399 protein-coding genes, 5 tRNA genes, 4 rRNA genes, 6 pseudogenes and 1 riboswitch (2 of these 415 only partly in view) are annotated in these 460067 nt (G+C 60.2%); of the genes and pseudogenes, 193 read left to right on the top strand and 221 right to left on the bottom strand.

Annotation, left to right across the window (positions count from 1 at the left end):
- The 6 genes from AC3IP0_RS02335 to AC3IP0_RS02310 form a co-directional block, all read right to left on the bottom strand.
- Positions 1-163, bottom strand: partial view of an esterase-like activity of phytase family protein gene (locus AC3IP0_RS02335; protein ID WP_489318101.1) — the beginning only. Its footprint begins 827 nt before the window's first position; 163 of the gene's 990 nt are visible here — the first part of the coding sequence; its start codon is at positions 161-163; the stop codon falls past the left edge of the window.
- Positions 163-2067 (bottom strand): DNA topoisomerase IV subunit B, encoded by a 1905-nt coding sequence (gene parE / locus AC3IP0_RS02330; protein WP_150754800.1) that lies wholly within the window; start codon positions 2065-2067, stop codon positions 163-165. The genes AC3IP0_RS02335 and parE overlap by 1 nt, the downstream gene beginning before the upstream one ends.
- Before the next feature lie 50 nt (positions 2068-2117).
- Entirely contained in the window at positions 2118-2726 is a 609-nt protein-coding gene (locus tag AC3IP0_RS02325) for a YqiA/YcfP family alpha/beta fold hydrolase (RefSeq protein ID WP_489318100.1), read from the bottom strand.
- A 149-nt stretch (positions 2727-2875) separates the two neighbouring features.
- Entirely contained in the window at positions 2876-3691 is an 816-nt protein-coding gene (gene cpdA / locus AC3IP0_RS02320) for a 3',5'-cyclic-AMP phosphodiesterase (protein WP_489318099.1), read from the bottom strand.
- Positions 3692-3803: 112 nt separating this feature from the next.
- Positions 3804-4256, bottom strand: coding sequence for a DUF1249 domain-containing protein (locus AC3IP0_RS02315; protein WP_007977461.1), 453 nt, complete (start codon positions 4254-4256; stop codon positions 3804-3806).
- Positions 4247-4864, bottom strand: coding sequence for an NUDIX domain-containing protein (locus tag AC3IP0_RS02310; RefSeq protein ID WP_150754798.1), 618 nt, complete (start codon positions 4862-4864; stop codon positions 4247-4249). Before AC3IP0_RS02310 ends, AC3IP0_RS02315 begins: the two co-directional genes overlap by 10 nt.
- 225 nt (positions 4865-5089) lie before the next feature.
- On the opposite strand from AC3IP0_RS02310, the gene AC3IP0_RS02305 reads away from it, so the two are divergent.
- Complete coding sequence (locus AC3IP0_RS02305; protein ID WP_489326583.1) at positions 5090-5836, top strand: RsiV family protein; 747 nt, start codon at positions 5090-5092, stop codon at positions 5834-5836.
- On the opposite strand, the gene cytX is transcribed toward AC3IP0_RS02305, so the two are convergent.
- Both cytX and thiC read right to left on the bottom strand, forming a co-directional pair.
- Entirely contained in the window at positions 5805-7097 is a 1293-nt protein-coding gene (gene cytX, locus AC3IP0_RS02300; protein WP_489318097.1) for a putative hydroxymethylpyrimidine transporter CytX, read from the bottom strand. The genes AC3IP0_RS02305 and cytX overlap by 32 nt on opposite strands.
- Before the next feature lie 176 nt (positions 7098-7273).
- Positions 7274-9163, bottom strand: a complete 1890-nt coding sequence (thiC, locus tag AC3IP0_RS02295) for a phosphomethylpyrimidine synthase ThiC (RefSeq protein WP_046039775.1) — start codon at positions 9161-9163, stop codon at positions 7274-7276.
- Positions 9164-9328: 165 nt separating this feature from the next.
- A riboswitch (TPP riboswitch) is annotated at positions 9329-9434 on the bottom strand.
- A gap of 204 nt (positions 9435-9638) precedes the next feature.
- Between thiC and AC3IP0_RS02290 the strand changes: the two genes are divergently transcribed.
- Positions 9639-11078, top strand: a complete 1440-nt coding sequence (locus AC3IP0_RS02290; RefSeq protein ID WP_489318096.1) for a TolC family outer membrane protein — start codon at positions 9639-9641, stop codon at positions 11076-11078.
- Positions 11079-11178: 100 nt separating this feature from the next.
- On the opposite strand, the gene waaA is transcribed toward AC3IP0_RS02290, so the two are convergent.
- On the bottom strand, positions 11179-12456 hold the full coding sequence (waaA, locus tag AC3IP0_RS02285) for a lipid IV(A) 3-deoxy-D-manno-octulosonic acid transferase (protein WP_489318095.1): 1278 nt from the start codon (positions 12454-12456) through the stop codon (positions 11179-11181).
- 11 nt (positions 12457-12467) lie between these two features.
- Positions 12468-13370 (bottom strand): LysR family transcriptional regulator, encoded by a 903-nt coding sequence (locus tag AC3IP0_RS02280; RefSeq protein WP_177413774.1) that lies wholly within the window; start codon positions 13368-13370, stop codon positions 12468-12470.
- A gap of 103 nt (positions 13371-13473) precedes the next feature.
- Here AC3IP0_RS02280 and AC3IP0_RS02275 point away from each other — a divergent pair, with 103 nt between their 5' ends.
- From AC3IP0_RS02275 to AC3IP0_RS02260, 4 genes are all read left to right on the top strand, one after another.
- Positions 13474-13806, top strand: coding sequence for a DMT family transporter (locus tag AC3IP0_RS02275; protein ID WP_015093202.1), 333 nt, complete (start codon positions 13474-13476; stop codon positions 13804-13806).
- Positions 13807-13953: 147 nt separating this feature from the next.
- Entirely contained in the window at positions 13954-15129 is a 1176-nt protein-coding gene (locus AC3IP0_RS02270) for an NAD(P)/FAD-dependent oxidoreductase (RefSeq protein ID WP_489326582.1), read from the top strand.
- Positions 15126-15938: an aldo/keto reductase gene (locus AC3IP0_RS02265; RefSeq protein ID WP_489326581.1), complete on the top strand. Its 813-nt coding sequence runs from the start codon at positions 15126-15128 to the stop codon at positions 15936-15938. Before AC3IP0_RS02270 ends, AC3IP0_RS02265 begins: the two co-directional genes overlap by 4 nt.
- A gap of 32 nt (positions 15939-15970) precedes the next feature.
- On the top strand, positions 15971-16939 hold the full coding sequence (locus tag AC3IP0_RS02260; protein ID WP_489318092.1) for a metal ABC transporter ATPase: 969 nt from the start codon (positions 15971-15973) through the stop codon (positions 16937-16939).
- Between the two features lie 109 nt (positions 16940-17048).
- Here the strand turns inward: AC3IP0_RS02260 and hldE are convergent, their stop codons facing one another.
- The 3 genes from hldE to msbA all read right to left on the bottom strand — a co-directional run bounded on the left by hldE (position 17049) and on the right by msbA (position 21309).
- The gene (gene hldE / locus AC3IP0_RS02255; RefSeq protein ID WP_046039763.1) at positions 17049-18470 is read right to left on the bottom strand and encodes a bifunctional D-glycero-beta-D-manno-heptose-7-phosphate kinase/D-glycero-beta-D-manno-heptose 1-phosphate adenylyltransferase HldE; all 1422 of its coding nucleotides are present in this window, start codon (positions 18468-18470) and stop codon (positions 17049-17051) included.
- Positions 18471-18617: 147 nt separating this feature from the next.
- Entirely contained in the window at positions 18618-19322 is a 705-nt protein-coding gene (locus AC3IP0_RS02250; RefSeq protein WP_489326579.1) for a sulfotransferase family 2 domain-containing protein, read from the bottom strand.
- Positions 19323-19506: 184 nt separating this feature from the next.
- Positions 19507-21309 (bottom strand): lipid A export permease/ATP-binding protein MsbA, encoded by a 1803-nt coding sequence (gene msbA, locus AC3IP0_RS02245; RefSeq protein WP_057712276.1) that lies wholly within the window; start codon positions 21307-21309, stop codon positions 19507-19509.
- 154 nt (positions 21310-21463) lie between these two features.
- Between msbA and AC3IP0_RS02240 the strand changes: the two genes are divergently transcribed.
- Positions 21464-23326: an O-antigen ligase family protein gene (locus AC3IP0_RS02240; RefSeq protein ID WP_489326577.1), complete on the top strand. Its 1863-nt coding sequence runs from the start codon at positions 21464-21466 to the stop codon at positions 23324-23326.
- A gap of 128 nt (positions 23327-23454) precedes the next feature.
- Here the strand turns inward: AC3IP0_RS02240 and AC3IP0_RS02235 are convergent, their stop codons facing one another.
- From AC3IP0_RS02235 to glnE, 16 genes and pseudogenes are all read right to left on the bottom strand, one after another.
- The gene (locus AC3IP0_RS02235) at positions 23455-24339 is read right to left on the bottom strand and encodes a glycosyltransferase (protein ID WP_489326576.1); all 885 of its coding nucleotides are present in this window, start codon (positions 24337-24339) and stop codon (positions 23455-23457) included.
- On the bottom strand, positions 24336-25490 hold the full coding sequence (locus AC3IP0_RS02230) for a glycosyltransferase family 4 protein (protein ID WP_489318088.1): 1155 nt from the start codon (positions 25488-25490) through the stop codon (positions 24336-24338). The genes AC3IP0_RS02235 and AC3IP0_RS02230 overlap by 4 nt, the downstream gene beginning before the upstream one ends.
- Positions 25487-26929: a PIG-L family deacetylase gene (locus AC3IP0_RS02225; protein ID WP_489318087.1), complete on the bottom strand. Its 1443-nt coding sequence runs from the start codon at positions 26927-26929 to the stop codon at positions 25487-25489. Before AC3IP0_RS02225 ends, AC3IP0_RS02230 begins: the two co-directional genes overlap by 4 nt.
- 8 nt (positions 26930-26937) lie before the next feature.
- Positions 26938-27834: an antimicrobial resistance protein Mig-14 gene (locus AC3IP0_RS02220; RefSeq protein WP_489318086.1), complete on the bottom strand. Its 897-nt coding sequence runs from the start codon at positions 27832-27834 to the stop codon at positions 26938-26940.
- On the bottom strand, positions 27834-28964 hold the full coding sequence (locus tag AC3IP0_RS02215; RefSeq protein ID WP_489318085.1) for a glycosyltransferase: 1131 nt from the start codon (positions 28962-28964) through the stop codon (positions 27834-27836). The genes AC3IP0_RS02220 and AC3IP0_RS02215 overlap by 1 nt, the downstream gene beginning before the upstream one ends.
- Positions 28948-30705, bottom strand: a complete 1758-nt coding sequence (locus AC3IP0_RS02210; protein ID WP_489326575.1) for a carbamoyltransferase family protein — start codon at positions 30703-30705, stop codon at positions 28948-28950. Before AC3IP0_RS02210 ends, AC3IP0_RS02215 begins: the two co-directional genes overlap by 17 nt.
- Positions 30706-30871: 166 nt before the next feature.
- On the bottom strand, positions 30872-31207 hold the full coding sequence (locus AC3IP0_RS02205) for a YceK/YidQ family lipoprotein (protein ID WP_489326574.1): 336 nt from the start codon (positions 31205-31207) through the stop codon (positions 30872-30874).
- 227 nt (positions 31208-31434) lie between these two features.
- The gene (locus AC3IP0_RS02200; protein WP_489326572.1) at positions 31435-32886 is read right to left on the bottom strand and encodes a lipopolysaccharide kinase InaA family protein; all 1452 of its coding nucleotides are present in this window, start codon (positions 32884-32886) and stop codon (positions 31435-31437) included.
- Entirely contained in the window at positions 32886-33638 is a 753-nt protein-coding gene (locus tag AC3IP0_RS02195; RefSeq protein WP_489318081.1) for a lipopolysaccharide kinase InaA family protein, read from the bottom strand. Before AC3IP0_RS02195 ends, AC3IP0_RS02200 begins: the two co-directional genes overlap by 1 nt.
- Entirely contained in the window at positions 33635-34369 is a 735-nt protein-coding gene (locus AC3IP0_RS02190; RefSeq protein ID WP_046039745.1) for a lipopolysaccharide kinase InaA family protein, read from the bottom strand. The genes AC3IP0_RS02195 and AC3IP0_RS02190 overlap by 4 nt, the downstream gene beginning before the upstream one ends.
- A complete protein-coding gene (gene rfaP / locus AC3IP0_RS02185) occupies positions 34369-35175 on the bottom strand; it encodes a lipopolysaccharide core heptose(I) kinase RfaP (protein WP_489318080.1) in 807 nt (268 codons plus the stop codon). The genes AC3IP0_RS02190 and rfaP overlap by 1 nt, the downstream gene beginning before the upstream one ends.
- A complete protein-coding gene (locus AC3IP0_RS02180) occupies positions 35176-36297 on the bottom strand; it encodes a glycosyltransferase family 4 protein (protein ID WP_223447532.1) in 1122 nt (373 codons plus the stop codon).
- Complete coding sequence (waaC, locus tag AC3IP0_RS02175; RefSeq protein ID WP_489318079.1) at positions 36297-37358, bottom strand: lipopolysaccharide heptosyltransferase I; 1062 nt, start codon at positions 37356-37358, stop codon at positions 36297-36299. The genes AC3IP0_RS02180 and waaC overlap by 1 nt, the downstream gene beginning before the upstream one ends.
- 1 nt (position 37359) lies before the next feature.
- The gene (gene waaF / locus AC3IP0_RS02170) at positions 37360-38394 is read right to left on the bottom strand and encodes a lipopolysaccharide heptosyltransferase II (RefSeq protein ID WP_489326571.1); all 1035 of its coding nucleotides are present in this window, start codon (positions 38392-38394) and stop codon (positions 37360-37362) included.
- Positions 38395-38465: 71 nt separating this feature from the next.
- A pseudogene (locus tag AC3IP0_RS02165) lies at positions 38466-38591 on the bottom strand (outer membrane lipoprotein carrier protein LolA); the annotation flags it as partial.
- A gap of 6 nt (positions 38592-38597) precedes the next feature.
- Complete coding sequence (gene glnE, locus AC3IP0_RS02160) at positions 38598-41537, bottom strand: bifunctional [glutamate--ammonia ligase]-adenylyl-L-tyrosine phosphorylase/[glutamate--ammonia-ligase] adenylyltransferase (RefSeq protein ID WP_489318077.1); 2940 nt, start codon at positions 41535-41537, stop codon at positions 38598-38600.
- 383 nt (positions 41538-41920) lie between these two features.
- Between glnE and aceE the strand changes: the two genes are divergently transcribed.
- From aceE to msrA, 5 genes are all read left to right on the top strand, one after another.
- Complete coding sequence (gene aceE, locus AC3IP0_RS02155) at positions 41921-44566, top strand: pyruvate dehydrogenase (acetyl-transferring), homodimeric type (protein ID WP_489326569.1); 2646 nt, start codon at positions 41921-41923, stop codon at positions 44564-44566.
- Positions 44567-44577: 11 nt separating this feature from the next.
- A complete protein-coding gene (aceF, locus tag AC3IP0_RS02150; protein WP_489318075.1) occupies positions 44578-46545 on the top strand; it encodes a dihydrolipoyllysine-residue acetyltransferase in 1968 nt (655 codons plus the stop codon).
- Between the two features lie 274 nt (positions 46546-46819).
- Complete coding sequence (locus AC3IP0_RS02145; protein ID WP_489326568.1) at positions 46820-48214, top strand: alkaline phosphatase D family protein; 1395 nt, start codon at positions 46820-46822, stop codon at positions 48212-48214.
- A 234-nt stretch (positions 48215-48448) separates the two neighbouring features.
- Positions 48449-51142 (top strand): putative bifunctional diguanylate cyclase/phosphodiesterase, encoded by a 2694-nt coding sequence (locus AC3IP0_RS02140; protein WP_489326567.1) that lies wholly within the window; start codon positions 48449-48451, stop codon positions 51140-51142.
- A 63-nt stretch (positions 51143-51205) separates the two neighbouring features.
- A complete protein-coding gene (gene msrA, locus AC3IP0_RS02135) occupies positions 51206-51856 on the top strand; it encodes a peptide-methionine (S)-S-oxide reductase MsrA (RefSeq protein ID WP_489318072.1) in 651 nt (216 codons plus the stop codon).
- Between the two features lie 99 nt (positions 51857-51955).
- Here msrA and AC3IP0_RS02130 read toward each other — a convergent pair whose 3' ends face one another.
- From AC3IP0_RS02130 to putP, 3 genes are all read right to left on the bottom strand, one after another.
- On the bottom strand, positions 51956-52792 hold the full coding sequence (locus tag AC3IP0_RS02130) for a 23S rRNA (adenine(2030)-N(6))-methyltransferase RlmJ (RefSeq protein WP_223447514.1): 837 nt from the start codon (positions 52790-52792) through the stop codon (positions 51956-51958).
- 139 nt (positions 52793-52931) lie between these two features.
- On the bottom strand, positions 52932-53261 hold the full coding sequence (locus tag AC3IP0_RS02125; protein ID WP_489326566.1) for a hypothetical protein: 330 nt from the start codon (positions 53259-53261) through the stop codon (positions 52932-52934).
- Positions 53262-53704: 443 nt separating this feature from the next.
- Positions 53705-55189 carry a sodium/proline symporter PutP gene (putP, locus tag AC3IP0_RS02120; RefSeq protein ID WP_489318070.1) on the bottom strand — a complete coding sequence of 495 codons (1485 nt, stop codon included), beginning with the start codon at positions 55187-55189 and terminating at the stop codon, positions 53705-53707.
- 461 nt (positions 55190-55650) lie between these two features.
- On the opposite strand from putP, the gene putA reads away from it, so the two are divergent.
- Entirely contained in the window at positions 55651-59601 is a 3951-nt protein-coding gene (gene putA, locus AC3IP0_RS02115) for a trifunctional transcriptional regulator/proline dehydrogenase/L-glutamate gamma-semialdehyde dehydrogenase (protein ID WP_489318069.1), read from the top strand.
- Between the two features lie 218 nt (positions 59602-59819).
- Entirely contained in the window at positions 59820-61622 is a 1803-nt protein-coding gene (locus tag AC3IP0_RS02110; RefSeq protein WP_489326565.1) for an acyl-CoA dehydrogenase, read from the top strand.
- Between the two features lie 114 nt (positions 61623-61736).
- Here AC3IP0_RS02110 and AC3IP0_RS02105 read toward each other — a convergent pair whose 3' ends face one another.
- The 4 genes and pseudogenes from AC3IP0_RS02105 to AC3IP0_RS02090 all read right to left on the bottom strand — a co-directional run bounded on the left by AC3IP0_RS02105 (position 61737) and on the right by AC3IP0_RS02090 (position 64283).
- Positions 61737-62468 carry a methyl-accepting chemotaxis protein gene (locus AC3IP0_RS02105; protein WP_489327774.1) on the bottom strand — a complete coding sequence of 244 codons (732 nt, stop codon included), beginning with the start codon at positions 62466-62468 and terminating at the stop codon, positions 61737-61739.
- A 132-nt stretch (positions 62469-62600) separates the two neighbouring features.
- Positions 62601-63629, bottom strand: a pseudogene (locus tag AC3IP0_RS02100) (HAMP domain-containing protein); the annotation flags it as partial.
- Positions 63630-63774: 145 nt separating this feature from the next.
- Complete coding sequence (locus AC3IP0_RS02095; protein ID WP_489318067.1) at positions 63775-64077, bottom strand: cell division protein ZapA; 303 nt, start codon at positions 64075-64077, stop codon at positions 63775-63777.
- Complete coding sequence (locus AC3IP0_RS02090) at positions 64074-64283, bottom strand: hypothetical protein (RefSeq protein ID WP_110662666.1); 210 nt, start codon at positions 64281-64283, stop codon at positions 64074-64076. The genes AC3IP0_RS02095 and AC3IP0_RS02090 overlap by 4 nt, the downstream gene beginning before the upstream one ends.
- A 217-nt stretch (positions 64284-64500) precedes the next feature.
- Between AC3IP0_RS02090 and AC3IP0_RS02085 the strand changes: the two genes are divergently transcribed.
- The 5 genes from AC3IP0_RS02085 to trxC all read left to right on the top strand — a co-directional run bounded on the left by AC3IP0_RS02085 (position 64501) and on the right by trxC (position 72950).
- Complete coding sequence (locus AC3IP0_RS02085) at positions 64501-65586, top strand: methyl-accepting chemotaxis protein (protein ID WP_489326561.1); 1086 nt, start codon at positions 64501-64503, stop codon at positions 65584-65586.
- Positions 65587-65784: 198 nt separating this feature from the next.
- Positions 65785-67527, top strand: coding sequence for a potassium/proton antiporter (locus AC3IP0_RS02080; protein ID WP_489318064.1), 1743 nt, complete (start codon positions 65785-65787; stop codon positions 67525-67527).
- A 34-nt stretch (positions 67528-67561) separates the two neighbouring features.
- Positions 67562-70930, top strand: a complete 3369-nt coding sequence (mscK, locus tag AC3IP0_RS02075) for a mechanosensitive channel MscK (RefSeq protein ID WP_489318063.1) — start codon at positions 67562-67564, stop codon at positions 70928-70930.
- A gap of 48 nt (positions 70931-70978) precedes the next feature.
- Positions 70979-72442, top strand: a complete 1464-nt coding sequence (gene selO / locus AC3IP0_RS02070) for a protein adenylyltransferase SelO (RefSeq protein WP_489318062.1) — start codon at positions 70979-70981, stop codon at positions 72440-72442.
- Between the two features lie 73 nt (positions 72443-72515).
- Positions 72516-72950: a thioredoxin TrxC gene (gene trxC, locus AC3IP0_RS02065; protein ID WP_108230706.1), complete on the top strand. Its 435-nt coding sequence runs from the start codon at positions 72516-72518 to the stop codon at positions 72948-72950.
- A 93-nt stretch (positions 72951-73043) separates the two neighbouring features.
- On the opposite strand, the gene AC3IP0_RS02060 is transcribed toward trxC, so the two are convergent.
- Complete coding sequence (locus AC3IP0_RS02060; protein ID WP_008016979.1) at positions 73044-73814, bottom strand: ParA family protein; 771 nt, start codon at positions 73812-73814, stop codon at positions 73044-73046.
- A 356-nt stretch (positions 73815-74170) separates the two neighbouring features.
- Between AC3IP0_RS02060 and AC3IP0_RS02055 the strand changes: the two genes are divergently transcribed.
- Genes AC3IP0_RS02055 through AC3IP0_RS01960 form a run of 20 tightly spaced genes read left to right on the top strand, consistent with a single transcriptional unit; the run spans position 74171 to position 92257 of the window.
- Positions 74171-74896 carry a beta-ketoacyl synthase chain length factor gene (locus tag AC3IP0_RS02055; protein ID WP_489318061.1) on the top strand — a complete coding sequence of 242 codons (726 nt, stop codon included), beginning with the start codon at positions 74171-74173 and terminating at the stop codon, positions 74894-74896.
- Positions 74872-75681 (top strand): lysophospholipid acyltransferase family protein, encoded by an 810-nt coding sequence (locus AC3IP0_RS02050; RefSeq protein ID WP_489318060.1) that lies wholly within the window; start codon positions 74872-74874, stop codon positions 75679-75681. The genes AC3IP0_RS02055 and AC3IP0_RS02050 overlap by 25 nt, the downstream gene beginning before the upstream one ends.
- The gene (locus tag AC3IP0_RS02045) at positions 75662-75922 is read left to right on the top strand and encodes a phosphopantetheine-binding protein (protein WP_008047930.1); all 261 of its coding nucleotides are present in this window, start codon (positions 75662-75664) and stop codon (positions 75920-75922) included. Before AC3IP0_RS02050 ends, AC3IP0_RS02045 begins: the two co-directional genes overlap by 20 nt.
- 9 nt (positions 75923-75931) lie before the next feature.
- A complete protein-coding gene (locus AC3IP0_RS02040) occupies positions 75932-76186 on the top strand; it encodes an acyl carrier protein (protein WP_007992314.1) in 255 nt (84 codons plus the stop codon).
- On the top strand, positions 76183-76728 hold the full coding sequence (locus AC3IP0_RS02035; RefSeq protein WP_489318059.1) for a COG4648 family protein: 546 nt from the start codon (positions 76183-76185) through the stop codon (positions 76726-76728). Before AC3IP0_RS02040 ends, AC3IP0_RS02035 begins: the two co-directional genes overlap by 4 nt.
- Positions 76725-78404, top strand: coding sequence for an ApeI family dehydratase (locus tag AC3IP0_RS02030; RefSeq protein ID WP_489318058.1), 1680 nt, complete (start codon positions 76725-76727; stop codon positions 78402-78404). The genes AC3IP0_RS02035 and AC3IP0_RS02030 overlap by 4 nt, the downstream gene beginning before the upstream one ends.
- Positions 78397-79131: a glycosyltransferase family 2 protein gene (locus AC3IP0_RS02025; protein WP_489318057.1), complete on the top strand. Its 735-nt coding sequence runs from the start codon at positions 78397-78399 to the stop codon at positions 79129-79131. The genes AC3IP0_RS02030 and AC3IP0_RS02025 overlap by 8 nt, the downstream gene beginning before the upstream one ends.
- The gene (locus tag AC3IP0_RS02020) at positions 79128-80069 is read left to right on the top strand and encodes a lysophospholipid acyltransferase family protein (RefSeq protein WP_489318056.1); all 942 of its coding nucleotides are present in this window, start codon (positions 79128-79130) and stop codon (positions 80067-80069) included. Before AC3IP0_RS02025 ends, AC3IP0_RS02020 begins: the two co-directional genes overlap by 4 nt.
- Positions 80050-81594: an HAL/PAL/TAL family ammonia-lyase gene (locus AC3IP0_RS02015; protein ID WP_489318055.1), complete on the top strand. Its 1545-nt coding sequence runs from the start codon at positions 80050-80052 to the stop codon at positions 81592-81594. Before AC3IP0_RS02020 ends, AC3IP0_RS02015 begins: the two co-directional genes overlap by 20 nt.
- Positions 81587-82012 (top strand): acyl-CoA thioesterase, encoded by a 426-nt coding sequence (locus tag AC3IP0_RS02010; RefSeq protein WP_489318054.1) that lies wholly within the window; start codon positions 81587-81589, stop codon positions 82010-82012. Before AC3IP0_RS02015 ends, AC3IP0_RS02010 begins: the two co-directional genes overlap by 8 nt.
- Positions 82009-82611, top strand: coding sequence for an outer membrane lipoprotein carrier protein LolA (locus tag AC3IP0_RS02005; RefSeq protein WP_489318053.1), 603 nt, complete (start codon positions 82009-82011; stop codon positions 82609-82611). Before AC3IP0_RS02010 ends, AC3IP0_RS02005 begins: the two co-directional genes overlap by 4 nt.
- Positions 82595-84934, top strand: a complete 2340-nt coding sequence (locus tag AC3IP0_RS02000; RefSeq protein WP_489326555.1) for an MMPL family transporter — start codon at positions 82595-82597, stop codon at positions 84932-84934. Before AC3IP0_RS02005 ends, AC3IP0_RS02000 begins: the two co-directional genes overlap by 17 nt.
- The gene (locus AC3IP0_RS01995) at positions 84931-86091 is read left to right on the top strand and encodes a sodium:proton antiporter (protein ID WP_489326553.1); all 1161 of its coding nucleotides are present in this window, start codon (positions 84931-84933) and stop codon (positions 86089-86091) included. The genes AC3IP0_RS02000 and AC3IP0_RS01995 overlap by 4 nt, the downstream gene beginning before the upstream one ends.
- Positions 86078-87325, top strand: a complete 1248-nt coding sequence (locus AC3IP0_RS01990) for an NAD(P)/FAD-dependent oxidoreductase (RefSeq protein ID WP_489326551.1) — start codon at positions 86078-86080, stop codon at positions 87323-87325. Before AC3IP0_RS01995 ends, AC3IP0_RS01990 begins: the two co-directional genes overlap by 14 nt.
- A complete protein-coding gene (locus AC3IP0_RS01985) occupies positions 87322-88047 on the top strand; it encodes a class I SAM-dependent methyltransferase (RefSeq protein ID WP_489326549.1) in 726 nt (241 codons plus the stop codon). Before AC3IP0_RS01990 ends, AC3IP0_RS01985 begins: the two co-directional genes overlap by 4 nt.
- Positions 88047-88655 carry a hypothetical protein gene (locus tag AC3IP0_RS01980; RefSeq protein WP_489326547.1) on the top strand — a complete coding sequence of 203 codons (609 nt, stop codon included), beginning with the start codon at positions 88047-88049 and terminating at the stop codon, positions 88653-88655. Before AC3IP0_RS01985 ends, AC3IP0_RS01980 begins: the two co-directional genes overlap by 1 nt.
- Positions 88652-89848, top strand: a complete 1197-nt coding sequence (locus AC3IP0_RS01975) for a beta-ketoacyl-[acyl-carrier-protein] synthase family protein (RefSeq protein WP_489326545.1) — start codon at positions 88652-88654, stop codon at positions 89846-89848. Before AC3IP0_RS01980 ends, AC3IP0_RS01975 begins: the two co-directional genes overlap by 4 nt.
- Positions 89845-90303: a hotdog family protein gene (locus tag AC3IP0_RS01970; protein WP_150726604.1), complete on the top strand. Its 459-nt coding sequence runs from the start codon at positions 89845-89847 to the stop codon at positions 90301-90303. Before AC3IP0_RS01975 ends, AC3IP0_RS01970 begins: the two co-directional genes overlap by 4 nt.
- Positions 90303-91031, top strand: coding sequence for a 3-oxoacyl-ACP reductase FabG (gene fabG / locus AC3IP0_RS01965; RefSeq protein ID WP_489318046.1), 729 nt, complete (start codon positions 90303-90305; stop codon positions 91029-91031). Before AC3IP0_RS01970 ends, fabG begins: the two co-directional genes overlap by 1 nt.
- Positions 91031-92257 (top strand): beta-ketoacyl-ACP synthase, encoded by a 1227-nt coding sequence (locus tag AC3IP0_RS01960; protein ID WP_489318045.1) that lies wholly within the window; start codon positions 91031-91033, stop codon positions 92255-92257. Before fabG ends, AC3IP0_RS01960 begins: the two co-directional genes overlap by 1 nt.
- Before the next feature lie 102 nt (positions 92258-92359).
- On the opposite strand, the gene AC3IP0_RS01955 is transcribed toward AC3IP0_RS01960, so the two are convergent.
- Positions 92360-92626, bottom strand: a complete 267-nt coding sequence (locus tag AC3IP0_RS01955) for a DUF6124 family protein (protein ID WP_489318044.1) — start codon at positions 92624-92626, stop codon at positions 92360-92362.
- A gap of 715 nt (positions 92627-93341) precedes the next feature.
- On the opposite strand from AC3IP0_RS01955, the gene AC3IP0_RS01950 reads away from it, so the two are divergent.
- Positions 93342-94283 carry a lipid II-degrading bacteriocin gene (locus AC3IP0_RS01950; RefSeq protein ID WP_489326543.1) on the top strand — a complete coding sequence of 314 codons (942 nt, stop codon included), beginning with the start codon at positions 93342-93344 and terminating at the stop codon, positions 94281-94283.
- 548 nt (positions 94284-94831) lie between these two features.
- Here the strand turns inward: AC3IP0_RS01950 and AC3IP0_RS01945 are convergent.
- A complete protein-coding gene (locus AC3IP0_RS01945; RefSeq protein ID WP_489326541.1) occupies positions 94832-95731 on the bottom strand; it encodes a LysR family transcriptional regulator in 900 nt (299 codons plus the stop codon).
- Between the two features lie 118 nt (positions 95732-95849).
- Between AC3IP0_RS01945 and AC3IP0_RS01940 the strand changes: the two genes are divergently transcribed.
- On the top strand, positions 95850-97130 hold the full coding sequence (locus AC3IP0_RS01940) for an MFS transporter (protein ID WP_489318043.1): 1281 nt from the start codon (positions 95850-95852) through the stop codon (positions 97128-97130).
- Here the strand turns inward: AC3IP0_RS01940 and AC3IP0_RS01935 are convergent.
- The 23 genes from AC3IP0_RS01935 to AC3IP0_RS01825 form a co-directional block, all read right to left on the bottom strand.
- A complete protein-coding gene (locus tag AC3IP0_RS01935; RefSeq protein WP_489318042.1) occupies positions 97123-97554 on the bottom strand; it encodes a type II secretion system protein M in 432 nt (143 codons plus the stop codon). The genes AC3IP0_RS01940 and AC3IP0_RS01935 overlap by 8 nt on opposite strands.
- Entirely contained in the window at positions 97551-98657 is a 1107-nt protein-coding gene (gspL, locus tag AC3IP0_RS01930; protein WP_489318041.1) for a type II secretion system protein GspL, read from the bottom strand. Before gspL ends, AC3IP0_RS01935 begins: the two co-directional genes overlap by 4 nt.
- Positions 98654-99505: a type II secretion system minor pseudopilin gene (locus AC3IP0_RS01925; RefSeq protein WP_489318040.1), complete on the bottom strand. Its 852-nt coding sequence runs from the start codon at positions 99503-99505 to the stop codon at positions 98654-98656. The genes gspL and AC3IP0_RS01925 overlap by 4 nt, the downstream gene beginning before the upstream one ends.
- Positions 99502-100044, bottom strand: coding sequence for a type II secretion system protein GspJ (locus AC3IP0_RS01920; RefSeq protein WP_489318039.1), 543 nt, complete (start codon positions 100042-100044; stop codon positions 99502-99504). Before AC3IP0_RS01920 ends, AC3IP0_RS01925 begins: the two co-directional genes overlap by 4 nt.
- Positions 100037-100420, bottom strand: coding sequence for a type II secretion system minor pseudopilin GspI (gene gspI, locus AC3IP0_RS01915; protein WP_489318038.1), 384 nt, complete (start codon positions 100418-100420; stop codon positions 100037-100039). The genes AC3IP0_RS01920 and gspI overlap by 8 nt, the downstream gene beginning before the upstream one ends.
- The gene (gspH, locus tag AC3IP0_RS01910) at positions 100413-100880 is read right to left on the bottom strand and encodes a type II secretion system minor pseudopilin GspH (RefSeq protein ID WP_489318037.1); all 468 of its coding nucleotides are present in this window, start codon (positions 100878-100880) and stop codon (positions 100413-100415) included. The genes gspI and gspH overlap by 8 nt, the downstream gene beginning before the upstream one ends.
- Positions 100881-100883: 3 nt before the next feature.
- On the bottom strand, positions 100884-101339 hold the full coding sequence (gspG, locus tag AC3IP0_RS01905; RefSeq protein WP_489318036.1) for a type II secretion system major pseudopilin GspG: 456 nt from the start codon (positions 101337-101339) through the stop codon (positions 100884-100886).
- 3 nt (positions 101340-101342) lie between these two features.
- Entirely contained in the window at positions 101343-102551 is a 1209-nt protein-coding gene (gene gspF / locus AC3IP0_RS01900) for a type II secretion system inner membrane protein GspF (protein ID WP_489318035.1), read from the bottom strand.
- A 3-nt stretch (positions 102552-102554) separates the two neighbouring features.
- Complete coding sequence (gspE, locus tag AC3IP0_RS01895; RefSeq protein WP_489326538.1) at positions 102555-104027, bottom strand: type II secretion system ATPase GspE; 1473 nt, start codon at positions 104025-104027, stop codon at positions 102555-102557.
- Between the two features lie 4 nt (positions 104028-104031).
- Positions 104032-105951: a type II secretion system secretin GspD gene (gspD, locus tag AC3IP0_RS01890; protein ID WP_489326536.1), complete on the bottom strand. Its 1920-nt coding sequence runs from the start codon at positions 105949-105951 to the stop codon at positions 104032-104034.
- A gap of 8 nt (positions 105952-105959) precedes the next feature.
- A complete protein-coding gene (locus AC3IP0_RS01885; RefSeq protein ID WP_489326535.1) occupies positions 105960-106502 on the bottom strand; it encodes a hypothetical protein in 543 nt (180 codons plus the stop codon).
- A 162-nt stretch (positions 106503-106664) separates the two neighbouring features.
- Positions 106665-108131, bottom strand: a complete 1467-nt coding sequence (gene gbpA / locus AC3IP0_RS01880; protein ID WP_489326533.1) for an N-acetylglucosamine-binding protein GbpA — start codon at positions 108129-108131, stop codon at positions 106665-106667.
- Positions 108132-108421: 290 nt separating this feature from the next.
- On the bottom strand, positions 108422-109489 hold the full coding sequence (gene hemE / locus AC3IP0_RS01875; RefSeq protein WP_489318030.1) for a uroporphyrinogen decarboxylase: 1068 nt from the start codon (positions 109487-109489) through the stop codon (positions 108422-108424).
- 253 nt (positions 109490-109742) lie between these two features.
- Positions 109743-111161, bottom strand: a complete 1419-nt coding sequence (locus AC3IP0_RS01870) for an FAD-dependent oxidoreductase (RefSeq protein ID WP_489318029.1) — start codon at positions 111159-111161, stop codon at positions 109743-109745.
- A gap of 32 nt (positions 111162-111193) precedes the next feature.
- Entirely contained in the window at positions 111194-115639 is a 4446-nt protein-coding gene (gene gltB, locus AC3IP0_RS01865) for a glutamate synthase large subunit (protein WP_489326531.1), read from the bottom strand.
- 349 nt (positions 115640-115988) lie between these two features.
- The gene (locus AC3IP0_RS01860) at positions 115989-117590 is read right to left on the bottom strand and encodes an AAA family ATPase (RefSeq protein WP_489326529.1); all 1602 of its coding nucleotides are present in this window, start codon (positions 117588-117590) and stop codon (positions 115989-115991) included.
- Between the two features lie 10 nt (positions 117591-117600).
- The gene (gene aroB / locus AC3IP0_RS01855; RefSeq protein ID WP_489326528.1) at positions 117601-118701 is read right to left on the bottom strand and encodes a 3-dehydroquinate synthase; all 1101 of its coding nucleotides are present in this window, start codon (positions 118699-118701) and stop codon (positions 117601-117603) included.
- A gap of 151 nt (positions 118702-118852) precedes the next feature.
- The gene (gene aroK / locus AC3IP0_RS01850; RefSeq protein ID WP_057712350.1) at positions 118853-119371 is read right to left on the bottom strand and encodes a shikimate kinase AroK; all 519 of its coding nucleotides are present in this window, start codon (positions 119369-119371) and stop codon (positions 118853-118855) included.
- A 4-nt stretch (positions 119372-119375) separates the two neighbouring features.
- On the bottom strand, positions 119376-121445 hold the full coding sequence (locus AC3IP0_RS01845) for a type IV pilus secretin PilQ (protein ID WP_489326526.1): 2070 nt from the start codon (positions 121443-121445) through the stop codon (positions 119376-119378).
- A 13-nt stretch (positions 121446-121458) separates the two neighbouring features.
- Positions 121459-121986, bottom strand: coding sequence for a pilus assembly protein PilP (locus AC3IP0_RS01840; protein ID WP_489326524.1), 528 nt, complete (start codon positions 121984-121986; stop codon positions 121459-121461).
- The gene (locus tag AC3IP0_RS01835; RefSeq protein WP_489318023.1) at positions 121983-122606 is read right to left on the bottom strand and encodes a type IV pilus inner membrane component PilO; all 624 of its coding nucleotides are present in this window, start codon (positions 122604-122606) and stop codon (positions 121983-121985) included. The genes AC3IP0_RS01840 and AC3IP0_RS01835 overlap by 4 nt, the downstream gene beginning before the upstream one ends.
- The gene (locus AC3IP0_RS01830; RefSeq protein ID WP_489318022.1) at positions 122603-123169 is read right to left on the bottom strand and encodes a PilN domain-containing protein; all 567 of its coding nucleotides are present in this window, start codon (positions 123167-123169) and stop codon (positions 122603-122605) included. Before AC3IP0_RS01830 ends, AC3IP0_RS01835 begins: the two co-directional genes overlap by 4 nt.
- Complete coding sequence (locus tag AC3IP0_RS01825) at positions 123169-124233, bottom strand: pilus assembly protein PilM (RefSeq protein WP_489326523.1); 1065 nt, start codon at positions 124231-124233, stop codon at positions 123169-123171. Before AC3IP0_RS01825 ends, AC3IP0_RS01830 begins: the two co-directional genes overlap by 1 nt.
- 217 nt (positions 124234-124450) lie before the next feature.
- Between AC3IP0_RS01825 and AC3IP0_RS01820 the strand changes: the two genes are divergently transcribed.
- Entirely contained in the window at positions 124451-126892 is a 2442-nt protein-coding gene (locus AC3IP0_RS01820; protein ID WP_489319709.1) for a penicillin-binding protein 1A, read from the top strand.
- 267 nt (positions 126893-127159) lie between these two features.
- Here the strand turns inward: AC3IP0_RS01820 and AC3IP0_RS01815 are convergent, their stop codons facing one another.
- The 3 genes from AC3IP0_RS01815 to rpmE form a co-directional block, all read right to left on the bottom strand.
- Positions 127160-128428 (bottom strand): malic enzyme-like NAD(P)-binding protein, encoded by a 1269-nt coding sequence (locus AC3IP0_RS01815; protein WP_489318020.1) that lies wholly within the window; start codon positions 128426-128428, stop codon positions 127160-127162.
- A gap of 182 nt (positions 128429-128610) precedes the next feature.
- On the bottom strand, positions 128611-129399 hold the full coding sequence (locus AC3IP0_RS01810) for a thermonuclease family protein (protein ID WP_489318019.1): 789 nt from the start codon (positions 129397-129399) through the stop codon (positions 128611-128613).
- A gap of 35 nt (positions 129400-129434) precedes the next feature.
- Positions 129435-129653, bottom strand: a complete 219-nt coding sequence (gene rpmE / locus AC3IP0_RS01805) for a 50S ribosomal protein L31 (RefSeq protein WP_008047849.1) — start codon at positions 129651-129653, stop codon at positions 129435-129437.
- 201 nt (positions 129654-129854) lie between these two features.
- Between rpmE and AC3IP0_RS01800 the strand changes: the two genes are divergently transcribed.
- The 10 genes from AC3IP0_RS01800 (at position 129855) to AC3IP0_RS01755 (ending at position 142823) form a co-directional block, all read left to right on the top strand.
- Positions 129855-132074, top strand: coding sequence for a primosomal protein N' (locus AC3IP0_RS01800; RefSeq protein WP_489318018.1), 2220 nt, complete (start codon positions 129855-129857; stop codon positions 132072-132074).
- Between the two features lie 183 nt (positions 132075-132257).
- Positions 132258-134000: an arginine--tRNA ligase gene (gene argS / locus AC3IP0_RS01795; RefSeq protein WP_489318017.1), complete on the top strand. Its 1743-nt coding sequence runs from the start codon at positions 132258-132260 to the stop codon at positions 133998-134000.
- Position 134001: 1 nt separating this feature from the next.
- Positions 134002-134709 (top strand): SPOR domain-containing protein, encoded by a 708-nt coding sequence (locus AC3IP0_RS01790; RefSeq protein WP_489318016.1) that lies wholly within the window; start codon positions 134002-134004, stop codon positions 134707-134709.
- A 254-nt stretch (positions 134710-134963) separates the two neighbouring features.
- Positions 134964-135494 carry an ATP-dependent protease subunit HslV gene (gene hslV, locus AC3IP0_RS01785; protein ID WP_046031180.1) on the top strand — a complete coding sequence of 177 codons (531 nt, stop codon included), beginning with the start codon at positions 134964-134966 and terminating at the stop codon, positions 135492-135494.
- Between the two features lie 55 nt (positions 135495-135549).
- Positions 135550-136887 (top strand): ATP-dependent protease ATPase subunit HslU, encoded by a 1338-nt coding sequence (gene hslU, locus AC3IP0_RS01780; protein WP_008047842.1) that lies wholly within the window; start codon positions 135550-135552, stop codon positions 136885-136887.
- A 132-nt stretch (positions 136888-137019) separates the two neighbouring features.
- Positions 137020-137397: a gamma-butyrobetaine hydroxylase family protein gene (locus AC3IP0_RS01775; protein ID WP_489318015.1), complete on the top strand. Its 378-nt coding sequence runs from the start codon at positions 137020-137022 to the stop codon at positions 137395-137397.
- 259 nt (positions 137398-137656) lie between these two features.
- Entirely contained in the window at positions 137657-139336 is a 1680-nt protein-coding gene (gene phaC, locus AC3IP0_RS01770; protein ID WP_489318014.1) for a class II poly(R)-hydroxyalkanoic acid synthase, read from the top strand.
- Between the two features lie 157 nt (positions 139337-139493).
- Entirely contained in the window at positions 139494-140348 is an 855-nt protein-coding gene (phaZ, locus tag AC3IP0_RS01765; RefSeq protein ID WP_150726566.1) for a poly(3-hydroxyalkanoate) depolymerase, read from the top strand.
- A gap of 115 nt (positions 140349-140463) precedes the next feature.
- The gene (phaC, locus tag AC3IP0_RS01760) at positions 140464-142146 is read left to right on the top strand and encodes a class II poly(R)-hydroxyalkanoic acid synthase (RefSeq protein WP_489318013.1); all 1683 of its coding nucleotides are present in this window, start codon (positions 140464-140466) and stop codon (positions 142144-142146) included.
- Between the two features lie 59 nt (positions 142147-142205).
- Complete coding sequence (locus AC3IP0_RS01755; RefSeq protein WP_489318012.1) at positions 142206-142823, top strand: TetR/AcrR family transcriptional regulator; 618 nt, start codon at positions 142206-142208, stop codon at positions 142821-142823.
- 132 nt (positions 142824-142955) lie between these two features.
- Here the strand turns inward: AC3IP0_RS01755 and AC3IP0_RS01750 are convergent, their stop codons facing one another.
- From AC3IP0_RS01750 to AC3IP0_RS01740, 3 genes are all read right to left on the bottom strand, one after another.
- Complete coding sequence (locus tag AC3IP0_RS01750) at positions 142956-143804, bottom strand: phasin family protein (RefSeq protein WP_489318011.1); 849 nt, start codon at positions 143802-143804, stop codon at positions 142956-142958.
- A gap of 10 nt (positions 143805-143814) precedes the next feature.
- Positions 143815-144237, bottom strand: a complete 423-nt coding sequence (locus AC3IP0_RS01745; protein ID WP_489318010.1) for a phasin family protein — start codon at positions 144235-144237, stop codon at positions 143815-143817.
- A 209-nt stretch (positions 144238-144446) separates the two neighbouring features.
- Positions 144447-144722: a polyhydroxyalkanoic acid system family protein gene (locus AC3IP0_RS01740; protein ID WP_150811973.1), complete on the bottom strand. Its 276-nt coding sequence runs from the start codon at positions 144720-144722 to the stop codon at positions 144447-144449.
- A 155-nt stretch (positions 144723-144877) separates the two neighbouring features.
- Here AC3IP0_RS01740 and ubiE point away from each other — a divergent pair, with 155 nt between their 5' ends.
- From ubiE to AC3IP0_RS01685, 11 genes and pseudogenes are all read left to right on the top strand, one after another.
- Positions 144878-145648, top strand: coding sequence for a bifunctional demethylmenaquinone methyltransferase/2-methoxy-6-polyprenyl-1,4-benzoquinol methylase UbiE (gene ubiE, locus AC3IP0_RS01735; protein ID WP_007989286.1), 771 nt, complete (start codon positions 144878-144880; stop codon positions 145646-145648).
- Positions 145648-146271, top strand: a complete 624-nt coding sequence (locus AC3IP0_RS01730; RefSeq protein WP_489318009.1) for a ubiquinone biosynthesis accessory factor UbiJ — start codon at positions 145648-145650, stop codon at positions 146269-146271. Before ubiE ends, AC3IP0_RS01730 begins: the two co-directional genes overlap by 1 nt.
- A complete protein-coding gene (ubiB, locus tag AC3IP0_RS01725) occupies positions 146268-147872 on the top strand; it encodes a ubiquinone biosynthesis regulatory protein kinase UbiB (protein ID WP_489318008.1) in 1605 nt (534 codons plus the stop codon). Before AC3IP0_RS01730 ends, ubiB begins: the two co-directional genes overlap by 4 nt.
- A gap of 81 nt (positions 147873-147953) precedes the next feature.
- Entirely contained in the window at positions 147954-148355 is a 402-nt protein-coding gene (gene hisI / locus AC3IP0_RS01720; protein WP_007989281.1) for a phosphoribosyl-AMP cyclohydrolase, read from the top strand.
- A complete protein-coding gene (locus AC3IP0_RS01715; protein WP_007975564.1) occupies positions 148348-148680 on the top strand; it encodes a phosphoribosyl-ATP diphosphatase in 333 nt (110 codons plus the stop codon). The genes hisI and AC3IP0_RS01715 overlap by 8 nt, the downstream gene beginning before the upstream one ends.
- A gap of 25 nt (positions 148681-148705) precedes the next feature.
- Positions 148706-148978 carry a twin-arginine translocase TatA/TatE family subunit gene (locus AC3IP0_RS01710; RefSeq protein ID WP_007989280.1) on the top strand — a complete coding sequence of 91 codons (273 nt, stop codon included), beginning with the start codon at positions 148706-148708 and terminating at the stop codon, positions 148976-148978.
- Positions 148979-148988: 10 nt separating this feature from the next.
- Positions 148989-149441, top strand: coding sequence for a Sec-independent protein translocase protein TatB (gene tatB / locus AC3IP0_RS01705; RefSeq protein WP_150755665.1), 453 nt, complete (start codon positions 148989-148991; stop codon positions 149439-149441).
- A complete protein-coding gene (tatC, locus tag AC3IP0_RS01700; RefSeq protein ID WP_103397258.1) occupies positions 149438-150232 on the top strand; it encodes a twin-arginine translocase subunit TatC in 795 nt (264 codons plus the stop codon). Before tatB ends, tatC begins: the two co-directional genes overlap by 4 nt.
- Positions 150229-150936: a 16S rRNA (uracil(1498)-N(3))-methyltransferase gene (locus AC3IP0_RS01695; RefSeq protein WP_489318007.1), complete on the top strand. Its 708-nt coding sequence runs from the start codon at positions 150229-150231 to the stop codon at positions 150934-150936. The genes tatC and AC3IP0_RS01695 overlap by 4 nt, the downstream gene beginning before the upstream one ends.
- Before the next feature lie 136 nt (positions 150937-151072).
- A pseudogene (locus AC3IP0_RS01690) lies at positions 151073-152134 on the top strand (methyl-accepting chemotaxis protein); the annotation flags it as partial.
- Positions 152117-152989 (top strand): methyl-accepting chemotaxis protein, encoded by an 873-nt coding sequence (locus tag AC3IP0_RS01685; RefSeq protein WP_404942352.1) that lies wholly within the window; start codon positions 152117-152119, stop codon positions 152987-152989. The pseudogene AC3IP0_RS01690 and the gene AC3IP0_RS01685, both read left to right, overlap by 18 nt.
- A 181-nt stretch (positions 152990-153170) precedes the next feature.
- On the opposite strand, the gene mdoH is transcribed toward AC3IP0_RS01685, so the two are convergent.
- The 18 genes from mdoH to hutC form a co-directional block, all read right to left on the bottom strand.
- Positions 153171-155741, bottom strand: coding sequence for a glucans biosynthesis glucosyltransferase MdoH (gene mdoH, locus AC3IP0_RS01680; protein ID WP_046039604.1), 2571 nt, complete (start codon positions 155739-155741; stop codon positions 153171-153173).
- On the bottom strand, positions 155734-157548 hold the full coding sequence (locus AC3IP0_RS01675; protein WP_489318006.1) for a glucan biosynthesis protein G: 1815 nt from the start codon (positions 157546-157548) through the stop codon (positions 155734-155736). Before AC3IP0_RS01675 ends, mdoH begins: the two co-directional genes overlap by 8 nt.
- A gap of 321 nt (positions 157549-157869) precedes the next feature.
- Positions 157870-158307, bottom strand: coding sequence for a D-aminoacyl-tRNA deacylase (gene dtd, locus AC3IP0_RS01670; protein ID WP_008047807.1), 438 nt, complete (start codon positions 158305-158307; stop codon positions 157870-157872).
- Positions 158304-159275, bottom strand: coding sequence for a prolyl aminopeptidase (gene pip, locus AC3IP0_RS01665; RefSeq protein WP_150726550.1), 972 nt, complete (start codon positions 159273-159275; stop codon positions 158304-158306). The genes dtd and pip overlap by 4 nt, the downstream gene beginning before the upstream one ends.
- Before the next feature lie 104 nt (positions 159276-159379).
- Entirely contained in the window at positions 159380-160285 is a 906-nt protein-coding gene (locus AC3IP0_RS01660) for an alpha/beta hydrolase (RefSeq protein ID WP_489326521.1), read from the bottom strand.
- A gap of 154 nt (positions 160286-160439) precedes the next feature.
- Positions 160440-161396, bottom strand: a complete 957-nt coding sequence (locus AC3IP0_RS01655; RefSeq protein WP_489326520.1) for a choline ABC transporter substrate-binding protein — start codon at positions 161394-161396, stop codon at positions 160440-160442.
- Between the two features lie 211 nt (positions 161397-161607).
- The gene (gene hutG, locus AC3IP0_RS01650) at positions 161608-162411 is read right to left on the bottom strand and encodes an N-formylglutamate deformylase (protein WP_489318003.1); all 804 of its coding nucleotides are present in this window, start codon (positions 162409-162411) and stop codon (positions 161608-161610) included.
- 10 nt (positions 162412-162421) lie between these two features.
- Complete coding sequence (gene hutI, locus AC3IP0_RS01645) at positions 162422-163627, bottom strand: imidazolonepropionase (protein WP_489318002.1); 1206 nt, start codon at positions 163625-163627, stop codon at positions 162422-162424.
- Positions 163628-163644: 17 nt separating this feature from the next.
- Positions 163645-165051, bottom strand: a complete 1407-nt coding sequence (locus tag AC3IP0_RS01640) for an amino acid permease (RefSeq protein WP_008002958.1) — start codon at positions 165049-165051, stop codon at positions 163645-163647.
- A 109-nt stretch (positions 165052-165160) separates the two neighbouring features.
- Entirely contained in the window at positions 165161-166693 is a 1533-nt protein-coding gene (gene hutH / locus AC3IP0_RS01635) for a histidine ammonia-lyase (protein WP_489318001.1), read from the bottom strand.
- Between the two features lie 114 nt (positions 166694-166807).
- Positions 166808-168331, bottom strand: a complete 1524-nt coding sequence (hutH, locus tag AC3IP0_RS01630; RefSeq protein WP_489318000.1) for a histidine ammonia-lyase — start codon at positions 168329-168331, stop codon at positions 166808-166810.
- 108 nt (positions 168332-168439) lie between these two features.
- Positions 168440-169270 carry a quaternary amine ABC transporter ATP-binding protein gene (locus tag AC3IP0_RS01625; RefSeq protein ID WP_007975542.1) on the bottom strand — a complete coding sequence of 277 codons (831 nt, stop codon included), beginning with the start codon at positions 169268-169270 and terminating at the stop codon, positions 168440-168442.
- Complete coding sequence (locus tag AC3IP0_RS01620; RefSeq protein WP_489317999.1) at positions 169267-170118, bottom strand: ABC transporter permease; 852 nt, start codon at positions 170116-170118, stop codon at positions 169267-169269. The genes AC3IP0_RS01625 and AC3IP0_RS01620 overlap by 4 nt, the downstream gene beginning before the upstream one ends.
- A 70-nt stretch (positions 170119-170188) precedes the next feature.
- Complete coding sequence (locus AC3IP0_RS01615) at positions 170189-171157, bottom strand: ABC transporter substrate-binding protein (protein ID WP_489317998.1); 969 nt, start codon at positions 171155-171157, stop codon at positions 170189-170191.
- A gap of 69 nt (positions 171158-171226) precedes the next feature.
- The gene (locus AC3IP0_RS01610; RefSeq protein ID WP_489317997.1) at positions 171227-172696 is read right to left on the bottom strand and encodes a purine-cytosine permease family protein; all 1470 of its coding nucleotides are present in this window, start codon (positions 172694-172696) and stop codon (positions 171227-171229) included.
- 142 nt (positions 172697-172838) lie between these two features.
- Positions 172839-174521: a urocanate hydratase gene (gene hutU, locus AC3IP0_RS01605; RefSeq protein ID WP_489317996.1), complete on the bottom strand. Its 1683-nt coding sequence runs from the start codon at positions 174519-174521 to the stop codon at positions 172839-172841.
- A gap of 427 nt (positions 174522-174948) precedes the next feature.
- Positions 174949-175518 (bottom strand): HutD/Ves family protein, encoded by a 570-nt coding sequence (locus tag AC3IP0_RS01600; RefSeq protein WP_489317995.1) that lies wholly within the window; start codon positions 175516-175518, stop codon positions 174949-174951.
- Entirely contained in the window at positions 175515-176225 is a 711-nt protein-coding gene (gene hutC, locus AC3IP0_RS01595; protein ID WP_173677901.1) for a histidine utilization transcriptional repressor HutC, read from the bottom strand. The genes AC3IP0_RS01600 and hutC overlap by 4 nt, the downstream gene beginning before the upstream one ends.
- 146 nt (positions 176226-176371) lie before the next feature.
- Here hutC and AC3IP0_RS01590 point away from each other — a divergent pair, with 146 nt between their 5' ends.
- The gene (locus AC3IP0_RS01590) at positions 176372-177736 is read left to right on the top strand and encodes a formimidoylglutamate deiminase (protein ID WP_489317994.1); all 1365 of its coding nucleotides are present in this window, start codon (positions 176372-176374) and stop codon (positions 177734-177736) included.
- Between the two features lie 120 nt (positions 177737-177856).
- Here the strand turns inward: AC3IP0_RS01590 and AC3IP0_RS01585 are convergent, their stop codons facing one another.
- Together AC3IP0_RS01585 and AC3IP0_RS01580 are read right to left on the bottom strand one after the other, a co-directional pair.
- Positions 177857-178426 carry a lipocalin family protein gene (locus AC3IP0_RS01585; protein ID WP_489317993.1) on the bottom strand — a complete coding sequence of 190 codons (570 nt, stop codon included), beginning with the start codon at positions 178424-178426 and terminating at the stop codon, positions 177857-177859.
- A gap of 30 nt (positions 178427-178456) precedes the next feature.
- Complete coding sequence (locus tag AC3IP0_RS01580) at positions 178457-178711, bottom strand: hypothetical protein (RefSeq protein WP_489317992.1); 255 nt, start codon at positions 178709-178711, stop codon at positions 178457-178459.
- Positions 178712-178992: 281 nt separating this feature from the next.
- Here AC3IP0_RS01580 and AC3IP0_RS01575 point away from each other — a divergent pair.
- Both AC3IP0_RS01575 and AC3IP0_RS01570 read left to right on the top strand, forming a co-directional pair.
- A pseudogene (locus AC3IP0_RS01575) lies at positions 178993-180027 on the top strand (HAMP domain-containing protein); the annotation flags it as partial.
- A 93-nt stretch (positions 180028-180120) separates the two neighbouring features.
- Complete coding sequence (locus tag AC3IP0_RS01570; protein WP_411740587.1) at positions 180121-180885, top strand: methyl-accepting chemotaxis protein; 765 nt, start codon at positions 180121-180123, stop codon at positions 180883-180885.
- 117 nt (positions 180886-181002) lie between these two features.
- On the opposite strand, the gene AC3IP0_RS01565 is transcribed toward AC3IP0_RS01570, so the two are convergent.
- From AC3IP0_RS01565 to AC3IP0_RS01545, 5 genes are all read right to left on the bottom strand, one after another.
- Positions 181003-181605: a DUF924 family protein gene (locus AC3IP0_RS01565; RefSeq protein WP_489317991.1), complete on the bottom strand. Its 603-nt coding sequence runs from the start codon at positions 181603-181605 to the stop codon at positions 181003-181005.
- 3 nt (positions 181606-181608) lie between these two features.
- Positions 181609-182619 carry a class 1 fructose-bisphosphatase gene (locus tag AC3IP0_RS01560; protein WP_007975526.1) on the bottom strand — a complete coding sequence of 337 codons (1011 nt, stop codon included), beginning with the start codon at positions 182617-182619 and terminating at the stop codon, positions 181609-181611.
- A gap of 272 nt (positions 182620-182891) precedes the next feature.
- Positions 182892-184265 carry a DUF3999 domain-containing protein gene (locus AC3IP0_RS01555; protein WP_489326518.1) on the bottom strand — a complete coding sequence of 458 codons (1374 nt, stop codon included), beginning with the start codon at positions 184263-184265 and terminating at the stop codon, positions 182892-182894.
- Positions 184262-187453: a DUF2339 domain-containing protein gene (locus AC3IP0_RS01550; RefSeq protein WP_489326517.1), complete on the bottom strand. Its 3192-nt coding sequence runs from the start codon at positions 187451-187453 to the stop codon at positions 184262-184264. Before AC3IP0_RS01550 ends, AC3IP0_RS01555 begins: the two co-directional genes overlap by 4 nt.
- A 171-nt stretch (positions 187454-187624) precedes the next feature.
- Entirely contained in the window at positions 187625-190075 is a 2451-nt protein-coding gene (locus AC3IP0_RS01545; protein WP_489317988.1) for a glycogen/starch/alpha-glucan phosphorylase, read from the bottom strand.
- A gap of 256 nt (positions 190076-190331) precedes the next feature.
- Between AC3IP0_RS01545 and AC3IP0_RS01540 the strand changes: the two genes are divergently transcribed.
- Positions 190332-190769 carry a YkgJ family cysteine cluster protein gene (locus tag AC3IP0_RS01540; RefSeq protein WP_108216195.1) on the top strand — a complete coding sequence of 146 codons (438 nt, stop codon included), beginning with the start codon at positions 190332-190334 and terminating at the stop codon, positions 190767-190769.
- A 215-nt stretch (positions 190770-190984) separates the two neighbouring features.
- On the opposite strand, the gene typA is transcribed toward AC3IP0_RS01540, so the two are convergent.
- Both typA and thiI read right to left on the bottom strand, forming a co-directional pair.
- Positions 190985-192805 carry a translational GTPase TypA gene (gene typA / locus AC3IP0_RS01535; RefSeq protein ID WP_046041316.1) on the bottom strand — a complete coding sequence of 607 codons (1821 nt, stop codon included), beginning with the start codon at positions 192803-192805 and terminating at the stop codon, positions 190985-190987.
- Between the two features lie 139 nt (positions 192806-192944).
- Positions 192945-194399, bottom strand: a complete 1455-nt coding sequence (thiI, locus tag AC3IP0_RS01530; protein WP_489326515.1) for a tRNA uracil 4-sulfurtransferase ThiI — start codon at positions 194397-194399, stop codon at positions 192945-192947.
- A gap of 328 nt (positions 194400-194727) precedes the next feature.
- Here thiI and glnA point away from each other — a divergent pair, with 328 nt between their 5' ends.
- The 5 genes from glnA to ntrC all read left to right on the top strand — a co-directional run bounded on the left by glnA (position 194728) and on the right by ntrC (position 200156).
- The gene (gene glnA, locus AC3IP0_RS01525; RefSeq protein WP_489317987.1) at positions 194728-196134 is read left to right on the top strand and encodes a glutamate--ammonia ligase; all 1407 of its coding nucleotides are present in this window, start codon (positions 194728-194730) and stop codon (positions 196132-196134) included.
- 143 nt (positions 196135-196277) lie between these two features.
- Positions 196278-196793: a DUF4124 domain-containing protein gene (locus AC3IP0_RS01520; RefSeq protein ID WP_489326513.1), complete on the top strand. Its 516-nt coding sequence runs from the start codon at positions 196278-196280 to the stop codon at positions 196791-196793.
- Positions 196790-197410, top strand: a complete 621-nt coding sequence (locus AC3IP0_RS01515) for a DUF4124 domain-containing protein (protein ID WP_489326511.1) — start codon at positions 196790-196792, stop codon at positions 197408-197410. Before AC3IP0_RS01520 ends, AC3IP0_RS01515 begins: the two co-directional genes overlap by 4 nt.
- Positions 197411-197637: 227 nt before the next feature.
- Entirely contained in the window at positions 197638-198723 is a 1086-nt protein-coding gene (gene glnL, locus AC3IP0_RS01510; protein WP_150756808.1) for a nitrogen regulation protein NR(II), read from the top strand.
- Positions 198720-200156, top strand: a complete 1437-nt coding sequence (gene ntrC / locus AC3IP0_RS01505; RefSeq protein ID WP_046040882.1) for a nitrogen regulation protein NR(I) — start codon at positions 198720-198722, stop codon at positions 200154-200156. Before glnL ends, ntrC begins: the two co-directional genes overlap by 4 nt.
- Before the next feature lie 537 nt (positions 200157-200693).
- Here the strand turns inward: ntrC and AC3IP0_RS01500 are convergent.
- Positions 200694-201134: a hypothetical protein gene (locus tag AC3IP0_RS01500; RefSeq protein WP_489326509.1), complete on the bottom strand. Its 441-nt coding sequence runs from the start codon at positions 201132-201134 to the stop codon at positions 200694-200696.
- On the opposite strand from AC3IP0_RS01500, the gene AC3IP0_RS01495 reads away from it, so the two are divergent.
- The gene (locus AC3IP0_RS01495; RefSeq protein WP_489326507.1) at positions 201133-201588 is read left to right on the top strand and encodes a tRNA (cytidine(34)-2'-O)-methyltransferase; all 456 of its coding nucleotides are present in this window, start codon (positions 201133-201135) and stop codon (positions 201586-201588) included. The two genes, AC3IP0_RS01500 and AC3IP0_RS01495, sit on opposite strands and share 2 nt — an antisense overlap.
- 161 nt (positions 201589-201749) lie before the next feature.
- On the opposite strand, the gene secB is transcribed toward AC3IP0_RS01495, so the two are convergent.
- Genes secB through AC3IP0_RS01480 form a run of 3 tightly spaced genes read right to left on the bottom strand, consistent with a single transcriptional unit; the run spans position 201750 to position 202961 of the window.
- Complete coding sequence (gene secB / locus AC3IP0_RS01490) at positions 201750-202235, bottom strand: protein-export chaperone SecB (RefSeq protein ID WP_008047739.1); 486 nt, start codon at positions 202233-202235, stop codon at positions 201750-201752.
- Positions 202236-202291: 56 nt separating this feature from the next.
- Entirely contained in the window at positions 202292-202546 is a 255-nt protein-coding gene (grxC, locus tag AC3IP0_RS01485; protein ID WP_150726523.1) for a glutaredoxin 3, read from the bottom strand.
- Between the two features lies 1 nt (position 202547).
- Entirely contained in the window at positions 202548-202961 is a 414-nt protein-coding gene (locus AC3IP0_RS01480) for a rhodanese-like domain-containing protein (protein ID WP_008047735.1), read from the bottom strand.
- Positions 202962-203112: 151 nt separating this feature from the next.
- Between AC3IP0_RS01480 and gpmI the strand changes: the two genes are divergently transcribed.
- The 4 genes from gpmI (at position 203113) to AC3IP0_RS01460 (ending at position 208319) form a co-directional block, all read left to right on the top strand.
- Positions 203113-204642, top strand: a complete 1530-nt coding sequence (gene gpmI / locus AC3IP0_RS01475) for a 2,3-bisphosphoglycerate-independent phosphoglycerate mutase (protein WP_489326504.1) — start codon at positions 203113-203115, stop codon at positions 204640-204642.
- Between the two features lie 252 nt (positions 204643-204894).
- Entirely contained in the window at positions 204895-206190 is a 1296-nt protein-coding gene (locus AC3IP0_RS01470) for a murein hydrolase activator EnvC family protein (RefSeq protein WP_489326502.1), read from the top strand.
- A 31-nt stretch (positions 206191-206221) separates the two neighbouring features.
- Positions 206222-207541: a S41 family peptidase gene (locus AC3IP0_RS01465; protein WP_489317980.1), complete on the top strand. Its 1320-nt coding sequence runs from the start codon at positions 206222-206224 to the stop codon at positions 207539-207541.
- A gap of 1 nt (position 207542) precedes the next feature.
- The gene (locus AC3IP0_RS01460) at positions 207543-208319 is read left to right on the top strand and encodes a divergent polysaccharide deacetylase family protein (protein WP_489317979.1); all 777 of its coding nucleotides are present in this window, start codon (positions 207543-207545) and stop codon (positions 208317-208319) included.
- A 55-nt stretch (positions 208320-208374) separates the two neighbouring features.
- Here AC3IP0_RS01460 and AC3IP0_RS01455 read toward each other — a convergent pair whose 3' ends face one another.
- The 7 genes from AC3IP0_RS01455 to AC3IP0_RS01425 form a co-directional block, all read right to left on the bottom strand.
- Positions 208375-209130 carry a substrate-binding periplasmic protein gene (locus AC3IP0_RS01455; RefSeq protein ID WP_489326500.1) on the bottom strand — a complete coding sequence of 252 codons (756 nt, stop codon included), beginning with the start codon at positions 209128-209130 and terminating at the stop codon, positions 208375-208377.
- 78 nt (positions 209131-209208) lie between these two features.
- Positions 209209-209979 (bottom strand): imidazole glycerol phosphate synthase subunit HisF, encoded by a 771-nt coding sequence (gene hisF / locus AC3IP0_RS01450; RefSeq protein WP_007972752.1) that lies wholly within the window; start codon positions 209977-209979, stop codon positions 209209-209211.
- Positions 209980-209988: 9 nt separating this feature from the next.
- Positions 209989-210726: a 1-(5-phosphoribosyl)-5-[(5-phosphoribosylamino)methylideneamino]imidazole-4-carboxamide isomerase gene (gene hisA / locus AC3IP0_RS01445; RefSeq protein ID WP_027617356.1), complete on the bottom strand. Its 738-nt coding sequence runs from the start codon at positions 210724-210726 to the stop codon at positions 209989-209991.
- 42 nt (positions 210727-210768) lie between these two features.
- Positions 210769-211026 carry a DUF2164 domain-containing protein gene (locus AC3IP0_RS01440; RefSeq protein WP_007989200.1) on the bottom strand — a complete coding sequence of 86 codons (258 nt, stop codon included), beginning with the start codon at positions 211024-211026 and terminating at the stop codon, positions 210769-210771.
- A complete protein-coding gene (gene hisH / locus AC3IP0_RS01435; RefSeq protein WP_489326498.1) occupies positions 211027-211665 on the bottom strand; it encodes an imidazole glycerol phosphate synthase subunit HisH in 639 nt (212 codons plus the stop codon).
- On the bottom strand, positions 211665-212258 hold the full coding sequence (gene hisB, locus AC3IP0_RS01430; RefSeq protein ID WP_123367004.1) for an imidazoleglycerol-phosphate dehydratase HisB: 594 nt from the start codon (positions 212256-212258) through the stop codon (positions 211665-211667). The genes hisH and hisB overlap by 1 nt, the downstream gene beginning before the upstream one ends.
- Positions 212259-212527: 269 nt before the next feature.
- Complete coding sequence (locus tag AC3IP0_RS01425; protein WP_489326497.1) at positions 212528-214192, bottom strand: OFA family MFS transporter; 1665 nt, start codon at positions 214190-214192, stop codon at positions 212528-212530.
- A gap of 233 nt (positions 214193-214425) precedes the next feature.
- Between AC3IP0_RS01425 and AC3IP0_RS01420 the strand changes: the two genes are divergently transcribed.
- The 6 genes from AC3IP0_RS01420 to AC3IP0_RS01395 all read left to right on the top strand — a co-directional run bounded on the left by AC3IP0_RS01420 (position 214426) and on the right by AC3IP0_RS01395 (position 219858).
- Positions 214426-214830, top strand: coding sequence for an acetyl-CoA sensor PanZ family protein (locus tag AC3IP0_RS01420; RefSeq protein WP_489326495.1), 405 nt, complete (start codon positions 214426-214428; stop codon positions 214828-214830).
- Between the two features lie 78 nt (positions 214831-214908).
- Positions 214909-217140 carry an AsmA family protein gene (locus AC3IP0_RS01415; RefSeq protein WP_489326493.1) on the top strand — a complete coding sequence of 744 codons (2232 nt, stop codon included), beginning with the start codon at positions 214909-214911 and terminating at the stop codon, positions 217138-217140.
- Positions 217137-218204 (top strand): A/G-specific adenine glycosylase, encoded by a 1068-nt coding sequence (gene mutY, locus AC3IP0_RS01410; RefSeq protein ID WP_489317973.1) that lies wholly within the window; start codon positions 217137-217139, stop codon positions 218202-218204. Before AC3IP0_RS01415 ends, mutY begins: the two co-directional genes overlap by 4 nt.
- Positions 218201-218473 carry an oxidative damage protection protein gene (locus AC3IP0_RS01405; RefSeq protein ID WP_007989188.1) on the top strand — a complete coding sequence of 91 codons (273 nt, stop codon included), beginning with the start codon at positions 218201-218203 and terminating at the stop codon, positions 218471-218473. Before mutY ends, AC3IP0_RS01405 begins: the two co-directional genes overlap by 4 nt.
- 103 nt (positions 218474-218576) lie before the next feature.
- A tRNA-Phe gene (locus tag AC3IP0_RS01400) sits at positions 218577-218652 on the top strand.
- A gap of 414 nt (positions 218653-219066) precedes the next feature.
- Positions 219067-219858 carry a TSUP family transporter gene (locus AC3IP0_RS01395; RefSeq protein WP_409079115.1) on the top strand — a complete coding sequence of 264 codons (792 nt, stop codon included), beginning with the start codon at positions 219067-219069 and terminating at the stop codon, positions 219856-219858.
- 123 nt (positions 219859-219981) lie between these two features.
- Here AC3IP0_RS01395 and AC3IP0_RS01390 read toward each other — a convergent pair whose 3' ends face one another.
- Complete coding sequence (locus AC3IP0_RS01390) at positions 219982-220431, bottom strand: carboxypeptidase regulatory-like domain-containing protein (RefSeq protein WP_489317972.1); 450 nt, start codon at positions 220429-220431, stop codon at positions 219982-219984.
- Between the two features lie 253 nt (positions 220432-220684).
- On the opposite strand from AC3IP0_RS01390, the gene AC3IP0_RS01385 reads away from it, so the two are divergent.
- The 6 genes from AC3IP0_RS01385 (at position 220685) to vapC (ending at position 224196) form a co-directional block, all read left to right on the top strand.
- Positions 220685-221434, top strand: a complete 750-nt coding sequence (locus AC3IP0_RS01385; RefSeq protein ID WP_489319708.1) for a DUF1016 N-terminal domain-containing protein — start codon at positions 220685-220687, stop codon at positions 221432-221434.
- A gap of 68 nt (positions 221435-221502) precedes the next feature.
- Positions 221503-222477: an alpha/beta hydrolase family protein gene (locus tag AC3IP0_RS01380; RefSeq protein ID WP_489326491.1), complete on the top strand. Its 975-nt coding sequence runs from the start codon at positions 221503-221505 to the stop codon at positions 222475-222477.
- Between the two features lie 36 nt (positions 222478-222513).
- Positions 222514-222930, top strand: a complete 417-nt coding sequence (locus tag AC3IP0_RS01375) for a hypothetical protein (RefSeq protein ID WP_150726507.1) — start codon at positions 222514-222516, stop codon at positions 222928-222930.
- Positions 222931-222936: 6 nt separating this feature from the next.
- Positions 222937-223389: a hypothetical protein gene (locus AC3IP0_RS01370; RefSeq protein ID WP_489317970.1), complete on the top strand. Its 453-nt coding sequence runs from the start codon at positions 222937-222939 to the stop codon at positions 223387-223389.
- Between the two features lie 169 nt (positions 223390-223558).
- Positions 223559-223789: a type II toxin-antitoxin system VapB family antitoxin gene (gene vapB / locus AC3IP0_RS01365; protein ID WP_056725827.1), complete on the top strand. Its 231-nt coding sequence runs from the start codon at positions 223559-223561 to the stop codon at positions 223787-223789.
- Positions 223789-224196 (top strand): type II toxin-antitoxin system tRNA(fMet)-specific endonuclease VapC, encoded by a 408-nt coding sequence (gene vapC / locus AC3IP0_RS01360; protein WP_489317969.1) that lies wholly within the window; start codon positions 223789-223791, stop codon positions 224194-224196. The genes vapB and vapC overlap by 1 nt, the downstream gene beginning before the upstream one ends.
- Positions 224197-224273: 77 nt before the next feature.
- Here the strand turns inward: vapC and gabP are convergent, their stop codons facing one another.
- Positions 224274-225665, bottom strand: coding sequence for a GABA permease (gene gabP, locus AC3IP0_RS01355; RefSeq protein WP_489317968.1), 1392 nt, complete (start codon positions 225663-225665; stop codon positions 224274-224276).
- A 227-nt stretch (positions 225666-225892) separates the two neighbouring features.
- Positions 225893-226123: a hypothetical protein gene (locus tag AC3IP0_RS01350; protein ID WP_489317967.1), complete on the bottom strand. Its 231-nt coding sequence runs from the start codon at positions 226121-226123 to the stop codon at positions 225893-225895.
- Between the two features lie 106 nt (positions 226124-226229).
- Here AC3IP0_RS01350 and AC3IP0_RS01345 point away from each other — a divergent pair, with 106 nt between their 5' ends.
- From AC3IP0_RS01345 to AC3IP0_RS01285, 13 genes are all read left to right on the top strand, one after another.
- Positions 226230-227003: an ABC transporter ATP-binding protein gene (locus tag AC3IP0_RS01345; RefSeq protein WP_007972784.1), complete on the top strand. Its 774-nt coding sequence runs from the start codon at positions 226230-226232 to the stop codon at positions 227001-227003.
- Positions 227004-227016: 13 nt separating this feature from the next.
- Positions 227017-227766 (top strand): ABC transporter substrate-binding protein, encoded by a 750-nt coding sequence (locus tag AC3IP0_RS01340; protein WP_015093061.1) that lies wholly within the window; start codon positions 227017-227019, stop codon positions 227764-227766.
- Between the two features lie 72 nt (positions 227767-227838).
- Positions 227839-228534: an ABC transporter permease gene (locus AC3IP0_RS01335; protein WP_057712425.1), complete on the top strand. Its 696-nt coding sequence runs from the start codon at positions 227839-227841 to the stop codon at positions 228532-228534.
- Positions 228531-229220 carry an ABC transporter permease gene (locus tag AC3IP0_RS01330; RefSeq protein ID WP_008046525.1) on the top strand — a complete coding sequence of 230 codons (690 nt, stop codon included), beginning with the start codon at positions 228531-228533 and terminating at the stop codon, positions 229218-229220. The genes AC3IP0_RS01335 and AC3IP0_RS01330 overlap by 4 nt, the downstream gene beginning before the upstream one ends.
- Positions 229201-230430: a methyltransferase gene (locus tag AC3IP0_RS01325; protein WP_489317966.1), complete on the top strand. Its 1230-nt coding sequence runs from the start codon at positions 229201-229203 to the stop codon at positions 230428-230430. The genes AC3IP0_RS01330 and AC3IP0_RS01325 overlap by 20 nt, the downstream gene beginning before the upstream one ends.
- A gap of 343 nt (positions 230431-230773) precedes the next feature.
- A complete protein-coding gene (locus AC3IP0_RS01320; RefSeq protein WP_489317965.1) occupies positions 230774-231598 on the top strand; it encodes an FkbM family methyltransferase in 825 nt (274 codons plus the stop codon).
- Between the two features lie 78 nt (positions 231599-231676).
- Positions 231677-231752, top strand: a tRNA-Thr gene (locus AC3IP0_RS01315).
- Between the two features lie 172 nt (positions 231753-231924).
- A complete protein-coding gene (locus AC3IP0_RS01310; RefSeq protein ID WP_489326489.1) occupies positions 231925-233247 on the top strand; it encodes a tyrosine-type recombinase/integrase in 1323 nt (440 codons plus the stop codon).
- A 911-nt stretch (positions 233248-234158) separates the two neighbouring features.
- Complete coding sequence (locus AC3IP0_RS01305) at positions 234159-235136, top strand: integrase domain-containing protein (protein WP_489326488.1); 978 nt, start codon at positions 234159-234161, stop codon at positions 235134-235136.
- Positions 235133-235459 (top strand): hypothetical protein, encoded by a 327-nt coding sequence (locus AC3IP0_RS01300; protein WP_193862942.1) that lies wholly within the window; start codon positions 235133-235135, stop codon positions 235457-235459. The genes AC3IP0_RS01305 and AC3IP0_RS01300 overlap by 4 nt, the downstream gene beginning before the upstream one ends.
- A 160-nt stretch (positions 235460-235619) precedes the next feature.
- Entirely contained in the window at positions 235620-236753 is a 1134-nt protein-coding gene (locus AC3IP0_RS01295) for an N-6 DNA methylase (RefSeq protein ID WP_489326486.1), read from the top strand.
- Positions 236754-236762: 9 nt separating this feature from the next.
- Complete coding sequence (locus AC3IP0_RS01290) at positions 236763-238478, top strand: ORC-CDC6 family AAA ATPase (protein WP_489326485.1); 1716 nt, start codon at positions 236763-236765, stop codon at positions 238476-238478.
- 2 nt (positions 238479-238480) lie between these two features.
- Positions 238481-239365, top strand: coding sequence for a hypothetical protein (locus AC3IP0_RS01285; protein ID WP_489326484.1), 885 nt, complete (start codon positions 238481-238483; stop codon positions 239363-239365).
- Between the two features lie 209 nt (positions 239366-239574).
- Here the strand turns inward: AC3IP0_RS01285 and AC3IP0_RS01280 are convergent, their stop codons facing one another.
- The 10 genes from AC3IP0_RS01280 to AC3IP0_RS01235 form a co-directional block, all read right to left on the bottom strand.
- Positions 239575-240285, bottom strand: coding sequence for an SDR family NAD(P)-dependent oxidoreductase (locus tag AC3IP0_RS01280; RefSeq protein WP_489317949.1), 711 nt, complete (start codon positions 240283-240285; stop codon positions 239575-239577).
- A 44-nt stretch (positions 240286-240329) separates the two neighbouring features.
- Complete coding sequence (locus tag AC3IP0_RS01275) at positions 240330-240974, bottom strand: DsbA family oxidoreductase (protein ID WP_489317948.1); 645 nt, start codon at positions 240972-240974, stop codon at positions 240330-240332.
- Positions 240971-241192, bottom strand: coding sequence for a tautomerase family protein (locus AC3IP0_RS01270; RefSeq protein WP_150755619.1), 222 nt, complete (start codon positions 241190-241192; stop codon positions 240971-240973). Before AC3IP0_RS01270 ends, AC3IP0_RS01275 begins: the two co-directional genes overlap by 4 nt.
- Before the next feature lie 220 nt (positions 241193-241412).
- On the bottom strand, positions 241413-241697 hold the full coding sequence (locus AC3IP0_RS01265; RefSeq protein WP_056726889.1) for a helix-turn-helix domain-containing protein: 285 nt from the start codon (positions 241695-241697) through the stop codon (positions 241413-241415).
- Entirely contained in the window at positions 241687-242004 is a 318-nt protein-coding gene (locus AC3IP0_RS01260) for a transcriptional regulator (protein ID WP_489317947.1), read from the bottom strand. The genes AC3IP0_RS01265 and AC3IP0_RS01260 overlap by 11 nt, the downstream gene beginning before the upstream one ends.
- A gap of 248 nt (positions 242005-242252) precedes the next feature.
- On the bottom strand, positions 242253-243539 hold the full coding sequence (locus AC3IP0_RS01255) for an OprD family porin (RefSeq protein ID WP_489317946.1): 1287 nt from the start codon (positions 243537-243539) through the stop codon (positions 242253-242255).
- A gap of 262 nt (positions 243540-243801) precedes the next feature.
- Entirely contained in the window at positions 243802-244473 is a 672-nt protein-coding gene (locus AC3IP0_RS01250; RefSeq protein WP_489317945.1) for a DsbA family protein, read from the bottom strand.
- A gap of 310 nt (positions 244474-244783) precedes the next feature.
- Positions 244784-244996 carry a hypothetical protein gene (locus AC3IP0_RS01245; RefSeq protein ID WP_489317944.1) on the bottom strand — a complete coding sequence of 71 codons (213 nt, stop codon included), beginning with the start codon at positions 244994-244996 and terminating at the stop codon, positions 244784-244786.
- A 243-nt stretch (positions 244997-245239) separates the two neighbouring features.
- On the bottom strand, positions 245240-246346 hold the full coding sequence (gene aguA / locus AC3IP0_RS01240) for an agmatine deiminase (protein ID WP_489326483.1): 1107 nt from the start codon (positions 246344-246346) through the stop codon (positions 245240-245242).
- A gap of 293 nt (positions 246347-246639) precedes the next feature.
- Entirely contained in the window at positions 246640-249552 is a 2913-nt protein-coding gene (locus AC3IP0_RS01235) for an aminotransferase (protein WP_489326482.1), read from the bottom strand.
- A 255-nt stretch (positions 249553-249807) separates the two neighbouring features.
- Here AC3IP0_RS01235 and rfbC point away from each other — a divergent pair, with 255 nt between their 5' ends.
- The 4 genes from rfbC (at position 249808) to AC3IP0_RS01215 (ending at position 254150) form a co-directional block, all read left to right on the top strand.
- Complete coding sequence (gene rfbC, locus AC3IP0_RS01230; RefSeq protein ID WP_489326481.1) at positions 249808-250353, top strand: dTDP-4-dehydrorhamnose 3,5-epimerase; 546 nt, start codon at positions 249808-249810, stop codon at positions 250351-250353.
- A gap of 101 nt (positions 250354-250454) precedes the next feature.
- Positions 250455-252263, top strand: a complete 1809-nt coding sequence (locus AC3IP0_RS01225) for a sensor histidine kinase (RefSeq protein WP_489326480.1) — start codon at positions 250455-250457, stop codon at positions 252261-252263.
- Positions 252260-253654, top strand: coding sequence for a sigma-54-dependent transcriptional regulator (locus AC3IP0_RS01220; protein WP_489317939.1), 1395 nt, complete (start codon positions 252260-252262; stop codon positions 253652-253654). Before AC3IP0_RS01225 ends, AC3IP0_RS01220 begins: the two co-directional genes overlap by 4 nt.
- A 40-nt stretch (positions 253655-253694) precedes the next feature.
- Complete coding sequence (locus AC3IP0_RS01215) at positions 253695-254150, top strand: YiiD C-terminal domain-containing protein (RefSeq protein ID WP_008046584.1); 456 nt, start codon at positions 253695-253697, stop codon at positions 254148-254150.
- A 138-nt stretch (positions 254151-254288) separates the two neighbouring features.
- Here the strand turns inward: AC3IP0_RS01215 and cysQ are convergent, their stop codons facing one another.
- Positions 254289-255116: a 3'(2'),5'-bisphosphate nucleotidase CysQ gene (cysQ, locus tag AC3IP0_RS01210; RefSeq protein WP_489317938.1), complete on the bottom strand. Its 828-nt coding sequence runs from the start codon at positions 255114-255116 to the stop codon at positions 254289-254291.
- Positions 255113-255679, bottom strand: a complete 567-nt coding sequence (nudE, locus tag AC3IP0_RS01205) for an ADP compounds hydrolase NudE (RefSeq protein ID WP_056726899.1) — start codon at positions 255677-255679, stop codon at positions 255113-255115. Before nudE ends, cysQ begins: the two co-directional genes overlap by 4 nt.
- A gap of 88 nt (positions 255680-255767) precedes the next feature.
- Between nudE and yrfG the strand changes: the two genes are divergently transcribed.
- Positions 255768-256430, top strand: coding sequence for a GMP/IMP nucleotidase (gene yrfG, locus AC3IP0_RS01200; RefSeq protein ID WP_489317937.1), 663 nt, complete (start codon positions 255768-255770; stop codon positions 256428-256430).
- A 95-nt stretch (positions 256431-256525) separates the two neighbouring features.
- Here yrfG and lysM read toward each other — a convergent pair whose 3' ends face one another.
- Complete coding sequence (gene lysM / locus AC3IP0_RS01195; protein ID WP_046040810.1) at positions 256526-256966, bottom strand: peptidoglycan-binding protein LysM; 441 nt, start codon at positions 256964-256966, stop codon at positions 256526-256528.
- Between the two features lie 128 nt (positions 256967-257094).
- On the opposite strand from lysM, the gene AC3IP0_RS01190 reads away from it, so the two are divergent.
- From AC3IP0_RS01190 to AC3IP0_RS01175, 4 genes are all read left to right on the top strand, one after another.
- Positions 257095-257982 carry a LysR family transcriptional regulator gene (locus AC3IP0_RS01190; protein ID WP_489317936.1) on the top strand — a complete coding sequence of 296 codons (888 nt, stop codon included), beginning with the start codon at positions 257095-257097 and terminating at the stop codon, positions 257980-257982.
- A gap of 92 nt (positions 257983-258074) precedes the next feature.
- On the top strand, positions 258075-258929 hold the full coding sequence (gene fdhD / locus AC3IP0_RS01185; protein WP_489317935.1) for a formate dehydrogenase accessory sulfurtransferase FdhD: 855 nt from the start codon (positions 258075-258077) through the stop codon (positions 258927-258929).
- Positions 258926-261274, top strand: a complete 2349-nt coding sequence (locus AC3IP0_RS01180; RefSeq protein WP_489317934.1) for an FdhF/YdeP family oxidoreductase — start codon at positions 258926-258928, stop codon at positions 261272-261274. The genes fdhD and AC3IP0_RS01180 overlap by 4 nt, the downstream gene beginning before the upstream one ends.
- Positions 261275-261628: 354 nt before the next feature.
- Positions 261629-262120, top strand: coding sequence for a glycine zipper domain-containing protein (locus AC3IP0_RS01175; protein WP_489317933.1), 492 nt, complete (start codon positions 261629-261631; stop codon positions 262118-262120).
- A 66-nt stretch (positions 262121-262186) separates the two neighbouring features.
- Here the strand turns inward: AC3IP0_RS01175 and AC3IP0_RS01170 are convergent, their stop codons facing one another.
- The 3 genes from AC3IP0_RS01170 to AC3IP0_RS01160 all read right to left on the bottom strand — a co-directional run bounded on the left by AC3IP0_RS01170 (position 262187) and on the right by AC3IP0_RS01160 (position 266176).
- A complete protein-coding gene (locus AC3IP0_RS01170) occupies positions 262187-262609 on the bottom strand; it encodes an acyl-CoA thioesterase (RefSeq protein ID WP_489317932.1) in 423 nt (140 codons plus the stop codon).
- A gap of 176 nt (positions 262610-262785) precedes the next feature.
- Positions 262786-264009: a 3-hydroxyacyl-CoA dehydrogenase gene (locus AC3IP0_RS01165; RefSeq protein ID WP_489326479.1), complete on the bottom strand. Its 1224-nt coding sequence runs from the start codon at positions 264007-264009 to the stop codon at positions 262786-262788.
- A gap of 232 nt (positions 264010-264241) precedes the next feature.
- A complete protein-coding gene (locus AC3IP0_RS01160; protein WP_489326478.1) occupies positions 264242-266176 on the bottom strand; it encodes a RecQ family ATP-dependent DNA helicase in 1935 nt (644 codons plus the stop codon).
- 467 nt (positions 266177-266643) lie between these two features.
- Here AC3IP0_RS01160 and AC3IP0_RS01155 point away from each other — a divergent pair, with 467 nt between their 5' ends.
- The 5 genes from AC3IP0_RS01155 to AC3IP0_RS01135 all read left to right on the top strand — a co-directional run bounded on the left by AC3IP0_RS01155 (position 266644) and on the right by AC3IP0_RS01135 (position 269981).
- Positions 266644-266934 (top strand): hypothetical protein, encoded by a 291-nt coding sequence (locus AC3IP0_RS01155; protein ID WP_489317929.1) that lies wholly within the window; start codon positions 266644-266646, stop codon positions 266932-266934.
- 427 nt (positions 266935-267361) lie between these two features.
- Positions 267362-267661, top strand: coding sequence for a hypothetical protein (locus tag AC3IP0_RS01150; RefSeq protein ID WP_489317928.1), 300 nt, complete (start codon positions 267362-267364; stop codon positions 267659-267661).
- Positions 267662-267865: 204 nt separating this feature from the next.
- Entirely contained in the window at positions 267866-268357 is a 492-nt protein-coding gene (locus tag AC3IP0_RS01145; protein ID WP_489319707.1) for a helix-turn-helix domain-containing protein, read from the top strand.
- A complete protein-coding gene (locus AC3IP0_RS01140) occupies positions 268354-269631 on the top strand; it encodes a type II toxin-antitoxin system HipA family toxin (RefSeq protein WP_489317927.1) in 1278 nt (425 codons plus the stop codon). The genes AC3IP0_RS01145 and AC3IP0_RS01140 overlap by 4 nt, the downstream gene beginning before the upstream one ends.
- Complete coding sequence (locus tag AC3IP0_RS01135) at positions 269628-269981, top strand: DUF1493 family protein (protein WP_489317926.1); 354 nt, start codon at positions 269628-269630, stop codon at positions 269979-269981. Before AC3IP0_RS01140 ends, AC3IP0_RS01135 begins: the two co-directional genes overlap by 4 nt.
- Before the next feature lie 96 nt (positions 269982-270077).
- On the opposite strand, the gene AC3IP0_RS01130 is transcribed toward AC3IP0_RS01135, so the two are convergent.
- The 3 genes from AC3IP0_RS01130 to AC3IP0_RS01120 form a co-directional block, all read right to left on the bottom strand.
- Complete coding sequence (locus AC3IP0_RS01130; RefSeq protein WP_489317925.1) at positions 270078-271619, bottom strand: phosphoenolpyruvate carboxykinase; 1542 nt, start codon at positions 271617-271619, stop codon at positions 270078-270080.
- A gap of 180 nt (positions 271620-271799) precedes the next feature.
- Positions 271800-272702 (bottom strand): Hsp33 family molecular chaperone HslO, encoded by a 903-nt coding sequence (hslO, locus tag AC3IP0_RS01125; RefSeq protein ID WP_489326477.1) that lies wholly within the window; start codon positions 272700-272702, stop codon positions 271800-271802.
- A gap of 363 nt (positions 272703-273065) precedes the next feature.
- A complete protein-coding gene (locus tag AC3IP0_RS01120; RefSeq protein ID WP_090452521.1) occupies positions 273066-273473 on the bottom strand; it encodes an RNA-binding S4 domain-containing protein in 408 nt (135 codons plus the stop codon).
- Between the two features lie 216 nt (positions 273474-273689).
- Here AC3IP0_RS01120 and rimB point away from each other — a divergent pair, with 216 nt between their 5' ends.
- Together rimB and rimK are read left to right on the top strand one after the other, a co-directional pair.
- On the top strand, positions 273690-274169 hold the full coding sequence (gene rimB, locus AC3IP0_RS01115; RefSeq protein ID WP_150726445.1) for a retropepsin-like aspartic endopeptidase RimB: 480 nt from the start codon (positions 273690-273692) through the stop codon (positions 274167-274169).
- On the top strand, positions 274166-275071 hold the full coding sequence (rimK, locus tag AC3IP0_RS01110) for a 30S ribosomal protein S6--L-glutamate ligase (RefSeq protein ID WP_007972871.1): 906 nt from the start codon (positions 274166-274168) through the stop codon (positions 275069-275071). Before rimB ends, rimK begins: the two co-directional genes overlap by 4 nt.
- Positions 275072-275225: 154 nt before the next feature.
- On the opposite strand, the gene AC3IP0_RS01105 is transcribed toward rimK, so the two are convergent.
- Positions 275226-276539, bottom strand: coding sequence for an ATP-binding protein (locus tag AC3IP0_RS01105; RefSeq protein WP_489317923.1), 1314 nt, complete (start codon positions 276537-276539; stop codon positions 275226-275228).
- A gap of 115 nt (positions 276540-276654) precedes the next feature.
- Positions 276655-277395: an osmolarity response regulator transcription factor OmpR gene (gene ompR / locus AC3IP0_RS01100; RefSeq protein ID WP_007972873.1), complete on the bottom strand. Its 741-nt coding sequence runs from the start codon at positions 277393-277395 to the stop codon at positions 276655-276657.
- A 360-nt stretch (positions 277396-277755) separates the two neighbouring features.
- Between ompR and AC3IP0_RS01095 the strand changes: the two genes are divergently transcribed.
- The 7 genes from AC3IP0_RS01095 (at position 277756) to tauD (ending at position 286037) form a co-directional block, all read left to right on the top strand.
- Positions 277756-280080 carry a Tex family protein gene (locus tag AC3IP0_RS01095; RefSeq protein WP_489326475.1) on the top strand — a complete coding sequence of 775 codons (2325 nt, stop codon included), beginning with the start codon at positions 277756-277758 and terminating at the stop codon, positions 280078-280080.
- Positions 280080-280463, top strand: coding sequence for a PaaI family thioesterase (locus tag AC3IP0_RS01090; protein WP_489326474.1), 384 nt, complete (start codon positions 280080-280082; stop codon positions 280461-280463). Before AC3IP0_RS01095 ends, AC3IP0_RS01090 begins: the two co-directional genes overlap by 1 nt.
- A gap of 257 nt (positions 280464-280720) precedes the next feature.
- Complete coding sequence (gshA, locus tag AC3IP0_RS01085; RefSeq protein WP_489326473.1) at positions 280721-282304, top strand: glutamate--cysteine ligase; 1584 nt, start codon at positions 280721-280723, stop codon at positions 282302-282304.
- A gap of 226 nt (positions 282305-282530) precedes the next feature.
- On the top strand, positions 282531-283508 hold the full coding sequence (gene tauA / locus AC3IP0_RS01080) for a taurine ABC transporter substrate-binding protein (RefSeq protein WP_489326471.1): 978 nt from the start codon (positions 282531-282533) through the stop codon (positions 283506-283508).
- Between the two features lie 15 nt (positions 283509-283523).
- On the top strand, positions 283524-284318 hold the full coding sequence (gene tauB, locus AC3IP0_RS01075) for a taurine ABC transporter ATP-binding subunit (protein WP_102700220.1): 795 nt from the start codon (positions 283524-283526) through the stop codon (positions 284316-284318).
- The gene (gene tauC / locus AC3IP0_RS01070) at positions 284315-285148 is read left to right on the top strand and encodes a taurine ABC transporter permease TauC (RefSeq protein ID WP_489317919.1); all 834 of its coding nucleotides are present in this window, start codon (positions 284315-284317) and stop codon (positions 285146-285148) included. The genes tauB and tauC overlap by 4 nt, the downstream gene beginning before the upstream one ends.
- Before the next feature lie 46 nt (positions 285149-285194).
- Positions 285195-286037, top strand: a complete 843-nt coding sequence (gene tauD / locus AC3IP0_RS01065) for a taurine dioxygenase (protein ID WP_489317918.1) — start codon at positions 285195-285197, stop codon at positions 286035-286037.
- 160 nt (positions 286038-286197) lie between these two features.
- Here tauD and AC3IP0_RS01060 read toward each other — a convergent pair.
- Positions 286198-286458, bottom strand: a pseudogene (locus AC3IP0_RS01060) (aldo/keto reductase); the annotation flags it as partial.
- A 94-nt stretch (positions 286459-286552) separates the two neighbouring features.
- Positions 286553-287443, bottom strand: coding sequence for a LysR family transcriptional regulator (locus AC3IP0_RS01055; RefSeq protein ID WP_489317917.1), 891 nt, complete (start codon positions 287441-287443; stop codon positions 286553-286555).
- A gap of 120 nt (positions 287444-287563) precedes the next feature.
- Between AC3IP0_RS01055 and AC3IP0_RS01050 the strand changes: the two genes are divergently transcribed.
- Together AC3IP0_RS01050 and AC3IP0_RS01045 are read left to right on the top strand one after the other, a co-directional pair.
- A complete protein-coding gene (locus tag AC3IP0_RS01050; protein ID WP_489317916.1) occupies positions 287564-288304 on the top strand; it encodes an SDR family oxidoreductase in 741 nt (246 codons plus the stop codon).
- Positions 288305-288369: 65 nt separating this feature from the next.
- Positions 288370-288630 (top strand): hypothetical protein, encoded by a 261-nt coding sequence (locus AC3IP0_RS01045; protein ID WP_489317915.1) that lies wholly within the window; start codon positions 288370-288372, stop codon positions 288628-288630.
- Positions 288631-288639: 9 nt separating this feature from the next.
- Here the strand turns inward: AC3IP0_RS01045 and betT are convergent, their stop codons facing one another.
- Positions 288640-290595, bottom strand: coding sequence for a choline transporter BetT (gene betT, locus AC3IP0_RS01040; protein WP_223532864.1), 1956 nt, complete (start codon positions 290593-290595; stop codon positions 288640-288642).
- A 357-nt stretch (positions 290596-290952) separates the two neighbouring features.
- Positions 290953-291879 (bottom strand): serine O-acetyltransferase EpsC, encoded by a 927-nt coding sequence (gene epsC / locus AC3IP0_RS01035; protein ID WP_489317914.1) that lies wholly within the window; start codon positions 291877-291879, stop codon positions 290953-290955.
- 190 nt (positions 291880-292069) lie between these two features.
- Between epsC and AC3IP0_RS01030 the strand changes: the two genes are divergently transcribed.
- The 13 genes from AC3IP0_RS01030 to AC3IP0_RS00970 all read left to right on the top strand — a co-directional run bounded on the left by AC3IP0_RS01030 (position 292070) and on the right by AC3IP0_RS00970 (position 305058).
- Positions 292070-293062 carry a D-cysteine desulfhydrase gene (locus AC3IP0_RS01030; RefSeq protein ID WP_489326470.1) on the top strand — a complete coding sequence of 331 codons (993 nt, stop codon included), beginning with the start codon at positions 292070-292072 and terminating at the stop codon, positions 293060-293062.
- 295 nt (positions 293063-293357) lie between these two features.
- Positions 293358-294158 (top strand): cystine ABC transporter substrate-binding protein, encoded by an 801-nt coding sequence (tcyJ, locus tag AC3IP0_RS01025; protein WP_489317912.1) that lies wholly within the window; start codon positions 293358-293360, stop codon positions 294156-294158.
- Complete coding sequence (gene tcyL, locus AC3IP0_RS01020; protein WP_046040764.1) at positions 294158-294823, top strand: cystine ABC transporter permease; 666 nt, start codon at positions 294158-294160, stop codon at positions 294821-294823. Before tcyJ ends, tcyL begins: the two co-directional genes overlap by 1 nt.
- A gap of 4 nt (positions 294824-294827) precedes the next feature.
- The gene (gene tcyN / locus AC3IP0_RS01015) at positions 294828-295583 is read left to right on the top strand and encodes an L-cystine ABC transporter ATP-binding protein TcyN (RefSeq protein WP_489317911.1); all 756 of its coding nucleotides are present in this window, start codon (positions 294828-294830) and stop codon (positions 295581-295583) included.
- A 482-nt stretch (positions 295584-296065) separates the two neighbouring features.
- A complete protein-coding gene (locus AC3IP0_RS01010) occupies positions 296066-296830 on the top strand; it encodes a hypothetical protein (protein ID WP_489317910.1) in 765 nt (254 codons plus the stop codon).
- A gap of 223 nt (positions 296831-297053) precedes the next feature.
- Positions 297054-298286 (top strand): SfnB family sulfur acquisition oxidoreductase, encoded by a 1233-nt coding sequence (locus AC3IP0_RS01005; protein ID WP_489317909.1) that lies wholly within the window; start codon positions 297054-297056, stop codon positions 298284-298286.
- 38 nt (positions 298287-298324) lie between these two features.
- Positions 298325-299518: an SfnB family sulfur acquisition oxidoreductase gene (locus AC3IP0_RS01000; protein WP_489326468.1), complete on the top strand. Its 1194-nt coding sequence runs from the start codon at positions 298325-298327 to the stop codon at positions 299516-299518.
- Entirely contained in the window at positions 299518-300876 is a 1359-nt protein-coding gene (locus AC3IP0_RS00995) for an LLM class flavin-dependent oxidoreductase (RefSeq protein ID WP_489326466.1), read from the top strand. The genes AC3IP0_RS01000 and AC3IP0_RS00995 overlap by 1 nt, the downstream gene beginning before the upstream one ends.
- A gap of 119 nt (positions 300877-300995) precedes the next feature.
- Complete coding sequence (locus AC3IP0_RS00990; RefSeq protein ID WP_223462707.1) at positions 300996-301805, top strand: MetQ/NlpA family ABC transporter substrate-binding protein; 810 nt, start codon at positions 300996-300998, stop codon at positions 301803-301805.
- 2 nt (positions 301806-301807) lie between these two features.
- Positions 301808-302929, top strand: a complete 1122-nt coding sequence (locus AC3IP0_RS00985; protein WP_489326465.1) for a methionine ABC transporter ATP-binding protein — start codon at positions 301808-301810, stop codon at positions 302927-302929.
- Positions 302919-303563 (top strand): methionine ABC transporter permease, encoded by a 645-nt coding sequence (locus AC3IP0_RS00980; protein ID WP_046040756.1) that lies wholly within the window; start codon positions 302919-302921, stop codon positions 303561-303563. Before AC3IP0_RS00985 ends, AC3IP0_RS00980 begins: the two co-directional genes overlap by 11 nt.
- 362 nt (positions 303564-303925) lie before the next feature.
- Entirely contained in the window at positions 303926-304282 is a 357-nt protein-coding gene (locus tag AC3IP0_RS00975; protein WP_489326464.1) for a DUF6124 family protein, read from the top strand.
- Positions 304283-304428: 146 nt separating this feature from the next.
- Entirely contained in the window at positions 304429-305058 is a 630-nt protein-coding gene (locus AC3IP0_RS00970) for a class I SAM-dependent methyltransferase (protein ID WP_489317902.1), read from the top strand.
- Between the two features lie 184 nt (positions 305059-305242).
- Here the strand turns inward: AC3IP0_RS00970 and AC3IP0_RS00965 are convergent, their stop codons facing one another.
- From AC3IP0_RS00965 to AC3IP0_RS00955, 3 genes are read right to left on the bottom strand one after another with little or no spacing between them, the layout of a single operon-like run.
- Complete coding sequence (locus AC3IP0_RS00965; protein ID WP_489326462.1) at positions 305243-308293, bottom strand: efflux RND transporter permease subunit; 3051 nt, start codon at positions 308291-308293, stop codon at positions 305243-305245.
- Positions 308290-309354 carry an efflux RND transporter periplasmic adaptor subunit gene (locus AC3IP0_RS00960; protein WP_489326460.1) on the bottom strand — a complete coding sequence of 355 codons (1065 nt, stop codon included), beginning with the start codon at positions 309352-309354 and terminating at the stop codon, positions 308290-308292. Before AC3IP0_RS00960 ends, AC3IP0_RS00965 begins: the two co-directional genes overlap by 4 nt.
- Complete coding sequence (locus tag AC3IP0_RS00955) at positions 309351-310454, bottom strand: efflux RND transporter periplasmic adaptor subunit (RefSeq protein ID WP_489317899.1); 1104 nt, start codon at positions 310452-310454, stop codon at positions 309351-309353. Before AC3IP0_RS00955 ends, AC3IP0_RS00960 begins: the two co-directional genes overlap by 4 nt.
- A 177-nt stretch (positions 310455-310631) precedes the next feature.
- On the opposite strand from AC3IP0_RS00955, the gene AC3IP0_RS00950 reads away from it, so the two are divergent.
- Positions 310632-311828: an AAA family ATPase gene (locus AC3IP0_RS00950; protein ID WP_489326459.1), complete on the top strand. Its 1197-nt coding sequence runs from the start codon at positions 310632-310634 to the stop codon at positions 311826-311828.
- An 18-nt stretch (positions 311829-311846) separates the two neighbouring features.
- Here AC3IP0_RS00950 and AC3IP0_RS00945 read toward each other — a convergent pair whose 3' ends face one another.
- From AC3IP0_RS00945 to AC3IP0_RS00915, 7 genes are all read right to left on the bottom strand, one after another.
- Positions 311847-313007 carry an RHS repeat-associated core domain-containing protein gene (locus AC3IP0_RS00945; RefSeq protein ID WP_489326457.1) on the bottom strand — a complete coding sequence of 387 codons (1161 nt, stop codon included), beginning with the start codon at positions 313005-313007 and terminating at the stop codon, positions 311847-311849.
- 399 nt (positions 313008-313406) lie between these two features.
- Complete coding sequence (locus AC3IP0_RS00940; protein ID WP_489317896.1) at positions 313407-314189, bottom strand: MetQ/NlpA family ABC transporter substrate-binding protein; 783 nt, start codon at positions 314187-314189, stop codon at positions 313407-313409.
- A 239-nt stretch (positions 314190-314428) separates the two neighbouring features.
- A complete protein-coding gene (locus AC3IP0_RS00935) occupies positions 314429-315358 on the bottom strand; it encodes a sigma 54-interacting transcriptional regulator (protein WP_489317895.1) in 930 nt (309 codons plus the stop codon).
- A gap of 55 nt (positions 315359-315413) precedes the next feature.
- Positions 315414-315995, bottom strand: a complete 582-nt coding sequence (locus tag AC3IP0_RS00930; protein ID WP_489317894.1) for an alpha/beta hydrolase — start codon at positions 315993-315995, stop codon at positions 315414-315416.
- 269 nt (positions 315996-316264) lie between these two features.
- Positions 316265-316666 carry an ExbD/TolR family protein gene (locus AC3IP0_RS00925; protein ID WP_007972930.1) on the bottom strand — a complete coding sequence of 134 codons (402 nt, stop codon included), beginning with the start codon at positions 316664-316666 and terminating at the stop codon, positions 316265-316267.
- A 1-nt stretch (position 316667) separates the two neighbouring features.
- On the bottom strand, positions 316668-317393 hold the full coding sequence (locus tag AC3IP0_RS00920) for a MotA/TolQ/ExbB proton channel family protein (RefSeq protein ID WP_150716117.1): 726 nt from the start codon (positions 317391-317393) through the stop codon (positions 316668-316670).
- 44 nt (positions 317394-317437) lie between these two features.
- Complete coding sequence (locus AC3IP0_RS00915; RefSeq protein ID WP_489317893.1) at positions 317438-318247, bottom strand: energy transducer TonB; 810 nt, start codon at positions 318245-318247, stop codon at positions 317438-317440.
- A gap of 378 nt (positions 318248-318625) precedes the next feature.
- Between AC3IP0_RS00915 and AC3IP0_RS00910 the strand changes: the two genes are divergently transcribed.
- Positions 318626-318937 carry a hypothetical protein gene (locus AC3IP0_RS00910; protein WP_223444210.1) on the top strand — a complete coding sequence of 104 codons (312 nt, stop codon included), beginning with the start codon at positions 318626-318628 and terminating at the stop codon, positions 318935-318937.
- A gap of 53 nt (positions 318938-318990) precedes the next feature.
- Here the strand turns inward: AC3IP0_RS00910 and AC3IP0_RS00905 are convergent, their stop codons facing one another.
- Positions 318991-321351 (bottom strand): TonB-dependent receptor, encoded by a 2361-nt coding sequence (locus tag AC3IP0_RS00905; protein WP_489326455.1) that lies wholly within the window; start codon positions 321349-321351, stop codon positions 318991-318993.
- Positions 321352-321485: 134 nt separating this feature from the next.
- Positions 321486-322406, bottom strand: a complete 921-nt coding sequence (locus AC3IP0_RS00900) for a TauD/TfdA dioxygenase family protein (RefSeq protein ID WP_489326454.1) — start codon at positions 322404-322406, stop codon at positions 321486-321488.
- A 183-nt stretch (positions 322407-322589) separates the two neighbouring features.
- Between AC3IP0_RS00900 and AC3IP0_RS00895 the strand changes: the two genes are divergently transcribed.
- Complete coding sequence (locus AC3IP0_RS00895; protein WP_477755169.1) at positions 322590-323510, top strand: LysR family transcriptional regulator; 921 nt, start codon at positions 322590-322592, stop codon at positions 323508-323510.
- Between the two features lie 79 nt (positions 323511-323589).
- On the opposite strand, the gene AC3IP0_RS00890 is transcribed toward AC3IP0_RS00895, so the two are convergent.
- The gene (locus tag AC3IP0_RS00890; RefSeq protein WP_489317890.1) at positions 323590-324603 is read right to left on the bottom strand and encodes an ABC transporter substrate-binding protein; all 1014 of its coding nucleotides are present in this window, start codon (positions 324601-324603) and stop codon (positions 323590-323592) included.
- Between the two features lie 279 nt (positions 324604-324882).
- Here AC3IP0_RS00890 and AC3IP0_RS00885 point away from each other — a divergent pair, with 279 nt between their 5' ends.
- The 3 genes from AC3IP0_RS00885 to AC3IP0_RS00875 are packed head-to-tail and all read left to right on the top strand — an operon-like array spanning position 324883 to position 328919.
- Positions 324883-326481 carry an ABC transporter permease gene (locus AC3IP0_RS00885; RefSeq protein WP_489326453.1) on the top strand — a complete coding sequence of 533 codons (1599 nt, stop codon included), beginning with the start codon at positions 324883-324885 and terminating at the stop codon, positions 326479-326481.
- Positions 326478-327293, top strand: a complete 816-nt coding sequence (locus tag AC3IP0_RS00880) for an ABC transporter ATP-binding protein (RefSeq protein ID WP_223457285.1) — start codon at positions 326478-326480, stop codon at positions 327291-327293. The genes AC3IP0_RS00885 and AC3IP0_RS00880 overlap by 4 nt, the downstream gene beginning before the upstream one ends.
- 15 nt (positions 327294-327308) lie before the next feature.
- The gene (locus tag AC3IP0_RS00875) at positions 327309-328919 is read left to right on the top strand and encodes an arylsulfatase (protein ID WP_489326451.1); all 1611 of its coding nucleotides are present in this window, start codon (positions 327309-327311) and stop codon (positions 328917-328919) included.
- A gap of 131 nt (positions 328920-329050) precedes the next feature.
- Here the strand turns inward: AC3IP0_RS00875 and AC3IP0_RS00870 are convergent, their stop codons facing one another.
- On the bottom strand, positions 329051-330124 hold the full coding sequence (locus AC3IP0_RS00870) for a fatty acid desaturase (RefSeq protein WP_489317887.1): 1074 nt from the start codon (positions 330122-330124) through the stop codon (positions 329051-329053).
- Between the two features lie 100 nt (positions 330125-330224).
- Here AC3IP0_RS00870 and AC3IP0_RS00865 point away from each other — a divergent pair, with 100 nt between their 5' ends.
- Complete coding sequence (locus AC3IP0_RS00865) at positions 330225-331229, top strand: AraC family transcriptional regulator (RefSeq protein ID WP_489326450.1); 1005 nt, start codon at positions 330225-330227, stop codon at positions 331227-331229.
- Here the strand turns inward: AC3IP0_RS00865 and AC3IP0_RS00860 are convergent, their stop codons facing one another.
- From AC3IP0_RS00860 to AC3IP0_RS00850, 3 genes are all read right to left on the bottom strand, one after another.
- Entirely contained in the window at positions 331230-332462 is a 1233-nt protein-coding gene (locus AC3IP0_RS00860) for a type II toxin-antitoxin system HipA family toxin (RefSeq protein ID WP_489326448.1), read from the bottom strand.
- The gene (locus AC3IP0_RS00855) at positions 332455-332703 is read right to left on the bottom strand and encodes a helix-turn-helix domain-containing protein (RefSeq protein ID WP_489327773.1); all 249 of its coding nucleotides are present in this window, start codon (positions 332701-332703) and stop codon (positions 332455-332457) included. Before AC3IP0_RS00855 ends, AC3IP0_RS00860 begins: the two co-directional genes overlap by 8 nt.
- A 104-nt stretch (positions 332704-332807) precedes the next feature.
- The gene (locus AC3IP0_RS00850; RefSeq protein ID WP_489326447.1) at positions 332808-333503 is read right to left on the bottom strand and encodes a Crp/Fnr family transcriptional regulator; all 696 of its coding nucleotides are present in this window, start codon (positions 333501-333503) and stop codon (positions 332808-332810) included.
- An 83-nt stretch (positions 333504-333586) separates the two neighbouring features.
- On the opposite strand from AC3IP0_RS00850, the gene AC3IP0_RS00845 reads away from it, so the two are divergent.
- The gene (locus AC3IP0_RS00845) at positions 333587-334111 is read left to right on the top strand and encodes an Mpo1 family 2-hydroxy fatty acid dioxygenase (protein ID WP_489317883.1); all 525 of its coding nucleotides are present in this window, start codon (positions 333587-333589) and stop codon (positions 334109-334111) included.
- 108 nt (positions 334112-334219) lie between these two features.
- Here the strand turns inward: AC3IP0_RS00845 and AC3IP0_RS00840 are convergent, their stop codons facing one another.
- The 6 genes from AC3IP0_RS00840 to dibA all read right to left on the bottom strand — a co-directional run bounded on the left by AC3IP0_RS00840 (position 334220) and on the right by dibA (position 340464).
- A complete protein-coding gene (locus tag AC3IP0_RS00840; protein ID WP_046040728.1) occupies positions 334220-335209 on the bottom strand; it encodes a sulfate/molybdate ABC transporter ATP-binding protein in 990 nt (329 codons plus the stop codon).
- A 3-nt stretch (positions 335210-335212) separates the two neighbouring features.
- Positions 335213-336082, bottom strand: coding sequence for a sulfate ABC transporter permease subunit CysW (cysW, locus tag AC3IP0_RS00835; RefSeq protein ID WP_007972954.1), 870 nt, complete (start codon positions 336080-336082; stop codon positions 335213-335215).
- A gap of 12 nt (positions 336083-336094) precedes the next feature.
- Complete coding sequence (cysT, locus tag AC3IP0_RS00830; RefSeq protein WP_007972956.1) at positions 336095-336913, bottom strand: sulfate ABC transporter permease subunit CysT; 819 nt, start codon at positions 336911-336913, stop codon at positions 336095-336097.
- A 69-nt stretch (positions 336914-336982) separates the two neighbouring features.
- Positions 336983-337996 carry a sulfate ABC transporter substrate-binding protein gene (locus AC3IP0_RS00825; RefSeq protein ID WP_489317882.1) on the bottom strand — a complete coding sequence of 338 codons (1014 nt, stop codon included), beginning with the start codon at positions 337994-337996 and terminating at the stop codon, positions 336983-336985.
- A gap of 143 nt (positions 337997-338139) precedes the next feature.
- On the bottom strand, positions 338140-338322 hold the full coding sequence (gene oscA / locus AC3IP0_RS00820; protein WP_007975618.1) for a sulfur starvation response protein OscA: 183 nt from the start codon (positions 338320-338322) through the stop codon (positions 338140-338142).
- 222 nt (positions 338323-338544) lie between these two features.
- Entirely contained in the window at positions 338545-340464 is a 1920-nt protein-coding gene (dibA, locus tag AC3IP0_RS00815; protein ID WP_489326446.1) for a phosphodiesterase DibA, read from the bottom strand.
- Positions 340465-340610: 146 nt separating this feature from the next.
- Here dibA and desA point away from each other — a divergent pair, with 146 nt between their 5' ends.
- Together desA and AC3IP0_RS00805 are read left to right on the top strand one after the other, a co-directional pair.
- Entirely contained in the window at positions 340611-341795 is a 1185-nt protein-coding gene (desA, locus tag AC3IP0_RS00810) for a delta-9 fatty acid desaturase DesA (protein ID WP_150755900.1), read from the top strand.
- Positions 341796-342001: 206 nt separating this feature from the next.
- Positions 342002-342991: a GGDEF domain-containing protein gene (locus AC3IP0_RS00805; RefSeq protein ID WP_489326445.1), complete on the top strand. Its 990-nt coding sequence runs from the start codon at positions 342002-342004 to the stop codon at positions 342989-342991.
- A gap of 38 nt (positions 342992-343029) precedes the next feature.
- On the opposite strand, the gene AC3IP0_RS00800 is transcribed toward AC3IP0_RS00805, so the two are convergent.
- The 3 genes from AC3IP0_RS00800 to gabD all read right to left on the bottom strand — a co-directional run bounded on the left by AC3IP0_RS00800 (position 343030) and on the right by gabD (position 347285).
- A complete protein-coding gene (locus AC3IP0_RS00800; RefSeq protein ID WP_489326444.1) occupies positions 343030-344244 on the bottom strand; it encodes an HDOD domain-containing protein in 1215 nt (404 codons plus the stop codon).
- A gap of 136 nt (positions 344245-344380) precedes the next feature.
- Positions 344381-345658 (bottom strand): 4-aminobutyrate--2-oxoglutarate transaminase, encoded by a 1278-nt coding sequence (gene gabT, locus AC3IP0_RS00795; RefSeq protein WP_489317878.1) that lies wholly within the window; start codon positions 345656-345658, stop codon positions 344381-344383.
- A gap of 184 nt (positions 345659-345842) precedes the next feature.
- Entirely contained in the window at positions 345843-347285 is a 1443-nt protein-coding gene (gene gabD / locus AC3IP0_RS00790; protein WP_489317877.1) for an NADP-dependent succinate-semialdehyde dehydrogenase, read from the bottom strand.
- A 349-nt stretch (positions 347286-347634) separates the two neighbouring features.
- Here gabD and AC3IP0_RS00785 point away from each other — a divergent pair.
- The 3 genes from AC3IP0_RS00785 to AC3IP0_RS00775 all read left to right on the top strand — a co-directional run bounded on the left by AC3IP0_RS00785 (position 347635) and on the right by AC3IP0_RS00775 (position 349055).
- Positions 347635-347711: transfer RNA gene (locus AC3IP0_RS00785), tRNA-Arg, on the top strand.
- 293 nt (positions 347712-348004) lie between these two features.
- A complete protein-coding gene (locus AC3IP0_RS00780) occupies positions 348005-348514 on the top strand; it encodes a hypothetical protein (RefSeq protein WP_110660875.1) in 510 nt (169 codons plus the stop codon).
- 10 nt (positions 348515-348524) lie between these two features.
- A complete protein-coding gene (locus AC3IP0_RS00775) occupies positions 348525-349055 on the top strand; it encodes a DUF5384 family protein (protein WP_489317876.1) in 531 nt (176 codons plus the stop codon).
- Between the two features lie 94 nt (positions 349056-349149).
- Here AC3IP0_RS00775 and AC3IP0_RS00770 read toward each other — a convergent pair whose 3' ends face one another.
- From AC3IP0_RS00770 to AC3IP0_RS00760, 3 genes are read right to left on the bottom strand one after another with little or no spacing between them, the layout of a single operon-like run.
- On the bottom strand, positions 349150-349557 hold the full coding sequence (locus AC3IP0_RS00770) for a hypothetical protein (protein ID WP_489326442.1): 408 nt from the start codon (positions 349555-349557) through the stop codon (positions 349150-349152).
- Positions 349523-349792, bottom strand: a complete 270-nt coding sequence (locus AC3IP0_RS00765; RefSeq protein WP_223444253.1) for a hypothetical protein — start codon at positions 349790-349792, stop codon at positions 349523-349525. The genes AC3IP0_RS00770 and AC3IP0_RS00765 overlap by 35 nt, the downstream gene beginning before the upstream one ends.
- Positions 349793-349847: 55 nt before the next feature.
- Complete coding sequence (locus AC3IP0_RS00760; RefSeq protein ID WP_489317874.1) at positions 349848-350408, bottom strand: YbhB/YbcL family Raf kinase inhibitor-like protein; 561 nt, start codon at positions 350406-350408, stop codon at positions 349848-349850.
- 139 nt (positions 350409-350547) lie between these two features.
- Between AC3IP0_RS00760 and AC3IP0_RS00755 the strand changes: the two genes are divergently transcribed.
- Complete coding sequence (locus tag AC3IP0_RS00755) at positions 350548-352077, top strand: FAD-dependent oxidoreductase (RefSeq protein WP_489326441.1); 1530 nt, start codon at positions 350548-350550, stop codon at positions 352075-352077.
- 72 nt (positions 352078-352149) lie between these two features.
- On the opposite strand, the gene AC3IP0_RS00750 is transcribed toward AC3IP0_RS00755, so the two are convergent.
- The 11 genes from AC3IP0_RS00750 to AC3IP0_RS00700 all read right to left on the bottom strand — a co-directional run bounded on the left by AC3IP0_RS00750 (position 352150) and on the right by AC3IP0_RS00700 (position 361256).
- On the bottom strand, positions 352150-353655 hold the full coding sequence (locus tag AC3IP0_RS00750; RefSeq protein ID WP_489326439.1) for a YdgA family protein: 1506 nt from the start codon (positions 353653-353655) through the stop codon (positions 352150-352152).
- 269 nt (positions 353656-353924) lie between these two features.
- Positions 353925-354560 carry an NADH:ubiquinone oxidoreductase subunit N gene (locus tag AC3IP0_RS00745; protein WP_489317871.1) on the bottom strand — a complete coding sequence of 212 codons (636 nt, stop codon included), beginning with the start codon at positions 354558-354560 and terminating at the stop codon, positions 353925-353927.
- 93 nt (positions 354561-354653) lie between these two features.
- Positions 354654-356102, bottom strand: coding sequence for an efflux transporter outer membrane subunit (locus tag AC3IP0_RS00740; protein WP_489317870.1), 1449 nt, complete (start codon positions 356100-356102; stop codon positions 354654-354656).
- Positions 356099-356986: an efflux RND transporter periplasmic adaptor subunit gene (locus AC3IP0_RS00735; RefSeq protein WP_489326438.1), complete on the bottom strand. Its 888-nt coding sequence runs from the start codon at positions 356984-356986 to the stop codon at positions 356099-356101. Before AC3IP0_RS00735 ends, AC3IP0_RS00740 begins: the two co-directional genes overlap by 4 nt.
- Positions 356983-357192, bottom strand: coding sequence for a DUF1656 domain-containing protein (locus AC3IP0_RS00730; protein ID WP_007987399.1), 210 nt, complete (start codon positions 357190-357192; stop codon positions 356983-356985). The genes AC3IP0_RS00735 and AC3IP0_RS00730 overlap by 4 nt, the downstream gene beginning before the upstream one ends.
- Entirely contained in the window at positions 357189-359261 is a 2073-nt protein-coding gene (locus AC3IP0_RS00725) for an FUSC family protein (RefSeq protein ID WP_489326436.1), read from the bottom strand. The genes AC3IP0_RS00730 and AC3IP0_RS00725 overlap by 4 nt, the downstream gene beginning before the upstream one ends.
- Complete coding sequence (locus AC3IP0_RS00720; protein WP_489317867.1) at positions 359258-359686, bottom strand: MarR family winged helix-turn-helix transcriptional regulator; 429 nt, start codon at positions 359684-359686, stop codon at positions 359258-359260. The genes AC3IP0_RS00725 and AC3IP0_RS00720 overlap by 4 nt, the downstream gene beginning before the upstream one ends.
- Before the next feature lie 132 nt (positions 359687-359818).
- Positions 359819-360100, bottom strand: coding sequence for a type II toxin-antitoxin system RelE family toxin (locus AC3IP0_RS00715; RefSeq protein ID WP_489317866.1), 282 nt, complete (start codon positions 360098-360100; stop codon positions 359819-359821).
- The gene (locus AC3IP0_RS00710) at positions 360090-360335 is read right to left on the bottom strand and encodes a type II toxin-antitoxin system prevent-host-death family antitoxin (protein ID WP_046040690.1); all 246 of its coding nucleotides are present in this window, start codon (positions 360333-360335) and stop codon (positions 360090-360092) included. Before AC3IP0_RS00710 ends, AC3IP0_RS00715 begins: the two co-directional genes overlap by 11 nt.
- 74 nt (positions 360336-360409) lie before the next feature.
- Positions 360410-360664 carry a DUF2789 domain-containing protein gene (locus tag AC3IP0_RS00705; RefSeq protein WP_489317865.1) on the bottom strand — a complete coding sequence of 85 codons (255 nt, stop codon included), beginning with the start codon at positions 360662-360664 and terminating at the stop codon, positions 360410-360412.
- Positions 360665-360794: 130 nt separating this feature from the next.
- A complete protein-coding gene (locus AC3IP0_RS00700; RefSeq protein ID WP_007975646.1) occupies positions 360795-361256 on the bottom strand; it encodes an aminoacyl-tRNA deacylase in 462 nt (153 codons plus the stop codon).
- 199 nt (positions 361257-361455) lie between these two features.
- Here AC3IP0_RS00700 and AC3IP0_RS00695 point away from each other — a divergent pair, with 199 nt between their 5' ends.
- Both AC3IP0_RS00695 and AC3IP0_RS00690 read left to right on the top strand, forming a co-directional pair.
- Entirely contained in the window at positions 361456-361989 is a 534-nt protein-coding gene (locus AC3IP0_RS00695; protein ID WP_489317864.1) for an NfeD family protein, read from the top strand.
- 2 nt (positions 361990-361991) lie between these two features.
- Entirely contained in the window at positions 361992-362750 is a 759-nt protein-coding gene (locus tag AC3IP0_RS00690; protein ID WP_489317863.1) for a slipin family protein, read from the top strand.
- Between the two features lie 55 nt (positions 362751-362805).
- Here the strand turns inward: AC3IP0_RS00690 and AC3IP0_RS00685 are convergent, their stop codons facing one another.
- The 4 genes from AC3IP0_RS00685 to AC3IP0_RS00670 all read right to left on the bottom strand — a co-directional run bounded on the left by AC3IP0_RS00685 (position 362806) and on the right by AC3IP0_RS00670 (position 368123).
- Positions 362806-364365 carry an efflux transporter outer membrane subunit gene (locus AC3IP0_RS00685; RefSeq protein WP_489317862.1) on the bottom strand — a complete coding sequence of 520 codons (1560 nt, stop codon included), beginning with the start codon at positions 364363-364365 and terminating at the stop codon, positions 362806-362808.
- Complete coding sequence (locus AC3IP0_RS00680) at positions 364362-365426, bottom strand: HlyD family secretion protein (RefSeq protein ID WP_489317861.1); 1065 nt, start codon at positions 365424-365426, stop codon at positions 364362-364364. The genes AC3IP0_RS00685 and AC3IP0_RS00680 overlap by 4 nt, the downstream gene beginning before the upstream one ends.
- A gap of 26 nt (positions 365427-365452) precedes the next feature.
- Complete coding sequence (locus AC3IP0_RS00675; protein ID WP_489317860.1) at positions 365453-366985, bottom strand: MFS transporter; 1533 nt, start codon at positions 366983-366985, stop codon at positions 365453-365455.
- A 208-nt stretch (positions 366986-367193) separates the two neighbouring features.
- On the bottom strand, positions 367194-368123 hold the full coding sequence (locus AC3IP0_RS00670) for a LysR family transcriptional regulator (RefSeq protein WP_489326435.1): 930 nt from the start codon (positions 368121-368123) through the stop codon (positions 367194-367196).
- A 313-nt stretch (positions 368124-368436) separates the two neighbouring features.
- Between AC3IP0_RS00670 and AC3IP0_RS00665 the strand changes: the two genes are divergently transcribed.
- A complete protein-coding gene (locus AC3IP0_RS00665; RefSeq protein ID WP_489326433.1) occupies positions 368437-369480 on the top strand; it encodes an RHS repeat-associated core domain-containing protein in 1044 nt (347 codons plus the stop codon).
- 45 nt (positions 369481-369525) lie between these two features.
- Here AC3IP0_RS00665 and AC3IP0_RS00660 read toward each other — a convergent pair whose 3' ends face one another.
- The 7 genes from AC3IP0_RS00660 to AC3IP0_RS00630 all read right to left on the bottom strand — a co-directional run bounded on the left by AC3IP0_RS00660 (position 369526) and on the right by AC3IP0_RS00630 (position 378485).
- Positions 369526-370392 (bottom strand): ABC transporter permease, encoded by an 867-nt coding sequence (locus AC3IP0_RS00660; RefSeq protein WP_489326432.1) that lies wholly within the window; start codon positions 370390-370392, stop codon positions 369526-369528.
- 21 nt (positions 370393-370413) lie between these two features.
- Positions 370414-371274 carry an ABC transporter ATP-binding protein gene (locus AC3IP0_RS00655; RefSeq protein ID WP_489326431.1) on the bottom strand — a complete coding sequence of 287 codons (861 nt, stop codon included), beginning with the start codon at positions 371272-371274 and terminating at the stop codon, positions 370414-370416.
- 5 nt (positions 371275-371279) lie between these two features.
- Complete coding sequence (locus tag AC3IP0_RS00650) at positions 371280-372305, bottom strand: ABC transporter substrate-binding protein (protein ID WP_489326429.1); 1026 nt, start codon at positions 372303-372305, stop codon at positions 371280-371282.
- 18 nt (positions 372306-372323) lie between these two features.
- The gene (locus AC3IP0_RS00645) at positions 372324-373211 is read right to left on the bottom strand and encodes a TauD/TfdA dioxygenase family protein (RefSeq protein WP_489326427.1); all 888 of its coding nucleotides are present in this window, start codon (positions 373209-373211) and stop codon (positions 372324-372326) included.
- A 371-nt stretch (positions 373212-373582) separates the two neighbouring features.
- Positions 373583-374947 (bottom strand): HlyD family type I secretion periplasmic adaptor subunit, encoded by a 1365-nt coding sequence (locus tag AC3IP0_RS00640; protein ID WP_489317853.1) that lies wholly within the window; start codon positions 374945-374947, stop codon positions 373583-373585.
- Positions 374937-377093 (bottom strand): type I secretion system permease/ATPase, encoded by a 2157-nt coding sequence (locus AC3IP0_RS00635; RefSeq protein WP_489326426.1) that lies wholly within the window; start codon positions 377091-377093, stop codon positions 374937-374939. The genes AC3IP0_RS00640 and AC3IP0_RS00635 overlap by 11 nt, the downstream gene beginning before the upstream one ends.
- A gap of 42 nt (positions 377094-377135) precedes the next feature.
- Positions 377136-378485 (bottom strand): TolC family outer membrane protein, encoded by a 1350-nt coding sequence (locus AC3IP0_RS00630; protein ID WP_489317851.1) that lies wholly within the window; start codon positions 378483-378485, stop codon positions 377136-377138.
- 356 nt (positions 378486-378841) lie between these two features.
- On the opposite strand from AC3IP0_RS00630, the gene AC3IP0_RS00625 reads away from it, so the two are divergent.
- Both AC3IP0_RS00625 and AC3IP0_RS00620 read left to right on the top strand, forming a co-directional pair.
- A complete protein-coding gene (locus AC3IP0_RS00625) occupies positions 378842-390121 on the top strand; it encodes a retention module-containing protein (protein ID WP_489326425.1) in 11280 nt (3759 codons plus the stop codon).
- Between the two features lie 145 nt (positions 390122-390266).
- A complete protein-coding gene (locus AC3IP0_RS00620; protein ID WP_223504791.1) occupies positions 390267-390605 on the top strand; it encodes a tryptophan synthase subunit beta in 339 nt (112 codons plus the stop codon).
- 45 nt (positions 390606-390650) lie between these two features.
- On the opposite strand, the gene lapD is transcribed toward AC3IP0_RS00620, so the two are convergent.
- On the bottom strand, positions 390651-392597 hold the full coding sequence (gene lapD, locus AC3IP0_RS00615; RefSeq protein ID WP_489317849.1) for a cyclic di-GMP receptor LapD: 1947 nt from the start codon (positions 392595-392597) through the stop codon (positions 390651-390653).
- A gap of 14 nt (positions 392598-392611) precedes the next feature.
- Positions 392612-393304: a cysteine protease LapG gene (lapG, locus tag AC3IP0_RS00610; protein WP_489317848.1), complete on the bottom strand. Its 693-nt coding sequence runs from the start codon at positions 393302-393304 to the stop codon at positions 392612-392614.
- A gap of 196 nt (positions 393305-393500) precedes the next feature.
- Here lapG and AC3IP0_RS00605 point away from each other — a divergent pair, with 196 nt between their 5' ends.
- The 5 genes from AC3IP0_RS00605 (at position 393501) to AC3IP0_RS00585 (ending at position 400551) form a co-directional block, all read left to right on the top strand.
- Positions 393501-394211 carry a GntR family transcriptional regulator gene (locus AC3IP0_RS00605; protein ID WP_489317847.1) on the top strand — a complete coding sequence of 237 codons (711 nt, stop codon included), beginning with the start codon at positions 393501-393503 and terminating at the stop codon, positions 394209-394211.
- Between the two features lie 724 nt (positions 394212-394935).
- On the top strand, positions 394936-395712 hold the full coding sequence (locus AC3IP0_RS00600) for a DUF3050 domain-containing protein (RefSeq protein ID WP_489317846.1): 777 nt from the start codon (positions 394936-394938) through the stop codon (positions 395710-395712).
- A complete protein-coding gene (locus AC3IP0_RS00595) occupies positions 395709-396638 on the top strand; it encodes a diiron oxygenase (RefSeq protein ID WP_489317845.1) in 930 nt (309 codons plus the stop codon). Before AC3IP0_RS00600 ends, AC3IP0_RS00595 begins: the two co-directional genes overlap by 4 nt.
- A gap of 13 nt (positions 396639-396651) precedes the next feature.
- Positions 396652-400062, top strand: a complete 3411-nt coding sequence (locus AC3IP0_RS00590; protein WP_489326424.1) for an amino acid adenylation domain-containing protein — start codon at positions 396652-396654, stop codon at positions 400060-400062.
- Positions 400063-400083: 21 nt separating this feature from the next.
- Positions 400084-400551, top strand: coding sequence for an SRPBCC family protein (locus tag AC3IP0_RS00585; RefSeq protein ID WP_489317843.1), 468 nt, complete (start codon positions 400084-400086; stop codon positions 400549-400551).
- A 105-nt stretch (positions 400552-400656) separates the two neighbouring features.
- On the opposite strand, the gene rrf (AC3IP0_RS00580) is transcribed toward AC3IP0_RS00585, so the two are convergent.
- The 8 genes from rrf (AC3IP0_RS00580) to AC3IP0_RS00545 form a co-directional block, all read right to left on the bottom strand.
- Positions 400657-400772, bottom strand: a 5S ribosomal RNA gene (gene rrf, locus AC3IP0_RS00580).
- Positions 400773-400880: 108 nt separating this feature from the next.
- Positions 400881-400996, bottom strand: a 5S ribosomal RNA gene (gene rrf, locus AC3IP0_RS00575).
- A gap of 151 nt (positions 400997-401147) precedes the next feature.
- A 23S ribosomal RNA gene (locus AC3IP0_RS00570) occupies positions 401148-404039 on the bottom strand.
- 248 nt (positions 404040-404287) lie between these two features.
- Positions 404288-404363: transfer RNA gene (locus AC3IP0_RS00565), tRNA-Ala, on the bottom strand.
- Between the two features lie 30 nt (positions 404364-404393).
- Positions 404394-404470, bottom strand: a tRNA-Ile gene (locus tag AC3IP0_RS00560).
- Positions 404471-404552: 82 nt separating this feature from the next.
- Positions 404553-406089: ribosomal RNA gene (locus tag AC3IP0_RS00555) — 16S ribosomal RNA — on the bottom strand.
- Together the 16S, 23S and 5S rRNA genes with 2 tRNA genes alongside form the textbook arrangement of a ribosomal RNA operon.
- A 584-nt stretch (positions 406090-406673) precedes the next feature.
- Positions 406674-407894 carry a CaiB/BaiF CoA transferase family protein gene (locus tag AC3IP0_RS00550; protein ID WP_489326422.1) on the bottom strand — a complete coding sequence of 407 codons (1221 nt, stop codon included), beginning with the start codon at positions 407892-407894 and terminating at the stop codon, positions 406674-406676.
- 11 nt (positions 407895-407905) lie between these two features.
- Positions 407906-409087, bottom strand: a complete 1182-nt coding sequence (locus AC3IP0_RS00545) for an acyl-CoA dehydrogenase (protein ID WP_489326420.1) — start codon at positions 409085-409087, stop codon at positions 407906-407908.
- Positions 409088-409244: 157 nt separating this feature from the next.
- Here AC3IP0_RS00545 and AC3IP0_RS00540 point away from each other — a divergent pair, with 157 nt between their 5' ends.
- From AC3IP0_RS00540 to AC3IP0_RS00490, 11 genes are all read left to right on the top strand, one after another.
- Complete coding sequence (locus AC3IP0_RS00540; protein ID WP_150753713.1) at positions 409245-410144, top strand: LysR family transcriptional regulator; 900 nt, start codon at positions 409245-409247, stop codon at positions 410142-410144.
- 435 nt (positions 410145-410579) lie between these two features.
- On the top strand, positions 410580-411701 hold the full coding sequence (locus tag AC3IP0_RS00535; RefSeq protein ID WP_489317839.1) for a Re/Si-specific NAD(P)(+) transhydrogenase subunit alpha: 1122 nt from the start codon (positions 410580-410582) through the stop codon (positions 411699-411701).
- 11 nt (positions 411702-411712) lie between these two features.
- On the top strand, positions 411713-412069 hold the full coding sequence (locus AC3IP0_RS00530) for an NAD(P) transhydrogenase subunit alpha part 2 (RefSeq protein WP_008047189.1): 357 nt from the start codon (positions 411713-411715) through the stop codon (positions 412067-412069).
- Positions 412066-413502 (top strand): NAD(P)(+) transhydrogenase (Re/Si-specific) subunit beta, encoded by a 1437-nt coding sequence (locus AC3IP0_RS00525; protein WP_489326419.1) that lies wholly within the window; start codon positions 412066-412068, stop codon positions 413500-413502. Before AC3IP0_RS00530 ends, AC3IP0_RS00525 begins: the two co-directional genes overlap by 4 nt.
- A gap of 213 nt (positions 413503-413715) precedes the next feature.
- A complete protein-coding gene (gene scpC / locus AC3IP0_RS00520; protein ID WP_489317837.1) occupies positions 413716-415209 on the top strand; it encodes a succinyl-CoA:acetate CoA-transferase ScpC in 1494 nt (497 codons plus the stop codon).
- Between the two features lie 319 nt (positions 415210-415528).
- Positions 415529-415744: a DUF1127 domain-containing protein gene (locus AC3IP0_RS00515; protein WP_108218709.1), complete on the top strand. Its 216-nt coding sequence runs from the start codon at positions 415529-415531 to the stop codon at positions 415742-415744.
- A gap of 257 nt (positions 415745-416001) precedes the next feature.
- The gene (locus AC3IP0_RS00510; RefSeq protein ID WP_489317836.1) at positions 416002-416211 is read left to right on the top strand and encodes a DUF1127 domain-containing protein; all 210 of its coding nucleotides are present in this window, start codon (positions 416002-416004) and stop codon (positions 416209-416211) included.
- 142 nt (positions 416212-416353) lie between these two features.
- On the top strand, positions 416354-416671 hold the full coding sequence (locus AC3IP0_RS00505) for a DUF2388 domain-containing protein (protein WP_489326418.1): 318 nt from the start codon (positions 416354-416356) through the stop codon (positions 416669-416671).
- Between the two features lie 105 nt (positions 416672-416776).
- Positions 416777-417094: a DUF2388 domain-containing protein gene (locus AC3IP0_RS00500; RefSeq protein ID WP_489317834.1), complete on the top strand. Its 318-nt coding sequence runs from the start codon at positions 416777-416779 to the stop codon at positions 417092-417094.
- Positions 417095-417122: 28 nt separating this feature from the next.
- Positions 417123-417443, top strand: a complete 321-nt coding sequence (locus tag AC3IP0_RS00495; RefSeq protein ID WP_057712574.1) for a DUF2388 domain-containing protein — start codon at positions 417123-417125, stop codon at positions 417441-417443.
- On the top strand, positions 417440-419401 hold the full coding sequence (locus tag AC3IP0_RS00490; RefSeq protein WP_489326416.1) for a DUF7844 domain-containing protein: 1962 nt from the start codon (positions 417440-417442) through the stop codon (positions 419399-419401). The genes AC3IP0_RS00495 and AC3IP0_RS00490 overlap by 4 nt, the downstream gene beginning before the upstream one ends.
- 63 nt (positions 419402-419464) lie before the next feature.
- On the opposite strand, the gene trpA is transcribed toward AC3IP0_RS00490, so the two are convergent.
- Both trpA and trpB read right to left on the bottom strand, forming a co-directional pair.
- Positions 419465-420277, bottom strand: a complete 813-nt coding sequence (gene trpA / locus AC3IP0_RS00485) for a tryptophan synthase subunit alpha (RefSeq protein ID WP_489326414.1) — start codon at positions 420275-420277, stop codon at positions 419465-419467.
- A complete protein-coding gene (trpB, locus tag AC3IP0_RS00480; RefSeq protein WP_008002146.1) occupies positions 420277-421497 on the bottom strand; it encodes a tryptophan synthase subunit beta in 1221 nt (406 codons plus the stop codon). Before trpB ends, trpA begins: the two co-directional genes overlap by 1 nt.
- 124 nt (positions 421498-421621) lie before the next feature.
- Here trpB and AC3IP0_RS00475 point away from each other — a divergent pair, with 124 nt between their 5' ends.
- Positions 421622-422515 carry a LysR family transcriptional regulator gene (locus AC3IP0_RS00475; RefSeq protein ID WP_489317831.1) on the top strand — a complete coding sequence of 298 codons (894 nt, stop codon included), beginning with the start codon at positions 421622-421624 and terminating at the stop codon, positions 422513-422515.
- On the opposite strand, the gene AC3IP0_RS00470 is transcribed toward AC3IP0_RS00475, so the two are convergent.
- Positions 422512-422835 (bottom strand): ElaB/YgaM/YqjD family protein, encoded by a 324-nt coding sequence (locus AC3IP0_RS00470; RefSeq protein WP_007969764.1) that lies wholly within the window; start codon positions 422833-422835, stop codon positions 422512-422514. The two genes, AC3IP0_RS00475 and AC3IP0_RS00470, sit on opposite strands and share 4 nt — an antisense overlap.
- 157 nt (positions 422836-422992) lie before the next feature.
- Between AC3IP0_RS00470 and AC3IP0_RS00465 the strand changes: the two genes are divergently transcribed.
- Positions 422993-423208 (top strand): dodecin, encoded by a 216-nt coding sequence (locus AC3IP0_RS00465; RefSeq protein WP_008045871.1) that lies wholly within the window; start codon positions 422993-422995, stop codon positions 423206-423208.
- 121 nt (positions 423209-423329) lie between these two features.
- On the top strand, positions 423330-423551 hold the full coding sequence (locus AC3IP0_RS00460; RefSeq protein ID WP_008045869.1) for a DUF1161 domain-containing protein: 222 nt from the start codon (positions 423330-423332) through the stop codon (positions 423549-423551).
- Between the two features lie 68 nt (positions 423552-423619).
- On the opposite strand, the gene AC3IP0_RS00455 is transcribed toward AC3IP0_RS00460, so the two are convergent.
- Positions 423620-424621, bottom strand: coding sequence for an LLM class flavin-dependent oxidoreductase (locus AC3IP0_RS00455; protein ID WP_489317830.1), 1002 nt, complete (start codon positions 424619-424621; stop codon positions 423620-423622).
- Between the two features lie 391 nt (positions 424622-425012).
- On the opposite strand from AC3IP0_RS00455, the gene AC3IP0_RS00450 reads away from it, so the two are divergent.
- Positions 425013-425246, top strand: coding sequence for a DUF1161 domain-containing protein (locus AC3IP0_RS00450; protein ID WP_046042657.1), 234 nt, complete (start codon positions 425013-425015; stop codon positions 425244-425246).
- A gap of 4 nt (positions 425247-425250) precedes the next feature.
- On the opposite strand, the gene AC3IP0_RS00445 is transcribed toward AC3IP0_RS00450, so the two are convergent.
- On the bottom strand, positions 425251-425670 hold the full coding sequence (locus AC3IP0_RS00445; protein ID WP_489317829.1) for a PA0061/PA0062 family lipoprotein: 420 nt from the start codon (positions 425668-425670) through the stop codon (positions 425251-425253).
- A gap of 40 nt (positions 425671-425710) precedes the next feature.
- Positions 425711-426133, bottom strand: a complete 423-nt coding sequence (locus tag AC3IP0_RS00440; RefSeq protein WP_489317828.1) for a PA0061/PA0062 family lipoprotein — start codon at positions 426131-426133, stop codon at positions 425711-425713.
- Positions 426134-426192: 59 nt separating this feature from the next.
- Here AC3IP0_RS00440 and AC3IP0_RS00435 point away from each other — a divergent pair, with 59 nt between their 5' ends.
- Positions 426193-427290 (top strand): aminopeptidase, encoded by a 1098-nt coding sequence (locus tag AC3IP0_RS00435; protein ID WP_489317827.1) that lies wholly within the window; start codon positions 426193-426195, stop codon positions 427288-427290.
- Here AC3IP0_RS00435 and AC3IP0_RS00430 read toward each other — a convergent pair.
- The 4 genes from AC3IP0_RS00430 to AC3IP0_RS00415 all read right to left on the bottom strand — a co-directional run bounded on the left by AC3IP0_RS00430 (position 427272) and on the right by AC3IP0_RS00415 (position 431402).
- Positions 427272-428501, bottom strand: a complete 1230-nt coding sequence (locus AC3IP0_RS00430) for a nucleoside recognition domain-containing protein (protein ID WP_489317826.1) — start codon at positions 428499-428501, stop codon at positions 427272-427274. The genes AC3IP0_RS00435 and AC3IP0_RS00430 overlap by 19 nt on opposite strands.
- A 205-nt stretch (positions 428502-428706) precedes the next feature.
- Entirely contained in the window at positions 428707-430038 is a 1332-nt protein-coding gene (gltP, locus tag AC3IP0_RS00425) for a glutamate/aspartate:proton symporter GltP (protein ID WP_347909943.1), read from the bottom strand.
- A gap of 840 nt (positions 430039-430878) precedes the next feature.
- On the bottom strand, positions 430879-431043 hold the full coding sequence (locus AC3IP0_RS00420; protein ID WP_003177151.1) for a DUF1328 domain-containing protein: 165 nt from the start codon (positions 431041-431043) through the stop codon (positions 430879-430881).
- 71 nt (positions 431044-431114) lie between these two features.
- Positions 431115-431402: a hypothetical protein gene (locus AC3IP0_RS00415; protein ID WP_489326412.1), complete on the bottom strand. Its 288-nt coding sequence runs from the start codon at positions 431400-431402 to the stop codon at positions 431115-431117.
- Between the two features lie 438 nt (positions 431403-431840).
- Between AC3IP0_RS00415 and algB the strand changes: the two genes are divergently transcribed.
- Positions 431841-433187 carry a sigma-54-dependent response regulator transcription factor AlgB gene (algB, locus tag AC3IP0_RS00410; protein ID WP_489317824.1) on the top strand — a complete coding sequence of 449 codons (1347 nt, stop codon included), beginning with the start codon at positions 431841-431843 and terminating at the stop codon, positions 433185-433187.
- A gap of 10 nt (positions 433188-433197) precedes the next feature.
- Complete coding sequence (locus AC3IP0_RS00405) at positions 433198-434988, top strand: KinB sensor domain-containing domain (protein ID WP_489317823.1); 1791 nt, start codon at positions 433198-433200, stop codon at positions 434986-434988.
- A gap of 7 nt (positions 434989-434995) precedes the next feature.
- Here AC3IP0_RS00405 and AC3IP0_RS00400 read toward each other — a convergent pair whose 3' ends face one another.
- The 7 genes and pseudogenes from AC3IP0_RS00400 to AC3IP0_RS00370 form a co-directional block, all read right to left on the bottom strand.
- A complete protein-coding gene (locus AC3IP0_RS00400; RefSeq protein WP_489317822.1) occupies positions 434996-436609 on the bottom strand; it encodes an EAL domain-containing protein in 1614 nt (537 codons plus the stop codon).
- Between the two features lie 76 nt (positions 436610-436685).
- The gene (locus tag AC3IP0_RS00395) at positions 436686-437465 is read right to left on the bottom strand and encodes an N-acetylmuramoyl-L-alanine amidase (RefSeq protein ID WP_489317821.1); all 780 of its coding nucleotides are present in this window, start codon (positions 437463-437465) and stop codon (positions 436686-436688) included.
- Positions 437466-437568: 103 nt separating this feature from the next.
- Positions 437569-439592 (bottom strand): annotated as a pseudogene (locus AC3IP0_RS00390) (GGDEF domain-containing protein).
- Positions 439589-440467, bottom strand: a complete 879-nt coding sequence (locus tag AC3IP0_RS00385; RefSeq protein ID WP_489317819.1) for an endonuclease/exonuclease/phosphatase family protein — start codon at positions 440465-440467, stop codon at positions 439589-439591. Before AC3IP0_RS00385 ends, AC3IP0_RS00390 begins: the two are co-directional and overlap by 4 nt.
- Before the next feature lie 14 nt (positions 440468-440481).
- Positions 440482-441123, bottom strand: a complete 642-nt coding sequence (locus tag AC3IP0_RS00380; RefSeq protein WP_489317818.1) for a thiol:disulfide interchange protein DsbA/DsbL — start codon at positions 441121-441123, stop codon at positions 440482-440484.
- Positions 441124-441323: 200 nt separating this feature from the next.
- Complete coding sequence (locus AC3IP0_RS00375) at positions 441324-441953, bottom strand: c-type cytochrome (protein WP_489317817.1); 630 nt, start codon at positions 441951-441953, stop codon at positions 441324-441326.
- A gap of 45 nt (positions 441954-441998) precedes the next feature.
- Positions 441999-442289: a c-type cytochrome gene (locus tag AC3IP0_RS00370; RefSeq protein WP_008002190.1), complete on the bottom strand. Its 291-nt coding sequence runs from the start codon at positions 442287-442289 to the stop codon at positions 441999-442001.
- Between the two features lie 191 nt (positions 442290-442480).
- Between AC3IP0_RS00370 and yihA the strand changes: the two genes are divergently transcribed.
- Complete coding sequence (yihA, locus tag AC3IP0_RS00365) at positions 442481-443125, top strand: ribosome biogenesis GTP-binding protein YihA/YsxC (RefSeq protein ID WP_046042671.1); 645 nt, start codon at positions 442481-442483, stop codon at positions 443123-443125.
- Positions 443126-443446: 321 nt separating this feature from the next.
- On the opposite strand, the gene polA is transcribed toward yihA, so the two are convergent.
- The gene (polA, locus tag AC3IP0_RS00360) at positions 443447-446251 is read right to left on the bottom strand and encodes a DNA polymerase I (protein ID WP_489326411.1); all 2805 of its coding nucleotides are present in this window, start codon (positions 446249-446251) and stop codon (positions 443447-443449) included.
- 74 nt (positions 446252-446325) lie between these two features.
- Here polA and AC3IP0_RS00355 point away from each other — a divergent pair, with 74 nt between their 5' ends.
- Both AC3IP0_RS00355 and AC3IP0_RS00350 read left to right on the top strand, forming a co-directional pair.
- Positions 446326-446613 carry a DUF2782 domain-containing protein gene (locus AC3IP0_RS00355; protein WP_046042673.1) on the top strand — a complete coding sequence of 96 codons (288 nt, stop codon included), beginning with the start codon at positions 446326-446328 and terminating at the stop codon, positions 446611-446613.
- A gap of 60 nt (positions 446614-446673) precedes the next feature.
- Entirely contained in the window at positions 446674-447624 is a 951-nt protein-coding gene (locus tag AC3IP0_RS00350; protein ID WP_489317815.1) for a homoserine kinase, read from the top strand.
- Between the two features lie 79 nt (positions 447625-447703).
- Here the strand turns inward: AC3IP0_RS00350 and znuA are convergent, their stop codons facing one another.
- Positions 447704-448624, bottom strand: coding sequence for a zinc ABC transporter substrate-binding protein ZnuA (gene znuA, locus AC3IP0_RS00345; RefSeq protein WP_489317814.1), 921 nt, complete (start codon positions 448622-448624; stop codon positions 447704-447706).
- Positions 448625-448690: 66 nt separating this feature from the next.
- Between znuA and zur the strand changes: the two genes are divergently transcribed.
- From zur to AC3IP0_RS00310, 7 genes are all read left to right on the top strand, one after another.
- On the top strand, positions 448691-449173 hold the full coding sequence (zur, locus tag AC3IP0_RS00340) for a zinc uptake transcriptional repressor Zur (RefSeq protein WP_008045818.1): 483 nt from the start codon (positions 448691-448693) through the stop codon (positions 449171-449173).
- Positions 449173-449958 (top strand): zinc ABC transporter ATP-binding protein ZnuC, encoded by a 786-nt coding sequence (gene znuC, locus AC3IP0_RS00335; protein WP_007989407.1) that lies wholly within the window; start codon positions 449173-449175, stop codon positions 449956-449958. Before zur ends, znuC begins: the two co-directional genes overlap by 1 nt.
- Positions 449951-450739 (top strand): zinc ABC transporter permease subunit ZnuB, encoded by a 789-nt coding sequence (gene znuB, locus AC3IP0_RS00330; protein ID WP_046042679.1) that lies wholly within the window; start codon positions 449951-449953, stop codon positions 450737-450739. Before znuC ends, znuB begins: the two co-directional genes overlap by 8 nt.
- 37 nt (positions 450740-450776) lie before the next feature.
- On the top strand, positions 450777-451493 hold the full coding sequence (locus tag AC3IP0_RS00325; RefSeq protein WP_489326409.1) for a PA5502 family lipoprotein: 717 nt from the start codon (positions 450777-450779) through the stop codon (positions 451491-451493).
- Between the two features lie 325 nt (positions 451494-451818).
- Positions 451819-452826 carry a methionine ABC transporter ATP-binding protein gene (locus tag AC3IP0_RS00320; protein ID WP_489317811.1) on the top strand — a complete coding sequence of 336 codons (1008 nt, stop codon included), beginning with the start codon at positions 451819-451821 and terminating at the stop codon, positions 452824-452826.
- The gene (locus AC3IP0_RS00315) at positions 452826-453500 is read left to right on the top strand and encodes a methionine ABC transporter permease (RefSeq protein WP_046042682.1); all 675 of its coding nucleotides are present in this window, start codon (positions 452826-452828) and stop codon (positions 453498-453500) included. The genes AC3IP0_RS00320 and AC3IP0_RS00315 overlap by 1 nt, the downstream gene beginning before the upstream one ends.
- Before the next feature lie 60 nt (positions 453501-453560).
- Positions 453561-454331: a MetQ/NlpA family ABC transporter substrate-binding protein gene (locus AC3IP0_RS00310; protein WP_489317810.1), complete on the top strand. Its 771-nt coding sequence runs from the start codon at positions 453561-453563 to the stop codon at positions 454329-454331.
- Between the two features lie 94 nt (positions 454332-454425).
- On the opposite strand, the gene AC3IP0_RS00305 is transcribed toward AC3IP0_RS00310, so the two are convergent.
- The 5 genes from AC3IP0_RS00305 to AC3IP0_RS00285 are packed head-to-tail and all read right to left on the bottom strand — an operon-like array spanning position 454426 to position 458325.
- Positions 454426-455061 (bottom strand): SCO family protein, encoded by a 636-nt coding sequence (locus AC3IP0_RS00305; protein WP_223443527.1) that lies wholly within the window; start codon positions 455059-455061, stop codon positions 454426-454428.
- Entirely contained in the window at positions 455058-455957 is a 900-nt protein-coding gene (gene cyoE / locus AC3IP0_RS00300; RefSeq protein ID WP_489317809.1) for a heme o synthase, read from the bottom strand. Before cyoE ends, AC3IP0_RS00305 begins: the two co-directional genes overlap by 4 nt.
- Positions 455945-457015, bottom strand: coding sequence for a COX15/CtaA family protein (locus tag AC3IP0_RS00295; RefSeq protein ID WP_489317808.1), 1071 nt, complete (start codon positions 457013-457015; stop codon positions 455945-455947). Before AC3IP0_RS00295 ends, cyoE begins: the two co-directional genes overlap by 13 nt.
- A 10-nt stretch (positions 457016-457025) precedes the next feature.
- Complete coding sequence (locus AC3IP0_RS00290; RefSeq protein ID WP_489317807.1) at positions 457026-457619, bottom strand: hypothetical protein; 594 nt, start codon at positions 457617-457619, stop codon at positions 457026-457028.
- Positions 457585-458325 carry an SURF1 family protein gene (locus AC3IP0_RS00285; RefSeq protein ID WP_489317806.1) on the bottom strand — a complete coding sequence of 247 codons (741 nt, stop codon included), beginning with the start codon at positions 458323-458325 and terminating at the stop codon, positions 457585-457587. The genes AC3IP0_RS00290 and AC3IP0_RS00285 overlap by 35 nt, the downstream gene beginning before the upstream one ends.
- Before the next feature lie 71 nt (positions 458326-458396).
- Here AC3IP0_RS00285 and AC3IP0_RS00280 point away from each other — a divergent pair, with 71 nt between their 5' ends.
- Positions 458397-458600, top strand: coding sequence for a twin transmembrane helix small protein (locus AC3IP0_RS00280; protein ID WP_489317805.1), 204 nt, complete (start codon positions 458397-458399; stop codon positions 458598-458600).
- Between the two features lie 16 nt (positions 458601-458616).
- On the opposite strand, the gene AC3IP0_RS00275 is transcribed toward AC3IP0_RS00280, so the two are convergent.
- Both AC3IP0_RS00275 and AC3IP0_RS00270 read right to left on the bottom strand, forming a co-directional pair.
- Positions 458617-459504: a cytochrome c oxidase subunit 3 gene (locus AC3IP0_RS00275; protein WP_489317804.1), complete on the bottom strand. Its 888-nt coding sequence runs from the start codon at positions 459502-459504 to the stop codon at positions 458617-458619.
- A 25-nt stretch (positions 459505-459529) separates the two neighbouring features.
- Positions 459530-460067, bottom strand: the 3' portion of a protein-coding gene (locus AC3IP0_RS00270; RefSeq protein ID WP_489317803.1) for a cytochrome c oxidase assembly protein. 14 nt of this gene lie beyond the right edge of the window; 538 of the gene's 552 nt are visible here — the last part of the coding sequence; the start codon falls outside the window, past its right edge; its stop codon occupies positions 459530-459532.

The following is a 460067-nucleotide window of genomic DNA, read 5'->3' as shown; positions in this document are numbered from 1 at the left end:
CCGCCCACAGGTCATTGCCGCACTGCGTCAGCCCGGACAGGTTGCCACCGGGCATGCCGTCGATGACATGCCCGGACAACACGCGCAGCTGTGGCGCCGGCTCGGCAAATACCGTAATCGACGTCAGCAGCAACCCACAGGCCAGGGCAAAGCCCAGACGCATCAGCCCAGCACCTCGGCCAGGTTGCCCTTGGACTCCAGCCAGGTCTTGCGGTCACCGGCGCGTTTCTTCGCCAGCAGCATGTCCATCATTTCCGAGGTGGCCTCGAAATCTTCCAGGGTCAACTGCACCAGACGCCGGGTGTTCGGGTCCATGGTGGTCTCGCGCAGCTGCGGCGGGTTCATTTCGCCCAGCCCCTTGAATCGGGTGACCTGCGGCTTGCCGCGCTTCTTCTCGGCCACCAGGCGATCGAGGATGCCATCGCGCTCGGCTTCATCGAGGGCGTAGTAGATTTCTTTGCCCAGGTCGATGCGGTACAACGGCGGCATCGCGACGTAGACGTGACCGGCATCCACCAACGGGCGGAAATGCTGGACGAACAAGGCGCAGAGCAAGGTTGCGATGTGCAGGCCGTCGGAGTCGGCGTCGGCGAGGATGCAGATCTTGCCGTAGCGCAGCTGGCTCATGTCCGCCGCGCCCGGATCGACGCCGATGGCCACGGCAATGTTGTGCACTTCCTGACTGGCCAGCACTTCGCTGCCGTCGACTTCCCAGGTGTTGAGGATCTTGCCGCGCAACGGCAGGATCGCCTGGAATTCCTTGTCCCGCGCTTGCTTGGCGGAACCGCCGGCGGAATCACCTTCCACCAGGAACAGTTCGGAACGCATCGGGTCCTGCCCGGCACAGTCGGCCAGCTTGCCCGGCAGCGCCGGGCCTTGGGTAATGCGCTTGCGCTCGACCTTCTTGCTGGCCTTGAGGCGACGGCCGGCGTTGTTGATCGCCAGTTCCGCCAGCAGCATGCCGGTTTCCGGGTTGGCATTGAGCCACAGGCTGAACGCATCCTTGACCACACCGGAGACAAACGCCGCCGCTTCACGGGAAGACAGCCGCTCCTTGGTCTGTCCGGAGAATTGCGGTTCCTGCATCTTCATCGACAGCACGAAGGCGATGCGCTCCCAAACGTCTTCCGGCGCCAGCTTAACGCCGCGCGGCAACAGGCTGCGGAACTCGCAGAACTCGCGCATCGCATCGAGCAGGCCCTGACGCAGACCGTTGACGTGGGTACCGCCCTGAGCCGTCGGGATCAGGTTGACGTAGCTTTCCTGCACCGCATCGCCGCCTTCCGGCAGCCACAGCAGCGCCCAATCCACGGCTTCCTTGTTACCGGCAAAAGCGCCGCAGAACGGTTCGTTCGGCAGGCGCTCGAATTCGCTGACCGCGTCGACCAAATAGGAACGCAGGCCGTCTTCGTAATGCCATTCGACTTTCTCGCCGGTGGCCTTGTCTTCAAAGCTGACCAGCAACCCCGGACACAACACGGCCTTGGCCTTGAGCACATGCTTGAGGCGGCTGATGGAGAATTTCGGGGAGTCGAAGTATTTCGGATCCGGCGCGAAGAACACGCTGGTGCCGGTGTTGCGCTTGCCGACCGTACCGACGACTTCCAGCTCGGTGGCCTTGTAGCCATCCTTGAAGGTCATCTGGTATTCGTTGCCGTCACGCTTTACACGCACCCGCACTTCGGTGGACAAGGCGTTGACCACGGAAATACCCACCCCGTGCAGACCGCCGGAGAACTGGTAGTTCTTGTTGGAAAACTTGCCACCGGCATGCAGCTTGGTGAGGATCAACTCGACGCCCGAAACACCTTCCTCGGGGTGAATGTCCACCGGCATGCCACGGCCGTCGTCGCTGACTTCCACGGAATGGTCGGCATGCAGGATCACCTGTACCGATGTGGCATGCCCGGCCAAGGCTTCGTCGACACTGTTGTCGATGACTTCCTGGGCAAGGTGGTTCGGCCGACTGGTGTCGGTGTACATGCCGGGGCGTTTGCGCACCGGGTCGAGGCCCGAGAGGACTTCGATGGCGTCTGCGTTATAAGAGCTAGCGCTGGGAGTGGCCATGGGGTCTCGTCGTCAGTGTTCGGTGAAAAAAGAATTCATGGGGCTATCGCTCACAATGCGGTGAAATCGATTGCCTGATACAAATCGGCGCCAATGCCGGCAAAACTCAACATGGCCGGCAGTCGTGTGGCAAAACCCTGGAAACTGTGGTCGCCGCCGGCCTGGATACGCAAGGCGCATGCCCGGTAATACTGCTGGGCGAGGCGATAGTCCAGCGTTTCGTCAGCTGTCTGCAACCATACCTGATAACGCTGTGGATCCTGGGGCGCAGGCACTTCCAGTTCGGCCAGGGCCGTCACGTGGTCGTGGGTCATTTCCCAGGTCTCTTCGGTATACAGGTTTTTCTGCGTCCCCAGAAAGCCGTCGAACATCCGGTGCGGGCTGACGGCAGGGTTGATCAACAGGGCATTCAAGCCAAGGCGCTCGGCCAGGTGAGTGGCATAGTAGCCGCCGAGCGAGCTGCCGACCAGCAGTGGCCGTCCCAGCTCGGCAATCGCCTGCTCCAGCTGCTCGATAGCCTGGCGCGGGTGATGGTGCAATGCCGGAATACGCAAGTGTTCGCTCAGGCCCAGACGTTCCATCACCTCGACCAACTGACAGGCCTTCTTCGACAACGGCGAGCTGTTGAAGCCGTGGATATAAAGGATCGAACCGGACATTTGAGCTCCCTGTGCGTCGGCTAAAAAGCCGCAGTTTACTGTAGGAGCTGTCGAGTGCAACGAGGCTGCGATCTTTTGACTTTGTTTCTTGAAAGCAAGATCAAAAGATCGCAGCCTCGTTGCACTCGACAGCTCCTACAAGGGATTTATCAGTAGCCGTTGGAACCGTAATCCACAGTGAAATCAAACCCGGTAACCCGCTCCACACCGGTTTCCAGCCGCCCGTCGGGCAGCAGTCGCAGCCAGCGATAGCCCGGCGCCTGTTCCCCGACCTTGAAATCCTCGCTCCCCGGCTCGAACTGGATGCAGGTCGAGGGCGAAGCAATCAACCGCACGCCGTTGCGCATCTGGTCGATTTCCTGGTGCACATGCCCCCACAACACCGCGCGCACCTGCTCGAAGCGGTCCAGCACGGCGAACAGCGCCTCGGGATTGCGCAAGCCAATCGGTTCCATCCATGCACAACCGATGGACACCGGGTGATGGTGGAAGCACACCAGATGATGGCGTTCCGGCGCTTCGCTCAACGAGCGGACGAGCAACTGCAGCTGCTCATCCTGCAAATAACCCGGCACCGAGCCTGGTACCGCCGAATCGAGCAAGGTGACCCGCCAGTTGCCGATATCCACCACCGGCTCGAGCAAAGCGCTCTGCACCGCCGCTTCGGCCATGATCTGCGGCTCATCGTGATTGCCGGGAATCCAGCGCGCCGGCGCATCGAGCTGGCGCGTCATGTCGCGAAACTGCTGGTAGGACTCCAGCGTCCCGTCCTGGGACAGATCACCCGTGGCCAGGATCAAGTCAATCCGCGGCTGTTGCGCGTGCACCAGCTCGATGACCTTTTGCAAGCTGTCGCGGGTGTTCATGCCCAGCAACGCGCCGTCCGCTTCGGCAAACAGGTGGCTGTCGGAGAGTTGCACCAGCAACGCCGGATCGGCGGTGGTCAATGTGGATACGCTCGGCAAGGCGTTCTCCCAGGGCGTGATCACGGGGATGGATAAGTGCCGCAATTATGCTGGGGGATGATCGAAAGGGGAAACCTGTGAACCTGACGCAGTTCACAACTGCAGTTCAGAATTAACGTACCACTTCGTACTCATGCCCCAGCGCCAGGCAATGGCTCAGCCATTCGCCCAGAAACATGTTCAGCTGGGCCTTTTCGTCCGGCTGGTGCATCGAGGCGTTCGGGTAAGGATAGATGCCGCGAAAGCGTCGTGCATGTTCGGCGCTGACCACTTCGGCCATGCGCGCGTCGTGATAGACCTGCACTTCCAGTTGCGGCACCGGCAGCCAGGGCAGGCTGTGTTCCTGCCGCACTTGCAGGGTCGTGGTGTAAGGACAGGTCAGCAGCACTTCCAGCGCCAGCACGCCGAGCATCTGGTCGCCATGGGTCACGGCGATGCGCCGCGCGGCTGGCTCGCTGCGCATGTCCGGCAGCAGTCGCATCAGGCGCGCGTAGTTCGCCTCGCAGGACGCTTGCAGCCCCACCAGGTCCACCCGATAGCGATCGCGCAGCTTGTTTACGACCATAGCCCCCTCACTTCAACGCGGTTCAAAGCCAGCCATTGCAAGGCAATGATGCTCGCCGCGTTGGCAATACGCCCGTCGCGCACGGCTTGCAAGGCATCTTCGAAAGCCCAGACCGTGACGCGGATGTCTTCTGCCTCTTCCTCCAGCCCATGCAGGCCGCCAACCCCGGTAGTGTCGCAACGCCCCAGGTACAGATGCACGAATTCGTTGCTGCCGCCCGGCGATGGAAAGTATTTGGTCATCGGCCAGAGCGCCCCGATTTCAAGCCCAGCTTCCTCCTGCGCCTCGCGGTGAGCAACTGCTTCCGGCACTTCATCCTTGTCGATCAGACCAGCGACCAGTTCGATCAGCCACGGGTTATCGGTCTTGTCCATGGCACCGACGCGAAATTGCTCTATCAGCACCACTTCATCGCGCTGCGGATCGTAAGGCAGCATGCATACCGCGTCATGGCGAACGAACACTTCGCGATTGATCTCGCGGCTCATGCCCCCGGCGAACAATTCGTGGCGCAAGTGCACGCGTTCGAGTTTGTAGAAGCCCTCGTAGCACTTTTCGCGCCGCACGATATCAACGGCGGTCGGAATGGCGTTGGCAAAATCCGTCATGACTATCCTCTTTTACTGCAAATCCTGTTCGAGGTTGCTTTTTTCCTGGGCCTCGACTTCGCGCCATCCTAACGCGCCCGTGACGTTTGATGCAGCCCCTTTCCCGTCAGCGGGATGGACGGTGAGGGCGAAACCCACTCTAATTAGCTTAGTGGCGAACTGACTGCTTTGTTGAGAGTCGAAGCCGGTAACTTTTTGCCTTCCCCTGTTTCAGAAAGGACGCTCATGTCGCTTTTCAAAATCGCCTCCGTGGCCGCTATCGCCCTGACCCTGGGCGCTTGCGCGAGCCTGTTCCAGCCCAACTACCGGACGCCGCTGGAAACCACCCGCGACGCCTCCGAGCAACTCAAGCCCGGTTGCAGCAACCCGGATTGTCCGCTGGTCAACATCGACACCCTGCACTTTGCGGACGAGCCGGCACTGGACGGCATCATCGAAAAGCGCCTGCTGCAAATGACCCGCACCTCGCCCGACGCGCCTGTCGCCCCGACCCTGGCGGCCTATCGCGAGGAGTTTTTGCGCACCGCCGGTCCGCGCTTCAGCAGCTATCTGCAGGCGAAGGTACGTGAGCAGCATGACGGATTGGTGATCGTCGAATTGTCCAGTTACCTGGACACCGGCGGTGCCCATGGCACCCCAGGTCGAGGTTTCATCAACTATTCGCGCCAGCAGCATAAAGTGCTGACGTTGTCGGACATGCTGGTGCCAGGGCAGGAAGACGCGTTCTGGAAAGCCGCGCAAGTGGCGCACAACAGCTGGTTGATCAGCACCAAGCTCGATCAGGAACCGGAGTTCGTGAAGAGCTGGCCGTTCCTGAAAACCCAGAACGTGGCGCTGACCTACGGTGGGGTGATCCTCAAGTACGAAACCAGCACCATCGCGCCTTACGCGCTGGGCCATGTCGAACTGAAGATCCCCTACCCTCGCCTGAACGGCATCATCAAGCCGGAGCTGTTTCCCGGCCGTAACTGAAGGCCCGGCCCAGCACTAGCTGGAGCAACCCTGCCACTACCAGTGCCGGCAGGGTTGCGCCGATATCCGGATACAGGTTGGCCAACAAGTGATAGGTGCTGACCCCGCCCAGCCAGGCGAGCAGCGCCGGCCAGCGCAATGCGGCCGAGGCCGCCTGGGCGCTGCGCTTGCGCAGGATGAAGTGGTCCACCAGCACCACGCCGAACAACGGTGCAAACACCGAACCGATCAGCAGCAGGAAGTTCTGGTACTGGGCCAACGGCGCCAGCAAGGCAATCAGCGTGCAGATGACGCCGATGGCCAGGGCCAGGTGCTCGACTTTGGCGCGCAACAGAATCCCGCTGGACACCGCTGCCGAGTGAATATCGGCAAAGGCGTTTTCCGATTCATCCAGCAGAATCAGCAGCAGCGGAATCCCCAGGCCGGCACCGGCCAGCGCCAACAGCAAGGCATTGACTTCACCGCTCGGCGCGAACGCCAGGGTGTAGGCCACACCCAGGCTCATCAGCCAGAAATTACCGATGAAGAAACCGATGGCGGTGCCACCGAAGACGTTTTTCGCCCGTTTGCCGAAGCGCGAGTAGTCGGCGATCAGCGGCAACCACGAGAGCGGCATGGCAATGGCGATGTCGAAACCCACGGCGAACGGCATCGAACCGTCACCGGCCTGGGCCCACAATGCGGCCAGGTCAGCCTTGGCGAACAGGTTCCAGGTCAGCCAGATGCACGCGGCCAGCAGCAGCCAGATGCCCCATTTGCGCAGGATCTGCCGGACGAAAGTCAGCGGACCGCTGACGGCCAGCAAGGTCGCCAGTGCGCCGAAAAACAGCGTCCACATTATCGGATTAGACAGCCAGCTACCGTCGCTGAACGCCTTTGCGCCCAGCAGGCTGGCGGCATCGCGCATGACGATGATTTCGAACGAGCCCCAGCCGATCAGTTGCAGCAGGTTCAGCACCGCCGGCAGGCTCGCGCCTTTGGCACCGAGGCTGAGCTTGAGCGCAGCCATCGACGACAGGCCGGTGTCGCTGCCAATCACGCCAACGGCTGCCAGCAGCAGAACGCCGACCAGGGTACCGAGGAAAATTGCCAGCAGCGAACCGGACAGGCCCAGGCCTGGCGCGAGCAATGCGCCGGTCTGCAACACCATCAGGCCGATGCCGAGGGAGAACCACAGGGAAAACAGGTCGCGACCGCCAAAGACACGCTTGTCGATCGGCACCGCAATGTCGGGTGAGTACGTGCTGGGTTGAATGCTCAAGGGTGTTATCTCAGAGGGACACATTTTGTTATTGGGAGTTTCGGTGTCTGAACTGGCGCTTTCGCGAGCAAGCCCGCTCCCACAGTTGACCGAGTTGTCCGGGCGGACGCGGTCTAATGTGGGAGCGGGCTTGCTCGCGAAGACGGCACCAAAGGCACCGTCAATCCCGGGTCAGATCAAACTTTCTGGTAAAGCTGACTGCCTTCCTGCTTGAAGCGCTCAGCCTGTTCGGCCATGCCCTGGGCGACGTCCACGTCGACCGCTTCGATCCGTTGGTTGGCCGCATACTCGCGGACTTCCTGGGTGATCTTCATCGAGCAGAATTTCGGCCCGCACATCGAGCAGAAATGCGCGACCTTGGCCGAATCCTTCGGCAGGGTTTCATCGTGATACGAACGCGCGGTGTCCGGATCCAGGCCCAGGTTGAACTGGTCTTCCCAGCGGAATTCGAAACGCGCCTTGCTCAAGGCATTGTCGCGGATCTGTGCGCCCGGGTGCCCCTTCGCCAGATCGGCGGCATGCGCGGCGATCTTGTAGGTGATGATCCCGGTCTTGACGTCATCCTTGTTCGGCAGGCCCAGGTGCTCCTTCGGCGTCACGTAGCAGAGCATCGCGCAACCGAACCAGCCGATCATCGCCGCACCGATGCCGGAGGTGATGTGGTCGTAGCCCGGCGCGATGTCGGTGGTCAGCGGGCCGAGGGTGTAGAACGGCGCCTCGTCGCAGCACTCCAGCTGCTTGTCCATGTTCTCTTTGATCAACTGCATTGGCACGTGGCCCGGGCCTTCGATCATGCACTGCACGTCGTGCTTCCAGGCAATCTTGGTCAGCTCGCCGAGGGTTTCCAGCTCGCCGAACTGCGCTTCGTCGTTGGCGTCGGCAATCGAACCCGGACGCAGGCCATCGCCCAGCGAGAAGCTGACGTCGTAGGCCTTCATGATTTCGCAGATGTCTTCGAAATGGGTGTAGAGGAAGTTCTCTTTGTGGTGCGCCAGGCACCACTTGGCCATGATCGAACCGCCACGGGAGACGATGCCGGTCACGCGCTTGGCGGTCATCGGCACGTAGCGCAACAGCACGCCGGCGTGAATGGTGAAGTAGTCGACGCCCTGCTCGGCCTGCTCGATCAGCGTGTCGCGGAACAGCTCCCAGGTCAGGTCTTCGGCCGCGCCGCCGACTTTTTCCAGGGCCTGGTAGATCGGCACCGTACCGATCGGCACCGGCGAGTTACGGATGATCCACTCGCGGGTTTCGTGGATGTGCTTGCCGGTGGACAGGTCCATGACCGTGTCCGAACCCCAGCGAATGCCCCAGGTCAGTTTCGCCACTTCTTCTTCGATGGACGAACCCAGTGCGCTGTTGCCGATGTTGCCGTTGATCTTCACCAGGAAGTTACGGCCGATGATCATCGGTTCCAGTTCGGTGTGGTTGATGTTGGCCGGAATGATCGCGCGGCCACGGGCGATTTCGTCACGGACGAATTCGGGGGTGATGATTTTCGGCACACTGGCGCCGAAGCTGTGGCCGGCGTGTTGCTGGTCCAGCAGGCCGGCGGCACGGGCCACTTCCAGCTTCATGTTTTCGCGGATGGCGACGTATTCCATCTCGGCGGTGATGATGCCTTGGCGCGCGTAGTGCATCTGGCTGACGTTGGCACCCGGCTTGGCGCGGCGCGGGTTGTTGACGTGGGCGAAGCGCAGCTTGGTCAGCTCCGGATCGGCAAGGCGCTCCTGGCCGAAATTCGAACTCAGGCCGCTCAGGCGCTCGGTATCGCCACGGGATTCGATCCACGGCGAACGCACGTCGGCCAGGCCTTTGCGCACATCGATGATGACATTGGGGTCGGTGTAAGGGCCTGAGGTGTCATACACCACTACCGGTGCGTTGACCTCGCCGCCGAAGTCGGTCGGCGTTACGTCCAGGCTGATTTCGCGCATCGGCACGAGGATGTCCGGGCGAGTGCCCTGAACATAGATTTTTTGCGAGCGGGTAAACGGCTGCACCGATTGCTGATCGACCTTGGCCGAGTCACTCAGGTTGGTGGCGATTTTTGCTTTTGTAGTCATCACGGGCTCTCCAGACACACATCCAGGCAGTGGATTTTTGTCGGAGCGAACCTGTAAACGAATGGACGCACGGGCGCTGGGAAATCCAGCTGTGCTGTGCTCAGTGCTCGAGGGGTGTTCGATTGTCGAACAACATCCCGGACGAAGCACAAGAGGACTCGCCGGGTGACGAGAAATCTTGTTCCCTACGCAGGCGCTAACCTGATCAGGTTCAACGGGATCCGAAATTATTCGATCTCAGCCTCATAGCAAGGCACCCCGACAAGAACCCGGCCAGTCTAGACACAACTGGCAAAGAACGCCAACCCCACTGCAATTACCGTGATGAATGGCGTAATTACACGCAGTATCAGGATTGTTGCCGCCCCAATGCACAACTACACTCGCTACGCTGAGCCGGCATTGACGCTGTCAAACCATGGCCTTAGCCTTGGCGCTCAAATTACCTCTGTAATATCAATTCTAGGGATCGTCTATGCTGCGCAAACTCTCACTGGCCCTTGCCGTGTCTTGTGCGTCCAACGGAATGGCCTGGGCAGCAGATGTGCCCTTATCGGCCAAGACGGACCTGGTCAGCGTTTATCAGGAAGCCGTCAACAACAACGCCGACCTGGCGGCTGCCATCGCCCAATACGGCGCGCAGAAAGAAGTCGTACCCCAGGCCCGCGCCGGGCTGCTGCCGAACCTATCGGGCGGCGCCAATGTTTCCGAGGTGCGTACGTCGCTCGATCAACCTTCGGGCACGACCAACCGCGATGCTCATTCGTACCAGGCCACCCTGGCGCAACCCTTGTTCCGCGCCGATCGCTGGTTCCAGTTCCAGGCCGCCAAGGAAGTCAACGAACAGGCCGCCCTGCAACTCTCGGCGACCGAGCAAAACCTGATCCTGCAAACCGCTGACAGCTATTTCAACGTGCTGCGCACCCAGGACAACCTGGCCTCGACCAAGGCCGAAGAAGCTGCGTTCAAACGCCAGCTCGATCAATCCAACGAGCGTTTCGATGTCGGCCTCTCGGACAAGACCGACGTATTGAACTCACAAGCCAGCTACGACACCGCACGCGCCAACCGCATCGTTGCGCAGCGCCAGGTGGACGACGCCTTTGAAGCATTGATCACCCTGACCAACCGCCAGTACAACTCGATCTGGGGCATCAGCCATAACTTGCCGATCCTGCCGCCAGTACCGAACGACGCCAAGGCCTGGGTCGAAACCGCGGGCAGGCAGAACCTCAATCTGTTGGCCAGCAACTATGCCGTCAGCGCCGCCGAACAAACCCTCAAGCAGCGCAGGTCCGGTCACTTGCCAACGGTTGACGCGGTCGCCAAGTACGAGAAAGGCGACAACGATGCGCTGGGCTTCAGCAACCCGAACAACCTGCCCCAGGCGTACGGCGGCAACGTTGACCAAACGACCGTGGGCCTGCAACTGAACATCCCGATCTACAGCGGTGGCCTGATCAACTCCCAGGTGCGTCAGTCCTATGCACAACTGGACCAGACCGAGCAGCAACGCGAATCCCTGCGCCGGCAGATCGTGGAAAACACCCGCGACCTGCACCGCGCGGTGAACACCGATGTCGAGCAGGTACAGGCGCGCAAGCAATCGATCATCTCCAACCAGAGCGCGGTGGAAGCGACTGAAATCGGCTATCAGGTGGGTACGCGAAACATCGTCGACGTGCTGGATGCGCAACGTCAGCTCTACACCTCGGTGCGCGACTACAACAACACCCGCTACGACTACATCCTCGACAACCTGCGCTTGAAGCAACAGGCCGGCACGTTGAATCCCGGGGATCTGCAAGTCCTGGCACGCTGGCTCAATCCGAACTACAACCCGGACAAGGATTTCCTGCCACCGGATCTGGCCAAGGCGGCAGAGGAGCAGTTGAAAGCGCGGCCTGATCAGTAAAAGCAAAAGATCGCAGCCTGCGGCAGCTCCTACAGGATGAACATCAATCCCGTGTAGGAGCTGCCGCAGGCTGCGATCTTTTTCTGTCCGACGACTCGGTCTACCGCTCGATCAACCGCCCCAACCCATCCAGCAACCGCTGCAATGCCCCCTGATTGGCGCGCATCACGTTCAACCCGGCCTCTGCCATGCGCTGCGCATCACGGGGCAGTTCGAACAGCCGCTGCACCGCCACCGCCAGCCCTTCGGCATCCTCCACTTCCTGCAACGCTCCGGCACTGCGCAACTGCGCGGCGATTTCGAGGAAGTTGAAAAGATGTGGGCCGCTCAATACCGGTTTAGCCAGGGCCGCCGGCTCCAGCAGGTTATGCCCACCATTCGGCACCAGGCTGCCGCCGACGAATGCACTGTCAGCCAGGGCGTAGAGAAACAGCAGCTCGCCCATGGTGTCGCCCAGCAGCACTGAAATATTCGCGCTGACCGCATCGCCGCTGGAACGGCGGACCGTGGCAAACCCCTGTTGCTGGCACAACCCGTACACCGAATTGAAGCGTTCCGGATGACGCGGCACCAGAATCAGCAACGCATCGGGGTGACTGGCCAACAACTGACGATGAGCCGCCAGCACCACCTCGTCTTCGCCGTCATGGGTACTGGCCGCGATCCACACCGGTCGTTCCAGCGCCTGCCATTGCCCACGCAGCTCAACGGCGCGCTCCAACAGCTGCGGGTCGATGGTCAGGTCGAACTTGATCGAACCGGTCACGTCAACGGTTTCGGTCCGCGCGCCCAGGTCGCGCAAGCGCTGGGCCTCGGCTTCGGTCTGCACCGCGAACAAGCTCATTTCAGCCAGCATCGGCTGGGTCAGCTTGGGGAACCGGCCGTAACCCCTGGCCGAACGCTCGGACAGCCGCGCATTGGCCAGCGCCACGGGGATCCCGCGTTTGGCGCATTGATGGATATGGTTGGGCCACAGCTCGGTTTCCATGATCACCGCCAGTTTCGGCTGGACCCGATCAAGGAAACGCCGGGCAGCGCAAGGCAGGTCATAGGGCAGATAACAGTGCTGGATGCGAGGCTCATTGGCGAACAGTGCATGGATGCGTTCCGAACCGGTCGGGGTCATGCAGGTCACGGTGATCGGCAGATCCGGATAACGCGCCAGCAAGGCGCGGATCATCGGCGCGGCCGCAATGCTTTCGCCCACCGACACGGCGTGCACCCAGATGCCGCCCGGTTTCATCGCCGGCATCCCGAAGGAAAAACGCTCGCCGATGCGCCTGGCATACGCCGGCGCCTTGCGCGCGCGCAGCCAAAGCCGAATCGCTACCAATGGCAGCCCCAGATAAAACAGCGCGGTGTAGAGAGTTCTATTCATGGCGGCGGAGTTTATCGGCTTTTTTCGCCTATCGCCTGCAAGTGCACGGCAAAACGTTCGGCGAGCCAGCGCGCGGCCGGACCGAGCGGTTCATCGCGGCGCCATACCAGTTCCACCACCAGGGCCGGCGGGGTCCATTCGCTGACCAGTTCGACCATCTGGTTCTGATAGGTCGGGTACTGCACCACATGGCGCGGCAACCAGGCCCAGCCGAGGCCGCGCACCAGCCATTCGGCCATCACATAGAAACTGTCGGCGCGCCAGACCTGCGGGCTGGCCGGATCACTGCCGGGATAAATGCTCGACTCCGTGGACATCAGCAGCTGCCGATGTTGCGCCAGTTGTTGGCCGTCCACTGCGCCTTTGCGCGCCAACGGATGATCCTTGCCGCACACCGTGACCATTTCCACGCTGCCCAGCACCCGCCGCTCAAGTGCTTCGGGAATCTGATCGTGAAAAAACAGCAGACCCAGATCGGCGCGCCGCTCCACCAGTTTGCGCGCGACATCGCCTTGGGCGGCGCTGGTCAGTTGCACTTCAAGGCTGGGGAATTTTTCCGCCAGGGCCTCGAAGCTTTCGATGATCGGCTGATAAGGCATCGCTTCATCCTGCGCCACACGCAGGCGCGCCTCCTGCCCGCGCATCATCGCCAGCGCCCGGCCATTGAGTCGTTCGCACTGACGCAACACCTCCCGCGCTTCGTCCAGCAATGCCGTGCCGGCTTCAGTGAGTTTTGGTTGTCGGCCGCTGCTGCGGTCGAACAGGCTGACACCCAGGTCTTCTTCCAGTAGCGCTATCGAACTGCTGACCGCCGACTGCGCCTTGCGCTGATCCCGCGCCACGGCAGAAAACGAACGCTGCTCCGCTACGCTGACAAACAACCGCAGCTGCTCCAGATTCCATTGCATGCTCATGGCTCAACCCATCTTCTAAACAGATAGGTAATGACTTTACCGCATCTGGCGAATCTCTAGAATGTCGACCTCAGAGAGCAACACTTCACACGAGGATTGACCCATGACCGCCTACTACTACCTGGCCATTGCCATCTGCGCCGAAGTGATTGCCACTGTTTCGATGAAAGCGGTCAAAGGCTTCAGCACCCCGCTGCCACTGGTGCTGGTCATCGTCGGTTACGGCATTGCCTTCTGGATGCTGACCCTGGTGGTGCGCAGCGTTCCCGTGGGTGTGGCGTACGCCGTGTGGGCCGGCATGGGGATCGTGATGGTCAGCGTCGCGGCGCTGTTTATCTACGGGCAGAAGCTGGACGTGCCGGCGATGCTGGGGATGGCGTTGATTGTGCTCGGTGTTGTGGTCATCCAGCTCTTCTCCAAGACTGCCGGGCATTGATAAAAAGATCGCAGCCTGCGGCAGCTCCTACAAAGGCAGACCGAGCCCACCCGTAGGAGCTGCCGCAGGCTGCGATCCTTTTCCCGTCTCAGCTCCAATCCATGAATCTGTATACTGCGCCCTCGTCTTGAACACAGAGGTCGCCGAATGCCATCCGTTATTTCCACCGACGTGCTGATTGTCGGCGCTGGTGTCGCCGGCCTCTGGCTGAATGCGCGCCTGCGTCGCCAAGGTTTTTCGACCGTGCTGGTGGAAAGCGCCAGCCTCGGCGGCGGGCAGAGTGTGAAGTCCCAGGGCATCATCCACGGCGGCGCCAAATACGCGCTGCATGGCGCCCTGACGGGGGCATCGGAAGCCATCGCCGACATGCCGCGTCGCTGGCGTGAAGCCCTGGCCGGTGACGGCGAGCTGGACCTGTCCGGCGTACGCCTGCTGTCCGAGGCCCATTACCTCTGGTCCCCCGGCACCCTCGCCGGCAACCTCACCAGTTTCTTTGCCAGCAAAGCCGTGCGCGGTCGCGTCGATCAGGTCAAGGGCGAGCAATTGCCGCCAGCCCTGCAGGACAAGCGCTTCAAGGGCAAGGTCTATCGCCTGGCGGAACTGGTGGTCGATGTGCCGAGCCTGATCCAGCGCCTGGCCGATCTGGCCGGAGATGGCTTGCTCGCCGGGCAGAAGATCGAGCCGCTGCTCGAAGGCGGCGTGCTGGTCGGCCTGAAGGTGGATGAGCGCGAGATCCGTGCCCAGCGCATCGTCCTGAGCGCCGGCGCCGGCACCGCGGCATTGCTTGAAACGCTGGGCCTGAGCCAACCCGCCATGCAGCGCCGCCCGTTGCACATGATCATCACCAAGGGGCCGAGCCTCAAACCGCTGTACGCCCACTGCCTGGGCGGCGGCACCAAGCCTCGTATCACCGTGACCACGCACCCGGCGGCGGATGGCCAATGGGTCTGGTACCTGGGCGGCGATATCGCGGAATCCGAAGGCGTGACCCGTGAGCCCGCCGAACAGATCGCCACCGCACAGAAAGAGCTCGGCCAATTGCTGCCATGGATCGACTTGAGCACCGCGCAATGGGCGACCTTGCGCGTGGATCGCGCCGAACCGCTGCAATCAGGCCTGACCCGTCCCGACAACGCCTTTGTGGCCGAGGAAGGCCGACTGCTGGTGGGCTGGCCGACCAAACTCGCCCTGGCGCCAGACTTCGCCGACCGCGTGATCGCCAGCCTGACCCGCGACGGTATCCGGCCAAGCCACCCGGCAGCACTGCCTGAATTGCCAAAGCCGCCGATGGGCGTACCGGCCTGGGAGCAACTGCTGCCATGAGCCAACCGACCTTGCACGACTTGCATCGCCCGTTGGGCAGCACCGGCCTGCTGGTTTCACCCCTGGGCCTGGGCACGGTGAAACTGGGCCGCGACCAAGGGGTGAAGTACCCCAACGGCTTCCAGATTCCCGATGACGACGAAGCACACATGCTGCTCAAGCTCGCACGCGACCTGGGCATCAACCTGATCGACACCGCCCCGGCCTATGGTCGCAGCGAAGAACGCCTGGGCCCGTTGCTGCGCGGTCAGCGCCAGGATTGGGTGATTGTCAGCAAGGTTGGTGAAGAGTTTGCCGACGGCCAGTCCCGTCACGATTTCAGCGCCGCACACACACGCATGTCGGTGGAACGCAGCCTGCAACGCCTGGAAACGGACTTCATCGACCTGGTGCTGGTGCACTCCGATGGTAATGACCTGGCGATCCTCAATGACTGCGAAGTCTACGACACTCTCGCCGGGCTCAAGGCCGAAGGCAAGATTCGCGGTTTCGGCTTTTCCGGCAAAACCGTCGAAGGCGGTTTGAAGGCGCTGGAGCAAGGCGACTGCGCGATGGTCACCTACAATCTGAACGAACAAAACGAGAAGGCCGTCATTGACTATGCTGCTGCACACGGCAAAGCCATTCTGGTCAAAAAAGCCCTCGCCAGTGGTCATGCATGCCTGAGTCCGGGCGTGGATCCGGTGCGCGCCAGTTTCGAGTTGTTGTTTGAACATCCGGGTGTTGCCAGTGCTATTGTCGGGACCATCAATCCGCTGCACCTCGCCCACAATGTCGCGACCGTTGCCCAGGTCCTACGTAGCCACTGACGCCGCCCACGCGGCCTTAAGCAGGAGCCGACATGTCGCGTACGCTCATCAGAAAGAACCCGAGCAACTTCAAGACCCTGCCGTTATTCGTCGAAGCGACCCCCGAAGGCCTGGCTTACCAGAGCGTCGGCAGGCCGCTGAATTTCTCCCAGACCCTGCAACGTCGTCGCCCGGTGACGGTCGGCGACAGCGAACGGTTTGCCCTGGAGCTGGCCAATCTCGGGGTTTCGGTGCGCCTGACCCTGCATTGGCAGAATCGCGACTATTGGGTGCTGGTACGCCAACGCCGACAGGACCGTGGCGATGTGGTGCTCAAGCTGATCTCCGGGTACGTGCCGGCCCATGAACTGAACCTGCCCTTGCACACGGCGATCCAGGAGATAGCCGAAGAATGCCTGCTGGAAACCCCGGAAGGCTGGCTCGGTGGGCGGTTCAATGACACCTGGCTGCCGGCGCCCTACTCGGCCGCCCTGCATTACCGTGAAGCCCTGCCGTTTCGCTTGTCGCCACTGTCCGGCTCGGCGCGGCCGGTACGTTGCGCCAACCTGATGCTGATAGAGCGCCCGCGGGCTTACGTGCATTTGCCAACGGCGTCGCTGCAACTGATCTACGACTTGCGCCTGGACGTTCCCAAGGATGCCAAATCCCTGAGCCTGTTCCATGTCGATGAAAGACTCGAAGGCGATCAACTCGTCGCCCGCCTCGACCGCAAGCGCCCCGATCTGTACTTGATGCCCTTGCAGGACGGCCACCCGATGGCTGAGCTCTATACCTTGAAAAAGGATCAGCTGTACCCGGCCAGCACGCGCGGACTGTACCTGGCCGAGAGTTTCGCCCAACAGGAAGGCTGGCTGGTTCGCGATGAACGAATTCGCTGGAAGGACTGGGTGAGGCAGCAGGGTCTGACCCCGCCGGGGAAGGATTCGGGCCTGGCGCGGTTGCGCGGGAAGGCCAAGCAACTGCTGAAGAAAATTGTGCCTCGTAAAAAGGTAAGCTCTTAAACGCAAAAGATCGCAGTCTGCGTACTCCATGTAGGAGCTGCCGCAGGCTGCGATCTTTTGATTTTACGATCCCCAGGCCACCGGAAAAGATCGCAGGCTACGCCAGCTCCTACGACTTGCGGATCTTCTCGACAATCGCCGTGGTCGAGCTGTTTTCCACCAGCCCCAGCACTTTCACGGTACCGCCATAGGCCGTCACGATGTCCGCGCCGACCACCTGGTCGATCCCGTAGTCGCCGCCCTTGACCAGCACGTCCGGCTTGACCGCGCTCAGCAGGTTTTCCGGAGTGCCTTCCGAGAAACTGATGACCCAGTCCACCGCACCCAGACCGGCCAGTACCGCCATGCGCCGGTCGACACTGTTGATCGGACGGCCCGGCCCTTTCAGGCGGCTGACCGATGCATCGTCGTTGATCGCCACGATCAGGCGATCGCCCTGGGCCCGCGCCTGTTCCAGATAGGTCACGTGACCGGCGTGCAGGATGTCGAAGCAACCGTTGGTGAACACGATCCGCTCGTTGTGCGCGCGGGCATCATCGACCGCCAGCAACAGCTGCTCAAGGCCCAGCACACCGCGTTCGGAACCCTCCTCGCGCTGAATCGCTCGACGCAGTTCCGGCGCACTGATGGCCGCCGTACCGAGCTTGCCGACCACGATGCCCGCCGCCAGGTTGGCCAGGGCCACCGCGTGGGGCAGTTCTTCACCCGCGGCAATTGCGGCCGCCAGGGTGGAAATCACCGTATCGCCGGCACCGGTCACGTCGAACACTTCACGGGCTCGGGCCGGCAGGTGCAGCGCCGGATGATCCGGGCGCAGCAAGGTCATGCCGTGCTCGCCACGGGTCACCAGCAAGGCACCGAGGTCCAGGTCGTGCATCAGCTGCGCGCCCTTGCTCACCAATTCGTGCTCATCGGCGCAACCACCGACGATGGTTTCGAATTCGTTGAGGTTTGGCGTGATCAGGCTCGCACCGCGGTAGATCGAGAAATCCTTGCCCTTGGGATCGGCCAGCACCGGAATGCCGCGGGCACGGGCGGCCTGGATCAGCGCCTGATGGTTTTTCAGCGCGCCTTTGCCGTAGTCGGACAGCACCAGCACCTTGATGCCTTCGAGCAACTCGTCGACCTGCGCGGCCAGCGCCAGCGCGTCGGTGGCGAAGGGTTCTTCGAAGTCGATACGCAGCAATTGCTGGTGACGGCTCATGACCCGCAGCTTGACGATGGTCGGCTGGTGCGCAATGCGCTGGAAGATGGCCCGCACGCCGGCGCCCTTGAGGCTGTTGACCAGGCTGTTGGCGGCTTCATCGTCGCCGGTTACACCGACCAGCGAGGCCGGAGCCCCCAGGGCGGCAATGTTCAAGGCAACGTTGGCAGCACCGCCCGGGCGGTCTTCGATGTGATCGACCTTGACCACCGGCACCGGTGCCTCAGGAGAAATCCGTGAGGTACCACCATGCCAGTAACGGTCGAGCATGACATCGCCGACTACCAAGACAGGGGCTTGATCGAATCGCGGCATGGACAACTTCATGGTGCAACCCACATACAGAATGAACAGGGGCGCGATATTAACACAGGGTTGGTGTCGGCTTGTGCGGTGGCTGCAACCGGATGATTCGCCGGGCTTTATTGCTTATTTTTTGATCAGAAACCCACCAGGCGACGGCACTCTTCGGCTTCATTCATAACCCAGCATCTCGTAATCACGCTGATAGACCCGCCGCACCAGCCGGCGGGTGCGTACCGTGCAAAACTCGCGCGCCAGCATCGGGCGCCGCTGCTGCGACCGGTTCACGTGGGGCAGTTCCACTGGATAGCCCAATTGCTCGCAAACCAGCCTGAAATCCCGCTCAAGGTGCTCCTGATAGCCGACGAAATCCAGCGCCAGATGGCCCATGGAGTCCGTCAGGAAATCCGTTTGCGCGGCGAAGTGCAACTGTCGCTGGATCGTCTCCGGGTGCAACCAGCGGCCGACGAAGTCATCAAAGTCACGGTAGTGGCTGACCAGTTTCTGCGCCGCGTGATCCCGTTTCCCCAAGGCATTGCCCCGCAGAAATGCGTAGGCCGAGTAGGCCCTTTCCAGGGGATCGCGAACGAACGCGAACTTGAAGCTGGCGGCAAACTGCTCGGGAAATTGCTGCTCGTACCAGTACAACGGCAAGTGGCCCGGGCTCCAGTCGTCAAACATGGCTGCACAGACACTGCTGCCGGCACATTTCGGGACGTGGATGAACAGGCAGGAGCGCTGCTCGAAGGGCTCGGGGAAACTGACGCTGGCCGACATCGACTTGTTGACCACTTGACGGTCCACGACCGACAGGCGCCCCAGCAGAAAAGCCCGTTGCGGCTTGGGCAACAGCTTCCAGAGATAACGTTGCAACATGCAGACACCCGCGCGAAAGGGATGGCCCTCTCGATTCAAGTCAAAGTTCGTTCAGGAACCTTAACAAGCACGTTGCCGAGATTTATTCAGGTTTGGTCAAGAAGCGTAAGGGTCTGGATACAAATCACCGGACGCGTTGCGCGCCAGGTGTGCGAAAGGGCGAGCCAGGCTCGCCCTTTCGGGGTCAGGCGATGTCTTCGGCCGGGGCGTCGAGGCCCATCGCGTTGAGGCGCGAGTAGTAGCCGTTTTGCGCCAGCAGTTGTTCATGGGTGCCGCGCTCGACGATTTTCCCCTGGTCCATGACCAGGATCAGGTCGGCCTTCTCGATGGTCGACAGGCGGTGAGCGATCACCAGCGTGGTGCGACCTTTCATGACCTGGTCCAGGGCTGCCTGAATATGCCGCTCGGACTCGGTATCGAGTGCAGAAGTCGCTTCATCGAGAATCAGCAGCGGAGCATTCTTCAACAGTGCCCGGGCAATCGCCAGGCGCTGGCGCTGGCCACCGGACAGCAGCACGCCGTTTTCCCCGACCTGGGTGTCCAGGCCTTCAGGCAATTGAGCAATGAAGTCCATCGCGTAGGCATCCTTGGCCGCCTTTTCAATGTCTTCACGGGGTGCGCCAGCCAGGTCGCCATAGGCGATGTTGTTGGCCACGGTATCGCTGAACAGGGTCACGTGCTGAGTCACCTGGGCGATATGCCGACGCAGGTTCAACAGCTTGTATTGTTCCACTTCGACGCCATCGATGAGGATTTCGCCCTTGTCGTGGTGATAGAAACGCGGAATCAGGTTGGCCAGGGTCGACTTGCCGCTGCCCGAACGCCCCACCAGTGCCACCATTTGCCCGGGCTCGACCGAGAAACTGATGTCATTGAGCACCTGACGCTCGGTGTCGGGGTAGGTAAAGCTGAGGTTGCGCACGTCCAGGCGGCCGCTGACCACATCACGCTCGACGGTGCCGGTATCGACTTCAGGCTGGACATCCAGTTGTTCGAAAATACTTTCGGCACCGGCCACGCCCTTCTGGATGGTCGAGCTGACTTCGGACAACTGGCGAATCGGCTTGGGCAGCAGGCCGGCCAGGGTGATGTAGGCCACCATGTCGCCAGCGGACGCATCGCCCCGCAGGAACAGCACCAGGAACATCAGCACGGCCATGGCGGTGTAGATCACCAGTTGCAGCAACGGCGTGTAGATGGCGCCCGTGCGGGTCATGCGCAATTGCTTGTCGGTGTTGCCCTGGCTGGCATCGAAGAAACGTTTCTCTTCGTACTTTTCACCGCCGAAGCTGCGCACCACGCGATAACCCTGGATGGTCTCGGAGGCAACGTGCGTCACGTCCCCCATGGCCAGCTGGATTTTCTTGCTCTGCTTGCGGAATTTCTTGCTGGCCGTGCGCACCATGAGGGCGATCAGCGGCAGGATGGCGACCATGACCAGCGTCAGGCGCCAGTTCATGTACAACAGCGAGGCAAACAGGAAGATCACCGTCATGCCTTCACGGATTACGACCTTGATCGCATCTGTTGCCGCCCCCGTGACCATGGTCACGTTGAAGGTGATACGGGAAATCAGGTGCCCCGAGTTATGCTTGTCGAAATACCGGTTTGGCAACACCAGCAGGTTGTTGAACAACTGGACCCGCAAGTCATGGACCAGGCCCAGGGAAACCTTGGCCAGGAAGTAGTTGCCCAGATACGACCCCAATCCCTGCCACGCAGCGATCAGGATGATCAACAATGGCACCGCCTGCAGCAGTTGCAGATCCCGCAGGTAGGGCACGGTTGGAAAGAGCACAGCTTCAGGGTTGGATAGACCGTCGACGAAGTACTTGAGGATGTAGCCCAGCATTGGCTGCGTCGAAGCGAAAATCAGAAAACCGACGATGCTGATCAGGAACAGGCTGATATACGGCCGGACATAGCCGAGCAGGCGGAAGTAGATTTTCAAGCTCGATGGGCTTGCGCAGAGACTGGAGTCGGTCATATCACGCGAATGTCGATGAAAAGGACGCTGACTTTACCACAGCTTCCCCAGGGTTCTGGCAATCGCATACAGTCTGTGTATTGTGGCGCGTCAAATAGCCACCAGATGTCCCTGCCTTGGTATGGTCGCTCAATTCAGGAATAAGTTACCCAGCATGCAATTAAACGCTTTGAACAGCACGTCCAACAGAATCTTCGATTTCATTTGCTTGTGGATCCTTCCGCTCGGTTATTTACTGCTGCTTTGTGCGCTGTTTTTCCTGCCGGGGCGCAGTGTGCATCACAAGCTTTACTATGGCCTGTTCAGCATTCCGGCACTGTTTGCACTGTGCCTGCGGCCGCGACTCGGCAAAGAGTTACTGCAGGAACCGATCGTCATTGCAGTCCTGCTGTTTTTGGCGTGGGCACTGCTCAGCCTGTGCTGGAGGCCAGACGACGACATCGACTTTGGCCAGCTCAAACCGTCATTGCATACCCTGATGCTGTTCGTTGGCTGCTACCTGCTGGTGCGCTATCGCAGCGAAATCATCCAGCCCCTGCTGTTCTGCGCCGCGACGGTGGCACTGGTCATCTCTGCCTACAACCTGTACAGGTTCGACCAGATCTATCAACCGGAAATGCGCCTGATCGGTGTAGGCGCTTTCGACAATCCACTGCTCAGCTCCCACGTTTTCGGCTTTTTTTGTACCTACTGGCTGAGCCTGAGCATGACCTGCAAGCGACACCAGGTACTTTGGCTGAGCGTACCGGCGATGGCGATCATGTTCGCCACAGTGCTGGCCACCGGCTCCAGGACCCCACTGGTTGCACTGACGCTGGCTGCGCTTTGGCTGTGTTTCATCTGCTGGAATCGACGTTCGATCTTCATGCTTGGCGCCATGTTCATCGCCGGAACGGCGACGTTCGCGTTGTTTGCAGACAAGATTTTCGAAAGAGGCAGTTCCTTCCGCATCGAGCTCTGGCAATTGACCCTGAACCGGATCGCTGAACACCCATGGATCGGGCACGGCTACAACGCCGTACTGAGACTGGACCCCGGCGTAGGCTACAACCTTCAGGAACCCCATAGCTTTGCCTTGGGCGTGCTCTACTACGTCGGCATTATCGGCCTGCTGCCATGGCTGTTCTTTCTCGCATGGAGCTTCATCAGCAGCCGGCGCCATCGCGTGCAACCGCTGTTTATCATTGCCTCAGCCTGGCTGGCCTTCGGTATTGGCGCAGGCCTGACTGAAGGTGGCGGGATCATCTCTCGCCCCAAGGAGCACTGGTTCCTGCTGTGGATCCCCTTGGCGCTGATTGCCGCATTGAGCATCAATCAACGGGCCCGGCGCCTGCTGGACATGCCAATCAAGACTGCGACGCCAAGCGCGCTGCAGCAGCTGACTGCCGATGCCCGGGTCATCGAAGAGGATGGACTGGGCCCCAAGGTCCTGCGCCTGAGCGATGGCAGTTTTCTCAAGCTGTTCCGCCGCCGTCGCTGGTATACCTCGGGCAGTTTCACGCCCTACTCCGATCGTTTTGCCGTCAATAGCGTGCAACTGCGCAGCATGGGCATCCCGACACCGCACATCCTCGACCTTTACCGGTTCGAAGACGGCAGCACCGCTGTGCATTACTCCCCGTTGCCGGGCAACACGCTGCGCCAGATCCTGCAAGGCATCACCGCCCCGGCAGTGCGCCAGGCACTGGTGGAGCGCTTCGGTAAATTCATGGCTCAACTGCACCAGCAAGGGGTCTACTTCCGCTCCCTGCACCTGGGCAATGTGCTGGTGCTGGAGGACGGCGAGTTCGGTCTGATCGACCTGGCCGACCTGCGAATTTACCCCTCGGCATTGAGCCCTTCCCTGCGTCGGCGTAATCTGCGCCACATGCAGCGCTACGCATCAGATCGGCATTGGCTGTTCGAGGATCACTTCGAAGCGCTGCTGCAGGGATACGCCGCGGCGGCTTCGAAAGCCGACGTGGATAATTTGCACAGGCACGTGCTGGCCGGGAGTCCTCCAGCCCACGTTCACTGATGACAGAAACCAACCCGCTTATCGCGATGACGGCTTACCTGCCCGCCATCGCGCCCGCGGCGCTAGCGTTACGCACCGTGCGATAGCTGGAACATTGCGGTGAAAGCGCCTTGAGCCCAGCCTTTGGCTCAGCCTTTCTCCACCCGTGAGAAGAACATACGGCCCAGCCCACGCCAGGTTTTCTTGTTCCAGGCCTTTAACGGAATCTGCGCCAGCAACTCCCGCGCCAGCTTGCGATCACGGTTGGCGGTCTTGAGGAACATGGAATTGAGAAACTTGTAGCGCACCTCGTCATACAGCGGGTGATCGCTGAAGAGCGCGTAGGTGCGCAGGATGCTGTCGATCATGAAACGGTGGTTCTTGTAGGAGTTGGTGGCGTGCTTGCGATAGCGCGCCATCAACACATTCAGACCATCGATGAAGTAACCGGCATGGGTCACCTTCAACTCGATCAGCAAGTCTTCCAGGCGAATGGTCGGGTCGAAACCGCCCACCTTGTCCAGCGCTTCGCGACGGATCATCAGGGTGGGTGCCGGAGGATAGGGCTTGCGCTCCAGGAACATGTCATCGAAGTCCAGGCGACGGAACGGCACATCCCGGCGCTGGCGTTTCTCGGGATAGAGATTGCCGTCGGCATCGATCAGTTCGATGTTACCGGCGCAAATGCCGACCTCGGGCTTGCCGTCCATATGCGCGACCTGGGCGGCGATTCGCTCCGGCAGCATGATGTCATCCGAACCGAACGGCACGATCAGGCTGCCCTTTGCCCGGGCAATCGCACCGTTGAGTGTATTGGTCAGCCCCTGGTTTTCCTGAACCCGGAAGTCGAAACCATGGATGACCTGCAACGCCTTGATCCGCTCGACGCTGTCATCTTTCGAGCCATCATCGACCACCAGCAACTCGATGTTCCGATAGGTCTGGTTGAGGACGCTGAGAATGCTTTCCTCAATGTAAGGAGCGTGGTTGTACGACGCGATAATGACCGTGACGATGGGTTGCGCGTCGCTCATGGCTGTTCCTTGCGGGCCTGTTCCAGGCCGGAGTCGATCAGATTGAGGTATTCGCGACGGAACTCCTCGATGTCATGGTGTTGTTGCAGATAACGGAAAGCCTGCTCGCCCTTGGCCTTGAGCTCTTCATCGGAAAGGCCAAGGTAAGTGTCCAGCGCCGCCTGCAGCGTCGGCACATCCTTCGGCGTAATCGCCAGGCCACCGGCCCCCTCGATGAGCGGCAACATGGCCGGCACGTTCGAGGCAATCACCGGCAAATGCCCGCTCATGCCTTCAAGCAGCGCCAGCCCGAGGCCTTCGGCCAGGGAGGGCATGGTCCAGATGTCGAAAGCGCGAATGTACTGCAGGGCAATTTCCTTGAACCCCAGCAAATGGGCGCGACCACTGAGGCCGAGGCGGTCGATTTCCGCCGCCAGGCGCGACTCTTCGCGGCCGGCGCCGATGATCGCCAACTGGGTATTGGGGTATTTGTCCTTGAGCGCGGCAAAGGCCTGCAGCAAATAGATATGGCCTTTGACCGGCACCAGCCGCCCCAACGCACCGATCAGCCGCACCGACGGATCGATACCCAACAGTTCACGGGCCTTTTCACGGCTGTGTTGCAGACCTTCGGCTTGCTCGATGTCGATGGCATTGGTGATGGCGTAGGTATTCTGGTCGGTGAAGCCGCAGTCACAGTCCAGCAGATACTGTTTCACCGCAGGCGACACGCCGACGAAGCGCCAGTGACGATCGATCAGGCGCTGGGTCTGGCGGCGCCGGTAAAAACGGTCGTACTCGCCAAAGCCGTGGGAAATGCCGATGCACAATGGCACTTTCAACCAGCGGTTGAGCGCCAGCATCATGTTCACCGGCTTGAAGCGGTTGCAGATCACCACATCGAATTTTTCCCGACGGCAGAACTTGTACAGCTGCCACATGGCCCGCAGGCGCATGCCCTTGAGGGACTTGTCGGAAAACTCGAAGTACACCGAACGGTCGGCCCGGCTCACCGCTTCGCCCGGCCCGGGTTTGCCGCGCAGAAACGCAGCGGTCACTTCATAGCGATCACTGGGCAGGGCCTTGACGATTTGCTCCGCGAGGTCGGCGAAATCATGGGCTTTGACGTTGTAGTCAGGCTGCAGTTGCAGGACCTTTGACCGCTGACTCATAACTCTCCCCGCTGAGAAACGTTGCCTGGTGTGTGCTTGATGGACCACAAAAGCTCGTGGCGCCGGACAGCCTTGCGAAAGAATTCATTCTGGCCATAGGTGGGCGGCAACCGGCCGGCCAACAAGCGTTGTATCAACCGGCGCAAGCGACGCTTGAACGGCATCGCCGGCTGCAGGTCGTGCATCATGCCCAACGCCATGGCCTTGTCTCGCTGTTGCTCCAGCGGCAAGGGCAGGCAATAAGGCTGCATCGGTTGGGCCGGGTCGAAGGCAGGCGGCAAGGCGATGCCGTCACCGGTATCGCCCATCGGCCAGCGGTCGTTGTCGTGCAAGTGGTTGGCATAGCCCAACAGCGTAGTCGGCTGCCAGTCCAGGCCTTGCAAGGCTTCGAGGACTGCCGCCTGGGCGCAGATATGATCGGGATGCGGATCCAGGGTCGGATGCGGCAGGACGATAACTTCGGGCCGGGCCCGCAGCAGCAACTCTCGCAGATCCGCCAGCAGATTGTTCCAGGTCGGCGCGCCATCGGCATCGCCCGGCAGCGCGAAAGGATTCAACTGGCGGAACAGGCGGGTGTCGCACAGGTCCGCTTCCCGCGATCCTGCCGCCACCGCAGGCGCGGCCTGCATGCTCGCCAGTTGCAGACAGAAATAACCCAGTTGTACGCAGCGGGCCTCGGGTACACCGCCCCAACGTGGCACGGCGATGCTGTCCCAGGTACGCAGACGGCCTTTCAAGCGGGCCGCATCGACCTTGTTCAGGCCCATCTGCCGGTAGTGTTCGGCTTCGATTTCGCCCGCTGTCAGCGTGACGATCCAGGTTTCGTCGGCCTGGCTGTACAAGCCGTAGGCCGCCAGTTCGGCGTCATCGGCGTGGGGCGCGATGACCATCACTCGCTGACGTCGGTAATCCGGATGTTCCAGTGCCCACAGCACAGGCTCACCGAACACGCGACAGAAACGTCCGCGCAAGCGCAGGTCACCACTCGACAGCGCCTGAGCCTGACCACTGAGATTGAGGTAACGCAGGCCGTTTACGCCCCGTTCGAAGGTTTGTCGGTCAGGGTTTTCGCCCCCCGCCAACTCGACCACCGGATCGAAAAAACGACCCAGCCAAGTGCTTTTTACCCGCAGGGCCAGCACCAGCGTCGCGTCGTCGACCAGCATCACCCCTTCGTCCAGCCGCAAATGTTCACCGTTCAGGTGCACCTTGGGCTGCGGCGTGTAGGGGGGAAAGCTGTACTGGTAATCGTCTTTCGGTGAGTAGAACAGATGGTCGGCAAACCAGGCTTCGTGGGCAATCCAGCCCAGAACCGCCAGCACCAGCGGCAACCACCAGGCCACCACCACACCCATGACGATCAACAGCACCAGCGCAATCAGCAGGCCGATACGTTTATTGCGCCGATGGCGCTTGAGCAGTTGCTGTTTGCGGCTCATGGCTTGGCTCATACGGTGAAGACCGGCACGGGGTTGCACCAGCGATCCTTGTATTCACGGTCGGCGCGACCGAAGGAAAAGCGCAACGGTTTGTCCTGCGCCCGGGCATGTTCCCAGGCGCTTTGCGTATTGAGGAAACTCAACACACTGCCTGGGCTGAACTCGCGAGTCTCGGGATCGACCCCACCGTTGATGTACTCGACGCTGATCCACTGCGGGGTTTCGACGCGGTACACCAGTTGAATCGCAATCGGTGCATCGTTGAGGAAAATCACCGAACCGATCAGCAACTCGCGCAGCAACTCGATGACCTCGGCCATGCGCTCGGCACCCGTCGCCGGGAAACCCCAGCGGCGCTGGAACAGATCGCAATAAATCGCTGCCAGATCGAAGCTGGAAAATTCGGACACCGGCCGCACCACGCCACCGGCCTCTTCCAGCAAGCGCAATTCGCGGCGCTGGTTATAGCGAAACTTTTTCGACAGCTCTTCGGGTGTGCGAGCCATGGCCAGTTGTTCGGTTTGCAACTTGATGCCAGTGAAACGGCCTTCATTCAGCGCCGACAGATACCGCGCGCGATGGCGCAAAGGCGCCTGGGTATCGGTAGCGGCCGGCAGGATGATCTCGGCGTTGCCCAGGTCGAACAGACCTTTCTTGCCGCGACGCTTGAGCACGTCCTTGGACAAGGCCAGGTCGCGGCCCCAGGTCGGGATCGCCGCCTTGACCTCATCGCCCTGCACCCAGGCCAGGTAACGCACCGGAATGTCAGCCAGTTGCGCCAGCCGCTCGACCACCACGGGATGAGTCGCGACGCTGCCGCCATAACGCTGCCAGGTTTCGGCGTAAGTCGAGGCGTCGACTACCGCCCAGCCACGCTCGCGCCAGCCTTGAAATCGGTTGAGCATCAGCCCCTCTGTGCCAGTTCGGTAACGTGCGGCAAGTGCCAGAAAGCATCGCGTACTGCGCGGTCGGAAAAGCGTTCGCGCAAGCGCTCGAGCATCAACTCGGCACACTGCCGGCGTTGCTGATCATCCATGCCGACCAGATGTTGCAGCCCTTGGGCCAGACGCTCGGCATCGCCCAACGGGAACAGGATGCCCACGCCTTCGACCACTTCTTTCGCTCCGCCGCACGCCGTGGCGAGCAAGGGTACGCCGGCGGCCATGGCCTCCAGCAGCACCATGCCGAACGGTTCGTGATCGGAACTCAGGGCGAACACATCGAAGGCCCGGAAGTAGTTACGCGCATCCGGCACCTGACCAAGGAACAGAACCCGGTCACCGATACCCAGTTCCCGAGCCTGTGCCTTGAGGTTCTCCTCCAGGCGCCCCTTGCCGAGAATCACCAGCTGGCTGTTGGCGGGCAACCCCGGCAATGCCTCGGCGAAACCCTGCAGCAATGTGGCCTGGTCCTTGTCCGGATGCAGCCGCCCGACGTTGCCGACGATCCACGCATCCGCTGACAAACCGAGGGTTTCCCGGGCCTCGCGAGCCGACACCTGGGTCGCCTGCAAGGCGCCCACATCGATACGGTTGTACAAGGTCTGGATCCGCGAAGCCGGCCACTTCGGCAGGCATTGGCGCATGTCGTCGCGCACGGCGTCGGACACACCGAGCAGACTCAAACGCTTGCGAAAGATATGCGCGAACAGTTTGCGGCTGCCACGTTTGTAATCGTCAAAAGCGTGGTGCACGCCAATCACCGGCAACGACGTGCCGAGCAAGGCGATATAGATCGGCTTGAAGCGGTGGGCGATGCAGAAACTGAAGTTTCGCGACGCGGCGATCTTGCGCAGATCGCCGATGGCACCCAGCTTCAGGCCGCGAATGGCCTTGGAGCTGTACTCCATGAACAGCACTTCGTCGGAGGCGCAGCCCTCGGCGACTTCGGCATCGGCAACCCCGGTGAGAAACACCGTGGTCACTCGATAACCGGTCCCCGCGAACAGGCTGGCGTACTGCCGTGCGCAGTCCAGGAACGGCCCGTCATAGCCGTGGCAGAACTGCAGCACATGACGTTCAGCCGAACGTGTCATAGGCGTTCGCGCCCTCTTTGACCACCAGGATGTCTTCCATGATCAGATACTGTAGATCCGAACCGAAGAACATGTTCAGGGCGTCGGTCGGAGAGCAGATCATCGGCTCGCCGCGACGGTTGAGCGACGTGTTCAGCGACACACCGTTGCCGGTGAGCACTTCCAGCGCTTTCATCATGTCGTAGTAACGCGGGTTGTATTCGCGCTTGAGCACCTGGGCGCGGGAGGTGCCGTCTTCATGGACGACTTCCGGCACGCGGGTCTTCCATTCTTCCGCCACTTCGAAGGTAAAGGTCATGAACGGAGCAGGGTGATCGATCTTGATCATCTGCGGCGCCACGGTGTCGAGCATCGACGGGCAGAAAGGCCTCCAGCGCTCGCGGAACTTGATCTGGTGGTTGATCCGGTCAGCGACGCCCGCAATGCTCGGGCAACCGATGATCGAGCGACCACCCAGTGCACGCGGACCGAACTCCATGCGGCCCTGGAACCAGGCCACCGGGTTGCCGTCGACCATGATCTTGGCGATCTGGTCCGGCATGTTGTCGAGCTTGCGCCAGGTTGGCTTATTCTCGTGACGGGCGCACGCAGCAATAACATCTTCGTTGCTGTACGACGGGCCAAGGTAGACGTGTTCCATCTTCTCGACCGGTACGCCACGGGCGTGGGACACATAGGCCGCTGCGCCGACTGCGGTGCCGGCATCGCCGGATGCAGGCTGTACGAACAGCTCCTTGACGTCGTCGCGGGCGATGATTTTCTGGTTCAGCTTGACGTTCAACGCACAGCCACCGGCATAGGCCAGTTTGCCGGTTTCCTTGAGCACGTCGCCCAGGTAGTGGTCGATCATCTGCAGCGAAATTTTTTCGAACAGCGCTTGAATGCTGGCGGCGTAGTGGATGTAAGGCTCGTCGGCGATATCGCCTTCGCGTTTGGGACCCAGCCACTCGATCAGCTTCGGCGAGAAGTAGTAACCCTTGCCCTTCTCTTTGTAGCGACGCAGGCCGATGACGTTGGCGTAGTCGGTGTTGATCACCAGCTCGCCGTTTTCGAACGAAGCCAGGCGCGAGAAATCGTATTTGCTGGCGTCGCCGTACGGCGCCATGCCCATGACCTTGAACTCACCGTCGAGCATATCGAAACCGAGGAACTCGGTGATCGCACCGTACAGGCCGCCGAGGGAGTCCGGATCGAAGAATTCCTTGATCTTGTGGATCTTGCCGTTTTCGCCATAACCGAAGAAGGTCGTGGCGTACTCACCCTTTCCATCGATGCCCAGGATCGCGGTTTTCTCTTTGAAACCGGAGCAGTGATAAGCGCTGGAGGCGTGGGCCAGGTGGTGTTCGACCGGCTCGATCTTGATCTTCTTCGGATCAAAACCCAGTTGCTCCAGGCACCAGACGATCTTGTTGCGATAGCGTTTGTAGCGACGGTTGCCCATCAGGATCGCGTCGAGTGCACGGTCCGGGGCGTACCAGTAACGCTTGGCGTACTGCCAGCGGGCCTTGCCGAACAGGCTGATCGGTGCGAATGGAATCGCGACCACGTCAACGTCGGACGGCTTGATACCGGCCTGTTCCAGGCAGAATTTCGCCGATTCGTAGGGCATGCGGTTCTTTGCATGTTTATCGCGTACGAAGCGCTCCTCTTCAGCCGCCGCGACCAGCTTGCCGTCGATATACAGGGCTGCGGAAGGATCATGGCTAAGGGCGCCGGACAGGCCAAGAATCGTCAATGCCACAGGGGTCTAGCCTCTTTAGTCTGCATGCAGGCGCAAGCGCCTCAAAAATTAATGTGCCCTCGCAAGGGGCGAGAGACAGCTAAAGGGCGGGATTATAGCGTAAAAGCAGCGGCAAACCTCTAGCCGCAAGCGGCATGCAACTACGGCCGGGGCCCCGCGGCATTTTTTATCCGCGTGCAGGTCGCCAATAGATGGAAATACTGCCGTCCACGCTTTGCCGGTAAATCGTGTACGGCAAGACAACGGTGTCCAGCGCGCCAGACACGGCCAAGTCCACCAATATGAGTGGTACAAGGAAACCCGTAGGGTCTGGCGGTGCATTAAGTACACAGAAGTCGTAGGCGAGGCCGCTGTAGACCCGGGGAATGGACTGGCAATAGGTCTTTTGCCGGCGCAGCCCCTGCGCGGCCTGGGCTTCATCCTGCAGGACGGTGGCGGAGGTCCCGCAGCCCATTAGCGACATTGATAAAACACCCGATGTAACTGCCATTTTGATCGTCACAGCCTGCCCCCCGAAAAAGTCAGGCAAACTAGCACCGGGGCGATTTGGGCCACAGTTCATGACTTCCCAAGATCGCGTAGGACGGATCACAAGAACTTGTCTGCTTTCTCGGTTGGCAGTTCCGGCCTCATCGCGAGCAGGCTCGCTCCCACATTTGAACTGAGGTGTTCACAGGCTTTGTGTTCACCACCAATCCCTGTGGGAGCGAGCTTGCTCGCGATAGCGGTTTAAGCAGCGCTGGAGATGTCCTTGGGCAGACGCTGATCGATGACCTGGTAAAGGGCGCTGCCTTCAGGCCAATTGCGCATGAACCGCGCACGATCCCTGGCATACGCCGGAGCGAAGCTGCCGAGGGAGCTGTGCTGGCACATCGAATCGAGGTCGATCAACGCCCAGCGACCCTGCTGCCAGAACAGGTTATGACCCTTGAAGTCGCCATGGCTGATACGCTCGCGAATCAACTCGGCAAACAGATGATCCAGCGCCACCAGCTCGGCTTCCGGTGCATCGCCACGCTCAACATACGGCGCAAAACGTTCGATGATGTCCGGCCCCGGCAGGTACTCGGTGATCAGGTACGCCCGGCTGCGCAGCCACAGGAAACGCTTTTCCAACAATGCCAGCGGCTTGGGAGTGGCAATCCCGAGGAACGCCAGGCGGTTGCCTTCGCGCCATGAATGCCAGGCCCGGCTCGGGCGCCAGAAGCGCTTGAGCCAGTGGGCAAAACCCTTGATGTTGTAGCGCTTGATCACCAGCGTGCGGCCGTCCACCTCGACCTTGCCGACGCTCGCCGCACCGCCGGTCTTGTACAGGTGCCCCTGATCGAGCAAGGCATCGGCCTGCTCCAGCACCGGCACCATCGACGACACTTCTTCGCGGCGAATCGCCCGCAATCCGAAGGCCCCGCGCTGGACGCTGAACAGCGTGCACTCGCGGCCGACCTTGATCAGGAAGTCCTTGAGGCGCCAGCTGCGGACCTTGTCGATCTGCTTCTGCAACGCTTCCATGGGCAAGGCATGTTCGCCGTTGCTGAGCAGGTAATACACCAGCAACTCTTCAATGAAGGGTTCGATCGACTTCGGCAGCTGGGCGAAGAACACCCCGAGGTTTTCCAGGACCTTCTGCCGGGACAGCGGCTGGCCAGGTGTCTCGCAGCAGATACCCGCGCCATCGATCAGGTACAGGCGGCCGCCCTGGCGCAGCAAGTTGTCCAGGTGCAGGTCTTCCTGCCACAGACCCTTGCGATGCATCTGACCGATTGCGCCCAACGCCTCGGCCAGCACCGCCCCTTGTCCATCGGACAGCACGGGCTGCTGCTCTACCTGCTTCCAGGTGTCGCCCAGGCTTTCGGCCTGCTCAAGGAAATCAAACAGCAGCCAGCCACCCTCGCCCTCCTTCAGGCCATCGGCCAACAGCTGCGGCGTGGTCAGCCCCTGGGCAGAGAGCAGGCGCACGCCGTCCAGCTCGCGCTGAAAATGCCGTGCGGCCTTGCTGCCAACCAGCAATTTGGCCAACACCGGCCGGCCACGCCATACGCCGGCACCGACATAACGCTGCCCCGGCAACACCCGCAACAGGCTCAGCAGTTGCAGCTCGGCGGGGCCGGCTGCGTCGGCCAGCGAAACGCTTAGCGGCAAGCTTGGGGTGCGGCCGGCAGACTTCAGTTCGGACAATCGCATCAGCGCGGCCTCTTCTGGCTGCGCCGCGCGGTCAACCGCTGCAGCCAGCTGTCGATCAGCGAGCTGTCCTGCGGCTGATCCAGATAGGCAGCCAGCAATTGCCGCAGTTGCGACTCGCCCCACTCGGGCGCGCGGCGTGTCAGCGGCTCCAGATCCTTGATTCGGTCTCGCTGCCCGTACAGCAGCGGCCGGGTCTTTTCCAGGTCGATCAATTGAGCCTGATAGCCGTTGCCGGTGGCGCGCATGAAAATGTGCTTGGGATAGAAGCACCCATGCACCTGGCGTGCGGCGTGCAGCTGCCGGGCCAGTTCGCCACTGGCCTTGAGGATTTCCGAATGCTGCTCAGGGCTCAATTGAGCCCAGCGCTGCAACAGCGAGTCGAGGTCGTCCCAACCGTCCAGGGCACGGGTCAGCAGGATCGCGCGGACTTCGCCATTGACCTTGCGCTCCCCGTAGAACACCGCGTCCAGCGCCGGAATGCCCATCTTCCGGTAACGGGAGATGTTGCGAAACTCGCGAGCAAAACTCGGCTCGCCGAACGGTGCGCGCAAGGTGCGGGTCAGGTAGTTGCTTTGGCGCTTGAGGTAGAAACCATGACCTTCCAGATCCAGCCGAAACACGCTGCTCCAGCCGCCGCGACCGGTGTTGGGTTCATCCACCGCATCGAGCTGTTTGGCCCAGAGTGCCTCGAACGTGCCGAGTCCATGGCGCTCAAGTAGCGCACGGTCTTCAGCGGCCAGAAAGTCAGTCATTCGCGTCCCTCGAAAAATCTCACCACGTGCCGGATGCGTTTTTTGTCCGCAGCGTTGAGCCGGGTCCGGTTGCGGTATTGCAGGTAAAAGCGCAGGCGCTGGGTAGCCGACAATTGATACTTGGCGACCTTGTCCAGGCACGCCAGATCCTTGGTAATACGGTACTTGAGCCAGAAACCGCGCCAGAAATCGCCGTTGGGGCAGTCGATCAAAAACACTCGAGCCTCATCGTCGATCAGCAGGTTGCGCCACTTCAAATCATTATGGGTGAAGCGGTGGTCGTGCATGGTCCGGGTGTATTGGGCCAGCTGGCGACTGACGGTATCGACCCAGGCGCGATCCGACAGCTTCGGGTCGCGGCGCTCGGCCAGTGCCGACAAGTCTTCGGTACGCGGCAGTTCCCGGGTAATCATCGCGCCGCGTGCGTAGGCCGCACCGCGCCGTTCCAGCCCCCAGGCCACCACTTCGGCGGTGGGGATGCCCCACTTGGCGAAGCGCTTGAGGTTCTGCCATTCCATCTTCACCCGAGGCTTGCCCAGGTAACGCCGCAAGCCTTTGCCAGCGCCCACATACCGTTTGACGTAATAGTTGACGCCATTGCGCTCGACACGGATGACCTCCGAGAGCACGTCACTGGTCAAACGCTCGCCTTGCAGCGCAAACACAGCCTCGAGGCTGCCAAAGTCATCGGCCAGCTCGCTGTAGGCCGGATCCAGTTTCCAACCCGACATCAGAGCGCATCCCCGTATCGCTGTTTACGCTCATAGAGCTTGTTGGCCTTGCCGTCGAGCCAGGCCAGCAAAGACGCCTCTTCACTCAGGATCTGGCGCAGCGGCTGCTGGAAATAATCCTTGAGGAAACGCAGCTTGTCGCGGCGGGTCAGGCCGATGTCCAGCGCGGAAAAGTACAGCGCGGCCAGGTCCTTGTTGCGCCAGCGCGAGGTGATCGCCGGGCGGGTCTGGGCGCGGTGCAGGTCGATCACCGAAAGCTTGAAGTCGTCGGCGGTCACCGGTTTGTCGGTGTGCAGCAGGAAATGGCAGATGTAGCAGTCGCGGTGGTTGACCCCGGCGCGGTGCATCATGCCGGTCATGCGTGCGACTTCGGCGATCAGCGCGCGCTTGAGCTTTGGCTCGGGCGGCTGCTTGATCCAGTTGATACTGAAATCTTCCAGGCTGACCGTCGGCGCCAGCTCTTCGGTGACGATGAACGAGTGCTGGTCGGCCGGGTTGCTGCCCTTCTCGCCATACGCAACGGCGGTCATGGTCGGCACGCCGGCTTCCTGCAGGCGCTGAATGGCCTGCCACTCCTGACCGGCACCCAGTACAGGAAGCTTGGCGGTGAGCAGGTTCTTGAAGATTTCGCCCCAGCCGATGCCACGGTGGATCTTCACGAAAAACCCGTTGCCGTCGACTTCCGTGCGTAATGTCCGGCGTGCTTCCAGCTCGCGGTACACCTCGCCCTTGAGCCCCTCGACTTCGGCGAACGGGTCGCGTCCGGCCCAGAGGCTCTTGAACGGTTCAGCCAGCATCAACTTCATTTAAGCGTGCTCCGCCAGAATCACATCGGCCGCGTGCTGCGGCATGCTGTAGAGGTCGGCCGTTTCGGCGAAGGCCAGACCCTTGCGGCTCCAGGCCGCCCTTGCTTGAGCGTCGTTCAACATGCCGGTCAGGTACTGCGTCAGTTGTGCCTGATCGAACGGTTCGTCCAGCACCAGGCCCGCATCGGCCTCGGCGATGTAATGGGCGTAACCACACACCGCACTCACCAGCACCGGCAGGCCGGCCACCAGGGCTTCGAGCAGCACGGTGCCAGTATTTTCGTTGTACGCCGGGTGGATCAACAGGTCGGCCCCCAGCAGGAAACGCGGGATATCGCTGCGGCCCTTGAGGAACGTCACGTTGTCGCCGAGCCCCAATGTCGCACTCTGCATCTGGAATAACTTGGGGTCGTCCTGGCCAATTACAAACAACCGGGTGCGCTTCTTCAGATCAGCGGGCAATGCCGCCAACGCCTTGAGGCTGCGATCGACGCCCTTGGTCTTGAACCCGGAGCCGATCTGCACCAGCAGCAGTTCGTCGTCCTTGAGATCGAATTCAGCGCGGAACCCTGCGCGAATTTCATCGGCATCTGCCGGCCGGCGACGGTCCTGGGCGATGCCCGGTGGCAGCAGGTGGAAGCGCTCCAGCGGCGTGTCGTAATGCTTGATGAACAGCGGTTGCTGGACTTCGGAAATCATCAACACCTCGGTCTTCGCCTCTTTGGCGAACACCGCCCGCTCGTACTCGGCGAAGTGGCGATAGCGGCCCCAACGGCGATACAGCGAGTTACGCAGGTTCTGCGCCTTGTCTTCGAAGCAGCCGTCGGCCGCGTAGTAGACATCCAGGCCCGGCATCTTGTTGAAACCGATCAGGCGGTCGACCGGGCGCTTGGCCAGGTCCGCCTCCATCCATTCGCTGAGCTTTTCGTTGCGCCGATGGTTGAAGAACGCCTTGACCGGCGCCACCAGCACTTCGAAACCCGGAGGGACGTCGCCTTCCCAGATCAGCGTGTAGACGCGAATCTGATGACCGCGCTTCTGGCACTCCAGGGCGATTCGCATGAAATCGCGCTGCAAGCCGCCAAACGGAAAATACTTGTACAAGACAAATGCCAATTGCATCAGCGCAGCTCCTCAGCCATTAACAACGTGCTCAGTCGGCTGGCGACACGCTCGGGATTCAGACGCGTGAAGCACAACGGCCACTCGCGTTTCAGGTCAAACTGACGGGCGTCTTCTGCCGTCGGTTGATAAGTGCATTTCTTTTGCAGGCACGGTGCGCAAGGGAAGTCGCTGGCCATGTGAATCTGCACTTTGCCATAGGCGCCGGTCAGGCCCGGGTTGGTCGGGCCGAACAGCGACAGCGTCGGCACATCCAGCGCGGCGGCCAGATGGCCCAGGCCGGTGTCCACCGCCACGCAGGCTTGCGCGCCGGCCAGCACCTTGCCAACACCTGCGAGGTTCAGTTTTGGCAGCACTTCGGCATGTTTGAAACCTGCGGCGATGCGCTCGGCCCGGGCTTTCTCCAGCGCATTGCCCCACGGCAACTTCACCCCGACACCAAGGTAGCCGACACGCTCGGTCAGTTCGCGCCAGTAGGCTTCGGGCCAGTGCTTGGTGTCCCAGGTGGTGCCGTGCAGAAACACCACGTACGGATTCTTGCGCGGCAACTCCACCAGTCGCTCGATATTCAGTCCGTAATCGCCCAGGCCTTTGGGCAAGTCATAGCCCAACGCAATGGCGAACAACTGACGCACCCGCTCCACCGCATGCTGCCCACGGGCAACGGCCAGGCGTCGATCGTAAAAGCGCGCAGCGATGGGCTCGCGTGCCGAGCTTTTATCGAGGCCGGCCACCGGGGCCTTGACGTAACGGGTCAGCCAGGCGCTTTTCAGCAAGCCCTGGGCGTCGATCACCAGATCATATTTCGTGGCGCGAACGCTTTGCTTGAAGCGCTTCCACTCGCCGCTCTTGATGGTCTGCCAGATGTTTTTGCGCCAGCGACGGATCGCCACCGGAATCACCTTGCCCACCGCCGGATGCCAGGTCGGGATCTCGGCAAAGCCTTCTTCCACCACCCAGTCGAATTTGATGCCGGGAATCGCCCGCGCCGCGTCGGTCAACGCCGGCAACGCGTGAATGACGTCGCCCAGCGAAGAAGTCTTGATCAACAGAACCCGCAAGCTATTTGACCTCGACCGGAGTGCCTTGCAACCGCTGCAGGGCTTCGTTCACCGCTTGCGGCATGAGTTGGCGCAGGCAGTTGTAATGGCCGAAACGGCAGGTGCGATCGAAGCATGGGCTGCATTCGATACCCAGGCGAACGACTTCGACGTGCTCGGCCAGTGGTGGCGTGAAACCTGGCGACGTCGAGCCGTAGACCGCAACCAGCGGGCGGTTCAGCGCGGCGGCGACGTGCATCAGACCGGAATCGTTGGACACCACCGCATCGGCGCAGGACATCAGGTCGATGGCTTCTGCCAGCGAGGTGCCGCCGCTGAGGTTGACCGATTCTTCACGCAGGCCGGGAATCAGCCGCGCGCGGATGTCTTCGCCTACGGCGTGATCGTTTTTCGATCCGAACAGCCAGACTTGCCAGCCTTCGCGGATCTTCGTTTCGGCAACCTTGGCGTAATGCTCGGACGGCCAGCGCTTGGACTCACCAAACTCGGCACCGGGGCACAGGGCCAACACCGGGCGGTCGAGGGTCAGGCCGAATTTGGCCAGCGCCGCTTCGCGGGTAACCGGGTCGATCTGCAGCGTCGGGCGCGGATAGGGTTTTGGCAATTCAACGCCCGGCTCGTAAGCCAGGGCCATGAAGCGCTCGATCATCAACGGATAACGATCCTTGTCCAGCGTGCGCACGTCATTGAGCAGGCCGTAGCGGAACTCGCCACGCCAGCCGGTGCGTTTCGGGATGCCGGCAAAGAACGGCACCAGCGCCGACTTCAGGGAGTTGGGCAACAGGATCGCCTGGTCGTACTGGCCAGCCAGGGATTTGCCGATGCGCCGACGCGTTGCCAGCTCCAGGACACCGTGACCGAGCGGAAAGCTCAAGGCTTGGCGAACTTCGGGCATGCGCTCAAGAATCGGCCGGCTCCACTCGGGGGCCAGCACGTCGATTTCGCACTGCGGGTGGCGTTGTTTAAGACACTGGAAAAGTGTCTGCGCCATCACCATGTCACCGACCCAACTGGGCCCAACGATCAGAATTTTCATGTGGTTTCCATAAACGAACCGGGGAGGCCTACGCCTCCCCGCCTCGAAAATTCTACAGAACAACGCAAATCTACTGTAGGAGCGAGCTTGCTCGCGATGATCCTGAGAGCTCCGCGGGGTGTCAGGCTCGCCGCGTTATCGTTAACGACCATCGCGAGCAAGCTCGCTCCTACAGGGAATATTGGCGTATCAAATATCCCGTTTCAGCTTAGCCCCAGCTCACGCCAGATCCGCATGACCTGCCGCCGTTCGTCCGCGAACTGATCGCCCGGAATCACCCCGGGGTCCTTCTGCAAGGCCTGCCGGTGGGCGGCGGAGCGGTAAGCTTTATACGCTTCACGCAACAGGCTGGCATCTTCGACGGGCATCAGCCCTTCATGCTCCAGCTCTTCCAGAATGCGGATGTTGTCCGTCCAGCGCAGCAATGGCGGGTGTGTTTCGGACCACGCCAGGGCCGCGTATTGCACCATAAATTCAATATCGACGATACCTCCGGCGTCCTGCTTGATATCGAACGGCGCCGTGGCTTCGAAGGCATTTGCCCCGGTGCCGGCCGCCGTGCTCTTGCTGCCCAGGTTATCGCGCATCTTGGCGCGCATCTCGCTGACCTCCTGGCGCAGGGTCGGCAGATCACGGGCCTTGCCCAATATCGCGGCGCGGACTTTCTCGAAGGCCTGGCCGACATCCTGACTGCCCACCAACACCCGCGCCCGCACCAGCGCCTGATGTTCCCAGGTCCAGGCTTCGTTCTCCTGATAACGGGCAAATGCCCCCAGGGAGCTCACCAGCAACCCCGACGCACCGGACGGCCGCAGACGCATGTCCACTTCATACAGCTGCCCGGAGTTGGTCTGCGCCGTCAGCAAGTGAATGATCCGCTGCCCCAGCCGGGTGAAAAATTGCGCGCCATCGATGGGTTTCGCTCCATCGGTTTCAGCCTGCGGATCGCCGTCGTGGATGAACACCAGGTCCAGGTCCGAACCATGCCCGAGTTCCAGGCCGCCGACTTTCCCATAACCGACAATGATGAAGCCGGGATCGCACAAGGTGCCATCGGTGCGCAGCGGCGTGCCGTACTTGGCCACGGTTTGCCGCCAGGCCAGTGCCAGCACTTGCTCCAGGATCGCTTCGGCGAGCCAGGTCAGGTAATCGCTGACTTTCATCAGCGGCAGGCTGCCGGCGATTTCCGAAGCGGCCACCCGCAAGCGGTGAGCCAGCTTGAAATGGCGCAAGGCTTCCATTTGCTGTTCGAGGTCGTCCTCGGGAATCCGTGTCAGGCGCTCGCGCAATTCAGCCGCCAGTTCTGGCGCCAGTGGCGGCTTGAACAGCCGGCCTTCGTTGAGCAATTCGTCGAGCAGCAACGGGAAGCGGGTGATTTGCTCGGCGATCCACGGGCTCGCCGCGCACAGCGTCAGCAACCGCCGCAACGCACTGGGGTTCTCGGTTAGCAGCACCAGGTACGCGGAACGACGGGCCACGGCTTCGACCAGCGGCAGCACCCGTTCCAGTACCAGGTCCGGATTGTCATGTTCCACGGCCTGTGCCAGCAAACGCGGAATAAAAGCATCGAGACGTTCGCGACCCAGACGCTGCATTGCCCTCAATTGCGGGCTACCGCGCAAGCCGGCCAGGGCTCTCAAGGCTTTGGGAGCATCCTTGAAACCACCCTCCTGCAGTTGGCGACAGGCGGCCTCATCGTCCTGGGCCTCTTCCCACAACGGCAACCACTCACCGCCGACCACCACTTCGCTTTCAGCGCCCTGTTCTTCATCGGGATCGGCGATCACCTGCCCGAAGTGCCAGGCCACTCGGCCGCGCCAATACATCAGTTGTTCGTGGAACGCCGTCCAGTTGGCGAAGCCCAGCATAAAGGCAATGCGCGCCTGATCCTGCTCGCCATTGGGCAACATTTGCGTCTGGCGATCGGCAATCGCCTGAATCGCGTGTTCGGTGTAACGCAGGAATTCGTAGCCTTCACGCAGCTCGCTGATCACGGCCGGCGGCAGGTAACCCTGACCTTCCAGCGTGCTCAGCACCTTTAATAGTGGGCGCTGCTGCAAGCTCAGATCGCGGCCGCCGTGGATAAGCTGGAACGCCTGGGCAATAAACTCGACTTCGCGAATACCGCCGGAACCAAGCTTGATGTTGTCGGCCATGCCCTTGCGCCGCACTTCCTGCTGGATCAGCTGCTTCATGGTGCGCAGCGCTTCGATGGCCGAGAAGTCCAGGTAACGCCGGTAAACGAATGGCCGCAGCATGTCTTGCAGTTGCGCCCCGGCTACTTGATCACCGGCCACCACCCGCGACTTGATCATCGCGTAGCGCTCCCAGTCGCGCCCCTGATCCTGGTAATACTGCTCCAGTGCGTTGAAGCTCAGCACCAGTGCGCCCGCCGAACCGTAGGGACGCAAGCGCATGTCGACGCGGAATACAAAGCCGTCGACAGTCATCGGGTCCAGGGCCTTGATCAGCCGCTGGCCCAGACGGATGAAGAACTCCTGGTTATCCAGCGGGCGTTTCACGCCGACGGTTTCGCCACCCTCGGGATAAGCGAAAATCAGGTCAATGTCCGACGACAGGTTCAGCTCCACGGCACCGAGCTTGCCCATGCCGAGAATGACCATCTGCTGCGGCTCGCCGCTGCGCCGGCCGGTCGGCACGCCGAACTGCTGGCAATGGCGCGTGTACAACCATTGATAGGCCTGATCGATGCTCGCATCGGCCATGTCCGAGAGGTCGCGGCAGGTTTGGATCAAATCAGCCTGGCGGGTCAGGTCGCGCCAGATGATCCGCACCTGATGGCGTGCGCGCTGGCGGCGCAAGGCGCGGCCAAGCAGATCGTCGGTCTCGGCCACGTTCACGGCGGCCGCGATCTGCCCGCACAACTCACCGGGGGCGAAGCTGCGGTCCAGTTCGCCGGACTGCACCAGCTCCAGCAACATCAAAGGGTCACGAACACACTGTTCAATCACGAAATCGCTGGCGGCGGTGACGCGGGCAAATTGCGCCCAGCGTTCCGGCGTCCAGGCAGACAGCCCGTGGTCATCGTCCAGAGCGGCGACGGCAGCCCGGAACGACTGCTCGGCGCGGGTGACAAACGGCTGGAGAATGGCGGGCAGTTCGGCAAGCGAAGGGAGGCTCATGGTCTATCCTTGATCGGCGTACAACGGACTGCATGTAGTGGTTTTCGAAAACCCACTACCTGAGGGAGTGTCGAACAAAAGTTAGAAATAGCTGAAATTTCTTTAATTTTGGCAGCCAGCATCAAGCTTTTACCTTTTGTAGTTGGAAAAAGACCAACCTTAACGATTATTCTCACAACGCAGCCGGGGGCCACAAGCCGCTCTTCTGTAGTTTTACTACTCGTATATACATTAGCCGGGCTGAAATGCCGGAAGATTTGTAGTAAAACTACACGCCGCCGGAACAACCTATCGGCAATCCAAGAATTTATATCGTCTGCCCACAAGGCCAGTCGCAAACTCAGGCAACCGATTCTGGTAGCCTTTCCGCCCTGGAGCAAGCCATGCAAGACCTCGATCCCGTCGAAACCCAGGAATGGCTGGACGCCCTGGAATCGGTTCTCGACAAAGAAGGCGAAGACCGTGCTCACTATCTGATGACCCGTATGGGTGAACTGGCGACCCGCAGCGGTTCGCAGTTGCCTTACGCCATCACCACGCCTTACCGCAACACCATCCCGGTAACCCACGAAGCACGCATGCCTGGCGACCTGTTCATGGAACGCCGCATTCGCTCGCTGGTACGCTGGAACGCGATGGCCATGGTAATGCGTACGAACCTGAAAGATTCTGACCTCGGCGGTCACATCTCCAGCTTCGCCTCCAGTGCGACCCTGTATGACATCGGCTTCAACTACTTCTTCCAGGCCCCGAGCGACGAACACGGCGGCGACCTGATCTACTTCCAGGGCCACACCTCGCCAGGCGTTTACGCCCGTGCATTCATGGAAGGCCGCATCACCGAAGACCAGATGAACAACTTCCGCCAGGAAGTCGACGGTCAGGGCCTGTCGTCCTACCCGCACCCTTGGCTGATGCCTGACTTCTGGCAGTTCCCGACCGTATCCATGGGTCTGGGCCCGATCCAGGCGATCTACCAGGCACGCTTCATGAAGTACCTGGAACACCGTGGTTTCATTCCTGCCGGCAAGCAGAAAGTCTGGTGCTTCCTGGGCGACGGCGAGTGCGACGAGCCGGAATCCCTGGGCGCGATCTCCCTGGCCGGCCGCGAGAAGCTGGACAACCTGATCTTCGTCATCAACTGCAACCTGCAGCGCCTCGACGGCCCGGTTCGCGGCAACGGCAAGATCATCCAGGAACTCGAAGGCGTGTTCCGCGGCGCTCAGTGGAACGTGACCAAAGTCATCTGGGGCCGTTTCTGGGACCCGCTGCTGGCCAAGGACACCCACGGCATCCTGCAACGTCGCATGGACGAAGTCATCGACGGCGAGTACCAGAACTACAAAGCCAAAGACGGCGCGTTCGTGCGTGAACACTTCTTCAACACGCCTGAACTCAAGGCAATGGTCGAAGACCTGTCCGACGACGAGATCTGGAAACTCAACCGTGGCGGCCACGACCCGTACAAGGTCTACGCGGCGTACCACGAAGCGGTCAACCACAAAGAACAACCGACCGTCATCCTGGCCAAGACCATCAAGGGTTATGGCACCGGTGCCGGCGAAGCGAAGAACACTGCGCACAACACCAAGAAAGTCGATGTCGACAGCCTGAAGTTGTTCCGCGACCGCTTCGACATCCCGGTCAAGGACGATGAACTGGAAAACCTGCCATTCTTCAAACCGGAAGAAGGCAGCGCCGAAGCCCGTTACCTGAGCGAGCGCCGTACCGCACTGGGCGGCTTCGTGCCTCAGCGTCGCGCCAAGAGCTTCAACATCCCGACTCCGCCACTGGACACCCTCAAGGCGATCCTGGACGGCTCGGGCGACCGCGAAATCTCCACCACCATGGCCTTCGTGCGGATCCTCGCGCAACTGGTCAAGGACAAGGAAATCGGTCCGCGCATCGTGCCGATCATCCCGGACGAAGCCCGTACCTTCGGTATGGAAGGCATGTTCCGTCAGTTGGGCATCTACTCCTCCGTCGGCCAGCTCTACGAGCCAGTCGATAAAGACCAGGTGATGTTCTACAAGGAAGACCAGAAGGGCCAGATCCTCGAGGAAGGCATCAACGAAGCGGGCGCCATGAGCTCCTTCATCGCTGCCGGTACTTCGTACTCCAGCCACAACCAGCCGATGCTGCCGTTCTACATCTTCTACTCGATGTTCGGCTTCCAGCGTATCGGCGACCTGGCATGGGCCGCCGGCGACAGCCGCACCCGTGGCTTCCTGATCGGCGGCACCGCCGGCCGTACTACCCTGAACGGTGAAGGCCTGCAACACGAAGACGGTCACAGCCACCTGCTGGCCTCGACCATCCCGAACTGCCGCACCTACGATCCAACCTACGGCTACGAGCTGGCGGTGATCATTCAGGACGGCATGAAGAAGATGACCGAAGAGCAACAGGACGTCTTCTACTACATCACCGTGATGAACGAGTCGTACCAGCAGCCAGCCATGCCGGCCGGTGCCGAAGAAGGCATCAAGAAAGGCATGTACCTGCTCGAAGAAGACAACCGCGAAGCGGCGCACCACGTTCAGCTGATGGGCTCCGGCACCATCCTGCGTGAAGTCCGTGAAGCAGCGAAGATCCTGCGTGAGGAGTTCAACGTCGGCGCCGACGTGTGGAGCGTTACCAGCTTCAACGAACTGCGTCGCGACGGCCTGGCCGTTGAGCGCACCAACCGTCTGCACCCTGGCCAGAAGCCTAAGCTGAGCTACGTCGAAGAGTGCCTGAACGGCCGTAAAGGTCCGGTCATCGCCTCTACCGACTACATGAAGCTGTTCGCCGAGCAGATCCGTCAGTGGGTACCGTCCAAGGAATTCAAAGTCCTGGGCACCGACGGTTTCGGCCGCAGCGACAGCCGCAAGAAACTGCGTCATTTCTTCGAAGTCGACCGTCATTTCGTGGTGTTGGCAGCCCTGGAAGCATTGGCTGACCGTGGTGACATCGAACCTAAGGTTGTGGCCGAGGCCATCGCCAAGTTCGGTATCAACCCGGAAAAACGCAACCCACTGGACTGCTGAGGAGAGATTCTGTGAGCGAACTCATTCGCGTACCTGACATCGGCAGCGGTGAAGGTGAAGTAATTGAACTGTTTGTGAAGGTCGGCGACCGTATCGAAGCCGACCAGAGCATCCTGACACTGGAATCGGACAAGGCGAGCATGGAAGTGCCTGCGCCGAAGGCCGGTATCATCAAGAGCCTGAAAGTGAAGCTGGGCGATCGCCTGAAAGAAGGCGACGAACTGCTGGAGCTGGAAGTCGAAGGTGCTGCTGCGGCCCCTGCGGCAGCCGCACCGGCGGCCAAGGCTGAAGCCAAACCGGCTGCTGCACCTGCCGCCGCCCCTGCTCCTGCTGCTGCGCCGGCTGCTGCCAGCGTTCAGCAAGTGCACGTGCCGGACATCGGTTCGTCGGGCAAGGCCCAGATCATCGAGATCCAGGTCAAGGTCGGCGACACCGTCGCGGCTGATCAGTCGCTGATCACCCTGGAATCGGACAAGGCGAGCATGGAAATCCCGTCGCCTGCCGCTGGCGTGGTCAAGGCCATCAGCGTCAAGCTCAACGACGAAGTCGGCACCGGCGACCTGATTCTGGACCTGGAAGTGGCGGGTGCTGCGGCACCGGCTGCTGCCGCTCCTGCTCAGGCGGCCGCACCTGCCGCCGCTGCTCCAGCGCCTGCCGCTGCCGCACCGGCTGCTCCAGTGGCCGATAGCGTTCAGGACATCCACGTTCCGGACATCGGTTCGGCGGGCAAGGCCAAGATCATCGAAGTCCTGGTCAAGGCCGGCGACACCGTTGTGGCCGACCAGTCACTGATCACCCTGGAATCCGACAAGGCGAGCATGGAAATTCCATCGCCTGCCGCTGGCGTGGTGGAAAGCGTTTCCATCAAGCTCGATGACGAAGTCGGTACCGGCGACCTGATCCTCAAGCTGAAAGTCAAAGGCGCTGCGCCGGCCGCACCTGTTGCTGCGACCGCACCTGCCGCTGCTGCTCCGAGCGCACCTGCTCCAGCCGCTGCTGCTGCACCTGCCGCCGCCGCACCTGTTGCTGCCCCGGTTGCTGCTCCAGCCAAGCCGGGCGCCAAGGTTCACGCCGGCCCTGCCGTGCGTCAACTGGCCCGTGAATTCGGCGTCGAGCTGAACGCAGTGGGTGCCAGCGGTCCGCACGGTCGCATCCTGAAAGAAGACGTGCAGGTTTACGTCAAGGCCATGATGCAGAAGGCCAAGGAAGCACCAGCCGCTGCTGCTGGCGCAAACGGTGGCGCGGGCATCCCGCCGATTCCGGTCGTGGACTTCAGCCGCTTCGGTGAAATCGAAGAAGTGCCGATGACCCGCCTGATGCAGGTCGGCGCCGCCAACCTGCACCGCAGCTGGCTGAACGTGCCGCACGTAACGCAATTCGATTCGGCGGATATCACCGAGCTCGAAGCGTTCCGTGTTGCCCAGAAAGCCGTCGCAGAGAAGGCCGGCGTCAAGCTGACCATCCTGCCGTTGCTGCTCAAGACCTGCGCGCACCTGCTCAAGGAACTGCCGGACTTCAACAGCTCGCTGGCGCCAAGCGGCAAAGCGATCATCCGCAAGAAATACGTGAATATCGGCTTCGCCGTCGACACCCCGGATGGCCTGCTGGTACCGGTCATCAAGAACGTCGACCAGAAGAGCCTGCTGCAACTGGCCGCCGAGGCTGCTTCCCTGGCTGAAAAAGCCCGGACCAAGAAGCTCTCGTCGGACGAGATGCAAGGCGCCTGCTTCACCATTTCCAGCCTCGGCCACATTGGCGGCACCGGCTTCACGCCGATCGTCAACGCGCCGGAAGTGGCGATCCTCGGTGTTTCCAAGGCAACCATCCAGCCAGTCTGGGACGGCAAAGCCTTCCAGCCGAAACTGATGCTGCCGCTGTCGCTGTCCTACGATCACCGTGTGATCAACGGCGCCGCTGCTGCACGCTTCACCAAGCGTCTGAGCGACCTGCTGGGCGACATCCGCACCATGCTCCTGTAACACCGACCGGCCCTCCTTCACCGGAGGGCCAGTTGCGTTCCACGTTTCCGAGCGCCACGCTCGTACCTCAACCCCGCCAATTTGGCGGGGCTTTTTTTGCCTGAATTTTTTACTTAAAACGTCTTCCTACATTTGTGGCTGATATCGCCCACAACTCGAATCCATTTCTGCCAGATATTTTTTCGGGCCAAATAACTAGCCTTGGCTGAAAGACTACTTATTACATCCGAAACAACCATCTAACTAATTCGTAAGCAGCCGAATGGACTCAAACATGCTCAAACCAACTGTCGGCCCGATTATTGGTCACACCACCACTAATCACGCGCGTATTTTCTTGCGCGGCGAACACAATAAAAACACTTTGGTTTTTGCCGGCATTCGTTATAGACGACTAGGCGAAGATCACTGGTCAAAAGGCAACTTTGCGAAACTCGAACCCGAGCACGACATGTGCGAAGTCTTTGCACTAAACAACCTGTCCGCCGACTCCGACTATGAGTATCAGGCCGGGTGGTTCAGCCCGATGAGCCCGGCGCACACCGTCGATACGGTGAAGGAGTTGCCGCTGCAATGGCCACGGCAGGTTTATCACTTGCGTACCCGCTCCAGCCAGGCTGGCCTGCCAAGAGCCTACATTGTCGGCTCCTGCCGATACCTGAGCATGACCGCCGGCATCGCATTCGCCCCTCACTTGGGCGACAGAATCTTCGCTTCAATTTCACGCATGGTGGAGCAAGCCAGTCCTCCCGTCAGCGCCCTGGTGATGACGGGAGACCAAATCTATGTCGATGATTTGAACATCATTGCCCCTGATCGGGAACTCAAGGAAATTCTGCAAAAATATCGCGTGGCGTTTTCGCAGATAAATATCGCGAGGCTAATGTCCAACCTGCCCACTTACATGATCCTTGACGACCATGAAATAGAGGACAACTGGCCCGCCAACAAGAGCAAGTCCGATGACTACTTATATGCAAACGCAATCAGGGCCTACGAGTTGTATCAGGCCAGCCATAGTCCAGCTCATGCACTAACCAATGACGGACTGATAAATAAACGACTGGACAAATACTGGTATCAATTTACTGAGGGTGATATCGAATGGTTTGTTACCGACAGTCGAACCCGACGCAATCTGTCGGCCACTGACCGACGCATTCTCGACGCAGCCCAGGAGCAGGCCTTGTGCGACTGGTTGATAAACAGCCCGGCGCGGGTCAAATTCGTGGTCACCAGTGTCATGTTCTACCCTGACCAAAAACGCGCGGATGGTGACGCCTGGCAAGCCTTTCCCGAACAACGGCTACGGTTGCTGGAGACCATTCGCACACACCGCATCAAGAATGTCGTGTTCATTTCCGGGGATGTCCACGGCTCGCTGACCAGTCGGTTGACCCACAGCGAGGACCCGGACTTCGAAGTCCACACCATTGTCTCGTCACCGCTGTGCAACAGCAAAATGCTGCCCTATGCTACGACCGCCACGTTCGTCCTCGATCAACCCCTGGTCCGCACCGCCTCCGGCGACTATCGACATGAACTGACCAGCAACGTGATCAGCCAGGATAACTTTGCACACCTGGTCGTCGATGCCGGGCAGCTCCAGGTGAATTTTCACGACCGGGAGGGCAAGCTTTTGCAGTCCATTGGCATCCCGATTCGCTGACCTGGAAACAGATCGCAGTCATTGGCAATACTTGCAAAACTGCGATTTTTCGGCGAATAGCAATACTTTTTGCCAGCGACTGAAGAAATCCCGTCGTCTGCCGACATATTCTTATAGCACTTGGCCTTCATCTCTCTTGTCAGTCGGTGTCGCAATGATGCAACCTTGCCGCAGGCAACAGTAAAGAGGGCGAGAGCCCGGCGCGTTCAGCATATTCGAAGCGAGTTTCCCTCCATGAAAAGCCAACCCGATGCCGCCAGCCGTATGGTGGCCGAGGTAGTGACGCAGTTGCCTGTGCCCTCGCGGCTCGGCATGCTGCGTTTCGAACGGCTTAATGAACCCAGCTGGGCGCTGCTGTTTCTCGATCCCAATTGCGAACGCCAGTTCGGCCTGCCCGCCGTTGAGCTGTGTGCGCTGGTGGGCTCGCCCTACGCCAGCCTGATGGAGCCGCAAGCGCGCTATCAACTGCACGACGCGATCCAGCAGCAACTGACTGAAAGCACGCACTACCTGATCCGCTACACCCTGCACACCGCCTCTGGCTCTCTGACTCTGCTTGAACTGGGCGAAGCCTACAAACAACACAATCGACACCTGTTGCGCGGCTACCTGCTGGTCATCGACGGCCTGTTCGAGGATGACCCGCTGCAACCGGCCCTGGATCTGGAAACCCAGAACTCGCGCCTGCAAATCGCCCTGGAACTCAATCAGCGTGCCCAGCAGGAGCAACTGCTGCACCTGGAGCGGGTGCGTGCCCAGCAGGACCTGATCCTGCTGCTCACCCGTCAACGCTACAGCAGCAACAACTCCTTGCGCGAAGCCGCCGAACTGATCACCCGCAGCGCCTGCGACATCTACGAAATCGACAGTGCCAGCCTGTGGCACCTCGAAGGCTCGATGCTGGTGCCGATCTCGGCCTATCACCGCACGAATCAGGAATACCTGCTGCCGCAACCGATCGACGTCAGCGTTTTCCCCAATTACCTCGACGCCCTGCACACCGGCCGTGCCATCGACGCCCATAACGCCATGCGCGACCCACGCACCCGGGAGATGGCCGAAAGCCTGCGACCGCGCGACGTCAACGCAATGCTCGACGCCAGTATCCGCGTCGATGGTCAGGTGGTCGGCGTTTTGTGCCTGGAGCAGACCGGTGCGACCCGCGCCTGGCAGTCGGATGAAATCGCCTTCGCCGGAGAGCTGGCAGACCAGTTTGCCCAAGTCATCAGCAACCACAACCGGCGAACCGCCACCAGCGCCCTGCACCTGTTCCAGCGTGCGGTCGAACAAAGTGCCAACGCCTTTTTGCTGGTCAACTGCGATGGCGTGGTGGAATACGTCAACCCGAGCTTCACCGCGATCACCCAATATTCCACCGAAGAAGTGCACGGTCAGCGCCTGTCAGAACTACCGGCCCTGGAGAACCTCAGCGAACTGCTGTTCGACGCACCTTCGGCGCTGGCCAAGAGCAACAGTTGGCAAGGCGAATTCAAGAGCCGCCGGAAAAACCTCGAACCCTACTGGGGCCAGTTGTCGATCTCCAAGGTTTACGGCGACAACCGCGAGCTGACCCACTACATCGGCATCTACGAAGACATCACCCAGACCAAGCTCGCTCAGCAGCGTATCGAGCGCCTGGCCTACACCGACAACCTGACCAATCTCGGCAACCGCCCGGCGTTCATCCGCAACCTCGATGAACGCTTCGCCCGGGACAGCGACGCGCCGATCAGCCTGTTGCTGGTGGACATCGACAACTTCAAGCGGATCAACGACAGCCTCGGCCACCAGACCGGCGACAAACTGCTTATCAGCCTGGCCCGACGCCTGCGCAACAGCCTGATCCCGAGCGGCAGCCTGGCGCGATTCGCCAGTAACGAATTCGCCGTGTTGCTGGACAACAGCGACCTCACGGTAGGCCAGCAAGTAGCCAACCAGTTGCTGGCGACCCTCGACAAACCGATGTTCGTCGACAACCAGTTGATCAGCGTCACTGGCTCCGTGGGCCTGGCCTGCGCGCCGCTGCACGGGCGCGACCCGCAAACCCTGATGCGCAACGCCGGGCTAGCGCTGCACAAGGCCAAGGCCAACGGCAAACACCAGGTGCAAGTGTTCACCGAAGCGCTGAACGCCGAGGCCAGCTACAAGCTGTTTGTCGAAAACAACCTGCGCCGCGCCCTGACCCAGAACGAACTCGACGTGTTCTACCAGCCAAAGCTGTGCCTGCGCAGCGGTCGCCTGCTGGGGATGGAAGCACTGCTGCGCTGGGATCATCCGGAAAAGGGCATGATTCGCCCGGACCAGTTCATCAGCGTCGCCGAAGAAACCGGCTTGATCATACCGATCGGCAAATGGATCGCCCGCCAGGCCTGCCGCATGAGCAAAGCGCTGACCGCCGCCGGCCTGGGCAACCTGCAAGTAGCGATCAACCTGTCGCCCAAGCAGTTCTCCGATCCGGACCTGGTGGCCTCCATTGCCAACATCCTCAAGGAAGAAGCCCTGCCAGCTCATTTGCTGGAGCTGGAGCTGACCGAAGGCCTGCTGCTGGAAGCCACCGAAGACACCCACCTGCAACTCGACCAACTCAAGCGCCTGGGCCTGACCCTGGCCATGGACGACTTCGGCACCGGTTACTCGTCGCTCAGCTACTTGAAAAAATTCCCCATCGACATCATCAAGATCGATCGAAGCTTCATCCACGAGATCCCGGACAACCAGGACGACATGGAAATCACCTCCGCGGTGATCGCCATGGCCCACAACCTGAAACTCAAGGTCGTGGCCGAAGGCATCGAAACCGCCGAGCAGTTGTCGTTCCTGCGCCGTCACCGCTGCGACGTCGGCCAGGGCTACCTGTTCGACCGTCCGATCCCGGGCAATGAGCTGATCGACAAGCTCAAACGCTACCCGCGTGGCCCAATCGCCTGACAGCGATCCAACTCTCGGGCAAACTGCTTATCTGTCTAATTATCCTGACTGAGAGGACTGATCATGGTTCTGCGCTCGGAAATTCTGGTGAACAAAAACGTGCTCCCGACTAAAGAACAAGCTCTGCCTGGCCGCGAAACCGCGATGACCCTGCCTGAAAAGCACTTTGTGTTTAAAGACACCCCCTTGCTCGGCCCGTTCTTCGAAGATGTCGACTTCGCGATCTTCGGCCTCGGCTGCTTCTGGGGCGCGGAACGCCGCTTCTGGCAGCGAGAAGGCGTGGTCAGCACCGTGGTCGGCTACGCCGGCGGTTTCACGCCGAACCCGACCTACGAAGAAGTCTGCTCGGGCCTGACCGGCCACAGCGAGGTGGTGCTGGTGGTGTATGACAAGGCCAAGGTCAGCTACGAAGCACTGCTGGCGATGTTCTGGGAATTGCACAACCCGACGCAGGGCATGCGCCAGGGCAATGACATCGGCACCCAGTACCGTTCGGTGATCTACGCCACCAGCCAGGAACAACTGGACGCGGCGCTCAAGAGCAAGGAAACCTACCAGGTCGAGCTATCCAAGGCCGGTCTCGGTGAAATCAGCACCGAAATCGACCAGGCCCCGACCGTCTATTTTGCCGAGACGTATCACCAGCAGTACCTGGCGAAAAACCCGGAAGGCTATTGCGGGATCGGCGGTACCGGCGTGACCTGCCCGATCTGACCGCCAAAACAAAAGATCGCAGCCTTCGGCAGCTCCTACGGGTGTACGCATAACCCTGTAGGAGCTGCCGCAGGCTGCGATCTTTTGATCATGCAGCTACTACTCGGCAATCAACCAATCCATCTGCCACCCACCCTGGGTCTGCCCCAGCTTCTGGGACAACCACGGCAGCAGCTCACGCAACTCTTCCTCCAGCCCCCACGGCGGATTGGCAATCGCCAGCCCGGAACCGTTCAGGCTGTTGGGCGTATCCAGCGGATGCACCAGCAACTCCACCCGCAACAACTTCGGCGCACCGGTACCGGCCAGGTCCTGATAGAAGCGGCGCAACGCACGCTGATCCTTTACCGGGTACCAGATAGCCGCCACGGTCTGGCGCATCCGGCCAATCGCTTCCTTCAACGACGCGGCACAGCGCTGCATCTCGTCGAGCTTCTCGAACGGCGGATCGATCAACATCACCGCACGCTTCTCCGGCACCGGCAGCAGGGCCCGCGGCACATGCCAGCCTTCGCCAAGGTGCACCTTGACCCGGCGATCACCGGCCATGTTGTCCTTGAGCAGCACGCCGTCTTCCGGGTGTTTCTCGTTGAGCAACACACGGTCCTGCGGGCGAGTCAGGCGTCGCGCCAACTCCGGCGACCCCGGGTAATAGCGCAACTGACCATCCGGGTTCATCTCGTGCAGCACCTGCATGTAATCAGCGGTCAGGATCGGCAGATCCGGCTGATCCCACAAACGCGCAATGCCTTCCAGGTACTCACCGGTACGGTTGGCCTGATCACCCTGAAGGTCATACAGACCGATGCCGGCGTGAGTGTCGAGATAGGCAAACGGCTGCTCCTTGCGCGACATCAGGGCGATGAGGCGGGTCAAAGTCAGGTGTTTGAACACATCGGCGTGATTGCCGGCATGGAAGGCGTGACGATAATTCATGGTTGCTCCTGCGAAGGCCGGGAAGTTTACCTTTTACCGGCCGGCAAGTCAGGGGTTGGCAGCCAAGCGGCGAACCCGCCACGTCCCTGTAGGAGCTGCCGAAGGCTGCGATCTTTTGATCTTGATCTCGTGGCGACGCCTACACCCCCGCCGAAGGCCGCGCTCGCAACCGCCGCCCAACCACATCCAGCACATCACAGCCATCGCGCAACGTAATTGCGCAGAGCAAGGCGAAATCGCTGAGGATGAAGGACTCGCACTCGATAGAACCGCGCATGGACAGGTTCTCAAGCACTTGGGTGACTGCGCGGATTCTGTAGTTGGCGGCATCGGTGAGGATGTCGAGCGGCGCATGGGTGTCGACGAACAGGGTGGGCATGTCGGTGCAGTTGCCGGTCAATGCCATGAAGCGGTTGTCGGGATGGGGGATTGGTTTTTTGTAGGGTGGGTCAGGGTGAATTGTTTTCATTTTTTAACCTCTGGTAGAAGTGGGACTACCATCGGCCTTCCTACAGGCTTGGGTGGCAGCCATACGCGGGGTAGGAATATCGAGACCAGAGAACTCGACCACGCCGAAGCGTGCCCGCGCACAGCCGCCGCAACAGATCTTACGGGCGCACGTTAGTGGCCGCAATTCAGGTGTCGATGCCAAGCGTGTCTCGTGGTCTTAACGGGTTCCTACACCCCACCACTGAATTGTCAGTGACCGCCAAAGACTATCGACGGAACTCACATCGCACCACTTCATGAAAACCACTACGTTTTGAAGGAAACGTCCGAAGACCCTGCCCGGAAATTTCGCAGATGATGTCGGGCACCACGGATATCGGAGAAGCAAAAAAAACGGCCCGCACTATTAAAGCTGCGAGCCGTTCTTTTATCAGGGATGGGAAGAGTTCAACCCATCACTCATCACTTGTTCAGGCGGTAATCATTCTCTGCAGCAGCAAAACGCTGGAACATGCCGGCAGTCGGCGTGCCCATTTTGCTGACGAAGTAGATCGCCAGGCTGGCGAAGATGAAACCAGGGATGATTTCGTACAGGCCCAGCAGTTCGAAGTGTTTCCAGACGATCACGGTGATCGCGCCGACCAGGATACCGGCCAGTGCGCCATTGCGGGTCATGTCTTTCCAGATCACGGAGATCAGCACGACCGGACCGAATGCAGCACCGAAACCGGCCCAGGCATAGCTCACCAGACCCAGTACACGGTTTTCCGGGTTGGACGCTAGGGCGATCGCCACCAGGGCAACCAACAACACCATGGCACGGCCGACCCACACCAGTTCCAGCTGCGAAGCGGATTTACGCAGGAAGGTCTTGTAGAAGTCTTCGGTCAGGGCGCTCGAGCACACCAGCAACTGGCAGCTCAGGGTGCTCATGACGGCAGCCAGAATGGCCGACAGCAGGATACCCGCGATCCATGGATTGAACAGGATCTTGGCCAGTTCGATGAACACACGCTCGTGGTTCTCGGAGACCGCGCCAGCCATGTCCGGGTGCGCCGAGAAATAGGCAATACCGAAGAAGCCCACTGCCACGGTGCCGCCCAGGCACAGGATCATCCAGGTCATGGAAATGCGACGGGCGTTGGCGATCGATTTAACCGAATCGGCAGCCATGAAACGCGCCAGGATGTGCGGCTGGCCGAAGTAGCCCAGACCCCAGCCCATCAGCGAGATGATGCCGATGAAAGTAGTGCCCTTGAGCATGTCGAAGTTGCTTGGATCTTGCGCTTCGATGGCCAGGAAAGTGGTGTCGACGCCGCCGGTGGCCAGCAGCACGATAACCGGCGTCAGGATCAACGCGAAGATCATCAGGGTGGCTTGTACGGTATCGGTCCAGCTCACGGCCAGGAATCCGCCGATAAAGGTGTAGGCAATCGTCGCCGCAGCACCGGCCCACAGCGCCGTCTCGTAGGACATGCCGAAGGTGCTTTCGAACAGACGGGCACCGGCCACGATGCCGGAAGCGCAGTAGATAGTGAAGAACACCAGGATCACGACCGCAGAGATGATCCGCAGCAGGCCGCTTTTGTCTTCGAAACGGCTGGCGAAGTAGTCCGGCAGGGTCAGTGCATCACCGTTGTGCTCGGTCTGCACACGCAGACGGCCGGCGACGAACAGCCAGTTCAGGTAGGCGCCGACGATCAGGCCGATGGCGATCCAGCTTTCGGAAAGACCGGACATGTAGATCGCGCCGGGCAAACCCATCAACAACCAGCCGCTCATGTCGGAGGCACCGGCGGACAGTGCGGTCACGACGCTGCCCAGGCTACGGCCGCCCAGAATGTAGTCGGAAAGGTTGTTGGTGGAGCGATAGGCCATCAAGCCGATCAGCACCATTGCTGCGATGTAGATCACGAACGTGATCAGGGTTGGATTGCTTACGCTCATTAAGTTACGCCCTGGCTTTGTTTTTATGTAGCGGCGGCTGGTGAACCGCTCGCAAACGGTGACGTTTGACAGACGATCCGGATTCCCGCGCATTTATGACTGATGTTTCCCCAGGAAAGCCATCAGCCGGAGCACCCGGATTTTGTCCGGGTTGCACCTTGGCCGCGAATGCTATTCAACAAAGCAAATAAGGTGCAACCAGTTTCTTGAGAATAAGTTGCACCCAGTCGGAAATAAATATCAAACCCCGGTTTTTGCTCCTTTTCGGAGCAAGAACGAGGGCCAACCACCCTAAAAAGCACCAAGCAGAAGCGCCACCGTCGTACCAGAATTTATTTCCTGACGAGCTGCGTAATATTCCGACAAAAAAAGGGTTGCACCCGGTTGCACCTCAACAGTCGCACGGCTAATCTTGCCGCCAGCTGATGCCACGCAGTCGTGGCAAACATGAGGATAAAAACATGGCTACCACCACCCTTGGGGTCAAACTTGACGACCCGACCCGCGAACGCCTCAAGGCCGCCGCGACCTCGATTGATCGCACGCCGCACTGGTTGATCAAGCAGGCAATCTTCAATTACCTGGAAAAACTCGAGGGTGGTGCAACCCTGACTGAGCTGAGCGGTTTGACCAAGGATTCCGACGACAGCGTCGACGCGCCTCTGGATCACGCCCACCAGTGCTTCCTCGAATTCGCCGAAAGCATCCTGCCGCAATCGGTACTGCGCGCCTCGATCACCGCCGCCTACCGTCGCCCTGAGCCGGAAGTCGTGCCGATGCTGATCGAGCAGGCGCGCCTGCCGGCACCGATGGCCGAAGCCACCAACAAACTCGCCGCCTCGATTGCTGAAAAACTGCGCAACCAGAAGAGCGCCGGCGGCCGTGCCGGCATCGTTCAGGGTCTGCTGCAGGAATTCTCCCTGTCGTCCCAGGAAGGCGTGGCGCTGATGTGCCTGGCCGAAGCGCTGCTGCGCATCCCGGACAAAGGCACCCGCGACGCCCTGATCCGCGACAAGATCAGCACCGGCAACTGGCAGCCGCACCTGGGCAACAGCCCGTCGTTGTTCGTCAACGCCGCCACCTGGGGCCTGCTGCTGACCGGCAAACTGGTGTCGACCCACAACGAAGCCGGTTTGACTTCGTCCCTGAGCCGCATCATCGGCAAGAGCGGCGAGCCGATGATCCGCAAGGGCGTCGACATGGCCATGCGCCTGATGGGCGAGCAGTTCGTGACCGGCGAAACCATCGCCGAAGCCCTGGCCAACGCCAGCAAGTTCGAAGCCAAGGGCTTCCGCTATTCCTACGACATGCTGGGTGAAGCCGCACTCACCGAGCACGACGCGCAGAAGTACTTGGCCTCGTACGAACAAGCCATCCACTCGATCGGCAAAGCCTCCCACGGTCGTGGGATCTATGAAGGCCCGGGCATCTCGATCAAGCTGTCCGCCCTGCACCCGCGTTACAGCCGCGCCCAGTACGAGCGCGTGATGGACGAGCTGTACCCGCGCCTGCTGTCGCTGACCCTGCTGGCCAAGCAATACGACATCGGCCTGAACATCGACGCCGAAGAAGCCGACCGCCTGGAGCTGTCGCTGGATCTGCTCGAGCGCCTGTGCTTCGAACCGCAGCTGACTGGCTGGAACGGCATCGGTTTTGTGATCCAGGCTTACCAGAAACGTTGCCCGTACGTGATCGACTACGTGATCGACCTGGCTCGCCGCAGCCGTCATCGCCTGATGATCCGCCTGGTGAAAGGCGCGTACTGGGACAGCGAAATCAAGCGCGCCCAGGTCGAAGGCCTGGAAGGCTACCCGGTCTACACCCGCAAGGTGTACACCGACGTGTCCTACATCGCTTGCGCCCGCAAGCTGCTGTCGGTGCCGGAAGTCATCTACCCGCAGTTCGCTACGCACAACGCCCACACCCTGTCGGCCATTTATCACATCGCCGGTCAGAACTATTACCCGGGCCAGTACGAGTTCCAGTGCCTGCACGGCATGGGTGAACCGCTGTACGAACAGGTTGTAGGCAAAGTTTCCGAAGGCAAGCTGAACCGTCCGTGCCGCGTGTACGCTCCGGTCGGTACCCACGAAACCCTGCTGGCCTACCTGGTGCGTCGCCTGCTGGAAAACGGCGCGAACACTTCGTTCGTCAACCGCATCGCCGACCAGTCGATTTCGATCCAGGAACTGGTAGCCGATCCGGTAGCCAGCATCGAGCAGATGGCAACCGTGGAAGGTGGTTTCGGCCTGCCGCACCCGCGCATCCCGCTGCCGCGTGACCTGTATGGCTCCGAGCGCGCCAACTCCAGCGGCATCGACATGGCCAACGAACATCGTTTGGCGTCCCTGTCCTGCGCCCTGCTGGCCACCGCACACAACCACTGGAAAGCGGCGCCGATGCTCGGTTGCGCCTCCAGCACCGAAGCTCCAGCACCGGTCCTGAACCCGTCCGACCTGCGTGACGTGGTCGGCCATGTACAGGAAGCGACCGTCGAAGACGTCGACAACGCGATCCAGTGCGCCCTGAACGCCGCACCGATCTGGCAGGCCACGCCGCCCGCCGAGCGCGCCGCGATCCTGGAACGTGCCGCCGACCTGATGGAAGCCGAAATCCAGCCGCTGATGGGCCTGCTGGCCCGCGAAGCCGGCAAGACCTTCGCCAACGCCATCGCCGAAGTGCGTGAAGCCGTGGATTTCCTGCGTTATTACGCGGTGCAGGCACGCAACGATTTCACCAATGACGCTCACCGTCCGCTGGGTCCAGTGGTGTGCATCAGCCCGTGGAACTTCCCTCTGGCGATCTTCAGCGGTCAAGTGGCTGCTGCGCTCGCCGCCGGTAACCCGGTACTGGCCAAGCCTGCGGAACAGACGCCACTGGTCGCCGCTCAGGCCGTGCGCCTGATGCTCGAAGCCGGTATTCCGGAAGGCGTGCTGCAACTGCTGCCGGGCCGTGGCGAAACCGTCGGTGCCGGCCTGGTCGGCGATGATCGCGTCAAAGGCGTGATGTTCACCGGTTCCACCGAAGTCGCGCGCTTGCTGCAACGCAACATCGCCGGTCGCTTGGACAGCCAGGGTCGTCCGATCCCGCTGATCGCCGAAACCGGTGGCCAGAACGCGATGATCGTCGACTCTTCGGCACTGACCGAACAAGTTGTCATCGACGTGGTTTCCTCGGCCTTCGACAGCGCCGGCCAGCGTTGCTCTGCCCTGCGCGTCCTGTGCCTGCAGGAAGATTCCGCCGACCGCGTCATCGAAATGCTCAAGGGCGCGATGGCTGAAAGCCGTCTCGGCAACCCTGAGCGTCTGTCCGTGGACATCGGCCCGGTCATCGACGCCGAAGCCAAGGCTGGCATCGAGAAGCACATCCAGGCCATGCGCGACAAAGGTCGCAGCGTGTACCAGGTGGCCATCGCCGACGCTGAAGAAGTCAAACGCGGCACCTTCGTGATGCCGACCCTGATCGAACTGGAAAGCTTCGACGAACTGCAACGGGAGATCTTCGGCCCGGTGCTGCACGTGGTGCGCTACAAGCGCAAGGACATCGATCAACTGATCGCTCAGATCAACGCTTCCGGCTACGGCCTGACCCTGGGCGTACACACCCGCATCGACGAGACCATCGCCAAGGTGATCGACAACGTCAATGCCGGTAACGTCTACGTCAACCGCAACATCGTTGGTGCAGTAGTAGGCGTGCAGCCATTCGGCGGCGAAGGCCTGTCGGGTACCGGCCCGAAAGCCGGTGGCCCGCTGTACCTGTACCGCCTGTTGTCGACGCGCCCTGCGGATGCGATTGAACAGTCCTTCGCTCGTGGCGATGCTGCCGCAGCACCGGACGTTCGTCTGCGCGACGCCATGAGCAAGCCGCTGACCGCCCTGAAAGCCTGGGCCGACAGCCACAAGTTCGCTGACCTGAGCACCCTGTGTGTGCAGTTCGCCGCGCAATCGCAAAGCGGCATCACCCGCGTACTGGCCGGCCCGACCGGCGAGCGCAACAGCTATGCGATCCTGCCACGGGAACACGTGCTGTGCCTGGCGGAAGTCGAAGGCGATCTGCTGACGCAACTGACGGCGGTATTGGCTGTCGGTGGTTCGGCGGTGTGGCCGGAAGCTGACATGACCAAGGCCTTGTTCGCACGCCTGCCGAAGGACATTCAGGCACGCATCAAGCTGGTTTCCGACTGGAACAAGGACGAGGTGGTGTTTGATGCGGTTGTGCATCACGGCCATTCCGACCAGTTGCGTGCGGTGTGCCAGCAGGTTGCCAAGCGTGCCGGCGCCATCGTCGGTGTGCAGGGTCTGTCACAAGGCGAGACCAACATTGCGCTGGAGCGTTTGGTGATCGAGCGGGCGTTGAGCGTTAACACCGCTGCGGCGGGTGGTAATGCCAGTCTGATGACTATTGGCTAAATCGCTGTAAGACCAGGTGCCCGCAATGGGCGCCGGGTTTATTGGAAGCAAGATCAAAAGATCGCAGCCTTCGGCAGCTCCTACATTTGGAATGCGTTTTCCTGTAGGAGCTGCCGAAGGCTGCGATCTTTTGCTTCTCCATCACCAAGATCAATCATCCTGTTCAGCCTCTATTCGCAAGACTAGACTCGGCCCATTCCAACAAAAGGTAGGCCGCCATGTCCGAGACGCTGCTCAGTTCCCGCAATCTGGCTTTCGAGCTGTATGAAGTCCTCGATGCCGAGGGCCTGACCCAGCGTGAGCGTTTCGCCGAGCACAATCGCGAAACCTTCGATGCGGCCATTGGCACCGCCCGCAGCATCGCCGAGAAATTCTTCGCCCCGCACAACCGCAAGGGCGACGAGAACGAGCCGCGCTATGAGAACGGTCAGGCGATTCTGATTCCGGAAGTGAAACCGGCGGTGGATGCCTTCCTCGAAGCCGGTTTCCTCAACGCCGCGCGCAGTTTCGACGCTGGCGGCATGCAGCTTCCTACGCTGCTGTCCCAGGCCTGCTTCGCGCACTTTCAATCGGCCAATGCTGCTTCGACGTCGTACCCGTTCCTGACCATGGGCGCGGCGAACCTGATCGAAAGCTTCGGCACCGAAGAGCAGAAGCGCCGCTTCCTGCAACCGATGATCGACGGCCGTTTCTTCGGCACCATGGCCCTGACCGAACCCCACGCCGGCTCGTCGCTGTCGGATATTCGTACCCGCGCGGAACCTGCGTCCGACGGCACTTATCGCCTCAAGGGCAACAAGATCTTCATCTCTGGTGGCGATCACCCGCTGTCGGAAAACATCGTACACATGGTGCTGGCCAAGCTGCCGGACGCGCCGGCCGGGGTGAAGGGCATTTCGCTGTTTATCGTGCCCAAGTTCCTGGTCAACGACGACGGTAGCCTCGGCAAACGCAACGATGTGTTGCTGGCCGGTCTGTTCCACAAGATGGGCTGGCGCGGCACCACCTCTACCGCGCTGAATTTCGGCGATAACGGCGAATGCGTCGGCTATCTGGTGGGCAAGCCGCACCAGGGCTTGAGCTACATGTTCCAGATGATGAACGAGGCACGGATCGGCGTCGGCATGGGTGCGGTGATGCTCGGTTACGCCGGCTATCTGTACTCGCTGGAATACGCCCGCGAACGCCCGCAGGGCCGCGTGCCGGACAGCAAAGACCCGAACACCGCGCCGGTGGCGATCATCCAGCACGCCGACGTCAAACGCATGCTGCTGACACAAAAGGCTTACGTGGAAGGTTCGTTTGACTTGGGTCTTTATGCGGCGCGACTGTTCGATGACACCACCACACTTGCGACCGAAGCCGAACGCAAACAAGCTCATGAACTGTTGGATTTGCTGACACCCATCGTCAAATCCTGGCCGTCGGAGTTCTGCCTGAAGGCCAATGAACTGGCGATCCAGATCCTCGGCGGCCACGGCTACACCCGCGAATACCCGGTGGAGCAGTACTACCGTGACAACCGCCTGAACCCGATCCACGAAGGCACCCACGGCATTCAGTCGCTGGACCTGCTGGGGCGCAAACTGGCGCAGAACGGCGGTGCGGGGCTCAAGCAGCTGATCCGCCTGATCGCCGATACCGCCGAGCGCGCCCAGGCGTTTGATTCGCTGACGCGGCTACGCGAACCGCTGGAGAAACTGGTGGCGCGCCTGCAAACCGTGACCATCGGCCTGCTGACCGACCTGGCCCAGGGCAAGGTCAACAGCAGCCTGGCGAATTCGGCGCTGTACCTGAAGGTGTTCGGCCACACGGTGATTGGTTGGCGCTGGCTGGAACAGGCGATCCGCGCAGAGGAAGGTCTGGCGAAGGGGAATGCGGCGGACGTGGCCTTCTATAAAGGCAAGCTGCAGGCAGCGCGCTACTTCCTGACGTGGGAAGTACCGGGTTGCCACCATGAGCTGGCGATTCTTGAGGCGCGGGATGATGTTTGCCTGGGGATGCAGGATGAGTGGTTCTGACCAGGTATAGGGTGTAACGGCCACAAAAAAGATCGCAGCCTTCGGCAGCTCCTACAGGGTGTATCAGATCCACGTAGGAGCTGCCGAAGGCTGCGATCTTTTGATTTTGAGCTTCTAGCTCAGCTTGAACCCACCCATCTGCCGCGCCAGATCATCCGCCAACCGCTGCAACGTCTGGCAATCATCCCGACAGGCCCTGACCTCCCCCGCCGTCGCCCGGGCCAGATCGGAAATGCCCTGCACGTTACGATTAATTTCCTCAGTCACCGCCGACTGCTCTTCCGTCGCCGTCGCCACCTGATGGTTCATGTCGCTGATGCGCTCCACCTGCCCGGTGATCGCGGTCAACGAAGCCCCGGTACGCTGGCTGGACTCGACACCCGTGCCTGTCGCAGCTTGCCCGGAATGCATCGACGACACCGCGTTCTCCGCCCCCTGCTTGAGACTGCCGATCATCTGCTGGATCTCATCAGTGGACGACTGCGTACGCCGCGCCAAAGTCCGCACTTCATCGGCCACCACGGCAAACCCGCGCCCCATGTCCCCGGCCCGCGCCGCTTCAATGGCCGCATTGAGCGCCAGCAGGTTGGTCTGCTCGGAAATCCCGCGGATCACCGCCAGCACCTGGTCGATCGACGCCACCTGATGCGCCAATTCACCCACTGCGCTGGCGGCGACACCGATTTCGTCGGACATGCTTTCGATATGGCGGATCGAGCCACCCACCACCTCCCGTGCCTGCATCGCCTCATCTCGAGCCGTTTGCGACGCGACCGCCGCGTTGCCGGCGTTCTGGGCGATTTCCTGAACGGTCAGGCCCATTTCATGGACAGCGGTGGCGACCATGTCGGTCATTTCCTGTTGGCGGCCGGAGCGCTCAGCGGTGTTATCCACAACCCGCGCCACCTGGCCGACAGCGGTGCGCAGTCGCTCGCTGGTGGTCAGCACTTCGCCAATCATGTCGCGCTGGCTGTCGAGAAAGCGATTGAACCCACGAGCCAGGTCGCCCAGTTCGTCGGCACGGCTGGAATCTAACCTGTGGGTCAAATCTCCACCGCCGCTACCGATTGCTACCAATGCCGCTGTTACCTGACGAATCGGGCGTACCAGCCCACGGGCCAGCAACACCACCAGCAACAGGCACACCAAGGCCACCGCCAGGCCGATACCACTGCTCATCCACATGGCGCGGCGGGCTTCGGCGTAGATCTGAGATTGCGGCACTTCAGCCACCAGGGTCCAGCCGAGATCGCGCAATGGCAGGCTTAACGCGAGGAAGTCTTCACCGTCACGCTGGAAGCCGCTGCTGGTGGCAGCGTTTTGACTCATCACCGATTGTGCCGCCGTAGGACCAATCTGCTCGGTCAAAGTGCGTTTGCCGCTGAATTGCGCCTCGGGATGCACCTGGATCAAACCGTCAGAACGCACGAGATAGACCTTGCCGCGCTCCCCGAAGCTGAAGTTGTGGATCAGCTCAGACAGCTCTTTCATGCTCAGTCCAAGCCCGGCAACGCCTACGACTTTACCGGCCTGCTCGACTTTGAAGTCGATGAACAGCGCCAGTTCTCCAGTGGCCGTGTCGTTATCGATATTGAGGGTGCGCGGCTGGTTGCTGTCGAGAAACGAGTAGAACCAGGCGTCTTTCGGATTGGAACGACTGAGGGTCCGGTCCAGGCCTTTTTCGGTGAAGTAATGGTTGGACGCAGTGCCGACAATAATCGCGGTAAAGGCCTTGTGCTCGGCGCGGATGCCTTCGAGATAGGTAGTAAAGGCGCCGGCCTGGGCACTGTCTTCACCCCCGGCCAGCCAGTCGCGCACCATGCTGTTGCTGGCGATGTCCTTGGCGGCGGTGAGGGGTTGAACGAGGATACGCTCGATGTCGTTGCGCATCGCTTCGATGCTCGACGGCAAGGCTTGCTCGACCAGATAGCTCTGGGCGAGGCGGTTGACCACCAGGGTATAAATGCCAACCACGATCAGGATACTGACGAGCAGAGCGGTGCCCATGCTCAGGATCAACTGCCATTGAATACTGCGTCGCCAGAACTGCATGGAGCACCCCCAAAGAATAAGAGGCTGAAACACTGCAACAGCCGTGCCGATTGTATACAAACCAACCGACAATCTATTCTTTGGTTGTGCGCAAAGCCGATCAGGCCTGATTGATCGTCTTGGAGATCACTTCAACCGTGGCGCTGACTTGCTCTTGGTAACGGTCGAGTTCGAGCTTGTGCTGTTTCTGCATTTCGATCTGCTGGGAGCACAGATTCATCGCCGCCAGCACCAGCAGTCGGTCACCGATCAGCGTCGGGTACTTCCTCTTGGTTTCGGCCAGGGCTGCCTTCAACATCAACGCGGCGTCCAGCAGGGTCTGTTCTTCCCCGACCGGTGCCTTGATTGAATAGTCCTCCCCCAGGATCGAGACGACTTTTACCCCTGCGGCGTTGTAACTCATGCGCTGACAGGGCCTGCGCTGACGCGCTCAACCAGGGCCTGGATGCGAGCCGCCGTGGCGCCTTGCTTCTCTTCGTGTTCCATCAGGCTCAGTTGCAGGCTTTCGTTTTCATCTTTGGCCTGGGCCAGTTCCGCGGTCAGGCTCTGGTTCTGCTGCACCAGGTCGCTGACCAGTTGTTCCAATTGGCTTAGGGATGCTTCCAACATTTTGATTTTCCGGGCTTTTTCAAAGGGCGCGTACGATAAAGAAAAGTCACCCTGGATGCCAGGGTTATACAGGCGCAAAGCCTTGATTTTGCTGACGGGCAACCTTCCTCGCGAGTTTTAAAGACTGTGATTGGCCAATCTGGTTCCTGCACTTCGTCGCCACAAGGTGCAACCGGCTAAAACACGAGGAGCTCAAGACTTCAGCCAGGCGACCGATATGTCATCCATACAGCAGCCTCAGCCCCGCACGGATGCGCTCTTTTCGGTGATCGCCACCGTCCTGACGCTGCTGCTCGCCTGGTTGCTGACCAACAGCATCACCCAACCGATCGCCAATGCCCTGGGCGCCGCCGAACAAATTGCCGAAGGCAACCTGACGCGTCCGATTACCGTTGACGGCCAGGATGAAGCCGGCCGTTTGCTGCTGGCCATGGCGAAGATGCAGGACAAGCTGCGTGACACATTGCAGCGCATTTCCGGCTCGGCCACCCAACTGGCTTCCGCTGCCGAAGAACTCAACAGCGTCACCGACGAAAGCGCCCGTGGCTTGACCCGGCAGAACAACGAAATCGAACAGGCCGCCACCGCAGTCAACGAAATGACCAGCGCCGTGGAAGAAGTCGCGCGCAACGCGGTCAGCACGTCCGAAGCCTCGAAGAATGCCACCACCTCTGCTGGCGACGGCCGTGACCTGGTGCAGGAAACCGTCAGCGCCATCGAACGCATGAGCGCCGATGTGCAGAGCACCGCGACCCTGATCGGCGACCTGGCCAACGAGTCCCGCGACATCGGCAAGGTGCTGGACGTGATCCGCGGCCTGGCCGACCAGACCAACCTGCTGGCGTTGAACGCCGCCATCGAGGCCGCGCGCGCCGGTGAAGCCGGTCGTGGTTTTGCGGTGGTGGCCGACGAGGTTCGCGCCCTGGCTCACCGCACCCAGCAGTCGACCAGCGAGATCGAACGCATGATCGGCAGCATCCAGAGCGGCACCGAGCACGCGGTGGATTCGATGCGCAACAGCACCGAACGCGCCGAATCGACCCTGAACATCGCCCGCGGCGCCGGGATGTCGCTGGACACCATCAACAGCGCCATCGTCGAAATCAACGAGCGCAACCTGGTGATCGCCAGCGCCGCTGAAGAACAGGCGCAGGTGGCCCGTGAAGTGGATCGCAACCTGGTGAACATCCGTGACCTGTCGGTGCAGTCGGCCACCGGGGCGAATCAGACCAGTGCGGCGAGCAATGAGCTGTCGCGCCTGGCGGTGGACCTGAACACACTGGTTGGGCGGTTTAATCTTTAAGTAAAAGCAAAAAGATCGCAGCCTGCGGCAGCTCCTACACAGGAGTATGAGTTTCCCTGTGTAGGAGCTGCCGCAGGCTGCGATCTTTTGATCTGAAAAAGCTTTTTGACAGCATCACATTTCAACAGGTTAGAATCGCTGGCACGCAGACTGCATGGTCAGTTTGCGCCCGCCTTTCAGCTTTCTGGAGTACTGCCTTTGAATGCGACGACCATCAACAGCCTGTTCTTGATCGGCGCGTTGCTGGTAGGTGCGAGCATTCTGGTGAGCTCACTTTCGTCACGTCTCGGCATCCCGATTCTGGTGATCATCCTGGCCGTCGGCATGGCGGCCGGTGTCGATGGCGCCGGCATTCTTTTTGATAACTACCCCACGGCTTATCTGGTCGGCAACCTCGCGCTGGCGGTGATCCTGCTCGACGGCGGCTTGCGCACCCGGGTGTCGAGTTTCCGCGTGGCGTTATGGCCGGCGTTGTCCCTGGCCACGGTCGGCGTGCTGATTACCACCGGGCTGACCGGCATGGCGGCCGCGTGGCTGTTCGACCTGAACCTGATCCAGGGCCTGCTGATCGGCGCCATCGTCGGCTCCACCGACGCCGCGGCGGTGTTCTCGCTATTGGGTGGCAAAGGCCTGAACGAACGGGTAACCGCCAGCCTTGAAATCGAATCCGGCAGCAACGACCCGATGGCGGTGTTCCTCACCGTCACCCTGATCGACATGCTCGCCAGCGGCCAGACCGGCCTGCACTGGAGCCTGCTGACCCACCTGCTGCGCGAATTCGGCATCGGTGGCGTCATCGGCCTGGTCGGTGGCTGGCTCATGCTGCAACTGGTCAATCGCATCAACCTGGCCACCGGTTTGTATCCGATTCTGGTCATTGCTGGCGGTCTGGTGGTGTTTGCCCTGACCAACGCCCTGCACGGCAGCGGCTTCCTGGCGGTGTATATCTGCGGCCTGGTGATCGGCAACCGTCCGGTGCGCAGCCGCCACGGCATTTTGCACATGCTCGATGGCATGGCCTGGCTGGCGCAGATCGGCATGTTCCTGGTGCTGGGGCTGCTGGTGACGCCTCACGATCTGCTGCCTATTGCCTTGCCAGCACTGGCACTGGCGCTGTGGATGATTCTGTTTGCCCGGCCACTGTCGGTGATGGTTGGCCTGCTGCCGTTCAAGGCGTTTCACGGGCGTGAGAAAGCGTTCATCTCCTGGGTCGGCCTGCGCGGCGCGGTCCCGATCATTCTGGCGGTGTTCCCGCTGATGGCCGGCCTGCCCAACGCCCAGCTGTACTTCAACCTCGCGTTCTTTATCGTGCTGGTGTCGCTGCTGGTTCAGGGCACGAGCCTGCCGTGGGTCGCCAAGCTGCTGAAGGTGACGGTGCCCCCGGAGCCAGCGCCCATCTCCCGCTCGGCCCTGGAAGTACACGTCACCAGCGAGTGGGAGCTGTTCGTCTATCGCCTCGGTGCGGAAAAATGGTGCATCGGTTCGCCCCTGCGCGAGCTGAAAATGCCCGAAGGCACCCGTATCGCTGCCCTGTTTCGTGGCCAACAATTGCTCCATCCGTCGGGTAGTACGGTGCTGGAAGTCGATGATTTGCTGTGTGTTATAGGCCATGAACACAACCTGCCGGCCCTCGGAAAACTCTTCAGCCAGGCGCCACAACGGGGCCTCGATCTGCGCTTCTTCGGCGACTTCGTACTCGAAGGAGACGCCCAACTGGCCGCGGTTGCGGCCCTGTATGGCCTGAAGGTCGAAGGCATCGATCCGGACATGTCCCTGGGCCACTTCATTGCCCATAAGGTTGGTGGCGCGCCAGTGGTGGGTGACCAGGTGGAATGGAACAACACCATTTGGACCGTGGCAGTCATGGACGGGAACAAGATCGGTAAAGTGGGCGTCAGATTCCCCGAAGGAAGTCGCCCGGGTCCCGGACTCTTCCTCTAAACTGCTTCCACTATCACTTGCTTGACCGGTCTTTATGCCTAACCTGCGCTCCATTTTCGCCATCGCCCTTTTGGGCTTGAGTCTCTCTGTCGGCACCCTTGGTTTATCGCAAGCGGCGCAAGCGGCCGAACCGCCTTCCAGCGAAGCCGTGCAAGCGAGTCTGGACAAGATCGCCGACCGCAAACTGCCGGAAGCCGATCAGAAGGCCCTGCAATCCGTCCTGCAAGGCACGCTGAGCCAGCTCAACAACAAGCGTGACTACGAGCAGAAGCTGGTCGCGCTCAAGCAGCAATTGAGCAGTGCGCCCAAACAGACCATCGAGAACCAGCGTGAACTGACCCGCCTCAAGGCCAGTTCCGTGGTGCCGGTGGCGCAGCGTTTCGCCAAGGAACCGATCCAGCAGCTTGAGCAATTGCTCACCGAGCGTTCCACCCAGCAAAGCGATCTGCAAAAGGCCCTGGCCGATGCCAACAGCCTGATCATCACCGCCCAGACCCGCCCCGAGCGCGCCCAAGCGGAGATATCCAGCAGCCAGACGCGCATTCAGCAGATCAACACCATCCTCAAGAACGGCAAGGACGCCGGCAAGACCTTGAGCCCCGAGCAGCGCGACCAGCTCAATGCCGAGCTGGCGGCGCTGAACGCGCTGATCCCGCTGCGGCGCCAGGAACTGGCCGGCAATACCCAATTGCAAGACCTCGGCAACAGCCAGCATGACCTGTTGTCGGAGCGATCCGACCGTCTGGATAAGGAAATCCAGGAACTGCAAACCCTGATCAACCAGAAGCGTCTGGCGTTGTCCCAGGAAACGGTCACCCAGCAATCCATCGAAGCGCAGAAGGCCGGCGGCAGCAGCCTTCTGGCCACCGAAAGCGCGGCCAACCTGAAGCTTTCGGACTACCTGCTCAAAAGCACCGACCGCCTGAACGAAGTCACCCAACAGAACCTGCAGACCAAGCAACAGCTGGACAGCCTGACCCAGAGCGATGCAGCCCTGGACGAGCAAATCAACGTGCTCAAAGGCAGCCTGCTGCTCTCGAAGATTCTCTACAAACAGAAACAGGCGTTGCCGCGCCTGCGGCTCGACCGCAACCTGGCCGATCAGATCGCCGACATTCGCCTGTATCAGTTCGAAGTCAGCCAGCAACGGGAATTGCTGAGTAATCCGGCCACCTACGTCGAAAACCTGCTGTCGACCCAACCCCCCGAGCAAGTCACGCCGCAGTTGCGCAAAAGCCTGATGGAAGTGGCCACCACCCGCGCCGATCTGCTGGAGCGACTGAACCGCGAACTCAGCGCAGTGCTCAATGAATCCATCACCCTGCAACTGAACCAGAAGCAATTGCTCAGCACCGCGCAAAGCCTGCGGGCGACGCTTGATGAGCAGATGTTCTGGATTCCCAGCAACAAACCGCTGGACCTGGAGTGGGTTCACAGTGTGCCGGACCGCCTCGAGCGGCAACTCGATTCGCTGCCGGTACTTTCCAGCCTGAGTGAACTGACCGACGGCCTGACACAGCGCCCTCTGCTGTTCCTGCCGCTGGCCCTGCTGATCGGCGCGCTGCTGTGGCGGCGCAAGAATCTGTACGCGCGATTGAACAAGGTTCACCAGGACATCGGACACTTCAAACGCGATAGCCAGTGGCACACGCCGCAGGCGATTCTGATCAATATTCTGCTGGCGATGCCGGTTTCCCTGGGCCTCGCCTTGTGCGGGCTGGCCCTGCGAATCGACGCCCGTGGGCAGAACGCCAATATGGGCGCGGCGCTGCTGCAAATGGCCGGGGCCTGGCTGGTGTTCTACACCGCCTACCGGATCCTCGCGCCGGGTGGCGTGGCAGAACTGCATTTCCGCTGGGAAAAACCCCAGGTGGAGTTCCTGCGCAGATGGATCCGCCGCCTCGGCATCGTGGTGATGGCACTGGTGACCGTCGTCGCCGTTGCCGAGCTGCAACCGGCGGCACTGGCCGATGACGTGCTCGGCATGCCGGTGGTGCTCATCTGCTACGCCTTGATGACCTTGCTGCTCAGCCGCCTGCTCATCAGCAGCCCGACCCACGAAAACGCTTCGCTGTTCCGCAAACTGGTAGGGATCCTGTTCACTGCCCTGCCCGTCGCGCTGTTCGTGGCGGTGTGCTTCGGCTACTACTACACCGCGCTGAAACTCAGCGACCGCCTGATCAACACCCTGTACCTGCTGATGTTCTGGCTGGTGATCGAGGCCACCTTCGTGCGCGGCCTCAGTGTGGCGGCCCGGCGCCTGGCCTACCAGCGTGCCCTGGCCAAGCGGCTGGCCGCCAAAGAGGCCGGCGATGGCGAAGCGGTGATCGAAGAACCGACCATGGACATCGAGAAGGTCAACGAACAGTCCCTGCGCCTGATCCGCCTGGCGCTGCTCGGCGGCTTCATGGGGGCCCTGTACTGGGTCTGGGCCGACCTGATCACGGTGTTCTCGTACCTGGACAACATCACCCTCTACGAATACACCAGCGGCACCGGCGCCAACATGAGCATGGTACCGATCAGCATCGGCGACATGCTTGGCGCGCTGATCATCATCGGCATCACCTTCGCCCTGGCGCGCAACCTGCCGGGTTTGCTCGAAGTGTTCGTGCTGTCGAAGCTCAATCTTGCCCAAGGCAGCGCCTACGCGACCACCACGTTGCTGTCCTACGTGATCGCCGGCGTCGGTTTCGTCTCGACGCTGTCGACCCTCGGCGTAAGCTGGGACAAGTTGCAATGGCTGGTGGCGGCGCTGTCGGTCGGCCTTGGCTTCGGCATGCAGGAGATCTTCGCCAACTTCATTTCCGGCATCATGATCCTGTTCGAACGTCCGGTGCGGATCGGTGACACCATCACCATCGGCAACCTGTCGGGCACCGTGAGCAAGATACGCATCCGTGCCACGACCATCACCGACTTCGACCGCAAGGACATCATCGTCCCGAACAAGACGTTCATTACCGGGCAACTGATCAACTGGTCGCTGACCGACACCATCACCCGGGTGACCCTCAAGCTCGGCGTCGACTACGGCTCGGACCTGGACCTGGTGAAAGAACTGTTGCTCAAGGCCGCACGCGATAACCCGCGCGTGCTGAAAGACCCGGAACCGCACGTGTACTTCCTCAACTTCGGCGAAAGCACCCTCGACCACGAGTTGCGCATGCACGTGCGCGACCTCGGCGACCGCAACCCGGTGCTCGACGAGGTCAACCGCTTCATCAACCGCGAGTTCAAGAAGCAGCACATCAACATCTCGTTCCGGCAGATGGAGGTCTACCTCAAGAACCTGCACGGCCAGGAATACAAGATGGTGCCGATCGAACCGGAAGCGAAAACCATCGTGCCGATCGTCGACGGCAAGTCGTCGCAACAACCGCCGGCCGCCAAACTCGACTAACCGGCCTTTCCCCAGCAGAATGCTCGGACATTCTGCTGGAGCCGGCCCTTGAAAGCCCTCGACGAACTCACCTTCGATAACCGCTTCGACCGCCTGGGCGAAGCGTTTTCCGCCCATGTGCTGCCCGAGCCCATCGATAATCCGCGCCTGGTCGTGGCCAGCCCCGCCGCCATGGCGTTGCTGGACCTCGACCCGGCCGTGGCCGAAACCCCGGAGTTCGCCGAACTGTTCAGCGGCCACAAGCTCTGGGCCGACGCGATTCCAAGGGCGATGGTCTATTCCGGGCATCAGTTCGGCTCCTACAACCCGCAACTGGGCGACGGTCGCGGCCTGTTACTCGGCGAGGTGTACAACGAGGCCGGCGAACACTGGGACCTGCACCTCAAGGGCGCCGGCCAGACGCCGTTTTCACGCATGGGCGATGGCCGGGCGGTACTGCGTTCGTCGATCCGCGAATTCCTCGCTTCCGAAGCCCTGAATGCCCTGAACATCCCGACCACCCGCGCCCTGTGCGTGATCGGCTCCGACACCCCGGTGTGGCGCGAAAAGCAGGAGCGCGCGGCCATGGTCCTGCGCCTGGCGCCGAGCCATGTGCGCTTCGGGCACTTCGAATATTTCTACTACACCAAGCGCCCCGAGCAGCAGAAAGAACTGGGTGATCATGTGCTGGCCATGCACTTCCCGGAGTGCCTGGAACAACCGGAGCCGTACCTGGCGATGTTCCGCGAAGTGGTGGAGCGCAATGCCGAACTGATCGCAAAATGGCAGGCCTATGGCTTCTGCCACGGAGTGATGAACACCGACAACATGTCGATCCTGGGCATCACCTTCGATTTCGGCCCGTTCGCCTTCCTCGACGACTTCGACGCCAACTTCATCTGCAACCACTCAGACGACCAGGGCCGTTACTCCTTCAGCAACCAGGTGCCGATTGGCCAGTGGAACCTCAGCGCGTTGGCCCAGGCCCTGACGCCGTTCATCAGCGTCGAAGCCCTGCGCGAAACCCTCGGCTTGTACCTGCCGCTGTTCCAGGCCCATTACCTGGACCTGATGCGCCGCCGCCTCGGCCTGACCACAGCCGAGGAGGACGACCAGAAATTGCTGGAGAACCTGCTGCAACTCATGCAAAACAGCGGCGTCGACTACAGCCTGTTTTTCCGCCGTTTGGGTGATGAGGCACCGGAACAGGCCATCACCCGCTTGCGTGACGACTTCGTCGACCTCAAGGGCTTTGATGCCTGGGGCGAGCTCTACGTCGCCCGGGTGGCCCGTGAAGGCACGCTTGATCAACAGCAGCGCCGCCAGCGGATGCACGCGGTCAACCCGCTGTACATCCTGCGCAACTACCTGGCGCAAAAGGCCATCGAGGCGGCGCAGAGCGGCGACTATTCGGAAGTCCGTCGGCTGCACGCTGTGTTGAGCAACCCGTTCGAGGAACAACCGGGTATGGAGAGCTACGCCGAGCGACCACCGGAATGGGGCAAGCATCTGGAGATCAGTTGTTCGTCGTGAGGCACTGCACGATTGAAAATCTGCAGTCATGTCTCCAAATAAAGATCATTCGCTTTCGACTGGACGATTTGTCATGACCGACCCACTCCTCATCCCCTGCCCCCACTGCAACGGCCTCAACCGCATCCCGGCCGAGCGCCTCAATGACCACCCGAAATGCGGGCGCTGCAAGGCCGAAGTCCTGCTGAACAAACCGTTTGAATTGAAGCAAGGCGACTACGCCAGCCAGATAAAGGGCGATCTGCCACTGCTGGTGGATGTGTGGGCGGACTGGTGCGGACCGTGCAAGTCGTTTGCACCGGTGTTCGAGCAGGCGGCCGGGCAACTGGCGGGCAAGTGTCGGCTGGCCAAACTGGACAGCGAGGCGAACCAGCAGTTGTCGGCGCAGTTGGGGATTCGCTCGATTCCGAGCCTGATCCTGTTCAAGAACGGCCGGGAAATCGCCCGGCAGAGCGGGGCGTTCCCGTTACCACAATTGATGAGCTGGTTGCGTAGCCAGGGGATCTGAGACAGCCCGGAAAGATCGCAGCCTGCGGCAGCTCCTACAAGGACATCAGCGCCCAATCTGTAGGAGCTGCCGCAGGCTGCGATCTTTTGATTTTCAGGCGTTTTCCAGCAGGTTGTGCAGTTCGACAAACTGCTGGGTCAGCTTGTGCCGCGGGTCGAGATGGATCAGCGGCGTATTGGCCTGGTGGGATTCGCGCATGCGTACCGAGCTGGCCAGGTACACCGGCAACACCGGCAGGCCTTCGGCGATCAGCTCATCGAGAATTTGCTGGGGCAGGCTGGCGCGGGCCTGGAACTGGTTGACGACGATGCCTTCGACTTCCAGACCTTCGTTATGGTCGTCCTTCAACTCTTCGATTTCCGCCATCAGGCCGTACAGTGCCTGGCGTGAAAAGCTATCGCAATCGAAGGGGATCAATACACGATCGGCGGCAATCAACGCTGAAACCGCATAGAAATTCAGCGCTGGCGGGGTATCGAGGTAAATCCGGTCGTAGTCTTCGCTTAGCTCTTCCAGCAACTTACGCAGCTTGTTGATCTTGTGCTTGGCTTCAAGCTTTGGCTGCAAGTCCGCCAGCTCGGCGGTGGCGGTAATGACATGGAGGTTATCGAACGGGGTTTCGTAGATGTCGACCTGATTCTTTTTGGAGAACGGCCCGGAAGACAGCGTCTGCTTGAAGAAATCGGCGATGCCCATCGGGATATCGTTACCGGTGAGCCCCGTCAGGTACTGAGTGGAGTTGGCCTGGGCATCGAGATCCACCAACAAGGTGCGAAAACCCTCGCTGGCACTGACCGCCGCCAGATTGCAGGCAATGCTGGATTTGCCAACGCCACCTTTCTGATTGAACACCACGCGCCGCATGTCAAAACCTCCGTGTATCAAAGAATGACCGAGTGTAGTGGTCCCCGGCATGGCTACGCTACCTCACCAGTGCAAGGACTACACAGTCAGTTGCCTTCTCTTGCATGAAAAGCCCTGAACGGCCCGGCGGCTCGACACCAGAACCGACAGACGGAGTCATAATTCTGTGAATAATTACCAATCGTTCAATTTTTGCGAGCCAGCCGCTTCAGCTTGCTGAGCAAAATGTAACCAGCATTTGCTACACGTTCCCGGCACCGGGATAATGCGCGCCACTCGGCGCCAAACGCCACGCAGGGTAAGTCCCGGCTCTCGGCCACTCCCCCGCGTCAAGCAAGCCCGTGAGGGTGGGATGAATGTCTGTGATCAACTTCAACATCGCCCAATGGCGCGCCTGGGCCCCGGGGCTTGAAAGCGTGACCGATTGGCAGGCCTGGTGCCGACAACCGGTCGTGCTGCCGGACAGCGATGCCGCTCCCGACGTTTCCTTTCTGCCGGCCATGCAGCGTCGGCGGCTCAGCCGTCTGGCGCGCATGGCATTCAGTGTCGGCTGGCCATTGGCCGAAGGTCGGCAGGATCTGCCATTGGTCTTTGTTTCCCGTCACGGCGAAACGCCCCGCACGATCGAGATTCTCAGCGATCTGGCCACCGATCAGCCGCTGTCGCCAACCCGGTTCAGCTTGTCGGTGCATAACGCGATCATTGGCTTGTGGTCGATCATGCGCGGTGAAACCAGCGAAATGACCGCCCTGGCCGCCGCAGGCGATGGCCTGGAACATGGCATGCTCGAAGCTGCCGCGCTGCTGGCTGAAGGCGCTGGCGCGGTACTGCTGGTGGTCACCGAAGAGCGGCCGCCCGAGGCTTACTCGACCTGGATCGACGACGTGCCTTTCCCTTATGCCGTCGGCCTGCTGATCACACCCGGCACCGACTGGCAGTTGTCCCTGAACAGCCCCTCGGATGCGTTGTCCAAATCCCGCTGGCCCCACGCGCTGAATCTGTTGTGTGCGCTGCTCGGCCAGCAAACCACCTGCCAACATGCCTGGAAAAATCGTGTATGGACCTGGCAACGCAACCCGTGACAGAGAAAAACCGCGACGCCTACTACTGGCGCTTGCTGGCCACCGCCGCGAGCTTTGCCCTGTTCGGGTTGGGCGGGCTGTGCCTGCGCCTGGTGATTTTCCCTTTGCTGAACTGCCTGCCCGGCGACGCCCGGACCCATCGGCTGCGGGCCCGGCAGACGGTCAGCCGCTGTTTCTGGATTTTTGTGCGTTTCATGGCCCGTACCGGGGTGCTGACCTACAACATCGAGGGCGCGGAAAAACTCGGTCGTCCCGGGCAAATGATCATTGCCAACCACCCATCGCTGATCGACGTGGTCTTTCTGATCGGCCTGGTGCGTCACGCCAACTGCGTGGTCAAGCAAAGCCTCTGGGAAAATCCTTTCACCCGCGGACCACTGCGCTGCACCGAATACATCAGCAACGACGGCAGCATGGACATGCTCGACGCGGCTGCCGACGCGCTGAAAGACGGCCAGACCCTGATCATTTTCCCCGAAGGTACGCGCACCCAACCCGGCCAGCCGCCAGCCTTTCATCGGGGCGGCGCGGCAATCGCCCTGCGTGGTGCGAAAATCCTCACCCCGGTCATTATCAAGGTCAGCCCGACCACATTGACCAAGGCCGAACCCTGGTATCGCATCCCCAAGCGGCGCGTGCACTTCAGTTTCCGGGTCGGGGCCGATATAGACCCACAGACCTTCGCCACGCAGGGGCCGGCTCCGCAGGCCTCGCGCAAGCTCAACGATTATCTACATTCTTACTTTATTAAGGAGCTCGCCGAAGATGAGCGATCTGCACCGTGATATCAAAATGCTTATCATCGACGCCCTGGGCCTGGAAGACATCAGTGCCGACGACATCGGCAACGACCAGACGCTGTTCGGCGAAGGCCTGGGCCTGGACTCGGTGGACGCCCTGGAGCTGGGCCTGGCCATCCAGAAAAAGTACGGCATCAAAATCGACGCCGATGCCAAGGACACACGCAATCACTTCAGTAACGTGGCGAGCCTTGCGGCGTTCGTCACCGCAAAACAGGCAGCTTGAGACCGGACCATGCAAACTCGTGACGACATTTTCAACACCCTGCGCGATGCCTTGGTCGAGCTTTTCGAGCTGGACCCTGAGCGTGTGAGCCTGGAATCCAACCTGTATCAGGACCTGGAAATCGACAGCATCGACGCCGTCGACCTGATTGATCACATCAAACGCCAGACCGGCAAGAAAATCGCCGCCGAAGAATTCAAATCGGTGCGTACCGTCAGTGACGTGGTCGAGGCGGTCTACCGTCTGGTTCAACCGGCCGCATGAATCGACTGATTGGCCTCGGCCTGCTGCTGGCGGGCCTTTTGTATCCTTTTGCGGTGTATTTCGGCATGGAACACTTCGCCCCGTGGCAGTTCGGGCTGCTGCTGGGTGGCTTGTGGCTGGCCCGGGCGCTGACCGGCAAACGACGGCCTGGCAGCCTGTGGATGGCCACGGTGGCCATTGCGTTCTGTCTGTTGCTGGCACTGTTCGACAGCCCGGCGCTGTTGCGCTGGTATCCGGTGTTGATCAGCAGCTTCATGCTGGTGCTGTTCGGATCGAGCCTGACATTCGGCCCACCGATCGTTGAACGCCTGGCCCGGGTACGCGAGCCGCAATTGCCGGCCGAGGGCATTCGCTATACCCGTCAGGTAACCATCGCCTGGAGCGTTTTTTTTCTTTGCAACGGTTTGTGTGCCGCCGCCCTGACCCTCTGGGCGCCGCTGAGCTGGTGGACGCTGTACACCGGCCTGATTTCCTACGGATTGATAGGCCTGATGTTTGCCATTGAATGGCTCATACGCCAAAGGGTAAGAGGCCGCCCATGAATTGGATAAAACTTGAGCACCTGCTGCTCAAGGCTCAGCCGGAGCGCGCCGTAACGACCGCTCCGGCACTGGATCACGCCCGACTTTGCGAACAGGCGCTGCGCCTGGCCGCTGGCCTGCAAGCCCGGGGTGTGCGGCAGATGGCCGTGCACCTTGAGGATGCCGCCGACCTGACGATTGCCCTGTTCGGCGCCTGGCGTGCCGGGGTCAGCGTGCTGCTGCCGTCCGACCTGCAACCCCAGACCCGCCAACGCTGGTCAGGTGAAGTCGATCTGTGGCTGAGCGATCAGCCCGACGATGCGCACCTTGGCGACCTCCAACAGCCGCCGCTCAGTGCCGCCGTGCTGGACCTGGATAACTGCCGACTCAGCCTGTGCACATCCGGCTCCAGTGGCGAACCCAAGCGCATCGAAAAAAACCTGCGCCAACTGGCCAATGAAGTCGAAGCCCTGGAACAACTGTGGGGCGCCGACCTGGGCCCGGCGTGCATCATTGGCAGCGTCGCCACCCAGCACATCTACGGCCTGCTGTTCCGAGTGTTGTGGCCGCTGTGCGCCGGGCGCCCGTTCGTACGTCGGCAACTGGCCTTTCCGGAAGACCTGCAACGCGCCAGCCGCGAGCACCCAGCCTTCGCCTGGGTGGCCAGCCCGGCGCTGCTCAAGCGCATGAGCGACAACCTCGACTGGCCGGCCTTGAGCTCCGTACGCCGGGTGTTTTCCTCCGGCGGCGCATTGCCGGTGGAGGCCGCACAGAGCCTGCACGAGCGTCTGGGGCAATGGCCAACGGAAATCTTCGGCAGTTCGGAAACCGGCGGCATCGCCTGGCGTCAGGGCGCGGATCTCTGGCAGCCCTTTGCCGATGTCACGCTGACCCAGGACAGTGAGGGTGCGCTGCTGATCGTTTCGCCGTATTTACCAAGTGGCCATGTCGAACACACTGCTGATGCCGCGCGCATCGTCGCCGATGGCCGCTTCGAGTTGCTTGGGCGACTGGACCGGATCGTCAAGCTGGAAGAAAAACGCATCTCGCTGCCGATGCTGGAGCAGGCGCTGACAGCCCATGAATGGGTCATCGAAGCGCGGCTCGGTGTCGTTCAGGAAAACCGCGCCTCCCTGGGGGCGTTGCTGGTGCTGAGCGAGGCCGGTTTGCATGTGCTGCGCAATCAGGGTCGACGCGGCCTCACCGAACAACTGCGCCAACACCTGAGCCAACACTGCGAAGCCCTGGCCCTGCCAAGGCGCTGGCGCCTGCTGCGACAACTGCCGCTGAACGCTCAGGGCAAACTGCCCCAGGCCGACGTCGACGCCCTGCTGTTGGCGCCGCGCCCCAAAGCGCCCGAGGTGCTGGAGCAAGTCGCAAGCAATGGCGAGTGGAGCCTGCAACTGGCCGTGCCACCGGACCTGGCCTATTTCAGCGGGCATTTCCCCAAGGTGCCGGTGTTGCCTGGCGTAGTGCAGGTGGAATGGGCGCTGAGCCTGGGCCAGCAACTGATGAACCTGCCGAAAAAATTCGCCGGCATGGAAGTCTTGAAGTTCCAGCAACTGGTGCGCCCGGGAGACGAAATCCAACTGCACCTGCGCTTCGACCCGGCGCGCGGCAAATTGTATTTCGCCTATCGCAACGAAACCGCCACCTGTTCCAGCGGGCGGATCTTGCTGGAGGCGGCGCATGCATAGCCCCTGCGCCATCGTCCCGGTGTACAACCACGAAACAGCCATCACCACGGTGGTCGATGCGCTGATCGCCAGCCATCTGCCATGCATCCTGGTGGACGATGCCAGCAGCCCGCGCTGCGCCCGGGTGCTGGATCGCCTGGCCCAGCGTGAAATGGTTTACCTGATCCGCCTGGCCGAAAACCAGGGCAAGGGTGGCGCGGTCATGACCGGCTTGCGCGAAGCTTCGCGCCTGGGTTTCAGCCATGCCTTGCAGGTGGATGCCGATGGCCAGCACGACTTGCAGGACGTCCAACGCTTCATCGAACAATCACGCCGCTACCCACGGGCGGTGATTTGCGGTTATCCGCAATATGACGCCAGCGTGCCGAAAGGCCGTTTGTATGCGCGCTACCTGACTCACGTCATGGTCTGGATCAACACCCTGTCGCTGCAGATTCGCGACTCCATGTGCGGGTTCCGGGTCTACCCATTGCCACCGGTCCTGGCGTTGATCGAGTCAGCGAAAATCGGCAAGCGCATGGACTTCGACTCGGACATCCTGGTGCGCCTGGCCTGGCGCAATCAGCCGATGCAATGGCTGCAAACCAAAGTCCACTATCCATTGGACGGCGTTTCGCATTTTCGGATGTTCCACGACAACGTGCTGATTTCCAGCATGCACACGCGGCTGTTCTTTGGCATGTTGCTGCGTGCGCCAGTGATCCTCTGGCGACGGTGGCGGGCATGAGCACAGACAAGCAGCATTGGGCCGACCGCGAAGAACGGGGCAGTTTCTGGCTGATGAAGCTCACCGCGTTCGGCGCCAAAGTGCTGGGCCGTCGAGTGCTGAGCCCAGTGTTGTACGGCATCGTCCTGTACTTTTTCCTGTTCGGCCGCAGCGCCCGACACAGTGCCTGGCAATACCAGCAACGCCTGACCGACTGGAGCGGCCGCAGCGAACTGCGCCCGAGCCATTGGCGGGTGTTCAGCCAGTTCATGGCCTTCGCCGATTCCATGCTCGACAAACTCGACGTATGGAACGGCAAGCTGAGCATCGAACAAATCGAGATCATCGACCCGGCGCTGCTGCGCGACCAGTTGCGCGGTGCCCGCGGGCAGATGCTGGTGGGCGCACACCTGGGCAACCTGGAAGTCTGCCGCGCACTGGCGGAGATCGGCGAAAAGGTCACGATGAACGTGCTGGTGCACACCAAGCACGCCGAACAGTTCAACCGTTTGCTGGGCGAAGCCGGGGCGACCAATTTGCGCCTGATCCAGGTCAGCGAACTCGACCCCGGGATCATGCTGCAACTGAGCGAGCGCCTGGAGCGTGGCGAGTGGCTGGCGATTGCCGGCGACCGCGTGCCGTTGCATGGCGGACGCTGCGCGACCGTGGACTTCCTCGGCCATCCGGCCAGGTTCCCCCAGGGCCCGTGGCTGCTGGCCGGCCTGCTGAAATGCCCGGTCAACCTGCTGCTGTGCCTGAAAAAGCCCGACGGCGACTATCGACTGACCATTGAACCCTTCGCTGACGCAATCACCTGGAAGCGCAGCGACCGCGAACAGGTCATTCATCAGTGGGCCTCCCGCTACGCCGAACGCTTGGGTCACTATTGCCTCGAAGCGCCCCAACAATGGTTCAACTTTTACCCTTTCTGGAAGACCGATGACGACGCCAACGCTTGAGCCGGTAACCTTCGGCGAACGCCCTTTGCGCATTGAAGACGTGCTGGCACTGGCCAACCGCAAGATGCCGACGCAGTTGCAAAGCGATCCCGCCTACCGCGAGCGCATCGCCAAGGGCGCGCGTTTTCTCGACTCTCTGCTGGACAAGGAAGGCGTGATCTACGGCGTGACCACCGGTTACGGCGATTCCTGCGTAGTCGCGGTGCCGCTGCATCACGTCGAGGCGCTGCCCCGTCACCTGTACACCTTCCACGGCTGTGGCCTGGGCAAACTGCTCGACGCCCAAGCCACCCGCGCGGTACTGGCGGCGCGTTTGCAGTCGTTGTGCCACGGTGTGTCCGGGGTGCGCGTGGAGTTGCTGGAGCGCCTGCAGGCGTTTCTTGAACACGACATCCTGCCGCTGATTCCGGAAGAAGGCTCGGTGGGCGCCAGTGGTGACCTGACGCCGCTTTCGTACGTGGCCGCCACGCTGTCCGGCGAACGCGAGGTGATGTTCCGTGGCGAGCGCCGGCAGGCTGCCGATGTGCACCGCGAACTCGGCTGGCAGCCGCTGGTGTTGCGTCCGAAAGAAGCCCTGGCATTGATGAACGGCACCGCCGTGATGACCGGTCTGGCCTGCCTGGCCTACGCCCGCGCCGATTACCTGCTGCATCTGGCCACCCGTATCACCGCGCTGAACGTAGTCGCGCTGCAAGGCAACCCGGAGCACTTCGACGAGCGCCTGTTCGCCACCAAGCCACACCCGGGGCAGATGCAGGTCGCCGCGTGGTTGCGCCAGGATCTGGCCATCGACGCGCCGACCGCACCGCTGCATCGCCTGCAGGACCGCTATTCCCTGCGTTGCGCGCCCCATGTGCTGGGCGTGCTGGCCGACAGCCTGAACTGGCTGCGCTCGTTCATCGAAATCGAGCTCAACAGCGCCAACGACAACCCGATCATCGACGCCGAGGCTGAGCGTGTGCTGCACGGTGGGCACTTCTACGGCGGCCATATCGCCTTCGCCATGGACAGCCTGAAAAACCTCGTGGCCAACGTTGCCGACCTGCTGGATCGGCAACTCGCGCTGCTGGTGGACGAACGCTACAACCATGGCTTGCCGAGCAACCTGTCCGGCGCCACGGCCGACCGCGCCATGCTCAACCACGGTTTCAAGGCGGTGCAGATCGGTACCAGCGCCTGGACTGCCGAAGCACTGAAGAACACCATGCCGGCCAGCGTCTTCTCGCGCTCCACCGAATGCCACAACCAGGACAAAGTCAGCATGGGCACCATTGCCGCCCGGGATGCGATCCGCGTGCTGGAACTCACCGAACAGGTGGCAGCCGCCACGCTGCTGGCGGCCAATCAGGGCGTCTGGCTGCGCGGCCAGGCCGAAGATGCACGCCCCCTGCCACCCGCTTTGGCCGCCATGCACGAAGCCTTGGCCAAGGACTTCCCACCGGTCATCGAAGACCGCGCGCTGGAAGGCGAATTGCGCCTGTGCCTGCAACGCATCGCCGAACAACACTGGAGGCTGCATGCGTAGCAAGGGATTTCTCTACACCGACACGGAAATCGTCGTACCGTTCTTTGACGTCGACAGCATGCACGTGGTCTGGCACGGCCATTACGTCAAATACCTGGAAGTCGCCCGCTGTGCGCTGCTGGACAAAATCGGCCACAACTACACGGCGATGAACGAATCCGGCTATGCGTGGCCGGTGATCGACCTGCAATTGCGCTACGTGCGCGGTGCGGTGTTCGGCCAGACACTCAACGTGCGCGCCAACCTGGTGGAGTGGGAGAACCGCTTGAAGATCAACTACCTGATCAGCGACCTGCAAACCGGCGAACGTTTGACCCGGGGCATGTCGGTACAGGTGGCCGTCGACATCGCCAGCCGCGAGATGCAACTGGTCTCGCCGACAGTGTTCACCGACGCCGTGACGAGGGTGCTGGCATGACGTCGATCTTCAGATGCCTCGCTGCTCTGGCACTGCTCGGGCTATCTTCAATGGCCAGCGCCTTCGACCTGCAACAACTCAGCGATCAACTGGCCAGGCCCGAGGTGATCCACGGCAGTTTCATCCAGGAAAAACACCTGCGCGCCCTGCCCCAGCCGCTGACCAGCAAGGGCACGTTCGTGCTGGCAAAAAACCACGGCCTGTTATGGCTGCTGAAAACGCCATTGCAACAGGACTACCGCATCACCACCAAAGGCATTGCCCGGCGTGACGGCAGTGTCTGGCAAATGCTGCCGGGCAAAAGCGCCGGTGCCGAGCAGAACCGTTTGTTCCTCGCCGTGCTGCAAGGCGACAGCAGCGGCCTGCAACGGGATTTCGAGCTGTCCCTGAGCGGCGACGCGCAGAACTGGAAGCTCACGCTGCTGCCGCGTTCGATGCTGCTCAAGCAGGTGTTCAACCAGATCAACATTACCGGCGCAGAACTGGTGCACAGCATCGAACTGCTGGAAACCCAGGGCGACAGTACGTTGTTGCGCATGCAGGACAGCACCAGCACGCAACCATTGAGCGACGCGGAGCAACATGACTTTGCCGAGTGAACGGTGGTTGCCACGGCTGTTCCTGATGCTGCTGCTGGCAGTACTGGCGCTCGCCGGTTGGCAATGGCGTGACGCCGCGCCGCTGTCGGCCAACCTGATGGATCTGGTGCCCGGCACGGCGCCCGATGCCCTGGAACTGCGCGCCGAACAACGCATGCAAGAGCCGCTGAACCGCGAAATGCTGGTGCTGGTCGGCCACAGCGATCGCCAGCAGGCCGTCGCCATGGCGCAGACACTCGGCGAGCAATGGCAGGCCAGCGGCTTGTTCGAAAAGGTCCAGTGGACCCTGCAAGCCGACTTGCCAGCGTTGCGCACGCAGTTGCTGCAAGGTCGCCTGGCGATGCTCTCGGCGGCGGACCGACAACTGCTGATCGAGCACCCCGACACCTTTATTCAGCAACGGGTGCAGGCGTTGTTCGACCCGTTCAACGGCTACAGCCTGGTGCCGAGCCAGGACGACTGGCTGGGCCTGACCGGGCGCATCCAGAACAGCCAGCCACAACGCGGCTCGGTGCAACTGGACATCGGCAGCGGCGCCCTGGTCGCCGATGCCGATGGCAAGAGCTGGGTGCTGCTGCGCGCGCGCACCACCGGCAACGCCTTCGACATGAACCTGCCGCTGCAAGTGGCCGACCTGCTCGAGCACAGCCGCGAAGAAGCCGCCCGGCACGATGTGCAACTGCTCGCCGCCAGCGGCCTGTTGTACGCGGCCAGCGGGCAACGGCAGGCCGCCCGGGAGATGACCTGGGTCGGTGGCGGTGCCACCGTCGGGATTTTGTTGCTGCTGCTGTTGGCCTTCCGGCGCTGGCGCGTCTTGCTGGCGTTCGTGCCGGTGCTGGTGGGCATGCTCTTCGGCGCGGTGGCCTGCGTGGCGTTGTTCGGCCATATGCACGTGATGACCCTGGTGCTGGGTTCGAGCCTGATCGGTGTTGCCGTCGATTACCCGCTGCACTACCTGTCAAAAAGCTGGAGCCTGAAACCCTGGCACAGCTGGCCTGCCCTGCGCCTGACCCTGCCCGGCTTGACCCTGAGCCTGATCACCAGCGGCATCGGTTACCTGGCCCTGGCCTGGACACCCTTCCCGGCGCTGACCCAGATTGCCGCGTTCTCTGCCGCCGGTTTGCTCGGCGCCTATTTGTCCGCCGTGTGCCTGCTGCCGGCATTGCTCAAGGGCGTAGAGCTGCGCCCGGCGCAATGGCCGTTGCGCGTTTGCGAGATTTTGCTGGGCTGTCGTGAAGCGCTGCTCAAACAGCTGAAAACGCCTGTCTTGCTGGCGCTGCTGATCGCCTTTTGCGTGGCCGGCCTGTTACAACTGGGCAGCAAAAACGACATCCGTCAGTGGATCAGCGCACCGCAACAATTGACCGACGAAGCACAGGCCATTGCGCGGATCACCGGCTATCAACCCACCAGCCAGTTCTTCCTGATACGCGCCGCCAATCAGCAGCAACTGCTCGAACGCCAGACCGCCCTGAGAGAGCGGCTGGATCAATTGATTGGCCTGGAAAAGCTCCAGGGTTATCTGTCGCTCAATCAACTGGTCAGCCCGCCGAACGAGCAGCAACAGGTGCGCGAGGCGTTGAACAAACTGCCTTCGTTCTGGCAGCCGTTGCTCGACATCGGCGTACCGGCCGAGGCGCTGCAAGCCGAGCTGACGAAGCTACAGGCACTGCCGACCGTGGACATCGACGCGGCGCTCAGCGGCCCGTTGGCAGAACCCTACCGGCCCCTGTGGCTGGGGCCGACCGATGACGGCGTGGCGGCGATGGTCAGCCTGCAAGGCATCAACAACCCGGCCCTGCTGCGGCTCCAGGGTGAGGATTTACCCGGCGTGACACTGGTGGATCGACTGGGTGAATTGAACAATGTCTTCGCGGCCACCCAAATCAGTGCCGCTGAACTGAAACTCGCCTCCTGCGTGCTGATCGTATTGGTGCTGATCCTGCCATTCGGCCTCGGCGGCGCATTGCGTATCGTGTCCCTGCCCCTGCTGGCGGCGTTGTGCAGCCTGGCCAGCCTCGGCTGGCTGGGGCAGCCGTTGACCCTGTTCAGCCTGTTCGGCCTGCTGCTGGTGACGGCGATCAGCGTCGATTACGCGATCCTGATGCGCGAACAGGTCGGCGGCGCGGCCGTGAGCCTGCTGGGCACCCTGCTGGCGGCGTTGACCACCTGGCTGTCGTTCGGCCTGCTGGCGGTGTCGAGCACCCCGGCAGTGAGCAACTTCGGACTGTCGGTGAGCCTGGGCCTGATCTTCAGCTTCCTGCTCGCGCCGTGGGCCGGTCGCCAGGTGCATGCGCCCACGGCCGTGGAGCGGGCAACATGATGGTCGTTCTGTTCTGGGCGATGGCGCTGGTGTTGTTCGCCGTAGCGACCCGTGTCGGCCGGCATTTCGGCCTGATTCCCATCGTCAGCCAGCTGTTGCTGGCGACCCTCGGCTTGCCGCTGTTGATGTATTTCTGGATCGAGCCCCAATGGCAATTGAGCGGTGCGCTGCTGGTGTCGCCGGGCTGGCTGAAGAACCTCTACAGCCTGAGCTTTGCCCTGTTGCTGGGCTACATCCTCAGCGATGTGATCGACCTGCAACTGGATCGCCAAAGCCTGAAAATCGCCCTGCCCAGCTTTTGCATTCCGTTTGCCTGCGGCCTGGCCACGGCGGACTGGTTGTTGCCGGCACAACCGTGGATCAGCTCGCTGGCCGTCGGCCTGTTGTTCGCCATCACCGCGATTCCGGTGTTGTACCTGTACCTGCGGCACATCGATTACCCACCCGCCGCCACCCGGCGACTGGTGCAGACTGCGATCCTCATCGACCTCGCCTGCTGGACGCTGTTCGGCATCGCCCAGGGCAGCCTGCACCTGAGCAGCCTGTTGCTGCCCCTGGCCGGCGCGTGCCTGCCGGTGCTGCTGCGGTTGCTCGGTTTGCGCCAGACATGGCTTTACAGCCTGAGCTTTTTCGCCCTGCTGGTCGTCGCTGAACACTTCAAACTCAATGCGCTGATTTTCGGCATCGGCTATGTGTTGATCATGGCCGCACTGAAAGCCCCACTGGTCCTGCCGCTGCCGGCCGTGTGGATGGGCCGATTGCAGACGTACATTGCCATCCCGCTGATCCTCACGTTCGGCATCGTGCAGATCAATGTGCATAGCGCGATGGACAGCCTCGGCTGGGGGCAACTGCTCGCCCTGCTGCTGTTGCCGATGCTGAGCAAACTGCTGGGTAACTGGCTCGGCCTCGGCTGGGCCGGGGCCTCGTTCCAGGGCGCCAGCCGCTGGCGGGAAAGTGTGCTGCTGAACATCCGTGGCTTGAGCGAGATCGTTTTTCTCAACCTGCTGCTGCAACAGCAACTCATCAGCCCGCCGCTGTACTTTGCCCTGATGCTGATGGGCCTGATCGCTACACTGCTGCCAGCCCTGACCGGCATGCACCGAATTCCCCTGAAAGCCGCTGTCCCCGCAAGGAGCCCCCATGCCAACCGTTGAAATGGAATGTCGCCAGGTCGTGGTCATCGGTGCCGGTCCATCCGGTGCCATCGCCGCCGCGTTGCTCAAGCGCAAGGGACACGATGTGCTGGTGATCGAGCGTCAGCATTTTCCACGGTTTTCCATCGGCGAAAGCCTGTTGGCCCATTGCCTGGATTTCGTCGAAGAAGCGGGCATGCTCGACGCCGTCAACGCCGCCGGTTTCCAGCTGAAAACCGGTGCCGCGTTTGCCTGGGGCGAGCGCTACAGCGCGTTCGACTTCGGCGAGACGTTCAGTGACGGCAAATCGACGACGTATCAGGTCCAGCGCGCCGATTTCGATAAGCTGCTGGCCGATCAGGCCACGCTGCAAGGCGTGGAGATCCGCTATGGCGAAACCATCGTCAGCGTCGACATCGCCCCCGGAAAACCGCAGCTCGGCGTGCGCCGCGAAGACGGTAGCGAGTATCGCGTCGAAGCCGATTTCCTGCTCGATGCCAGTGGTTACGGCCGCGTACTGCCGCGCTTGCTCGACCTCGAGGCGCCATCGAACTTCCCGGTGCGTCAGGCCGTGTTCACTCACGTCGAAGACCGTATCGACCTCCCGACCTTCGACCGCAGCAAGATCCTGGTGACCACTCATCCGACCCTGCGCGACGTATGGTTCTGGACCATCCCGTTCAGCAACGGGCGCTGCTCGGTCGGCGTAGTCGCCGCAGAGGAGCGTTTCGCCGGCCGCAGCGACAATCTGGATGAGTGCCTGCTCAGCTTTATCACCGAGACGCCAAGCCTGGCCAGCGTGTTGCAAAATGCGCAGTGGGACACCGAGGCCCGAACCATTGGCGGTTACTCGGCCAACGTCAAAACCCTGCACGGTCCGGGCTTCGCGCTGCTGGGCAATGCCGCGGAATTCCTCGACCCGGTATTCTCCTCCGGCGTGACCATCGCCATGCGTTCGGCGAGCATGGCCGCCGGGGTCTTGCACCGTCAGTTGCAAGGCGAAGCCGTTGACTGGCAAACCGAGTTCGCCGAACCGCTCAAGCGCGGCGTCGACACGTTCCGTTGCTATGTCGAAGGCTGGTACGCCGGGACCTTCCAGGACGTGATTTTCCATGAGGACAGTTCGCCGGAAATCCGCGGGATGATCAGCTCCATTCTTGCCGGATATGCCTGGGACCCAAGCAACCCGTTCGTCAGCGAAGCCAGGCGTCGGTTGAAGGTGATATCGGAGTTCTGTGCAAGGGATGCGTCATGAACTACTTGAGCGATAACTACGTCGAAGAAACCCGTTTCGGTTTGTGGTTCCTGCGCAGCCAGATCTGGCAACACTATGTGCTGCGGTTGGCGATCGACGATTTGCGCAACCTGTTCAGCGAAGCGCTACCGGTTAGCCCGGTGCTGCTGGATGCCGGTTGTGGCCAGGGCAAGTCATTCCCGCTGCTGCGCCAGGCCTTTGCGCCCGGTCGTCTGATTGGCATCGATGCTGATCCCCAGAGCCTGGACCAGAGCCGCGCAGAGGCGGCCCACCAGGGCATGGAAGTGGAGTTGATCGGCTGCGACTGTGCCAGCCTGAACCTGCCGGACGCCAGTATCGACCTGTTGTTCTGTCACCAGACCTTCCATCATCTGGTGGAGCAGGAACAGGCACTGGCCGAGTTCTATCGCGTGCTCAAACCCGGTGGTTATCTGCTGTTCGCCGAATCCACCGAGGCTTACATTGATACCTGGGTGATCCGCTGGTTGTTCCGCCACCCGATGCACGTGCAGAAAAGCGCTGCGCAGTACCTGCAAATGATTCACCAGCAGGGCTTCGAATTTACCGCGCAAAACGTGTCTTATCCGTACCTGTGGTGGAGTCGCGCCAAGGATTTCGGCCTGCTCGAACACTTGGGTGTGTGCAAGCCAAAACCCTTTGGCCAACGGGAAGAAACCCTGGTCAATGTGGTGGCGCGCAAACCTTTTGAAGGAACTGTGTGATGTTCATTGCCAGCCGCTTGAAATACCCAACCTGTGGGAGCGAGCCTGCTCGCGAAAGCGGTGGGTCAGCCAGCGGATATGCCGGATATACTGCCGCCATCGCGAGCAGGCTCGCTCCCACATGGATCACAGGCATCCTGCTGCTTACTGTGGCCCTGCTACTGAGCGCCTGCGCCGACCGGGCGCCGCTGCCCGAGCAAAATCCGGATCTGCCGTTGCCGCTGCAACTGCACATCCAGCTCTTACAACCCGACGACCGCCAGGACTGGGTGCTGGTGATCCAGCGTGAAGAGACGGGTATTCGCTGGTCGATGATGGACCTGTTGGGCATTCCCCAGGCCCGCCAGAAATTGATCGATAAAACCTGGGAGTCCGATGGTTTCCTGCCGCCCAATCCGCAAGCCCGGGAGCTGTTCGCGGCGCTGCTGTTTGCGCTGACGCCGCAAGATGAACTGGCGGCCAACTATCCCGGCGCCTGGCAGCACGGCAGACAACGGTACCTGCCCGAGCGCTGGGACATCCGCTACGCACAACCGCAGAATTTTGAATTGAAGCTTCCAAGTGGTCCGGCCTATCAAGTCACCCCCCTGAGCGGTGAAACGCCATGACGGCTTACCTCAATGCCCTCGGATTGGTCTGCGCGCTGGGCCGCGACAAGCAGGAAGTTGCCCGCAACCTGTTTGCCGGCGACTGCGGCGGCATGCGCGAACAAACCGGATGGGTGCCGCAACGCACGCTGCCGGTCGGTGCGGTCCAGGGCAAACTGGCAAGTATTCCAGCCGACCTGCCGCGCCATCACAGTCGCAACAATCAGCTGTTGCTAGAGGCCACGCTGCAAATCCGCCCGGACATCGACCGCGCGATCCAGACCTACGGCCGCGACCGCATCGGTGTCGTGCTGGGCACCAGCACCTCGGGCATCGACGAGGCCAGCCAGGGCCTGGCGCATTACCTGCGCGAAAAGCAGTTCCCTGCCGAGTACGACTATCAGCAACAGGAACTCGGGGCACCGGCGAACTTCCTCGCCGAGTGGCTGCAATTGAGCGGGCCGGCCTATGTCATTTCCACGGCCTGCACCTCCAGCGCCCGAGCCTTGATGAGCGCCCAGCGCCTGTTGGACCTGGGCATTTGCGACGCGGTGCTGTGTGGCGGTGTCGACACCTTGTGCAAGCTGACCCTCAACGGTTTCTCGGCGCTGGAAGCGGTCTCGGAACAACGCTGCAATCCGTTTTCGGTGAACCGCAATGGCATCAACATTGGCGAAGCGGCGGTGCTGTTCCTGATGACCAAGCGTGCAGGCGACAGCCAAGCGATTGCCTTGCTCGGCAGCGGTGCCAGTTCCGATGCGCATCACATATCCGCCCCGGAGCCGAGCGGACGTGGCGCCCTGCAAGCGATGCGCAAAGCCTTGGGCCGCGCCAACCTGCAACCGGAGCAGATCGCTTATCTGAACCTGCACGGCACTGCCACCCAGCACAACGACGCCATGGAAAGCCAGGCCGTGGCGACGCTGTTCCCGGCCGGCGTGCCCAGTTCGTCGAGCAAACCCATGACCGGCCACACCCTCGGTGCCGCAGGGGCGCTGGAAGCGGCGTTCTGCTGGTTGAGCCTGAGCCCGGACAATCGCGAACATGCCCTGCCGCCGCACGTCTGGGACGGACAGCCCGACCCCGAACTGCCACCGCTGCAATGGGTGACCCCGGCCACGCGCCTGACGTCCATTGCACCCCGCTACCTGATGAGCAATTCCTTTGCCTTCGGTGGTAACAACGTCAGCCTGATTATCGGAGACGCCCCATGATTGACTGGCCGCTCGCCGAATTGCTGCCCCACGCTGGCGACATGATCCTTATCGATCAGATCCTGGCGTTCGATGAAGAGCAGATCCACACGCGCCTGACCGTCAAGCCCGATGGCCTGTTCAATCTCCCCGACGGCAGCCTGCCGGCCTGGGTCGGCATCGAGCTGATGGCCCAGAGCGTGGCCGCCTTCGCCGGTTGCCATGCGCGCCAGCGCGGTGATGCGGTGGAATTGGGCTTCCTGCTCGGCAGCCGCAAGTTCGAATGCAACGTCGAAAGTTTTCCGGCCGGCACCGAGTTGACCATCCACGGGATTCGCTCCCTGGAAGACGATAACGGCATGGGCGTGTTCGAGTGCCACATCAACGCCCCCGGGATCCACGTTACCGCCCGTCTGAACGTGTTCCGCCCACCCCAGGCCGCTCAATATCTCCATGAACCCGAAGGAGTCCAGTGATGACTGAATCCGTACTGGTCACCGGTTCCAGCCGTGGCATCGGCCGCGCCATCGCCTTGCGTCTGGCCCAGGCCGGGCACGACATCGTGTTGCATTGCCGCAGCGGCCTGGCCGACGCCGAAGCTGTCAGGGCCGAAATCGAGGCCTTGGGCCGTCGTGCGCGCATCCTGCAGTTCGACGTGTCCGACCGCGCCCGCTGCAAGGAAATTCTCGAAGCCGACGTGGAAACCCACGGCGCCTATTACGGCGTGGTGCTCAATGCCGGCCTGACCCGCGACGGTGCCTTTCCGGCTCTGAGCGAGGAGGATTGGGATGTGGTGATGCGCACCAACCTCGACGGTTTCTACAACGTGCTGCACCCGGTGATGATGCCAATGATCCGTCGCCGCGCCGCCGGGCGGATTGTCTGCATCACCTCGGTGTCGGGGCTGATCGGCAACCGTGGCCAGGTCAACTACAGTGCCTCAAAGGCCGGGCTGATCGGCGCGGCCAAGGCATTGGCGATCGAACTGGGGAAGCGCAAAATCACCGTTAACTGTGTCGCACCCGGCCTGATCGACACAGCCATGCTCGACGAAAACGTGCCGGTGGAAGAACTGATGAAAATGATCCCCGCACAACGCATGGGCACCCCTGAAGAGGTGGCCGGCGCGGTGAATTTCCTGATGTCGGCGGAAGCCTCGTACATCACCCGGCAGGTTCTGGCCGTCAACGGAGGCCTGTGCTGATGAAGCGCGTCGTCGTCACCGGCATGGCCGGCATCACCTCACTGGGCAGCGACTGGGAGACCATCGCCGGCAACTTCGCGGCCAACCGCAGCGGGATCCGCCGGATGGACGAGTGGGATCGTTTTACCGAACTCAACACGCGCCTGGCCGGCCCCATCGATGACTTCAAGGTGCCGAGCCACTGGACCCGCAAGCAACTGCGCAGCATGGGCCGGGTTTCACGGCTGGCTGTGGGCGCTGCCGAGCAAGCGTTGGCCGACGCCGGCCTGTTGGGCGACGAGTCGATCAAGGACGGGCGCATGGGCGTTGCCTGCGGCTCCTCCACCGGCAGCACCGACGAGATCAAGGCGTTCGGCAACATGCTGCTCAACTCGGTGGCCGAAGGCCTGAACGCCAACTCCTACGTGCGCATGATGCCGCACACCACGGCAGCCAATATCAGCATCTTCTTCGGCCTCACCGGTCGCCTGATCCCCACCTCCAGCGCCTGCACCAGCGGCAGCCAGGGCATCGGCTATGCCTACGAAGCGATCAAGTTCGGGCGCCTGCCGCTGATGCTCGCTGGCGGTGCCGAGGAACTGTGCCCGACCGAAGCCATGGTCTTCGACGCGCTCTACGCCACCAGCCTGAAAAACGACACCCCACAACGCAGCCCGCGCCCTTACGACACCGCACGCGACGGCCTGGTGATCGGTGAGGGCGGCGGCATGCTGGTGCTCGAAGAACTGGAACACGCCCTGGCCCGCGGCGCCCACATCCATGCCGAGATCGTCGGATTCGGCAGCAACGCCGACGGCCAGCACACCACCCGTCCCGAACAAGTCACCATGCGCCGGGCCATGGAACTGGCCCTGGAAGACGCCGGGCTGAAACCGTCAGACATCGGCTACGTCAACGGCCACGGCACCGCCACCGAACAGGGCGACATCGCCGAAACCCTGGCCACCAGCAGCCTGTTCGGCGAACACATGCCGATCAGCTCGCAGAAGAGCTTCCTCGGCCACACCCTCGGCGCCTGCGGTGCGCTGGAGTCCTGGTTCAGCATTGAAATGATGAATCGCGACCTGTACGCCCACACCTTCAACCTCGACGAAGTCGACCCGCACTGCGGCAAGCTCGACTACCTGCGCGGCGAGTTTCGGCAGATGAGCAACCAGTACGTGATGAACAACAACTTTGCGTTTGGCGGGGTGAATACTTCGCTGATTTTCAAGCGCTGGTCGTAATCAACGTCAAAAGATCGCAGCCTTCGGCAGCTCCTACAAGGAAAGGTGTACATCCGTAGGAGCTACCGAAGGCTGCGATCTTTTTAATGTGCGATGTAGCTATCAGGGCGAATCGAGATTATCCAACACCCGATTCACCGCCATTTCCCCCAGCATGATCGACTGCTGAATGCCCAGCAGGGTGTTGCTTTGCGCTCCGTTCAGACTCCTCGCGAAGTCGCTCGCCATGGCATTGGCTGATGCCAGTGACACACATGCGTACTCCAGCAGAGTGTGGTTGTCGACTTCAGGAGCGACGAGGAAGATTTTGCCGGGTTGGCGTGAGGTAACCGGATCGGTGTCCGACCGTTTTTTTGCTTTATTGGTCATGATTCAGTGCCCAGAAAAGAGGAGCCGACACCGAGTCGCTACAAATCAAAAGGGTGGCAGCTGTACGCAGGTTAGCAGACCGGGTTACACGAACCGGCGCACCCGAAGGCGCCCTGCGCACAGCGGCCGTCAAGAGCAGGTATGGAAATACCTGCCTTTCAGGAGCGCTAATACGCTTCATGTAACTACGGGCTGCTAAACCCGATCACTGACCATCAGTGACACGAATCAAGTTAGCGATGCCCCTCAAAGCGCACAAGCCGGCGGATTCTGCGGTAGTTGTAGGCAACGCCGCAAGGCGCTGTAGCCGTTGCGAGGGATTTCGGAAATGTCCTACAGCAGGTGGTGACGCATTCCGAAAGGGATGATACATCCTCGTTCCAGATAGCTGGTTTTTTAGTGTTCTTGCGGACGCTTTACGAGCAGGTTCGATTACCTTCGCGACGAGTTCCAGCAGATTAGTAATCGGCAAAATAGGAACAACAACTTTACCTATGGCGGGGTGAATACTTTTCAAATTATTCAACCGTGGTCGTAGCTGCATTAATCAGAACCAAGAAAACCAGAATCATCGGATCATTCCGCAATCTTTGTAATACACTTCCGAACGTACATTTACACTATTGAACACTTTTCTTGCTCATGCTTAATTACCTAGGAGTCCAAACAAATAACTCAGAAACCCATAAACTAATACCGAACAAGGATGTAGGTAATGGCTCAAAATGGAATCAACTTGCCCGCCACAGATATTATTGGAACTTGGAGAGGATCATCAGGTGGATACTGGTCTACGGACGGCATCATCATTGATGGCACTTACGTTCTTCCCCCACCACAACCCGAGGTGGTTACGGAAGATAAAAAATTCTACATCATCGACATGATAAAGCGTCAAACGGGACTTGACGAATTTACTTTCAACCTGAAACTCCTTGACAAAGCCTTGAACAAAAACGATGCATATGGCGCAATAAAAGATATTTGGCATATCGTGGAAAGCGATCGTGGATGGGTAGATCCACACTGGAGAATCAACGATGACCTTTTCAAAAATAAAATCGTGAATTTTAGCTTGGCTGACGCTCTACAAAAAAGCGGTTTCAGTGCAAGAGAAGCTATTATTGCAGTCGCCAGTTCCGGGCATGCAGACAGCACTTCATACAAGCTGGAAACCCCGAAACTCTCTGGAGGCACGTTCAGTCCTGTCAAGGCACTTGGGCATTACCTATGGGGTAATGGGCAAAAACTTGAGGTCGATATCAATACCATAGGGCTTAATATTCTAGAGTACAAACTACCCTTATTAAGACAGGCTATTGAACATACGAAATCACCTGGCGTATATAATCTTACCGACCCACGTGTTGGATATAATACATATGACGACAATAATGCAACCGGCGCTTATCTTGGCAGAATTACTTTGAGCATGGCCGGCGATTTTATACGAAGCCATGATGGATCTTGGCAATTCATTGGCGTAATAAAGGCCTACCATGATATATACGATTTCGACAAGAGTGACAGACCACTTGCATTAGAAGAGTTAACTACTGCTGGCAGGGCACTGCCAGGAACACGTTACGAAATAGACATTTCAGGTGAACACAAAATACATTTAATTGGCAAAGGCTACCAACCTCAGCTTTTCTAACTTTTATCAAGGCAGCCAGATCATACCTGACTGCCTTTTCAATAGAGCACTATGACGATGACCAACAAAAAACTCCGAACATTGTACCTCACAACATTGCTGATCTCTTCAGTCACGAACTGCTATATAATTTCTTTAAATTATGCAAACGAGATTTACCCCAGCACACAAGACACAATAGCAATTCCTTTGATTTCCATAACCGGAGTAATGACTATACTCCTAACACTATCCGTCGCCCAAAATCCGTTCTACAAACAGCAACGCGACCAAAAGACGATCAACATCACATCGACTATTTCTGCATTATTTGCCACAACGGCATCCTCATCACTTCTCATTGGAAGCATTTATTACTGGCTCACCCCGAATCACTTAAGCATTTCCGCACTCTACTTCATCGCACTTTCGACTTACTTAATTCACCAATTCAATCTTTACAAAAAACTCATCTCATAAATAAAATAACAAACTAACAAAAAAATTGGTGTCTTTCTGATGACCAAGCGCTTCTAGTTTAAAACTAAATAAGCATCATCAAGATATCCTTATGCTTTGGACTCAACCTTCCTTGTGAGCAGTTCAACAAACGCCCGCGCCATCGCCGACTTCTGGTCCTTGCGCTGCACCAGCCACACCGCCGACACCGCCGCCGGATCGAGCAAAGGTCGATAGACCACGCCGTCAATACGCATCCGCTGATAAGACGCCGGCAGCACCGAAACGCCAAGCCCCGCCGCCACCAGCCCGATGATGGTCATCGCCTCACCGGCCTCCTGGGCGAAGTGCGGGCTGAAGCCGGAGTCCCGGGCCAGGCTGAGCAGCTGCGCATACAGACCACTGCCGTAGCTGCGCGGAAAAAACACAAAGGGCTCAAGCGCCAGGGCTGACAGGAACAAGCCCTCTTCGCTGCCCTCTACCAACGGGTGTTTGGAGCTGAGTACCGCGACCAGCGGCTCGCGCATCAACTCGACCACGCTGAGGCAGTCCGGCAGCCCGAGCGGGCGCATGATCCCGACCTCAATCGACTCGTCCACCAGCGCATCGGCCACCTGGGTGCTGCTCATTTCCCGCAGGTTCAGGTGCACCGCCGGAAAGCGCTGGCGGAAAGAGAAAATCGCCTGGGGAATGGTCGAGTTGAAAGGCGCCGACGAAGTGAAGCCGATCTTCAGCTCGCCCAACTCGCCCAGCTGCGCCCGTCGCGCGACATCCGCTGCCTTGTCGACCTGCGCCAGCACCAGCCGTGCCTCTTGCAGAAACAGCCGACCGGCCTCGCTCAGCTCGACCCGACGATTGGTACGTTCGAACAGCCGTGCGCCGACTTCCTGTTCCAGCGCCTGAATTTGCTGGCTCAGCGGCGGCTGGGAGATGCCCAGCACCTGTGCGGCGCGGCCGAAGTGCAGTTCTTCGGCGACGGCGATGAAGTAGCGCAGATGACGCAATTCCATGGAAACCCCATTAGGTCGTTAAAGCTATCAAACAGGTCGAACAATATATTGGATTGAATCATTAGCCAGCTATATGCTTTTTTCATTGCCTGACCGGCTGCGCCCTCCGAGGTCCCACGTGAAAACTGCTGTCGCCCCACTCGCCCATGAAGTTTCACCTTCAGCGCCGGACGCTATCGCCGCTGAGCTGGCGGAGATCTACATCGAAAAAGGCACCCCGGCGTTCTTGCGCACGGTGCTGGCGTTGTTCTGTGGCGGCTTCGCGACTTTCGCCCTGCTCTACTGCGTGCAGCCGATGATGCCGCTGCTGTCCCACGAGTATTCCATCAACGCGGCACAGAGCAGCCTGATCCTGTCTATCGCCACCGGCATGCTTGCCATCGGCCTGCTGATCACCGGCCCGATTTCCGATCGGGTCGGGCGCAAACCGGTGATGGTGGCAGCACTGTTCGCCGCAGCGTTGTGCACCATGGCCAGTGCGATGATGCCGAGCTGGCACGGTGTGCTGCTGATGCGTGCGCTGATTGGATTGTCGTTGAGCGGTCTGGCTGCGGTTGCGATGACTTACCTGAGCGAAGAGATCCACCCACAGCACATCGGCCTCGCCATGGGTTTGTACATCGGTGGCAACGCGATTGGCGGGATGAGCGGACGCTTGATCACCGGGGTATTGATCGACTTCGTCAGCTGGCACACGGCGATGCTGGTGATCGGTGGCCTGGCGCTGATTGCCGCGGCAGTGTTCTGGAAAATCCTCCCGGAATCGCGCAACTTCCGCGCCCGCTCGCTGCACCCGCGCAGCCTGCTCGACGGTTTCACCATGCACTTTCGCGACGCCGGCCTGCCGCTGCTGTTTCTGGAAGCCTTTGTGTTGATGGGCGCGTTCGTCACGCTGTTCAACTACATCGGCTATCGCCTGCTGGCCGCGCCGTACCACATGGAACAGGCCTTCGTCGGGTTGCTGTCGGTGGTGTACCTGTCGGGCATCTACAGCTCAGCGAAAATCGGCTCGCTGGCCGACAGACTCGGTCGCCGCAAAGTGCTCTGGAGCACCATCGCGCTGATGATCGGTGGTCTCGCCCTGACGATGTTCACGCCATTGCCGCTGGTGATCATCGGCATGCTGATCTTTACCTTCGGCTTCTTTGGCGCCCACTCGGTGGCCAGCAGCTGGATCGGCCGCCGCGCCACCAAGGCCAAGGGGCAAGCATCGTCCTTGTACCTGTTCAGCTACTACGCCGGGGGAAGCATCGCCGGTACGGCGGGTGGCGTGTTCTGGCACCTGGGCGGCTGGAACGGCATCGGGTTGTTCATCGGCACGCTGCTGGTGATTGCGCTGCTGGTCGCGTTGAAGCTGGCGAAGTTGCCATTGTTGCCGCAAAACACCTCGGCTACTTGAGCACCACCCGCGCCTCCAGGGCATCGTCACGCTTCTCCAGCGTCAGGGTTTGCAGCGCGACTCCATCGCGCTCGATCCCATCGAGCCACTGCATCAAGGGCTGCGCATTGCCATTGAGTGTCAGGCGCAGCAGATCGCTGTCGCTCTCCATCTGACGGATTTCCAGCCCCGCCGCAGCAGCGCTTTCGCTGATGCGCAGCGATAGCGGCTTTTCGCTGTCGACGGGGACATGGCTGCGCGGTAACGCTCGTTGCAGTTGCGCGGCCAGCACCGCCTGCTGTTGGTATTGTCGCTCGACTGTTTCCAGCCGCTGCCGGGTCGGTTGCCAGATCAGGCTGAACGCCACAACCGCCAACAAAAAAGCCCCCGACACCTGCAACAGCCGTTGTTCGCGCACGGAAATGCGCCGCCATGCCTGCTTCATGCCTCGTCCTCCACGGTGAGGGTGGCATGCACCCGGCCGGCGGCTTTGTTCGCGCTATCGAGCCGCACGGGCATGCCTTGTTGTCGCCCGCGTTCCCGCAACTGCTCCAGCTCGGTAAAGCCGCTGGCGGTCAGCTGGATTTTCCAGCCTTCGCCTGCTCGAAACTCGATGCGCTGGACCTCGACCGGGCTGGCGCCAATCACCTGCTCGATCAACCGGACCAGCCCGGCAATGCGGGTGTTTTGCGACTCCACAGGCTGGCTTTGCATGGCCTTGAGTTGCGCGGCCATATCGACGATTCGGCTTTGCTCCGGGTAAAGCGCCTTGAATCGCTGTTCATTCTGGGTGGCGAGGCGGCGGGCTTCGCTGTCGAGGAAGCGGATGCGCGTCTCGCTGGCACCCCAGGTCAACAGCGCCAGCATCAACAGCGCCCACCCGCCGGCACGCCAGGGCAGACGCTTGCCCCGTGGGGCGAATGCGCCTTGCAGCAGGTTGATGGCCCGGGTCGGGCGGCGGGTCAGGCATTGGTCGATGACGGCGGGGTCCTCGCGCGTGTCCAACCATTGCATGTCCTTGGGCAATAACGGAGTGAGCAGCGCCAGGTCGTCTTGGGACAACGCCAGGCGCGCCGACAGGCCTGCACCCAACAACCAGCGACCGAACCACCAGGCGCCGCACGGCTGATCGCCGGACAACAGATCGGCATCGACGAACACCCCGCGCACCTCAATACCCGCCTCGCGCAGCAAGTCGAGCACAGCGGCCAACCGTTCGCGGCCAATGACCATGACCGGGTAGCAACCGTCACGATCACGAGCGCCAACGCTCAGATGCACAACTTCCAGCGCTTCACTCAGTTGATCTTCCACGGCGTAGGCCATGGCCTGGGCTTCGGGCCTGCGCTGCGACGGCCATGGCTCGCTGCGAACCCAACTGCACATTTCCATGGGCAGCAGCACATCGACCGCCTGCCCCTGCAATGCCGAGGCCGCCTGATTCAGCGGCATCGGCTGACGTTGACGGGTTGGCGACCACAGGACGCAGGGCCAGAGGCCCGATGGCGCGTCCTGCCCCTCGGCGGTCAGGTAAAGCCAAGTGTTCATCGCGGCCTCTCGTGGCTATTCGTGGGAAGAAAACGTCGTTGCAGCACCGTCAGCTGTCGAGTCTTGAGGTCGTGCCCGACATCCGTGGCCAGGTGCAGTTCGCGCCCGTCCCGGATCACCTGCACCCTTATCCGATACCAGCGGCTTTGGGTGCCAAGTCCGTGGCTGCTCAGGCCCTGCCCGGAGAGCAGCGGGTCCTGGGTAAACGCCTGGACGCTTGCCCAGGGCGTTGTTGCCGCCTGGCGCGCCAGCGCATCGGCGGTCGCGGCGTCCACCTCGCCGAGCGTTCTCAACAGCAGCGCCGGTGCGGTGTTGATGTTCAAGGCGGTATCGGTGGGCAGCAGCGTCACCCAGGGCTCCAGCCGCTGCAGCAGGCGAGCGTCAATGCCAGGCAGCAAGCGCAGTTGGCTCAGTTCCCCCAGCGGCCCGACCTGGCTCAGTTGCAGAGGAGGCAGTTCGAGCAGCTCGAGCAGGCGCGCCCAACGGTTGAGGGTGACCTGATCCACCTGCCCCTGGCGTAACAACGCATTGAGATTGAAGCGCCCGGCGAGGTCATCGATATCGACTCGAATCTGCGCCTCTTCAACGTCGAAACTCGGCGCCATGGCCGTCCAGCCATGAATCCGCTCGACGGGGTTTTCCCCGTCCTGTAACGCGTCGCGCAACAGCAACAACGCCCATGTTTCCCCGCCCGATGCGAGTTGCCGCAGCTGTATCTGCTGCAACTGTTGCCCACTGCTTTGCAGCGAAAGGTGATGGCTGCGCAACAAGCCGCCGGTGATCAGCAGCGCCAGGCTCATGACCAGCAATACGCTGATCAACGCAATGCCGCGTTGGCGCCCGCTCACGGCAATGCACCCGGCATCGGCAACACCCGACGAATCGATTCGAAGCGCCCGACAGAGACTTGCACTTCCAGCGCCATGGGCGCCTTCGCGTCCTGCCCGGCCGCCTGATGAGCGATCCAGCCGGACTGGCTGTCGAACAGACGCCAGCGCAACTCACGAACGCCTTCGAGCAGTTTTTGCCGCTGCACCAACTCCGTACCTTCGCCCTGGTTTTCGCGCCACAGCACGCCGCCGTCGAGTCGATAGGTCAGCATCTGGCGCTCACTGCGCGGCTGGTCCAGAGGATTGCGCCAGTGACTGCGCTGGAACTGCAAAAACGGCGCTGCGAGCACCACCGGCTGTGCGGTGGCATGCAGCAGATCCCGCTCGATCACCGCCATCGCTCGTTGCAGGCTCCTCAGCTCTCGCTCGTGGACCGCCGTGCCCTGTTGCACTCGCAGCACGCTATCGAACAAGCCCCAACTGGCCAGCCCCAGCACGGCAAAGATGGCCATGGCGATGACCAGCTCCAGCAAGGTGAACCCGCGCTGCCTAGTCATGAACCGCGAGTATCCAGCCGCTGGCACGATGCAGGGCGTGCGCACTGTTCGCCGAGCTGACCTGAATGTCGACCTGGAGCAAACGCGGATCGCGGGTGGCGCTGATGTGCTGTTGCAGCACCCATTCGCGCTGATCCATAGACACGACCTGTTGTTGCTGACCGGCCGCCAAGCCGGATTGCAGGCGCAATTCGTTCAAGCGGTTGTCCGCCAGCCACGCTGCAAACAGTCGCTCCTCAACAGCGCCGCGCTGCTTCACCGCGTATTGACTGGCCGACAGTACGGCTGCCGCCAGTGTCGCGAAGACCGCCAGGGCCACCATGATCTCCAGCAGCGTGAAGCCCCTCATGGACGACAAGGATGGCCGGCTAGTCATCGATTGCCACCTCGCCGATGCCATCGCCGGACAGGCTCAGCCAGGCCCTGTTGCCGGACTCGAATGTCAGCGTGAAGGCACTGGTTTCATCGTTGCTGAGCAACAGCAACTGCGGCGGTCCTTCGTCAGCGCCCAGCCCTGCCGCATAGCCGTCCTGCTGCAAACGTACTCGCACGTTCAGGGGCCAGTCAGTCAGTTCCTTCACCGGCGCCCACCCGCGAACACCCAGATGCATCACCCGGTAGCCATCGGCACTCAGCCGCAGGCCATATTCCTGGCCTTCGAACACCGCACGCTCACGCAATTGATGAATCACCTGCACCATCGCCTCGGCGTCCTGCTTGACCTGACGCGCGAGGCTACCCCCACCGGCAAGGCTCACCATGCCCAGCAAGACGCCAACCACGACAATCACGATCATCAGCTCCAATAACGTAAACCCCCGGCAGCGGTAGCCCACGGATCAATGGCCCCAATTGCCGATTTCGGCTGCAAAACCTTCGCCGCCCGCTACGCCATCGGCGCCCAGGGAATACAGGTCGTAAGCACCATCTACCGATCGCACACCCGGATTGAGGTACTGATAAGGCGTGTTCCACGGGTCGACCGGCATGCTCTTGAGGTAACCCTGAGGGTTCCAGCCCCGGGCCACGGGCAGCCCGGAGGGACGCTTGACCAACGCTTCCAGGCCTTGCTGGGTCGAGGGGTAATGGGCGTTGTCGAGGCGATACATTTCCAGGGCGGTGGCGATGGCCTGGATATCGATTCTGGCGGCAGTGACCTTGGCTTGATCGGGGCGGCTCATGAACTGTGGCACCACGATAGCCCCCAGCACGCCGATGATGACCACCACCACCATGATTTCGATCAGGGTAAAACCGCGTTGCGCGCGGGAAAGGTTTTTGCGGACAGGTTGCATGGATCAATTCACCAATTGGTTGAGGCTGAGAATCGGGAGCAGGATGGCCATGACGATCAGCAGCACGACGCCGCCCATCAGCACCAGCATCGCCGGCTCGAAGAGGCTCACCACCAGCGCAATGCGCGCGGCGAGGCTGTTTTCCTGTTGTTCGGCGGCCCGGGCCAGCATGCGGTCGAGTTCGCCGGCACGTTCGCCGCTGGCGATCATGTGCAGCATCATCGGCGGGATGTCGCCGCTCAGTTCCAGGCCACGGGTCAGCGTCCCGCCTTCGCGGACCGAGCGGGCGACATCGACCATCCGCGCGCGGATGGTCAGGTTGCCGATGACCGCGGCGGCAATTTCCAGGGCGTCCACCAAGGGCACGGCACTTTTGCCGAGGATTGCCAGGGTGCTGGCAAACCGCGCGGCTTCCATGGCACGCAGCACTTCACCGATGACTGGCGCATTCAGCACCCAACGATGCCAGCGCAAACGCCACTGCGGCCGCTGCCAGCTCCAGCGCCACAGGCCGAACAGCGTTGCCAGCACGCTGATCAACAACAGGAAATGGTTACGCAGGCCGTTGCTCACGCCGATCAGCGCCCGGGTCAACCAGGGCAACGGCTGGCCGCTGTCGACGAAGATCTTCACCACATCCGGCACCACATATCCGAGCAGAAAACCGACGATTGCCAGGCTGGCCAGCATCAGGATCAACGGGTACACCAGGGCCATCTGAATCTTTTGTCGCGAGGCCTGGCGAGCTTGGGTGTAGGCGGCCAGTTGCTCCAGCACATGGCCCAGATGCCCCGAGCGTTCTCCAGCGGCCACGGTGGCGCGGAACATCTCGGGGAAGGCCCGGGGAAATTGCCCCAGTGCCGAGGCCAGGGCGTGGCCTTCCATCACCCGGCTCCTGACCGCCGAGAGCAAGCCCGCCACCTTGCGCTTTGAGCTCTGCTTCGCCACCGCATCGAGCGCTTCTTCCAGGGGCAGTCCGGCCTGAACCAGCGTTGACAGTTGCAACGTCAACAGCGCCAGATCAGCAGCACTCAGGCGTCCACCTCGCGACTGCTGGCCCGCACCGCCGCCGACCCTGACCTCGATCAAGACACGCGGCCACAGGCCACGCTCACGCAGCAGTTGCCGTGCATGGCGGGGCCCATCGGCCTCCAGCCGTCCCTTGCAGGATCGTCCCTGGGCATCGTGGGCGCGGTAGTCGAAGGTCGGCATCGGTCAGTTCTCTTGGGTCACACGCAGCAACTCGTCGAGGCTGGTCAATCCTTCCAGCACTCGCTGGCGCCCGTCCTGGAACAGGCTGCGCGAGACCTTGCGTGTTTCGTCGACGAGGATTTGCTCACTGGCGCCCTGATGGATCAGCGCCGATACGGTGGGCGTCACGCTGATCAGTTCGTAAATGCCGATGCGGCCGCGATAGCCGTGCTGGCACTGTTCACAGCCCGAAGCCTTGAACAGAGTGTGCGGCGTGCTCGTGTCGAGCCCCAGGCGCTGGCAGGCCGCCGCGTCGGCGAGGTACGAAACCTTGCAATGGCGGCACAAGGTGCGCAGCAGGCGCTGGGCCAGAATGCCCACCAGCGAGGACGCCAGCAGATAGGCATCGACGCCCATGTCTACCAGCCGCGTGACCGCGCCGGCCGCGCTGTTGGTGTGCAGGGTCGAGAGCACCAGATGCCCGGTCAAGGACGCCTGGACAGCGATCTCGGCGGTTTCGCGGTCGCGGATTTCGCCAACCATCACCACGTCCGGGTCCTGGCGCAAAATCGCCCGCAGGCCCCGGGCGAAGGTCATGTCGACTTTCGGATTGACCGGCATCTGGCCGACACCCGGCAGGTGGTACTCGATCGGATCTTCGACCGTGAGAATGTTGCGGGTCTGGTCATTCAGGCTGCTGAGCGCGGCGTACAGGCTGGTGGTCTTGCCGGAACCGGTCGGCCCGGTCACCAGCAGAATGCCGTGGGGCTTGCCCAACAGATGGCGCAGGGCCGCGAGGGTATCGTCCGGCATACCCAGCCGATGCAGGTCCAGGCGCCCGGCCTGCTTGTCGAGCAAGCGCAGCACCACCCGTTCGCCATGAGCCGAAGGCAGCGTCGAGACTCGCACATCGACTTCGTGTCCGGCCAGGCGCAAGGCCATTCGCCCATCCTGGGGCACGCGTTTTTCCGCGATGTCCAGGCGTGCCATGACCTTGATCCGCGACACAAGCAGGGTCGCCAGTTCGCGCTTGGGCCTGAGCATTTCACGCAGTTGGCCATCCACTCGCATGCGCACCGACAGGTACTGCTCGAAGGTTTCCAGGTGCACATCCGAGGCATGCTCGCGCACCGCTTCACCGAGTAGCGCGTTAATCAGCCGAATGATCGGCGCGTCGCCCTGTTGCTCCAGCAGGTCGGCGGTTTGCGGGACCTGATCGACCAGGCTGAGCAAGTCCAGTTCTTCGTCCAGCCCTTGGGCAACCTGCTCCACCGCACTGTGCCCCTCGCGATAGGCTGCCGCCAGGCGTGAGGCGTATTCATCGGCGTCGACGATGACAAACGACAGCGTCGGCCCGCACACCCGGCGCGCTTCCGCCAATGCGGTGAGCGGCGCATCGCTACGCAGGGCAAGGCGCAGGTCGTCAACGTCATGCTCCAGCAACACACCAAAACGCCGGGCAAAGCCGAAGGGCAATTGCTCGCAGAGTTCGCTCATGGATTTACTGCGCCTTGCTGCGCAAATCGAACACTGGCGCATCGCTGGCCGGTTCGAACAACCCACGCGCCTCGGACGGCAGCAACAACGAGTTGTTTTCCCCCGCCCCTGATTTGCTCAAGTCACGCAGCGCGTTGTAACGCTGCTGGCTGACCTGGGACAGGTCTTCCTTGCTGCGCACGATGGTCGGACGCAAGAACACCATCAGGTTGCTTTTGGTCTGGGTGTCGCGGTTCCAGCGGAACAACGCGCCGAGGTAGGGAATGTCTCGCAGCAGCGGCACGCCGCTTTTCTGGGTACGTACGCTGTCCCTGATCAGGCCGCCAATCACGATGATTTCGCCATCGTCGGCAAGGATGGTGCTTTTGAGCGCGCGCTTGTTGGTGATCAGGTCCGAGGAATCAATGCCCGACACCGACGGTGCGATGTCCGACACTTCCTGTTCGACCTCCAGGCGCAACGTCGAGCCTTCGTTGATGTAAGGCTTGATCTTCAGGCTGATGCCGACATCCTTGCGCTCGACGGTGGTGAACGGATTCTCCGCGCCGTTGCTATTGGTGGCGTAGGAACCGGTCTTGAACGGCACGTTCTGGCCGACGATGATTTCGGCTTCCTGATTGTCCAGGGTCAACAGGCTTGGCGTGGACAGCAGGTTGCTGTGGGTGTTGCTGGCCAGGGCCGAAATCAGCGCACCGAAGCGGTCGCTGCCCAGTTGCAGGATCGCCCCTTCCGGCGCCGATCTTTTCTCGTCGAACTTCAGCCCGCCAACGATCGGAATGTCGGTGCCGGGAAAGTTGATGAAGCCCTTGGCGTCGCCCGTGTTGAGGTTCCACTGCACACCGACGGCCTCGGCGATGTCGCCGGAGATTTCGACGATGGCGGCATGGATCAACACCTGGGCCCGTGGCTGGTCCAGTTGACGCACGATGTTTTCGATGGTCCGCACCTGCGCCGGTTCGGCAATCAGCACCAGCGCGTTCTGGCTTTCGTCGGCCTTGATCATGAAGCTTGCACCGCCAGACGTGTCCTTAGCGCTGCCGACGGTGGGCGCCTGTTTTCTGCCCTGCCCCATCGACTCCAGAATCTCGGCCAACTGCTTGGCATCGCTGTGACGCAGGCGAATCACCCGGGCATTGTCGAGCGTCGTGGTGGCCGGCGTATCGAGACCTCGGGCCAGTTCGATCAAGCGCTGGCGAACGACCGGCGGGCCAATGAAAATCAGGCGATTGGTCCTGGTGTCGGCCAGTACCTGTATCGCTGAATCGGCATTGCGCTTGCCCATGGAGGCCTCGATCACCGGCGCGACATCGCCCGCCAGGGCATGCTTGAGCGGGACCACCGCGTGCAGGTTGTTCTGACCGGAGTCCAATTCGCGGATCACCCGCGCGATACGCTTCACATTGGCAGCCGTGTCGGTCAGCACCAACGCGTTGGCCGACACCGAAGGGCCGACATAACCATTGGCAGACACCAACGGTCGCACCAGCCCGGCGATATCGGAGGCACTGCTGGCATTCAAGCCGATGACTTCGGTCACGAACTGCGACGCCGTAGTGGTTTTCACCGTGCCCTGGCCGGCCCGGGTCTTGGCCTCCGCAACCGGGGTGATGAGAATCCGGTCGCCCTCATCGATCACCGTGAAGTTGTGGGCGTCGAGCACCGAATAGAACAACCGACGCACCCCTTCACGATCGAGGGCCTGCCGGGACATGACCGTGATTCGACCGGAGACTTTGGGATCCAGCACCACGGTGGTCCCCAGGATGTTGGAGATCTCTTCGACGATGTCGCGCAGCTCTGCGTTATTCATCGCCAGTTGCCATTTTTCTTCCTCGGCCTCAAGCGCGCCGTGGGAAAGCGTTACCACCATGGCGACGAAAAAAATCACCGGTCGCAGTGCTTGCGCACCGAGAAAGCTATTCATGAACTTGATCACTCTGTCGACCCGGCAAGCGGGCTAAAAAAACGCGGAGAAACGCTAGGCACTTGGGGCTTGCCGTGGGGGTCGATCCGTTGCAGAAAGCCCGTGACGGGAGGCTGGAGCGTCAACAGTTCTTCCCGGCCCTTGCTCCACAACACCGCGTGATCGGGCTCGACGCGACGCAAGACGCTGCCACCGGGCAAGCGCTCACCGACCTGGTAGATGCGCGCGCCTTTCGAGTCCGCCAGCAACACCCGGGACAAGCCGTGAGTGACGACGAAGCTTGCTTTCAAGGTCAGCGGTTCCGCGCTCGGCAGCAATTCGGCGCCCGTCGTCAGACCGAGCACCGTTGCAACCGCCGTTGCGTCGAGCGCTTGACGGGGTGCGGGAGCGGTTCGCGAGGTTTCGAGCGGTGCCGGCAACACCAACTGTTCACGATAGCGCCACTCCTGCCAGCCCAGAAACGCCCCGTAGGCCAGCGGCACAACCAGCAGGCTCGCCTTGCCCAGGAGCAAGGCCAGTCCGGTCACGCGTTCGCGCGAAAACTTCACCATGGTCTCACTCAAGTCGCCTGGACCCAGGCTTGCCGCACAGCCGCAAAGACATCCGTCGCAGTCTGGAATAACCCGAAACCGTCATTTTCAACTCGATCAACATCAGAGGAGTAAACCTTCAGGCGATCAGCTACTGATCGCCTGAAGTGCTACAAGGAGGACTTACAACTTGTTCCACGCCATGTGCCAGTGAGCACCGACACTTGGTTCGAAGCCGTTGGCGGAGGGGCTGTACTGCTTGCAGTAACCCGACTCGGGGAACGGTTTGCACTCAAAGACTTCGTTGGTCTTCGGATGCAGCACCTTGGTACCGGCGGTGTAGTCGCTGATGCCTTCAGGGAACACGAAGTCGTATTCGATGCCTGCGCCTTCACCGGTCAGTTGGGTGGTCTGGGTGTCCTGACGGGTCGTGCGGCCATCCAGGGTGGTGCCGACCAGGGTCAGAGTGTGCGCGCCAGGGTTGCTGCGCACATCCATGGACAGCGAGGTGGAGCCGCTGGCCACTTGTGCCGAGGTGGTGCCTACCGGTTTGTTGTTCTGGTCGAGCAAGGTGGCTTCGACGTTCATCGCACGGTTCGCGATCATGCTGAACTCGACCTTCGCCCGGCCTTTATCCAGAACGTATTCGGCTTGCTGCGAGGCCACCGCCATGCGCGCAGCAGTGTCTTCCTTCATGTCCAGTTGTACTTCGTAGCGGACTACCCCGCTTCCTTTTTGTGCGTAAAGGCTGTTGGTACCTTTGACCGGCTCGACATTGCCGCTCTCGTCGCGGATACCGGCGCGAACAAGGGTGTGGGTCTGGTTGATTTTTTCGGCCAGCTTGAACGACCAGTTTTGCGGCGTGCCGTCTTCAGCGTTATCGATGCTGACTTCGACACTGTAGTCCGGGCTCTCGCCGTTGGCGGTAAACGCGCGGGCCGTGACCTTGTCGCCCACCAGCAGCGCAGTCGAAGGCGCAATGCTGCCTACGGAGGACCAGCCGCCAGGCAGCTCAGGCTCCGCCAGGATGTTCAGATCCGTAGCGTTGTAGAACGCGGCATCGGTATCGCCCACGGTCCAGATGGCCAGGACGACGTGATGGCCAGTCTTGTCTGCCGGAATGTTGCAGTTGTGTTTGTCGCTGGACTCCGGACGCTTGTTGCCACCGTCGATGGTGCAGAAAGGCGTGCTTTCGAAAGTGGCGCGCTTGAGTGATTCGTTCGGATTCCAGCCGTTGCGGGTAATGAAATACTCGTGCTTGGTGGCCGGGTGAACCGCTGTGTAATGCCACTTGAAATCGATGTTGCGGTCCTTGATTTCCGTCAGGTGCCAACGGGTGGCGGACTGTGCGTCCATGGCAGAGAACAGCGAGTGACCACCGCTGGCGATCTTGCCATCGACCGGCCCCTGCAAGGGAGCACCACCGACGCCCGCCGGAAAGCCTTTGAAGGTTTCACCGACGCTCTGCGGCTCGTACTGGGCGCCACCGCAATTGGTGTTCAATCCCTTCTGGCAAGCCAACGCGCGCGAAGGCGGCACTTCGAGATAGCCATGGGCGGAAACGGTTTGAGAGGCCAGCATTGCCGATAACAGGATCATCGATGAAGTGCAGGCCGTTAAAGCACTTCTTTTATCAAAGGTAATTTTCATGATGTATTCCAGACTGCTTATCGAAAACAGGGCGCGTTGTGGGCGCCCCTGTTCGCTTCGTGATTGTTCGGCAATACGCCGGACAAGGGCCTGGAACCTTACGGGGATGGAGGAAAATTCTATGTAGGAGTAATCACCGCGCGAGGCAGGAACAGTCTCTCCATTCCTCGCTCCGACAAAGAAAGAAAACATTCTTACAGCTAGTGATGCTTTATCGATTGAGCTTTTAAACGGCACAAAAAAACCTGTCCGGCACGAGGCGGGACAGGCTTTTTGAAAACGGGCAATCGCTATTCGTGATACTGCGCCGACAACTCATGTACCGCGCGCAGGAACGCGCCAGCATGTTCCGGATCGACTTCCGGCGTGATGCCATGGCCGAGGTTGAACACGTGGCCGCTGCCTTTGCCGTAGCTGGCCAGGATGCGCCCGACTTCGGTACGGATGGCTTCCGGTTTTGCATAGAGCACGGTCGGGTCCATGTTGCCTTGCAACGCGACTTTGTCACCCACGCGGGCGCGGGCACTGCCAATGTCGCAGGTCCAGTCCAGGCCCAGAGCATCCGCACCAGTGTCAGCGATGCTTTCCAGCCACAGTCCGCCGTTCTTGGTGAACAGGATGACCGGAACCTTGCGGCCTTCGTGCTCACGGATCAAACCGCTGACGATTTTCTTCATGTAGGCCAGGGAGAATTCCTGATACGCCGCAGCAGAGAGGCTGCCGCCCCAGCTGTCGAATATCTGCACCGCTTGCGCGCCGGCCATGATCTGGCCGTTGAGGTAGCTGGTGACCGTCTGCGCGAGTTTATCCAGCAGCAGGTGCAAAGCTTGCGGGTTGTCGTAGAGCATGGTTTTGGTCTTGCGGTAGTCTTTCGACGAGCCGCCTTCGACCATGTAGGTCGCCAGGGTCCATGGGCTGCCGGCAAAGCCGATCAGCGGTACGCGGCCGTTCAGTTCGCGGCGGATGGTGCTGACCGCATCCATCACATAGCCGAGGTCTTTCTGTGGATCAGGAATCGGCAGGGCTTCGATGTCGGCCAGGGTGCTGACGACTTTCTTGAAGCGCGGACCTTCGCCGGTTTCGAAATACAGGCCTTGGCCCATGGCATCGGGGATGGTCAGGATGTCGGAGAAGAGGATCGCCGCGTCCAGTTGTGGATAACGGTCGAGCGGCTGCATCGTGACTTCGCAAGCGAACGCCGGGTTCATGCACAGGCTCATGAAATCGCCGGCCTTGGCACGGCTGGCGCGGTATTCAGGCAGGTAGCGACCGGCCTGACGCATCATCCACACGGGGGTGACGTCTACGGGTTGCTTGAGCAGGGCGCGCAGGAAACGGTCGTTCTTCAGGGCAGTCATGTCGGCATCCGGAAAAAAAGTGAGGGCATTTTCTCAGAGCCGGGCGCAAAAGGCACGGCAAGAGCGGAGGCTTTTGTCTTTCGGGTCAATTTGTCGCAATGAAATACAGAGTTTAGCAACACCGCGAAACAACTGTGGGAGCGGGCTTGCTCGCGAATGCGGTGTGTCAGGCAACAAAACTGTCGACTGATACTCCCTCTTCGCGAGCAAGCCCGCTCCCACATTTTTACTGCATTCGGCTCAGGATCAGGGTTTAGACCCCCAGATAATCCAGAATCCCTTCCGCCGCATTACGGCCTTCGAAGATCGCCGTCACCACCAGGTCCGAACCGCGCACCATGTCGCCACCGGCGAAGATTTTCGGGTTGCTGGTCTGGTGCTTGTACTGACCCTGTTCCGGCGCCACCACGCGGCCCTGGCTGTCGGTCTGGATTTCGAACTGTTCGAACCACGGTGCCGGGCTCGGACGGAAACCGAAGGCGATAACCACGGCGTCGGCCGGGATGATCTCTTCGGAGCCCGGGATCGGCTCGGGGCTGCGACGGCCACGGGCATCCGGCTCGCCGAGACGGGTCTCGACCACCTTCACGCCTTCGACCTTGTCTTCACCGACAATGGCGATCGGCTGGCGGTTGTAGAGGAACTTCACGCCTTCTTCCTTGGCGTTCTTCACCTCTTTGCGCGAGCCCGGCATGTTCGCTTCGTCACGACGATAGGCGCAGGTCACCGACTTGGCGCCCTGGCGGATCGACGTACGGTTGCAGTCCATCGCCGTGTCGCCACCACCCAGTACGACGACCTTCTTGCCTTTCATGTCGACGAAATCTTCCGGCGACTTTTCAAAGCCAAGGTTGCGGTTGACGTTGGCGATCAGGAAGTCCAGCGCGTCGTACACGCCCGGCAGGTCTTCACCGGCGAAACCGCCCTTCATGTAGGTGTAGGTGCCCATGCCCATGAATACTGCATCGTATTCTTCGAGCAGTTGCTCCATGGTCACGTCCGTGCCCACCTCGGTGTTCAGGCGGAACTCGATGCCCATGCCGCTGAAGACTTCGCGGCGATTGCTCAGCACGGTCTTTTCCAGCTTGAACTCGGGGATGCCGAAGGTCAGCAGACCGCCGATTTCCGGGTTCTTGTCGAACACCACCGGGGTCACGCCGCCTCGCACCAGCACGTCGGCACAGCCCAGGCCCGCAGGCCCGGCACCGATGATCGCGACACGCTTGCCGGTCGGCTTGACCTTGGACATGTCCGGGCGCCAGCCCATGGCGAACGCGGTGTCGGTGATGTACTTCTCCACCGAACCGATGGTCACCGCGCCGAAACCGTCGTTGAGGGTGCAGGCCCCCTCGCACAGACGGTCCTGCGGGCACACCCGGCCGCAGACTTCCGGCAGGGTGTTGGTCTGGTGCGACAGTTCGGCGGCCTGGAGGATGTTGCCCTCGGCCACCAGTTTCAGCCAGTTGGGAATGAAGTTGTGCACCGGGCACTTCCATTCGCAATACGGGTTACCGCAACCCAGGCAGCGGTGGGCCTGGTCGGCCGACTGCTGGGGTTTGAAAGGCTCGTAGATTTCCACGAACTCTTTCTTGCGTTGACGCAACAGTTTCTTCTTCGGATCCTTGCGCCCGACCTCGATGAACTGGAAGTCATTATTCAGACGTTCAGCCATTTTAAAACCTCATCAAACTCTTCAGGCGCATATCACTGCGGGTTGGCACGGGTGCTGGAAAGCAACGACTTCAGGTTGGCAGCCTTGGGCTTGACCAGCCAGAAACGACGCACGTAATCATCGAGGTTCTCGGCGAGTTCACGACCCCACTCGCTGTCGGTCTCCTCGACGTACTCGTTCAGCACGCGTTGCAGGTGGCTGCGGTAGGCTTCCATCGCCTCGCCGCTGATCCGCTGGATTTCCACCAGTTCGTGGTTGACCCGGTCAACGAAGCTGTTGTCCTGGTCGAGCACGTAGGCGAAACCGCCGGTCATGCCAGAGCCGAAGTTGTAACCGGTCTTGCCCAATACGCAGACGAAACCACCGGTCATGTACTCGCAGCAGTGATCGCCAGTGCCCTCCACGACGGTGTGGGCACCGGAGTTACGCACGGCGAAACGCTCGCCCGCGGTACCGGCGGCGAACAGCTTGCCGCCAGTGGCGCCGTACAGGCAGGTGTTGCCGATGATGGCACTGTCCTGGGTGCGGTAGACACTGCCCTTCGGCGGAACGATGACCAGCTTGCCACCGGTCATGCCCTTGCCGACGTAGTCGTTGGCGTCGCCTTCCAGGTACATGTGCAGGCCACCGGCGTTCCACACGCCGAAGCTCTGACCGGCAGTGCCCTTGAAGCGGAACGTGACCGGCGCGTTGGCCATGCCCTGGTTACCGTGCTTGCGCGCGATTTCGCCGGAGATCCGTGCGCCGATGGAACGGTCGCAGTTGCAGATATCCAGGGCGAATTCAGCGCCGCTCAGGTCGTTGATTGCCGAGGTGGCCATGTCGACCATTTTCTCGGCCAGCAGGCCCTTGTCGAACGGCGGGTTGCGTTCAACGCCACAGAACTGCGGCTTGTCCGCCGGCACGTGGTCGCTGCCCAGCAACGGAGTCAAGTCCAGGTGATGCTGCTTGGCGGTCTGGCCTTCGAGGACTTCCAGCAGATCGGTACGGCCGATCAGCTCTTCGAGGGAGCGCACGCCCAGCTTGGCCAGCCACTCACGGGTTTCTTCGGCGACGTAGGTGAAGAAATTCACCACCATGTCGACGGTACCGATGTAGTGATCTTTGCGTAGCTTCTCGTTCTGGGTCGCGACGCCAGTGGCGCAGTTGTTCAGGTGGCAGATACGCAGGTATTTGCAGCCCAGGGCGATCATTGGCGCGGTGCCGAAGCCGAAGCTTTCAGCGCCGAGGATGGCCGCCTTGATCACGTCGAGGCCGGTTTTCAGGCCGCCGTCGGTCTGTACCCGGACCTTGCCGCGCAGGTCGTTGCCACGCAGGGTCTGGTGGGTTTCGGCCAAGCCGAGTTCCCACGGAGCGCCCGCGTATTTGATCGAAGTCAGCGGCGATGCACCGGTACCGCCGTCGTAGCCGGAGATGGTGATCAAGTCCGCGTAGGCCTTGGCCACACCGGCGGCGATGGTGCCGACGCCCGCTTCTGCTACCAGTTTCACCGAGACCAGCGCCTTCGGGTTGACTTGTTTCAGGTCGAAAATCAGCTGCGACAAGTCTTCGATCGAATAGATGTCGTGGTGCGGCGGTGGCGAAATCAGGGTCACGCCCGGCACTGCGTAACGCAGCTTGGCGATCAGACCGTTGACCTTGCCGCCTGGCAGTTGACCGCCTTCGCCGGGCTTGGCGCCTTGGGCGACCTTGATCTGCAGCACTTCGGCGTTGACCAGGTATTCCGGGGTCACACCGAAACGGCCGGTGGCAACCTGCTTGATTTTCGAGCTCTTGATGGTGCCGTAGCGCGCCGGGTCTTCGCCGCCTTCACCGGAGTTGGAACGCGCACCGAGGCGGTTCATGGCTTCGGCCAGGGCTTCGTGAGCTTCTGGCGACAGGGCGCCCAGGGAGATACCGGCGGAGTCGAAGCGCTTGAGCACCGATTCCAGTGGTTCGATCTCGCTGATGTCCAGCGGCGTGTCCAGGGTTTTGACTTTCAGCAGGTCGCGGATCATCGACACCGGGCGGTTGTCCACCAGCGACGTGTATTCCTTGAACTTGCTGTAGTCACCCTGCTGCACAGCGGCTTGCAGAGTGTTGACCACGTCCGGGTTGTACGCGTGATATTCGCCACCGTGGACGAACTTCAGCAAGCCGCCTTGCTGGATCGGCTTGCGCGGGCTCCAGGCTTCGGTAGCGAGTGCTTTCTGCTCGGCTTCGATGTCGACGAAACGCGCCCCCTTGATGCGGCTCGGCACGCCACGGAAGCTCAGGTTGCAGACTTCTTCGGACAGGCCGATGGCTTCGAACAACTGCGCACCACGGTACGAAGTAATAGTCGAGATGCCCATCTTCGACAGGATCTTGAGCAAGCCCTTGGTGATGCCTTTACGGTAGTTCTTGAACACCTCGTAGAGGTCGCCCAGTACTTCACCGGTACGGATCAGGTCACCCAGCACTTCATAGGCCAGGAACGGGTAAACGGCAGAGGCGCCGAAACCGATCAACACGGCGAAGTGATGCGGATCGCGAGCGGTCGCGGTTTCCACCAGGATGTTGGAGTCGCAACGCAGGCCTTTTTCGGTCAGGCGGTGGTGCACCGCGCCGGTGGCGAGCGAAGCGTGGATCGGCAGCTTGCCCGGGGCAATGTGACGGTCACTCAGCACAACCTGGGTACGACCGGCGCGCACGGCTTCTTCAGCCTGATCGGCAACGTTGCGGATCGCCGCTTCGAGGCCGACGCTCTCGTCGTAGTTCAGATCGATGATCGCGCGCTCGAAGCCCGGACGATCGAGGTTCATCAGCGAGCGCCACTTGGCCGGGGAAATGACCGGCGAGCTGAGGATCACGCGCGAAGCGTGTTCCGGCGACTCCTGGAAAATGTTGCGCTCGGCACCGAGGCAGATTTCCAGCGACATGACGATGGCTTCACGCAGCGGGTCGATCGGCGGGTTGGTGACCTGGGCGAACTGCTGGCGGAAATAGTCGTACGGCGTGCGCACGCGCTGGGACAGCACGGCCATCGGCGTATCGTCGCCCATCGAGCCCACGGCTTCGTAGCCCTGCTCGCCGAGCGGACGCAGCACCTGGTCGCGCTCTTCGAACGTGACCTGGTACATCTTCATGTATTGCTTGAGCTGATCGACGTCGTAGAACGCCGAACCGTGGTCGTTGTCTTCCATGGTCGCCTGGATGCGCAGGGCATTCTTGCGCAGCCATTGCTTGTACGGATGACGGGACTTCAGGCGATTATCGATGGCATCGGTGTCGAGGATCTGACCGGTTTCGGTGTCCACGGCAAAGATCTGGCCGGGGCCCACACGGCCCTTGGCAATCACGTCTTCGGGCTGGTAGTTCCAGACACCGATTTCCGAAGCCAGGGTGATGAAGCCGTTCTTGGTAGTGACCCAACGCGCCGGACGCAGACCGTTACGGTCGAGCAGGCAAACTGCGTAGCGACCATCGGTCATTACCACGCCGGCCGGGCCGTCCCACGGTTCCATGTGCATCGAGTTGTATTCGTAGAACGCACGCAGATCCGGGTCCATGGTCTCGACGTTCTGCCACGCAGGCGGAATGATCATCCGCACGCCACGGAACAGGTCGATGCCACCGGTGACCATCAGCTCCAGCATGTTGTCCATGCTCGAGGAGTCGGAACCCACGCGGTTGACCAGCGGGCCGAGCTCTTCCAGGTCCATCAGATCGTTGGTGAACTTGGTGCGACGGGCCACGGCCCAGTTGCGGTTGCCGGTGATGGTGTTGATCTCGCCGTTGTGCGCCAGGAAGCGGAACGGTTGAGCCAGCGGCCATTTCGGCAGGGTGTTGGTGGAGAAGCGCTGGTGGAACACGCAAATCGAGGTTTGCAGGCGCTCATCACTCAGGTCCGGATAGAAGGCGGTCAGATCCGCCGGCATCATCAGGCCTTTATAAATGATGGTCTTGTGGGAAAAGCTGCAGACGTAGTGGTCGGTGTCGGCGGCGTTGGCCACGGACGAGCGACGACGGGAGGTGAACAGCTTGACGGCCATGTCCTGATCGCTCAGGCCTTCACCGCCGATGAACACCTGCTCGATCTGCGGCAGGCGCTCAAGGGCCAGGCGGCCGAGGACGCTGGTGTCGATCGGCACTTTGCGCCAGCCGACCAGTTGCAGACCGGCGGCCAGGATCTCGCGGTTCATGTTCTCGCGAGCGGCTTCGGCTTTGACCGGGTCCTGGTTGAAGAAGACCATGCCCACAGCGTATTGCTTGGGCATTTCGACGCCGAAGGTTTCCTGGGCGATGGCTCGCAGGAACACGTCCGGCTTTTGAATCAGCAGACCGCAACCGTCACCGGTCTTGCCGTCGGCATTAATCCCACCGCGGTGGGTCATGCAGGTCAGGGCCTCAATGGCCGTTTGCAAAAGGGTATGACTGGGCTCGCCCTGCATATGAGCAATCAGGCCGAAACCGCAGTTATCCTTGAATTCATCTGGTTGGTACAGACCTGCTTTCATAGACACTTTCTCACCAGGCTGCTTCTCGCGAAGCAAATTTCTTTTCAATTCAACCACTTACCAACCGCGCCGAACGTACGCCAGCTTTGCGGGGGCAAAAGGGAGGTCATTGTACACACCGACACAGAGGCTCACAAATTTGACGACGAAATGTCGCAAATCCATGTCGCATTTGTGAAAGGTTTAAAGCGATCTGCTGTGCTAGTCAAAACTTTTTTTAATTCTGACCGCAACGACTCAAAGACTACTGTGACGCAGACACCACAAGGCACGCAGCCCGAAAGGCGGCGCGCACTTGTAGAAATTTTGAGGTGCTTGGAGAGGCGGCCTGGGTAAGGCCGCCGAATCTTCAGCGAGTTGTTGCCAGTTCCTGTTGGACGCTGGCGACAGTGCGAGGCCAAGGTTTACCAGCCTGAACCTTCGCTGGCAAGGCCTTGATGGCGGAAACGGCTGCATCACGATTGGCGAAGTTGCCATAGGTGATCACGTAGAGCGGCTTGCCATTGAGGACTTTCTTGAAATAACGGTACTCGCCGCCCTGCTCCTTGACGAAGCTTTGTGCGGCGGTTTCGGAGCTGGTGCCGAGGATTTGCACCACGTAGTTGCCCGGCGCCTGACCGGCGTACCAGGTGCCGCCAGCGGCCTTGGCAGCCGGAGCCGGTTTCTCGGCAGGCTTGGCCGCAGCAGCAACGGCTGGCTTGGCTGGCGCTGGAGCAGGCTTGGTCACTGGAGCAGGCGCTGGCTTGGCGGTGGCGACCTGGGTCGGCGCAGGCGTCGGCTTGGCCGCTGGTGTCGGTGCAGGTGTCGGCGCAGGGCCGGAAGGAACGCCCACAGGCGGCGCAGTGGTGGTCACCGTCGGCGATGTGGCGCTGGAACCTTCAACCGGAACGCCATCATCACCTTCGGTGATGCCGCCTGCGGCTTCAGCCAGCGGGGCGCGCATGACCGGTTGCGAGTTACCGACCAACGGCAATGGCATCGGCTGCGTATTACCGGCGAATTCGACGGCCGGAGCACCGCCATTCGCGGTTGGCTGGCCTTGGCCAAGCGGCAGTTGCGCCTGTTCATTGGCCGGTGCACCGGTGGTCGGTGCCTTGTTGCGACCCGGAATCAACCAGGCGGCAGCTACCGCAACCACGACCACGGCGGAAATCGCCAATACGTGTTTCTTCGGCATATTGAACCCCATTTTTGGACGCTTGACCGCTGAGCGGCTGGCGATCATGGCTTCGATCATTGCATCGCGGGCGACCTGATTGATGCTGCCAGGCCAACCTTCGGAGCTTTCGTGAATATCAGAGATCTGATCCGCGGTGAAAAGTTCGATACCGCGACCAGCGCCTTCGAGCCGCTGCTCCAGATATTCGCGGGTTTCTTCTTCGGTGTAGGGCTGCAACTCGATGACGTGGAAACGCTCTTCCTCGAGATGCAAAGCCTCAAGCTGACCGATCAGCGAGGTCTCACCGAACAGGAACACATGCGGGCGGCCTTCAGGCGCGCCGGCAGCCAGGACCATCAGAGCCTCAAGGGCGGACTCGTCGAGTTGTTCGGCGTCATCGACCAGCAGATAGACTTCTTGCCCGGTCAGTGCGAGTTGCACCACCTGGGCCAGAATAGCCTCAATATCAGCCTGGCCGACGTTCAGCGCCTGGGCCACCTGGCGCAACACCCCGGACGCATCGCCGGCGCCGCGGGCAGAAACCACCACACTCTGTACCGATTGCTTGTTGGTGCTGGCGACCAGGGCCTGGCGCAACAGGGTCTTGCCACTGCCCTCGGGGCCGGTGACCACCAGCAGCAACTGGCTGTAGCGGGCCAGGTGATGCAGTTGTCCCAGCACGGGCTTGCGCTGGGCCGGGAAAAATTTGAAGCCAGGCACCCGTGGAGCAAAAGGGTCATGACTCAACTGGTAATGGCCGAGGAAAGCCTCGTCGGCATGCAAACTAGTCATCGTGTTCTTATTAACCTTTAAGCTGAGCCAGGGCGCGGTAGTCTGCCCCCAGCGTGGCCTGTAGAACCTCTTTCGGATAATCGTCGGTCACCACCGCTTCACCCATGTGGCGCAGCAGCACCAGGCGCAAACGACCGTCGATCACTTTTTTATCAATGGACATATGTTCGAGGAAATCGGCTTCTGTCATCTCTTCCGGCGGAATGACCGGCAGTCCTGCACGCTGGAACAGACGAATGCCGCGATCACGCTCCTGCTCGCTGATCCAGCCGAGTCGCGCGGACATTTCCAGCGCCATTACGGTGCCAGCAGCCACCGCCTCACCATGAAGCCATACACCATAGCCCATGTGGGTTTCGATGGCGTGGCCAAACGTGTGGCCCAGGTTCAAGGTGGCACGAACGCCCGTCTCTTTCTCATCGGCACCGACCACCGCCGCCTTGGCCGCGCAGGAGCGCTCGATGGCATAGGTCAGGGCTTGCTGGTCCAGATTGCGCAGGCGGTCGACGTTGTCTTCGAGCCAGGTCAGGAACGGCTCATCACAGATCAGCCCGTACTTGATGACTTCGGCCAGCCCGGCGGACAGCTCGCGCGCCGGCAGGGTATTGAGGCTGGCGGTATCGATCAGCACCACGTTCGGCTGATAGAAGGCGCCGACCATGTTCTTGCCCATCGGATGGTTGATCCCGGTCTTGCCGCCTACCGAGGAATCGACCTGCGACAGCAGCGTGGTCGGAACCTGGATGAAATCGACGCCGCGCTGGTAGCAGGCGGCGGCAAAGCCGGCCATGTCACCGATCACACCGCCACCGAGGGCGATCACCGTGGTGCGGCGGTCATGCCGGGCGGTCAGCAGGCCGTCGAAAATCAGCTGCAGGGTTTCCCAGGTCTTGAAGGCTTCGCCGTCGGGCAGTACCACGGAAATCACCGAGAACTGCGCCAGGCTGCGGGTCAGACGCTCGAGATAGAGCGGCGCAACAGTCTCGTTGGAGATGATCGCTACTTGCCGTCCGCGAATGTGCGGGGCCAGCAGCTCAGGCTGATCCAACAAACCTTCGCCAATATGAATCGGGTAGCTGCGCTCGCCTAGATCGACCTTGAGTGTCTGCATGTGTCCCCACAGTGAAGATGGAATCAGGCGTTCCGCCCTGAGTTAACGAACATCCACGGCCTCTGCTGGTGTGACGCCGTTCGGTAGTCATCCGCCACAACCTTGAGCGGTCATGGCGGGACGCCGAGGATAGCGCATTTCGCGCGGCGCTTTAACGGGGTGGCAGCTGCTGCAGGCGCTCTAGAATGTCGAGTACAACCATTCGTGGCGGCCGCTCATCGGTTTCGACCACCAGGTCGGCAATTTCCCGATAAAGCGGATCGCGGATCGCCAGCAGATCCCGCAGGGTCTTGGCCGGGTCGGCGGTACGCAACAATGGCCGGTTGCGGTCGCGGGACGTGCGGCCGACCTGCTGCTCGACCGACGCATGCAGATAAACCACCCGCCCACCGGCATGCAGTGCCCGACGATTGGCTTCGCGCATGACCGCGCCCCCGCCTGTCGCCAGCACCACACCGTCGCAATCGCACAGCTCGGCAATCATTGCCTGCTCGCGATCACGAAAGCCCGGTTCGCCTTCCTTATCGAAGATCCAAGGGATATTGGCGCCCGTGCGCAATTCAATTTCCTTATCGGAATCTTTGAATGGCAGGCGCAGCTCTTTGGCCAGCAACCGGCCGATGGTGCTTTTTCCAGCACCCATCGGTCCAACAAGAATCAAATTTCGCACAGAATCAATGACTCACAGCAATCGCCCGATTATTCATGATACGCGGAGTGAGGAATACCAACAGCTCGGATTTTTTCTCCGAAACCACATCACGCCGGAAAAGGCGGCCAAGATACGGCACATCGCCAAGAAATGGCACCTTATCTACAACCTTGCTCTGAGTATTTGAGAAAACACCGCCAATGACGATGGTCTCGCCATCGTTGACCAGGACCTTGGCGTTGACTTCGTTTTTCTTGATGGGCGGTACATCCTGGACCTTGTTGAGGTAGTCCGGCTCGTCCTTGGTGACCTTGACCTCCATGATGATCCGGTTGTCGGGTGTGATCTGCGGCGTCACCTCCAGCGACAGCGAAGCCTCCTTGAACGAAACCGAAGTCGCGCCGCTGGAACTGGCTTCCTGGTAGGGAATCTCGGTGCCCTTGAGGATTTTCGCGGTTTCCTTGTCGGACGTGACCACCTTGGGCTGCGAGACGATTTCCCCGTTGCCGGTTTTCTCCATGGCCGTCAGCTCCAGGTCCAGCAAGACGTTATCGGTGATGAACGCGATGCCGATTCCAGAGGTGTTATTGGCTACGCCCATGTCGACGAACGGCGAATTGGTGCTGGTACTGCCGGGCGTGCCGATGGTCGATGACCCATTGAGTCCGTTGCTGACACCGGAGGTGTTCCAGTTGCCCTTGTTCTGTATCGAGCCGCCCCAGCGCACCCCGAGGCTTTTGTCATAGTCGACGTTGGCTTCGACAATGCGCGCCTCGATCATCACCTGACGCACCGGGATATCCAGCTGCGTGACGATCCTGCGCAGCTCGTCCAGCCGGTCCTGGGTCTGGTAGGCAATGATGTTGTTGGTGCGTTCATCGACGGTGATCGACCCCCGTTCGTCGGGCTTCGCTTCGGCACTGGTCACCGACTGGAAGAGTTTGGCGATGTCCGCCGCCTTGGCGTAATTGACCTGCAACAGTTCCCGACGCAACGGCGCCAGATCGGCAATCTGCTTCTGCGATTCGAGCTCCTGACGCTCACGGGCAGCAATTTCATCGGCCGGCGCAACAAGCAGGACATTACCGACCTTGCGCTTGTCCAGCCCCTTGGTTTTCAGCACCAGATCCAGCGCCTGATCCCACGGCACGTTCTGCAAGCGCAGGGTAATTCCACCCTGGACCGTGTCGCTGGCCACCAGATTGAGGTTGGTGAAATCGGCGATCAGCTGCAGCACCGAGCGCACGTCGATGTGCTGGAAATTCAGCGATAGCTTCTCGCCGCTGTACGCCTGTTGCCCGGCATTGCGCTTTTGCAGCTCGTCGACCGTCGCCGGGCGAACGCTGACCGTGAGCTTATTGTCAGTCTGATAGGTCGAGTAATCGAATGTGCCACCGGGTTCAATGCTGATGGTGGCTCGATCGCCGCTCACGCTGGCATTGACGAACTGCACTGGCGTGGCGAAATCCTTCACGTCCAGACGCACGCGCAATGGCTCGGGCAATCGGGTTTTGGCAAATCCGACGATGATCTTGCCCTCACGCTCTTGTATGTCCGGCGCAATCGATGGATCCGACAAGTCGATCACCACGTTGCCTTCGCCCTGGGTTCCCCGCTGGAAATCCACACCCCGAATGGCCTTGCCTGTCGTCGCGGCGGCTCGTGCCGGAACCGGAATTGCTGTAGCCGTCGGCCTGGATGTCGACGGCTTGACCCCCTGCCCGACAACTACCAGCAAATTGTTGCCTTCAATTCGCGAGTCATACGGGGCCGGCTGGGTCAGGTTGATAATCAATCGCGTACGGTCCCGGGCCTCCACCACCGTTGCACTGCGGGCATTTCCACTGCCGAGATCGCGAGTCTTGCTGGCCAACTGACTGGCGACACCCGGCAAATCCAGGGCAATCCGGGCCGGCGAATCCGTCGTGTAGCCGTGGGGTACCGGGGGTGGTGCATCGAACGACAACTTCAACTCGACACGGTCACCCGGCAGCGCAGCGACATCCAGCGCCTTGAGATTGGCCGCTTGTACCATCGGCGACAACAACGCTATCCATAGCGAAAGGCCGACGGTGGAAAGAATCCTGTTCATTATTGGAGTTCCACTATGAGTGCTCTTTCAAGGAAATGGTCCGGGGACGCTCCAGCCAAGCACCCTGACCATCAGGGACAATTTCAACTACATCGACTTGAGAGCCGCTGATCGCAACGATCCGTCCATCGTTACGCCCAAGGTAATCGCCGACTTTCAGCCGGTGCACCCCACCCGCCCCGCGCAACAGGGCATAGGAGCCCGTAGCATTGGAAAGGGTGCCGACCATTTCAAACTGCTCGATGTTGAAGCCTTCGAGGTATTGCTTGACCCGACCCGGGTCGGGTTTGACGTTACTCGAACCCCGCCGGCGGGCCGCCAGATCAGTGCTGATCTGCGGCGAAAACGGGCTGCGCAGATTCGCCGCGTTGTAAGTGAATGCCGGGTAGGACCGGAATACCGGCGTTGGTTCAATCCTCCCCGGCCCATGCAGGCGCATTTCGTTCATGTATGCGTCCAGATCGGTGTAGTCATCGCCTGCGCCACAACCGGACAGGGCAGACAGCAACACCACCACCGAAAAACAACGTGACGGACTCATTGATGCTGTCCCTTGTCGTTGTAGCGGTAGGTCTTGGCGAGGATGATCAAGCGCAGTTTCGGACCACCCTCGGGGCTGACGGGGGCAAGGTCGAAGTCGTGCAAGGTGACGATTCGTGGCAATCCGGCCACACCACTGACGAAGGTGGCCAGGTCGTGGTAATCCCCAGTGACCGTGATCTGGATCGGCAGTTCGATGTAGAACGGCTGGGCGACCTCCGGCAGCAATTTGATCTCTTCGAACTCCAGGCCGCTGCCCAGGCCCGTACGAGTGATGTCTTCCAGCAAGCCTGGCACTTCGGTTTCGCTGGGCAGTTGCCGCAACAGCACGACGAAGGCGCTCTCCATCTCCTTCAACTGCCGGGTGTAGAGATCCAGATTCGCCGCCATGCGGGCTTTGCCGGCGAACTGTTCCTTGAGTGTCGACTCTTCCTCGCGCTTGAGATCGAGCTGGCTCACAAGGTCGCGGGTGGAAAAGCTATAGCCAAAGGCCAGCACCAGGAGTACGAGCAAACCAGCCACCAGAAACTTGATCGCCGGCGGCCAGGAACCCATGTTGCTGGTATCCAGATCATTGATGTCGATCTTGCGCAGCCCTTCGAACCATTCGGACAGGCTCATTTGCCCTCCTCCGGTTTTGCGGGCTGAGTCTGGCGAACGGTCAACTGGAAAACGTTGGCCTGCTCCATCTGACCGGCGGCCGTGGCCTTGACTTCGGTCAGGCTCGGAGCATCGAACCAGTCTGATGCCTCGAGGTTGCGCATCAATTCTGAAACGCGGTTGTTGGATTGCGCGGCGCCGGTGATGGACAAGGTCTTTGCGGTCATTTTCACTTCGGTGAAATACACGCCGTCGGGCAGTGCTCGCGCCAACTGGTCAAATATTCGCCCGCTGATTTGGCGATTGCCTTGCAGGTCCTGGATGACGCCCATGCGCTCGACCAGTTGCTCACGTCGCGCCTTGAGATCATTGATCTGGGTGATCCGTTCATCGATCACGGCGACTTGCCTGCCGAGGTAATCGTTACGGGCGACTTGCCGGTCGATGGCACCGCTGATGAATTGGTTCGCGACCAGCACCGCACCCATCGCGCCCACCATTGTCGCCACCAGGACCAGCAGGAAACGCTTGCGGCGAACTTCACGCCGCTCCTCGCGCCAGGGTAAAAGGTTGATCCGTGCCATCAGTCGAAGCTCCTGAGGGCCAGACCGCAGGCGATCATCAACGCCGGGGCATCATTCGCCAGGGCAGCACCATTGACCTTGCTGCCCAGAGTCATTTCGCAAAAAGGGTTCGCGACCTGGGTCGGCGTGCCCAATTGCTGCTCGATCAAACGGTCCAGCACCGGGATCGACGCCGTACCGCCGGCCAGCAGGACATGGTCGACGGCGTTGTACTGGCCGGAGGCAAAGAAGAAATGCAACGAGCGCGACACCTGCTGCACCAGTGCCTCGCGAAATGGTTGCAAGACCTCACCGGCATAGTCATCCGGCAGACCGCCCTTCTTTTGCGCCAGCCCCGCCTGCTCCAGCGTCAGGCCATAGCGACGCTGGATTTCCTCGGTCAGTTGCCGACCACCGAACAGTTGTTCGCGGGTGTAGATGATCCGCCCGTTGTGCAGCACGCTCAGGGTGGTCATGGTGGCACCTATGTCCACCACTGCGACCGTCAAAGGCTCCCCGGAAACCGCGAGCCGGCTGGCCAGCAATTCGAATGAACGCTCCAGCGCGTAGGCCTCGACATCGACCACGCGGGCGGTCAGCCCCGCCAAGGCCAAGGCTGCCTCGCGGACTTCGACGTTTTCCTTGCGACAAGCGGCGAGCAGCACGTTGACACGCTCGGGGTTGCGCCCGGAGTTGCCCTGGACTTCAAAGTCGATCGCGACTTCGTCCAGGGGATAAGGAATGTACTGATCGGCCTCGATCTTCAGCTGGCTTTCCATCTCGTCCTCGGAAAGACCGGCATCCATCTCGATGGTCTTGGTGATCACCGCCGAGCCCGCCACGGCCACGGCCACGTTCTTGAGGCCGGTTCTGGCCTTGGCCAGCGCGCGCGAGAGGGCCAACCCTACGCCTTCGAGCTCGGCGATATTCTTTTCGATCACCGCGCCGACCGGCAACGGCTCGACCGCATAGGCCTCGACCCGGTAGCGCCCGCCCTGACGGCTCAACTCAAGAAGTTTCACCGAGGTGGAGCTGATGTCGATTCCCAGCAGCGTATTGGATTTTTTGTTGAAGAGTCCTGGCACTACCAATTCCCTATGACTTTCCGTGAGTTACGGACTCTGCAATGTCCATTGCGTTCAATCCGCCCGTCTTGACAGCAGCGCCAGCCACGCTCCCGATCAGAAAAATGCTTATAATGCCCAGCGTTTTTTTTCCGCATTTGCTCAAGCGCGGGTCGTTCTCATATAGCCTGAACCTGTTGCCCAATTCATTTTTTACCCTGGATATCCAAAAGCCTTGATTCGTCTGCTGAAGTTTTTCGGTTGGTCCATCGTCGCGGTTTTCTGCGGACTCCTTCTGGGTCTGAGCGGGGCGTACCTCTACCTTAGTCCCGGACTTCCGTCCGTGGAGGCGCTGAGAAGCATCCAGTTGCAGATCCCTTTGCGGGTCTACAGCAGCGACAGCAAGTTGATCGCAGAATTTGGCGAAATGCGCCGTACACCGATCCGTTTCGCCGACATTCCCCCCAATTTCATCAATGCGTTACTAAGTGCTGAAGACGACAATTTCGCCAACCACTATGGCGTCGATCCGAGCAGCCTGATGCGTGCCGCGACCCAGCTGATCAAAAGCGGACACATCCAGTCCGGCGGCAGCACGATCACCATGCAGGTGGCGAAGAACTTTTTCCTGACCAGCGAACGCAGCTTTTCGCGCAAGACCACCGAAATCCTCCTGGCCCTGCAGATCGAACAGCAGTTGACCAAGGACGAGATCCTCGAGCTGTACGTCAACAAGATCTATCTGGGTAACCGCGCCTACGGCATCGAGGCGGCGGCGCAGGTCTACTACGGCAAGTCGATCCGCGATGTCAGCCTGGCGCAGATGGCGATGATCGCCGGCCTGCCCAAGGCGCCGTCGCGCTTCAACCCGCTGGCCAACCCGGCGCGCAGCAAGGAGCGTCGCGACTGGATCCTGGGGCGTATGTACAAGCTCGGAAAAATCAGCGAGGCCGACTACACCGCTGCGGTCAACGAGCCGCTGAACGCCAGCTATCACGTGCCGACCCCGGAAGTGAACGCCCCGTACATCGCCGAAATGGCCCGTGCCGAAATGGTCGGGCGTTATGGCAGCGACGCGTATACCGAAGGCTTCCGCGTCACCACCACGGTGCCGAGCGACCTTCAGGAAATGGCCAACACTGCGGTCCACGATGGCCTGATGACCTACGATCAGCGCCACGGCTATCGCGGGCCAGAGTCGCGGCTGCCGGGCAAGACTCGCGAAGCCTGGGCAACCGAGCTGACCAAACAACGCACCATCAGCGGCCTGGAACCGGCCATCGTGACCCTGGTCGACAAGAGCGGCCTGCAAGTGCTGACCCGCACCGGCCAGGAACACGTGAACTGGGACACCATGAAGTGGGCCCGGCCGTTCCTGAACACCAACAGCATGGGCGCCAACCCGAAACAACCCTCGGACGTGGCCCAGGTCGGCGACCTGATTCGCGTGCAGCGTCAGCCGGACAATTCGCTGAAGTTCAGCCAGATCCCGCAGGCCCAGGGCGCGCTGGTGTCCCTGGACCCACAGAACGGCGCCATTCGCTCGCTCGTCGGCGGTTTCGCCTTCGAGCAGAGCAACTACAACCGCGCATTGCAGGCCAAGCGCCAGCCGGGCTCGAGCTTCAAGCCGTTCGTCTACGCCGCCGCACTGGATAGCGGCTACACCGCCTCCAGCCTGGTGAACGACGCCCCGATCGTGTTCGTCGACGAGTACCTGGACAAGGTCTGGCGTCCGAAGAACGACACCAACACCTTCCTCGGCCCGATTCGCCTGCGTGAAGCGCTGTACAAGTCGCGCAACCTGGTGTCGATCCGCTTGCTGCAAGCGATGGGCGTCGGCAAGACCATCGACTACATCACGCGCTTCGGCTTCAACAAACAGGACCTGCCACCCAACCTGTCCCTGGCGCTGGGCACCGCGACCCTGACGCCAATGGAAATCGCCACCGGCTGGAGCACCTTCGCCAACGGCGGCTACAAGATCACCCCGTTCATCATCGACAAGATCGAAAGCCGCAACGGCGACACGCTGTTCGTCGCCAACCCGCCGAGCGTGCCTCAGGGCGGCGCCGCCAGCGATGGCATTGCCGCGCCAAGCGCCCCTCAAGCCTTCACGGTCAACGCAACGCCGGGCGAAGCCCCGGGCACTACGCCTACGCCACAAGCACCCGCCGTGGCCGAACGCATCGTTGACGGGCGCACCACGTACATCCTCAACAGCATGCTTGAGGACGTGATCAAGCTCGGCACCGGTCGTCGCGCGCTGGCCCTGGGTCGCCCTGACATTGCCGGCAAGACCGGTACGACCAACGAATCCAAGGACGCCTGGTTCTCCGGCTACAACGCCGATTACGTGACGACCGTGTGGACCGGTTTCGATCAACCGGAAAGCCTGGGTCGCAAGGAATTCGGCGGCACCGTCGCGCTGCCGATCTGGATGAACTACATGGGCGCCGCGCTCAAAGGCAAACCGCCGCATACGCAATCGGAGCCGGAAGGCATCCTCAGCCTGCGAGTCGATCCGATCAGCGGCCGCGCGGCCAGCCCGGGCACGCCTGGGGCCTACTTCGAGCTGTTCAAGGTCGAAGATACGCCACCGTCGGGGAACGAACTGGGCAACGGCCTGGCACCTGGCAGCCCGCTGCCGGCGGATGAAGCGGCGCCGATCGATTTGTTCTGATTGCCGCAATACTGAAAAGCCCCCGCCTTCGAAAGAAGTGCGGGGCTTTTTTTGCCTGCCGGTTTTGATGTTGTCTGAACCGACCTCTTCGCGAGCAAGCCCGCTCCCACAGGGATCAGCGGCGTACATAAATTCGATGAACACCATCGCCCACTGTGGGAGCGAGCTTGCTCGCGAAGAGGCCCTCACAGGCGACGCAAAACTGTCAGGCACAAAAAAGCCCCGACTCTCACAAGCCGGGGCTTTTCGTTGAAGCGCTACAACGGCTTAGCCGTTGAACACGTCATCCACGCTTTTGAGCGGGTAGTTCTTCGGATACGGCAGGGTTGCCACGCCGGTCTCGATCGCGGCCTTGGCCACAGCGTCGGAGATCAGGGTGATCAGGCGTTTGTCCATTGGCTTCGGAATGATGTACTCACGACCGAACGCCAGCGGAGCACCGCCGTAAGCATCGCACACGTCCTGTGGAACAGGCAGTTTGGCCAGTTCACGCAGGGCGTTGGCCGCAGCCACTTTCATCTCTTCGTTGATGCGCTTGGCGCGAACGTCCAGGGCACCACGGAAGATGAACGGGAAGCCCAGTACGTTGTTGACCTGGTTCGGGTAGTCGGAACGACCGGTGGCCATGATCACGTCGCTACGGGTAGCGTGCGCCAGCTCCGGGGAGATTTCCGGATCAGGGTTCGAGCAGGCGAACACGATCGGGTTAGGCGCCATCGACAGCAGGCCTTCAGCGCTCAGCAGGTTCGGGCCGGACAGGCCAACGAACACGTCAGCGCCTTGCAGGGCGTCAGCCAGAGTGCGCTTGTCGGTCGCGTGAGCGAACACAGCCTTGTACTGATTCAAGTCGTCACGGCCGGAGTGGATCACGCCGGTACGGTCGACCATGTAGATGTTTTCGATGTTGGCGCCCATGCTCACCAGCAACTTCATGCAGGAGATAGCGGCAGCGCCGGCACCCAGGCAGACGATCTTGGCTTCCGGCAGGGTTTTGCCAGCGATTTCCAGGGCGTTGATCATGCCGGCGGCGGTCACGATAGCGGTGCCGTGCTGGTCATCGTGGAATACCGGAATATCGCACTGCTCGATCAGAGCGCGTTCGATTTCAAAGCACTCTGGTGCCTTGATGTCTTCCAGGTTGATGCCACCGAAGGTGATGGAGATGCGCTTGACGGTGTCGATGAAGGCTTGCGGGCTTTCGGAGTCGACTTCGATGTCGAAAACGTCGATGCCGGCGAAGCGCTTGAACAGTACGCCTTTACCTTCCATCACTGGCTTGGAAGCCAATGGGCCGAGGTTACCCAGGCCGAGAATCGCGGTGCCATCGGAAATGACTGCAACCAGGTTGCCTTTGCCGGTGTACTTGTAGGCCAGTTCAGGATCGCGGGCGATCTCGCGTACTGGTTCGGCTACGCCCGGGCTGTACGCCAGCGACAGGTCGCGAGCGGTAGCAGTGGCCTTGGTGAGCTCGACACTCAGCTTCCCTGGACGAGGATTGGCGTGATATTCGAGAGCGGCAGTTTTCAGATCAGACATTTTGGCATTCCGCTTTTACTGTTGGACAGACTGGTCAGCGAGGATACGCGCCTCGCAAAGTCCCCACAAGACTGACCGGTCACCCCTGTCAAGCGCCCGGCCCTACGACTTTGGGCCAAGAGCCACGGAACACAAGGGATAGACTGTTCACAATCTGCAGAAAAAATGTCTACAATTTTTTATCACTGTGCCGTTTGAAGCATCGCCGGGTCGGTCAAGGGCAACATCCAGCGTGCCTGCCCTTCTTTCAGTCCGCCACGTCGCGAACGATCCAGGACCCAGCCGCGCGCCTCGATCTGCTTGCCTTCGAGCCTTTCCAGTGATTCCGCATCAAACTGCCCCAGCAGATTGGGTGCAACGCGCAATACAACCGAATCCTGCAATTCGATCCAAACCCCGCCGCGATTGCGTTGAACCTTGCTCACACGACCGCTGAGCACAGCAAAGCCGGAAGTGCTGATCTGCTCCGCCTTCAGTACAGGCGACTGGCGCCACACACCGAGCCCGGCCTGCCGAGCGCTGTTTTCTGCGGCTTGCTGACAGGCGACAAGATCGACATTCGGTGCCACCGCCACCTGAAACCCCAGGCCTTCGGCGAGCATTTGCGCTTCAAGGTTGGCGCCATCGGCACCGTAAACATGGGCCAGGGTGCGACCGTAATGGTCTTTGCTTTCTTTGCCGGGCAGCAAACCAACCTGCCCATCGCTCGCCGCCACCAGGGCTTCGAGTCGCTTGCGTGCGACCACGGCGAACGGTTCGTCGGAACGGCCATTCTTTCCCAGTTCCGGCGTGTTCAAGCCGATCATGCGCACGCTGCGGCCATCGCTCAGGCGCAGGGTGTCGCCGTCCACCACCCGCTGCACCGCGACGGGTGCCAGGCCGCTGGGTGCCGGGCAAAACGCCTGGGCGCCGGATAGCCAAATCGCGGACATAAAAAAGGCGCCCGCGAGGGACGCCTTTTTCATCAGCATGGAAAAACCGGAACGGCTTCCCAAGTTGATTGGCCTTAGGCCTTTTTCGCGCCGAAAGCACCGAAACGGTCGGCGAAGCGCTGAACGCGGCCGCCAGTGTCCAGAGTCTTCTGCTTACCGGTGTAGAACGGGTGGCATTCGTTGCAAACGTCGATCGCCAGGGCTTTGCCGAAGGTCGAACGGGTTTCGAACTTGTTGCCGCAGCTGCAGGTAACAGCAACTGCTGGGTATTCTGGATGGATATCAGCTTTCATGGTGTCTTCCTCAGGCTAGCGTGCCGCCACCCAACACTATTGTTGAATACCGCACGTAATTAGGCCGCGGATTCTACCAGACAATCCCATTCACGCAAGCTGTCGCTGAGACCGACCGTCTGCTAGGCTCCCGGCCCAATACGCACCCACAGGGGGACATGCAACCCCGCTTTTATCTTCCGCTGATCGAGATCCCCCCGCGTGCCCGACGCCATATTGCGCCTCGCCCTGCCTTCGCCGCTGCGCCGCCTGTTCGACTACCGCGCACCGGCCGGCGTCCTGCGCGCCCATCTGCACCCTGGCATGCGCCTGCGGGTGCCGTTCGGTCGACGCGAGATGATCGGCATTCTGGTGGAAGTCACCGACACCAGCGAAGTGCCGGTCGAGAAGCTCAAGCCGGCCCTGGCCCTGCTTGACGCTACGCCACCGCTACCGCCCGCGCTGTTCAAGCTGTGCCTGTGGACGTCCCAGTATTACCAGCACAGTCTCGGCGACACCTTGAGCTGGGCGCTGCCGGTTTTGCTGCGCCAGGGCGAGCTGGCCGAAGCTCGCCAGGAGCGTTTCTGGTCCGCCGCGCCGGGGGCCAGCCTCGATGATCCGCGCATCGCCCGCGCCCCGCGCCAGCGCGAAGCCCTGGCCACGCTGGCCCAGCATCCCCACGGCGTCGCCCATCAATTGCTGAGCAAACTGATGCTGAGCAAGGACAGCCTGGATTTGCTGCTGGCCAAGGATCTGGTGCAGGTCGAGATCCGCCGGCACGCCCCGGGTGCACGCCACGAGCACTGGCTGGCGCAACCGGAACTCCCGCTGAACCCGGAGCAGCGCGCCGCCTATGAGGCGATTCGCGCCGGCTTCGACAGTTATCACGCGTTCCTGCTGGCCGGCGTCACCGGCAGCGGCAAGACCGAAGTCTATCTGCAGTTGATCCGCGAAACCCTCGAAGCCGGCAAACAGGCGCTGGTGCTGATCCCGGAAATCAACCTCGGCCCGCAGACCCTGGCGCGCTTCGAACAGCGTTTCAATGCCCGTATCGCGCTGATCCATTCTGCGGTCAATGACCGCGAACGCCTCGAGGCCTGGCTGGCCGCCCGGGATGGTGAGGCCGATATCATTATCGGCACCCGCTCGGCCCTGTTCACACCGATGAAGAACCCCGGCCTGATCATCATCGACGAAGAGCACGACGGTTCCTATAAACAGCAGGAAGGTTTGCGCTACCACGCCCGTGACCTGGCATTGGTACGGGCGCGACAGGAAAACATCCCGATTGTCCTTGGCTCCGCCACCCCCTCACTGGAAAGCCTGCACAACGCCTACACCGGCCGCTACGGGCTGCTGCGCTTGAACGAGCGCGCTGGCGGTGCCAAACAGCCGCGTTTCCTGCGTCTGGATGTTAAAAGCCGTCCGCTGGACAGCGGCATTTCCGGGCCGATGCAACAAGCCATCGGCCAGACCCTGGCCGCCGGGCAGCAGGTACTGGTGTTCCTCAACCGCCGCGGCTTCGCCCCGACCCTGCTGTGCCATGACTGTGGCTGGATGTCCGAGTGCCAGCGCTGTGACGCGCGCATGACCGTGCATCAGCGTCATGGCGAGCTGCGCTGCCACCATTGCGGCTACGTCGAACGCGTGCCGCGCCAGTGCCCGAAGTGCAACAAGGTCGATCTGCGCCCCGTTGGCGCCGGCACCGAGCGGGCCGAGGAGCGCCTGGCGATTCTGTTCCCGGACTATCCGGTGCTGCGGGTCGACCGCGACAGCACATCGCGCAAGGATGCGATGAACCAGTTGTTCGCGACCATTCAAAAAGGCCAGCCGTGCATCCTGATCGGCACGCAGATGCTTGCCAAAGGTCACCATTTTCCACGGGTGACACTGGTGTCGATCCTCGACGCCGACGGCGGCCTGTTCTCCGGCGACTTCCGCGCCAGCGAGCGCATGGCTCAACTGATCGTGCAGGTCGCCGGCCGCGCAGGTCGCGCCGAGGAGCCAGGCAAGGTGATTATCCAGACGCACCTGGCCGACCACCCGCTGCTGGTGCAATTGACCGAGCAAGGCTATTTCGCCTTCGCCGAACAAGCCTTGAGTGAACGCCGTGCGGCCGGCTTGCCGCCGTTTGCGCACCTGGCGCTGCTGCGGGCCGAGGCGCACAAACCGGGTCAGGCCGAGGGCTTCCTGGATGAGGCTTGCAGCGAAGCGGAGCGTTTGCTGGCCGAGCAGAATCTGACGGGGATCGAGTTATTGGGACCCGTCCCGGCACCGATGGAGCGCCGGGCCGGGCGTTATCGTGCGCAACTGTTGGTACAGGCCACAGCGCGGGCACCCTTGCATCGATTGCTGGCCAGCTGGTTGCTGGTGCTGGAGCAGATGCCGAGCGGGCGGGCGGTGCGTTGGTCGCTGGATGTTGATCCGGTGGATTTGTATTAAGACGGTCAAGATCAAAAGATCGCAGCCTTCGGCAGCTCCTACCCTGCGATCTTTGCCTCTTTTGTCACCACACATCCATATCCTGCCTGCTATGGTTGGCAAGCCCGTCTTCGCAACGGATAATGCCCAGTTTTTCCACCAGCGCATGATGCGCCGCCGCGCCTGCGGTCGAAAGAGAAGACCATGAAAGACACCATTCGCCAGCTGATCCAACAAGCCATCACCCAACTCGTCAACGAAGGTGTGTTGCCTGAAGGCCTGTCGCCGGCGATCCAGGTGGAAAACTCCCGCGACAAGAAGAACGGCGATTTCGCCAGCAACATCGCCATGATGCTGGCCAAGCCGGCCGGCATGAAGCCCCGCGACCTGGCGGAAAAAATCATCGCCGCGCTGCCGACTGACGAAAATGTCGCCAAGACCGAAATCGCAGGCCCAGGCTTCCTGAACTTCTTCCAGAACACCGACGCCCTGGCCTCGCGCCTGGACGCCGCCCTGGCCGACACCCACATCGGCGTGCGCAAGGCCGGCCCGGTGCAGCGCACCGTGGTCGACCTGTCGGCGCCGAACCTGGCCAAGGAGATGCACGTCGGCCACCTGCGCTCGACCATCATCGGCGACGGCGTGGCCCGTGTGCTGGAATTCCTCGGCGACACCGTGATCCGTCAGAACCACGTCGGCGACTGGGGCACCCAGTTCGGCATGCTGATGGCTCATCTGATGGAACAAAAAAAATTCGACAGAAGCGGAAACTTGGCGGATTTGGAAGAGTTCTATCGCGCAGCCAAGAAACGCTTCGACGAAGATCCAGCTTTTGCGAATCACGCGCGGCAATTGGTCGTAGATCTACAAGCAGGTGACCGAAACTGCAGAGACGTTTGGCAAAGCTTCCGGGACATTTCCCTGTCCCACTGCCAAGCAATCTATGAAGAATTGAACGTCAAACTGACCATGGCCGACGTGATGGGCGAAAGCGCCTACAACGACGACCTGATCAACGTGGTCAACGACTTGAAGGCCGCAGGCATGCTGGTCGAGAGCAACGGCGCCCAGTGCGTGTTCCTCGACGAGTTCAAGAACGCCGACGGCGACCCGCTGCCGGTGATCATCGTCAAGGCTGACGGCGGCTACCTCTACGCCACCACCGACCTGGCGGCCGTGCGCTACCGCAGCGGCAAGCTCAAGGCCGATCGCGCGCTGTACTTCGTCGACCAGCGCCAGGCCCTGCACTTCCAGCAAGTGTTCGCCGTGGCGCGCAAGGCCGGTTTCGTGACCCATCCGATGGAAATGGAACACATGGGCTTCGGCACCATGAACGGCGCAGACGGCCGTCCGTTCAAGACCCGTGATGGCGGCACCGTGAAGCTGATCGACCTGCTGACCGAAGCCCAGGAGCGCGCCTACACCCTGGTCAAGGACAAGAACCCTGAACTGGCCGAGACTGAGCTGCGCAACATCGCCAAGGTGGTGGGCATCGGCGCAGTGAAATACGCCGACCTGTCCAAGCACCGCACCAGTGACTACAGCTTCAACTTCGACCTGATGCTCAACTTCGAAGGCAACACCGCGCCGTACCTGCTGTACGCCTACACCCGCGTAGCCGGTGTGTTCCGCAAGCTCGGCAAGGACTTCAGCGAAGTCGACGGCCAGATCGTCCTCGAAGCGGCGCACGAACACGAACTGGCGGCGAAGCTCGCGCAGTTTGGCGAGATCCTGAACAACGTGTCCGAAAAAGGCACCCCGCACATCCTCTGCACTTACCTGTACGACGTCGCCGGCCTGTTCTCCAGCTTCTACGAGAACTGCCCGATCCTCGCCGCCGATACCCCGGCACAAATGCAGAGCCGCCTGCGCCTCGCCGCGCTGACCGGACGCACTCTCAAGCAAGGCCTGGAACTCTTGGGCCTGGAAACTCTGGAGCGTATGTAAGTTGGCTGCCAAGAAAAAACCTGCACCCAAGCGTGGCGCCAGCCGTTACCAAGCTCCTGCAAAGCAACCGATCCCGGGTTGGCTGTGGATGGCCATCGGCCTGACGGTCGGCGCTTTCATCGTATTCCTGATGAAGCTGGAACCGGGCAAGGGCAGCGACACGGTCAAGCGTGAGAAAGTCGAGCAACAGCAGAAAGCCAGCAAGATCGCCGAGGCCAACAAGACCCCGCCGAGTCCGACGCAACCGGTGAAGCCGAAGTACGACTTCTACACCTTGCTGCCGGAATCGGAAGTCATCGTGCCGCCGGATGCCGTGCCGGAGAAAACCCTGCCGACGCCGCAAGTCCCGGCCATCCCGACCACGCCGGTCACCCCGGCCGAAGCGGCGAAGATCGACACCGCGCGCGCCCAGGCTGCCTTGGCCGGGATTACTCCACCTCCTGCGCCACCGGTCAAGGCTGCGCCTGTGACGAAGTTTTTTCTGCAGGCTGGCTCGTTCCGCAAAGAGGCCGATGCGGACAAGGTACGGGCGCAGATCATTCTGCTGGGTCAGGCTGTGGCGGTCGAGTCCGGTACGGTGAAGGACGAAACCTGGTATCGGGTATTGGTCGGACCGTTCAGCAACCGTGAGCAACTGACCACGGCGCAGAAACAATTGGCCGGTGCAGGTTTCAGCAATTTGTTGTTACAACAACGCCAGAGCCGCTGATCGACTGCCACAGCAGCTCCCACAGAGGTGTCCACCCCTGTAGGAGCTGCCGCAGGCTGCGATCTTTTCAAGGCTCGCACGGTATTCGTCTTCCCGGCATAAAAAGAGCGAGATCAAAAGATCGCAGCCTTCGGCAGCTCCTACGCGCCTCGCACCACTCGTCCCCTCTCCCGTCCTACAGTTGAAATCCTCTCCACCACCCCCATATGAATGGGCATAAGGCATTTTCGCCCCGCTGCGTGGAGACTCTTCCCTTGACCACCATCGTTTCAGTTCGCCGCCACGGCAAAGTCGTCATGGGCGGCGACGGCCAGGTTTCCCTTGGTAATACCGTGATGAAAGGCAACGCGAAAAAAGTTCGCCGCCTGTACCACGGCCAGGTCATCGCCGGTTTTGCCGGCGCTACCGCTGACGCCTTTACCCTCTTCGAACGTTTCGAAGGCCAGCTTGAAAAACACCAGGGTCACCTGGTGCGCGCCGCCGTCGAACTCGCCAAAGAATGGCGCACCGACCGCTCCCTGAGCCGCCTTGAAGCCATGCTCGCGGTCGCCAACAAAGACGCCTCCCTGATCATCACCGGCAACGGCGATGTGGTTGAACCCGAAGAAGGCCTGATCGCCATGGGTTCCGGCGGCGGTTACGCCCAGGCCGCTGCCAGCGCGCTGCTGAAGAAAACCGATCTGTCGGCCCGGGAAATCGTCGAAACCGCCCTCGGCATCGCCGCCGACATCTGCGTATTCACCAATCACACCCAGACCATTGAGGAGCAGGACTGCGCCGAGTAAGCCCGTGTTGGCCATCGCGCCACGGCTCATTCTTGCTTGAGGTCCGCTAAATACTATGTCCATGACTCCCCGTGAAATCGTCCACGAACTCAATCGCCATATCATCGGCCAGGACGATGCCAAGCGCGCCGTCGCCATTGCCCTGCGCAACCGCTGGCGCCGCATGCAGCTGCCAGAAGAGCTGCGCGTTGAAGTAACGCCAAAGAACATCCTGATGATCGGCCCGACCGGTGTCGGTAAAACCGAGATCGCCCGTCGCCTGGCAAAACTGGCCAATGCGCCGTTCATCAAGGTCGAAGCGACCAAGTTCACCGAAGTCGGCTATGTCGGCCGCGACGTCGAATCGATCATTCGTGACCTGGCCGATGCCGCGATCAAGCTGCTGCGCGAACAGGAAATCGTCAAGGTTCGCCACCGCGCCGAAGACGCCGCCGAAGAGCGCATCCTCGATGCCCTGCTGCCACCGGCGCGCATGGGCTTCAGCAACGACGACGCCCCGACTGCCGATTCCAACACCCGCCAACTGTTCCGCAAGCGCCTGCGCGAAGGTCAGCTGGATGACAAGGAGATCGAAATCGAAGTCGCCGAAATGGCTGGCGTCGATATCTCCGCGCCGCCGGGCATGGAAGAAATGACCAACCAGCTGCAAAGCCTGTTTGCCAACATGGGCAAGGGCAAGAAGAAAGCCCGCAAGCTCAAGGTCAAGGAAGCACTCAAGCTGGTGCGCGACGAAGAAGCCAGCCGTCTGGTCAACGATGAAGAGTTGAAGGCCAAGGCCCTGGAAGCGGTCGAACAGCACGGCATCGTGTTCATCGACGAAATCGACAAAGTCGCCAAGCGTGGCAACTCCGGTGGCGTCGATGTGTCCCGCGAAGGCGTGCAGCGCGACCTGCTGCCGCTGATCGAAGGCTGCACCGTCAACACCAAGCTGGGCATGGTCAAGACCGACCACATCCTGTTCATTGCTTCGGGTGCGTTCCACCTGAGCAAGCCGAGCGACCTGGTGCCCGAGCTGCAAGGCCGCCTGCCGATCCGTGTCGAACTCAAGGCCCTGAGCCCGGAAGACTTCGAACGCATCCTCAGCGAGCCTCACGCCTCGCTCACCGAGCAATATTGCGCCCTGCTGAAAACCGAAGGTCTGGGCATCGAGTTCCAGCCGAGCGGCATCAAGCGCATCGCGGAAATCGCCTGGCAGGTCAACGAAAAAACCGAAAACATCGGTGCCCGTCGTCTGCACACGCTGCTCGAGCGCCTGCTCGAAGAGGTGTCGTTCAGCGCCGGCGACCTGGCCAGCGTCCATGACGGCAAGGTGATCCAGATCGACGCCGACTACGTCAACAGCCACCTGGGTGAATTGGCGCAGAACGAAGACCTGTCCCGTTATATCCTGTAGGTCACCTACTCTCCTGTGAGAACGCAATACTTGTAGGAGCTGCCGCAGGCTGCGATCTTTTGATCTGGAATTTAGAAGATCGCAGCCTGCGGCAGCTCCTACAGATCGTTCCACATAGACGGACGACCCGCCATGACCCAACTCCCCACCGACATCAAGCTGCACAAAGCCTCGAAAACCCTGTCGCTCAAATACGCGTCCGGCGAGGAATACACCCTGCCCGCCGAGTTCCTGCGCGTGCATTCTCCTTCCGCCGAGGTCCAGGGCCACGGCAAACCCATCCTGCAATTTGGCAAGATCAACGTAGGACTGACCAAGGTAGAACCGGCCGGTCAGTACGCACTGAAACTGACCTTCGACGACGGCCACGACAGCGGCTTGTTCACCTGGGAATATCTGTACGAGCTGGGGCGACGTTATGACGCACTCTGGGATGATTATCTGGCCGAGCTCAAAGCCGCCGGAAAAACCCGCGATCCGAGCGAATCCGTCGTCAAGCTGATGCTCTAATCCGAGCCTCTTGCTCTTTAGAGGGCATTTTCTAATTTCATCTGTTTGAATGCTCCGCTCCAGGGCCGCCGATTGGCCTGCTTGCGAAAAAAATTAAACTCGGGTAACCAATGGAACTGGCAAGTTCCCTGCAGTGCTCTCTGCATTAAAAAAGCAGCGATGCAGTATTAACGGTCACCCCGAGCAGTAGTACCTGGCATTGGCTGTGTGACTGCACAGCAGGACCCGGTACTCGTCTCAGGACAATGGAGCGTCGTAGATGAGTAACAAGAATAACGATGACTTGAAGAGTCAAGCCTCGGAAAACACCTTGGGGCTGAATCCTGTCGTTGGACTGCGTGGAAAGGATCTACTGGCTTCTGCTCGAATGGTGCTCAGGCAGGCCATCAAACAACCGATTCACAGCGCCAAGCATGTCGCTCATTTCGGCCTTGAACTCAAAAACGTGCTGCTCGGCAAATCCGAGCTGCTGCCGACCAGCGATGACCGTCGCTTCGCGGATCCGGCCTGGAGCCAGAACCCGCTCTACAAACGTTATCTGCAAACCTACCTGGCGTGGCGCAAGGAACTCCACGACTGGATCGACGACAGCAACCTGCCGGCCAAGGACGTCAGCCGCGGGCACTTCGTGATCAACCTCATGACCGAGGCCTTCGCCCCGACCAACACGGCGGCCAACCCGGCGGCGGTCAAGCGCTTCTTCGAAACCGGTGGCAAGAGCCTGCTCGATGGCCTCTCGCACTTGGCCAAGGACCTGGTGCATAACGGCGGCATGCCGAGCCAGGTCAACATGGGTGCATTCGAGGTCGGCAAGACCCTTGGCGTGACCGAGGGTGCGGTGGTCTTTCGCAACGACGTGCTGGAGCTGATCCAGTACAAGCCGACCACCGAGCAGGTGCATGAACGCCCACTGCTGGTGGTACCGCCACAGATCAACAAGTTCTACGTTTTCGACCTGAGCCCGGAAAAGAGCCTGGCGCGCTTCTGCCTGCGCAACAACATGCAGACCTTCATCGTCAGCTGGCGCAACCCGACCAAGGAGCAGCGCGAGTGGGGCCTGTCGACCTACATCGAAGCGCTCAAGGAAGCGGTTGATGTGATCACCGCCATCACCGGCAGCAAAGACGTGAACATGCTCGGAGCCTGCTCCGGCGGCATCACCTGCACCGCGCTGCTGGGCCACTACGCGGCAATCGGCGAGAACAAGGTCAACGCCCTGACCCTGCTGGTCAGCGTGCTCGACACCACCCTGGACAGCGACGTGGCCCTGTTCGTCGACGAGCAAACCCTCGAAGCCGCCAAGCGCCAGTCGTACCAGGCCGGTGTGCTCGAAGGCCGCGACATGGCGAAAGTCTTCGCCTGGATGCGCCCCAACGACCTGATCTGGAACTACTGGGTCAACAACTACCTGCTGGGCAACGAGCCTCCGGTATTCGACATTCTGTTCTGGAACAACGACACCACCCGGTTGCCCGCCGCGTTCCATGGCGACCTGATCGAGATGTTCAAAAATAACCCGTTGACCCGTGCCGATGCACTGGAAGTGTGCGGTACGCCGATCGACCTGAAGAAGGTCACCGCCGACATCTTCTCGCTGGCCGGCACCAGCGACCACATTACCCCGTGGCGCTCCTGCTACAAGTCGGCGCAACTGTTCGGCGGCAACGTTGAATTCGTGCTGTCCAGCAGCGGGCACATCCAGAGCATTCTGAACCCGCCGGGCAATCCGAAATCGCGCTACATGACCAGCACTGAAATGCCCGTCAATGCCGATGACTGGCAGGAAGAGTCGACCAAGCACGCCGACTCCTGGTGGCTGCACTGGCAGGCGTGGCAGGCACAGCGTTCGGGTAACCTGAAAAAAGCTCCGCTGAAATTGGGCAACAAGGCCTATCCAGCGGGTGAAGCCGCACCGGGCACTTATGTACACGAGCGGTAACTGACACACCTCGCCCCACACTGTGGGAGCGAGCTTGCTCGCGATGGCGTTTGATCATTCAACATTGATGTCGACTGATCCGGCGCATTCGCGAGCAGGCTCGCTCCCACAGGGGATTGGGGATGAATTTGAGAAAGCGACCCACAGGGCCAGAAGCATGCCGCAACCCTTCATATTCCGTACCGTCGATCTGGATGGCCAGACGCTCCGCACGGCGGTACGCCCCGGCAAGCCTCACTTGACGCCCCTGCTGATTTTCAACGGCATCGGCGCCAACCTGGAGCTGGTGTTCCCGTTCATCGCGGCACTGGACCCGGACCTGGAAGTCATCGCCTTCGACGTACCCGGCGTCGGCGGTTCGTCGACACCGAACCGGCCCTATCGTTTTCCGAGCCTGGCGAAACTCACGGCGCGGATGCTCGACTACCTCGACTACGGGCAGGTCAACGTCATCGGCGTGTCCTGGGGTGGCGCCCTGGCCCAGCAGTTCGCCTTCGACTATCCGGAGCGCTGCAAGAAACTCGTGCTGGCCGCAACGGCGGCGGGTGCGGTGATGGTGCCGGGCAAACCGAAAGTGCTGTGGATGATGGCCAGCCCGCGACGTTACATCCAGCCGTCCCACGTGATCCGCATTGCGCCGATGATCTACGGTGGCGCGTTCCGTCGCGACCCGACGCTGGCCGCCAGCCATGCGGCCAAGGTGCGTTCAGCGGGCAAGCTCGGTTACTACTGGCAGCTGTTCGCCGGCCTCGGCTGGACCAGCATCCACTGGTTGCACAAGATCCGCCAGCCGACCCTGGTACTGGCCGGCGACGATGACCCACTGATCCCGTTGGTCAACATGCGCTTGCTGGCCTGGCGGATTCCCAACGCCCAGTTGCACATCATCGATGACGGGCATCTGTTCCTGATTACCCGGGCCGAAGCGGTGGCTCCGATCATCATGAAATTCCTGGAGGAGGAGCGCCAGCGCGCGGTGATGCATCCGCGTCCGGCGCCATTGGGCAGCTAAACCGCTGCATCAGCGGTCGGCAGGACGCCACGCCGCGCAACAATCCGTTACAGCGTCTATGGTGTTCTGGTTCGGTGTATTTGTTTTTGGCCTGAAGACGAAGGAGTGTTGACTCATGCGCGAGAAACCAGCGAGGGATTCCCTACCGACTCCCGCCGCGTTCATCAATGCACAGAGTGCGATTACCGGCCTGCGCGGTCGGGATCTGTTGTCGACCCTGCGCAGTGTGGCCGCCCATGGCTTGCGCAATCCGGTGCACAGTGCCCGACATGCCCTCAAACTCGGCGGTCAACTTGGCCGTGTGCTGCTGGGCGAAACCCTGCACCCGACCAATCCGCAAGACGCTCGCTTCACCGATCCGGCGTGGAGCCTCAACCCGTTTTATCGCCGTAGCCTCCAGGCCTATCTGAGCTGGCAGAAACAGGTCAAGAGCTGGATCGACGAGAGCAACATGAGCCCGGACGACCGCGCCCGCGCCCACTTCGCTTTCGCCTTGCTCAACGACGCCGTATCGCCCTCCAACACCCTGCTCAATCCACTGGCGGTCAAGGAGCTCTTCAATTCCGGCGGCAACAGCCTGGTGCGTGGCATCAGCCATTTGGTGGACGATCTGCTGCACAACGATGGCCTGCCCCGGCAAGTCACCAAGCAAGCGTTCGAGGTCGGCAAGACGGTCGCAACCACCACCGGTGCCGTGGTGTTTCGCAACGAGCTGCTGGAGTTGATCCAGTACAAGCCGATGAGCGAAAAGCAGTATTCCAAGCCCCTGCTGGTGGTGCCGCCGCAAATCAACAAGTACTACATCTTCGACCTCAGCCCCCACAACAGCTTCGTCCAGTACGCCCTGAAAAACGGCCTGCAAACCTTCATTATCAGTTGGCGCAACCCGGATGTGCGTCACCGCGAATGGGGGCTCTCGACCTACGTCGAAGCCGTGGAAGAAGCCATGAATGTCTGCCGGGCGATCACCGGCGCACGCGAGGTCAACCTGATGGGCGCCTGCGCCGGCGGGCTGACCATTGCCGCGTTGCAGGGTCACTTGCAGGCCAAGCGGCAGCTGCGCAGGGTGTCCAGCGCGACTTATCTGGTGAGCCTGCTCGACAGCCAGATGGACAGCCCCGCGACGCTGTTCGCCGACGAACAGACTCTGGAAGCCGCCAAACGCCGCTCCTATCAGAAAGGTGTGCTGGACGGCCGCGACATGGCCAAGGTCTTCGCCTGGATGCGCCCCAACGATTTGATCTGGAGCTACTTCGTCAACAACTACCTGTTGGGCAAGGAGCCACCGGCGTTCGACATCCTCTACTGGAACAACGACAACACGCGCCTGCCGGCCGCCCTGCATGGCGACCTGCTGGACTTCTTCAAGCACAACCCGCTGACCCACCCGGGCGGCCTGGAGGTGTGTGGCACACCGATCGACTTGCAGAAGGTTACCGTCGACAGCTTCAGCGTCGCCGGCATCAACGATCACATCACGCCATGGGACGCGGTGTATCGCTCGACGCTGTTGCTCGGTGGCGAGCGCCGCTTCGTGCTGTCCAACAGCGGTCATGTGCAGAGCATCCTCAACCCGCCGAGCAACCCGAAAGCCAACTACGTCGAGAACGGCAAACTGAGCAGCGACCCACGGGCCTGGTACTACGACGCCAAGCGTGTCGACGGCAGTTGGTGGACACAGTGGCTGAGCTGGATTCAGGAACGTTCCGGCGCGCAGAAGGAAACCCACATGGCCCTCGGCAACCAGAACTATCCACCGATGGAGGCAGCACCCGGTACTTACGTGCGCGTGCGCTGACGTTCAACGAGCCGCGGCCGCTGTCGGCCGTGGCAAGACCCGATCATTAAGAAGACTGGATGAAAACCCGCGACCGCATCCTCGAATGTGCCCTGCAGTTGTTCAATCAAAAGGGCGAACCGAATGTCTCCACCATGGAAGTTGCCAATGAAATGGGCATCAGCCCGGGCAACCTCTACTACCACTTCCACGGCAAGGAACCGCTGATTCTCGGGCTGTTCGAACGCTTTCAGGGCGAACTTGCGCCCCTGCTCGATCCACCGGCCGATGCCGAACTGGCACCCGAAGAATACTGGCTGTTCCTGCACCTGATCGTCGAACGCCTGTCTCACTACCGGTTCCTGTTCCAGGACCTGTCGAACCTCGCCGGGCGCCTGCCGAAACTGGCCAAGGGCATTCGCAACCTGCTCAATGCACTCAAGCGCACACTGGCGTCGTTGCTGGCGCGACTGAAGGCACAAGGGCTGCTGGTCAGCGATACCCAGGCACTGGGGCAACTGGTGGAGCAGATCACCATGACGCTGCTGTTCTCGCTGGACTATCAGCGGATTCTTGATCGTCAGGGCGAGGTGCGATTGGTGGTTTACCAGATCATGATGCTGGTGGCGCCGCACCTGCTGCCGTCGATGAAGGCTGCGACCGAACAGATGGCGATGGAGTACCTGGAAGACCATTAAGATCAAAAGATCGCAGCCTTCGGCAGCTCCTACGATTGCCCTGTAGGAGCTGCCGAAGGCTGCGATCTTTTTCTATACACAAACAAAAACGCCCGACCTTCACAGGCCGGGCGTTTTCTTGAGCCCTGAAAATCAGGACTGACTGGTTGGCGTCGATGGAGCCGGCGCGACAGTCGGGGTGACAGCAGGGGTTGGCGCGGTCGCGGAGTTCGATGCGCTGACCGGAGCTGCCGGCGTTACCGGCTTGGCAGCTGCCACTGCTGGTTTTGGCGCGGCGGCTTTTGGAGCTGCCGGCTTTTTCACCGCTGGTTTTTTCGCCGCAGCGGGTTTGGCCGCTGCAGTTTTCGCTGCAGGCTTGGCGGCCGGTTTAGCCGCAGGTTTAGCGGCGGCTTTTGCAGCAACCGGCTTGGCCGCTGGTTTGGCTGCGGCCGGTTTGGCGGCTGCAGTTTTAGCCGCAGGCTTGGCAGCAGGTTTAGCCGCTGCTTTTGCCAGTGGCTTGGCTGCGGTTTTGGCGGCCGGCTTGGCAGCAGGTTTGGCCGCCGCGGTTTTCGCCGCAACAGGCGCAACCTTGGCACCGGTCAGTTTTTCGATTTGCTTGGTCAGGGTTTCGACCTTGCTGTGCAGTGCCTTGACTTCGTTGCGGCTCGGTACGCCCAGACGCGAAATGGCGCTGTTCAGACGCTTGTCGAAAGCGCCTTCCAGCTCATCCCACTTGCCCAGTGCACGATCTTTCACTTCGCTGATGCGCGATTTGGCCGAAGAAGCGGAGTCCTTGGCGGCGTCGACAGTCTTGCCAACAGCGCTCTTGGTGAGCTTCTCGGCTTTCTCGCCGTCCTTGACCAATGCATCGAAGAGTTTGCTGCCGTCAGTGTCGATCTTCGAGTACACGCCTAAACCAGCCAGCCAGATTTTTCGGGAGTAATCTTCAACCTTCCCGATCCACGAGCTGCCTTCTTTTTCGGTTTTCTTTTTAACAGCCATCCCGTTCTCCTTAAGATTTACGCGCGACACGTTCGAGCAATGCCGTCAGCTCATCGAGCTTAGCAGAGAGTGTCTCAACGTCATGTTTAGACGGAATACCGATACGATTCAAGGCACTTGCGACACGCGTGTCGAACGCCTTCTCGACCTTGTCGAGTTGAACTTCGACACGGCCTTTGAAAGTGCTGACTTCACTCTTGGCTTCATCGATCTCGGCATTGGCCGCTTCAAGTTTCTCGGCAACTACCTTTTTGCCTTTCTTTTCAACAACCTGACCAGCCTTGATCAGTTCTTGAAAGTACTCGCTGCCCTCTTGGCCGACCTTGGTGTAGGCACCCAGGCCTGCCAGCCAGATCTTGCGGGCATAGGATTTGACGTCGCCCAGCGTGCCGCTCGACGGGTCGATTTTTTTCTTCAAAATAACTTTGGCCATGGTGCACCTCACGCGCAGAAGGTTTGAGGAACTGCCCGTGTAAGTGTCGGGCTCTGGCACAAAGTAGGGAGAAAAATTAGAAACGGCACCCTAACAAATGACATAAATCGGTGGTGCCTTCAGGAAAAGATCGCAGCCTTCGGCAGCTCCTACAGACTTACGCCGTACCAATAATGTAGGAGCTGCCGAAGGCTGCGATCTTTTCCGTGTTATGCCAACGCTTTATCCAGCGCCTTTTCGATTTCCGCTTTGATCATGCCGCTCATGGCCGACATCATCAGGCCCAGTTCCACATCGACCTTGATCGAATCCTCGCTGACATGCACCGCACCCTTCACACCCGAGCGTTTGAGGTTCAGGGTGTCGCCGGACCACTGCGGCTCCAGGCCATACTGGTCGGAAAGTTTCTGCGCCAGCTTGTCGGCCTTTTCGCGAGCTGCTTCCTTACCCAGGCCATGGGCACGTTCAACACTAATACGGGCCATCGAATGACTCCTGCTTTATGGATGCTTTCCCGAGGCATCTTGACCTCTGCTGCGTCAAAACGTCCCGATGGTTACCCATCTTACCTTCAGCCTTGCCAAGACAAAGCATGCCTTGGGGATTAGAATGTCGCGCATTCTCTTTTGGTGACAGCGATATGACTGATCAGCGCAAAGGCAGCGATGCCGAACCCACCACTCACTTCGGCTTCAAAAACGTTCCGGAAAGCCAGAAAGCGGAAAAAGTCGCTGAGGTTTTCCACTCGGTAGCCGCCAAGTACGACCTGATGAACGACCTTCTGTCGGGCGGCATGCACCGTCTTTGGAAGCGTTTTGCGATCGAATTGTCGGGCGTGCGCACCGGTAACCGCGTGCTGGACATCGCCGGCGGCACTGGCGATCTGACCCGCAAGTTCTCGCACCTGGTAGGCCCGACCGGCCAGGTCGTGTTGGCCGACATCAACGAATCCATGCTCAAGGTCGGTCGTGACCGCCTGCTGGACCTCGGTGTGGCCGGCAACGTCGAATTCGTCCAGGCCGATGCGGAAAAACTGCCGTTCCCGGACAACCATTTCGACTGCGTGACCATCGCCTTCGGCCTGCGCAACGTGACCCACAAGGAAGATGCCCTGCGCTCGATGCTGCGAGTGCTCAAGCCTGGCGGCCGCTTGTTGGTGCTGGAGTTCTCCAAGCCGACCAACGCGCTGATGTCCAAGGCCTACGACGCCTACTCGTTCGCCTTCATGCCGCTGATGGGCAAGCTGATCACCAACGACTCGGAAAGCTACCGCTACCTGGCCGAATCGATCCGCATGCACCCGAACCAGGAAACCCTGAAGTCGATGATGGTCGAAGCCGGTTTCGACCGCGTGACCTATCACAACATGACCGCAGGCATCGTTGCCCTGCACCGCGGCATCAAGCCCTGATGCTGCTCGCCGGCCTGCTCGCCAGCGTTGAACTCGGCCTTAACCGGGTGCTGCGTCTCGACAGCACGGCGCTGCCGCGGCTGGCGCATTTGACCGGCAAAGTGATTGCCGTCGATTGCCGCAGCCCGGCGCTGCAACTGTTCATCCTGCCCAGCGACGAAGGCCTGATGCTCGCCTCCCAGTGGGAAACCGGCGCCGACTGCACCTTGCGTGCACCGGCCTCGAGCCTGCTGAAACTGGCCATGAGCAAGGACAAGACCTCGATCCTGCACAGCCCTGAAGTCGAACTCGACGGCGACAGCGGCGTGCTGCTGGAACTGGCGGCGATCCTCCAGGACCTTGAGCTGGACTGGGAGTACGAACTCGCACGCGCGCTCGGCCCGGTGGCCACGCAACTGGTCGGCGGTCACCTGCGCAGCCGCGCCCGCTGGTATCAGCAAGGCTTCGCCAGCCTGGGCCAGAACCTGGGCGAATACCTGGCCGAAGAATCGCGCACCCTCGTCGGCCAGCGCGAGGCCGAAGCCCGATTCAGTGAACTGGACCAGATCAAGCTCGATCTGGAACGTCTCGAGGCGCGTTTCGAGCGCCTTTCCCGATCCCTCGACCCAAGCGATAACGCATGAAGCTGCTTGCCGTCCGCCGTTTGTTGCGCATCCAGCGCGTCGTGATCCGCTACCGCCTCGATGACCTGCTGTTCGCCCTGCCGCTGCCCTGGCTCTTGCGGGCGCTGCGTTATGCCTTGCCGTGGCGCTGGTTCCCGCGCAAGACCCTGGACCTGAGCCGTGGCGCGCGCTTGCGCCTGGCGTTGCAGGACCTGGGGCCGATCTTCATCAAGTTCGGGCAGATCCTGTCCACCCGCCGCGACCTGCTGCCCGAAGACATCGCCGACGAACTGATGAAGCTGCAGGACCGCGTTCCGCCGTTCGACTCGCAGGTTTCGGTCAAGCTGATCGAAGAACAGCTGGGCAAGAAAATCAGCGAAGTGTTCAGCCGTTTCGACGTCGAACCGCTGGCCTCGGCGTCGGTAGCGCAGGTGCATGCCGCGCAGCTGAAAACCGGTGAAGAAGTCGTCGTCAAAGTGATCCGCCCGGGCCTCAAACCGGTGATCGCCCAGGACCTGGCGTGGCTGTTCATCCTCGCCCGCGCCGCCGAAAAACTCTCGGCCGATGCGCGCCTGCTGCACCCGGTGGACGTGGTCAGCGATTACGAAAAAACCATCTACGACGAACTCGACCTGCTGCGCGAGGCGGCCAACGCCAGCCAGTTGAAGCGCAACTTCGACGGCTCGCCGCTGCTGTACGTGCCGCAAGTCTATTGGGACTGGTGCCGGCCGAAAGTGTTGGTGATGGAACGCATCTACGGCATTCAGGTCACCGATCTGGCGACTCTTGCCGACCAGCGCACCGACATGAAAATGCTCGCCGAGCGTGGCGTGGAGATTTTCTTCACCCAGGTGTTCCGCGACAGTTTCTTCCACGCCGACATGCACCCCGGCAACATTTTCGTCAGCACCGTGAACCCGTGGAGCCCGCAGTACATTGCGATCGACTGCGGCATCGTCGGCAGCCTGACCCCGGAAGACCAGGACTACCTGGCACGCAACCTGTTCGCCTTCTTCAAGCGCGATTACCGTCGCGTCGCGCAGTTGCACATCGATTCGGGCTGGGTGCCGGCGGAAACCAAACTCAACGAATTCGAAGCAGCGATCCGTACCGTGTGCGAGCCGATCTTCGAAAAACCGTTAAAAGATATTTCCTTCGGCCAGGTGCTGATGCGCCTGTTCCAGACCGCGCGCCGCTTCAACATGGAAGTGCAGCCGCAACTGGTCCTGCTGCAAAAAACCCTGCTGAACATCGAAGGCCTGGGCCGCCAGCTATACCCGGACCTCGATCTGTGGAACACCGCGCAGCCGTTCCTCGAACGCTGGATGCGCGAGCGGGTCAGCCCCAAAGCCCTGCTCGGCAACGTGCACAGCCAGTTCGAGCAGATCCCTCACCTGGCCAACATGGCCCGCGACCTGCTCGAACGCATGTCCCAGCCCCACGCCTACGACCCGCCGTCTGCGTGGCACCGACGCCGTGACGACTGGTTCCTGCGCCTGCTCGGTACGGCCCATCTGGCCGGTGGCGCCATCCTTGCCGCGGGCGGACCGCTGAACCAGTTGGCCTATTGGCCAGCCGGCATCATGATGGCGGTCGGTTTGTATCTGGTCGTGCGCCGATAGCCAGTTGTGTGAACGACTGGCACACTGTTTGAACGCCTGAGCTCGGCTATTGAAGTGTCGAGCCCGCTGTCGGAGTCGAAGATGAAAAACTGGCTGGACGAGATCAAGTGGGACGCTGACGGCCTGGTGCCGGCCATCGCCCAGGATCACAAGACCGGGCGCGTCCTGATGATGGCCTGGATGAACCGCGAAGCACTGGAACTGACCGCTGCCGAGAACCGCGCCATCTACTGGTCGCGTTCCCGTGGCAAGCTGTGGCGCAAGGGCGAAGAGTCCGGCCATGTGCAAACCCTGCACGAGATGCGCCTGGACTGCGACGCCGACGTCATCATCCTGATGGTCGAGCAGATCGGCGACATCGCCTGTCATACCGGCCGCCAGAGCTGCTTCTACCGCGTCTATGAGAACGGCGACTGGACAACCGTCGACCCGGTCCTGAAAGATCCGCACGCCATCTATTCCGCAGGGCACAAACATGAGTGACACTCTCACCCGCCTCGCCGAGGTACTCGAAGAGCGCAAAGGCGCCGCTGCCGACAGCTCGTACGTCGCCAGCCTGTACCACAAGGGCTTGAACAAGATTCTGGAAAAAGTCGGCGAAGAGTCAGTCGAAACCATCATTGCCGCCAAGGACGCCGCCGTCAGCGGCGACTGCAGCGATGTGATCTACGAAACCGCCGATCTGTGGTTCCACAGCATGGTCATGCTCGCCCAATTGGGGCAGCATCCACAGGCTGTACTCGATGAACTGGACCGTCGTTTCGGTCTCTCCGGACACGCCGAGAAAGCCTCGCGCCCGTCCGCCTGAATAACTATTAGAGAGGAGCAGCAGCATGGGCATTTTTGACTGGAAACACTGGATCGTCATCCTGGTTGTCGTGGTACTGGTGTTCGGCACCAAGAAACTGAAAAACCTCGGCACCGACGTCGGCGAATCGATCAAGGGCTTCAAGAAAGCCATGAACGACGACGAAAAACCGGCTGACCCGAATGCTACCCCGGCCCAACCGGTTCCACCGGTACAGCCCCAGGCCTCTGTAAACCAGCCGCACACCATCGACGTGCAGGCACAGAAAGTCGAAGAGCCGATCCGCAAAGACGTGTGAGCACTGACTAATGTTTGGTATCAGCTTCTCTGAACTGCTGCTCGTCGGCCTCGTCGCCCTGCTGGTGCTGGGTCCCGAGCGCTTGCCGGGCGCTGCGCGCACCGCTGGCCTGTGGGTCGGGCGTCTGAAGCGCAGCTTCAACGCAATCAAACAGGAAGTTGAACGTGAAATCGGTGCCGACGAGATTCGTCGGCAACTGCACAACGAGCACATCCTGTCGCTTGAGCAGGAGGCGCGGAAAATCTTCACGCCGACCCAGCAGGAGCCGACACCGGTGGAGCATGTGGGTGCGCAGACGATTCATGCGCCTGCCGCTGCCGTCGACCCGACACCTGCTCCCGTTGTCGCGCCTGTCGAACCTGCGCCCGTTGTTGCAGCCACTCCGGTTGAACCCGTTACACCCGCGGCTGCGCCCGTTGCGCCGGCCCCTCATGACCCAACACTGCCGCCGCGAGCCCCATGAGCGATCTTCCTGAAAACGACCAGCACATGCCGCTGGTTTCGCACCTCACCGAGTTGCGTACCCGTCTGCTGCGCTGCGTAGCGGCGATCTTCATCATCTTTGCCGGGCTGTTCGCCTTCACCCAGCAGATCTACACCTTCGTCTCCACGCCGCTACGTGCTTACCTGCCGGCTGGCGCGACGATGATTGCGACCGACGTGTCGTCGCCGTTCCTGACGCCACTGAAGCTGACGATGATGGTCTCGCTGTTCCTCGCCATCCCGGTGATCCTGCATCAGATCTGGGGTTTCATCGCCCCGGGCCTGTACAAGCACGAAAAACGCATCGCCGTGCCCTTGCTGGTCTCCAGCATCTTTCTGTTCTACGCCGGCATGGCCTTCGCCTATTTCCTGGTGTTCCCGCTGATCTTCAAGTTCTTCGCCGCCGCCACCCCGGCCGGTGTGGAAATGATGACCGACATCACCAGCTACCTCGATTTCGTCATGACGCTGTTCTTCGCCTTTGGCGTGGCGTTCGAAATCCCGGTGGCCGTGGTGCTGCTCGTGTGGATCGGCGTGGTCGACGTCAAATACCTGAAGAAGATCCGCCCGTACGTGATCATCGGCTGCTTCGTGGTCGGCATGATCCTGACGCCGCCGGACATCTTCTCGCAGACCCTGCTGGCCGTGCCGATGTGGCTGTTGTTCGAGATCGGTATCCTGTTTGGCAGCCTGATCAGCAAGCGTGGCGAGCATCCGGACGACCAACCGGCTGACGATCACAACGACCAGCCGCCAGCGACCCAAGCGTGAACCTGCTGCTCCTCATCGATGCCGATTTCATTGCGGCCGACCGCGCGGTCCTGCGTGATCGCCGGTTGACCCACATGCAGGAAGTCCACCGCTGTGCAGTCGGTGACAGCATGCGCGTGGGGCGGATCGGCGGGCTGATGGGTTCGGCCGAAGTGCTGCGCCTGGACGCCGACGAAGCGGAATTGCGCGTCACCCTCGACCAACCACCACCAGCCAAGCTGCCATTGACCCTGGTATTGGCCCTGCCACGGCCCAAGATGCTGCGCAGGGTGTTCCAGACCGTGGCGGCCATGGGTGTGCCACGGATCGTGCTGGTCAACAGCTATCGCGTCGAGAAGAGCTTCTGGCAGACCCCCTTCCTGGAGCCTGAGGCGATTCGCGAGCAGTTGATCCTCGGCCTCGAACAGGCTCGGGACAGCGTGCTGCCGGAAGTCGTGATCGAGAAGCGCTTCAAGCCGTTCGTCGAAGACCGCCTGCCCGCGATCACCGAAGGCACCCTCGGCCTGGTGGGGCATCCGGGCAATTACCCGCCCTGCCCTCGCGCACTCAGCGAACCGGTGACCCTGGCCATCGGCCCGGAAGGTGGCTGGATTCCCTACGAAATCGACCTGCTGGGCAAGTCCGGGCTGCAACCGGTGCAATTGGGCGAGCGCATCCTGCGCGTCGAAACCGCCGTGACCGCGCTGCTGGCACGACTTTTCTAATCCCGGCCACATTCCCACAGGTTCGACTTTTACCCGAGATAGCAATTCGCCCATACATCGGGCAGCACCTACAGAATCTCGTGCCCCTGCCGATATATCCCCCATAAAACCAAATTGTGGTCCGGGGAGTTTCAGCATGTACCAATGGCTAGCCGAGAATCTGGGAAACGTCAGCGTCAAACGCAAGCTGGGGATCGGCTTCGGCCTGGTGCTGCTACTGACCCTGCTGATCACCTTCACCGGCTGGAGCGGCCTGAGCGGCGTGACCAGCCGTGGCGATAAACTGGGGTTCATCGCCAGCCTCAACGACCTGACCAAAGACCTGCGCATTGCGCGCCTGGATTACGAGATGCGTCGCGGCGAACAGGGTCCCGGCGCCGTCAACGATCTGCTGGGTAAACTCGAAAGCGGCCTGCAGACCGCCCGCGGCCTGATCGAGCAACCGGCCGATACGGCCATGGTCGATCAACAACTGGCCGCTGTCGCCGAATACCGTCGTGCCTTCAACGACATGACCCAGGCCGGCGCCCAGCGTGAAGATGCCCGCAGCAAACTCGGCGCCACTGCCGACAACGCCGTGGCCCGCGTCGCCGAAGTGGAAAGATCCATGCTGCAAGGCGACAGCGTGGCGGCGTTCAACAGCGTGATCGACCTGAGCAAGCTGATCCAGCAGGCGCGCTTCCAGGTTCGTGGCTACACCTATAGCGGCAAGAGCGAAGCCGAACAGCCAGCCCTCGACGCGATCGACAACGCCCTGAAGAACCTCGAGAGCCTGCCGGCCAAACTGCCTGAAGAACACATCGCCAACCTGCAACAGGCAACTGACTCGCTGAAGGCTTATCGCGCCGCCGTCAGCCAGTTCCGCGACTCCCAGGTGGCCAGCGCCAAGGCCCTGGCACGCATGTCCGTCCAAGGCGAAATCCTGTTGGACATGAGCCAGAAACTCACCGTCTCGCAAACCGTCGTGCGTGACACCGACGCCGCCCACGCCAAGAACATGCTGACCCTCGCCACCGTGCTGGCCATCGCCTTCGGCCTGCTGGCCGCCTGGGCGATCACCCGGCAGATCATCATTCCGTTGAACCAGACCCTGGTCGTGGCCCAGCGCGTCGCCAGTGGCGACCTGACCCACAACCTGACGTCGCAGCGCCGCGACGAACTCGGCCAGCTGCAGCGTGCCATGCAGAGCATGACCCAAGGCCTGCGCGAACTGATCGGCGGCATCAGCGATGGCGTCACGCAGATCGCCAGCGCCGCCGAAGAGCTGTCTGCCGTCACCGAGCAGACCAGCGCCGGGGTCAACAGCCAGAAGATCGAGACCGATCAGGTCGCCACTGCCATGAACGAAATGGCCGCCACCGTGCAGGAAGTTGCGCGCAACGCCGAAGAAGCTTCCGAAGCCGCCGTCGCCGCCGACCAGCAAGCCCGTGAGGGCGACAAAGTGGTCGGTGAAGCCATCGCCCAGATCGAACGCCTGGCCAAGGAAGTCGGTCACTCCACCGAGGCCATGGGCGAACTCAAGCGCGAAAGCGACAAGATCGGCAGCGTGCTCGACGTCATCAAGTCCGTGGCCCAGCAAACCAACCTGCTGGCCCTCAACGCCGCGATCGAAGCAGCCCGTGCCGGTGAAGCCGGGCGGGGTTTTGCCGTGGTCGCCGACGAAGTCCGCAGCTTGGCCCAGCGCACCCAGAAGTCCACCGAAGAGATCGAAGAGCTGATCGTCGGCCTGCAAAACGGCACCCAGCAAGTGGCGACCATCATGGACAACAGCCGCACCCTGACCGACAGCAGCGTCGAACTGACCCGCCGCGCCGGTGGCTCACTGGAAAGCATCACCCGCACGGTGTCGGCGATCCAGGCGATGAACCAGCAGATTGCTGCCGCTGCCGAGCAACAGAGCGCCGTGGCCGAAGAGATCAACCGTAGTGTGCTGAACGTGCGGGATGTGTCGGATCAAACTTCGGCGGCGAGTGAAGAGACTGCAGCGTCGAGCGTTGAGCTGGCGCGGTTGGGGACGCATTTGCAGATGCTGGTGGGCAAGTTCAGGGTTTGAGGGCATACCCATCGCGAGCAGGCTCGCACCCACACTGACCCGGATGAACACAACACCTGTGTCCGAGGCTGATCCTGTGGGAGCGAGCCTGCTCGCGATGGCAACAACACGAAGTGACTGACATATCGCCAGCAAAGGCCTTTTCGGAGGCAAAAAAAACCCGCTTTCGCGGGTTTTTTTATTATGCCAACTGGGGCTGTTCGCTCATTGGCTTGAGCGGCAGCAGCGGCGCGTGAGGGTCGGCCTTGACCGACTTGCGCCAGGCGCCCAGCCACTCTGGGTGACCTTCGCTCCAGACCTGCTCATGCAAGCGGGCCAATGCCACCGGGTCGCTCAACAGTTGCACACGCTCGTTGTTGGTCAGGCCTTCAGGTCCAACCTTCATCGCGTGGCGAACCCGCTCGATCCGCAGCCATTCAATCGGCTCGGCCTGATTGTGACGGGAAGTCGCCAACGAGCACGCCAGGGCGTTCTGCTGTGGATCGACCACCGAACGGACGAAGCCGTCGTTCAGCGCGTGCCAGCGGTTTTCGTGAGTGTACTGGTCTGTGGCCAGCAAGGCCTGCGGCGGATTGTATTCCTCAGGGATCAGGAACAGGCTCTCGTCGCGGGACTTCAGGCCCAGGCCGACACGGCTGGAGATCACCGACACCGGGATCGACAGCATCAACGAACCGACGATCGGCACCAGCCACCACAGGAAGCTCGGGTTCAGCCAGATCACCAGCATGGCCCAGAAGAAGCCCAGTAAGGTCTGCGGGCCGTGGCGCTTGACCGCTTCGCTCCACGGCGTGGAGTCGTCGTCACGTTGCGGCGAGTTCCAGGTCGCGGCCCAGCCGAGGAACGCGGCGAGGACGAAACGGGTGTGGAAGATCATCCGCACCGGCGCCAGCAGCATGGAGAACAGCATCTCCAGCAGCATCGACAGGGTCACCTTGAACTTGCCGCCGAACTCTTTCGCACCCTTGGCCCAGATCAGGATGATGCTCAGCAGTTTCGGCAGGAACAGCAGCACGATGGTGGTCGAGAACAGCGCAATCGCCTTGTCCGGGTGCCATTGAGGCCACAGCGGATAGAGCTGGCGCGGTTCGAGGAAGTATTGCGGCTCCATCAGCGTGTTGACCGCCAGCAGCGCAGTCGACAGCACCAGGAAGAAGAACCACAACGGCGCCGACAGGTAGGACATCACGCCGGTCAGGAACACCGCGCGGTGCACCGGGTGCATGCCCTTGACCAGGAACAGGCGGAAGTTCATCAGGTTGCCGTGGCACCAGCGACGGTCACGCTTGAGTTCATCCAGCAGGTTTGGCGGCAGTTCTTCATAGCTGCCCGGCAAGTCGTAGGCAATCCACACGCCCCAGCCGGCACGGCGCATCAACGCGGCTTCAACGAAGTCGTGGGACAGGATCGAGCCGGAGAACGCGCCTGTACCGGGCAACGGCGCCAGGGCGCAGTGGTCGATGAACGGCTTCATGCGGATGATCGCGTTGTGGCCCCAGTAGTGCGACTCGCCCAGTTGCCAGAAGTGCAGGCCGGCGGTGAACAGCGGGCCATACACGCGAGTGGCGAACTGCTGCATGCGCGCATACAGGGTGTCCATGCCCGACGCCCGTGGCGCGGTCTGGATGATCCCGGCGTCCGGCGTGGCTTCCATCAGACGCACCAGACTGGTCAGGCACTCGCCGCTCATCACGGAGTCGGCGTCGAGTACGACCATGTACTTGTAGTCACCGCCCCAGCGACGGCAGAAGTCGTCGAGGTTGCCGCTTTTACGCTTTACGCGACGACGACGCCGGCGATAGAAGATCTTGCCGAAGCCCCCGGCTTCGCGGCAGACGTCCAGCCAGGCCTGTTGCTCGGCGACACAGATATCGGCGTCGTTACTGTCGCTGAGGACGAAGAAGTCGAAACGGTCCAGGTCGCCCGTGGCCGCCACCGACTCGAAGGTCGCCCGCAGGCCGGCGAATACCCGTGGCACGTCTTCGTTGCAGATCGGCATCACTAGGGCGGTGCGCGCATCCTTCGGAATCGGCTCGTTGCCGGCACTTTTACCGGAGATACGGTATTTATCGTGACCGGTGAGCAATTCGAGGAAGCCCATCAGCGCGGTCCAGAAACCGGCCGATACCCAGCAGAACAGAATCCCGAACAGGATCAGGATGCTGGTCTGCAACGCATACGGCAGCACTTGCGTGGCGGTTTGCAGCAGCGGCTGGTGCAGCACTTCGTTGAGGTCGACGAACGACCAGCCCTGGTACGGCATGATGCCTTTCATGTACCAGCCGGCGACGATGGTCTGACCGAGCATCAGCAGTAACAGAATGTAGCGACGGATCGAACCCACGGTACGCCAGCGCGCGGCCGGCAGGACACGTTCGTCCTTCGGCGGCTTCGGCGGGTTGGTACGACCGGTCATCCGACGCCAGCCACGCACCAGAATGTTGGTGCGCCACGGCTCCGGCACGACCTTGGTCCGCCGGATCGGCGGGGTCGCCTTGAGGCAGACCCGGCCGTTGGCGTCGAGCACCAGCATTTCCGCGTCCTGCAACTCTTCGGCAGTGCTCAGAGTCAGGCGTTTGCCCACCGAAGCCTGGGCGGCTTCGGTGGGGGCGTCGAACGTCGACGATGACAGGCGTTCATGCAATTCGCTGAAAGACTGGCAGCCCGCGAGTTCCGCGCGCTGCTCGTCGGTCATCGGCAGATGCGCCAGATACTCGGAAAGAGTTTCTGGCCGTACTTGAGAGTTACTCATCGGCAGGCAACTGATAGCTCCAGGTCTCGGTCAGGACTTCTTCAGTCGGGGCCGATTCCGGTGTGGCTGGGGCCGCGTCGGCAGCAACAGGCTGCTTGGCGTCTTGATTGGCCTTGTCCTTGGCATCTGCAACAGGCTTGGCTTCGGCCTGCTTGGCCTCCGCTTGCCTGGCTTCCTTGTCCGCTTTCTCTTGTTGCTTGGCGGCAACCTTGTCGGCCTTGGCAACTGACGAGTTCGACGACGCAATCGAAGTCTTGGCCAAGTCCGCCGGCACGATGTTCTGCACCAGCGCGGCACGCATCTCGGTGGACTTGCTCGGATCCTTGATCTTCATCCGCAGGGTCAAGCGCCAGCCCTTGGTTTCAGGGTTATAGCGCACGCTGTTTTCCACCAACTCGGCGTTGTCGCCGACGCTGACCTGACTGCGAACTTCCGCATCGGCCGGCAAAGCCGCCAGGGACGGGCCTTCGAAGTCCACCAGGTAGGCAACGCTGCCGTCCGGCTGACGAATCAGGTTGGACTGCTTGACGTCACCGGTGGAACGCAGGGTCTGTTTGACCCAGGCGCTGTCCGGCGCGTGAATCGAGGCTTCATCCATGGTCCAGTGCATACGATAAGCGACATCGAGCGGCTGGCCAGGTTCCGGCAATTTCTCCGGGTTCCAGAAGGCAACGATGTTGTCGTTGGTTTCGTCGGCGGTCGGAATCTCGACCAGGTCGACGGTGCCCTTGCCCCAGTCACCCTTTGGCTCGATCCAGGCGCTTGGGCGCTTGTCGTAACGGTCGTCGAGGTCTTCGTAGTGGCTGAAGTCGCGGCCACGTTGCAGCAGACCGAAGCCGCGCGGGTTTTCCACGCTGAAGTTGCTCACGGCCAGGTGTTTCGGATTGTTCAGCGGACGCCAGATCCACTCGCCGTTGCCGGCGTGGATCGCCAGACCGCTGGAGTCGTGCAGCTCGCGACGGTAGTTCAGTACTTTCGACGGCTGGTTGGCACCGAACAGGAACATGCTGGTCAACGGGGCGATGCCCAGTTTGCCGACCTTGTCACGCAGGAACATCTGCGCCTTGACGTCGACGATGGTGTCACTGCCCGGACGCAGGGTCAGGCGGTAGGCGCCGGTGGCACGCGGAGAGTCCAGCAGGGCGAAGATCACCAGGTGCTTGTCGCCTGGCTTGGGCTGCTGAATCCAGAACTCGCGGAAACGCGGGAATTCTTCGCCGGACGGCAATGCGGTATCCAGCGCCATGCCGCGAGCGGACAAACCATAGACGTGACCCTTGCCGACGACGCGGAAGTAGCTCGCACCGAGCATGGTCATGATTTCGTCTTGCTTGTCGGCCTTGTTGATCGGGTACAGCACACGGAAACCGGCATAACCCAGTTGTTCGGTGGCCTTTGGATCGAACTGCATGTCGCCGAAGTCGAAACGACTCGGATCGTATTTGATCTCTTCGACGGTGTTCGCGGTGATTTCGTTGATTTTCACCGGCGTATCGAAATGCATGCCCTGGTGATAGAAGGACAGCTTGAACGGCGTCTTCTGATCCGCCCACTCGGCTTTTTCCGTCAGAAAACGAATTTTCTGATAGTCCGCGAATTTCATGTCGCGGAACTCGTTCGGCAGGTTACTGCGCGGCGCTTCGTATTTCTGCGCGGCCAGCTCTTTTGCCTTGACCGATACATCATCCAGACTGAATGCCCAAAGCTGACCGGCGCTGAGCAGGCAGAGCAGTGCAGAGCCCGCTACCAGGGCGCTGCGTAACCGTTTGGCAGACAATTTTGGTGCGTTACAGGGACTAACAATCACGAGCAACCCTCGCCGAAAACAGATCAAAAAACCAACGGCCAGTTAAAGGGCCTGCACGGTGTACGGTATGAAAAAACCGCCCTTGCAAACCACTCTTGCCAAGTTGGCGAGCATTGTTCCGACTCCGCTGGGGCGAAATGATTCCCCAATCGGATCCGGACAAGTCTCTACCTAAGTCAAAATGGACCAACGAACGCTGATCCCCGTAGCGCGGGATTATCTAGTAGGCCGCGTTACAACGCATCAGGGGTAACAAAGTATTTATCGCGAAAAAGCCCTGTTTTCAGTCGAAATGAGCTTAATAACTTGTTTCAAACGCTTTCAGGTCTGTAACAGGAAGGTTACCGGGCCATCATTGACCAGGTGCACCTGCATATCCGCGCCGAATCTACCTGATGCCACAGTGCCATGCACCTGTTTCGCTTTGCTTAATAGATAGTCGAACAACTCCTCGCCCAACGCCGGAGGGGCCGCAGTCGAGAAACCCGGACGCAGCCCGCTTTTGGTATCGGCAGCCAGGGTGAACTGAGAGACCAGTAGCAGCCCGCCGCCCACATCCGCCAAGGACAGATTCATCTTGCCCTCAGCGTCACTGAATACCCGATAGTTAAGCAGTTTATTAAGAAGTTTGTCGGCGCTGGCCCGCGTATCGTCGGGCTCGACGGCTACCAGCACCAGCAATCCCTGATCGACGGCACCCACGATCTCGCCCGCGACCTCGACTCGCGCGCCGCGCACCCGTTGCAGCAGACCCTTCATGCTTCTTCAGGCGGCAGGTCGAGCAGACGCCGGGCCATCTGATTGGCGGCGCGTACCAGCGCGTCGGTGATGCCCGGTTCGGAAGCGGCATGACCGGCATCGCGGATGACCTGCAGTTCGCTGTTCGGCCAGGCTTGATGCAATTCCCAGGCGTTATCCAGCGGGCAGATCACGTCATAGCGACCATGGATGATCACGCCGGGCAAATGGGCGATCTTGCCCATGTCGCGGATCAACTGGTTCTGCTCCAGGAAGGCGTGGTTGCTGAAGTAGTGGCATTCAATGCGGGCAATCGACAACGCACGTTGTGGCTCGGAGAAACGATCGACTACCAGCGGGTTAGGACGCAGGGTCGCGGTGCGGCCCTCCCAGGTCGACCAGGCCTTGGCCGCGTGCATCTGGGCGATCTGGTCGTTGCCGACCAGGCGCTTGTGGAACGCGGTGAGCAAGTCGTCGCGCTCGTCCAGCGGAATCGGCGCGATGTAGTCCTGCCAGTAATCGGGGAACAGGCGGCTGGCGCCGGCCTGGTAGAACCATTCGATTTCCTGCGGACGGCAGAGAAAGATCCCGCGCAGGATCAGGCCGTGTACCCGCTCAGGATGGGTTTGCGCGTAGGCCAGCGCCAGGGTCGAACCCCAGGAGCCGCCAAACAGCACCCATTTGTCGATGCCCAGGTGCTGGCGAATCCGCTCGAGGTCGGCGACCAGATCCCAGGTGGTGTTGTTTTCCAGACTGGCGTGGGGGGTGGAGCGACCACAGCCGCGCTGATCGAAGGTGACAATGCGATAGAGGTTGGGATCGAAGAAGCAACGACTCTGGGCATCACATCCGGCACCGGGGCCGCCGTGGATGAACACCACCGGCAAACCTTCCGGTGAACCGCTTTCGTCGACATACAGCGTGTGGGTTTCGTCGACGGCCAGATCGTGCCGGGCGTGGGGTTTGATCTGCGGGTACAAAGTCTGCATTGCGCACTCCGTAAGGGGTCGAGGTCATCCCTGGGGGGACTTCTATTATTCTGCCGTCCGGCATCATAAACCCGAATTACGTCAATGAGCATGCCCGCGCGAAGTCAGAGTTTTTCCGCAAGATAACCAAACAAGGTTTCGTACAGTGCATCAACCTCGGCCGCCTGCCCTCGGGCCCGCAAACAGCCATGGACCAAACCCTCGCCGACATACAGTGTGGCAGCAACGCCAGCGGCATTCAGTCGCTCGGCATACAGCACGCCGTCATCACGCAACGGGTCGAATTGCGCCACGGCGATCAATGCCGGTGGCAGTCCGCTGAAATCCGTGGCGAGCAATGGCATGGCGTAGGCGTTCGGATGGCGGGTGCCTTGCAGGTAAAGCGCGTGATAGCAATCGACGTCACTGCTGCCGAGTAACGGCGCGTCGGTGCACTCACTGCGCGACGGCAGCCGGTGATCGCCGCCCAACCCTGGATAGATCAGGACCTGCGCGCATGGCACCGACTCGCCGGCATCGCGCAGCGCCAGGCACAACGCCGCCGCGAGGTTGCCACCGGCACTGTCGCCAGCCACCAGCGTGCGCTCCGGGTCGAGTTTGAACGGTCCGGTGCGCAGTGCTCGCCAGACCTTCAGGCAATCATCGAACGCGGCGGGAAACGGATGCTCCGGTGCCCGGCGGTAATCGACGGCGATCACCCGTACACCGAGTGTCGATGCCCATTCGGCGCAGATGAAATCGTGGGAATCGAGGTCCCCCACCACCCAGCCGCCGCCATGCAGATAAACGATGCACGACGCACCGCTGGCCGGTGGTTGATAGGAACGAACCGCAACACCGTCCAACTCGAAATCGACCACCTGCAACCCGGTGGGGCGTGCCGGGGTAAACGCCCGGCACATCTCGCTGTAAGCCTGGCGCAACCCGGTGATACTGCTGTCGGTGCTGTTGAAACTCAGGGTTTTGTCGACGAATGCTGTCATTTGCTTGGAAAGCGGGTAAGGAGCCATGAGCCTGGTGCCCGTTCAGGGAAATGTGTGGGACCCACCCTGTGGGAGCGAGCCTGCTCGCGAAGAGGCCGGCACATCCAACATCAATGTTGACTGTCAGACCGCCTTCGCGAGCAGGCTCGCTCCCACAGGTCTTGCACAGAGCAGACAGGGGTCAGTTCTTCAGACTGGCCTGAACCGTAGCCACGCCATCCTTGCCATCGAAACTGCTGACACCCGCCAGCCAGCGCTGCAAGTCTTCCGGATGGTCACGCAGCCATTTTTTCGCGACATCCTGAGCCGTTTGGCGCTCCATGATCGGCACCATCAACTGACTTTCCTGGGCAGCGGTGAACGTCAGGTTTTCCAGCAGGCGATTGACGTTCGGGCAGCGCTGGGCGTAATCCGGCGCAGTCACGGTGGAGACCGTCGCGGCGCCTTCATTCGGCCCGTACACGTCTTCACTGCCGGTCAGGTAGTCGATCTTCATGTTGATGTTCATCGGGTGCGGGGTCCAGCCGACGAACACCACGAACTCCTTGCGATTCACTGCCCGCTGCACGGCCGCCAGCATCCCGGCCTCACCGGACTCGATCAGTTTGAAATCCTTCAGGCCGAAGTGATTGGTTTCGATCATGGTCTTGATCGTGGTGTTGGCGCCGCTGCCCGGCTCGATGCCGTAGATCTTGCCACCGAGCTGATCCTTGAACTTCGCGATGTCGGCAAAGGTTTTCAGGCCCGCCGCTGCCACATAGTCAGGGACCGCAAGGGTGGCCTGGGCGTCGGCCAGGCTCGGTTTGTCCATGACCTTGACCTGATTGGCAGCCACGAAGGGTGCGATGTTTTTATCCATCGCCGGTTTCCAGTAGCCGAGGAAGATGTCCAGGCGCTTGTCGCGGATGCCGGCGAAGATGATTTGCTGCACGGCGCTGGTTTGCTTGCTTTCGTAGCCCAGACCGTTGAGCAGCACATCGGCCATGCCGCTGGTGGCGATCACGTCGGTCCAGTTGACCACGCCCATGCGCACGGTTTTGCAGGAGGCGTCGTCCGCGGCCATGGCGCCGGCGCTCAACAGAGCGGTGCCGCAGAAGATTGAGAGACAGCGGGTGAACAGACCTTTGGGGCTTGTCATGGAGAGCATTCTCGTGCGGCAGCGGATTATTGTCGGGGCGGTGTCTTTGTGCACCGTGGCCAGAACATTACGCAGCAGACGAGTGGTGAAAGCGACCTGTGGCGACCGTGTTTTGCACGGTGGCGACAAAAAAAGATCGCAGCCTTCGGCAGCTCCTACATGGTATTGCGAACACCTGTAGGAGCTGCCGAAGGCTGCGATCTTTTGATCTTCAGCCCTTGAAGTGCTGCTGCCCCCAGGCCAGCAACCCTTGCAGCAACTCCTTGAGTACCACCCGCGTCGGCTCCGCCAGGTCCGGGCGATAACGGAACGGCTCGAACTCTTCCATGTAGGTGCACTGCCCCAACTCCAACTGCACCGCATGAATGTTTTCTGCCGGGTTGCCGTAATGGCGGGTGATGTGCCCGCCCTTGAAGCGCCCGTTGAGTACGTGGGTGTAGTTGTCGTGAAGTGCGCAGATCGCTTCCAGTCGGGTCGCAAGCTGTGGATCGCAACTGGCGCCGTTGAAGGTGCCGAGGTTGAAGTCCGGCAGCTTGCCGTCGAACAGGTGCGGGATGATCGAGCGGATCGAGTGGGCATCGAACAGCAGCGCGTAGCCGAACTCGGCCTTCAGTCGCGCCAGTTCCTGCTGCAAGGTGCTGTGGTACGGCGTCCAGATCTGCTCCAGATAGGTCGCGCGCTCATCGGCAGAAGGCTCCAGCCCTTCACGGAACAACGGCACGCCGTCGAACAGCGTGGCCGGGTACAGGCCGGTGGTGGCGCCCACGTACAAAGGCTTGTCGTCGGACGGCCGGTTCAGGTCGATGACGAACCGCGAATACTCGGCGGCCAGGGTGCTGGCCCCCAGTTCGGCGGCGAAATCGTACAGCTGCGGGATGTGCCAGTCGGTGTCCGGCAGGCTTTTCGCCTGGGGGATCAACCCGGCTTCGACCGCAGGCGTCAGGCGCACGCCGGCGTGGGGCATGCTGATCAGCAGCGGCACGCGGCCTTGTTTGAAGTTCAGAACCTTATCCACAACAGATCTCCTACAGACTTGATTCGACGCCGTGGCGCACGACGCGTTTTTCCAGGTCGCCGCCCAGCCAGTAACACAGGTCGGCCGGACGATCGATTTGCCAGGCGACGAAATCCGCGACCTTGCCGACCTCCAGCGAGCCATGGGTGCCGGTCATGCCCAGCGCGGTGGCGGCATGAATCGTCGCGCCGGCCAGGGCTTCTTCCGGGGTCATGCGGAAGCAGGTGCAAGCCATGTTCAGCATCAGGCGCAACGACATTGCCGGCGAGGTGCCCGGGTTGAGGTCGCTGGCGATGGCGATTTTCACGCCGTGCTTGCGCAGGGCTTCCATCGGCGGCAATTGGGTTTCGCGCAGGAAGTAAAAGGCGCCGGGCAACAGCACCGCAACCGTGCCGGACTTGGCCATGGCGACGGCGTCATCCTCGGTCATGAACTCCAGGTGATCGGCGGACAACGCATGATAACGCGCCGCCAGGCTCGAGCCGTGCAGCGACGACAACTGCTCGGCATGCAGCTTCACTGGCAGGCCCAGTTCCTGGGCGGTGATGAACACCCGCTCGACCTGCGCCGGGGAGAACGCCAGGTACTCGCAGAATGCGTCCACCGCGTCCACCAATCCCTCGGCGGCCAGGGCCGGGAGCATGTCGGTGCAGATGTGATCGATGTAGTCGTCGGCGCGATCGGCGTATTCCGGCGGCAAGGCGTGAGCCGCCAGGCAGGTGCTGCGCACGCTGACCGGCAGTTCGGCGCCGAGGCGACGGGCCACGCGCAGCATCTTGCGTTCGTTGGCCAGGTCCAGGCCATAGCCGGACTTGATTTCGATGCTGGTGACGCCATCGCGCATCAGGCTTTTCAGGCGCTTGGCGGCACTGGCGAACAACTCGTCTTCGCTGGCCGCGCGGGTGGCGCGCACGGTGCTGGCGATACCGCCGCCGCTGGCGGCGATTTCCGCGTAGCTGACACCTTGCAGGCGCTGTTCGAATTCGCCGCTGCGGTTACCGCCGAACACCGTGTGAGTGTGGCAGTCGATCAGGCCCGGTGTGACCCAGGCCCCGTTCAAATCATTGACGGCCGGGTACTCGCCCGCCGGCAACTCGCCGCGCGGGCCGATCCACTCAATGTGCGCTCCTGACGTCACGATGGCCGCGTCCTCGATGATCGAGTAGACGCCTTGTGCCATGGTTGCGACGTGACAGTGTTGCCAGAGAGTTTTCATCCGTGGCCTCCATTAGGTTATCGATGAGAAAAAGTAGGATCCTGCGTCACCAGGGCTGCCTGGCCCGCCGCCGGTTTCACCCACGTCAGGTAAGCCAGCACCAGCAACACGATCCAGACCACGCCGACGATCAGCGCTGCCTGGGTGTCAGGGAAATAGCCCAGCACGCCGAAAATGAACAGCATGAAGGCAATCGCCGCCGCCGGCGCATAAGGCCAGAGCGGTACCGGGAATTTCAGTTGTGCAACCTGCTCGGCACTCATGGACCGGCGCATGGCCACCTGGGTCACCAGAATCATCAACCAGACCCACACCGTGGCAAAGGTCGCGATGGAAGCGATCAGCAGGAACACGTTTTCCGGGATCAGGTAGTTCAGCAACACGCCCAGCAACAGCGCGGCACTCATCACCACGACCGTCATCCATGGCACGCCATTGCGCGACAGGCGGGCGAAGCCCTTGGGTGCATGCCCTTGCTGGGCCAGACCGAACATCATGCGGCCAGCGCCGAAGATGTCACTGTTGATCGCCGAAATCGCCGCCGTGATCACCACGATATTGAGGATAGTGGCCGCCGAGCTGATCCCCAGCTTGTCGAAAATCTGCACGAACGGGCTGCCCTGGCTGCCGATCTGCTGCCATGGAAAGATCGACATCAGCACCAGCATCGTCAGCACGTAGAACAGCAGGATCCGCAACGGTACGGCATTGATCGCCCGGGGCAGCACGTGCTGCGGGTCTTTGGCTTCACCTGCCGTTACGCCGATGATTTCAATGCCGCCAAACGCAAACATCACAACCGCGAACGAAGCAATCAGACCGCCCATGCCATTGGGCATGAAGCCGCCGTGGCTCCAGAGGTTGCTGATGTCGGTCGCCTGGCCGGGGGCCGAGCTGATGCCGAACCACATGATGCCGAAACCGCCCAGGATCATCGCGACGATGGCCGCGACCTTGAGCAGCGACAGCCAGAACTCCATTTCACCGAAGACTTTGACGTTGCACAGGTTCAGCCCGCCTACGATGGAGACGACACCCAGCACCCAGATCCAGCGGGAGACTTCCGGGAACCAGAAGCCCATGTAGATACCGAATGCCGTGACGTCGGCCATGCCGACGATGACCATTTCGAATGCATAGGTCCAACCGAGGATGAAGCCCGCCATCGGCCCCAGGTAGGTGCTGGCGTACTGCCCGAAAGAGCCGGCCACCGGGTTGTGCACCGCCATCTCACCGAGGGCGCGCATGACCATGAACACTGCCGCGCCACCGATCAGGTAGGCGAGCAGTACCGCAGGCCCGGCCATTTGAATGGCCGAGGCGGATCCATAAAACAGCCCGGTGCCGATCGCCGACCCCAGCGCCATGAAGCGAATATGTCGGGCAGAGAGCCCGCGTTTCAAACCTTTTTCTGGCTGTTGCATTTCTCGTCCCTAATTATTGTTATTCGACGCAAAATCGAATCGCTGGCAAGCCAGCTCCTACAGGTTCAGCGCAATCCATGTGGGAGCGGGCTTGCTCGCGAAGGGGCAATTACAGGCTAGGCAGCAACTTCGCCGTCACCAGTTCGTTCAGGCAACGCGAGGCCAACAGTTCAGACGCCGCATTGATGTCCGGCGCGAAGAAGCGGTCTTTCTCATAGAAAGGCACGTCGGCACGCAGGATGGCACGAGCCTTTTCCAGTTTTGGAGAAGTCTTCAGGCCGTTGCGCAGGTCCAGGCCCTGCACTGCCGCCAGCCATTCCACCGCGAGAATCCCACGGGTGTTCTCGGCCATTTCCCACAGACGCTTGCCAGCCGCCGGAGCCATCGATACGTGGTCTTCCTGGTTGGCGGAAGTCGGCAGGCTGTCCACCGAATGCGGGTGGGACAACGCCTTGTTCTCGCTGGCCAGTGCCGCCGCGGTCACCTGGGCGATCATGAAGCCGGAGTTCACGCCACCGTTGGCCACCAGGAACGGCGGCAGTTGCGACATGTGCTTGTCCATCATCAGCGAGATGCGGCGCTCGCTCAGGGAACCGATTTCAGCGATGGCCAATGCCATGTTGTCCGCGGCCATGGCCACTGGTTCGGCGTGGAAGTTGCCACCGGAGATCACGTCACCTTCAGCGGCGAACACCAACGGGTTGTCGGAAACGGCGTTGGCTTCGATCGCCAGCACTTCGGCCGCTTGGCGGAACTGGGTCAGGCAGGCGCCCATGACTTGTGGCTGGCAGCGCAGGGAGTACGGGTCTTGTACCTTCTCGCAGTTTTCATGAGAGTCGGAGACTTCACTGCGCTCGCCCAGCAGATCGCGATAAGCGGCGGCGGCATCGATCTGGCCTTTCTGGCCACGGGCAGCGTGGATGCGGGCATCGAACGGCGAACGCGAACCCAATACCGCTTCAACGGTCAGGCCACCCAGGGCCAGAGCGCCAGCGAACAGGTCTTCGCCTTCGAACAGGCCACGCAGGGCAAACGCGGTGGACACCTGAGTGCCGTTGAGCAGCGCCAGGCCTTCTTTCGCGGCCAGGGTCAGTGGGGCAAGACCTGCGACTTTCAGCGCTTCGGTGGCTTCCATCCACTCGCCTTTGTAGCGCGCTTTGCCTTCGCCCAGCAGCACCAGCGACATGTGCGCCAATGGCGCCAGGTCACCGGAAGCACCGACCGAACCTTTCAATGGAATGTGCGGGTAAACCTCAGCGTTGATCAGGGCGATCAGCGCGTCGATCACCACACGGCGGATGCCGGAGAAACCACGGCTCAGGCTGTTGACCTTGAGCACCATGACCAAACGCACCAGCTCATCGCTGATCGGCTGGCCGACACCGGCGGCGTGGGACAGCACCAACGAGCGCTGCAGGTTTTCCAGGTCTTCGCTGGCGATGCGGGTCGAGGCCAGCAGGCCGAAACCGGTGTTGATGCCATAGGCGGTGCGGTTCTCGGCGAGGATCTGTTCCACGCAGGCAACGCTGGCTTCGATCTGGGCCGAGGCGCTGTGGTCGAGGGTGACTTTAACCGGCTGCTGATAAACATCACGCAGTTGGGCGAGGGTCAGTTGGCCTGGGATCAGGTTTAGCGCAGTCATTTTTTGCTCCTTTTGAGAGTTAGTTATTAACTCACCAGACGCTCCGGAGATGTCCGTTGTCCGTCGCGTCTGCCTTTTGGGGAGACGCGCCTTGGCACGCTGGTGTTATTGAAATCAGTTCAGTTCTGGAAAAGCGTTGTGCAGCAAAATCGGGTCTTTCAATACCGCGGCAGCGGCGGCGATGTCCGGTGCCAACCAGCGATCCTGGTCGTAGGGGGCAACGTGCTCGCGCAGCAGACGCCAGGCAGCATCGGTACCCGCGCCGAAGCGTTGTTCTTTGAGGAACTCGAACGCCTGTGCCGCCAACAGGTACTCGATGGCGAGGATCTGCGTGCAGTTTTCCAGCGCGCGGTGCAGCTTCAGCGCGGCGTTGGTGCCCAGGCTCAGGTGATCTTCCTGCAGGCCCGAAGTCACGTAGTTATCCAGCACTGCCGGCTGGGCCAGTTGACGGTTTTCCGCACACAGCGAAGCAGCGACGTATTGCACGATCATCATCCCGGAGTTCACCCCCGGATTGGCCACCAGGAACGCCGGCAGACCGCTGACGTGCGGGTTGATCAAACGGTCCAGGCGACGCTCGGCGATTGAGCCGATTTCTGCCATCGCGATGGCCAGCAAATCCGCCGCCATTGCTACGGACTGGCCATGCGGGTTGGCCTGGGAAACGACGCGGTAGTTATCCGCGGTGCCCAGCACCAAGGGGTTATCAGTGGCGCTGTTGAGCTCGGTTTCGATCTGCTTGAGCGCATGTACCAGTTGATCGCGAGCGGCGCCGTGCACCTGCGGGATCGAGCGGATGCTCAGGGCGTCCTGGGTACGAATGCCTTTGCTCTGGGCAATCACTTCGCTGCCGTCGAGCAAGGCCCGCAGGTTGATCCCGACCTGCTGCATGCCAGGGTGCGGCTTGAGCGCGATGATCTCGGCATCGAACGCGTCGATCTGCCCACGCTGGGCTTCAAAGCTCATGGCACCAATCACGTCGGCCCATTCCAGCAGGCGCGTGGCGTCGGCAATCGCCAGGCAACTCAAGCCGGTCATGCAGGGCGTACCGTTGACCAGGCACAAACCATCTTTCGCGCCAAGCTTGACCGGTTGCAAGCCTTCTTCGGCCAGCGCTTGCTGCGCGGAAACGACCTGGCCGCGATAGCTGACATTGCCGACACCCAGCAGCGCGATGCCGATGTGCGCCATGTGGGTCAGGTAGCCCACGGAACCCTGGGACGGCACTTGCGGGGTGATGCCACGGTTGAGCAGCGCCAACAGTGCTTCGACGACCTGACGGTGCAGGCCGGATTTGCCATGGCTGTAGTTGACGACGGCGGCGCACATGATCGAGCGGGTCTGCTCGTTGGTCAGTGGAGCGCCAACGCCACAGGCATGGCTGAGCAAGGTGTTGCGCGACAACTGGCTGAGTTGTTCGTCCTGCAGCGAGACGTTGCACAGCGCGCCCAGGCCGGTGTTGATGCCGTAGGCACGTTCGCCGCTGGTGACGATGCGCTGGACGATGGCCTGCGCGTTTTCAATGCGCGCCCAGATCGGCGCCGACAGCTCAAGCTGTGCGCCATGACGAGCAACGGCGACCACATCCTGCCAACTGACCTGCGCCTCGGTGATAACGATTTTTTCAGCCTGGGACATCTTCAACCTCATCTAAATAAAATCAAAAGATCGCAGCCTTCGGCAGCTCCTACACCGAGTACGGCTCACTTCTGTAGGAGCTGCCGCAGGCTGCGATCTTTTAGAGCCTTAAACCACCGCCGCCCGACGCTGCACAAAGCGGTCGACATACTCATCCGCCGGCGAATGCAGGATCTCTCTCGGCGTGCCGACCTGGATCAGGCGGCCGTCCTTGAGGATCGCGATGCGGTTACCGATGCGCACGGCCTCGTCGAGGTCGTGGGTGATGAAGACGATGGTCTTGTGCAGGGTCTTTTGCAGTTCCAGCAACTGGTCCTGCATCTCCGCGCGGATCAGCGGGTCGAGGGCGCTGAACGCTTCGTCCATCAGGATGATGTCGGTGTCCGCCGCCAGGGCGCGGGCCAGGCCCACACGCTGACGCATGCCGCCGGAGAGCTGGTGCGGGTATTTGTTTTCGTAGCCCTTGAGGCCCACGGTGTTGATCCAGTGCAGCGCGCGCTCGGCGCACATGGCTTTGCTTTCGCCACGGATTTTCAGGCCGTAGGCGACGTTGTCCAGTACGCTTTTGTGCGGCAACAGGCCGAAGCTCTGGAACACCATGCTGATCTTGCGCCGGCGAAATTCGCGCAGGGCTTCCATGTCGTATTGCAGGATGTCCACGCCGTCCACCAGGATCGCGCCGCTGGTCGGGTCGATCAGGCGGTTGAAGTGACGGACCAGGGTCGACTTGCCGGAGCCCGACAGGCCCATGATCACGAAGATCTCGCCGCTGCCGATGCTCAGCGACAGGTCGTTCACGCCGACCACGCAGCCGGTTTCGGCCAGCACCTGGTCCTTGGTCTTGCCCTGGCCGACCATGGCCAGCGCGTCCTTGGCACGGTTGCCGAAAATCTTGAAGACGTTCTTGACTTCGATCTTGCTCACGGTTGCGTTGTTCATTTGCTCACCTCATGCCGTGCGCGACCGTACGCCTGTGTAATGCGGTCGATCACCACAGCCAGAATCACGATCGCCAGGCCGGCTTCAAGGCCGCGTCCGACGTTGAGGGTCTGAATCCCCACCAGCACATCTTCACCCAAGCCACGGGCACCGATCATCGAGGCGATCACCACCATCGACAGGGCCATCATGGTGGTCTGGTTGATCCCGGCCATGATGCTCGGCAGGGCCAGCGGCAGTTGTACGCCGAACAGTTGCTGCCAGCGGTTGGCACCGAAGGCGTTGATCGCTTCCATCACTTCGCCGTCGACCTGGCGAATGCCCAGATCGGTCAGGCGGATCAGCGGTGGTGCGGCGTAGATCACCGTGGCGAAAATCGCCGGGACCTTGCCCAGGCCGAACAGCATCAGCACCGGGATCAGGTACACGAAGCTCGGCATGGTCTGCATGATGTCCAGCAACGGCATCAGTATCGAACGCAGGCGATTGCTGCGGGCCGAGAGAATGCCCAGCGGAATGCCGATCAACACCGAAATGATCGTCGCCACCATCATCAGCGCCAGGGTCTGCATCAGCTTGTCCCAGAGGCCGACCGCACCCACCAGGAACAGCAAACCGACGATGACGCCGGTGGTCACGACCTTGCGGGTCGCGTGCCAGGCCACACCGGCCACGATCGCCAGCATCAGCCACCAGGGTGCAGCGCGCAGCAGGCCTTCAAGATTGACGATGGCCCACAGCAAGGTGTCGGAGATGCTGCGGAAAACGTCGCCGTAGTTGGTGACCAGCGAATCGACCCAACCGTTGACCCAGTCGGCGATGGAAAAGGTAAAGCTTTCGGGAAACATAAGAGACTCTCAATCAAGGGGTTGCGATCAAGCGTCCGACTGCCGTCGCCGACAGTCGGAAAAGCCCAACCTACAAGGCCGCGTCGATTTTCTTGGCTGCGTCTTCGCTCACCCATGCGTGCCAGACTTCAGGATGTTCCTTCAGGAAGATCTTGGCCAGTTTTGGTGATTCGATCCGCTCTTTGGTCATGCGCCCAAGGTTCTGGTTCAGCAGGTCGATTGGCACGTTGACCTTTTCCAGCACGGCCACCAGTTCCGGGGCTTCATCGTGGAAAGTCTTGGACAGGCCGACCTTGATGGTCACGGTCTTGTTCACGCCTGGTTTCTCTTCGAGTTTCACCGCGTCGATCTGGCCCATCAGCGGCGTTGGCGACCAGTAGTAGAACAGGATCGGCTCGCCACGCTTGTAGCTCGACAGCACAGCGGCATCCAGTGCCGGACCGGTGCCAGGGCGGAAGTTGGTGTAGGTGCTTTCCAGGCCGTAGCTTTTCAGCATTTCGCTGTTGTCCAGCTCACAGGTCCAACCGGCCGGGCAGTTGTAGAAACGGCCCTTGGACGGCTCTTCGGCGTCCTTGAAGATCGCCGAGTATTTGCCCAGGTCAGCAATGTTTTTCAGGTCCGGGGCCTTGGCTTCCAGCTTGCGCTTGGCGTCGCCTTCGATCACGTAGCGTGGCACGTACCAGCCTTCGATCGCGCCAACAACCGGTGCGCCGACACCGACGACCTTGCCGGCCTTCTCAGCCTTGTTCCAGACTTCGCTGCGGCCGACCCATTCTTCGGCAAACACTTGAATATCGTTGCTGCTCAGGGCGTTTTCCATGGTGATGGAGTTGCCCGGCAGGCTGTCAGTCTTGCAGTCGTAGCCTTTCTCCAACACGACTTGCATCACATCGGTCAGCAGCATGGCGCTTTCCCAGTTCAAACCGGCGAATTTCACCGGTTTGCCCGACTCGCACCAACCCGCCGCCTGAGTGGCGCCAGCGCTGGCCAGCAGGCCCATGGAAAGCAATGTGGTCAGCAGGGTCTTGTTCGATTTCATTGTTGTGACGCTCCTAATCATGAATTGGCTTACGGCAGTCAAGAGGCATCCAGCCCTGTCCACGTCCAATCAGGCCTGCGCCGCAGCGCGACCGACATTCAGCTTTTGTTCGGTGATCGCGTCCTGCTCGACCGGCAGGATCAAATGATCAGGCACTGTGCCGTGCCATCGTTTCGCACACAGGTAATACAGGGCTGCGGGAAGCACCAGACCGATGATCCAGGAAATATCCACACCCCCCAGGGCATCCACCAGCGGACCGGTATAGAACTTGGAGGAGATGAACGGCAGCTGCACCAGCACACCGAACACATAGACGCTGATACCGAGAAGGTTCCAACGACCGTAGCGACCATTCGGATCGGCCAGCGCCGGTACGTCATAGCGCTCGCGAGTGATGCAGTAGTAGTCCACCAGGTTGATCGCGCTCCATGGCGTAAAGAACGCCAGCAGGAACAGGATGAAGGACTTGAACGCACCGAGGAATGAGTGTTGACCGAGCAACGCCATCAGGGTCGCAGCACCGACGATGACCAGCACGAACACCAGACGCTGCAAGCGCGTTACCTTCAGGTCACCACGGAAGCCGCTGATGATGGTCGCGATGCACATGAAGCTGCCGTAGGAGTTCAGCGTGGAGATGGTGACTTTGCCGAACGCGATGCTGAAGTACAGCAGCGCAGCGGTGGCACCGGTACCACCCAGACCAACAATATAGGCCACTTCGTGGCCGGCGAATTGCCCGTTGGCCGAAGCGGCAGCGAGCACGCCGAGGACCATCGCCACCTGTGCACCAATGACCGAACCTGCGCCTGCGGCAAAAAAAGTCTTCACCGAGGAAATCTTGCTCGGCAGGTAGCGAGAGTAGTCAGCCACATAAGGGCCGAAAGCGATCTGCCAGGACGCCGCGAGCGACACCGCGAGCAGGAAGCTGCTCCAGCTGAAGTGGCGGATTTCCAACAGGGCGCCAACGTCAACCTGGCTCATCAGGCGGCTGAACAGATAAACAAAGGCAATCACGCCAATGACACTGGCGACACGGCCGATCCAATGGATCACCCGATAACCGAGCACCGTGACCAGCACGATGACACTGGCGAAAAGGAGGATACCGACGGTGTCGCTGACGCCAAACAACTGGCCCAGCGCCTGGCCGGAAAGTACCGTGCCCGTTGCGGTGAAACCCAGGTACATCAGGCACACCAGCACGATCGGGATAGCCGCGCCATAAACGCCGAACTGCACGCGACTGGAGATCATCTGCGGCAGACCCAGCTTGGGGCCTTGCGCGGCATGCAGCGCCATCACGCCACCACCGAGCAATTGACCGATCAACAGACCGATCAATGACCAGAACACATCACCGCCAAGCACCACCGCCAAGGCACCGGTGACAATCGCGGTGATTTGCAGGTTGGCACCCATCCACAGGGTGAACTGGCTTAACAGACGACCGTGTCTTTCCGCTTCCGGGATGTAGTCGATCGAGCGCTTCTCGATCAACGGTTTGCTGCTTGCACGTTCGCTGCTGACGGCCATGGTTCAACCTCTATGGATTGTTTGTTTTTGTTTTGCTCCCTGTGGGAGCTGTGTAGGAGCTGTCGAGTGAAACGAGGCTGCGATCTTTAGAAAGATCAAGATCAAAAGATCGCAGCCTTCGGCAGCTCCTACAGGGCAAGCATTACTTGCCGGTAATCATCGGCAGGTTCAGACCCTGTTCCTTGGCGCAGTCGATCGCGATCTGGTAACCGGCATCGGCGTGACGCATGACGCCAGTGGCCGGGTCGTTGTGCAGCACGCGAGCGATACGCTCGGCCGCTTCGTCAGTACCGTCGCAGACAATCACCATGCCCGAGTGCTGGGAGAAGCCCATGCCAACGCCGCCGCCGTGGTGCAGGGACACCCAGGTCGCGCCGCTCGCGGTGTTGAGCAGAGCGTTGAGCAATGGCCAGTCGGAAACGGCGTCGGAACCGTCCTGCATCGATTCGGTTTCGCGGTTCGGGCTCGATACCGAACCGGAGTCCAGGTGGTCGCGGCCGATCACGATGGGCGCGGACAACTCACCGCTGCGGACCATTTCGTTGAACGCCAGGCCCAGCTTGGCGCGCAGGCCCAGACCAACCCAGCAGATACGTGCCGGCAGGCCCTGGAAGCTGATGCGCTCGCGGGCCATGTCCAGCCAGTTGTGCAGGTGGGCGTCGTCCGGGATCAGCTCTTTGACCTTGGCGTCGGTCTTGTAGATGTCTTCAGCGTTGCCCGACAGTGCAGCCCAACGGAACGGGCCGATGCCACGGCAGAACAGCGGACGGATGTAGGCCGGTACGAAGCCCGGGAAGTCGAAAGCGTTTTCCACGCCTTCTTCTTGCGCCATCTGACGGATGTTGTTGCCGTAGTCGAAGGTTGGTACGCCCATTTTCTGGAAGTCGAGCATCGCTTTGACGTGCACGGCCATCGATTGCTTGGCGGCCTTCACTACAGCGGCTGGCTCGGTCTTGGCGCGAGCGCGGTATTCGTCCCAGGTCCAGCCGGCCGGCAGGTAACCGTTGAGCGGGTCGTGGGCGCTGGTCTGGTCGGTGACCATGTCCGGGCGCACGCCACGCTTGACCAGTTCCGGCAGGATTTCAGCGGCGTTGCCCAGCAGCGCGATGGAGATTGCCTTGCCTTCTTTGGTGTACTTGGCGATGCGGGCCAGAGCGTCGTCGAGGTCGGTAGCCTGCTCATCGACGTAGCGGCTTTTCAGACGGAAATCGATGCTGACCTGCTGGCATTCGATGTTCAGCGAGCAAGCGCCGGCCAGGGTCGCAGCCAGCGGCTGGGCGCCACCCATGCCGCCCAGGCCGGCGGTCAGTACCCACTTGCCTTTGAGGTCATCGTTGTAGTGTTGGCGACCGGCTTCGACGAAGGTTTCGTAGGTGCCCTGGACGATGCCCTGGCTGCCGATGTAGATCCAGCTGCCGGCGGTCATCTGGCCGTACATGGCCAGGCCCTTGGCGTCGAGTTCGTTGAAGTGCTCCCAGCTCGCCCAGTGTGGAACCAGGTTGGAGTTGGCGATCAGTACGCGCGGGGCGTTGCTGTGGGTCTTGAACACGCCGACCGGCTTGCCGGATTGCACCAGCAGGGTCTCGTCGTCGTTCAGGTTGGTCAGGCTTTCGACGATCTTGTCGTAGCATTCCCAGTTACGTGCAGCGCGACCGATACCACCGTAAACCACCAGTTCTTTAGGGTTCTCGGCGACTTCCGGGTCGAGGTTGTTCATCAGCATGCGCAGCGGCGCTTCAGTCAGCCAGCTCTTGGCGGTCAGCTTGTTACCGCGTGCGGCACGGATTTCAACGTCACGAAACTTGGTACGTTTAATGTCAGTCACGAAAAAGACTCCTCAGCAATCAATCCAAACCAACCCAGGCAGTGGGCGAGCAAGCCAATGGGCATCAGTGCACACCGGCGAATCAGTGGACGATGGTTGAGTCCTCGTGACTCATACGCATACGTCTTTACTTGTACATACAAGCATATGCAATCAAGCGGCCAACTTGTTGGATGGGCATTCAAGAAAAAATCTGAAATGGCTGGAGAGCGCCTGGAACAAGGGTTGTGGCGAAGATGAAATATTTTCCGGGGGATTTTTGTGGCGAGGGGGTTTTGTTACTTGAGCGTGGTTTTGCGCCACGCTGGGGCGTTCGGTAACAACGTGGTGCGCTTTCGGGAACGCTGAAAAGCAAAAGATCGCAGCCTTCGGCAACTGTGCACCCTGTAGGAGCTGCCGAAGGCTGCGATCTTTTGAAAATTCAGAATCAGCGTGCGGACAGCTCAATCACACAGCATGGGCCATTGACGGAAATTTCCAGCAGGCCAGTGTTACCGTCGAGTTGCAGGCAATCATGCCGACCGAGCTTCGAAACGCTGTTACCGACCACCACGTCCAGCGCATCGCTGATGCTGAACACCAACACCGTACCCGCCGAGCTGAAGAACCGCTGCTCACCGCTCAACCACTGCAACCGCGCAGCGTAACGCTGTGGCGCGTAAATCAGGTTGAAATCGCGAATCGGACCGCCGAGCAATGTGCAGGAAACCTTGCTTTCACCACTGAAGGCAAACGGGTCCAGTGGTAACAGTGACCGAGTGCCCTGGCCATCCACCGTCAGGCTCATGCCGTCGCCCTGCAAAACGCTGATCACTCGCTCGTAACCGCCGAAGGTGGAAAAACCACCCGATTCGCCAATGTCGGCAATCGACAGGCGCCAGCCAAAGCCATCCAGGCCGGTGCCGGCATCGCGGGTGATTTCTTCGGTGCTGCCGCCGCCGTTTTTCCACGGCATGCGCGGGTAATCTTTGGCGCGTAAAACCTTCAACTGATTCATTTATGAAACCGACCTTCCAGACGATGACGGGAACCGGGGTGGATCAAGCGAGCAGCAGTCACTGGCTGACGACCGGACCAGGTGCGGCGACGGATCAGCAGGCACGGCTCGCCTTTTTCAATCTGTAGCAACTTGCATTCGGACGACTCGGCCAGGATCGCCTCGACCACATGCTCGCCTTCGGTCAGCGGCGCGACCTGATTCAGGTAGGCGTATGGCGTTTGCAGGGTGAAGTCCTGTTTGAGGTAGTCCGGCGCCACCAGCGCATTGACGAAACGGTCTTCGATTTGCACCGGAATATCGTTTTCGAAATGCACGATCAGCGAGTGGAACACCTTCTGCCCTTCGCGCATGTCCAGGGCCAGGGCGCGCTCGGAGCCGGCGGCCTCTTCTTCAAGGGTGATGACCTTGCAGGTGTGGCGATGACCGCGAGAGGCGATTTCGTCGGCGATGTTGTGCACTTCAAACAGGGCAGACTGGCTTTTCGGCTCGGCGACGAACGTGCCGACGCCTTGCATACGCACCAGCAGGCCATCGGCGGTCATCTCGCGCAAGGCGCGGTTGATGGTCATGCGGCTGAAGCCCAGCTGGCTGACCAGTTCGCTTTCCGACGGAACGCGGTAGTGCGGTGGCCAGTTTCCACTGTCGATTTGCTGGGTGATCATTTGTTTGACGCGGGCGTACAAGGGCGCCGGACTGTCGCCCATGTTCGCGGCCAACGGAGAGACTGTAGGCGGAGTCGGCACGGTTAATCCTTGGTCGTTTAGTAGATGTCGCTAGCTTGCCGGAGTTTACCGGGCAGGCAAACGTCTGTATATGTATATACAAATAACACACGATGGGGTGCTGAACCATGTCCGCCTTCTTTGCCGAACGCGCGCTGCTGCCTAGTGGATGGGCCAACAATGTACGTCTTGAGGTCAGCGCCGACGGCGTATTGACCCATATTCAGGCCGATTCCAACGCAGATGGCGCCGAACGGTTGAGCGGTCCGCTGCTGCCTGGCATGCCGAACCTGCACTCCCACGCCTTCCAGCGGGCCATGGCCGGGCTGGCGGAAGTGGCGGGTAATCCGAACGACAGTTTCTGGACCTGGCGCGACCTGATGTATCGCCTCGTCGGAAAAATCAGCCCGGAACAACTCGGCGTCATCGCTCGTCAGCTGTACATCGAAATGCTCAAGGCCGGTTACACATCGGTGGCGGAATTTCATTACGTACACCATGACATCAATGGCCAGCCTTACGCGGACCCGGCCGAACTGGCCCTGCGTATCAGCCAGGCCGCGGGTTCCGCCGGTATCGGCCTGACCCTGCTGCCAGTGCTCTACAGCCACTCCGGTTTCGGCGGCCAGTCCCCGAACGAAGGTCAGCGCCGTTTTATCAACAGCACCGAAAACTACCTCAAGCTGCAATCGCGCCTGCAACCGGTGCTGGCGCAGCAACCGGCGCAAGCCCTGGGCCTGTGTTTCCACTCGCTGCGCGCGGTCACGCCGCAACAGATCAGCGAAGTGCTGGCGGCCAGCGACAAGCAATGCCCGGTGCATATCCACATCGCCGAGCAGCAGAAAGAAGTCGACGACTGCCTGACCTGGAGCGGTCGTCGTCCGCTGCAATGGCTGTACGAAAACATCGACGTCGATCAGCGCTGGTGCCTGGTCCACGCCACCCACGCCAACCCGGAAGAAGTCACGTCGATGGCCAAGAGCCGCGCCATCGCCGGCCTGTGCCTGACCACCGAAGCCAACCTGGGCGACGGGATTTTCCCGGCGGTGGATTTCCTCGCCCAAGGCGGGCGCATGGGCATCGGTTCCGACAGCCATGTGTCTTTGAGCGTGGTGGAAGAACTGCGCTGGCTGGAATACGGCCAGCGTCTGCGCGACCAGCGGCGAAATCGTTTGTATGGCGCGGATCAGCCAATGGTCGGCCGCACGCTGTTTGATGCCGCGCTGGATGGCGGTGCACAGGCACTGGGCCAGCCGATTGGCGCTCTGGAAGTCGGCAAGCGCGCCGACTGGCTGGTGCTCGATGGCAACGACCCGTACCTGGCAACGGCCAGCGGCGACGGGATTCTCAACCGCTGGTTGTTTGCCGGTGGCGATCGCCAGGTGCGGGATGTGTTGGTCAATGGCCAGTGGGTGGTGCGTGACGGGCGACATGCTGACGAGGAAGAAAGCAGCCGCGCCTTCACTCAGGTCCTGCGCGATCTTTTAGGCTGATACAAAACAAAATGTGGGAGCGGGCTTGCTCGCGAAGAGGACATCACATTCAACAGAGATGTTGACTGACAGTCCGCCTTCGCGAGCAAGCCCGCTCCCACATTTGTTATGTGCTGACAGTTAGTTGGACGTCTCGGCCATCTGCTGTTCCGACGCCCGCCAGATCAGCCGCGTGGTGTCGTAACCCTGCTGGCGCGCCCTGCTCAGCAGCTCCTCACGCACCACACCGTTCACGGTCGGCGTGCGCGACAACAGCCACAAATACTTCCGGCTCGGATCACCGACAATGGCGGTCTTGTAGTCATCGCTGACGTACAGCACCCAGTATTCGCCCTTCGCCGTACCCGGGATCAGCCTGGAGAACCAGGTATCGAACTCGACCCACAGCTTGTCGTTCTTGCCGGGCACCTGTGGATAAGCCGTGCCCTTGACCTCTTCCCATTGCCACTGCGCCGTCAGGCAGCGGTTCAACACCGCGACATTGCCGTCAGGCTTGAGTGTGTAATGGGCTTCGGACTGCGCGCAGTCGCGCTGGAAGTACATCGGCATACGAGCCAGCTCGTACCAGGTGCCCTGGTAGCGCTTGAGGTTGACGCTATTGACAGTCTTGGGGGCCAATGGGTCCTGGCCAGACGTGGCACAGCCGGCCAACACCAGGCCGGCAAAAAGGATGATCAATAACCGCTTCATTATTTTTCTCCCGTGGGCAATCGCCCCGGTTTACTTCAGGCCTTGGCCGGAAAACATCAGCACTTTGTCACCGGCGAACTGCACGCTGATAAAGCTGTTCTTGTCGCCCCAGGTGCAGCTGGACATGCCGAGCGCGCCTGAACAATCGGCGGGCTTGCCCAACAGGGTCTCCACATCGGCCTTGGCCATGCCGGCGGAGAGCTTCGAGTAGTTTTCCTGATTGACCTTGCCGCAGGCAGCGAGCAATACGCAGAACGAAAGCAGGGCGATGGAACGCAACGACATGGTGAAACTCCGGGGGCGTAGGGGATTGGCATGGCTGCCAAGCTGAAGCTTAGAAGAGAAAACCCCTGTCAGGTTCCCTGCCTGGCAGGCTATTTATCGGGCCACTCGTCTACCTTTTGCCGAAAATCAGCCACTTTGCCTGTTTACCGGGCATTTCGTCGTTTTTCAGAGAATTCGCCTAATCTTTGGCGCCGTTCAGTCGACATAAATGCAACGCAAAGCCACGTCGGTGGCATTTGCTCCCCCATTTTGTAGAACAGCCCCTCTGCGGTAGCTCATCCATGACCCGAAACATGAAGTTCAGCCACAAGATATTGCTGGCTGCCGCCCTCGTGGTGGCCGTCGCATTCGCTTGTTTCATCCTGTTCAACGACTATCGCCAGCGCGAAACCTTGCGCAACAGTACCGAAGCCTCGATGCAGGAACTCGGCAGCCTGACCACCAGTAACATCCAGACCTGGCTGGAAAGCCGCATGCAACTGCTGCAGTCGATGGCCCAACAGGTCACCGCCGATGGCAATGCTCCCGCCAGCCTGAAACGTATCATCGACCTGCCCGCCTACACCGGCAACTTCCAGCTGAGCTACTTCGGTGGCGCCGATGGCGTGATGTTCTCGGTCCCGGCGGGCAACCGCGCGGCGGACTACGATCCGCGCGCCCGTGGCTGGTACAAGGCGGCCAATAGCGCGCAACAGACCATTGTCACCGAACCCTACATTGCCGCGTCTTCCGGCAAGCTGGTGATCACAGTCGCCACCCCGGTGCAGCATCAGGGCCAGATGATCGGTGTCGCCGGCGCCGACATCGACCTGTCCAGCGTCAGTGCGATCATCAATTCGCTGAACTTCGGCGGTCACGGTCATGCGTTCATTGTCGGTGCCGACGGCAAGATACTCATTCACCCGGACAGCAAGCTGGTGCTCAAGAGCCTGGCCGAGGCCTATCCGAGCGACACACCCAAAGTCAGCCCGGGCATGAAAGAAGTCGAGATCGACGGCAAGCGCCAGTTCATCTCCTTCACCCACGTCAACGGCGTGCCGTCGGTGGACTGGTACGTGGCGCTGGTGCTCGACCAGGAAACGGCGTTCTCGATGCTCAGCGAATTCCGCACCTCGGCGATCATCGCCATGGTGATTGCCGTGGTGATCATCATCGCCCTGCTGGGCATGCTGATCCGCCTGCTGATGCAGCCGCTGCTGACCATGGGCCGCGCGATGCATGACATCGCCGAAGGCGAAGGTGACCTGACCAAACGCCTGACCATCCACGGCCACGACGAATTCGGCGCGCTGGGGCTGTCGTTCAACCGCTTCGTCGAGCGCATTCACACCTCGATCATCGAAGTGTCCTCGGCCACCGGCCAGGTCAACGAAGTGGCGCTGCGGGTAGTCGCCGCCTCGAACTCGTCGATGTTCAACTCCGACCAGCAAGCCTCGCGCACCAGCAGCGTGGCCGCGGCGATCAACCAGCTCGGTGCCGCCGCCCAGGAAATCGCCCAGAACGCCGCCCTCGCCTCGCAACATTCCAGCGATGCCCGCAGCCTGGCCGAAGACGGCCAACAGGTGGTGGATAAAACCATCGCGGCGATGCAGCAGCTGTCGGCGAAGATCAGCGATTCGTGCGGCAACATCGAGACCCTCAACAGCAACACGGTCAACATCGGACAGATCCTGGAAGTGATTACCAGCATCTCCCAGCAGACCAACTTGCTGGCACTGAACGCCGCCATTGAAGCGGCCCGCGCTGGCGAAGCCGGCCGTGGTTTTGCGGTGGTTGCCGACGAAGTGCGCAACCTCGCTCACCGCACCCAGGACTCGGCGCAGCAAGTGCAGACGATGATCGAAGAGCTGCAAGTCGGCGCACGGGCAGCGGTGGGCATCATGACCGACAGCCAGCGCCAGAGCGAAAGCAGCGTCGGCATCGCCAACCAGGCGGGCGAACGCCTGGGCAGTGTGACCCAGCGCATCGGGGAGATCGATGGCATGAACCAGTCGGTCGCCACCGCCACTGAAGAACAGACGGCCGTGGTGGAGTCGATCAACGTCGACATCACCGAGATCAATACGCTGAACCAGGAAGGTGTGGAGAACCTGCAGTCGACCTTGCGTGCGTGTGCCGATCTTGAGCGGCAGGCGGCGCGTTTGAAGCAGCTAGTCGGAAGTTTCAGGATCTAAGGCGCGCTCACCGGCCTCATCGCGAGCAAGCTCGCTCCCACAGGGATCTTTGTCGCACCGGAGATCTACTGTGGGAGCGAGCTTGCTCGCGATGACGGATTCAGCAACAGCGCAAAACTAGAACCTCGACCCCGGCTTGGAGAGAAACGCCAACTCCTCGACCGTAGACTCCCTTCCCAACACCGCATTGCGATGCGGAAACCGTCCAAACTGCGCAATCACCCTCTGATGCCGCTCGGCATAGTCCAGGTAATCGCTGAACAACGCCCGATCAACCTCCGGCTGCTGCGCCACCAGTTCGATGTAACGCGAGACGCCTTCGTTCTGCACCGCGAGGTTTTCGCTGTGCTCGAACACCAGATAGATGAACACCCGCTGAATTGGCTGCAACTGCCGATCGAAATCCGCGGCAATGCCCTGGGCCACCAGCTTTTGCGCCCGCAGATCGCCTGCAAAGGCTTTGGGAGTATCGCGAAAGATCATTCGCGGGATTTGATCGAGCAACACCACAAGAGCCAGCCAACCTTCGGGATGTTGCATCCACTCGGTCAATCCGCCGACCAGTGCCTGCTCGGCCTGGTCCCCGAAACGCTCGCGCGCTTCGAGGTCCTGGCTGTCGCGCTTGCCAAACCACAACTTGCCCTTCTGCGCCGCCACTTCCCTCGCTGACCCGGAACTTCCGAACCACCAATCAAGCAACGGCTGCCAGGGCGCGTTCATGGTTTATTCCTTGTGGTAAGCCGTGACGCGGGCAACTTCTTCTTTCGAACCGAGGAACACCGCAACACGCTGGTGCAGGCCTTCCGGCTGGATGTCGAGGATGCGCTGGTGACCATCGGTGGACGCGCCGCCTGCCTGTTCCACCAGGAACGACATCGGATTGGCTTCGTACATCAGGCGCAGTTTGCCCGGCTTCGACGGCTCGCGGCTGTCGCGTGGGTACATGAACAGACCGCCGCGGGTCAGGATGCGGTGCACGTCGGCGACCATCGCGGCAACCCAGCGCATGTTGTAGTTCTTTTTCAGCGGGCCTTCATCGCCTGCCAGCAATTCGCTGACGTAGCGCTGTACCGGTGCTTCCCAGTGACGCTGGTTGGACGCGTTGATGGCAAATTCCTGGGTGGCTTCAGGAATGGTGATGTTTTCGTGGGTCAGTACGAAGCTGCCCATTTCACGGTCCAGGGTGAAGCCTTTCACGCCATCGCCCAAGGTCAGGATCAGCATGGTCTGCGGACCGTAGATCGCGTAACCGGCGGCCACTTGCTGGGTACCTGGCTGCAGGAAGGCCTTTTCATTCAAGGGCTCGTTCTGGCTCAGGTATTCGTTCGGGCAACGCAGTACCGAGAAGATGGTGCCGACCGGGGCGTTGATGTCGATGTTCGACGAACCGTCCAGTGGGTCGAATACCAGCAGGTAGGCGCCTTTCGGGTATTTGCCCGGGATCTGGTAGGCGTTGTCCATTTCTTCGGACGCCATGCCGGCCAGGTGACCGCCCCATTCGTTGGCTTCGAGCAGGATCTCGTTGGAGATCACGTCGAGTTTCTTCTGCACTTCGCCCTGGACGTTTTCAGTGCCCATGCTGCCCAGAACGCCACCCAGGGCGCCTTTGGACACGGCGTGGTTGATCTCCTTGCAGGCACGCGCCACCACTTCGATCAGGAAGCGCAGATCGGCAGGAGTGTTGTTGCTGCGGGTCTGCTCAATCAAATAGCGACTCAAGGTAACGCGGGACATGGAAGGCTCCGGTGGAATGGGGGGGGCTAAAAACCCGCGCAGTTTAACGCGAGTCGGGGCGCATTTCCTCCTATCAGACGTGATCGGCCGAAGAGAGTTCATGTGCGGGGATGAGCGTAGTTGGAAATGGGCTGGGTGTGAGCCGGAAAGTAGCGGTCATATCAGCATCTTTATTGACTGATATACCGCTATCGCGGGCAAGCCCGCTCCCACAAGGACAGCGCTGTACCTGTGGGAGCGGGCTTGCCCGCGATCTGGCGCGAAGCGCCAGCCTAGGGTTTGACCGGCGGTTTACGCAACAAACTGAACGCCATCGCCGCCAGGAACAAGACACTGAGCAACAACACCGCCCACAAGCCGAACTTCTTCCACTGGGTGTCCGTCGTCACCAGCGTTTTCTCTGTCGATGCATTCGAGACCACCGCCCCGACATCCACCATGGCCCGGCCCAAGGTCGCGAGCTTCGCCGGGCTGTAATCCGGAATCAGCGTCGACAGCGGCAAGTTCGCCGCCTTCGCCTCCGTATTGCCCACGACCAGCGTGTAAGGCCCAGGCCCGCGCGCCAGGAACACCAGTTGCGTAGCGCGCACGGCAAACTTCAGCGTCGGCGCCTGATCACCCAGGCCGCCGCCGCGCTCGTCCACGGTCAGCTTCAGTTGCTGGACGATTTGCCCTGACAACTGCAATTGGTTTTGCACCACGTCCTGACCGTTCTGGGTCAGGCGATAAAGCAAACCACTGCCCAACGACTGCCATGGCAGGCTGCTGTCGCGCCGCCCGGCCAGGCTCACTGGCGCCAGGCTGTTGGGCTGGCTCAACTCGATCTGCACCCGCTCGACATTCAGCCCCACCGGCAACTGCCAGGTGTATTCACCCGCCTTCACGCTGCTGCCGGTCAATGCCTGGGACCAGACCAACGGCAGCGGCAGGCTGCGGGTATTGGAGCTCTGCAGTTGCGCCGAAGTCAGCGTCGGTGCCGAATGCGGGGTGATCCACAGCAACCGCAGGTAGCGCGCCGACTGGCCCGGCAGGTTGACTTCATGCTGCTCGACCCGCTCGTCGGAAAAGGTCAGGCGCGCCACCTGCCCTTCGCCCCAGGATTGCCAATGCTGCAAATCATCGCTGGCTTCGACGGTGAAACGCTGGAAGCCGTCGCGCTCGCTGGTCCAGTCGAGAATCAACTGCTGCAACGGCGCCTTGATGGCGGAAGCGTCGAGCAACCAGCCGCGCAGCTCCTCCTCACCCGCCTCCAGCTGACTGGAGGGCTGCACCTCGACCAATGTGCCGGTGGTGCTCGATTGCACCCGCACGCTCGGCGCGGTTTCAGTGGCGTCCACCGAGTTGTACAGCGGAAACCATTTCACCTCGGTCAAGGTGCGCGTTTCATTGCTCCGCGCCGATTCCCGGGCCAAGGCATAAGCCTGAACTTCGCCCACGGCGTTGAACACACGCACGTCGCTCAAGTCAGCCTGCCGTGCATTCAGTTGTACGTTCAGGGGCAGTTCAAGGCGATACCAGGGGCCTTCGCCCGTCACCGACAGGGGCACTTGGGTAGTGAAGTCCGCCGGTTTTTCCTGGGCAACCGCCGACAACATCACACCCATGGCGACAGCGCCCAGCCAACCCAGGTTCAGCTTCTGACTCAAGACGACACTCCTTCGGATTCCGGGACCGGTTTCTCGATATCCGGCACAGCTTCGGCGCGCTTGGGTGGCAGCGGGGCGAAATAGCCCACCACCAGCAGCAACGCGCCGACACCGATAAACGACACGATTCGCGCCAACCCGCCACGATTACTCAGTTCGACAAAGAACAGCTTGGCCACGACCACGCCGATCAAGGCGGCGCCGATCAGCCAGACTTCGCGGCGGCCACGCAAATGGCCGCCGATCATCAGGCTCAGGGCCATCAAGGTCCAGACGATGGACAGGCCGGCTTGTACACGCATCGACGCCAGCAACAGATCCAGCTCGAAGGGCACCGCGCTCCAATGGTGCGCCGTACGCATTACCAACGCAGTAAAGAACACGAACAGCGAGGCACCTGCGACCCCTTGCGTGGCGATGACGGCGTAATCCTCGCGGACCGCCAGTTGTGTCATGGCGCTGCGGGACCAGACATAGACGCCGAACAGCGCAAACAACAAGCCCAGCTCCAGCGGGTTGATCAATGGCACGTAAGGCAGTGGCTCGGCGTTGCCGTCACTGGCGACATTCGCCAGCCAGAACCAGCCGAGCATCAACAACGCCAACGGCGCGGCGGCGTATACACGGTATTCGCGCGGATACGCCGACACGGGCCAAGGCCACACGCGAGGTGCCGCCATCAGCACCAGATACAGACCTGGCAGAATCGCCCAACCCAACCAGCGCCAGGCGTTGTATTGCTCGGACAACACCAGCAAGCCGTAGCGCAGCTCCAGAGCCAGTACACCCATCAATAGCCAACAGCCGAGCACATGGGCGACGCTCGTCACACGCGCCGGCAGCATGGGCGCCAGGCGTCGCAAGGACATGAAATGCACCACGAACACAGCGGCCCACGCCAGCCAGCCAAAGTTGGCCGCCGGGTGATAACGCGAGTGCCAGGCCGCGAGCAGCACCAGCGCCGCCACGGGAATCAATACCGTGCCGAGTACCCCCAGAGACGGCCATTTCAGGCGCAGCGCCAATACCGTCCACAGCGCCACACTCACGGCAGCGATGCCCAACAACAAAGTCGCCCGCATCGGCAACGGCGCAAAATGCACCACTTCGATGACCCAGGCCAACGCCCACCAGCCTGCGCCCCACACCAGCAACGCCTGGGACAATCGCAACAGGCTCAGCCCTTCGAATACTCCAAGCGAATGACCAATTTGCAAACGCCAGGCTCCGACCATCGCCGCCAGCCCCAGCATCAGCGGCGCCCAGAAGCCGGCATGAGCCAAGGGGTTCAGCCCTTCACTGAACAGCGGCCCCGTCGCCAGGAACAGCGCGCCACCCAACAGTTGCACAGCGAGCGCGGTGAACACGAAGGTGCGCGATGGCAGGCGCAAGCCAACCAACAACGTCAGCACCCCGGCCAGGGCCCAACTGATCACCGTGCCGTGGCTGAAGAAAAACAACGGCGCCAGCAAATAGAGAAACGCCAGCCCGAGGCACGCCAGGACTGGCAGGCCTTTCAGTTCCCAAGGCCTGATCTGTTCCGGCAGGGCTTTAAGCAACTGGTAGAAGCTGAACAGCAACGCGATGCCCAGTAACAGCGCGCCTAGCGGTACACCGCCAAGCAGGCTGCTCTCGCTGTCGTGCAGCTCGCTGAGAAACGCCAGCGCCGACCCCAGTTGCAGGAGCAAGGCAAAGGCCCGGGCCACGGGCCTTTGCTGGCGCAGACCGAGCCAGAAAATCCCCGCGCCCTCCACCGCCCACGCCGCCGTCGTCCAGCGTGCATCGAGCCCCAGCGGAATCGCCAGGCTGGCGAAGATCACGCCCAAGGCCAGGCAGGTTTCCCCCAACAACAGCGTGCGCCCGGCCATCAGCCAACGGGCAAGCCCCATGTAAATCATGCCCAGCGCCAAGGCACTGAACGCCGCTGCGAACTCCAGATGCTGCACCAATGCGAACTGCAAGCCGAAACCCACCAGCGGCGGACCGAACAGCAGCGTGCCGTCGACGTAGTTGCCCTTGCGCGCCGACCATTGCAGCAGCGATTCGCGACTGCTCTCTGCCGGTGCATCGCTCATTTCCAGCAGCCTGCGCCGGGCGAACAGCAGACCAATGGCCAGGTACATCAGGAAAAACAAAATCAGAAACGGCTCGGTGCTCCACAACTGCTCCGGCGAGTAGGAGCGCAGGCCCCAGGCGAAACCGATGCCGAAGGTGCCGCTGAACCCGATGACATTCAACAGCCGCCAGGCCTTGAACCAGGCGATGGCGAAGATGCCGGCGTTGAGCAGGGCAAAGTAGCTGAACAGCGCGACGTGGCTGCCGGCGCCGGTGGAGGCCAGGATGGGCGCGGCGAAGCCACCCAGTGCGGCAGCGGCGGCCAACCCCAGGGAGTCCTGGGTAATGGCGAGAATCGCCGAACAGACTGTCACCGCCAGCAGCAGGCCAAACCCCGCCGAGGGATCGAGCAGCGGATGCAGGCGCATCGCGGCAAACACCGTCAGGTACAGCACGGCGATCCCGGCACCCTGCAGGATCAACGCATAACTGTTGTTGCGCGCTCGCAACCACCAACCCAGCCCGAGCAACCCCAAGGCTGCCGCCGCAACGCCTGCGTAACGCAACTCAACCGGTACCACCACGCCTTCGGTGGCATAGCGCAGCAGAAAGGCCAGGCCGAGGAACAGCAGCACCACGCCGACCCGCAACACGGTATTGCCGCCGAACAACCAGGCGCGGGCACGGCTGATGGCGCGATCGATGAGGTTCGGGCCACGCGGGGGGACAAGTGGTTGTGCCTGGCGAGCGGTCGTCTCGGCCTTCCAGGCATCGGCGGGCTGCGTGGCCGCTGCGGTGATCGGTTCGAGTTCGGGCGGCAGTTCCCAGAGCAAATCCGGGGCCGCGGCAGGTGCTTCATCGAGGATGGTTTCAGGTGAGACAAGTGGCTCGCGGGTTTCCGGCGCCTTGACGCCCGATGCTTCGAGCAGCGCCAGCCGTTGCTCGACCGCGTGCAGCGCTACCTGCGCCTGCTCCAGCAAACGTTGCTGCTCGACGGCCTGCGAGTCCAGGCGGGCCATGCGAAGGGCCTGGCCGATACCCAATCCGAGTAACGCGCCCAGCAGCGCATCGCTGAATGACTCGTCGAGTATCCAGCCGAGCACCAGCCCTATCAGCATGAACATCCATTGCATGGTCGATATCCCTAAGCCCATTGGCCAATCCGGAAAGATTAGCTCAGCCGTATCCATAAAGATCGCAGCCTTCGGCAGCTCCTACATAGTCGCGGTATTACGCGATCCTGTAGGAGCTGCCGAAGGCTGCGATCTTTTCCGGCGCGCCAGTATATCCATCTGCCTGAAGACTTACTCCAGCGCCTTCCAGATTTCCGTGGCGTACTCGCGAATGGTCCGGTCCGACGAGAACCAGCCCATCCGCGCCGTGCTCAACACCGCTGAACGCCACCACTCCTTCGAATCGTGCCAATGGGCTTCGACGCGCATCTGGGCGTGCCAGTAGGAATCGAAGTCGGCGCAGACCAGGAAGCGGTCGTAGTCCACCAGCGAATCGATCAACCCGGCATAACGGGAAGGATCATCCGGTGAGAACACCCCGCCACGAATCGCTTGCAGCACATCGTTCAGACGATGGGACGCGGCAATATCCGGCACCGCGCTGAACTCATGGTTCTGCTTGCGCGCCTCCACCTGCTGCGCACTGAGGCCGAAGATGAACATGTGCTCGGCGCCGATGCGGTCGCACATTTCCACGTTGGCCCCGTCCAGGGTGCCGATGGTCAGCGCGCCGTTCAGGCCGAATTTCATGTTGCTGGTGCCTGACGCTTCGAAACCGGCGGTGGAGATCTGCTCGGACAAATCCGCCGCCGGAATGATGCTCTCCGCCAGGCTGACGTTGTAGTTGGGCAGGAACACCACTTTGAGCAAGCCGCGCACGGTCGGGTCGTTGTTCACCACCCGGGCGATGTCGTTGGTCAGCTTGATGATCAGTTTGGCCTGGTGATAACTCGCGGCCGCCTTGCCGGCAAAGATCTTCACCCGTGGTACCCAGTCGATTTCAGGCTCCGCGCGAATCGCCTGGTACAACGCCACAGTGTGCATCAGGTTGAGCAACTGGCGTTTGTATTCGTGGATCCGCTTGACCTGCACGTCGAACATCGCCGCCGGGTTGACCGCCACGCCCAACCGCTCATGAATCAGGTACGCCAGGGCTTTCTTGCTGTGCAGGCGTTGCTCGGCAAACGCCTTGCGGAATGCACTTTTCTCGGCGAACGGCTCGAGGGCGAGCAAACGCTGTTCCGGGTTATCCAGCACTTCGGGCCCGAGGGTATCGACCAGCATCGAGGTCAGCTCGGGGTTGGCCTGATACAGCCAGCGGCGGAAGGTGATGCCATTGGTTTTGTTGTTGATCCGCTCCGGGTAGAGCTTGTGCAGCTCGGAAAACACCGTTTGACGCATCAGTTGCGTGTGTAGCCCGGACACACCGTTGATGCTGTGGGAACCGAGAAACGCCAGGTTGCCCATGCGCACCCGGCGTCCGTTGTCTTCCTCGATCAGCGACACCGCGCGCAGCACGTCGAAGTCGTGAATACCTTTGGCCCGCAAGGAGTCGATATGCTGGGCGTTGATCAGGTAAATGATCTGCATGTGCCGTGGCAGCATGCGCTCCATCAAGCCCACCGGCCAGGTTTCCAGCGCTTCGGGCAGCAATGTGTGGTTGGTGTAGGACAGCGTATCGACGGTGACCTGCCACGCCGCATCCCACGCCACGTCATAGACGTCGACCAGTTGCCGCATCAGTTCAGCCACGGCAATCGAGGGGTGAGTGTCGTTGAGCTGAATCGCCGCGTGGTCGCCCAGGGTCAGCACCGAGGTGTGCATGTTGCGATGTCGGCGCAGCAGATCCTGCAATGAGGCGGCGACAAAGAAATACTCCTGGCGCAAGCGCAATTCCTGGCCGGCCTCGGTGCTGTCCGCCGGGTACAGCACCCGAGAGATACTTTCGGCCCGGGCCACTTCGGCCACGGCGCCCAAGTGGTCGCCGGCGTTGAAACGCTCCAGATGCAGATCTTCCATGGCCCGGGCGCGCCACAAGCGCAGCGTGTTGACGCTTGCCCCGCGCCAACCGACCACCGGCGTGTCATACGCAATGGCGCGCACGGTTTCCGCCGGGGACCAGACTTGTCTGGTTTTGCCGGTGTCGTCGGTCAGGGTCTCGACACCGCCGCCGAAACCGATGGTGTAAGCCACTTCCGGCCGCTCGAACTCCCACGGGTTGCCGAAATCCAGCCAGTGTTCGGTCTGCTCCTGTTGCCAGCCGTCGACGATGGCCTGGCGGAACAAACCATGCTCATAGCGGATGCCGTAGCCATGACCGGCAATGCCGAGGGTCGACATGCTTTCCATGAAACACGCCGCCAGACGCCCGAGGCCGCCGTTGCCCAGGGCCGCATCGGGCTCCAGCAAGCGAATGCGCTCAAGGTCGACGCCGAGTTCGGTCAGGGCTTCGCGGGCCACGTCGAGCAGGCCGAGGTTGCTCAGGCTGTCGAAGAGCAGCCGGCCGATGAGAAATTCCAGGGAGAGGTAATAAACGCGCTTCTGGCCTTTGCGGTAGATCTGCCGCGTGTGGTCCATCCAGTGCTCGACCATGTGATCCCGCGCGGCCAGGGCAATGGCTTCGAACCAGTCGTGGTCGAAGGCGTGATCCGGGTCTTTACCCACTGCATAAGTGAGTTTGGTCAAGACGGCGTCGCGGAATGCGGCCACCTCTGCTTCGCGAACAAGTGGTTCTTGAGTCATCGATAGGACCTCGAGCGAGCTTGGAGTTGTCTGAGCCTAGTCGGTCTGACAGGCGGTAGAGGCTCTGGTTCGGCAGTTTTTCCTTTGAATACGAACTGGATCGACATTGCGTAGTCTTGTGCCTGAATCAATGCAGGGCTCGTGCCTATTTTCCGGTTGTTTGCGCCGTCTGTGAAAAAAACTGGCGAAAGGTTGTTCAAAAATCCACCAGTCCCGGTATGATCGCGCGCCCTGATGCACACGCTGGTAACAACCGATGATGAAGCCGAACCTGATCGCTGCCGCAGAGATCGACCGCCTCGATACCTGGGCCAAGTACTCTGCCCCGATGTGCGGCTCGTGCATGTCCAGCTGCTGCACCCTGCCCGTCGAGGTCAAGATCAAGGATCTGATCCGCATCGGCGTGGTCGATGAGTTCGAGCTGGGTGATCCGCCGAAGAACATCGCCAAGCGTCTGCAAAAGGAAGGCCTGGTCGAACGTTTCAACCAGAAGTCTGGGATCTTTACCCTCCAGCGCATGAGCAACAACGATTGCCTGTACCTGGATCGTAAGAGCCGTCTGTGCACTATTTATGAAAAGCGCCCGGATACCTGCCGCAACCACCCGAAAATCGGCCCGCGGCCGGGGTATTGCGCGTACAAGCCGAAGGAAGTGGAGCGCGAGCGGAGTTCGCGGAGTATCGAGCGGTTCTGATATTTCCTGAAACCAGTGGCGGCTGATCGGCCGCCATCGCGAGCAAGCTCGCTCCCACAGGGGTTCTGTGGTGTTCACACAATTTGTGGTTCACCTCGAACACAAGCGAGCTTGCTCGCGATGAGGCCAGTACAAGCGCCACACAAACCCCAGACAAACAAAAACGCCCCCGGCCTTGCGGTCGGGGGCGTTTTTTTGTCAGCTAACTAAATGACTTAGTTACCGGACTTCTTGGCAGCGCGGGTACGCTCGCTTTCGCCCAGGATCTTCTTGCGAAGACGGATGGACTTAGGCGTGACTTCACACAGCTCGTCTTCTTGTACGAATTCCAGAGCTTGCTCCAGAGTGAAGCGTACAGGCGGAACCAGAGCGATGGTTTCGTCTTTACCCGAAGCACGCATGTTGTCGAGCTTCTTGCCTTTGGTTGGGTTAACACCCAGGTCGTTGTCGCGGCTGTTCAGACCAACGATTTGACCTTCATAGATGTCCTGGCCGTGTTCGATGAACAGCTTGCCACGCGACTGCAGGGTTTCCAGCGAGTAGGTCAGTGCCTTACCGGTAGCAACCGATACCAGCACGCCGTTCTGACGGCCGGACATGTCACCGGACTTCATGGTGTCGTAACGGTCGAAGATCGAGGTCAGGATGCCTGCACCGGAGGTCAGGGTCAGGAACTCGTTACGGAAACCGATCAGACCACGGGCCGGGATGTTGTACTCAAGGCGCACACGGCCCTTGCCATCCGGAACCATGTTGGTCAGGTCGCCTTTACGGATACCGATCTGTTCCATGATCGCGCCCTGGGATTCTTCCGGCAGGTCGATGGTCACGTTTTCGTACGGTTCGTGCTTGACGCCATCAACCATACGGATGATCACTTCCGGACGACCAACACCCATTTCGAAGCCTTCGCGACGCATGGTTTCGATCAGTACCGAGAGGTGCAGCTCACCACGGCCGGAGACTTTGAACTTGTCGGCGGTGTCGCCTTCTTCAACGCGCAGAGCAACGTTGAACAGCAGTTCCTTGTCCAGACGTTCCTTGATGTTACGGCTGGTCACGAACTTGCCTTCTTTACCGCAGAAAGGCGAGTCGTTTACCTGGAAGGTCATGGAAACGGTTGGTTCGTCAACGGTCAGCGGCTTCATCGCTTCGACGTTCAGTGGGTCGCACAGGGTGTCGGAGATGAACAGCTGGTCGAAGCCACTGATGCAGACGATGTCGCCAGCCAAAGCTTCTTCAACGTCAATGCGGTGCAGGCCGTGGTGACCCATCAGCTTCAGGATACGACCGTTGCGCTTCTTGCCGTCAGCGTCGATAGCCACAACCGGGGTGTTCGGCTTGACGCGACCACGAGCGATACGGCCAACGCCGATAACACCCAGGAAGCTGTTGTAGTCCAGTGCGGAGATCTGCATCTGGAACGGACCGTCACGGTCGACTTTCGGCGCTGGTACGTTGTCGACGATCGACTGGTACAGCGGGGTCATGTCTTCAGCCATCTCAGTGTGGTCCAGACCGGCAATACCGTTCAGGGCCGAGGCGTAGACGACTTTGAAGTCCAGCTGTTCTTCGGTGGCACCCAGGTTGTCGAACAGGTCGAAGATCTGGTCCAGAACCCAGTCCGGACGCGCGCCTGGACGGTCAACCTTGTTGATGACCACGATTGGACGCAGGCCGGCTTCGAAAGCCTTCTTGGTCACGAAACGGGTTTGCGGCATAGGGCCGTCTTGAGCGTCAACCAGCAGCAGAACGGAGTCGACCATCGACATTACGCGTTCAACTTCGCCGCCGAAGTCGGCGTGGCCCGGGGTGTCCACGATGTTGATGTGGTAGCCGTTCCAGTTGATGGCGGTGTTTTTCGCCAGAATGGTAATACCGCGCTCTTTTTCCTGGTCGTTGGAGTCCATCACGCGCTCGTCGTTGAGCTCGTTGCGCTCCAGGGTGCCGGATTGACGCAGGAGTTTGTCTACCAGGGTGGTCTTACCATGGTCAACGTGGGCAATGATGGCGATGTTGCGTAGATTTTCGATCACTTGTGTATCTCGATCAGAGGATTCGGTGTGCTGACAAGTCTTGGCAGCGATTAACAGTAGCGTCCGTGAAAGCCGTTACAGCTTGACGGTGGCATCGGGGGGCCGGTGACGCAGGCCACAGGCAAACAGCCCCGGGCACTTAGCTCGGTCGATAAACGCGCACATTGGCATGCCCCTCACTGAGCAAATGGTGGGTATGCAGGCGACTCATCACGCCTTTGTCGCAATACAGCAGGTACTGGCGAGTAGGGTCCAGTTCCTTGAAACGAGCGTTCACTGCATAAAACGGCATCGTTTGTACCTCGATGCCAGCAAGCTCCAGCGGGTCGTCTTCAGCGGCATCCGGGTGACGGATGTCGATGACGATCTGACCGGCCAGCGCTTCGCTGACTTCTTCAATCTGCAAGTCCTGGCCCAATTCGTCGATCACACGATCGATCGGCACCAGTTTGGCGTTTTCGAGCGCACGCTCGAGTACCGCCATATCGAATTCTTTCTCTTCATGCTCGACGCGATAGCGCTTGGCTGCAGTCTTCGGATTGACCGAGATGACGCCGCAGTATTCCGGCATGTGCCGGGCGAAATCGGCGGTACCGATTTCGTTGGCCAGGTCGATGATGTCCTGCTTGTGACTCGCGATCAGCGGACGCAAGACCAGCTTGTCGGTCACGCAATCGATCACTGACAGGTTCGGCAGCGTCTGGCTCGATACCTGGGAGATCGCCTCACCGGTGACCAGCGCGTCGATGTGCAGTCGATCGGCAATTTGGGACGAAGCGCGCAACATCATACGCTTCAATACTACGCCCATATGACTGTTATCGACTTTGCCGAGAATTTCGCCCAGCACTTCTTCGAAAGGCACACTGACAAATAGCACGCGTTGGGAGCTGCCGTACTTCTTCCAGATGAAATGCGCGACTTCCATGACGCCCAGTTCGTGGGCACGTCCGCCCAGATTGAAGAAGCAGAAATGCGCCATCAGGCCGCGGCGCATGATCTGGTAGGCCGCCACGGTGGAGTCGAAGCCACCGGACATCAGCACCAGGGTCTGCTCCAGCGCGCCCAGCGGATATCCGCCGATGCCGTTGTGCTGGCTGTGGATCACGAACAACCGTTGGTCGCGAACTTCGATCCGGACCTCGATTTCAGGCTTTTTCAGGTCGATCCCGGCGGCACCACACTGACGGCGCAACTGGCTGCCGACATATTTTTCAATATCTATCGAGCTGAACGGGTGCTTGCCGGCGCGTTTGCAACGCACCGAGAAGATCTTGCCGGCCAGCGCATCACCGTAGTGTTGCTTGCACTTCTCAACGATGTCGTCGAAATCGCCCAGCGGGTACTCATCGATTTGCAGGAAATGCGCGATGCCCGGCATGCAGCTCAGGCGCTCGCCCATCTCCTTCAAGGCCTTGGGGTCGCTGACGCGGGTTTCCAGCTCGAGGTTGTCCCACACGCCGTTCACCACCACGGCCGGGTCCAGATCGCGGAGCACGGCACGGATGTTCTTGGCCAATTGACGGATGAAACGCATCCGTACCGGGCGGCTCTTGATGGTGATCTCGGGGAAGACTTTTACGATTAATTTCATGGAAACAGCGCGCGCATGGCCTGCCGAAAAAGGGGGGCGCGGATTATAGCGGAAATTGCTCAAGGTTTAACCAGTTAATGTGCAGAAGGTTTCGCGCGCACCAAAACAGGTCATTTGTTGGGGGTGGCGCCACATTACAGGGCGAGATTTTCTGCTTTAAAGCGCAATATGCCCTCGCAAGCGTGTTTTTGGGGCAAAAAACCCATGCTGGGGCACTGGCATGCAATTTGCTCCCTTGTGAGGCAGGTTGCCTTGGCAGAGTATTCGCGCCGGCATCACCCACATTTAAGGGCATCCATTACTAGCCCGAAGCCACCCGGAGGACACTATGTCGAAGTCGGTTCAACTCATCAAAGATCATGACGTCAAGTGGATTGATCTGCGCTTCACGGACACCAAAGGCACTCAGCACCACGTGACCATGCCGGCTCGCGATGCGCTGGATGACGACTTCTTCGAAGTCGGCAAAATGTTCGACGGTTCCTCCATCGCTGGCTGGAAAGGCATCGAAGCCTCCGACATGATCCTGATGCCGGACGACTCCACCGCTGTCCTGGATCCGTTCACCGAAGAGCCGACCCTGATCCTGGTCTGCGACATCATCGAACCTTCGAGCATGCAAGGCTACGACCGCGACCCACGTGCGATCGCCAAGCGCGCCGAAGAGTACCTGAAAGCCACCGCTATCGGTGACACCGTATACGCAGGTCCAGAGCCAGAGTTCTTCATCTTCGACCAGGTGAAGTTCAAGTCCGACATTTCCGGCTCCATGTTCAAGATCTACTCTGAACAAGGTTCGTGGATGTCCGACCAGGACATCGAAGGCGGCAACAAAGGCCACCGTCCAGGCGTCAAAGGCGGCTACTTCCCGGTTCCGCCGTTCGACCACGACCACGAAATCCGTACCTCCATGTGCAACGCACTGGAAGAAATGGGCCTGACCGTCGAAGTTCACCACCACGAAGTGGCGACTGCCGGCCAGAACGAAATCGGCGTCAAGTTCAACACCCTGGTGAAGAAAGCCGACGAAACCCAGACCCTGAAGTACGTCGTGCACAACGTAGCCGATGCCTACGGCCGTACCGCTACCTTCATGCCTAAGCCTCTGTACGGCGACAACGGCTCGGGTATGCACGTACACATGTCCATCTGGAAAGATGGCAAGAACACCTTCGCCGGCGAAGGCTATGCAGGCCTGTCCGACACCGCTCTGTACTTCATCGGCGGCATCATCAAGCACGGTAAGGCCCTGAACGGCTTCACCAACCCGGCGACCAACTCCTACAAGCGTCTGGTTCCAGGCTTCGAAGCTCCAGTGATGCTGGCCTACTCGGCTCGCAACCGTTCCGCTTCGATCCGTATTCCTTACGTGTCGAGCCCGAAAGCCCGCCGTATCGAAGCACGCTTCCCGGATCCGGCTGCCAACCCGTACCTGTGCTTCGCCGCACTGTTGATGGCTGGCCTGGACGGCATCCAGAACAAGATCCACCCTGGCGACGCCGCTGACAAAAACCTGTACGACCTGCCGCCTGAAGAGGCCAAAGAGATCCCACAAGTTTGCGGCAGCCTGAAAGAAGCCCTGGAAGAGCTGGACAAAGGTCGTGCGTTCCTGACCAAAGGCGGCGTTTTCAGCGACGACTTCATCGACACTTACATCGCCCTGAAAAGCGAAGAAGAAATCAAGGTACGTACCTTCGTACACCCACTGGAATACGAGCTGTACTACAGCTGCTGATCCGGTAGCGTCGCAATACGCGGCGTGACAAAAAAGAGGCCTCCTTCGGGAGGCTTTTTTATTGCCCAGATGTTTAGCGACTTGGGAGAACCGCCCGGCCTGGCCTATGCTGCAACCCAACGTTTTCGCTTCCGGTCGATTCCATGGGTCGTGGTTTTTTCTTCATCCTGCTGCTGATCGTTCTGCCCGCCACGGCGCAGATCTACAAGTACACGGACGCCAACGGTGCCACCGCGTACAGCAATCAACCGCCTGACGGCGTCAGTGCCCAACCGGTCGATTTGCCGCCCCTCAACAGCGTCGAGCACCAGCCTCCCGGCGCAGCCGCACCTGCTGCCGAAGCCGATCGTAAAGAAGAACCCCACAAGACCTATGAAGTGCTGGAGCTGACAGGCCTGCCCGGCACCGAAGCCCTGCGCGCCAATAACGGCACGTTCACCGTAACAGTACTGATCAAGCCGCGCCTGCAAGGCCCCCACCTGCTGCGCCTGCTGCTGGACGGTCAACCCTACGGCCAGCCAGGCAACGTGCCGACCCTGCAACTGGTGAACATCGATCGCGGCGAACACCGCCTCGCCGTGCAAGTGATCGATGGCGAAAACGTTGTGCAGCAGAGCCCTGCGGTGACATTCACCGTGCAGCGGGTGCACAAGCCTTGAAGGCCTGGCTACTGATCGCCTGCCTGATTGCCCTGCCCGCCTCGGCAGAGGTCTTCATGTATGTCGACGCTCAGGGCAACCGGGTTTTCACCGACCAGCCCAAACCCGGCGACGCCAGGCGTGTACCACTGACAACGAGCAATCGAATGGCGGCCAAGCCCTCCAGCGCAGCGCCATTGCTTGCCCAGAGCAGTCCTGAAGTACAAGCGCCGTTCCACTATGAGGTGCTGCGCATCCTGATCCCGGAACCCGACGCAACCATCCGCAGCAACACCGGCGAAGTCATCGTCAGCGCCACCAACGAACCTGCCCTGCAACCCGGTCACCGCTACCGATTGCTGCTCGACGGCCAGCCCACCGCCGAACCCGGCCTGAGCCCGGTGTTCGCTTTGAGCAACATCGATCGCGGCAGCCATACCCTGTCCGTGGAAATCCTCGACGAACAGGGACGCATCGTCGAACGCACCGCCAACCAACCTTTCCACATGCAGCGCACGTCTCTCGCCCAGAAGCGCAGGATCAAACCCTGCACTCTCGAAGACTACGGCCAGCGGCCGGAATGCCCGCTCAGTGACAAACCCGGCGAAGAAAAAAATCCCTTCCTGCGACTTTTCTAACCTCGTTCAGGTTTGCGCACTATATTGGTGCAATAGCTTGCACCGTACTCACATTCCAACCCATTTTGGTTCGAAAGTACCCGTGAAAGCTGGCAGAACGCCACGCAAACGAGCGTCAAACGCCTGTTTCAGGCGTTAAGCGCTTCTTTTCGGAGCCTTGGTTTGTTTTTTGCATTTTGCCTGTACCAGCGTTTTTTTGCGCATGCTCTGCCCTAAAAGAGGTCCCGATGACCATTAGCGACGCACTCCACCGTTTGCTACTCGACAACCTCACCACTGCCACCATCCTGCTCGACGCCGAACTGCGCCTCGAGTACATGAACCCGGCGGCGGAGATGCTGCTGGCCATCAGCGGTCAGCGCAGCCATGGGCAGTTCATCAGTGAGTTGTTTACCGAATCGACCGAGGCACTGAACTCGTTGCGCCAGGCTGTCGAACAGGCGCACCCGTTCACCAAGCGCGAAGCCATGCTCACCGCCCTCACCGGCCAGACCTTGACCGTCGACTACGCGGTAACGCCGATTCTGAGCAACGGCGACACGCTGCTGCTGCTCGAAGTCCACCCCCGTGACCGCCTGCTGCGGATCACCAAGGAAGAAGCACAGCTGTCGAAACAGGAAACCAGCAAGATGCTGGTGCGCGGCCTGGCCCATGAAATCAAGAACCCCCTGGGCGGGATTCGCGGCGCGGCACAATTGCTGGCCCGGGAACTGCCGGAAGAAAGCCTGCGCGACTACACCAACGTCATCATCGAAGAAGCCGACCGCTTGCGTAACCTGGTGGATCGCATGCTCGGCTCCAACAAGCTGCCATCGCTGGCCATGTGCAATGTCCACGAAGTGCTTGAGCGTGTCTGCCATCTGGTGGAGGCCGAAAGCCAGGGCTGCATTACCTTGGTGCGCGACTACGATCCAAGCATCCCCGACGTCCTGATCGACCGCGAGCAAATGATTCAGGCGGTTCTGAACATCGTGCGCAATGCGATGCAGGCCATCAGCAGCCAGAACGAACTGCGCCTGGGCCGCATCAGCCTGCGCACCCGCGCCATGCGCCAGTTCACCATCGGCCACGTGCGCCATCGCCTGGTGACCAAGATCGAGATCATCGACAACGGCCCGGGCATCCCGGCAGAACTTCAGGAAACCATTTTCTTTCCCATGGTCAGCGGTCGTCCGGACGGTACCGGGCTGGGCCTGGCCATTACCCAGAACATCATCAGCCAGCACCAGGGCCTGATCGAATGTGACAGCCACCCCGGCCACACCACCTTCTCGATCTTTCTGCCACTGGAACAAGGAGCCACATCGACATGAGCCGTAGTGAAACCGTGTGGATCGTCGATGACGACCGTTCTATCCGTTGGGTCCTGGAAAAAGCCTTGCAACAGGAAGGCATGACCACGCAAAGCTTCGACAGCGCCGATGGCGTGATGAGCCGCCTGGCGCGCCAGCAGCCAGACGTGATCATCTCCGACATCCGCATGCCCGGCGCCAGCGGCCTGGAGCTTCTGGCGCGGATTCGCGAGCAGCACCCACGGCTGCCAGTGATCATCATGACCGCGCACTCCGATCTGGACAGCGCTGTCGCGTCCTATCAGGGCGGCGCCTTCGAGTACCTGCCCAAGCCGTTCGATGTCGACGAGGCGGTTTCCCTGGTCAAGCGCGCCAACCAGCACGCTCAGGAACAACAGGGCCTGGAAGTTGCCCCGACCCTGACCCGCACCCCGGAAATCATCGGCGAAGCGCCGGCGATGCAGGAAGTGTTTCGCGCCATTGGACGCTTGAGTCACTCCAACATCACCGTGCTGATCAATGGTGAATCGGGTACCGGTAAAGAACTGGTGGCCCACGCGCTGCATCGTCACAGCCCGCGCGCCGCTTCGCCGTTCATTGCGCTGAACATGGCGGCGATCCCCAAAGACCTGATGGAATCCGAACTGTTCGGCCACGAGAAAGGCGCGTTCACGGGCGCGGCCAACCTGCGTCGCGGGCGTTTCGAGCAAGCCGATGGCGGTACGCTGTTCCTCGACGAAATCGGCGACATGCCCGCCGACACCCAGACCCGCTTGCTAAGGGTACTGGCCGACGGCGAGTTCTACCGCGTCGGCGGTCATGTGCCGGTGAAGGTCGATGTGCGCATCATCGCTGCGACTCACCAGAATCTGGAAACCCTGGTGCACGCCGGGAAGTTCCGTGAGGACTTGTTCCATCGCCTCAACGTGATCCGGATCCATATCCCGCGCCTGTCGGATCGCCGCGAAGACATCCCGACCCTGGCCAAGCATTTCCTCGGCCGCGCCGCCCAGGAACTGGCAGTCGAGCCGAAGCTGCTGAAAAGCGAAACCGAGGAATACCTGAAGAACTTGCCGTGGCCCGGCAACGTGCGTCAGCTGGAGAACACCTGCCGCTGGATCACGGTGATGGCTTCGGGTCGCGAAGTACACATCGGCGACTTGCCGCCGGAGTTGCTGAGCCTGCCGCAGGACTCGGCACCCGTGACCAACTGGGAACAGGCCCTGCGCCAGTGGGCTGACCAGGCCCTGGCCCGTGGTCAGTCGAGCCTGCTCGACAGCGCGGTACCGGCCTTCGAGCGGATCATGATCGAGACCGCCCTCAAGCACACCGCCGGTCGCCGCCGCGATGCCGCCGTCTTGCTGGGTTGGGGGCGCAACACCCTGACGCGCAAGATCAAGGAATTGGGGATGAAGGTTGATGGTGGGGATGATGATGAGGGGGATGAGGGCTAAATCGGGCTTTCGAGCTTAGTCGCAAGCGAAAAGATCGCAGCCTTCGGCAGCTCCTACAGGCGTACGCAAGACCCTGTAGGAGCTGCCGAAGGCTGCGATCTTTTTTGGCCGACAACCACGTTCCATGCACCGCCGCAATGCACCGTGAACCGCAATCGCGCACAAAAACAGCTTCGAGTCCCCGCCTGCTTTCGCAACCGAATCCCTTTCGAAAAAACACGAAAGCCCCGAATTTCGGGGCTTCCAGCGCATCAAAGCGATTTTTTGTTCCAAACTGTTAAAAACTGGCACGCCCCCTGCAATAACCCTTTCAAGTGAATCAGTTCACCCACCCGGTTTCGGGGACCTTGGTACAGGCAGGCCGGGGATTCCCCTCTTTACATCGGGCTCACACCGCACCCGCGACGAGCCCAGCCGTTTTGGGGCCCTTGATACAGGCAGGTCAGGGGTTCCTTCTTTACACCAGGCTCACACCGCACTCGCGACGAGCCTCCCGTTTCGGGAACCTTGGTACAGGCAGGCCGGGGATTCCCTCTTTTATTGCTCCCGGAGATGGATCTCCAGCCGCCAGCGGTCATCGACCTCACTACCGGCCCATTGGCCCTGTAGAGGCCGGGCCGCTACCAGTGTCAGCAACAACCCCCCATCGCTCAAACGTACCCGCCAGTTCACGTCCTTGCCGCCGAGCTTGAGCTGACCTTTCTGCGCCTTGCCCTCGGCGCCAAACAGCAGCGCGACACTGCCGTCCACAATTTCGCCGTGGGTCTTGGGTTCATTGTTGAACCACACCACCAGCCCGTCGTTCGTCACTTCAACCTGCTGCAGCTGACTGGGGTCTGGCGTGGTCAGGCGACCGATCATCATCCCGACCATCACCCCGACAATCGCCAGCGAGCCCATTACCCGCAGGAATAGTTTCGAACGCACGCCTTCTGGCGGCGTAGAATGCGCGTCATCTTTGCCTTCGGAGCCGTGCATGTTTCACGTCATCCTTTTCCAACCAGAAATTCCGCCGAATACCGGCAACGTTATCAGGCTGTGCGCCAACAGTGGCTGCCACCTGCATTTGATCGAACCGCTGGGCTTCGAGATGGACGACAAGCGCCTGCGCCGGGCCGGCCTCGATTACCACGAGTATGCCACCCTGCAACGCCACGTGGACCTCGCCAGCTGCCTGGAGAGCCTCGGCCATCCACGACTGTTCGCCTTCACCACCAAGGGTTCGCGGCCGTTCCACGATGCCAGCTTCGTCCCGGGCGACGCGTTCCTGTTCGGCCCGGAAAGCCGTGGCTTGCCCGCCGAAGTGCTGGACGTCCTGCCCGGCGAGCAACGCCTGCGCCTGCCGATGCGCGAAGGCTGCCGCAGCCTGAACCTGTCCAATACTGTGGCAGTGGCTGTTTACGAAGCCTGGCGTCAGAACGACTTCAAGTAACACCGCGACCCAATGTAGGAGCTGCCGAAGGCTGCGATCTTTTGATTTTGATTTTCAAGATCAAAAGATCGCAGCCTTCGGCAGCTCCTACTCGAAGGTTTCGTTTACCCCATGAAAAAAGCGCCTTCGGAGGCGCTTTTTTCATGGGGTAAACGAAGCTTTTATTGAACGGTCGGCGTCTCGCCAGCAGCCTGCATGCGTTGCAGCTCTTGCGCGTACAGCGCATCGAAGTTCACCGGAGCCAGCATCAGTGCCGGGAACGAACCGCGGGTCACCAGGCTGTCCAGGGTTTCGCGAGCGTACGGGAACAGGATGTTCGGGCAGAACGCACCCAGGGTGTGGCTCATCGAAGCGTCATCCAGGTTCTTGATCAGGAAGATCCCGGCCTGTTGCACTTCAGCAATGAACGCCACTTCGTCACCGTTTTTCACGGTAACCGACAGGGTCAGCACGACTTCGTGGAAGTCGGCTTCCAGCGTCTTCTGACGGGTGTTCAGATCCAGACCGACGCTCGGCTCCCACTGCTGGCGGAAGATCGCCGGGCTTTTCGGAGCTTCGAAGGACAGGTCACGCACATAAATGCGCTGCAAGGAGAATTGCGGTGCAGTTTCTTCTTCGTTCGCAGCAGTGTTCTGTTGGTCAGTCATCGCAGATCCTTCTTGATCCAGGGTTCTTTTAGGTTTGCTTGTTTGGGGTATTGCCGTCAGGCCCTGAGCAGCGCGTCGAGCTTGCCGGCGCGGTCCAGGGCGAACAGATCATCACAACCGCCCACGTGGGTGCTGCCGATCCAGATTTGCGGCACGGACGTACGCCCGGCCTTCTGGGCCATCGCAGCGCGCACCTGCGGCTTGCCATCGACCTTGATCTCTTCGAAGGCCACGCCTTTGTTCTCGAGCAGGTATTTGGCTCGCGAGCAGTAAGGGCAGTAATCGCTGGAATAGACGACGACGCTACTCATATCACTTCACCAGCGGCAGATTGTCGGCTTTCCAGCTGGAGATACCGCCGGACAGCTTGGCGGCGGTGAAGCCGGATTTCATCAATTCGCGGGCGTGGGTGCCGGCGGTCTGGCCCATGGCGTCGACCAGGATGATGGTCTTGGCCTTGTGCTTTTCCAGTTCGCCTACACGAGCGGTCAGTTTGTCCTGAGGAATGTTCAGCGCGCCGACAATGTGACCGGCGGCGAAATCCTTGGTTGGACGAATGTCGATCACCACGCCTGCGTCCTTGTTGACCAGCCCGGTCAGTTCGCCGGTGCTCAGGCTACGGCCGCCGCCCTGCATTTGATAGGCAATCAGCAACGCCAGCAGTACGACGAAGATACCGACGAGAATGTAGTGGTTAGTGGCGAATTGAATCAGGTTAGCAACCATCGAAGGAGGTTCCAGGGCGTTAAAATGTCGGCCAGTATACACAGCCACTATGGTGGGCCAAACCCCGTCCGGCGGTGACGTGGCCGGAACTTCGCTTTAAACTGCGACTCCCTTTTCCATCGCCCCTTTTACTTAAGCCAGAGCGGATTCCATGACTACCACGCCTAAACCTTTGGTCCTGATGATTCTCGACGGCTTCGGTCACAGCGACAATCCCGAATCCAATGCCATTTTCGCGGCGAAGAAGCCTGTACTGGATCGTCTGTGGGCCACCGTGCCGAACGGCCTGATCTCGGGCAGCGGCATGGACGTCGGCCTGCCGGACGGCCAGATGGGCAACTCCGAAGTCGGCCACATGAACCTGGGCGCCGGCCGCGTGGTGTATCAGGACTTCACTCGCGTGACCAAATCGATCCGCGACGGTGAGTTCTTCGAGAATCCGACCATCTGCGCAGCCGTGGACAAAGCCGTCGCCGCCGGCAAAGCCGTGCATTTCATGGGCCTGCTGTCCGATGGCGGCGTACATAGCCACCAGGATCACCTGGTCGCCATGGCCGAACTGGCCTTCAAGCGCGGCGCACAAAACATCTACCTGCACGCCTTCCTCGACGGCCGCGACACCCCGCCGAAAAGCGCGCAATCGTCGATCGAATTGCTCGACGCGACCTTCCAGGCCCTGGGCAAGGGCCGGATCGCCAGCATCATTGGCCGCTACTACGCCATGGACCGCGACAACCGTTGGGACCGTGTGTCCCAGGCCTACAACCTGATTGTCGATGGTCAGGGCGAATTCAACGCCACCACCGCCCAGGAAGGCCTGCAAGCGGCATACGAACGTGGCGAGAGCGACGAATTCGTCAAGGCCACCTCCATCGGTGAGCCGGTAAAAGTCGAAGACGGCGATGCCGTGGTGTTCATGAACTTCCGCGCTGACCGTGCCCGCGAGCTGACCCGCGTGTTCGTCGAAGACAACTTCAGTGAATTCGAGCGTGCCCGCCAGCCGAAACTGGCCGGTTTCGTCATGCTGACCCAGTACGCCGCCAGCATCCCTGCGCCGTCGGCTTTCGCTGCCGGCAGCCTGGAAAACGTGCTGGGCGACTACCTGGCGAAAAACGGCAAGACCCAGCTGCGCATCGCTGAAACCGAAAAATATGCCCACGTGACCTTCTTCTTCTCCGGCGGCCGCGAAGAACCGTTCCCGGGCGAAGAACGCATCCTGATTCCGTCGCCGAAAGTCGCCACCTATGACTTGCAACCAGAAATGAGCGCACCGGAGGTCACCGACCGCATCGTCGACGCCATCGAAAACCAGCGTTACGACGTGATCGTGGTCAACTACGCCAACGGCGACATGGTTGGCCACAGCGGTGTGTTCGAAGCGGCGGTCAAGGCCGTTGAATGCCTGGACCTGTGCGTGGGTCGCATCGTCGATGCCCTGGAAAAAGTCGGTGGCGAAGCCCTGATCACCGCTGACCATGGCAACGTCGAGCAAATGTCCGATGAAACCACCGGCCAGGCGCACACTGCGCACACCACCGAGCCGGTACCGTTCATCTATGTCGGCAAGCGCGATTTGAAGGTCCGCGAGGGCGGCGTGCTGGCGGACGTGGCGCCGACCATGCTGAAGCTGCTGGGCCTTGAGCAACCGGCGGAAATGACCGGGACTTCGATTCTGGTGTAACCCGACCGCTCAAACACCGAAATACCCTGTGGGAGCGAGCTTGCTCGCGATAGCAATCTGACAGCCAACATCTATGTTGAATGATCGGACGCCATCGCGAGCAAGCTCGCTCCCACAGTGGTTTATGGAGTTTTCGAAATGGAATTCAGTCTGCCGCTCTCTCCAGTCATCACACAGTCAGAAATGGGCATTTTTTTTGCCGCCCATGGCGGGCATACTAGGCCGTCCCTTTCCCTGGTGCCGCCCGCCCCTATGCTTCGCGTCCTGATAGCCCTAGCTCTGACATGCCTGCTCCAACCGGCCTTTGCTGACGAGCGCGCAGATACCCAACAACAGTTGGACGCCACGCGTCAGGACATTTCCGAGCTGAAAAAGCTGCTGGGCAAGCTGCAGGAAGAAAAGTCCGGTGTGCAGAAAGAGCTCAAGGGTACCGAAACCGAAATGGGCAAGCTCGAGAAGCAGGTCGATGCCCTGCAAAAAGAGCTGAAGAAAAGCGAAGCCGAGCTGCAGCGCCTCGATGCTGAGAAAAAAAAACTCCAGAGCGCGCGCATTGAACAGCAACGACTGATCGCCATTCAGGCCCGGGCGGCCTACCAGAACGGTCGCCAGGAATACCTCAAGCTGCTGCTCAACCAGCAGAATCCGGAAAGATTCGCCCGCACCCTCACCTATTACGACTACCTGAGCCAGGCTCGCCTGGAACAGCTGAAGAATTTCAACGAAACCCTGCGCCAACTGTCCAATGTCGAGAAAGACATCGCCATGCAGCAGGCGCAATTGCTGGTGCAGCAAAGCAGCCTCGACACCCAGCGTGACGAGCTCGAGAAAGTCCGCAAGGAGCGCCAGCAAGTCCTGGCCAAGCTCAATGACGACGTAAAGGCTCGCGATCAGAAACTGGCGGCGCGCGAGCAGGATCAGGCAGACCTGTCTAAAGTCCTTAAAACCATTGAGGAAACCCTGGCCCGCCAGGCCCGTGAGGCAGAAGAAGCGCGACAAAAAGCGCTGATTGCCCAGCAGGAAGCCGAAAAAAAGCGTTTACGTGAGGCCCAGGCGCAGGCAGATGCCAGCGACGACGCCCCACGCAAGCCGGGCAGATCGACACCTGGCGCAATGGTTTCCAGTTCCGGCGAGACCTTTGGCGGCCCGTTTGCGTCAACCCGCGGCAAACTTCCCTGGCCTGTCGATGGTCGACTGCTGGCGCGCTACGGTGAAAGCCGTGGCGACGATGCCCGGACCAAGTGGGATGGCGTGATGATCGGCGCGTCTGCCGGCAGCACCGTGCATGCGGTGCATGGTGGTCGCGTAGTGTTTGCCGACTGGCTGCGAGGCGCCGGGTTGCTGGTGATCCTCGACCACGGCAACGGTTTTTTGAGTCTTTATGGTCACAACCAGACGCTGCTCAAGTCTGCGGGTGACGTGGTAAAAGCCGGTGAGTCCATCTCCACTGTGGGTAGCAGTGGCGGACAAGATACACCGGCATTGTATTTCGCGATTCGTCAGCAGGGTCACCCGAGTGATCCGGCGCAATGGTGCCGCGCGCAAGGATAAGCGCGTTACCTAATTCAGGAGTTTGTTAGACATGCTGCATTTGTCCCGCCTTACCTCGCTGGCCCTGACGATCGCCCTGGTGATCGGCGCGCCTCTGGCGTTTGCCGCTCAACCAGCACCGGCGGTTGCGCCTGCGGGCACTGCTGCGACCACCAAGGCGCCACTGCCGCTGGATGAGTTGCGCACCTTTGCCGAGGTGATGGACCGGATCAAGGCCGCTTATGTCGAACCGGTGGACGACAAGACCCTGCTGGAAAACGCCATCAAGGGCATGCTCAGCAACCTCGATCCGCATTCGGCCTACCTGGGCCCTGAAGATTTCGCCGAGTTGCAGGAAAGCACCAGCGGTGAATTCGGCGGCCTGGGCATTGAAGTCGGTGCCGAAGACGGCTTCATCAAGGTGGTGTCGCCCATTGACGACACTCCGGCCTCCAAGGCCGGCATTCAGGCTGGCGACTTCATCGTCAAGATCAACGGCCAGCCGACTCGCGGCCAGAGCATGACTGAAGCCGTGGACAAGATGCGCGGCAAGATCGGCCAGAAAATCACCCTGACCCTGGTACGCGACGGCGGCACGCCGTTCGACGTGACCTTGTCTCGCGCCGTCATTCAAGTGAAGAGCGTGAAGAGCCAGTTACTGGAATCGGGCTACGGCTACATCCGCATCACCCAGTTCCAGGTCAAGACCGGCGAAGAAGTCTCCAAGGCCCTGGCCAAGCTGCGCAAGGACAACGGCAAGAAGCTCAAGGGCATCATTCTCGACCTGCGCAACAACCCGGGTGGCGTGTTGCAGGCGGCGGTGGAAGTGGTCGATCACTTCATCACCAAGGGCCTGATCGTTTACACCAAGGGCCGCATCGCCAACTCCGAGTTGCGTTTCTCTGCCACCGGCAAGGACGAAAGCGAAGCCGTGCCAATGGTCGTGCTGATCAACGGCGGCAGCGCCTCGGCTTCGGAAATTGTCGCCGGCGCCCTGCAGGACCAGAAACGCGCCGTGCTGATGGGCACCACCAGTTTCGGCAAGGGCTCGGTACAAACCGTACTGCCGCTGAACAACGAGCGCGCATTGAAGATCACCACGGCGTTGTACTACACGCCGAACGGTCGCTCGATCCAGGCCCAGGGCATCGTGCCGGACATCGAAGTACGCAAGGCCAAGATCACCAGCGAGCAGGACAGCGATTACTTCAAGGAAGCTGACTTGCAGGGTCACCTGGGCAATGGCAATGGCGGCGCCGACAAACCGACCGGCACCAGCGGCAAGGCCAAACCTATGCCACAGGACGATGATTACCAATTGGCCCAGGCCCTGAGCCTGCTCAAAGGGCTGAGTATCACGTCCGGCCGTTGAGATGTTTCTGCGGTTGCTGATCGGTCTGTTGTGTTGTCTGGCGAGTGTTGCTCACGCAGAACCCGCCGAATCAACGCCTCACAAAGCCTACCTGAGCCTGATCATCGATGACCTGGGGCAGAACCTGCCCCGGGATCGCCGCGTGCTCGCCCTGCCCGGCCCGGTGACCGCGGCAATCATGCCCGACACGCCCCACGCCACCGAATTCGCCCGCGAAGCCCATCGCGCCGGCAAGATCGTCATCCTGCACATGCCCATGGACCCGGCCACCGGACCGTTCGCCTGGCATCCCGAGTTGCCCGTCGATGAGCTGGAAAAACGCCTGGACGCCGCGTTCAAAATGGTCCCGTACACCAGCGGCATCAATAACCACATGGGCAGCCGCATGACCGCACAGCCAGCCGCCATGGCGTGGTTGATGGCGGATTTGCAGCGCCGGCATAAGTTCTTCGTCGATAGTCGCACCAGCGCCCAGACCGTGGCCGCAGCCCAAGCGCAGAAGTTCGGTTTGGCGAGCGTTTCACGGGATGTGTTTCTCGACGATGAGCGTACTGAGGCGGCGATCCTGACCCAGCTGCAGACCGCGATCAGCCTCGCGCGCAAGCAGGGCTCGGCGGTGATGATCGGACATCCGTATCCACAGACGCTGGCGGTACTGGAACGCGAACTGCCCAAGCTCAAGGCTCAGGGAATCGAGTGGATTGATATCAGGCAGATGATCAGTGTGCGCGGCAACCGGGCGACGGCTGCGCATGGGAAGGATGGGGTGTACCGCTAGCAGTTACACCGCTCCCACAGTGGTCCGCGCATGGCTCAAGGGTTGGTGTTGAATCCTACAGATACTGCGCCATGATCTCGTCCACCCGACCTTCCTTGCGCATCTGGTTCAGCGCCGCCTGGAGCTTGGCCACCGTCTCGTCCGGCACGTCCTTGTTCAGTGCCAGGTACAGTTCGGCACTGTTGAAACGCAGTACGGTTTTCAACCCGCTGACCCCTTCCTGGCGCGCCAGATAGCGCCCGGCCGGGTCACCGGTGGCCCACAGGTCGATCTGGCCGTTGACCAGTTTCCTGGCGTTGTCCTGATCTCGCAGCACAACGATCGGGTTGAGGCCTTGCTTGGCCAGCGTCTCGGCAATGGCGTCGCCCTTGTAGGCGCCGATCTTGTATTTGCGCGCGTCATTCAAGGTTTCGAGGGTGATCTTGCTGTCAGCCTTGGCCAGCATGATCCAGTCATCCGGGCCAATCGGGCCGACCCATTTGAATAGCTTCTCGCGATCCGGCAACCGCGCCATGACGAATACGCCGTAACCGGGTTTTTCCAGGGTGAGTTTGTAGATTCGCTCCCAAGGGAAACGCAGCGTCAGGCTGTAGGTAATGTCGGCGCGCTTGAATATCTCGCGGACGATATCGGTGGCGATGCCATTGATGTTCTCGTCCTGAGCGAAGTTCTTGCCGTTCTTCGCCATGTTGTACGGCGGGAAGTTCTCCGTCAGCAACACCAGGTCGGTATCGGGGCTGTCTTTAGCGTTTGCTCCGTTGATCAACAACAGAGAAGCGCAGGCAAGGACGAGAAGAAAGCGTTTAAGCATGTCTGGCTACCGAAATCCATGGCGTACCCAAGAGTGCCTTGGGTACGCCATGGTGTCCACTGGCCTGTACCGGTTTGTTTAACGCATCACGATTCCGCGATGGGCCATATAGGCCTTGGCTTCCTGCACCGTGTATTCGCCGAAGTGAAAAATACTCGCCGCCAGTACCGCGCTGGCGTGGCCTTCGATAATGCCGTCGGCCAGGTGTTGCAGGTTGCCGACACCGCCGGAGGCGATCACCGGGATGCCCAGCGCATCGCTGATGGCGCGAGTGACGCCGAGGTCGAAGCCGTTTTTCATGCCGTCCTGGTCCATGCTGGTCAGCAGGATTTCGCCGGCACCCAGGCCTTCCATCTTCTTCGCCCACTCAACGGCGTCTAGGCCGGTTGGCTTGCGACCGCCATGGGTGAAGATTTCCCAGCGCGGGGTTTCGCCCGGGCCGGAAACTTTCTTCGCGTCGATGGCTACCACTATGCATTGCGAACCGAAATGCTGCGCGGCTTCGCCGACGAATTCCGGGTTGAACACCGCGGCGGTGTTGATCGAAACCTTGTCCGCACCGGCATTGAGCAAGTTGCGGATGTCCTGCACGGTGCGCACGCCACCGCCCACGGTCAGCGGGATGAACACCTGGCTGGCCATGCGCTCGACGGTGTGCAGCGTGGTGTCGCGGCCATCGACGCTGGCGGTGATGTCGAGAAAGGTAATCTCGTCGGCGCCCTGCTCGTCGTAGCGACGAGCAATTTCCACCGGGTCACCGGCGTCGCGGATGTTTTCGAATTTCACACCCTTGACCACCCGGCCGTTGTCCACGTCCAGGCAAGGGATGATGCGTTTGGCCAGCGCCATGATCAGTCCTCAGCCTTTGTACGAATCGCAGAAAGCTTGCGCTTCAGCGACGTCGAGGGTGCCTTCGTAGATCGCACGGCCCGTGATCGCACCGATGATGCCTGGCGCCTTGGCGTCGAGCAGGGTCTTGATGTCACCCAGGTTGTGGATGCCGCCGGAAGCGATCACCGGGATCTTTGTTGCGGCAGCCAGTGCCGCGGTGAACGGTACGTTGCAGCCCTGCATCATGCCGTCTTTGGCGATGTCGGTATAAACGATCGAAGACACGCCGTCGGCTTCAAACTGCTTGGCCAGGTCGATCACCTGGATGGTGCTGATTTCAGCCCAGCCGTCAGTGGCGACAAAACCGTCTTTGGCATCCAGACCCACGATGATTTTGCCCGGGAACGCGCGGCAGGCCTCAGCGACGAAGGCCGGATCTTTCACGGCCTTGGTGCCGATGATCACGTAGCTCACGCCAGCCTTCACGTAGTGCTCGATGGTTTCCAGGGAGCGGATACCGCCGCCGATCTGGATCGGCAGGTTCGGGTAGCGCTTGGCGATGGCGGTGACCACTTCGCCGTTGACTGGCTGGCCTTCAAACGCACCGTTCAGATCGACCAGATGCAGACGGCGGCAACCGCCCTCCACCCACTTGGCAGCCATGCTCACCGGGTCATCGGAGAACACCGTGGAATCTTCCATGCGGCCCTGGCGCAGACGAACACAGGCACCGTCTTTGAGATCGATAGCGGGAATAATCAGCATCTGGCAAACCTTCAAATTTGAATGTTCAGCTTGGCTCGGAAATCAGTTTTTCTCGAGCGCCCACAGGTCGCTTTCGATGCTTTCGAACCTCTCTTTGAGGTGCGCCTGCACATCGAAAATCGCTCTGTTGTAATAGTGCGGAGCAATTTCACGGGTAAACAGCTCAAGAATCTCCGCCGCCTCGAACGAGCCGAGGTCGAGTTCGAAGCGGTCTTCCATGAAACGCTTGATCTTGCGATTGGCCTCGCTCTCCTGTTCAGGAGTGAGGGTCAGGATCGGGGGCTTCTTCTTGACTGCCATTTACCAGCGACCGTCCCACGCAGCGAAGTTCTGCAGCAATTGCAGGCCATGGGTATGGCTCTTCTCCGGGTGGAACTGCACGGCGAAACGCGAGCCTTCGGCCAGCGCAGCGGCGAAATCGACACCGTAATGACCGCCACCGACCACCTGACGCGCGTTAGCGGCGGCGATGTAGTAGCTGTGCACGAAGTAGAAACGCGCCAGGTCCGGAATGTCGTGCCAGAGCGGGTGACTGACCTTCTGCTTCACCTGGTTCCAGCCCATGTGCGGGACTTTCAGGTGTTCGCCGTCTTCATGCAGGTCTTTGCCGAAGAACTTCACCGCGCCAGGGAACAGGCCGATGCAGTCGACGCCGTCGTTCTCTTCGCTGGTGTCGAGCAAGGCTTGCATGCCTACGCAGATGCCGAGGAACGGACGGTCCTGGCTGACTTCACGTACCAGCGAATCGAAACCGAGGCGACGGATCTCCGCCATGCAATCGCGAATCGCGCCGACGCCGGGGAAAACCACCCGATCGGCTTCGCGAATCACGTTGGCATCGCTGGTGATCAGGACCTTGCCGGCACCGACGTGCTCGAGGGCCTTGGCCACCGAGTGCAGGTTGCCCATGCCGTAATCGATAACCGCGACTGTCTGCATTACAGGACGCCCTTGGTCGATGGCATTTGCCCGGCCATGCGGTCATCGAGCTCGACGGCCATGCGCAGGGCGCGGCCGAAAGCCTTGAACACGGTTTCGATCTGGTGGTGGGTGTTGGTGCCACGCAGGTTATCGATGTGCAGGCTGACCAAAGCATGGTTGACGAAGCCCTGGAAGAATTCCTGGAACAGGTCAACGTCGAAGCCGCCGACGGTGGCGCGGGTGTACGGCACGTGCATTTGCAGGCCTGGGCGACCGGAGAAGTCGATCACCACGCGCGACAGCGCTTCATCGAGCGGCACGTAGGCGTGGCCGTAGCGACGGATGCCTTTCTTGTCGCCGATGGCTTTGGCAAAAGCCTGGCCGAGGGTGATACCGACGTCTTCCACCGTGTGGTGGTCATCGATATGCAGGTCGCCCTTGCTGACAATATCCATGTCGATCAGCCCGTGACGGGCGATCTGGTCCAGCATGTGCTCAAGAAAAGGAACACCGATATCGAATCGGGCCTTTCCGGTGCCATCGAGGTTGATCGAGGCTTTGATCTGGGTTTCCAGAGTGTCGCGCTCGACAGACGCCTTACGTTCGGCCATCACCAGCTCCGCAAAATCATTGGGCGAAAAAGGCAGCCATTATAGGCGTGCAGGCGCCAAACAGAAACACGAGAGGTGATATCCCTGACGGAGTGAATTCGGGGGTGCCGGCGATAGACATGTCCATACAAGCCATTTGGCACACCACAAAACAAAATGTGGGAGCGGGCTTGCTCGCGAAGAGGCAGTCACATTCAACATCTATGTTGACTGACACACCGCTTTCGCGAGCAAGCCCGCTCCCACAGGGGCTGCGGCTTACCTTGATTTTAGTGAAACAGCACTGCCGTCTTCTGCAGGGTCACCCAAACACCCCACGCCAGCGGAATGCCCACCACCAGCCACGCCGCAATCGCCAGCGGCTTGGTGCCCGGCGCGGCTTTCCACTCCAGCACGGTGCTGCTGTCAGCGCCTTTGTCATGGCCCAGCGCCTGTTCGGCGGCCAGTTCGGCGTCGGTCATGAAGTACTTGTCCGCCACCGGACGCACCAGCAGGTTGCACAAGAAACCCAGCACCAGCAGGCCGGCGAGGATGTACAGGGTGATGTCGTAGGCCGCCGCGCGCTCGACGCCGATGCTTAGCTGATACTCACGCAGGTAGTTCACCAGCACCGGACCGAGCACACCGGCAGCAGCCCACGCCGTCAGCAGACGACCGTGAATCGCACCGACCATTTGCGTACCGAACAGGTCCGCCAGATACGCCGGAACAGTCGCGAAACCACCGCCATACATCGACAGGATGATGCAGAACGCCGCCACGAACAGCGCGATGCTGCCCAGGTGACCCAGGTTCGGAATCAGTCCGTACAGGGCAAAGCCCAGGGCGAAGAACACGAAGTAAGTGTTTTTACGGCCCAGGTAGTCCGAGAATGAAGCCCAGAAGAAACGCCCGCCGATATTGAACAGGCTCAGCAAACCGGTGAATCCGGCAGCGATGGCGGCAATCGAAGCCAGCTGCGAGGCGTCCAGTTGACCGAAGGTCAGATCATTGCCCAGCAACTTGCCCGCGAACACTTCCTGCAACAGCGGCGACGCCATGCCGAGGATGCCGATACCGGCCGATACGTTCAGGCACAGCACCAGCCATACCAGCCGGAACTGCGGCGTCTTCCAGGCCACATTCACGTGAACATGACGATGCGTGATCATCGCGTTCGAGGCTTTTTTCGCCGGGGCCGTCCAGCCTTCCGGCTTCCAGCCGGTTGGCGGAACGCGGTAGGACAGCGCGCCACCGATCATGAACACGAAGTAGATCGCGGCCATCACCAAGAAGCTCTGCCACACGCCGACGCTGGTTGGCGAGGCGAAATGCCCCATCAGCGCCGCCGCCAGCGGAGCGCCGACCATTGCGCCGCCGCCGAAGCCCATGATCGCCATGCCAGTCGCCATGCCGCGCTTGTCAGGGAACCACTTGATCAGGGTCGACACCGGCGAAATGTAGCCCAGGCCCAGACCAATACCGCCAATGACCCCGGAGCCGATCCACATCAGCCAGATCTGGTGGGTATACACCCCCAGCGCCGAAATCAGCAGGCCGCCGCACCAGCACAGTGCCGAAACGACGCCGGCCTTGCGCGGTCCGGCATGTTCCAGCCAGCCACCCCAGATGGCAGCCGAGCAACCCAGGAAGATGAAGAACAGGGTGTAGATCCAGCCGAGCATCGAGATCGGCCAGTCACACTGGGACGAAAAGACTTGAGCGATAAAACTCATGTCGGGTGCGCAGGCCGCCGGAGCGGAGATGCCCAGCGCCTTGGACAGCGGCAACCAGAACACCGAAAAGCCGTAGGCCATGCCGATACACAAGTGGATGGCCAGCGCGGCCGGTGGCACCAGCCAGCGGTTGAAACCGGGCTTGGCGATGATCCGCTCCTTGGACAGGAACGCAGGCTGGTCGGCGCTGAAGCCGTCCGCCGTGATGCTCGTGGTCATTGTGTATCCCCCAATTATCAGTATGGTTCGCCAGCCACAGTTCACTCCCGGCCTTTATGCACGCAGGCATGACCGTTTTTTTTCGGTGGAGCGCCTAGTTGTGCGACAACAGGTCGCAGAAGGACGGACGAACGGGCAAAGGTTACCATCTGCAAGTGGTAGAAAAACCAAACTGACATCACCTTTTGTACGTCATCTGATCTCTATCGCTTCATGACCTCACAGGAATCACCATGCCGATCATTGTCGAGCCGCTGAACATAGCCACTGCCCAGGATCGGCAGGATCTGCAGAAGATCTACAGCGACGCCCCGGACTGGCTGTTCGCCCCGTTTTCCGGGGCCGCGCAGTTGATCGAAGACTGTTTGCGCGACGGCACACTGATCGCCGGACGCTTCAATGATCGCCTGCTGGGCGCGGCCCGCCTGCAAAGGCACCAAGACGCCTGGCACTTGTCCCAAATATGTGTGCGAAAAATTACCCGTCGCCGTGGTGTTGCCGAGCGACTGGTCGCCGAAGCCCGGAAAATGGCCGCGCAATCGGGCATGCCCCTGCGCCTGCTGGCGCCTGCCGGGCATCTGGAGGCACAGGCACTGGCGGCCAAGCTGAAACTGCCGCTGGATGTATTGCCGGCGTGATCACTGACCGGTCGTCTGTTCGGGGGCGCTATACTCCTCGGCTAAATTTTGAATTCGATTAACTACAAGGACTCGCCCATGAAAGCGTTCGGCAAAATCCTGGGTCTGGTACTTCTCGGGCTGTTGCTGATCATTGTGGCGCTGGGCTTTGCCCTGACCCACCTCTTCGATCCCAACGACTACAAAGACGAGATTCGCCAGATTGCCCGCGACAAGGCCCACATCGAGCTGACGCTCAATGGCGATATCGGCTGGAGCCTGTTCCCGTGGCTGGGCCTGGAACTGCACGACGCCAGTGTGGCAACCCTGATCAAGCCGGCCGAGCCGTTTGCCGACTTGCAGATGCTCGGCCTGTCGGTGCGCGTACTGCCACTGCTGCGCCGTGAAGTGCAGATGAGCGACGTGCGCGTCGAGGGCCTGAACCTGCGCCTGAACCGTGACAAGGACGGCCACGGCAATTGGCAAGACGTCGGCAAGGTGCCGGCAGCGGCCAACACCGACATGACCGGTACTGCGCCCGCAGCGAGCGAACCTGCACCCGAAGCCAGCGTCGCGGCCGAAAAGCCGCCGCAGCCGATCCGCCTGGACATCGACAGCCTGACCGTGAACAACGCACGGGTCGAATACAGCGACGAAAAAACCGGCAAGAGCTTCAGCGCCGAAAGCATCCAGTTGAGCACCGGTGCGGTTCACGACTCCGTCAACATTCCGCTCAAGCTCACGGCGTTCCTGTCAGCCAACCAGCCGGCAGTGCGAGTGCGTACCGAGCTTAATGGCGAGCTGCGCATCGCACGCGCACTGCAGCGCTATCAGCTCGAAGACATGAAGTTGTCCGGTGAAGTGACCGGCGATCCGTTGCAAGGCAAGACCATGACGTTCTCCGCCCAGGGCCAGCTGGTGCTGGACAAGGCCGCCAATGTCGCCGAGTGGACCGGCATCAAGATCTCCGCCAACCAACTGCGGGCACTGGGTGAACTGAAGGTCAACGATCTCGACAAGACCCCACAGGTCAGCGGCGGCATCTCGATTGCCCAGTTCGACCTGGCGAAATTCGTCGACAGCATCGGCCAGAAGCTCCCGGCCATGGCCGAAGGCAGCCTGAGCAAGGTCGAACTGGTCAGCCGTCTGGCGGCAACACCCACCAGCCTGGCGCTCGACGACCTCAACCTGAAAGTCGACGACAGCACCTTCAGCGGCCGCATCGCCGTCGAAGATTTCGCCAAGCAATCGCTGCGCACAGTACTCAAGGCCGACACCTTCAACGTCGACCGTTACCTGCCGCCGAAATCCGCCGAGGCCAGTAGCGCGACACAAGTGCGTCAGGCCGAAGTCGCCAGCACCGAAGCCGATGCCATGGCCGGTGCCGGCAGCACTCCATTGCCACCCGCGCCGACCAAGGACGCCTGGAGCAGCGAGCGCCTGTTGCCCGTGGAACGCTTGAGCAAGCTCGATGTGGACGCCGACCTGACCTTCGGCCAGTTGACCCTGCAAAAACTGCCAATCCATAACGCCGCGCTCAAGGCCACCGGCCAGGGCGGCCTGCTGACACTGGCCAACCTGCGCGGCGATCTGTACGAGGGCAACTTCGAAACCACCGGCACGCTCGATGTACGCCAGCCAGTGCCGGCGCTGAACCTGCAGACGAAGATCAGCCGGGTACCGGCGGAAAAAATCCTCGAAAGCCAGGGCAAGAATCCGCCGGTCAAAGGCCTGGTCACGCTCAACAGCAGCCTGACCGGCAGCGGCAACAGCCAGAAAGCGTTGATCGAAACCCTCAACGGCAACGCCAGCTTCGTCATCAACAATGGCGTGCTGCTCAACGCCAACCTTGAGCAACAGCTGTGCAAAGGCATCGCCACGCTCAACCGCAAAACCCTCAGCGGCGAACCCCGGGGCAAGGACACACCCTTCCAGGAGCTCAAGGGCAACCTGACCTTGCGTAACGGCGTGGCCAGCAACCCGGACCTGAAAGTGCGCATCCCGGGCATGACCGTCAAAGGTGACGGTGACATCGATCTGCGAGTGCTGGGCATGGACTACCGCGTCGGCATCATCGTCGAAGGCGATACCAGCGCCATGCCGGACCCGGCCTGCCAGGTCGGCGACAAGTTTGTCGGCGTCGAGTGGCCACTGCGCTGCCGCGGCCCGCTGGAACTGGGTGCCAAGGCTTGCCGCCTGGATAATGACCGCATGAGCCAGGTCGCGGGCAAACTGGCAGGCGACAGGATCAGCGAAAAAATCGACGAGAAATGGGGCGACAAGGTCGACCCGAAACTGAAAGACGCGCTCAAGGAGCTGTTCAAGCGATGAGAGCCGAGCAGTTTTCAACGGCGGTGCTGGACTGGTTCGACCGCCACGGCCGTCACGATTTGCCCTGGCAACAAGACATCAACCCGTATCGGGTATGGGTCTCGGAAATCATGCTGCAGCAGACCCAGGTCAGCACCGTGCTGAACTACTTCGACCGCTTCATGGCCTCGCTGCCGACGGTCGAAGCCCTGGCGTCCGCGCCGGAAGACGAAGTACTGCACCTGTGGACGGGCCTGGGTTACTACACCCGCGCGCGCAATTTGCAGAAGACCGCGAAGATCGTCGTCGAGCAGTACGGCGGCGAATTTCCCCGGGATGTGGAAAAACTCACTGATCTGCCGGGAATCGGCCTGTCCACCGCCGGTGCCATTGCCAGCATCAGCATGGGCCTGCGCGCGCCGATCCTCGACGGCAACGTCAAACGGGTGCTGGCGCGATTTACCGCGCAAGAGGGCTACCCCGGCGAGCCGAAGGTCGCCAAACAGCTCTGGGCCAACGCTGAGCGCTTTACGCCGCACGATCGCGTCAACGCCTACACCCAGGCGATGATGGACCTGGGCGCCACGCTCTGCACCCGCAGCAAACCGAGTTGCCTGCTGTGCCCGCTGGAAAAGGGCTGCGAGGCGCACATGCTCGGCCTGGAAACCCGCTACCCGATCCCCAAGCCGCGCAAAGCCATCCCGCAGAAACGCACATTGATGCCGATGCTCGCCAACAACGAGGGTGCGATCCTGCTTTACCGTCGCCCGTCCACGGGCCTGTGGGGCGGTTTGTGGAGCCTGCCGGAACTCGACGACCTCGACGACCTGCCGCACCTGGCATCGCAGCACTCGCTGGAACTGGGCACCCAACAGGCATTACCGAGCCTGGTGCACACCTTCAGCCATTTTCAGTTATCCATCGAACCCTGGCTGGTTCAGGTCCAGGAGTCCGGCCATCACGTGGCCGAGGCTGACTGGCTCTGGTATAACCTCGCCACCCCGCCGCGCCTGGGCCTTGCCGCCCCGGTCAAAACCTTGCTCGAACGCGCGGCCGCCGTATTGAACGCAGGAGAGTCGTCATGACCCGCACCATCATGTGCCGCAAGTACAAAGAAGAATTGCCAGGCCTGGAACGTGCTCCGTTCCCGGGCGCCAAAGGCCAGGATATTTTTGACCACGTCTCGCAAAAGGCCTGGGCCGACTGGCAGAAGCACCAGACCCTGCTGATCAACGAAAAACGCCTGAACATGATGAACGCCGAAGATCGCAAATATCTTCAGGGCGAAATGGACAAGTACTTCTCCGGCGAGGATTACGCCAAGGCCGAAGGCTACGTGCCGCCGTCGGAATAACCCCGATTTATCGGGGGTCTGAACGTAAGCGACGGTAATAATTAAAATTTTTTTGAAAACTTGCTTGACGACCCCCTGAAAAACCCGTTTAATGCGCCCCGTTGCCCAGATAGCTCAGTCGGTAGAGCAGGGGATTGAAAATCCCCGTGTCGGCGGTTCGATTCCGTCTCTGGGCACCAAATACCGAAAACCCTGAATCGCAAGATTCAGGGTTTTTTTATGTCTGCGATTTGGTGAGGCACCGGTCCAGCCACCATCGAAGCGACAATTCCCCACCTCCTGTCACCACGTCCGCAAGCGCCCGTAATGGTTGCCGAGGCTGACTACCGAAAAGCCTTCAGGCATCGGATATCGGTAATTCCTGATTGTCCCTGCTCTGTCAGAACGCTCTGTCTGCTTTAACGGAAATGGATGACATACGCTGATCGTCAGCTTGTGCAGAATCGGCATTTTTGGCCTGTCGAAATTTTCGTCTCCTATCGTTATTTCAGAAGACCCGCTGAGGCTGCAGGGCTGACTTTTGCCACACGCCCTGACTGTTGAGTGGCCAGTCACGTGGATGACTTGCCAATAATTGTATTAGAGGGATTGGGATGTCTTGGGATGTGATTAGCCTATTGGCGCTCGTGGCGTTCTGCGCCGGTTTTTTTGATGCGATTGCAGGTGGGGGCGGACTGATAACATTGCCTGCACTGTTTCTGGCTGGGGTGGATCCCATCAGTGCGATTGCCACGAACAAGTTCCAGGCCGCTTCGGCAACTGTTTCGGCAACTGTAACCTTTGCTCGCAAAGGAATGATCGAGTGGCGCGAAGGTCGTTTCCTGGTTGTCTGCGGGTTTATTGGCGGCGCCAGTGGTGCCTTGCTGGTCAGCTCTATTGATAAGCGCTACCTGGAAGTTTGCGTACCTATCATGCTGATTCTGGTAGCCATCTATTTTGCGCTCTCTCCAAAGCTGGCCAATGAAGATCGACGCAAGAGAATTGGCATTCTGCTTTTTTCGTTTAGCGTTGCGCCGATTCTGGGCTTCTACGACGGTATATTTGGCCCCGGTGTAGGCTCTTTCTTTATCGTCGGATTCGTACTTCTCTGCGGCCTGGGCATGATGCGGGCCATGAGCTTTACCAAACTTGCCAACGCCTCATGCAATCTCGGTTCTCTGTCGGTCTTTATCACCAAAGGTGTGATTATCTGGCCAGTAGCCATAGCCATGGCTTTGGCGGCCTTCGTCGGCGCTCAATTGGGTGCACGGGCCGCTGTCCGGGTCGGACCACGGTTGATCAAACCTATGTTGATCGTGGTCTGCTGCGCGCTGGCCATCAAGCTGCTGAGCGTAGAAACCAACCCTTTACGCGTTGCACTCATCCAGACATTGGCGTCGTTATGATCATCACGTCGATAATGATCGGCGCCCCAGACGGGTTTGTACGCCGTTCATGACACCACATACAAGAAACCCTGAATCACAAGATTCAGGGTCTGATTGCGCCCCTTGATTTGCAGCCTCTCGCTAACTCGCATCATTCCAGTGGAAAACCAGGTTACGGACTGCACCGCTACCGACATCGGCAACGTCATGCCGTGTTTCTCCGTGATGCGTCGCAATGACGGTGTATTTACCGGCAGGCAGTTTCACGTAAACCAGCGGACCGGCGTCATTGAGCGTCAATACGGTCTGCCCCGGGGCTTTCTGAATAACTACATTCACGTCAGGAGTGTATTCATTTCCCGTCCCGACAGAGAACGTCATGTGCAGGTTATAGCCGGTGGTCTGCTGGATGGCCTTGGACTCATCCTCGCCGATACCGCCGGACAGGTAGGTGATGCCGTTTTGTTCCTGGCTTTGCACCTGCACCCCCGAACTGTCGATGGGCTCAAGGCTGGCGGCAGGTAACATCGCTGGAAACATCAGCACGCCTACAGCGGTGAGGGGCAACAGGAGTGTATGGAGGTATTTCATGATGACGACTCCCGGGTTCTGCAGAACCCAATCGTTACATCCTTTGGATTTCCAGTCGGTGGGAGGGGTTTAGATTGATTTGGCCTGAGTACGAAACGTACTACGCCATTTATTCCTCAGCCCTCGCCAGGATTTAGACCCGTCCTGCCTGAGAACCCGGCATTTCCTGCCTGTTTCTCAGTAACACCCGGCATCTTCGAAGGGTGCTCACTTGTCATTCTCTTTCGCTGTTCAACTTGCTGCGGAAGACCTCATGACGGCCCTCACCCCCAACGACACTCACGACCCACATCTGGTATCACTGCTTGGAAACCTTGGCAAATTGATCCATCAGGCACGTCAGAAGGTGCTTCGGGCGGTCGATACCGTGCAGGTGCAAACCTGTTGGCAGATTGGTCGGCACATCGTTGAGTTCGAACAGAGCGGCGCGCGACGGGTCAGGTATGGCAAAGAGTTACCGTCGGCCTTGGCCAAAGCGCTAACTGCGGAGTTCGGAAAGGGATTTGACGCTTCCAACCTTCGGCATATGCGTCTGTTCTATCAAGCCTTTCCAATTCGTGACGCACTGCGTCACGAATTGAGCTGGACCCACTACCGCCACTTGCTTCGGGTCGACAACGACAGCGCCCGTCTCTGGTACATGAACGAATCAGCCACCCAAAACTGGTCAAGCCGAGCGCTGGAGCGCCAGATCAATACGTTGTACTACGAACGCCTGCTGGCGAGCCGCGATCGCGGCAGCGTCAAGCAGGAGGCCGCCACCCACATTCAAAACATGAAGGTCAGCCCTCGGGATTTCATCCGTGATCCGGTGGTACTGGAGTTTCTTGGTTTACCCAATGCCGGCAAGCTTCAGGAAAGCGAGATCGAACAAGCGCTGATCGAACAATTGCTCGCCAGCAAGTACAAGCTTGTCCTGCCGAGTGAAGAGGAACTGCGTGGCGCACTGGATCGGGAGCGCGCGGCACTTGAAGAACGATTGCTCAATCAACAACCGCGTTGAGGCGAACGGATTGTTCATCAACGGCATCAAGACTATCGTTGGCAGCTACCCGCAAAGGTCTGACGCCGATGAATTTGCAGGACACGCCTCCACTGGCCCCCACTCGCATCGAGTTGCCGCTGCCGGATACCACGCCCGGCAAACCGTTCAAGGAAACCGCCTCGGACGATTTCATCCTCGGTGGCTTCACCTGGCGACACGCCTCTCAGGACGCCGCTCGTCCAGTCGTGATCATCAATGCCGCCACCTCGGTCCGTTGCCGCCATTACTCGCGCTTCGCCGACTACCTGTTCGCCCACGGCTTCGATGTCATCACCTATGACTACCGCGGCATCGGCGAGTCGCGGCCGGCATCGCTCAAGGGGCTTCAAGCCTCGTGGACCGATTGGGGAGCGCTGGATTTCGAGGCGATGCTCAAGCGCGCACAGCGTGAGTTCCCAAGGCAGCCTATCGATGTGGTCGGCCACAGCTTTGGCGGCTGTGCAGCGGGCCTGGGGGCGTCCGGGCACCTGATCCGGCGTCTGGTGACGGTCGGTGCGCAATTCGCCTACTGGCGCGACTATGCACCGGCCCATCGCTGGCGCATGTTCGGCAAGTGGCATGTGCTGATGCCGCTGGTGACGATGCTCTACGGCTACTTTCCGGGCAAACGCCTTGGCTGGCTGGAAGACACACCCGCCGGTGTGGTCCGTGACTGGAGCCTCTCCACTGCCCGTTACGAGAAACGCTCCAGCGGCCGCACAATCAGCAAAACCGCCGGACAGCTACCCTTTGCCGGCGTCACCGCGCAAACCCTGGCCATCAGCATCAGCGACGATCCCTACGGCACGGTCCCGGCCATCGAACGCCTGCTCGGCTACTTCACCGGCAGCACAAACTCTCACCTGCGTATCCATCCCGAAGACATCGGCGAAGAAGAAGTCGGACATTTCGCCTTTTTTCGCAGCGCATACCAAGCCACACTATGGCCCATTGCATTGGCCTGGCTGCAAAACGGTGAACTGGCCCCCGATACCCCCGGGCGGCGAGTGCCACGCAGCTAGGCCTTTTGCCCCTTCAACGAATACGGAACGACGCCCATGGCCTCCGCCAACAAGCAGCACAAACGCGCCTCCCGCGCCAAGGCCAAGGCCAAGCAGAACCGCACCCAGCGGGCTGCCGCGCCGGTGGAACTGGACCCGAACGACGATCGCATCGACTTCGAGTCGGTAGACCTGACCGACATGTTCAAAGAGATGATCGACGCACAAAAGATCAGCCAGCAGGCCATGTGCGCGGCCTTTCTGGAACATCCGCTTATCGCACTGGTACTGGAGCAGGAAGGTGAGGAAACAGCGACAGACTTCATCCTCGCTGCTCTGATCGAATATCGCCAATGGTCGGCCGAAACCGACGAGGCCGGCGCCCTGGCGTGGATCGAATCACCGGCCTTCCAGGCCGACTACGTGGCGGCGTCCGACGCCATTGCCGCGCAAACCCAACAGAAACCGAACTGAGTTCCCATGGCCTCCCTGAACAAGCAACAGAAACGCGCCAAGCGCGCAAAAGCCAAAGCCAAGCAGATCAACATCCACGGCCGCAAACCCGCCGCGCTGGACGATGATCTTGGCCACCTCGCCGAACCGATCCCGGAATACACCCTGGCGATGTTCAGCAAAATGCGCGATGCGGAAGCCGTCAGCCGCAGCGAAATGCTCTCGGTGCTGCTGACGAACCTGGCCTTTATCATCATCGACCATCCAGAACTGCTGGACATGGAAAACGCCGACGACGAAGGCATGGCCGCCACCCACCTGGCCGCCGACATGCTGATCGACTACCGCATGTGGGCCGACGGCATGGATCGCGAGACCGCCCAGGCCTGGCTGAGCGAGCCGCAGTTCATCGCCGATTTCAGCGCTGCACTGGATGTCTACCGCGAGTCGCTGGAAGTACCGGAAGAAAAAGCCGAGTAAAGGTTACGCCCAATCAAAAACGGCCGCTTGTCATCACTGACAGCGGCCTTTTTTTGGCTCTGAATCGAGCACTTTCCTTCCGTCAGGCACCACGTATATCCCATTGACATATCCAACACAAAACCTATCCTTTGGGCTCATCGCGCCAGCAAAAGCGCAGGAGGTCCAAATGGAACAGACAACCCTTTTCATGAGCAATCGAAGCCAGGCCGTTCGCCTGCCGAAAGCTGTAGCCATGCCAAGCGACGTGAAACGAGTCGACGTCGTCGCCGTCGGTCGAAGCCGAATCATCACACCCGCCGGTGAAACCTGGGACAGTTGGTTCGATGGCGAAAGCATCACGGCAGACTTCATGACCGATCGCGAGCAACCCGCCGATCAGGAGCGTGAGTCGTTCTGATGATCAAGTACATGCTCGATACCAACATCTGCATCTTCACCATCAAGAACAAACCACAGGTGGTACGGGAGGCGTTCAATCGTCATCACGGCCAACTGTGCATCAGTGCGGTCACGCTGATGGAGCTGATTTACGGCGCGGAAAAATCGGCAGCCCCCGAAAAAAACCTGGCGGTCATCGAGGGTTTCGCCGCCCGACTTGAAGTCCTGCCCTTCGACAACGAAGCAGCAGCACACACCGGGATGATCCGATCCGAGCTGGCAAAGGCAGGCAAACCCATAGGCCCGTACGACCAGATGATTGCCGGACACGCACGCTCACGCGGGTTTATCGTGGTCACCAACAACCTGCGGGAGTTCGATCGCGTTCCGGGGTTACGCGTAGAAGACTGGGTTCATGTCGACTGAACGCAGAACAATCGACAGAAACAAAAACGGCCGCTTGTCATCACTGACAGCGGCCGTTTTGCATTACGCGATATGGATCAGTTCAGCACTACCGCGCCGCGTTTTTCCAGCTTGCGGCGGCGAGCCACCAGCAAGCCGGTCGCTACCACCAGAGCACTGAGCAAGCCGGTCGCGAGAATTTCCACGCGATGGGCATCCTGGAACAGCATGATGGTCAGGGCCGCGACGATGAAGACGATCACCGCGTAGGTCAGGCCCGGGAACAGCCACATGCTGAAGGCGATTTTCTCGCCGCGCGCTATACGCTGCTTACGCATGCGCAGTTGCGAAATCGCAATCACCAGGTACACCAGCAGTGCGATGGCACCGGAGCTGGCCAGCAGGAACTCGAACACCGCAGCCGGAGCCACGTAGTTGGCGAATGTTGCCAGGAACGCAGCGCCGGTGGACAACATCACTGCCCAGTAAGGCGTGCCACTTTTGTTGGTGCGCGTGGAGATCGCTGGCGCATCGCCGCGCTTGCCCAGGGAAAACATCATGCGCGACGAAGTGTAGAGCGCCGAGTTCAGGCAGCTGGTCACAGCAACCAGTACCACAATGTCGACGATCATCTTGGCGTTCGGGATGCCCATGCGGTCAAGCACAGTCTGATAGGAACCAACGCTGGCCAGGATCGGGTCGTTCCATGGCACCAGCGCCACAACGATGAAGATCGACACAAGGTAGAACAAGCCGATCCGCCAGATCACCGAGTTGGTGGCCTTGGAGATTTGCTTGCCCGGATCTTTCGATTCCGCGGCCGCGATGGTCACGATCTCGGTGCCCATGAAGGAGAACATGGTGGTCAGGATCGCACCCAGCACTGCACCCATGCCGTTTGGCAGGAAGCCTTGGGTGTCGAACAGGTGCGAAACACCGCTGACCTGACTATTCGGCAGGAAACCGAAGATCGCCAGGACGCCGAGAACAATGAAACCAATGATTGCCACAACCTTGAGCAGGGCGAACCAGAACTCGAACTCACCGTAGTTCTTTACGCTGAAGAGGTTGGTCACGGTCAGCAGCATCGTGATGACCAGGGCGAAGGCCCAGATGTCCACGCCAGGGAACCAGGCATGCAGGATGGTCGCGGCGGCGTTGGCCTCCAGCGGAATCACCAGCACCCAGAACCACCAGTAGAGCCAGCCGATGGTGAAACCGGCCCAGTGACCGATCGCGCGGTCGGCGTAAGTCGAAAACGAACCGGTGTCCGGCGAGGCAACGGCCATTTCGCCGAGCATGCGCATCACCAGCACCACCAACATGCCGGCGGCGGCGTAAGCCAACAGAACAGCCGGACCTGCAGCGGCGATGGCGTGACCCGAGCCAACGAACAAGCCGGCGCCGATAACCCCGGCAATCGACAGCATGGTCACGTGGCGCGGTTTGAGCCCCTGTTCGAGGCCATTAGAGCTTTGGGTACTGCTCATTAAAACTACCTTTGTAAGGAGAAGCGAATGCGTGCATCCCGTTCGGCGGTCCTTCTCGTAAAAAGAAGCCAACAGGGCGTTCTGGATTCTGCACGCAATAATTGCGCCAAAATATTTCAAAACCCTCTAACCCGGCGATCTCGCCCCGACCGGACAGTCATCGCAACCCATTGAATTTAATGGCACTTTGCCAGAGCGTTACCCTGCCACCCACTTTGTGGGGTGAATCAGCGCACCGGAAACACACCTGAAAACGGCTCCGCGCACATTAAAAGTGCACAAGCGGTGCATTTGGCCGGATAGCGCTTCCAACACCCTGTCAAAGCTGGCAACATCGCGCCTTTTTTTGCGGCAGCCACCGCGCTTTTTATCGACAGGCAAGGTTCAAACGGCTGTTCGGTTGTTGATGGGGCGACAGTCTGCTGCGCCGATGCGACAACCTGCCACGCACCAGCCATTTACCGTCCGTAGCGCTGTTGGCTGCCATTGAAACGCTATGCTAGGTTGGCCGCCTCGCCAGGAAGGCCGCCAACAGCAGGAGCGCAACATATATGAGGAACGCACATGGCTGAGGCCACGCCCGCGCTTGAAATCCGCAACTTGCACAAACGCTACGGTTCGCTGGAGGTGCTCAAAGGCATCTCGCTGACCGCCCGCGACGGCGATGTGATCTCGATCCTGGGTTCCTCCGGCTCCGGCAAGTCCACGTTCCTGCGGTGCATCAACCTGCTGGAAAACCCGCACCAGGGCCAGATCCTGGTCGCCGGCGAAGAACTCAAGCTCAAGGCCGCGAAGAACGGTGAACTGGTGGCCGCCGACGGCAAGCAGATCAATCGCCTGCGTAGCGAAATCGGTTTTGTGTTTCAAAACTTTAATCTGTGGCCGCACATGAGCGTGCTCGACAACATCATCGAAGCCCCGCGCCGTGTGCTCGGCCAGAGCAAGGCCGAAGCCATCGAAGTGGCCGAAGCCCTGCTGGCCAAGGTCGGCATCGCCGACAAGCGCCATGCCTACCCGGCGCAGTTGTCCGGCGGCCAGCAACAACGCGCGGCCATCGCCCGCACCCTGGCCATGCAGCCCAAGGTCATCCTGTTCGACGAGCCCACCTCGGCGCTTGACCCTGAAATGGTCCAGGAAGTACTTAATGTCATCCGCGCGCTGGCCGAAGAAGGCCGCACCATGCTGCTCGTGACCCACGAAATGGGCTTCGCCCGTCAGGTCTCCAGCGAAGTGGTGTTCCTCCACCAGGGCCTGGTAGAGGAGCAAGGATCGCCACAGCAGGTGTTCGAAAACCCGCTTTCGGCGCGCTGCAAACAATTCATGTCCAGCAACCGCTAACGGAGCTACCCACATGCAGAACTACAAAAAGGTCTTCCTGGCTGCCGCCGTCACCCTGGCGTTCAGCGCCGGTGCCATGGCCGAAACCCTGAAGATGGGCATCGAAGCGGCTTACCCGCCGTTCAACAATAAAGATGCCAGTGGCAATGTCGTCGGCTTCGACAAAGAGATCGGCGACGCCCTGTGCGCCAAGATGAAAGTCGAGTGCACCGTCGTGACCTCCGACTGGGACGGCATCATCCCGGCCCTGAACGCCAAGAAGTTCGACTTCCTGATCTCCTCGATGTCGATCACCGACGAGCGCAAGCAAGCGGTGGACTTCACCGACCCGTACTACTCCAACAAGCTGCAGTTCATCGCCAAGAAAGACATCGACTTCAAAACCGACAAGGCGGCGCTCAAAGGCAAGATCATCGGCGCCCAGCGCGCGACCCTGGCCGGTACCTTCCTGGAAGACAACTATGGTGACGACATCACCATCAAGCTCTACGACACCCAGGAAAACGCCTACCTCGACCTGACTTCCGGCCGCCTGGACGGCATCCTGGCCGACAAGTACGTCAACTATGAATGGCTGAAAAGCGACGCTGGCCGTAGCTATGAGTTCAAGGGCGACCCAGTGGAAGAAAGCGACAAGATCGGTATTGCCGTGCGCAAGAAGGACCCGATCCGCGAGAAGCTGAACACCGCGCTGAAAGAAATCGTCGCTGACGGCACCTACAAGAAGATCAACGACAAGTACTTCCCGTTCAGCATCTATTGATACTGACCTGCCTGACCGGCGCCTGATGGCGCCGGTTCTCGGCCTTGCCTGCCGCGATTTGAAAAGAAATCCATGATTATCGACCTCTACGGATTCGGCCCGGCGCTCGCCGCTGGCGCGCTGATGACTGTGAAACTGGCACTCTCGGCCCTGTGCCTGGGGCTGGTGCTCGGTCTGCTCGGCGCCTTGGCCAAGACTTCCCCGTACAAGCCGCTGCAATGGCTTGGCGGCACTTATTCGACCCTGGTTCGCGGCATCCCTGAATTGCTCTGGGTGCTGTTGATCTACTTCGGTACGGTCAACCTGATGCGTGCCCTGGGCGAGTTCTTCGGTAACCCCGACCTCGAACTCAATGCCTTCGCTGCCGGTGTGATTGCGCTGGGCCTGTGCTTCGGCGCCTACGCCACGGAAGTGTTTCGCGGCGCGATCCTCGCCATCCCCAAAGGCCATCGCGAAGCCGGCGTGGCCCTGGGCCTGTCGAAATGGCGCATTTTCACCAAGCTGATCATGCCGCAGATGTGGCGCATCGCCCTGCCCGGCCTGGGCAACCTGTTCATGATCCTGATGAAGGACACCGCGCTGGTGTCGGTGATCGGCCTGGAAGAAATCATGCGTCATGCGCAAATCGGCGTGACCGTCTCCAAACAGCCGTTCACCTTCTATATGGTGGCCGCGTTCATGTACCTGAGCCTGACGGTGCTGGCGATGACCGGCATGCACTTCCTGGAAAAACGCGCCGCTCGCGGCTTCGCGAGGAGCACCCAATGAACTGGGAAGTCATCATCAAGTGGCTGCCGAAACTGGCCCAGGGCGCAACCCTGACCCTGGAACTGGTGGCCATCGCCGTGATCGCCGGTTTGCTGCTGGCCATTCCACTGGGCATCGCCCGCTCGTCGCGCCTGTGGTGGGTGCGGGCATTTCCCTACGGCTACATCTTCTTTTTCCGTGGCACGCCGTTGCTGGTCCAGCTGTTCCTGGTCTACTACGGCCTGGCGCAGTTCGACGCGATCCGTAACAGTTCGATGTGGCCGTACCTGCGCGATCCGTTCTGGTGCGCCACGGCGACCATGACCCTGCACACCGCGGCCTACATTGCGGAAATCCTGCGGGGCGCCATCCAGGCGATTCCACCGGGCGAGATCGAGGCGGCGCGGGCGCTGGGCATGTCCAGACCCAAAGCGCTGTTCTACATCATCCTGCCGCGCGCCGCTCGCATCGGCCTGCCGGCCTACAGCAACGAAGTGATCCTTATGCTCAAGGCCAGCGCCCTGGCCAGTACCGTGACGTTGCTGGAACTGACCGGCATGGCCCGCACCATCATTGCCCGGACCTACCTGCCGGTGGAGATCTTCTTCGCCGCGGGCATGTTTTACCTGGTAATGGCCTATGTGCTGGTGCGTGGCTTCAAGCTGCTGGAGCGCTGGTTGCGCGTCGATGCCTGCCAAGGGCGTTGATACCGGCGTGTTGACGGGCGAGGCCCTGCTCGCCCGTTTCACCGCGCTGGATGCTTTTCTGACAGAGCATCAGGCACTGTGGAAACCTCGGCCGTTCACTCATCGGCAACTTCCCTGGGAAGCGTCCTACCCGGAGCTGGCCGCATGGCTACGTGAGCGAACGCTGGAAGACGCGGAAAACGCTCACAACCAACCTGCCCTTCTAGATGCACCGGAACCCTTTGCTTCCTTGGCAAGGATGTCTGTTGCCTTGAGTGCCGTGGATGAATTGCCCGCACGCATGCTCGAAGCGGCCGGCCATCGATTGAACGTCGATGTACCGGGGCGCAAATGGCAGCAGATCGAAGCCTTCGCCAGTCGATTGCAGTTTTCCGAAGCACCGCAGCATTGGCTGGACTGGTGCTCAGGCAAAGGGCATTTGGGCCGCCGCCTGCTGCAACCTGGGCAACAATTGACGTGCCTGGAATACGACCCGGCACTGGTCACCAGCGGCCAGGCACTCAGCCAACGCCATCACCTGCATGCGCTGCATATCGAACAGGATGTGCTCGCGGTAGACGCCGCTTGTCTACTGAGTGCGCATCACACGCCCGTTGCACTTCACGCCTGCGGTGATTTGCATGTGCGGCTGATTCAACTCGCCAGCGCCACAGGCTGCAAACAGCTCGCCATTGCGCCGTGCTGCTACAACCGGATCAGTCTTGCCCAATACTCGCCGATTTCCTCGGCCGCCAAAGGCTCCGGCCTACAGCTTTCCCTCGACGACCTCGCGTTGCCCATGAACGAAACCGTTACCGCCGGTGCCCGCGTGCGACGTCAACGCGACACCTCCATGGCCCGACGCCTGGGCTTCGACTTGCTGCAACGGCAACTGCGCGGCCTGGACGAGTACCTGCCAACTCCTTCCCTGCCCAGCGCCTGGCTGGACAAATCTTTCGCCGATTACTGCCATCACCTGGCCGCACTCAAAGAGTTATCCACAATCGGCCCGCAGGATTGGCCAAGTCTCGAAGCCGCCGGTTGGCAGCGACTGGCCGAAGTGCGCAACCTTGAACTACTACGCGGACTTTTCCGACGCCCGATGGAGCTTTGGCTGGTTCTTGACCGGGCACTTTTCCTCGCTGAACAGGGCTACAGCGTCCGCGTCGGCACCTTCTGCGAAACCCCGCTCACGCCGCGTAATTTCCTGCTCCTGGCCGAACGCGTTTAAACACATCCGACCTGTGGATAACTCTGTTGATGGAATTATCGTGGATCCAATATCTACGCCTGTTTCAGGGCTAAATCCATACTGTTCATTTTTTGTACACTCGGATAAAAAATCGAAAAAACAGGTATTTGCGAACAAACGAGAACGGATCCACAAATTCGGCCTAAACCCAGTGCGCTGCCAATGGCATTGTGCATAAGCATTTAATCAAAACGACATAAATGCCTAATCCCGGACCGCAGACAGGGGAAATTGCACCCTTTCATTACTCTTGATATACACACACGCAAGGGCGCCGGCAGCGCGGCCACAAACAAGAACATTTCTCCGACAGGATGCGCCAGTGACGTTCATTTCCTACGCACAGAATTTCGAAGACATACGCCTGTGGCGCGCCCTCAAAACCGTCGAGAACGGCTTCTACATCGACGTCGGGGCAAACCATCCCACCCATGATTCGGTCACCAAGGCGTTCTACGACAATGGCTGGACCGGCATCAACGTAGAACCGATGCCCAACTACTACGAAGCCCTGTGCCAGCAACGCCCCAAAGACACCAACCTGCAATGCGCGGCCGGGGAAAGCGCTGACGACCTGACCTTCTACGGCATCGCCGGTACCGGCCTCTCGACCCTCGACCCGGCCATGGCCAAACTGCACAAAGACGCCGGCATGGACGTGCGCAGCCAAACGATCAAGTCCCGCACCCTGGCCTCCATCTGCGAAGAACACGCCCAGGGCCGCGCCATCCACTTCCTGAAAATCGATGTCGAAGGCCACGAGGAAACCGTCCTGCGCGGCATGGACTTCAGCCAATGGCGACCATGGGTGATTCTCATCGAAACCCCCTGGGCCCGCGACCAGGCCTGGGAAACCCTGGTCACCGACGCCGGATACCACTCCATCCTGTTCGACGGCATCAATACCTACTACCTCGCCGAAGAACACCTGAACCTCAAACCCGCCTTCGACATCCCGCCGTGCAACCTGGACGAGTTCCAGTTCTGCAAAGGCCACAACTTCAGCCACCCCGTCAGCGACGCCGAACACCAACTCGCCGCCGCCCTGCAACGCGCCGAACAGGCCGAAGCACAGCTGCGCGCGATGCAAAACAGTCGAACCTGGCAAGCCATCCAGAAACTCAAGAAAACCCTGCTGCGCGCCTGACCTGAAGCCCGAACAAAAATAGTCAGAATTCAGGGGTTTACAGAAGCCAGCCAATCGCTATAATCGTCGCCCTGACACGCCGGTATAGCTCAGATGGTAGAGCAACTGACTTGTAATCAGTAGGTCCCGGGTTCGATTCCTGGTGCCGGCACCATACAAGGTTCCATAGAAAGCTTTCAAAATCTCTGGAACCCCCGAAAAACCCGCCTTCTGGCGGGTTTTTTCGTTTTAACGTTCCATCGGTTTCCGTCAGAAACTGGTGGATTCCAACCGTTTTAAGGGTAGAGTTTGGGATACAGGTCACTTCGATAAAAGGGAGTACCCTTATGTCGCGCACCACAGCTCCGCTCTCCGACGCAGCTTGCCGCTTGGCAAAACCTACAGACCGCGCCTACAAGCTTTTCGACGGCGATGGCCTCTACCTCCTAGTCCAACCCAATGGCCGCAAAGGCTGGCGGCTCCGTTACGTCAAACCTGACGGACGCGAAGGACTGACCTCGTTCGGCAACTACCCCGTCATTGGCCTCGCCGATGCGCGCCGCAAGCGCTTGGAAGTTAAGCGAATGCTGGCGGATGGCGTTGACCCTATAGAGACCAAGCACCAAGCCAAGGCGGAAGCCGTAATCAAAGGCAGAACCTTTGAAAGCGTTGCGCTCGACTGGCATACGGAAATGTCGGCCAAGTGGGCACCAGGCCATTCCAAGACAGTGATGAGCCGCCTCAAAACCCACGTATTCCCGCTGATCGGCGCAAGCGCCATTGTTGATCTCGACACCCATGACCTTATGCAGCCCTTGGAAGCGATCAAGAAGCGCGGAACGATCGACGTTGCTTTAAGGGTACAAAACTACCTGCAGAGCATCATGCGCGAGGCAAAGCGCCTCCGGCTTATCACCATAAACCCTGCTTACGATCTCGAAGGCTCGATCAAAGCCCCGCGGGTGGTACATCGCCCCGCTCTACCCTTATCGCGACTGCCGGAACTGCAAGAGCGGATCGACACCTATAAAGGCCGGGCACTTACCCGTCTGACGGTGATGCTGTCGCTGCATGTGTTTGTACGATCCAGCGAGCTGCGTTTCGCACGCTGGAGCGAGTTCGACCTCAAGCGCGGCACCTGGGAGATACCGGACACTCGACCCGCGTTGGAGGGAGTACCCTTTTCCACAAGGGGTACGAAGATGGCAGGGGATATCCATTTAGTACCCTTATCGCCGCAAGCAGTGGCGCTACTCGAAAAAATCCATGCACTCACAGGCAAATTCGCATTGGTCTTCGCAGGTGATGCCAAACCCTGGAAACCCATGTCCGAAAATACCGTGAACAACGCGCTACGGACGATGGGATACGACACCAAAACCGATATCTGCGGGCATGGGTTTCGTTCAATGGCCTGCAGCGCACTGATCGAGTCAGGACTGTGGTCCGAGACCGCCATTGAAAGGCAGATGAGCCACAAGGAACGCAACAACGTCCGTGCCGCTTACATCCACAAGGCCGAGTTCATCGAGGAGCGCAGGCTGATCATGAACTGGTGGAGCCGGTATCTGGAGGCAAACCGGCAGGAGCATGTCACTCCACACGAATTCGCAAACCAGACCGGAGCGAACGTCGCTCGCCTAAAAGCAAAACGTGGCGCAACCGAGTAAGCGCTCGGTCTTCATATCTCAGTGATCCGCTTGTCCACGCGGGTCCATCCAAACAGGGCTGCAAAGCCGCCCAGTTTGGATGGACCTCACTTAAAAAATCTAAAGCCCACGCAACTGTCTGTGGAAAACCACAGATTTCCACCGGTGGATAATTTCATCCACAGCCGCAGAACTCCCAAAAATTCGAGCCTTGACCCGAATTATCCACAGGCGTAGAAAAGATCTGGCAAATCGCTGTCGCTGACAGCAACCCAGGTAGCCAGAACCTTTAAGGCTACGCCACACCGTGGTGGTTCTCCCAAAGTGCGATTAGCGTCCGGCGGCTCGCACGGTCACAGCGATGTGATGGATGCCTACTTTTACCAGTGTGCCCACTGCGGCAACTCATCCCCTTTCATAGCTGCCCTGCAGCAACCTATCCGCTTGGCCATTTCCTTGCGCCAACCTGCGCCCGTCTCTTTCTCCCGGAAAGAGACGGGCGCTCCTACCACTGCTGCAGCCCACCTCATACAAGGCTTTGCGGCATTCCCCCTCGTGACAATCGGCGTGACAAACACCGAAGTCACCCGCAACAGCGATGCAGATGATGGTGCCGCAACCCACGGAATGGACTGCACCTGACTGACAGTCAGGCATGCCCCGGTCATCGCTTCACTGCCTTCACCCGACTCAGGATCTCGCGGCGTTGGTCTCGTCAGCCAATGCAGCCTCCACCCGCCCACTTCTTCGGAAGTGTTCAGGAGGCCAGATCATGAGATGCCCAAGCTCTCGGTCGTAAGGAGCCGCCAGTCCCGCGTCAGTGGACAAACCTCACAGGTCGCAGGGGCCTTGATCCCTGATAACACTCAACATTCTTGGCGGGATGACGTGGGGAAGGTTTCAAAGATTTTGGCTTCGAGAGGAGTTTGATCATGGCGTTGGTCGGTAATCGGGATGGGCGCAATTTTGGTTATGGCCGGCAACTGAGCTACGCCGGGCCGCAGGCGCTGAAAGACATGTTCGGCGGTGGACATTACGGGACTGTCAAAGCACACACCGATCGCTGGCAAGCGTTTGTGCGCTGGTGTCGATCGGAGGCTGGACCAGGGTTTAACGATGCGCGGCAGATTGATCGGCAGACCTTGCTGAACTACGCCGGGTATCTCCGGCAGCAAGTTGAACATGGTGAGATTGCCATCGCGACTGCGCAAAACCGGTTGTCCAGCGTCAACCGAACCCTCGCAGCTCTTCGCGGTGATCAGCATGTGAAAGTGCCGAGCCCGAGTAAGGTTTTGAGGATGCAGCGCACCACCGTTCGCACGACAATTCCGCAAGGCCAAAATCGCGAGCAAGTAATGCGCATTGTCGATGCGCTCCACGAACAGCATCCCCGCGCCGCGGCCATCGCACAGTTGGCACGCGCCACCGGCATGCGCTTACGCGAGGCGATTTTGGCCGACCTTCCTAGGCTGCAACGGGAAGCCGAGCAACTCGGGAGGATCAACATCCAGGACGGCACGAAAGGTGGCCGCGGCGGCGCGTCAGCACCTCGTTGGATTTCCGTGGATGACCAGGTTCGCGAAGCACTCAGCTATGCAGAACTGGTCTCCCCAGAGGGTAGCCACAATCTACTTGCACCGAACGAGAGCTACCTGGATTTCCAACAACGAATCGTCCGCCCTGCTCGGGATTTCCTCCATGCACACAACGTCAAAGGCTTCCATGAGTTAAGGGCGGCCTATGCGTGCGAGCGATATGAACAGATCACCCAACATCTAGCCCCGATCAATGGCGGCGGGTTCGGCCGCTTCGATCCACGACTAGACCGAAAGGCACGCACACAAATCAGCTATGAACTCGGACACAGTCGTATAGACGTTGTATCAGCGTACATCGGGGGTCAAAAATGAGCAGGCAGTTCGACTTTGAGGTGTTTCTGATAGCGGTGCTTAAGGGGTCGCATGCCACACGTCAACGCCATCTTCGCCAATCGAAACGTATCCAGAAGGCGATAGAGGATCGCTGGAAGCGAGACAATCCTTGGAGTTGGCGGCAGAAACATCTCGCTTGGTTTATGAACTCTTATCTGCTGAATCATGGCGCACAAACGCGATACTACTATCTGCTGACAATACGCTTGATTGCTCTGCGGCTGGGCAAGGAGTGGCATTTTCCACAAGCGCCAAACGCGGTTCGAACCATCGCAAGCGATTCTCCGCCATCAATCGCATGAACAGTCAAAAGCTATCTAGAATACGTTCTCAGACACGGTCAAACCCTGTAAAGTCGCTCTCCGAGCGCCCAACGAAGCAGTACCAATGGAATCTAGAACCTCTGACCATCTCGGTCGATACTACACCCGAGAGACAGTCGCCTCGCTTCTGATCAGCTCCATGAAGCTGGCTACACCTGGGACTGTCATTGACTTAGGTGCAGGTGATGGTGCGCTGGTAACTGAAGCCGCGAATCAGTGGGCAGCAGAACGCTATCTCACCGTAGATATTGACGAGCAAGCCGATAGCGGCCGCCTTCCGACGCTTCGCGGACCGTCTTTTGTTCATTTTACAGGTGATGCACTCGACCTGAGATTAGGCGATCGAATAGGGCTCGGCTGGTCGCAGGCCTGTGCTGCCGTGTGTAATCCACCCTATATTCGCCCTATCTGGCAGGAACATTTCGGCAATATCCTTGAAGAAGTCGGCCTTAGCCATGTCCTTCCAGAAGCAAAAAATGCACCCGCTGGAATACTATTTGTGGCACAAAACCTGCGCCTTCTTAAGAGCGGGGGCAAGCTCGGACTAATACTTCCAGACGGTTTAATTACTGGTGAAAGGTTTAAACAGTTTCGGCGCGCGCTAATTGAAAACCATTCACTAGAGCAAATTATTGAGCTGCCACGAAATATTTTTCGTAAGACGGAAGCTCAAACACACATTGTTATACTTTCAAAAAACGGGACACAAAAATCGACTGTAACAAGTAGGAAGCTCGAACTGAGTGGCGTTCTTTCTGAGGCGTTAAATATACCATCTGACGAGGCCATCTCGCGGATCGACTATAGCCATCACGTCCAAAACAAAACCAAAAAAACAAGAAAGAAGATTAGACGAAAGTTAAGTGAATTAATTTCTTCAGTTTCTAGGGGCAGCCATAGCTCTAGCTCAAGAAAATCAGTAAATCTACCGATCTTTCACATTACAGACTTGGCAGATTACGAGTCCGATATTTCACCTAGGTTTTTAGTATCACAGTCTGATGCGGAAGCTTTGGGCGGTAGCTATGCACGTGAGGGCGATATTCTTGTCGCGCGTGTGGGGCGGAATTTAAGCCGAAAGGTAGTTCTTGTAAAAAAAGGCCCAATACTTATCACGGATTGTTTCTTTGCTCTAACTCCCAATGCAGCTTCCGATGAAGTATTACGGCTACTAACGAGCGACTCAGGCCGCGCTCAGCTTGATAAAATTTCTCAGGGAGTAGGCGCCCGATTTATAACTGCTGCCCGACTTCTAGATTTAGAACTGGATTAAGAATTACGGATGACTACTAATAATCTCGAAAGCGTATTACAGCAGCGGGCAGACTACATCCCGATCGAAGACTTGCTCAAAGAGACCTCCCAAACAGGCGATCTTTTCCAGTCCGTGTACAAGGAGCTTACCAATCGCGCGCTGCGTACGATTGTTGGCCCAAGAGGATGCGGAAAAACGCACATGATGCGCTATGCCTGGCTCAGCTGCCGAGATAACATTAAAAATCCTTTTGCCGTTTATGTTACCTTCAACAGGTACTTTAGACTAGAGCCATTACTTTCTACACACTCCAATGCCCTACATCAGTTCCACTCTTGGGTTTTGGCTAGAATTGTTCTAGCTTTATTCGACAGCTTAACTGAGTGGGAGGATTCTCAAAAAGTTTATTCTACTCTATCAAGCGAAGCTCCGATTGACGCAATCAAAACATACGTCAACCGAGTAGAGCGAAATCTACCTCTGGACGAAAAAAACTCTGAGATTGCCGCAAGCCTGACAATAGAAACAGTGCAATCTTTGATTTCTAACGCTCGACGACTTCTCGGAAGAAAGTACACGATCCTTCTTATGGATGACGCAGCGCTTACCTTAGCTCCGGACTTCTTGATTGAGTTCCTTGACATTGTTAGGTCGCTGAAATCTATTGATCTGGCCCCGAAAGCATCCGTATACCCCGGAACTACTGAGGTCAGTTATAAATTCCATGAAGGCCAAGACTCAATCTCTATACCAGTGTGGCTCTGTGTCGAAGATCCAAATTACAATGAGATAATGGACGACATTGCGCGAGCTCGCGTACCTGATTTCCAAACCATCAATGTGTCACACACAGAAATGCTTCGCTTTGCGGCATTTGGCATCCCTCGTGCTTACCTAACAATGCTAGAGGAGTATCGACGGGGAGGGTTTCGTTCTAGCCAGCAAGCGGTCAATCAGATTATCCAAGAGCATCTTGACGCGCGAAACGCTGAATTCAGATCTTTGGGCAAAAAAGTGCCAAAAATCGAATCACTCGTCATCGCTGGCGAGCAAGTTTTAAACGGCATCGTGGCGGAGCTTAAATCCTTCAATGCGACCATCGCGCCCAAAAAACTTAAACAGCTTACATACGGTGTCGCCGAGTCAGAAATGACCGCCATTGTAGAGCGCATGTTCAACCTCTTAGTTGAGGCAGGACTGATTTATGACAATGGCACAGTTAAACATGGCACACCTACTAGAATTTATCATCGATTCATTCCTCATACTGCTCACCTATTAACGGTACGGGCATTAGGTGGCAGTGGCGCGGGGGGCACGATTAACCAGACAGTCGAGGCTATCGCGTTTAAATCGGCCAAACACCCCGTACGAAAAAGCTTAAAGAGAGTTGTAAACACTGTCGACCTTGATGGGCTCACGCTATCCCTGCCAAAATGCAGCTCGTGCGGTACTCGTCGTCTAACCGATAACCAGCGCTTCTGCCACAGTTGCGGACAGCAACTGGTTGATGCGTCCACATTCTCATTGTGCCTTGAAACTTTTATCTCCGATGTTCCGGGACTTACAACTTGGCAGCGAGACCAAATCTCCCAACACTTACCTTTATTGAAAACACTTCGCGACTTTCTGGCAAAGCAAGACCCAGCAGCAGATTTGCTAACGGTAAGGGGCTTCGGTCGTCGCAGAACGGCAAAGATCGTAGACGTTCTTAATGGCTTCGCAGACGACTTTCTATCCTAATTATGACAATTAAAGTTACGGAAAACGATTTTGCAAACTTGGTGGCCGTAAGGCCTCTGATAGGTGCAATCCAAACTGGTACACTTTTTGACGTCACTCACGACGACTCTGATGTATCACCCATTGATCAGTTCATCGAAAACACCCTAAGACTGAATCGAATGTGGGTGGCTCGGCAAGCAGACGAAGTGATTGAAACAGAGCTAGGTATTCTTTTAATACTTGGATACGTATCTGCCGTCGAAAGTTTTATGCGCGCGCTCCTGCGCAGAGTTGTATTCATAGACCCTTATTGCCAAAAAGCTTGCGAGAAAGCTGTATTATCCTATGGCGCTGCAAAACATCAAAGGCAAGAAATGCTTCCAGAAGCGCTGCTTGAAGAGTCAGTATTTTCTGGAAAAAAAGGCATAATAGATGGCCTCAAGAAATTTTTGACTTTTGACTTGAAAGACAAAGCTCTAGTTGAGCTACTCAACAATTACAACTCCGTCTGTGAAATACGTCATTGCTGCGTACATCGATTTGGAAAGCTGGGAACGAAAAACGCAATCGAACTCGGCCTTTCAAACCATAAGCAATTTATTGAAAAGCCTCTGAAGCTAAAAGTAAGTGACGCCGCCAGCATCGCAGACTTACTGACTACTCTAGCAAAATCATTAAACAATGAAATATTTAGATTTATTCTAGAACGCACCGCTACAGGAACTGAGTTGAATATAGGCAACGGGAAAGGTATTGGCTGGACCTGGAACAAAGCAAAAGATCGAAAGATTTACGGCTCCTACTATAAAATATTTGCTTCCCGACTAGATGCCGCCCCGACAGTTGAAGCTGGCGAACTGTATGATCGATTTCGGAGTATTTTTTCAAAGGTTAAAATAAAGTAAAAACTAGATAGCCTGTCTGCCCTGCCCTGCGAGGCAGTTGTGCGCAAGGATAAGGATAGCAATAGAGGTAGGCTTATTTTTTTAGATAAAAAAACCACTCAAAAACAATAAGTTAATCGATTTTTCGACTCTTGGTGCCGCACCATACAAAACAAAGCCCCTGCAGAAATGCAGGGGCTTTGTTGTTTCCGGGGTTTGAAAAAGCGCTTTCAGTGACCCGCGCTCTGACCACCGTCCACGTGCAGGATTTCGCCGGTAACGAACTTGGCGCCATCCAGATACACGACCGCTTGCGCAATATCATCGATCTCGCCCATGTGCCCGACCGGGTGCAGATTACCCAGTGCGGCGTGGGTTTCCTCGCCATGCATCGGGGTCTTGATGATGCCCGGGCTAACCGCGTTCACCCGGATCCCGCGTTTGGCGTATTCGATGGCCAGGGATCTGGTTGCCGCGTTGAGGCCGCCCTTGGTCAGCGAGGCCAGCACCGATGGCACGCCGTCGATAGCGTGGTCCACCAGACTGGTGGTGATGTTGACGACGTGGCCGCTGCCCTGTTTTTCCATCTCGGCGATGGCGAGTTGGGTGATGTAGAAGAAGCCGTTGACGTTCACCGACAACACATTGGCGTAGTCTTCTGCGGTGTACGCGGTGAACGGCTTGGCGATGAAGATCCCGGCGTTGTTGACCAGGGTATCGATGCGACCGAAACGGGACATCGCTTCACGGATGACGCGCTGGGCGGTTTCCGGCTCGCCGATGTCACCGGCCACGGTGTGGATGTCCGGATCGGTGGACGGTTTGATCGAGCGCGAAGTGGCTACGATCCGGTAACCGAGTTCACGAAAGGCTTTGACCATACCGTCGCCGAGACCTTGGGATGCGCCGGTGATTACGATGACTTTTTTCGAAATGCTCATGATGAAGACCTCTGACAATAAAAAGTGGGGTAGAAAATCTGTAATCAGGCGTTCGCCATTTGTCGCAACATCTGTTCGTAGTACTCGACCGATTGCAAACCGGACACCAGGTGGCGACCGTTCAGCACCATGGCCGGGACCGAATTGATGCCGTGCTGGCGGTAATAGATTTCAAGCTCACGCACTTCGCTGGCGAATGCGTCGGACGCCAGCACCTCTCTCGCACCTGTCGCATTGAGCCCCGCTTCAATCGCCAGACGCACCAGCGTCGAGTGATCGCTCGGGTTCTGGCCTTCGCTGAAGTAGGCCTGTAGCAGCACCTTCTTCAGCTCGACCTGCCGCCCTTCCTGCAATGCCCACAGCAACAAACGGTGCGCATCGAAGGTGTTGTAGAAGTGCGTGCGTTTCTCCAGATCGAACTTGAAGCCGATGGCCTCGCCGCGAGCGATCTGCATGGCCTTGCCGGCGGCGACATCGTCGGCCGTTCTCCCGTACTTGCGCATCAAGTGCTCCACCGCTTGCTCACCTTCAGCCGGCATGTCCGGGTTCAACTCGAACGGCTTGTAGGTCAGCTCAACCGAGACTTCCCCGGCCACGTTCTCGATCGCCTGCTCCAGCGCCGTCGCCCCCAGTGCGCACCAGGGGCACACCACATCGGAGATGAAATCGATGGTGACGGAGGACGTCATGACTGCCCTTGCGCCTCGGCCAGCTGTTTGCGGTACTGGGTGGTGGTGATTCCGGCGTAACCCCAGTTATCAGTGTCGACTTCCTCGATCACGATGTGGGTCAGGTCAGGGCGTTTATTGAGCACGCGCTCCAGTGTTTCAGTGATCTCGGCAATCACCTGAGCTTTCTGCTCAGTGGTAACGCCATCGCGGGTAATGCGTACGGTTACGAAAGGCATGAGGGCAACTCCAGTGACCTTCCCGTCGGGATGATGGGAGAGGCGTTGGAGATGAATGTATGGGGTTGGTGGGAGGGGATAAAGGTGGGGGCGGGAACTTCATTCGTTACGTGGTGTAATGAATTAAAGAGAAGGCATGCAAAGTACTGGCGCCCATCGAGAAACCTGCCGACTTTCTCAAAAGTCGGCGATGTGTTGAGAATGGAGTTTGCCTTCTTAGCTAAATCGCTTGAAGGTCACGCAATGCCTCAGGATGCTGACTCGCCACACGCAACAGCGTCTGCGCTGCTCCCGTCGGTTGCCGCCGCCCCTGCTCCCAATCCTGCAACGTTCGCAAACTGACTCCAATCAGCTTGGCGAATGCACTTTGAGATACACCGACTTTGGCCCGTGCTTCAGCTGCCGTAGACAACGGCACCTCTGTCACGCGAGCGGCTTTGCCTGCTTTCATTTGACGCACAGAGTCCAGCAAGTCCTGCTGGAATTGCTCCAGTTCATTGACCATTGCTGATTTCCTCCTTCAGTTGCTTGGGGAAGGCCGCGGGTAAATTGTCGAACTTCGCCTTGGTGTAGGCGATTAACAACCAGATTGAGCCTTCAGAAAGCGTGTTGTAGTAAATGACACGGGTACCGCCTCGTTTGCCCATCCCGTTACGGGACCAACGGACCTTGCGAAGACCACCGCTGCCAGGAACCACATCGCCGGCCAGCGGATTAGCCGCCAGCCAGGTAATGAATTCATGACGTTCGCCATCGTCCCAGATGGATTCAGCATAACGCTTGAAAATTTCGGTTTCGATAATCGTGAACATGGACCCAACTATACGGCATTGCCGTATATGCGAGCAATCGATTTGAAGTGCTAAGACGTGTCGCAATTTTTCACTTTTTGCGACACGTCTTCCGAACATGTCGCCGCAGACGACACGTTCGGAAGACGTGTTACCAAAATCGAGTTTTGACGACATGAGCACATCAACAGCACAAAAAAGCCCCGAACCAGTCGGGGCTTCTTCTTTTTTCTCAGCCTTGCATCAGACCTCGATACCACAACCCATCATCAGAAAATATTGATCGGGTAATCCACAAACACACGCACTTCATTGCCGCTGACGTTGTACTCGCTCGACTTCTGCGACACGCGCAGGACCGAGCTGCGCAGTTTCACGCTGAGGTCTTTGGCCGGGCCGCTTTGGACGACGTATTTGATCTGGTTGAAAATCTCGCGCTCGGTGCCGCCTTCGCTGGTGGACGTGGTGATGTTGTCGCCGCGTACATAGGCCACGTTGTAGCTCAGGCCCGGTACGCCGAAGGTGCTGAAGTCCAGGCCGTAGCCCACTTGCCAGCTGCGTTCGTCTTCGGCATTGAAGTCGGACCAGTAGGAGTTCGCCAGGTAGATGGTGTTGCCACCGTCGCCGACGCGACCTTGATCTTTCTGGTAGCCGCCGTAGGCGTAGCCCAGGTTGCTGTCGCCGGTGCTGCGCTGGTGCGCGAGGGTGAATGAGTGCGGGCCGGTGATGAAGGTGGCCGCCAGGCTCCAGATCTTGTTGTCGTCGCCGGTGATAGCGTTTTCGCGGACGTAGGAATCTTCCAGCTTGGTGCGGTAGCCGTTGAAGTCCAGGGTCAGGGACTGATCCTTGTCGATCGGGAACACGTAGTTGGCGTTCACGTATTGTTTCTTCAGCACGTCTTCGACGTCGGAAGCGTACAGCGCAGCCTTGAATTGCTCGGTGAACTGGTAGCTGCCGCCCAATACGTTGATCGACTTCAAGCCACCGCTGTCACGGCCTTCGGCGCTTTTGCGCGATTCGGCGGTGAAGCGACCGGCGTCCAGTTGCAGGCCTTTGATCTCTTTGGAGGTGATCAAGGTGCCGGTGTAGCTTTCCGGCAGCAGGCGCGAGTTGTCGTAGTTCAGCACCGGCAGAGCCGGCATCTGGTCGCCGTAGGTCAGGGTGGTGCTGGACAGGCGGAACTTGATCGCCGCGCCGCCCTTGGACAGGTCGTCCGCCGGCTGGCCGCTGTCGCCCTTTTTGAAGAAATCGATACCTTGCGCGCCGCTGCGGTCTTCGCTGCGCTCAAGGTTCAGTGCGTACAACCCGAAAGCGTCCACACCCACACCGACGGTGCCTTGGGTGAAGCCGGACGAGAACGTGCCGATGGCCGCCTGGCCCCACTCGGATTTATCCGGGTTGCCGTCTTTGTAGTCGCGGTTCATGTAAGCATTGCGCAGCAGCACTTTGAGGCTGCTGTCTTCAACAAAACCCTTGGATTCGGCCTGGTCGTTAGCCATGGCCTGTGTAGCACTCAACATCCCCAGAGCGATCAGGCTGATTCGCTTGTTCAACATCGTGTTCTTTTCCTTATTTCCGGTTGATACGCGCTGTGTCGATCTTCCGAAACGGCGCTATCGCGCTCTTTTTTCATGACGAAAACAAAAAGGCCCGCCCACGATTTCTCGCGGCGGGCCTTTTTATAATTTTTGATCGTGGCGGTCGGCCACAGGCGTTGTGACCGAATCGTAGCCGCGCCCTCAACGATGTGTCAATTTCATGAATCGTCTAAAAACAGGCGAAAACCGTCTAAGAAATTGCTTTACGCGGCAGGAATATTCAATCAACGCAGCCATCGAGGCCACAGGCTGCTACGGAAATATTTGCGTCCTGATCGGGGAGCGACTGACCCAGCCACTGCGCAAATGCCTGGGGTTTGCCCAGCCATGGTCCGATATCGATCAGGGTGAATTGGTCATTGTGCTCAAGTGCCAGGGTCGGAAAACCCTGTCCGCCCACCTTGGCCAAAAGAGCCCGGCTGTTCCTGATATGGCCTTCGGTGTCGGCCGCCCTGAAGGCTCTTTCGAAGGCTTCGCGGTCCAGCCCCATGCTGTGGACAAGTTCAAACAGTACCGATTCGTCGGCGATGCGGCGCCCCTCCACGTAGTGAGCACTTTGCAAGTGCCCCAGCAACTCCAGCCCGCGACCGGCCATTTGCTCGGCAGCCAGCACCGCAGTGATCGGTGGCGTGGAGTCGAACACGGCGGTGTGATCACGCAGCAAACCTTCGAAATAGGCTTCACCGAACGGCTGCCCGCTGTATTCGGCGATGCGCCGGTCGTGGGGCATGACGTAATTGCGCAGTTGTGGCGAAACCTTTTGCCGATTGGCCCCCGTCATCATGCCGCCGCCGTGGGCAATCACGGGCAGCACAGCCTGGGCGGCTTGCACCAACGGTTTGGCCCCGTAGCACCAACCGCACAAGGGGTCGTAGATGTAATGCAGGATCAAGGGAAAGCTCCGACAGAAATTCAGGAAAATTCGATGTCGGCAGGTTAGTGCCGCAGCGGCCCCGGAAAAACGCCGGATTGGCTTTCAGTCTGTTGCTTGAATCGGTCGAATGGTTGCGCTACTAAACCCTGTGGGAGTCAGCCTGCTCGCGATAGCGGTGGGTCAGTCGATGTAAATGCTGACTGGTCGGGCGCCATCGCGAGCAAGCTCGCTCCCACAGGGGATCGCGGTGATTGCATGAATCTGCACGCAAAAAAAAAGCGCTGCCATCCCGGCAGCGCTTTTTTTGTTCAATCCGTTGGTGTTCTTCTTATCCTTCCATCACATCCCACAACGCATCCAGTTCCGCATCGCTGAATAAACCAGCAGGGTAACGCTCGATCATCGTCCGGCGCGGATCAGTTTCGCTGATCTGACGCATTCCATTGGACTTGAACCAGTGCGCCAGGATCTGGAGCGATTCGCTGTTTACTGCCAGGGGATGCAACGCCTTTTCGCCCACAACATTCACTTCGGCGTTCATTTCAGCGCTCTCTCCCGGTTTGTGAGCGGCTAACTTATCCAAGGTTTATGACAGAACATAGAAGTCCTCCCTCCCCCGAGTTACAACAGCAGAGATACAAGAGCTGTGCCAAGGTTTCTAAAGTGTGTCTTTGCAGATACAAAAAAGCCCGCAGGCCTGTAGGACCGCGGGCTCCGTACAACAATGGTGGCTGATCGACAGCCTGAGGGATTTTGCAATCAACTCAAGCTGTTACGGCTTCACTCACTCCTTGTGCGGCGCGGGTTGTTGCTGGGTAAGGCAGTGAATATTGCCGCCCCCCAGTAACAGTTCGCGACCAGGCACCATCACCACTTCATGCTGTGGGAACAGGTTCTGCAAGATCTCTTTCGCCGGGCCATCCTGCGGGTCGTCAAAGCTCGGCGCGATGATGCCGCCGTTGACGATCAGGAAGTTCACGTACGAACCGGCCAGACGAACAGTAGGATTACGCTCCTGCGTACCATCGACCGGATCGACACCGGCGCATTCTTGCTCGGTCGCAAACAGCGGACCCGGGATCGGCATCTTGTGCACCGTGAACGGGCGGCCCTTGGCGTCGATGCTGCTTTGCAGCACTTTCATCGCCGCCTGGCAGCGCGGGTAGTTCGGGTCCTGCGGATCATCGGTCCAGGCCAGCAGCACTTCACCCGGGCGCACGTAGCAGCAGAAGTTATCCACATGGCCATCGGTTTCGTCGTTGAACAAGCCATCCGGCAGCCAGATGATTTTATCCACAGCCAGGTTCGCGCTCAGGACCGCTTCGATTTCTGCGCGATTCATGTGCGGATTGCGATTGCGGTTGAGCAGGCATTCTTCGGTGGTGATCAGGGTGCCTTCGCCGTCGACGTGAATCGAACCGCCTTCCAGCACGAAGCCTTCGGTGCGGTAGCGCGGGCTGCGCTCGATCTCGAGGATCTTGCCGCCGACCTGCGAGTCACGGTTCCACGGCGAATACAGACCGCCGTCGAAACCGCCCCAGGAATTGAAGTCCCAGTTCACGCCACGGACTTCACCAGTGTTATTGATAACAAAGGTCGGGCCGGTGTCGCGGACCCAGGCGTCGTCACTGGACATTTCAACCACACGAATATTCGGCACGTCCAGACGGGCACGGGCGTTTTCGTATTGGCCAGCGGAAACCGCCACGGTTACCGGTTCGAAACGGGCGATGGCCTTGGCCACTGCCACGTGGGCAGCTTGTGCCGGTTTGCCACCCAGGCGCCAGTTGTCCGGGCGCTCGGGCCAGATCATCCAGGCCTGGGTTTGGGGTGCCCATTCGGCTGGCATGTAGAAGCCGTCGGCGCGAGGGGTGCTGTTCAACGTGGTCATGGCTCAGGACTCCGGAGTGACATTGATACCTGACAGAAATGGAAGCGCATTGGTACACGCCGTGGACTGGCCACTTTATATCCGATAAATATCGGCTTTTAAAGCACCTTGCATCCACCATTACAAAAACAATCGATAAAAAGCCGATATCAATCGAACTAAAAGCACCATTCATGTGGGAGCGGGCTTGCTCGTGAAGAGGCCGGTACATCCGACGCAAATATTGCGCCTGGAATGCCGCTTTCGCGAGCAAGCCCGCTCCCACATTGGCCCGCATTTACAGGGGGATGTAGTTACAACCCTTCCGCGAGCACCTTCGACAGCATGTCCACGAAGAAATCCACGCTCTGGCGCGAAGTGACCATCGGCGGCTTGATCTTGAGGATGTTCAGGTAATCGCCGGTCGGCTGCATGAAGATCCCCAGCTCACGCAAGCGATCGCACAGTGCGTTGGTTTCTTCGGTGGCCGGTTCCAGGGTTTCGCGGTTGCGGATCAGTTCGACGCCAAGGTAGAAACCGGAACCGTGTACCGCGCCCACTAACGGATGAAAATCGATCAACGCTTCGAGGCGTTTCTTGAAGTGCCCGCCAACAACCTGGGCGTTCTCCCAGAGTTTTTCCTCTTGCATCACATCCAGCACGGCCATGCCGACCTGGCAACTGACCGGGCTGCCGCCGGCGGACGAGAAGAAGTACCCCTCGGCCTCCAGCGCCTCGGCGATTTCCCGGCGGGTGATGACCGCGCCCAGTGGCTGGCCGTTGCCCATGCCCTTGGCCATGGTGATGATGTCCGGCACCACACCCTGCTCTTCGAAGCCCCAGAAGAAATCGCCCATGCGCCCGTAGCCCACCTGCACTTCGTCGGCGATGCACACGCCACCCCGGGCCCGGACCATGGCATAGACTTGTTGCAAATAGCCTGGGGGCAGCGAGATACCGCCGGCATTGCCGTACACCGGTTCGCAGATGAAACCGGCCAGTTGGCGATTCTGCTCGGCGATTTTCGCCAGGTTGTGTTCGACGCTGCGCACATAATCCGGCGCGCTGTCGGGGCCACGGAATTCACCGCGATAGGTGTTTGGCGCGGTCACCGGGTGCACCCAGTCCGGGCGGCTGCTCAAGGCCCTGGGGTTGTCGGCGATCGAGGTCGACACCGAATCCGCGCCCACCGTCCAGCCGTGATAGGCCTCCAGCACGCTGAGCATGTCGCGGCCGCCGCTGTAGGCCCACGCCAGTCGAATCGCCAGGTCATTGGCTTCGCTACCGCTGTTGACCAGGAACACGCGGTCCATGCCGTCAGGGGACAGCTTCAGCAAACGTTCGGAGAACTCGGCCACGGCTGCGTAGTTGAAGCGCGAGTTGGTGTTGAGCAACGACCACTGGCGACTGGCGACGGCGGCCATGCGTGGATGGCCATGGCCCAGCACCGCCACATTGTTGAGCATGTCGAGGTAGGAGCGGCCCTGCATGTCGATCAAATGGTTGCGCCAGCCGCGTTCGATGCGCGGCGGATCAACGTAATAGTGTTTTTGCGTGCGGGCGAAGCTGGCATCGCGCCGGGCCAGCAGGGTCGGTCCGTCGAGCTCGGCTTCGGCGTCACAGGCCAGCCCCAGCAACGCTGCCGGCGAAGGGCACAAAGCTTGCCAGGCCGCCGCGCGCGAAGGCGTACAGAACAACGGCGCATTGATCGACGCGCCACGGCACAACTGCACGATCAATGGCCCGCTGGCCGAACCCAGTACCTGGCCTTTGACCAGGGCCGCGCCGCTGTGCAGCGACGGCGTGACACCCCAAAGCCGCACGCTCAATTGCGGGCCGTCCAGTTGCAGCACGCCCGCGGATGGGTGATGGACCACCCCGGCAAACGGCGCTTCGACCGTCGTGCCCTGAGGCACACGCAACTCGACGTGCAACGGGCAAGTGTCCGGTTCAGCGGCGCTGTCCGGGCGGGTGTGGGACAGTCGGTATTGTCCATAGCGACTGGCCGCCAGGCCATGTGCCGTGGCTGCTTCATCCAGCAGGCGCTGATCGACGCCTTCCTGCTCCCAGTTCCCCGCCTCGAAATGCGGACTGAGCACGCCCAGGTCGATCAGAGCGAACTCACGCCCCACCAGGCTCGGCAACAGCGGTGCGAAGCCTTCGCTGCCGATGGTGACCAGGTTTTGGCCCACGGCGGTGAGGATCGCCAGCTCCATCAACGCCAACGGCACCGACGTGGCCACACGGAAGATTTCCCATTCATGGACCAGGTTGTCGCGGCTGTAGGCATTGCCCGGATCGATGCTGACCTGCTGTTCGCCGCTGAGCACCAACACCGCCGCGCGGGCGACGATCAGCGGCCACAGCGCCAGCAGTTCTTCGTGTTGTAACGGGTTGACCGCGTGATACGCCTGGATTGCCGGCAAAATGCAGAACGGATCGCCCTCGCCATGATGCAGCAGCGCGGCGCAGGTCACCGACAGATCGGTAATGCGCCAAGTGCGCACCAGGTCGCCGAAATCGATCACGCCTTGCAGTTGCCAATGGCGCTGCGCATCGCGCTGCCACACCACGTTGTCGTCGGTGATGTCCATGTGAATGGCCTGCACTGGCAGTTTATCCTGCAGTGGCTGCAAATGCCGCTCGGCCTGCCCGGACGCTTCGACGATCAGTTTGCGCTGGGCTTCATCCTTGATCACCGGCAGCAAATGCGCGATCAAGGCGTGAGCATGACGGGCGTCCCACTGCAGGGTTCGCACCAGACCCGGATGGTCGAAATCCGCCAGGGCCAGGTCCATTTCACCGCACAGACGACCGAAGCCGGACACCACCGTCGGGTTGAAACGACCGAGGCTCGTCAGCGGCTGGCCTTCGATGTAGTCGAGCAGGCGAACGTGCACCGCCTGGCCACCCACGTCCAGCGACAGCAGGTCTGCACCGTTTTTCGCCGCGATAACACGCGGCACATGTACATCGGGGTGCTCGCCCAGATGCTTGAGCCCGGCGTGTTGCGCCTGAAGTTCCAGTACCGAGTAGTCGCCACGGCAGATTTTCAGGACGAAACGTCCCCGCTCGCTGTCGACGCGGTAGTTCAGGTCTTGCTGGCTGCCAAGGGCCTGCAACGTGCCGCTGAACCCATAATGTTCTTCCAGCAGCCCTAGCGCTTGCTCCGCAGACACCTGCGGGCTGGGCAAACTGGCGCGATGAATCAACGTGGCGAGCGGCATACAACGACCCCTGAAATTTTATTAGGCGCCTATATCGCCACTGGTTCGGGCGATACGCAACCCCCCGGAGCCGGTATGAGGGCATTTGTGGGAGCGGGCTTGCTCGCGAAAAGGGCGTGTCAGTCACATTAAGGTTGCCTGTCACTCCGCCTTCGCGAGCAAGCCCGCTCCCACAGGTTTTGTTCTGGTACTCGCCTCGATCGGCGCTTTGCGCAAGAATGGCGGCCATTCAACGCACACTGCTGGAGAGCCACCATGAATGTAATGACCACCGACCTGCCCGGTGTTCTGATCCTTGAACCCAAGGTCTTTGGCGACGAACGTGGTTTCTTCTATGAGAGCTTCAACGCCAAGGCTTTCGAAGAAGCTACCGGCCTGAACCCTCAGTTTGTTCAGGACAACCATTCCCGCTCGCAAAAGGGCGTGTTGCGTGGCTTGCATTACCAACTGACGAACACACAAGGCAAACTGGTTCGTGTTACAGCCGGTGAAGTGCTCGACGTTGCCGTGGACATCCGTCGCAGTTCGCCACATTTCGGCAAATCGGTTGCGGTGCTCCTGTCCGCCGATAACCATCGCCAGATCTGGATACCGGAAGGCTTTGCCCACGGTTTCGTGGTGCTGAGCGATTTCGCCGAGTTTCTCTACAAAACCACCGATTACTACACCCCGTCCGCCGAGCGCAGCATTCGCTGGGACGACCCGGACCTGGCTATCGATTGGCAACTGGAAGGCACGCCGCAGCTGTCGGCAAAGGACCAGGCCGCTGCATTCCTCAAGGACGCCGAAGTCTTCGCCTGATAACCCGGCGCAAGCTTCAAAAACGCACAAGGCCCACAGTGCGCAGACTGCGCCCGCAAGCCTAGGCATAATGCGCCTGTACCCACAGGCGCATGCTGCTCATGAAACCGACTCTCCCTCCCAGACCCCGTTGGCGCAGCCTGGCCCTGCTGGCACTGTGCCTGGCGCCGTTGCTGTGGCCGCTGGAACATCTCGCCGAGCGTTACTACCGCAGCGAGCTGGCCAGTCAGAATCGTCAAACCCTCGACCTCTACGTCGCCAACCTGCTGGGTACCCTGCACCGCTATGAAGTGTTGCCACAGATCCTCGGCGACCTGCCGGCCTTGCGTGCCGTGCTCGGCGCACCGGACGATGGCGTCACCCAAGGCAATGCCAACCGCCTGCTGAAAAACATCGCCACCCAGACCGGTGCCGAAGTCATGTACCTGATGGACGCCACCGGCAAGACCCTGGCCGCTTCCAACTGGGACAAACACGACAGTTTCGTCGGGCGCAATTTTTCCTTCCGGCCATATTTCAGCGAAGCCATGGCCGGGCGGCTCGGGCGTTTTTTCGGCCTGGGCACGACCTCCGCCAAGCGCGGTTACTTCTTCGCCGCCGGCGTGCGCAATGGCGAAAAAATCGTTGGTGTGCTGGTGGTCAAGGTCGATCTCGACCACACCGAAAGCCTCTGGGGCAAAACCCCGGAACAGCTGCTGCTGACCGACCACAACGGCGTCGTCATTCTCACCTCGCGACCAGAGTGGCGATTCCGCTCGACCCGCCCGTTGAGCGAGGACGAAAGCAAAGCCATCACGGCGATCCAGCCCTATCCAACCCGCGATCCAAAACCGCTGAAACTCAATCCCAATGCCTGGCTGACCCAGACCCGGCAGATTGCCGAAACCGGCTGGGACGTCAGCATCCTCGCCCCGCGCACCTTGATCGACCGTCCGGTGCGCACGGTAGTGGCCATCGGTGGTGCAACGTTGCTGGTGTTGATGCTGCTGCTCGGCCTGATGATGCAGCGCCGTCGCCATTACCTGGATCGCATCGCTTTCGAAGCCAAGGCCCGCCGCGAGCTGGAAGGCCGGGTCGCCGAGCGCACCAGCGATCTCGAAGGCCTGAACCGGCGCCTGAAACAGGAAGTGCTGGAACGCGAACAGGCCCAGCAGGAGCTGGTACGCGCCCAGGATGATCTGGTGCAGGCCGGCAAACTGTCGGCACTGGGCACCATGTCGGCGAGCATCAGCCACGAACTCAATCAGCCGCTGGCAGCAATTCGCAGCTACGCGGAAAACGCCGAAGTGTTGCTCGATCACCAGCGCACTGACGATGCCCGCGGCAACCTCAAGCTGATCAGCGAATTGACCGGTCGCATGGCCTCGATCATCGCCCACCTGCGCGCCTTTGCCCGACGCGACCGGCATGCTCCGGAAAGCGTCGCCCTGCAACCGGCGCTGGACGATGCCCTGGCCTTGCTGGCCAAGCGCCGACGCAGCATGGAAGTCGAGCTGATCCGCGACTTGCCCGCCGCCACCCTGTGGGTCGAAGCCGGGGAAACCCGCTTGCGCCAGGTACTCGGCAATCTGCTGGCCAACGCCCTGGATGCCCTGACGGAAAAAGGCCCGCCACGTAAACTCTGGCTGAGTGCCCAATCCACGGCCGATGGCGTCAACCTGTACATTCGCGACAATGGCCCCGGCTTTTGCATGGAAGCCCTTGGGCGCGCCAGCGAGCCGTTCTACACCACCAAGACCCGCACCCAGGGTCTCGGTTTGGGGCTGGCGATTTGCGAAACCCTGATGCGCGCCTTCGGCGGTGAACTGTCGTTCGCCAACCACAAGGAGGGCGGCGCCCTGATTACCCTGAAGCTGCGCGCAGGCGCACCGGGCGTGAGCCTGCAACCGTCCGAGGACCGAAGTGCATGACCATCGACAACCGCATTCAGGTCGTGTTGATCGACGACGATCCCCACTTGCGCCAGGCCTTGAGCCAGACACTGGATCTGGCGGGCCTGAAAATCCTGCCGCTGGCCGAAGCCAAGGGCCTGGCCGCGCAACTTGAACGTGATTGGCCGGGGGTGGTGGTCAGCGACATCCGCATGCCCGGCATGGACGGTCTGGAGCTGTTGACCGAACTGCACGCCCAGGACCCTGAGCTACCGGTGCTGTTGATCACCGGCCACGGCGATGTGCCGCTGGCGGTGCAGGCCATGCGCGCCGGGGCCTATGACTTTCTGGAAAAACCCTTCGCCAGCGACGCCCTGCTCGACAGCGTGCGCCGCGCATTGGCCCTGCGCCGGCTGGTGCTGGACAACCGCAGCCTGCGGCTGGCCTTGAGCGACCGCAACGAGCTGAGCACGCGGCTGGTTGGCCACTCACCTTCGATGCTGCGCCTGCGCGAGCAGATCGGTGCCTTGGCGGCGACCAGGGCCGACGTGCTGATCCTCGGCGAAACCGGCGCTGGCAAAGAAGTCGTGGCCCGGGCGCTGCATGATTTATCAAGCCGTCGCAACGGTCCGTTCGTAGCCATCAACGCCGGTGCCCTGGCCGAATCAGTGGTCGAAAGCGAGCTGTTCGGTCACGAGCCCGGCGCCTTTACCGGCGCGCAGAAACGTCGCATCGGCAAGTTCGAATTCGCCAATGGCGGCACGCTGTTCCTCGATGAAATCGAAAGCATGAGCCTGGATGTGCAGGTCAAATTGCTGCGCCTGCTGCAAGAGCGGGTGGTCGAACGCCTGGGCGGCAATCAACTGATCCCGCTGGACATCCGCATCATCGCCGCCACCAAGGAAGACCTGCGCCAGGCAGCGGATCAAGGGCGTTTCCGCGCCGACCTGTATTACCGCCTGAACGTCGCGCCGCTGCGGATTCCACCGCTGCGCGAACGGGGCGAAGATGCGCTGATGCTGTTCCAGCATTTTGCCGATGAAGCCAGTGCCCGCCACGGTTTGCCACCCCATGAACTGCAACCGGGGCAGCGTGCCTTGCTGCTGCGCCACTCCTGGCCCGGCAACGTGCGCGAGCTGCAAAATGCCGCCGAGCGTTTTGCCCTCGGGCTGGAACTGGAACTTGACCACAGCACGCCGGATGGCGGCGCTGGCAACAGGGTCGAAGTCGTCAGCGGCGGTTTGAGCGAACAAGTCGAGAACTTCGAAAAAACCCTCATCGCCGCCGAACTGGCACGCTCGCACAGCTCCGTGCGCAGCGTCGCCGAAGCCCTCGGCATTCCGCGCAAGACCCTGCACGACAAACTGCGCAAGCACGGTCTGAGTTTCGCCGACAGTGGCGCCTCGGCCCACCCTGACGACCTAGACTGAGCTACCGTCCAATCATCCACTTCAAGCCAGAGGCCCCTGAATGAGCCGCGATAGTCGACAACTGGAATCCGTTCTTCATCACGACATTCCCCTCACCCGGGACATGGGCCTCAAAGTGCTCGACTGGCATGACCAGCAACTGCGCCTGTACTTGCCGCTGGAAGCCAACGTCAACCACAAGAGCACCATGTTCGGCGGCAGCCTGTATTGCGGCGCGGTCCTGGCCGGTTGGGGCTGGCTGCATTTGCGCCTCAAGGAAGAAGGCATTACCGACGGGCACATCGTGATTCAGGAAGGGCAGATCAGCTATCCGCTGCCGGTGACGGGGGATGCCAACGCCATTTGCCAGGCGCCGGACCCGGTAATCTGGAAGAAATTCCTGACCACCTTCCAGCGATACAGCCGAGCGCGGTTGACGCTGCATACAAGGGTCGTCAATGAAGGCCGTGATGAGGATGCGGTGAGGTTTGTCGGGCAGTACGTGTTGCACCGCTAAACCAGGACCACCGCAAAACCTGTGGGAGCGAGCTTGCTCGCGATGGGGTCATCAAAGCCAACATTGAGTTGCCTGACACACTGCCATCGCGAGCAAGCTCGCTCCCACAAGGATTTGCATCAGCGCGCGAGAACGATCTTATGCCCGCGCCAGTTCCAGCAACTTCTCCCGCCAGGCCGCCTTCGCCGGCAATGCCAGGAAGAACGCGTTCAACAGCGACTCCCGCGCCGGATAGCTGAACGGCTCACCGCTCAACTCCAGCACCTCACCGCCTGCGCCTTCCAGCACACCTTGCGCTGCCGCCGTGTCCCACTGCGAAGTCGGTGCCAGGCGCGGATAGCAATCCGCCGCCCCTTCGGCCAACAGGCAAAACTTCAGCGAACTGCCGATATTGGCCAGTTGCAGTTCGCCAAGGCTGGCGCTCAACCCGGCCAGCAATCGCTCTTGCTCCGGGCTCGAATGGCGACGGCTGGCCACCACGGTGAACGACTCGCCGGGCGCTAACACATCACGCACCTTGATCGCCATAGGCGTGCCACCTTTATCGCCACGCCAGGCGCCGAGTCCCACACCACCGACGTAAAAACGCCCGTTGGTCGGCATTGACACCACACCGAACACCACCCGACCGTTTTCGATCAAGGCGATGTTGACGGTAAACTCTTCGCTGCCGTTGATGAATTCCTTGGTGCCATCCAGCGGATCGACCAGCCACCAGCGCTGCCATCCGGCACGCACGTCCTGGGGAATGTTGGCGTCTTCCTCGGAGAGCACCGGGATGCTCGGATCGAGCGCCGTCAGCCCGGCCAGAATCACGTGGTGAGCGGCCAGGTCGGCAGCGGTCACCGGCGAATCATCAGCCTTTGCCGTGACGGCGGTGCCTGTGCGCCAGAACGGCAGGATCGCATCACCGGCCTGCAAGGCCAGTTCAATCACCGATGCCATCATCGGGTGTGGGAAATTCATGGCTGGAACGCTCCGCGCTGAGTCAAAAGGTCTCGGGCCAGGTACAGCGCCGCCAAGGCACGGCCTTCGGTAAATTGTGGGTTTTGTGCAAGCGCCGAGAGCTCACGCAGATTGACCTTGTCCACCCGCATCGGCTCTGGCTCGTCGCCTTCCAGACGCTCTTCGTAGAGGTCGGTAGCCAGCACCACTTGAATCTTCTGGCTCATGTAACCGGGGGACAGCGACAACTCGGTCAGATGCTCCAGTTGCCGCGCGCCAAAACCGGCCTCTTCCTTGAGCTCGCGCTCGGCCGCCGCCAGCACGTCTTCGCCCGGCTCGATCAAGCCCTTGGGCAATGACATTTCATATGCATCCGTGCCGCCGCAATACTCCTCGACCAGCACCGCATGCTCGGCATCGAGCATCGCCACGATCATCACCGCGCCGTACCCGGCACCCTTGCCGACCAGGCGTTCATATGTGCGCTCCACGCCGTTGGAAAAACGCAGCTTCATCTCCTCCACGCAGAACAATCGACTGGTGGCGACAATTTCGCGGGCGAGTATGGTGGGTTTCTGGCGCATGCAAAGCTCCTTGGCGTGAACGCGCTACTATAACGCGGCTTTCCCGATTGTTTACGCCAGAAATCTTTCTACTGCCCGAGACGTTGCCATGCCTTCATTACCCTGGTCCGACATCGATACCGTTCTGCTGGACATGGACGGCACGCTGCTGGACCTGCATTTCGACAACCACTTCTGGATGGAGCACCTGCCCCAGCGTTACGCCGAACTGCACGGGGTCAGCCGGGCCATGGCCGAGATGGAATTGCAGCCGTTGTTCGAGCGCAATGCCGGTCAGTTGCAGTGGTACTGCCTGGACTTCTGGAGCGCCGAACTGAAACTGTCGGTGCGCGACCTGAAACTGGAAACCGCGCACCTGATCGCCCTGCGCCCGGATGCCGACACCTTTCTGGCGGCGATCAAACGGGCCGGCAAACGCGTGGTGCTGATCACCAATGCCCATCGGGATGCGCTGTCGTTGAAGCTGGAAAAAATCGAACTGGCGTCCTACTTCGAACGCTTGATCAGTTCCCATGACTACGGCTTCCCCAAGGAAAACCCGCAATTCTGGGATGCGCTGCAAGCCGATATCGATTTCGATCCTGCACGCAGCCTGTTCATCGACGACACCTTGCCGATCCTGCGCAGTGCACGGGACTTTGGCGTGGCGCATCTGCTGGCCGTGCGCGAGCCGGACAGCCGCAAGGGGCCGAAGGATACGGCGGAGTTTGCGGCGGTCGGGGATTATCGGGATTTGATTGCAGGGCTTTGATTGACCGTAGGAGCTGCCGCAGGCTGCGATCTTTTCATCTTAATTGCGTCAAGGTCAAAAGATCGCAGCCTGCGGCAGCTCCTACGGGCCTCGTGTTACTCGGGAATCCGCAACGACTGCCCCGGATAGATCTTGTCCGGGTGTGACAGCATCGGCTTGTTGGCCTCGAAGATTTTGTTGTACTTGTTGGCATCGCCGTACACGCGCTTGGAAATCGCGCTGAGGGTGTCGCCCTTCACCACGGTGACAAACACCGCGGCAGCAACGACAGGCCCGGTCACAGTGATCTGATCATCCACGCTGCCAACCCCGGCGATGTTGCCCACCGCCAGCAGGATCTTTTCCTTCTCTTCCTGGCTCGCCACTTCACCGGTCACCGTGACCTTGTCGCCATCGACCGTCGCCTGCACATTCGGGTTGCCCAGGCCGACCTTGCTGATGTGCTCCTTCAACTGCTCACTGGCATTGGCGTTGCCTGGCGTCAGCAGATCCAGCAATTTTTCGCCTGCTTCCTTCACAAAGCTCAAAAGACTCATGGTGCACTCTCCTTGGGTTTCGGGTTCCAGACGTCAAAGCCTAGACCACGGTCGTCACCCGCGAATCCAACCCGACCAATGACCCCGCTTGCGATAGAATCCGCACCTTCCCAATCCCAGGAGCGCAGATGGACATCAAGCAGCTGAAATTCCTCATCGCGCTCGACGAAACCCGCCATTTCGGCCAGGCCGCCGCACGCTGCCACATCACTCAGCCGACCCTGTCCATGCGCCTGCGCAGCCTCGAAGAAGAACTCGAGCTGCCGCTGGTCAATCGCGGCCAGCGCTTCGAAGGCTTCACCGCGCCGGGCGAGCGGGTGCTGGCCTGGGCGCGCACCGTACTGGCGGCCTACGACGGCTTGTACGCCGAGGCGGCCGCCTGTCGCGGCAATCTGGTCGGGACCTTGCGCCTGGGCGTAGTGCCGTTGTCGAGCTTCGATCCGCTGCCACTGCTGCAACGCCTGCACGGGGAGCATCCGAACCTGCGCTTCGAACTCTCGGCGCTCAGTTCCGAGCAGATCCTCGAGCAACTGGCGAACAATCGCCTGGATCTCGGCGTGTCATACCTGGAACGCCTCGACACCGAACATTTCGACTCCCTGGCCTTCAGCGAAACCCGCATGGGTCTGCTCTACGATCAACGCTTCTTCACCTTTGGCGAGGCACCATTGAGCTGGGAATCCTTGATCGAGCTGCCACTGGGCATGCTCACCAGCGGCATGCACTTTCGCCAGTCCATCGACCACAACTTCCACAGTCGTGGCCTGACCCCGCAGCCGTTGTTGCAGACCGATGCCGTGCATCAACTGTTACAAGCCGTGCACGGCGGCTTGTGTTGCGCCGTGATGCCATTGGACGGCGGCCTCGAAGGCCTGACCGAACACTTGCGCCTGCAGCCGATTGAAAACGCCCAGACCCTTGGCCGCCTGGGGCTGATCATGCGTCGCAGCGCACCGCGCTCGGCGCTGGCAGAAGCCTGCTTTGCCCTCTATCAGCAATCGCTGATCGGTGCTTGATCGACGACATCTATCGGCAGATCAGTATTAGCGATTAGACGCGACAAGTTGTCACGCCTAGTCTTAAAGCTGATCAATCCGTCGGTGATGCCATGAACACCAAGCGCCCAGCCTGCGCGGCGCCTGCCCTCGAAACGCCCGCACCCGCCGCCAGCCAGACTTACAGCTACTGCAATCTGCGCCGTACCGAAACGGATAGCGCCGAATCGGCCAGCACCGCGCTAGCCGAGGAAGTCGCGTTGGCGATTGCCTATAACGGCATCAGCCAGGCGGTCATGCTGGTGACGCCCACAGACCTGGAAGATTTCATCGTCGGCTTCAGCCTGGGCAGCGGCATCATCCAGGACGCCACGGACATCTACGACCTGCAACTCAGCGGCTCGGGTTCGGCGCAATACGCGCAAGTGACCATCGCCAACCGCGCGTTCTGGAACCTCAAGCAGCAGCGTCGGCAGCTGTCCGGCACCAGCGGTTGCGGGTTGTGCGGCGTGGAAGCGCTCGAGCAGGCGTTGCCGGACCTTCAGGTATTGCCCGGCGCCCCGTTGCCGCCGGTCGAATGGCTTGATGGCCTGCGCGAGCGCATCGGCGCCTTCCAGCCCTTGGGCCAACATTGCGGTGCGGTGCATGCGGCGGTGTTCATGAACGACAAAGGTGAGTTGTTGCTCGGCCGCGAAGACATCGGCCGGCACAATGCACTCGACAAGCTGATCGGTGGATTGATCCGCCAGAAGATCCCGACCGCTGGCGGACTGGCGATTGTCACCAGCCGCTGCAGCCTCGAATTGATCCAGAAAGTCTTGCGCGCCGGCATCCAGACCCTGGTTAGCCTGTCGTCGCCCACGGGCCTGGCCGTGCAATGGGCCCGTCGCCACAACCTCAATCTCATCCATCTGCCACAGAAGAATGCGCCGCGGGTCTACAGCCCAACGTTGGAGAATCAAGCGTGAGTCAACACCGTCAAGCCGACCAGACACCCGTCCCTCGCTACAAGCCCTACAAAGGCCCGGCCGGTGGCTGGGGCGCACTGATCAGCGTGGCCCAGGCCTGGTTGACCAGCGACAACGCGCTGAAAAACCTGCGCATCATGCTCAAGACCAACCAGAACGGTGGCTTCGACTGCCCGGGTTGCGCGTGGGGCGATTCTCCGGAAAAGGGCATGGTGATGTTCTGCGAGAACGGCGCCAAGGCAGTGAACTGGGAGGCGACCAAACGTCGTGTCGATGCCAAGTTCTTCGCCAAGCACAGCGTCACTTCGCTGCTGGAACAAAGCGACTATTGGCTCGAATATCAGGGCCGCCTGACCGAGCCGATGAGCTACGACGCCGAGACCGATCGCTACAAGCCGATCAGTTGGGACGATGCATTCGCCCTGATCGCCAGGCATCTGAACGGCCTATCGAGCCCGGATCAGGCCGAGTTCTACACCTCGGGCCGGGCCAGCAACGAAGCGGCGTATCTCTATCAGCTGTTCGTGCGCGCCTACGGTACCAACAACTTCCCCGACTGCTCGAACATGTGCCACGAGGCCAGCGGTGTTGCGTTGTCGCAAAGCGTCGGGGTCGGCAAAGGCACCGTGACCTTCGACGACTTCGAACACGCCGATGCGATTTTCGTCTGGGGCCAGAACCCCGGCACCAACCACCCACGGATGCTCGAGCCGCTGCGCGAAGCGGTGAAGCGCGGCGCGCAAGTGGTGTGCATCAACCCGCTGAAAGAGCGTGGCCTGGAGCGCTTCCAGCATCCGCAGCACGCGATCGAAATGCTCACCAACGGCGACAAGCCGACCAACACCGCATTCTTCCGCCCGGCCCTGGGTGGCGACATGGCGATCATGCGCGGCATGGCGAAATTCCTCCTGCTGTGGGAGCGCGACGCGCAGAAAACCGGTGCCCCGGCGGTGTTCGACCACGACTTCCTCAACGAGCACAGCGTCAACGTGTTGGATTACCTGGCCGTCATCGACGACACCCCGTGGGAGCAGATCGTCGAGCAGTCCGGCCTCAGCCTGGTGGAAATCGAGCAAGCGGCGCGCATGTACGCCAAGGGCAAGAACGTCATCATGTGCTGGGCCATGGGCATCACCCAACACCGCCATTCGGTGGCGACCATCCAGGAAATCGCCAACCTGATGCTACTGCGCGGCAACATCGGCCGGCCGGGTGCAGGTCTGTGCCCGGTGCGTGGCCACAGTAACGTGCAGGGCGACCGGACCATGGGCATCAACGAACGTCCTCCTGTCGCGTTCCTCGATGTCCTGGAGCGGCGCTTCCAGTTCAAGGTGCCACGCGACAACGGCCACAACGTGGTCGAGGCGATTCATGCGATGGCTGAAGGGCGGGCGAAAGTCTTCATCGGCCTGGGCGGCAACTTCGCCCAGGCCACGCCGGACAGCCCGCGCACGTTCCAGGCCCTGCGAAACTGCGACCTGACCGTGCAGATCAGCACCAAGCTCAACCGCAGCCATTTGACCCACGGCAAGGACGCGCTGATCCTGCCGTGCCTGGGCCGCACCGACATCGATATCCAGACCGAAGGCCCGCAAGCAATTACCGTCGAAGACTCGTTCAGCATGGTCCACGCCTCCAATGGCCAGCTGCAGCCGCTGTCGAACCAGATGCGCTCGGAACCAGCGATCCTGGCCGGCATCGCTGCCGCGACCCTGGGCAGCCACCCGGTGGACTGGAACTGGCTGGTGGCCGACTACAGCCGCATCCGCGACCTGATCGCCGAGACCATTCCCGGCTTCAAGGACTTCAACGAGAAGGTCAAGAATCCGGGCGGCTTCTACCTGGGCAACAGTGCCGGCGCACGCAAGTGGAACACCGCCTCGGGCCGGGCCAATTTCCGCTCGAACGCGCTGCCCAAAGACCTGGTGCACGAACGCACCCGCGCCACCGGAGTACTGCCGGATCTGATCATGCAATCGATGCGTTCCCACGATCAGTACAACACCACCATCTATGGCCTCAACGACCGTTATCGCGGCGTGAAGGGTCAGCGGGACGTGTTGTTCGTCAACGAAGCCGACATCATTCGCCTGGGCTTCAAGCCGGGGCAAAAGGCGGACATCGTCTCGCTCTGGGACGATGGCGTGGAACGTCGGGTAAAAGGCTTCACGCTGCTGGCGTTTGATATCCCGGCCGGGCAAGCGGCGGCCTACTATCCGGAAGTGAACCCGCTGGTGCCCCTGGAAAGCACCGGCGATGGCAGCCATACGCCGACATCGAAGTTTGTGGCGATCCGGTTGGAAGCGGCGAGTGAGACTGGGCTGATCATGGCCAGGTCGGCGTAACACGTAGTCTGAACTGGCCCCATCGCGAGCAAGCTCGCTCCCACAGGTTTTTTCTGTTGTTCACATAATCTGCGTTCGACTGAAATCCCTGTGGGAGCGAGCTTGCTCGCGATGAGGCCAGATCACTCAACGAGCCTTCCGGATCCAGCACATTTCTTTCGCCCACAAAAAAGGCCGTTCCCTCACGAAAACGGCCTTTGCGAAGTAGTAAAAGACCGACAAAAAAACGTTAAGTTCCGCCCAAAAAACAGTAACTTGCAATATTGTATACAAGTCGTGTTATTCGTCGGATTTCGATTGTCACGCCCATTCCAGAGCCTCAGGATCGCGCCGTCATCCCCTTGAGGTTCCTCCATGAAGTTCTCCTCGATTCTCTTGTTGTCCCTTGGCCTGGTCAGCGGTATCGCGTCTGCTGGCGGCACCACCGAAGCCGGTGTAGGCGGCGCATTGGGCGGGGTTTTAGGCTCGGTCGTCGGCCAGTCGTTAGGCGGCAATACAGGTTCCACCATCGGCGCGGCCCTGGGTGGCGCGGGTGGTAGCGCCGTCGGCGCAAACAAACACAGCCGTGGCGAAGCAGCCCTTGGCGGTGCGTTGGGTGCCGCGGGCGGTAACGTGGTCGGCCGCAGCGTGGGCGGCACCACCGGCAGCCTGATCGGCGCCGCAGCAGGCGGCGGCGCCGGTGGCGCGCTGGGTAACTACATGGGCAAAGAGTACGACAATGATGATGACGACGACGATCGTCGTTCATATCGCCGCCATGGTGATCGTCGTTACTACCGTGACGGCCATCCGGGCCGTGGCCATGCCTATGGTCATCGCAAGCACCACAAGTACTACCGCGATTAAGGCCTCGAGCGCCTCGTTGGTGAGTACAACAAAAATCGCAGCCCAAGGGCTGCGATTTTTTTTGCCTTACTGAACCACCAGACGCTCCAGCGCCCCGCGCAACCCGGCAGGAATCGCCACGGGCTGATTTGACCCACGATCGACAAACACATGCACGAAGCGCCCCGCCGCGCAGGCCTCGTCTTCTCCTTGCTTGAACACGGCCAGTTCGTATTGCACCGAACTGTTGCCCAACTTGCCCACCCGCAGACCGATCTCGATGCGGTCCGGGAAGGCAATGGAAGCAAAGTAATCACAGGAGGAACTCACCACGAACCCCACCACCTCACCGTCATGGATATCCAGGCCGCCGATTTCGATCAGGTAAGTGTTCACCGCCGTATCGAAGAAGCTGTAGTAGGTCACGTTGTTGACGTGACCGTAGGCGTCGTTGTCGTGCCAACGGGTGGTGATGGGCTGGAAGTGCGGATAGTCGGTGCGTTGGGGCATTGGCGTTGATTCCTGGAGTTGGTTCGCCAAGTCTAAGGCGAAAACCGCGTTATCGTTCTTCGCGAGCAAGCCCGCTCCCACAATTGATCTTCGGTGAACACAGATTTTGTGTACGACCGATATCCAATGTGGGAGCGGGCTTGCTCGCGAAGGCGCCCTCACAGGCGCCACATCAATCACTTGTCAGCGAACCCCTTGCCAGCCGCCAGCTCACCAATCACCCGCGCCGGTTGCCAGTGATCGCCCTGACGCGTCTCAAGGTCCATCAAGCGCCGGTGAATGTCCGCCAGCCCTTGCTGATCCGCCCAAGCCATCGGCCCGCCCTTGTCCGCCGGGAAACCGTAACCGTTGAGGTAGACCAGATCGATATCGTGGGCCGACCCGGCGATGCCTTCCTGAAGGATTTTCGCGCCTTCGTTGACCAGTGCCAGCAAGCAGCGCTCAAGGATTTCCTCCGGGCCGATCTCGCGGCGCTGGAACCCCAGTTCCTCACTGACTTGAAGCACCAGTGCATCCACCTGCAGATCGTGTTCGGCCTGACGACTGCCCGGCTCATAGTGGTAAAAACCGTTGCCACTCTTCTGGCCGAAACGCCCTTGTTCACACAAACGGTTATCCACCTGAACTTCCGGCGCATCTTGCCCGACACCGGATAACTGGCGCGAGCGCCATTGCAGATCGACGCCCACCACGTCGAACATGCGGAACGGCCCCATGGCGAATCCGAAGCCTTGCAGCGCTGCGTCCACCTGATACGGATAAGCGCCTTCCAGCAGCATTTTTCGCGCTTCGAGCACATAGGTATTGAGCATGCGGTTGCCGATGAAACCGTCGCAATTGCCCGACACCACACTGACCTTGCCCATGCGCTGGCCGAGCGCCAGCGCCGCGTCGAGCACCGCCGGTGCAGTCTGCGCGCCACGGACGATTTCCAGCAGCTTCATGATGTGCGCCGGGCTGAAGAAGTGCAGGCCCAGTACTTGTTGCGGACGGCGGGTGACCGCAGCAATGGCGTCGATGTCCAGCGCCGAGGTATTGCTGGCCAGAATGGCTTCAGGTTTGAGCAGGTCATCGAGCTCGCGGAAGATTTTCTGCTTGAGCTCGAGGTTTTCGTACACCGCTTCGATGACCAGGTCGACATCGCGGATGGCCGTATAACTATCTGCCGCCGTAACGCGCGCGACACGGGCATCGGCTTCACCCTGATCAATTCGGCCCTGACGCACACTGTGGGCATAGGTGTCCGCCACGGTGGCCAGCGCTTGCTCCAGCATTTGCGGATTGTTGTCGACCCACTGCACGGCCACTCCGGCGTTGGCCAGGCACATGACAATGCCACGGCCCATGGTGCCCGCGCCGATGACGGCGGCGCGCTGAATATTCGACGGTGTCTGGCTCATGTTTTGTTCTCTTGTTGGCGATCCGAAGACAGCCACCACCATAGTCAGCCACCGGGCTTTTTTGAAATTTATTCCTGTGATGAGCAACATTCAGCGGATGGATGTAGCCCTTTGAGCACACCGCAAACCCCTGTGGGAGCGGGCTTGCTCGCGAAGGCGATCCATCTAGTGGCAGTGATGGTGACTGACCCACCGCTTTCGCGAGCAAGCCCGCTCCCACAAGGACCACGGTTCAGCCTGCCAGATGTTGCTCGGCCCACTCCCGCACCCCGGCATACGGATAATCTTCCAACGCCGCAAACCCGGGAATCGACCGCGCCTTGAGCTTGGTGAACAACGGCACGCTGATCCCACACAGAAACCGTGTCACGCGTTCGGCCGAAGGCAAGTTGCCCGTATGCTGCTCGTGCCTGTGGATAAAACCGCCACACAGCGCCTCGAAATTCTTATCCACAAGTGCCGGCAACTCCGGGGGTGTCGGTAGCCGCGCCACTTGCCCATGACACACCGAACAATGCCCGCATTGCTGCGGGGCATTGTGGTCGCCGAAATACTCGGCCAGGCGATAACCCAGGCAACGGTCGGTGGCGAACAGGTCCAGCATCGCGTGTATCCGCGCGACCTCGGTGCGCTCATGCCGAGTGAAATAGCCGTGCAGCTCCTCACTCAACGCGGCGCTGTCGAACCCGCTTTGCAGCACGCTGTAGACTTCGGTCATCTGCTTGCTTTCGAGCTCCACCCAGCCCTTCTCCTGGAAGTAATCCAGCGCCTTTACCACCCGACTGCGCTCGGCCTGATGCTGTTCGTACAACGCCTCGAAATTCACCGTGGCCCAGGTCCGGGCGCGGCTGGAGGTCTGGATGATCGCCGCGACAAAATCCCTGCGCTCGCCTTCGAAACGCGCCAATAGCGCCTCAGGCTCCTGCACATACTTGAACCGGTACTCGGCGTAGTAGGCGTAGCGCGGGGCGATCAGCCCGCGCAATTCGAGTTGCACCAGCAAGGTCTTTAGCGGCAACTGACGAATATTGCTCTGATCGGCCAATGGCCCCAGCAGAAACTCCCACTGCCCTTCGGTTGCGGCGGCATGCATCTCGTCAAGCACGCAACGGATGCCATCCAGCTCGGGCGTGTCGCCGTAGACGAAGTTCTCCAGCACGTTGAGGCTATCGCGGTTGGCCAACACCAGGCAGTCCGACGGCTGCCCGTCACGCCCGGCGCGGCCGATTTCCTGGCTGTAGTTTTCGATGGATTTGGGCAGGTCGAAATGCACCACATTGCGGATGTCACTCTTGTCGATGCCCATGCCGAAAGCGATGGTGGCGACGATGCAATTGGACTGACCGCCCATGAAGCGTTTCTGGATTGCCTCGCGTTGCTCATGGGGCAACCCGGCGTGATAAGCCTCGGCCTGAATGCCGTTTCGGTTCAGGTGTTCGGCGATGTGCTCGGCGGTTTTCTGCAAGGTGACATAGACGATGCTCGGCTGGTCCGGACGCTGGCTCATCCATTCGACCAGACGCCTGCGCTTGTCCGCTCCGCGAACCGGCTCCACCAGCAAATTGAGGTTCGGGCGATAGAAACCGGTGGTCACCACATCGTCGGCAGCGATGGCGAATTTCGCCTGCATGTCGGCGATGACCTTGGGCGTCGCCGTTGCGGTCAACAGCAACACCTGCGGGATGTTGAACTGGCGTTGATAGTCGGGAAGCTTGAGGTAGTCCGGCCGAAAGTTATGCCCCCATTCGGAAATGCAGTGCGCCTCGTCCACCACCAGCAGCGAGATCGGTACTTGCTGCAAAAAATGCCGGAAGCGCTCGTTCTTCAGGCGCTCCACGGAGATCATCAAAATCTTCAGTTCGCCGGATTTTGCCCGGGCCATGACGTCGCTGGCGTCATCGCGGCTCTGGGCCGAATCGATACTGCCCGCCGAGATGCCGTGGCGTTGCAGGAACGCCAGTTGATCCTGCATCAACGCCAGCAGCGGCGAGACCACCAGCGTCAGGTGCGGCAGCAACAGCGCCGGCAATTGGTAGCAAAGGGATTTGCCGGAACCGGTGGGGAAAATCGCCGCCGCCGAGCGCCCCGCCAGCACAGCACTGACGGCCGCCTCCTGACCGGGTCGAAATTGTGGATAACCGAAAACCTGTTCCAGGGTGTTGTGCATAAGCTGTCACTCCGTTGACTGCTGCGGAGTCAAAAGCCTAGCCGGCGATCGCAGCGAGTCGAGAAAAGGTCGGGGGCAAAAACGATAGGGGATGATACAGCGGATGATTCAAAGGGCTTGAGGAATCGGGTAACTGGCAGATTGCTTTCGCGAGCAGGCTCGCGAAGAGGCCAGCACACCCACCGCAAAATTCGAAATACCCGACAATGTCCGAGGCCCCCTCTACCGAGATTTACTGCGAAGCGGCTGAAAACGCTGTAAGCATTTTTACCTCTCGCCATTCCACGTTGAAAACCCAGCCCCAACGTGTAGTCCCCTTCCTCAAAATATGACAAAACCCTTACAAAGCCTGTCGATCTCAGCCGTCTTGTCCCGCAACGCCATACCCTCCTATAGTTTCCAGCGCGGCTGAAAACAGTGTCTCGGCCAGCCGGGAACATTTGCCGATTTCGCACAGGACCCACTCAATGAAAAACCCCGACTCACTGACAACCCGCTACCACCCACTCAAGACCCGATACAGCGAAACCCCGGTGCTGGTCATCGATACCGAGGCCGACCCCTTCGAGATCCTCGACGCCGCCCGACAACGCATCCGCGCCGCCAGCGACCTGCTCGAAACCCTTTATTGCACGTGTTTCAAACAGGCCGAAGCGAGCGACATCCCCAAGATCGTCGGCGCCCTGTACCTGCTGACCCAGGACGGCAACGACCTGCTCGACATCGCCCGCCAGCGTTTGCCGAAATTCACCGGCTGAAGCACCACCAACTGTGGGAGCGAGCCTGCTCGCGAAGAACGATAACGCGGCCCCTCTGAGGACATGCAAGTTCTGGATATTTCGCTGTGGATAACTCCGTCAGCAACGACCTATGGAAGCTTCGGCAAGGTCCTACAAAACAAAACACCTTGTCGGCTATCGATGACCAGTGACTCACTCCTATAGTCCGGAGTGTCGCTGCCAAATCAGCGACTTGGGCTTGGTCACCCGATGGAACACATAAACGCGTCCGTTGTATGCTGCCGGCACTCAAGTGTCTGCACGCTTTATGGTGGCTGTGTTTGGGACGCCTTCGAGCGTGCCGGTTTTGTGTGTTCTCCCGGTTGACCAACCCGAACACAGTCCGCCTCCCATCGCTTGGTCACGATGGCGGTGGTTTCATCTAAAGCATTTGAGAATACATAAAATGAACAAATGGAACCCGTTCACCAACGAACGCTATCTCCCACTCCACACCAACCTCACCGACACCCTGCCCCTGATCATCGACACAGAGGCCAACCCCCAAGACATCCTCGACGCCGCCCTCCAGCGCATCCGGGCCTCCAGCGAATTGCTGCAAACCCTGCACTGCCAATGCTTCAAACACGGCGACCTCGAAGACATCCCGCACATCACCCACGCCCTCTACCTGCTGACCCAGGACGGCTGCGATCTGCTCAAGGTCGCCCAGCAACGCATGCTCAACTGGAAAGCCCCGGTCTGACGCCATTCACCAGAGCACTAAAGTGGAATTATTCTGGCTGTTTTAATATAAAACAGCTGGAATAATGCCAGTTAACATACCTTCCTTAAGGAAATCAGCGTCACGAGAAGGGTGTCTTTTTCAATGTCCCAATCGCAGCTCACCTTTTCCTTTAAGTGCTATTATTCTGGCAGTTATAGCGCCTTATTGAAGGAATATTGGCACATGGCCAAGAAGACAGCTCCACTCTTGCCCGCCGCTTCCAGACTACTTTCCGAGTTCGGCGAGCGACTGAAACTCGCTCGCCTACGCCGCAAACTCACCGCTAAACAAGTCGCTGAGAGGGCGGGCATGTCACTGACAACTTTGCGCTCCCTGGAATCAGGTGGCTCAGGGGTGACCATCGGAGCCTACCTGTCTGTCATGCAAGTTCTGGGTCTGGAAAAAGACTTGAGCAAACTCGCGGCAGCCGATGAAGTGGGCCGTCAACTGCAGGACGCACAACTGAAATCCAGCACCACCTCCACCGCAGGCTCAAGCCAGCGAGCACGCAGAACGAGTGCAGTGAAAACAAATGCTCCAATACCTGAAAAAGGCACTGGAGTGATTGAAAGCGCCACCACAGCAGACCTATCCGCAGACTTCCCCTTCAATACCCACTCACTCTCCAATCTGTTGACCAAGAAAAAAACCAAGTCCACGACAGGTGAGAAATGACGCAGATTGCGGTGTATGCCGATTGGGAATCCTTGAATGGGCCCAGACGTCTCGGTTTCCTGCATGCCCGAAAGGCCCGCTCCACAGAAGTCTTCGAGTTTGAGTACGACACGGCTGCGCTGGCAGATCCCGAGTTGACCTTCAGCTCCCTGGACCCTCGAATCGGGCTCTATGAAGGTCGTCAGTTCCCGGGGCAACATCAAAGTCGGTTTGGCGTGTTCGCTGATTCAAGCCCGGATCGGTGGGGTCAATTACTGATGAAGCGACGGCTGGAGCGCGATACCCGCGACGGCCTGGCTGCCAAAGGCAGCAAGCTCCACGAGTCAGATTTCCTGTTAGGCGTACATGATCTCTATCGGGTCGGTGCGATCCGCTACAAGCTCAATGACCAAGGCAACTTTCTCGATGATCGTGATGGCGTGGCCGCCCCACCCTTCATTGAGCTGCGGGCGTTGGAACAAGCAAGCCGAGCTCTGGAAAACGATCCGGACAACACCTCACTCGATGGCCGCGAGTGGCTGAGAATGCTGATCGCGCCCGGAGGCTCACTGGGTGGCGCCCGCCCCAAGGCCAGCGTTGCAGACGAGCACGGTCACTTGTGGATTGCCAAGTTCCCCAGCACCCGCGATGACTATGACATTGGCGCCTGGGAACTGGTGGTGAATGCCTTGGCCAATCATTGTGGCCTGCGAGTCGCAACCGGCATCGCCCGACGCTACGCCAGTGATCATCACTGCTTCATGGTCAAGCGCTTCGACCGCACTGAACGGGGTGGCCGACTGCACTTTGCCTCAGGCATGACCATGACTGATCGCGTTGATGGTGACGATGCCTCCGTCGGTGCGAGCTACCTTGAGTTGGCTGAAGTGCTCATGGAACACGGCTCGGAAACCAAAGCAGACTTACGGGAGTTGTGGTCTCGGATTGTGTTCAACATCCTGGTCTCCAACAGCGACGATCACCTGCGTAACCACGGCTTTATCCTTGATCCGGGTCGGGGATGGCGATTGTCTGCCGCCTATGACATGAACCCGGTGGCGCACGCAGACGGCTTGAAGCTCAACATCACAGATACCGATAACGCACTGGATCTGGAGCTGGCCCGGGAAGTGGCAGAGTATTTTCGGGTCGGTCGTGCGGATGCAGAAAACATCATCGACAGCTTCAAAGAAGTTGTCAGCCAATGGCCAACACTAGCGGGGGCTTTGGGGCTATCGAAACGTGAGCAGGATAATATGACGCCTGCATTTCGATTAGCGGAGCCTAAGCAATGAACCTCGCCCCCAACCTCCCGGACGACCACTTGATGCAGCAACTCATGCAACTGCTGCATGAAGAACTCGGCTTCCCCGAACGCAAAGCCATCAGCCTCGGCACCTCGATCAATTTCGACCTGGGCTGCAACGGTGCAGACGCCCGGCATTTGATCGAAACCCTGGAAGACCACTTCGCCATCGATTTCGTGGATTTCGACAGCTATCGCTATTTCCAGCCCGACGGCTTTGACGTGAATCTAAAGCGAAAAGCCAAGGGTCGCGGCGAGAAGGTGCCATTGACCATCGGCATGCTCTACCGGGCCATCAAGGCCCAACGCTGGGACACGGATGAGCTCGAAGGCCTGTAACGGCCCGACGCATTCTGACTTGCCCGCGAAAAACTGAATTTTGCGCACAAAAAAGCCGCCCCGAGGGGCGGCGTCTTCGTTAGCTCAAACCAACACTTACAACTTTGGACCCGCAGCCTTGATCGCGTCGCTCACTTCGAACTTCTTGAAGTTCTCGATGAACAGGCCGGCCAGTGCTTTGGCGGCTTCGTCGTAGGCGGCTTTGTCGGCCCAGGTGTTGCGTGGGTTCAGCAGGCCTGTCTCAACTCCCGCTACGGCCAGTGGCACGTCGAGGTTGATGGTGTCCAGGTGCTCGGTCTCGGCACCGATCAGCGCGCCGCTCTGGATCGCTGCGATCACGGCACGAGTGGTCGGGATGTTGAAGCGTTTGCCGACGCCGTAGCCACCGCCGGTCCAGCCGGTGTTGACCAGGTAGACCTTGGAGCCGAAGCCGCGGATGCGCTTGATCAGCAGTTCAGCGTATTCGCCGGCCGGACGCGGGAAGAACGGTGCGCCGAAGCAGGTGGAGAAGGTCGACTTGATGCCGCTGCCCGAACCCATTTCGGTCGAACCGACCAGAGCGGTGTAACCGGACAGGAAGTGGTAAGCCGCTTGTTCTTCGTTGAGGATCGACACTGGCGGCAGCACGCCGGTCAGGTCGCAGGTCAGGAAGATCACAGCGTTCGGCTCGCCACCGAGGTTCTTCTCGGAGCGCTTGGCAACGTGCTCCAGCGGGTAGGCGGCGCGGCTGTTCTGGGTCAGGCTGACATCGGCGTAGTCGGCGTGCTTGGCGTCGTCGATAACGACGTTTTCCAATACCGCGCCGTGCTTGATGGCTTTCCAGATAACCGGCTCGTTCTTCTCGGACAGGTCAATGCACTTGGCATAGCAACCGCCTTCGATGTTGAACACAACGCCTTCGCCCCAGCCGTGCTCGTCGTCACCGATCAGGTAACGGCTTTCGTCGGCCGACAGGGTGGTTTTACCAGTGCCGGACAGACCGAAGAACAGGGTCACGTCGCCTTCTTCGCCGATGTTGGCGGCGCAGTGCATTGGCAGTACGTCGGCAGCCGGCAGCAGGAAGTTCTGCACCGAGAACATGGCTTTCTTCATTTCACCGGCGTAACGCATGCCGGCGATCAGCACTTTCTTCTGTGCGAAGTTGAGGATCACGCAGCCGTCGGAGTTGGTACCGTCACGCTCTGGCACGCACTCGAAGTTGGCAACGTTGAGGACCTGCCACTCGTCACGACCCGCCGGGTTGTACTGAGCCGGGTTGATGAACAGGCAACGGCCGAACAGGTTCTGCCAGGCAGTCTGGGTGGTCATCTTCACGGCCAGGTAGTGCTCGGAAGCCGCACCTACATGCACGTGGGAAACGAAATGCTCTTGCGCGTTGTTGAATGCCTCAACGCGAGCCCACAGGGCGTCGAACTTGTCGGCCGGGAACTTGCGGTTGATCGGGCCCCAGGCGATGGCGGCCTGGGTGCTTGGCTCTTCAACGATGAAACGATCGACTGGCGAACGGCCGGTACGGTGACCGGTACGAACAACCAGTGCGCCGGTATCGGCAAGCTCGCCTTCACCACGGTTGAGGGCTTCTTTAACCAGATCATCAACACTCAGATCGGTGTACACGGCATTGTTGGCTTGCGTCATGAGGTTCCCCGTCGGCCAGTGGCCGAGTGCTCCAAACGTTTTTGTAGTAGAAAGTCGTGCACTACTACCGCGAAAAAAGTGGGCCGGATTATGCCAGAAAAGCCCAAAAAGAGTAGGCCCCTCCTGTCGTAACGGCGTTAATCCGGCGCAAGGCAGTGAATTTACCTGCGCTGAACCGTTTTAGTGACGGGTATCTGACGGCGTCTCGATACCCGCACCGGCGAACAATTGAGTGACATCGGCCGCGTCAAACAGGTAGCGCTGGTTGCAGAACTGGCAATCGATTTCGATGTTGCCACCGTGTTCGACCACCAATTGCTGCGCATCTTCCATACCCAGACTGACCAGCGCATTGGCCGAACGTTCGCGCGAGCAGCTGCAACGGAAGCGCAGCTTCTGCACATCGAACAGACGCACCTGCTCGTCGTGGTACAGGCGGTGCAGCACGGTTTCGTTGTCCAGGCTCAACAGCTCATCGGCGGTCAGCGTACCGCCCAGGGTGGTGATGTGCTGCCAGCTGGCGGCGCGTTCGTCTTCGTCTTTCAAACGGTCGGCCGGCAGTTGTTGCAGCAACAGGCCACGGGCACGACGGCCGTCGGCATACAGCCAGAAACGCGTGCCGATCTGTTGCGACATGACGAAGTAGTTGGTGAAGCATTCGGACAGCGTGGCGCCGTCGAGATCGACGATGCCTTGGTAGCGCTGGCCTTGTTTCGGGTCGATGGTCAGTGCCAGAACACCGTCGGGCATCAGATCGGCCAGGGTCGCGTCGGGGGCGATGCGGTCCGCTTCATAACGGGCCAGGCCACGAATGTCGCGCTCGCTGGAGCACTCGATCATCAACAACGGAATCGGACCCTCGGAGCGGGCCTGCAGAATCAGCAAGCCATCGAATTTCATCGCGCCGACCAGCAACGAAGCAGCCGCCATCAGCTCGCCGAGCAATTGCGCGACTGGCTGTGGGTAAGCGTGTTTGGCCAGGACTTCGGCGTAGCTGAACTCCAACGAGACCAGCTCGCCACGGGTGTCGCTGTCATCGAAGATGAAGCGTTGTGTGAAGTCGTTATCCGCGTGATCGGTCATAGGTCTGGGTATCTGAAGTAGTGAAAATGGTTACAGGAAACAAGAAATTGACCTTGCGCCACCCCTCGGGTGCGCAACATTCAGCCATGAAAGGCATTTTATGAACAATCCGGGCCTGATCCAAGCAAGGTGGAACAAGCGCTGATGGGTTCCGGGTCGTTTCCCGCTCTGCACTGCTGGCAATGTGGTTATGGCCTACAGGTCAGAGACTGTGTGTGATTTTCGACGAGCGGCGATATCGTCCATGCGATGCACTGCTGGCCAGGCACAGATATGGATGCGCACCGGGTCAATTGCAAGTCTGTGCCTGAAGGTGCGGTGAAACCTGGCGAGTGCGCGGCACTCGCCCGAGAAATATCTGTATTAGTCGTCGTTACTGCTGCCACGAAACTTGAACAAATCCCGCCGCTGCTTCTTGCTCGGCTTGCCGTCGGTGCTTACGCCCAGGGCTCCGGCCTTTCTTTGCGCCGCGGCCTCTTCGCGCTTGGCGATGCTGGCCAGGGTTTCGGCATACAAGGTTTGCGCCTCCGGTGCGCCGCGACGAACGATCGACAGTGCCAGGACCACCACCGTGCGCTCCTCGAAACCGGTGCGAATCACGAACTCATCGCCGATCCGTGGCTCTTTACCCGGCTTGCAGCGTTCGCCCCGGCAATGCACCTTGCCGCTTTCAATCGCCGCCTTGGCCAGGGCGCGGGTTTTGTAGAATCGTGCAGCCCACAACCATTTATCGAGGCGGACTTTGTCGTCCTCTTCGTTTTTTTGTGCCATGGAATTTCCTCATTCTGAAATATTGGTGAACTGTACTACCGTTTCTGACGTACCAAGAATTTCACCGGCTCGGATTACAATGCTGACATTCCATAACCTCCTTGGGAGGCTGGAAATCCGGGCCGTAGATATCTGTCGCCTTTTAATCATTATTCTGCGTGAATACCGCGAATCCGGCCGCATGCGGCCCGAGCGGTTTCTACCGGTTGAGCAATTTTGAAGACATTTGACCATTTGACCGTTGTCGGTCTGCGCGAGTGGGTGGCGCTCCCTGATTTGGGAGTCGCCGGCCTTCGGGCAAAAATCGACACCGGCGCCAGCACTTCCAGCCTGCATGCCACCGACATCGAGACATTTGACCGGGACGGTGAGCAGTGGGTGCGCTTCACGGCGCACCTGGGCACGGTGGTTCAGTTGCGTCACCGGCGCTGCGAAGCACCGCTGGTGACGAGGAAAACCATTAAAAGCTCAAACGGTCACGCGCAGGTGCGATACGTGATCAGCACCACCCTGGCCCTTGGTGATCGGGTCTGGCGGGTCGAGTTCACGCTCGCCTGCCGCAAATCCATGCGTTATCGCCTGCTGCTCGGCTCCAAAGCCCTGATCCACGGCCAGTTGGTGGTCAATCCGGGCATCAAGTATGTACAAGACAAGCCGGTGTTCCCGGTATCTACCTCCTCCACAGGTGTTGCATGAAGATCGCTGTGCTGTCGCGGAATCCGCGTCTGTATTCCACCCGTCGTCTGGTCGAAGCCGGTACCGAGCGTGGCCATGAAATGGTGGTGGTCGACACCTTGCGCGCCTACATGAACATCGCCAGCCACAAGCCGCAGATCCACTACCGCGGCAAACCGCTGGAAGGCTTCGATGCGGTGATTCCACGGATCGGCGCATCCGTGACCTTTTATGGCTGTGCAGTGCTGCGCCAGTTCGAAATGATGGGGGTATTTCCGCTCAACGAATCGGTGGCCATTGCCCGTTCCCGGGACAAGCTGCGTTCGCTGCAATTGCTGTCCCGTCGCGGGATCGGTTTGCCGGTGACCGGGTTTGCCCACTCCCCCGATGACATTCCCGATCTGATCGAAATGGTCAACGGCGCGCCGTTGGTGATCAAGGTGCTGGAAGGTACCCAGGGCATCGGCGTAGTGCTGTGCGAAACCGCCACGGCTGCGGAATCGGTGATCGAGGCGTTCATGGGCCTCAAGCAGAACATCATGGTACAGGAGTACATCAAGGAGGCCGGTGGCGCGGACATTCGCTGCTTCGTCGTCGGCGACAAGGTGATTGCAGCGATGAAGCGCCAGGCCAAACCCGGCGAATTCCGTTCCAACCTGCATCGCGGTGGCAGCGCGAGCCTGATCAAGATCACCCCGGAAGAGCGCATGACGGCGTTGCGTGCGGCGAAGGTCATGGGGCTGGCGGTGGCGGGCGTCGACATCCTGCGCTCCAATCACGGGCCGTTGGTGATGGAAGTGAACTCGTCGCCGGGGCTTGAGGGGATTGAGACCACCACCGGGAAGAATGTCGCGGGGATCATCATTGAGCATCTGGAGAAGAATGGCGGGCCGAATATGACGCGGACCAAGGGCAAGGGTTAACCCTCAAGCCTTGTGGCGGCAGGGATGCCGCCATCGCGAGCAAGCTCGCTCCCACAGTGATCTTCAGTGGACATAAAATTTGTGTTCAACACGATCATTGTGGGAGCGGGCTTGCCCGCGAAGGGGCCATTAGCCTCACCGAAGAACTACGGCTTTAAACGGCATCCCGCGGCAACATCAACCCCAACGGCAACCGCACCCGAGCTTCCAGCCCACCGCCCGAGCGGTTACGCAGCTCAACATTCCCGCCATGCATCGAAGCAATCCGCTTCACGATTGCCAATCCCAACCCGGTACCTTTGCCACCCCGGGCACGATCACCCCGGGTGAACGGGTTGAAAATCGCCTCCAGCTCCGAAGGATCGATCCCGGCGCCACGGTCCATGACACTCAGCACTACATACGGTGCGCTGGTGTCCCCGGATACATACGCCGCCACCTCCACACCGCTACCGGCATGATGCAACGCATTGCCGATCAGATTGTTCAGCAGTCGCTTCATCGACACGCGACGCAATGGAAACGGCTGGATAGGCTCCAGGCGCAACCGCACTTTTTCTTCGGTCTGGTTGAACGGCGCGGCAACTTCACGGACCAGGTCGCTCAGGTCAACCTCTTCCACCGTCTCGTCACGCCCGTCACGAATGAACGCCAGGAACTGATCGAGAATCGCGTCCATGTCTTCGATGTCACGCACCATGTCATCGGTCAGGTCGGTGTGATCGCCCATCAATTCCAGGGACAGGCGCAAGCGGGTCAGCGGCGTACGCAAGTCGTGGGACACCCCGGCCAGCATCAGTTCACGCTCGCGACCTGCCTGCTCGACGTCTTCGGCCATCTGGTTGAAGGCGCGGTAAACCTCGGTCATCTCACTCGGCGTATCGCTGATTGGCAGGCGCACGCTGCGGCCCTGGCCGAGTTGCCGCGCGGCATACACCAGACGCTTCAATGGTTGATTGAGCTGGCTGACGAAGATCCAGGCCGAAGCGGTGGACAGCAGGCCAATAGCGAGGAACCAGCCCAGCACGTTCCAGATTTTCTGGCCGCGCAGCGGATGGGGATAAAGCGGTACTTTCAGCCAGCCATCACCCAGGCTTGGCGCCCGGACCCACAGCGCTGGTGGCGAATGCATGCGCAGCCGGACTTCAGTGTCGGCACCCAGCTCTGCCTGCATCTGCCGCTGGTAGATCTCGCTGTAGGGCCAGTGTTGTTCGCCTTCCGGCACGCCGGCCCCCACCACTCGGATCAAGGTCGCGGCCTCGGCGATCTTGACGCGGTTTTCTTCATCGGCAGCCCAATAGGCGCGCAGCGTCAGGGCGACACCGTGGCTGTACTGACGGTCCACCAGCACGTCTTCGTTCATCAGCAGATAAACCAGGGTCAGCGCCTTGGAGAAGAGTACGACGATGAGCACCAGCCAAAGGGTGCGGGAGAAGAAGCTCTGGGGAAACCAAACGGGGGTTTTCATGGATAACCGTTAAACACTTGCAGGAGCGAGCGATGCTCGCATATTGCGGATCGCGAGTCTGCGGACAGGATCGATTGATCCGTTGTCCGCGTGACCCGCTCCTACAAATCGCCAATCACTTGGTGGCGGTACCATCCGGTACAAACACGTAACCCACGCCCCAGACAGTCTGGATGTAACGCGGTTTGGACGGATCGGGCTCGATCATCCGGCGCAGACGGGAAATCTGCACATCGATGGAACGCTCCAGGGCATCCCACTCACGGCCACGGGCCAGGTTCATCAGTTTGTCGCGGGTCAGCGGCTGACGCGCGTTCATCACCAGGGCCTTGAGCACAGCGAACTCACCGGTGGTGAGCATGTGCACTTCTTCGCCGCGCTTGAGCTCGCGAGTGGCCAGGGACAACTCGTAGTCACCGAAGGTCACGCTTTCGTCTTCGCTGCCCGGGGCGCCAGGCACCGGAGCCGACTGGCGACGCAATACCGCCTTGACGCGAGCCATCAGCTCATCGGGGTTGAACGGCTTGGCCAGGTAATCGTCGGCGCCCAGCTCCAGGCCCTTGATGCGGCTCAGCTCGTCGCCCTTGGCGGTGAGCATGATGATCGGAATCTGGTTGTTCGCGTTGCGCAGCCGGCGGCAGGCGGTCAGGCCGTCTTCGCCGGGCAACATCAGGTCGAGGACGACCAGGTTGAACACTTCGCGCGCCAGCAGGCGATCCATTTGCTCAGTGTTCGGTACGGCGCGAGCGCGGTAGCCCTTGCTGACGAAAAAACGCTCCAGCAGGCTGCTGAGCCCCGGATCGTCGTCAACGATAAGAATTTTTTCGCCTTCAGCAGTTTGTGCAGTGCTGCTCATTGGATGCTCCTTTGATCTCGGCGCGCATTATGGCGTAGCTGCCGTTATACGCACCGTGTGCATTGTTAGCAGATTTTTCCTTTAGTGCCAGAAAACCGGCCATTGCACCTGCAACCCGCGATGTCCCCGAATGCCGGAACGCTGGTTATAATGCGCGGCCTTTTGTGTCAGGCAACATCAGACAGGTACTACAGACGGACACCATTTTTTTCATGGCGCCGGCAGTAATTGTTCGATTTCACGGGTCAACGGGATACCTTTTGATCCAGGTAGCGGCGCAGGCCAGGCCGCTCAACCAGACTCGCCCAGGCCCTATCTCTGCGCCTGCGAGCCTGCTTTCACAATTTGTCAGGTGGTTTTATGGACAGCATCAACAGCCGCATCGCCGAGGAACTCGGTGTACGCCCACAACAGGTCGAAGCGGCCGTCGCGCTACTCGATGAAGGCTCTACCGTTCCCTTCATCGCCCGTTACCGGAAAGAAGTGACCGGCAGCCTCGACGATACGCAATTGCGTCATCTGGAAGAGCGTCTGCGCTACCTGCGAGAACTCGACGAACGGCGCATCAGCATCCTTGCCAGCATTCAAGAGCAGGGCAAACTGACCCCGCAACTCGAACGCGACATCAAACTTGCCGACACCAAGACCCGTCTCGAAGACTTGTACCTGCCGTACAAGCAGAAGCGCCGCACCAAGGGCCAGATCGCCCTGGAAGCCGGCCTCGGCGAGCTGGCCGACGGCCTGTTCAACGACCCGTCCCTGAGCCCGGAAACCGAAGCCGCACGCTTCATCGACGCGGAAAAAGGCGTGGCCGATGTGAAGGCTGCCCTCGAAGGCGCCAAGTACATCCTGATGGAACGCTTCGCCGAAGACGCAGGCCTCTTGGACAAGCTGCGCAACTACCTGAAGCAGGAAGCCACCCTCAGTGCCCGCGTGATCGCCGGCAAGGAAGAGGAAGGCGCCAAGTTCCGCGATTACTTCGAACACGACGAACCGCTCAAAAGCATGCCGTCGCACCGCGCGCTGGCAATTTTCCGTGGCCGCAACGAAGGCATCCTCAGCTCCGCGCTGAAAGTCGGCGACGAACTGCCGGGCACCATGCACCCGTGCGAAGGCATGATCGGCCAGCAATTCGGCATCCAGAACCAGAACCGCGCCGCCGACAAATGGCTGGGCGAAGTGGTGCGATGGACCTGGAAGGTCAAGCTCTATACCCATCTGGAGACCGATCTGCTGGGCGAGCTTCGCGATGGCGCGGAAACCGAAGCGATCAACGTATTCGCCCACAACCTGCACGACCTGCTGCTGTCGGCCCCGGCCGGCCCACGCGCCACACTGGGCCTCGACCCGGGCCTGCGTACCGGTTGCAAGGTCGCCGTGGTCGACTCCACCGGCAAGCTGCTGGATCACGCCACGGTTTACCCGCACGTGCCGCACAACAAGTGGGACCAGACCCTCGCCGTGCTCGCCGCCCTGTGCGCCAAGCACTCGGTGGACCTGATCGCCATCGGCAACGGTACCGCCAGCCGCGAGACCGACAAGCTGGCCGCTGAGCTGATCAAAAAATACCCGGCCATGAAGATGACCAAGGTCATGGTTTCCGAGGCTGGCGCATCGGTTTACTCGGCATCGGAGCTGGCTTCCAAGGAATTCCCGGATCTGGACGTGTCGATCCGTGGCGCCGTGTCGATTGCCCGTCGCCTGCAAGACCCGTTGGCCGAGCTGGTGAAGATCGACCCGAAATCCATCGGCGTCGGCCAGTACCAGCACGATGTGTCGCAGCTGAAACTGGCCCGCGGCCTGGATGCGGTGGTCGAAGACTGCGTGAACGCCGTCGGCGTGGATGTGAACACCGCCTCCGTAGCGCTGCTGGCACGGATCTCCGGCCTCAACGCGACCCTGGCGCAGAACATCGTCAGCCACCGCGACGAGCACGGCGCGTTCAAGACTCGCGCTGCGCTGAAGAAAGTCGCGCGCCTGGGTGAAAAAACCTTCGAACAGGCCGCCGGATTCTTGCGCGTAATGAATGGCGAAAACCCGCTGGACTCGTCGGCGGTTCACCCGGAAGCCTATCCGCTGGTTCAGCGCATCGCCGCTGAAACCGACCGTGACATCCGCTCGCTGATTGGCGATGCCACGTTCCTCAAGCGTCTCGACCCGAAGAAGTACACCGATGAAACCTTCGGGCTGCCGACCGTGACCGACATCCTCCAGGAACTGGAAAAGCCCGGCCGCGACCCGCGTCCCGAGTTCAAGACCGCCGAGTTCCAGGAAGGCGTCGAAGACCTCAAGGACCTGCAACCGGGCATGATCCTCGAAGGCGTGGTGACCAACGTGACCAACTTCGGTGCCTTCGTCGATATCGGCGTGCATCAGGACGGTTTGGTGCATATCTCCGCGCTTTCGGAGAAATTCATCAAAGATCCTCGCGAAGCGGTGAAGGCCGGTGACGTGGTGAAAGTGAAGGTCATGGAAGTCGACATCCCGCGCAAACGCGTTGGTCTGTCGATGCGCATGAGCGACACCCCGGGCGAGAAAATCGACGGCGCTCGCGGCGCGCGTCCGGGGTCGGCGCCACGCCAGTCCCAGAACACCGCACCGCGCAAGGAAACCACGGCGGCAGCACCGAGCAACAATGCCATGGCTTCGCTGTTCGCCAATGCCAAGCAGTTGAAGAAACGCTGATGGACATCCCCGCCGGGCTGACCGAAAGCGCGTTTTTCAAGCTGCTGGGCTGCCGCTTGCACAGTCTGGAAGCCGGGGTGGCGCAAGTCGCCCTGGCGCTGGAGCCGGAGCTGCGCAATCGTGGCGGCAAGCTGCACGGCGGGGCCTTGTTCAGCCTGGTGGACATTGCCATGGGGCTGGCCTGTTCCAGCACCCACGGCTTTGACCAGCAGAGCGCGACCATCGAGTGCAAGATCAACTACATCCGCGCCGTATCCGATGGCGAGGTGATGTGCACGGCGCGGGTGATCCACCCGGGCCGCCGCACACTGGTGGTCGAGGCCGATGTGATGCAGGGCGACAAACTGGTCGCAAAAGCACAAGGCACGTTCGCTGTCCTGTAGCTAGTCGTCATCGATTTGAGTTAATTTCGGCGCTGTGACCACAGTGTCGGAATTTCCTGTGGGAGCGGGCTTGCTCGCGAAGGCGGTGTGTCAGGCAATTATCTGTTGGCTGACACGCCCTCTTCGCGAGCAAGCCCGCTCCCACATCGATTGCGGCGAGTTCCAAAACCAGGCGAAAACGCCAGTTTTAACTTCACCCTTGTAGACCGTCTTGCCCACCCCCATATTGGGGCGACTGACGCGTGAAGGAATCCAACTTGAGCGAACTTCTCAACCGCCGCCTGGCTCTGCTCGGCGAGCGCGCTAACCTCTCTCTGCTCGAACAGTGCCTTCACGGCATCGAACGTGAATGCCTGCGCGTGACCGATGAAGGTCGCCTGGCGCAAACGCCGCACCCGGAAGAATTGGGTTCCGCGCTGACCAATGAACAGATCACCACCGACTATTCCGAGTCGCTGCTGGAGTTCATCACCCCGGCCCTGCCCGACCCGGCCGATACGCTGGCGAGCCTGGACAGCATTCACCGCTTTGCCTACAGCAAGCTCGGCAACGAGTACCTGTGGAGCCCATCGATGCCGTGCCCGTTGCCGGCCGAGGAAGACATCCCGATCGCCTATTACGGCACGTCCAATATCGGGCAGCTCAAGTACGTCTACCGCAAGGGCCTGGCCCTGCGTTACGGCAAGACCATGCAATGCATTGCCGGCATTCACTACAACTTCTCCCTGCCGGAAAAACTCTGGCCGTTGCTCAAGCAGGCCGAAGGCTTTGTCGGCACCGACCGCGACTTCCAGTCGTCGTCCTACATCGCGCTGATCCGCAACTTCCGCCGCTACAGCTGGCTGCTGATGTACCTGTTCGGTGCTTCACCCGCGCTGGACGCAGGCTTCCTGCGCGGTCGTTCGCACCAGTTGGAACAACTGGACCCGCAGACCTTGTACCTGCCGTACGCCACCAGCCTGCGCATGAGCGACCTGGGTTACCAGAGCAACGCCCAGGCCGGCCTGACGCCGTGCTACAACGATCTGAACAGCTACACCGACAGCCTGCGCAAAGCGGTGGCCACGCCGTATGCGCCGTACGTCGAAGTCGGTACCCACCAGGATGGCGAGTGGGTTCAGCTCAATACCAACATCCTGCAGATCGAAAACGAGTACTACTCCAATATCCGCCCGAAACGCGTGACCTACACCGGCGAGCGGCCTATCCAGGCGCTGGTGGCCCGTGGCATCCAGTACGTCGAAGTGCGTTGCCTGGATATCAACCCGTTCCTGCCGATGGGCATCGACCTCACCGAATCGCGCTTCCTTGATGCGTTCCTGTTGTACTGCGCGCTCAACGACAGCCCGCTGCTGACCAACACCAGCTGCGGCAACGCGACCTCGAACTTCCTCAGCGTGGTCAAGGAAGGTCGTCGTCCGGGCCTGCAACTGCAACGGGATGGCCAGCCGGTTGACCTGAAGGAATGGGCCGGCGAGCTGCTGGAAAAAATCGCACCTCTGGCGGCGATGCTCGACCAGTGCCATGGCGGCGATGCCCATAGCAAGGCGCTGGACGCCCAGATAGCCAAAGTCCAGGACCCGTCCCTGACGCCGTCGGCACAGGTATTGGCGGCGATGGCCGAACACAAGGAAAGCTTCGCCCAGTTCTCCCTGCGCCAGAGCCAGGCCCATGCCGAGTTCTTCCGCAGCGAGCCGTTGCCGGCTGAGGAACAGGCGAAGTTTGAAGAACGGGCGCGTTCGTCGCTGGCTCAGCAGGCTGAGCTGGAGCAGAACGAAGTCGGTGATTTCGATGTGTTTGTCGGGGCGTACCAGGCGAGCATTCTGGCGATCAGTAACTAATCGGCGCCTGTAAGAAAGATCGCAGCCTTCGGCAGCTCCTACATTGGAATGCGTTTCCTGTAGGAGCTGCCGAAGGCTGCGATCTTTTTGTTTCCAGCCCATTCACAATGACTCACCGGGTTTTCCCCTCATAAGCTAATTCGAAAAAGTTATTTATTTTCGAATTCTTAGATCATTTAGTCTCTTTCTCACGCCGACACTCGGTCGCCTGACAAGGAGCTTTCTGATGAAACTGACTTTCCCTCTTCGCTTGCTGGCGGCCGCTTCCTTGGCGACAGCGAGTTTTTTTGCCCAGGCAGCCGACTTCACCGTCGCCTACCAGACTACTGTTGACCCGGCGAAAGTCGCCCAGGCTGACGGCGCTTACGAAAAGGCCACCAAGGCCGATATCAGCTGGCGCAAATTCGACAACGGTGCCGATATCATCGCCGCCATCGCCTCTGGTGACGTGCAGATCGGCTACCTCGGCTCCAGTCCCCTGACCGCTGCCATCACCCGTAAAGTGCCAGTGGAAACCTTCCTCATCGCCACCCAGATCGGCGCCGCCGAAGCCCTGGTCGCCCGCGACGGTTCCGGGATCAAGACCCCGCAAGACCTGATCGGCAAGAAAATCGCCGTGCCGTTTGTATCCACCGGCCACTACAGCCTGCTCGCCGCGCTGAAGCACTGGAACATCGATCCATCGAAAGTGACCGTCCTCAACCTCGCTCCGCCCGCGATCATTGCCGCCTGGAAACGCGGTGACATCGACGCCACGTACGTGTGGGATCCGGCCCTCGGTGTCGCCAAGGAAAACGGCAAGGTACTGATCACCTCTGGCGAGCTGGCCAAGTTCGGCGCCCCGACCTTCGACGCCTGGATCGTGCGCAAGGATTTCGCCGAGAAGCACCCGGAAATCGTCACCGCGTTCGCCAAAGTGACCCTGGACGCCTACGCCGATTACCGCAAAGACCCGCAAGCCTGGCTGGCCAACCAAGGCAACGTCGACAAGCTTGTAAAACTGTCTGGCGCCAAGGCCGGCGACATTCCGCTGCTGCTGCAAGGCAACGTCTACCCGCTGGCGGCTGACCAGGTGCTCACCCTCGGCGCGCCAACCACCAAAGCCATCACCGACACCGCGGCGTTCCTCAAGGAACAAGGCAAGGTCGAGGCGGTACTGCCGGACTACGCGCCGTACGTCAGCGCCAAGTTCATCACCAACTGATCGGGAGTCAATGCGATGGCCTTGCTACAGCTGGAGCGCATCAGCGCACAGTACCCCGGCAACCCGGAACCGGTGTTGGCGGATATCTCCCTGAGCCTGGGGCCCCGGCAATTGCTGGTCGCCCTCGGCCCGTCCGGCAGTGGCAAGACTTCGCTGTTGAACCTGATTGCCGGTTTCGTCGAACCCAGCGCCGGGCGCATCACCCTCGACGGCGTGCCCGTCAAAGGCCCGAGTGCCGAGCGTGGCGTGGTGTTCCAGGACGACGCACTGCTGCCGTGGCAAGACGTGCTGGCCAACGTCGGGTTCGGTCTGGAGCTGGCCGGTATCGCCCGGGACAAACGCGAAGCTCGCGCCCGGGAAATGCTCGCCCTGGTCGACCTTTCCGGTTTTGAACAGCGCCGCATCTGGCAGCTTTCGGGCGGCCAGAAGCAGCGTGTCGGCCTGGCCCGCGCCCTCGCCGCCGACCCGCGCGTGTTGCTGATGGACGAACCTTTCGGTGCCCTCGACGCCTTCACCCGCGAGCAGATGCAGGAGCTGTTGCTGCAAGTCTGGCAACGCACCGCCAAACCGGTGTTCCTGATTACCCACGACATCGAAGAAGCCGTGTTCCTCGCCACCGACCTGATTCTGTTGGCGCCCAACCCGGGGCAAATCGTCGAGCGCCTGAGCCTCGATTTCGGTCAGCGTTATGCCGCCGGTGAGTCGGCTCGCTCGATCAAGTCCGACCCGCGTTTTATCGAAACCCGCGAACACGTACTCGCCAAAGTGTTCTCCCAACGCAGCGCCGCCCAGCGGCAGGAGCGCGCATGAGCAGCTACGAAATTCCCGTCGCAACGATAGCGCCAGGCTCAGCCGTGATTCCGGCGAGTCGCCGTTTGAGCACTCGCTGGATCAGTGTGCTGACGCTGGTCGCTCTCGTTGCTATTTGGTGGGCCGTGACGGCGACCGGCTCGATCGAGCCGCTGTTTCTGCCGCCACCTTCCGCCGTGCTGCAAAAAGGCTGGCTGCTGGCGACCTCGGGTTATATGGATTCAACCCTTTGGCAGCACCTGGGCGCGAGTCTGAGCCGCATCGGCCTGGGCCTCGGTTTTGCGATTCTCACCGCCGTGCCGGTGGGAATCGCCATCGGCGCCAACCGTATCGCCCGTGGTGTACTCGATCCGCTGATCGAGTTCTACCGGCCGATTCCGCCGTTGGCTTATCTGCCACTGATCGTGATCTGGTGCGGCATCGGTGAATTGTCGAAAGTGCTGCTGATCTACCTGGCGATCTTCGCCCCGATTGCCATCGCCACCGCCACCGGAGTGCGCACGGTGGACCCGGCCAAATTGCGTGCCGCGCAGTCGCTGGGCGCAACGCGCGTGCAGTTGATTCGCCACGTCATCTTGCCGAGTGCCTTGCCGGACATTCTGACCGGTGTGCGCATTGGCCTCGGCGTGGGTTGGTCGACGCTGGTCGCCGCTGAATTGATCGCCGCCACCAGCGGTCTGGGCTTCATGGTGCAATCGGCCGCGCAGTTTCTGGTCACCGATGTGGTGGTACTGGGGATTCTGGTGATTGCACTGATCGCCTTCGCGATGGAGCTGGGCCTGCGTGCCCTGCAACGCAAACTGGTGCCGTGGCATGGCCAGGCCCACTGAGTAATTGCCCACAGTAATCAACACCCAGGATTTCAAGAGAATCACCATGAGCCAGTTGACCATCGTCCCCTTAAGCTCCGCCCTCGGCGCACAGATCAGTGGCATCGACATCAGCCAGCCGCTGAACCCGGAGCAGCGCGATGCCATCGAACAAGCCCTGCTCAAGTATCAGGTCCTGTTCTTCCGCAACCAGCCGATCACGCCACAGCAACAGGCGCGATTCGCCGCGAATTTCGGCGACCTGCACATTCACCCGATCTACCCGAATGTGCCGGAACAACCCGAAGTGCTGATCCTCGACACCGCCGTCACCGACGTGCGCGATAACGCGATCTGGCACACCGACGTCACCTTCCTGCCGACCCCGGCCATGGGCGCGGTGCTCAGTGCCAAGCTGCTGCCGGAGTTTGGTGGCGACACGTTGTGGGCCAGCGGGATTGCCGCGTACGAAGCCCTGTCGACGCCGCTGAAAACCTTGCTCGAAGGTCTGACCGCCACCCATGACTTCACCCGTTCGTTTCCGCTGGAACGCTACGGCAACACGCCCGAAGCACTGACCCAGTGGGAAGAAGCACGACGCAAGAATCCGCCGCTGTCGCACCCGGTGATCCGCACGCACCCGGTCAGCGGGCGCAGCTCGCTGTTCGTCAACGAAGGTTTCACTTCGAAGATCAACGAGCTGTCGGAAACCGAGAGCGAGGCGATTCTGAAGTTCCTGTTCGCCCATTCAACGCGGCCTGAGTTCACCATTCGCTGGCGCTGGCAGCAGGACGACATTGCGTTCTGGGACAACCGCGTGACCCAGCATTACGCGGTTGATGATTACCGCCCGGCGCGGCGGGTGATGCAGCGGGCGACGGTGTTGGGGGATGTGCCTTTCTTTCGCTGAACAGCCATTTTTTGTACTGACATTGATGGCCCCATCGCGAGCAAGCTCGCTCCCACAGTGTCCGTGGCGTACACAAATCCTGTGAACACCGCCAAACCTGTGGGAGCGGGCTTGCCCGCGATGAGGCCGGAACAGGCACCAGAAATCCAGTGCCGATCACCTATTCCGCAGTAGAAGGCTTCTCCCAAAGATTGACCCCACCCTCCTGGGCAAACCGGTCAATCTCCGCCAGTTCCTGCGCACTGAAGCTCAGGTTCTTCAACGCCTCGACATTCTCGATGATCTGCTCCGGCCGGCTCGCGCCAATCAATGCCGAAGTGACCCGAGGATCGCGCAGGGTCCAGGCCAGTGCCAGTTGCGCCAGGCTCTGACCACGACGCTTGGCGATTTCGTTGAGTGCCCGCACCTGGGCAATGTTGGCCAGCACGTACTTGCGCGAGCCACCTTGTCCGTAAGGGCCGGGCCACATGCCCCCAACCGAGCTGAAACGTTTCATATATTTCCCCACTGACAAGCTACCGTGCCCCCGCAAACACCTCCCCCAACCAGTCCACAAACACCCGGACCCTGGGCGACATGTGTCGGTTGTGCGGGTACAGCACCGAAACCGGCATCGATGGCGGTGGCGTGTCGACGAGGACTTCCTGCACCAAACCTTGGGAAATCTGCGTTTGCATCCGGTAGTGCGGGCACTGGATCAGGCCCAGTCCGGCAATCGCCGAGGCGGCGTAGATTTCTGCGCCGAACACCGAGACCGCACCGTCGATGGCCACTTCCTTGAGTTCACCGTCCACCATGAATTCAAACGGGAACAACCTGGCCGTCGTGCGCGAAACGTAGTTCACCGCACGGTGCCGGCTCAGGTCGGCGAGGCTCTTCGGTTCACCGTACTTGCGCAAATAGGCGGGGCTGGCGCAGGTGATCTGACGCAGGTTGGCGACACGTTTGCCGATCAGCGTGGAGTCGCCCAATGTTCCCGCCCGCAACACACAATCGATACCTTCGGTGATCAGGTCGACCTGGCGGTCAGCCTCGCTGATGGACAGTTCGATGTCGGGGTAACGCGCCATGAATTGCGGCAACGCCGGGATCACGAAGTGCTTGGCCAATGTCCCGTGTAAGTCCACCCGCAGCCGCCCCTTCGGCGCCACACCGCGAAACGCCAATTGCGCTTCTTCCAGCTCTGCCAGCAGTTGCACGCAACGCAGGTAGTACGCCTCGCCATCCAGCGTCGGACGCACTTTACGCGTGCTGCGCTCCAACAAACGCGTACCCAGCCAGGCCTCGAACTGATTCAAGGTGTGGGTCAGCGTCGCACGTGGCAGGTTCAGGTCATCGGCCGCCAACGTGAAGCTGCTGCGCTCGTAGATCCGCACAAAAACCTTCATCGCTTTGACTTGGTCCACAGCTCACTCCAGGCGCTCGATTGTTGGCGATTATTGAACAGTCAAGGCAACTCTCGTGCATTTATCGGCCTGAGTAAACATGTGAAATTGGCTTCACACCCCATCAACAGGAACATCAACATGACTCATCAAACTCCGAAAGTCGCCATCGTGACCGGCGCCTCCCGCGGCATCGGCGCGGTCATCGCCAAACAACTGGCCAGCGAAGGTTTCGCCGTTGCCATCAACTACGCCAGCAGCGCCACCGAAGCCTCGAAACGGGTGGTGGAGCTGCGTCAGGCCGGCCACCAGGCCATAGCGATCAAGGCCGATGTGGCCAATACCGACGACGTGCGCCGGATGTTCGACGAGGTTGAAACCCAGTTCGGCAAGGTCGATGTTTTGGTGAACAACGCCGGCATCCTCAAGGTCCTGCCGCTGGCGCAACACAGCGACGAACTGTTCGACCAGACCTTCAACATCCACGCTCGCGGTACCTTCAATACCCTGCGTGAAGCGGCGACCCGCCTGAACAGCGGTGGCCGGATCATCAACTTCTCCAGCAGTACCGTCGGCATGAACCTGCCGGGCTACGCGGTGTACATCGCCAGCAAAGCGGCAGTGGAATCCCTGACCCAGGTGTTCGCCAAAGAGATGCGCGGGCGCAACATCACCGTCAATGCGGTGGCTCCCGGGCCGGTGGCGACTGAGTTGTTTTTGCACGGCAAGAGTGAGGAGCAGATTCAGAATTTCGCGAAGATGGCGCCGCTGGAGCGTCTCGGTCAGCCAGAAGACATTGCCCGTGTCGTGTCCTTCCTCGCCAGGCCGGATTCGGCGTGGGTCAACGGGCAGATTTTGCGGGTCAATGGCGGGTTGGTTTAACTATGCTCAGACAGACACCGCGATAGCGGTTTGTCAGGCAAAAAAATCCAGCGGAAGCACACACCATGCACACCACCATCATCATCACCTTCGGCCTGATCCTCCTGGCGTTGATGCTCTACATCGGCGAGAAAATCGGCTTCACCCGCCAGACCGTGGCCTACAGTTTTATCGTGCTGTGGCTGGCGCTGACGCTGATCAATGGCGCAGTCGGCATGGTGCATGCCGGCCAGCCATTGAGCACCGAACTGGTGGTCGGTAGCGCCGTGTTCGGCGTCCCGGTGGCGGCGCTGGTGTTGTTCATGGCGTTGACCACCGAGACGTGAAGGCCTTGATCAACGCACCAGATGCAGGAACTGCATGTGCCGTTCGTACTGGTCGAGGATGTCGTTGATGATCTGTTCCTTGGTGTAGCCGACCAGATCGTAGTCCTGACTGCCCTCGCTCAAATGCACTTCGGCCCGGTAGTAACGGCGATTGTTGAGTTGCTTGGAACCCATGCCGCCACGGGCAAACGACGGCGTGAAGTAACCGCGCATCTGCACCTGATAAACGAACGGATGCTGGTCGCCGTGGCCGATTTCCAGGCTGACGCTGTCATTGGCCGGGTCCGGGTGTGTCGCTACGTGCAAACCCTTTTCGATGAACACGGCAGACACTTCTTCAATCGCCGGGCGCACCGTCGTATCAAGGAAGCGATAGACCTCATCCCGCGACGGGAAATGCACCGCCTGACTCAGGCGCTGGCGCCAGCCACCCCGCCGTGAACCGGACACCGGTGCCAGTGAATGCATCTGCGCAATCTGCTTCTGCGACTCCAGATAAAACGCCTTGTGCAGACCCCACATCATCAACAGCAAGATCAGCGAGAACGGCAGCGAGGTCAGGACCACCGCCGACTTCAATGCATCGATGCTGCCGGAAAACAGCAGCGCACTGGTCACCAATGCGGTCATCGCGCCCCAGAACACCCGCAGCCATTTCGGCCCGTCTTCATCAGGATTGCCGCCCTTGGCGGACAGCGTCGAGAGCACCACGGTGCCGGAGTCGGCGGAGGTGACGAAGAACACGAAGCTGATGAACACCGTGACCGCGATGACGGTTTTGCTCCACGGGTAGGTTTCCAGCAGCAGGTAGAGCGTCATCGACGGATTGTCGATAGCCGACATGCCAAGCGCGCTCATGCCGTGGTTGAGCACTTGATCGATGGCGCTGTTGCCGAAGATCGACATCCACGCCAAGGTGAAGCCCAGTGGAATCAACAGCACGCCGAAGACGAACTCGCGGATGGTCCGGCCACGGGAAATCCGTGCGATGAACAAGCCCACGAACGGCGACCATGCAATCCACCAGGCCCAGTAGAACACCGTCCAACCGCCCAGCCAGTCGCTGGGTTTGTCGTAGGCGTAGAGGTCGAAACTCTTCATCGGCAAGGCGCCGAGGTAATCGCCGAGGTTCTGGATCAGGGTGTTGAGCAAGTGCTGCGTGGGGCCGGCGAACAATACAAACAGCAGCAGCGCACAGGCCAGCAGCATGTTGATGTCGGACATCACCCGCACGCCCTTGTCGACGCCGGATACGGCAACGATGATCGCAGCGCCCATCATCAGGGTGATCAGGCCGACCTGAATCCATTGGGTGTGGGCAATGCCGAACAGGTAGTCCAGGCCCGAGTTGAGGTGCAGCACACCGAAGCCCATGTCGGCACCGAGGCCGAACACCGTGGCGATGATGCCGAAGCCATCCACCGCATAACCGATGGGGCCATTGATGCGCTTGCCGATCAGCGGGTACAGCGCCGAACGCAGGGCCAGTGGCAGGTTATGCCGGTAGGCGAAGTAGGCCAGTGCCATGCCGACAAAGGCGAACACGCCCCAGCCATGCAGGCCCCAGTGCAGAAACAGAATCTGCATCGCCTGGCGCGCCGCATCCGCCGTACCGGCCTCGCCTTGAGGCGGTTGCAGCATGTGGGTCAGCGGCTCGGACACGCAGAAGAAAAACAGGGTGATGCTGATCCCGGCGGCGAACAGCATGCCGGCCCAGGACAAATAACTGAATTCGGGTTCGTCGTGGTCGGCACCGAGCTTGATCTTGCCGTAGCCGGACAAGGCGGTGACCACCACGAAGACCAGATACAGGGTCATCGCCAGCAGGTAATACCAGCCGACCGTGTTGGCCGCCCAGTTTTGCGCCGCCAGCAACCAGGCACCGGCCTGTTCGGGCATGGCGATGACCACGACACCAAACAACAGAATGAAACTCGCCGAGAACCAGAACACCGGCGGATTCATGCGGATCAGACCGCTTGGAGGGATGGACGATGCACTCATGTTCGGTGCACCTCGAAGGGGTAAAACGTGGCTGTAGAAATCGGACTCAGCAAAGGCAAGCCTCCTGTTGTGAGCGGGCAGCGAACCGCCGGTTTAACTTGAATGAACGTTCAAGTTAAACATGGATAGGGGGCTAAGGACTAATCGCAGGGCTCGGCGGTACTGGTATTACGCTAGCCCAAGGAAAGGTATTACGCGGAATTTAGAGGTTTTCTGTAGGAGCTGCCGCAGGCTGCGATCTTTTGATTTTGGTTCGCGGCGCGCTTGGAAAAGATCGCAGCCTCGTTGCACTCGACAGCTCCTACAGCTGCTACATCCTTACTTCTGCGCCCCATCATCATGCTGCAGATTCGCCTGGGTCAGGTTGCTGCCCGCCGGCACGCTGCGGGTCAGCCAGACGTTGCCGCCAATGGTCGAGCCCTGGCCGATGGTGATCCGCCCGAGAATCGTCGCCCCGGCATAAATCACCACGTCGTCCTCGACAATCGGATGCCGTGGCTGGCCTTTCTGCAACTGACCGTCTTCGTCCGCCGGGAAGCGCTTGGCGCCCAAGGTCACCGCCTGATAGATCCGCACGCGCTCGCCGATGATCGCCGTCTCGCCAATCACCACCCCCGTCCCGTGGTCGATGAAGAAACTGCGGCCGATCTGCGCACCGGGGTGAATGTCGATGCCGGTGGCCGAGTGAGCGATTTCCGCACTGATCCGCGCCAGCAGCGGTAGACCCGCGCGGTACAAATGGTGGGCCAGACGATGGTGAATCACCGCCAGAATCCCCGGGTAGCACAACAACACTTCATCGACACTGCGCGCCGCCGGGTCACCGTGATAGGCGGCCAATACGTCAGTGTCCAGCAGGCTGCGCAACCCAGGCAAAGCGAGGGCGAAATCCTGAATGATCTGGATGGTTTTGGCTTCGACTTCGGTATCGGCCTGGGCACTGTGGCGCGCGGCGTAGCGCAATTCGAGTCGCGCCTGGGCCAACAGCGCATTCAGTGCCACATCCAGGGTGTGGCCGACGTAGAAGTCTTCACTCTCTTCGCGCAGGTCAACCGGCCCCAGGCGCATCGGGAACAGCGCACCGCACAGGGCTTCGAGAATGTCCGCCATGGCTGCGCGAGAGGGCAACTCGCGACCGCCCTGCTCGCCGGTGGCCCGGCCGTTTTGTGCACGCCACTGTTCACGTGCCGTGCGCAGCTGACTGACGATGGTCTGCAATTGCCAATGGCTGGAACGCTCACTCACGGTAAAAACTCCTCACGGGCGGCCGGACTGTCTGGCCGCACTGACCGCGATTACTTTACGGCAAGGGTCACGAGGCAAATTAAGAACCAATAGTGCTGTGCTAATTTCGATTAGCTATAAGTGATTGACGGTTGCCCCAGCTTTTTGGCGTGCCTATAGTCCTGAGATCTTCAACCGCCAGTACGGACTCATGATCAAACAACAGCTCGCCCGCTTTAACCGCCTCGACCTGCTCGGTCAGCCCACCGCCCTGGAAAAACTCGAACGCCTGTCAACTTGGCTGGGCCGCGACCTGTACGTCAAGCGCGATGACCTGACGCCGCTGGCGATGGGCGGCAACAAGCTGCGCAAACTCGAATACCTGGCCGCCGATGCCTTGGCCCAGGGCGCCGACACCTTGATCACGGCGGGCGCACTGCAATCGAACCACGTGCGCCAGACAGCCGCCATTGCCGCAAAGTTGGGGCTGGGCTGCGTAGCCCTTCTGGAAAATCCTCTCGGCACTGACGACAGCAATTACACCGGCAACGGCAACCGCCTGCTGCTCGACCTGTTCGATGCCAAGGTCGAACTGGTGGAAAACCTCGACAACGCCGACGAGCAATTGCAAGCCTTGGCCAACCGACTGCTCAGCAACGGCAAGAAGCCGTACCTGGTGCCAATCGGTGGTTCCAATGCACTGGGTGCCCTGGGCTACGTGCGCGCCGGGCTGGAACTGGCCGAACAGATCAAGGACACCGGCCTGAAGTTCGCTGCCGTGGTCCTGGCCTCGGGCAGTGCCGGTACCCACAGCGGCCTGGCACTGGCCTTGAGTGAAGCGCTGCCGGATCTGCCAGTAATCGGCGTGACGGTTTCGCGCAGCGATGAAGATCAGCGGCCAAAGGTTCAAGGCCTGGCCGAACGCACCGCCGAGTTGCTGGGCGTGAATCTGCCGGAGGCTTTCAAGGTCGAGTTGTGGGACGAGTATTTCGCCCCGCGTTATGGCGAGCCGAACGCCGGCACACTGGCAGCGGTGAAGCTGCTGGCGAGTCAGGAAGGCTTGCTGCTGGACCCGGTCTACACTGGCAAGGCCATGGCGGGCTTGCTGGACGGGATCGGCCGTCAGCGTTTCGACGAGGGTCCGATTATCTTCCTGCACACCGGCGGGGCACCGGCGCTGTTTGCCTATAAGGGTTTTCTGTAAGCGATTCAGAAGATCAAAAGATCGCAGCCTGCGGCAGCTCCTACAAGTGCATGCCGATCCATGTAGGAGCTGCCGCAGGCTGCGATCTTTTCCTATGAAACACATATTCAATTAACGAATAACAAATAGAATATTTATTATTTTCCTATCTAAAGGCATCATCTTATAGTCACGCCGCAGGCGAATTTGCAGCGAGACGCATAAGCTGCTTTAGGGCAGGATATCGCAGTCGTCCAAATCCCGAATTTGCCAACTTTCCTAAAGCGTCTTCCATAAGAAAACACAGGGGCTTGTCATGAATTTTTCCGCACTACGTCGCAATCTGCTGGTGGGTTCGCTGGGCCTGGCACTGAGCGCCGGCCTGATTGGCCAGGCGGTTGCCGGTGAGCAACTGCAACAAATCAAGGACAAAGGCGTGATCAACGTCGGCCTGGAAGGCACCTACCCACCGTTCAGTTTCGTCGACGCCGACGGCAAACTGGCCGGCTTCGAAGTCGAGTTCTCCGAAGCCCTGGCTAAAGAGCTGGGTGTGAAGGTCAAGCTGCAACCGACCAAATGGGACGGCATCCTTGCGGCCCTGGAATCCAAGCGTCTGGACGCAGTGATCAACCAGGTGACCATCTCCGAAGAGCGCAAGAAGAAGTATGACTTCTCCGAGCCGTACACCGTTTCCGGGATTCAGGCACTGGTGCTGACGAAGAAGGCCGCCGAGCTGAACATCAAGTCCGCCGCCGACCTGTCTGGCAAGAAAGTCGGCGTAGGCCTGGGCACCAACTACGAAGAGTGGGTGAAAGCCAATGTGCCGACCGCTGACGTCCGCACCTACGAAGATGATCCAACCAAATTCCAGGACCTGCGTGTCGGCCGCATCGACGCCATTCTGATCGACCGCCTCGCCGCGCTCGAATACGCCAAAAAAGCCAAGGACACCACCGCCGCCGGTGATGCGTTCTCCCGTCAGGAAGCCGGCATTGCCCTGCGCAAAGGCGAGCCTGAACTGCTGGCCGCGGTGAACAAGGCAATCGATAAGCTGCGCGCCGATGGCACCCTGAAAAAGCTCTCGGAAAAATACTTCAACGCTGACGTCACTCAATAATGGGAGAAGCTTTCCAACTCGCACTGGACTCCGCGCCCTTTCTGCTCAAGGGCGCGTATTACACGGTCATCCTCAGCCTGGGCGGGATGTTCTTCGGCCTGGTGATGGGCTTCGGTCTGGCGCTGATGCGCCTGTCGCGCTTCAAACTGGTGAGCTGGATCGCCCGCATCTACGTGTCGTTCTTTCGCGGCACGCCGTTGCTGGTGCAACTGTTCGTGATCTATTACGGCTTGCCGCAATTGGGTCTGGAACTGGATCCGCTGCCGGCGGCCCTGATCGGCTTCTCGCTGAACATGGCCGCCTACGCCTGTGAAATCCTGCGTGCCGCGATCAGCTCCATCGAGCGCGGCCAGTGGGAAGCGGCTGCCAGTATCGGCATGACCCGCGCGCAGACCCTGCGCCGGGCCATCCTGCCGCAGGCGATGCGCACCGCATTGCCGCCGCTGGGCAACAGCTTCATTTCGCTGGTCAAGGACACCGCACTGGCCGCTACCATCCAGGTGCCGGAACTGTTCCGTCAGGCGCAGCTGATCACCGCCCGCACCTTCGAAATCTTCACCATGTATCTTGCCGCTGCACTGATCTACTGGGTCCTGGCCACGGTGCTTTCGCACCTGCAGAACCAGTTGGAAGCGCGGGTCAATCGGCACGACCAGGAGTCCTGACCCAATGATTGTCGTGGAAAAACTGACAAAGCAGTTCAAGGGTCAAGTCGTGCTCAACGGCATCGATCTTGAGGTCAAGGAAGGCGAGGTGGTCGCGATCATCGGCCCTAGCGGTTCGGGCAAGACCACCTTCCTGCGCTGCCTGAATTTTCTGGAAGAACCCACCAGCGGCCGGATCAAGGTCGGCGATATCGAAGTCGATACCAGCCGCCCCCTGAACCAGCAGCAGAGCCTGGTGCGGCGTTTGCGCCAGCACGTAGGTTTCGTGTTCCAGAACTTCAACCTGTTCCCCCATCGCACCGCTCTGGAAAACGTTATCGAAGGCCCGATCATCGTCAAGAAGATCCCGCTCGCCGATGCCGTTGCCCTGGGTAAAAAGCTCCTGGCCAAGGTCGGTCTGGCGGGCAAAGAGGACGCTTACCCACGTCGCCTCTCCGGTGGCCAGCAACAGCGCGTGGCGATTGCCCGGGCGCTGGCGATGGAGCCGGAAGTGATCCTGTTCGATGAGCCAACCTCGGCCCTCGACCCGGAACTGGTGGGCGAGGTATTGGCGACCATCCGCGGCCTGGCCGAAGAGAAGCGAACCATGGTGATCGTCACCCACGAAATGGGCTTTGCCCGGGACGTGGCCAACCGTGTGGTGTTTTTCGACAAGGGTGTGATCGTCGAGCAAGGCGAAGCGAAGGCGTTGTTTGCCAACCCGAAAGAAGAGCGGACAAAACAGTTTCTCAGCAAGTTCCTGAACAACAGCCACAACTAACAACCCTCCTAAACAATGGTCATCTTCCATGGACGGAAGTGACACCACCGCAAAAAAATACTTCATCAATACCAAACTAACCACAACTATTCGACATACATATTTTGTACGCGCGCGCGGTACATATATATGCATCGCAACAATTAATCCCCGTCTCCCAACCTGGCTCCTTTCGCAGCACCTGGCCGACCACGCGCGCCAAGCAGCCCATTTATAGCCACTTTCAGCGGACAAATTCGACGCACCGGCATGGTTTACTTACTTAGCGCCGTAGGAACTTTCTGAATAACATCACACTTCACCCATAACTAATAAATCTCATTGACACTTGCTCCCCCTGACTCTTATCTAGTCTCCGACCAACCTCACTCATCACGCCCAACTCATTATTTCAATTAAAAGTAATGAATGGTTTTGCTGTTCGATATTTAGTTTTTGAATTCCCAGAAACGGACTTCGTTGCAAGACTTCAAGGAGACTTCATGAAAAGCACCTCGAACAAATCCGGGCTTGTGGCTCCGACCCTGGCGCAATCCAACAAGACCGGCATCAACGTCACTTGCGCGGCTCACCTGCTGATCGAGGTAGCGCCCTACCCCGCCATGGACGAAGGCGACCTGATCGAACTGTTCTGGGACAACTGCTACGTGGCCTCCCGCGTGCTGACGGCCAGCGATGTCGGCCAACCGGTGCAGCTGCGGGTGCCTGAAAGCTTTGTCGCCAACGGTACCTCGCGCATTCACTACCGGGTCATGCAAGTTGGTCGAGACCCGGTGGTTTCGGCCAGCCGAAACGTGCAGATCAAACTCGACTGCCCGGGCGGCCAACCTTCCTCGCTGTGCGGCGATGAAAACCAGTGCCTGGCACCGGTGAGCATTCCCGAGGCGATTCGCCGTCAGGGGGTCAATCCGAGTCAAGTCAAACGCGGTGTTCCCTTGACCATCGAGCCGTACCTGAACATGGCCGTGGACGACGAAATCACCCTGCGCTGGGGCGATGTGCGCATGGATCTGCCACGGCTCAAGTCCACCGATGTGGGTCAGCCGATTCATGTCTGGATACCGCCGGCCATCATCCTCGAAGCCGGCGAAGACCTGCGGCTGGAAGTGACGTACTGCATTCTCGACCGGGTGGGCAACAACTCCCGCTGGGCGCCAGCCCGTACGCTGAAGATCGGGTGTGCAAATACTTATCTGAAGGTCCCGAAGAAACAACAGCTCAAGGCTGCTGAGCCCCGTAGACGATGAAGAGGCCTCTGTGGCGGAATCACCCTTCTATGCATATTCCTAAAAGTTAGTTCATAAAATATTTATACACGTTTAGGGTATATACACCGGACCACCGGACATCCTTGTTTTCATGCGCGGCCACAAGCGGCGCTTCCATAAGATGTGAGGTAGGTATGGTCCGGAACACAATCACCCCAGTGCAGATCGCCAGGGCATTGCGTGCAGCCAAGGAGCGGCACTGATGTCCAGTCTGGCAGATGCAATCGTCCAGAGTGACCTGGACATCGCCCCGCTGTTGTTGCCCGCAAAAGTCTTGCGCAATGACGCTCAAGCCCTCAAGGCGGCCCACGAGCTGGCGCAGGTCGCCCGCCTGCAAGCGGCCAAACGTGACCGGCAGCGCAAGCTCCCATGGTCTGAAATAGAACAGTTCACCCGCAGCGGCCTGGGCAGCATTTCCATCCCCCGCGAGTACGGTGGCCCGCAGGTTTCGTTCGTCACCCTGGCCGAGGTTTTCGCGATCATTTCCGCGGCGGACCCGGCGCTTGGGCAGATCCCGCAAAACCAGTTCGGCATTCTCAACCTGGTGCTCGGAAGCGCCACCGAAGCGCAGAAAAAACAGCTGTTCAAAAGCGTCCTCGACGGCTGGCGCATCGGCAATGCCGGGCCGGAACGCGGCACCAAAAACACTCTGGAACTGAAGGCACGCATCACCGCTGACGGAGTCCTCAACGGCCAGAAGTTCTATTCCACCGGTGCACTGTTCGCCCATTGGGTTGCGGTCAAAGCGTTGAACGATGACGGCAAACAAGTACTGGCGTTCATCCGTCGCGGCACACCGGGATTGCGCATCGTCGATGACTGGTCCGGGTTTGGTCAGCGCACCACCGCCAGCGGCACGATTTTGCTCAACAACGTGCAGGTCGATCCTGAACTTGTAGTGGATAACTGGCGGATCAACGACACGCCGAACATCCAGGGTGCTGTCTCGCAGCTGATTCAAGCGGCCATCGACGCCGGTATCGCCCGAGGCGCCATCGACGACGCCATCGACTTCGTGAAAACCCGTGCCCGGCCGTGGATCGACGCCAAGGTCGAGCGGGCCAGCGATGACCTGTACGTGATCGCCGATATCGGCAGGCTGAAAATCGAACTGCACGCTGCCGAAGCGCTGCTGCGCAAGGCCGGGCAAGTGCTCGATGAAGTCAGCGCCGCACCCTTCACCGCCGAGTCCGCCGCCCGTGCCTCGATTGCCGTGGCCGAAGCCAAAGTGCTGACCACCGAGATTTCGTTGCTGGCCAGCGAAAAGCTGCTCGAACTGGCCGGCAGCCGCGCCACGCTCGCCGAATTCAACCTCGACCGCCACTGGCGCAACGCCCGGGTGCACACCCTGCACGACCCGGTGCGCTGGAAGTATCACGCGGTCGGCGCCTATCGCCTCAACGGCACGCTGCCGGCTCGGCATTCCTGGATCTGACGACCAGAACACTTTTTACCAGAGCTCTGGAGAAACACATGACAAGTTCTCACCACGTCGCGGTCATCACCAGCGATGAGCAAGCCCTGATCGTCGCCAGCGACCTTGCCGAAGACTTCAAACGCGACAGCGCCACGCGCGACCGCGAGCGCCGTTTGCCACACCCGGAACTGGAGGTGTTTTCCCGCTCGGGCCTGTGGGGCATCAGCGTGCCAAAGGAATACGGCGGCGCCGGTGTTTCCAATGTCACCCTGGCCAAGGTCATCGCCTTGATTGCCCGGGCCGACGGCTCCCTGGGGCAGATCCCGCAGAATCATTTCTATGCGCTGGAAGTACTGCGGGTGAACGGCAGCCACGAGCAGAAGCAACGCCTGTACGCCGAAGTATTGGCCGGCCAGCGCTTCGGCAATGCGTTGGCCGAACTCGGCACCAAAACCGCACACGATCGCGTCACCAGCCTGAGTCGCGACGGCAGCGGTTATCGCATCAATGGTCGCAAGTTCTACGCCACGGGCGCGATCTACGCCCAGCGCATTCCCACTTCGGTGGTGGATGAAAACGGCGTGCAGCAACTGGCGTTCGTCCCGCGCAACAGCAAAGGCCTGAGCGTGATCGACGACTGGAGCGGCTTCGGCCAGCGCACCACCGGCAGCGGTTCGGTGGTGTTCGAAGATGTCTACGTCGCCGCCGAAGATGTCCTCCCCTTTCAGAGCGCTTTCGAGCGCCCGACCCCGGTCGGCCCGCTGGCGCAGATTCTCCATGCCGCCATCGACACCGGCATCGCCCGCGCCGCGTATGAAGATGCGCTGCACTTCGTGCGCACCAAAACCCGGCCGTGGATCGACGCCACCCACGAAAAAGCCACGGACGATCCGCTGACCCTCAAGAGCTTCGGCCACCTGAGCATTCGCCTGCACGCCGCCGAGGCACTGCTGGAACGTGCCGGTGAATACCTCGACCAGGCCCAGGCCGACACCCATGCACAGACCGTCGCGGCCGCGTCGATTGCCGTCGCCGAAGCCCGCGCCCTCAGCACCGAAATCTCCCTGGCCGCCGGCAGCACACTGTTCGAACTGGCCGGCAGCCAGGCGACCCTGATCGAACACGGCCTGGACCGTCACTGGCGCAACGCCCGGGTGCACACCCTGCACGACCCGGTGCGCTGGAAATACCACGCCGTCGGCAATTACTACCTCAACGATGAAAACCCGCCACTGCGGGGGACCATTTGATGACCGCCGCAAAAAAGAAAATCCTGCTCAACGCGTTCAACATGAACTGCATCGGGCACATCAACCACGGCTTGTGGACGCACCCGCGCGACACGTCCACCCGCTACAACACGATCGAATACTGGACCGAACTGGCGCAGCTGCTGGAGCGCGGGTTGTTCGACGGCCTGTTCATCGCCGACATCGTTGGGGTCTACGACGTCTACCAGAACTCGGTGGACGTGCCGTTGAAAGAGTCGATCCAGTTGCCGGTCAATGATCCGCTTTTACTGGTTTCCGCGATGGCGGCGGTGACGAAAAACCTCGGTTTCGGCCTGACCGCCAACCTCACCTACGAAACGCCGTATCTGTTCGCCCGACGCCTGTCGACGCTGGATCACCTGAGCCGTGGGCGGGTCGGCTGGAACATCGTCACCGGCTACCTGGACAGCGCCGCCAAGGCCATGGGCCTGAGCGAACAGGTCGAGCATGACCGTCGTTATGACCAGGCCGACGAATACTTGGAGGTGCTCTACAAACTCCTGGAAGGCAGTTGGGAAAACGGCGCGGTACTCAACGATCCGCAGCAACGGATCTACGCGCAGCCAGACAAAGTGCACAAGGTTGAGCACAAGGGCGAGTTCTATCAGGTCGAGGGTTATCACCTCTGTGAACCCTCGCCGCAGCGCACGCCGGTGCTGTTCCAGGCCGGCAGTTCGGATCGCGGTTTGCTGTTCGCCGGGCGACATGCCGAGTGCGTGTTCATCAGCGGCCAGACCAAGGCATCGACCAAGGCGCAGGTGGACAAGGTGCGCGCCAGCGCCGTCGAAGCCGGGCGCAATCCCGAGGACATCAAGGTGTTCATGGGCCTGAACGTGATCGTTGGCGCCACCGAAGAGCTGGCCTGGGCCAAGCATGCCGAATACCTGAGCTACGCCAGTGCCGAGGCCGGCGTGGCGCACTTTTCGGCGTCCACCGGGATCGATTTTTCCCAATATGAAATCGATGAGCCGATTCAGTACGTGAAAAGCAACGCCATCCAGTCCGCCACCAAACACCTGCAAAACAACGACTGGACCCGACGCAAATTGCTGGAACAACACGCCCTCGGCGGTCGCTACATCACCGTGGTCGGTTCGCCGCAGCAAGTGGCGGATGAACTGGAATCCTGGATCGCCGAAACCGGTCTGGATGGCTTCAACCTGACCCGCATCGTCACGCCGGAAAGCTATGAGGATTTCATCGAACTGGTGATCCCCGAGTTGCAACGGCGGGGCTCGTACAAGACGGCCTACGACAGCGGCACCTTGCGTCAAAAGCTGTTTCGTGAAGAGGCGTTTTTGCCTGAGCAACATACCGGTTCGACTTACCGCCGCTAAAAGCTTCGCGAGCAAGCCCGCTCCCACAGGGGAATGCATTCCAAATGTGGGAGCGGGCTTGCTCGCGAAGAGGCCCCACCAGACACCAAAAAATTAATGCACTGACTGGATAACCCATCATGAAAAAGCACTACCTCTCCCACCCAGTCAAAGCACTGGCCCTGGCCCTCGGCCTGTTCAGCTCGGTGACCTTCGCCGCCGATGCCCCACTGAAAATCGGCACCACCGCCGCCTTCGCCATTCCGCTGGAAGCGGCGGTCGAAGAAGCCGGCAAACAAGGCCTGAAAGTCGAGCTGGTGGAGTTCAGCGACTGGATCGCGCCAAACGTCAGCCTCGCCGCCGGCGACATCGACGTGAACTACTTCCAACACATCCCGTTCCTGGAAAACGCCAAGGCTGCATCAGGTTTCGACCTGGTGCCATTCGCACCGGGGATCATCAACAACGTCGGCCTCTACTCGAAGAAATACAAAAGCTTCGACGAACTGCCGCAAGGCGCCAGCGTGGCCATCGCCAACGATCCGATCAACAGTGGTCGTGGCTTGCAGCTGCTGGCCAAGGCCGGTCTGATCACCCTCAAGCCCGGCGTCGGCTACAAGGCCACCGAAGAAGACATCATCGCCAACCCGAAGCACATCAAGATCCTCCAGGTCGAAGCCGTGCAACTGGTGCGTGCTTATGACGACGCCGATCTGGTCCAGGGCTATCCGGCCTACATTCGTTTGTCGAAAACCTTCGACGCGGGCTCCGCGCTGCTGTTCGATGGCCTTGATCACAAGGAGTACGTGATTCAGTTCGTGATCCAGCCCAAGAGCAAAACCGACCCGCGCCTGATCAAGTTCGTCGACATCTACCAGCACTCACCGGCTGTGCGCGCCGCGCTGGATAAAGCTCACGGCAAGCTCTATCAAGCCGGTTGGGAAAGCTGAACATGACTGCCGCCATCCAACGGCGACTGGAACTTCCAGAGCCTCAACGTGCTGAACAAACCGAGCTGCACCCCGAGCTCAATCGTGCTCATGTGCGCTTCATCAATCTGGGTAAGACCTACAACGGCCAGCAAGGCCCGGTGGCCGCGTTGCACGGCATCGACCTGGCGATCCAGCGCGGCGAAGTGTTCGGCATCATCGGTCGCAGCGGCGCCGGCAAGTCGTCGTTGATCCGCACCATCAATCGCCTGGAACAGCCGAGCAGCGGTCGGGTGCTGATCGATCAAGTGGATATCGGCGAGTTCGACGAAGACCGCCTGGTGGCGTTGCGTCGGCGCATCGGCATGATCTTCCAGCACTTCAACCTGATGTCGGCCAAGACCGTTTGGCAGAACGTCGAACTGCCGCTGAAAGTCGCCGGTGTGCCCAAGGAGCAACGCGAGCAGAAGGTCCGTGAACTGCTGGAGCTGGTGGGCTTGCAGGCCAAACACAAGGCTTACCCGGCGCAGTTGTCCGGCGGCCAGAAACAGCGCGTGGGCATTGCCCGGGCGCTGGTGCATGACCCGGAGATTCTGCTGTGCGACGAAGCCACCTCGGCGCTCGACCCGGAGACCACGCAGTCGATCCTCGGCCTGCTGCGCGAGATCAATCAACGCCTGGGCCTGACCATTGTGCTGATCACCCACGAGATGGCGGTGATCCGTGAGATCTGTGATCGCGTGGTTGTCCTGGAACACGGGCGCATCGTCGAGCAAGGGCCGGTGTGGGAAGTGTTCGGCAATCCGCAGCACGAGGTCAGCAAGACACTGCTGGCGCCGCTGCAACACGCATTGCCGAAAGAGCTGCAAAGCCGTTTGCAGGCGCAGCCAAATTCCCCGGACGCAGCCGTGGTCCTGCGCTTGCAGTTCACCGGCAGCCAACGCGACGAACCGGACCTGGCGGCACTGTTCAGTGCCCTCGGAGGCCGTGTGCGATTGCTGCAAGGCGGCGTGGAGCGGATTCAGGGCCATGCCCTCGGGCAACTGCTGCTGGCAGTGACCGGCTCGACTCTCGGTGCCGAGCAATTGCGTCAACGCGCCGGCCATTGGGCGCAACAGGTGGAGGTACTGGGCTATGTGGTTTGATCGCTTGCTGCAGGGTTTCATCGACACGTTCCTGATGGTCGGCGTGTCGTCGTTGATCGCACTATTGGCGGGCATTCCGCTGGCGGTGATCCTGGTCACCAGTTCCAAGGGCGGCATCTACGAAGCCCCGGCGCTGAACCGCGCACTGGGCGCGTTCGTGAACCTGTTTCGCTCTATTCCGTTCCTGATTTTGATGGTGGCGCTGATTCCGTTCACCCGATTGATCGTCGGCACCACCTACGGCGTGTGGGCGGCCGTGGTGCCGTTGACCATCGCCGCTACGCCGTTTTTTGCGCGCATTGCCGAGGTCAGCTTGCGCGAGGTCGATCATGGGCTGATCGAAGCGGCGCAAGCCATGGGTTGCCGACGTTGGCACATCGTCTGGCATGTGTTGTTGCCTGAGGCGCTGCCGGGGATTGTGGGCGGGTTCACGATTACCTTGGTGACCATGATCAATTCGTCGGCCATGGCCGGGGCGATTGGCGCCGGTGGACTGGGGGACATTGCCTATCGGTATGGGTATCAGCGCTTTGACAGCCAGATCATGTTGACGGTGATTGTGTTGCTGGTGGCGGTGGTGGCGGTGATTCAGCTGGGTGGGGACCGGTTGGCGCGGGGGTTGAACAAGCGGTAAGTGAAGATCCTGGCGATATTTCGCACAGGAAAATCAGCGATTCCGAAGGCCCGTTCCCTTTCCTTTGCAGGACGTTTCCTAGATCATTTCGCTCGCTTGCGCCTGCCAAATCCGGTGGCTAGTCTCGGCCCGTCACTGCTCATCAGTGATCGGGTTTAGTAGCCCGGAACAATAGGCGCATAGCGATTCCATGCTCATGTCCGGCAAATTTTGCCGCATGCAGAATATGGTGGCTGTGCGTGGGGCACCTTCGGGTGCACCGGTTTTCCTATTGACCGGCCTACTAACCTGCGTACAGCCGCCACCCAATCGTTTAGTGGGCGATAAGTGATGGCTCCCATGCAGCAATAGGAGCAACATTCATGAAGAAATCCGTTCCCGATCCACCTCCCGAAAATCCCGTCAACGAAACCGTCACCGACGATTCACTCAGGGATCGTTCCGCGCTTTACCGAGCCATTGATTTCTACCTCACCGGCAAACAACCCGCACCAACCGATGAAATGCGCTTCTACAACGTCAGCAAAGACGTGAGTTTTGAAGACACCCAACTCTATGTCGCCGACCTGCTGCGCTGTGCTTCGGTCACGGCGTATCAGTGTGGCGATCAACTCAAGGGGGCCGACCGTGCGATGGTGTACTCGATCTGGCATTTGCTGGAGATTGCCAAGGCGATGGTGGATCACTCCATTGAGTGTTTGGGGATGAAGAAGGACTGAGCCAAGATCAAAAGATCGCAGCCTGCGGCAGCTCCTACAGAATTTACGTCCGACTCAGGCTCTGTAGGAGCTGCCGCAGGCTGCGATCTTTCAAAGCGCGAAAGCGCTTATAGTCAACCCATCTCCTTTTTCCTGCGCAGCCGACCATGAAGCAAACACCCGACGACCTCGAACAGATCACCACCACGACCCTGGGCCACTACAACTCGACGGCCGAAAGTTTCCGAGAAGGCACCCGTGATCACGACGTCAGCCAGAACATCGATGCCCTGCTCCGGCACATTCAGGGCGAAGCGCCTTTCGACATTCTCGATTTTGGCTGTGGGCCGGGTCGGGATTTGCAGACGTTCACCCGTATGGGCCACAAGGCAGTCGGTCTCGACGGTTCGGAAAAGCTCGCGCAGATGGCCCGTGAGGACAGCGGTTGCGAGGTGTGGCAGCAGGACTTCCTGAAGCTTGATCTGCCGGCCGAGCGTTTCGACGGGATCTTTGCCAACGCGGTGCTGTTTCATGTTCCGCGTCAGGAATTACCGCGGGTGTTGAAGCAGTTGTGGGGAGCGCTGAAACCGGGTGGGGTGTTGTTCAGTTCCAATCCCCGTGGCGAGAATCAGGAAGGCTGGAACGGGCCGCGTTATGGGTCGTACCACGACCTGGCGGCCTGGCAGCATTTGTTGATCGAGGCGGGGTTTGTGGAGCTGGAGCATTACTACCGGCCGGCCGGGCTGCCGCGGGAGCAGCAGCCTTGGTTGGCGAGTGTCTGGCGGCGCGCTGACTAATACACAGATCAAAAGATCGCAGCCTTCGGCAGCTCCTACAGTAGGTGGGTGTAGGAGCTGCCGAAGGCTGCGATCTTTTTTTGTTGCCAGTCCCGACGCCATCGCGAGCAAGCTCGCTCCCACAGTTGAACTCGGTCAACCTGTGGGAGCGAGCTTGCTCGCGATGAGCGCGAAGCGCTCGCCTTTACTGCGCCTCTTTCTTCGGCTCGCGAATCTTGTACCAGGCCACATACAGCGCCGGCAAAAACAGCAGCGTCAGCAAGGTGGCGATAACGATCCCGCCGATCATCGCGTAGGCCATCGGCCCCCAGAACACTTCCCGGGCAATCGGGATCATCCCCATGCTCGCCGCCGCAGCGGTCAGCAGGATCGGCCGACGTCGATGTTCGGTGGCCTGCACCACCGCATCCCACGGCGCGTAGCCCTTCTGCTCGTACTCTTCGATCTGGGTCACCAGGATCACCGAGTTACGGATGATGATACCGATCAACGCCAGAATCCCGAGGATCGCCACGAAGCCCATAGGCGTGCCCGTCGGCACCAGCGCGATCACCACGCCGATCAGCCCCAGCGGCGCGACACTGGCCACCAGGAACAGCTTCTGCACGCTGTGCAGCTGGATCATCAGGAAGGTCGCCATCATGAACAGCATCAGCGGCACAACCTTGGCAATCGGCCCCTGGGCCTTGCCGCTTTCCTCCACCGTACCACCGGTGGCGACCTTGTAGCCCGCCGGCAGTTTGGCAGCAAAAGCGTCGATGGACGGCTTGAGGATTTTCACCAGGTCCGTCGGCTGGATCTCGTCACGGATCGCCGCCTTGATGGTGATGGTCGGCAAGCGATCCCTACGCCATACCAACGGCTGCTCCAGTTCGTAGCGCACCGTGGCGAACGCCAGCAGCGGAATCGACGTGCCACTAGGCGTGACGATTTGCAGGTTCTGCAGGGTTTCCGGCGTACCGCGTTCGGAATCCACCGCGCGACCGACCACGTTGATCAGGTAAATGTCGTCATCGACCTGGGTCACCGTCTGGCCGCTGACGATGCCGTTCATCAGGTTGGCCACATCCTCGGAAGACAGCCCCAACTGCCGCGCCTTGTCCTGGGCGATGTCGATGCGCAGGACTTTGCCCGGCTCGTTCCAGTCGTAGATGATCTCGCCAATGTGCGGGTTCTTGTCCAGCTCCGTGGCCAGGTCGATGGCATGCCGGCGCACCTGATCGATGTCTTTGCCGCTGACCCGGTACTGGATCGGACGCCCTACCGGCGGGCCCATTTCCAGTGCCTGGACATAACCACCGATGCCGACGAAGTCGTTGCGCAAGCGCTCGCGAAGCTTCTGCATCATGGCTTCACGGGTATGGCCTTTGCTGACGATCACCAACTGCGCGTAGAACGGGTTTTGCAGTTGTTGATCCAGTGGCAGGTAGAAACGGATCGCGCCCTGACCGATGTAGGTGCTCCAGCGCACGATGTCCGGATCGTCCTTGAGCGTGGCTTCGAGACGATCGACGGCCCGGCGGGTTTCGTCGAGCGAGGCGTTTTGCGGCAGGTTCAGGTCGACCAGGATTTCCGGGCGGTCCGAGGACGGGAAGAACTGGTTCTGCACAAAACGCATGCTGAACACCGCCAGTACAAAGCACAGCACGGTGATGCCTATGGCCCACCAGCGATTGCGCATGCACCACAGCAGCCCGCCATTGAACGCCTTGCCGATGCGCCCGGGTTCGCCTTCATGGGGTTTCACCTTGGTGCTGAGAATGTGCACGCCGATCACCGGCGCAAACAGCACCGCCACCACCCATGACACCAGCATCGCGCAGGCGATCACCGCAAACAGGGTGTAGGTGTACTCACCGGCGGAGCTGGCGTTCAAGCCGATCGGCACGAAACCCGCCACCGTTACCAGCGTACCGGTGAGCATCGGGAATGCCGTGGAGGTGTAGGCGAAGGTCGCCGCCTGTTCCTTGGTCTCGCCCATTTCCAGGCGCGTGACCATCATTTCCACAGTGATCATCGCATCGTCCACCAGCAGGCCGAGGGCGATGATCAGTGCACCGAGGGAAATCCGCTGCATGGTGATGCCGCTGTATTCCATGAACACGAACACCATCGCCAGTACCAACGGGATCGAGCATGCCACCACCAGCCCGGCGCGCACGCCAAGGCTGACGAAGCTGACCAGCAGCACGATCACCACGGCTTCGAACAAGGCACTGGTAAAGCCGCCGACGGCCTCTTCCACCACCACGGCCTGGTCGGAGACGTTGTAAATGCCGACACCCACCGGCAGGTCGGCGGTCAACTGGTCGATACGGGTGTGCAAAGCCTTGCCGAATGCCTGGACGTTGCCACCCGTCTGCATGGCGATCGCCAGGCCGATGGCCTGTTTGCCGTTGTAGCGAAATTCCGGCGAGGCCGGATCGACATAGCCGCGACTGATTTCGGCAATGTCGGCCAGACGATAGTAGCGGTCGTTGAGCTTGAGGTTGACCTCGGCCAGGTCTTTCTCCGAAGCGAACTTCCCTGAAGTGCGCACCGAAATCCGCTCCGGCCCGGCCTCGATGACACCCGCCGGGGTCACGGCGTTCTGAGATTGCAGGCTTTGCACCACCTGACGCTCATCGATGCCCAGCGCTGCGAGTTTGCGTGTGGAGAAGTTCAGGTACAGCACTTCATCCTGCTGGCCGACCATTTCGATCTTGCCCAGCCCCGGCACGCCGCGAATTTCCATGCGCGCCTGTTCCACGTAGTCGCGCAACTGACGCAGGGTCAGGCCGTCGGCGGTGAAGGCGTAGATCGAGCCGAAGACGTCACCGAACTCGTCGTTGAACGACGGCCCCTGAATGCCTTGCGGGAACTGGTACTTGATGTCGTTGATCTTCTTGCGTACCTGGTACCAGATCTCCGGGATGTCCTTGGCACTGGTGGTGTCGCGCAGGTACACGTACACCGTGGACTCACCGGGGCGCGTGTAGCTTTTCACGTAGTCGAGGGAGTCGAGTTCTTCGAGCTTCTTCTCGATCCGGTCGGTGATCTGCTTGAGGGTTTCCTCCTGGGTCGCCCCCGGCCATTTGCTCTGGATCACCATGGTTTTGATGGTGAACGAAGGGTCTTCTTCGCGCCCCAGGTTGAAGTACGAGAACACACCCATCAGCAATGCGACGAACATCAGATACCAGATGAACGACTGATGCTTGAGGGCCCATTCCGAGAGGTTGAAAGGCCCTTTCATTGACTGTCCTCGTCGATTTTCACTTGTTGCCCCGGTTTGAGGCTGTTCACACCGGCACTGACCACCCGCTCGCCGTTCTTCACGCCGCCAGCCAGCACCACGGTGCTGTCGGTACGGCTGATCACGGTGATGTCACGGGGGGAGACGGTTTTACTCTGTGCATCGATCACCCAGATGCGTGGCTTGCCATCGACCTCCTGCAGCGCGGTGACCGGCAACTCGATGCGCGGCTTGATCGCCGAACTCAGGGTGACGCTGATGGCCGTTCCCAAGCGAAAGCCGGGCGGCGTTTCGGCCAGGGTCAGGCGGGCGCGACGGGTGCGTGTTGCGCTTTGAGCCTTGGGTTCGATTTCGCGGATGATGGCGGTGCTGTTGATGCTCGGATCCAGTTGCGCAGCGACCAGGAACACCACATCGCTGGGCAGTTGATCGACCAGGGTATCCGGCAGGTCGATCACCGCTTCCTTGACGTCCGGTTGCGCCAGGGTCACCACTTGCTGACCGGCCGACACCACTTGCCCGGCCTCGGCACTCCACTGGGTGACCACGGCTTTATGGTCGGCGCGCAGCTCGGTGTAGCCCAGTTGGTCCTTGCTCTGGTTGACGGCCGCCCGGGCCTGATCGAGTGAGGCCTGGGTGGTTTTCAGGTCCGTGTTGGCCTCGTCGAGTTGCGCTTGCGCACCGACCCCACGGTCAAACAAGGCTTGCTGACGCTGGGCCGTGGCCTTGGCGTTGATCAGTTGCGCCTGGATTTTCGACAGATCGCCCTGGGCCGAGCGCAATTGGTTCTGCTGGTCGGAAGGATCGAGGGTGGCAAGCAGCGTACCCTTCTCCACCTCGGTGCCGACATCGACGTTACGGCTGGCGATTCGCCCGCCCACACGGAAGCCGGTATCGGTTTCATAACGCGCCTGGATGCTGCCGGCGAAGCGGCCCAGGTCCTCTTCGTTCAAGGTCTGGACCTTGATCGACAGCACAGGCCGTACCGGCGCCGGCGGCGGTTCGCTTTCGGAACAGGCGCTCAGCACCAGCCCGATGGACAACGCCCATAAAGGCTTCATGGCTTGGCTCCCCACGTCAGATCCTTGTAAGTGTTTTCGGCAATCTCGACTTCCATGTCCGGGTGCAAGAGTTGTCCGCCCGCGATGATGACTTTGTCCCCGTCCTTCAACCCGTCGCTGATGATGACCTTGCCGGTCAGGTAGCGGCTGACCGTAACCGAATGCAATTGGGCCTTGCCCTTGTCGTCGACAATCCAGACAGCGGGGACACTGATGTTTTTGGTCAGCGCCGACCACGGCAACTCGATGACCGACTTGCCCGATCCCCTGGCCGTGGCACTCACCACCGAGCCCAACTGCATGCCGTCGGGCAGTTTGTCGAGGCCGACCTTGACCTGCACGGTGCCGGATTGCGCCGACACCGAGGGGGTGACTTCGCGCACGGTGCCGGTGGTCTTGATCGCCGGGTTGTCGAGCAGACTGAGGACGATGGTTTGATCTTTCGGCTTCTCGGCCAGCAGTGATTCATAGACGTTGAACACCGCATCCCGGTCGCCGTCACGGGCCAGGCTGAAGACCGGCATGGTCGCCTGCACCACCTGGCCAACCTCTGCCTGACGCTCGGTAATGATCCCCGGCGCATCGGCGATCAGCGCCGTATAGCTCAACTGATCCTTGGCATTGGCCAGCTGCGCCTGGGCGGCGCTCAAGGCACTCTGACTACTGTGCAAGGCTGCCTGGGCCGAGTCGTATTCGCTCTGGCTGGTGTAGCCCTTGGGCAGCAATTTTTGCTGACGCACGAACGCCGCTGCACTTTGAGTCACCCGCGCCTGTTCGGCGACGACTTGCGCCTGGGCCGAATCGACATTGGTCTGCAAATCCTTCGGGTCGAGCCGGGCCAGCACTTGCTTGGCTGTCACTCGATCACCGACATCAACCGAACGCTGGATGATCTTGCCACCCACACGAAAAGACAGCTCCGTCTGTATCCGTGCCTGGATATCACCGGTGAGGGTAACCGAGGCCGCGTAATCCGCCGGCTTGACGACTTGCACGAACACCCGTGGCAGGTATTCCTGCACGGGCTTTTTCTCGTCGCAAGCCGTCAGCAGGGTGACGACACTCAAGGCCATTACTACTTTCAATCCGGGAACCACCATGCAAACTCCTTGGCCTTTTTCATGTACAACACGACAGAGAGCTTAGAACAGGATCTAAACCTTGCACGAGCGTCTTATGAAGAAAAAAACCGCACCATTTTGGCCCTCAAACACTTGCCATAGACGCCTGCGCATGCCTGACAATGAGCCCCGGTCGATCCCGCCTCAGGAACCCACATGCTCAAAACTCTCGCGGTGGCCAATTACCGCTCGATCAACAAACTGGTGATCCCGCTGGGCCGGCTGAATCTGATCACTGGCCCCAACGGCAGCGGCAAATCCAACCTGTACCGCGCGCTGCGCCTGCTGGCGGAAACCGCCCACGGCGGCGTGGTCAATGCCCTGGCCCGTGAAGGAGGCCTGGATTCAACCTTCTGGGCCGGCCCGGAAACCCTCTCCCGGCGCATGCGCACCGGCGAAGTCGCCATCGAACCCACCGTGCGCCAGGGCGTCAAACGCCTGCGTCTGGGGTTTGCGGGAGAGGACTTCGGCTACTCGATCAGCCTCGGCCTGCCCGATTCCAATGGCCATTTCATGCTGCCCGGGCGCAGCTCGCCAATACCGTCTTATTTCAGCCTCGACCCGCAGATCAAGCGCGAATGCCTGTGGGCCGGAGCGTTCTATCGCCCGGCCAGTCTGCTGGTCGATCGTGACGGCCCGATGATCCGCGCCCGCGCCGATCGCAAGTGGGATGTATTGGCGCAACACACGCCGACTTTCGACAGCCTGTTCGATCAGGTCGGTAGCCTGCGCAGTTCGCCGGAAGTGCTGGAGATGCGCGAGTTCATCCGCCGCTGGCGCTTCTACGATCACTTTCGCAGCGATGCCGACGCCCCGGCGCGGCAACCGCAACTGGGCACCCGCACGCCGGTGCTGCACCACGACGGACGCGACCTGGCGGCGGCCTTGCAGACGATCATCGAAATTGGCGACCCCGAGGCTTTGCGGGCGGCGATCAGCGACGCCTTCCCCGGCGCACGACTGAACATCGAACCTCTGCCCGGCGGGCGCTTCGCCATCGAGTTCTTTCAGGAAGGTTTGTTGCGGCCGCTGTCGGCCGCTGAGCTGTCGGACGGAACCTTGCGTTACCTGCTGCTGGTCGCGGCGCTGCTGACACCACGCCCGCCGGCATTGATGGTATTGAACGAACCGGAAACCAGCCTGCACCCGGACCTGCTGCCGGCGCTGGCGCGCTTGATCATCCGCGCTTCAGAACATTGCCAGGTGTGGGTGGTGTCCCATGCCCGGCGCTTGATTTCGGCGTTGCAGGAGGACCCGGAGTGCAATTGCATCGTGCTGGAAAAGAATCTCGGGCAGACCGGGATTGTCGGGCAGCGGATGCTGGATGAGCCGGCGTGGTATTGGCCGGAGTGAGATTTTGAGGTGGCCCACTCAGGTCCGTCGAATTTTTTTGTTCGGATTGAGCTGCGACCGCTGACGCTTGGCCACCAGAATTGGCCGGTTAGCCCCCACTTCAAGCATTTCATCATAGGATCGCTTGCCAGCTAGCTTCTGGGGGCCTGATCTGAATATGCCTGGTGTTGTTGGTGGTGTTAGGAACGGCGCCGAGGGCAGGGCCGGGTCAGGGGAAAAAAAGGAAGGCGACATAGGTGGCGCCGATGCCAAGGGTGAGGCTGGCAATATCTCACCCGTTGTGACGACTCGCCCCTTGTTCTCTACAAAACTCTTCAAAGCAGGGATGGTCTTGGGATCACGCGCAGCCCAGTAAGCTGTCGCTCTCGATACCACCGTAAGCCCGGTTAATCCTAATGCAATAAACCCGAGAGTTTTAGCTGACTCAGAGTCCCCGGTGATAACCGCAACGGCAGTGGCAACACCCGTCAGCGCTGAAGCCATCGTCGCCACTCCCGCCACAGTCGAGCCTGCTGCACCGAGGGTGTATTTGTAGGGTAACCGGCCTGCTGCGCCCGATTGCAAAGCATCCCTGGCCAACTTGAAGGGAATGGCAGGCGACATGGCGATTCGAGCATTGGCCACGCTGAACAGGCTCGTGATCAACCCGGTAAACCGCCCCGTCGGATCACTGAAATTCACCGGATCGCCTAAACAATACGCATACGGATTCAACCCACCCCGCCCAAACGGACTCAGGCTGTCCGGGCTGTTAAAGCGCATCAGCACCGGGTTGAACGCCCGATGCCCGTTACCCAGCAGATAATGGCCGGTGGCCGGATCGACCGCTTCGCCGGTGAACCCCAGCAAACCGCCGGGACCACTCTCGACCCGCCGATGACCGTAGGGCGCGTAGACCTGACGCACAACTCCGTCAGGTCCGGCCATCTGCAAAACCGAACGTTGCTGATCGGTGATCAGCAACTGGCTGTTGCGGCCGGTGCCGTCAATCGATTGCACTGCCAGCAGTTGCCTGTCGTGTTGAAGCACACAGTGCCCATCCTGACCTTTCAGTTGCGTCACCAGATGCTCGCCACGGTAAAAACGGGTCAGCTTTTCCAGCTCCAGCGGCTCCAGTTCGACCAGCCGGTCCAGGGCATCATAGCGGTAGCGATTGAGGGGGCGAGTCAATACGCTCATGAGGGTCTACTCCCGGCGAGGGAGCCAGTTTGCACCCGCTTGAATGCGCCGGCACCTAGCAGAACTGTTAGTGCCGGGAGAAAACTGTCGCCCGGGTTTGCCCAGACAAGAGAGGACAGCTACTTTCCATTACGCCACAGGAAGGATCTTTTTTTCGAAACGCCGCTCCAAGGACGAACCACTATTGGCCAGACTCCCGGCCAAAACCTCACAAGGACGAGAACATGGCAGACGTACAAGCGCCGCAACGGCTGGATCCGCAGGACATTCTGAAACTCTTGATGGCGTTGCGCAGGGCCTTGAAGGCCAAGCCGGCCTGAGCAATCCATCGCCCATAAAAAACGCCGACGCTAAATCAGCCGTCGGCGTTTGAAACCTAGAAGGGGTTTGCTTCGCGAATCAGAACGCCGGCAGTACCGCGCCGCTGTACTTCTTCTCGATGAATGCTTTCACTTCCGGGCTGGTCAGGGCCTTGGCCAGTTTCTGGATGGCAACGCTGTCCTTGTTGTCCGGACGGGCCACCAGGTAGTTCACGTAAGGCGAATCGGCACCTTCAATGATCAGCGCGTCTTTCGCCGGGTTCAGGCCCGCTTCCAGCGCGTAGTTGGTGTTGATCATGTCCAGGTCGACCTGATCCAGCACGCGCGGCAACATGGCCGATTCGAGTTCCTTGAACTTGAAGTTGTGCGGGTTCTTGGCAATGTCTTTCGGGGTCGACACGGCGTTTTTCGGGTCTTTCAACTCGATCAGGCCAGCCTTCTGCAGCAGGATCAGGGCACGGCCGCTGTTGCTGCCTTCGTTCGGGATGGCAATGGTCGCGCCGTCTTTGAGCTCAGCCAGGCTTTTGACTTTCTTCGAGTAGCCACCGAAAGGCTCAACGTGAACACCGATCACGGTTTCCAGGTGAGTGCCTTTGCCTTCGTTGAAGCTCTTCAGGTACGGCAGGGTCTGGAAGTAGTTGGCATCCAGACGCTTCTGGTCGACCTGCACGTTCGGTTGAACGTAGTCGGTGAAGACTTTGATTTCCAGGTCCACGCCTTCTTTGGCGAGGGTTGGCTTGATCAGCTCGAGAATCTCGGCGTGTGGCACCGGGGTCGCGGCAACCACCAGTTTCTCGCCAGCCTGGGCCAGGCCCGTGGTCAGGGCAGCCGCCAGTGCAGTGAACAACAGAACCTTTTTCATGCAGTGTCCTTATCGAAAATCACAGTCGCTTGTGGCGACGGCTTGAATATGAGAGTGCCAGTGAAGTGCTATCGCTGGCGTGAAGCGGACAATACCGGGATTTTTTATTCCCGAACAATAACGTTTATTCAGCTTCATATTCCATTTTGTTCACGTAGGAGCTGCCGCAGGCTGCGATCTTTTGACTTTGATGGCATTGAGGCCGCCGGAAATCAAAAGATCGCAGCCTGCGGCAGCTCCTACAAAAGCCCGGTCGTAAGCAGCAATTGCTTCAGTGCCTGGCGCTCCTCAGGCGTACCGTTGGAAAAGACATACTTTATTTGCTGCTCAATTTGCCCCAAAGAAACCAACGCCTCGGGCAGGTTCAAATGTTCCGGCAAAATCTCGTCGCCCGTACTCACCAGCAGCGCAAAGTGAATGATGTTTTCCAGCTCCCGGGTATTGCCCGGCCAACTGTGGCGTTCCAGCACAAGCTGCGCCGCTTCGCTGATCAGCGGCACTGGCAAGTCGAGGCGCTGGCTGTAGATCCCGAGGAAGTATTCGGCCAGCGACAGGATGTCACCCGTGCGTTCGCGCAGTGCCGGCAGTTCGAGCTGGCCTTCGCTGAGATAGTGATAGAGCCGTTCATGGAATTTTCCGGCGGCAACCGCCTGGGCCAGATCGATGCTGGTGGCCGCCACCAGACGCACATCCACCGGGCTCGGCTGATGGGCGCCGACGCGGGTGACTTCGTGGTTTTCCAGCGCGGCGAGCAATTTGGTCTGGATCGGCAGCGGCAGGTCGCCGATCTCGTCCAGGTACAGCGTGCCGCCATTGGCTGAGCCGAACCACCCGGCGCGGCTGCTCGCCGAGCCGCTGTAGCTGCCCGCCGCATAGCCAAACAACTCGGCGTCGGCGTAGGTCGGGCTGATGGCCCCGCAGTTGACCGACACGAATAACCCACCGCGATCACTGGCGCGGTGGATATGGCGGGCCAGCAACTCCTTGCCGGTGCCGGTTTCGCCACGGATCAGCACTGACACTGAACGCGTGGCCAGTTGCTCAAGGTCTTCACGTAATTGCCGTGAACGTGGATCGACAAACACCAGCGCCTTGGCGCGGATGCTCAGGGGACTTTTTTCAGCATCGGGAAAGGTCAGCAGCGGCTGGCCGAAGGTTTCAAAGCTCATGGCAGACTCCCGCCCAAAACCGCCGGGAGACGGGGGCGTTAAATAAAGAAAGTGTTCAAGCGCGGCGCAGGGCGTGGTGTTCCATGCGGTTTTGCAGGCGATAGAGATAGGCAAAACCCTGCTCCCAACGCTGGTGACCCGACTTCACGTTGATATGCCCTGCCCCCGCCAGAATCCCCGCCTCGGCGCCCCAGTGGCGCGCCAGTTCCAGGGCTCGCGGTGCACTGACGGCGCTATCGTTGTCGGAGCTGACGATCTGGCTGGGGAATGGCAGCAGATCCGTCGGAATCGGCGCGAAGTTGCGCAAAGCCGGCGCGCAGGCCGGGCGTTCGACATCGGCCGGCGCGACGAGCAAGGCGCCGCGCACTTGACGCAGAAACTGCACGGAGGCGCTCGCGGCCCAATGGGCGACGGTGATGCAACCCAGGCTGTGGGCAATGAGAATCACCGGCGTGCTGTCGGCCGCAATCGCCTCGGCCAGCGCCGCGACCCAGTCTTCACGGCGCGGCGTCAGCCAGTCGGCCTGCTCCACCCGTGCGCTGTTCGGCAGGCTGTTCTGCCAGTGGCTTTGCCAATGATCTTCTGGCGATCCTTGCCAGCCCGGCACAATCAGGTAGCGAATTGATTCGTTGCGCATGGGGGAGCTCTCCTGCTGCGTGTCTGTTCCCGGTCGAGTATAGGGAGAGGATTTATATTCGTTAAGGAATAAGAAGATATTTATTAAGACCTATATAGAATATACAACCATCTCTGTAGGAGCTGCCGCAGGCTGCGATCTTTTGATTTTAAAAATGCAAGGTCAAAAGATCGCAGCCTGCGGCAGCTCCTACAGGGGTCAATTCTGTTTCGGGAATAAAAAAAGGGCCGCACCCTGCCAAGGAGACGGCCCCGGAAAACGAAAATCTGTTAACGCGCAGTAATCACCGACAACTTGGTAATCCCTGCCCGTTCGATCGACGCCATGGCCCGCGCCACTTCGCCGTAATTCACCCCATCGTCCGCCTGCAACTGCACGCGCACCTCGGGGTCCTTGGCCTTCGCCGACTTGAGGTTGAACTCCAGCAAGTCCGGTTGTATCTCGTCCTTGTTGATAAACAGTTTGCCGGCGCCGTCGATGCTCACCACCAGCGGGTCTTTCTGCTCCACCGGCGCCACCGCTTCGGTCTTGGGCAGGTTGATCGGAATGGCGTTGGTCAGCAGAGGTGCGGTGACGATGAACACCACCAGCAACACCAGCATCACATCCACCAGCGGCGTCACATTGATCTCGCTGAGCACCTCATCGGTGTCTTGCGTGGAGAAGGCCATGTCAGGACGCCTCCTTCACTTTCTGCGCATTGCCTTGGGCTGCCGCCTTGTGCGCCGTCGGGTGGATCAGCACACGGAACGAACTCTTCTGCGCCAGGCTGTAGAAGTCGTGGGCGAAGTCATCCAGGTCCGCCGCCGTCAGTTTCAAACGACGCAAAAAATAGTTGTAAACCAGCACCGCCGGCACCGCGACGGCGATCCCCACGCCGGTGGCGACCAGTGCCGCGCCAATCGGTCCGGCAACCGTTTCAAGGCTTGCCGAGCCCGCCGCGCTGATGCCTTTCAACGCTTCCATGATTCCCCACACCGTGCCGAACAAACCAATGAACGGCGAGGTGCTGCCAATGCTCGCGACCACCGCCAGCCCGGTTTCCAGTGACCGGCGCTCGCGTACGATCTGCTGACGCAAGGCACGCTCCAGACGATCCTGATGATTGATCGCCTGGCTCAAGTCCGCCGCCTGCGGCGCCTCACCCACCTGGATTGCCGCATAACCGGCCTGTGCAACCCGGGCTGCCGCTCCGGGCCTGGTTTCGCTCAGTTCGGCCGCCGAGTCGAGGCTCGACGCGGCCCAGAACTGTTGATGAAACTTTCGATCCTGTGCCTTGAGGCGAGCGAACTGCACGCCCTTGAGCAATGCCAGACCCCAGGTCGCGACGGAGAAAACCACCAGCAGCCAGATCACCGCGCTTTCGATGGATTCAAGTGGAGATGCCAGTAACGTCATGGTGTATTCCTCGTGTAAACGTTTCGCGCGAATTTGGTTTCGGTTTAATGAATCTTGAAATCGATGGGCACGCTGACCCAGCCGTCCCGGGCGACATCACCCTGCTTGGCCGGCACGAAACTCCAGCGTTTCACCGCGTTCAGCGCGGCTTCGTCCAGTGCATCGCGACCGCTGCTTTTCTGGAGCTGGATCTCGCCGGGCTTGCCGCTGGCCAGCACATGCACACGCAACAACACCGTGCCTTCCCAGCCGCGACGCTGGGCCAGCGACGGGTATTCCGGCGCCGGGTTTTTCAAGTAACCGGCGGTGGCCGAGGCCGGTGTCACAGGCGCGGGCGCCGGGGGTGCAGGTGGTGCCGGGGCGGCGACAGGCGCTGTCGGTTTCGCTGGCGCGGGTGGTTGCTCAACCGCTTTTGGTGCCGGTTTCGGTAGCGGTTTAGCCACGGGCTTTGGCTTCGGAACTGGTTTAGGTGGCGGAGGTTTTACTGCCAACTCGTCTTCCACGGGCGGTGGCGGCTCAACCACTGGCTGCACCGGTTGCGGAGGCGGAGGCTCGACCACCGGTGGCGCCGGACGCGAGAACTCGATGGTCATCGGCGGAATCTGCGGTGGCACGATGGGCAGCACGGCGGTCGGTTGCTGATTGAACCAATAGATCACCGCGCCATGCACCAGCAACGCCAGCACGCCCAGCACGATCGCTTCCCGTCGGCGAAGGACGTCTTTGGGCGCACGCTGCAAACGCAACTGGCCCAAGGGCACCCGGTGCGGTCGGCCGAGGTCGACCAACTCACCACCGGGTGCCTGGCGCCACAGCACTTCATGTGCACCGATGGCGGTCTGGACATTGCCCATTGTTTAACTCCCTGCGGTCTCTTTGCGGATTAGCGAAACATCGTGCTCAACATCCCCCACACGACAGGTCGCTGGGTGAATCATTGGTCGGCACGCTTATCCCATAAAGTAATTTTTAAAGTTAAAAATAGAACTAAAACGAATAACTGAAATGCTCGAATGGCTGCACGCCTTATTCCGCAAGGCGTCTGGCCAGAGGCCCGCAACCACATGCTTACAAGGCATGGAAAATATTCTCGGCAGGCATGCTTTTTGGCCGCTTTCGGCAAACGCACATGCCCCCTTACAACCGCAACATTGCTAAAGCGCCACCGCCCGTTTTAGAACGACAAGCGATGTACCCACACCAATCAATCAATCAACTCAGGATGAGTACCCATGACATTCACTACCCGGCCATTGATCTGCATGGCGCTGTTACTGGCGCCACTCTCGATTTTTGCGGCCACCCCCAAGGACACGGGAGCGATTGAGCTCGAGATCAGAAACAAGACCAGCTACCCGATCAACGTCTTCCAGGGAAAATGGAAAGGTGTCGTATTGCCGGATGAACGCTTTCAGACCCAGGATTTCAAAGACGCAACCCTCACCCTTTCCACTTCCACGCCCGAAGCGGCCATCAGGTTCGTTTCACTGAGCAGCGGCAAGGGCTGCAAAGCGCAAACCTGCGTCCTGATCACCGGCAACTGAGGCAACTGCCTCCTGCGGCCATCCCTGGATAGTCGCAGAAGGTCCCCGGTTGCTCAGAAGTCATATCGACCGGTCACGCCCAGCGTCCGCGGTGTGCCGAGCAGGCCTTCATAACCGCCATTGGAGGCCGTCCACAGGGTCGTGTAGTAGGTTTTGTCGAAGGCGTTTTTCAGCCACAGCGAAACGTCCCACTGCCCCTGGTTGAAGTCACCGCGAAGGCCGGTGGACAGGTTGACCAGCGCATAACTCGGGATCTGCCCGAAGTCGGAATCTTCCACCGTGCCCACCGCCTTGGAGCGGAACGCATAGCTGGCGGTGACGTACTCTTCGAAGCCGTTGCTCAGGTTCCATTTGTATTCGCCGTTGGCGTTGCCGATCCATTTCGAAGCACCGACCACTTGATGGCCGCTGAGGTCGCAGGACGCCGGAGCACCTGGCGCCAGGCTGACTTCCGGCGGGCACGGCGCGTCCTTGTAGGAGAGGTAGCTGACGTCGTTGTACGAGCCGTTGATGTTCAGCGTCAGGCCACGCAGCGGGATCAGGGTGCTTTCGAACTCCACGCCACGGGAGCGCACGGAGCCGGCGTTGGTCAGGTATTGCACGCGATTGACGTCGTCGTAGGCGTTGGTCTGGTAGCCGTTGACCTGGGTCCAGAACAGGTTGGCGTTGAGTTGCAGGCGACGGTCCCACAGGGTGCTCTTGAAGCCGAGCTCGGCGTTGTTGGCGCGCTCGGTGCCGATCAACAGCGAATCGGCACCGGCCACCGGTGCCGTGCCCACCGCCAGGTTGACCCCGCCGGATTTTTCGCCATGGGACAAGGTGGCGTAAGTGAGCAGGTCGTCGCTGAGGCGGTAGCTGAGGTTCAACAGCCCCGAGGGACTGGAGCTGTACTGATTCAAATCGCCGGAATCGAAGACGCCGGCGCGAGCACGTCGAGCCGCGGCCGCCGCACCGGTGACCGCTGCACCACCCACCGGTGCATCACGGGTGACCCAGGCGTTTTTCTCTTCATAGGTGCCGCGCAGGCCGGCGGTGAAATCCAGACGCTCGGTCAGGTGCCAGGTGCCTTGGGCGAACAGCGCGAAACTGTTGGTTTCGATATGACCGTTGCCGACACTGTCGATGTTATTCAGCGCACCGATGGGCGTGCCGTTCCAGATGTCCGCTTGCGGGCCGTAATAGGCGAAGGATTTATTATCCAGATCGGAGCCGAAGTAATAGGCGCCGAGCACGTAATCGAAGAATCCACCGGTAGGCGACGCCAGGCGAAACTCCTGAGAGTACTGCTTATCCTCCACCGAAACACCGGCGTTGTAGAAGGCGGTTACGTTCAGGCCGTCATCGTTGCGCGGGGTGAAATTCCACCAGCGATAGGAGCTGATAGAGGTCAGGGTGAAGTCGCTCGGCAGCGTCCAGTTGGCCTCGACCGATGTGCCACCCTGATGCACGGTGACGTGCTGTTCGTTGTTCAGGTTGACCTTGCGGTGCGTGCCGTCAACCAGTGTCGCGCCCGCCGCATTGGCCCGGCGCTGGTAAAGGTTGGTGCCATTGATGGTCGGCCCGGTGTTGAACAACACACGGGTGCCGGCGCTGGAATCTTCTTCGTTGTAGTCGCCGATCCAGCGCAGGCTGAATGACTCGTTTGGTTTGAAAAGCAGCTGCCCGCGAAAGCCGTCGCGGGAGCCACCGTTCAAATCGTGGCCGTCGAATTCGTTCTTGATATCACCGTCGCTGCGGGTGCGATACGCGGAAAAGCGTCCCGCCAGCTCGTCATTCAGCGGGCCGGAAATCGTGCCCTTGGTCTGGAAGTATCCGTCCTCGCCCACTGAAGATTCGATGCTGCGTTCAGGGGTGAAGGTCGGCGCGCGGGTGCTGATGTTGATCACGCCGGCGGTGGTGTTCTTGCCGAACAAGGTGCCCTGCGGACCGCGCAGCACTTCGAGCTGCTCGATGTCCATCAGGTCGAATACGGCCATGCCGGGGCGGCCGAGGTAAACGTTGTCGATGTACAGGCCGACACTGCCTTCCAGGCCATCGCTGGCCGGGTTGTTGCCCAGGCCACGGATCGACACGCTGGACTGACGCGCATGCATATAGGCGACGTTGACGCTGGGCACCAGCTGCTGCAAATCCTGGATGCGATAGACCCGCTGGATTTCCAGGGTCTGGCCGCTGACCACACTCATGGGCGTCGGCACATCCTGCGAACTTTCTTCGCGGCGGCGAGTGGTGACCGTCACGGTTTCCAATTGCGCACTGTCGGCCGTGGCGGTTTTTTTGGGGGTGGTTTCAGGGGGCGTGCTTTCGGCCGCATAGCCCTGGCTCCAACTGGCGCTGCCGGCCAGCAAGAGCGCGAGGGGCAGGCGTTTGAGCCGTTGGGGTGAAGAGGTTTGAGCAAGGTGCAACGGACTCATAAGGCGGGGTTCCCGATCAAAGTAAATTCTTTGTTGCTTGCCAGGCCGCCATCGCGAGCAAGCTCGCTCCCACAGGGGATCTCCAGTGTTCACACGGTCAGTGTGGGAGCGAGCCTGCTCGCGAAGGCGTCGGCTCAAACGCCGTCGATGTCCGGCCCTTTCACCGTCTGGCTGACCTGCCCATTCACACCCACCGCCACCTCGCCCTTGAGCGTCACCCGCCGCACGATTCGGTCCTGGGTCCCGTAGTCATCCACCGCGTAATGCTGGGTGGAGCGGTTGTCCCAGATCGCCACATCACCGGCCTTCCAGCGCCAGCGCACGATGTTTTCCTGGCGGATCACATGGCTCTGCAACAGACCGAACAGGTGCGCCGAATCGGCCTGGGAATAGCCCTTGATGCGTTTGACGAAATGCCCCAGCAACAGGCTCTTCTCACCGCTGATCGGGTGCACGCGGACCACCGGGTGTTCGGTCTCGTAAACGGTCGAGGTGAAGATCTTGCGATAGCGCTCCAGCTTCTCGGCCGAGACGTCAGGCCGGGTGCCGGCGTAGTCGTATTCGTTGCTGTGCACGGCGACCAGTTTGTCGGCCAGCTCTCGCAGCTCCACCGACAACCCGTCATAGGCGGTGGCGGTGTTGGCCCACAGGGTGTCGCCGCCGAAAGCCGGGGCCACCACCGAGCGCAGGATCGAGGCTTTTGGGTAAGCCTCGACGAAGGTCACGTCGGTGTGCCACGAGCTGGCGCGCTGGCCCTCGGCACCGTCCAGCTCCAGCAGAAAACGCGTGCCTTCGCGCACCGGTACGGTCGGGTGCGCCACCGGTTCGCCGAGCAGGTGGGCGAACGCCTCCTGGCGCTGATCGTCGAGCTGGGTCTGCTCGCGGAAGAAGATCACTTTGTATTGCAGCAGCGCCTGTTGAATGGCTACAACAGTGGCGGCATCCAGCTCGCCGGAAAGCTGTACGCCACGGATTTCGGCACCGATGCGACCGGCCACCGGATGGATTTCAAGCGCGTGAACAGCGGGTTGTACTGCGAAAGCGGCATTGCTCATGGGTGGACCCTCATCAGACTGCTTGCGGTTGAACCGGCCGCGAAACACTGCTCTATCTATATTCCATTTAGATCTAATAGATATCTACATGCTTCGTTGACGGAATAAGAGGTTGCATTTAAAACCTCAGTCAACCCTCGTCGCAAATGCCTTCGAGCTATTTTTAGGATGCCGGAAAAGCATATGGATCTTCGCCAGTTGCGTTACTTCATCGCCCTCGACGAACACCGCAGTTTCGTGCGCGCGGCCGAGGCCATGGGCATTACCCAGCCTGCCTTCAGCCGCAGCATTCAGGGGCTGGAACACGAGTTCGGTTGCGTCCTGGTGGACCGTGGCAACAAGGACCTGCGCCCCACCCCCGAAGGCCTGGTAGTGCTGCAACATGCTCGCAGTCTGGTGCAAGGCGCGGCCCTCTTGAATGCCGAAGTGACGCAGATGACCAAGCTCGATGCCGGCGAGTTGCGCTTCGGTTGCGGCCCGGCACCGGCGGTGAAACTGGTGCCGGATGCGGTGGCGCAATTCATCAACGCGCACCCGAAAGTGCGCACCTGCTTCGAGGTGGATAACTGGGAAAAACTCAGCCGTGCGCTGAGCCGCGAGGAGATCGAGTTCTTCATCGCCGACATCCGCCATTTCGAGTCCGACCCGAACTTCCAGACCCAGGCCCTGACACCCAAGCGCGGCGTATTTTTCTGCCGCCCCGGGCATCCGCTGCTGGCCAAGGAGAGCCTGTCGACCAACGACATGTTCGATTACCCGCTGGCAACCACAATGATCCCGCCAGGCATTCGCAAACTGCTGGCGAACCTCAGTGGACGGGTGGATTTTTCACCGACCATCGAGACCGAGCATTTCCCGGCGCTGGTGAAAGTGGTGCTGCAATCGAATGCGATTGGCGTGGGCACTGAGGAGGCGTTTGTTGAAGACATCGCCCAGGGTTCACTGGCGCTGCTGCACTGGCGCAACCTGCCGCAGAACATCGAGAGCATGAACGCACGGTGCGGGATCGTCAGCCGCACCGGGTTCAGATTGTCGCCGGCGGCGCGGGCGATGATCGAGACGTTGGTGGCGGTGGACAGGCAGCAGATGGCCGTTGCGGTTTGAGGATCAAGAGATCGCAGCCTTCGGCAGTTCCTACACTGATCGATGTAGGAGCTGCCGAAGGCTGCGATCATCTGAGATTTCAGAGCTTGGCCGCAGCCAACTCCGGCGCCACCCAGTCACTGACCTTGAACGACTTTCGAATCAGCTTTTGCTGCGAAGCCAAATCCACCGCATCCTGCAATTTACCCAGGAACACCGGGTCAAGCGTCGACGGGAACACCTCGCTCAGTTTCTGATCCTTCAAATCCTGAGAAAGAATTACCGCCGGATAACTCGCCAGCCCCGACACCAGCTGAATGTAGGCGTCCTTGTTGCTGTCCTGGGTCAGCCACTCCACGGCCTGCTGCTGGGCCTTGAGCAGTTTCGCCACCGCCTCCGGATGCGCATCGACAAACTTCCCGGTCCCTATCAGCACCGCCTGCACACTGCCGGCACCGCCCAGGTCCTTGGTATTGAGCGGCAACTCGGCCAGCCCTTTGGCTTGCAGCGCCGTCAGCCCGGAACCGCCCCACGAGGCATCGATCTGCTTCGCCGCCAGCGCCGCGACCGCCGCGTTGAAGTCGAGGTTGATGACTTTCACATCCTTCTCGCTCAACCCCTGGCTGGCCAGCGCCGCATCGAAGGACAACTGGCTGGCGGTGCCACGGAAGATGGCCACGCGTTTGCCCTTGAGGTCCTGCAGGGTCTTGATCCCCGAACCCGGCACCACGCCGAGGTAATGCTTCACCCCCCGCGCCGAGGCACTGAGCAGTCGCGTATCCAGGCCATTGGACTTGCCGATGATGGCCGCCAGATCGCCGAGGTAGGCCAGGTCAACCTGACCGTTGGCGAACGCTTCGTTGATCACCGGGCCTGCGCCCTTGAAGAAACTCCACTGAATCTTGATGCCTTGATCGGCGAAAGCCTTTTCGAAGATTTGTTGATCACGCAGCACATCCACGACACCGCCACCACTGTGCTGGGTCCCGGCACTCAGGTCCGGCACCGCGATGCGGATTTCCTTGAGCTCACCGGCGTTGGCCGTGAAAGCCAGCAGCCCTGCCAGGGCCGGTGCGGCGAACAGACTGATGACACGTTTGAAGGGAAGGTTCATGGGTGCAGCTCCTTGGGGCAACGGGCGTTGAGGAGCCGAAAGTAGGCCGAAGTGGAACCAACACTTAAATACTATAAATTCACATTTTTAGACTATTTAGATCTATATCAACGCATCCGGGGCTCTTGGCCAGGTATGCAGGAACGGCATCGAAAATATTCTTCGAATGCATTGGATGCAGCTGAGCTGGAGGCCTTAAATGGCTTGGCTTATCTCTCAATAGCATTGATTTGAATTTTTATAGATCGTTTTTGCATACACCGACAACGGAGGTCACCCATGGCCCGTGTTTCCCTTCTCAGCCTGCCGCTGGCCGCGCCACCACTGGAAAACCAGCGCCTCTGGCCCAGTCTGAATCGTCGGCTGTTGCCTTGGTTGCTGCCGGTTACCCTGTTTACCCTTTGGTGGCTCGCCAGCCGCAATCACTGGATGAGCGAGCAGATCCTGCCGGCGCCGACCCTGGTCTGGAACAGTGCGGTGGAATTGTCCCAAGGCGAGTTGTGGAGTCATTTGTGGATCAGCCTGCAACGCTTGTTCTGGGGGCTGCTGGCCGGGATCAGCGCTGGTGCGGTTTTGGGTGCGGCGCTGGGTTTCAGTCGTCGACTGGAGCGCCTGGTATTTCCAACCTTCGCCGGGTTGGCGCAAGTCCCGACCCTGGCCTGGATTCCATTGTTCATGGTGTTTTTCGGCATTGGCGAAGTGCTGAAACTGGTGGTGCTGATCAAGGCCATCGTGGTGCCGGTGACCCTGCATACGCTGGTCGGCGTGCGCGATGCACAACCAAAGCTGCGCGAAGCCGCCGCCGTGTTGCGCCTGCCCAGGCACCTGTTGATCCGGCGCCTGGTGCTGCCTGCCGCGCTGCCGGCATTCATGGCCGGTGTGCGCCTCGCGCTGGCCGCCGGCTGGACTTCACTGCTCGCTGTCGAACTGCTCGCATCCAGCGAAGGCATCGGATACCTGATGGTCTGGGCGCGGCAGCTGTTCATGCTCGACATCGTGTTCGTGTGCATCGTGGTGATCGGCTTGATCGGCGTGGCGATGGATCGCGGCATCGGTCTGCTGGACAGGAAACTGGTGCACTGGCCGCACCCGGCCACCGCCGAAATCCGTCGCGGGCCGCGTTATCAAGGTTGGCAGCGCTTGCAACCGTGGCTGCTGCCACTGACGCTTCTGGCCTTGTGGCAACTGACCTCGGATCAACAGTGGATTGACGCGAACATTCTGGTCAGCCCGCTGGCCGTCCTGCAGACCACAAAGGACGGTTTGCTCGACGGCACACTGCTTGGCGGCATGGCCCTGAGCCTGGGCCGAACCCTTGGCGGATTGCTGCTCGGTGGCGGGTTCGGGTTTGCCTTGGGGCTGTTGCTGGGGTTGTCGCGCACCAGTGAACGCGTGCTCGGCCCAACCCTCGCCGCCATCCGCCAAATCGCCATTTTCGCTTGGGTGCCGCTGCTCACCGCGTGGTTCGGTCTGGGGGAACTGGCCAAGTGGGTGTTCGTTGCCCTCGCCGCCTTTTTCCCGCTGTTTATCGCCACCCAACGCAGCGTCGCCCACCTGTCGCCGCAACTGAACGAGGCCGCGCAGGTGTTGCGCCTGAATCTGCGCCAACGCTTGGGTCGACTGGTGCTACCGGGCGCGGCGCCGGGGATTTTTGCAGGACTTCGATTGAGCCTGATCTACGCCTGGCTCGGCACCGTCGGCGCCGAATATTTCATGCCGTCCAACGGCGGCATCGGCAGCCAGATGATCGGCGCCCAGCAACTGCTGCGCATGGACCTGATCATGGCCGGCATGCTGCTGGTGGGCCTGACCGGTGCGCTGCTCAACCTCATTGGCCAACGCCTGGAAATCCGCGCCACTCGCTGGAGACACGCATGAACGCACCGATTGTCAGCTTCAATCACGTGGGTAAAACCTTTGACGTCGACGGCTTCGAACTGGAGGCCATTCGCGAATTCAACCTGGACATCGCCGAGGGTGAGTTCGTCGCCATCGTCGGCTCCAGTGGTTGCGGCAAATCCACTTTGCTGCGGCTGCTGGTGGGCCTCGATACGCAGTTTCGCGGGCAGATCAGCGTGGACGGGAAAGCCGTCACCGGCATCGGCGGCGAGCGCGGTATCGTCTTTCAGGAACACCGCTTGTTTCCGTGGCTGAGCGTGGCCGACAACATTGGCCTGGGCCTGGTCAACGAGCCCTTGAGCGCTGCGCAAAAGCACAAGCGCATCAGCGATTTCATCGAGTTGGTGGGCTTGAGCGACTTCGCCCGCGCCTATCCGCACCAGCTCTCCGGCGGTATGGCGCAGCGCGTGGCCATCGCTCGTGGCCTGGTGGCCAGCCCACGGATTCTGCTGCTGGACGAGCCCTTCGGCGCCCTCGATGCGCTGACCCGCCAGCAGATGCAGGACGAACTGTTGGCGATCCGCGCCCGGGCAAAAATCACCACTGTACTGGTCACCCACGATGTCGAGGAAGCGATCTTCCTCGCCGACCGCGTGGTGGTGATGGAGCCCCGTCCGGGGCGGATCAAGCAAGTGGTCGACATCGCCCTGCCCCATCCGCGCCAGCGCAGCAGTTTCGACTTCCACCAGCTGCGCGAGGAACTGCTTCACGAACTCACCAGCGACGATCACTACCAGCCCCCCGTGCCGGTGCAGGTCCGCGACCTGCCGCTGTCCTTCATTGCCTACTGAAAAAGGAAATTCCTGATGCCGCAACGTCCCAACTTTCTAGTGATCCTGGCCGACGACCTGGGCTTTTCCGACCTCGGCGCCTTCGGTGGCGAAATCAACACGCCGAACCTCGATGCATTGGCCAACAATGGCCTGCGCCTGACCGACTTCCACACCGCGCCGACCTGCTCGCCGACCCGTTCGATGCTGCTCACCGGCACCGACCACCACATCGCCGGCATCGGCACCATGGCCGAAGCATTGACCCCGGACCTGATCGGCAAACCGGGTTACGAAGGGCACCTGAACGATCGCGTGGTCGCCCTGCCCGAGTTGCTGCGCGAGGCCGGTTACCAGACCTTGATGAGCGGCAAATGGCACCTGGGCCTGACCGCAGAGCTGGCGCCTCACGCCCGGGGTTTCGAGCGTTCGTTCTCGCTGTTGCCCGGTGCGGCCAACCATTACGGCTTCGAGCCGACCTACGATGAAACGACGCCACGGCTGCTGAAATCCACCCCGGCGCTGTACATCGAAGACGACCAATTCATCGATGAACTGCCCAAGGATTTCTATTCCTCCGACGCCTTTGGCGACAAGCTGCTGCAATACCTCAAGGAGCGCGACCAGACTCGGCCGTTCTTCGCCTACCTGCCGTTTTCCGCGCCGCACTGGCCGTTGCAGGCGCCGGCCGAGGTGGTGGCAAAATACCGCGGGCGTTATGACGCCGGCCCTGAAGTACTGCGCCTTGAGCGCCTGGAAAAACTCAAGAAACTGGGGCTGATCGAGGCCGATGTCGAGCCGCATCCATTGATCCAGTTGACTGCACAGTGGGATGCCCTGAGCGACGAGCAACGGCAAATTTCTGCGCGGGCCATGGAGGTCTACGCGGCGATGGTCGAGCGCATGGACTGGAACATCGGGCGCGTCGTCGACTACCTGCGCCAGCAAGGGCAACTGGACAATACCTTCATCCTGTTCATGTCCGATAACGGCGCCGAAGGGGCGCTGCTCGAAGCCTTTCCGAAATTCGGCCCGCAATTGCTGACCTACCTCAACCAGCATTACGACAACAGCCTGGACAACATCGGCCGCGCCAACTCCTACGTCTGGTACGGGCCGAACTGGGCGCAAGTGGCGACCGCGCCGTCGAGACTGTTCAAAGCCTTCACCACCGAAGGCGGGATCCGTGTTCCGGCGCTGGTGCACTACCCCCAGCTACCGCTCAAGGGCCAGATCAGCCATGGGTTTGGCACGGTGATGGACATCACCCCGACCATTCTGGATCTTGCCGGCGTGCGCCATCCGGGCAAGCAATGGCACGGCAAACCCGTGGCGGAAGTTCGCGGGAAGTCGTGGCTTGGGTTTCTGTCGGGTGAGACGGCGCAAGTGCATGACGAGCACACCGTCACCGGGTGGGAGCTGTTTGGGCGACGGGCGATTCGGCAAGGGCAATGGAAGGCGGTGTACATCCCGGGACCGGTGGGGCCGGCGACCTGGCAGTTGTATGACCTGGGCAGTGATCCGGGGGAGATTCATGACCTGGCGTCGAGCCAACCGCACAAGCTCGGTGCCTTGATCGAGCATTGGCAGCGGTATGTGGATGAGACTGGGGTAATCCTGAGTGAGTCGCCGTTTCAGCCGGATTGATTCAGTCTGAACCACCGCTATCGCGAGCAAGCTCGCTCCCACACCGGCCGATGTGATGCAAAGATCGCATTCACACCGACAAACCCTGTGGGAGCGAGCTTGCTCGCGATGGGGCCATCAAACACACACAATCAAACCCCGACTGTACGCACCTTTTGCGCAGCCACGTCTTCCCTGCGCTCAAACCGGTTGGCCCGCGCAAACGTGCCGAAATCATTGAACCGCACGCCCATCTCGCGCATTACCTTGTGCCCCACCGGCACAGTCAACTGGCGGATGTAGAACGGTTCCTTCACCACAAAGTGATGGATCCCGTGGCTGCTGCCGAAGTTGAAGCAGAACGCCTGCAACGGCCACAGCCACCACGCGTTCAGCACCTGGCACTGCTGCATCACGTTGCCCGGCTCCACGTCACCGTAGTAGTGCATGTTCGAGCTGATGAAGTGCAGGCAGAACGTGCGCAACACATTCGGGCCGATGATCACCACCGCCGCGATGTCGATTACCTGCATCACCGACAACGTTGTCGCCGACCACTCGATCGGTGCGCCCATCAGATGCGCAACGCCGTTCGCTGCGTGGAAACCGAGAAACACGTACCACGCACCCCAATGCACCAGCGCCAGCGGTGCGTAGACTTTCAGGGTGCGCTGGATGATGCTGAACTTCATTGCCCAGGTTTTGGCCCGCAGCATGCGGATGAACGACGACATCATGTTGTCGCCAATCATCAAAAACCGCGCGATGCCCCATGGCTCGCCGTTGGTGATGGCGCGTTCTTCCATATCGGTTTCAGAGCCCGACACCTTATGGTGATTGAGGTGCAGATGGCGACGAATCCACGGATTGATGGTGCTCGGCCGCGCCAGCCATACCAGGCCCATCATCAGGTTGTGCGGCACCTTCCGCTTGCGGAAGTACATGCTGTGGATCAGGTCGTGTTCCAGCTCATGGGTCAACGAGGCGAAAAATGCGTTGAGCAGCAGGCACGCCCACCAGGCCATGTGCCCGCTCATGTAGAGCGCCGCCGAACCGACCATACCGGCGATGGCGAAGCTCAGAATGCCCGCGCCGAGGGCGTCCTGATGCTTGAGAATCGGGTATTGCTCGCGCAGCTCGACGCCTCTGGCGAGCACCACTTCACGGATATGGGCCGATCGTTGAGCTGCATTCAGTCGTTGGGGGCTTGCAGAAGTACGGTCCATGCTTCCATCCTCTGGTTATTGATGGTTGCATCCTGCCTTGCGATCCTTCGCAACGCGGTAGCCGAGAACGCCAACCTGTTGACTGGAAGCGCCAATCAGCATGACTGAACCGACCTCCCTCGCCAGCTGGACCCGCGCCCTGCGCAAGCAACTCGATGCCCTGGGCATTGACAGCACCGCCCTGTGCCATCAAGCGGGGCTCGACCCGCAACTGATGGACGACCCGAACGCGCGCTATCCGCTGTCGGGCACCACGCACCTGTGGAATCTGGCGGTGCAGGCCAGCGGCGATCCGGCGATTGGTTTACGGGTGTCGCGTTTCGTCAGCCCGACCACCTTCCATGCGCTGGGTTATGCACTGGTGGCCAGCGGCAGCCTGCGGGAAGTGTTCGAGCGCATCGTGCGCTATCACCAGGTGGTTAGCGATGCCCTGGAGCTGGAACTGACCCGCGCCGAGGATCGCTACCATTTCCGCCTGAAAATCCCGTCCGGCAACCCGGCCCCGGCCTTTGAAGCCATCGATGCGTTCATGGCGATTTACGTGCGCACCTGCCGCAATCGCCTGGGCCGTGAATACGCACCACTAGCGACCTACCTGCGCCGCCCGGAGCCGGCAGACGCGCATCAATGGCATAAAGTCTTTCGCTCGCCCGTGCACTTCGGCGCCGACGAGGATCGACTGGAATTCGCCCTCGTCGACTTCGACAGCCACCTGGACGATGCCAATCCGGAGCTGGCCGAACACAATGAAACCGTGCTCAAGCGCACCCTGGCGCAACTCAAGCCGCTGACGTGGGAGCGCAAGGTCCGCGACGCCATTGAAGAACAACTGCCCGAAGGCGAACCCAGCGCCGAACACATCGCCAAGGCCCTGCACCTGAGCCTGCGCAGCCTGCAACGGCACCTGGCCGATGAAGGCTACCGGTTCGATACGCTGCTCAACGAAAGCCGTGAAAATCTGGCGCTGCTGCACTTGCGTGACCCGCAATGTTCGTTGAGCGAGATCAGTTATCTGCTCGGGTTTGCCGACACCAGCAGCTTCAGCCGCGCCTTCAAGCGCTGGACCGGGATGACGCCGGGGCAGTTTCGGGATGGGTTGCGCTGATCAGCCTTTGACCAGGCTGCGCGCAATACCCTCGTTCCACTGCTCCAGCATCGCCTCTCCAACCTCGGCAAAGGCACTGTTTGCCTTTATGTGTTGGCCCATCTCGCCCATCGCCATTGCCATCCCATGGATGACCTGTTGCAGCAATTCGTTGCAGCGCCCCTCGGTCAAATTGCAGGCGGAGCGACCAAATCGCATCAGCATTTTGTGCTTGGGCCACGCCTTCGATCCGCCCAATAGCAACGCCATGCTATCGGTCTTGATGTAGACCGACGTGGTGATGATGTCGTAGGCAGGTGCCAGGCAGATTGGCGAATCGACACCGCAGTCTTCGTACAGAACGCCGAAATTCTTGAGGTGCGCGTCGCCATTTTTCAGACCCGATGACAGCGCGACGATTTTGAAAAACGACTCCAGTGCCTGATTGAGCAAAGGCGGAGAAACAAAGGCCTTGATCTGCTTGGCCGCACCTTCGTACGAACCATCGTATTTGGCTTTTGATGGCCAGGCATTGAGCACGCAGAAGTCCTCGAACCCCAGGTAACCTTTTTCATTCAGGTCGAAGCGTTCAACGATCAAAAACTTGTCGTGCTCACTGAGTTCAAACTTCGGCACCTCAAGACCCGAATGCAACGCCGCCCGCATGCAGAAGTATTCATTGGCAGCGAGTTCCGGGTATTGCTCAGGACGAAAGGCTTTGACCAGATGCGTGGCCCCCCGATGGGACAGCCGATCGATGGTTGACGCGCTGTCACGCACCAGTACCTTCGGCTGTACACCGGAAACGCCTGAATACTGGCCATAGGTCTGCAAGAGGTCTTCGAACAGACCTTGCGCACCATCATGTACAAGTAGGTCCGCCAGGCTGGTTTCAGGTGGCTGGTCGACCGACCCCGGCGCCTTTGAAATGCCGACTCTTCCGAGCTGGTGCGGGCCGACGATGGCAAGCATCGAGAAATCGTCAAACCCTCGGACGGCCTTGCTGAAGCGACGAGTCAATTCATCGCGCAGGGCTCCCTCAGGCAGATTCATTTCGAAAACCGGTGGAACACCTGGTTCCCACGCGTAACTCTCCAGCCGCACCGGCATGGTCAACGAGACGGCGTTTTGTTCGGGCGCGTTTTCGGCGTAGGCAAACACGGTATCAACAGGTGACTGACCACGGCCAAGGACTCCCACCGCACTGTTGGAAACGCTGATAGCCAGTCGATCCTTTTCCTGCGGCTCATCCATGGAAATCCACCTTTTTGAGGGTGTCCAGCGTCGGCCGCTTCGACTGTCGCGGCACGGCAGTCAGCTCATAACCGAAGCCATTGAGGATCGCCTCGACCTTGCGCAGACCAATTTCGGAGAGGGTGTTGTTTTCGATGCCGGAGATCGTCGCCCGGCTCATTCCGAATTGCCGTGCCAATGCCTGCTGGGAGAGTTTTCTTTCCTTGCGTAACGTTCGGATCAGCTTGCCAAGGTTTTCCATTTCACCACCATGCATCGTATACAGTGCATATTTTATCAAATTGACGATTTGCATTGTATTTAGTGCAGATCGTGATTCAAGTCCAGCGACATTTGCTGACGCCCCTACCGGGCATCAAACTTCGCCAACACCCGCAACCGCTCGGCATCGAGAATTTCAATTTCGCCGTAACTCAGCCCGATGATCCCCTGCCCCTGCAAATCCTTGAGGATCTGGTTGGTGGTCTGGCGCGACAGCGACAACATGGCGGCAAGCTGCTCCTGGGGCAGTTGCAGGACGCGGCGCGGTGGGGCGGTCTCGCCATAGCCTTCGGCGATCATCAACAAGCGGTGCGCCAGCCGTGCAGGGGCCGGCAACAGGCTCAGTTGTTCGAGGTTGATGAAGGTCATGCGCAATTTCTGGCTCATCAGCAAAGCCAGTTGTCGCCAGTGCTGCGGATGCTCGTCGAGCAGCGCCAGCAAAGTGTTCTGGGGAATGTGCAGCAGCGTGCACTGGCCCACGCCGTAGGCATCGTGGGTGCGTGGCTGGCCGTCGAACAGACAGATTTCGCCGAACCAGTGCGGCGGCTCCACCAGGCTCAGCAACGCTTCCTTGCCCTGCTCGCTCACGGCACCGACGCGCACCGCGCCTTCAAGCACCGCGTACAGACCGCAGGGCGGATCGCCACGTTTGAACAGCCGCTGGCCCGGCGACAGGCGCCGCAGCCTGGCCACCGACAGCAGGCTATCCTGTAGGGAAACAGGCAAATGGCTGAACCACTGACCGCTCATCAGGCGTGGACGCCAGACCTGCATATCCATGAAAACTCCTAGAGATTGTCGCCTGGCTGACAGAGCGGGAAGTGACCCCGGGGCATGATCAATCACCCCACAGGAGAACAACAATGAAAAACCTCGTCGACCACCTCAGTCAATATGCCGCCTACCACCGTGACCCGCGCAACATTGCCTCGCACTTTATCGGCATTCCGCTGATCGTGGTGGCCGTCGCGGTGTTGCTGTCGCGACCGGAATGGTCGCTGGGCGGCGTGTGGATGTCACCGGCGGTGCTCGTCTCGCTGGCATCGGCGTGGTTTTACCTGCGCCTAGAGCTGCGCCTGGGCGTGTTGATGACGGTATTGCTCGGTCTGTCCGTGTGGGCAGGCCATGCGCTGGCGCAACAAAGCACGCTGGTCTGGCTGGGCAGCGGTGTGGCGATGTTCGTGATCGGCTGGGCGATCCAGTTTGTCGGCCATCACTACGAAGGACGCAAACCGGCATTTGTCGATGACGTGACCGGGTTGATTGTCGGGCCGCTGTTTGTGGTGGCCGAACTGGCGTTCATGCTGGGGATGCGACATGAGCTCAAAGAGCAGATTGAGGCGCGGGCGGGTGGGGTGCGGGTCAATCCGAAGCGTGCAGCTGTCTAGATCGCATTCGCGGGCAAGCCCGCTCCCACAGGGTTTCGGGTTAACCGCAGGTTTTGTGGTCAACACCGATTCAATGTGGGAGCGGGCTTGCTCGCGAAGCTTTTGATTTTAAATATTCGCGACCTTCTGCCAGACCTTCGGCTTGAAGAACAACGTCTCGCCCTTCGCCAATCCAACCAGGCTGTCGTGATCCTTGACCACTTCGGCTTCGATCAGATCGCTCTGCCCTTCGACCTTCAGCGTCACCCGCGTTGTCGCGCCCAGCGGACGAATATCGCGCACCTCCGCTGCGTGGTGATCTTCCAGTTCATGGCGCGACAGCGACACCTCGTGCGGGCGGAACAACACGTGCTTGTCTTCGCCCAGATGCAGACGGTTCGAATCACCGAGGAAGTGATAGACGAAATCGCTGGCCGGGTTTTCGTAGACGTCACCCGGTGAACCGATCTGCTCGATCACACCCTTGTTCATCACCACGATGCGGTCGGCGACTTCCATCGCTTCTTCCTGGTCATGGGTCACGAACACCGAGGTCAGGTTGATGTCTTCGTGCAGACGCGCCAACCAGCGGCGCAGCTCTTTACGGACCTTGGCGTCGAGGGCACCGAAAGGTTCGTCGAGCAGCAGCACTTTCGGCTCCACCGCCAGCGCTCGGGCCAAGGCAATGCGCTGACGCTGACCGCCGGAGAGTTGCTCCGGGTAGCGGTCCGACAACCAGTCAAGTTGCACCATGTTCAGCAGTTCGTGGACTTTGGTTGCGATCTGGCTTTCGCTCGGGCGCTGGTTTTTCGGCTTCATGCGCAGGCCGAACGCGACGTTGTCGAACACCGTCATGTGGCGGAACAGGGCGTAGTGCTGGAACACGAAACCGACGTTGCGATCTCGCACGTCGTGGCCGGAAACGTCTTCACCGTGGAACACGATGTTGCCCTGATCCGGGGTCTCCAGGCCTGCGATTATCCGCAGCAGCGTGGTCTTGCCGCAGCCCGACGGACCGAGCAACGCGACGAGTTCGCCGCTCTGGATGTCCAGGCTGATGTTGTCCAGCGCCTTGAAGGCATGGAAGTTCTTGCTGACGTTACGCACTTCGATCGACATGAATTATTCCTCCGCGGCGCTGGCGCGCAGGCGGTTAATACGGTTTTCGCTCCACTGCTTGAGCAGCAGGATGAAGAGCGCCAGGATCAGCAACAGGCTCGCCACGGCGAACGCGGCCACGTGGTTGTATTCGTTGTAGAGGATCTCGACGTGCAACGGCAGGGTGTTGGTCACCCCGCGAATGTGCCCGGAAACCACCGACACCGCACCGAACTCCCCCATGGCCCGCGCGGTACACAACACCACGCCGTAGATCAGGCCCCATTTGATGTTGGGCACGGTGACGTGCCAGAACATCTGCCAGCCGTTGGCCCCGAGCAGGCGCGCGGCCTCCTCTTCCTGAGTGCCTTGCTCCTGCATCAGCGGGATCAGCTCCCGGGCCACGAACGGCACGGTGACGAAAATCGTCGCCAGCACGATGCCCGGCAGGGCGAAGACGATCTGGATGTCGTGGTCCTGCAACCATGGGCCGAACAGGCCCTGGGCGCCGAACATCAACACATAGACCAGACCGGCGATCACCGGCGACACCGAGAACGGCAGGTCGATCAATGTCACCAGCATGCTCTTGCCGCGGAACGAGTATTTGCTCACGCACCAGGCGGCGCTGACGCCAAACACCAGGTTCAGCGGCACGGAGATCAGTACGGCGATGACCGTGAGCTTCAGTGCCGACAGCGCGTCCGGCTCAAAGATCGCGGTGAAAAACGCCCCGAGGCCGAGCTTCAGCCCTTGGGACACCACGATGAACAGCGGCAACAGCAGGAACAGCGCAAAAATCAGCCAGCCAAGGCCGATCAGGATTCGCCGCGAAGTCGCACTGCCACGACGGGCAGCGTTCGAGGAAGCGGCAGCAATAGACGATTGGGACATGGGTGCGCCTCCTTATGGGGTTTCGATGCGCCGCTGCAACAAGTTGATCAGCAACAACAGGACGAAGGAAACCACCAGCATCAGTACACCAATGGAGGTAGCGCCGGTGTAATCGTATTGGTCGAGCTTGACCATGATCAGCAGCGGCAGAATCTCGGTCTTCATCGGCATGTTGCCGGCGATGAAAATCACCGAACCGTACTCGCCGACCCCGCGGGCAAAGGCCAAAGCGAAACCGGTGAGCCATGCCGGAAGCAGTGCCGGCAGCAGGATATGGCGGAAAACCTGCAAGGGTTTTGCACCTAGGCACGCTGCCGCTTCTTCCACTTCACGAGGAATATCCGCCAATACTGGCTGTACGGTACGTACCACGAATGGAAGTGTCACAAAAGTGAGGGCAAGGGTGATGCCCAGAGGGGTGTAGGCGATCTTGAAACCCAGATCCGCTGCAAACTGACCCACCAGACCGGTAGGGGTGTACAACGCTGTCAGTGCAATACCGGCCACCGCCGTGGGCAATGCGAACGGCAAGTCGATCATTGCATCGATCACTTTTCGTCCAGGGAAGGTATAGCGCACTAATACCCAGGCCAGCAGCGTGCCGATGATGCCGTTGATGATCGCGGCACACAGGGCGGTGCCGAAGCTGAGCTTCAACGCCGCCAGCACCCGTGGCGCCGAGATGATTGCCCAGAACTGATCCCAGGTGAGTTGAGCGGCATGCACGAACATCGCCGCCAGTGGTATGAGCACAATCAGGCTGAGGTACACCAAGGTGTAGCCCAGCGTCAGCCCGAAGCCGGGTATGACGGGGGAGATACGACGCGACATAAAAGTCCTTGGTTGAGAACGCACTGAGCCCCGGAGGTGAATCCGGGGCTCGTTGATGGCTATTTAAGATTACTGCGCCTGATAGATCTGGTCGAACACGCCCCCGTCATTGAAGAATTTCGGCTGTGCGGCTTTCCAGCCGCCGAAGTCCTTGTCGATGCTCACCAGTTCCAGTTTCGGGAACTGCTGGGCGTACTTGGCGGCCACGTCCTTGTCACGTGGACGATAGAAGTTCTTCGCCGCGATTTCCTGGCCGGCCGGGCTGTACAGGTGCTTGAGGTAGGCCTCGGCGATCTGCTCGTTGCCCTTTTTCTCGGCGTTCTTGTCGACCACCGCCACCGGTGGCTCGGCGAGGATCGACAGCGAAGGCACGACGATGTCGAACTTGTCGGCGCCGCCCTCTTCTTTCAGGGCCAGGAAGGCTTCGTTTTCCCAGGCCAGCAATACGTCGCCCTGACCGTTGTTGACGAAGGTAATGGTCGAGCCGCGAGCGCCGGTGTCCAGCACTGGCACGTGCTTGAACAGGGTCTGTACGTATTCCTTGGCCTTGGCTTCGTCGCCGCCATTGGCTTTCAGGCCATAGGCCCACGCCGCGAGGAAGTTCCAGCGCGCACCGCCGGAGGTTTTCGGGTTCGGCGTGATCACCGATACGTCATTCTTGACCAGGTCGCCCCAGTCCTTGATGCCTTTAGGGTTGCCCTTGCGCACCAGGAACACGATGGTCGAGGTGTAAGGCGTGCTGGCATCCGGCAGGCGTTTTTGCCAGTCGGCCGGCAGGGATTTGCCGAGCTTGGCGATTTCGTCGATGTCACCGGCCAGGGCCAGGGTCACGACGTCGGCACGCAGGCCATCGATCACCGCCCGGCCTTGCTTGCCCGAACCGCCGTGGGATTGCTGGACCTTCACGGTGTCGCCCGCATGCTCCTTCTGCCAGAACTTGATGAACTCGGCGTTGTAGTCCTGGTACAGCTCGCGGGTCGGGTCGTACGACACGTTGAGCAGCTCGTAGTCCTTGGCAACGGCGGAACCGGCAAAAAGGGCGCTGGCCAGGGCGGCCAAAGCGAAATGACGAATCGACGACATGGTGAAAGCTCCTGGAATTCTTGGTTTGTTGGCTTTTTTATGGATTTCTGGAATCGCGTTGCCGGTTCAAAGATCGCAGCCTTCGGCAGCTCCTACAGGTGATTGCGTGCTTCTGTAGGAGCTGCCGCAGGCTGCGATCCCCTTCAACCCGGCTTGTTGCCCGGCTGCTGCAAACGGAATTTTTCTTTGCGTTCGATCTGCACCACCTGGGCGTTGTGCACGGTGATTTCCACGGCACCAAAACGCAGATCGCGCAGGGCACTCTGGATTTCACGCAGGATGGTGGCTTCGTCTTGACCGTCGACGCTACGCAGGGATGCGCTCATATTGCTGCTCCTTCAACTGAGAGGTTGCCTCGCAGTGTCGGCACTGCTTGCGGCTTGAGAGCAATACTAGAGAGACACGGATATTCTTAAAAAGACTATTTAAGAATGTTTATATAACCAGAAGAGATTAACTGAAGGGACAAGGGTTTGAGGTGAATCACCCTCTTTCAGACACACCAAAAACCTGTGGGAGTGAGCTTGCTCCCACAGGGATTTTGTAAATCAGGCGATGACCGGCGCATGAGCCCAATCGAGCTGCACCGCCGGCACCGGCCGCCCGAACCAGTAACCCTGCCCCAGATCACATCCCTGCTCGAGCAGGAAAGCAGCCTGTTCGACCTGCTCGATCCCCTCGGCATGCACCTGCATGCCCATGCTTTGCGCCAGGGCAATGATCACCCGTGAAATCGCCGCATCGTCCTCATCCCACGGCAATCCGGCGACAAAGCCCTGGTCGATTTTCAACTTTTGTACCGGCAGACGCTTGAGCCGCAGCAGCGATGAGTAACCCGTGCCGAAATCGTCGATGGCCAGGCGCACACCCAGCTCGCGCAGGCGATGCATCTGCTCCAGTGCGACTTCAGGGTCTTCCATCACCGCGCTTTCAGTGACTTCCAGCTCCAGAAACGCCGGTTCCAGCCCGGTTTCGCGCAAGACCTGCGCCACCTGCTGATACAGCTCACGGCGGGCGAACAGGCGCGAAGAAACATTGACCGCGACGAACGACAGCACCACCCCGCCCTGCTGCCACTGGCACATCTGCCGGCACGCCTGCGCCATGACCCATGCATCGATTTCAGCAATCAGACCGGTTCGTTCGGCGACCGGAATGAATTCCGCTGGCGACACCAGGCCCCGCTGCGGATGCTGCCAACGCACCAGCGCCTCGACGCCAATCAGGCGACTGGTCTTGAGGTCGTGAACCGGCTGGTAATGGACCCGCAGCTCTTGCCGGTCCAGGGCACGGCGCAATTCGAAGGCGATCTCCACCCGTTGCTGGGCGTGGGCCGTCAGCTCTTCGGTGTACAGGGCATAATCATTGCGCCCCGTGCTCTTGGCCTTGAACAGTGCAGAGTCGGCATTGCGCAGCAGTTGCTCGACGCTCAACGCATCGCTGGGGAACAGGCTGATTCCGATGCTGGTATTGATGAACAACTGATGGTCATCGATAGAGAAAGGTGCTTTGAGGCCGTCGATGATCCGCTGGGCCAACGCAGCGGCCTGAACCAGTTGCGGACAGCTTTCGGCGAGTACGGCGAATTCATCTCCGCCCAGCCTGGCCAGGGTGATGCCCGGGCCGAACATGGCACCCAGGCGCTCGGCCACGGCCTTGAGCAACTGGTCGCCGATGGTATGCCCGAGGCTGTCGTTGATCATCTTGAAGTGATCGAGATCGATCATCAGCAGCGCGCAGCCACGCTTGTGCACCTGTGCCGAGGCCAGGGCCTGTTCGGCGCGGTCGGTGAACAGCAGGCGATTCGGCAGGTCGGTCAGCGGATCGTGGTGCGCCAGGTGCATCAGCTCGTGTTCGGAGTTCTTGATTGCACTGATGTCGGAAAACACCGCCACATATTGGCTCGGCTGGCCGTAATCGTCGTGGATCAGGCGGATCGTTTGCCATTGCGGGTAAATCTCGCCGCTTTTGCGCCGGTTCCAGATTTCCCCACTCCACTCCCCGACACTGGCGAGCGTGGCAAACATCACCTGATAGAACTCAGGGGAATGTCGCCCGGACTTGAACAGATTGGGCCGCCGCCCCAGCACGTCCTCACACCCGTAACCGGTGATTTCCATGAACGCCCGGTTCACGTGGACGATCACACCTTCCCGGTTGGTGACCAGCACACCTTCGCGGGTACAGTCGAACACTGCCGCGGCCTGGCGCAAGCGCATGCGGTCGGCATCGCGCTCACGCAATTTGGCGCCGATACCCAGACACCGCAGCAACCGCGCCCGGGCAATGAAGACCAACCCGGCACTGAACAACACCCAGACATAACCGTTGATCAGTTGCCATCGCAGTCGCTCGGCAGAGCTATCGAAGAAACTGTTTAATAAATAGCCACTGATCTGCAGCCAAACCACAGAAAGCAACAGATAGAGCAGCGCTGCGCGCAAGGCATCGCGATAGGTGGCAGACATCCGGCGATCCATGTCCCTACAAAAAGGTTGGAATTATAGTTTAAAGACACATCCAGCCACTCTTATCTGAAAGGGCGACTGGTTTTCTGTGTGGGCTTAGTGATAATGCAACGGCTGTTTTTTCTTTATCGAGGGCCCTATAGCCTATGTGGTACGAAGGTTTTCTTGGCTTGTCGCCCTGGTCGCTGGTAGCAGTCACCCTGCTGATGACCCACGTCACGATCATCGCCGTCACGGTCTATCTGCATCGTTACTCCGCCCATCGCTCCCTGGAGCTGAATGGGGGTCTCAAGCATTTCTTCCGTTTCTGGCTGTGGCTGACCACGGCGCAGAACACCCGTGAGTGGACCGCCATCCACCGCAAGCATCACGCCAAATGCGAAACCGTCGATGATCCGCACAGCCCGGTCATCAAGGGTTTGTCCACGGTGCTGCGCAAAGGCGCCGAGCTGTACCGCGCCGAAGCGGAAAACCCCGAGACGCTGCGCATCTACGGCAAGAACTGCCCCGAAGACTGGATCGAGCGCAACCTCTACAGCCGCTTCCCGCTGCTGGGCATCGCGATCATGGGTGTTATCGACCTGCTGCTGTTCGGCACCATCGGCATCACCATCTGGGCCATCCAGATGATGTGGATCCCGGTGTGGGCCGCCGGCGTGGTCAATGGCCTGGGTCATGCCATCGGCTACCGCAACTTCGAATGCCGCGATGCGGCGACCAACCTGGTGCCTTGGGGCATCCTGATTGGCGGTGAAGAACTGCATAACAACCATCACACCTACCCTAACTCGGCAAAACTGTCGGTGAAGAAGTGGGAATTCGACCTGGGCTGGGCGTGGATTCAAGTCTTCAGCTTCCTGCGCCTGGCCAAGGTTCAACGGGTTGCGCCGATTGCCCATCGCGTCGAAGGCAAGGGCAACCTGGACATGGATACCGCTATGGCGATCCTCAACAACCGCTTCCAGATCATGGCCCAGTACCGCAAATTGGTGATCGGCCCGCTGGTCAAGCAAGAGCTGGAAAAGGTCGATCACTCGGTACGTCACCAGTTCCACCGGGCCAAACGCCTGCTTTCGCGGGAGACCAGCCTGCTGGATGACAAACACCATGTACGCATCCAGAACATGCTCGAGCACAGTCAGGCGCTGAAGGTAATTTACGAGAAACGCCTGGCCCTGCAGCAGATCTGGGTCAAGACCAGCTCAAATGGTCACGACATGCTGGCGGCCATCAAGGACTGGGTACACGAAGCCGAAGCCAGCGGGATTCAATCCCTGCGCGACTTCGCCGGTCAATTGAAGACTTACTCCCTGCGTCCTGCCGCTGTCTGAAAATACCTGTGGGAGCAGGCTCGCTCCCACATTGTTTTTGGCCATAAAAAAGCATCGCCAGTACCGCCCGGCGGGAGCCAGCTCCCTCGCCACAATAGGCGGGAACTTCATCTGAAAAGCCCTATCTCAAAGACACTTCGCCATCCCCGGCGGGCTTGGTGTTGGCCGCTATCCAACACGCGGCGTGCCCTTTGAGATTTGTGTCGATGGCCCAAAAGAACCTGCAAGACTCATCTCCGTCACATAGGCCAGAGGCCGCGCAGACTCTGATAGCGCTGATGCAAGCCCAAGGCGAAGTCGCACGTCTGAGCGAGCGCGAACAGTTGCTCAGCACCTTGCTGATGAGCGTCAACGCGGTGCTATGGGCATTCGATTGGGAAACCCGCCAGGTGCTTTACGTCAGCCCCGCCTATGAACGGATTTTTGGCCGTTCGGCTGATCTGCTGCTGGCCGACTGCAATCAATGGCGCGACAGCATCTACCCTGACGACCTGGACCATGCCGAACGCAGCCTGGCCGAAGTGCTGGACAAAGGCGCCGTCGAAGACCGCGAGTATCGAATCATTGCCGCCGACGGGCAGGTGCGCTGGCTCAGCGACAAATGCTACGTCAACCGCCAGGCCGAGCCGGGGCAACCGGTGATCATCGTCGGCATCGCCGAAGACATCACCGACAAAAAGCGGATGGAAAGCGAGCTGCACCGCCTGGCCACCACCGACGCGCTGACCCAGAGCAGCAATCGCCGGCATTTCTTCGAATGCGCCCACCGCGAGTTTGCACACGCCCGGCAACGGGGCGAGCCGCTGTCGTTCCTGATGCTGGACATCGATGACTTCAAAATCATCAACGACACCTACGGTCACCAGAAAGGCGACAACGTGTTGCAACGCATCGCCGATAGCGGCCGCGCAGCGTTGCGCCGTGGCGACCTGTTCGGGCGCATTGGCGGTGAAGAGTTCGCAGCGGTGTTTCCCGGCTGTACGCCGCAGATGGCCCTGCAAGTGGCTGAACGCTTGCACCGGCAGATTCAGCGATTGCGTTTCACCCATGAAGGCCGGACGTTCGGAATCACTGTCAGCCAGGGCCTGACCAGCTTGACCGCCGCGGATGAAAACGTGGAAAACCTGTTTTCCCGGGCGGATGCCGCGATGTACCGGGCCAAGCGCGAGGGCAAGAACCGGATTGTCACTGCCTGACAGGATCACCCTGGAACCCACAGGGGTTGGTGGTGTACTTACTTCCTGCGCAAACGCATCAACTCCGGCAAGCCGATCTTGAGCAACCGCGCCGTCCGGCTCTTCGCCAGCTCCTCGATGCCCTCATGCTCGGTCAGGCGGGCCATCTGCGCCGCCATGTTCATCACCAGCGCTTCGCGGGAGTAAACCCCGCCACCGAGCTGGTAGGCCGCCGCAATCAGCTCCCGCAACTCCAGCGGCAGGCGCCAGCGCGTGCGCAGGGCCGAACCATAGGCCGCGCCAAATTCAACCAGCGCTTCGCCCACTTCCTCCAACTCGTCCAGTTCGCCACCGGCCTGCTGCCATTCCTGCAAGCAGCGCAGCAACGCCAAATCGCCGAGACGATGCAACATGCCGGCGCAATAGCACCGTTCCTGATCCAGATCGAGCAAGCGCGCCAGCGTCCGCGCGTATTCAGCGGTGTGCAGTGACAGATCCCAGTAACGCTCGGCATAGTCGGCCAATTGCGGATCGCTGAGCCGGGCACTGCGCTTGAGCGCCAGCCCGAGAATCAGGTTCATGCTCTGCCCGGTGCCCAGGCGATGCAGCGCCTGGGACAGGGTTTGCACAGCGGCGCCGTGGTGCTGGGCCGCGCTGTTGGCAGCGGCGATCAGCACGGCCGTGACCTGCGGATCGGTACGGATTTCGTCTTCCAGCACCGTCAGGTCGAGGCCGTTGGGATTGAGGCTGCGCTTGACCGCCACTTGCACGTCGGTCATCAGCGGCGCGCCGTCGGCCAATTCCCGGCGACGCTCCAGAAACACCGACAACGTCATGCCCGGTGCCAGCGCCGGCACTTCGCACGAGACTTCTTCGCCAGCGTTCAGCAACAACCCCTGCAACCGCTGGGTCAGGCTTTGCATATTCAGGGGCTTGGTCAGGTACGCGGCCGGCGCCAGCGGCAAGGCCTCGCGCACGCTGGCACTGTCGTTGCGACTGCTCATGAGGATGAAGGGCAGCGGCGGGTTGCGTTTGCGCTGACGGATGTTGCGCAGGACGTTCAGGCCATCGACGCCCGGCAACTCCCAGTCGGCGATGACCAGGTCATAGGGGTTGGCGGCCAATAGTTCCAGCGCTTGCTGGCCATCGGCGCACAAATCCAGCCGCGCATCGCAGCGTACGTTCAATAACACTTCCTTGAGCAAATCCCGGGACCAGGGGTCGGCCTCGGCAATCAGGACTCTTGGAACGGCGGGTAAAATGACGGTTGTCATACAGCTCTCCCTGGCAATGCAGGAACCTTAGCCAATGCTGGCCATTCGATACAGCGCTAATGCGCGGGATGTGTTTCCAGGGACATGAAAAAACCCGCCGAAGCGGGTTTTTTGTGGATCAGGTCACACTGGGGGATCAGAGCTCGGAGAAGCACTCTTCGATGATCGCCAGACCTTTGTCCAGTTGCTCGTCCGGCGAGGTCAGCGGTACCAGGACGCGCAGAACGTTGCCGTAGGTGCCGCAGGACAGCAGGATCAGACCCTTGTCGCGAGCCTTGGCCACAACGGACGCCACGGCTGCAGCGTTCGGTTTGTGGCTGTCGCCGTTTTCGAACAGCTCGACAGCGATCATCGCGCCCAGGGCACGGACTTCACCGATCACCGGGTACTTGGCCTGGATGGCCTTCAGGCCGGTTACCAGACGCTCGCCAACAGCCTTGCAACGATCCAGCAGGTGCTCTTCTTCGAACACTTCCATCACGGCCAGGGCCGCGGCGCAAGCGATCGGGCTACCGGCGTAGGTGCCGCCCAGGCCGCCTGGAGCGATGGCGTCCATGTATTCGGCCTTGCCGCACACACCGGCCAGCGGGAAGCCGCCAGCGATGGATTTGGCGAAGGTGGTCAGGTCGGCAGCAACGCCCATCTGTTCCATGGCGAAGAAAGTACCGGTACGGCCAGCGCCAGTCTGTACTTCGTCAGCGATCAGCAGGATGCCGTGCTGGTCGCAAAGGGCACGCAGACGCTTCATGAATTCTTTCGGAGCGACGTAGAAACCACCTTCGCCCTGAACCGGCTCGATGATGATCGCGGCGATGTCACGTGGCTCTGCATCGTTCTTGAAGATGCGCTCGATGGATGCGATCGAATCGTCGATGCTCACACCGTGCAGTTCGTTCGGGTACAGCGCGCGGAACACGCCGCCTGGCATCAGGCCCATGCCGGCCGAGTAAGGCACGACTTTACCGGTCAGGCCCAGGGTCATCATGGTGCGACCGTGGTAGGCGCCGGTGAAAGCGATCACGCCGGCACGGCCAGTGGCGGCACGGGCGATCTTGATGGAGTTTTCCACGGCTTCGGAGCCGGTGGTCACCAGCAGGGTTTTCTTGTCGAAATCACCTGGGACCTTGGCGTTGATTTTTTCGCACACTTCCACGTACGGCTCGTAGGCCAGAACCTGGAAGCAGGTGTGGGTCAGCTTGTTCAGCTGCTCGGTCACGGCAGCGATGACTTTCGGGTGCAAGTGGCCGGTGTTCAGTACGGCGATACCGCCGGCGAAGTCGATGAACTCACGACCTTCAACGTCGGTTACGGTCGCGTTCTTCGCGGAATCGGCGAAGATCGGGTGAATCTGGCCAACACCACGTGGTACAGCAGCGGTACGGCGGGCCATCAAAGAAGCGTTAGTCTTGCTCATACATTCCTCATTCACCGCTCATCGGGCGGCGTGGTTCAAGGATAAAGCGACGGGGAGCAACGGCGGCAGCATGCGATGATCGACTGCCACAGCGTTCCCGGCCACCGAGAAAATTCCGGTTTGAAGCGGCGCAAAGGGACAGCGCTCTCGTGCCCTTTGCGCTTGAAGCAATGCCGTGCCGGGCTTAGATGCCCAGGCAGAGGTATTTGATTTCCAGGTAATCTTCGATGCCGTACTTGGAGCCTTCACGGCCCAGGCCCGAGGCCTTGATGCCGCCGAACGGCGCGACTTCGTTGGAGATCAACCCGGTGTTGACGCCGACCATGCCGTATTCCAGGGCTTCAGCCACACGGAACACGCGACCCAGGTCACGAGCATAGAAGTACGAGGCCAGACCGAACTCGGTGTCGTTGGACATCGCGATCACGTCGGCTTCGTCTTTGAAGCGGAACAGCGGAGCCAGTGGGCCGAAGGTTTCTTCCTTGGCCACGGCAGCGTTATTCGGCACGTTGGTCAGGATGGTCGGCTCGAAGAAGTTGCCTTCCATCGGCTTGCCGCCGGACAGCACGGTGGCGCCTTTGGAAACGGCGTCGGCAATGTGCTCTTGCACCTTGGCCACGGCTTTTTCGTCGATCAGCGGGCCAGTGGTGGTGCCGACTTCCAGACCGTTACCGATCTTGAGCTTGGCCACAGCAGCCTTGAGCTTCTCGGCGAACGCGTCGTAGACCGAATCCTGAATGTACAGGCGGTTGGCGCAGACGCAGGTCTGACCGTTGTTGCGATACTTGGAAATGATCGCGCCTTCGACGGCCTTATCCAGGTCCGCGTCGTCGAACACGATGAACGGAGCGTTGCCGCCCAGTTCCAGGGACACTTTCTTGATGTCCTTGGCGCATTCCGACATCAGTTGACGACCGATTTCGGTCGAACCGGTGAAGGACAGCTTGCGCACGATCGGGTTGCTGGTCAGCTCGCTGCCGATGTCGCCGGCGCTGCCGGAAACCACGCTGAACACACCAGCCGGGATGCCGGCACGCTGGGCCAGTTCGGCCAGGGCGAAGGCGGAGAACGGCGTTTGCGAAGCCGGCTTGAGCACCATGGTGCAACCGGCGGCCAGGGCCGGGCCGGCTTTACGGGTGATCATTGCAGCCGGGAAGTTCCACGGGGTGATTGCAGCGGTCACGCCGATTGGCTGCTTGATCACGATCAGGCGCTTGTCTGGCTGGTGGCCCGGAATCACGTCACCGTAGATGCGCTTGGCTTCTTCGGCGAACCATTCGATGAAGGACGCGGCGTAAACGATTTCGCCCTTGGCTTCGGCCAATGGCTTGCCTTGTTCCAGGGTCATCAGGCGAGCCAGGTCGTCCTGGTTTTCGATGATCAGTTCGAACCAGCGACGCAGCTTGTTCGCACGCTCTTTGGCGGTCAGTGCACGCCAGGCCGGCAGCGCTTTGTCAGCGGCTTCGATCGCACGGCGGGTTTCGGCAGCGCCCATTTTCGGCACGGTGCCCAGAATTTCGCCCGTTGCCGGGTTGTTGACCTTGATCGTCTGACCATTGTCCGCATCAACCCACGCGCCATCGATGAAGGCTTGCTGGCGGAACAACTGGGTGTCTTTAAGCTGCATGTCGGCTTTCCTTAACAGCACCGCAATGAATGCGGAGCAAATTATGATTGTAGAAAGGCGCCTCGATAGGCTGCCGTCAGGGAAATCATTCACCGGGCTGAAGCACATAAATAGCGCACTGATTCAAATCGTGCGGTTCAGCACCCAGACAAGAGCGTTTGAAATCTCAAACGAATCCTAGGATCAAAGGGGGTAAAGGACAATAGCCTGTTCGAAAAAAAGAACGAAAACGACGCTTTTGCCTATTTTTTCTGATCAACGTAGCAAACGCGCGTTACAGCTTTAAAAAAACGCAGGCGATTCAGCAGCATGGACGCCTGCAGTGCATATGAGTATCATGGCGCCCGCTGCACCAGTAGCTCAGCTGGATAGAGTACTGCCCTCCGAAGGCAGGGGTCGTGGGTTCGAATCCCGCCTGGTGCACCATACGCTGTAACGAGAAAGCCTCAGGCCTTATGGGCCTGGGGCTTTTTTGTGGGTGTGGTTTTCAGGAAATTCACGCCCCCGTTCAGCAGTTGCTGCTGCGGGCTTGAAACTGCCACCCGAAGTTTGCGCAAAACGACACGCAACCCGACTACTGCCTAAAGCACCTAATCCACATCCTCTCCAAAGTTTCCTTGGCCTTATCTTCTTGAGTTTGTTTAAAATGATGGCACATTGCCTCAAATCACAATGGATTGTCCCTTTCGGGATTTCTTACGCTCATAGAGATATTAGAAATGATGATGTTAAAACGCTGCCTGGTGCTTTCGATTGCTGCCGTTCTTGCTGGTTGCCAAACAAGCGGTGAGGAGTATCAAGCAGATGTGTTCGACGCCAGTCAGGTAAACACTCAGCAGGAAGCTAAAACCGTCAAAATCCTTACGATTTCGCCGAGCAAGATTAAAGTCAGCAACGAAAAGAACAAAAAAGCAGCCATGATGGCGGGCGGGGTACTGGGTCTGATCGGTGGTGCCGCACTGGGCAACACTAAAAACACTGACACGGCCATTGTCGGCGGTGTAGCCGGTGGCGCTGCAGGCGCCATGGCGGGCTCGCTGGTCAATGACACCACCCTGGTACCGGGCGTGCTGATTGGTTATTCCGAAAGCGGCAAGATCTACACTTCTACCCAGGTGGGTCGCCCTTGTGAGTTCAAGGTTGGCGAAATTTCCCTGATGGTGATGACGATCTCCAACGAAACACGCATTCAGCCGAATGCGACCTGTCCAGAACCCAAGAAAAGCTAAGGGGTCGGACATGAAACATATAGTTCTGGGCTCCGTCCTCGCACTGCTCGCCATGCCGACATTGGCAGGCCAATTCGACAATCTGTATCAAATCGAACAGCAAACCAAACAGGCTGAAGCAGCCGCTGAGGCCGAACGCCTCCGTCAGGCGGCAGCCGACCGGGCACGCGAGGAAGCTCGTAGCGCTGCTGATCGTCGGCAACGGGCAGTGGCACAGCAAGCGGCGCAGCAAAGGGCCCTTGAGCAGCGCAAGACACAAGAAACTGAACATAAGCGTGTTCAAACTCGTGAAGAAGGTTTCGAAGACGAGTTGCGCGCACTGGAGTTGGAAGAGCGCCGCCTGGCACTACAGGCCAAGCGCGCGCGCACCGCACGCGCCAACGACTACATCGATGCGGAGTTGCGTGATAGCGCGGCACGCACCGACGTGATCCAGTCTGAAGCCGACTCGGCACGCAATGTGACCTCCGGTGCCAAGTCTCTGCTGGAAGACTCCGGCAAGGCTGAAGTCAACCGCTCCAGCCGCTTGTTCGGCGAGTAATCTTCCTATCGATCTTCCCCGGACCCTGGTCCGGGGCATCCGTTATCAGAGATGAATTCATATGCTGCGTTTATGTACGCTGATTGCCGCGGGACTACTGCTGAGCGCCTGCTCCAAAGAAGACCCCAAAGCCCAGGTTCCAGCTGTCGACCTGCACGGACGCCTGGTGGTGGATCAGGAAATGACTACCAGTCGACAAGCCCAAGGCATCAATGGTGAATATTTCAAGCGCGTCCTCACCGTTAATGGCCAAGAGATGATCTTTGCCGATTTCATCAAGCAATTTTGCTCTGACGCCAACACCCGCGACGAAACTTGCCTGAAAGCCTTTCGCATCAAGAAAATCGATGATGTCAGCGGTGCAACCAAATTTCTCCCCAATGGGCTCTAGCACCAGTAAGTACGGCTGACACAGCACATCAATGCTTTTGTCCGGACCCACAAAAAAACCGCCGAGGCGGTTTTTTTCATTCTGTCGTCCAGTCGAACTCGTCGTACTCATCATCGTCCTCGTCGTCCTCGAAAAACTCCTCTTCAAGGTCGTCGTCTTCAACAACGTCTTCTTCCGGCTGGTTCAGCAGAAAATCCTTGCGACTCTCGGTAATTGCTCGCCGCAGTTCCTCGCCCTTTTGCGGGCAGTTGAGCATTTGGGCGATGCGGTCGATTTTTTTTGCCACGGCATCCTCCAACGCATCGGCTATAGCCTGATAGTGCGCGCTTTCGGGGGTGGATGCCAAATCCCCGGATGCCGCGCACTTCAGTTTTCTGCAAATCCGCTGGGGCTATCAGCCTTCAACGGTGATAGCGCCGTACCACGCTGCTGTTTCTCAGGACGTGGCCTTTGATTTTTTCCAGCAACTGCGCACGGGTCAGGCCGGCAGGCAAGGCGTCCGGGGCCAGGTCCAGAGCGTAGATCTGGATGATGTAGTGGTGCGCGCTGTCGCCAACGGGCGGGCAAGGGCCAATGTAGCCGGTGGTTGCCTTGATGTTGGTACCGCCGACGCCCTCGAGGCCGGGTTTGCTCCCGGCACCGGCCGGGATCTGGTGGGTGCCGGCCTTGATGCCGTAATGCACCCACTGATCGATGCCCTGGCCCTTCTGGCCGTCTGGGTCGTGCATGACGATGGCGTAGCTTTGGGTCGCTTCCGGGCCGGCGTTCCAGTTCAATGCCGGGGAAATGTTATGCCCGCCACAACCCGCGGAATCGCTCGCTGCGGCCGACGTGAACAGACGGTCATCGGAGACACCGGGAATGTTCAGGGTGAAGCGTTCCTGGGCCTGCGCCGGGAATTGCACGCAAAGGGCGACTGCCAAGGCCGCGAGCCAAGGGTTCATTGAGGTCAATCGGGGCATACCGGAGCACCTTGTGCGTGTTGGGCCGTCGTCGGCGTGCAAACTATATCCGGACCGTTCACGCCGTGGCAGGGGCAATTGGCTGAACCTCGCGATAAGTACCAGACTCATAAGTGAAACGTCTGTCTGGAGAGCAATCATGACTCTGCATCGCGTTGCGCGTGTCGCCAACGTGCCCGAAGACCGGGGTCTGGAAGTGCAGGTCCAGGACAGCAAGGTTCTGCTGTTGCGGGCCGGTGAACAACTGCGCGCTTATCAGGCCGAATGCCCGCACGCCGGAGCCCCGCTGGCAGACGGCGCGATATGCCACGGGCGCCTGACCTGCCCGTGGCACAAGGCGCAGTTTCGAATCGAGGATGGCGGGCTGTGTGAACCACCAGCCCTGGACAGCCTCAAGCGCTATCCCCTTGAAGTCCGTGACGGCGACATCTGGGTCAGCGACCAGCCGATGCCCGGTGCCCACCCGCCACCGGCCGACGATCCACGAACCTTCATCATTGTCGGTGCTGGCGCGGCAGGCACGGCGGCGGCAGCGTGTTTGCGCGAGAAAGGTTTCGGCGGCCGGTTACTGTTGATCGACCGCGAAGCCGATGCCGGATACGACCGCACCGCGCTGAGCAAATACGTGATCGCCGGGGAGATGCCGCTGGACGAAGTCCCGCCGCTGCGTGACGAGGATTTTTACTGCGAGCAGCGGATCGAGCGCCTGCGAGGCGAAGTGGCAAGCCTGGATGCGCCAAACCGGACGCTGCAGCTGACTGACGGCCAATCACTGACATACGACGCCGCGCTGCTGGCCACCGGCGGCGTGCCCAACCCGCTGATGCTGCCCGGCGCCGACCTGCCGCAAGTGTTCGTCTTGCGCTCCAAAGCCCATGCGCAGCAGATTCTGGACAGCGCCAGCGCCGGCCAGCGGGTGGTGATCATCGGCGACAGTTTCATTGCCATGGAGTCCGCCTCGTCCCTGCGCCAGCTTGGCTTGAATGTAACCGTGCTGGCCCGCCACGAAGTGCCGTTTTCCAGGCAGTTCGGTGACACGGTCGGCAAGGCCATTCGCGCACGACATGAAGCCAATGGCGTCGAGTTTCATACCCAGGGCAACGCGGTACAGATCGAAGGGACGGACAAGGTCGAGGCCGTGCGCCTGGACAACGGCCAACGCTTGGCGGCCGATCTGGTGCTGGTCGGCATCGGCGTCACGCCAGCCACTGCGGCCTTTACCGGGTTGCCGAAGGAGCAGGATCACTCGCTGCGTGTCGACGGCGCAATGCGTGTGGCCGACGGCCTCTGGGCGGCTGGCGATATCGCAACGTTCCCGCTGAACAACCAACACCTGCGCATCGAACACTGGCGACTGGCCCAACAGCAGGCGCGGATCGCCGCGGCCAATATGCTGGGCGGTGACGAGCATTACCTCGACGTGCCGTTTTTCTGGACCTGGCATTTCGGTAAAACCTACGACTACCTCGGGCACGCCGAGGCCTGGGACGAAGTCGAGTTCAAGGGCGACCCTTACGATCCGCCTTTCATAGGCCTGTTCGGAAAGAACGGCGTGGTGTCGGCGGCGGTAGCCTGCGAGATGGACCGGGCCATGGCGATGCTCGCCGAGCGGATGAAACAACCGTTGCCCTGGGAAGAGGCATGGCGCCTGATCCGTGACGTTCCCTAGAGATGCCGGACAGCAAAACGCCCGGCGCCTGCGCGATGCAGGGGCCGGGCGTTGCAGAGTTAACAGCCGCCGCTATTCAGTGGCACCAGCATCGGCGAACTTGCTCATCACAAAACTGGCAAACTCTTCGACGGTCATTTTCTGGCCGTTGAAGTCCACCTGATTGTTGGCGTAACGCAAGTTGGTGACGATGTTATTGCCGTCCAGTTTTGCCAGTTGGCTGCCAACCGCCATGCTGCTGAACATGTCTGCGGTGGCGGTGGCCTGATCGGCAATCAGCTTGGCGTCGGTCTGACCGTCGATTTGCGATTGCACGGTCAGCACATCGACCAGCATGGGTTTGGACACTTTCAGCTTGAAGTCCAGCAGCGCGATCAGCTGCCTGACCAACTGATCGGTCGGCAGGTCGATGGTCTGTGGCTTGGTCAAGTCGAGCACCATGTTGGCGCGGCTCTCACCGTTGGCGGTGTTGAACGACAGGTTTTCCAGGGCCACTTGTGGTCCGGCCGCCAGCAGTTTTTCCAGGCTGGACTTGAGCAGCGCCTCTTCGGCTTCGGTCAGTTTCAGCTCTGGCACCGGCAGGCCGGCCGCCGTCGCTTCGGCTGCCGCCCTTTCATACGGCTGCAGTTTGCTCTGGTAAACCTGCATCAGCGACAGGGTCGCCGGAATGTCGAGGTTCTTCAGGCTCATGGCCAGCGCACCGGAACCGATGGTCTTGCCGTTCAGGGACACGTCGCCGACCTTGTAGTCGGCACGACCGGAGACGTTGCTACCCTTTTCTTCAGTCAGGTTCTTCATTTCGAATTTCTTGAAGTCCAGCACCGACTGCTTGACGCCGAAGGTCGATTTACCGCTGGCCAGTTCAACGACGTTCTCGCCGGTGTAGAAACCGTAGGTACTTTTTGTCAGGTTGCTGGCCAGGGTCAGGCCGTTCAACTCAATCTGCACCGGCGCCTGGTCTTCGGACACGGTGGTCACCTTCAGGCTGTCCATGTAGCCGTTGGCCTTGACCTTCTGCGCCTTGGCGCTGGCGTCGACGTCCATGCTCAAGCCAGAGAATTTCATGCTCGACTTGTCATCCAGGGCCATTTCCAGCGGCTGCAACTCGAAGGTGCCATTGGTAGCGTTGTCATAGCCGATATTGACCACGCCGGTCAGCGGGGACTTGTCCTTGGCGGCGGCAAACCACTTCTCGGTGAACGGGGTCTTTTCCAGCTCGTAGTGACTGGTCGCCAGGACCGGCAGCCATTTCAGCGACATCAGGCGCGAGAACGGCAACGGGCCGTGTTCGATGTGATCGACAAACAGCAACTCGACCGGCGCTTCGCCGAACATTTCGCCTTCGCCCTTCAGGCGATAGTGCGCGGTGCTGCTGAATACATGACGCTCCAGCGACACCAGTTCCAGTGACGCGGTGCCGTTGGAACCGACCATCGCCGCCTGCAATTCCTTGTTGGCATCGGCAATCGAGGTGTTCAGCACACCTTCGATTTTGGTCCCAGTGAACCAGGCTCCGCCTGCGCTGATGGCACCGATTGCGACAACAATTCCCAGTAGCACGCCTGCTGATTTATTCATGTACGCCCCGTTCATGTCCGTTGTTGAAAGTGAGGTCGTCTTCCCTGAACCCATGACGGGTTGCGGCTCGACTGTGCGGAAAGTGAAATGCAGATTAGCACCGGGCGCGACGAACGGCTCAATGTTTAAAGGTGAAAGAGTGTCTTGGGCAGGTTAGAAAATTGGTGCACATTAGACCGCCATCGCGGGCAAGCCCGCTCCCACAGGGATCACGCCATACCTGTGGGAGCGGGCTTGCCCGCGATGGCGGCATAACAGCCACCACAAAATCAGGAATACTGAACCTCGATCTCATCCAGTTGATGATCAAAGCTTTTGAGCCGCGCAGTCCAGGTGTACACCAGCACTTCGAAGTCCCGGTTGATCACCGCCCCGCCCGTCACTTCCGCGCGCGGGTCGCAGAAGTCCAGTTGATAGCGTTCGCGGGCCATGGCCGTGGCGACATCGGCCAGCTCCCGGGCATTGCTGAGCCAGTGCCGACCGTCGTCAGCCACCTGCCGGTCCAGCGCCAGGCACTGCTTTTTCAGGCTCTCGAGGCTTTTTTCCAGCGGCGTGCCGGTCAATTCACCCATGACCTCCTGAAAGGTGCGCCCCGGTTGCCAGTAACTGCCCCAGAAATAGCGGTCGAACACCGTTTCGACACGACGCAGCGCCACCTTGGTGTCCCAGATCAGGACCAGGGTCTTGCCTTGTTCGAGTTGTCTTTTCTTGATGCGTTGATTCTGGACCGAGGCCCAAGCCACCACCGCAATGGACATCACGGCAATCAGCGCGGCGGCACTGTCGAGGAACACCAGAGCCTTGTCGATCTGGTGGGCCAGCATGATGCCGTAGAAATAGGTGGCCGACAGCAGCACCAACGCGACGATGGCGCACCAGAAGCCGAGAGCATAAGGGTTTTTCATTATTGGTTTCCCCCTGACCTGCGCGAGCCTTGTGCGAAGAAAGGACGCTTCGCACGGGACGCCCCTCCAACACTTCAAAGCATAGCAACGGCCTCAGGGTTTGCTGGAGTTCGACGCTTGCGTTCGTCCGCTTTCCCAACCGCCGCCCAAGGCGAGGAACAAATCGATCTGACTGGCGGCAACCTGGGTGTTCGCGGCCGCCAATTGCGCCGTGACGTCGATGTAGGTGCGGGTGGCTTGCAGGTCGGCCAGGAACGAGGCGCGACCGGCCTGGAAGAAGCGATGGGTCTGGCCGGCCGCCAGTTTTGCCGATTGTTCGGCATCGGCCAGTGCGTCGCGGCGTTGCAGCAATGCCGTGTACTGGGCCAGGCCGGTCTGGGTCTCGCGAATGGCGTTGAGTACCACCCCGTCGAAATGCGCCAGGGTCGCCTGGGTCACCGCTTCGGCTTCGCGGATGCGCGCCCGGGCGCCATTGGTCGGCACGTTCCAGGTCAGCGACGGACCGAAGCCCCAGCGGTTGGTAGACGGATCGCCGAGATCGTCGAGGATACCGACGGTACCGATGGTCGCGCCGATGCTGATGTTCGGGTACAGCTCGCCCGTGGCCACGCCAATACCGGCCGTCGCGACCGCCAGTCGCCGCTCGGCCTGCCGTACATCGGGACGACGCTTGAGCAACGCGGCGCCATCGCCCACCGGAATCAATTGCGCGATTTTCGGCAGCTCGTCGCAGGTGGCGGTACCGGCCGGCAGTTGGTCCACCGGCTTGGCCAGCAACATCGACAAGCGGTACAGCCCAGCCTGACGTGCGGCCTCATAGCGCGGCATGTCGGCGCGCAGGGATTTGAATTGGGTTTGCGAGCGGGTGACCTGGGTTTCGTCGCCACGCCCGGCATCGCGCAGGCGCTGGATCAGCGTGGTGCTCTGGGCTTGCAGGTCGAGGGAATGCTGGGCGATTTCCCGCTCTTCATTGGCCGCGCACACCTGGGTGTAGGCGCGAACCACGTCGGCCACCACGGTGATGCGTGCAGTATCGGCGGCTGCCTGCGTCGCATCGGCATTGGCCTTGGCCGCTTCGATGCCGCGCTGCAAGGTGCCGAACAGGTCGAACTGGTACGACGCGCTGATGCCGATATCGCCGATATTGGCCACCGGCACTTTTTCCGGTATCAGGAAGGCCTGGCCGGACTCCTGCAAGCGCTGGGCGCCCATCTGCACGCCGCCGCTCCAGCCGCCCGCCGCTTCCGCCTCGTCGACCTGAGCGCGAGACCGCGACAGACTGGCCGCCGCCACACGCAAATCGGTGTTAGACGCCATGGCCTGCTGCACCAATTGGTCGAGTCGCGGGTCCTTATACAGGCGCCACCAATCGGCCGGCACCGGCGCGGACACCACGGTTTTACCGTCGACCGCCAGATCGCCCTGGAAATCTGGACGATGGACAACCGCCTCTTCGGGCAAATGATAATCCGGCCCGACCATCTGACACGCCGACAGCAGCAAGCCTAATCCCGCGACCGCCAACCCCGAGGCCTTGCTCATTGCGCCGGCTCCCGCTTCTGATCGTCGATGATCGATACCGTGGCGGTGCGCCCGGCGATCATGCGGAAATCTTCCGGCACGTCATCGAAGGCGATGCGCACCGGAATCCGCTGGGCCAGCCGCACCCAGCTGAAGGCCGGGTTGACGTTGGGCAGCAGGTTATTGCCGCTGGTGCGGTCGCGGTCTTCGATACCGGCGACGATGCTTTCCACATGCCCGCGCAGGCGCGCATTGTCGCCGATCACCCGGATGTCGACGCTTTGGCCGATATGAATGCCGTTCAGTTTGGTTTCTTCGAAATAGCCATCGATATGGAACGAGTTGCTGTCGACCACCGACAACACCGGACGCCCGGCGCTGACGAATTCCTGGGCCCGTGGCGCGCGGTCATTGACGTAGCCATCCACCGGGCTGCGGATCACCGAGCGGTCGAGGTTGAGTTGCGCGCTGTCCACCGCCACCAGGGCTTCCATCAAGGCTACTTGGGCGCGGGCCACTTTCGACTGGCTTTCTTCCAGTTGTTCAACCGGCACCAGGTTGCCCAGGCCCTTGTTCCGCTTGGCCTCGCGCTGGGCCTGGGCCAGGGTTTCTTCGCGGTCGGCGACCGCCGCTTTCGCCTGGCGCAGGGCCAGCTTGAAGCGGTCCGGATCGATGCTGAACAGCACCTGGCCGCGCTTGACCAACTGGTTGTCGCGCACCTCCACTTGCTGGATCAACCCGGACACATCCGGGGCGATTTGCACGATGTCGGCACGGATGTGCCCATCGCGGGTCCAGGGCGCGAACATGTAATACATCACCATGCGCCAGACCACGACAACGGCGAAACTCACGATCAGCAGGGTCAACACCACGCGACCCAGGGTTAGAAACGGTTTTTTCATGTCATCAGGTATCGACTGAGTGAGTCCACGGCGCCAAGCAGCAAGGCGTAGAGGGCCACGTTGAACAATGCCCGGTGCCAGACCAGACGGTAAAAGTGCAGGCGCGTCAGCACCCCGTGCACCAACAGGTACAACACATAGGTAATGCCCATCAGCACCAGCAGCGTGGGCAGGAACACCCCGCTCAGATCCAGGTCACCGATCATAAAGGCGCTCCATCAATGCCATGGGGAAGCGGTTCTTCGGGCTCGACGGAACCGACGAACTCGACGCCGGGCAACAGTGCCAGGCGCAGGCCGCTCAGGGCGTGCAGCAGATGCCGACGGGTTTCATCATCGCCGGCACCGCTGAGGGCGCGACGCGTGCGGTCGAGGGTCATCAGCAACGGGCTCGGTGCCTGCAAGCGCTCACCGGCCTTGAGACAGGCCTTGAAGTACTCGCCCACCTCGGCCACCACCTGGCGCAGCAGCACCTGCGGCACACCAAGGACCCGCGGCGTATAAGCGAGCAGGTCCAACAGATTCAGCGCCACCCGCACTTCCCGCAGCGCCACGCCGGAGTCCTGGCCGGTCATGGCCAGGCGCGGCAGATGCTGCATCAGCCGATCGAGCATCCGTATGCCCAGAAGCCGATGCTCAGACAACGTCGCCGGCTCGGAGAGGCTGACGATGTCACGCCAGCTGAAACGGGTCAGGCGCTTGGCTGCCAGTTCGGCACCGAACGGCCGGGCAATCAGGGTCCAGATGAACGCGAACAGCAACCCCATGGGACCGGCCAGGTTGGAGTTGGCGAAACTGAGGAAGTCCGCGTCGTAAGCGCCCTGAATGCTGATGAAGGACGAGGTGTTGACCAGGGTCAGCAGCATGCCCAGGTAAAACTGCGGCTTGACCGTCAGGGTTCCGACGCAAATGAACGGCACGGCAAACGCCAGCACCAGCATCGGAAAGTCATGCAGGTTGGGCAGCACCAGAAACAGATAAAGGCTGGCGAATACCACCGACATCGCCGTCCAGAAAAAGAACCGGTAAATCTGCGGCGCCGGGTCGTCCATCGAGGCAAAGAAACTGCACGCCACCGCCGCCAGGATCACTGCGCTGCCGCCATCGGTCCAGCCGAGCAGAATCCACAATACCGAGGCGACAATGATTGCCGTAACGGTCGACGCCGCGGAATAAAACATCAGGCCGCGATCCAGGAACGGCGATAGCCTTCCCAGCCGCCAGTGCCGATACACCGCGCGCCAACTGTCCTGGCTTTCACACTGGATGGCGTATTGCAGGCTGCGGCAGTCCTGCCACAAATCGATCCACTCGCCGAGACGGTAAATGGCGTTGGAGAACAGCAGTTGCTTGCGGTCATCCAGCGCTTCCGGAGCCGGTTGCAGGGCCTCGAGTTGATCCTTCAGGGCTTGCCAGCGGTCGAGGTCGGCATCCTTGTGCTCAAGCCATTCGGAGGTGGCGGCCAGCAAGGGTGCGAACTTGTCCACAAGCTCTGGGGTGCGCCGTTCCAGGGCGTAAAGCGCGTCGTCGAGGGCATCGATCACTGGCAACAGGTGAATCATCCGTCCGCGCAATTCCTTGGTGTTGCGCACTGTCTGCGGACGCGAGCCTTCGTGGGGCAACTGGCCGATCATCAACTCCAGGGAGTTGAACGTGGCGACCATCGATGCCCGCAACGCACTGACTTCTTCAGGCTGCACGTTGCGGCCGAGGAAGCGCAGGCTGTAGGTCGATGCATCGGCAAACCATTTGCTCACCGAATCATTGAACACCGGCGCCAGGCGCCGGGGCCAGAACATGGCACCGACCACCGCCGCCACGGCGATGCCGAGAAAGATTTCTTCGGTCCGTGCTTCGGCCACGTCCCACACCGCCAGCGGGTTGTTCACCACCGGCAGGGCGATCAACGGCAAGGTGTAACCGGCGAGCATCAAGGCGTAGTTGTTCGCGGTGCGCAAATGCAGGGACAGAAACAGCAGCGTCCCGGTCCATAGCGCAATCACCACCACCAGCACGTAAGGGCTCTGCACGAACATCGGCACGAACAGAACCGCCGCGGCAGCGCCGATAAAGGTTCCGACCGCCCGGTACAGCGCCTTGGAACTGGTTGGGCCGAGAAACGGGCTGGAAACGATGTACACCGTGGCCATCGCCCAGTACGGACGCGGCATTTGCATGAGCAGGGCGATGTACAACGCGATCATCGATGCGGCGAAGGTGCGGACTCCGTAGAACCAGTCCCGCGCCGGGGGCATGCCAGAGAAAAATCCGTTCAAGAGTTGGCCACCGATGGCGACGTGGCCACTTCAAAAGCTCTCAGTACCCGCAGCGTAGCTTCCAGATCACTCTGGTCAATGCCTTCAAGTACTTCGTGGCGCAAGCGCACCAGCTCCACTTCGACCGCCTGCACCAGCTCCCGACCGGTTTCGGTCAGGCTCAGGCATTTGGCGCGGCGGTCCTGTGCATCTTCGGTGCGGCAAACGTAGCCGCCATGGCACAACTGATCGAGCAAGCGTACCAGCGACGGGCTCTCCATCCCTGCTGCCTGGGCCACCGTCACCTGGCGCACACCCTCGCCCAGCCGCCCGATCATCAACAGCGGAACGGCACAGGCTTCGGAGATTCCATAGTTGGCCAGCGTGGTCTGGCAGATTTTGCGCCAATGCCTGGCGGCCACCACCATGGCACTGCTGATGTTCATCTGGAGAACGTCGAGGTTATTCGGCACGAGGGAAAATACACACTGTTAGTTTGCTAACTATCAATATTGCATTGGAGGGGATTTTCCGTCAAGTTTTGAAACAAATACGTAACAGCGACCTGCCGAGAGCCCTCAACGTTTCTTGGCACGCTCATACACTTCACTGCGTTCGCGCTTTCCTACTGCAACGACAGAAACGACGACGCGCTCATCTATCACCTCGTAGACGAGTCGGTATCCCGATGACTTCAACTTGATTTTGTAGCAGTCGGGCATGCCATGGAGTGAGTCGGAAGGGATTCGAGGCATTTCGAGACGCTCTGCCAACTTCTTTTTGAATTGCTCACGTAGCGTGCGCCCCAGCTTGTCCCATTCCTTGCGTGCAGACGGCAGAAATTCGAGCTTATAAGTCATCCAGCGTTACCGGGATCGGCGTTTCATGACGACGAGAACGCACGATTTCCGCCAACTCCAGATCATCCAGGCGTTCCATCATGGCTTCGAACACATCGGCAGGAACCATGTAACCCATGACGCGATTGTGATTGAGCACTGCGACGGGCCCTCCATGGGCGCCATTCAAAACGGCAGAGGGGTTTTTCTTTAGTTCAGACACGCTGACAGCCATATCAGCCAAAACACTTTGCATAATTAAGACCTCAAATAAGGTCTTAATTCTGGTCAGTTATTGTGATCAGAGCAACCTCGGTGGACCACCGCCTATCAGTTTTCTACAACCCCCCGCCCCTTCCTCAACAGTACATCCAGCTGATCCACCACCTCTGCCCAATCCGCGTCATCGAGTATCTCCTCACGCAGAAGCTCCGCCTGACTCGGGTTCCAGAAAAATGCATCCGCAAGGTGCAGCTCCGGTTTGAGCGGTGAATGGGTGGCGATGAATTTATCGATGCTTTCGGCGTCGTCCGGCAAGCCAAGTTGCTTGAACAGGGACGGAAGGCTGTGGGTCGGGTTTTCCATGACGAACTCCTGATGACCAATTTAGGGACCGCTGCGCGGTCATCGCGAGCAGGCTCGCTCCCACAGGAAAATGCGTTCTCCCTGTGGGAGCGAGCCTGCTCGCGATGACGGCAGCGAAGACACTGCAGACCTAATGACTCAACTCCCGCACCTCGGCATGCGGCACCATTTTCAGAAACTCGGGCATGTCCATACGCACCAGGTTGACGTGGTTACCGGCCTCCAGATAGATGTCTTTCTGCCGGGTCAGCAGCGGATCGATCACCACCTCCAACCCATAGGACTCACCCAGCGCCGGCACGGCACCGCGTTCGCAATCGTCGAACAGGTGCGCCAGGTTGCTTTCGCGGGAAACCTGCCACTCACCGCTGCTGCGGACTTTGCTCAGGTCCAGGTGACGGCTGGCGGGCAGCACGGCCATCAGGTAATGCCCATGGTGATCGTCGAGGATCACCGATTTGGCCACCCGTTCGGCAGGAATACCTGCGACCCGTGCCGTTTCGAGGCTGCTGGCCGAGTGTGGGTGGCTGACGATGTCATATTCGCATTGAGCCTTTTCCAGGCTTCGCTGCACGGTTCTTGCCATACGCATGATGCACCTCGGTGTCCGCCATGACCGCCGGCGGACGATGGTTAAAGTTTTGCTTGCGTAGTAAAAGTCTAGGCCCGTCAGCGCGATCCGGCGGGAAATCCGCCCATCGGATGTCGACGGCAGTTGAGCAAAATTCATACCGGCCAAGGCTCAACTAAACTGTATGCAGAGCCACTCCACGACTCTCCCGGAGGGTCAAGTGAACACGCGTTGCTGTGCAGTTGCGTTGCTGTTGGCGTTGAGCGGACCGGCCTGCGCCGCCGACACGGTTGTGGTGCTGTTGCCCAACCCCATCGGGATCTGGCTGATCACCTTCGGCATCGCGTTCCTGATCGCCGAGGCGGCCCTGCCCAATTACGGCGTGATCGGCCTGGGCGGCATCGTGATGTTCGTGATCGGCGCGGTGATCCTGACCAATACCGATGTGCCCGTGCCACTGATGATCGGCCTGGGACTGATCAGCGCGCTGTTGCTGATCTACCTGGTGTTTCACGCCCTGAAGACCCGACCGCGCCACACGGTCAGCGGTGATGCCGGGCTGGTCGGCAGCGAAACGCCGGTCACTTCAGTACAGCTCGGCAACGCCTATGGCGGCTGGGTTCATCTGCAAGGAGAACGATGGCAAGTGCTCAGCGCGACGCCGCTGCAACCCGGGCAACAGGTGCGGGTAGTGGGGCGCAAGGGCTTGCTGCTGCAAGTGGCCGCGGCTGACGCGGCGCCGGGTGGAGAATAGTCATGGGTTTGCAATTGGGTCTTGTCGCGCTGCTATTGTTGATCATCGCACTGGCGGGGTCGACGTTCCGCATCCTGCGCGAATACGAGCGCGGCGTGGTGTTCCAGCTCGGGCGCTTCTGGCAGGTCAAGGGCCCTGGCCTGATCCTGCTGATTCCGGTGGTCCAGCAGATGGTCCGGGTCGATTTGCGCACCGTGGTGCTGGACGTGCCGCCGCAAGACGTGATCACCCGCGACAACGTGTCGGTCAAGGTCAACGCGGTGCTGTATTTCCGCGTACTCGATCCGCAGAAGGCAATCATCCAGGTCGAGGATTTCCTGGCCGCCACCAGCCAATTGGCGCAAACCACGCTGCGGGCGGTGCTGGGTAAACACGAACTGGACGAACTGCTGGCCGAACGCGAACGCTTGAACCTGGATATCCAGCAAGTACTCGACGCCCAGACCGACGCCTGGGGCATCAAGGTCGCCAACGTCGAGATCAAACACGTGGACCTCAACGAATCGATGATCCGCGCCATCGCCAAACAGGCCGAAGCCGAACGGGAACGGCGAGCCAAGGTGATCCACGCCGAAGGCGAATTGCAGGCCTCGGAAAAACTCATGCAGGCCGCCGAAATGCTTGGCCGCCAACCGGGGGCCATGCAGCTGCGCTACATGCAGACCCTGAGTTCGATTGCCGGTGACAAGAGCTCGACCATCGTCTTTCCGCTGCCGATCGAGTTGCTCAAGGGCATGGCGGACTTGTCGTCGAAAGTCTGAAGGTTGCGATGGCGCCACTCATTGCCCGGTATTGCCGGACAGGTACAACCCATAGTCATCCGGCCGGCTCGAAGTGCGCCGTCTCTGCCACGGGATACACCGACTCCCAACCCCCACCCAACGCCTTGTACAACCCGACGGCCGCCAGCGACACGCCGGTCGAGCTCTCGACCCACTGCTCCTGCGTCGCCAGCAACGCCCCTTGCACGGTGAGTACGGTGACGAAATCCACCACGCCCTCAACGTACTGTTGTTGCGCGGTGTCCAGAGCAATGCGGTTCTGGCGCACGGCCTCGGCCAGGCTGTCGCGGCGCAACTGGCTGGCATTGTAGGCGCTCAACTGGTCATCGATTTCATGCCAGGCGCGCAGCACGGTTTGCTGATAGGCGATAGCGGCTTCCTGTTGTTGGGCTTCACGCAACTCGAGCACGCCACGCAAGCGGCCGCCGTCGAACAACGGCAAGCTGAATTGCGGGCCGATCCCGAACGAACGCGAACCCCAGGAGCCGAAATCGCTCAGTTGCATGGCCTGGGAGCCGATGTTCCCCGACAGGGTGATTCGCGGATAAAAATCGCCCTTGGCCACGCCAATGCTGGCAGTGGCGGCATGCAGCCGCGCTTCGGCCTGGCGAATGTCCGGCCGACGAGCAGCCAGTTGCGAGGGCAAGCCAATGGCGACCTGACGCGGAGTCTGTGGCACCGGTGCGTCTGTGGATAACTCCGTCGCCAATGCTTGGGGCGGTTCGCCCATCAACAGACTCAAAGCATTGATCAGTTGCCACTGGCGCTGCTCCAGTGCAGGCAGGCGCGATTCGATGGCCGCCACTTGTGCGGCGGCTTCAGCGACATCCAGGTCCGTCGCGACGCCGTCGGCCAGTCGCAACTGCGAGAGCTTCAGGCTATGGCGAGCAACGTCGAGATTCTGTTCGGTGACGAGCCGGGTATTCTGCACACCGCGCAACAGAATGTAGTCCTGGGCGGTTTCGGACAGCACCGACAGCAGCACACCGCGTCGGTCATTCTCGGCGACTTCCAGGGTGGCGTCGGCCGCTTCGGTTTCACGCCGCACGCGGCCCCAGAAATCCAGCTCCCAGGAAGCGGAAAAGCCGGCATCCCACAGGTTGAAGGCGGATTGGCCGTTATGTCCTGACGGGTCGTTCAAGCCTTCACCGCTGTTGCGGTTGCGTCCGTAACGGCCGCTGGCCGCCGTGTTGGGGTAGCGCTCGGCGGTGATGACCTGACGCACTGCGCGACTTTGCTGCAAGCGGCTGCTGGCCAGCTTCAGGTCGAGGTTGTCGGCCAGGGCGCGCTGGCTCAGGGCCGAAAGTGTCGGGTCGTGGAACACCTCCCACCAGCGCTCGGTCATCGTTTCGGTAATCGCCTGGCTGGCGGCTGCCTTTGATGGTTTCGACCATTCGGCGATTTGCAGTGCCTCAGGCTTCTGGAAGTCCGGGCCGACGGTGCAGGCTGACAGGCTCAGCACAAGCAAGACAGAAAAAGTCAGGCGAAGCTGATTGCCTCTTCGCGAGCAAGCCCGCTCCCACAGGGGAATGCGCTTCAATGTGGGAGCGGGCTTGCTCGCGAAGGCGTCAGCGCGATCAACGAAAATCTTCATCGCTGAACAACCTCTTTCGCCTTGGCGGTGGCCGTATCAATACTCGCCTCCACCGACATCCCCACCCGCAAACGCTCGGCCAGCGACTGTCCCGGGTCCAGCACGATCTTCACCGGTATCCGCTGCACCACCTTGGTGAAGTTGCCGGTGGCGTTGTCCGGTTTGACTGCGGCGAACGTCACCCCGGTGGCCGGGGCAATGCTTTCGACGCGACCGCTCAATGCCGCACCGCCCAGGCTGTCGACGCGCACTTGCACTGCCTGCCCCGGCTGCACATCCGTCAGTTGGGTTTCCTGGAAATTGGCCATCACGTAAGCCTGCGCCAGCGGCACCACCGCGAGGATTTTGCTGCCCGGAGTGACATAGGCGCCGACCCGCACCGCGCGTTCGCCGACCATGCCGTCCTGAGGCGCGACGATCCTCGTATAGGACAACTCGTAGCTGGCCATTTCCAGCTTCGCCTGCGCCCGCTTCAGCCCCCCTTCGGCTGCATCGCGCTGGGCCGTGAGGATCTCCACTTGCTTGCGTTCCGCCGCCAGTACCGCCGTGGCATTGGCCAGTCGCGCCGAGGCCTGGTCGATGCGCGTTTGCGCCTGTTGTGCGTTTTGCACCGTGCCGGCGCCCACCCCGGCGAGGTGGTTGTAGCGGTTCAATTCATGCTCGGCAAAGGCCATTTCCGCCTTGGCCGAGACCACCGAGGATTGCGCCTGGGCAATCACCGACGCCTGACGCTCGAGGGTCGCCCGGGCGTTTTGCAATTGCGCCCTGGCCACCAGCGTTTCGGCATCGGCGGCCTCGGCGGCTGCGCGTAGATCCCGGTCATCGATCAGTGCCAGCAACTGTCCGGCCGTGACCTGCTGGTTGTCCTCCACCAGCACTTGCTTGATAAACCCGGCAACGCGCGGCACGACCAGGGTGAAATCCGCCGAGACATAAGCATCGTTGGTGTTCTGCCGGGTACGCTTGCCGAACAGGCCGGGCATTGCCAGGTACAGCAACACGCCGACGACCAATGCGGCGGCCACGGCCACCGCGACTTTCTGCTTCGCTTGAGTGTTCATAAAAACCTTCTGTATCAATGGAGCATTCAGGTCGGCGCGCGTGGCGGAAAGATCCGCGTCGGCAGCCAGAAAATCAGCAGGATCAAGGTCACGGCGATACCGGCCATGCACAGGTAAAGATCAGAGGAAGTGAGCACCACCGCTTGCTCATGCAGACGATGAGCGAGGCTTGCGCTGTCGTGCTCGGCCAGCGGCGAATTGCCGAGGCGGTCGACCAGCATGGTCGAGTGAAAATGCAGGCGTGCCGTGGTCAACGCCTCGATCACCCCGGTGGCGATGACCGCCGACAGGCCTTTGACGGTGTTGAACCAGGCCGATGCGAACGGCCCTTCCATCGGGTTGATGCTGCCGGTGGACAGCATCAGCAGCGGCAACACCGCCATGGGCTGACCGAAAATCTGTAGCCATTGCAGCACATAGAAATCGTCACGAATCCACGCGGACGTCAGTTGCGAGCCGCCGACGCACGACAGCGCCAGCATGCTCAGGCCAATGCCCAACACCCAGCGGCAATCGACCCAGCGAAAGTTGCACAGCGCCGCCACCAACGGCAGCGCAATCAATTGCGGCAGCGCCGCCAGCAGCATGATCGGCGCGGTCTGCACCGGACGATAACCCTGGACCTGCGCCAGGTAGCCGGACGGAATAATGATCACCGCCTGCAACACCACCAGCACCCCCGCCAGGGTCAGCAGGGCGAAAGACAGGTTACGGATACCGAGCATCTGCATCTTGAAAAACGGAATCGGCTGCGACCACTCGCCGGTCAAAAACAGCACCAGCAACAACAGCCCGCCGCCGAGCAATCCGCAGATCAGGTTCGACTCGAACCAGTCCAGGCGATTGCCCTGCAGGATGCCGATCACCAGCATGCAGATGGCGGGAAAACCCAGCAGTACACCGCGCCAGTTGAAGGACTTGAAGCGCTCCAGACGCAGGGGGTCCTGGGGTAAGCCATACGCCACCGCGGCCATGGCAATCAGGCACGGCGCGATGATTTGCCAGAAGGTCCATTGCCAGCCGACATACTCGGTCCACAACCCGGCCAACGGCGTGCCCAGGCCAGGGCCGAACGTCGCCGTCAGGGCATAACCGGCCAGACCATACAACTTCACGTTGGCGGGCAGAAACCGCAGGGCCACGGTCATCAGCATGGGTGGCAATGCACCGCCGGCCAGGCCTTGCAAGATGCGCAGTAACAACAGGCTTTCGTAATTCGGGGCGAAGGGGCACAACACACCCAGCAGGGTGAACAGGCCGATGGCCCACAGGGTGAAACGCCGCAACGAGAACGTCACCGCACACCACGGCGCGAACGCCATGGCCGCCACGGAAGTCGCGGTGTAACAGGCCACCAGCCAGGTGCCTTCATCGTAGCCGATGGCCAACGCACCACGGATGTCGGCCAGGGCGACTTTGGTCACCATTTCGTTCAGGCCCGACACCAGCACCGCCAGCAATACGCCAACCAGGCCGATGATGATTCGAGGGCCGAAAACCTGTGGTGAAACTGTCGGGCCGGTCGCGGCGACAGGTGCCGGGGCCGTGAGGGAAGTCATGTACTGCAAGCTCCGGCGTGGAAAGACCGAAGCATTCTAGGAAGCGTGATGCCTGACGAAAATCAACTTATTGGCAGGTTATAAGTGTGCCAGACGCAACAATACAAATCCCCTGTGGGAGCGAGCTTGCTCGCGATGAGGCCGGCAGCCTCAACATCTTTGTTGGCTGACCTGCCGCTATCGCGAGCAAGCTCGCTCCCACAGGGGGTCAGCGGTGACTTTCAGGTTGCGCGGCCAGCCACGTTTCATCACAGCAGGACTTCAGCGTTTCCCGCAGCCAGCGGTGGGCCGGATCCTTGTCGAAGCGCGGATGCCAGGCCTGGGTCAGCATCAAGGTCGGCAACGGGATCGGCAAATCGAACGAGCGCAGCTTCAACCCCAACCGTCGCACACTCAGCAAGGCTTCCTTGGGCACCGGCAGAATCAGGTCGGAATCGGGCAAGGCAAACATCGCCGCATGAAAGCTCGGCGCGATCACCGCCACCCGCCGCTCCAGCCCCAGGGCATTGAGCGCGGTATCGATCGGCCCCCGGGCAATGCCGCGCCGGGACATGCTGATATGCGAGAACCCCGCGTAACGCTCCGCCGTGATCTCATCGTCCAACAGCGGATGATCCTCGCGCACCAGGCCAACGAAGTGGGTGGAAAACAGGTTCTGAATCTTCACCTCCGGGGTCAACGGCCGGGTGTTGCTGACGCTCAGATCGATCCGCCCTTCGCGCAACGCCTCATCATCGCCATCGCCTTCCGGGACGAAACGCAACTCGCAGTGCGGCGCCTGCCGGTCGAGGGTGTCGAACAGCCTGCCGCCGTAGACGCCGACAAAGAAGTCGTTGGCCCGAATACTGAACCGCCGCCGCAGCGAACTCAGCTCCACCGCATCGGCCGAACGAAACAGCAACCCGGCCTGCTCCACAACGCTGCGCACCTGCTCGCGCAATTCCAGCGCCTTGGGGGTCGGCACCAGGCCACGGCCGGCGCGCACCAGGATCGGATCGCCAATGGCTTCGCGGATTCGCGTCAACGTCCGGCTCATGGCCGCCGGGCTCAGGTTCATCCGCCGCGCGGCGCCCACCACACTGCCCTCGTCGAGCAAGGCATCGAGGGCGACCAACAGGTTCATGTCTGGGAGTTGCATGGTGAGCACTCGTGTCTGGTCTTGGTTGAGTCAGATGCAATGCTAGCAAACATCCTCCGAATGATGCTTTGACTGGACCGGCCCATTCGCGGGCAAGCCCGCTCCCACAGTGGATCTTCGGCGAACATAGACTTTGCGTTCAACATAGAACCCTGTGGGAGCGGGCTTGCCCGCGAAAGCGGCCGAACTATCAACACATCCATTCGCGCTAGCCCATAGAAACAACTCACACCACTATCAGTCCTGATAGTTCTCAAGCCTGGCTCAAGCGAGTAAAACCCAAGGCCTGCCCCACTTCCCCGAAGCTTCCGATATGAGCCAAGCCAAACCTGATGAACCAGTCACCCGCAGCGAACCCCGGGTAGTGCTGCTGGCAACCGATCGCAGCCAATCCATCATTGGCGAAATCGTCGATGGCCAGACCAGAACCATCGCCTACTCAGCTTACGGCGAGCAGTCCGCGCAGCAGAAAATCGAGACACAGCTGGGATTCAATGGCCAATTGCGTGAAGCGGATATCGGTTGGTATTTGCTGGGCAACGGTTACCGCGCCTACAACCCGCGGTTGATGCGCTTTCACAGTCCGGACAGCTGGAGTCCGTTTCGTGGGGGTGGGTTGAATGCGTATATGTATTGCGTGGGGGATCCGGTAAATCGGGTGGACCCGACGGGGCATATCTGGCAAACCTTGATTGCCAAGGCACGTAAGCTGGCTTCGGAATTTCATTTGCCCAATTATGTTGCTGTTCCAGTACCCAAAAATCTCGTGAGCATTTCAGCCGGTGCTAACGCAGCCCGCGCAATACAAAGAGGCCGGACGTTTGAGAAAACACATGACATGTCCGCGCTTGCTGACGCTGGTGACTATATTGGCGGCAATAAGCCCAAGATCGATTGGGGAAACGATGGGGGTGATCCAGGCCCAGTACAACGACCCAGTGAACCTATACAGCCCGGTCTTCTTGGATCTTCCTTTTTTGCCTCGCCTCAAGGGTCATCGGGTGGGCGCGTACCACGAGCGACAAACTCGAGCGCTCCTCGCCAGGCCGGTAGCAGCACAGGTGGAAGGCCGGCTAACTCTGAAGGGCTACCGACCTATAACCAGGCAATGTCTGGCGGCATGTACTCGAATAAAGACACTTTAGCTGCGGGGCTCAACCCTCAGGAATATAAGGTCTACCGCATGGAACAGCAGCCGCCACAGTATGAAAACCTCAATATTGCAGCACCTCATCCAGCACCGGTTGTTCAGCAGATTCCCGTTCAGCCATTGCCAGCTGTAGAGGTTGTAAACAGAAATGCACAGGTGCGGCGTGGCCAAACGCTGAGGAGAACAAATGCCCATGACCGTCGCTAGAGTCAAGGAACCTGATTGCATTTGCCAACGCGCCATTCGCAATTTTTACCGCACCATCCCCCACCGCCTAACCGTCACCCGCTCCAACGAATCAAACACCAGGTTCTCCACCAGCAAACCAATCAGAATCACCACCGCCAACCCGGCAAACACCTTGTCCGTGTACAGCTCATTGCGATTCTGAAAGATGTACCAGCCCAACCCGCCTTTCCCGCTGGTCGCACCAAACACCAGCTCAGCGGCAATCAACGTCCGCCAGGCAAACGCCCAGCCGATTTTCAGCCCGGCGAGGATTGACGGCAGTGCCGCCGGGATCAGGATGAACAGTACGAAACGCATGCCCTTGAGCCCGTAGTTGCGCCCGGCCATGCGCAGGGTTTCCGAGACGCCGAGGAAGCCGGCGTAGGTGTTCAGCGCCAGTGCCCAGAGCACCGAATGCACCAGCACGAAAATCAGGCTGTTCTGGCCCAATCCAAACCACAGCAGCGCCAGCGGCAGCAAGGCGATGGCCGGCAAGGGGTTGAACATCGAGGTCAGGGTACTGAGCAGATCGCGACCGAATTGCGTCGACACCGCCAGTGTGGTCAGCGCAAACGCCAGGACGATGCCGATCAGGTAGCCCTTGAGCAACACCACCAGGGAAATCCACACCTTGCCCAGCAATTCACCGCTGAGCAGGCCGTCGTACAACGCGTGTGCGGTTTGCACAAAACTCGGCAGCAGCAGGTCGTTGTTCTGATAGCGCGCAACGGCTTCCCAGAGCACTGCGAGCAAAATCAGGATCAGGCTTTTGCGCAGCCAACCTTGCTGCCACAGTCGTTGGCCCAAGGGTAATTCCCGCTCCAGCGGCACGCTGGTCAGTGGCTGCAAAGCCGTTTCGAACTCTTCACGCGGGGATGATAAATGGCTCATCGGGCCCTCCTCTCAACTGGCTCAATAAGCGATGCGGATGTCGGCGAAATCCAGTTCATGTTCGGCGTGCGGTGATTGACCTTCGTCGAACAGCAGCCGGTGAATATGTCGCGCCGACTCCTGAAACGCCACACCGCCGAGGCTGTGCAAATCGTATTGGTGGCTGTGGACTTCCGCCCTCACCCGGCCCGGATGGGGCGACAGCAACAGAATGCGATTACCCACCACCAGCGCCTCTTCGATAGAGTGCGTGACGAACAGCAGCGTGAAACGCACCTCCTCCCAGAGCAGCAGCAATTCTTCCTGCATCTTGCGCCGGGTCAGGGCATCGAGCGCGGCAAAGGGTTCGTCCATCAACAGGATTTTCGGCTGCATCGCCAGCGCCCGGGCGATGGCGACCCGGGCCTTCATCCCACCTGACAAGGTGTGCGGATAAGCCTCGGCAAACGCCGCCAGGCCGACCTTTTCCAGATAGTGCAGCGCTCGCTCTTCGGCCTCCCTGCGCTTGAGGGTTTCCGAGGCCAGAAGCGGAAACATCACGTTCTGCTTCACGGTTTTCCACGGCGGCAGTTGATCGAACTCCTGGAACACCACGATCCGGTCCGGTCCCGGCGCAATGACGCGCTGGCCTTGCAGACGGATCTCGCCTTCCACTGGCTGGATGAAGCCGGCGGCGGCCTTGAGCAACGTCGACTTGCCACAGCCGGACGGCCCGAGCAGGACGAAGCGGTCCGCCGGATCGATCTCGAAACTGACTTGATGGGTCGCCCGCACCACCCGCTGCGGCGTGCGGTATTCGAGGCTGACGTTATCGACCGACAGCAGCGCCTGGGCTGCCGCGATCGGTTTGCTGACCGTGTGGCCTTGCAAAGGGGCGTTCATTTCGGTCAGCTCCCTTGCAGCGGCTTGGCGTCCTGGAAGAAGTAGTCCTTCCACGAATCCGGTTTGTTTTTGATTGCGCCGACGCGGTAGAGGAACTCGGCCAACGGGTAAGTGTTTTTCGGCGTGACGCTGAATTCGAACTGCGGGTTGTCGATGATTTTCAGCAACGCGGCGCGGTCGATTTTGGCCTTGGTAACGCGGATATAAGTGTCGGCTGCCGCGCCCTTATCGTTCTGCGCGAATTGCGCCGCTTCGGTCAGTGCATCGATAAACGCCTTGTAGGTTTTCGGGTTCTCATTGCGGAATTTCTCGGTGGCGAACAGTACCGTCGGCGAGTTCGGACCGAGCAGGTCATAGGTGTTCAGCACCACGTGCACATTGGGGTTGGCCAGTTCCTGATCCTGGAACGGCGGGTTGGAAAAGTGCCCGCTCAGCTCGGTGCCGCCAGCCACCAGCGCAGCCGTGGCATCAGGATGTGGAACGGCGATGGTGTACTTGTCGAGGCGATTGAACTCCTTGTCACCCCACTGTTTGGCCGCCGCGTATTGCAGGAAGCGCGACTGCACCGACACGCCCACCGCCGGCACCGCGATGCGGTCCTTCTCGGTGAAGTCGGCGATGGTTTTGACCTTGGGGTTATTGCTCACCAGGTAGTACGGAAAGTTACCCAGGGAAGCAACGGCTTTTACGTTCTGCTTGCCGTGGGTGCGATCCCAGATGGTCAGCAGTGGGCCGACACCGGCACCGGCAATGTCGATCGAGCCCGACAGCAACGCGTCATTGACCGCCGCGCCGCCGGAGAGCTGGGTCCAGTCGACCTTGATGTCGATACCCTCCTGCTTGCCGTACTTCTCGATCAGGCTCTGATCGCGCACCACATTGAGCAACAAGTAAACGATGCCGAACTGTTCGGCAATGCGGATTTCACCTTCGGCGTGGGCCACGGTCGGCGCCACCAGGCTGCCGGCGATCAGGCTGAAACCCAGGCCGATGGCCGCGGCCAGCGGTGCGAATGGAAGACGTTTGGACATGATCAGATCTCCGACAAATCAGAAAGGCGCGTCGCCCTGGATGGTGGTGCGAAACAGCTTGCGGCGCAGATGGCTTGGGCATCCGGCGGCGAGGTGGATCAGCGAACGGTTGTCCCAGAACACCAGGTCATGGGGCTGCCATTGATGGCGGTAGATGTTTTGCGGCAGAACGCTGTGGGCGTAGAGCTCGGTCAGCAGTTGCTGGCTCTCGTCTTCCGGCAGGCCAACGATGCGGGTGGTGAACCCTTCGCTGACGAACAACGCCTTGCGACCGTTTTCCGGGTGGGTACGCACGACCGGGTGCACCACTTCGGCGACTTGGGCGAGCTGTTCCGGGGTCAGGGTCGGGCGCCAGTTGCCTTCGAATTTGGTCTCGCTGTAACGCGCCGTGTAGGAGTGCGCCGCCGAGCGGCCTTCCACCGCTTTGCGCAACGCGAGCGGTAGGCTGTCCCAGGCTTTGTGCATGTCGGCGAACAATGTGTCGCCGCCTTCTGACGGCAGCTCCTGGGCATGCAGCATCGAGCCCAGGCTCGGCAGCTCCTTATAAGAAAGATCGGAGTGCCAGAACTTGCCGGCGTCACCCAGGCCGATGTTCTGGCCGTTTTCGACGATGTTGGAAACGATGAGGATTTCCGGATGCCCCGCCAGCAGGAACTGCTTGAGCACATGGATCTGCAACACACCAAAACGGCGGCTGAAATCGATCTGTTGCTCAGGGGTTATGTGCTGGTCGCGGAACACCACCACGTGATGATCCAGGTGGGCGCGGTGAATGCGGGAAAAATCGTCATCATTGATCGGGCGGGACAGGTCGAGACCGATGATCTCGGCGCCCACCGCTCCGCTGAACGGGCGGATTTCAAAGAGTTGTGGCGCGATGCTTGGCGAAGCTGAAGCTGCAGACATAAATCACTCCCACGCACGGCACGCTCAAAGGCGCGCGCGTCGATCAGAAACTCACGGAGGTCCCGTGTTGGTTCGTGTCGTGCGGCGCGCCGATTGGTCGGCAGGTACGCAGGAGATTGACTTTATAGATATAAGAATTGAAATTTAAATACCGTTAATGAATAACGATATGGCGATTGCTAAGGGGATGGGGGAATCGTGGTGTGACGTTATTTGTCACTTTCTGACAGGGTTGTGGTGTTTTGGCGGACGCTATCGCGAGCAAGCTCGCTCCCACAGGGGGTCGGTGGAAACACAAAAATTGCGTTTCAACACAGATCCAGTGTGGGAGCGAGCTTGCTCGCGATGAGGCCAGTTGCCTCAATGAAGATCTAGCGCTCGTGCAGCGCCTCGGCTCGCGCCCGGACGATCGGCTTGAGCAAGTAGCTCAGCACGGTCTTCTTGCCGGTGATGATGTCCACGGAAGCCACCATCCCCGGAATGATCAGCAACGGCTTTTCATCGGTGCCCAAGTGGCTGCGGTCGGTGCGCAGCTTGATGATGTAGTAGGTGGTCTTCTTGTCTTCGTCGGTGATGGTGTCGGCGCCGATCTGCTCCAGCTTGGCCTTCAACCCGCCGTAGATGGTGTAGTCATAGGCGGTGAATTTCACCGTCGCTTCTTGTCCCGGATGCAGGAACGCGATGTCCTGCGGGCGGATTTTTGCCTCGACCAGCAAGGTGTCGTCCAGCGGCACGATTTCCACCAGGTCGCTGCCTGGCTGGATAACCCCGCCGATGGTATTGACCAGCAACTTGTTGACGATACCCCGCACAGGCGAAGTGACCAGCGTCCGGCTGACCCGGTCCTCCAGGGCCTTGCCGGTGGCCTGGGCCTTGTTCAGGTCGGTGCGTGCTTCGTTGAGTTGGGTCAGGGCTTCGCTACGGAACTTGCCACGGGTTTCATCGACCTTGCGCTGCACTTCCTTGATTGCCGATTCGGCACGCGGAATGGCCAGGGTGGTGGCGTCGAGCTGCCCACGGGTCTCCGCTTCGGCACGCCTGAGACGCAGGACTTCTACCGGCGATACCGCGCCCTGGGCCACCAACGGCTCGGACATGCTGATTTCCTGACGCTGGAAGCCCAATTGCTGGCGATACTGCGCCTGCTTGGAAGTGAATTCGCGCAGCTCTTGCTGGCGCTGGATCAGCTGCTCCTGCAAGCCGCCAATCTCATCGTGCAACTGTTGGCGACGACTTATATAGAGCGATTCTTCACTCTTGGCCTGACCCGGCACGGCCTTGAGCACATCCTCGGGGAAGCTCAGCGGGCGGTCTTCGACCTCGGCGCTCAGGCGTTCGACCCGCAACAGCATCGACAACCGATCGGCCTCGGTTTCGCCGACGTTCGAAGCAAATCGCGTGTCGTCCAGGCGAATCAGCGGCGCGCCGGCTTCGACGATCTGGCCTTCCTTGACGAACAGCTCGGCAACGATACCGCCTTCAAGGTTCTGGATTTTCTGGATCTTCGACGATGGAATCGCCTTGCCGTCGCCCTTGGTCACTTCGTCGATGACCGCGAAGTTGGCCCAGAGCATCAGGAACACAAAGAACGCGATGATCGCCCAGATCGTCAGCCGCACCACCCGTGGCGCATCCTCGATCAGCGCCTTGTTGACCTCCGGCAGCGGCTGGCCCTGAAGTGAAGCAGAGCCTTTGAAGTAGCGACGGATCGAATCCTTACCCGACTTAAGCAACACTGATCTGCCCCTTCTTCAACGCTTCCATCACCGCGGCTTTCGGGCCGTCGGCGAGTATCTGCCCGCGGTCGATCACGATCAGCCGATCCACCAGCGATAACAGCGATGCCCGGTGCGTCACCAGCACCATGGTCTTGTTTTCGATCACCGCCGCCAGGCGCTGCTTGAGGCGCTCTTCACCGGTGTTGTCCATGGCGCTTGTCGGCTCGTCGAGCAGCAGGATCGGCGGGTTGAGCAACAATGCACGGGCCAGGGCGACGTTTTGCCGTTGACCACCGGAGAGGTTCTGCCCGCGCTCGCCGACTTGCAGCTCATAGCCCTGCGGATGCAGGCGCGCATATTCGTGGACGCCGGCCAGCTCTGCCGCTTGCAGCACCAGTTCGTCCTCGACATACCGCGCGCCGGAAACCAGGTTGTCGCGCAAGGTGCCGGCGAGCAACTGTATGTCCTGGGGCACGTAGCCGATGTTGTAGCGCAGTTCGCTGACGTCGATCTGACGGATATCCACACCATCGACCAACAGCGCGCCGTCATCCGGCTGATACAGCCCCACCAGCAATTTCGCCAGCGAGCTCTTGCCCGAGCCGCTTCGGCCAATGATGCCGACTTTCTCGCCGGGATGAATCAACAGGTTGATGTTCTTCAGCGCCAGGTTCTGCTGTTGCGGGTAGGTGAAGTTGAGCTGGCGGCACTCAATACCGCCCTGCAGCACCTTGCGGCTGAGCGGACGTTCTTCGAAATTGCGCTCCTGGGGCAGCTCCATCATCTGGTCGACCGAGGTCATGGTCACCCGCGCCTGTTGATAACGAGTCAGCAGCCCGGACAGTGATGCCAGCGGGCTGAGCGCACGGCCACTGAGCATGTAGCAGGCAATCAGACCGCCCATGCTCAGGTGACCGTCGATGATCTGGTAAACGCCGAAGACGATCATGATCACCCCGGCCAGCTGCTGGATCAGCAAGGTGATGTTCATCGCCAGGCCAGAGAGCATTTTCACCCGCAACTCAAGACGACTGAGGGTGCCGATGGTCTGCTCCCACTGATACTGGCGTTCGCTTTCGGCGTTGTTGACCTTCACCGCATCCAGGCCGGCCAGGGTTTCGATCAGGCTCGACTGACGCTCGGCCCCCAGCGCCATGGTCCGCTCCATGGTCGCCACCAGGGGTTTCTGCAAGGCATAGCCGATGGCCAGGGCGATCGGGAATGCCAGCACCGGTATCCACACCAGATGTCCGCCGAGGATCGCGATGACGATGAAAATCAGAATCGTGAACGGCAGGTCGATCAGGCTGGTCAGTGTCAGCGAGGCGAGGAAGTCCCGCAGGCTCTGGAACTCATGGATGTTCTGGGCAAAGCTGCCGACCCGCGCCGGCCGGTATTTCATGGCCATACCGACGATGCGCTCGAACAGCGTGGCCGAGATGATCAGGTCGGTTTTCTTGCCGGCCAGATCCAGGCACAGGCTACGCAGGCTTTTCAGGATCAGGTCGAACAGGTAGGCGCCGGTGATGCCGAGTGCCAGCACCCAGAGCGTCGCTTCGGCCTGGTTCGGCACGACGCGGTCGTAGACGTTCATCACGAACAACGGCGCGGCCATGGCAATGATGTTGATCAGAAAGCTGGCGGCGATGGCGTCGGCGTACAACCAGCGCGAACGCTTGAGGGTGTCGCGGAACCACGAGCGCGCACGCGGAATCAGCGTGCCGTGGTTGACGTCGAACTTGTGCTGCGGCTGGGCGAAAAAGACCTTGCCGGTGTAGTCGTCGGCGAGCAGCTCACGGCTGACCAGGGACTCACCGCCATCGCTTTCGCTGAGCAGTACCCGCACCTGATCTTCGCCTTGCCAGCCGAGCAGGACGGCACTGCGACCGTCCTTGAGCAGCAGCAATGCCGGCATCGCAATCGCCGGAATATCCTCCAGCTTGCGTTGCAGCACCCGGCCTTGCAGCCCCGCGCGAGCGGCCGCACGAGGCAGCAACTCGACAGTCAAGCGCTGCTCGAACAACGGCAGGCCGGTGGTCAGCATTGCCGCGCTGGCAGGTTTCTGGTGCAGCATGCAAAGAGCGAGCAGACCATCCAGCAACGGATCGTCATGCAACGCGCGCGGATCATGAATGAGTTGAACCCGACTGACTTCTGATTCCACGCTCGGCACTCTTGGCTAACAATTGAACAACGAAGGTCCTGCTCAATTCATACCGGGCAATTGGACCTTGGGCTTCACGTCGTTCTGCACAACGGATGCCAATGGTGCGACCACTCCCTGGCTCTTGAGCAACTCGCCCATGGTCGCCTTGATTCGGTACTGAGTAAATAACTGAATGTTCTTGATCTCCGCCAGACGGCGAGAAGAGGTGAACAGTTCGTTCTCACTGTCGAGCAAATCGAGCAGGGTACGCTCGCCGAGGCTGAACTGACGCTGGTAAGCGATACGCACGGCGGTGCTGTGATCGACGTATTGCTGGGCGATCGGCACCTGCGCGTTGGCATTGTTCAGGGCGTTCCAGGCCAAGCCCAGCTCTTCATTCAATTGGCGCAGGGCGTTGTTGCGGATATCCAGCGCCTGGTTCGACAGGTAGGACTTGGATTCCAGATCGGCCTTGTTGCTGCCGCCGGAATACAGGTTGAAGCGCATGCGCAGCATGGCTTGCCATTCGTTGTTGTGGCCGTTCTGACCATCAATGTCGTTGTCCGCGGAACGACCCAACTCAGCATCGAAGCGCGGGTAGAAAGTCGACTTGGCTGTGTCGTACTGCTTCTCGGCAGCGGCGATATCGGATTCGGCGGAGCGCAGGATCGGGCTGTTTTCCAGCATCTGCGCACGGGCTTCATTCAGGTTGGCCGGCATCAGCGCCATGAAACTCGCCGGGCGCTCCAGTTGATCCGGCATCTGGCCGACAGCGGAGAGGTAGTTGGTTTCGGCGTCAGCCAGGTTGGTCTGCTCGGTGATCAGGTTGTTGCGCGCCTGGGCCATCCGCGCCTCGGCCTGATCGAGGTCGGCGCCGCTGCCGACGCCACGCTGGGTGCGCAGCTGGATCTGGTCGTAAATGCGTTGGTGGCTCTTGAGATTTTCCTCGGCCAGACGCACGAATTCACGGCGGGTCAGCACGTCGAGATAGACCTGGGCCACGGTCAGCCCGGTACGCTCGGAGGTACTCAGCAGCGAGTAGGCGCGGGAATTGACGGTGGCTTGTTGACGCCCTACTTCGCTGGACGTCGCAAAACCGTCAAAGACCATTTGGGTCAGTCGCAAACTTGATTCACTGCGATTCAGGGTTTCGAAGTGATTGTTGCCGTCGTCTCGCGTCGTCACGCTATCGGTGCCTTCACGACCATAACCGCCCAGCAGGTCGACCCGTGGCAAGTACCCACCTTTCGCCGCCTTCAACTGATAGTCCGCAGCCAGCCGGCTGTTGACGCCTGCCTGGACCTCCGGATGGACATCCAGCGCTTGTTGCATGGCTTCTGGTAAGGATTGCGCCTGGATGAATGACGCGGAAAGGACGAAAGGTAGAGCCATGAACAAAGGCAAACGCATTGTAGGAATTTCCCAGGACTTCTTGTCTTGAATCACAGCAAAAGAACGCGCTGTGTCGGAAGATGGCAAGCGGAATGACCGTATGTCGGAAAGTTCAAAAGCGGAACTGGATCACATACCGAGGACAGGTCACAGCTCAAATATCAATGTGACATTACTGGGACGATTGTTTAGGATGGGACCCAGAAGGTCAATAGTTTGGCATAAAGTTAATAGCGAAAAAATATAGCCAAAATATTGACTAATTGCAGCGTCAAACTTGTGCATCTATTTTGCAATGTACGTCCAGACTGGTCGGCGCAGACGCCATCAGGTCTATGGAAGTCAACTGAACGTGACACCCCGGAGAGTCTTCAATGAGCAGTGTTGTTGCCATCGTCAAAAGCATTGTCGGTCAGGTTTTCGTGGTGTCCCCAGAGGGCATCCGCCGCGTTCTCGTTGAAGGCGACAAGCTGTTTGCCGGCGATCAGATCGATACCGGCCTTTCCGGTGCCGTGTCCCTGGAACTGGCCGATGGCCGCACCCTGGATCTGGGCCGTGACACCCAGTGGAGCGCTGACGCCCCGGACTCCGGCACTGATCTGGCAGCCGCCACCGCGCAGGCCGCGCCGTCGGTTGAAGAGCTGCAACAAGCCATTGTCGCCGGTGCCGACCCGACCAAAGACCTTGAAGCCACGGCGGCGGGTCCGACGGCGTCGGGTTCTGGTGGTGCCGCCGGTGGTGGTCACAGTTTCGTGACGCTCGACGCTACGGCTGGTCGCGTCGACCCGACCATTGGCTTCCCGACCGCGGGTATCAACTCTGCCGGGCAAACCACCCTGGAAATCCCGGGTAGCCAGACCACCAACGCCAACGTTAACGCCAACGCCAATACCCCGAGTGAATCAGTCCTCAGCCTCAGTGCCACGCCGACCATCACCGAGGCCGGTGGCGTGCTGGTGTACACCGCGACCTTGACCCAGGCGCCGCTGAGTGACCTGACCGTTACCTTGTCCAACGGCGCCGTGATCGTGATTCCCGCAGGCTCGACCACCGGCACCGTCAACGTGCCATTGGCTGCGAACGACACTGTCTATAACGACGCGACCCAGATCGAAGTAACTGTCACCGGCACCAGCGGCGGCAGCGGCATCACAGTAACGCCGCCGACTACCCCGGCCGTGACCCAGGTCACCGATACCGTCGACACCACCACGGTCACCCTGACGGCCGGCAATACCGTCACCGAAGGTGGCCAGATCACCTACACCGCGACACTGACCAATCCGGCGCAGACGCCAGTAACCGTCACTCTGTCCAACGGTTCGACCATTACCATTGCCGCCGGCCAGACCAGCGGCAGCGTCAACGTGCCGACTGCGGCCAATGACGTTTATGTCAACGGCAGCACCGTCAGCACCACCATCACCGGCACCAGCGGCGGCAACTTCGAAAACCTGGTGCCCAACACCACGCCGGCCGTGACCACTATCACCGACTCCGTGGACAACACCGGCCTGACCCTGACGGCCACCGGCACCATCACCGAAGGCGGTCAGATCACCTACACCGCGACCCTGACCAACCCGGCCGGCACGCCGGTGACCGTGACCTTGAGCAACGGCTCGGTCATTACCATCGAGGCGGGCCAGACCAGCGGCAACGTCGTGGTCGAGACCCCGGCCAATGATGTTTACGTGAATGGCAGCACCGTCAGCACCACCATCACCGGCACCAGCGGCGGCAACTTCGAAAACCTGGTGCCCAACACCGCGCCGGCCGTGACCACCATCTCCGACTCCGTGGACAACACCGGGCTGACCCTCACCGCCACCGGCACCATCACCGAAGGCGGCCAGATCACCTACACGGCGACCCTGAGCAACCCGGCCGGCACGCCGATGACCGTGACCTTGAGCAATGGCTCGGTCATTACCATCGAGGCGGGCCAGACCAGCGGCAGCGTCAACGTGCCGACTGCGGCCAATGACGTTTATGTCAACGGCAGCACCGTCAGCACCACCATCACCGGCACCACCGGCGGCAACTTCGAAAACCTGGTGCCCAACACCACGCCAGCCGTGACCACTATCACCGACTCCGTGGACAACACCGGCCTGACCCTGACGGCCACCGGTAACATCACCGAAGGCGGTCAGATCACCTACACCGCGACCCTGACCAACCCGGCCGGCACGCCGATGACCGTGACCTTGAGCAATGGCTCGGTCATTACCATCGAAGCGGGCCAGACCAGCGGCAGCGTCAATGTGCCGACTGCGGCCAACGACGTTTATGTCAACGGCAGCACCGTCAGCACCACCATCACCGGCACCAGCGGCGGCAACTTCGAAAACCTGGTGCCCAACACCGCGCCGGCCGTGACCACCATCTCCGACTCCGTGGACAACACCGGACTGACCCTTACGGCCACCGGCACCATCACCGAAGGCGGCCAGATCACCTACACCGCGACCCTGAGCAACCCGGCCGGCACGCCGATGACCGTGACCTTGAGCAATGGCTCGGTCATTACCATCGAAGCGGGCCAGACCAGCGGCAGCGTGAACGTGCCGACTGCGGCCAATGACGTTTATGTCAACGGCAGCACCGTCAGCACCACCATCACCGGCACCACCGGCGGCAACTTCGAAAACCTGGTGCCGAACACCACCCCGGCGGTGACCACCATCACCGATTCCGTGGACAACACCGGCCTGACCCTGACGGCCACCGGCACCATCACCGAAGGCGGTCAGATCACCTACACCGCGACCTTGAGCAATCCGGCCGGCACACCGATGACCGTGACCTTGAGCAATGGCTCGGTCATTACCATCGAGGCAGGCCAGACCAGCGGCAACGTCGTGGTCGAGACCCCGGCCAACGACGTTTACGTGAATGGCAGCACCGTCAGCACCACCATCACCAGTACCACCGGCGGCAACTTCGAAAACCTGGTGCCCAACACCGCGCCGGCCGTGACCACCATCTCCGACTCCGTGGACAACACCGGGCTGAGCCTCACCGCCACCGGCAACATCACCGAAGGCGGTCAGATCACCTATACGGCGACCCTGAGCAACCCGGCCGGCACACCGATGACCGTGACCTTGAGCAATGGCTCGGTCATTACCATCGAGGCGGGCCAGACCAGCGGCAGCGTCAACGTGCCGACTGCGGCCAACGACGTTTACGTGAATGGCAGCACCGTCAGCACCACCATCACCGGCACCAGCGGCGGCAACTTCGAAAACCTGGTGCTCAATAACACTCCAGCAGTCACCACGATTTCCGATGTGATCGACAAGGTTACCGTTACCATCGAAAGCGCTGGTCCGGTGCTGGAGAACCAGGCACCGACTTTCACCATCAAACTCGACCAGAAGCTGGATCACGACCTTAAGGTGACACTCAGCAACGGCCAGACTGTGGTCATCGCCGCAGGCGCAACTCAAGTTGGCTATGCATTGCCGGCGCAAGGTGATGACGTCTACAAGGATGGCGGCAGCGCCTCGCTGGGTATCGCTGATGCTAGCGTTGCCGGTAAGACGTTTGAGAATCTGGTCATTGGCGGTCCTGCGTCGGTTGCTATCAACGACACCGTCAGCGAAGTCATCGCGACCCTGACCGCGGACAAATCCACCGTGGCTGAAGGCGGTTCGGTCACCTACACCGTGACCCTGACCAACGCGGCCGGTCTGCCGATCAATAACCACGGCCCGTTGGAGTTCACCCTCTCCGACGGCACCAAAATTACCGTCCCGGCCAATACCGCGACCGGCACGGCGACCATCGCCGCTGCCGACGACGTCTTCACTGGCGGCCAGGCGCCGATCGTCAACAAACTCGAGAGCGTCACTGGCGCAGACAACTTCGAAAAACTGACCCTGAGCCAGACCGAAGTCGAGACCGCCGTCACTGACGAGCCCGGCTCGGGCACCCCGAGCGACAACCAGGGCGACCAGGTCACCGTCAGCATTGAAGGCAATGGCGGCGTGCAGGAAAACGTCGCCCCGACCTTCACCGTCAAGGTCGACCAGAAGCTCGACCATGACCTCAAGGTCACCCTGAGCAACGGCGGCACCGTCACCATTGAAGCGGGCAAGTTGTCGGCCATCTACACCGCGCCGGTGCAGGGCGACGATGTCTACAACGACCCGAGCAACCTGAGCCTGACCGTCGATTCGGCCAGCGTCACCGGCAAGACCTTCGAAAACCTGGTGATCGACGGCACCGCGGCTAACGTGGCCATCACCGACACCGCCAGCGAAGTGATCGCGACCCTGACCGCGGACAAATCCACCGTGGCTGAAGACGGTTCGGTGACTTACACCGTGACCCTGACCAACGCGGCCGGTCTGTCGATCAATAACCACGGCCCGTTGGAATTCACGCTGTCCGATGGCACCAAAATTACCGTCCCGGCCAATACCACGACCGGTTCCGCCACCATCATCGCCAAGGATGACGTCTACACCGGCGGCCAGCCGTCCATCGTCAACAAACTGGAATCGGTCACTGGCGCGGACAACTTCGAAAAACTGACCCTGAGCCAGACCGAAGTCGAGACCACCGTCACTGACGAGCCCGGCTCGGGCACCCCGACCGACAACCAGGGCGACCAGGTCACCGTCAGCATTGAAGGCAATGGCGGCGTGCAGGAAAACCTCGCGCCAACCTTCACCGTCAAGGTCGACCAGAAGCTCGACCACGACCTCAAGGTCACCCTGAGCAACGGCGGCACCGTCACCATTGAAGCGGGCAAGTTGTCGGCCATCTACACCGCGCCGGTGCAGGGCGACGATGTCTACAACGACCCGAGCAACCTGAGCCTGACCGTCGATTCGGCCAGCGTCACCGGCAAGACCTTCGAAAACCTGGTGATCAACGGCACCGCGGCTAACGTGGCCATCACCGACACCGCCAGCGAAGTCATCGCCACCCTGACCGCGGACAAATCCACCGTGGCTGAAGGCGGTTCGGTCACCTACACCGTGACCCTGACCAACGCAGCGGGTCTGCCGATCAATAACCACGGCCCGTTGGAATTCACCCTCTCCGATGGCACAAAAGTCACCGTCCCGGCCAATACCACGACCGGTTCCGCCACCATCATCGCCAAGGATGACGTCTACACCGGCGGCCAGCCGTCCATCGTCAACAAACTGGAATCGGTCACTGGCGCGGACAACTTCGAAAAACTGACCTTGAGTCAGACCGAAGTCGAGACCGCCGTCACTGACGAGCCCGGCTCGGGCACCCCGAGCGACAACCAGGGCGACCAGGTCACCGTCAGCATTGAAGGCAATGGCGGCGTGCAGGAAAACGTCGCCCCGACCTTCACCGTCAAGGTCGACCAGAAGCTCGACCACGACCTCAAGGTCACCCTGAGCAACGGCGGCACCGTCACCATTGAAGCGGGCAAGTTGTCGGCCATCTACACCGCGCCGATGCAGGGCGACGATGTCTACAACGACCCGAGCAACCTGAGCCTGACCGTCGATTCGGCCAGCGTCACCGGCAAGACCTTCGAAAACCTGGTGATCGACGGCACCGCGGCTAACGTGGCCATCACCGACACCGCCAGCGAAGTGACTGCCACCCTGACCGCGGACAAATCCACCGTGGCTGAAGGCGGTTCGGTGACTTACACCGTGACCCTGACCAACGCGGCCGGTCTGTCGATCAATAACCACGGCCCGTTGGAATTCACCCTCTCCGATGGCACCAAAGTCACCGTTCCAGCCAATACCGCGACCGGTTCCGCCACCATCATCGCCAAGGATGACGTCTACACCGGCGGCCAGCCGTCCATCGTCAACAAACTGGAATCGGTCACTGGCGCGGACAACTTCGAAAAACTGACCCTGAGCCAGACCGAAGTCGAGACCACCGTCACTGACGAGCCCGGCTCGGGCACCCCGACCGACAACCAGGGCGACCAGGTCACCGTCAGCATTGAAGGCAATGGCGGCGTGCAGGAAAACCTCGCGCCAACCTTCACCGTCAAGGTCGACCAGAAGCTCGACCACGACCTCAAGGTCACCCTGAGCAACGGCGGCACCGTCACCATTGAAGCGGGCAAGTTGTCGGCCATCTACACCGCGCCGGTGCAGGGCGACGATGTCTACAACGACCCGAGCAACCTGAGCCTGACCGTCGATTCGGCCAGCGTCACCGGCAAGACCTTCGAAAACCTGGTGATCGACGGCACCGCGGCTAACGTGGCCATCACCGACACCGCCAGCGAAGTGATCGCGACCCTGACCGCGGACAAATCCACCGTGGCTGAAGACGGTTCGGTGACTTACACCGTGACCCTGACCAACGCGGCCGGTCTGTCGATCAATAACCACGGCCCGTTGGAATTCACGCTGTCCGATGGCACCAAAATTACCGTCCCGGCCAATACCACGACCGGTTCCGCCACCATCATCGCCAAGGATGACGTCTACACCGGCGGCCAGCCGTCCATCGTCAACAAACTGGAATCGGTCACTGGCGCGGACAACTTCGAAAAACTGACCCTGAGCCAGACCGAAGTCGAGACCACCGTCACTGACGAGCCCGGCTCGGGCACCCCGACCGACAACCAGGGCGACCAGGTCACCGTCAGCATTGAAGGCAATGGCGGCGTGCAGGAAAACCTCGCGCCAACCTTCACCGTCAAGGTCGACCAGAAGCTCGACCACGACCTCAAGGTCACCCTGAGCAACGGCGGCACCGTCACCATTGAAGCGGGCAAGTTGTCGGCCATCTACACCGCGCCGGTGCAGGGCGACGATGTCTACAACGACCCGAGCAACCTGAGCCTGACCGTCGATTCGGCCAGCGTCACCGGCAAGACCTTCGAAAACCTGGTGATCGACGGCACCGCGGCTAACGTGGCCATCACCGACACCGCCAGCGAAGTGATCGCGACCCTGACCGCGGACAAATCCACCGTGGCTGAAGACGGTTCGGTGACTTACACCGTGACCCTGACCAACGCGGCCGGTCTGTCGATCAATAACCACGGCCCGTTGGAATTCACGCTGTCCGATGGCACCAAAATTACCGTCCCGGCCAATACCACGACCGGTTCCGCCACCATCATCGCCAAGGATGACGTCTACACCGGCGGCCAGCCGTCCATCGTCAACAAACTGGAATCGGTCACTGGCGCGGACAACTTCGAAAAACTGACCTTGAGTCAGACCGAAGTCGAGACCGCCGTCACTGACGAGCCCGGCTCGGGCACCCCGAGCGACAACCAGGGCGACCAGGTCACCGTCAGCATTGAAGGCAATGGCGGCGTGCAGGAAAACGTCGCCCCGACCTTCACCGTCAAGGTCGACCAGAAGCTCGACCACGACCTCAAGGTCACCCTGAGCAACGGCGGCACCGTCACCATTGAAGCGGGCAAGTTGTCGGCCATCTACACCGCGCCGATGCAGGGCGACGATGTCTACAACGACCCGAGCAACCTGAGCCTGACCGTCGATTCGGCCAGCGTCACCGGCAAGACCTTCGAAAACCTGGTGATCGACGGCACCGCGGCTAACGTGGCCATCACCGACACCGCCAGCGAAGTGACTGCCACCCTGACCGCGGACAAATCCACCGTGGCTGAAGGCGGTTCGGTGACTTACACCGTGACCCTGACCAACGCGGCCGGTCTGTCGATCAATAACCACGGCCCGTTGGAATTCACCCTCTCCGATGGCACCAAAGTCACCGTTCCAGCCAATACCGCGACCGGTTCCGCCACCATCATCGCCAAGGATGACGTCTACACCGGCGGCCAGCCGTCCATCGTCAACAAACTGGAATCGGTCAGCGGCGCTGACAATTTCGAGAAGTTGACCCTGGGCAAGGACCAGTTCACCACCGCCGTCACCGACGAAGCAGGTTCGGGCACGCCGAATACGCCGGCCAACACCGGTGACGTCACCACCATCAGCATCTCGGGTGATACATCTGTCACCGAGGGTCAGGCAGCGCATTACACCCTCACGCTGACCAACCCGGCTCACGGTGAAGTGACCGTAACCCTGACCTACTCCGGCACAGCAGCCAATGGTGTGGACTTCACCGGTGTGACGACGGTCAAGATTCCGGCGAATGCCAGTGGCGTGCCGTTCGACATTTCGACCTTCGATGACCGGATCACCGAAAACACCGAAAACTTCGTGGTCAAGATCGACTCGGCCACCGGCGGTAACTTCGAGAACCTGGCAATCAGCGCGTCCAACGGCAGCGTCAGCACTTCGATCATCGACAACGATGCACCACCAGTACTGGACCTCGACGCCAACAACTCCAGCGGCGCCACCGAGGCCGATTACAAGGTGACGTTCACCGAAAACACTGCCGGTCCTGGCGTGTCGATCGGCGATACCGACCTGAGCATCACCGACCCGGACAGCACCTTGCTGACCGGCGCGACCATCGTGCTGACCAACCGTCAGGACGGCGATGCGCTGAACCTGGGCAACAGCGTCAACGGCATCACCATCAATGCCAACAGCACCAATGGCACCGTCACCTTGACCCTGTCGGGCAACGCGACGCTGGCCGACTACATGCAGCAGATCAAGAACATCACCTTCACCAACAACAGTGAAGATCCGAGCACCGTGCCGCGCATCATCACCGTGACGGTGACCGATGGCAGCAACTACTCCAACACCGCGACCACCACGGTCAACGTGGTGGCGGTCAATGACGCACCGGTCGTAGCACCGGTCAACGTCACCGGCACCGAAGACACGCCACTGACCCTCGGCTGGTCGACCTTCGGCGTCAGCGACGTCGACAGTCCGGCCACCAGCCTGGGCGTGAAAATCACCCAGCTGCCGGGCGAGGGCAAACTGCAGTACCTGGATGGTTCGACCTGGAAAGATGTCGCCGCTAACCAGACCTTCAGCAAAGCCGATATCGACGCTGGCAAACTGCGCTTCATGCCGGATGCCAACGAGTCGGGCGTGGACGGTTACGGCGGTACCAGCCTGGGCAACAACCAGGCCGACTACGCACAGATCAAGTTCCAGCCAACCGACGGCCAGGCACTGGGCAACACCGGCACGATCAAGATCGATATCACTCCAGTGGCGGATGCCCCGACCCTGAGCGTTGCCGACAACAGCGCGAGGTCCACCGGGTTGATCAAGGAAGTCTGGACCGGTCTGTCGGGCCTGGGCACCAGCGGCAGCGGCGCGAACTCGACCACGCTGAAAAACGTGATCGACGCCGCGGGTACACCGAACTCCAAGGGCACTGTGACCAACGTGCAGTCCGACGGTAGCGTGACCGCCGGTACGGCCTCGAAAACCTCCGGCCTGATCTACCTCGAAGCCGGCAAGACCTACACCTTCAGCGGTGTTGGCGATGACAGCCTGCTGGTGACCATCGGCGGCAAGAACGTCGCCGCGATCACCTGGGGCGCGGGTGGCAACCTCAATGGTTCGTACACCCCGACCACCAGTGGCTACTACACCCTGGACATCTACCACCACAACCAGAGTGGTCCGGGCAGCTATGACGTCAACCTGTCGGTCAATGGCAGCACGCCGATCGACCTGAGCAGTGCCGGCGTACCGATTTACACCGGCGTCTCGGACCTGGTGAATGCCGGCGTGACCGTGTCCGACTTGCACGGCACCAATGGCGAAGGCTACTACGACGGTTACAAACTCAATACCGGCGCCGAAGGCACCAGTGTGAAATTGTCCGCCATCACCACCGCGCTGACTGACACCGACGGCTCGGAAAGCCTGAGCCTGAAAATCAGCGGCATGCCGGTCGGCTCGGTGCTCACCGACAGCGCGGGACATACCTTCACGGTCACCGCGTCCAATGGCGAGGCCAATGTGACAGGCTGGAGCCTCGGTTCTCTGACCGTCACTCCACCACCGTACTACAACGGCCAGTTCAACCTGACCGTGACCTCGACCTCCACCGAGGCCCTGGGTGGTTCGGCCAGCAGCACTTCGCAGATTCCTGTGACCGTGTACCCGGCGACCTACAACGCCGTCACCGCCACCGCGGCCAATGACACCGTCACCGGCACCGACGGCAATGACATCATCGTCGCCGACATCGGCGGCCTGACCGTGGTGCCGGGCACCAACTACAACATCGCCTTCATGGTCGACAGCTCCGGCAGCATGAGTTCCTCGTCGATCAACTCGGCCAAGGACTCGCTGACGTCGGTGTTCAACACCCTCAAGCAAAGCCTGGGCAGCAACTCGGGTACGGTGAACATCTTCCTGGTGGACTTCGACACTCAGGTCAACAAGTCGGTGTCGGTGAACCTCAATGACTCGAATGCTCTGACTCAATTGAAAGAGACTCTGGACTCGATGTCATCCGGCGGCGGCACCAACTACGAGGACGTGTTCAAAACCACGGCCAACTGGTTCCAGAGTGCGGGCGCCGTGGCCAACACCGGGGCGAAGAACCTCACGTATTTCATCACCGACGGCAAGCCGACTTACTACCAGAGCGGCGAGTCGACCAACCCGACCCTGTATGGCAGCACCACACTCGATAGCCTGATCACCACCAGCAACTATCAGCTGGGTAAAGCGATCAGCCTGTTCCCCGACAGCACGCACCAGATCGACATTACCGCCTCGGGCCGAGTGACGGTCTGGACCAAGAGCAGCAACGACAACAATGGCAACAACGGCAATGGCAATGGCAATGGCAATGGCAATGGCAATGGCAACGGAGATAGCTGGTCATCCAAGGACTTCGGCTATCTGCATGCCCAGGGTGACGGTACCTACGAGTTCTCGGGTCGTGACGGCGACGGCAACAGTACCGACGGGGACACCACCAGCAACTCCACCGGCAGCTTTGCACTGCTGAGCAACCTGTCGAATGTCGAGGCCATTGGCCTCAACAGCGGAGTGAGCCTCAACGACCTGAAGCCGTACGACTCGAATCAAACGCCACAAACCAACATCGATCCGAAGGATCTGGCCAACTCGATCATTGGCCACACCGAAGCGACGATGCCGGGCAACGACACCGTCAGTGGTGGCGACGGCAACGACCTTCTGTTCGGCGACCTGGTGAGTTTCAACGGCATTGCCGGCGAGGGTTACCAGGCGATGCAAGCCTTCGTGGCACAGCAATCCGGCGTAGAGGTCAGCAAAGTCACCACCAGCAACGTGCACCAGTACATCACCGAGCATTACAACGCGTTCGATGTGTCCGGTGCCCATGACGGCAACGACACCCTGTTGGGCGGTGCGGGCAATGACATCCTCTTCGGCTCGGGTGGTAACGACAACCTCGACGGTGGCAAGGGCAACGACATCCTGATCGGTGGTTCCGGCGGTGATACCTTCGTCTGGAAAGCGGGCGACACCGGCAGCGACGTGATCAAGGACTTCAAGGCCAGCGAAGGCGACCGGATAGACCTGCGCGATCTGTTGCAGGGCGAAACCGGCAGCACCATCGACAACTTCCTGAAGATCAGCACGGTCGATGGCGTGTCGTCGCTGCAGGTCAGCTCGGCCGGCCAGTTCAACTCGGGCAACGCCGCAGCCGCCACGCCGGACGTGACGATCAAGCTCGAAGGCAACAACTGGTCTAGCGCCAACCTGCACAACCTGATTGCCGGTAGCGACCCGACTATCAAAATCGATCACAACAACAGCTGATGCGTGAAAACGGCCGCTCCCTATGGGGCGGCCGTCACGTTTGCGCCCACTGCCCGGTGACGATTTCGTCGCTGCGCCACATACTGGCGTGCAGTTGACCTATGCTGCTGTCAGCACGACGCTGGTTAATTCCGAGGGATGCTCAATGTTTTACGTGCAACGCGATGCGCAGGGCCTGTTGGTACGCGTGGAACCCGCCGCCTATGCCGAGGCCACGGAAACGCTGGCGGCTGACAATCATGAGATCCTGGCCTGGTTTGCCAACGCGGCTGTGGAGAACAGCCTCAAACAGCTCAAGCAAAGTGACCTGGAAATGATCCGGGTACTCGATGACTTGATTCAGGTGCTGACCCAGAAAGGCGTGATCCGCGTCACAGACCTGCCGACGGCGGCCCAGGCCAAGCTCATGGACCGAAACCAGGCCCGTGAAGCCTTGGGTGGCTTGAGCCAATTGATCGATGATGAAGAGACCGGGTTGATCTGACGCGACCCTGCGATCATTCCCACGCGCTGCGTGGGAGCGATCACATCAGCCCCATGGTTTTGGCTCGCCAAACAACTGGCCCTGTACACCGTATAACCCCATCTCGCGAATCACCGACAACTCGCCCTCCGTCTCTACCCGCTCGGCAATCAGCGGCAGATCAATGCTGTGCGCCGCTCGCTGGATCGCTTCGATGAACAGGCGTTTGTCACTCTCCAGATCGATCGACCGAATGTAGCTGCCATCGATCTTCAGGTAGGCCAGCCCCAACCGAGCCAGGTTACCGATCATGCTGAAGCGGCCACCAAAACGTTGCAGGCTCAGGGAGAACCCGAGTTCGCGCAGGCGCCGGGTCAGTTGCTCCAGCACCGCCTGGTCAGGCAGTTGTTCTTCGCCAATTTCCAGGGTCAGACGCGGGCCGAGGTTGGAGTGCGCGCGCAGTATCTCGAAGATTTTGTTTTGCGCCTGCGAGTCGGCCAGGGTAGCCGACGACAGGTTCAGCGCCAGCGACTCCTCATGCCCGCTCATTTGCTCCAGCACCCGCTCGAGCATCAGCCGATCCAGGCGTGCGGTCCAGCCGAAGCGCTCCAGCCAGGGCAGAAAACGCCCGGCGGGGATGGTCTGGCCGTGTTCGTCGAGCAGTCGCGACAACACTTTGTAGTGCAGCACCAGTTGCGTGTCCTGGGCGGCCACTACCGGTTGGAAATACAGCTCGAAACGTCGCTGTGTCAGCGCCTGGTCGAGCATCCGGTGCCAGGCGTGGTGATCGTCGCCGACACTGGCCGCAAGGCTGTGTTCGATACAGGCCCAGTTCTGTTCGCCCTGGCCTTCGGCCTGCGCCAGCGCCTGGTCGCCGAGGCTGAGCACGGCTTGGGGCGAATCGCCGTGAGCGAAAGGCGCCAGGCCGATAGATGCCACGGCAGCCACATCGGTGGCGCCGGTAGCGTGAAGACTGGCCAAGGCACTGTCGAGGCTCTGTGCCAATTGCAGCGCTTCTTCGCGCACCAGGCCCGGTGCCAACACGGCAAATTCGCCGCCGCGGATACGGGTCACCAGGTTCTGGGTTTCCGGGTATTTGGCGCACTCGCGAGACAGTTGCTCGCCGACGGCCTTGAGCACTTCATCGGTGCGCTGGCCGCCGAGACGCTGGTTGAGACCGGCCAGATCCTTGACCCGCAACAGCAGCAGGTAACCGGAACTGGCCTGCTCCGGGTTGCTTACCCGCGCATTCAGTTGCATCTCGAAATAACGCCGATTGGCCAGCCCGGTCAACGAATCCTGATAGGACTCGACCCGTAGTTTTTCACTGCGTTCGGCCTGCTCCTGGAACAGCGCCTTGAGCTTCTCGACCATCTGGTTCATGGCCTGCACTACCCGGCGAAGTTCGGGGGTGCGCGGCAGTTCCGGCAGGCTGAGGAATTCCCGCCGGGCGATGGCATGGGATTGCTTGACCATGTAATCCAGCGGTCTCAATTGCTGACGCAGCAACAGCGCGCCGAGTACCGCACTGACCGCGCCACATAGCAGCAACCAGCCCAGGCTGCCCAAAGCGCTTTGCCACAACTTGGCCAGCGCGAACATCGGGTGGCTGACCACCTCGACCCTGGCAGCCTGCTCCCAGCCACGGCTGACGATCGCATCACCACCGGCGGGTTCCAGGCCGATCAGTTTGACGAACCAGTCCGGAACGTTGTTGACCGCCGGAATGCCCGTGCGCTCGACCAGGGTCTGGTCGGTCTTCAGATCGACCACGCGGATGTTCGCGTAGTAACCGCTGTCGAAAATCGAGCTGACCAGCAACTCGACCATCGCCGGGTCGTCAATGTTCGGTGTCAGGGACAGCGCCAGCGCCGTGGCGGCGTCCTGGGCATGGGAGCGCAACTGGTTGACGTATTGAGTACGCGAGCTCTCCAGACTGACCATGAAACTGCCGGTGAAGGCGACCACCAGGAACAGACAGATAGCAATCAACAGCTGTTTGAACAAAGACATCTGAGCATGTGCTCCTAGTTAGTCGTCTCGACCGGGAATCCTTCGGCCTGCATTTTTTTCAACACATCCTGCCAACGCGAAAGGCGCTTGGTATCGCCGACCTTTTTATTGCCCTTGGCACCCGGCAACCACATCCCTTCCGCATTGAAAGAGTAGACCGGCAGCAAATCCTTTCGTTGGCTGGCCGGCTTGATTGCATCAATCAGGCTGTCGAGCACCAGGGGCTCGGCTTCCGGACTCGCGTAGTAAGTCAGCACCATGTGTGCACGGTTCTGGGTCAGTGCCTTGACATAGGTGATACGCAGCTTTTCACTGGCTACACCGAGGTGTCGCAGGCTGAAGTACTTGGCAATAGCGTAGTCTTCACAGTCGCCGGCGCCTTTCCAGAGGGCTTCGATCGGGGTTTCCCAGTAGTCGACTTCATGCCACAGATCGATGTCTTCGACGTATCGCAGCTGTTTATTGATGAGGCGATTGACCACATTGAGCTGTTCCAACTCGCCGATCTGCTTCTGGCTAGTCAATAAGTGTTGCCAATCATTAATGCGCTGCTGACCATCTCCCAAAGGTCCGTACAATGCCTGCGCCCGCCGGCTGATCAGGGAAAAATCCCAATCGGCGCTCAAGCTGCCCAGCATCACGCCAGCCAGCACCAATGCGCTGCACAGCCAGCGTAAAACCCGGGGGATCGTTAAACTTGCCGCCAATGCGAGGCATCCTGGATAGGCAGGAGGGAGTCGTTCGAATGGTGAAGGTTAGCCCGGAAAAAGACAATGGCACGGTGAGATCACTGGCGGCGCGCTAAACTGCAAGAAAGGCACTCGAGAGCTTGTTTGACAAGCAGTCAGTCAGTTACTAGTGTCATTTGGATCCAAAAATATTCCATCAATCAGGGTGCGTTTAGTGACACAAAAGCCCAACCCTCTCAGCAGTATCAAGGTCAACGGGCCAATTCCCGCACACATGGCACGCTCGGTGATCGAAGAAACCCTGCGCGCGGCCATACTAGACGGGCGCATTCCTTGCGGTGCGGCCCTGCGCCAGCAAGACCTCGCCGACCTGTTCGGCGTGAGCCGCATGCCCGTACGCGAAGCCTTGCGTCAACTCGAAGCACAATCGTTGCTCAACGTGGTTGCCCATAAGGGCGCCGTGGTCGCGCCGCTGGTCCAGGGCGATGCCGTGGAAACCTACGCACTGCGCATCCTGCTGGAATCCGAAGCGCTGCGTCTCTCGGTGCCACTGCTTCGGGAAGAAGATCTCGAACAGGCTGCCCGTTACATCGACGCACTGGAAACGGAAAGCGACTACACAGAAATCGGCCGGCTCAATCGCCTGTTCCACATGGCGCTTTACACCCGGGCGCCGAATCGCCGGCTGTTGAAACTGGTCGAAGACGGCCTGAACGAGGAAGAGCGGTTCCTGCGTTTCAATCTGGAAGCCATGGGCTTGGGCAAACTTTCCCAGGATGACCACAAGGCACTGTTGCAGGCTGCCGAAGACCGGGACGTCGAACGCTCCGTGCAGCTGCTCGAACATCACCTGAACCGAGGGGTCGAGGTCATTACACGCTACCTCGACAGCCCTGAAGTCCAGGCCAGGAACAGGTCGAAGTAGCCCGCGGCGGCAAGCCCGGGGAACGTACCGAAGGGTTCACCTCGCTTGCCGCGCATTCCTCCAAATGCTCCGCGAATAATTTGATTACAAATCCCCTGCCCCCATACCACACCGCCCTTGCGGCGCCATACCGTGCCCCAACGCCCCGCAGCCTTAAAACCCGACCATTGCAACGTTTGCGTGATGCCTCAGTAATGGCGGCCACCTCGATTTACGCCCACTCTGGATAACCAGGACAAAAAACGGGTGACGCTCCGTGCGAATGGAGCAGTCCCTGCCCCGAGAAGCGAAGGAAGGAGCCTCATCACGGGAACGGAAGGATCGGTATCACTCGCGACCCGCTTCCACCCCCTCAGACACCCCCAACGACGCCCGTAAAAAAGTTACTTCGAGTGAGGCATTCACTCTTTATTCAATTCTGACTTATATAAGCCGGAAGGAGTAACTACGCCAGAATAAAACCAATATAAAAAGTTTTATTGGAACTTATCATTTTCGAAAAAGTTGAATATTGAAATAATAACAAAACAACTTGATCAACACTTTATATGTGTATTAGTTTTTCTTCGCCGTCAGCCACAAACGGCAGCAACGCCTCAGTTACCAGGCATCCATGGCACTGACAAAGATCAATTAATTTGAGGTACCCGTTCGCTAGGAGAAAACTTCCAGCGAACTTCAGTGCTTGATTACTTCTCACCTAAGATCACTCACAGGCTCATCCATGAAACCAACTAAAGAACGTCTGATTCAAAAAAAAGCCGAACTTAGCGAACACCCGATCTTCTCTGAAATACATTCGCTGCCGGTCCTGCGACGCTTCATGGAAACCCACGTGTTTGCCGTATGGGACTTCATGTCGCTGACCAAGCGTCTGCAACAGGAGCTGACCTGCGTGCGACTGCCCTGGCTGCCGCCGCAGGATCCCCAGGCCGCGCGGTTGATCAACGAGATCGTCCTGGGTGAGGAGTCGGATGATCGCCCGGCCCAGGGTCATTACAGCCACTTCGAGTTGTACCTGGATGCAATGCGCGAGGTCGGCGCCTGCACCGTTGCCATCGAACGCTTCGTGGCCCTGCAGCAAGAAGGCGTGAGCTACGACGTGGCCTTGCAGAGCGTCAAGGTCGATCCGGCGGCCGCCAATTTCGTCCGCCATACGCTACACACCGCACTGCATGCGCCGGGTCACAGTGTGGCGGCGGCGTTTCTGCATGGTCGCGAGAGCGTTATCCCCCGGATGTTCCAGCGCATCCTCGACGATTGGGGCATCGGCATCGAGCAGGCGCCGACTTTCCGGTGCTACCTCGAACGGCACATAGAGGTCGATTCCGAGGACCACGGCCCGGCAGCGGAAAAGCTCTTGTCGCGACTGGTCGATAGCGATCCGCAACGGCAGGAAGACGTGTACGCCAGCGCTATCGCCGCCGTGGAAAGTCGTATTGCCCTGTGGGACGGGTTGCGCCTGAGCATGAACGAATGCGTCGTGGAGGTGAGCGCATGAACGCCGCCGACTACCAGTCCTTCGCCGATGCCTGGGAGAGCCGCGCGACCATCCGCACCCGCCCGCGCCGCGTGCTGGAGAACGACGACAAGCTGATCTACCCCTTGAGCCGCCAACCGCTGGTACTGAGCGAAACCTTCCTGCGCGAATGCCCGGAACAGCGCGACTTCGCCCTGGTGCAGACGCTCTACAAGTTCATCAACGATGTGGTGATCTTCGAAACCGAGATCGTCGACAAAACCGCCCGCAGCATCGCCAAGAACCGCTTCGCGGTCGAGTTTCCGTTCGCCTGTCGTTACGACGCCATGACTGTGGTGGTGGACGAGGATTACCACGCGCTGGTGGCAATGGATTTCATGCAACAGACCATCGCCATGACCGGCATCTCCCCCATTGAGTTACCGGATGAGATCGAGCTGAGCCGGGCGATACCGGTGGCCGTGGCGCTCGCACCGGAGCATCTGCGTAGCGCTGTAGAACTGATCTGCGTGGCCATCGCCGAAAACACGGTGACCGGTGAAGTCGCCGCGTTCGCCAAGGACGACACGGTCAAGCAATCGATCAAGGGCCTGATGGCCGATCACTTGCTGGACGAGGGGCGCCATTCCGGTTTTTGGGCGCGGCTGGTACGCATCTACTGGCATGCCGCAAGTGCAGAAGACCGCCAGTGCATCGCGCAGATCCTGCCGGTGTTCATTGCTCATTACCTGACTAATGATATCCAGAAATCCTTCGATTTCCGCTTGATCGACGCACTGCAGATCAACGACGCGGCGCGCCACGCCCTCAAGAACGAAGTGTCGGCACTGGCCTTCCCGATCAGTCGTCATCACCCGCTAGTGGCCAACATTGTGCGGTTTTTCCACAGCAGTTCGCTGCTCGATTCGCCGTGCGTACAAACCGCCCTCAGCGACTACCTGGTTTGACGAGGAGCCCATCATGAGACGTCTCGACATCCTGCTCTCCGGACAAAGCCAGGCCCTGACCGACCTGGCATTGGAACTCGAACAACACGGTCACTCACTGACACGAGTATCCGCACTCGACGAAATGCCTGGGCTTACGGATCTACTGATCGACGATGGCACGTCACCTCCGTTCACCTGTCAGGCGCCACGACTGACATTGCAATTGGGCTTTGGCCTGCCACAGGCGTCCGGCCTGCCATCGCTGGACGTGTTGTGCTGCCATGGTTCAACGCTGCTGACCCGTGTACCCATCGCCGATGAACCGTCGGGTAACGGCCAGGCGTTGCGTATGCAGGCCATGACAGCACTGGTTGACCACGTGGCGCTGCTGGTCAGCCGCTACTCGCGCGATGCCGACTATTTTCGGCTCGCTGAACCCGCCGTACCTGTCGGCTTCGAACGCATCGAGAGCCTGCAGTTCCTGGACAGCCTCGCGTTCGTGCATCGCCTCAATGCCACCGCTGCCCCATTACTGCAGCAACTCGCGCTAACGCCGATGATCGAAAGGCTGGAACAACAGTGCATTCAGAGCGCCGATCATCCGGCCTTGAGTATCGCCGGCGACACCCTCGACTATCGCCAGTTGCACGCCCACAGTCGCGCCATCCAGCAACGTCTGCGACCGCTGCTGGAGCAGCATCAAGGCACGGTCGTCATCGGGATCTGCCTGCCCAAATGCAGTGCACTGTATGCGGGAATCCTGGCGATCCTGGGTAGCGGCGCGGTGTACTTGCCGCTGGAGCCAAGCCATCCGTTGCAACGTCAGCAGTACATCCTGTCGAATGCCGGCGCGGTGTTGTTGCTGCATGACGGCGAGCATCCCCTGGCGAGCGAGATGCCCGGGCTGGACATCAGCAGCATCGACGTCCATGACGCAGACCTCACTCAACCGTTGATGCGCCAGCGCCCCGACCTCAATGCGCCATGCATGGCGCTCTACACCTCGGGCACCACCGGCCATCCGAAGGGCGTGTTGCTCAGCCAGGCCAACCTCGCGCACTTCACCCACTGGTACGCCGACTATGTGCAGCTGACCCGCCAGAGCCGGGTGCTGCAGTTTTCTTCATTGGGTTTCGACTCGTCACTGATCGACATTTTCCCGACCCTGTTGCAGGGCGCCGAGCTGATCGTGCCCGGCGATGACCAACGTCGTGATCCGCTGCAGCTGGTGGAGCTGATTCGTCATCGGCAACTGAGCCACGCCTTTTTACCGCCGGCCTTGTTGAGCATCCTGCCGCTGGAGCAATTGCAGTGCCTGGACCATGTGATGACCGGCGGCGATGTCTGCGAGCCGTGGGTCATCGAGCAACTGAGCCGTCAGGGCAAGTTCTACAACCTCTACGGGCCAACCGAAGCCACGGTGCTGATTACCGCGCGCAAACTCCTGGCAGGCGACAACAACCGCTCACTGGGAGCTCCAATCGCCAACAGCCAAGTGTTGATTCTCGATGACGACTTTCAACCGGTGGCCGAACAGACGGTCGGCGAGTTGTACATCGCCGGCCCGGGAGTGTGCCTGGGTTACCTGAACAACCCGCAACAAACCGCTGAGCGCTATCTGCACTTGAACTTGCCTGATGGCCGGCCCCTGCGCGTCTATCGCACCGGGGACATGGCGAAGTGGACGGCTGAAGGGATCGAGCTGTGCGGCCGACGTGATAATCAGGTGAAGATTCGCGGCTTCCGGGTCGAGCCGGAGGAGATTGAGCGCTGCCTGCGCGACAGCCAGTTGTACCGCCAGGTTGCCGTGGTCATCGATAGCCAGCGGCGGATTCTGGCTTTCCTTGCTCAGCCCCGAGAGGACCTTCCCGGCACCGCTCGCCAAGCGTTGAAGGCTCACGCGACGCAGCACCTGCCGGACTACATGCTCCCCCTTGCATGGACCGAGCTGACAGCCATGCCCTACGCCAGTAATGGCAAGGTCGACCGCAAGGCGCTTCTGGAGTTGCCGCTCAACGTCACCGAGCACCCTCCACGACGTCTGCCCGCCAGCGCCGATGAGGCCCTGCTGCTGGAAATCTGGGCCGAGTTGCTGGAGTTGCCTGCGAGCGACATTTCCACCGACGAAAGCTTCTTCAATCTGGGCGGGCACTCGATCCTGCTGTCGCGCATGCTCCTGCGACTGCGCGAGGAGTTCAGGCGCAGCATCTCGATCAACCGTTTCATCGAGCTGCCCACTCTCGCGAAACTGGCGACTCTGGTACGCGGCTCCGGCAGCGAAGAAGCGCTGAGCGAACAAGCCATGCGCGATGCCTTCCGCGAACTGGATGTTCAGCCGCTGCCCGTCAGCCGCATGGGCGATGTGCACAAGGTAATCGTCACCGGTGCCAACAGCTTTGTCGGTGTACACATCGTCGAGGCGTTGCTGGCTTGGGGGGCGAGCGAGGTCGCCTGCCTGGTTCGCGACGGCAACGGGCAATCGGCGGACGAGCGCTTTGCCCAGGCGTTGCGGGAGAACCGTCTGGAGCATCTGGATATGAGCCGGGTGCGGGTTTACGCGGCAGACATCACGCGGCCGGAACTCGGTTTGGCGGCCGAGGTTTACCAGCGACTGGATCAGGAGTTTGGCGCTCTGGTGCACAACGCGGCCAACGTCAATCACGTCCTCGATTACGAGTCGCTCGCCGGGGACAACGTCGAGCCGATTTTCGAGTGCCTGCGCCTGTGCGAAGGACGCTGCAAGAAAATCTTCAACTTCGTCTCGACGCTCTCGGCCTCCAGCACGATATCCGCCGACGGCCGAGTGCTTGAGTTACCGGCTGCCCCCACACCACCGATCTACATCAAGAACGGCTACAACCTGTCCAAATGGGTCGGCGAGCGAATCCTCGAACGGGCGCGGGAGCTTGGGGTGCGGGTCAATCTCTACCGCCCCGGCAACATCAGCTTCAACAGCCTCACGGGCGTGTGCCAGCCGCACAAGAATCGCCTGATGCTGATGCTCAAGGGCTCGATCCAGCTGGGACAGGTGCCGGAGTTCGCCTTGAACTTCGACTTGATGCCGGTGGACTTTCTCGCCCGATTCATCGCCTTCCACGCCAGTCGTTATCAACCGGAACAAGCGGTATTCAACCTGCACAACCCCGAGCCCTTGAGCTGGGATAACTACGTGGCGTCCTTCCTCGAGGCGGGGCGCGAATTCGCGATGGTCAGCGTCGCCGACTGGCAGCAGCAACTGGGTCGGGTCGACAGCGACAACGCGCTGTACGGCGTGCTGGGGTTCTACCTCAACGGCTTCGAGGAGGACATCGGCGACATCTCGATGATCGGTCACGACAACGCCCAGGCCGGTGTTCGGCTGATGGGCGCGCACTACCCGCAAAAGTCCCCGGCGCTGCTGCGTCGCGGTTGCGACTACCTCAAAGAAATCAATTTCATCTGACTCACCCAACGGAGCAAAACCATGAGTACTCTGCAACCCGACACCCTGATCAAAAACCCTCACGGCTGCCACGTGGTGTCCTCGGTGGACGTGCCCGCCGATGCTACGCAGGTATGGGCCGTAGTCGGTAACTTTGCCGGCTTCGATCGCTTCATCCCGGCGCTGTCGCACATCGAAATGACCGGCGAAAGTGTGTCATCGCTGCGCAAAAAGTTTTTCAAGGACGGCAACCTGGTGGTCGAGCAACTCAACTCCCGGGACGACCAGGCACGGCACATGACCTGGACCACTATCTACAACACCCTGGGTGTGGCCAATCTGTGGGCAGCGATGAGCGTTGAACCGCTGGGTGCGGGCAAGTCCCGCGCCACCTGGACCATCATCGCCGAACCGGCGCAGGGAGGTGCCGAGGCGCTGCCGGGCTTCAAGGCTTTCGTACAGGGTTTTGCCGATGATGCGATGAACAATGTGCTGAAGCTGTTTGCGTAAGACGTGAAAAAGCCCGTTGTGGAGAGGCTCCACAACGGGCTTTTCAGTACCCCTGAAACGACAAAACCCCTGTCTGCGTTAGCAGACAGGGGTTTCGGAATTCAATCTTGACGATGACCTACTCTCACATGGGGAAACCCCACACTACCATCGGCGATGCATCGTTTCACTGCTGAGTTCGGGATGGGATCAGGTGGTTCCAATGCTCTATGGTCGTCAAGAAATTCTGTGACCAGCCCGTTAGAACTTTAACGTGCCAGTGAAAACTGGTGACTTCTACTAAAACAAAACCCCTACCTGCATACGCAGATAGGGGTTTCGGAATTTAATCTTGACGATGACCTACTCTCACATGGGGAAACCCCACACTACCATCGGCGATGCATCGTTTCACTGCTGAGTTCGGGATGGGATCAGGTGGTTCCAACGCTCTATGGTCGTCAAGAAATTCGGGTACTGAGTCGTGACCGGCTGGTCTCGCTTCAGCAAATTGGGTATGTGACAGTTTGGTGTTTTGTGAGTATCTCGAACTTTCGGTTCGTTTCGTCTTCACACACCGCAATCTGGCTTTTAAGCGCAAATTGCTTGGGTGTTATATGATCAAGCCTCACGGGCAATTAGTATTGGTTAGCTCAACGCCTCACAGCGCTTACACACCCAACCTATCAACGTCGTAGTCTTCGACGGCCCTTCAGGGGACTCAAGGTCCCAGTGAGATCTCATCTTGAGGCAAGTTTCCCGCTTAGATGCTTTCAGCGGTTATCTTTTCCGAACATAGCTACCCGGCAATGCCACTGGCGTGACAACCGGAACACCAGAGGTTCGTCCACTCCGGTCCTCTCGTACTAGGAGCAGCCCCTCTCAAATCTCAAACGTCCACGGCAGATAGGGACCGAACTGTCTCACGACGTTCTAAACCCAGCTCGCGTACCACTTTAAATGGCGAACAGCCATACCCTTGGGACCGGCTTCAGCCCCAGGATGTGATGAGCCGACATCGAGGTGCCAAACACCGCCGTCGATATGAACTCTTGGGCGGTATCAGCCTGTTATCCCCGGAGTACCTTTTATCCGTTGAGCGATGGCCCTTCCATACAGAACCACCGGATCACTAAGACCTACTTTCGTACCTGCTCGACGTGTCTGTCTCGCAGTCAAGCGCGCTTTTGCCTTTATACTCTACGACCGATTTCCGACCGGTCTGAGCGCACCTTCGTACTCCTCCGTTACTCTTTAGGAGGAGACCGCCCCAGTCAAACTACCCACCATACACTGTCCTCGATCCGGATAACGGACCTGAGTTAGAACCTCAAAGTTGCCAGGGTGGTATTTCAAGGTTGGCTCCACGCGAACTGGCGTCCACGCTTCAAAGCCTCCCACCTATCCTACACAAGCAAATTCAAAGTCCAGTGCAAAGCTATAGTAAAGGTTCACGGGGTCTTTCCGTCTAGCCGCGGATACACTGCATCTTCACAGCGATTTCAATTTCACTGAGTCTCGGGTGGAGACAGCGCCGCCATCGTTACGCCATTCGTGCAGGTCGGAACTTACCCGACAAGGAATTTCGCTACCTTAGGACCGTTATAGTTACGGCCGCCGTTTACCGGGGCTTCGATCAAGAGCTTCGCGTTAGCTAACCCCATCAATTAACCTTCCGGCACCGGGCAGGCGTCACACCCTATACGTCCACTTTCGTGTTTGCAGAGTGCTGTGTTTTTAATAAACAGTCGCAGCGGCCTGGTATCTTCGACCGGCGTGGGCTTACGGAGCAAGTCCTTCACCCTCACCGGCGCACCTTCTCCCGAAGTTACGGTGCCATTTTGCCTAGTTCCTTCACCCGAGTTCTCTCAAGCGCCTTGGTATTCTCTACCCAACCACCTGTGTCGGTTTGGGGTACGGTTCCTGGTTACCTGAAGCTTAGAAGCTTTTCTTGGAAGCATGGCATCAACCACTTCGTGTTCTAAAAGAACACTCGTCATCAGCTCTCGGCCTTGAAATCCCGGATTTACCTAAGATTTCAGCCTACCACCTTAAACTTGGACAACCAACGCCAAGCTGGCCTAGCCTTCTCCGTCCCTCCATCGCAATAACCAGAAGTACAGGAATATTAACCTGTTTTCCATCGACTACGCTTTTCAGCCTCGCCTTAGGGACCGACTAACCCTGCGTCGATTAACGTTGCGCAGGAAACCTTGGTCTTTCGGCGTGGGTGTTTTTCACACCCATTGTCGTTACTCATGTCAGCATTCGCACTTCTGATACCTCCAGCAAGCTTCTCAACTCACCTTCACAGGCTTACAGAACGCTCCTCTACCGCATCACCTAAGTGATACCCGTAGCTTCGGTGTATGGTTTGAGCCCCGTTACATCTTCCGCGCAGGCCGACTCGACTAGTGAGCTATTACGCTTTCTTTAAAGGGTGGCTGCTTCTAAGCCAACCTCCTAGCTGTCTAAGCCTTCCCACATCGTTTCCCACTTAACCATAACTTTGGGACCTTAGCTGACGGTCTGGGTTGTTTCCCTTTTCACGACGGACGTTAGCACCCGCCGTGTGTCTCCCATGCTCGGCACTTGTAGGTATTCGGAGTTTGCATCGGTTTGGTAAGTCGGGATGACCCCCTAGCCGAAACAGTGCTCTACCCCCTACAGTGATACATGAGGCGCTACCTAAATAGCTTTCGAGGAGAACCAGCTATCTCCGAGCTTGATTAGCCTTTCACTCCGATCCACAGGTCATCCGCTAACTTTTCAACGGTAGTCGGTTCGGTCCTCCAGTTAGTGTTACCCAACCTTCAACCTGCCCATGGATAGATCGCCCGGTTTCGGGTCTATTCCCAGCGACTAGACGCCCTATTAAGACTCGCTTTCGCTACGCCTCCCCTATTCGGTTAAGCTCGCCACTGAAAATAAGTCGCTGACCCATTATACAAAAGGTACGCAGTCACCCAACAAAGTGGGCTCCCACTGCTTGTACGCATACGGTTTCAGGATCTATTTCACTCCCCTCTCCGGGGTTCTTTTCGCCTTTCCCTCACGGTACTAGTTCACTATCGGTCAGTCAGTAGTATTTAGCCTTGGAGGATGGTCCCCCCATATTCAGACAAAGTTTCTCGTGCTCCGTCCTACTCGATTTCATGACCAAGAGATTTTCGCGTACAGGGCTATCACCCACTATGGCCGCACTTTCCAGAGCGTTCCGCTAATCTCAAAGCCACTTAAGGGCTAGTCCCCGTTCGCTCGCCACTACTAAGGGAATCTCGGTTGATTTCTTTTCCTCAGGGTACTTAGATGTTTCAGTTCCCCTGGTTCGCCTCTTGCACCTATGTATTCAGTACAAGATAACCATCTTATGATGGCTGGGTTCCCCCATTCAGACATCTCCGGATCAAAGTCTGTTTGCCGACTCCCCGAAGCTTTTCGCAGGCTACCACGTCTTTCATCGCCTCTGACTGCCAAGGCATCCACCGTATGCGCTTCTTCACTTGACCATATAACCCCAAGCAATCTGGTTATACTGTGAAGACGACATTCGCCGAAAATTCGATTGAGCTCCTAAGAGCAACTCACAAATTTTACCTTAGCCTGATCCGTTACCAGTGAAAGTAACGTTCAGTCTATCTTTCTATCACATACCCAAATTTTTAAAGAACGAACTAGTCAAAGACTAGAAATCAACATTCACCATCGCACCGATGGAATGCTCATTTCTAAGCTTTATACAATCAGAAGCAGTTAGTGGTGGAGCCAAACGGGATCGAACCGTTGACCTCCTGCGTGCAAGGCAGGCGCTCTCCCAGCTGAGCTATGGCCCCGTATTTCTACAGGCGTTTCCCACACAAAATTGGTGGGTCTGGGCAGATTCGAACTGCCGACCTCACCCTTATCAGGGGTGCGCTCTAACCAACTGAGCTACAGACCCAATTTCGGGCTGCTTCTATATCGTCTTCTTCAATGAATCAAGCAATTCGTGTGGGAACTTATGGAGCAGCTGAGTCGTCGATTAAGGAGGTGATCCAGCCGCAGGTTCCCCTACGGCTACCTTGTTACGACTTCACCCCAGTCATGAATCACACCGTGGTAACCGTCCTCCCGAAGGTTAGACTAGCTACTTCTGGTGCAACCCACTCCCATGGTGTGACGGGCGGTGTGTACAAGGCCCGGGAACGTATTCACCGCGACATTCTGATTCGCGATTACTAGCGATTCCGACTTCACGCAGTCGAGTTGCAGACTGCGATCCGGACTACGATCGGTTTTGTGGGATTAGCTCCACCTCGCGGCTTGGCAACCCTCTGTACCGACCATTGTAGCACGTGTGTAGCCCAGGCCGTAAGGGCCATGATGACTTGACGTCATCCCCACCTTCCTCCGGTTTGTCACCGGCAGTCTCCTTAGAGTGCCCACCATGACGTGCTGGTAACTAAGGACAAGGGTTGCGCTCGTTACGGGACTTAACCCAACATCTCACGACACGAGCTGACGACAGCCATGCAGCACCTGTCTCAATGTTCCCGAAGGCACCAATCCATCTCTGGAAAGTTCATTGGATGTCAAGGCCTGGTAAGGTTCTTCGCGTTGCTTCGAATTAAACCACATGCTCCACCGCTTGTGCGGGCCCCCGTCAATTCATTTGAGTTTTAACCTTGCGGCCGTACTCCCCAGGCGGTCAACTTAATGCGTTAGCTGCGCCACTAAGAGCTCAAGGCTCCCAACGGCTAGTTGACATCGTTTACGGCGTGGACTACCAGGGTATCTAATCCTGTTTGCTCCCCACGCTTTCGCACCTCAGTGTCAGTATCAGTCCAGGTGGTCGCCTTCGCCACTGGTGTTCCTTCCTATATCTACGCATTTCACCGCTACACAGGAAATTCCACCACCCTCTACCATACTCTAGCTTGTCAGTTTTGAATGCAGTTCCCAGGTTGAGCCCGGGGCTTTCACATCCAACTTAACAAACCACCTACGCGCGCTTTACGCCCAGTAATTCCGATTAACGCTTGCACCCTCTGTATTACCGCGGCTGCTGGCACAGAGTTAGCCGGTGCTTATTCTGTCGGTAACGTCAAAACACTAACGTATTAGGTTAATGCCCTTCCTCCCAACTTAAAGTGCTTTACAATCCGAAGACCTTCTTCACACACGCGGCATGGCTGGATCAGGCTTTCGCCCATTGTCCAATATTCCCCACTGCTGCCTCCCGTAGGAGTCTGGACCGTGTCTCAGTTCCAGTGTGACTGATCATCCTCTCAGACCAGTTACGGATCGTCGCCTTGGTGAGCCATTACCTCACCAACTAGCTAATCCGACCTAGGCTCATCTGATAGCGCAAGGCCCGAAGGTCCCCTGCTTTCTCCCGTAGGACGTATGCGGTATTAGCGTTCCTTTCGAAACGTTGTCCCCCACTACCAGGCAGATTCCTAGGCATTACTCACCCGTCCGCCGCTGAATTCAGGAGCAAGCTCCTGTCATCCGCTCGACTTGCATGTGTTAGGCCTGCCGCCAGCGTTCAATCTGAGCCATGATCAAACTCTTCAGTTCAAACATCTTTGGGTTTTGAGAAAACCCTAAACTTGGCTCAGCAATCGTTGGTTACATCTTTGATTTCTCGCGGAGTAACTTGTGATGCTGATAATCTGTTGACTAGCAGTCTGACTCCACAAGCACCCACACGAATTGCTTGATTCAGTTGTTAAAGAGCGGTTGGTTAAGATCTTTCGTCTCAACCGAGGCGCGCATTCTACAGCAGCCTCATTTGCTGTCAAGTGATTATTTTCAGAAGCTTTCAAAGTTTCCTTTGTAACTTCAACCACTTGCGCTTCAGATCTCTCATCAGCGGGAGGCGAATTCTACAGCGTTACACGCTGCTGTCAACACCTCTTTTTCAACTCCCTTTCGACTTCGATGAACTGAAGCAACCTGCTGCCGAAAACTGCATAACTCTTTGTTTATCAAGGAGTTTTCCGTTTCGACTGCGCCGGAAGTGGGGCGAATTATAGACATCTGAAATCTGCCGTCAAGCATTGATTTAGGTTTTCTATCAACAAGCTGCAGAAAGCAGCAAAATACCCCAAAGGGAGGCTATATAGAGGAGCCGAAACACCCCTCTATATAGAAGAGGCCTATCAGAGAACGCCAGAAGCCTTGAATGCGGACACCGCCCCGGCATCCAGGCCCAACACCCGCTGCAAAACCTCCAGCGTGTGCTCACCCAGCAGAGGAGGCGCAAAACGGTACTCCACCGGCGTTTCCGACAGTCGAATCGGGCTCGCCACCTGAGGCACCATCCCGGCCAGCGCATGCGGCAGCTCGATAGCCAACCCACGCGCCTTCACCTGAGGATCGGCAAACATCTGCGCCACGTCATTGATAGGCCCGCATGGCACGCCAGCCTGTTCCAGCTGCGCCACCCATTCAGCGGTAGTCTTGAACACCGTCGCCTGGCGGATCAGCGGAATCAGTACTGCCCTGTTTGCCACCCGCAGCTTGTTGGTGACAAAACGCGGATCGTCCGCCCACTGCGGCTGCCCGGCTACTTCCGCGAACTTGCGGAACTGCCCATCGTTCCCGACGGTAAGGATGAAATCGCCATCCGCCGTAGGAAAATCCTGATAGGGCACGATGTTCGGATGAGCATTACCCAGGCGTTTAGGCGCGTTGCCTGTCGTCAGGTAGTTCATTGCCTGGTTGGCCAGACAAGCCACCTGCACATCCAGTAGAGCCATATCGATATGTTGACCACCACCATCGTGGTCCCGATGCGCAAGCGCAGCCAGGATCGCGACAGTCGAATACAGCCCGGTCAGGATGTCCGTCAGCGCCACACCAACCTTCACCGGCCCCGCGCCTTCTTCGCCCTCAGGTCGCCCCGTCAGGCTCATGAGGCCGCCCAGCCCCTGGATCATGAAGTCATAACCCGCACGCTTGGCGTAAGGACCGGTCTGGCCGAACCCGGTGATCGAGCAATAGATCAGATCCGGATTGATCGCCTTCAGCGATTCATAGTCCAGGCCATAAGCCGCCAGACCGCCGACCTTGAAGTTCTCGATCAGGATGTCCGACTTGGCCGCCAGCTCACGCACCAGCTTCTGCCCTTCAGGGCGAGTGAAGTCGATGGTGACCGATTGCTTGTTGCGATTGGCCGACAAGTAATAAGCGGCCTCGCTGGTGTTCTCGCCATAAGCGTCTTTAAGGAACGGTGGTCCCCAGGCGCGCGTGTCATCGCCATTACCCGGACGCTCGACCTTGATCACTTCAGCGCCAAGGTCGGCCAGGATCTGCCCGGCCCAAGGCCCGGCCAGCACCCGCGATAAATCCAGTACCCGTAGATGTGATAGCGCGCCCATGGACGTTCTCCTTAATAGAACGCCTGGATGCCGGTTTGCGCACGACCGAGGATCAGTGCATGGACGTCGTGCGTACCTTCATAGGTGTTCACCACTTCCAGGTTGACCAAGTGGCGCGCAACACCGAACTCATCGGAGATGCCGTTGCCGCCCAACATATCGCGAGCCATGCGCGCGATGTCCAGGGACTTGCCGCAAGAGTTGCGCTTCATCATCGAAGTGATTTCGACCGCAGCGGTCCCTTCGTCCTTCATACGACCCAGACGCAGGCAGCCTTGCAGCGCCATGGTGATTTCAGTCTGCATGTCTGCCAGCTTCTTCTGGATCAACTGAGTGGCGGCCAGCGGGCGACCGAACTGTTGACGATCCAGGGTGTACTGGCGAGCGGTGTGCCAGCAGAACTCGGCTGCACCCAGCGCACCCCAGGAGATGCCGTAACGTGCCGAGTTGAGGCAAGTGAAAGGACCTTTCAGGCCACGGACATCCGGGAAAATGTTCTCTTCCGGCACGAACACGTTGTCCATCACGATTTCACCGGTGATCGATGCCCGCAGGCCCACCTTGCCGTGAATCGCCGGAGCGCTCAGGCCTTTCCAGCCTTTCTCCAGAACGAAGCCGCGGATGTCCCCGGCATCGTCCTTGGCCCAGACCACGAACACATCGGCGATCGGACTGTTGGTGATCCACATCTTGCTGCCGGTGAGGCTGTAGCCACCTTCCACTTTGCGCGCACGACAGATCATCGCGCCTGGGTCAGAGCCGTGGTTAGGCTCGGTCAGGCCGAAGCAGCCGATCCACTCGCCCGACGCCAGTTTCGGCAGGTACTTCTGCTTCTGCGCTTCGGTACCGAATTCATTGATTGGCACCATCACCAGCGAGGACTGCACGCTCATCATCGAGCGATAGCCGGAGTCGATACGCTCGACTTCACGGGCGATCAGGCCGTAGCTGACATAGTTCAGGCCGCTGCCACCGTACTGCTCGGGGATGGTTGCGCCCAACAGACCGATCTCGCCCATTTCGCGGAAGATCGCCGGATCGGTCTTCTCATGACGGAAAGCTTCGAGGATGCGCGGCGCCAGGCTTTGCTGAGCGAATTGCGCAGCCGTGTCGCGAATCATGCGTTCTTCTTCAGTGAGCTGTTGATCCAGCAGCAGGGGATCGATCCAGTTGAAGCTAGCTTTACCGCCCATGAGTGTGTCCTCTCGAATCGGGTCAAATAACGTGGACTGATCCTAGGCCCGGATCGGCGCTACGGCAAACGAGGATTTTGCATACAGTTGTGCTATTTTCTCACTCCGAAACGTCGCGAAAGAGCCTTTATGCGATGTATTAGTGAGGTTGACGTACATGCGCAGAAAGATACCCAGCACCACCGCCCTGATCAGCTTCGAGGCCGCGGCGCGCCACGAGAGCTTCACCAAGGCCGCCCAGGAACTGTCGCTGACCCAAGGGGCGATTTGCCGACAGATCGCCAGCCTTGAAGAGTTCCTCAGCGTGGAACTGTTCCGACGCTCGCGGCGCGGGGTTAAGCTGACGGAAGCCGGACTCTCCTACAGCCGTCGAGTGGCCACTCAACTCGATGCGGTTGAGCGCGACACCTTGTCCGTGATGGGCCAGCAGGGCACCAACGTGATCGAGTTGGCCGTAGTTCCGACCTTCGGCACCCAGTGGCTGCTGCCGCGACTCAAGGATTTCCAGCAGAAACACCCGGAAGTGACGGTCAACCTGACCAACCGCACGCGGCCGTTCCTGTTCGCCGACACGGATTTTGATGCCGCCATCTACTTCGGGGACGCGGATTGGTCGGGTACAGAATCCCACAGGCTGATGGGTGAAAATCCGATGCCCGTTTGCAGCCCCAACCTGCTCGGAAACAAGACCAGTCTGACGCCCGGCGAAATCGCCGACTTACCTCTCCTGCAACAAACCACCCGCCCCTATGCCTGGCGCCAATGGTTCGACTCTCAGCACCTGAATGTCCCGCGAGACATGACAGGTCCCCGCTACGAGCTATTCTCCATGCTCGCCCAGGCAGCCATGCACGACATGGGCATTGCCCTGATTCCGCCGTTCCTGATTCAAAGGGAGTTGAAAGAGAAACGCCTGGTGATCGCCAACCCGCAAGCACTGTCTAGCATCAAGGCTTACTACCTGATGATTCCTGAGCGAAAGGTCGAATCCGCGTCTTTAAGGGCATTTCGTGACTGGCTGGTAAATCAGGCGCACAGCTACAGCCTAGAGGGATAAAGGCTCTCAAAGATTACCTGACCCCGTAGTCAGCAATATCAAAGCCCTACAGATATACGTATTTGTCGCATACCAGCAAACTGTATCGAAAAGTCGTACAAACGTCCCACAAGCGCCTGATGACGCGGCTTTGCGCCACTATTTCGAGGCGATGCCGCATCATTCATACGGCCGATGTGTAAATTCTTCAATTTCGGCCAGAATCCTTGAAAAGCACGGTCTGCAAGGGATTGAGCCGGTTGGTTGCGACATTCGGTCACGGGGTGACTTGTAGTTAATTTTCCGTCACCCGTCATAATCCCTTGAAGGGCACAAAGTTCGCCTGCAAAATGCCGCGCCCCGCCCTGATTTGGCGGGATCGTGCTGATCGGCCGCCCCAGCCGCACCATCCGTAGTGCATGGGTTTACTCTATAAGATCACGCAGGAGATTTGACGTGCACATTGGTGTTCCTCTCGAAACCCAGACCGGTGAAACACGGGTTGCTGCAACCCCGGAAACCATCAAGAAGCTGATCAGCCAGGGTCATAAGGTCACTGTACAAAGCGGCGCCGGCGTCAATGCCAGCGTTGTCGACAGTGCCTATGAAGCGGCAGGCGCAACCATTGGCAGCGCCAATGACGCGTTTGGTGCAGAGCTGATTTTGAAGGTGGTCGCGCCCAGCGACAGCGAGCTGGCGCTGATTAAAAGCGGCACCGTAGTGGTGGGCATGCTCAATCCGTTCAGCAATGAAACCATCGCCAAAATGGCCGAATGCGGGATTACCGCCTTTGCCCTGGAAGCCGCGCCTCGTACCTCCCGCGCCCAAAGCCTGGATGTGCTGTCGTCGCAAGCCAACATCGCCGGTTACAAGGCTGTGTTGCTGGCCGCTCACTACTACCCTCGCTTCATGCCGATGCTGATGACCGCTGCAGGCACCGTGAAAGCGGCCCGCGTGCTGATCCTCGGTGCCGGCGTGGCCGGTTTGCAGGCCATCGCTACCGCGAAACGCCTGGGTGCGGTGATCGAAGCGTCTGACGTGCGTCCTGCGGTAAAAGAGCAGATCGAATCCCTCGGTGCCAAGTTCGTCGACGTGCCTTACGAGACCGACGAAGAGCGTGAATGCGCCGTCGGTGTCGGCGGTTACGCCCGCCCGATGCCGGCCAGCTGGATGCAGCGCCAGGCCGCGGCCGTGCACGAACGCGCCAAGCAGGCTGACATCGTTATCACCACCGCGCTGATTCCGGGCCGCAAGGCACCAACCCTGTTGAGTGCGGAAACGGTGGCCCAGATGAAACCGGGTTCGGTGGTCATCGATCTCGCGGCAGCCCAGGGCGGCAACTGCCCGCTGACCGTGGCAGATCAGGTGGTTGTCGAAAATGGCGTGACCATCGTTGGCCCGACCAACCTGGCCAGCGCCGTGGCGGCTGACGCTTCGGCGCTGTACGCACGCAACCTGCTGGACTTCATGAAACTGTTGTTCGATAAAGAAGGACAACTGGTGATCAACCTTGAAGACGATATCGTCGCCGCGTGCCTGATGTGCCGCGACGGCCAGATCGTGCGCAAGAACGGCTGAGGATAAAAACAATGGAAGACATGCTGATCTCTCACGGTATCTACAACCTGATCATCTTCGTGCTGGCTATCTATGTCGGTTACCACGTGGTCTGGAACGTTACACCTGCACTGCACACGCCACTGATGGCTGTCACCAACGCCATCTCGGCCATCGTGATCGTCGGCGCCATGCTCGCCGCCGCCCTCACCGTGACCCCGCTGGGCAAGACCATGGGCACCCTGGCCGTGGCCCTGGCCGCCGTCAACGTGTTTGGTGGCTTCCTGGTGACCCGCCGCATGCTGGAAATGTTCAAGAAAAAAGCGGCTCCGGCAAAAGCTCCGGCAGCCAAAGCCGCAGCAGCCAAGGCTGAGGTGCAGCAAGCATGAGCATGAACCTGGTTACTTCCCTGTATTTGATCGCCTCGGTCTGCTTCATCCAGGCGCTCAAGGGTCTCTCGCATCCCACCACGTCGCGCCGCGGCAACCTGTTCGGCATGCTCGGCATGGGCCTGGCGATCCTCACCACGGTCGGCCTGATCTACAAGCTGGGTGCCGAACTGGCCCAGGACGGTATCGTCTACGTGATCGTCGGCCTGTTGATCGGCGGCACTGTCGGTACGATCATGGCCAAACGCGTTGAAATGACCAAGATGCCCGAACTGGTCGCCTTCATGCACAGCATGATCGGCCTGGCAGCGGTGTTCATCGCCGTGGCTGCCGTGGTCGAGCCGCAGTCGCTGGGCATCGTCAAGCAACTCGGTGACGCGATCCCGGCCGGTAACCGCCTGGAACTGTTCCTCGGTGCCGCCATCGGTGCAATCACCTTCTCCGGCTCTGTCATTGCCTTTGGCAAGCTGGCGGGCAAGTACAAGTTCCGCCTGTTCCAGGGTGCACCGGTACAGTTCAGCGGTCAGCACAAGCTGAACCTGCTGCTGGGCCTGGCCACACTGGGCCTGGGCGTGACCTTCATGCTCACCGGTGACTACACCGCTTTCGCCGTGATGCTGGCCCTGGCCTTCGTGCTCGGCGTGCTGATCATCATCCCGATCGGTGGCGCGGACATGCCAGTGGTCGTGTCGATGCTCAACAGCTACTCCGGCTGGGCAGCGGCGGGTATCGGCTTCTCGCTGAACAACTCGATGCTGATCATCGCCGGTTCGCTGGTAGGCTCAAGCGGTGCGATCCTCTCGTACATCATGTGCAAGGCGATGAACCGCTCCTTCTTTAACGTACTGCTCGGCGGTTTCGGCAATACGGCGGACGCGGCCGGCCCGGCGGGTTCGAAAGAAGCCCGTCCGGTGAAATCCGGTTCGGCTGACGACGCGACCTTCCTGCTGACCAACGCCGACACCGTGATCATCGTGCCAGGCTACGGCCTGGCGGTAGCGCGGGCACAGCATGCGCTGAAGGAACTGACCGAGAAGCTGACCCATCGCGGCGTGACCGTGAAGTATGCGATCCACCCGGTTGCCGGTCGTATGCCCGGCCACATGAACGTGTTGCTGGCCGAGGCCGAAGTGCCTTACGACCAGGTGTTCGAGATGGACGACATCAACTCCGAGTTCGGCCAGGCCGACGTGGTGCTGGTGCTGGGCGCCAACGACGTGGTCAACCCGGCCGCCAAGAACGATCCGAAATCGCCGATTGCCGGCATGCCGATCCTCGAAGCGTTCAAGGCCAAGACCATCATCGTCAACAAGCGCTCGATGGCCAGCGGCTACGCCGGCCTGGACAACGAACTGTTCTACCTGGACAAAACCATGATGGTGTTCGGCGACGCTAAAAAGGTCATCGAGGACATGGTCAAAGCCGTCGACTAACCCTCTGCGGCACACGGAACGCCCCGACTCGTCGGGGCGTTTTTGTTTGCGCAAATCGTCGGACAAACTATCCTTTTGTTACCGATCCGGTAACGGTGTTTTGCTTGAAAGGCCCGGAATAGACGCCTCGATTGCGACCTTGGTAGCGGGACAGAAGCCGGCGCAATTCACTAGACTGCACGTCCTGCTACCTGTTGCCCGAGATAACAATCCATGTACCGTGACCGTATTCGCCTGCCTTCGTTGTTGGACAAAGTGATGTGCGCCGCCGACGCTGCCGCTCTGATTGAGGACGGCATGACCGTCGGCATGAGTGGCTTTACTCGCGCCGGCGAAGCCAAGGCCGTCCCCCAGGCACTGGCCGAACGCGCCAAGGTCACGCCGCTGAAGATCAGCCTGATGACCGGCGCCAGTCTGGGCAACGACCTCGACAAGCAGTTGACCGAAGCCGGTGTGTTGTCGCGACGCATGCCGTTCCAGGTCGACAGCACCCTGCGCAAGGCGATCAATGCCGGTGAAGTCATGTTCATCGACCAGCACTTGTCGGAAACCGTGGAGCAATTGCGCAACCAGCAATTGAAGCTGCCGGACATCGCCGTGATTGAAGCCGTAGCGATCACCGAGCAAGGGCATATCGTGCCAACCACCTCGGTCGGCAACTCGGCCAGCTTCGCGATTTTCGCCAAACACGTGATCGTCGAGATCAACATGGCGCACAACCCGAATCTCGAAGGTCTGCACGACATCTATATTCCGACCTACCGTCCGACCCGCACGCCGATCCCGCTGGTCAAGGTCGACGATCGTATTGGCAGCACCGCCATCCCGATTCCAGCGGAAAAAATCGTCGCCATCGTGGTCACCAACCAGGCTGACTCGCCTTCCACAGTGCTGGCACCGGACGCCGAGACCCAAGCCATTGCCGACCACCTGATCGACTTCTTCAAACAGGAAGTGGCAGCCGGGCGCATGACCAACAAGCTCGGCCCGCTACAAGCCGGTATCGGCACCATCGCCAACTCGGTGATGTGTGGCCTGATCGACTCGCCGTTCGAAGACCTGACGATGTATTCCGAGGTGCTGCAGGACTCGACCTTCGACCTGATCGATGCGGGCAAGCTGAGTTTTGCTTCGGGCAGTTCGATCACCCTGTCGAGCCGGCGCAATGCCGACGTGTTCGGCAATCTGGAGCGCTACAAGGACAAACTGGTCCTGCGCCCGCAGGAGATCTCCAACCACCCTGAAGTCGTGCGCCGCCTTGGCATCATCGGCATCAACACGGCGCTGGAGTTCGACATCTACGGCAACGTCAACTCCACTCACGTCTGCGGCACGCGGATGATGAACGGCATCGGTGGCTCGGGCGACTTCGCGCGCAACGCGCACCTGTCCGTGTTCGTGACCAAGTCGATCGCCAAGGGTGGTGCGATCTCCAGCGTGGTGCCGATGGTCAGCCATGTTGACCACACCGAACATGACGTCGACATCCTCGTGACCGAAGTGGGCCTGGCAGACTTGCGCGGCCTGGCGCCCCGGGAGCGTGCCCGGGTCATCATCGACAAGTGCGTGCACCCGGACTACCGCCAGGCGCTGAATGATTACTTCACCGCCGCGTGCGCCATCGGCGGGCACACCCCGCACATCCTGCGTGATGCTCTGAGCTGGCACATCAACCTGGAAGAAACCGGGCAAATGCTGAAGAAGTAATTGGTACAGATAGCAGCTGGCGCAAACACAGTTTCGTCAGCTTGCTCTTGCCTCTTCGAAATATGAAAAAAACTGTACTGCTGTACCGGTCATTTCCTAGGGAAAACTCCTACCTTACCGAGCCAAAACAGCAATTTCGCACCTTAATAGTGCAGATAGGTACAGTTGCCTCAATTTCGACCAGTACACCCCCTACAAACAGTTAACTGAGCCCTCACAATACAGATGAACTGTATCTACAGAGACTAGGCAAACGAGAGGATCATGGGCACCAGTTAAACCACTACCTAATCCCGCCATAAGCGGAAGGATGACCACCATGGAACGTACACTCAGTTCCGATCTGTTCTTTCAAGACACTGCTGCTAAAACCCAGGCTTCCCTGCCTCTGCGCGTTATCGCCAACCTGATGCTGTGGCAGCGCCGCATCACCAGCCGCCATCAACTGGCTCGCCTGGATTCGCGTCTGCTGGCTGACGCCGGGATTAGCGAAGCACAACGCTACGAAGAGCTGAGCAAGCCGTTCTGGCGCTAAGTTAGCGTCGCTGGCTCTGACCTGAAGGTCCACCGCCAGCAACCCGAATTGAAAAGCAAAGCCCGTCGTGGGAAACCACGACGGGCTTTGTCGTTTTGGCCTGTCAAATCCGGTCTTACAGAAGGGAAACAGAAATACCAGTACAGTTTGCAAAAACATCTAACTGGACGAGTACAATATCGTCGCGGTGTGTCTGTAGCGGATATTCGACTGGTGTCAGCATGGAGTCCTCCACTTATCAGGACAGGGACCGCGCCATGAACTCTTTACAGGATGTTTCCACCCCATCAATTCGATCAAGACCTTGCTTGCACAGGGTCAGAGATCTGCTGACAGGACTCTTCGCTAATCTGGAAAGGGCGAGAACACGACGTTTACTGGCTCAACTCGATGATCGTCAGCTATCGGATCTTTGCATCAGCCACGCTGAGCGCATCAATGAATTGGATAAACCGTTCTGGCGCTGACTGCCTGTTTGCATGACGGGCTGTTCGAACTGACACACTCAGGCCTAATATCAGGTTAGAACGTGGCGAGCGCCAAGCGCCTGGCGTCTGACTTTGCAGACACTGCGCCACCTTCCAATCGGCTTACCCTAGGAGTTACACCATGTCCCGACTTCGCCTGCTCAGCGCTGCAGCCCTGCTTGCCGTAGCTGCAAATTCCCACGCCACCAGCTTTATCGTGACCACCGACGCAGTCGTTGGGGCACTCAAATCCAGCTCCGATGCGACGTCCAACATCACGTCTTCGTTCAAAGATGACAAGATCGTGCTCGCTGCGCGTGACGACGCCGCCAGCTTCGTTGCCAGCGAAGGTTCCATCCGTGGGGTGAAACTGGAAAGTGCGCTCGACCATATTCGTAATCAGGCACCCCAGTTGAATGCAACCGATGCACAACTGGCGCAGGCGATCCTGACGATCTGATCGACTTCTGGCCGGGGACACGCTCGACGTGTCCCAATATTTCCGTGCTGGCTCTAGAATGGGCCTTGCGCTAGCCTTGGGACTCACTTTTAACTGTCGAGTCTCATGCGTTTTCTTGCAAATCTGTTGATCACTCCAGTCATGATTACTGCCGCCTGTTCAGGCTCAGCCCACGCTTACGACGCCTTTAACCTGTCAACCCAGGGGATCGTGGCCAGTGGATATGCCACAAGCATGGTGACCTCCGCCCCCTTCGACCATAAACTGCTGCTCGCGGCCCATGACGACGCCGCGGCATTCATTGCCAGTGACGGCCAACTGAGAGGCTCACGACTGGAGTCGGCCCTGCGGTATCTGCGCCGAACCCAGGCAAAACTTCATGCCAGCGACCTTGAACTGGCACAGGCAATTCTCGTCCAATAGTTATCCCTGTCTTTTCTGGAGCCGTTCCATGCGTAACCCGCTGATTGCTGCCACCTTAGGCCTGCTGCTGTTGGCCGATGTGGCCCAGGCACATACTCTGGTTGCCACCAGTAATATTCTGATCCGTGCTACCCAGCGCACCCTAGATTTCACCTCCGACACCACCACGTCCATTCGCGATTCGAAAATCGTGCGCGAAGCCCAGGACGACGCCGCCAGTTTCGTTGCCAGCAATGGCGACATTCGTGGCGCTCACCTGGAATCCGCCTTCGATTTGCTGCGCACCCGTGTGCCGGAAGCTCGTGACGCCAGTGACCAGGATCTCGCCGAAGCCATCCTCGCACTGTGAAGCGTCCAGGCGCCTGGCTGCTGGCCGGGGCCCTGTTGCTGCTCGGCAACACGGCCCACGCTGGCCTTCAATTACAGCTCAAGACCGAAGGTCTGACTCCCGCGCAACAGCACGCCAGCCAGGCCTTGCTCGATGAAGCCGTGCAGGCACTGCCGCCACGCTTCATCGAGCAACTGGACCGACGCATCGACGTCGGCTGGACCGATGACATGCCGAGAAATGCCTACGGTCAGGCGACACTGGTGTCCGAACTCGATCTGAACCGCAACCTGCTGGCCGGCCTCACCGATGGCAGCGCCGCGACCAAAAAAACCCATCGTCCCCATGGCACCGTGCGCCGGGAAATGCTGGCCACGGTGTTGCACGAACTGACTCACATCTACGATCGCTCACGCCTGTGGCCAAAGGCGGAGCGCACACTGATTCAACGCTGTACCCGCCAAGACAGCAGCTCAGGGCTGGTCGGCATCCCCGACCAATGCCGTGGCCAGACCGGCCGCCGCTATACCCTCAGCGATGATCCACGCCTGCTCGACCTCGCCGGTTGGCCGCAATACGTCGGCCGTCGTGGCGAGCGCGAACAGTACAACCGGCAGATCGCGCGCAGCCCGGACATCTACGAGACGAGCAGCCCCAAGGAGTTCGTCGCGGTCAATATGGAGTACTTCCTGCTCGATCCGAGCTACGCCTGCCGTCGTCCCGCGTTGTACCGCTACTACAAAGAGCACTTTGGCTGGGCGCCCGCTGCCAAAAACGCTTGCGGCAAAACCGTCGCCTTCCTCAATGCCGGCAGTGATTTCGCCAAAACACCACTGGGACAGGTCGATCCTGAACGGGTTTACGCCATCGACTACCTGCTGGCCGAGGCTAACCAGAACTTGTTCAGCTACTGGGGTCACAGCATGTTGCGCCTGGTCATTTGCGCACCGGGCCGGCCTCGCGGACCGGATTGCCGACTGGACCTGGACCAGCATCTGGTGCTGTCGTACCGCGCATTTGTCGGTGATGTGCAGATGTCGAGCTGGAATGGGCTGGTCGGCAAGTACCCGTCGCGCCTGTTTGTCCTGCCGCTTTCCCAGGTAATCGACGAATACACCAAGACCGAATTGCGCAGCCTGGCCTCAGTACCACTGAACCTGTCGCGCCGCGAGATCGAAGATGTGGTGGAGCACGCCGCCGAAATGCACTGGAGCTACGACGGCAACTACTTCTTCCTGTCCAATAACTGTGCGGTAGAGGGATTGAAACTGCTGCGTAGCAGCACTAACAACCCGCAACTGGTTGGCCTGGACAACATCATGCCCAACGGCATGCTCGAAGTGCTCAAGGGTCGTGGTCTGGCCGATACCAGCGTGCTGGATGATCCTCGCGAGGCACTGCGCCTGGGTTATCGCTTCGACTCCTTCCGTGATCGCTACCAAGCGATGTTCGAAGTGTTGAAAAAGCAGATGCCGATCAAACAGGAAACTGTCGAAGAGTGGCTGGATTTGAAAGCCGCAGAGCGGCGGAAATGGTTTGAACAGGCTGATTTGCGTACCAGCGCAGCATTGCTGCTGCTGGAACAGGCGAGTTTCCGTCGACAGATGTTGCTGGCCCAGGACGAAGTGAAGCAACGCTATCTGGGCGCTCGGGAGCTGAAAAACGGCGGCATGGACAAAGCCAACGAGACGCTGAAGCAGATTCTCGCCAACAGCGGCTTCCTCAGCCGCCCGGCAGAGCTGCTGGGGACCGCGGGTTACGGGTTGCCACAACCGAGCGAATGGCAGCATCTGGAATCGGAAAGCAGCCAGCGCCAGAAACAGCTCCTGGCGCTGTCCGGGGATCTGGACAAGGAAGTGAGAGCGCTGCTTGAACCGGGTCGCGCCGCCGAAATGGCTGCCAACGAGGCCAACGTGAAGCAGATTGGTGAGCACCTGCGCAAACTGCACAAGGCATCAGGCGGGATAGAGTTGCCTTGATACCGCAACCTTGTGGGAGCGAGCTTGCTCCCACAAGGTTTACAGCGTTTAGGTGCTTTACCTTCAGCTGACGCGGGCCTTACGCACGCCTTCGGCCAACGCCGAGCACAGGCTCAGCACGCCATCCACGGCTTGTTCCGGGGAGGTGGCATTGGCGATGTGATCGATCAACGCCGAGCCCACCACAACACCGTCGGCCAGACGCGCGATGGACGCGGCCTGTTCCGGAGTCCGGATACCGAAACCGATGCTGATCGGCAGGTCTGTATGACGGCGCAGACGGGCGACCGCTTCTTCGACGTGTTCCAGCGTGGCGGCGCCGGCGCCGGTCACACCGGCCACCGAGACGTAGTAGACGAAACCGGAGCTGCCGTTGAGAACGGTCGGCAGGCGTACATCGTCGGTGGTTGGCGTGGTCAGGCGAATGAAGTCCAGGCCCGCGGCCTGCGCCGGGTCGCACAGCTCGCCGTTATGCTCGGGCGGCAGGTCGACCACGATCAGGCCGTCAACGCCGGCTTCCTTGGCTTCGGCGATGAAGCGCGGTACGCCGTACATATGAATCGGGTTGAAGTAACCCATCAGCACCAGCGGCGTTTCGTTGTTGTCCTGGCGGAACTCGCGAACCATTTGCAGGGTTTTCGCCAGATTCTGCTTGGCACCCAACGCACGGATGTTGGCGAGCTGGATTGCCGGGCCGTCAGCCATCGGGTCGGTGAAGGGCATGCCCAGCTCGATCACGTCGGCACCAGCCGCTGGCAAGCCCTTGAGGATTGCCAGAGAGGTGTCGTAGCTCGGGTCGCCAGCGGTCACGAAGGTCACCAGGGCGGCGCGGTTCTGTTCCTTGAGTTCGGCAAAACGCGTTTGCAGGCGGCTCATCAGTGTTTCTCCTGCTTGGATTGTTCCATGTGGTGCATCACGGTCTGCATGTCTTTGTCGCCACGGCCGGACAGGTTGACCACCATCAGGTGATCCTTTGGCAAGGTCGGTGCGCGCTTGAATACTTCAGCCAGGGCATGGGCGCTTTCCAGGGCAGGGATGATCCCTTCCAGGCGACAGCACTGGTGGAATGCAGCGAGGGCTTCGTCGTCGGTCACCGAGGTGTACTGAACGCGGCCAATGTCGTGCAACCAGGCGTGTTCCGGGCCGATGCCCGGGTAGTCCAGGCCAGCGGAGATCGAGTGGGCATCGATGATCTGGCCATCGTCGTCCTGCAGCAGGAAGGTGCGGTTGCCGTGCAACACACCGGGTACGCCGCCATTGAGGCTGGCCGCATGCTTGCCGGTCTCGATGCCGTAACCGGCGGCTTCGACGCCGATGATCTCGACACTCTTGTCGTCGAGGAATGGGTGGAACAGGCCCATGGCGTTGGAACCACCGCCGATGCACGCCACCAGGCTGTCTGGCAGGCGACCTTCCTGGGCTTGCAGCTGCTCACGGGTTTCCTTGCCGATCACCGCCTGGAAGTCGCGAACCATTGCCGGGTAAGGGTGCGGACCGGCCACGGTGCCGATCAGGTAGAAGGTGCTGTCGACGTTGGTCACCCAGTCACGCAAGGCTTCGTTCATCGCGTCTTTCAGCGTGCCGGTACCGGCTACCACCGGGATCACTTCGGCGCCCAGCAACTTCATACGGAACACGTTGGCCTGCTGACGCTCGATGTCAGTGGTGCCCATGTAGATCACGCAATCCAGACCGAAACGCGCAGCGACGGTGGCCGTGGCCACACCGTGCATGCCGGCGCCGGTCTCGGCGATGATGCGCTTTTTACCCATGCGCCGCGCCAGCAGGATCTGGCCGATGCAGTTGTTGATCTTGTGCGCGCCGGTGTGGTTCAGCTCTTCACGCTTGAGGTAGATCTTCGCACCGCCGCAAAACTCGGTCAGACGCTCGGCGAAGTACAGTGGGCTTGGACGTCCGACGTAGTCGCGCTGGAAGTAGGCCAGTTCTTCCTTGAATGCAGGATCTTCCTTGGCCAACTCATATTCGCGGGCCAGGTCGAGGATCAACGGCATCAGGGTTTCGGCAACGTAGCGGCCACCGAACGCGCCAAACAGGCCGTTGGCGTCAGGGCCGTTGCGCAGATTTGTCTGGGTCATTTGGCGCTCCAGTTGAATGCGTGAAGTGATGCATAAAGAGATAGTGGGCTTCACTCTACCCCTGACGTCCCGAGCTGAAAACCGATAAGATCGCCGCAACCTGTCAGGAAAACTCACAGATCCCATGAGCCATGACCTTCCTCCGCTAAACGCGCTTCGCGCCTTTGAAGCCACTGCCCGCCTGAACAGCGTCAGTCAGGCCGCTGAGCAGTTGCACGTCACCCACGGCGCGGTCAGCCGGCAATTGAAAGTGCTGGAGGAGCATCTGGGCGTTAGCCTGTTCATCAAGGACGGTCGCGGCCTGAAACTCACAGATGCCGGGTTACGCCTGCGTGACGCCAGCAGCGAAGCCTTCGAGCGCCTGCGCAGCGTGTGCGCCGAACTCACACAAAGCACAGCCGATGCGCCATTCGTGCTCGGTTGCTCGGGAAGCCTGCTGGCGCGCTGGTTTATCCCGCGACTGGGGCGGCTCAATGCCGACCTGCCGGACTTACGCCTGCACCTGTCGGCCGGAGAAGGCGATCTGGATCCGCGAAGACCGGGGCTGGATGCCTTGCTGGTATTTGCCGAGCCACCCTGGCCCGCGGACATGCAGGTTTTTGAGCTGGCCAGCGAACGTATCGGCCCGGTCATGAGCCCTCGGTTCGCCGGCTATGAACGACTCAAGCAGGCGCCGGAAACCGCACTGTTGAGCGAACCCTTGCTGCACACCACCTCACGCCCGCAAGCCTGGCCGAACTGGGCGCAACCACGCGGGCTCGACGCCAGGGCATTGAAGTACGGCCAGGGATTTGAACATTTGTATTACTTGCTGGAAGCCGCCGTCGCGGGCCTGGGCGTGGCGATTGCCCCCGAACCTTTGGTGACGGAGGACTTGAAGGCCGGCCGCCTGGTTGCGCCTTGGGGCTTCAGTGAAACCCCGGCGCAACTGGCGTTGTGGCTACCCAAGCGCGCCGCGGACGGGCGCGCCCGGCAACTGGCGCAGTGGCTCAAGAACGAATTGCGTCGAGCGGATTAATCACGCTTGCACAACAGATAAGCGGCCAGCAGGCCCAATGCGCCCACGGCGACACCGGCTGTAGTCCAGGGGTGTTCCTGGGCGTAGTCCCGGGTGGCAATCCCGGTTTCGCGGGTTTTGACCTTGACCTCTTCATAAGCATCGGCAAGCAGATGGCGCGAATGCTTCAAGGCATTCTCGGCGTTGCTTTTCAGGGTCTTGAGGGTTTTACGCGACTCGTCCGAGGCGTCGTCCTTCAGGCTTTCCAAAGACTTGAGCAGACTCTCGATCTCGGCTTCCATGCTTTGCAATGAGGCTTTGCGTAACGAGGTGTTGGCCATGGTGGCTCTCCTGCATTGGTGATGAGTGGCGTGTGTTGGTTGGGACTTCATGGGTTCGAGAAAGTGCAGAAAATCTGAACTTCACCCTCAGAACGACCAACAGAAGAAATAGGAAAAATCACTGCTAGTCTGTAATTCATACGCCGAGGAGAACGCCATGTCTGACCATCACACCTACAAGAAAGTCGAGCTGATCGGCTCGTCCACCAGCAGTATCGAAGATGCGATCAACAACGCGCTGGCCGAGGCCAGCAAAAGCATCAAGTACATGGAATGGTTTGAAGTGACCGAGACCCGTGGGCACATCAGGGACGGCAAGGCTGCGCACTTTCAGGTGACCTTGAAAGTCGGGTTCCGGATTGCCAGCAGCTGACTTTGGGCTAGTCTTCTGAACTTGCACGCCGGTCGAATGCCATAGGGAATGGCAAAGCACTATATGAGTGCGTCCGGCTGACGGCTGGTTACCCCTATGATCCGACCAGGGAATGCAACCGATGAAGAAGTTTATGTTGGCAGTAGGCTTGTTGAGCCTTGCGGGGAGCGCATTGGCGGGCGGCAAGCCATGCGAAGAGCTGAAAGCCGAAATCGCAGCGAAACTTGATGCCAAGGGCGTTTCCGGTTATTCGCTGGAGATTGTCGACAAAGGTGCCGCTGCCGGCGGGAAAGTTGTTGGCAAATGCGAAGCGGGCGCCAAAGTGATCGTCTATAAAAAGTAGGCCGATTCTCGCCCGAATGAAAAAGCCGACGCCATGGCGCCGGCTTTTTTATGCCCGCCGTTTGAGCATCAACCCCGCATGACCTGCGCCAGCAGCTCGTAGGAATGCACGCGATCGGCATGTTCGTACAGGTCACAGGTGAAAATCAGCTCGTCGGCCTGGGTCTGTTCGATCAGGACCTCGAGTTTGGCGCGGATTTTCTGCGGGCTGCCGATCATGGCCAGGCCAAGGAAATCATGCACGGCATCTTTCTCATGGGGCAGCCACAGGCCGTCCATGGTCTTCACGGGCGGACGCTGTACCAGGCTTTGGCCACGCATCAGGGCGAGAATCCGCTGGAACACCGAGGTCGCCAGGTAATCGGCCTGCTCGTCGGTATCGGCTGCCACCAGTGGCACACCGAGCATCACGTAGGGCTTGTCCAAAACGGCCGACGGTTTGAAGTGATTGCGGTAGACCCGAATCGCTTCATGCATGTAGCGCGGTGCGAAATGCGAGGCGAAGGCGTAGGGCAAACCGCGCTCACCGGCCAATTGCGCACTGAACAGGCTCGATCCCAACAACCAGACCGGCACATTGGTCCCGGTTCCCGGCATCGCGATGATGCGTTGGTCCGGGGTACGCGGCCCGAGGTAGCGCACCAGTTCCGCCACATCTTCCGGGAAATCGTCGGCGCTGCCGGAGCGTTCGCGGCGCAACGCGCGTGCGGTCATCTGGTCGGACCCGGGGGCGCGCCCCAGGCCCAGATCGATCCGGCCCGGATAAAGGCTTTCCAAGGTGCCGAACTGCTCGGCAATCACCAACGGTGCGTGGTTGGGCAACATCACCCCGCCCGAACCGACTCGAATGCTCGACGTACCACCGGCCAGATAACCGAGCAGCACCGAAGTCGCGGAACTGGCGATGCCATCCATGTTGTGGTGCTCAGCCACCCAGAAGCGGTTGTAACCGAACTTCTCGACGTGCTGCGCCAGGTCCAGCGAGTTGCGCAGCGACTGGGCCGCGCTGCCGTTCTCGCGCACAGGCACCAGATCGAGGGTCGAGAACTTGATATCGGACAGTCGTTTCATAAACCTGCTTCTCCAATTGAGGGCGCAGGTTTGTTCTTGCGAACGCAAACCTGCCGAATCCAAAAGCGTGATTCATGCAATGAGGGCATATACCCGAGTTTCAATAGCCCGGTAAAAAATCCCTCGAAAAAAGCGGATTGATCGGACAGGGCTGCCCGGTGTCCAAAGAGCTGAATGCGAAGATCAGCCTGGAGGCCACACTGGTCGGCTAGATTTTCGTTGAAAACAAAAGATCGCAGCCTTGCGCAACCTGCCGGGATCATTCGGTAGATGGTGCTCAAGTCTGCGATCTTTTTTGCGGCGCGACAGATTTGCCCGCTAAAACTGTGGTCGAATAAACGACAGCAGCGAAAACCACGATTGTGCGTGCTGCCTCAAAGGAGCTTCAACCATGAAACGTTTTGCCCTGGCGGTTATCTGTTGCGCACTGGCCACCTCGGCCCTCGCGGCGCCGAAACCCTGCGAAGAGCTCAAGGCCGAGATCGAAGCCAAGATCCAGGCCAGCGGCGTCACTTCCTACACGCTTGAAATCGTCACCAACGACGAGGTACACGATCAAAACATGGTCGTTGGTTCGTGCGAAAACGGTACCAGGAAAATCATCTACCAGAAGAACGACCGCTGACCGCTCACATCAGGCAGTAGGATTCCCGGTCTTCAGCAACGATTTCGCGCTTGGCGTTGTACAGCCGGGCGCCGGGGGTAAATGCAATGGAGCGGCCTTCGAGCACATAACGCTGGCCGGCTTCGAAATGATCGTATTTGATGGTCAGGTAGCACAGCCGCTCAGAAGGGCCGCCCATCATGCCCAATCCGCCACCGGGTACTTCAAAGTCGAAACGCACGATCAGTTCATGGCTACCCGGCGTGACCTCGAAAAAACGCCCGTCGCGCAGGCGTTGTTTATCCAGTCGTTCGGCCATCAATAACTTGTCGTTAGGGAAGGGCGTCGAGAACTCGACCCAAGCCATTTTTGGATTGGGTGTCGGCATCGGGCTTTGACAGCCCGCGACAACAGCGATGGCGAGTAACAGCATCAACCTGCGCATGATGGATGTCCCAAGGGATATACATCCAGCATAACGCCGATCAGGTGTGTTGACAGCCTGCCGGCGTGCCGTGACCAATCACTTTGTGCTGTTGATCGTAGAGTTTCGCCCAAGGCCGAAAGCCGATGTTCCCCGCCTGTAGCTGATAACGCTCACCCGCGTTGAAGTCGCTGAATTTCACGTTCAACTGGCAATCGCGCCACAACGGCTCGGCGTCTGGGCCGATATTGGTGGGCTGGACCGCGAATTGGTAGCGGACCGTCAATTCATGGCTACCGGGATGAACCTGGAAATAGCGTTTATCGTCGGTGATCCTGTCATCGACCTCCAGCGCCTGCAGCGCCGTATCTTCTTGCTTCGAGTCCAGGTCGATCCAGGCTTGCGCGGGATCATGGCGGGGTATCCCAAAACCAGCACAGCCGGCCAGCATCAGCAGGCCTCCTGTCAGTATCAACATGCGCATAGCGGAGCTCCATTCAGGCGGGATAGTCTTGCGGAAAGACTCTCCAAGGAAGAATTATTGTGATCAGGCCGCTTCCTAGCCTTGGGTTACTTGATCGCGTTTTTCGCGTTTTGTTTCCGAGCCTGTTGTTTTTGTTGCTCAACGGCTGCACCAGCGCCAGCTATTACAGTCAACTGGCCAGCGGCCAACTGCAGTTGCTGCGGGCCAGGGAGCCTGTTTCCAGCGTGATTGCCGACCCGGCGCGCGATCAAAAACTGCGTACACACCTGGAGCAATCGCAAAAGGCCCGGACGTTCGCCAGCCAGCAATTGCACCTGCCGGATAACCAGAGTTACCGCTTGTACGCGGACATTGGGCGTCCCTTCGTCGTCTGGAATGTCTTCGCCACGCCGGAATTTTCCCTCAAGCCCGTAAACCACTGCTTCCCCATTGCCGGTTGCGTGGCCTATCGCGGTTACTACAGCCAGAGCGCAGCCCGCGGCGCAGCTGCTTTGCAACGCTTGCAAGGCATGGACGTGTCGATTGGCGGCGTCGAGGCCTATTCGACACTCGGCTGGTTCAACGACCCGATCATCAGCTCGATGATGGGGTGGGGGGATGAGCGACTGGCCACGTTGATCTTTCACGAGCTGGCCCATCAGCGTTTCTATGTGAAGGACGACACGGAGTTCAACGAATCCTTCGCCACCTTCGTCGAGCAGGAAGGTACTCGCCAATGGCGCGCCTACCGCCACCTGCCACCGGACAACAATGCGCAGGCACGTCAGCGCGAACAGTTCACTGAGTTGGTGCTCAAGACCCGCGCCCGCCTGGAAAAGCTCTACACCCTGCCGTTGCCGTCCGGACAAATGCGCCAGCGCAAGGCGGTCGAGTTCGAGCGCTTGCGCAGCGAATACCGGCAATTGCGCGACAGTCAGTGGGCCGCAGACAAACGCTACGACGCCTGGATCTATGCCCCCATGAACAATGCCCGGCTATTGCCGTTTGGCTTGTACGACCAATGGGTGCCGGCTTTTGCCGCGCTGTTCCATCAGGAGAATGGCGACTGGCTAACATTTTACGCCGCCGTGGAAAAGCTTGGCGCCTTGCCGACGGACGAGCGCAAGGCCGCGCTGAAGGCTTTGGCTGACGGAGCCGATCAACCAAAGAACCAGTAGCAAACCCCGATCGCACCCAGCACCCCGGCAAGCTCGGCCAGCAATGCACAACCGACGGCATGGCGTGCACGCTGGATGCCCACGGCGCCGAAGTACACCGCCAGGACATAGAAGGTCGTTTCGGTACTGCCCTGGATCGTTGCCGCCACCAGCGCCGGGAAGCTGTCCACGCCCGAGGTCTTCATGGTTTCAATCAGCATCGCCCGGGCGGCGCTACCGGAGAAGGGTTTGACCATCGCCGTCGGCAGCGCATCGACGAAACGCGTGTCCCAACCGGCCCATTCCACCAGATGACGGATCCCGTCCAGACCGAAGTCCAGTGCCCCGGATGCCCGCAGGACACCCACCGCGCAGAGCATCGCCACCAGGTAGGGCAGCAGGTTCTTGGCGACGTCGAAACCCTCTTTGGCTCCTTCAACGAAAGCCTCGTAGACCTTCACTTTGCGCAGCGCGCCGATCAGTAAAAACAGCATGATCAGGCCAAACAGCGTCACGTTGCCGAGGATCGACGACAGGCCGGCCAGCGCGGTCGCCGAAAGGGTCGCCAGCAACGCCATGAAGCCACCGAGGGCGAGGGAGCCGGGGATCAGGTAGGCCAGCACCACCGGGTCCCAGATGCGCAACCGCTGCATGAATGCCACCGACAGAAAGCCGACAATGGTTGAGCAACTGGTCGCCAGCAGGATCGGCAGGAACACCAGCGTCGGGTCCGGCGCACCTTGCTGGGCGCGATACATGAAGATCGTCACCGGCAGCAGGGTCAGCGAGGAGGCGTTGAGCACCAGGAACAGGATCTGTGCGTTGCTGGCGACGGTAGCGCTGGGATTGAGTTCTTGCAGCGCTTTCATGGCCTTGAGGCCGATCGGCGTGGCGGCGTTGTCCAGGCCCAGGCCATTGGCGGCGAAGTTCAGGGTGATCAGGCCGATGGCCGGATGACCCGGCGGGACTTCGGGCATCAGGCGCAAGAACAGTGGTCCCAGGGCCTTGGCTAGCCATTCGACGATGCCGGCTTTCTCGGCAATGCGCAGAAAACCCAGCCAGAGAGTGAGGGTGCCAAACAGCAGCACCATGACTTCGACCGACAGCTTGGCCATGGCAAAAATGCTTTCCACCATCGCCGCGAATATCCCGGCGTTGCCGCCAATCAGCCACTGGGCCAGCGCCGATACGGCTGCCACGATGAAGAAGCCAAGCCACAGGCCATTGAGCATCAGTCAAATCCCCCAAAAAGATCCGCGAATGATAGCGGGGTGGCCAGAAACGACAAACCCCGGATTTCTCCGGGGTTTTTTTGTTACTGCCTGCACAACTCCAATGTGGGAGCGGGCTTGCTCGCGAAAGCGGTGTGTCATTCAGCATTGAACTGGCTGACATGACGCCTTCGCGAGCAAGCCCGCTCCCACAAGGGGTATTGCATCAGCTCTTGGAAATTTCACCCGCCGGCAGTTTTTCCTTGCTGCGCCAGTGCGGCAGGGAGTTCCAGTAGCGCTGGCCCTTGGCGTCGTCGTACATGCCTTCCCAACGAGCGATAACCAGAACAGCCAGGGCGTTGCCGATCACGTTCAGTGCGGTACGGGCCATGTCCATGACGCGGTCGACACCAGCGATGAACGCCAGGCCTTCCAGAGGAATACCGACGCTGCCCAGGGTGGCCAGCAGTACCACGAAGGAAACGCCCGGTACGCCGGCGATACCTTTGGAGGTGACCATCAAGGTCAGTACCAGCAGCAGTTGCTGGCTGATCGACAGATCGATGCCATACAGCTGGGCAATGAAGATTGCCGCGATGCTTTGGTACAGGGTCGAACCGTCAAGGTTGAACGAGTAACCGGTCGGCACCACGAAGCTGCAAATGGCTTTCGGCGCGCCGTAGGCTTCCATCTTCTCGATCACGCGCGGCAGCACGGTTTCGGAGCTGGCGGTGGAGTAGGCCAGTACCAGCTCATCCTTGAAGATGCGCATCAGCTTGATCACCGAGAAGCCGAACAGGCGAGCGATCAGGCCCAGGATCACGAAAGCGAAGAAGGCGATGGCGACGTAAACCAGGATCACCAGTTTGGCCAGCGGGATCAACGACGCGAAGCCGAAGTTGGCAACGGTCACCGCGATCAGTGCGAACACGCCGATCGGAGCGTAGTTCATGATCATGTGAGTGACCTTGAACATGCTTTCCGATACGCCCTGGAACATCTTCACCAGCGGCTCGCGCAGGTCCGCCTGCAGGCTCGACAAACCGAGACCGAACAATACAGAAAAGAAGATGATCGGCAGCATTTCGCCGCGAACCATGGCCGCGAAGATGTTCGACGGGATCAGGTTGAGGATGGTTTCGATGAACGCGTGTTCATGCTGAACCTCGGCCGCCGTGGCCTGGTACTTGGAAATGTCCACAGTGCCCAGGGTGCTCATGTCGATGCCGGCACCCGGATGGAACAGGTTGGCCAGCAGCAGACCGACCACGATGGCGATGGTGGTGACGATTTCGAAGTAAATGATGGTCTTGAAGCCGATGCGCCCCAGTTTCTTGGCGTCACCGACGCCGGCAATGCCGACGATCAAAGAGGAGATGACGATCGGGATCACGATCATCTTGATCAGACGGATAAAGATATCGCCTGCCGGTTGCAGGACGTTGCTGATCCACCAGGCTTTTTCGGCACTGAAATGGTTGAGCAGCGCACCGATTGCAATCCCCAATACCAGACCGATGAGGATCTGCCAGGCGAGGCTAAGCTTTGCCTTCTTCATATCTTTACCCTTACTTGTTGTTTGACTCAGGGAGATGCGCGAACTGGAACGCTTGTGGCGAAAAAGTCCAGTGCATCTGCCCCCCGTATAAGGTGCCCCGGAGCGCGTGTTTACGGCTCTCTGGCAGGCGAAAAAAGGCGCAACTATTCCGATGCAAGGGAGCGCCGTCTAATGCCGTAAACGCCTACCCTATGCCGAATCGGCATGAGGTTTTTTTAGCGAAACGCGCGTCCCAACCGGTTCGAATACGACATTTCGGCAGACATAAGTGCCGTGAACCGGCCATCACAGAGCAGATTGAATGTTTTTTGAGCAGTGGCCGAGCGTTGATTTTTCAGCAAAATCCCGCCGAACGAAGGGAAAAATCGCGGCCAAAGAAGGGTGATTTTTCTCGATATACGGTCGCTGGTGAAACACCGGGAAAAGTATTTTCCGACGTAACAAGGACAAGAACGAGAAAACAGTGATGAAATCGGGACGAGCGCTCTATTTCAATGTGTTGCGTGATCAAGCCCTTCGCAAGCCCGTCGAGCCTTGGCGGTCCGACGAACTTGCGCAGTAGCTTTTCCTGACCCGGCCCTTGCGCAGGTACTCCCTGTACCCGTAGGTCACTCCGCCCCTGAAACAGGCAGAACGTCCCGCCCCCTTGGTCATGCGCCGGCCTTCCTCAGGTGGCGCAGGTGGAAAGAGGCGCTGTGGCCTCCTTCGTGTACAAATTCTGTCCTGTCATCAAGCCCTGCATGCGCAGGTCAGGCATGTCGGGGAAACGCCAGCCCGCATGCCATGGCACTACCGCCCAACATCAGGGCGGCTGCCAGTGTCTTGAACAACCCTCTCATTTCAGCCTCGACCGCGACGGCCAAAGAAGAAGGAGGCAATGAACATCACCAGGAACACGACAAACAGAATCTTGGCGATACCCGTGGCGGTGCCCGCGATACCACCGAAGCCCAGAACAGCGGCGATGATGGCGATGATCAGGAATGTGATTGCCCAGCTCAACATGGTGATTCTCCTTACGCTTCTGTTTAGAGGTGCTGCGTTTCCCGGCGCATGAGGTGCGGCGGAAGTTTTGTCTAGAACACCCAACGCTCTTGATGACGTATCTCACCCACAGGCCCGGCCTGGTCGACATCCATCATGCGCATCGGGGTGCTATCGGCCTGACCGCTGCTGACAGCACTGAAGTGGGTTTGGACCGGATGCGGAATCGACAGGCGTGGCGCTTCCGGCTGCTGGCTCTGCTCCCAGCGCAGAAACTGCTGGCCGCCGATCAGGGTGATCAACAGCGCCAGAACAGCAAACAGTCCTTGCTGGATATGCACAGGCCAGAGGTGCAGGTGGGCGGCACGTTGACGGTTCATCCTGGAGCTCCTACCACTGGGGTCGGTATTCGATAGCGGGCGCTTGTTTTTGGGTGCCCTGGTTAACCAGACAATTGCAGAGCGCATGCCAGCTTCTATTCGAATAAATTACCTTAAATATCAATATCTTATGTTCATCAAAGAAATCACTCCGCGCGCATCCTGCACGATGCCACCTGCGCTGTCGTGCGTATTGCACGATGGGTTTGAATGAAGGCGTAAATTTTTTGAATTGAGAGGAGGGTGCGCAGGTCTGAAATTCACGCTGGCCGCTGGCAGAGACCGGCTATCTATTCAAAGACCCGCAAAATCAGGTGGCTAACCGATACGTCGGATGAGAGCTACCCTGCCATGACAGGAATGGCTCAGAATCAATCATGCAACTTGCCCGATTTCTCCGAGACTAAATTAAGATCATTCATTAAGGAGCGTAGGAAAATGGAATCCGCCACTGAGCATCAAGGCCGCATTCTGCTGGTGGATGATGAGTCCGCCATCCTGCGTACTTTCCGTTATTGCCTCGAAGACGAAGGCTACAGCGTGGCCACTGCCACCAGCGCCGCGCAGGCAGAAGCCTTGTTGCAGCGGCAGGTCTTCGACCTGTGCTTCCTCGATTTGCGTCTGGGTGAAGACAACGGCCTCGATGTGCTGGCCCAGATGCGTATCCAGGCGCCCTGGATGCGGGTAGTGATCGTCACTGCGCACTCAGCCGTCGACACCGCGGTGGATGCGATTCAGGCCGGTGCCGCCGACTATCTGGTCAAGCCGTGCAGCCCCGACCAATTGCGGCTGGCAACCGCCAAGCAACTGGAAGTGCGGCAACTGTCGGCGCGACTGGAAGCCCTGGAAGGCGAGGTGCGCAAGCCCAAGGATGGTCTGGACTCCCACAGCCCGGCCATGAAAGTGGTACTCGAAACCGCCCGCCAGGTTGCCACGACCGATGCCAATATCCTGATTCTGGGTGAATCCGGTACCGGCAAGGGCGAACTGTCCCAAGCCATTCACGGCTGGAGCAAACGCGCGAAGAAATCCTGCGTCACGATCAACTGCCCGTCGCTGACCACCGAGCTCATGGAAAGCGAATTATTCGGCCACAGCCGCGGCGCCTTCACCGGTGCCAGCGAAAGCACCTTGGGGCGAGTCAACCAGGCTGACGGCGGAACGCTGTTTCTCGACGAGATCGGCGACTTTCCCCTGACGTTGCAGCCGAAGTTGCTGCGTTTTATTCAGGACAAGGAATATGAGCGCGTCGGTGATCCGGTGACCCGCCGTGCCGATGTGCGCATCCTGGCGGCCACCAACCTCAACCTTGAGGACATGGTGCGCGACGGTCGCTTCCGTGAAGACCTGCTCTATCGCCTGAATGTCATTACCTTGCACCTGCCACCGCTACGCGAACGCCGCGAAGATATTCTCAACCTGGCCGACCGTTTCCTGGCGCGCTTCGTCAAGGAGTACGCCCGTCCCGCGCGCGCCTTCAGCGACGAGGCCCGGGAAGCACTGCTGGGCTATCGCTGGCCGGGCAACATCCGTGAGCTGCGCAACGTGATCGAGCGGGCGAGCATCATCTGTCCGCAGGAGCGGGTCGAGATCAGTCATCTGGGCATGGCCGAAACCCCGGTCAACAATGCACCGCGCATCGGCGCGGCACTGAGCCTGGAGGAGCTGGAAAAGGCCCACATCGGCGCGGTCCTCGCCACCGCCGACACCCTGGATCAAGCGGCGAAAACCCTGGGCATCGACGCCTCGACGCTGTACCGCAAACGCAAGCAGTACAACCTGTGAGCAATCGCCGATGAAACTGGCGATGAAATTGCGGACCCGGCTTTTCCTGAGTATCTCCGCACTGATCACCGTCGCGTTGCTCGGGCTCTTGCTCGGGCTGGTCAGCGTGATGCAGATGGCCGGCAGCCAGGAAGCACTGATCCGCAGTAACTTCATCACCCTGGACCTGGGGCTAAAGCTGCGTCAGACCCTGGGTGATCAACTGATCATCATGCTCAGCGAAAAGCCTGACTCCGCCGCTTTCGCCGCCTCAAAGCAGCATTACTTCGAACTGCTGGAGGAAGGCATCGCCCAAGAGCCGACGGAAACCGCAAGCGAGCACGGCTTCAGAAAAGCCAAGGCCGACTACGAGAGCTTTATCCAGGCTTATGAATCGTCCCCGAACCCGTCGAATGTACTCAGCAGCCACGACAACCTGACGGAAAAATTCAATGCGCTACGCAATGGCCTGATCGCCGAGCACAAGCGCGCGCTGGATAACATCAGCGATACCGAGCGCCAGGCCCGGGAGCAGGCACTGCTGATTGCCGGGTTGCTTGGCCTGGTGGGGCTGGCGGTGCTGATCATCGGCTTCGTGACCGCGCAAGCCATCGCCCGGCGTTTCGGAGAACCCATCGAGGCCTTGGCCAAGGCGGCGGACAATATCGGCCAGGGCAATTTCGATGTCACCCTGCCGATTTCTTCGGCAATGGAACTGAACCAGCTGACCCGGCGTTTCGGGATCATGGCCCAGGCACTGCGTGAACATCAGGCCACCAACGTCGATGAGCTGCTGGCCGGTCAGCAGCGTTTGCAGGCCGTGCTCGACAGCATCGACGACGGACTGCTGATGATCGACCGTCAGGGCCATCTGGAACACCTTAACCCTGTAGCCCAGCGTCAGTTGGGCTGGGAGTCCGATCGTCTGGGTCAGGGGTTGGGCGCGGCGCTGGAGCGCCCCGAGCTCGATGAGCAGCTGCAACTGGTGCTGCGCGGCGGCACGCTGGAGCGGGCGCCGGAAGACTTGAGTGTCGAAGTCGATGGCGAGTCGCGACTGCTGACCTACAGCCTGACCCCGGTCAGCCACACCCAGGGCCATATTCTGGGTGCCGTGATGGTGCTGCATGACGTTACGGAACAACGTGCCTTCGAACGGGTACGCAGCGAATTTGTATTGCGCGCCTCCCATGAATTGCGCACACCGGTCACCGGCATGCACATGGCCTTCGGATTGTTCCGTGAGCGCGCGCACTTTGCCCCGGATTCCCGGGAAGCCGACCTGCTCGATACCGTGAATGAAGAGATGCAGCGGCTGATGCAGTTGATCAATGACCTGCTGAATTTCTCCCGCTACCAGAACGGTTTGCAGAAACTCACCCTGGCACCGTGTTCCATTGAGGCGTTGCTGGAACAGGCTCGGTCACGCTTCGCCGCATCGGCCGAAGCGCAGGAAATCGATCTGCTGGTGGAAGTGCAGGGGCCTTTGCCGCGGTTGCAGGCCGACCAGCCACAACTGGACCGGGTACTCGACAACTTGCTCGACAACGCCTTGCGCCACACCGGATCCGGCGGGCGGATACGCTTGCAGGCCCGGCGCCACGGTGACCGGGTCATCATCAGCGTCGAAGACAACGGCGAAGGCATTGCCTACGGTCAGCAGGGGCGGATCTTCGAGCCCTTCGTGCAGGTTGGACGCAAGAAAGGCGGGGCCGGACTCGGACTGGCCTTGTGCAAGGAAATCGTGCAATTGCATGGCGGGCGGATAGGCGTCTATTCACGGCCGGGGCAGGGTACTCAGTTCTATATGACGCTGATCGTTTAGGTCACCCTCACGCTTCATCATCCAGGCGCCGGCCTCCCCGACGCCGCCCCCGGGTAATCAATTCAGTGAACTGCACTGCGCTCAGCGCGCGGGCGAACAGCCAGCCCTGGCCGAACTTCACGCCTTCACTGCACAGGAACGCGGCCTGGGCCTCATGCTCGATGCCCTCGGCAATCACCTTCAGGTGCAGCGACTGGGCCATGTGAATGATGTGCGGGGCCACGCCGCTGCTGGCGGCGTCATGGCCCAGCGCATCAATAAACGCCTTGTCGATTTTCAGGCAATCGACCGGCAGGGTCTGCAAATAGGCGAGGCTGCAATAGCCGGTGCCAAAGTCATCGATCAACACCTGGTGCCCGACATCTCGCAGCGCTTGCAGGTTTTCCCGGGCCACCACCACATCGACCAGCCCGCGCTCGGTGACTTCAAAGGCAATTTGCCGCGCAGCGACGCGGTGCAGGGTCAGCAGCCGCGCCATCACCTGGCCGATCCGCGGAACCATCACATCACACGCCGCGAGATTGACCGAGATGTACAGTTGCGGGTTGGCACGCAGCAACTGGCCGAGTTGCTCGAGCAGGCGTTGCAGGACGAAGTCCGTCATCTGGCGAATCTGCCCGGTGTTCTCCGCCATCGGAATGAACAGGTCGGGACTGGTCAGGGTGCCGTCCGGCCTGCGCCAGCGCAGCAGGGCTTCAGCCCCGACACAGTTGCGGCTATCGAGGTCGAAGATCGGTTGGTACAGCACCTGCAACTCGCCACGGCGAATCGCGCCAGCCAGTTCGGCGTCCAGCGACTGCCGCTGGCGCACCAGCAAAAACACCAGGAACCCAACGCATATGCCCAGCGCGAGGCTGGCCGGCAGCAACCACCACCAGACCGCTGGAATATGCATGCCGGTGCGTGGGCTGATCAACACCAATTGATATTCCGGGTTGTCGGTGGGCATGCGGTATATCAGGCGTGCCTGGGTGATCTGCAGCGCATCACGGTTTTTCGGCGGCCAGGCCTCGGCCGGCGGCCAGATCTGAGAAGCACCCAGCACCGGAATCGCGCGCGCGCCATGGTCCAGGACTACCAGCAGGCTGCTGCCCGGCGACAGGTCGACCATATCGGTCAAATGCCCGCGGGAGGTCGCCACCCGGAAATTCCCGCGCCCGAGCATCAGCGCGGCGCGGTTTTCATCGGGTTCGGTGGTGGTGTTGAGCCAATAGCTGTAAGTCGGGCCTTTGATGTCTGGCGATCGACTCAGCGACAGCCCTTCCTGGCGAGGGCGATTGGAGCAGATTCGCGAGGAGTCCATGTAGGCAGCTTCGTAGACGAAGCGATAATTGAACGTAACCTGTTGCAAGGTCGCGATCATTTCAGCATCGCAGCCGCGCAACGGTTGCGCTTCAAGGTCGTCAAGGCTTTCACGCAGTTGCCCGAAGAGCTGTTCGAGGCGGGCGAGGAAGCGTTCGCCCTGAGCATTCATTTCTTCGCTTTCGTTTTGCTCAACCTGGTGTATGGCGACGAACAGGCTGCCGGCCATCAATAACGTTGCGCTCAAGACAGCAGACATCAGCCCCAGGAACCAGGGACGATGGAACCAACTACGGAGGGTCTCTCGAGCAGCAGTCATTGTGCAATATCCGAAGGATTACCAATGAGTTATAGCTGCTGATTGGAAAAAAGCCCTGACCGTCTGGCGGGCGTCATTATTTTGTCTGATTCAACACCAAAAGCAGCGCGGCAGTTTGCGCATCCGGAGTGCCATCGAAGCGCGCCGGACGGAAATGCATCTGAAATGCCGCGATCACATGTCGTGTCGCGACATCGAGCTCGCCGGTTTGTGGCGAGGCATAACCCAGACGGGCCAACTGCGCCTGAAACCAGCTGATGCTCGGCAACTGCTCGGCGAACAACATTTGCTGGCGCGCCACCGACTGCTCATTCGGCCAGATGCCCAGGCCTTCGGCGGCCAGGCGCTTCCAGGGAAACAGCGGCCCCGGGTCCAGCTTGCGCAAGGGTGCAATATCGCTATGGCCAATGATCTCGCGAGGCTTTATGCCGTGACGTTTGCTGATGTCCTTGAGCAACACGATCAACGACTGGACCTGATCCTCGGTGTAGGGATACCACACGCGTCCGGTCGGGGTGTCCTTGAAGCCCGGGTTGACGATTTCGATACCGATGGAACTGGAGTTCAGCCAGGTCCGGCCATTCCACTCGCTCTCCCCGGCGTGCCAGGCCCGCACATTTTCATCCATCAGCTTGTAGATGGTGGCGCCCTTGTCGTCGCCGATCAGGTAATGGCTGCTGACTTCACCGTGGGTCAGCAATTGCAACGAACGCTCCAGCGAGGCATTGGTGTAATGCACCACCACAAATTGCACGCGGCTGTCGTAATTGGCCGAAGGGTGGCTGGTGTCGAAACGGGGACCGCTGGCACAGCCGGCAAGCACAATCAGCGATACGATCAGAGCAAAATATTTCATGGCGAAAGGCAGTACACGCAAGACAATAATGCAACAGTGTAACGTAATGCCTCGCGGGCGGACGGCAATCCCATCGAATTAAACAAAATGGAACAAATAACCGTCAGCCCGGTCCCACCCGGTTGCGACCGGTATTTTTTGCGCGATAAAGCGCCTGGTCGGCTCTTTTAAGCACCTGATCGCCGTGTTCACCCGGCCTGAACGCCGTCATCCCGATAGACACGGTGATGGTCACCGGCTCGCCCTTGAAGTGGAACGGACAGGCCTCAATGGAGGCCCGCAGGCTATCCAGCAACTTCAGCCCCGCCGCCGGCACCGTGGATGGCATCAACAGCACAAACTCCTCGCCGCCAAACCGGGCAATGAAATCCGTCCCGCGCAGTCGCTTGCGCAACACACTGGCGATGATTTTCAGCACTTTGTCACCGGCCAGGTGCCCGTAGTTATCGTTGATGCGCTTGAAATGATCGAGGTCGAGCATGGCCAGCAACAGCGAGTTGCCATGTTGCTGCCATTGTGTGACTTCATGATCCAGGCGCTCGCTCCAGGCCGCGCGGTTGGGCAGCCCGGTCAACGGGTCGACCAATGCCTTCTGCCGTTGCTCTTCAAGGTGCTCGCGGTAACCCTGGGCCTCCTGTTCCATATGGGCGACCCGCTCGGCCAGGCTGTGCAGGCGCGCAGCGACCTCCTGCTCGCGTTCATCGCGCTGTTTCTGGTGCTGGTCCATGGTGCCCAGCAAGCCTTCGAGATGGTTTTCCAGTACGTGCTTGAGATCTTCCAGGTCCGCGGCTTCCTGCATGCTGCTTTGCAGGCCATCGACCTGTTCGCGGATCTGCGTGTCCATCTGCCGCGCAGCCGAACGGTTGTCGGCGTGTCCTGCGGTGGCGGCCTGCAAGTTGCTCTGGAACGATTCGAGGCGCTCGTTCAGTCGTTGCAGATAGGCTTCGAACTCATGCTGGCCGCTGTCGGTAATGGCCAGCATCAAGGTGGCGAAGTCGTCGAGGATCGGCAGCAGTTCGTACCAGTTCAGACCGTTTTTCAGACGATCGCGCATGGATTCGGCTTGCGGGCGATGACGCTCGGGCAATGTCAGGTCGTCGAGCAGCCCCAGCAGCGTGTCTTCGATGTGGCTGGCCACCGAGCTATAGGAGGGCTCGGGGGAATCCGGGAGTGCGTAGAGAATGTCGTGTTCGGATGGCGTCTGATCGACAACGGCCACGTCCTGCGTCGGCATCGGAGGTAAGTGCAAGCTATCCGGCGATGTTTGCGCGGTCAGCTCGTCGGGGTTTGTTTCCGGCTCAGGAGGCGTCGCGATGGTTTCCGGGGCGGACTGCTCGGCCGATACGATTTCCGTCGCGGCGGCACCGGCTGGTTGAGGCTCCGCAGCCGGGGGGAAAAAGCCACCGCTGGCTCGGTCGGCGAGGACTCGCCTTCAACTCGCTCGGCCGCGGGTACCTCGCAGATTACCGGCTCAATCACGACCGGGGCCGACTCGATAATCGCCGCAGGGTTTTCGGCTACAGGGGCAGCTGGCGCTGTTACCGGCTGCGAGACAAAGGCCTGGGCAGGAGAAGTAGCCGTTGATGCCGCTGTCTCCTCCGCTTCACGACCGCCGAACAAACGCTGCAGCAAGCCCGGCCGGTCGTTCTCCGCCGGGGTCTCCAGCTGGCTCAGGGCTTTACCCTGCAAGCCACTCAGCTCGCTGAGCAGCAAGGGTATCTCACGTGCCTGACTGACCCGCGCCTCCAGTTGCTTGGCGAAACTCTTGAGTGGCCGACTCACATCCCGCGGTAGCGGCAATGTTTGCAGTTGCGTGACCAGCGCAGTCAGGGCGGCACTGGTCTGGTTGACCCGGGTTTCCCGACGCTGTTCGGAGTCGAGCACGGCTTTTTCCAGGCGCGGAATCAGCGCGGCCAGGCCGGCGTCCATGTCATCGGTGCGCACGACCTCGCGCATTTCCTTCATGCATTGGTCAACGGCGCGGTCAGTACCTTCCGCCGCCAGGGTGCTGCGCACCAGCCCGCGACGCAGCAAGTCGAGCCGCGCGTCCCAGCGACGTTCGAGCTTTTCCTGTTGTTCGATGCTTTTGAGGTATTTCTCTTTCCAGCGCTGTGCTTCGTCGCTCATTCATGGGATCCGCGAGGGGCAGGACTCAACGCGGGCAATGCATCGGCCGTGAGCGAACCCGGCAAACGAATCTCTACCGCGACCGGCAGGTGATCGGAAATGGGCTGTGCCAGCACCTCGACCTTTTCCAGGGTCAGGCTCGGGCTCAGCAGGATATGGTCCAGGCAGCGCTGTGGGCGCCAGCTGGGAAACGTCGCTTCCAGTTGCGGCGCGAGCAGGCCGAGATCGCGCAATGGGGAATGTTGCAGCAGGTCACTGGCATGGGTGTTCATGTCGCCCATCAGCACCTGATGCTTGTAGTCGCCAATCAACTCGCGGATGTAGGCCAGTTGCAGGCTGCGCGCCCGGGCGCCCAACGCCAGGTGCATCATGACCACCACCAGCGCTTCCGGGCCTTCGCCGAACCGTACCAGAATGGCTCCGCGACCCTTTGGCCCCGGCAACGGATGATCTTCAATTGCCCACGGGCGCAATCGGCTGAGCACGCCGTTGCTGTGCTGGGCCAGGCGACCGAGATTGCGATTGAGTTGTTGATACCAGTAGGGAAAGGCACCGAGATGGGCCAGGTGTTCGACCTGATTGACGTAGCCTGATCGCAGGCTGCCGCCATCGGCCTCTTGCAAGGCGACCAGATCGAAGTCGCCCAGCAGATTGCCGATTTTCTGCAGATTGTCGGCACGCCCGTTGTGCGGCAGCAGGTGCTGCCAGCCCCGGGTCAGGTAATGCCGATAGCGCTCGGTACTGATGCCGACCTGGATATTGAAACTGAGCAAGCGCAGACGACTGTCTGCGGGCAGGCCCGTGGACTCCAGATGATGCTCGTTGACCCGCGGATCATGCCGGCCAACGACGCGTTCAGTACCCCATCGGCGCATGGCAGTGATTGCCCTTAGTTGGCGGCAGCCTTGTTAGCCGCCCGCTCTTTGTCGATCAGTTTGTCGGCCAGTTGCAGGGCCTGTTCGGCACCGCCGGCAGAACCTACGTCAAAGCGGTACTTGCCGTTGACGATCATGGTTGGAACGCCGGAGATCTCATACTTCTTGGCCAGCTCACGAGCCTTGACGATCTGACCCTTGATAGCGAAAGAGTCGAAAGTCGCGAGGAACTTGTCCTTGTCCACGCCTTGGGTAGCGAGGAAGTCGGCCATGTCGTCTTTTTCGGTCAGTTTCTTGTGTTCTTTCTGAATCGCGTTGAACACCGCGGCGTGAACATTGTGCTCGACACCCATGGCTTCAAGGGTCAGGAACATCTGACCGTGAGCATCCCACGCGCCACCGAACATGGCTGGAATACGCACGAAGTTCACGTCCGAAGGCAGCTTCTCGGCCCAGGGATTGATCACTGGCTCGAAGGCGTAGCAATGCGGGCAGCCGTACCAGAACAGCTCTACCACTTCGATCTTGCCAGGCACGGCGACCGGAACCGGGTTGCTCAGTTCGACATAAGGTGCGGCGGGGGCGTCAGCGGCCTGGGCAGTCATGCCGAACAGGCTGGCAGCGGCAAAAACGGCGCTGATGATCAGATTACGCATGCTTCACTCCTGGACAAATTTTTTCGCCTCGCGCGACCTGTTATCAGACAGGTCCTGGCGGGCTTGAGTTCTGTAGTGTAACGGCAGCGGCCACAAAAAAGGGCGGCCAAAGCCACCCTTTTTATACTCGTTGCAACGGATTAATCGAGCGTTAACGTTGCAGGTGATAAGCACCCCGTTCAACGTCCGATCCGCCAGCCTTAGTGCAGGCCTTGAATGTAGCTGGACACCGCGGCGATGTCTTCGTCGCTCAGCTTCTTGGCGATGGTCTGCATAGGCTTGGTATCGCCGTCGTTGGTACGGCCGCCTTCTTCCTTGCGGAAATCGACCAGTTGCTTGCCGACGTATTGAGCGTGCTGGCCACCCAGGTGCGGGAAACCGGCAGCCGCGTTACCTGCGCCATTTGGCGAGTGGCAACCGGTGCAAGATGGCAGGCCCTTGGCCATGTCACCGCCACGGAACAGGGCTTCACCGCGAGCGACGATCTTCGGATCGGCGGCACCGACGCTGCCTTTCTGGCTGGCGAAGTAGGCGGCGATGTCCGCCAGGTCCTGATCGCTCAGGTTGGTCAGCAGGCCGGTCATTTCCAGAACGGTGCGCTTGCCCGACTTGATGTCGTGCAATTGCTTGGTCAGGTAGCGTTCACCCTGGCCCGCCAGTTTTGGAAAGTTTGGCGCCATGCTGTTGCCATCCGGGCCGTGGCAGGCGCCACAGACGGCAGCTTTGGCCTGGCCGGCTTTTGCATCACCCGGTTGTACTGCCTCACCTGCAGCATGGGCCATGCCGGAGATGCCCACGGTCAACAGCAGACTCACGATCAATTTCTTCATCAGCTAATCCAACTACGGCTAAGGGTTAAGAGTTATGGACCGGGCTTACTCGCTCATCCAAAGGATGATGGCTTGGTAATCCTCGGCACTGCAGTCCATGCACAAACCACGCGGCGGCATCGCCTTGAAACCCTGGGTCACGTGTTGCACCAGCGTCTCCATACCTTTCGCCAACCTCGGCGTCCAAGCTTCCTGATCGCCTTTTTTCGGCGCCATGGGGAGTTGGCCGGAATGACAGGCACCACAAACACGGTTGTACACAGCTTCCGGATCCTGTGTAGCCTGAGCGCTGTAAAGCGGCATCAATACACCGGCAGCTAGCAGCCATTTCGTCATAAAACGACCTTTTCAGGGTTGAGAGCGAGCTGCGTTCTAGTGCGCAATCAAGGTCTGTCGCTCTCGTGAACTTCATCCTACGCTGGGACAAAGCGCACACAAAATCTGCGGCATTATATACTGGCGTCACTGAAACGGAAGCGACACTGCTTGCCGCACCCATTCCTGGCGCCGCCCACATCGGAAATCCCATGCAACTCAAGAATCCCATCCTCGGTCTGTGCCAACAGTCCACCTTCATGCTCAGCGCCGCCAAAGTCGACCAATGTCCGGATGACGAGGGCTTCGAAGTCGCCTTCGCCGGGCGTTCCAACGCCGGCAAGTCGAGTGCCTTGAACACCCTGACCCACGCCAGCCTGGCGCGCACCTCGAAAACTCCGGGGCGCACGCAACTGTTGAACTTCTTCAAGCTAGACGATGAACGCCGTCTGGTCGACCTGCCGGGCTACGGTTATGCAAAAGTACCGATCCCGCTCAAGCAACACTGGCAGCGTCACCTGGAGGCATATCTGGGTGGTCGCGAGAGTTTGAAAGGTCTGATCCTGATGATGGACATCCGCCATCCGATGACCGATTTCGACCTGCTGATGCTCGACTGGGCCGTGGCGGCCGGCATGCCGATGCACATTCTGCTGACCAAAGCGGACAAGCTGACCTATGGCGCGGCCAAGAACACACTGCTCAAGGTTCAGGCGGAAATCCGCAAGGGCTGGGGCGATCTGGTGACAATCCAGCTGTTTTCGGCCCCCAAACGCATGGGCCTGGAAGATGCCTACACCGTACTGGCTGGCTGGATGGAGCTGGCGGACAAGGGCGCCGAAGCAGAAGCTCAGTAAGTACCGAAAACTGCCTGCGGCGCACCCAGGCAGTTTTTCTCGGGGCAAAAAAAACCCCGGGCTTCATATGGGGAGGGAGAAGTTCCGGGGTTGAAGCTCTAGACCGCTAGGGCGGGGTCCAGATATCTGCCAACACTTAACACAACATAGGAGCATCGAAGGGCTTCACCAGCCATTCAGTATCTCTGAGTGGTGGTGTGCAAGATTAGTTCAGATTTTTTTCAAATAGCTTTGAAATAACTCTGATCGCCTTCCGGACTAAACTGTTTGTGCCTGTCTGCCGCGGCACTATGCCGCAGCAGAAAAGGTCTTTCAGGGGGCTCAGTGAGCCTCATCCCAGTTGTTTCCAACACCCACTTCGACCAGCAACGGCACATCCAGTTTCGCCGCCTCGCTCATGTGCGCGCGAATTTCATCGCGAACCTGGTCGACCAGGTCTTCACGCACCTCGAGTACCAGCTCATCGTGCACCTGCAAGATGACTTTGGCGTCGAGGCCCGACGCGGTCAGCCAGTTATCCACCGCGACCATGGCTTTCTTGATGATGTCCGCAGCGGTGCCTTGCATCGGTGCGTTGATCGCCGTGCGTTCGGCGGCGGCGCGCTCTTGCGGCTTGTTGGAGTTGATGTCCGGCAGGTACAGGCGACGGCCGAAGAACGTCTCGACATAGCCTTGCTCGGCGGCCTGGGCACGCGTGCGGTCCATGTACTGGCGAACGCCGGGGTACCGGGCGAAGTAGGTATCGATGTAGGCCTTGGCGGTCTTGGTGTCGACGCCGATGTCCTTGCCGAGCTTCTGCGCGCCCATGCCATAGATCAGGCCGAAGTTGATCGCCTTGGCGCTGCGGCGCTGGTTGGAAGTCACGTCAGTCAGTTCGACCTTGAACACTTCGGCGGCGGTCGCGGTGTGTACGTCCAGATTGTGGCGGAAGGCGTTCATCAGCCCGTCATCCCGGGACAGGTGCGCCATGATCCGCAGTTCGATCTGCGAATAGTCCGCCGCCAGCAGCTTGTATCCGGCCGGGGCCACGAACGCCTGGCGGATGCGACGCCCTTCGGCGGTGCGCACCGGAATGTTCTGCAGGTTCGGATCACTGGAGGACAGCCGCCCGGTGGACGCCACCGCTTGGTGATACGAGGTATGGATCCGCCCGGTACGCGGGTTGATCTGCTCCGGCAGGCGGTCGGTGTAGGTGCTTTTCAGCTTGCTCATGGAGCGATATTCCATGAGCACTTTTGGCAATCGATAGTCGTCTTCTGCCAGTTTGGCCAGCACTTCTTCGGCGGTGGAGGGCTGGCCCTTGGCGGTTTTCTTCAACACCGGCAGACCGAGCTTCTCGTAAAGGATCACGCCAAGTTGCTTGGGCGAACCGAGGTTGAATTCCTCGCCGGCAATCTCGAAGGCTTCACGCTCCAGCGCCACCATCTTGTCGCCCAGTTCGATGCTTTGCACGCCCAGCAAGGCGGCGTCGACGAATGCACCCTGGCGTTCGATACGCGCCAATACCGGCACCAACGGAATTTCGATGTCGGTCAGCACGCTGGCCAGGCTCGGAATGGCCGAGAGTTTTTCGAACAGGGTCTGATGCAGACGCAGGGTAATATCCGCATCTTCGGCAGCGTAAGGCCCGGCCTGCTCCAGGGCGATCTGATCGAACGTCAGCTGTTTCACACCTTTGCCGGCGATGTCCTGGAAACTCACCGTGGTGTGGTCCAGATACTTCTGCGCCAGGCTGTCCATGTCATGGCGCGTGGCCGTGGAGTTGAGCACGTAGGACTCAAGCATGGTGTCAAAGGCGATGCCACGCACCGTAATGCCGTTGTCCTGATCGCCGCCGATGGCGCAGTTGGCCAGGATGTTCATGTCGAACTTGGCGTGTTGGCCGACCTTGAGCTTGTTTGGATCTTCCAGAATCGGCTTGAGCGCGCGCAGGACCGTGTCGCGATCCAGCTGCTGCGGCACTCCGATGTAGGAGTGGGTCAACGGGATGTAGGCCGCTTCATTGGCCTGAACCGCGAACGACAGGCCCACCAGTTGCGCCTGCTGCGCATCGATGCCGGTGGTTTCGGTGTCGAAGGCAAACAGCTTGGCGTTGTTCAGCTTTTCCAGCCAGGCATCGAACCGCGCCTGATCGAGGATGGTTTCATAGGCGGCTTCAGCAGCGGCGGCCGGTGCTTCGTCCTCTGGTTCGCTGAACAGATCGGCGGCCGGTGCAGGCTCGGCGGCAGCGCTCAGTTCCAGGCGTTTGGCGTCGCGATCGAGGTCGTTCAGCCAGCTCTTGAATTCCAGCAGGGTGTACAGCTCGTAGAGTTTGGCCGGATCTTCAGGACCCATTTGCAAGTCGTCGAGCCCAACGTCCAGCGGCACGTCGACCTTGATGGTCGCCAGTTGATAGGAAAGGAAGGCCATTTCCTTGTGCTCTTCGAGCTTGGCCGGCAGGGTCTTGGCGCCGCGAATCGGCAGGGTCGGCACGATGTCGAGCTGCGCATAGAGCTCGGTCAGGCCGCCGTTCACACAGACCAGCAGGCCGGAAGCGGTCTTCGGACCGATGCCCGGAACACCCGGAATGTTGTCGGAAGAATCGCCCATGAGCGCCAGATAATCGATGATCTGCTCCGGAGCGACGCCGAATTTCTCCTTCACGCCCTCCACGTCCATGCTGCTACCGGTCATGGTGTTGACCAAGGTAATGTGACCGTCGACCAGTTGCGCCATGTCCTTGTCACCGGTGGAGATGATCACCGGACGATCCGCCGCCGCGCTGCTGCGGGCCAGCGTGCCGATCACGTCATCGGCCTCGACGCCTTCGACGCACAGCAGCGGGAAGCCCAGGGCGATCACGCTCTGGTGCAGCGGCTCGATCTGCACGCGCATGTCGTCGGGCATACTCGGACGGTTGGCCTTGTATTCGGCGTACATCTCATCGCGAAAAGTCCCGCCCTTGGCGTCGAACACCACGGCGAACGGACTATCCGGATATTGCTTGCGCAAGCTCTTGAGCATGTTCAACACGCCCTTGACCGCGCCGGTCGGCAGGCCTTTGGACGTGGTCAGCGGCGGCAGCGCGTGAAAGGCGCGGTACAGGTAAGAAGAACCGTCCACCAGGACGAGGGGGGCTTGGCTCATGAGCAGGATCAACCTTTTCGGCGGGTCCGGCGCTAGAATAGCGGGACCGTAGACGACAAAGGGACAAGGTTATCATGCGCACACTAAATCGCCTGTTGCTGGCTGGCTTGTTTGCAATCACACCTTTGGCCGTCATGGCGGCGGATGACGCCCCATCGGCAGATCCGGATGTCACGATCCGCACAGAAGGGGACAAGCTCATTCAGGAATACCGCCAAAACGGCTTCCTGTATGCGATCAAAGTCACGCCCAAAGGCGGCAAGCCGTATTTTCTGGTGCGCGCCGACGGGTCGGACGGTAACTTCATTCGCTCGGATTACCCGGATATGCTGATTCCGGCGTGGGAAATTTTTAAGTGGTAAGTCGTCCTTAACTTTAATCGGCGCTGGCTCAATAGCGGCGCCCGTACTGGCAGTTTAAACATGTCTGTGTTCACCCCCTTGGCTCGGCCCGAGCTGGAAGCTTTTCTCGCCCCTTATGGCCTCGGTCGCCTGCTTGATTTCCAGGGGATTGCCGCCGGTAGCGAAAACACCAATTTCTTTATCAGCCTGGAGCAGGGGGAATTTGTCCTGACCCTGATCGAGCGTGGTCCGGTTCAGGAAATGCCGTTCTTCATCGAACTGCTCGACGTGCTGCACGGCGCCGACCTGCCGGTGCCTTACGCCTTGCGCACCACCGACGGCGTGGCCTTGCGCGAACTGGCGGGCAAGCCTGCGCTGCTGCAACCGCGCCTGGCCGGCAAGCACATCAAGCAAGCCAACGCGCAACATTGTGCGCAGGTCGGTGAGTTGCTCGGCCATCTGCACCTGGCGACCCAGGCCAACATGATCAAGCGCAAAACCGATCGCGGCCTGGACTGGATGCTGGAGGAGGGCACGCAGTTTTTGTCGCACCTCGGTGCCGAACAGAAAGACCTGCTGCAGCGGGCGCTGGAAGAAATCACCCGGCAGAAAGAAAAAATCCTGGCACTGCCGCGGGCGAACATTCACGCCGACCTGTTCCGCGACAACGCGATGTTCGAAGGCACGCACCTGACCGGGCTGATCGACTTCTACAACGCCTGCTCCGGGCCGATGCTCTACGACGTGGCGATTGCCTTGAACGACTGGTGCTCGGACGACGATGGCGTGATCGATGGACCGCGAGCGCGGGCCTTGCTGGGCGCTTACGCGACCTTGCGACCGTTCACCGCGGCCGAAGCCGAGTTGTGGCCAACCATGCTGCGGGTGGCTTGCGTACGGTTCTGGTTGTCACGTCTGATCGCGGCGGAGTCGTTCGCCGGGCAGGATGTGTTGATTCACGATCCGATGGAGTTCCAATTGCGCCTGACGCAGCGGCAGACGGTCAATACGCCGCTGCCTTTCGCCCTTTAAAGCAAAGATCGCAGCCTTCGGCAGCTCCTACGGACCGATGTAGGAGCTGCCGAAGGCTGCGATCTTTTTGTTTCAGCGATTACAACGACTCCAGACACCCCGCCAAATCATTCCCCAACTTTTCCAACACCTGCTCATAGCCCTGAGCAGTCGCCGGCGTGTACCCGCCCAGCGCATCCAGTTCAGCCAGTTTCACCGGCAAACCCGCCACCAGGGTTTCCGCCAGGCGCGGACGCAGCGGTGGTTCGCTGAACACGCAGGTCTTGCCGACTTCCTGCAAACGCGCGCGCATCGCCGCGACATGCTGGGCACCGGGTTGCACTTCGGCCGCGACGCTGAACACACCCACGTGCTTGAGGCCGTAGGCGTCTTCGAAGTAGTCGAAGGCTTCGTGGAACACGAAGTAGGGCTTGCCCTGAACATCAGCCAGGCGTTTTTTCAGGCGCGCATCCAACGCATCGAGACGCTCGTCGAAGGCTTTCAGATTGCTCTGATAGCGCGCGGCATTTTCAGGATCGGCGGCACTCAGGTCAGCGGCCATTTTGGTGGCGATGACCCGGGCGTTGACCGGCGACAGCCACAGGTGCGCATCGAGGCTGCCCGGACTGTGATCGTGGTCGTGTTCGTCGGCTTCTTCGGCGTGGGAGTGGCTATCTTCGGCAAAGCGGCGCAGTTTCATGCCTGGCAAATCCTGCACGGCGACGTTGGGCAACGTACGACCATTGAGCACCCGTGGCAGGAAGCCTTCCATGTCCGGGCCGATCCAGTACAGCAGGTCCACCGATTGCACCTTTCGTACGTCGGAAGGCCGCAACGCATAGTTATGCGGTGAGGCACCCGGTGGCAGCAAAACCTCGGGGATCGCCACGCCGTCCTGCACCGCCGCGGCGATCAACTGCAGAGGCTTGATGCTGGTAAGGACCTTGACCTCGGCTTGCGCCGAACCGATCAGCAGAAAACTTGCGATAAATGCGACAAAAACAGAAAAAAGTCGGGACACGATGACCACTCGAAGAGGCGAGAACGGGTAACATAATAACGTCTCTCACAAAACTCGTCGCCGCTCATGCTAAAAACACCGATCGCCAGCCGTCCCCACGACCACTCACATTGCGTTCACAGCGCTTTGTCCGAGGCCGATGCCCTGTGCGCACGTCAAGGCCTGCGCCTGACCGCGTTGCGCCGGCGAGTGCTGGAACTGGTATGGCAAAGCCACAAGCCGCTGGGTGCCTACGACATTCTCGCGGTCCTCAGCGAGCAGGACGGCCGCCGCGCCGCGCCGCCGACGGTGTACCGCGCGCTGGATTTCCTGCTGGAAAACGGCCTGGTCCATCGGATTTCCTCGCTCAACGCCTTCATCGGCTGCAATCACCCGGAACATGCTCACCAGGGTCAGTTCCTGATCTGCCGTGTATGCCACGCCGCGATCGAACTTGAGCAAAAATCCATCAGCGACGCGATCATCGCCAGCGCCAGGGATGTCGGGTTTGTCGTCGAAGGCCAGACCGTTGAAGTGGTCGGTCTCTGCTCCGGTTGCCAGGGGGCTTGATGAGCAACGCACTGATCCGTCTTGAGCAGGTTGCGGTCACGTTCGCCGGGCAACCAGTGCTGGACAACATCGAACTGAGCGTCGAGCCGGGGCAAATCGTTACCCTGATCGGCCCCAACGGCGCTGGCAAAACCACATTGGTACGTGCCGTGCTCGGCCTGTTGAAACCGGACAGCGGCAGCGTCTGGCGCAAGCCGAAACTGCGGGTCGGTTACATGCCGCAAAAGCTTCATGTCGATCCGACTCTCCCGCTGTCAGTCCTGCGTTTCTTGCGCCTGGTACCGGGCGTGGACCGTGCGATGGCCTTGGCGGCACTCAAGGAAGTCGGCGCCGAACAGGTGATCGACAGCCCGGTGCAAAGCGTTTCCGGTGGCGAAATGCAGCGCGTGTTGCTGGCCCGGGCCTTGTTGCGCGAACCGGAACTGCTGGTACTCGACGAACCGGTACAGGGTGTCGACGTGGCCGGCCAGGCCGAGCTGTACAGCCTGATCACCCGCCTGCGTGACCGTCACGGTTGCGGTGTACTGATGGTTTCCCATGATTTGCATTTGGTGATGAGCACCACGGACCAGGTGGTTTGCCTCAATCGTCACGTCTGCTGTTCCGGCCATCCCGAGCAGGTCAGCGGCGATCCGGCTTTCGTCGAGCTGTTCGGAAAGAACGCACAAAGCCTGGCGATTTATCACCACCATCACGACCACGCCCACGACTTGCATGGCTCGGTGGTCAAGGCGCCCGCATCGGGCCAACCCCATGTTCACGGAGATAGCTGCAAGCATGGCTGATTTTCTGCTCTACGCCCTGCTTGCAGGCCTGGCCCTGGCCGTCGTCGCAGGCCCGCTGGGATCTTTCGTGGTCTGGCGGCGCATGGCCTATTTCGGCGACACCCTGTCCCACGCGGCATTGCTCGGCGTGGCCCTGGGCTTCCTGCTGGATGTCAGCCCGACCGTTGCCGTGACCGTAGGCTGCTTGCTGTTGGCGGTGATGCTGGTGACTTTGCAACAACGCCAGCCGCTGGCATCCGACACGCTTTTGGGAATTCTCGCACCCAGCACGCTCTCTCTGGGCCTGGTGGTACTAAGCTTCATGCACGAAGTGCGGATCGACCTGATGGCTTATCTGTTCGGCGACCTGCTGGCGATCAGCCCGACCGATCTGGCCTGGATCCTTGGCGGTAGCGCTGCGGTACTGCTCTTGCTGGTTGCGTTGTGGCGCCCATTGCTGGCAATCACAGTGCACGAAGAACTGGCCAGGGTCGAAGGCCTGCCGGTGGCGGGATTGCGCCTGGCCCTGATGCTGTTGATCGCCGTGGTGATTGCCGTGGCGATGAAAATCGTCGGGGTATTGCTGATCACTTCGTTGCTGATCATCCCGGCTGCTGCGGCACAACGTCACGCCCGCTCGCCGGAGCAGATGGCACTGGGCGCGAGCCTGCTGGGCATACTCGCCGTGTGTGGCGGGCTGGCGCTGTCCTGGTTCAAGGACACCCCGGCCGGCCCGTCGATTGTGGTGACGGCCGCCGCGCTATTTCTGCTGAGTTTTGTTCTGCCCCGTCGAGGGGTGTAGACTTGCTCGTTTTTTGCGCAAATAGAGAGTCGCAGGAATGAAGTCGTTCGCCTCCCGTTATCTGCTCCTTGTCGCATTTTCTTTGCTGCTGGGCGCCTGCCAAAGCACGCCACCGGCGGCCACCGAGGCCGCCGATGCGCGGGCCACGGCCATCGTGCAGCTGGAACAAAACATCGCCAGCGATGAACTGGCCATCGCCGAAGACCAATTGGCAGCCTTGCAGGCCGAGTCGCCCAACGATGCGTCCCTTGAGCAATACCAGCGGCAGCTGGCCGAAGCCTATCTGCGCCGCAGCCAGACCGTGCTGCAAAAGGGTGATGTGGATGCCGCCGCGACCGCCCTGAGCCGTGCCCGCGCGTTGATGCCCAAGGCTCCGGCACTGACCGGCGGAGTCAACGGTTCGATTGCCCAGGCGCGCAAGGCCGAGCTGGAAAAAGCCGAAGCCGCCCTCAAGGCTGCCGAAGCCAAGCCAAAAGCCAAGGTTATCGACCTGATGGCTGAAAGCACCACGGTCGTGCTGAATATCAACGATATGGGCAAACTGCGTCGCCAACTGGATGCCATCGCCGCCGATGTGGTGAATTTTCAGTGCGACGTGAGCATTCAGGCTCCGCGCACCAACGATTACCCTTGGCTGGCTAACTTGCTGACCAAACGAGTGAAGAAGCTCGATCCCGAGTTTGATCTGAAGCTGGAGCGGCAGATTTTGCGCAGTGTTCCGGCGCAGATGATTCTAACGCCTCGCAAACCTTAAAAGCATCGTCGGAACGCCGCCCGGAGCAAGCTCGCTCCCACAGGGTTCACGATTGCTCACAGCTTTTGTGATCAACGCTTATCCCTTGTGGGAGCGAGCCTGCTCGCGAAGGCGTCCTTTCTGGCAAAAACAATTTCAGATCGAAATTGCCTTCCAAGTTGGGCCAGCTTCTTTAGCCGTTCCTTTTTCCTGACCTTTGATCGCGTTATTGCCAAATGACAGGACAAATGCGAAATAAATGCTAAGAACCTCTATACGGACAGGCTAAAATGCGCGCCCGGCTAACCGCTGATCCTTTTCTAACGCGCCCCACAAGGTTCGCTACGTGATCGAGTTTCAAAACGTCCATAAAACCTACCGCGTCGCCGGTAAGGAAATCCCCGCCCTGCATCCGACCAGTCTGACGATTGAGAACGGGCAGGTTTACGGCTTGATCGGTCATTCCGGCGCAGGAAAAAGTACCCTGCTGCGTCTGATCAATCGCCTGGAAAACGCCAGCGGCGGCAAGATCATCGTCGACGGTGAAGAAGTCACCGCCCTCGACGCCAACGGCCTGCGCCGCTTCCGTCAGCAGGTCGGGATGATTTTCCAGCACTTCAACCTGCTGGCCTCCAAGACTGTCACCGACAACGTCGCGCTGCCTCTGACCCTGGCTGGCGAACTGTCGCGCAGCGAGATCGATGCGCGCGTGGCCGAGTTGCTGGCGCGGGTGGGTTTGTCCGACCACGCGAAAAAGTACCCGGCACAATTGTCCGGCGGGCAGAAGCAGCGTGTCGGCATTGCCCGTGCGCTGGCGACCAAGCCAAAAATCCTGCTGTGCGATGAAGCCACCAGCGCCCTCGACCCACAAACCACCGCATCGGTCTTGCAATTGCTGGCCGAGATCAACCGCGAGCTGAAACTGACCATCGTCTTGATTACCCACGAGATGGACGTGATCCGCCGGGTCTGCGATCAGGTAGCCGTGATGGACGCTGGCGTGATCGTCGAGCAAGGCTCGGTGGCCGAGGTGTTCCTGCATCCGAAGCACCCGACCACCAAGCGCTTCGTGCAGGAAGACGAGCAGATCGACGAAAGCGAACAGCGTGACGACTTCGCTCACGTACCGGGGCGCATCCTGCGCCTGACCTTCCAGGGCGAAGCGACCTACGCGCCCCTGCTGGGCACTGTCGCCCGGGAAACCGGTGTGGACTACAGCATCCTGGCCGGTCGTATCGACCGCATCAAAGACATCCCTTACGGGCAACTGACCCTGGCCGTGACCGGCGGTGACATGGAAGCGGCCTTTGCCCGCTTCACCGCAGCCGACGTCCACATGGAGGTGCTGCGCTAATGGAAGCCCTGACAAGTTTCTTCGCCAATATCGACTGGTTCGAAATCTGGCTGGCCACCGGCGACACCCTGCTGATGCTCGGTGGTTCGCTGTTGTTCACCGTGCTGCTCGGCTTGCCCCTGGGGGTGCTGCTGTTCCTGTGCAGCCCGCGCCAGTTGCTGGAAGCCAAAGGCGTCTACGCGATGTTGTCGCTGATGGTGAACATCCTGCGTTCGCTGCCGTTCATCATCCTGTTGATCGTGATGATCCCGTTCACCGTGTTGATCACTGGTACGTCCCTGGGTGTCGCCGGTGCGATCCCGCCGTTGGTGGTGGGTGCCACACCATTCTTCGCCCGCCTGGTGGAAACCGCCCTGCGTGAAGTGGATCGCGGCATCATCGAAGCAACCCAGGCCATGGGCGCGACCACACGACAGATCATTACCAATGCCTTGCTGCCGGAGGCTCGTCCGGGCATCTTCGCGGCGATTACGGTGACAGCCATTACACTGGTGTCCTACACGGCGATGGCCGGTGTCGTAGGCGCCGGTGGTCTGGGTGACCTGGCGATCCGCTTCGGCTACCAGCGTTTCCAGACCGATGTGATGGTGGTGACAGTGGTGTTGCTGCTGGTACTGGTCCAGGTACTGCAAACCGTTGGCGACAAATTGGTCGTCCACTTTTCCCGTAAGTAAGACATGAGCCGGCCATTCGCTGGCAGGCGCCAAACGGGCGCCTCACAAGGAGTTAGCTGAATGAAAAAACTACTCGTGGCCTTCGCGGCCGTTGCGGCATTCTCTGCCCACGCTGAAACCCTGACCGTCGCGGCCACTCCGGTGCCACACGCCGAGATCCTCGAATTCGTGAAGCCGACCCTGGCCAAAGAAGGCGTGGACCTGAAGGTCAAGGTATTCACCGACTACATCCAGCCGAACGTGCAGGTCGCGGAAAAACGCCTGGACGCCAACTTCTTCCAGCACCAGCCGTACCTGGATGAGTTCAACAAGGCCAAAAACACCCACCTGGTTTCCGTGGCCGGCGTGCACCTGGAGCCCCTGGGCGCTTACTCCAGCAAGTACAAGACCATTGCCGAACTGCCTGGCGGTGCCAACGTGGTGATCCCGAACGATGCCACCAACGGCGGCCGTGCACTGTTGCTGATGGCCAAGGCCGGCCTGATCAAGTTGAAGGATTCGAACAACATCCTGTCGACCGTCAAGGACATCACCGAGAACACCAAGGACCTGAAAATCCGCGAACTGGAAGCCGCGACCATCCCGCGCGTGCTGACCCAGGTCGACCTGGCGCTGATCAACACCAACTACGCGCTGGAAGCCAAGCTTGATCCGGCCAAGGACGCGCTGTTCATCGAAGGCAGCGACTCGCCTTACGTGAACATCCTGGTGGCTCGCCCGGACGACAAGGACAGCGACGCGATGAAGAAACTGGTCGCTGCCCTGCACAGCCCGGAAGTGAAGGCCTTCATTCTCGAGAAGTACAAAGGCGCGGTCGTGCCGGCGTTCTGATCGAACTGCTGCAACGAAAAGGGGACGCCACGAGCGTCCCCTTTTTTATGCCTTTGAAATACAGCCCCCTGTGGGAGCGGGCTTGGTGGTGTTTTCAGTTGCGTTTAAGCATCACCGGCAACTGCGCCACCAACTTCGCATTGTTCAACGGCGCCCGAATAAACCCGCGCTGCGTCCCATCCGGCCCGATCACCGCGAGGTTGCCGCTGTGGTCAACGGTGTAGTTCGGCTTGCTGGTGTCCGCCGGAATGAATGGAATGCTCACCGCGTTGGCGATCGTTTGCAGCTCATCGGTCGACGCCGGGGTCAGGCCGATGAACTGCGAGTCGAAGTAGCCCAGGTACTGCTTCAGTTGCTTGGGTGTATCGCGGTTCGGGTCGACGCTGACCAGCACGATCTGCAATTTATCCACAGCCTCGGGCGGCAACTCGCTCTTGATCTGCCGCAACTGGGCGAGGGTGGTCGGGCAGATGTCCGGGCAGAAGGTGTAGCCGAAGAACAGCAGGCTCCACTTGCCTTTCAACTCATTGATCGCGACCGGCTGGCCGTCCTGATTGGTCATCGTCACGTCCGGCAGATTACGGCTCTGCGGCAGCAAGATGATGCCGGCGTCGATCAGCGCCGTCGGATCGCCCTGGTTTTTCCCGGACAGCACCTTGTTGACGGTCAGGCCCAGGATCAATGCGACCAGGGCGACGAGTATGAAGACGGTTTTCTGGGTTCGAGTCATAGGTTCAACAATAGGTAGTGGTCTACGAGCAGGGCGATAAACAGCAGGAACAAGTAGTAAATAGAGTACTTGAACGTGTTGATCGCCGCGTGCGGCCGAGTGCCACGGTACAGCACCACGGCCCATTGCAGAAACCGCGCGCCCAGCCCGAGCGCGCAGACCAGGTAGAGCGTACCGCTCATGTGGATCACATAAGGCATCAGGCTGACGGCAAGCAATACGAAGGTATAAAGCAGGATGTGAATCTTGGTGTAGTGCTCGCCATGGGTGACCGGCAGCATCGGGATGTCGGCCTTGGCATATTCCTCCTTGCGATGGATCGCCAGCGCCCAGAAGTGTGGCGGGGTCCAGGCGAAGATGATCAGCACCAGCAGCAGCGGTTCGGCGCTGACATGACCGGTGGCGGCGGTCCAGCCGAGCAATGGCGGCGCGGCACCGGCCAGACCACCGATGACGATGTTCTGCGGGGTCGCGCGCTTGAGGAATCCGGTGTAGACCACCGCGTAGCCGAGCAACGAGGCGAGGGTCAGCCAGGCGGTCAGCGGGTTGGTGAACGCCAGCAGCATGGCTTGTCCGAGGACCGCCAATACCAGCGCGAACGTCAGCGCGGCGGTCGGCGAAACCCGACCTTCGGCGAGCGGCCGTTTGTGGGTGCGCGCCATCACCGCGTCGATGCGCCGGTCCACCACATGATTGACCGCCGCCGCGCCACCTGCACACAAAGCGATGCCCAGGTTGCCGAAAATCAGCACCGTCCACGGCACCCCGGCGCGGGTCGCGAGGAACATCCCCACCAACGAAGTGATGAGCATCAGCACCACGACTTTGGGTTTGGTCAGTTCCAGGTAGTCACGCCAGATCGCCTGACTGGGACGTTCGCCGATCAGAATCGCCATGGCATCTCTCCTTTTATTGTTATGGGCCCGGCTGAGTGTTTACGCGGGCTGAAGTGCCAGCGCGCTTGCTTGACCCGGACCAGACTGGTTCGGGCGTGGTAATTGACCAGCACCATGGTCAGCAACAGCACCGCGCCGCCCGCGTTATGCGCGACGGCCACTGGCAGCGGCAGATGGAACAGCACGTTGCTGATGCCCAGGGTGATTTGTGCGCCAAGGGTGATCAGCACCAGGCCTGCCAGGCGCGTCATGCCGACCGTTTTCAGTTGCCAGGCCAGACCGAGCAATACCAGGGTGACCAGCAACGCGCCGATGCGATGGGTCAGGTGAATCGCCGTACGGGCGTCGCTGTCCAGTTGCCCGCCGAGGTAGTTCGGGCCGATGTGCTGGGTCAGGTGAAAGCCGTTGGCGAAGTCCGCCGGTGGTAACCACTGGCCGTGGCAGGTCGGGAAGTCGATACAGGCCACCGCGGCATAGTTGGAACTGACCCAGCCCCCGAGGGCGATTTGCCCGATCACCAGCAACAGCCCCACCGTCGCCCAGTGCTGCAAACGTCGTGGCACGGTCAGCGCCGGCAGCACGCCGGACAGGCGCAAGGTCAGCAGAAACAGCAGGCTCAAGGTCGCGAAGCCGCCCAGCAAATGCCCGGTGACCACCTGCGGCCAGAGCTTGAGCGTTACCGTCCACATGCCGAACGCGGCCTGGCCAACAACCACCGCCAACAGAAACAACGGCAGCTTCACCGGCTGCCCGGGATGGCGGCGATGCACCCACGCACGACCGGCCAACACCGCGATCAACAGCCCCAGCGTGCCCGCGAAGTAGCGGTGGACCATCTCGTTCCAGCCCTTGTGGGCCTCGACCGGAGCGTCCGGGAAATGCAATTCGGCATGGGCCAGCTGGGCTTCGCTTTTCGGCACGCTAATGAAGCCATAGCAGCCCGGCCAGTCCGGGCAGCCGAGGCCGGCGTGGGTCAGGCGGGTGTAGGCGCCGAGCAACACCACAATCAGTGCCAGCAAGGTGGCAAACAACGCGAGGCGAAATCCAGGCTTGGCCATGACGATGCCCTTATCCGATGTTCGACAGTTTCAACAGGTGGCGCAGATCGTTGAGCAGGTCCTTGCCCTTCACCGACGGGTCGTAACGCAGCACCAGATTGCCGTGGGGATCGATAATCCACAGGTGCGGCGCGTCATTGCTCTGGGCGCCTTTTGTGTAGGCAGGCAAATCCAGTGAATAGCGTTGCAACTGCGGGTACTCGCGTTGAAGTTTAGTCTCGTAATCGCTGTTCAGCGTCTGCGCGGCAGCCAATGCATGGCTGGCGCGGGACGCATCGCGGCCCAGGCCGATCTGGATTTGCCGCGCCAGATACACCAGTTGCTGGCAGTCCACCGCGCAATCCTTGGGCGCGGTCACCAGTATCTGCCACCGAGCTTCCTGGGCCTGCACGCCGATGTCCGCGCGGGTCTGGCCGTTGCCGATCAGTTCACCGTGATAACTGCGGCCCTCGGGCACCCAGAAATTCAGCTTGTACATGCCGGTGGCGAGGATCATCGGACCGATCACCCCGAGCAGGATCAGCAGCAGTTGCATACGGCCCTTGCGCCGGTTCACCGAAGGTTTCGCCTCAGACATGCTGGGTGGATTCATGGCCGCTCCCATGGTGTTTCTCCTTTGCGTTGTGCCAGCCGAGATAGAGATAAAGACCGAACAGGGCGATCGCCATGGCGAACCACTGCACGGCATAAGCGATGTGTTTTTCCGGGCCCATGGCGACTACCGGCCAGTCGGCCTGGTAGATGGCGGGACCGGTTTCGGCACGTAGTTCGTAGGCAAAGCCTTCGCGATTCAGTGCTGTCCAGAGCTTGTCTGGCTCAACGGCCGTAATCAGCTTCGGCCATGTCAACGTTGTGGGATCTGCGTGCAATTGGAACGTCGCCCCGGGGGGGACGTAGACCCACGCGTCGAGGCTTACCGCCTCGGTGGGTGTCTTGAATTGCGGTGGTGTGCGGCGCTCCGGCCAAGGCAACCAGCCGCGATTGACCAGCAGCCAAAGCCCGGAGGGCTGATCGTGAAAGGGTTGCAACAGCTCGACGCCGACCTTGCCGTTGCGTTGACTGTTATCCAGCAGCAGGCTGTGTTCGGCATCGAACTGGCCGTACAGGTGAACCCGACGGAAGGCCGGGGCTGTCGTGTGTTGCAGTTCGGTACTGGCCATCGGCTCGGCGGCTCGGCGCTCGACGTAGGTTTGCAGCAGCGCGCCTTTCTCCGCGCCCCGGCTCAATTGCCAGAACCCCAGGGACACCAGTAGCGGCAGCAACAGCGCCACCACCAGCGTTGGCACGATACCCGGCCGAAAGCGCTTCATGGCATCGCCAGAAAGTCGGTCGTCGCGATAGCTATACTCAAGTGCATCGCTTATCCCCCCGGAGTCTCACCATGCTCAAAGCAGCCATCGTCCTGATGCTGATTGCCACGGTTGTCAGCCTGTTCAGCGGCCTGTTTTTTCTGGTCAAGGACGACAGCCGCTCAAACCGCCTCGTCATTGCCTTGAGTGTGCGTGTCACGCTGGCCGCCATTACCCTGGGTCTGATCACCTGGGGGTTTTTCAGCGGCCAGTTGGTTTCCAATGCCCCCTGGTAACTGAACGCTCACAGCCTCAGAGCACATAGACGAAAACAAACAGCCCGATCCACACCACATCCACGAAGTGCCAGTACCAGGTCGCCGCTTCGAAACCGAACTGGTGCTCGTTGTCGAAGTGCCCGCGCATGATCCGCACCAGCATCACGAACAGGATGATGGTGCCGATGGTGACGTGGGCGCCGTGGAAGCCGGTGAGCATGAAGAAGGTCGCGCCGTAGATGCCCGAGCCCAGGGTCAGGCCCAGTTCGCGGTAGGCGTGAATGTACTCTTCGGCCTGGAAGGTGAGGAACGCACAGCCGAGCAATACGGTGAGTGCCAGCCAGAGTTTCAGTGCGCCGCGATGGCCCTTTTTCAAGGCATGGTGGGCGATGGTCACGGTCACGCTGGAACTGACCAGCAACACGGTGTTGAGCAACGGCAGGCCCCAGGGGCTGATGACTTCCTTGGGCGGCGGAAACAGTTTCGAGTCGGGGTTGCTCAGCAGCGGCCAGGTGAACTGGAAGTTCGGCCACAGCATGTGCGCCATGCCTTTGGCGCCTTCACCACCGAGCGCTGGCCCGGAGATATGACGGACATAAAACAGCGCGCCAAAAAAGGCGATGAAGAACATCACCTCCGAGAAAATGAACCAGCTCATGCCCCAGCGGAACGAGCGATCCATCTGTGCGCTGTACAAGCCGCCGCGACTTTCCTTGATCACCGTACCGAACCAGCCGAACAGCATGTAGGCCAGCAACAGGCCACCGACGAAAAAGATCAGCGGGCCGTGGGACTCCGGGCGTGCTGCCTTCAGGTCATTGAACCAGGTGGCCAGGCCAAACACCGTGACGAACATCCCGACCGTGGCGATGATCGGCCATTTGCTCTGGGCCGGGACGTAATAATGTTCATGAGTTGCCATTTATTGTTCTCCTTATCGGGCACGCTCAGCCGCCAGTGTTTACAGAAACCGGTGGATGTCGGGCGGTGATATCGAACAGCGTGTAGGACAGCGTCAGGTGCTTCACATCCTTGGGCATGTCACGGTCAACGATGAAACGTACCGGCATCTCGATCCGCTGACCGGGCTGCAGCACTTGCTGGGTAAAGCAGAAACATTCGGTCTTGTGGAAGTACGCCGCTGCGGTACTCGGCGCAATGCTCGGCACAGCCTGGGCACTCATCGGCTTATCGGTGGGGTTGTGAGCGATGAAGATCATCTCGTTCACCGCCCCCGGATGGGCCACCAGCTCCTCGCCCTTGGGATAGAAGTCCCAGGGCATGTCGGCAGTGTTGGTCGACAGAAACTGCACGCGCACCTGCCGCGAGGTGTCGACCGTTTGCTCACCCTCGTACTGCCCGCCGGTCTTGCCATTAATGCCGAAGGCCTTGCACATCACGTCGTAGATCGGCACCAGTGCAAAGCCGAACACAAACATCGCCACCACCACGGTCAGCAGGCGCGTGACCAGTTTCTTCATCGAA

It is taken from the genome of Pseudomonas sp. GL_103, from assembly GCF_057835175.1.
The sequence above is the reverse complement of the archived record's forward strand: the minus strand, read 5'-3'. Positions and strand labels throughout refer to the sequence as shown.

Bases quoted from the DNA above. Each gene is read 5' to 3' on its own strand.
- parE (WP_150754800.1), bottom strand. From the start codon at position 2,067: ATGGCCACTCCCAGCGCTAGCTCTTATAACGCAGACGCCATCGAAGTC.
- AC3IP0_RS02325 (WP_489318100.1), bottom strand. From the start codon at position 2,726: ATGTCCGGTTCGATCCTTTATATCCACGGCTTCAACAGCTCGCCGTTG.
- AC3IP0_RS02315 (WP_007977461.1), bottom strand. From the start codon at position 4,256: ATGGTCGTAAACAAGCTGCGCGATCGCTATCGGGTGGACCTGGTGGGG.
- AC3IP0_RS02310 (WP_150754798.1), bottom strand. From the start codon at position 4,864: ATGACGGATTTTGCCAACGCCATTCCGACCGCCGTTGATATCGTGCGG.
- AC3IP0_RS02305 (WP_489326583.1), top strand. From the start codon at position 5,090: ATGTCGCTTTTCAAAATCGCCTCCGTGGCCGCTATCGCCCTGACCCTG.
- thiC (WP_046039775.1), bottom strand. From the start codon at position 9,163: ATGACTACAAAAGCAAAAATCGCCACCAACCTGAGTGACTCGGCCAAG.
- AC3IP0_RS02290 (WP_489318096.1), top strand. From the start codon at position 9,639: ATGCTGCGCAAACTCTCACTGGCCCTTGCCGTGTCTTGTGCGTCCAAC.
- waaA (WP_489318095.1), bottom strand. From the start codon at position 12,456: ATGAATAGAACTCTCTACACCGCGCTGTTTTATCTGGGGCTGCCATTG.
- AC3IP0_RS02280 (WP_177413774.1), bottom strand. From the start codon at position 13,370: ATGAGCATGCAATGGAATCTGGAGCAGCTGCGGTTGTTTGTCAGCGTA.
- AC3IP0_RS02275 (WP_015093202.1), top strand. From the start codon at position 13,474: ATGACCGCCTACTACTACCTGGCCATTGCCATCTGCGCCGAAGTGATT.
- AC3IP0_RS02270 (WP_489326582.1), top strand. From the start codon at position 13,954: ATGCCATCCGTTATTTCCACCGACGTGCTGATTGTCGGCGCTGGTGTC.
- AC3IP0_RS02265 (WP_489326581.1), top strand. From the start codon at position 15,126: ATGAGCCAACCGACCTTGCACGACTTGCATCGCCCGTTGGGCAGCACC.
- AC3IP0_RS02260 (WP_489318092.1), top strand. From the start codon at position 15,971: ATGTCGCGTACGCTCATCAGAAAGAACCCGAGCAACTTCAAGACCCTG.
- hldE (WP_046039763.1), bottom strand. From the start codon at position 18,470: ATGAAGTTGTCCATGCCGCGATTCGATCAAGCCCCTGTCTTGGTAGTC.
- AC3IP0_RS02250 (WP_489326579.1), bottom strand. From the start codon at position 19,322: ATGTTGCAACGTTATCTCTGGAAGCTGTTGCCCAAGCCGCAACGGGCT.
- msbA (WP_057712276.1), bottom strand. From the start codon at position 21,309: ATGACCGACTCCAGTCTCTGCGCAAGCCCATCGAGCTTGAAAATCTAC.
- AC3IP0_RS02240 (WP_489326577.1), top strand. From the start codon at position 21,464: ATGCAATTAAACGCTTTGAACAGCACGTCCAACAGAATCTTCGATTTC.
- AC3IP0_RS02235 (WP_489326576.1), bottom strand. From the start codon at position 24,339: ATGAGCGACGCGCAACCCATCGTCACGGTCATTATCGCGTCGTACAAC.
- AC3IP0_RS02230 (WP_489318088.1), bottom strand. From the start codon at position 25,490: ATGAGTCAGCGGTCAAAGGTCCTGCAACTGCAGCCTGACTACAACGTC.
- AC3IP0_RS02225 (WP_489318087.1), bottom strand. From the start codon at position 26,929: ATGAGCCGCAAACAGCAACTGCTCAAGCGCCATCGGCGCAATAAACGT.
- AC3IP0_RS02220 (WP_489318086.1), bottom strand. From the start codon at position 27,834: ATGCTCAACCGATTTCAAGGCTGGCGCGAGCGTGGCTGGGCGGTAGTC.
- AC3IP0_RS02215 (WP_489318085.1), bottom strand. From the start codon at position 28,964: ATGACACGTTCGGCTGAACGTCATGTGCTGCAGTTCTGCCACGGCTAT.
- AC3IP0_RS02200 (WP_489326572.1), bottom strand. From the start codon at position 32,886: ATGCGATTGTCCGAACTGAAGTCTGCCGGCCGCACCCCAAGCTTGCCG.
- AC3IP0_RS02195 (WP_489318081.1), bottom strand. From the start codon at position 33,638: ATGACTGACTTTCTGGCCGCTGAAGACCGTGCGCTACTTGAGCGCCAT.
- AC3IP0_RS02190 (WP_046039745.1), bottom strand. From the start codon at position 34,369: ATGTCGGGTTGGAAACTGGATCCGGCCTACAGCGAGCTGGCCGATGAC.
- rfaP (WP_489318080.1), bottom strand. From the start codon at position 35,175: ATGAAGTTGATGCTGGCTGAACCGTTCAAGAGCCTCTGGGCCGGACGC.
- AC3IP0_RS02180 (WP_223447532.1), bottom strand. From the start codon at position 36,297: ATGCAATTGGCATTTGTCTTGTACAAGTATTTTCCGTTTGGCGGCTTG.
- waaF (WP_489326571.1), bottom strand. From the start codon at position 38,394: ATGAAAATTCTGATCGTTGGGCCCAGTTGGGTCGGTGACATGGTGATG.
- glnE (WP_489318077.1), bottom strand. From the start codon at position 41,537: ATGAGCCTCCCTTCGCTTGCCGAACTGCCCGCCATTCTCCAGCCGTTT.
- aceE (WP_489326569.1), top strand. From the start codon at position 41,921: ATGCAAGACCTCGATCCCGTCGAAACCCAGGAATGGCTGGACGCCCTG.
- AC3IP0_RS02145 (WP_489326568.1), top strand. From the start codon at position 46,820: ATGCTCAAACCAACTGTCGGCCCGATTATTGGTCACACCACCACTAAT.
- AC3IP0_RS02140 (WP_489326567.1), top strand. From the start codon at position 48,449: ATGAAAAGCCAACCCGATGCCGCCAGCCGTATGGTGGCCGAGGTAGTG.
- msrA (WP_489318072.1), top strand. From the start codon at position 51,206: ATGGTTCTGCGCTCGGAAATTCTGGTGAACAAAAACGTGCTCCCGACT.
- AC3IP0_RS02130 (WP_223447514.1), bottom strand. From the start codon at position 52,792: ATGAATTATCGTCACGCCTTCCATGCCGGCAATCACGCCGATGTGTTC.
- AC3IP0_RS02125 (WP_489326566.1), bottom strand. From the start codon at position 53,261: ATGAAAACAATTCACCCTGACCCACCCTACAAAAAACCAATCCCCCAT.
- putP (WP_489318070.1), bottom strand. From the start codon at position 55,189: ATGAGCGTAAGCAATCCAACCCTGATCACGTTCGTGATCTACATCGCA.
- putA (WP_489318069.1), top strand. From the start codon at position 55,651: ATGGCTACCACCACCCTTGGGGTCAAACTTGACGACCCGACCCGCGAA.
- AC3IP0_RS02110 (WP_489326565.1), top strand. From the start codon at position 59,820: ATGTCCGAGACGCTGCTCAGTTCCCGCAATCTGGCTTTCGAGCTGTAT.
- AC3IP0_RS02105 (WP_489327774.1), bottom strand. From the start codon at position 62,468: ATGGTCGCCACCGCTGTCCATGAAATGGGCCTGACCGTTCAGGAAATC.
- AC3IP0_RS02095 (WP_489318067.1), bottom strand. From the start codon at position 64,077: ATGAGTTACAACGCCGCAGGGGTAAAAGTCGTCTCGATCCTGGGGGAG.
- AC3IP0_RS02090 (WP_110662666.1), bottom strand. From the start codon at position 64,283: ATGTTGGAAGCATCCCTAAGCCAATTGGAACAACTGGTCAGCGACCTG.
- AC3IP0_RS02085 (WP_489326561.1), top strand. From the start codon at position 64,501: ATGTCATCCATACAGCAGCCTCAGCCCCGCACGGATGCGCTCTTTTCG.
- mscK (WP_489318063.1), top strand. From the start codon at position 67,562: ATGCCTAACCTGCGCTCCATTTTCGCCATCGCCCTTTTGGGCTTGAGT.
- trxC (WP_108230706.1), top strand. From the start codon at position 72,516: ATGACCGACCCACTCCTCATCCCCTGCCCCCACTGCAACGGCCTCAAC.
- AC3IP0_RS02060 (WP_008016979.1), bottom strand. From the start codon at position 73,814: ATGCGGCGCGTGGTGTTCAATCAGAAAGGTGGCGTTGGCAAATCCAGC.
- AC3IP0_RS02055 (WP_489318061.1), top strand. From the start codon at position 74,171: ATGTCTGTGATCAACTTCAACATCGCCCAATGGCGCGCCTGGGCCCCG.
- AC3IP0_RS02050 (WP_489318060.1), top strand. From the start codon at position 74,872: ATGGACCTGGCAACGCAACCCGTGACAGAGAAAAACCGCGACGCCTAC.
- AC3IP0_RS02045 (WP_008047930.1), top strand. From the start codon at position 75,662: ATGAGCGATCTGCACCGTGATATCAAAATGCTTATCATCGACGCCCTG.
- AC3IP0_RS02040 (WP_007992314.1), top strand. From the start codon at position 75,932: ATGCAAACTCGTGACGACATTTTCAACACCCTGCGCGATGCCTTGGTC.
- AC3IP0_RS02035 (WP_489318059.1), top strand. From the start codon at position 76,183: ATGAATCGACTGATTGGCCTCGGCCTGCTGCTGGCGGGCCTTTTGTAT.
- AC3IP0_RS02030 (WP_489318058.1), top strand. From the start codon at position 76,725: ATGAATTGGATAAAACTTGAGCACCTGCTGCTCAAGGCTCAGCCGGAG.
- AC3IP0_RS02025 (WP_489318057.1), top strand. From the start codon at position 78,397: ATGCATAGCCCCTGCGCCATCGTCCCGGTGTACAACCACGAAACAGCC.
- AC3IP0_RS02020 (WP_489318056.1), top strand. From the start codon at position 79,128: ATGAGCACAGACAAGCAGCATTGGGCCGACCGCGAAGAACGGGGCAGT.
- AC3IP0_RS02015 (WP_489318055.1), top strand. From the start codon at position 80,050: ATGACGACGCCAACGCTTGAGCCGGTAACCTTCGGCGAACGCCCTTTG.
- AC3IP0_RS02010 (WP_489318054.1), top strand. From the start codon at position 81,587: ATGCGTAGCAAGGGATTTCTCTACACCGACACGGAAATCGTCGTACCG.
- AC3IP0_RS02005 (WP_489318053.1), top strand. From the start codon at position 82,009: ATGACGTCGATCTTCAGATGCCTCGCTGCTCTGGCACTGCTCGGGCTA.
- AC3IP0_RS02000 (WP_489326555.1), top strand. From the start codon at position 82,595: ATGACTTTGCCGAGTGAACGGTGGTTGCCACGGCTGTTCCTGATGCTG.
- AC3IP0_RS01995 (WP_489326553.1), top strand. From the start codon at position 84,931: ATGATGGTCGTTCTGTTCTGGGCGATGGCGCTGGTGTTGTTCGCCGTA.
- AC3IP0_RS01990 (WP_489326551.1), top strand. From the start codon at position 86,078: ATGCCAACCGTTGAAATGGAATGTCGCCAGGTCGTGGTCATCGGTGCC.
- AC3IP0_RS01985 (WP_489326549.1), top strand. From the start codon at position 87,322: ATGAACTACTTGAGCGATAACTACGTCGAAGAAACCCGTTTCGGTTTG.
- AC3IP0_RS01980 (WP_489326547.1), top strand. From the start codon at position 88,047: ATGTTCATTGCCAGCCGCTTGAAATACCCAACCTGTGGGAGCGAGCCT.
- AC3IP0_RS01975 (WP_489326545.1), top strand. From the start codon at position 88,652: ATGACGGCTTACCTCAATGCCCTCGGATTGGTCTGCGCGCTGGGCCGC.
- AC3IP0_RS01970 (WP_150726604.1), top strand. From the start codon at position 89,845: ATGATTGACTGGCCGCTCGCCGAATTGCTGCCCCACGCTGGCGACATG.
- fabG (WP_489318046.1), top strand. From the start codon at position 90,303: ATGACTGAATCCGTACTGGTCACCGGTTCCAGCCGTGGCATCGGCCGC.
- AC3IP0_RS01960 (WP_489318045.1), top strand. From the start codon at position 91,031: ATGAAGCGCGTCGTCGTCACCGGCATGGCCGGCATCACCTCACTGGGC.
- AC3IP0_RS01955 (WP_489318044.1), bottom strand. From the start codon at position 92,626: ATGACCAATAAAGCAAAAAAACGGTCGGACACCGATCCGGTTACCTCA.
- AC3IP0_RS01950 (WP_489326543.1), top strand. From the start codon at position 93,342: ATGGCTCAAAATGGAATCAACTTGCCCGCCACAGATATTATTGGAACT.
- AC3IP0_RS01945 (WP_489326541.1), bottom strand. From the start codon at position 95,731: ATGGAATTGCGTCATCTGCGCTACTTCATCGCCGTCGCCGAAGAACTG.
- AC3IP0_RS01935 (WP_489318042.1), bottom strand. From the start codon at position 97,554: ATGAAGCAGGCATGGCGGCGCATTTCCGTGCGCGAACAACGGCTGTTG.
- gspL (WP_489318041.1), bottom strand. From the start codon at position 98,657: ATGAACACTTGGCTTTACCTGACCGCCGAGGGGCAGGACGCGCCATCG.
- AC3IP0_RS01920 (WP_489318039.1), bottom strand. From the start codon at position 100,044: ATGACTAGGCAGCGCGGGTTCACCTTGCTGGAGCTGGTCATCGCCATG.
- gspI (WP_489318038.1), bottom strand. From the start codon at position 100,420: ATGACTAGCCGGCCATCCTTGTCGTCCATGAGGGGCTTCACGCTGCTG.
- gspG (WP_489318036.1), bottom strand. From the start codon at position 101,339: ATGCAACCTGTCCGCAAAAACCTTTCCCGCGCGCAACGCGGTTTTACC.
- gspF (WP_489318035.1), bottom strand. From the start codon at position 102,551: ATGCCGACCTTCGACTACCGCGCCCACGATGCCCAGGGACGATCCTGC.
- gspE (WP_489326538.1), bottom strand. From the start codon at position 104,027: ATGAGCGAACTCTGCGAGCAATTGCCCTTCGGCTTTGCCCGGCGTTTT.
- gspD (WP_489326536.1), bottom strand. From the start codon at position 105,951: ATGAATAGCTTTCTCGGTGCGCAAGCACTGCGACCGGTGATTTTTTTC.
- AC3IP0_RS01885 (WP_489326535.1), bottom strand. From the start codon at position 106,502: ATGGTGAAGTTTTCGCGCGAACGCGTGACCGGACTGGCCTTGCTCCTG.
- gbpA (WP_489326533.1), bottom strand. From the start codon at position 108,131: ATGAAAATTACCTTTGATAAAAGAAGTGCTTTAACGGCCTGCACTTCA.
- hemE (WP_489318030.1), bottom strand. From the start codon at position 109,489: ATGACTGCCCTGAAGAACGACCGTTTCCTGCGCGCCCTGCTCAAGCAA.
- AC3IP0_RS01870 (WP_489318029.1), bottom strand. From the start codon at position 111,161: ATGGCTGAACGTCTGAATAATGACTTCCAGTTCATCGAGGTCGGGCGC.
- gltB (WP_489326531.1), bottom strand. From the start codon at position 115,639: ATGAAAGCAGGTCTGTACCAACCAGATGAATTCAAGGATAACTGCGGT.
- AC3IP0_RS01860 (WP_489326529.1), bottom strand. From the start codon at position 117,590: ATGACTAGTTTGCATGCCGACGAGGCTTTCCTCGGCCATTACCAGTTG.
- aroB (WP_489326528.1), bottom strand. From the start codon at position 118,701: ATGCAGACACTCAAGGTCGATCTAGGCGAGCGCAGCTACCCGATTCAT.
- AC3IP0_RS01845 (WP_489326526.1), bottom strand. From the start codon at position 121,445: ATGAACAGGATTCTTTCCACCGTCGGCCTTTCGCTATGGATAGCGTTG.
- AC3IP0_RS01840 (WP_489326524.1), bottom strand. From the start codon at position 121,986: ATGAGTCCGTCACGTTGTTTTTCGGTGGTGGTGTTGCTGTCTGCCCTG.
- AC3IP0_RS01835 (WP_489318023.1), bottom strand. From the start codon at position 122,606: ATGAGCCTGTCCGAATGGTTCGAAGGGCTGCGCAAGATCGACATCAAT.
- AC3IP0_RS01830 (WP_489318022.1), bottom strand. From the start codon at position 123,169: ATGGCACGGATCAACCTTTTACCCTGGCGCGAGGAGCGGCGTGAAGTT.
- AC3IP0_RS01815 (WP_489318020.1), bottom strand. From the start codon at position 128,428: ATGTCTGATCTGAAAACTGCCGCTCTCGAATATCACGCCAATCCTCGT.
- AC3IP0_RS01810 (WP_489318019.1), bottom strand. From the start codon at position 129,399: ATGCTGATGAAAAAGGCGTCCCTCGCGGGCGCCTTTTTTATGTCCGCG.
- rpmE (WP_008047849.1), bottom strand. From the start codon at position 129,653: ATGAAAGCTGATATCCATCCAGAATACCCAGCAGTTGCTGTTACCTGC.
- argS (WP_489318017.1), top strand. From the start codon at position 132,258: ATGAAAGACACCATTCGCCAGCTGATCCAACAAGCCATCACCCAACTC.
- hslU (WP_008047842.1), top strand. From the start codon at position 135,550: ATGTCCATGACTCCCCGTGAAATCGTCCACGAACTCAATCGCCATATC.
- AC3IP0_RS01775 (WP_489318015.1), top strand. From the start codon at position 137,020: ATGACCCAACTCCCCACCGACATCAAGCTGCACAAAGCCTCGAAAACC.
- phaC (WP_489318014.1), top strand. From the start codon at position 137,657: ATGAGTAACAAGAATAACGATGACTTGAAGAGTCAAGCCTCGGAAAAC.
- phaZ (WP_150726566.1), top strand. From the start codon at position 139,494: ATGCCGCAACCCTTCATATTCCGTACCGTCGATCTGGATGGCCAGACG.
- phaC (WP_489318013.1), top strand. From the start codon at position 140,464: ATGCGCGAGAAACCAGCGAGGGATTCCCTACCGACTCCCGCCGCGTTC.
- AC3IP0_RS01755 (WP_489318012.1), top strand. From the start codon at position 142,206: ATGAAAACCCGCGACCGCATCCTCGAATGTGCCCTGCAGTTGTTCAAT.
- AC3IP0_RS01750 (WP_489318011.1), bottom strand. From the start codon at position 143,804: ATGGCTGTTAAAAAGAAAACCGAAAAAGAAGGCAGCTCGTGGATCGGG.
- AC3IP0_RS01745 (WP_489318010.1), bottom strand. From the start codon at position 144,237: ATGGCCAAAGTTATTTTGAAGAAAAAAATCGACCCGTCGAGCGGCACG.
- AC3IP0_RS01740 (WP_150811973.1), bottom strand. From the start codon at position 144,722: ATGGCCCGTATTAGTGTTGAACGTGCCCATGGCCTGGGTAAGGAAGCA.
- ubiE (WP_007989286.1), top strand. From the start codon at position 144,878: ATGACTGATCAGCGCAAAGGCAGCGATGCCGAACCCACCACTCACTTC.
- AC3IP0_RS01730 (WP_489318009.1), top strand. From the start codon at position 145,648: ATGCTGCTCGCCGGCCTGCTCGCCAGCGTTGAACTCGGCCTTAACCGG.
- ubiB (WP_489318008.1), top strand. From the start codon at position 146,268: ATGAAGCTGCTTGCCGTCCGCCGTTTGTTGCGCATCCAGCGCGTCGTG.
- hisI (WP_007989281.1), top strand. From the start codon at position 147,954: ATGAAAAACTGGCTGGACGAGATCAAGTGGGACGCTGACGGCCTGGTG.
- AC3IP0_RS01715 (WP_007975564.1), top strand. From the start codon at position 148,348: ATGAGTGACACTCTCACCCGCCTCGCCGAGGTACTCGAAGAGCGCAAA.
- AC3IP0_RS01710 (WP_007989280.1), top strand. From the start codon at position 148,706: ATGGGCATTTTTGACTGGAAACACTGGATCGTCATCCTGGTTGTCGTG.
- tatB (WP_150755665.1), top strand. From the start codon at position 148,989: ATGTTTGGTATCAGCTTCTCTGAACTGCTGCTCGTCGGCCTCGTCGCC.
- tatC (WP_103397258.1), top strand. From the start codon at position 149,438: ATGAGCGATCTTCCTGAAAACGACCAGCACATGCCGCTGGTTTCGCAC.
- AC3IP0_RS01685 (WP_404942352.1), top strand. From the start codon at position 152,117: ATGCAGAGCATGACCCAAGGCCTGCGCGAACTGATCGGCGGCATCAGC.
- mdoH (WP_046039604.1), bottom strand. From the start codon at position 155,741: ATGAGTAACTCTCAAGTACGGCCAGAAACTCTTTCCGAGTATCTGGCG.
- dtd (WP_008047807.1), bottom strand. From the start codon at position 158,307: ATGAAGGGTCTGCTGCAACGGGTGCGCGGCGCGCGAGTCGAGGTCGCG.
- pip (WP_150726550.1), bottom strand. From the start codon at position 159,275: ATGCAGACTTTGTACCCGCAGATCAAACCCCACGCCCGGCACGATCTG.
- AC3IP0_RS01660 (WP_489326521.1), bottom strand. From the start codon at position 160,285: ATGGCTCCTTACCCGCTTTCCAAGCAAATGACAGCATTCGTCGACAAA.
- AC3IP0_RS01655 (WP_489326520.1), bottom strand. From the start codon at position 161,396: ATGACAAGCCCCAAAGGTCTGTTCACCCGCTGTCTCTCAATCTTCTGC.
- hutI (WP_489318002.1), bottom strand. From the start codon at position 163,627: ATGAAAACTCTCTGGCAACACTGTCACGTCGCAACCATGGCACAAGGC.
- AC3IP0_RS01640 (WP_008002958.1), bottom strand. From the start codon at position 165,051: ATGCAACAGCCAGAAAAAGGTTTGAAACGCGGGCTCTCTGCCCGACAT.
- hutH (WP_489318001.1), bottom strand. From the start codon at position 166,693: ATGACTGCGCTAAACCTGATCCCAGGCCAACTGACCCTCGCCCAACTG.
- hutH (WP_489318000.1), bottom strand. From the start codon at position 168,331: ATGTCCCAGGCTGAAAAAATCGTTATCACCGAGGCGCAGGTCAGTTGG.
- AC3IP0_RS01625 (WP_007975542.1), bottom strand. From the start codon at position 169,270: ATGAACAACGCAACCGTGAGCAAGATCGAAGTCAAGAACGTCTTCAAG.
- AC3IP0_RS01620 (WP_489317999.1), bottom strand. From the start codon at position 170,118: ATGTTTCCCGAAAGCTTTACCTTTTCCATCGCCGACTGGGTCAACGGT.
- AC3IP0_RS01615 (WP_489317998.1), bottom strand. From the start codon at position 171,157: ATGAAATCGAACAAGACCCTGCTGACCACATTGCTTTCCATGGGCCTG.
- AC3IP0_RS01610 (WP_489317997.1), bottom strand. From the start codon at position 172,696: ATGGCCGTCAGCAGCGAACGTGCAAGCAGCAAACCGTTGATCGAGAAG.
- AC3IP0_RS01600 (WP_489317995.1), bottom strand. From the start codon at position 175,518: ATGAATCAGTTGAAGGTTTTACGCGCCAAAGATTACCCGCGCATGCCG.
- hutC (WP_173677901.1), bottom strand. From the start codon at position 176,225: ATGGGCGACAGTCCGGCGCCCTTGTACGCCCGCGTCAAACAAATGATC.
- AC3IP0_RS01590 (WP_489317994.1), top strand. From the start codon at position 176,372: ATGTCCGCCTTCTTTGCCGAACGCGCGCTGCTGCCTAGTGGATGGGCC.
- AC3IP0_RS01585 (WP_489317993.1), bottom strand. From the start codon at position 178,426: ATGAAGCGGTTATTGATCATCCTTTTTGCCGGCCTGGTGTTGGCCGGC.
- AC3IP0_RS01580 (WP_489317992.1), bottom strand. From the start codon at position 178,711: ATGTCGTTGCGTTCCATCGCCCTGCTTTCGTTCTGCGTATTGCTCGCT.
- AC3IP0_RS01570 (WP_411740587.1), top strand. From the start codon at position 180,121: ATGTTCAACTCCGACCAGCAAGCCTCGCGCACCAGCAGCGTGGCCGCG.
- AC3IP0_RS01565 (WP_489317991.1), bottom strand. From the start codon at position 181,605: ATGAACGCGCCCTGGCAGCCGTTGCTTGATTGGTGGTTCGGAAGTTCC.
- AC3IP0_RS01560 (WP_007975526.1), bottom strand. From the start codon at position 182,619: ATGTCCCGCGTTACCTTGAGTCGCTATTTGATTGAGCAGACCCGCAGC.
- AC3IP0_RS01550 (WP_489326517.1), bottom strand. From the start codon at position 187,453: ATGCAATGGATGTTCATGCTGATAGGGCTGGTGCTCGGCTGGATACTC.
- AC3IP0_RS01545 (WP_489317988.1), bottom strand. From the start codon at position 190,075: ATGACTCAAGAACCACTTGTTCGCGAAGCAGAGGTGGCCGCATTCCGC.
- AC3IP0_RS01540 (WP_108216195.1), top strand. From the start codon at position 190,332: ATGATGAAGCCGAACCTGATCGCTGCCGCAGAGATCGACCGCCTCGAT.
- thiI (WP_489326515.1), bottom strand. From the start codon at position 194,399: ATGAAATTAATCGTAAAAGTCTTCCCCGAGATCACCATCAAGAGCCGC.
- glnA (WP_489317987.1), top strand. From the start codon at position 194,728: ATGTCGAAGTCGGTTCAACTCATCAAAGATCATGACGTCAAGTGGATT.
- AC3IP0_RS01520 (WP_489326513.1), top strand. From the start codon at position 196,278: ATGGGTCGTGGTTTTTTCTTCATCCTGCTGCTGATCGTTCTGCCCGCC.
- glnL (WP_150756808.1), top strand. From the start codon at position 197,638: ATGACCATTAGCGACGCACTCCACCGTTTGCTACTCGACAACCTCACC.
- ntrC (WP_046040882.1), top strand. From the start codon at position 198,720: ATGAGCCGTAGTGAAACCGTGTGGATCGTCGATGACGACCGTTCTATC.
- AC3IP0_RS01495 (WP_489326507.1), top strand. From the start codon at position 201,133: ATGTTTCACGTCATCCTTTTCCAACCAGAAATTCCGCCGAATACCGGC.
- AC3IP0_RS01500 (WP_489326509.1), bottom strand. From the start codon at position 201,134: ATGCACGGCTCCGAAGGCAAAGATGACGCGCATTCTACGCCGCCAGAA.
- secB (WP_008047739.1), bottom strand. From the start codon at position 202,235: ATGACTGACCAACAGAACACTGCTGCGAACGAAGAAGAAACTGCACCG.
- grxC (WP_150726523.1), bottom strand. From the start codon at position 202,546: ATGAGTAGCGTCGTCGTCTATTCCAGCGATTACTGCCCTTACTGCTCG.
- AC3IP0_RS01480 (WP_008047735.1), bottom strand. From the start codon at position 202,961: ATGGTTGCTAACCTGATTCAATTCGCCACTAACCACTACATTCTCGTC.
- gpmI (WP_489326504.1), top strand. From the start codon at position 203,113: ATGACTACCACGCCTAAACCTTTGGTCCTGATGATTCTCGACGGCTTC.
- AC3IP0_RS01470 (WP_489326502.1), top strand. From the start codon at position 204,895: ATGCTTCGCGTCCTGATAGCCCTAGCTCTGACATGCCTGCTCCAACCG.
- AC3IP0_RS01465 (WP_489317980.1), top strand. From the start codon at position 206,222: ATGCTGCATTTGTCCCGCCTTACCTCGCTGGCCCTGACGATCGCCCTG.
- AC3IP0_RS01460 (WP_489317979.1), top strand. From the start codon at position 207,543: ATGTTTCTGCGGTTGCTGATCGGTCTGTTGTGTTGTCTGGCGAGTGTT.
- AC3IP0_RS01455 (WP_489326500.1), bottom strand. From the start codon at position 209,130: ATGCTTAAACGCTTTCTTCTCGTCCTTGCCTGCGCTTCTCTGTTGTTG.
- hisF (WP_007972752.1), bottom strand. From the start codon at position 209,979: ATGGCGCTGGCCAAACGCATCATCCCTTGCCTGGACGTGGACAACGGC.
- hisA (WP_027617356.1), bottom strand. From the start codon at position 210,726: ATGCTGATTATTCCCGCTATCGATCTCAAAGACGGTGCCTGTGTTCGT.
- AC3IP0_RS01440 (WP_007989200.1), bottom strand. From the start codon at position 211,026: ATGGCAGTCAAGAAGAAGCCCCCGATCCTGACCCTCACTCCTGAACAG.
- hisH (WP_489326498.1), bottom strand. From the start codon at position 211,665: ATGCAGACAGTCGCGGTTATCGATTACGGCATGGGCAACCTGCACTCG.
- hisB (WP_123367004.1), bottom strand. From the start codon at position 212,258: ATGGCCGAACGTAAGGCGTCTGTCGAGCGCGACACTCTGGAAACCCAG.
- AC3IP0_RS01425 (WP_489326497.1), bottom strand. From the start codon at position 214,192: ATGACCACGAGCATCACGGCGGACGGCTTCAGCGCCGACCAGCCTGCG.
- AC3IP0_RS01420 (WP_489326495.1), top strand. From the start codon at position 214,426: ATGCCGATCATTGTCGAGCCGCTGAACATAGCCACTGCCCAGGATCGG.
- AC3IP0_RS01415 (WP_489326493.1), top strand. From the start codon at position 214,909: ATGAAAGCGTTCGGCAAAATCCTGGGTCTGGTACTTCTCGGGCTGTTG.
- mutY (WP_489317973.1), top strand. From the start codon at position 217,137: ATGAGAGCCGAGCAGTTTTCAACGGCGGTGCTGGACTGGTTCGACCGC.
- AC3IP0_RS01405 (WP_007989188.1), top strand. From the start codon at position 218,201: ATGACCCGCACCATCATGTGCCGCAAGTACAAAGAAGAATTGCCAGGC.
- AC3IP0_RS01395 (WP_409079115.1), top strand. From the start codon at position 219,067: ATGTCTTGGGATGTGATTAGCCTATTGGCGCTCGTGGCGTTCTGCGCC.
- AC3IP0_RS01390 (WP_489317972.1), bottom strand. From the start codon at position 220,431: ATGAAATACCTCCATACACTCCTGTTGCCCCTCACCGCTGTAGGCGTG.
- AC3IP0_RS01385 (WP_489319708.1), top strand. From the start codon at position 220,685: ATGACGGCCCTCACCCCCAACGACACTCACGACCCACATCTGGTATCA.
- AC3IP0_RS01380 (WP_489326491.1), top strand. From the start codon at position 221,503: ATGAATTTGCAGGACACGCCTCCACTGGCCCCCACTCGCATCGAGTTG.
- AC3IP0_RS01375 (WP_150726507.1), top strand. From the start codon at position 222,514: ATGGCCTCCGCCAACAAGCAGCACAAACGCGCCTCCCGCGCCAAGGCC.
- AC3IP0_RS01370 (WP_489317970.1), top strand. From the start codon at position 222,937: ATGGCCTCCCTGAACAAGCAACAGAAACGCGCCAAGCGCGCAAAAGCC.
- vapB (WP_056725827.1), top strand. From the start codon at position 223,559: ATGGAACAGACAACCCTTTTCATGAGCAATCGAAGCCAGGCCGTTCGC.
- vapC (WP_489317969.1), top strand. From the start codon at position 223,789: ATGATCAAGTACATGCTCGATACCAACATCTGCATCTTCACCATCAAG.
- gabP (WP_489317968.1), bottom strand. From the start codon at position 225,665: ATGAGCAGTACCCAAAGCTCTAATGGCCTCGAACAGGGGCTCAAACCG.
- AC3IP0_RS01350 (WP_489317967.1), bottom strand. From the start codon at position 226,123: ATGGCTGGTGCGTGGCAGGTTGTCGCATCGGCGCAGCAGACTGTCGCC.
- AC3IP0_RS01345 (WP_007972784.1), top strand. From the start codon at position 226,230: ATGGCTGAGGCCACGCCCGCGCTTGAAATCCGCAACTTGCACAAACGC.
- AC3IP0_RS01340 (WP_015093061.1), top strand. From the start codon at position 227,017: ATGCAGAACTACAAAAAGGTCTTCCTGGCTGCCGCCGTCACCCTGGCG.
- AC3IP0_RS01335 (WP_057712425.1), top strand. From the start codon at position 227,839: ATGATTATCGACCTCTACGGATTCGGCCCGGCGCTCGCCGCTGGCGCG.
- AC3IP0_RS01330 (WP_008046525.1), top strand. From the start codon at position 228,531: ATGAACTGGGAAGTCATCATCAAGTGGCTGCCGAAACTGGCCCAGGGC.
- AC3IP0_RS01325 (WP_489317966.1), top strand. From the start codon at position 229,201: ATGCCTGCCAAGGGCGTTGATACCGGCGTGTTGACGGGCGAGGCCCTG.
- AC3IP0_RS01310 (WP_489326489.1), top strand. From the start codon at position 231,925: ATGTCGCGCACCACAGCTCCGCTCTCCGACGCAGCTTGCCGCTTGGCA.
- AC3IP0_RS01305 (WP_489326488.1), top strand. From the start codon at position 234,159: ATGGCGTTGGTCGGTAATCGGGATGGGCGCAATTTTGGTTATGGCCGG.
- AC3IP0_RS01300 (WP_193862942.1), top strand. From the start codon at position 235,133: ATGAGCAGGCAGTTCGACTTTGAGGTGTTTCTGATAGCGGTGCTTAAG.
- AC3IP0_RS01295 (WP_489326486.1), top strand. From the start codon at position 235,620: ATGAAGCTGGCTACACCTGGGACTGTCATTGACTTAGGTGCAGGTGAT.
- AC3IP0_RS01290 (WP_489326485.1), top strand. From the start codon at position 236,763: ATGACTACTAATAATCTCGAAAGCGTATTACAGCAGCGGGCAGACTAC.
- AC3IP0_RS01285 (WP_489326484.1), top strand. From the start codon at position 238,481: ATGACAATTAAAGTTACGGAAAACGATTTTGCAAACTTGGTGGCCGTA.
- AC3IP0_RS01280 (WP_489317949.1), bottom strand. From the start codon at position 240,285: ATGAGCATTTCGAAAAAAGTCATCGTAATCACCGGCGCATCCCAAGGT.
- AC3IP0_RS01275 (WP_489317948.1), bottom strand. From the start codon at position 240,974: ATGACGTCCTCCGTCACCATCGATTTCATCTCCGATGTGGTGTGCCCC.
- AC3IP0_RS01270 (WP_150755619.1), bottom strand. From the start codon at position 241,192: ATGCCTTTCGTAACCGTACGCATTACCCGCGATGGCGTTACCACTGAG.
- AC3IP0_RS01265 (WP_056726889.1), bottom strand. From the start codon at position 241,697: ATGGTCAATGAACTGGAGCAATTCCAGCAGGACTTGCTGGACTCTGTG.
- AC3IP0_RS01260 (WP_489317947.1), bottom strand. From the start codon at position 242,004: ATGTTCACGATTATCGAAACCGAAATTTTCAAGCGTTATGCTGAATCC.
- AC3IP0_RS01255 (WP_489317946.1), bottom strand. From the start codon at position 243,539: ATGTTGAACAAGCGAATCAGCCTGATCGCTCTGGGGATGTTGAGTGCT.
- AC3IP0_RS01245 (WP_489317944.1), bottom strand. From the start codon at position 244,996: ATGAACGCCGAAGTGAATGTTGTGGGCGAAAAGGCGTTGCATCCCCTG.
- aguA (WP_489326483.1), bottom strand. From the start codon at position 246,346: ATGACCACGTTGAACAGCACCCCTCGCGCCGACGGCTTCTACATGCCA.
- AC3IP0_RS01235 (WP_489326482.1), bottom strand. From the start codon at position 249,552: ATGCCGCTCGCCACGTTGATTCATCGCGCCAGTTTGCCCAGCCCGCAG.
- rfbC (WP_489326481.1), top strand. From the start codon at position 249,808: ATGAATGTAATGACCACCGACCTGCCCGGTGTTCTGATCCTTGAACCC.
- AC3IP0_RS01225 (WP_489326480.1), top strand. From the start codon at position 250,455: ATGAAACCGACTCTCCCTCCCAGACCCCGTTGGCGCAGCCTGGCCCTG.
- AC3IP0_RS01220 (WP_489317939.1), top strand. From the start codon at position 252,260: ATGACCATCGACAACCGCATTCAGGTCGTGTTGATCGACGACGATCCC.
- AC3IP0_RS01215 (WP_008046584.1), top strand. From the start codon at position 253,695: ATGAGCCGCGATAGTCGACAACTGGAATCCGTTCTTCATCACGACATT.
- cysQ (WP_489317938.1), bottom strand. From the start codon at position 255,116: ATGAATTTCCCACACCCGATGATGGCATCGGTGATTGAACTGGCCTTG.
- nudE (WP_056726899.1), bottom strand. From the start codon at position 255,679: ATGCGCCAGAAACCCACCATACTCGCCCGCGAAATTGTCGCCACCAGT.
- yrfG (WP_489317937.1), top strand. From the start codon at position 255,768: ATGCCTTCATTACCCTGGTCCGACATCGATACCGTTCTGCTGGACATG.
- lysM (WP_046040810.1), bottom strand. From the start codon at position 256,966: ATGAGTCTTTTGAGCTTTGTGAAGGAAGCAGGCGAAAAATTGCTGGAT.
- AC3IP0_RS01190 (WP_489317936.1), top strand. From the start codon at position 257,095: ATGGACATCAAGCAGCTGAAATTCCTCATCGCGCTCGACGAAACCCGC.
- fdhD (WP_489317935.1), top strand. From the start codon at position 258,075: ATGAACACCAAGCGCCCAGCCTGCGCGGCGCCTGCCCTCGAAACGCCC.
- AC3IP0_RS01175 (WP_489317933.1), top strand. From the start codon at position 261,629: ATGAAGTTCTCCTCGATTCTCTTGTTGTCCCTTGGCCTGGTCAGCGGT.
- AC3IP0_RS01170 (WP_489317932.1), bottom strand. From the start codon at position 262,609: ATGCCCCAACGCACCGACTATCCGCACTTCCAGCCCATCACCACCCGT.
- AC3IP0_RS01165 (WP_489326479.1), bottom strand. From the start codon at position 264,009: ATGAGCCAGACACCGTCGAATATTCAGCGCGCCGCCGTCATCGGCGCG.
- AC3IP0_RS01160 (WP_489326478.1), bottom strand. From the start codon at position 266,176: ATGCACAACACCCTGGAACAGGTTTTCGGTTATCCACAATTTCGACCC.
- AC3IP0_RS01155 (WP_489317929.1), top strand. From the start codon at position 266,644: ATGAAAAACCCCGACTCACTGACAACCCGCTACCACCCACTCAAGACC.
- AC3IP0_RS01150 (WP_489317928.1), top strand. From the start codon at position 267,362: ATGAACAAATGGAACCCGTTCACCAACGAACGCTATCTCCCACTCCAC.
- AC3IP0_RS01145 (WP_489319707.1), top strand. From the start codon at position 267,866: ATGGCCAAGAAGACAGCTCCACTCTTGCCCGCCGCTTCCAGACTACTT.
- AC3IP0_RS01140 (WP_489317927.1), top strand. From the start codon at position 268,354: ATGACGCAGATTGCGGTGTATGCCGATTGGGAATCCTTGAATGGGCCC.
- AC3IP0_RS01135 (WP_489317926.1), top strand. From the start codon at position 269,628: ATGAACCTCGCCCCCAACCTCCCGGACGACCACTTGATGCAGCAACTC.
- AC3IP0_RS01130 (WP_489317925.1), bottom strand. From the start codon at position 271,619: ATGACGCAAGCCAACAATGCCGTGTACACCGATCTGAGTGTTGATGAT.
- hslO (WP_489326477.1), bottom strand. From the start codon at position 272,702: ATGACCGATCACGCGGATAACGACTTCACACAACGCTTCATCTTCGAT.
- AC3IP0_RS01120 (WP_090452521.1), bottom strand. From the start codon at position 273,473: ATGGCACAAAAAAACGAAGAGGACGACAAAGTCCGCCTCGATAAATGG.
- rimK (WP_007972871.1), top strand. From the start codon at position 274,166: ATGAAGATCGCTGTGCTGTCGCGGAATCCGCGTCTGTATTCCACCCGT.
- AC3IP0_RS01105 (WP_489317923.1), bottom strand. From the start codon at position 276,539: ATGAAAACCCCCGTTTGGTTTCCCCAGAGCTTCTTCTCCCGCACCCTT.
- ompR (WP_007972873.1), bottom strand. From the start codon at position 277,395: ATGAGCAGCACTGCACAAACTGCTGAAGGCGAAAAAATTCTTATCGTT.
- AC3IP0_RS01095 (WP_489326475.1), top strand. From the start codon at position 277,756: ATGGACAGCATCAACAGCCGCATCGCCGAGGAACTCGGTGTACGCCCA.
- AC3IP0_RS01090 (WP_489326474.1), top strand. From the start codon at position 280,080: ATGGACATCCCCGCCGGGCTGACCGAAAGCGCGTTTTTCAAGCTGCTG.
- tauA (WP_489326471.1), top strand. From the start codon at position 282,531: ATGAAACTGACTTTCCCTCTTCGCTTGCTGGCGGCCGCTTCCTTGGCG.
- tauB (WP_102700220.1), top strand. From the start codon at position 283,524: ATGGCCTTGCTACAGCTGGAGCGCATCAGCGCACAGTACCCCGGCAAC.
- tauC (WP_489317919.1), top strand. From the start codon at position 284,315: ATGAGCAGCTACGAAATTCCCGTCGCAACGATAGCGCCAGGCTCAGCC.
- tauD (WP_489317918.1), top strand. From the start codon at position 285,195: ATGAGCCAGTTGACCATCGTCCCCTTAAGCTCCGCCCTCGGCGCACAG.
- AC3IP0_RS01050 (WP_489317916.1), top strand. From the start codon at position 287,564: ATGACTCATCAAACTCCGAAAGTCGCCATCGTGACCGGCGCCTCCCGC.
- AC3IP0_RS01045 (WP_489317915.1), top strand. From the start codon at position 288,370: ATGCACACCACCATCATCATCACCTTCGGCCTGATCCTCCTGGCGTTG.
- betT (WP_223532864.1), bottom strand. From the start codon at position 290,595: ATGAATCCGCCGGTGTTCTGGTTCTCGGCGAGTTTCATTCTGTTGTTT.
- AC3IP0_RS01030 (WP_489326470.1), top strand. From the start codon at position 292,070: ATGATCAAACAACAGCTCGCCCGCTTTAACCGCCTCGACCTGCTCGGT.
- tcyJ (WP_489317912.1), top strand. From the start codon at position 293,358: ATGAATTTTTCCGCACTACGTCGCAATCTGCTGGTGGGTTCGCTGGGC.
- tcyL (WP_046040764.1), top strand. From the start codon at position 294,158: ATGGGAGAAGCTTTCCAACTCGCACTGGACTCCGCGCCCTTTCTGCTC.
- tcyN (WP_489317911.1), top strand. From the start codon at position 294,828: ATGATTGTCGTGGAAAAACTGACAAAGCAGTTCAAGGGTCAAGTCGTG.
- AC3IP0_RS01010 (WP_489317910.1), top strand. From the start codon at position 296,066: ATGAAAAGCACCTCGAACAAATCCGGGCTTGTGGCTCCGACCCTGGCG.
- AC3IP0_RS01005 (WP_489317909.1), top strand. From the start codon at position 297,054: ATGTCCAGTCTGGCAGATGCAATCGTCCAGAGTGACCTGGACATCGCC.
- AC3IP0_RS01000 (WP_489326468.1), top strand. From the start codon at position 298,325: ATGACAAGTTCTCACCACGTCGCGGTCATCACCAGCGATGAGCAAGCC.
- AC3IP0_RS00995 (WP_489326466.1), top strand. From the start codon at position 299,518: ATGACCGCCGCAAAAAAGAAAATCCTGCTCAACGCGTTCAACATGAAC.
- AC3IP0_RS00990 (WP_223462707.1), top strand. From the start codon at position 300,996: ATGAAAAAGCACTACCTCTCCCACCCAGTCAAAGCACTGGCCCTGGCC.
- AC3IP0_RS00985 (WP_489326465.1), top strand. From the start codon at position 301,808: ATGACTGCCGCCATCCAACGGCGACTGGAACTTCCAGAGCCTCAACGT.
- AC3IP0_RS00980 (WP_046040756.1), top strand. From the start codon at position 302,919: ATGTGGTTTGATCGCTTGCTGCAGGGTTTCATCGACACGTTCCTGATG.
- AC3IP0_RS00975 (WP_489326464.1), top strand. From the start codon at position 303,926: ATGAAGAAATCCGTTCCCGATCCACCTCCCGAAAATCCCGTCAACGAA.
- AC3IP0_RS00970 (WP_489317902.1), top strand. From the start codon at position 304,429: ATGAAGCAAACACCCGACGACCTCGAACAGATCACCACCACGACCCTG.
- AC3IP0_RS00965 (WP_489326462.1), bottom strand. From the start codon at position 308,293: ATGAAAGGGCCTTTCAACCTCTCGGAATGGGCCCTCAAGCATCAGTCG.
- AC3IP0_RS00960 (WP_489326460.1), bottom strand. From the start codon at position 309,354: ATGAAGCCTTTATGGGCGTTGTCCATCGGGCTGGTGCTGAGCGCCTGT.
- AC3IP0_RS00955 (WP_489317899.1), bottom strand. From the start codon at position 310,454: ATGGTGGTTCCCGGATTGAAAGTAGTAATGGCCTTGAGTGTCGTCACC.
- AC3IP0_RS00950 (WP_489326459.1), top strand. From the start codon at position 310,632: ATGCTCAAAACTCTCGCGGTGGCCAATTACCGCTCGATCAACAAACTG.
- AC3IP0_RS00945 (WP_489326457.1), bottom strand. From the start codon at position 313,007: ATGAGCGTATTGACTCGCCCCCTCAATCGCTACCGCTATGATGCCCTG.
- AC3IP0_RS00940 (WP_489317896.1), bottom strand. From the start codon at position 314,189: ATGAAAAAGGTTCTGTTGTTCACTGCACTGGCGGCTGCCCTGACCACG.
- AC3IP0_RS00935 (WP_489317895.1), bottom strand. From the start codon at position 315,358: ATGAGCTTTGAAACCTTCGGCCAGCCGCTGCTGACCTTTCCCGATGCT.
- AC3IP0_RS00930 (WP_489317894.1), bottom strand. From the start codon at position 315,995: ATGCGCAACGAATCAATTCGCTACCTGATTGTGCCGGGCTGGCAAGGA.
- AC3IP0_RS00925 (WP_007972930.1), bottom strand. From the start codon at position 316,666: ATGGCCTTCTCCACGCAAGACACCGATGAGGTGCTCAGCGAGATCAAT.
- AC3IP0_RS00920 (WP_150716117.1), bottom strand. From the start codon at position 317,393: ATGACGTTACTGGCATCTCCACTTGAATCCATCGAAAGCGCGGTGATC.
- AC3IP0_RS00915 (WP_489317893.1), bottom strand. From the start codon at position 318,247: ATGGGCAATGTCCAGACCGCCATCGGTGCACATGAAGTGCTGTGGCGC.
- AC3IP0_RS00910 (WP_223444210.1), top strand. From the start codon at position 318,626: ATGACATTCACTACCCGGCCATTGATCTGCATGGCGCTGTTACTGGCG.
- AC3IP0_RS00905 (WP_489326455.1), bottom strand. From the start codon at position 321,351: ATGAGTCCGTTGCACCTTGCTCAAACCTCTTCACCCCAACGGCTCAAA.
- AC3IP0_RS00900 (WP_489326454.1), bottom strand. From the start codon at position 322,406: ATGAGCAATGCCGCTTTCGCAGTACAACCCGCTGTTCACGCGCTTGAA.
- AC3IP0_RS00895 (WP_477755169.1), top strand. From the start codon at position 322,590: ATGGATCTTCGCCAGTTGCGTTACTTCATCGCCCTCGACGAACACCGC.
- AC3IP0_RS00890 (WP_489317890.1), bottom strand. From the start codon at position 324,603: ATGAACCTTCCCTTCAAACGTGTCATCAGTCTGTTCGCCGCACCGGCC.
- AC3IP0_RS00885 (WP_489326453.1), top strand. From the start codon at position 324,883: ATGGCCCGTGTTTCCCTTCTCAGCCTGCCGCTGGCCGCGCCACCACTG.
- AC3IP0_RS00880 (WP_223457285.1), top strand. From the start codon at position 326,478: ATGAACGCACCGATTGTCAGCTTCAATCACGTGGGTAAAACCTTTGAC.
- AC3IP0_RS00875 (WP_489326451.1), top strand. From the start codon at position 327,309: ATGCCGCAACGTCCCAACTTTCTAGTGATCCTGGCCGACGACCTGGGC.
- AC3IP0_RS00870 (WP_489317887.1), bottom strand. From the start codon at position 330,124: ATGGACCGTACTTCTGCAAGCCCCCAACGACTGAATGCAGCTCAACGA.
- AC3IP0_RS00865 (WP_489326450.1), top strand. From the start codon at position 330,225: ATGACTGAACCGACCTCCCTCGCCAGCTGGACCCGCGCCCTGCGCAAG.
- AC3IP0_RS00860 (WP_489326448.1), bottom strand. From the start codon at position 332,462: ATGGATGAGCCGCAGGAAAAGGATCGACTGGCTATCAGCGTTTCCAAC.
- AC3IP0_RS00855 (WP_489327773.1), bottom strand. From the start codon at position 332,703: ATGGAAAACCTTGGCAAGCTGATCCGAACGTTACGCAAGGAAAGAAAA.
- AC3IP0_RS00850 (WP_489326447.1), bottom strand. From the start codon at position 333,503: ATGGATATGCAGGTCTGGCGTCCACGCCTGATGAGCGGTCAGTGGTTC.
- AC3IP0_RS00845 (WP_489317883.1), top strand. From the start codon at position 333,587: ATGAAAAACCTCGTCGACCACCTCAGTCAATATGCCGCCTACCACCGT.
- AC3IP0_RS00840 (WP_046040728.1), bottom strand. From the start codon at position 335,209: ATGTCGATCGAAGTGCGTAACGTCAGCAAGAACTTCCATGCCTTCAAG.
- cysW (WP_007972954.1), bottom strand. From the start codon at position 336,082: ATGTCCCAATCGTCTATTGCTGCCGCTTCCTCGAACGCTGCCCGTCGT.
- cysT (WP_007972956.1), bottom strand. From the start codon at position 336,913: ATGTCGCGTCGTATCTCCCCCGTCATACCCGGCTTCGGGCTGACGCTG.
- AC3IP0_RS00825 (WP_489317882.1), bottom strand. From the start codon at position 337,996: ATGTCGTCGATTCGTCATTTCGCTTTGGCCGCCCTGGCCAGCGCCCTT.
- oscA (WP_007975618.1), bottom strand. From the start codon at position 338,322: ATGAGCGCATCCCTGCGTAGCGTCGACGGTCAAGACGAAGCCACCATC.
- dibA (WP_489326446.1), bottom strand. From the start codon at position 340,464: ATGTCTGCCACCTATCGCGATGCCTTGCGCGCAGCGCTGCTCTATCTG.
- desA (WP_150755900.1), top strand. From the start codon at position 340,611: ATGTGGTACGAAGGTTTTCTTGGCTTGTCGCCCTGGTCGCTGGTAGCA.
- AC3IP0_RS00805 (WP_489326445.1), top strand. From the start codon at position 342,002: ATGGCCCAAAAGAACCTGCAAGACTCATCTCCGTCACATAGGCCAGAG.
- AC3IP0_RS00800 (WP_489326444.1), bottom strand. From the start codon at position 344,244: ATGACAACCGTCATTTTACCCGCCGTTCCAAGAGTCCTGATTGCCGAG.
- gabT (WP_489317878.1), bottom strand. From the start codon at position 345,658: ATGAGCAAGACTAACGCTTCTTTGATGGCCCGCCGTACCGCTGCTGTA.
- gabD (WP_489317877.1), bottom strand. From the start codon at position 347,285: ATGCAGCTTAAAGACACCCAGTTGTTCCGCCAGCAAGCCTTCATCGAT.
- AC3IP0_RS00780 (WP_110660875.1), top strand. From the start codon at position 348,005: ATGATGATGTTAAAACGCTGCCTGGTGCTTTCGATTGCTGCCGTTCTT.
- AC3IP0_RS00775 (WP_489317876.1), top strand. From the start codon at position 348,525: ATGAAACATATAGTTCTGGGCTCCGTCCTCGCACTGCTCGCCATGCCG.
- AC3IP0_RS00770 (WP_489326442.1), bottom strand. From the start codon at position 349,557: ATGAGTACGACGAGTTCGACTGGACGACAGAATGAAAAAAACCGCCTC.
- AC3IP0_RS00760 (WP_489317874.1), bottom strand. From the start codon at position 350,408: ATGCCCCGATTGACCTCAATGAACCCTTGGCTCGCGGCCTTGGCAGTC.
- AC3IP0_RS00755 (WP_489326441.1), top strand. From the start codon at position 350,548: ATGACTCTGCATCGCGTTGCGCGTGTCGCCAACGTGCCCGAAGACCGG.
- AC3IP0_RS00750 (WP_489326439.1), bottom strand. From the start codon at position 353,655: ATGAATAAATCAGCAGGCGTGCTACTGGGAATTGTTGTCGCAATCGGT.
- AC3IP0_RS00745 (WP_489317871.1), bottom strand. From the start codon at position 354,560: ATGAAAAACCCTTATGCTCTCGGCTTCTGGTGCGCCATCGTCGCGTTG.
- AC3IP0_RS00740 (WP_489317870.1), bottom strand. From the start codon at position 356,102: ATGAGCAAGGCCTCGGGGTTGGCGGTCGCGGGATTAGGCTTGCTGCTG.
- AC3IP0_RS00735 (WP_489326438.1), bottom strand. From the start codon at position 356,986: ATGAAAAAACCGTTTCTAACCCTGGGTCGCGTGGTGTTGACCCTGCTG.
- AC3IP0_RS00730 (WP_007987399.1), bottom strand. From the start codon at position 357,192: ATGATCGGTGACCTGGATCTGAGCGGGGTGTTCCTGCCCACGCTGCTG.
- AC3IP0_RS00720 (WP_489317867.1), bottom strand. From the start codon at position 359,686: ATGAACATCAGCAGTGCCATGGTGGTGGCCGCCAGGCATTGGCGCAAA.
- AC3IP0_RS00715 (WP_489317866.1), bottom strand. From the start codon at position 360,100: ATGACTTATAAGCTCGAATTTCTGCCGTCTGCACGCAAGGAATGGGAC.
- AC3IP0_RS00710 (WP_046040690.1), bottom strand. From the start codon at position 360,335: ATGCAAAGTGTTTTGGCTGATATGGCTGTCAGCGTGTCTGAACTAAAG.
- AC3IP0_RS00705 (WP_489317865.1), bottom strand. From the start codon at position 360,664: ATGGAAAACCCGACCCACAGCCTTCCGTCCCTGTTCAAGCAACTTGGC.
- AC3IP0_RS00700 (WP_007975646.1), bottom strand. From the start codon at position 361,256: ATGCGTATGGCAAGAACCGTGCAGCGAAGCCTGGAAAAGGCTCAATGC.
- AC3IP0_RS00690 (WP_489317863.1), top strand. From the start codon at position 361,992: ATGGGTTTGCAATTGGGTCTTGTCGCGCTGCTATTGTTGATCATCGCA.
- AC3IP0_RS00685 (WP_489317862.1), bottom strand. From the start codon at position 364,365: ATGAAGATTTTCGTTGATCGCGCTGACGCCTTCGCGAGCAAGCCCGCT.
- AC3IP0_RS00680 (WP_489317861.1), bottom strand. From the start codon at position 365,426: ATGAACACTCAAGCGAAGCAGAAAGTCGCGGTGGCCGTGGCCGCCGCA.
- AC3IP0_RS00675 (WP_489317860.1), bottom strand. From the start codon at position 366,985: ATGACTTCCCTCACGGCCCCGGCACCTGTCGCCGCGACCGGCCCGACA.
- AC3IP0_RS00670 (WP_489326435.1), bottom strand. From the start codon at position 368,123: ATGCAACTCCCAGACATGAACCTGTTGGTCGCCCTCGATGCCTTGCTC.
- AC3IP0_RS00665 (WP_489326433.1), top strand. From the start codon at position 368,437: ATGAGCCAAGCCAAACCTGATGAACCAGTCACCCGCAGCGAACCCCGG.
- AC3IP0_RS00660 (WP_489326432.1), bottom strand. From the start codon at position 370,392: ATGAGCCATTTATCATCCCCGCGTGAAGAGTTCGAAACGGCTTTGCAG.
- AC3IP0_RS00655 (WP_489326431.1), bottom strand. From the start codon at position 371,274: ATGAACGCCCCTTTGCAAGGCCACACGGTCAGCAAACCGATCGCGGCA.
- AC3IP0_RS00650 (WP_489326429.1), bottom strand. From the start codon at position 372,305: ATGTCCAAACGTCTTCCATTCGCACCGCTGGCCGCGGCCATCGGCCTG.
- AC3IP0_RS00645 (WP_489326427.1), bottom strand. From the start codon at position 373,211: ATGTCTGCAGCTTCAGCTTCGCCAAGCATCGCGCCACAACTCTTTGAA.
- AC3IP0_RS00630 (WP_489317851.1), bottom strand. From the start codon at position 378,485: ATGCGTTTGCCTTTGTTCATGGCTCTACCTTTCGTCCTTTCCGCGTCA.
- AC3IP0_RS00625 (WP_489326425.1), top strand. From the start codon at position 378,842: ATGAGCAGTGTTGTTGCCATCGTCAAAAGCATTGTCGGTCAGGTTTTC.
- AC3IP0_RS00620 (WP_223504791.1), top strand. From the start codon at position 390,267: ATGTTTTACGTGCAACGCGATGCGCAGGGCCTGTTGGTACGCGTGGAA.
- lapD (WP_489317849.1), bottom strand. From the start codon at position 392,597: ATGTCTTTGTTCAAACAGCTGTTGATTGCTATCTGTCTGTTCCTGGTG.
- AC3IP0_RS00600 (WP_489317846.1), top strand. From the start codon at position 394,936: ATGAAACCAACTAAAGAACGTCTGATTCAAAAAAAAGCCGAACTTAGC.
- AC3IP0_RS00595 (WP_489317845.1), top strand. From the start codon at position 395,709: ATGAACGCCGCCGACTACCAGTCCTTCGCCGATGCCTGGGAGAGCCGC.
- AC3IP0_RS00590 (WP_489326424.1), top strand. From the start codon at position 396,652: ATGAGACGTCTCGACATCCTGCTCTCCGGACAAAGCCAGGCCCTGACC.
- AC3IP0_RS00585 (WP_489317843.1), top strand. From the start codon at position 400,084: ATGAGTACTCTGCAACCCGACACCCTGATCAAAAACCCTCACGGCTGC.
- AC3IP0_RS00550 (WP_489326422.1), bottom strand. From the start codon at position 407,894: ATGGGCGCGCTATCACATCTACGGGTACTGGATTTATCGCGGGTGCTG.
- AC3IP0_RS00545 (WP_489326420.1), bottom strand. From the start codon at position 409,087: ATGGGCGGTAAAGCTAGCTTCAACTGGATCGATCCCCTGCTGCTGGAT.
- AC3IP0_RS00540 (WP_150753713.1), top strand. From the start codon at position 409,245: ATGCGCAGAAAGATACCCAGCACCACCGCCCTGATCAGCTTCGAGGCC.
- AC3IP0_RS00530 (WP_008047189.1), top strand. From the start codon at position 411,713: ATGGAAGACATGCTGATCTCTCACGGTATCTACAACCTGATCATCTTC.
- AC3IP0_RS00525 (WP_489326419.1), top strand. From the start codon at position 412,066: ATGAGCATGAACCTGGTTACTTCCCTGTATTTGATCGCCTCGGTCTGC.
- scpC (WP_489317837.1), top strand. From the start codon at position 413,716: ATGTACCGTGACCGTATTCGCCTGCCTTCGTTGTTGGACAAAGTGATG.
- AC3IP0_RS00515 (WP_108218709.1), top strand. From the start codon at position 415,529: ATGGAACGTACACTCAGTTCCGATCTGTTCTTTCAAGACACTGCTGCT.
- AC3IP0_RS00510 (WP_489317836.1), top strand. From the start codon at position 416,002: ATGAACTCTTTACAGGATGTTTCCACCCCATCAATTCGATCAAGACCT.
- AC3IP0_RS00505 (WP_489326418.1), top strand. From the start codon at position 416,354: ATGTCCCGACTTCGCCTGCTCAGCGCTGCAGCCCTGCTTGCCGTAGCT.
- AC3IP0_RS00500 (WP_489317834.1), top strand. From the start codon at position 416,777: ATGCGTTTTCTTGCAAATCTGTTGATCACTCCAGTCATGATTACTGCC.
- AC3IP0_RS00495 (WP_057712574.1), top strand. From the start codon at position 417,123: ATGCGTAACCCGCTGATTGCTGCCACCTTAGGCCTGCTGCTGTTGGCC.
- trpA (WP_489326414.1), bottom strand. From the start codon at position 420,277: ATGAGCCGCCTGCAAACGCGTTTTGCCGAACTCAAGGAACAGAACCGC.
- trpB (WP_008002146.1), bottom strand. From the start codon at position 421,497: ATGACCCAGACAAATCTGCGCAACGGCCCTGACGCCAACGGCCTGTTT.
- AC3IP0_RS00475 (WP_489317831.1), top strand. From the start codon at position 421,622: ATGAGCCATGACCTTCCTCCGCTAAACGCGCTTCGCGCCTTTGAAGCC.
- AC3IP0_RS00470 (WP_007969764.1), bottom strand. From the start codon at position 422,835: ATGGCCAACACCTCGTTACGCAAAGCCTCATTGCAAAGCATGGAAGCC.
- AC3IP0_RS00465 (WP_008045871.1), top strand. From the start codon at position 422,993: ATGTCTGACCATCACACCTACAAGAAAGTCGAGCTGATCGGCTCGTCC.
- AC3IP0_RS00460 (WP_008045869.1), top strand. From the start codon at position 423,330: ATGAAGAAGTTTATGTTGGCAGTAGGCTTGTTGAGCCTTGCGGGGAGC.
- AC3IP0_RS00455 (WP_489317830.1), bottom strand. From the start codon at position 424,621: ATGAAACGACTGTCCGATATCAAGTTCTCGACCCTCGATCTGGTGCCT.
- AC3IP0_RS00450 (WP_046042657.1), top strand. From the start codon at position 425,013: ATGAAACGTTTTGCCCTGGCGGTTATCTGTTGCGCACTGGCCACCTCG.
- AC3IP0_RS00445 (WP_489317829.1), bottom strand. From the start codon at position 425,670: ATGCGCAGGTTGATGCTGTTACTCGCCATCGCTGTTGTCGCGGGCTGT.
- AC3IP0_RS00440 (WP_489317828.1), bottom strand. From the start codon at position 426,133: ATGCGCATGTTGATACTGACAGGAGGCCTGCTGATGCTGGCCGGCTGT.
- AC3IP0_RS00430 (WP_489317826.1), bottom strand. From the start codon at position 428,501: ATGCTCAATGGCCTGTGGCTTGGCTTCTTCATCGTGGCAGCCGTATCG.
- gltP (WP_347909943.1), bottom strand. From the start codon at position 430,038: ATGAAGAAGGCAAAGCTTAGCCTCGCCTGGCAGATCCTCATCGGTCTG.
- AC3IP0_RS00420 (WP_003177151.1), bottom strand. From the start codon at position 431,043: ATGTTGAGCTGGGCAATCACATTCCTGATCATCGCCATCATCGCCGCT.
- AC3IP0_RS00415 (WP_489326412.1), bottom strand. From the start codon at position 431,402: ATGAACCGTCAACGTGCCGCCCACCTGCACCTCTGGCCTGTGCATATC.
- algB (WP_489317824.1), top strand. From the start codon at position 431,841: ATGGAATCCGCCACTGAGCATCAAGGCCGCATTCTGCTGGTGGATGAT.
- AC3IP0_RS00405 (WP_489317823.1), top strand. From the start codon at position 433,198: ATGAAACTGGCGATGAAATTGCGGACCCGGCTTTTCCTGAGTATCTCC.
- AC3IP0_RS00400 (WP_489317822.1), bottom strand. From the start codon at position 436,609: ATGACTGCTGCTCGAGAGACCCTCCGTAGTTGGTTCCATCGTCCCTGG.
- AC3IP0_RS00395 (WP_489317821.1), bottom strand. From the start codon at position 437,465: ATGAAATATTTTGCTCTGATCGTATCGCTGATTGTGCTTGCCGGCTGT.
- AC3IP0_RS00385 (WP_489317819.1), bottom strand. From the start codon at position 440,467: ATGCGCCGATGGGGTACTGAACGCGTCGTTGGCCGGCATGATCCGCGG.
- AC3IP0_RS00380 (WP_489317818.1), bottom strand. From the start codon at position 441,123: ATGCGTAATCTGATCATCAGCGCCGTTTTTGCCGCTGCCAGCCTGTTC.
- AC3IP0_RS00375 (WP_489317817.1), bottom strand. From the start codon at position 441,953: ATGAAGAAATTGATCGTGAGTCTGCTGTTGACCGTGGGCATCTCCGGC.
- AC3IP0_RS00370 (WP_008002190.1), bottom strand. From the start codon at position 442,289: ATGACGAAATGGCTGCTAGCTGCCGGTGTATTGATGCCGCTTTACAGC.
- yihA (WP_046042671.1), top strand. From the start codon at position 442,481: ATGCAACTCAAGAATCCCATCCTCGGTCTGTGCCAACAGTCCACCTTC.
- polA (WP_489326411.1), bottom strand. From the start codon at position 446,251: ATGAGCCAAGCCCCCCTCGTCCTGGTGGACGGTTCTTCTTACCTGTAC.
- AC3IP0_RS00355 (WP_046042673.1), top strand. From the start codon at position 446,326: ATGCGCACACTAAATCGCCTGTTGCTGGCTGGCTTGTTTGCAATCACA.
- AC3IP0_RS00350 (WP_489317815.1), top strand. From the start codon at position 446,674: ATGTCTGTGTTCACCCCCTTGGCTCGGCCCGAGCTGGAAGCTTTTCTC.
- zur (WP_008045818.1), top strand. From the start codon at position 448,691: ATGCTAAAAACACCGATCGCCAGCCGTCCCCACGACCACTCACATTGC.
- znuC (WP_007989407.1), top strand. From the start codon at position 449,173: ATGAGCAACGCACTGATCCGTCTTGAGCAGGTTGCGGTCACGTTCGCC.
- znuB (WP_046042679.1), top strand. From the start codon at position 449,951: ATGGCTGATTTTCTGCTCTACGCCCTGCTTGCAGGCCTGGCCCTGGCC.
- AC3IP0_RS00325 (WP_489326409.1), top strand. From the start codon at position 450,777: ATGAAGTCGTTCGCCTCCCGTTATCTGCTCCTTGTCGCATTTTCTTTG.
- AC3IP0_RS00315 (WP_046042682.1), top strand. From the start codon at position 452,826: ATGGAAGCCCTGACAAGTTTCTTCGCCAATATCGACTGGTTCGAAATC.
- AC3IP0_RS00310 (WP_489317810.1), top strand. From the start codon at position 453,561: ATGAAAAAACTACTCGTGGCCTTCGCGGCCGTTGCGGCATTCTCTGCC.
- AC3IP0_RS00305 (WP_223443527.1), bottom strand. From the start codon at position 455,061: ATGACTCGAACCCAGAAAACCGTCTTCATACTCGTCGCCCTGGTCGCA.
- cyoE (WP_489317809.1), bottom strand. From the start codon at position 455,957: ATGGCGATTCTGATCGGCGAACGTCCCAGTCAGGCGATCTGGCGTGAC.
- AC3IP0_RS00295 (WP_489317808.1), bottom strand. From the start codon at position 457,015: ATGGCCAAGCCTGGATTTCGCCTCGCGTTGTTTGCCACCTTGCTGGCA.
- AC3IP0_RS00290 (WP_489317807.1), bottom strand. From the start codon at position 457,619: ATGGGAGCGGCCATGAATCCACCCAGCATGTCTGAGGCGAAACCTTCG.
- AC3IP0_RS00285 (WP_489317806.1), bottom strand. From the start codon at position 458,325: ATGAAGCGCTTTCGGCCGGGTATCGTGCCAACGCTGGTGGTGGCGCTG.
- AC3IP0_RS00280 (WP_489317805.1), top strand. From the start codon at position 458,397: ATGCTCAAAGCAGCCATCGTCCTGATGCTGATTGCCACGGTTGTCAGC.
- AC3IP0_RS00275 (WP_489317804.1), bottom strand. From the start codon at position 459,504: ATGGCAACTCATGAACATTATTACGTCCCGGCCCAGAGCAAATGGCCG.